Source organism: Castellaniella hirudinis, assembly GCF_047468865.1.
Lineage (GTDB): Bacteria > Pseudomonadota > Gammaproteobacteria > Burkholderiales > Burkholderiaceae_B > Castellaniella > Castellaniella hirudinis_A.
The window spans coordinates 228,449-680,038 of sequence record NZ_JBLGTV010000001.1 but is presented as its reverse complement, the minus strand read 5'-3'; the positions used below and the strand labels follow the sequence as shown (position 1 = coordinate 680,038).

Here is a 451,590-nt window from a genome sequence, read left to right as displayed (position 1 = left end):
TCGTCGTCATCGACAATATAGATGATGCTGGAGACTTGGGGGTCTGTCATGCTTGCTTTTCCTCTGGTGATTCTGAGACCGGCACGCCGGGCGGCGCTTTGGGCAGGGTGAAGCGGAAGATGGTCCCGCCTTCGGGGTTGGGGCTGGCCCACAGCCGCCCGTGATGGGACTCGATAATGGTACGGCAGATATTCAGGCCCATGCCCAGGCCTTCCGATTTGGTGCTGTAGAAAGGCTCGAACAGGCGATCCGGGTTGCGCAGGCCGTGGCCGCGGTCGATGACGGCGATTTCGATCTGCGGGGCCTGGTCGGCGATGTTGACGTGCAGGCTGCGGTATTCGCTGTGTTCCATGGCTTCGACCCCGTTTTTCAGCAGATTCAGCAGCACTTGCTCGATCAGGATGGGATCGGCCAGCACCGCCGGCATGGGATCGGGCAGGCTCTGGACGATCTCGATCTGGCGCTTGCGCGCATCGATGTCGGCAAAGCCCACCGCGTTTTCCACGATGCGGGCCAGATCCACCGCCTGTCGGCGGGGTTCGCTGCGTTTGACGAATTCGCGGATGCGGCTGATGATCTTGCCGGCGCGCTCGGCTTGTTGCGAGGCTTTTTCGAGGGCCTGAATCAGGGATTCGGCCGACGCCTTGCCCGATTTCACCATGGCGACCGCCGCCATATTGTAATTGCTGATGGCCGTCAAGGGCTGGTTGAGTTCGTGCGCCAGCGACGACGCCATTTCGCCCATGGTGGTCAGGCGGCTGGTCAGTTGGGCTTTTTCCTGCTGCATCCGCGAGGCTTCTTCGTGTTTGCGGCGTTCGGTGATGTCGCGCGCCACCTGCAGGCGCACCCGCCGGGAATCCGTCCAGGCCAGCATGCGGTGGTGCACCTCGAACCAGCGCTCGGCCGTGGGCGAGAAGATTTCCATGGTCTCGTCGGTAAAGCGCCCCAGGCGGCCGCCCAGCAGCTGGGCGTGGCCGCTGGCCTGGGCGCCGAACAGGCGGCGGTAGGTGCGGTTGGCGAACAGCAGTTCCAGGCCCTCCGGGGTGTCGGCCACCACGGAAATCGCATCGTCCAGGCCCTCCAGCACGGTCATGAAGCGTTCGTGGGCGGCGGTCAGGGCTTCGCGGATGCGCTTGGGCTCGGTGATGTCGGTCATGGAGGTCATCCAGCCGATCTGCTCGCCCTTGGGGTCGCGCAGCGGCGAGACATACATGCGCGCCGTGAAGCGCGAGCCGTCGCGCCGCTGGGCTTCGATTTCCAGGCCGCTGCTGGGGGTGCGGCCGGACAGCAGCTGGGCCAGGGTTTCGCGGTGGTGGTCGTGCCGTCCCGGCAGCCAATAGGGGAAGGGGGCCGTGCGGCCGATCAGGTCGGCTTCGTTCCAGCCGATCATGCGGCAGAAGGCGGGGTTGACATACGCGATGCGCCCCTGCATGTCGAAGACGCGCATGCCGGTGGACATGGAGTTCTCCATGGCGCGCCGGAACCCGGTTTCGGCGATCAGGGCGGATTCGGCCTGGGTGCGGAAGCGGGTATAGCGCCACAGCGCCAGCAGGCTGAAGATGATCACCAGCGACAGGGCGAAAACCACCATCATCAGCCGCTGCTGACGGGTTTCCTGGTCGATCGTGACGAACATCACGCTGTCGCTTTGCAGGCGCTGCAGCCACACGAACGCCCCCATGACGCACAGGTACAGCACCAGGACGACGGCGGGGGTCAGCCTGTACAGCCGACGGCTACGGCGGGCGTGCTCGTAGAACGTCGTGGGGATCATCGACTTGCGGTTCGGGTTAGCCATGGCCTTGTTGATCTTGCGATTGCGCCATTTTAGACGCGAATTCGGTATTCAATATTTCACATAATAAAAATTCATATCACGAGATGAAATTTTGCTTGTGCTTATCCCCGGTCTTTCCTAGAATGACGGCAGGTGCCGGGCACCTCGTCGCCATCGTGCTTCAAATCCCCTCTCGTCCGGCGCGTACTTCAGGCAGGCGCGATGTGTGGTCGCGTCCTCGAACCACACCCCAGGAGACACACCCCTATGTCCTCTCTTGAACAAGCCAACGCCGCGATTGCGGATACCGACAAACAAGAAACTCAGGAATGGCTCGACGCCCTCGAAGCCGTGCTCGACCGCGAAGGGGCCGACCGCGCCCACTTTCTGATCGAAAACCTGATCGATCTCGCCCGCCGCTCCGGCGCCCATATTCCCTATTCGCTGAATACAGCCTACGTCAATACGATCCCCCCCGGGCTCGAACCGCCGCACCCGGGCAATATGGTGCTCGAAGAACGCATCCGCTCCTATATCCGCTGGAACGCCATGGCGATGGTCGTCAAGGCCAACAAGCACGAGCCCGCCGATGGCGGCAGCCTGGGCGGGCACATCGCCTCGTTCGCCTCGCTGGCCACCATGATCGAATGCGGCCAGAACCATTTCTGGCACGCGGAATCCGCCGACCACGGCGGTGATCTGGTCTATTTCCAGGGGCACTCGTCGCCGGGGATGTACTCGCGCGCCTTCCTCGAAGGCCGCCTGACCGAAGAAAACCTCGATTGGTTCCGCCAGGAAGTCGGCGGCCAGGGCAAGGGCCTGTCCTCCTATCCCCACCCGAAGCTGATGCCCAGCTTCTGGCAGTTTTCCACAGTGTCGATGGGCCTGGGGCCCATGATGGCCATTTACCAGGCCCGTTTTCTCAAGTACCTGCATGCCCGCGGCCTGGCCAATACGGCCGATCGCAAGGTCTGGGTCTTCCTGGGGGACGGCGAAATCGACGAACCCGAATCCCTGGCCGCCATCGGCCTGGCCTCGCGTGAAAAGCTCGACAACCTCATCTTCGTCGTCAACTGCAATCTGCAGCGCCTGGACGGCCCGGTGCGCGGCAACGGCAAGATCATCCAGGAACTGGAAGGCGCTTTCCGCGGCAACGGCTGGAACGTCCTGAAACTCATCTGGGGCGGCTACTGGGATCCTTTGTTCGCCCGCGACAAAGAAGGCATCCTGCGCCGCGTCATGGAAGAAACCGTCGATGGCGAATACCAGGCCTACAAAGCCAACGACGGCAAGTTCGTGCGCGAAAAATTCTTCGGCAAACACCCCAAGCTGTTGGAAATGGTCAGCCGCATGAGCGACGAAGACGTCTGGCGCCTGAATCGCGGCGGCCACGATCCGCACAAGGTCTACGCGGCTTTTGCCGCCGCCGTCGGCCACAAGGGCCAGCCCTCCGTGATCCTGGCCAAGACCATCAAGGGCTACGGCATGGGCCACGTCGGCCAGGCCAAGAACCCCACGCACCAGCAAAAGAAACTGGACATCGACTCGGTGCGCGAATTCCGCGACCGCTTCAATATTCCCGTGCCCGACGACCAGGTCGATGACATCCCATATTTCAAGCCGGCGGACGACTCGCCCGAAATGAAATACCTGCACGAGCACCGCAAGGCGCTGGGCGGCTACCTGCCGCACCGCCGCCAAAAGGCCGATGAAGCCCTGCCGGTGCCCGATCTGGACGCCTTCAAGGCCGTGCTCGAACCCACCGCCGAAGGCCGCGAAATCTCCACCACCCAGGCCTTTGTGCGGGTACTCAACCAGATCCTGCGCGACAAGGCCCTGGCTCCGCGCGTCGTGCCCATCCTGGTCGATGAATCCCGCACCTTCGGGATGGAAGGCCTGTTCCGCCAGATCGGCATCTATGCCCCCGAAGGGCAGAAGTACGTGCCGGTCGACAAGGGCCAGGTGATGTACTACCGCGAAGCCGAAAACGGCCAGCTGCTGCAGGAAGGCATCAACGAGGCCGGTGGCTTCAGCTCCTGGATCGCGGCGGCGACGTCGTATTCCGTCAGCAACACCATCATGATCCCGTTCTTCATCTACTACTCGATGTTCGGGTTCCAGCGCTTCGGCGACCACGCCTGGGCGGCGGGCGACATGCTGGCCCGGGGCTTCGTGCTGGGCGGCACGGCGGGGCGCACCACGCTCAACGGCGAGGGCCTGCAGCACGAAGACGGCCACAGCCACATCCAGGCCTCGCTCATTCCCAACTGCGTGGCCTACGATCCCGCCTTCGCCCACGAAGTCGCGGTCATCATCCGCAGCGGCCTGCAGCGCATGATGCACGATCAGGAAGACGTGTTCTTCTACATCACCGTCATGAACGAAAACTACGCCCAGCCCGGCCTCAAGGCCGGCGACGAAGCAGGCATCCTGCGCGGCATGTACAAGTTGCAGTCCAGCGAGAAATCGGGCGACCTGCACGTCCAGCTGATGGGGTCGGGCACGATTCTGCGCGAAATCATGGCGGCCCAGGAACTCCTCGAACAAGACTGGGGCATCACCTCGGACGTCTGGAGCGCCACCAGCTTTACCGAACTGCGCCGCGACGGGATGGACGTCGAGCGCCACAACCTGCTGCACCCGACCGAAACCCCCCAGGTGCCCTACGTCACGCAGCAGCTGAAAAACACCAAGGGCCCCATCATTGTCTCCACCGACTACATCAAGGCCTATGGCGACATGATCCGTCCGTTCATCCCCGACGGCCGCCATTTCAAGGTGCTGGGCACCGACGGCTACGGCCGCTCCGACTTCCGCTCCGAATTGCGCAAGCACTTCGAGATCGACCGCCACTTCATCGTGCTGGCCGCCTTGCGCAGCCTGGCCGACGAAGGCAAGCTCGACATCGCCAAGTGCGCGGAAGCCATCAAAAAATACGGGATTGACGCCAACAAGGCCAACCCGCATCACGCCTGAGGAGGACGGACAACATGAGCTCAACCGTGGAAATCAAAGTCCCCGATATCGGTGATTTCGACGAAGTCGACGTCATTGAAATCCTGGTGGCGGTGGGCGATACCATCGCCGCCGAACAAAGCCTGATCACCGTCGAATCCGATAAGGCCTCGATGGAGATCCCCGCCTCGCAGGGCGGGGTGGTCAAGACCCTGAAGGTCAAGGTCGGCGACAAGGTCGCCGAAGGCGCCGTCATCCTCGAAGTCGAGGCCGACGAAGCCGCCGCCGCGCCGGCCGAACCGGCCCCGGCGGCCAAGGCCGAAGCCGCGCCCGCCGCGCCGGCGGCGGCCCCCGAAGAAACCACCGCGCCCGCCGCCGCTGCGGCGCCGGCCCCGGCCCCGGCGCCGGCTGCCGGCGCATCGGGACGCACGTCGCCGACGGCGGCATACGCCGAGGCCGAAGTCCCCCTGCGCAATCTGCCGCATGCGTCGCCCTCGGTGCGCAAGTTCGCCCGCGAACTGGGCGTCAACCTGGCCCAGGTCACGGGCAGCGGCGCGAAAAACCGCATCACGGCCGATGACGTCCGCGCCTACGTCAAGCAGGCGCTGGCCACGGGGGGCGCCAGTCCGGTGGGCTCCACCCTGCCGGGCGGCGAAGGCTTCAGCGTGCTGGGCTGGCCCAAGGTCGATTTCGCCAAGTTCGGCGAAATCGAAGCTCGGCCCCTGTCGCGCATCAAGAAAATTTCCGGTGCCAACCTGCACCGCAACTGGGTCATGATCCCCCACGTCACCAACAACGACGTGGCCGACATCACCGACCTCGAAGCCCTGCGCCAGCAGCTCAATGCTGAAAACAAAAAGGCCGGCATCAAGGTCACCATGCTGGCCTTCCTGGTCAAGGCCGTGGTCGCCGCCCTGAAGAAATTCCCGGACTTCAACGCGTCGCTGGACGGCGACAATCTGGTGCTCAAGCACTACTACCACATCGGCTTTGCGGCGGACACGCCCAATGGCCTGGTGGTGCCCGTCATCCGCGATGCCGACAAAAAGGGCGTGCTGGAAATCGCCACCGAAACCTCCGAGCTCGCCGCGCTGGCGCGCGACGGCAAGCTCTCGCCCGCGCAGATGCAAGGCGGGTGCTTCTCGATCTCGTCCCTGGGCGGCATCGGCGGCACCGACTTCACGCCCATCATCAATGCGCCCGAAGTCGCCATCCTGGGCGTGTCGCGCTCCAGCATGCAGCCGGTCTGGGACGGCAAGGCCTTCCAACCCCGCCTGATGCTGCCGCTGTCGCTGTCCTACGACCACCGCGTCATCGACGGGGCGGCGGCGGCGCGCTTCAATGCCTATCTGGGCGGTTTGCTGGCGGACTTCCGCCGCATCATTCTGTAAGGGGGCACGCATGAGCATCAACGACGTCAATGTGCCGGACATCGGTGATTTCGACCAGGTCGATGTCATCGAGATTCTGGTGGCGGTGGGCGATACCATCGCCCCCGAACAAAGCCTGATCACCGTCGAATCCGACAAAGCTTCGATGGAAATCCCGTCCGACCAGGCGGGCGTGGTCAAGGAAATCCTCGTCAAGGTGGGCGACAAGGTCGCCCAGGGCACGGCCATTCTCAAGGTGGAATCCGACGGCGCGGCCGCCCCGGCGGCGCCCGCTGCGGCCGATGCCGCGCCGGCAACCGCCCCTGGCACCACCGCCCCGGCCGCCGCGCCCGCGGCAGCGCCGGTGGCCGCCCCCGCCGCGGCCCAATACGCGGGCGCGGCGGACGCCGATTGCGATGTGCTGGTGCTGGGCGCCGGCCCGGGCGGCTATTCCGCCGCCTTCCGGGCCGCCGACCTGGGCCTGAAGGTCGTCCTGGTCGAACGCTACGCCACCCTGGGCGGGGTGTGCCTCAATGTGGGCTGCATTCCCTCCAAGGCGCTGCTGCACACCGTGGGGGTGCTGGAAGAAGCCCAGGCCATCGCCGCCCACGGCATCCGCTTCGGTCAGCCCGAAATCGACCTCGACGCCCTGCGCGGCTACAAGGACAGCGTGGTGGGCAAGCTCACCGGCGGCCTGGCCGGCATGGCCAAGGCGCGCAAGGTCACGGTCATCCGGGGCCGGGGCGCCTTCGCCGACCCGCATCACCTCACGGTCACGGCGGACGACGGCAAGCAGACCACCGTCAAGTTCGCCTCGGCCATCATCGCGGCGGGCAGCCAGTCGGTGAAACTGCCGTTCCTGCCCGACGATCCCCGCATCGTCGATTCCACCGGCGCGCTGGCGCTCAAATCCGTGCCGCAGCGCATGCTGATCGTCGGCGGGGGCATCATCGGCCTGGAAATGGGCACCGTGTATTCCGCCCTGGGCGCGCGCCTGGATGTGGTCGAAATGCTGCCCACCCTCATGACGGGCGCGGACCGCGATCTGGTCAAGGTCTGGGACAAAATGAACGCCAAGCGCTTCGACCACGTCATGCTCAAGACCAAGACCGTGGCGGCCGAAGCCAAGGACGACGGCATCTGGGTCACCTTCGAAGGCGAAGCCGCCCCCAAGGAACCCCAGCGCTACGACCTGGTGCTGCAGGCCGTGGGCCGCGCGCCCAATGGCAAGGCCATCGGGGCGGAAAACGCCGGGGTGGCGGTCGGCGACCGGGGCTTCATCGCGGTCGATAAGCAAATGCGCACCAATGTGCCGCATATCTACGCCATCGGCGATATCGTGGGCCAACCCATGCTGGCCCACAAGGCCGTGCACGAAGCCCACGTCGCCGCCGAAGTCATCGCGGGCGAAAAAGCCTATTTCGATGCCCGCGTGATTCCCTCCGTGGCCTACACCGATCCCGAAGTCGCCTGGGTGGGCCTCACCGAGGAAGCCGCCAAGCAAGACGGCGTCGCGGTCAAAAAGGGCCTGTTCCCCTGGCAAGCTTCGGGGCGCGCCATCGCCAATGGCCGCGACGAAGGCTTTACCAAGCTGCTGTTCGACGCCGAGACCGGGCGCATCCTGGGGGGCGGCATCGTCGGCACCCATGCGGGCGATCTCATCGGCGAAGTGGCCCTGGCCATCGAAATGGGCGCGGATTCCGTGGATATCGGCAAGACCATCCACCCGCACCCGACACTGGGCGAATCCATCGGCATGGCCGCCGAAGTCGCCGACGGGCATTGCACCGACGTGCCGCCTGCACGCCGGAAATAAGGGCCCCCACGCTGCGCCTTCGGCTTGCTGCCCCCCAGGGGGGCGCCTTCGCCTTGGGGCGGCCCGGTGGCGAAGGGGGCCCCCACGCTGCGCCTTTCGGCTTGCTGTCCACCGCGCAGCTTGCAAGCTGCTTGGATGCGGCCCGGCGGCGAAGGGCCATCTGCAGCAGGGGTACTGTGTGGTTTGATTCATGGCAGGTGCTACTATCGGCACCTGCCGTTTTTCTTTGTGGTTCGCCTACTCATGTCTACTTCCGCTCCCGCATCCGGTGCGCCGCTGGCCGATTGGCTGGCTTATCTTGAAACCCTGCATCCCAAGGCCATTGATCTCGGGCTGGATCGTATCCGCCGGGTGGCCCGGCAATTGGATCTGTCCCTGGATTGCGTCAAGATCACCGTGGCGGGCACCAATGGCAAGGGCTCCACTTGCGCCATGCTGGAGGCCATCTTGCTGGATGCCGGCTATCGCGTGGGCCAGTACACCTCGCCGCACCTGCTGCGCTTCAACGAGCGCATCCGCATCAATGGCCAGGAGGCCGGCGATGCCGACATCGTGGCCCAGCTCGAACGCATCGAGGCCGCGCGCGGCGAAACCACGCTGACCTACTTTGAAATGACCACCCTGGCCGCGCTGCTGCTGTTTCAGCAGACCCCGCTGGACGTGGTGGTGCTGGAAGTCGGCCTGGGCGGCCGCCTGGACGCTGTCAACCTGATCGACACGGACTGTGCGGTTCTGACCAGCGTGGATCTGGATCACACCGCCTACCTGGGGGACACCCGCGAGGCCATCGGCTGGGAAAAAGCGCATATTTTCCGCCCCGGGAAGCCCGCCATCTGCGCCGACCCCGTTCCGCCCCAGACCGTGATCGACTATGCCCAGGAAATCGGTGCCGATCTCTGGCGCTTCGGGATCGATTTCAACTATTCGGGCGATCGCCAGCAGTGGGCCTACGGCGGGCGAGGGCAGCGGCGCAACGCCCTGGGCTATCCGGCCCTGCGCGGGGCCAACCAGCTGATCAATGCCGCCGCCGCCCTGGCCGCGCTGGAAAACCTGCGCGACCGCCTGGTGGTGACCCAGCAGAACGTGCGCCAGGGCCTGCTGCACGTCAGCCTGCCCGGGCGCATGCAGATCCTGCCGGGCCTGCCGGCCACCATTCTGGACGTGGGGCACAATCCGCACGCGGCGGCGGCCCTGGGCCAGAACCTGGACAGCATGGGGCATTATCCCCACACCTACGCGGTGGTGGGCATGCTGCACGACAAGGAAATCGAAGCCACCCTGTCGCGCCTGACCCGGCGCGTGGATCGCTGGCTGTGCGCCACCCTCGATGGGCCGCGCGGCACCACGGCCCAGGAACTCGCCGACATCGTGCGCCGCATCACGGGCGACGTCGCGCCAGTCGATGCCTTCGTGGCGCAGACCGCCGAGCTCAAGCGCGGCGACCACAAGCCCGGCGTGCGCGCCGCCCCGCGCCCCGCGATCCAGGCCCGGGACGTACAAGTATCCACTTTTGACAGTGCGGAACAAGCCTTTGCCGAGGCCCGTCGGCTGGCCACCGACAATGATAGAATTCTCGTATTCGGGTCGTTCGCCACCGTTGGCCCGGTACTGCAGGTTCTGCGCTTCGAAGGCCGGGACGTGCTTTCTTGATCGGGCGGGCGTGCTGGCCTGCCCTTGCTAATGGGTAAGCTGCACGATGTTTTTTCGCCAGGGGTCCGGTTCGGATAAACGCGCATCCTCACGCGCCGGTAGCGCGGCCCAGCTCAAAGAACTCCGCACCAAGGCCCGGCGCCGCCTGATCGGCGCGCTGGCCCTGGTGCTGGCGGCCTTCATTGCCGTGCCGTGGCTGTTCGACGAACCTTCTCTCCCCGAACACCCGCAGGCCCCCATCGTGGTGCCCGCCGCGCCCGACGGCCTGCCGCCGCAGTGGGCGGACAACGGCCCGCCAGACGATGCGCCGGCGGCCAGCGGCGCGGTCGCTGCCGACACCGCCGCCGGCCAGCCCGCCGGCGGCGAAGGGCTGGTCGCCGCCGACACGCCCGAGCCCGCCGATCCGGCGGCTTCGACGGTTCCGCAGGCCCCGGCGGCCGGCAATCCGCCGGCCGCCACTGCGCCAAGCGCGGCGCCAGCCGCCCCGCAGGCGCCGCCCAAGCCGGACACCGAACCTGCCAAGCCCAAACCCGCCCCCAAGCCGGCCGAGCGCACGGATGACGGCTCCGTGGCCCTGGCCCTGTTGGCGGGCAAGGCCCCCTCGGCCGCTCAACCCGCCGCTCGCCCGGCCGCCTCGGGCAGATACTATCTGCAGGTGGCCGCCTACACGACAGAACAAGACGCGCAGGCGCGGCGCGACAACCTGCGCCAGGCCGGCGTCACGGACGCCTACGTCGAGCGCGGCCAATCCGGCGGGCGCACCGTCTATCGCCTGCGCGTCGGGCCGTTCGGTTCGCACGAAGCCGCCCAGGCGGCCCAGACCCGGCTGCGGGCGCTGGGCTATCAAAACGGCCTCATCTCCGACAAGTGACCAGCTTCGACTACATCGTCCTGGTCATCGTGCTGGTCTCCAGCCTGATCGGCCTGCTGCGCGGATTTCTTCGGGAGGTCCTGTCCCTGATTGCCTATGTGGCGGCATTCGTCGCCGCCATCTGGTGGGGGCCCGGCGCATCGGTGTGGCTGGATACGTTGATCGAAAACGGCTTGCTGCGCACCCTGGTCGCCTACGGCGCGGTGTTCGTCCTGACCCTGTTCGCCGTCGGCCTGCTCAACATGGCCCTGGGGGCGCTGGTGGATCGCACCGGGCTGACGCCGGCCGACCACGGCCTGGGCGCCGTGTTCGGGCTGGTGCGCGGGCTGGTGCTGGTGCTGGCCCTGGTGGGGTTGGCGGGCTACACCGAACTTCCCCGGGAACCCTGGTGGCAGCAGGCGCGCACCGTGGATGGCCTGGTCCGGGGTTTCCAGCAAATCAAATTGATGCTGCCGTCCGATGTCGCGCAGCTGCTTCCTTATTAGTCTTCATCGTCTTTACGGATACCAATCAGCATGTGTGGAATTGTGGGGGTGATGGGCCAGGCGCCCGTCAATCAACTGATTTACGATAGCCTGTTGCTCTTGCAGCATCGCGGTCAGGATGCCGCCGGCATCGCTACGGCGCATGACGCGTACTTCAGCATGCACAAGGCCCATGGCCTGGTGCGCGACGTGTTTCGCACCCGCAACATGCGGGCCTTGCCGGGGAACAGCGGCCTGGGGCAGGTGCGCTACCCGACGGCGGGATCCAGCGCCAGCGTGGACGAGGCCCAGCCGTTTTATGTCAATGCGCCTTTTGGCATCACCTTTGTGCACAACGGCAACCTGACCAACTGGCGCGAACTGCGCGAGGCCCTGTTCAAACACGACCGCCGCCACATCAACACCAATTCCGATTCCGAAGTGCTGCTCAATGTATTCGCCCACGAACTGCAGCAGGCCTCCGATGGCGTCACGCTGGATGCCCATGCGGTATTCCAGGCCGTGCGCGCCGTGCATCGCCGCGCCAAGGGGGCCTATGCCGTGATCGCCCGCATCAGCAGCTTCGGCATGGTGGCGTTTCGTGATCCGCACGGCATCCGGCCCCTGTGCCTGGGGCGGCACGACACCGAGGCGGGTGTCGAGTGGATGCTGGCTTCGGAATCCGTCGCCCTGACCGGCAGCGGCTTCAACCTGGTGCGCGACGTGGCCCCGGGCGAGGCCCTGGTCATCACCGAAGACGGCGAACTCAGCCACGAACTGTGCGTCGAACCCGGCCAGGTGCAGACGCCCTGTGTGTTCGAGTACGTCTACTTCGCCCGGCCGGACTCCGTCATGGACGGCATCTCGGTCTATGACGCCCGGCTGCAGATGGGTGAGTACCTGGCCGACAACGTGGCGAAATCCCTGCGCCTAGGCGATATCGACGTGGTCATGCCGATCCCCGATTCCTCCCGGCCCTCGGCCATGCAGCTGGCGTCGCATTTGGGGCTGAACTACCGCGAAGGCTTCATCAAGAACCGTTACGTCGGGCGCACATTCATCATGCCAGGCCAGGCCGTGCGCAAGAAATCCGTGCGCCAGAAGCTCAGTGCCATCGACCTGGAATTCCGCGGCAAGAACGTGCTGCTGGTGGACGATTCGATCGTGCGCGGCACCACCAGCCGTGAAATCGTCGATATGGCGCGGGCGGCGGGGGCCAACAAAGTGTATTTCGCCTCGGCGGCGCCCGCCGTGCGCTATCCCAATGTGTACGGCATCGACATGCCCACCCAGGCCGAGTTGATCGCCACGGGCCGCGACACGCGGCAAGTGGCCCGCGAGATCGGCGCGGACGGCCTGGTCTACCAGGATCTGGACGATCTGGAACAGTCGCTGCGCGACCTGAACCCCGCCCTGACGGCGTTTGAGTCGTCGTGCTTCAGCGGCCAGTACGTGACGGGCGACATCGACGAAGCCTACCTGCAGCGCCTGAGCCAAAGCCGTGGCCAGCCCCTGCGCTCGGGGGCCATGGTGGCCCCCGTGGACGACGCCTGACGCCATTCGGGGGGCTGTCCGCCCCCGGCGGCATCAAGGCATCAAGACATCAAGGACGGGCGGCGGGGCGCAGCAGCACCCACAGGGCCAGGAGGCCGCTGACGACGAACAGCAGCAGGCCCCACAGGGCATATTCCACCCCCAGCAGACTGACCCGGGCGTCCGCGCAGGTGGCGTAGATGCCAAACAGCCAGGGCAGGGCGGCATCCAGGCCCGACTGCGTCATGAAGACATCGGCAAAGGTCTGGGCGCAGGAAAACGCGTGCGCGGCCACCGTGTATTGATACCAGGCCGCCACGACCCCCGACAGGGACAGGGCCAGGCCCAGCGCCGCCCCCGCGCGTCGCGCCCAGGCGGCCCCCCAGCCCGTTCCGGCCAGGCCGCACACGGCGGCGATGGCCAGCAGAATCAGCCGCTGCAGCACGCACCAGGCGCAAGGGCGCATGCCGAAAACATGCTGGGAGACCAGGGCGACGCCCACGGCGGCCAGGCACAGCAAGGCGATGGATTGCAGGATTTTATCTGAGGCGGTGATCTTCATGGGGAGCGGCGGCATGCGAAAAAGGATGGGGTGAAGTGTACCCGGTGGCGGGCGTGTGCGGCGCCGGCGCATCCCCGGCCAGGGCGTCGAACAGGTGGCGCTCAAAGAGCCGCTGGGTGCGCGGGTTTTCCAGCGACTCGCCCTGGATGATGAAAATATCCTCGATGCGGTCGCCCAGGGTCATGATCTTGGCCATTTTGAGGTTGATGGCATGCCGGGCGAAGACGCGGGCCAGGTCGTGCAGCAGGCCGACCCGGTCGGCGGCCGTGACCGACAGGCGCCAGGCCCCCCCCGGCTCGTCGGCGTGCAGGCCGATGACGGGCACGATCGGGAATACGCGCGCGCGCCGCGAACCCCGGCGCCAGGCGCCGGCCTCCGCCGCGCCGGCGGCGGGATCTCGCAGGGCCTGCAGCAGCTCGTGCTCGATCAGGGTGGCGTGCGCACGATAGTCCGGGTCCGTGTCGGGCAGCAGAACGATGAAGCTGTCCAGCGCCCAGCCCTGGCGCGTGGTGTGGATGCGGGCGTCCTGGATGCTGACCCCGTGGCGGTCGAAGTAGGTGCAGATGTCCATGAACAGGTCGGCCCGATCCGGGGCGTAGGCCAGCACCTGCAGGGCCTGGCTTTGGCCCAGCAGCCGGACGCGCACCACCGGGTCGGGGCCCTGGAAGCAATGGTACAGGTGGCGGGTGTGCCAGGCGATTTCATGGGCTTCGTGGCGCAGGAAATAAGCCACGTCCAGCTGCGACCAGAAGGCCTCGCGGCTTTCGTCGCGCAGGCCCAGACGGCGGATTTCAGCCGCGGCGGCTTCCTTGCGCAAGGCCAGGATCGTGCCGGTGTCGGGCCGCGCCCCGCCCAGGGCGGATAGCGTCTGGTGGTACAGGTCTTCCAGCAGCTTGGCCTTCCAGCTGTTCCAGACCTTCGGGCTGGTGCCGCGGATATCCGCCACGGTCAGCAGATACAGGGCCGCCAGGCGGCGCTGCGTGCCGACCAGTGCGGCGAAGGCATGGATGGTTTGGGGGTCGCTGAGATCCCGTTTCTGAGCGACTTGCGACAGGCTCAGGTGCTCGCGCACCAGGAACACCAGGAAGTCGGTCTGTTCTGGATCGAGCTGATGCTGGTGCGCGAACCGGCGCATGTCCTCGGCGCCCAACTGCGAGTGGTCGCCGCCGCGCCCCTTGGCGATGTCGTGGAACAGGGCGGCGAGATACAGCAGCCAGTGTTCGTCCAGGTCGGCGATCAGTTGGCTGGCCAGGGGGTGCTCCTGGGCGTGCTCGGGCATGGTGAAGCGCCGCAGGTTGCGGATCACCATCAGGATGTGCTGATCCACCGTATAGGCATGGAACAGGTCGTGCTGCATTTGCCCCACGATGCGCCGGAAGACGGGCAGATAGCGCGGCAGGATGTTCCACATCGTCATGTCGCGCAAGGCGTGGACAATGCCCTGGGGCTGCTGCAGGATTTGCAGGAATTGGCGCCGGTTGACCGGATTGCTGCGGAACTGATGGTCGATCAGGCGGCGCGCATGCCAGATGGCGCGCAGGGTGCCCGCCGTCATGCCCTGCAGTTCGGGGTGTTGCTGGCGCACCAGGAACACGCGCAGCAGCAGGGCCGGATTGCGCTCGAACGCGTCGGCGCGGCGCGGGGCCAGCCGCCCGCGCAGGGCAAGAAAGTCGTCGTCCAGCGCGATGGCGGGCGCATGCGGCTGGGGAAACAGATGTTCTTCCAGGCTTTGCATCAGCAGGCGGTTGACTTGACACACCACCCGGGCGGCCCAGTAATAGCGCTGCATCAGCAGCTCGCTGGCGCGCCGGTGCGATTGATCCTTGAAGCCGTAGATTTGCGCCAGGCGGGGCTGCAGATCGAACAGGACGCGGTCTTCGCGCCGCCCGGCCAATAGGTGCAGCTCGATGCGCAGGCGCTTGAACGCCTGTTCGGCCCGTCGCAGCGAGCGGAATTCGGCGGCGGTCAGCAAGTCGGTGGCGGCGACCGCGTGCCAGGTGTCGCCCAGGCCCGCCGCCCGGGCCAGCCACAGCAGCACTTGCAGGTCGCGCAGGCCGCCCGGCGACTCTTTGCAGTTGGGCTCCAGCGCGTAGGGCGTGTCCTGATGCCGCGCATGGCGCTGCTGCATTTCCGTGCGCTTGGCCAGGAAAAATTCGCAGGGATCCAGGCTGGCCTGCATCTGCCGGCGAAACTGCTGGAACAAGGCCCGGTTGCCCGTCAGCCAGCGGGCTTCCAGCAAGGCGGTCTGCACCGTGATGTCGGCCGCCGCCTCGGCCTGGCACTGCGCCACGGTGCGCACGCTGTGGCCGGGCTCCAGCCCGATGTCCCACAGGGCGGCCACCAGGGCTTCCACCCGTTCGCGGTCGCGTGCATCCGGCCGGCGTTCAAGCACGATCAGGATGTCCAGGTCGGATCCGGGGTAGAGTTCGCCGCGCCCATAGCCCCCCACCGCAGCCACGCAGGCGCCCGCCGGCGCGGGGTGCGTTTGCAGCAAGGCCCGCACCCCGTCGTCGGCGATCCGGCGCAGGGCGGTCAGCAGGGCGTCCGGGCGCAAGTGCCGACGGTAGGCCGCGATGGCCTGAGCGCGCTGCGTCAGCAATTGGCTGCGCAGGGCGGCGAGGCCGTCCCGCAGCGGGCTGGTCATGCGGGGGTGGCGGCCTGGATGAAGGCGGGGGGCGCCGGCATGCCGGGCGACACGGTCAGGACTTCGTAGCCGTCGTCGGTGACCAGGATGCTGTGCTCCCATTGGGCCGACAGGCTGTGGTCGCGCGTGACGACGGTCCATTGGTCGGCCAGGGTGCGGATTTCGCGCCGCCCGGCGTTGATCATGGGTTCGATGGTGAAGATCATGCCGGCCTGCAGGCGCAGCCCGGTGCCCGGCTTGCCGTAATGCAGCACCTGGGGGTCTTGGTGGAAGCGCTGGCCCACCCCGTGCCCGCAGTATTCGTGCACCACGGAAAAACCGGCCGCCTCGGCGTGCTTCTGGATGGCGTGCCCGACGTCGCCCAGCGTGGCCCCCGGCCGCACCTGGGCGATGCCCAGCCACATGCATTCGTAGGTGGTCTCGGCCAGGCGGCGGCCCAGGATGGAGGGTTCGCCCACATAGTACATGCGGCTGGTGTCGCCGAACCAGCCGTCCTTGATGATGGTGATGTCCATGTTGAGGATATCGCCGTTTTTCAGCACTTTGTTGCCGGGGATGCCGTGGCAGATGACGTGGTTGACCGAAATGCAGATGGAGGCCGGGTAGGGGGGGTAGCCCGGCGGCGCATAGCCCACGGTGGCCGATTTGACTTTCAGGACGTTGGTCAGGTAGTCCATGCACAGGCGGTCGAGCTCTCCGGTGGTGATGCCGGGGCGCACGTGGGGCTCCAGATAGTCGAGGATGCTGGCGGCGGCCTGACAGGCAGCGCGCATCCGGTCGAGATCCTGGGGGTCTGTAATCAGTGGAATCATGGGGAACTTGCCGAAAATGTATTAAGAATAGTAGAATTATAAGCTTCGCTATAAATAGCGTGCAGGGCCGTCCATGGGTGTTTGCGACTGGCGTGCCGGATGACCGGAAACGGACAATCCGTTAATCCATGTTAGTCCCGGATACTGGCCCTGTACAAGACCCAACCCTTTGGAGAAATCTATGAGTCTCATGCGCGACATGCTGGAAGCCGGTGTCCATTTTGGCCACCAAACCCGCTACTGGAACCCCAAGATGGCCGAATACATTTTCGGCCAGCGCAATAAAATCCACATCGTCAACCTGGAACGCACGGTCGAGAAATACCTCGAAGCCAGCCAGTTCCTGCGCCAGGTGGCGGCGCGCGGCGGCAATGTCCTGTTCGTCGGCACCAAGCGCTCGGCGCGTGAAATCCTCGCGGCCGAAGCCCAGCGCTGCGGCATGCCCTACGTCGACAGCCGCTGGCTGGGCGGCATGATGACCAACTTCAAGACCGTCAAGACGTCCATCAAGCGCCTGAAAGAAATGGAAACCCAGCAGGCCGAAGGCCTGACCGAAAACATGAGCAAGAAAGAAGCGCTCATGTTCGAACGCGAACTGGCCAAGCTGAACAAATCCATCGGCGGCATCAAGGACATGAACACGCTGCCCGAAGCCCTGTTCGTGATCGACGTCGGCTACCACAAGATCGCCGTGGCCGAAGCCCGCACGCTGGGGATTCCCGTCGTGGGCGTGGTGGACACCAACCATTCTCCCGAAGGTATCGATCACGTCATTCCGGGCAACGACGATTCCAGCAAGGCGATTGCCTTGTATGCCCGCGGCATGGCGGACGCCGTGCTGGCCGGCCGCGAACAAAGCCTCAATGGCCTGGTCGAAGAACTCGCCGAGGGCGAGGAATTCATCGAGGTCGAACAGGACCACCAAGAGGACTGATCCCTCTTTCATGCCGCCCAGGCCCGCCCTGGCCATTGCCGGGCGGGTACTCCGATACCGGCGTGCGCCGGTATCTGCATTGCTCGAACAGGAGAATCTAATGGCTCAAATTACCGCTGCCATGGTCAAAGAATTGCGCGAAAAGACCGACGCGCCGATGATGGAATGCAAAAAAGCCCTGACCGAATCGGACGGCGACCTGGCTCGCGCCGAAGAACTGCTGCGCGTCAAGCTGGGCAGCAAGGCGTCCAAGGCGGCCAGCCGCATCACGGCCGAGGGTCTGGTGGGCTTGCACATTGCCGACGACGGCAAGACCGGCGCCCTGATCGAAGTCAACTGCGAAACCGACTTCGTTGCCAAGAACGACGACTTCATCGCTTTCGTCAACGACCTGGCCCGCCTGGTCGCCGAACAGAATCCGGCCGATATCGCCGCCCTGGGCAGCTGCGCCCTGGGTGAAGGCACGGTCGAAACCACCCGCACCGCGCTGGTGGGCAAGATCGGTGAAAACATGTCCGTGCGCCGTTTTCAGCGCTTCGAGACCGTCGACGCCCTGAACAGCTACGTGCACGGCGGCCGCATCGGCGTCCTGGTCGACTTTGACGGCGACGCCGAGGTCGGCAAGGATCTCGCCATGCACATCGCCGCGACCAAGCCCCGCGCCCTGGACGCCGGCGGCGTCGATCCCGCCCTGATCGCCGCCGAACGCTCGGTGGCCGAGCAAAAGGCCGCCGAATCCGGCAAGCCCGCCGAGATCGTCACCAAGATGGTGGATGGCGCCGTGCAGAAATTTCTGAAGGAAGTCACCCTGCTGTCCCAGCCCTTCGTCAAGAACGACAAGCAGTCCGTCGAACAAATGCTGAAGGAAAAAGGCGCGCGCATCAATCGCTACACCCTGTTCGTGGTCGGCGAGGGCATCGAGAAGAAATCGGAAGACTTCGCCGCCGAAGTCGCCGCCGCCGCCAGCGGTTCCTGATTTTCCCGCTTTCGGGTACGATGGCATCGCGCCGCGTGCGCGGTGCCATTGCGCATCCACGCCATCCGTTTTGCTACTCATTTACTACTCATTCTGCCTTTCCAGGAATCTGGTGCATGTCAAATCCAGCCTATAAGCGCGTCCTCCTGAAGCTGTCGGGCGAGGCCCTCATGGGGGGGGATGCCTATGGCATCAACCGCGCGACCATCCTCCGTATGACCGAAGAAATCCACGGCGTCGTGTCTCTGGGGGTGCAGCTGGCCGTGGTCATCGGCGGGGGCAACATCTTTCGCGGGGTGGCGCCCGGCGCCCAGGGGATGGATCGCGCCACGGCCGACTACATGGGCATGCTGGCCACCGTCATGAACGGTCTGGCCCTGCAGGATGCGCTGAAAAACCATGGGATGGACGCGCGCGTGCAGTCCGCGCTCAATATCGACCAGGTGGTCGAGCGCTACATCCGCCCCAAGGCCCTGCGCTACCTCGAAGAAGGCAAGGTGGTGGTATTCGCGGCGGGCACCGGCAATCCGTTTTTCACCACCGATACGGCGGCCGCCCTGCGCGGGGCCGAAATCGGCGCCGAAATCGTCCTGAAAGCCACCAAGGTCGACGGCATCTACAGCGCCGATCCCAACAAGGATCCCAACGCCACGCGCTACTCGCGCATCAGTTTCGACGAAGCCATCGTGCGCCGCCTCGAAGTCATGGACGCCACGGCCTTCGCGCTGTGCCGCGACCAGAAACTCCCCATTAAGGTCTTTTCGATCAACAAACCCGGGGCCTTGCGTCGCGTCGTCTGCGGCGACGACGAAGGCACCCTGGTTCAGGTATAGGAAACCGTTATGTCCCTCTCCGACATCCGCAGCTCGGCCGACGAGCGCATGGGAAAATCCATCGAATCCTTGAAAACCAACCTGGGCAAGATTCGTACCGGGCGCGCGCATGCCGGCATTCTGGATCATATCCAGGTCGAATACTACGGCTCGCCCGTGCCGGTCAGCCAGGTGGCCAATGTCTCGGTCATCGACGCCCGCACACTCAGCGTTCAGGTCTGGGAAAAAACCATGGCCGCCGCGGTCGACAAGGCCATCCGCGAATCCGACCTGGGCCTCAACCCCATCGCCATGGGCGACAATATCCGGGTGCCCATGCCGGCGCTCACCGAAGAACGCCGCCGCGACCTGACCAAGGTCGTGCGCAGCGAGGGCGAAGACGCCAAGGTGGCGGTGCGCAATCTGCGCCGCGATGCCAACGACGCCCTGAAAAAGCTGCTCAAGGACAAAGAAATCTCCGAAGACGACGACCGGCGCGCCCAGGACGACATCCAGAAGCTCACCGACCGCTACGTAGCGGACATCGACAAGCTGATCACCCAGAAAGAAGCCGAGATCATGACGGTCTGACCGTCGGCTCATTTCCCCCGGGACCGCATGACCCAGACCAGCTCGACGCTTGGCATTCCCCAGACCGGGCAGGTTCCCTGCCACGTGGCCATCATCATGGATGGCAACGGGCGCTGGGCGACCCAGCGCTACTTGCCGCGTTCCGCGGGCCACGTTCGCGGCGTGCAGGCCGTGCGCCGCGTGGTCGAAGCCTGCGGCCGCCGCGGCGTCCAGTACCTGACGCTGTTCGCCTTCAGCTCCGAGAACTGGCGCCGTCCCGCCCAGGAAGTCTCCCTGCTGATGCAGCTTTTTGTCCGCACCCTCGAAAAAGAGGTCGACAAGCTGGTCGCCCAGGGCGTGCGGCTGCGCATCGTCGGCGATCTGAGCGCTTTCGACGCCAAACTGCAGGGGCTGATCCGGGATGCCGAGCGCCGAACCGAAGGCCAGACCGCGCTGACCCTGACCATCGCCGCAAACTATGGGGGGCGCTGGGACATTCTGCAGGCCGCCCAGGCCGCGCTCCGGGATCGGCCCGAGCTCGCCCGGCACCCGGAACAGTTCGACGAATCCGCCCTGGCCGCCCGCCTGTCCATGGCGTATGCCCCGGAACCCGACCTGTTCATCCGCACGGGCGGCGAGCAGCGGATTTCCAATTTTCTGATCTGGCAGCTGGCCTATACCGAGCTGTATTTCACCGATTGCTACTGGCCGGATTTCGGCGCCGCCGAGATGGATCAGGCCTTTGCCTGGTATCAGGATCGCGAACGCCGCTTCGGGCGCACCAGCCAGCAGCTGCGTCCATCCGCCTGACGGGGGTTTCCATGCTACGCCAACGTATCCTGACCGCGATTGTCCTTCTGCTGATCATCGCGGCCGCCGTCACGGCCGCCACGCCCTGGCCCATGCTGGCCCTGCTGGGCATCATGACGGGCTGCGCCCTGTGGGAATGGTGGCGGCTGGTCTGGTCGCACCCCTGGGCGCGCAGCGCCGGCGCCGTGGTGCTGGTCATCGCGCTGGGGGTGGCCTCGCGCCTGCTGGTGGACGGCCAGCCCGGGCTGGCCGCCTTGTTCCATGCCGGCCTCCTGCCCCTGGCGGTGCTGTTCTGGCTGCTGGCCGCGCCGGCCATGGTGCTGCGGGCGCAAGTCCCCGCGCAGTGTCCGACGGCCGGCCTGGCGCTGGCCGGCCTGCTGGTTCTTGTGGCCACCTGGTATGCGCTGGCCTGGTTGTTCGTCCGGCACGGCGCCGCCGCCCTGGTGTCGCTCTGGGCCCTGGTGTGGTGCGCGGACATCGCCGCCTACTTCGTGGGCCGCGGCCTGGGCCGGCACAAGCTCGCTCCACGGGTCAGCCCCGGCAAAAGCTGGGAAGGCGCGCTGGGCGGGGTGGTGTTTGCGACGCTGTGGCTGCTGGCCTGCGCGGCCTGGTGGCCGGGCAGCTACGGGGCTTTGCTGCTGCCGCGCCTGGGCTGGCCGGCGCTGGCCGCCGTCGGGGCCGTGCTGGCCGCCTGGTCCATCATCGGGGATCTTTTCGAATCCCTGCTCAAGCGACGTGCCGGGGTCAAGGATTCCAGCCACCTGCTGCCCGGGCATGGCGGGGTGTATGATCGCATCGACGCTGTCTTGCCGGTCGCCCCGGCGGCCGCGCTCTTGTTGATTATCGGATAAGTCCATGCCTGTTGTGCAACACCTGTGCATCCTGGGTTCCACCGGCTCCATCGGGGTGAGCACCCTGGATGTCGTCGCCCGGCATCCAGAACGCTTCAAAATCCACGCCCTGACGGCCCACAGCCGCATCGAAACGCTGGCGGATCAGGCGGCCCGGCATGCCGCGCGCGTGGTCGTGGTGCCCGACGACGCGGCCCGCCGGCGCTTCCTGGCCGCCTGGCCGGCCGGGCGGGCGCGTCCCGAAATCCGGGTGGGGGCGCAGGCCTTGGCGGATACCGCCGCCGATCCCGCCGTCACCGCCGTCATGGCGGCCATCGTCGGGGCAGCCGGCCTGCCCGGCGCGCTGGCGGCGGCGCGGGCGGGCAAGCGCGTGCTGCTGGCCAACAAAGAAGCCCTGGTGGCGGCCGGCGGCCTGTTCATGCAGGCGGTGCGCGACAACGGCGCCGAGCTCCTGCCCATCGACAGCGAGCACAACGCTATTTTCCAGTGCCTGCCGCAGTCGGCCGACCGCAGCAAGGCGCCCGCACGGCCCGCGGCCGGGGTGCGCCGCCTGCTGCTGACGGCCTCCGGCGGCCCTTTCCGGCGCACCGCCCTGGATCAACTGGAACACGTCACGCCCGACCAGGCCTGCGCCCACCCCAACTGGCGCATGGGGCGCAAGATCTCGGTGGATTCCGCCACCATGCTGAACAAAGGGCTCGAAGTCATCGAGGCCCACTGGCTGTTCGCCATGCCGCTGGATCGCATCCAGGTGGTGATCCACCCGCAAAGCGTGGTGCATTCCATGGTTGAATACCTGGATGGCTCGATCCTGGCCCAACTGGGCCAGCCCGACATGCGCACGCCCATCGCCTATGGCCTGGGCTACCCGGACCGACTCGACAGCGGGGTGGGCCTGCTCGAACTGACCCGCCTGGGGCACCTGGACTTCGAAACGCCCGACCTGCAGCGGTTTCCCTGTCTGGGCCTGTCGCTGGACGCCCTGCGGCAAGGGCAGGGGGCCTGCATCGCCCTGAACGCCGCCAACGAAGTCGCGGTGGCCGGTTTTCTGCAAGGCAAGATCCGCTACACCCAGATCCCGGACATCATCGCGCATTGCCTGGATGAATCCGCCCGCCGGGATGCCATCCCCCCGGCGTCGCTGGACGAAGTCCTGGCGCTGGACGCCCGCGCGCGGCGCACGGCGTCGGGCTATTGCCGGCTCGCCTGAGCCGGGCTTTCCGTGTCTTTCTGTTCTCCGGTATGTTGCTGACTCTCCTCGCGTTCATCGTCGCCCTGGGCCTCCTGGTGACCTTCCACGAACTGGGCCACTACTGGGTGGCCCGGCGCTGCGGTGTCCGCATCCTGCGGTTTTCCGTCGGTTTCGGGCCGATCCTCCTGCGCCGCCGGGATCGTCGCGGCACCGAATGGGCCTTGTCGGCCATTCCGCTGGGCGGGTATGTGAAGATGCTGGACGACGCCCCCGCCGGGGCCGACGCGGCGACCCGCCAATCCGCATTCAACGCCCAGCCCCTGCGGCGCCGGGTCGCGGTGGTGGCCGCCGGCCCGGCCGCCAATCTGCTGCTGGCCGCCCTGATCTACGCGCTGCTGAATCTGTGGGGCACCTGGCAGCCCGCCGCCGTGCTGGGCAGCCCTGCCGCCGGCACCCCGGCGGCTCAGGCCGGCGTCCAGGCTGGCGACGCGCTCCTGGCCGTCAACGGCCAGCCCGTGGCCTCCTGGCCGCAGGCGCGCTGGCAACTGCTGGCGCCGATTACCGACGGCGGCGCGGTGCGGCTGTCCCTGCGGGCGGACGGCCAGCCGGGCGTCCGCGAACTCGCCCTGCGGCTGGCCGGCACCGCGCCCGATGCCGCCGATGACGATCCTCTGGCGCGCGCCGGCCTGATTCTGCAGGCGGGCCGACCGCAACTGGGCGACCTGACGCCTGGGGGGGCCGCCCAGCGGGCCGGCCTGCTGCCCGGCGACCTCATTCTGGCGGTGGACGGCCGGCCGGCCCTCACCACCGATGATTTTGTGCAGTTCATCCAGCGGCACCCCGGGCAGCCCGTCGCGTTGACGGTGCAGCGCCAGTCCGCCCGGCTGGATCTGTCGGTCACCCCGGATCCCCTGCCGGACGCCGGCCGGACGATCGGCCGCATCGGCGCGCAGGTTCAGGCGCAACTGCCCATGGTGCTGGTGCGCCTGGGGCCTCTGGACAGCCTGTGGGCGGGTGTGCGCAGCACGGTCGACATGAGCCTGTTTTCCTTGCGCATGATGGGGCGGATGCTGACGGGCGCTGCGTCGTGGCGCCAGATCAGCGGGCCCGTCACCATTGCCGAATACGCCGGCCAGACGGCCCGCATCGGCCTGGAAGCCTACCTGCGCTTCCTGGCGCTGATCAGCATCAGCATCGGCGTGCTGAATCTGCTGCCCATCCCCATGTTGGACGGCGGCCACTTGTTGTTTTATCTTATCGAAGCCTTGCGCGGCGGCCGGCCCGTTTCCGAGGCGCTGCGCGAACAGGCGACGCGAATCGGCATGAGTCTTGTGCTCGCGCTCATGTTCCTTGCCTTGTTCAATGATTTTTCACGGCTTTTCAGGTGATCGCGTTGTGACTTACAATCGCGCATTACTTGTCCCATGACCCCGCTACGGCTGAAAAGGATTGCCAGGATGTCGTCTATTCGGAACTCTCGTTTCATCAAGCGCACCATGCCCATGGTGCTGGCCGCGCTCTTGGCCCCGGCCATGGCGGCGGCATTCACGCCTTTCGTCGTCCAGGACATCCAGGTGCGGGGGGTCGAACGGGTCGATCCCGGCACGATCTTCACCTATCTGCCCGTCCAGGTCGGCCAGACCTTCACCGAGGCCGAAGCCGCCGCCGCCATCCAGAAACTCTACGCAACGGGCTTTTTCAGCGATGTCAAAATCGACGCCCGGGGGAACGTCCTGGTGGTGTCCGTCGCCGAGCGCCCCACGATCGCCTCCATCACCTTCAACGGCATGCGGGAATTCGACGCCAAGGCTCTGACCAAATCCCTGTCCCAGGTCGGTTTCGGGCAAGGGCGCATCTTCGATCAGGCCATGCTCGACCGGGCGACGTTCGAGCTCAAGCAGCAGTACCTGGCCAAGGGCAAGTACGGCGTTCAGGTCAATCCGGTCATCACCCCCCTGCCGCGCAACCGGGTCGGGGTCAGCTTCGATATCTTCGAAGGCGGGGTGGCCACCATCGAGCGCATCGACTTCATCGGCAACCAGGCCTTTTCCGCCGGCACCCTCGAAGACCAGATGGAGCTGACCACCGGGGGCTTCATGACCTGGTACACCGGCACCGACAAATATTCCCGCGAAAAACTCGAAGGCGACGTCGAGCGCATCCGTTCGTATTACCTGGATCACGGCTACCTGGAATTCACCATGGAGCCCCCGCAGGTCACGATTTCACCGGATCGCAAGCACATCTACCTGACCTTCACCCTGCATGAGGGCGACCCCTATACCCTGGGCCAAGTGGATCTGGCCGGCGACCTGCTGGGCCTGGACAGCAAGCTGCAGCAGTTGGTCACCGTCCACGAAGGCGAAACCTTCTCCGCCGAGAAAACCAACGCCGTCGCCAAGTCGATCACCGATTACCTGGGGTCGCTGGGCTATGCCTTCGCCAACGTCAACCCCAGCCCGGCCCTGAACCCAGCGGATCACGTCGCGCAACTGACGTTCTACGTCGATCCGGGCCGTCGGGTCTATGTGCGCCGCATCAACGTCGGCGGCAATACCCGCACCCGCGACGAGGTCGTGCGCCGCGAGATGCGCCAGCAGGAAGCCGCCTGGTACGATTCCTCCAGCATCCAGTCCTCGAAAGAACGCATCGACCGCCTGGGCTATTTCAGCGAGGTCGACGTCAAGACCGACCCGGTTCCCGGATCGCCCGACGAAGTCGACGTCAATGTCGATGTCAAGGAAAAACCCACCGGCATGATCAATCTGGGGGTGGGCTACGGCTCCACCGACAAGCTGATGCTGTCCGCGGGCATCAGCCAGGACAATGTGTTCGGCAGCGGCAACTCCCTGGCGCTCAACATCAATACCAGCAAGACCAACCGGGCCGCCGTGCTGACGCACACCAACCCGTACTGGACGCAGGACGGCATCAGCAAGACCACCTCGCTGTACTACCGGCGCCTGACCCCCTACGATGTCTCGGACAGCGGGTCGCTGGGCTGGTATTCCATCGAATCCATGGGCCTGGGGCTTAATTTCGGGGTGCCGATCTCCGAGTACGACCGGATCTTCGCCGGCGTGACCTTCGAGCGCAACTCGCTGCGCGACATGGTCATGGGCACCAATCTGGACAATAACCCGGCGCCCCTGGCCTACCAGACTTTCGTCAACAGCTATGGCGAGACCACCAACGCCGGCATCTTCAGCGTGGGCTGGGCCAAGGACACGCGCGACAGCGCCATCGCCCCCCACAAGGGCAGCTACACCCGCCTGTCGGCGGACATCTCCACGCTGGATCTGCGCTACTACAAGCTCTCCGGCCAGCAGCAGTATTTCCTGCCGCTGGGGCGCGCGTTCACCCTGGCGCTCAACGGCCAGGTCGACTGGGCCAAGACCTACGGCAGCAGCAACAAGCCGTTCCCCGTCATCAAGAACATGTATGCCGGGGGCATCGGCTCGGTTCGTGGCTACGAGGGCGCCTCGCTGGGGCCGCGCGACACGCTGACCGACACCTTCCTGGGCGGCTCGCGGCGCATCGTGGGCAACATCCAGCTGTACATGCCGTTCCCCGGGGCCTCGCGCGACCGCACGTTGCGCTGGTTCCTGTTCTCCGACATCGGCCAGATCACCACGACGGACAATTCCGGCTGCCCGCAGGGCCAGGACAATCGCGTCGCCGACCCGTGCGGCTGGAAATACTCGGCGGGCCTGGGGCTGTCCTGGGAATCCCCCCTGGGGCCCTTGCAGCTGTCCGTGGCCCGGCCGCTCAACGCCAAGGAAGGCGATCAGAAACAAGTGTTTCAGTTCCAGATCGGCACGGGTTTCTGATTCCTCCCATTTAGTGGCACAATAATCGTTTTTTATCGCAGCGATCAATCGCAGGTGGTTTTGTCATCATGACTCTTTCAGGCTTGAACGTTTCAACTCTGGCGCAGCGCGCCGTGTCGGGTCACCGGGCATTGGCCGTGGCCGCCGCCATCGGGCTGGGCGCGCTTTTCGTCGCCCCCGTCTACGCCCAGGCGACCAAAATAGGTTTCGTCAGCACCGAACGCATCCTGCGCGACTCCAAACCCGCCAAGGCCGCCCAGGCCAAGATCGAGTCCGAATTCAAAAAGCGCGATCAAGACCTGCAAAAACTGGCGGACAGCCTGCGGGCCCAGGCGCAGAAGCTGGACAAAGACGCCCCGGTGCTGTCCGAGTCCGACCGCATCAAGCGTCAGCGCCAGCTGCAGGATATGGATTCCGATCTGCAGCGCAAGCGCCGCGAATTCCAGGAAGACTTCAATCGCCGCCGCAACGAAGAATTCTCCGCCATCGTCGAAAAAGCCGATGCGGCGATCAAGAAAATCGCCGAACAGCAAAACTACGATCTGATCATCCAGGACGCCGTCACGGTCAGCCCGCGCGTGGATATCACCGACCAGGTCATCAAGTCCCTGGGCGGTTAACCCGCCATGCCGGTGTTGCTTGCGCCCCAGCGGGCTCCCGCGCTGCGGCGGCTGCTGCAAGAGGCCGACATCGTCGGCCTGGGGTGCACGATCAGCGATCCGTCCTGCGCCGACGACCTGAAAATCGCCGGCATCGGCTCCCTGCAATCGGCCGGGCCCACCGAAATCAGCTTTCTGTCCAATCCCAAGCTGCACCAGCAGTTGGACGGCTGCCAGGCGGCGGCCGTCATCCTGCGGCCCCAGGACTGGCAGGCCTATCAGGCCGCGCACCGGCCCGACCCGGCCTGGGCGGCCGTGCTGTGCGAGCAGCCCTACCTGATGTACGCCCTGCTGGCGCAGTGGTTCGACCGCCATCGCCTGGCGGGCCTGCCCGGCGGCATCCATCCCAGCGCCATCGTCGCCCGGGACGCCATCCTGGAGGACGACGTGCACGTGGGGCCGCTGGCCGTGATCGACGCCCGCACGCGCATCGGCGCGGGCACGCGCATCGGCGCGGGGTGCGTGCTCGGCCCGGATTGTGAAGTCGGCCGCGACAGCCTGCTGCATGCCCGCGTCACCCTGTACCACGGGGTCAAAATCGGCGCCCGCGCCGTCCTGCATGCGGGGGTTGTGCTGGGGGCCGACGGCTTCGGCTTCGCGCCGGATCCCCGCACGCCGGGCGCCTGGGCCAAGATCGCCCAGTTGGGCGGGGTGCGGGTCGGCGACGACGTCGAAATCGGCGCCAACACCACGGTCGACCGCGGCGCGGTCGAGGACACCGTGCTGGGCAATGGGGTCAAGCTCGATAACCAGATCATGATCGGTCATAATTGCCGCATCGGCGACCACACCGCCATGGCCGCCTGCGTGGGGGTGGCGGGGTCCACCACCATGGGCCGGCGCTGCGTCATCGGGGGCGCGGCCATGTTCGGCGGCCACCTGACGCTGGCGGACGACGTCCACGTTTCCGGCGGCACGGCAGTCACTTCGGATATCCTGAAGCCCGGCCGCTACACCGGGGTGTTTCCCCTGGCCGAGCACAGCACTTGGCAGCATAATGCCGCCGTCATCGGGCAATTGGCGCCCCTGCGCAAGCGGCTCCGCGCAATCGAACGGCAAGCGATGGCCGAATCAGCCGGGCAGTCGGCAAACAACAAGCAGGACACAGAATAATGGAACTCGATATCAAAGACATCATGGAAAGGCTGCCGCACCGGCAGCCGATGCTGCTGGTGGACCGCGTCCTCGAAATGGATCCGGGGAAAAGCATCGTCGCCATTAAAAATGTCACCTACAACGAACCGTTCTTTCAGGGGCACTTCGCCCATCATCCTGTCATGCCGGGCGTGCTCATCATCGAAGCCCTGGCGCAGGCCGCCGCGCTGTTTTCATTCGCCGACGCGGGCGCGCCCAACCTCGTCAGCACCAAGGTCGCCTATTACCTGGTCGGGGTCGATGGGGCGCGTTTCCGCCGTCCGGTCGTCCCGGGCGACCAACTGCGCATGGAAGTCTCCGCCGACAAACTCAGCCGCTCCATCTGTAAGTACACGGCCGTCGCCAAGGTCGACGACCAGATCGCCGCCGAAGCCAAGATCATGTGCGCCGTGCGCATCCTGGAAGAATAATGACGCAGCCCCAGGTTCATCCCACCGCGATTGTTGCTCCGGGGGCGGTGCTGGGTTCGGGGGTCGACGTCGGCCCCTACAGCGTGATCGGCGCCCACGTGCGCATCGGGGCCGGCACCCGGGTGGGGCCGCATTGCGTCATCGACGGGCATACCACCATCGGCCCCGACAACCATTTCTATGGCTTTTGCGCCATCGGCGGCATCCCCCAGGACAAAAAATACGCGGGCGAGCCCACCGGCCTGGAAATCGGCGCCGGCAATACCTTTCGTGAATTCGTCACCGTCAACACGGGGACGATCCAAGACGTCGGCACCACCCGGCTGGGCGATGACAACTGGATCATGGCCTACGTCCACATTGCCCACGATTGCCAGCTGGGCAGCCACATCGTGATCTCCAACAGCGTGCAGTTGGGGGGGCATATCCATATCGGCGACTGGGCCATCATCGGCGGCCTGTCCGCCGTGCATCAGTTCGTGCGCATCGGCGCCCACACCATGATCGGCGGCACCAGCTCGGTGCGCCAGGACGTCCCGCCCTACATGATCGGCGCGGGCGATTCTTTCCGGCCGGTCGGCATCAACGCCGAAGGCCTGGGGCGGCGGGGCTTTTCGCCCGCGGACATCCAGGCCCTCAAAGACGCTTTCAAAATCCTTTATCGCCGCCAGCTGAACATTTCCCAGGCCATCGACGCCCTGATCGAACTGCAATCCCGGCAGCCCGACCAGGCCCCGACGGTTCAGGCCCTGGTCGATTTCCTGCAGGCATCCAGCCGCGGCATCGCCCGCCCATGACCCGGCTGCCGCCCGCCCTTGGCCTGCCGGGCCGTCGCCCGGCGGCTTGCCCCGGCGGGGCGGGCGGATGACGGCGCGCGCCATGCGGGCCGTCGTGGTGGCGGGCGAACCCTCCGGCGATCTGCTGGCCGCCCGGATGATTACCGGGCTGCAGGCGCGCAGCCCGGGCATCGAGGTGGGCGGCATCGGCGGCCCGGCCATGGCCCGCACGGGGTTTGCGGCCTGGCACCCCCTGGATGCCCTGTCGGTCTTCGGCTATGTGGATGCCCTGCGCCAGGCGCCGCGCCTGGTGCGCACCTGGCGCGACACGCGCCGGCGGGTGATCGGCCAGCGGCCCGACGTGCTCGTCGGGGTGGACGCGCCCGATTTCAATCTGCGGCTGGAAGAAAAAGCCCGAGCCGCCAGGATCCCCACCGTGCATTTCGTCGGGCCGTCCATCTGGGCCTGGCGCTTCGAACGCATCCACCAGATCCGCCGGGCCGTTTCGCACATGCTGGTGCTGTTTCCCTTTGAAGTCGACCTGTATCGGGCGCAAGGGATACCGGTCACGTATGTGGGCCACCCGCTGGCCGAACTGATTCCCAAGCAACCCGACCGCGCGGCGGCCCGGGCGGTGCTGGGCCTGTCGCCCGAGCACCGGGTGCTGGCCCTGATGCCGGGCAGCCGGGAATCCGAGCTGCGCCTGCTGGCCCCCCGGTTCCTGCAGGCCGCCCGGCAACTGCGCCAGCAGGATCCCGGGCTGCAGATCGTCGTGCCCGTGGTCAATGCCCAGCGGCGCGCCCAATTCGAAGCCTTGCTGGCCCAGCATCCGGTGGCCGGCTGCCGGGTTCTGGCGGCGGCGCCGGCCGCCGCCGGGGCCGCGCCCGGACGCGGCGACGGGCTGGATACCCGCGATTGGCCCATTGCCTGGCATGCCATGGAAGCCGCCGACGCGGTGCTGGTGGCCAGCGGCACGGCCACCCTGGAAGCCGCCTTGTTCAAGCGGCCCCTGGTGATTTCTTATGTGCTCAGTCCATGGATGCGGCGCATCATGGCCTGGAAGTCCGGCCAGCAGGCCCCCAGCCTGCCGTGGGTCGGGCTGCCCAATATCCTGGAACGCGATTTCGTGGTGCCAGAGCTTCTGCAAGAAGCCGCCACCCCGGACGCCCTGGCCGCCGCCACCTGGACGGCGCTCAGTGATGCGCGGCACGCGGCGCAGGTTGCCCAGCGCTTCCTGGCGTTGCACAATACCCTGGATCGAGACACCCCGGGCCTGGCCGCCCAGGCTATTTTGGACGTCTGCCATGCCCATGCCAACTGAACGCTTTGCCGCCCCGGCAACGCCCGTCCTGACCGCCGGCGTCGACGAGGCGGGCAGGGGGCCGCTGGCCGGGCCCGTGTTTGCCGCGGCGGTGGTGCTCGATCCGGCCCGGCCCATCCCCGGCCTGGCCGATTCCAAAAAACTCAGCGCCGCCCGCCGCGAGGCGCTGGCCGCGCAAATCCGCGAACACGCGCTGGCCTGGGCGGTGGCCCAGGCCGACGTGCCGACCATCGACCGCCTCAATATCCTGCAGGCCACCCTGCTGGCGATGCGCCAGGCCTGCGCAAGCCTGTCCCTGGCGCCGCAGCTCATTCTCGTCGATGGCAACCGCCTGCCAGTGGGGTTGCCGTGCCCGGCCCGCGCCCTGGTGGGGGGCGATGCGCTGGAACCCGCGATTTCCGCCGCCTCGATACTGGCCAAAACCGCACGCGACGCCTGCTGTCTGGCCCTGCACGAACAGTACCCGCAGTACGCCTTCGACCGCCACAAGGGCTACGGCACGGCGCTGCACCTGGCGCGCCTGACGCAATACGGCCCTTGCCCCGCCCATCGCCGCAGCTTTGCGCCGGTGCGGCGCCTCCTGCCGGCGGCCACGCCCCTTCTGTCGGCGGCCACGCCATGAGCCACCCGATTTCCGTGCGCCATATCGCGTCGCGCGACAACCCGGACTACCGCCTGTGGCTGCGCCTGGCCCAGGGCAGGCCGGGGCATCGGGAAACCCGCATCCTGATCGAAGGCGAGCACCTGTGCCAGGCTTGGCTCGAACACCACGGCCCGCCCGAGGCGCTGATCGTCAGCGAAGCCATCCAGGCCCAGTCGCCCGGCTGGATCAAGCCCCTGTGGCGCGACTGCGAAACCACGCGCCGGATCGTGCTGGAAGATCACCTCGCCAGGATGCTGTCGCAGGTCGAATCCGGCCCCGCCGTGTTTTTCCTGGTCGAGCCGCCCTGCGTGTCCCTGCCCGAGCGGATCGACACGGGCTGCCTTTGGCTGGATCGGGTGCAAGACCCCGGCAACCTGGGCACCTTGCTGCGCACCGCCGCCGCCGCAGGGCTGACGTCCGCCTATTTGTCCACGGGCTGCGCGGCGGTGTGGTCGCCCAAGGTGCTGCGCAGCGGCCAGGGGGCGCATTTTGCGCTGGCAGTCCACACCCAGGTGGATCTGCTGAAGCTGCACTCCCGTCTGCGCGTGCCCCTGGCGGCCACCACGCTGCAGGCGGCGCGCGCGATCTACCAGTATGACCTGAGAACCCCGTGCGCCTGGCTGTTCGGCAACGAAGGGCGCGGGGTATCGCCCGACCTGATGGCCCTGGCCGACTGGCGGGTACATATCCCGCAGTCGTCGGGGGTCGAATCCCTGAACGTCGCGGCGGCGGCGGCCATCTGCCTGTTCGAGCAACGCCGCCAGCAGCACACCGATTGACCGGCGCGCGGGCGTTTGGCCCGGCGCATCCCCGGCGTGTTTTTCAGTAGGTCATGCGATCCAGCCCGACCTCGTCCAGGATCTTGGTGGAGATTTCCTCGATGGAGCGGGTCGTCGTGGACAGCCAGGGGATGTTTTCCATGCGCATCAGACGCTCCGCGTCGGCGATTTCCCGGCGGCACTGCTTGAGCGAGGCATACGTGCTATTGGGGCGGCGTTCGTTGCGAACCTCGGCCAGGCGCTCGGGCTGGATGGACAGGCCGAACAGCTTGCGCCGAAAAGGCAGCAGGGTGGCGGGCAGGGCGCCGCGGTCGAAGTCCTCGGGGATCAGGGGATAGTTGGCCGCCCTGACGGCGTACTGCATGGCCAGGTACAGGCTGGTGGGAGTTTTGCCGCAGCGCGACACCCCCACCAGGATCACGTCGGCCTGTTCCAGGCCGTGGATATACTGCCCGTCGTCGTGCGCCAGGCTGAAATTGATGGCCTCGATGCGGTGGTTGTATTGCTTCGACAGGCCATTGGTATGCGAGCGCCCCACCGACTGGCTGGATTTCACCCCCAGCACGTCCTCCAGCTGCTGCACGAAGGCGCCGAACAAATCCAGGAAGATGCAGGGCGCCTGACGAATCCGGGCGGCGATGTCGGGGTCGACGAGGGTGCTGAACACCAGGGGCGGCGGCCCGCCCTGGTCGGCGCGCTGCTGGATGCGCCGGGCGGCGGCGGCGGCTTTCTCGATGGAGTCGATGAACGGCAGGCGCACCGCCTGGAAGGCGATTTCCTCGAATTGAGACAACACCGCATGACTGAAGGTCTCGGCGGTGATCCCGGTGCTGTCGGAAACAATGAAGACGGGGCGATTCGATACGGGGTCGGTCATGGGCTTTGAACCATCAAGCGTCAGAAACGGTACAATCCGCGAAGGTTACCAGTCACGGGATGCTCAGGCAAGGCTGGTTTGCCAGGCGCATGCGGGTTTCGCCTTCTCGAAACCGGCACGGGTCACCCGCCGCCCTGTCCTTCGACAGGGCGGCGGGTGCCTTGCGTACGCCTGGCAAACACGCTTTTTCTATCTCAAAGGTGACACCATGTCGTATGTTGTATCGTTCGAGCGCCTCCGCATGACGGATGTGGACTCGGTAGGGGGCAAAAACGCTTCTCTGGGTGAAATGATCAGTCAGCTGGCCGGGGCCGGCGTGCGGGTGCCGGGGGGCTTCGCCACCACGGCCGACGCTTTCCGCGATTTTCTCAAATCCACCGGCCTGGATGCGCGCATCAAGGCGCGCCTGGATGCCCTCAACGCCGACGACGTGCGCGAACTGGCCAGCGCGGGGGCGGAAATCCGCCAATGGGTGATCGACACGCCGTTTCCAGCCGCCTTCGAGCAGGCCATCCGCGACGCCTTTGCCCAGTTGGACGCCGACGGCAAGGGGTCGTTCGCCGTGCGTTCGTCGGCCACCGCCGAAGACCTGCCCGACGCCTCTTTTGCCGGCCAGCAGGAAACCTATCTCAACGTGGTCGGCATCGACGACGTGCTGGAAAAAATCCGCCACGTCTTCGCGTCCCTGTACAACGACCGCGCCATCTCCTACCGGGTGCACAAGGGCTATGCCCATGCCGACGTCGCCCTGTCGGCGGGCATCCAGCGCATGGTGCGTTCCGACAAGGGCAGCGCGGGCGTGATGTTCACCCTGGACACCGAGTCCGGTTTCAAGGACGTGGTGTTCATCACGTCGTCCTACGGCCTGGGCGAAACCGTGGTTCAGGGCGCCGTCAACCCCGATGAATTCTACGTCTTCAAGCCCACCCTGGCGGCGGGCCACTATCCCATCATCAGCCGCCGCATCGGCTCCAAACTGATCAAGATGGAATTCGACGCCGAACGCGCATCCGGCCATGCCGTGCGCACCGTCGAGGTTCCGGCCTCCGAGCGCAACCGCTATTCCCTGGCCGATGACGAAATCATCGAACTCGCCCAGTACGCCACCATCATCGAGCAGCACTACCAGCGGCCCATGGACATCGAATGGGGGCGCGACGGCATCGACGGCAAGCTGTACATCCTGCAGGCCCGCCCGGAAACCGTCAAATCCCAGCAGGGGCACCACGATGTGCAAGAACGCTACCGCCTGAAAGCCACGGGCGAAGTCCTGGTGCGCGGCCGCGCCATCGGCCAGAAGATCGGCTCGGGCACCGTGCGCGTGGTGGCCGACGCCTCCGAGATGGACAAGGTGCGCGCCGGCGACATCCTGGTCACCGACATGACCGACCCCAACTGGGAACCCGTCATGAAACTGGCCGCCGCCATTGTCACCAACCGGGGCGGGCGCACCTGCCACGCCGCCATCATCGCGCGCGAGCTCGGCATTCCCGCCGTGGTCGGCTGCGCCGATGCCACCGACGTGCTGGCCAATGGCCGTGAAGTCACCGTGTCTTGCGCCGAAGGCGACGAGGGCCATATCTACGACGGCCTGATCGAAACCGAAATCGAGGAAGTCCGCTGGGGCGAGATGCCCGACATCGGCCTGAAAGTCATGATGAACGTCGGCAACCCGCAGCTGGCCTTCGATTTTTCCCAGATCCCCAACGGCGGGGTCGGGCTGGCGCGGCTGGAATTCATCATCAACAACAACATCAACGTGCATCCCAAGGCCATCCTCGACTACCCCAATGTCGATGGCGACCTGAAAAAAGCCGTTGAATCCGCCGCCCGGGGCTATGCCAGCCCGCGCGCCTTTTTCGTCGAAAAACTGGCCGAGGGCATCGCCACCATCGGCGCGGCCTTCTATCCCAAGCCGGTCATCGTGCGTCTGTCCGACTTCAAGTCCAACGAATACCGCAAGCTGGTGGGCGGTTCGCGCTACGAGCCCGAAGAAGAAAACCCCATGCTGGGCTTTCGCGGGGCGTCGCGCTACATCTCGGACGACTTCGCCGAATGCTTCCGCATGGAATGCGAGGCCCTGAAAAAGGTGCGCGACGACATGGGCCTGACCAACGTCGAAATCATGGTGCCTTTCGTGCGCACGCTCAATCAGGCGCAACGCGTGGTCGATCTGCTGGCCGCGCACGGGCTGAAGCGCGGCGACAACGGCCTGCGCCTGATCATGATGTGCGAAGTCCCCACCAACGCCATCCTGGCCGACGAATTCCTGCAGTTCTTCGACGGCTTTTCCATTGGCTCCAACGACATGACCCAGCTCACCCTGGGCCTGGACCGCGATTCGGGCATGGCGCTGCTGGCGGCCGACTTCGACGAACGCGATCCCGCCGTGCAATTCATGCTGCGCCGCGCCATCCAGGCTTGCCTGAAAGCCGGCAAGTACGTCGGCATCTGCGGCCAGGGGCCCAGCGATCACCCCGATCTGGCCCAGTGGCTGCGCGACGAGGGTATCGTGTCCATGTCGCTCAACCCGGACACGGTGGTGGACACCTGGCAGCGGCTGGCCGATACGCGCGCCGTCGCCTGATCGTCCAGCCGTCCGGGCAGCCCGCCGATGCCGGCGGGTTGCCCGGGTCAAGTCCAGGATGCAGAACACCGGCCGGCCGCTTGGGCTGCCGGTGTTTTTTTGATCGAATTTTCGACCCGACGCGCCGCAAGCGGGATGCCGTTCGCCGCCGCGCCGCCGCGCAATCCCATCCACGGAAACTTTCATGGCCGAGCATGGTTCCTTCGATAATTTGCTGAATCAGATTGATGGTCAAATCGGCAGATTCAACGAAAAAAGACGATCCAATAAAACCAAATACTTCTGGCTTGCGATCGTGCAGATATTTTCCGGCGTTTCCGCAACCTTGGTGCTTGGCTGGTCGGTGTCGCCGGAAAACATGCAATGCGCGAAAAACGTCGCTTTGGTGTTGACGTCAATCACGACGTTTTGCACGCTCCTGCTGGCCCATTTTCAATTCAAGGATCATTACGTTTCGTTTACGTGGGTGGTGAGTCAATTGCGGCAGCTTCGTTCGGCGCTGGTGTTTCAACAGCAGTTGGCGTTGGAAAACCAGCCGGCCGGGCTGAATCAAGAGGTGCTGATCGCGCTGCATGCCAAATTTTCGGCGATTCTGTCTGAATCCAATACAGACTGGAAAACCAGGATGAAGCAGGCGCTCGCCGATACTGAAAAAGGCAACTCGTAAATGGCAGACGCCTTGCTGCCGAGCGGGAAAATATACTGCTCTCACGCACTGGCCGATCTGGATGCGCGTTTGTCTGTCTGCGAAGCCCAAGCCGGATCATTCCCGATCGGCGATCAACGGATCCGAGGCATTCATTTTTTCATCGGAGACCCGCCACTGAACCCGCCGACGGTACGGGGTTCGGTGTTATTGCGATTGCACCCGCAGTTTTTGCTGGATAATTATCCGTATTTCATCGTTGGCCGGGCGGTCGATCTCGATGGGGTGAAATTCGGGCATCTGCCAAAATTGCCTTGCGATTTGCGGGCCGAGGATCTTGAGCTGGGCAGAACGAAGTTCATCGCCGTATGCCGGCGGCTTGCCATGCTGGCAGCGGATGAGTTATGTCGATTTTCAAGCCAACGCCGCTCCGTCCCGGCGTTGGATGTGCTCAAGGATGTGCTTCCTGTTTCCCTGGTCGAATACATGAAAAGCACCGAAAACTTTCATGCACGCGCGTTTGAATACGAACTGCATGAAGCCTATATTTTGCGGCCCCGGCATGTGTTGTCGCTGCACGTGCCGAAGACTTATATGCACACCCCGGTGGCGCGCAGCCTATCGCGCAGGCTGGGCGAAAAACTCAAGCCTTACAATCCGAAATATGGGATCGAGGCAATGCGCGCAAGTGAACGCGCTCCGGGATATGGGGTCGAGGCAGTGCGCAAGTGAACGCGCTCCACGACATGAGGTGGAAGCAGTATGCAAGTGAAAGAGTGCTGGGTAATTGGCTGCTATGAGAGCCCGAATCATGACTGTTTTCCAACGCACGTCAGCCCGATTCTGGTCGCTGCGACGGGAACTGGCTATCGCCGCCTGGTATACAATATTTCGCGGCCGTACAGGATTGAGCCTTGCGCTTTGACCGGGCCGGAAATTCCCGATCCGCGCGGCGCATATTTCCCGCACCCAACGTATATGTCATGCAAGCCCCGGCGCTGCAAATTGACGGATCAGTTTGTCTTGCTTGGCGCATCTGAAATCTATCCGAGTTCATCGAAAATGGCGGTTTCGATGAAAGTCCTGCGGCTTGCGGCCGTGCAGGCTGTCCATGGAAATCGGGTTGATTGGCGCAGCATATGGGCAGTATTGATCGCCACGTGGCGCTGATCGAACGCCCAGCCCTCAGCCCGGCGCCGGCATCCAGTATTGATCCAGGTGCTCGAAGCCCCAGCGGGCCGAGCTTTCCTGTCCCAGGATCGCCTCGCCGCAGTCCGGTGCGCTGAGTTTCAGAACCGTCGGGGGAATTTCCCGTTTCGTCTTCGCGTCATAGAACACAATCACCTTGGGCGTCAGGAGCAGGTCGCCTTCCTGATCCACGACCACCGCCAGGCGCTGCGAGCGCAGCCGCACCAGGGATCCGATCGGATAAATGCCGACCGTCTTGACGAATGCCTCGAAGATTGGACGGTCGAAATGTCCCGCCCAGGAGGCCATCTGATGCAGGGCTTCGGCGGGATTCCAGGCCGCCTTGTAGATACGCGTCGAGGTGACGGCATCATAGACGTCGCAGACGGCCCCCATGCGGGCCAGCAGCGGGATCGACGCGCCCGCCAGCTTGCCGGGGTAGCCCGTCCCGTTGATTTTTTCGTGATGATGCAACGCGATGCCCATGACTTCGGCGCTGGCCCCGCTTTTTTGCAGCAGATCCATCCCGATCTGGGGGTGCTGGCGCATCACATCGAACTCCTGGTCTGTCAGGCGGCCCGGCTTGTTGAGGATTTCCGGCGGAATCCCCGCCTTGCCCAGGTCGTGCATCAGGCCGCCCAGGCCCGCTTGCCGGGTCAGATCGGGCGCCAGGCGCAGTTGGCGCGCCAACGCCAGCATCAGCGCGCACACCGCCACCGAATGCAGGTAGGTATAGGTGTCCTTGGTCTTCAGGCGCGCCACGCTGAACAGCGCCTGCGGGTGACGGTTCACCGATTCCGCGATCTGCTGCACCAGCGGTATCGTGGATTCCGGGTCGATGGCCCGCCCCATGCGGGCTTCCTCGAACATGTCCATGATCTGTTCGCGGGCGTCCAGGCAGATTCTCCTGGCTTTTTCTATTTCTTCGTGCAGCGCAACCGCGGCGGATTGGCCGGGGGTCTCATGGCTTGCCGGCAGGGCGGGCGCCTGCGCCGCGGCGGGGGCCGTGTCGCCGGATCGGGCCATGCCGGGGCTTGCGGGCTGGGCCGGATCCGAGCTCTTGGACAGGTCGATCCAGAGGGTATGGATCGGGCTGTCCTGGATTTTCTTCAGGTCTTGTTCTCGTTCCAGCAAGAAACTGTCGCGCCAGAACGGGTGCAGAAACCAGTTGCCCTCCAGCTTGTGGATATACATGCCCAACCGCAGGTCGGACACGGTAATGCGCTGGAGCACGGGCTTGTTTTGTGCGGGAAAATGCATTGGGTGAACACGATAATCGCTGAAACGATATCCACGACGGCAGGCGGCGCGGTGACTTGATCCGAAGTTGCTTGATAGCGACCAGTGTACGTTTTATTTTCTCCCAAGGGGATATGCGCCGCGTGATGCGGTTGTTCACTACCGGGCAATGCGCCGGCCCCGTGTTTTCCAGGCGGCGGCCGGCCCGCCCGGGCGGTGCCCGATCCGTCATTCGGGTAAACTGGCAGCGTGTCCTCCCAACCCGTCGGCCATCCAGCCGGCCATCGCCCTCATGTCCTTCGGTGCGCTGATTTCCTCCCCCCTGGGCCAGATTCTGCTGGAAACCCACGAAACCGGCCTGACGGGCCTGTATTTCACCGACCAACGGGATTGCCCCCGATGGCCGGGCCTGGCCGCAACGGATCAGCCCATCGCCAATCCGTCCGATGGCCAGCAGGACGGGCGGCCCGCCCGCCTGCTGAAGGCCTGGCGCAGCGCCCCGAGCGATACCGGCCCTTTGTTTGCCGCCGATGCGGATCAAGCAGCATCCGCCGGCCTGCCGGCGGCGGGCCAGCCATCCGCAGCGATCCAATACCTGCAAGACGATACGCCGCCCCGCGCCCAGGCCATCCTGACCCAGGCCCGGCAAGAGCTGCAAGAATATTGGCAGGGCCGGCGGCAGGCGTTCGATGTGTCCCTGGCGCCCCAGGGCAGCGCGTTCCAGAAGACGGTCTGGCAGGCCCTGCTGACGGTGGGCTACGGGTTCACTTTGTCATACGGCGGGCTGGCCCGCGAGGCCGGCTTTGGCCCCAGGCACGGGCGGGCCGTCGGCACGGCGGTGGGCAGCAACCCCATCAGCATCATTATTCCCTGCCACCGCATCCTGGCCGGCAACCAGACGCTGAATGGCTATGGCGGCGGGCTGGGCCGTAAAATCCAGCTGCTGCGGCTTGAGGGCTTCGAGATTCACGCCTGAATCCCGCGCGCTTCAGTCTTTGCGGTCGCGCCGGGTGTCGTGCTTCATCAGGCGCTCTTTTTCGCGTGCCCAGTCCTTGTCGCGCTGGGTGTCGCGCTTGTCGTGCAGCTTCTTGCCGCGCCCCAGACCGAAATCCAGCTTGATGCGCCCGCCCTTGTAGTGCAGGTTGAGCGGCACCAGGGCGTAGCCGCGCTGCTCGACCTTGCCGATGAGCTTGTTGATTTCGTGCGCGTGCAACAGCAGCTTGCGCGTGCGCGTGGCGTTGGGATGGATGTGGGTGGATGCCGTGGGCAGGGGGCTGATGTGCATGCCCAGAATCCACAAAGCGCCATCGCGCACGATGACGTAGCTTTCCTTCAACTGCACGTGACCCGCCCGGATGGCCTTGACCTCCCAGCCTTCCAGCACCAGCCCGGCTTCGAAGCGCTCTTCGATGAAGTAATCGTGGGTGGCTTTGCGGTTATCGACAATACTCATACGTGTGTTCTGTTTGGCGGCATTTTGGGGGGGCCTGACGTGCCTGATAAAATCCTTGCATTCTATCGTTTTCTCAAGACCACGTCCTGCCGATGCCTGCGATCCAACGCTCTGTCCTGGTGCCTTTCAGTTGTGCCCAGATGTTCGACCTGGTGGCCGATGTCGCCCATTATCCCGATTTCATGCCCTGGTGCGGCGGATCCAGCGTGCAATGGCAAAACGAAACCGGCATGCAGGCCACGGTGCAGATCCGCTTCGCCGGCATCCACCAGAGTTTCACCACGCGCAACGAACACGATTACCCCCACAAGATCGTCTTTCACCTGGTGGACGGGCCGTTTTCCAACCTGACCGGGCATTGGGCCTTCCAGCCCCTGGGCGAAGACGGCTGCAAAGTGCTGTACACCATGGAATACGCCTTTTCCAGCCGCGCCTTGTCGGCCGTCATCGGGCCGGTGTTCAACCGCATCGCCAGCAGCTTCATTGATTCTTTCACGCAGCGCGCCCACGCGGTGTACGGGGGCTGACACATGCGGGTATCCGTCGCTTTTGCCGCCGCCACGCATGTGTGGCGCAAAGCGCTGGATGTCCCCGAAGGCGCCACGGCGGGGCAGGCTGTGGCATTGAGCGGCTTTGCGCGGGAATTCCCGGAATATACCGATCGACCCTTGGCGATGGCCGTGTATGGCGAACGCTGCGATGCCCAGCGGGTCCTGCACGAAAGCGACCGCGTCGAACTGTGCCGGCCGCTGGTGTTCGATCCCTTGGAAACGCGCCGGCGGCGGGCGGCGCATCGGGGGAAGGGTTAGCCGCTGCTTGGGGGCGGGCTACCGGGGTTTGGCAGCCGTGCGCAAATTGTCACCCGCCTGACAGCCCCCCGAGCGCCACTTGGTCTAAGGTATCCGCACCACGCGTTCCGCGGGCTGCGGCAGACACGCCACCGCGCGCCAAGTGCTAAAGTAAGCCTGCGACGCAATGTTCAACCTTGATCAGGCTGAACATGTCGGACGACGCCACCCGCGTCCGTGACGACCACAAATCCGGAGACATGCACCATGGATTTTCGCCTCAGCGAAGAACAACAGGCCTTTGCACAGGCCGCCCGCGAATTTGCCCAGGGCGAACTCGCCCCCCATGCCGCCCAATGGGACGAAGAACACATCTTCCCCCGGCCGGCCTTCGCCAAGGCGGGCGAACTCGGCTTCTGCGCCATGTACGCGCCCGAAACCATCGGCGGGCTGGGCCTGCCCCGGCTGGACGCCACGCTGGTATTCGAGGAAATGGCGGCGGTGGATCCCTCCACCACGGCTTTCATCACCATTCACAACATGGCCACCTGGATGATCGGCACCTGGGCGCAGCCCGCCGTGCGCGACCGCTGGGGGCCTTTGCTGGCCACGGGCGAGAAGCTGGCATCCTACTGCCTGACCGAACCCGGCGCCGGCTCGGATGCCGCTTCGCTGACCACCAGCGCCCGGCGCGACGGCGACCATTATGTGCTGAACGGCGCCAAGGCCTTTATTTCCGGGGCGGGGGACACCGACGTGCTGGTGGTCATGGCGCGCACCGGCGGCGACGGCCCGCGCGGGATTTCCGCTCTGGTGGTGCCCGCGGACGCCGAGGGCATCACTTACGGCCGCAAAGAAAACAAAATGGGCTGGAACAGCCAGTCCACCCGGCCCATCACGTTTGAAAACGTGCGCGTGCCGGTGGCCAACCGCCTGGGCGAAGAAGGCGAGGGCTTTCGCTTCGCCATGAAAGGCCTGGATGGCGGGCGCATCAACATTGCCACGTGTTCGGTGGGCGCGGCCCAGGGGGCCTATGAAGCCGCCCGCCGCTACATGGGCGAACGCCATCAGTTCGGCCGCCCCCTGGCGGACTTCCAGGCGCTGCAGTTCAAGCTGGCCGACCTGCTGGCCAATATCGTGGCATCGCGCCAAATGGTGCGTCTGGCCGCCAGCAAGCTGGACGAGCACGACCCGCAGGCCAGCGCCTATTGCGCCATGGCCAAGCGCTTTGCCACCGACCTGTGCTTCCAGTCCTGCCTGGATGCCCAGCAAATCCACGGCGGTTACGGCTACCTCAAGGACTACCCCCTGGAACGCCTGGTGCGCGACACCCGCGTGCACCAGATCCTGGAAGGCACCAACGAAATCATGCGCGTGATCGTGGCGCGCCATATCCTGACCCAAGAGGCCGATCTGCGATGAACACTTCCGCTCGCGTCGATTCATTGCCGCCCACCGCGCCCGATCCGGTTCTGTTCCAGGAAATCGCCGGTCAGGAAGGCAGGCGGATCGGGGTCGCCATCCTGAACAGCCCCGACACCCTGAACGGCTTGTCGCTGCCCATGTGCCGCCTGTTGGACGAACGCCTGCAGGCCTGGGAATCCGACGCCCGCGTGGTCGCGGTGGTGTTGCGCGGGGCCGGTGAAAAAGCCTTCTGCGCCGGCGGCGACCTGCACGCGCTGTACCAGAGCATGCTGGACAGCCCCCGGGATGCCTGGGCCAACCTGCACGCCCGCAGTTTTTTTGAAACCGAATACCGCCTGGATTACCGCATCCACCGCTACGCCAAGCCCATCGTCTGCTGGGGCGGCGGCATCGTCATGGGCGGCGGAGTCGGGCTGATGCTGGGGGCCAGCCACCGGGTGGTCACCCCCGGCACCCGCTTCGCCATGCCCGAGGTCACCATCGGCCTGTTTCCCGATGTGGCGGGCACCTGGATGTTGAGCCGTCTGCCCCGGGGCATCGGCGAGTTCCTGGCCTTGACGGGCGCCCAATTGGGCGCCGCCGATTGCCTGCAATACGGCCTGGCCGACCACTATTGCGCCGCCGAAGGCTTCGATGCCCTGGTCGCGGCCCTGGCGGCGCAAAAATGGCCCGCCGATGCGGATCAGCAAGCCGCCCTGCTGGATGCCGTGCTGGACGGCCTGCAGCTGGACGCCCCCGAGCCCGGCCCCCTGCGGGCGCATTCGGCCGCTATCCGCCGGGCGTGCAACCGGGCGGATTTTGCGCAGGCGTGCGCCGCCATCGGGGCCTGGAAACACCACCCGGATCCCTGGCTGGCGCGCGCCGCCGCCACCTTTCTGTCCGGGTCGCCCGGGGCGGCCCGCCTGGGGTTCACGCTGGTTCGGCGGGCGCGCCATCTGTCGCTGGCCGATGTCTTTCGCATGGAATACATCGCCGCCCTGCATTGCTGCGCCGAGCCCGATTTCCGCGAAGGCATCCGCGCCTTGCTGGTCGACAAGGACAAGAAACCGCGCTGGCATCCCGCCAGCCTGGAACAGGCGTCCGCCACCTGGGTCAAGCGCTTCCTGGCACACCCCTGGCCGGCGGGGCAGGATCACCCATTGGCGGACTTGTAAAAAACGGCCTTGCCCCGAGCGGGGCGGCGCCTGAAAAAGCCGCCGCAAGCCGTGGCGCGGGGGGGCATGCCGCGCCGCGCCACTGGCGACGGCGCAAGACACAGAATCAACCGGCTTATCACAAAATCAACCGGCTTATTTCCAAGGAGACAACACATGAGCAGCACGATTGCATTCATCGGCCTGGGCCACATGGGCGGCCCCATGGCCCAGAACCTGATCAAGGCCGGCCACACCCTGACGGTGTTCGACCTGGTGCCCGCCGCGCTGCAGGCGGCCACGGACGCCGGTGCCCGCGCGGCGGCTTCGGCCGCCGAAGCCGTGGCGGGGGCGGACGTGGTCGTCAGCATGCTGCCCGCCAGCCGTCACGTCGAGGGCCTGTACCTGGGCGATGAAGGCCTGCTGGCCACGATCGCCCAGGGCACCCTGGTGCTGGAATGCAGCACCATTGCGCCGGCATCGGCGCGCAAAGTGTCCCAAGCGGCGGCGCAGCGCGGCATCCGCATGATCGACGCACCGGTCTCGGGGGGCACGGGCGGCGCCATCGCGGGCACGCTGACCTTTATCGTCGGCGGCGCCGACGCCGACCTGGCGGCGGCCATGCCCTACCTGCAGGCCATGGGCAAGAATATTTTCCATGCGGGCGCGGCCGGGGCGGGGCAGGTGGCCAAGATCTGCAACAACATGCTGCTGGGCATCCAGATGGCCGGCACGGCCGAAGCCCTGGCGCTGGGGGTGGCCAATGGCCTGGATCCCAAGACCCTGTCCGACATCATCGCCAAAAGCTCCGGGCGCAACTGGGCGACGGAACTCTACAACCCCTGGCCCGGGGTGATGGAAGGCGTGCCGGCCGCCAAGGACTACGACGGGGGGTTCGGGGTCGACCTGATGCTGAAAGATCTGGGCCTGGCGGCAGAAGCGTCCATGCAGGCCCGGGCCACGACGCCGTTGGGCGAACTGGCCCGCAACCTGTACGCCCTGCACAGCACCCAAGGCCATGGCCAACTGGATTTTTCCAGCATCCTGAAGCTCTACCACCAGCCGCCGCGGCACTGAGCAGGCGGCCCGCGCCGCTGCCCGCGCCTGGCGTTCACGCGGCGCAGGGCAGGGCGCAAGGGCGGGGCGGCGGCCCCGTTGCGTCGATGGGGCGGCATTGCTAAACTACCCGCCATACATGGGCAATCGCCTTGCCCTGGAGATGGCATTCTCCATTGACCGCCGGGTGTCCCCGGCTGATGATGCCTGCATGTTCCTGGACGGGAACCGCAGGCTATGCCCGGATTCCGTTTCAGGCCTTCAACCCTGATTTCCGGGCCTTATGACAACGATCCACCTTTTCCTCCGCCGTTTCCCCGCCGTCCGCACCCCGCGCGGCGGCTATCCAGCCCCCGCACCGGGAGACCGGCCATGATGGCCGCCGTGATCGGCATTTCGGTCGGCGCGGCCCTGGGCGCGCTGCTGCGCTGGGCCTTGGCCATCGGGATGAACCACCTCTGGCCGCCGATTCCATTGGGCACGCTGGCCGCGAATCTCGTCGGCGGCCTGCTGATCGGCCTGGCCAGCGAATTCTTCGCCAGCCACGACACCCTGCCTGCCGTGTGGCGCCTGTTCATCATGACGGGCTTCCTGGGCGGGCTGACCACGTTTTCCACGTTTTCCCTTGAGGTCATCTCCCTGCTGCAACAGCGGGAACTGGCGTTCGCCCTGCTGCAGATCAGCCTGCACGTGGCGGGTTCCTGCCTGCTGGTTCTGGTCGGCATCGCGCTCGTCCAGTCTTTGTTGCGGGGGTAGCTTGCGCCGCCGGGCGTCAGGAAACACCCCCGGCCGATGCGCACGCGCACGACAGCAAGGGGCCGTCGGCGGCCCCGACGGCATACACGGCCGCCGGGCCGTCCGCCACGGCGGTTTCGGCGGCCGCATATAGCCGCCCTTCGAATTCGGCGCTGGCGATGATGCGCCCCACGGGCCGGGCGGGCGGCTGGCCCAGGGCGGTGGAAACCGGGCCATCGGCGGCGGCTCGGGCCGCACGCCCCGCCGCCGAATAAAGATCCGTACCCGCCTCGGGCAAGGGCCGGCCCGGGGGCCACGGGGCCGTCCCCCAGGCCATGCGCCGCTTGACGACGCCCCGGTAATGGCTGCGAGCGACGATTTCCTGGCCGGGGTAGCAGCCTTTTTTGAAGTCGATGCTGCCGTTCAAGTCCATATTCAGGGTGGCGGGCAGGAACATGTCCTGACTGGCCAGCCGAATCCACGGCCAGCCGCTGGCGATCTGCGCGGCATGCCAGGGCGTGGCCGCCACGCTACCGGCCGGGGCGCCGGGGCCGATGCGCCACGCGGCGGGCGGCTGGCCGCCCGCCCGGGGCGCGGTGATCCAGGTGTCGTCCCCCCGCGTCAGGCAAGACCAGCCGGGCCGGCCCCATAGCGGCTCGGGAACGGTGTCCCGGCCCTGCGCGCCCGTCACGCTGCAGCCTTCGTCCCGGGCCAGGCTGACCTTGGCGCGCAGGACGAACAGACGCAAGCGCTTGATCAGGGGGTCGGCCAGATCGCGCGACACCAGCATGCCGATCCCTTGGTCGCCGTCCTTCCAGACCACCATATTGGCCAGCAGCCGCCCCTGGGCGGTGCAATAGCCCGCCGGCCGGGCCTGGTCGCCGGTCAGATCCAGCACGGCATTGCTGAGTTGGCTATGCAGGAACGGGGCGGCATCCGCCCCTTGCAGCCGGATCACCGCCACATCGTCCAGGGGCCATTGGCCCTCGATATCAAACACGTTCATTGTTTTGCGCGAAAGGCTTCGCACCAAAAATCCAAGTGTCGAGGCCGTCCGGGTGACGCCCCCTTGAACCCGACATCATAGCGGCCGATCCCGTCTTGACCAAATCATCCCCCCACGCGGATCAGGGATCTGGCGCGCTGCCCCGGGACGTGCCCCTCGGGTAAACTGGCGTTCATGAAAAAAATTCTACGGCTATTTCTCTGGCTGCTGATCGTCGGCCTGGCCCTGGCGGGGACGGGCGTGGGCGTCGCCGCGTGGTGGGGCTGGCAGCGCCCCGTCCCGATGCGCGCCGACGTGGTCGACTACCTGATCGAACAGGGCAGCACCCCCAGGCAGATCGCCCAGACCATGCAAACGGCCGGCATCGACATCGACCCCCTGGCCTTTGTCTGGCTGGCCCGCCTGAGCGGCCGGGACAAACTGCTCAAGGCGGGGGCCTACGAGGCCCGCGCCAGCGACACGCCCTGGCTGCTGATCGAGCGCATGGCCAATGGCGACATGACCCAGGTGCGGCTGACCTTCCCCGAAGGCTGGACGTTCGCCCAGATCCGCGCGGCGCTGGACGCGGACGATCAGGTGCGCCACGACACCCGGGGCCTGGCCGACGCCGAGATTCTGCGGCGCCTGGGGCTGGATCAGGATTACCCCGAGGGCCTGTTCTATCCCGACACCTATGTCTTTGCGCCGGGGTCTTCCGACCTGGACATCCTGCGGCGGGCCGCCCAGGCGGGCGACCAGGTACTGCAGGCGGCCTGGCAGGCGCGGGATCGGAACCTGCCCCTGGACACGCCCTATCAGGCTTTGATCCTGGCGTCCATCGTCGAAAAAGAAACCGGGCACAGCGCGGATCGCGCCCGCGTCGCCGGGGTGTTCATCAACCGCCTGCGCGCAGGTATGCCCCTGCAGACCGACCCGACCGTGATCTACGGCATGGGGAATCAGTACCAGGGCCGCCTGCGCAAAAAAGACCTGGAACGGGACACCCCCTGGAATACCTACACCCGCCCGGGCCTGCCGCCCACCCCGATAGCGAGTCCCGGCAAGGCGGCCCTGACGGCCACCTTGCACCCCGAACAGCACGACTACCTGTATTTCGTGTCCCGCGGGGACGGCACCAGCGAATTCTCCAAAAACCTGGCCGCCCACAACCGGGCGGTCGGCAAATACATACTCAAGCGCAATTGATCCCATGGCACAACGCGGCTGTTTCATTACTCTGGAAGGCCTGGACGGGGCCGGCAAAAGCACGCATGCCGCCTGGATGGCCGACTGGCTGCGGCGGGCGGGCATCGACTTCCTGCACACCCGCGAACCCGGCGGCACGCCGCTGGGCGAACGGCTGCGCGACATCCTGTTGCACCAGGCCATGGACTTGCGCACCGAAGCCCTGCTGATGTTCGCGGCGCGCAACGAGCACTGGCGCACGCGCATCCAGCCCGCGCTGGCCCAGGGGCAGTGGGTGCTGTGCGACCGCTACACCGACGCCTCGTATGCCTACCAGGGCGGGGGGCGCCGGCTGGGGGCCGACGCCATTGCCCGGCTGGAAGCCTGGGCCCTGTCCGAATCCGGGCCGGACTGCACCTTTTTGTTCGATGTTCCGCTGGCGGTTGCCCGCACCCGGCGGCTGCAGGGGCGGGACGCGCCGGATCGCTTCGAACAGGAAGAAGCGGATTTTTTTCAACGCACCCGCCAGGCCTACTTGGAACGCGCCGCCGCCGCGCCCGGGCGGTTTCGGACGATCGACGCCAGCCAGGACATCCCCGCCGTCCAGCGCCGCCTGGATGACGATTTGCAGGCCCTGGTTCAGGCCTGGAGGAAATCCGCCCGCTCATGACCGCCCTCGAATTCCTGCCCTGGCAACAAGACACGGCCCGCGCCTGGCTGGCCGCGCGCGACCGCTTCGCCCACGCCTGGCTGATCCACGGCCTGCCCGGCATCGGCCAGGCCGAATTTGCGGCGGCGGGCGCGGCCAGCCTGCTGTGCGAATCGCCCGTCCAGGGCCTAGCGTGCGGACAGTGCCAGGCATGCCGCTGGGTGCAAGCGGGCAATCACCCCGATTTGCGCCGCATCCGGCCCGATGCCGTGGCGGCCCAGGAAGGCGGGCCGGCGGACGACAGCGAATCCGGCGGCGGCAAAAAACAGCCGTCCAAGGACATCCGGGTCGAGCAGATCCGCGGCTTGCTGCCTTGGTTCAACATGGCCACGCACCGGGGCGGCTGGCGGGTCGCCTTGCTGTATCCGGCCGAGGCCCTGAACGTCATCGCGGCCAATGCGCTGCTGAAAATCTTGGAAGAACCCCCTGCGCATACGGTGTTTCTGCTGGTGGCCGATCAGCCCGACCGCCTGCTGCCCACCCTGGTGTCGCGCTGCCGCCGGCTGCCGCTGGCCGCCCCCGACGCCGCCCAGGCCCTGGCCTGGCTGCAGGCCCAGGGGGTGGATCAGGCGGCGGCCCGCCTGGCGGCGGCGGGCGGGGCGCCCCTGCTGGCGGCCAGGCAGGCCGGCGCGCAACAACCCGCATTCCCCGCGTGCCTGCGGCAGTTTTTGCAACTGGCGGGCACCGGGGCGGCGCCCGCCGCCCTGGCCGACGCGCTGCAGGCCGCCGAACCGGCGCTGTGGCTGGACGGCTTCCAGCGCCTCTGGCTGGATCTCAGCCTGGCGGCGCGGGGCCTGCCGGCGCGCTACTATCCAGAACAAACGGGTAGAATTTCAGAGATTGCCCAGGTGGCGGATCCCGCCGTGCTGGCCCGCACCGGCCGTTGGCTGGCCCGGCAGCGCCGCCTGGCCCACCACCCCCTGAACCCGAAGCTGCTGGCCGACTACGCCGCCACGCGCTTGTTGCAATCCATTCCGCCCCAAAAATAGGCCATTGTCTTTCATGTACGTCGATTCTCACTGCCATTTGAATTTTCCGGCCCTGCAGGCCCAGCTGCCGGACATCCTGGCGCGCATGCGGGCGGCCGACGTGGGCCACGCCCTGGTGGTCAGCGTCAATCTGCGCGACTGGCCGGGCCTGATCGCCCTGGTCGAATCCCAACCCCATCTGCATGCCTCGGTCGGGGTGCATCCCGACAACGACGCCGAAGACGACGACAGCGCCGAGCCCACCCTGGACGACTTGCTGCAGCGCGCCCGGCACCCCAAGGTCGTCGCCATCGGCGAAACCGGGCTGGACTACTACCGGCTGGCCGAACCCCTCGATTGGCAGCGGGATCGCTTCCGCCTGCATATCCAGGCCGCGCGCCAGACCGGTCTGCCGCTGATCATCCACACCCGCGCCGCCGCCGCGGATACGCTGCGCCTGATGCGCGAGGAACAGGCCGACAACGGCGTCATGCATTGCTTCACCGAAACCTGGGACATGGCCAGCGCCGCCCTGGACTTGGGGTTCTACATCTCGTTTTCCGGCATCGTCACCTTCAAGAACGCGAAAGATCTGCAGCAGGTGGCGCAGAAAGTGCCGCTGGATCGGCTGCTGATCGAAACCGATTCGCCCTACCTGGCCCCCGTGCCCTATCGGGGCAAGCTGAACGACCCCTCCAAGGTCATCCATGTGGCCGAGAAAATCGCCGAACTGCGCGGGGTACCGGCCACGGTCATTCAGCAGGCCAGCACGGATAATTATTTCCGTCTGTTCCATAAAATCAAGCTGGACAACCCGCCAGGATCACCCGCATGACCACGCTTCCGCTGTCCGCCACGCCGCCTTTGGCCCATCGGCCCGCTGTTCGCGGCCAGATTGCGCCCGAGGCGCCCGCCGCTGCCGCCCTTGGGCGGCTCTCCAAGAGGCCAGCCGCTGCGCGCCGTCTGGCACCCTTCAGCCGGTTTGTGCGGCCGCTGCGGCGGATCGCCCAACGCGCCCCGGGGGCTTTGGGGGCCAGCACCGGGCGCCCGCCCGTGCCGCCGCTGGGCCGTCTGCCGGCCCTGGCATCGACGCTGATGTTGCTATTGCTGTTGGCGCTGATCTTGCCCGCCGTCCCCGTCCAGGCGCAATCGGCCCCGGATGCGGACTGGTGGTCGGCCATCCGCCGGGACGACGTCAGCGCCGTGCAGACCCGGTTGCTGCGCGGCGCCGACCCCGGCGCCTGGAACCCGCGCGGCAACCCCGCTCTGACGCAGGCCGTGCGCGAACAATCCTGGAAAGTCTACGATGTTCTGCGGCGGGCCCCGGGCATCCAGGTCGACCAGCCGAATTTCCAGGATGAAACCGCCCTGATGTATCTGTGCATCCTGGGCGAAACCCAGCGGGCGGCCGACTTGATCCAGGCCGGCGCCCGGGTCAACCGCCTGGGCTGGACGCCGCTGCATTACGCGGCATCCAAGGGGCAGGTGGACACGGCCCGCATGCTGATCCAGCGCGGCGCTATCGTCAACGCCCCCGGGCCCGATGGCACCACGCCGCTGATGATGGCGGCCCTGTCCGGCAAGCCGGCGATTGCCCGGCTGCTGCTGGATCACGGGGCCGACCCCACCATGGTCAACCAGGCCCGCGAGACCGCCGCGGACTGGGCGCTCAAGCGCAACAGCACGGCCATGGCGGCGGCCATGCAAGCCGCCGCCGAAGCCGTGCACGCGCAGCGCGCCCGGCAGGCGGCCGGCCAGGCGCCGGACACCCCGCAGGCCGCCGCGCCGGAAACCGAAACGGACGGCGCAGACGGCGCAACCTCTTTCTCGCGCTACTTCGATCTCGACCGTTTCCAGGACACGCCGCCGGGCAAATAGCCTAATTCAGGAACACCCGCGCCTGGCGGGGCCGGGCGATGAAGCGCCGATGGCCCTGTGCCCGAATCTGGTCGAATTCCAGGCTGGACATGACCACTTCGATGATTTCCTGCGTGTCCTCGCGGCGCAGTTCCAGCTGCGCCAGCGGGCCGAAAGCGTGCGCCCGCTGCAGATTCACCAGCAGGCCCCGGCCGGCCGCCGGCTGATCCGCCGCCGGCAAAGGCTCGATCTGGATGTCGTGCGGCCGGACGTAGGCCGTGCCCGGCGCGTCGGCCGCGGCTTCCAGGCCCGGCACGTCCAGCGCCGCGCCGCCCGTGTGCAGTCTCCCGTCGCGCACCCGGCCGTGAAACAGATTGACGTGCCCCAGGAAACCGTACACGAAGGCTGTCTCCGGCTGGTCGTACACCGCCTGCGGCGCGCCCTGCTGCTCGACCCGGCCCTTGTTCATGATGACGACTTCATCGGCGACTTCCAGGGCTTCTTCCTGGTCGTGCGTGACGAACAGGCTGGTCATGTGCAGCTCGTCGTGCAGACGGCGCAGCCAGCGCCGCAGTTCCTTGCGAACCTTAGCGTCCAGCGCGCCGAAGGGCTCATCCAGCAGCAGCACGCGCGGTTCCACCGCCAGGGCGCGGGCCAGGGCGATGCGCTGGCGCTGGCCGCCCGACAGCGCCGCCGGCCGGCGGTCGGCCAGCCAATCCAGCTGCACCAGTTCCAGCAGCCCCATGACCTTCTCTCGAATCCGGCGCTCGTCCGGCCGCTGCGCGCGCGGCTTGACGCGCAGGCCGAAGGCGACGTTCTCGAACACCGTCATGTGCTTGAACAGGGCGTAGTGCTGGAACACGAAGCCGACCTGGCGTTGACGCACGTGTGTATGGGACGCGTCCTGGCCCGCCAGCAGAACCTGGCCGCCGTCTGGATGCTCCAGGCCGGCGATGATGCGCAGCAGTGTGGTCTTGCCGCAGCCCGACGGCCCCAGCAACGCGGTCAGCCGGCCGTCTGGAAAGACCAGGGACACGTCGTCCAGCGCCGTGAACGCGCCGAATTGCTTGTGGATGTGGCGGACTTCGATGCTCATGAGGATTGCTCCGATGCGGTTCGGGCGGCCTGGGCGCGCAGGCGCCATTCCGCCAGGGACTTCAAGGCCAGCGTCAGCAGGGCCAGCAGCGCCAGCAGCGACGCCACTGAAAAGGCGGCCGCGAAGTTGTATTCGTTGTAAAGAATTTCCACGTGCAGGGGCAAGGTGTTGGTCAGGCCGCGGATGTGGCCCGACACCACCGACACCGCGCCGAATTCCCCCATGGCGCGCGCGTTGCACAGGATCACGCCGTAGAACAGCCCCCAGCGGATGTTGGGCAGCGTGACGTGCCAGAAGACGCGCCAGCCCGAAGCGCCCAGCACGATGGCGGCTTCCTCCTCCTCGCAGCCCTGCGACTGCATCAGCGGGATCAGCTCGCGCGCGACGAAAGGCACGGTGACGAAAACCGTGGCCAGCACGATGCCCGGCACGGCGAACAGGATCTGGATGCCGTGCGCCTGCAGCCAGGGGCCGAACCAGCCCTGGGCGCCGAACATCAGCACGTAGATCAGACCGGCGATCACCGGGGAAACGGAAAAGGGCAGGTCGATCAGGGTGATGAGCAGGCTCTTGCCCCTGAACTGGAAACGGGTGACGGCCCAGGCGGCGCAGACGCCGAACACCAGGTTCAGCGGCACGGCGATCCCGGCCGCGATCAGCGTCAGGCGGATCGCCGCCCGCGCATCGGGCTCGGTGACGGCGGCCACGCAGGCTTCCCACCCTTTGCCCAGGGCGCCGTGGAAGACCGCCGCCAGCGGGATGAACAGGAACAGGAACAGGAAAGCGAACGCCGTCCCCATCAGCGCCAGGCGGACAAGCCGGCCTTCGGCGGCTGGCCGCGCAAGGCCGGCGGCCCGGGGGAGGGAATCGAGAACGATGGAAGTCATGGATTCAGCACACTCATGTCAGGCCTGGCCGGTCGACCGCCGCCGCACCCAGGCCTGCAGCAGGTTGATGGCCAGCAGCAGCAGAAAAGAAATCCCCAGCATCACCACGGCGATGGCCGTGGCGCCCGCGTAGTCGTATTGCTCCAGCTTGGTGACGATCAGCAGGGGCGCGATCTCCGAGACCATGGGCATATTGCCGGCGATGAAGATCACCGACCCGTATTCGCCCGCGGCGCGGGCGAACGCCAGGGCGAAGCCCGTCAGCAGGGCGGGCAGGATCGTGGGAAACACCACGCGGACAAAGACCTGCGCCCGTGTGGCGCCCAGGCTGCTGGCGGCTTCCTCGTATTCGGACGCCATGTCTTCCAGCACGGGCTGAACCGTCCGCACCACGAAGGGCAGGCCGATGAAGACCAGCGCCACCACCACGCCCAGCGGCTTGAAAGCCACCTGGACGCCCAACGGGGCCAGCAGCCCGCCCAGCCAGCCGTTGGGCGCGTACAGCGCGGTCAGGGCGATCCCGGCCACGGCCGTCGGCAGGGCGAAGGGCAGATCCACCAGGGCGTCGATCAGCCGCCGGCCAGGGAAATGGTAGCGCACCAACACCCAGGCCACGATGCCGCCGAACACGGTGTTCACGGCGGCCGCCAGCAGCGCGGCGCCGAAGCTCAGGCGGTATGACGCCAGCACCCGGGGGGCGGTGACGACTTGCCAGAAAGCCTCCCAGCTCAGGGTCGACGCGGTGAGGAAGGCGGCCGACAGGGGCAGCAAGACCACCAGGCAGAGATAGCTGAGGGTCAACCCCAGAGTCAGGTTGCGCCCGGGCAGCACCCGGGGCGCGGACGCGTGTTGCGCAAGTATCGTGGGCATCGTCTTATTGCGCGTTCGGCTGATAGATCTGGTCGAATACGCCGCCATCCGCAAAGTGCGTTTTCTGGGCGTCGGCCCAGCTTGGCGCCACGTCCGTCACGGAAAACAGCGACAGGCTGGGGAACTGCTTGGCGTACCGTTCGGCGACCGGCTTGCTGGTCGGCCGATAGTAGTGCTGCGCCGCGATTTCCTGGCCCGCCTCGGAATACAGGTATTCCAGGTAGCCCTGGGCCACCGCGCGCGTGCCACGCGCATCGACGACCTTGTCCACCACGGCCACGGGCGGCTCGGCCAGGATGCTGACCGACGGCACGACGATGTCCACTTTGTCGGATCCCAGTTCCTTGATCGCCAGGAAGGCTTCGTTTTCCCAGGCAAGCAGCACGTCGCCGATGCCGCGCTCGACGAAGGTCGTCGTCGAGCCCCGGGCGCCGGAGTCCAGCACCGGCACCTGACGATAGAGCTTGCCGACGAAGGCGCGCGCCTTGGCCTCGTCGCCGCCCGGCTGGCGCAGCGCATAGCCCCAGGCCGCCAGGTAGTTCCAGCGCGCGCCGCCGGAGGTCTTGGGATTGGGCGTGATGACCTGCACGCCCGGCTGGATCAGGTCGCCCCAGTCATGGATGCCCTTGGGGTTGCCCTTGCGCACCAGAAAGACGATGGTGGACGTGTAGGGCGCGCTGTTCAGCGGCAGTTGCCGCTGCCAGTCATCGCGGATCGCGCCGCGCGCGGCGATGGCGTCGATGTCCGGCGCCAGCGCCAGCGTCACCACGTCGGCCTGCAAGCCGTCGATCACCGAGCGCGCCTGCTTGCCCGACCCGCCATGCGATTGGCGGATCGTGACCGAGTCGCCGGTCTTGTCCTGCCAATATTTGGCGAAGGCCGCGTTATAGGCTTGGTACAGTTCCCGCGTGGGGTCGTAGGATACGTTCAACAGCGTGACGTCGGCGGCGTGCGCGGCGCCCGCCAGGCTGAGGGCAGCCGCCAGGGACAACAGAAAACGGAAGCGGGATCGCATGCGGAGGAACCTTGTGATGAGTCGCGGGATGGAGTCATCAGATTAAAGGGTTCCTTGGCGGAACAAAACGAATCGTTTTGTCCAACGATATGAATGCGGCACATAATGCGGCGTTGCTATATGTGTATGCGGCGCCCGCCATACCTCCCGCCCCGCCGTGTCTGGCGGGGATCGGCGACCCGCAGGGCCGCCTGCTCAGGGTTGCGGGGGCAGGAACTGCGGCCGCAAAACGCCGCTCAGGCGGTCATAGGGGATCAGCAATTCGGGCTGGCCCCAGGCATAGGGCGCGATTTCGTAGGACTGGTACTTGACCAGCAGCCCCTGATCGGTGATGGCGACGTTGTCGCTGCTGACGAAAGGCCACATGCGGGTGAAGTTGTCCGGGTCCTGCACGGCATCGCGGTGCGCCTGCACCCATTGGGCATGCACCGTGCGCAGGGCGGCGTCAAAAGCGGGCCGCGCCCCGGGCCGCAGCAGCTGGTCGATGGTCAGGGCCTGCCCGGCCTGGTTGTCCCAGTTGATGAACTGGTTGCCCGAGACACCGTGGGCCATGCCGGTCTGGTATTGGCCCACATTCAGTTCGATTACCGTCAGGGCCTGGTTGCGGTAACGGGTGCGGGCGATCAGGTTGGTTTCGTCCCGGGGCGCGGCTGTTTTCCAGAAATACGCCTGGTAGTCCCGCAGGGTGTCGTAAGGCGCGGGACGATCCTGATCCAGCCAGGTCATGGTCGCCAGGGCGTGATCCACGAGTTCGCTCAGGCGCGGATGGCCCGGAAACACCAGGGAATCGATCACCAGCTTCGGACATTCGCCGGTGCAGCCCGGGCGTTCGCCCGACCACTGAACCGGCTGGGAAAACAGGCCGGACTGGCGGGTTTCCTGATCCAGCTGGGCGGGCACCAACGAGAGATCGCCCTTGGGGCCGCTGGCGCAGGCCGTCAAGGCCAGGGCCAGGGCCATCGCCAGCAGCGGGCGGGGCAGTGGGAAAGCGGTGGAAGCAAGACGGCGTGTCATCGGATATCCTGTGGGCAATGGCTGACGGGCCGTGGCGGCTTAGGGTTCGCGGTGGATTTTCAAGCCCGCGAAAGACTGCGACACCGGCATGAGTTCGATGCGGTTGATATTGACCCGGGCGGGTCGGGTGACCGCCCACGCCACGGCGTCCGCGACGTCATCGGCGGTCAGCGGATCGGCGTTTTCATAGACCGCGGCGGCCTGCTGGTCGTCGCCCAGGCGCACATTGGAGAACTCGGTGCCTCCACACAGGCCGGGCTCGATGTTGGTGACGCGCACCCGGGTGCCGAACAGATCGGCCCGCAGGTTGTAGCTGAGTTGCTGCACAAAGGCTTTCGTGGCGCCGTAGACATTGCCGCCGGGGTAGGGGTGCTGCCCCGCCGTGGAGCCGATATTGATGATATGCCCCCGGTTGCGCGCCACCATGCCCGGCAAGACCGTGTGCACCAGGCGCGACAGGCCCAGGATGTTGGTGGCCACCATGCGCTCCCAGTCGGCCATGTCGGCCTGCTGGGCCGGCGCCACCCCCAGGGCCAGGCCGGCGTTGTTCACCAGCAGGTCGATGCTTTCGAAGGTCTGCGCGACCCAGGCGCAGCCTTGTTCGACTGATTCCGCATCCGTCACGTCCATGGCCAGGGGGTGGAAGTTTTCTCCCAGCCTGGCCTGGAGCGATTCGAGGCGCGCCCGGCGCCGGGCCGCCCCCACCACGATGAAGCCGTTGTCCACGAGGCGCTGAGAAATCGCCGCCCCGAACCCCGCCGAAGCGCCGGTGACCAAAGCAATCTTAGGCATGGATGTCCTTGCTGAAAAGAAATAGGATGACAAAGTGTCATCCTAGCAGATCGAATCGGCGCGGGCCATCTCGCCGGCCCGGCCCCCGTGCGGAAATGGCGCGGAGGGAGGGCCGGAAACGAGGGGGCTCAGGGCTGCACGGAAGGCACGCCGGCGGAGAATTCGCGCGATTTGTGCGTGACCGGCAGCCCGCGGCCCTTGATCAGGATATGCCAGTAGAACCAGGGCAGGAAAGAACGCTTCAGCCACCAGTAGAAACGGCGGGGCACGCGCGGATCCACCGGGAAACTGGGCGTGATGGTGCCGCCGTAGGTGAATTCGGCCAGCAGCACCTTGCCCCGAGAGGTCGTCAGCGGGCAAGCGGCATAGCCGTCATAGGATTCGACGTTGCCGGCCCCGCGCAAGGCGCCGAGCAGGTTGCCCGCCAGCACGGGGGCCTGGCTCTTGATGGCCGCGGCCGTCTTGCTGTTGGGCGTGGACGTGCAGTCGCCCAGGCCGAAGACATTGGGGTAGCGCGGATGGCGCAGGGTGTGCTTGTCGATTTCCAGCCAGCCGTTGGCGTCGGCCAGGGGGCTTTGGCGGATGAAGTCCGGGGCGCTTTGCGGCGGCACCACGTGCAGCAGGTCGAAGGCGACTTCCTCACGAACCTTTTGGCCGTCGACAGTGGATTCGAACACGGCGATTTTTTCTTCGCCGCGCACCTGCACCAGGTTGCTGCCGTAATGGGTGTCCGCCGCATAGGAATCCATGACCTTGTCCAGCGCCTGGGCGTAAAACGGTATCCCGAACACGGTGGGGCAGGCCGAGCGGAACTGCAGGCTATCGAGCTTGACCCCCTGGCGGCGGAAATGATCCGCCGACAGGTACAGGGCCTTTTGCGGCGCGCCCGGGCATTTGACGGCCCCGGCGGGCTGGGTGAAAAGGGCGGTTCCGCCCCGCAGTTGCTGAACCAGTTCCCAGGTGTAAGGGGCCAGGTCGTAGCGGTAGTTGCTGGTCACGCCGTTTTTGCCCAGCGTATCCGTCAGGCCCTCGATGGCGTCCCAATTGATCTGGATGCCGGCCGCCACCACCAGATAGTCGTAGGCCACCAGGGCGCCATCGTCCAGTTCGACCTGACGCTCGTCGGGCAACAGGCGCTGCACGCGCTGGGCAATGTGCCGCACCCCGGCGGGCAGGCAATCGTGCAAGGCGCGACGGGTGTCCTCGGCCCGATAGGCCCCGCCCCCCACCAGCGTCCAGGCGGGCTGGTAGTCGTGGGTAGCGGACGGCTCGACCACGGCGATATCCAGGTGCGGCTGGTTGCGGCGCAGGCGGGCGGCCACGGCGGCCCCGCCGGTGCCGCCGCCGATAATCACGACGGTGTGTTTACGAGTGGGTGCGGGAGTGCTCATGAGGGCCCCTCAATGATCGGTTGCGCCACAGACAGGGAGATCTGGCTGGCAATGCGGTCATTTTATGAACCCCGGCCGGCAAACAGAACGACGGATGGGCTATGTCGATATGACCGTTTTCGACAAAAACCCGCCCGTCAATCGGGTTAATGGCCCGGCGCGGGCAGGGCGGGGCGGCGGCCGCTGCCGCCCGGATGAACCGCCTGCGCAGGTTCGTGCGCGTCCAGCTTGAACCCCGCGACAGCCTGCGCCAGGCGCTGCGCCTGATCGCGCAGGCTGTCGGCGGCGGCGGCGGACTGCTGCACCAGCGCGGCATTCTGCTGGGTCGAGCCGTCCAGTTGCTGGACGGCGATCTCGATCTGGCTGATGCCCTGGCTTTGTTCGCTGGTGGCCACCTTGATTTCATTGATGATGTCGGTCACGCGCTGGACTTCGGCCACGATTTTTTCCATGGCTTCGCCCGCCTGGCGAACCTGCTCGCCCCCATGGGCGACCTGGGTCACATTGGTGTCGATCAGGGACTTGATTTCGCGGGCGGACTGCGCGCTGCGCTGCGCCAGCGCCCGAACCTCGGCGGCCACCACCGCGAAGCCCTTGCCGTGTTCGCCCGCGCGGGCGGCTTCGACGGCCGCGTTCAGCGCCAGGATGTTGGTCTGGAAGGCGATGCTGTCGATGACCCCGATGATGTCGCCGATTTTGCTGGCGTTGTCGTTCATACCCTGCATGGTGTGCACCACCTGGCCCATCAGCACTCCCCCGTGGTTTGCGGCATCGCGGGCGCTGTTGGCCAGGGCCACCGCCGCATTGCCGGCGTCGGCGGTCTGCTTGACGGTGCTGGAGAGTTCTTCCATGGAGCTGGAGGTTTCCTGCAGGCTGGCGGCATTGCCCTCGGTGCGCCGGGCCAGATCGGTATTGCCCGCCGCGATTTCGTCGGAAGCCACGTGAACGGAGTCCGTGGTCTGGCGGATGCTGCGCAAGGTGCCCGCGATCTTGTCCACGAACTGGTTGAACGACGCGCCCACCTGCGAGAGTTCATCCTGGCCGGACTGATCCAGCCGCCGGGTGAGATCGCCTTCGCCGGAGGCAATGTCCTGCAGGGCGTCCTTCAGGCTGCCCAGGCGGCGCAGCAGGGCGCGGGTCAACAGGGTCAGCACCGTGGCCGCCAGCAGGATCATGACGAGGCCGGTGATCACGGCCTGCCAGCGCATCTGGCGCACCCCGGCCAGCACGTCGCCCTGGTTCAGCGCCACTACCAGCATCCAGTCGGTGCCGGCGATGGGGTGCGCGGTCAGCCAGTAGACGGGGCCGGCGATGATGGTGTCGCCCAGTTCGCCCGGGTTGTCCGCCAGTTGCCGCAGGCGCTGCAGGCCGTAGCGGGGAAACACATCCGTGGCAGGCTTCATGGTCAGGGCCGGATCCGGGTGGGCGATGATGCTGCCGTCGCCCGCCACCAGGTAGGCGAAGCTGTGCTCGGTGGGGCGCAGGGCGCGGGTGCTGTCGATGACATCGTCCAGGGTGATGTCCCCGGCGATCACCGCCTGCAGCTTGCCGCTGGCGTCGACCGGCGTGGCCACGGTCAGCACCAGCTTGCCGGACGAGGCATCCTGATAAGGCGCTGTCAAGATGGGCTGGCCCGCCTTGACCGCGTCGATGTACCAGGGCCGGGTGGCGGGGTCGTAGTCGGCGGGCAGGCTGATGGGCGCGTTGTTCTTGAGTATCTTGCTGCCGGCCAGCGCAATGTAGGTCTGCATGAAGCGGCCCGATTTCTGCGCCTGCTGCAGATAGGTTTCCGGCTCGGGAATCAGGGCCACCGGCGCCACCGAGGACAGGATGTCTTTTTTGTCGCGCGCCCAGCTTTCGATCTCTCGGGCGTTGCTTTTGATCAGACTGGCGGTCTGCTCGCCCACCAGCGCCTTGACGGTCCGCTGGGCGGACAGGACATTCGCCGTGGCCAGCAGCACCATGGCCACGGCAACGGTGAGTACAGAGGCCAACACGAGTTTGGCGCGTATGGATAATGAACGAAGTCGCATGGCGAGAGCCTTAGGGTCTGATAGTCTGGTGAGCACCTGTCCGTGCCGGGATTGCTGCGCCATTGTATGTACGTATTCTTTTTTTTTATATTGGGATCAGCCCGAGATGCGGCGGCCAGATCGGGGCATTGCTTCACCATCGGCTATGATGCCCCCGGTACGCGGCGGCTGCCCGGCATGCGGGACGCACACGCGACAGCCATCCACGCGGCATGTGGCCTTTCCCAGGAATTTCCCTTATGCATACGACAATTCGCACCGTCTTGTTCGCCGCCGCCCTGGGCGTCGGCTTCAATGCCCTGGCTGGGCAGGACATGACCGTCTACCAGGATCCCGATTGCGGCTGCTGCCATGGCTGGGCGCAATACATGCGGGCCGAAGGCTTCGAGATCCAGGAAATCCCGTCCCGTGACATGGCGGCGGTCAAGGCCCGCTTGGGGGTGCCGCCGAACCTGGTTTCCTGCCACACGGCGGTGGTCGCATCCAGCGGGCAAGTCATCGAAGGCCATGTGCCGGCGGCGGCTGTGCGCAAACTGCTGGCCGATCCCCGAATCCGCGGGGTCGCGGCGCCGGGCATGCCGCTCAATTCACCGGGCATGGGCAAGATGGACGGCCGCCTGACGACGCTGGATTTCAACGGCCGGCATTTTTCCCAGGATTGATCGCGCCGCGCCGGCCCGAAGGCCCGCGCCGCCCGTCATTCCGTTGGCGAATTGGTGTCGCCGTCCAAGCCGGCCGGCCTGTCGTGCGCCTGTTGCAGGATCAGGTCGGTCTCGGACGGCGGGACGGCGGCGGTGTCTTGCCCGGCCGCTGCAGGCGCGGCGGCGGGCGGCGCGACGAGCGCCCCGGGCCGGGCCGGTGAGGCGGTGGCCGGGCCTTTCTCGATCACCAGTTCCACCCGCCGGTTGCGCGCCCGGCCCCGGGCGTCCTGGTTGCTGGCGATCGGCCGCGTGTCCGCGAAGCCGACGGCGCGCAGGTGGGCTTTGTCGATGCCGTTGGCCAGCAGAAAGCGCACCACGCTGCCCGCCCGGTCGGTGGAAAGCTCCCAGTTGGAGGGATAGCGCCCATTGCCGCGCACCGGAATCGAATCCGTATGGCCTTCGACCACGATGTCATAGCCTTTGCTGACCAGCAGCCTGGCCATGCGTGTCAGGACATCTTGCCCATGGGGGCTGAGATCCGCCTGGCCCGTACCGAACAGGATTTCACTGTTGATTCGCAGGCTGATCGAGCGCTGGTTGACGACGACCTCGACCTCGCTGCCCAGCTTGTCCAGCGCCAGATCCGCAGCCAGGGCCTGGCCCTCGGACTGCGGGCTGGGGGCAGGGGGCTCCGGCGCGGGGCTGGGGGCCGCCGGCAGTGCGGCCGGGGCGGCGGGAACCGCTGGCGCGCCGCCGGGGTCGCCGGAGCCGCTCGGCGGGCTGGTCTGCGCCGCCGGGGTCGCCGGAGCCGCCTCGGCACGCGGGGCCGGCGGCGACCCGGCCGGGCTGCCAGCGCCCGGCGCGCCCTGGTCGGCAGCCGGGGATGGCGAGGCCGGCGCAGCGGCTGGCGACGGCAGGGCGGGCGCAGCGGGCGGGGTCAGGTCGCCCGGGGTGGGGTAGGCGCTCGACAGGCGCGCCAGACGGTTCGCCGAATCCGCGAGCGGGTAGAAATCGCCGGTGGGCGCCGCCGGGTAGGGCGCAAAAGAATCGGGCGCGGGGATGATGGCCATTGGGCGCGGCGCATCCCCCTGCGCCATGAAGGGCCCCTCGGGCGGCGCCAAGGCCACGAGCGCTGCCTGGCTGGGCACTGTCTGGCTGGGCACTGTTTGACCGGGTGCCGCTGGGCTGGACGCGCCGGGCAGGGCGGCCGCCTGAACCGGCGCGGCGGGCGGCGGCGCACCGGCGTCATCGGCCACATGGATGAGCGGCCCCGAAAACGACAGCATGACGATCATGACCACCAGCAGCAGGGTCATCATGTCCAGGTAGGTCAAAAACCAGCCTTCTTCCTGTTGCGGCGCCGGGCCGGATTCCAGGCCCCAGCGCGCAGCGGCGCCCGGGTCGGCCCGCAGACGCCGCTGTTGCTGGCGGGCCTGCTGCAGTTCGGCCTCCAGCGCATGCATGCGCTGGATGAATTCGCGCGCGGGCTGCAGCTCGACGGGGCCGGATCTCATGCCGTGGATTCCCGCCCGGCCAACATGTCGCTGTCTTTGATTTCGTCGCGCACGTCGGCGACGAAGGCCTTCAGGGTTTCACGCATCAGGGCCGGGCTGCGCTTCTGGCTCATCATCGAGATCCCTTGGAGGATGGTGTTCATCAGCACCAGACGCTGTTCGGTGCGGCGTTCCAGCTTGACCGCGATGGGCTTGAACAGCAGGTTGGCCAGCAGCACCCCGTAGAACGTGGTCATCAGGGCCAGCGCCATCTGGCGGCCGATGGCCGTGATGTCGCCGCCGCCCAGCAGGAACAGCAGGTTGACCAGCCCGACCAGCGTGCCGACCATGCCGAAGGCCGGGGCAAAACCCGCCATGACCCGGAACAGCTGGGCCTCGGCGTGCTCTTTGGCTTTCATGCGGGCGATGCGCCACTGCAAAAGATCGAGGATGTCCTGTTCGGGCACGTTGTCGATCACCAGCTGCACGCCGCTGCGCAAGAAGGGGTTGGAGACTCTTTCCAGGGCGTTTTCCACGGCCCGGATATCGCTTTGCATCCAGATCTTGGAGATGCTGACCAGGTCTTCCAGATCCCGGTCGACGTACAGCTTTTCGTGATGCACCACGCTGCGGATCAGGCCGAAGATGCGCATGACCTCGCGCAAGGGATACGCGATGAACGTGGCGGCGGCCGTGCCCAGCAGCACGATCCCCAGCCCGGGCAAGTCAATGAACAAGCGGGGGTCTTCGGTGGAGAACGCCAGGACGACCGCCAATAGCAGGATGCTGGCCACAATGCCAATGAAGGTGGAGGGATTCATGCGCATAAGGGTGGATGTTGGTCGGTATCGCTGGAAAAGTACAGTATCTTACTCGCCGATACGTGGGTTGGTCAGCAGCATGGCCGGGGCCTTGGCCAGCGCCTGTACTGCTCGCGCGGCGGCGGGTTCGTTCACCGAAGCCAGGAATTCATACAGGCGCGCCAAATCGGAAAGCGCCTTGCTGGTCCACTTCAGCGTCATCAACGCGGCACGGGTAGCGGCTGGCCAGTGCCAAGGCTCTCCGCCCACGCTTGCACGGCCTGGTGATTGATGACGCAGCCGGCGTCTACGTCAGCCAGCGCTTCTTGGGTCAGTCTGTCGCGCTCATCTTCCTGGGCGATCCAGGCGGAAAGCGCCTGCTTCATGATCCAGCTGCGCGAACGCTCAAGTCGTGAAGCCATCTGATCTACCTTGTCGGCCAGCGGAAGCGGCACGTGTGCGGTCAGCACTTTGGTTGCTGCAGTCATGTTGCGCCTTCTATCGAAACTTGATCTTGCCGGAACCGGCCACGCTGCGGTCACGCACGGTGCGGCGGATTGCTCCGCACCAGGAGGTCACCGAACCCGGCCGAGCCGATGTCGTTTGATGCTTTTCAAATCATAGTGATTGCTTGTGACTCGATCAAGCGCAGTGTCCTGGTGCAGGGCCTCACCCAACGCGGCGGGCGCACCGGAAGCAAGCCGAATCGCGTCGCGCATCGCACCGCAGCGCGATGAATCAGATTCGTTCAAATTATTCGTATAATATGTATTATGTAAAGTTAAAGAAAACCCACCAAACCATTCCAAGCGGCGCGGCGGCCAGCGGGCTCAGGGTGCGCATGTCTTCCACCTGATCCCCTGGTCGGACGCTTGGCAAACGGCAAGCGCGGTCAGGATTTCGCGGCCACCCGGATGCAATCCAGGGCTTGCGCCACGGAATCTGGCAGCAGTTCGTTCTTGCGCCAGTACATGGACACCGACCCCGAGCCGTGCAGCGCCAATGGCAAGATGCGCAGCATGTCCATGCGCGACAGGATTTTGGCGGATCGATGCGACGCCGTGCCGATGACATTGCTGTTGTTCAGCAGCGTGACATTGGCGATGACGGAGTTGGATTCGATGTAGTTGCAAGGCAGGCTGCGGCCCGCCGCCTGCAGCGCGTCTTCCAGGGCCTTGCGTGTGGGTGCCCCGGCGGGCCAGACGATCCATTGGTACGTGCAGATATCGTCCCAGCGGATTTCCGCTTGCTGCAACAGCGGATGGCCACGGCGCGTGACCAGGTCGACGGTTTCGCTGTACAGGATTTCGGTGCAGAAGGCAGGCAGGTGATCCGAGGCGTCGACCGTCCTGCCCAGGGCAATGTCCAGGTCGCCCTGGGCCAGCTTTTCCATCAGGAGATCCATGGTGCCTTCGATCAGGTCGATGCGCAGTTCGGGCATGCGGGCGGCCATTTCCAGCACGGCCAGGGGGCCGACTTCGGTGGCCGCCCCGCCCGATGCCCCGATGACGACGTGCCCCGCCCCGCCCTCGCTCAGGATTTGCATGTCGGCGGCGGCGCGTTCCAGCTGGGCTTCGATGCGGCGGGCGTGGCCGATGAGCACACGCCCGTGCACCGTGGGCGTCAAGCCGCGGGCGTGCCGCGCAAACAGCGTCAGCCCGATGTCCTGTTCCAGTTCTTTGAGCCATTTCGACAGCGCCGGCTGCGTCGTGTGCAGCTGCGCCGCCGAATGGCTGAGGTTGTGCGTCTGGGCCAGGTTGAGCAGGAACCGGAGATTGCGCAACCGGATACGGTTGGTCCAGTTGCTGTTCATGTCCGGCGTGGGTTCCGGTTCATGGGCTGGCCGGCCTCATTTGCCCGGATCCTTGACCGCGGCGAAGGTATCGAATTCCATATTTTGCAGTTTCCCGTCCACGCGCTCCAGCTTGCGAATGTACTCATTTTGCACGATATCGCGCGTTTCGGGGTCGATACTGACCGGGCCTCGGGGACTTTCCCATTGCAAGCCCCGGGCGGCCGCAATAAAGGCTTCCGCAGAGGCGTCCCCCCGGGTGGCTTCCAGCGCCTTGTAGATCAACTGCATGCCGTCGTACCCGCCCACCGACATGAAGTTCGGACGCTCGCCCGGAAAGCCCTGCTCGTAGGCGGCCACGAACGCCTGGTTCTCGGGCGAGTCGTGGGCATCGGAATAATGGAACGCGGTGACCAGGCCCAGCGCCGCATCGCCCAGCGCCGCCAGGGAGTTTTCGTCTGTCATGTCGCCCGGCCCGATCCCCTGGATGCCTTGCTTATCCAAGCCCAGTTCACGAAAGTTCTTGGCCAGCGCCACCATGGAGCTGCCCGGGGGCACGAAAAAGAACAAGGCATCCGGCGCGCTGTCTTTGACGCGCTGCAAGAACGGGGAATAATCCGCCGTGCTGACTGGCGTCCGCACTTCGCCGACGACCTGGCCGCCCTGCTCGGTGAACGTTTTCTTGAACTGCGCTTGCGCATCGTGCCCCGGGCCGTAGTCCGCCACCAGGATATAGGCGGATTGGATGTTCTCCTTTCGGGCCCATTGCGCCATGGCCCACGCGCTTTGCGGCAAGGTCATCGACATGCGGACAATATAGGGCGATTTTTCCGTGATGGATGATGTGGCGGCATTCATCACCACCATGGGCGTTTTCGATTCCGTCGCCAGGGGGGCCACCGAGAAAGCGTTCGGGGTCAGGTCGAAGCCCGCCAGAATGTCGACCTTGTCTTTGATCAGCAATTCCTGGGCCTGCCGCTTGGCGATGGCCGGCGCAATCCCAGTGTCGTCCTTGACGATCAATTGGATTTTGCGCCCCGCCACCGTATCGCCATGCTGCGCCATGTAGGTGTGGATGCCGTTTTGAATCTGTTTGCCATAGTCGGCATACGGGCCGGACATCGACAGGATCAGGCCGATCTTCAGGTCTTGCGCCTGGGCCGGCGCCGCGGACAGCAGCATCCCGGCCGTCAGGGCCAGTGCGCCCCAAGTGTGGTGTGTTTTCATGGTCTCGCTCCTAGTCGTTTTCAACGTTGCGGCAAGGCGAATGCGCGCAGGAATTCAGCCAGTCGCGGCGTGGCGGTCAGCGGCAGCACCTGGGCGACATATTGGTCGGGCCGCACGATCACCAGCGCCCCCTGCCGGTCGATCTGGCGCAGGTCGAAAATATCTTCGCCGGGCAGCGCGGCGTAGATGTTCTCGTAGTCCGAGAGGCGGTAAGGGCCGGCCAGGGGCTTGAAGGCCCGGGGCACTTGGCCGATGTCGACTTCGGTGTGGCGCTGCTGATAGATCACCTTGATGTCGAACCAGGCGTTTTCATCCAGGTTGGCCGGGGTAAAGCCGCGCACGGGGGAATCCGGCGATTCTTCCAGCCAGCGGCCCAGGGCCGCGACGGCCGACGCCTCGCCCGCCGGGGCCGCATCGGCAAACACATAGAGGCGCCAGCGGCCGTCGGCGGTGGCCTCGTGCCCCAACTGGCGGCGGTTGGCGTCGGCCACCCGCATCACCGGGGCCGACCAGAAGCGCTTCCCGATGGGAAAACCCTGCGCCAGCGCCTGGTCGGCGTCGGTCTGCGCCGTGATCATGGACGGCGCGTATTGCGTCATGAAGCCCTGGGCGAATGCCGTGATCTGCAGATAGGCCTGCTCGAATTCCGCCGGGCTGGAAAATTCTTCCGGCGATTTGGCCATCTGACTGGCCCAGCGCTGATCCTGGGCGATCAGGTCACGGCCGATCTGCTGGCGCTCCGTGCTGTAGGTCCGCAGCAAGGATGCCGGGCTGCGCCCTTCCAGCACGTGGCCCAGCTTCCACCCCAGATTGAACCCGTCCTGCATGGAGGCATTGGTGCCCTGCCCGGCTTTGGCGCTGTGCGTGTGGGCGGCGTCGCCGGTCACAAAGACCCGCGGCAGACGCGTGGCGGCCTGATCCTCCGGCACGTCGTCGAATCGTTCGGCCACCCGGTGCCCGACCTCATAGACGCTGTGCCAGGCCACGTGCCGCACATCCAGGCGATAGGGATGAAAAATCTTCTGCGCCCGCGCGATGGTGTCTTCGACTGGGGTTTTGCGGATCGCGCCGTTGTCGTTCGCCGCCACATCGCCCAGGTCGACGTAGAGGCGAAAGAGAAAACCGCCTTCGCGGGGAATCAGGAGGATATTCCCATCGGATTTGGACTGAATGGCGCATTTCACGCGAATATCCGGGAAATCCGTTTCGGCCAGAACGTCCAGCACCCCCCAGGCGTGATTCGAGGATTCGCCCTGCAAGCGCCAGCCCAGTGCCTTGCGCACCCCGCTGTGGGCGCCATCCGCGCCCACCACGTATTTGGCGCGAATGATGCGTTCCCGGCCCTCATCGGCCCCATGGAGCGGTTTGACGCGCACCGCGACGGGATAATCGCCGTCGGGATCGTCGATTTCCAGGCCGAGGAACTCGACCCCATAATCCGGCTGCATGCGCGTCGGCGAATGCGCCATGAATTCCGCAAAATAATCCAGCACCCGGGCGTGGTTGACGGTCAGGTGCGGGTATTCGCTGATCTGGTTCGGGTCTTCATCCAGCCGGGAAACCCGGCGGATGCACGCCGGCGCGTCGGGGTCTGGCCGCCAGAATGCGGTTTCCGTGACGTGGCAGGCTTCCGCCATCAGGGATTCGGCGAAACCAAAGGCATTGAAGGTTTCCAGGCTGCGTTTTTGCATGCCGTCGGCCAGGCCGATTTCCAGGCGATGCGGCCGGCGGTCGATGATCCGGCTGACCACATTGGGAAACTGCGAGAGCTGGGCGGCGGCGATCATGCCCGCCGGCCCGGCGCCCACGATGAGCACGTCCACGTAGTCCGGCAATTCCGCCGGCCGATCCACGCCGGCCCCCGCCGCCGTCTGGATGCGCGGGTTCTCGGATACATAATGATGGTGATGATATTTCATGTCGCCTCCTGATAATCAATGAAAATAATTGCAAATTTCATGGGTGATCTGTTTTTATTGAATTTCCGCAGCTGATATTTCCTTTTTTGTGCCAAAACGCAAAAGCAAGAAAATCGGACACCGGGGTGTCGATTTGGAATTCAATATCCTGATTTCTTTCAATCCGCCGCGAGCTTGATCGGCCCGGCGACTGGATAGCGAACAGTTTATGAATAAAACACGATCATGGCCGCAATTCGAAGATGACTTTTTATTATCATGAATATAAAAATCCATATACCTGAATTCCGAGCCCCTGCGCTCCCTTTTTGCCCGAAAGCCATGCCGCCGTCCGCCATATCAATATGGCATAACTGAAATATCGTATTTCTCTGGTATGAATTCCAATAAGCGGATTAAGATAGGCGTGCATTCAGCTCACCAGTGATGATTTATAAATGATGAATAATTTGAATATCAGCACGCGGCTGACCCTGGGTTTTGGCTTTGTCATGCTGCTTTTGCTGGTGCTCTCCGGCATCGGCGCCTGGCGAACCCTCGATTCCCGGCAGGACAAGCAGGCCCTGGGCCTGAGCCTGCAGGCCAACGATCTCATCGGGCAAATGACGCGCCAGGTCAGCATCAGCGCCAATCAGACGCTGGCCACCCTGGCGGCCGACCCGGACACGCTGAACCAGCTGAAACACTCGATTTCCGCCGCCGATGCGCAAATCCAGAAAATCGGCCAACAACTGCAGGCACTGCTGGACGAACCCGCCGCCCGACAGCTGCTGGATCAAGCCAGCGCGCAGCGCGTCCAGTACCTGCGGGCGCGCCAGCAGGCGTTCCAGGATCTGGACAAGGGCAACTACGCCGAGGCGGACGCGTTTTTCAACCAGAAAATGCCGACGCTCACTGCGGACTACCTGGCGCACATCGACCGGCTGTCTCAACAGCAGAACGACGCCGTCCAGCAACTGTTCGGCCAAAGCACGGCATCCGACCAATTGGGCCTGGGCATTCTGGCCTCGGCCACCTTGTTGGCGCTGCTTCTGGTGCCCCTGTTCGCCTGGCGCCTGATCCGCTCCGTCACCCTGCCCTTGCGCCACGCGCTGGGCCTGGCCACCCAGGTGGCCAACAGACAATTGAACGCGCATATCCAGGCCCGCGGCCACGACGAAATTGGCCAGCTGCTGGGCGCGCTGGACACGATGGCGGACAATCTGCGCCGCGCAGTGGGCGAGGTTCGTGAAAGTTCCAACGCCATCGCCTCGGCTTCCGCGCAGATTTCCGACGGCAACCTGGATCTGTCAACGCGAACCAGCCGGCAGACGCGGGCCTTGGCGGAAACCGCCGCCGCCCTGGAAACCATCACCGCCATCGTGCATCAAAGCGCGGATCACGCCCACCAGGCCAACGCGCTGGCCGAGGCCGCCGCCCAGACGGCGGGCAGCGGGGGCGACATCATGGGTGAGCTGGTCAAGACCATGGCCGACATCGACACCCGATCCCAACAGGTGGCCGAGATCGTCAACGTGATCGATTCGATTGCGTTCCAAACCAACATCCTGGCCCTGAATGCCGCCGTCGAGGCCGCCCGGGCGGGTGAACAAGGCAAGGGCTTCGCCGTCGTCGCCACCGAAGTCCGCGCCCTGGCCCAGCGATCCGCCGGCGCGGCAAAAGAAATCAAGGCCCTGATCGACGCTTCGGTGACGGCCACCACCCAGGGGAACCTGCAGGCGTCGCGCGCCGGCGACATTACCCAGGAAATCGTCACCCGCATCGGGCGCGTCACCCATATCGTGCAGGAAATCAGCGCCGCCAGCCGTGAACAAACCACGGGCATCGAGGAAATCAACACGGCCATGGCGCAAATGGACGATGTCACCCGGGAAAACGCCGCCTTGGTGGATGTCTCCGCCTCGTCGGCGGCCAGTTTGCTGGATCAGGCCAATCGCCTGGCCGACCTGGTGGCGACCTTTACACTGGAACCCCGCGAAGGCGCGGCCCCGGCGGATGCCGCCTCGCGCCTGAACCGCCCGGCCGCGCTGCCCCTGCTGACCTCCACCTGAACCGGCCGCTTCGGCCCGAGGCGCGGCGGCGGGTATCGGCCGCCGGCCCGGGCTTGCCGCCGCCCCCGGGGCCGGCTACAGCCAGCCCAGCGCACTGGCCAGCGAGCCCGCGCCGATCAGGGCAAACAAGGCGGCGGCCCCCGCATGCACCCACTTGACCGGCAGGCGGTCGGCGGCCCTGGCCCCCAGGTATACGGCGGGCACGTTGGCCAGCAGCATGCCGATCGTGCTGCCGGCCACCACCGCCAGAAGATCGTCGAAACGAGCGGCCAGGGCCACGGTGGCGACCTGGGTTTTGTCCCCTATTTCAGCCAGGAAGAACATCACGATGGTGGCGGTCAGCACCCCCATGTTGCGCAGGGGGCGCGGGTTTTCGTCGAGCTTGTCGGGCACCAGCAGCCAGACGGCCATCAGCAGGAAGGACACGCCCAGCACCCATTTCAGCGTCACCGGATCCAGAAACCCGGCCACCAGCACCCCGACGGCGCCCGCCAGGGCATGATTGGCCAGCGTCGCCAGCAGAATCCCCAGGCAGATCAGGCCGGGACGATGATAACGGGCAGCCAGCACCATGGCCAGCAGCTGGGTCTTGTCGCCGATTTCGCCCAGCGCCACGACGCCGACGGAGACCAGGAATGCATTCATAGGATGAGAGATGCGGGGCGAGCATGACCACGTCTTCCGCCGGCCCCTTGCGGCGGGAAACGCAGTCAGCGGTCTGGCCAGGCCGATGAACGGCTGCCCATGCCATGGTCGAACGACCAAGTCTGTTGACAAGGGCCCGGCGGGAAATCATCCCCCGGCGGCTACTCCCCGATGACGGGTGCCGCATTATAGACGGAGTCGGCGAAAACTTCCCCACCCGCCGCGTGGCCGGGACGGCAGGCCGGCCGGCTTTGTCGTATCATCAATGGATTCAATCCGTTCATTGAAATTCACACCATGATCCCTTCAGGTACCCGAATCATCGAATTCGACCAACCCGACATGACCCGTGGCACCCTCGGCGTGGCCGAGGCCTGGGCCCGGGTCAACCCGACTGTCTCGCCCGAAGAACGCACGTTCCAGAAAGCCCGCATCCGTCGCCTGCTGAAATCCCGCAACGCGGCGCTGGTGGCCCATTATTACGTCGATGCCGACATCCAGGACCTGGCCGAGGAAACCGGCGGCTGCGTGTCGGATTCTCTGGAAATGGCCCGCTTCGGGCGCGACCACGCCGCCAGCACCCTGGTGGTGTCGGGCGTGCGCTTCATGGGCGAGACCGCCAAGATTCTCAGCCCGGAGAAACGCATCCTGATGCCGGATCTGGACGCCACCTGTTCGCTCGACCTGGGCTGCGACCCCTTGGCCTTCAAGCAGTTCCGCGCCCAGTACCCCGACCGCGTGGTGGTGGTGTATGCCAACACCAGCGCCGCCGTCAAGGCGCAGGCCGACTGGATGGTCACCTCGTCCATCGGGCTGGACATCGTGGCCGACCTCCACCGCCAAGGCCAGAAAATCCTCTGGGCGCCCGACCGCCACCTGGGTTCCTACATCCAGCGCACGACCGGCGCCGACATGGTGCTGTGGCAGGGGTCGTGCACCGTGCACGACGAATTCAAAGGGGTTGAACTCGACCTCCTGCGCCAAGAGCACCCGGATGCCCTGATCCTGGTGCACCCGGAATCCCCCGCCAGCGTCGTGGCGCTGGCCGACGTCGTGGGCTCCACTTCGCGCCTGTTGGCGGCGGTCAAGGAATCCCCCGCCAAGACATTCATCGTCGCCACCGACCAGGGCCTGCTGCATAAAATGCGCCTGGCCGCGCCGGGCAAGACCTTCATCGCCGCCCCCACGGCGGGAGAATCCGCCACCTGCAAAAGTTGCGCGCACTGCCCGTGGATGGCCATGAATTCCCTGAAAGGCGTGGCCGACGCCCTGGAATTCGGCCACAACGAAATCCACCTGGATCCCGACCTGGGCCGCCGGGCCAAGGTCTGTATCGACCGCATGCTGGATTTCGCCGCGACACACCACCAAAAAGTGCGCCCCAGCGCCGATCTGGCCCAGGAACAAGCCCTGTTCGCCAAGGTAGGCCCCGCATGAGCGCTATCCGATCGACACTGCGCAACCCGCACGCCCCCTTCTCCCCCGCCCTGCAGGCGGCCTTCGACGCCCGCATCGACCAGGCGCTGGCCGAGGACGTCGGCACGGGCGACGTCACCGGTCTGCTCATTCCGGCCGATCAGGTCGAAGCCGCCCAGGTCATCGTGCGCGAACCCGCCGTCCTGTGCGGGGCGCCCTGCTTCGAGGCGGTCATGCACCGGGTGGATCAGCGCATCCTGCTGGACTGGGCCTACGCCGAAGGCGATTGGATGACAGCCGACAGCGTCGTCTGCCGCCTGCACGGCCCCGCCCGGTCGCTGCTGACGGCCGAGCGCACGGCCTTGAATTTCCTGCAGCTGTTTTCCGGGGTGGCCACCGCCACGCGCCGCTACGCGGATCTGGTCGCGGGCACCAAGGCGCAAATTCTGGATACCCGCAAGACGCTGCCCGGCTTGCGCCAGGGCCAGAAATACGCGGTGCGGGTCGGGGGCGGGAAAAACCAGCGCCTGGCGCTGTACGACGGCGTGCTGATCAAGGAAAACCACATTGCCGCCGCGGGCGGCATCGCCGCCGCCCTGCAGGCCGCCAAAGCCCTGCCCTACCCTGTGCCGGTGCAAATCGAAGTCGAAAGCCTGGACGAGCTGCGCCAGGCCCTGGACGCCGGGGCGGCTTCCGTGCTGCTGGATAATTTCTCGCTGGACGATCTGCGGGCCGCCGTAGCCCTGACCCAGGGGCGCGCGCTGCTGGAAGCCTCCGGCGGGATCACGCCGGAGACCGTGCGGGCCATCGCGCAAACCGGGGTCGACCGGATTTCCGTCGGCGGCCTGACCAAAAACGTCCGCGCCACAGATTACTCTTTACGCATCCTCTGAGCCAGCCCGCTGCCGGGCGGATTGCCCTCTCCCCACCTGACTACCTGAAACCGTCTTCCGGCGTCATCACCGTGGGCAGGGCGCGCGGCAGGGTCCAAGGAAAGTCCTGGCAATAATGCAGGCCCCGGCTTTCCTTGCGCGACAGGGCCGCCGCAACCACCAGCGCGGCCACCTGCACCAGGTTGCGGCATTCCAGCAGGTCGCTGGTCACGCGGTATTCCTGGTAATAGGCCTGGATTTCCTGCTCCAGCATCCTGAGGCGCTGGGCGGCGCGATCCAGGCGTTTCCGGGTGCGCACGATGCCGACATAGTTGGACATCAGGCGCCGGACTTCGTCCCAGGCATGGGTGACCAGGACGGCTTCGGAGACATCGCGGGCGCGGCTGTCGTCCCAGGCGGGTACTTGGCAGCCCGAATGGTTCGGGCTGGGCTGGGCGTCGATGTCGTGCGCGGCATTGCGGCCGATGACCAGGCATTCCAACAGGGAATTGCTGGCCAGGCGGTTGGCGCCGTGCAGGCCGGTATAGGCGGTTTCGCCCACGGCATACAGGCCGGGGATATCGGTGCGGCCGTTCAGATCGACCACCACCCCGCCGCATGTGAAGTGCATGGCGGGCACCACCGGAATGGGGTCGCGCGTCATGTCGATGCCGAATTCCAGGCAGCGGGCATGGATGGTGGGAAAGTGTTCGCGGATGAAAGCGGCCGGCCGGTGGCTGATGTCCAGATCCACGTGATTGAGCCCGCGCTTCTTGATTTCAAAGTCGATCGCGCGCGCCACCACGTCGCGCGGCGCCAATTCCAGGCGCTCGTCGTGCCACTGCATGAACCGCTCGCCCGCCTGGGCGCCCGCCGCCTTCGGCAGGCGCAGCACCCCGCCCTCGCCGCGCACCGCTTCGGATATCAGGAAGGATTTGGCCTGGGGATGGTACATGCAGGTGGGATGGAACTGCATGAATTCCATATTGGCCACCCGGCACCCCGCCCGCCACGCCATGGCGATGCCGTCGCCGGAGGAGGTGTCCGGGTTGCTGGTATGCAGATAGACCTTGCCCGCCCCGCCGGTGGCCAGCACCACCTGCCCGGCCAGGATCGTGTTCACCTGGTCGGATGGCTCGTCGTACACATAGGCCCCCAGGCAGCGCGCTGGCGCGTCGCCCGGGCAACGTCCCAGGATGCGGCTGGTGATGAGCTCGACCCCGGAATGGTATTCCAGCAGGGTGATGTTGCGGTGGGCGCGCACCTGCTGTTCGAGCGTCAACTGCACCAGATGGCCGGTTTCGTCGGCCGCATGGATGATGCGCCGCTGGCTGTGGCCGCCTTCGCGGGTCAGGTGAAAGCCCAGTTCGGCCCCCTGATCCTGGGTAAAGGGCACTCCCAGGCCGATCAGCCACTCGATGGCGGAAGGGCCCTGCTCGACGATGTGCCGCGTGGCTTCGGGGTCGCACAGGCCCGCGCCGGCCACCAGGGTGTCGGCCACGTGCTTATCGTGGCTGTCCCCCGAGTCCAGGACGGCGGCGATCCCCCCCTGGGCCCAGTTGCTGGCCCCGTCCAGCAGGGCTTTCTTGGACAGGACGGCGACTTTCTTGTCCGCCGCCAGATGCAGGGCGACGGTCAGACCCGCCAGGCCACTGCCGATAATCAGCACATCGTAATGTTGGTTCATTGCTTTCAAGTTGAAGGCGGAGGAGACCCCCCACGCTGCGCGGGCTACGCCCGCTTGCTGCCCCCCGTGGGGGGCGTTTTTGCCTTGGGACGGCCCGGCGGCAAAAAACCCTGCGCGGGCGGGAAGCCGCGCGCAGGGTTGTCTGGGCAGGCGGGATCAGTGGGGGGCGCCGGCCACCAGCCACTCGACGACGATCTGGGTGTCGGCGGGGGAAATCCCCACGTTGGGCGGCATGGGGATGGGGCCGTAGACCCCGCTGCTGCCTTCCTTGATGTGCTTGGTCAGGATTTCGGCGGCGTCCGCCTGGTCTTTATGCTTGGCGGCGACGTCCTGGTAGGCCGGGCCGACGACTTTCTTGTCCACGGCATGGCAGGCCAGACAGGCGTTTTTCTGCAGGATGGGCTGAACCTGGGTGGTGTAATCGGGGGCGGCATGCGCTGCCTGCCCCAAGACGAACAGCGGGACGCACAAAGCCAGTGCAGACAATTTCATGATTGGATCTCCGGTGTTGAAAACATATGTAGGCTATCGCGGCCGGGGCGTGCGCCCCGGGCCGTGTAGCCGCCGGCATCACAACCGACGGCAAGCAGCATCATTACACCATAGCCGGGGCGTGGATATAAATATACTGCCACACATTGTAGGCCTACCCGCTGTTTCACAGAAAGCCTATGATAGGAGGTTATAAGAATCGTTTGACGCGGAGTTCCCATGATCAAGGGCGACCAGATCCCCGACTGGGACATCCAGGCCTGGATCAACACAGAAACCCCGCTGTCCCTGGCCGAACTGCGCGGGACGGTGGTGGTGGTGCATGCGTTTCAGATGCTGTGCCCGGGCTGCGTGTCGCACGGCATCCCCCAGGCCAAGGCCATCCACCAGGCTTTCCCGCCCGGCAGGCTGCAGGTGGTGGGCCTGCACGCGGTATTCGAGCACCACGCCGCCATGGGCGAGACCGCTCTGCGGGCCTTCATGCACGAATACCGCATCCGCTTTCCGGTGGGTATCGACCGCCCGGATCCCCGGGGCAATCCGATCCCCATGACCATGCAGTCCTGGCGCCTGCAGGGGACGCCCACGCTGATCATCCTGGATGCCGAAGGCCGCATCCGGCTGCATCATTTCGGCCAGATCGACGACTTGCGCGTGGGGGCGATCATTGGTCAGCTGCTGACCGAGGCGGCGTCGGCTTCCCCATGAATCCGGCCAGCAGGTCGATGGGGATGGGAAACACCAGCGTGGACGACTTATCGCCCGCCACCTGGGTCAGGGTTTCCAGGTAGCGCAGCTGCATGGCCGACGGTTCGCGCGCCAGTGTGTTGGCCGCCTCCGCCAGGGCCTGGGCGGCTTGGCGTTCGCCTTCGGCATGGATGACCTTGGCGCGGCGGTCGCGCTCGGCCTCGGCCTGGCGCGCCATGGCGCGCACCATGGTTTCATTCAGGTCGATGTGCTTGATCTCGACGTTGGTGACCTTGATGCCCCAGCCGTCGGTCTGGGCGTCCAGGATGCTCTGCACGTCCAGATTCAGTTTTTCGCGTTCGGTCAGCATTTCGTCCAGTTCGTGCTTGCCCAGCACGGCCCGCAGCGTGGTCTGCGCCAGCTGGCTGGAGGCCTCCAGGAAATGCTCGACCTGGATGATGGCCTTGGCCGGATCGACCACCCGGAAATACACCACCGCGTTCACTTGCACCGAGACATTGTCCCTGGAAATCACGTCCTGGGGCGGGATGTCCAGGGTGACCACCCGCATGTCCACGCGCACCACCTGCTGCAGAAACGGGATGACGATGATCAGCCCGGGGCCCTTGGTGCCGGTATAGCGCCCCAGCGTAAAGACCACGGCGCGTTCGTATTCGCGCAGGATGCGAAACAGGCGGGACAGGACGAAAAGCAGGAACAGCAGAACCAGCAGGCTGATGCCCGAGCCGAGATTCAGAAACATCATGAGGATTCTCCAGATAGCACATCCGCGTCGCGGGCGGGTTCGACCAGCAACAGCAAATCGTGGGCCTGCAGCACCCGCACGGTCTGTCCGGGGTGCAGGGGGGGTTGGCTGCGGGCCTGCCAGATTTCGCCCCGCACGGAAACCCGGGCGCGTCCCCGGGCATCGGGCGCTTCGACGACCTCGCCCAGCATGCCGGGCAGTTCTTCGTTGCCGCCCAGCGTCCGGTGGCGATGCGCCTGGATGGCGATCACGGCGGCCAGGATGAGGATCAGGCCCAGCAGGCCCAGCGCCCAAAGCGATTGGGTTCCAAAATAAACCAGCAGCATAGGGTCTCCTGTGAGCCGGATGGCGCCGTGGCGCCGCCGCCCGCCGGATTGGCGGCGCGGCACGGTGGATCAGGGCCGGCCGCCGCGCCGTTGCGACAGCACCCGGGCCAGCACGACGGCCTGGTTGTGTTCTGTGTCGTGCGCCCCATACAGCAGTGTAATCGTCCGGCCCCGGGCCGCGTCCAGAATGTCGTCCATCAGGGCCTGGGCCTCTGGGGATTGCAGCGCCTGCGTGTAATCGCGCTGGAAGGCTTCCCAGCGTTCGGCCTGGTGGCCGAACCACTTGCGCAGTTCGGTGCTGGGCGCCAGGCTTTTTTCCCAACGGTCATAGGGCAAGGCGGCCTTGGACAGGCCCCTGGGCCACAAACGATCCACCAGCACCCGGTAGCCGTCGGTGTCGGCGGCGGGTTCGTAGGCGCGTTTGATGGCGACAGGGGCGGTCATGGTTCAGCCTTTGCTGGGATGCGTCATATCCAGGGGGACGATCCATTCATCGTACTGCGCATCGTTCAGAAAGCCCAGGGCCAGCGCCGCCTGGCGCAGGGTGCTGTGTTCCTTGTGGGCTTTCTTGGCGATGGCGGCGGCCTTGTCGTAGCCGATGTGGCGGTTCAGCGCGGTGACCAGCATCAGGTTCTTGTCCAGGTTTTCCTCGATGCGCGGGGTGTTGGGCTCGATGCCCACGGCGCAGTGCTCGTCGAAGGCCAGGCAGGCGTCGGCCAGCAGGCCGATGCTTTCCAGCACGTTGTGCACCATCACCGGCTTGTAGACATTGAGCTGGAAATTGCCCTGGGATCCGGCAAAGGCCACGGCGGCATCGTTGCCGTAGACCTGGGCGCAGACCATGGTCAGGGCTTCGCACTGGGTGGGGTTGACCTTGCCCGGCATGATGGAGGAGCCCGGCTCGTTTTCCGGGATGACGAGTTCGCCGATGCCGCAGCGCGGGCCGCTGGCCAGCCAGCGCACGTCGTTGGCGATTTTCATGAGCGCTCCGGCCAGGGTGCGCAGGGCGGCCGACATGCTGACCAGGGCGTCATGGGCCGACAGGGCGAAGAATTTGTTTTCGGCGCTGCGAAACGGCAGGCCGGTGATATCCGCGATGCGGGCGGCGGCCAGTTCGCCGAAGCGGGGATGCGCATTCAGCCCGGTGCCCACGGCGGTGCCGCCGATCGCCAGGTCGTAGATGCCCGGCAGGGCCGCCTGCACGGCATCCAGGGCAAAGTCGATCTGGGCCACCCAGGCGCTGATTTCCTGGCCCAGGGTAATGGGGGTGGCGTCCTGAAGGTGGGTGCGCCCGGTCTTGACGATGCCGGCGTAAGCCTTGGCCTTGGCGTCCAGGGTGGCGCGCAGCTGGCCCACCGCCGGGAAGAAATGGCGGGAGAGTTCCGACGCCACCGCGATGTGCATGGCGGTGGGGAAGGTGTCGTTCGAGGATTGCCCGCGGTTGACGTGGTCGTTGGGGTGCACGGGGGCCTTGCTGCCCATGGTGCCGCCGGCCAGTTCGATGGCCCGGTTGGAGATGACTTCGTTGGCGTTCATGTTGGACTGCGTGCCCGAGCCGGTCTGGAACACCACCAGGGGAAATTCGCCGTTCAGCTTGCCGTCGATGACTTCTTCGGCGGCGCGCACCACCAGATTGCCGATGTCGGCCGGCAGTTCGCCGAGTTCGGCATTGGCCTGGGCCGCCGCTTTTTTCAGCACCCCCAGCGCCCGGATGACCGGCGGCTGCCACCGAAACCGATCGACCCCGATGGGGAAGTTCTGGATGGAACGCTGGGTCTGGGCGCCCCAGTAGTGCGCGGCGGGCACCTCGATGGCGCCCATGGAATCGGTTTCGGTACGGCTATCGGCCATGATGGAAAACTCCTGTATCGTTTCGATTGAAGTGAAAAAAACTGTTTTGACTATAACGCGATCCGCTCGCCGCGCAGCGGGGGCGGCATGCGCCCCGGCCGCCCGGCCCGGCGTCAGCGGGGGGCCGGCGCGAACAGCGCGGCCCAGGCGCGGGTAATGTCCAGCATGCGGTTGGCGAATCCCCATTCGTTATCGAACCACAGCAGCAGATTGGCGAAGCGGCCATTGTTGACCCGCGTCTGGCCCAGATCGAGGATGACGGAATGCGGATTGTGGTTGAAGTCGATGGAGGCATGGGGCTGGCGCGTACAGGCCAGCAGCCCTGGATGCGCCCGGGCGGCCTCGTCCAGCAGGGCGTTCAGGGACTCTACCGTGGTGTCCTGCGCCAGATTGACGCTCAGGTCGATGGCCGAGACATTGAGGATCGGCACCCGGATGGCCTTGGCCTGGATTTTCCCGGCCAAGCGGGGCAGCAAGCGCTCGACCCCCTGCGCCAGGCCCGTGGAAACAGGCACGATGGACTGCATGGCCGAGCGGGTGCGGCGCAGGTCGGAATGATGATAGCCGTCGATCATGGGCTGGTCGTTCATCACCGAATGCAAAGTGGTCAGGTAGGCGCTTTCAACCCCCAGGCGCTGATCCAGCAGGTGCAGCACCGGCACCACGGCGTTGGTGGTGCAAGAGGCAGCCGACACAATGGTCTGATCCGCCGCCAGGGCGGCGTCATTGACGCCATGCACGATCGTGCAATCGACGTCGGCGGCGCTGTGCCCGGGGTTGGACACCAGCACGCGCGGGCAGCCCGCATCCAGAAACCCCTGCAAGGCGGCACGGCTACCATAGGCGCCCGAGCATTCCAGCAGCACATCCAGGCGCAGCGCGTGCCAGGGCACCCCCGCCGGTTCGCTGGCATGGAATATCTGGATATCCTGGCCCTGGACGCGCAAGCCATCGGCGAGGGTTTCCACCGGCACGGGAAACACCCCGTGCGTCGAATCGAAACGGGTCAGGTAGGCCATGGAATCCAGGTCGGCGGGCTCGTTGATGGCCACGACCTGGATGGCGGGATGGTGGGCGGACTCCATCAAGGCGCGCAGGAAGCAACGCCCAATTCGGCCGTAGCCATTGATTGCAAGACGCAGAGGACGAGACATGGACAGGATCAGGTGCGGGGTTGTGGCGACTGGTGCCGGGCGGCGCGGGATGGCGGGATGGCGACGGGGTCAGCCATGGAACCCGGCCACCACGTTGCGCGGCGTGTCGCGGCAAAACGCCTCGATGTTGTCGCAGACCTGGCGCGCCATGGCGTGGATGGCTTCCTGGCTGGCCCAGGCCACATGCGGCGTCAGGATGAAATTCGGGTAGGCCAGCAGCCGCATCAAGGGGTGATCGGGCGCCGGGGGTTCTTGGGTGGCCACATCGAAACCCGCGCCGCTGATCTGGCCGGTTTCCAGGGCGTTTTCCAGGGCGGATTCGTCCACCAGCCCGCCGCGCGCCGTGTTGATCAGCAGCGGTTTGCGATCCATCAGGGAAAACTCGTCAAAGCCGATCATGCCCCGGGTCTGGTCGTTCAGCGGGCAATGCAGGCTGATGACGTCGCTGCTGCGCAGCACGTGCGTAAAGGAGGTGTAGTCCTGGGCGGGCGAGCCATCGTCGCGGCGGGCGGCGAACTGCACCCGCATGTCGAAGGCCCGGGCGATTTCCGCCACGGCTTCGCCCAGCGCGCCCCGCCCGATGATGCCCAGGGTGGCGCCCGACAGGTCGCGGAGGGGAAAATCGAAATAGCAGAACTGGCCGCTGTCCTGCCAACGGCCCGCCGCGACCGACTGCCGGTAGGCCAGCAGGTTGCGGCGCAAGGCCAGGATCAGGGCAAACGTGTGCTCGGGCACCGTGTGCACGGCATAATCCCTGACGTTGGACACGATGATCCCCCGGCGGTTGCAGGCTTGCAAGTCGATGTTGTCCGTGCCCGTGGCGGCCAGGGCGATCATCCGCAGGCGCGGGGCCTGCTGCAGCATGGCGGCGGTCAGCCGAACCTTGTTGGTGACGACGATATCGGCATCCTGGATGCGGGCGACGGCTTCGTCGGCGGTGGTGCGGGCGTAGGACACCCATTCATGGGGCACGCCCGGAGAAGGGATTTCTATCGAGGCGGGCAAGGTGTCTCGATCCAGGAAAACAATGCGCAGCGTGTCCATGGCAACCTACTGTTTCGGTGAATAAACATTATTCAGGGAATCCCCTAGTCTACTCTACTCTCTTACATTCATCCGGCCCGGCGGCAGTGGTATAACAGCGATTGAATCCCCGATCTCATACAGGAGTCTCATGAAACTCTATTATTTCCCGGGCGCGTGCCCGCTGGTGACCCACATCGTGCTCGAATGGATTGGCCAGCCCTATGAAGCCGAACGCCTGACCCGCGAGCAGACCAAAGAACCCGCCTATCTGAAACTCAACCCCAGCGGGGCCGTGCCCACCTTGGTGGACGGCGATTTCGTGCTGACCCAAAGCGCCGCCATCCTGGATTACCTGGCCGAGCTGCACCCCGAAGCCCAGTTGATGGGCGACACCCCGAAAGCCCGCGCCGAGACACGGCGCTGGTTGAGCTTCTGCAACTCGGACATCCACCGCACGTTCGGCCTGGTGTTCGGCGCGCCGTATTTCAGCGGCGGCGACGACGCCATCGCCAAGGTTCTGGCCGCCAAGGCTGGTGAAAAACTGAAGAGCATGTTCGCCATCGCCAACGACCGCCTCAAGGGGCGCGATTGGCTCACCGGGCAGCGTTCGGTGGCCGATGCCTACCTGTTCGTCATGCTGATGTGGGCCGACGCCAAGCAAATCGCCCTGCCCGGCCTCGAAGACCTGCGCCGTTTCCAGCAGCGTTTGCAGGCCGACCCGGGCGTGCTGGCGGCGCTCAAGGCGCAATCGCTGATCTGAGCTGCGCGGGCGATGCCCGCTTGCTGCCCCCCCTGGGGGGGCGTTTTTGCCTTGGAGGCGGCCCGGCGGAAAAAAGGCCCCCCACGCTGCGCGGGCGATGCCCGCTTGCTGCCCCCCCTGGGGGGCGTTTTTGCCTTGGGGCGGCCCGGCGGCAAAAAACCCGGCGCCAAGGCCGGGTTTTTTGCCGTGAAGCGGGCCGTCAAGCCCCCAGATAGGCCTTGCGGACTTCGTCGTTGACCAGCAGGTTGGCCCCGGTGTCGGCCAGCACGACCTTGCCGGTTTCCAGCACGTAGCCGCGATCGGCGACCTGCAGGGCCTTGTTGGCGTTTTGCTCGACCAGGAACACCGTCACCCCTTCTTCGCGAATGGTGCGGATGATGTCGAAGATCTGCGCAATGATCAGCGGCGCAAGCCCCAGCGTGGGTTCGTCCAGCAACAACAGCTTGGGCCGGGTCATCAGTGCGCGGCCGATGGCCAGCATCTGCTGTTCGCCGCCGGACATCGTCCCGGCGCGCTGGTTGGCGCGTTCTTTCAGGCGGGGAAAAAGCTCGTAGACGTGATCCATGCTTTCTTCGGTCTGGATTTTATCCAGGAAGAAAGCGCCCATGTTCAGGTTTTCGGCCACCGTCAGGTCGGGAAAGACCCGGCGGCCTTCGGGCGAAATGGCGATGCCGCGCTGCATTACCGTGTGCGTAGGCTGTTCGGTGATGTCTTCGTCCATGAACGTGATGCGCCCCGAACGCGCCCGGGGATTGCCGCAGACGGTCATGAGCAGAGTCGTCTTGCCGGCGCCGTTGGCCCCGATCAAGGTCACGATCTCGCCCTGGTTGACCTCGACCGAAACATCGTTGAGCGCCTGGATGGCACCATAGAAGGTGCTGACGTTTTCCAGTTTGAGCACGGTTATTCCCCCAGATAAGCTTTGATGACGCGAGGGTCCGTGCGGACCTCATCGGGCAGGCCCGTCATGATGGGCTTGCCGTGTTCCATGACCAGGATGCGATCCGACACCCCCATGACCAGGCTCATGTCGTGTTCGATCAGCAGCACGGCCACGCCGTATTCCCGGCGCAGCTGGTCGATCAGGGCGGAAAGATCGCGTTTTTCCTGGGGATTGAGGCCGGCGGCGGGTTCGTCCAGCATCAACAGACGCGGCTGGGTGATCATGCAGCGCGCGATTTCCAGGCGCCGCTGGTGGCCATAGGCCAGATTGCCGGCTTCGCGGTTGGCGTACTGGCGGATATCCATGAAATCCAGCCATTCGACGGCGCGCTTTTTCGCATCGGCCTCGGAGTGCCGGAACGACGGCAGTTTCAGGATGCCTTTCAGCAGCCCGGTTTCCATCAGGGTGTGCTGGGCCACCAACAGGTTTTCCAGGACGGTCAGGTTCTTGAACAGGCGCACGTTCTGGAATGTGCGCACCAGGCCATGGCGCGCCACCTTGTGGCTGGGCAGGCCCCCGATGGGCTTGTCGTCCATCGAGATGTCGCCCGTCGTGGGCTTGTAGAACCCGCCGATGCAGTTAAAGACCGTCGTCTTGCCCGCCCCGTTGGGGCCGATGATGGCAAAGACCTCGTTTTTGCGGACATCGAATTCGACCTGGTCCACGGCCAGCAGGCCACCGAAACGCATGGTCAGCCCGCTGACTTTCAACAAAGATTCACTCATGATTCCAATTCCACTTGTGGGCGTTTCACCGGCAGCAGGCCCTGCGGGCGCCACACCATCATCACCACCATCACCAGGCCGAAGATCAGCATGCGGTATTCGGCGAATTCGCGGGCGATTTCAGGCACGACGGTCAGCAGAACCGCAGCCAGAATGACCCCCAGCTGAGAGCCCATGCCACCCAGCACCACGATCGCCAGAATCAGGGCGGATTCGATGAAGGTAAAGGATTCCGGGTTTACCAGGCCTTGGCGGGCGGCAAAAAACGCCCCGCCGAAACCGGCGAACATGGCCCCCATGGTAAAGGCCGAGAGCTTGATGTTGCGGGGATTCAGCCCCAGCGAACGGCAGGCGATCTCGTCTTCGCGCAGGGCTTCCCAGGCGCGCCCGATGGGCATGCGGATCAGCCGGCTGGTAAAGTACAGCGTAATCAGCACCAGCACCAGGGCCATCAGATACAGGTAGGTGACGACGTCCTGGCTGTTGAAGGCCCAGCCCATCATTTCGTGGAAGGTCTGGCCGCCGTCGGAGCTGCGGCGCGCCATCTCGTAGCCGAAGAAGGTGGGCTTGGGGATACCGGAAATCCCGTCGGGGCCGCCGGTGAGGCCATACAGATTGATGAGCATCAGGCGGATGATTTCGCCAAAGCCCAGCGTCACGATGGCGAGATAGTCGCCCCGCAGGCGCAGCACCGGGAACCCCAGAACGAAACCGAACAGGGCCGACACCAGCCCGGCGAACGGCAGGGCTTCCCAGAAACCCCAGCCGGCCCAATGGTACAGCAGCGCATAGGTGTAGGCGCCGGTGGCATAGAAGCCGACAAAGCCCAGATCCAGCAGCCCGGCGAAGCCGACCACGATGTTCAGCCCCAGCCCCAGCATGACGTAGATCAGCACCAGGGTGGCGATGTCGATCTGCGCCCGCCCGCTGAAGAACGGCCAGACGATGGCGAACAGCACCAGCACGATGATGGCGTTGTGGCGGGCCTTGTCCGTGAACGTGGGCCACTGGAAGCGCGGCGTGGTGCTTTTTTTGCGGTTGGCCCAGAAAGGACGCAGCATCTGCACGGCAAACACCAGCAGCATGCCGCCGATGATCATGGACCACTCGGGTTGCAGGTAGGTTTCCTGGCCCCTGCGCAAAATCTGCAGGCCATAGACCGGCGCAATGATGACGCCGGCCATGACGGCGGCAATCAGGGAGTTTTTCAGGTTTCGCATCATCAAACCTTTTCGACCTCGGGTTTACCCAACAGCCCCGTCGGACGGAACATCAGGATGAAGACCAGCAGCAAGAACGCGACAATGTCCTTGTACTGCGAAGAAATAAAGGCGGCGGCAAAGGTCTCGGCCAGGCCCAGCAATACCCCGCCCAGCATGGCGCCCGGGATGCTGCCGATGCCGCCCAGCACGGCGGCGGTAAAGGCCTTGATGCCGGCAATGAAGCCGATGAAGGGATTGAGTTTGCCGATGGCCAGCGCGATCAGCACCCCGCCCACGGCGGCCAGCATGGCGCCGATGACGAAGGTGAACGAGATGATGCGGCTGGTGTCGATGCCCAGCAGGTTGGCCATGTGCAGGTCTTGCGAGCAGGCCCGGGAAGCCTGGCCTGTGCGCGAGTATTTGATGAACAGCGTCAGCCCGATCATCATCAGCACCGTGACCAGGATGATCAGGATGCGCGAATAGGGCGCGGTGACGGAAAAGTCGCTGGAGCCGATCGTGAACTCGACGGAGCCGCTGATCAGGGCAGGCACGGCCATGTCGCGCGCGCCTTGGCCCGTGGCCACCCAGTTCTGCAGGAAAATCGACATCCCGATGGCGGAAATCAAGGGAACCAGGCGCGGGCTGTTGCGCAAGGGCGCATAGGCCACTTTTTCGACGGCATAGCCGTAGACGGCGGTCACCAGAACAGCGACGATCAGCATGGCCAGCACCATGACGGGCAGCGGTAAACCGCTGCCGACACCGATGGCGGACAGCGTGACCAGGCCGACATAGGCACCGATCATGTAAATTTCGCCGTGGGCGAAATTGATCATGCCGATGATGCCGTAGACCATGGTGTAGCCAATCGCAATCAGGGCATAGATGGCGCCCAGCGACAAGCCGTTGAACAGCTGTTGCGTCAATAGAGGAAGCAAGTCGGACATAATGGCAGGGGTCTTCTAGAGAACGGCCAGGCTTGCGGGCCTGGCCAGGAGTACGGGCCCCGGCGACTGCCGGGGCCGGCCGAACCCAATCAGGGTTGGATCTGGGTCATGTTGCCGTCGGCGTCCCACTGGAACACGGCAAATTCAAAGTGCTTCAGATCGCCCTTGGCATCGTAATCGACTTTGCCGATGGCGGTGTCGAAGCTGTTGCTGTGCATGTAGTCGGCGACTTTTTCAGGGTCGGCCCCCACGGCGTTGATGCTGTCGGCCAGCACCTGCATCGCGGCATAGGCCGTCATGGTGAAGGCGCCATCCGGGCTGCGGTTGTATTTCTTGAAGTCTTCAAGAATTTGCTCGTTGCCCTTGCGCTTGGTGAAGTCGGCCGGCAGCGTGACCAGCAGATGATCCACCGCGGGGCCCGCAATGGCGGCGAGATCCTTGTTGGCGACGCCCTCGGGGCCCATGAACTGGGTTTCCAGACCTTGTTCGCGGGCCTGGCGCAACAGCAGGCCGAGTTCGGGGTGGTAGCCGCCGAAGTAGATCAGATCGGGGCCCAGGGCCTTGAGCTTCGAGATGACGGCGGAATAGTCACTGTCGCCCACGTTGATGCCTTCGAACATGGCAATGTTGACGCCGTTGTCCTGCAGGGATTTTTGCACCTGGGAAGCCACGCCCGAGCCGTAGGTCTGCTTATCGTGCAGGATGGCGACTTTCTGGGGCTTGAGCTGCTTGGCGATGTATTCGGCGGCAAAGGGCCCCTGCTGGTCGTCCCGGCCGATGGTGCGGAAGAAGAAGTGCGGCTTGATGGTGTCGGTGACCAGCGGCGAGGTGGCGCCCGGGGTGATCGCCACGATGCCTTCTTGTTCATAGACGTTGACCGCCGGCACCGTGGTGCCGGAGCAGGCGTGCGCCACGGCGAACTTGGCGCCGGCGTTGATGACGCGGTTGGCGGCCGGCACGGCTTGTTTGGGTTCGCAGCCGTCGTCGATCAGCAGGGGCTCGATTTGCATGCCCTTGATGCCGCCGGCGGCGTTCAGGGCATCGATGGCGGTCAGCGCGCCCGCCTGAATCTGATCGCCATATTGGGTGTTGGGGCCGGTCATCGGCTGGGGAATGCCGATCTTCAGCGTGTCGGCATGTGCGCCGGCGGCCAGCGACAAGGCGCCAAACGCCAGAAGGACGGGGGTAATGCGCAGATTGAACTTCATTCGTAGTGTCTCCGGTAGAGGCGCCGCTGACCATGGGAAAGACCCGGTCGGGTCGGTGGCCAGGGGCGCCAAGCCTTGATTGTTGCTTCCGCCCTGAGCGGCAGGCGTATTCTGAAGGCTTCGCTTTGCGGTGTCACTACGGTTAATCCCTGATTTTTTGAAATTTCAGGGTTATTCTGGGGTGTTGGGGGTGGAAAACTCGCGGGCCAGCTGGGCCGCCCGCTGCGCCGCGGCCGCCACGGCCTGCGCAATGATGTTTTTTTGGTCGTGTTGCCGGAAAACATCCAGCGCGGCGGCGGTGGTTCCCCCCTTGGAGGTGACGCGCTCGCGCAAGATCGCCGGGCTGTCGGGCGACAGCATGGCCAATTGGGTGGCCCCGTGGAAAGTGGCCAGCGCCAATTGCCGCGCCTGATCGGCCGGCAGGCCGTGCTGCTTGCCGGCCTCGATCAGGGATTCGAGAAACAGGAAAACGTAGGCCGGCCCGCTGCCGGACACGGCGGTCACCGCGTCGATGGCGGCATCATCGGGCACCCAGAGGATGTCGCCCACCGCCCGCAGCAGGGTTTCGGCCAACTGGCGGTCGTCCGCGCCCACGGCGGGCAGCGCCATCATGCCGGTCATGCCGCTGGCGATCAGGGCCGGGGTATTGGGCATGCAGCGCACCACGTTTTCGTAGGGCGCGCCGGCTTCGCCCAGCCATTGGGCGATGGCCCGGCCGGGGATGCCCGCGGCGATGCTGACGATCAGCGTATCGGGCCGCAGCCAGGGCCGGCACTGCCGCACGACCTGCGGCATGAGCTGGGGCTTGACGGCAAAAAACCAGACGTGGCACCGGGACAGCCGTTCGTCCGGCGCGGCGGCCGTCGCCGTCCCCAGGGCTTCCCAGTGCGCGCGGGCCGTGTCGCCGGGATCGATGACGTGGACGTCGGCGGCCGCGCAACGCCGCCCGATCAGGCCGCTGGCCAGGGCGCTGGCCATGTTGCCGCCGCCGATCAGCGCTAAGGTGAGTTTTTTATCCATAGCATTGGATTGTAAAGGCATCCGCATGCAAAGACACCCCCGGATTTTTCACGGCTTCGAGCGGCGCGGGCGGCGGGTGAATTCAAACGGGCATCTATGATAAAAGTACGCCAGCAGCCGGAAAAAACCGCACAGGTTGAACAAAAACCAAGCCTGGCCGACAGGGATTGTCAAACCCGACATGAACTCGTCACAATGGCTATCTACAATCCCCGGCTGCCAGCCTCGGCGATTGACCGGGGAGACCACCAAGGAGAACCACATGGCATTTCCGTTTACTCGCACGACTGTCCTGGCCGCCCTGCTGGCCGCCATGGGTACGGCCCAGGCCGCCACTGACATTACATTCTGGCATTCGATGGAAGGCCCGCTGGGCGAACGCGTGGACGCCATCGCCAAGGACTTCAACGCCAGCCAATCGGACTACGTCGTCCACCCCGTCTACAAGGGCGCCTACGGCGAATCCATGAACGCCGGGATCGCGGCTTTCCGCGCGGGCAACGCGCCGGACATCCTGCAGGTCTTCGAAGTCGGGACCGCCACCATGATGTACGCCAAGGGCGCGGTGCAGCCGGTGCAGGCGCTGTCCGAACAAGTCGGCGACCCCATCGACCCCGGCACGTTTCTAGGGGCCGTGGGCGGCTACTACTCCTCCCCCGAGGGCAAGCTGGTTTCCATGCCCTTCAACAGTTCCACCCCGGTGCTGTACTACAACAAGGACGCCTTCAAAAAGGCCGGCCTGAACCCGGACGCGCCGCCCAAGATCTGGCCCGAGGTGGCCGAAGCCGCCCAGAAGCTGCGGGACGCCGGCCTGGAATGCGGTTATTCCACGGCCTGGCCGTCCTGGGTGCTGCTGGAAAACTTCGCCGCCTGGAACAACATCCCCTATGCTTCGCAGGACAACGGCTTCGGCGGCCTGGACGCCCGCCTGCTGCTGGACAGCGAACCCTTCAAAATGCACATGAATTTCCTGGCCGACATGGCCAAGGCGGGCCAATTCACCTACGGCGGCCGCGGCGACGCGGGCAATGCGCTGTTCACCTCCGGGAAATGCGGCCTGTACACCGGCTCCAGCGGGATGCGCGCCTCGATCATCAAAACCGGCCAGTTCGAATTCGGCACCAGCACCCTGCCCTATTACCCCGACCTGCCGGGCGCTCCCCAGAACTCCATCATCGGCGGGGCTTCCCTGTGGGTGTTCTCGGGCAAGTCCGACGCGGCCTATAAGGGGGTCATCCAGTTCTTCAAGTTCCTGGCCAGCCCCGAACAGGCCGCCGCCTGGCACCAAGGGACCGGCTATGTGCCCGTCACCAAGGCCGGCTACGAAGCCACCAAGGCCTCCGGCTTCTACGACAAAAACCCGGGCACCGAAGTCGCGGTTCAGCAGCTGAACGCGGACACCACGGCCAATTCGCGCGGGATTCGCCTGGGCTACCTGCCTCAGATCCGCGACATCGAGGACAACGTCATGGAACAAATCTTCGCGGGCAAGCTCTCGACCGAGGACGGCCTGAAGAAAATGACCACCGAAGGCAACGCCCTGCTGGAGCGCTTCGAGAAAAGCGTGAAATAAGCTCATGGAAAAGCGCGTCGTCTTCCGCCACCGCACCCTGCCCTGGCTGCTGCTGGCTCCCCAGCTGGCCATCACGCTGGTCTTTTTCTTCTGGCCGGCGGGCCAGGCCCTGTGGCAGTCGTTTCGCCTGGAAGACCCCTTCGGCCTGTCCTCCCAGTTCGTGGGGCTGGAAAACTTCGCCGATCTTTTCGCCAGCGCCGACTACCTGGCCTCGTTTCGCACGACGGCCTGGTTTTCCACCTGGGTGGCGTTCGGCGGCCTGGCGATTTCCCTGATCCTGGCCGTCATGGCGGATCGGGTGGTGCGGGGCGCCGCGCTTTACAAAACCCTGCTGATCTGGCCCTACGCCGTGGCCGCGGCCGTGGCCGGGGTGCTGTGGCTGTTTCTGTTTTCGCCGTCCGTCGGCATCCTCGCGGTCGCCATGATGGAGATCGGCCTGCACTGGAATCCCCGCCTCGACGGCGAGGACGCCATGGCCCTGATCGTCTTCGCGTCCATCTGGAAGCAGGTGTCGTATAACTTCCTGTTTTTCCTGGCCGGGCTGCAGTCGATTCCCAAATCCCTGATCGAAGCCGCCGCCATCGACGGCGCGGGGCCCGTGCGCCGCTTCTGGTCCATCGTCTTTCCTTTGCTCTCGCCCACCAGCTTCTTCTTGCTGGTCATCAATTTCATCTACGCCTTTTTCGACACCTTCGCGGTCATCGACGTCGTCACGCAGGGCGGCCCCGGGCGCGCCACCGACATCCTGGTCTACAAGGTCTACAATGCGGGCTTCAAGGGCCTGGATCTCGGTTCTTCCGCCGCGCAATCCGTCATCCTGATGCTGATCGTCATCGCCCTGACGGCCATTCAGTTCCGCTACGTCGACCGCAAGGTCAACTACTGACAGGGGGCGCAACCATGGTAGAACGTCGTCCCCTTCTTGATCTGGTTTGCCACGCCGTGCTGATCATCGGCGTGGCCGTGATCGCTTTCCCGCTTTACGTGGCTTTCGTGGCCTCCACCCAGACCGCCCAGGAAGTCGCCCAGGCGCCGATGTCGCTGATCCCCGGGCCGCATTTCTTCAGCAATTACTGGACCGTCCTGACCGGCAGCGCGCAAAACACCCCGCCGGTGGGGCGGATGCTGTGGATCAGCTCGTTCATGGCGCTGGCCATCGCCATCGGCAAGATTTTCATTTCGATGCTGTCGGCCTTCGCCGTGGTGTATTTCCGCTTTCCCTTGCGCATGCTGTGCTTCTGGATGATTTTCGTCACCCTGATGCTGCCCGTCGAAGTCCGCATCGCCCCCACCTATGCCGTGGTGGCCGACCTGGGCATGCTGAACAGCTACGCCGGCCTGACCCTGCCCCTGATCGCCTCGGCCACCGCCACCTTCCTGTTTCGCCAGTTTTTCCTGACCGTGCCCGACGAGCTCGTCGAGGCCGCCCGCATCGACGGGGCGGGCCCCATGCGGTTCTTCAAGGACGTGCTTTTCCCCCTGTCGCGCACCAGCATCGCCGCCCTGTTCGTCATCCAGTTCATCTACGGCTGGAACCAATACCTGTGGCCGCTGATCATCACCACCCAGGAAAACATGTATCCCGTGGTGGTGGGCATCCGGCGCATGATCGCCGGGGGCGACAGCGTCACCGAATGGAATCTCGTCATGGCCACGGCCCTGCTGGCCATGGTTCCGCCGGCCGCCGTCGTGATCTTGATGCAAAAATGGTTCGTCAAGGGCCTGGTCGACACAGAAAAATAGGATATTTGGCCCATATGACCACCCTGAGCTTTCGCAACGTCCGTAAAACCTACCCCGGCGGCGTGGCCGTCATCCACGGTATTTCCATGGAAGTCCACGATGGCGAATTCGTCGTCATCGTGGGGCCATCCGGCTGCGGGAAATCCACCCTGATGCGCATGGTGGCCGGCCTGGAATCCGTCACCGGCGGCGAGATCGCCATTGGCGACCGGGTGGTCAACGACCTCGAACCCGCCGAGCGCGACATCGCCATGGTGTTCCAGAACTACGCGCTCTATCCCCACATGAGCGTCTTCGACAATATGGCCTACGGCCTGAAGATCCGGCGCATGGACAAGGCCGAGATCCGCCGCCGCGTGGATGACGCCGCGCGCATCCTGGAGCTCGACCACCTGCTGGATCGCCGCCCCCGCCAGCTGTCGGGCGGACAGCGCCAGCGCGTGGCCATGGGGCGGGCCATTGTGCGCGACCCCTCGATTTTCCTGTTCGACGAGCCCTTGTCCAACCTGGATGCGAAGCTGCGGGTGCAGATGCGCCTGGAAATCCAGAAGCTGCACCAGCGCCTGAAAACCACCAGTCTGTACGTCACCCACGACCAGGTCGAGGCCATGACCCTGGCCCACCGCATGATCGTCATGAACCAGGGCGTCCCCGAGCAAATCGGCACGCCCGCTGAAGTCTTCGAGCGCCCCGCCACGGTGTTCGTGGCCAGTTTCATCGGCTCGCCGCCCATGAACCTGCTGCAAATCAGCCTGGACGCGCAAGGCCGGCCCCAGGGGCCGGACGGCCAGGCCCTGCCCGTGGCCGCGCCCGCCGCGGCCACGGGCGCCCGGCTGATTCTGGGGCTGCGTCCCGAACACCTGCGGCTGGGCGCCCCCGGCCTGCGGGTTCAGGTGGAGATGGTCGAAATCCTGGGTTCGGAGCAACTCATCCACGCCCGCTGGGGCGATCAGGGGCTGGTTCTGCGCTGCGGCGTGACGGACACCCGCGACCATCCGCCGCGCGCGGGCGACGTCCTGCAGCTTGGGCCCGACGGCCAGCATCCCGTCCATTGGTTCGACGCCGAAACCGGCCGCCGCATCGACGCCTGACCCATCAAGGTCGAAAATCGACGCCTGGCGCCCTCAAGGCCCGAAGGGCGTGGGGCGCGGGGTTTCGTCGGAGGACGGCGGCAGGATCGGCAGCACGATTTCCGGCTGCTTGCCAGTCAGGGATTTCAAAAACGCCACGATCTGGGCGTTTTCCTCTGCGCTGTAATGCCTGCCCAATTGCAGCCGGCCCATGATGTCAACGGCTTCGGTCAGGGTATTGACCGCACCGTCGTGAAAATACGGATAGGTCAGCTCGACATTGCGCAGGGTCGGCACCTTGAAGCTGAAACGATCCGCGTCCTGGCCGGTGACGGCTGAACGCCCTTGCGCCGGATTATCGGTCTGGTAGGGCTCGATCAGGCCCATTTTCTGGAAGGATCGCCCCCCGAGATTGGGGCCGTTGTGACAGGCGACGCAGCCGCTGGTCTTGAACAATTGGTAGCCGGCCAGGGCCTGATCCGACAGGGCCGTTTGGTCACCTTTCAGCCACAAGTCGAACGGAGCGTCCGGCGTCACCAGCACTTCTTCAAACGCCGCGATGGCGTCGGTGACTTCGCCGATGGTGATCTCCGGGGTGCCGTACACCTGTTTGAATTCATCCACGTAGTCGGGGATGGAGGCCAGCAGCGCAATGGCCAGTTCGTGGGTAAAGGCCATTTCCATGGGGTTGGCAATGGGGCCGCCGGCCTGTTCGCGCAAATCGCCCGCGCGGCCATCCCAGAACTGCGCCATGTTCAGGGACGAGTTCAGCACCGTCGGTGAATTGATCGGCCCCTGCTGCCATTTGTCGCCGATGGACGTGGCCAGGTTGTCCGAGCCGCCCGTGCTCAGGTTGTGGCAAGAATTGCATGAGATGAAGCCGGACTTGGACAGCCGGGGATCGAAGAACAGTTTTTTACCCAGCTCGATTTTTGCCGGGTCGCCCGCTGCCGGATAAGGGATGGGCGACACAGGCTCGTTCGTTTGGGCATGCAGGGCGCCTGCGCACCCCAGCGTCAGGGCCAGGACAAGTGCGCGGACATTGAAGCGTATCGTCATGTTTTTCTCCATCGACAAACGTGGGGGCCATCGGACAGGACACCCCAATAACCATATCGTTTATATGGTTATTAAGCAGATGGTAGGCGAAATGGACAAGACGGCGCTTGATCCAGCGCAAGGCTTGCAAGGACGCGGCGTCACCCGGGCGGCACCACGCAAAACACCCCAAAAATTGGATCGTGTCCAACTTTTGGGGTGCGGTTCGGATCGGCGTTTTTTCGGGCCTGCCGTCAGGCTGACGCGAACAGTCCCGAGGCCAAAGACCCCGGGCGGACACCGGATTTATTGATACACAGACTTATTGCCGTCGGCGTGCCAGGTGAAGACATCGAACTTGAACGCGTTGAGGTCGCCCTGTTTGTTCCAGGAGATATCGCCGATCGGGGTTTTGACGTCGTGGGCATGCAGCCAGGCGGCTACCTTGGACGGGTCGTCGGCGCCCGCGCCTTTGATCCCTGCGGCGATGGCATCCACGGCCGCGTAGGCCGTCATCTGGAAGGCGCCGCCCGCGTTGCGGCCCTTGGCCTTGAAGGCGTCGACGACGGCGGCATTGGCCGGGTCGGTGGTGAAGTCGGCGGGCAAGGTCACCAGCATGCCTTCGACGGCCGGGCCGGCGATGGCATTGATGTCGGGGTTACCCACGCCTTCGGGGCCCATGAATTTGGCCTGCAGGCCTTGTTCGGCGCCCTGACGCAGCAGCAGGCCCATTTCGGGGTGGTAGCCGCCGTAATAGACAAAGTCGGCGCCGGCGGATTTCAGTTTGGTGATGACGGCGGAATAATCGCTGTCGCCCGCGTTGATGCCCTCGAACAGCACGACCTTGACGCCGGCTTTTTCGAGGTCGTCCTTGACGGCGGACGCGATGCCCTGACCATAGGACTGCTTATCGTGCAGGACGGCCACGGCCTTGGGTTTGATCTTGTCGACGATGAACTCGGCGGCGGCGGGGCCTTGCTGGTCGTCGCGGCCGATGGTGCGGAAGATCATGTCGTAGTTCTTGCCGTCGGTGACGGCGGGCGACGTGGCCGACGGAGAAACCATGACCACGCCTTCGTTGTTGTAGACGGGGGCGGCGGCAATGGTGGCGCCCGAGCACACGTGCCCGACGACGTAGTGGATTTTTTCATTGACGACGCGGTTGGCGACGACTGGACCCTGTTTGGGTTCGCAGGCATCGTCGATCACGACGGCTTCGAGTTGATTGCCCAGCACGCCGCCATTGGCGTTGATGGTTTCGATAGCCGTGTCCACGCCCTCTTTGACCATATCGCCATACTGCGTCAGCGCCCCGGTATAAGGCCCCGCAATGGCGATCTTGATTGTGTCAGCGGTCGCCGCGGAAGACATCATCATGCCGGCGGCCAGCCCCAGAGCAGCAACCATCGGCGTCAAGCGAATGTTCATACAACCTCCTGTGAAAGACCCAGAAAGAATACACGAAACCCCCGCACCGTGGACCAACACCGATACGGGGGTTTTCCCCAAAAGCCGGCGAATCGCGGCCTCAAAGATGACTTATGCCAACAGGCTGCGCAGCATCCAGGCGTTTTTTTCGTGGATGTCCAGCCGCTGGGTGAGCAGATCGGCGGTGGGCTGGTCGTCGACCTTGTCGGCGCACTTGAAAGCGGTGCGCGCCGTCTTGGCCACGGCTTCGTTGCCGGCCATCAGAAGGCGGATCATCTCCTGGGCGTCGGGCACCGAGGTGGGTTCTTGGATGGAACTGAGCTGGGCGTATTCGGCATAGGTGCCGGGCGCATAATGACCCAGGGCGCGGATGCGTTCGGCGATGGCGTCCAGGGCCTGCCAGGTTTCAGTGTATTGATCCATGAACAGGTTGTGCAGCGTGCTGAACATGGGGCCGGTGACGTTCCAGTGGAAGTTATGCGTCATCAGATACAGCGTATAGGTATCGGCCAGGGTCTTGGAGAGCTCGGCTACGACGGCGGCGCGTTCTTTTTCGGACAGGCCGATGTCGATAGGCAGGCCGCTGGAAGGGGCCAGGGTTTTTTTCGAGCTGGATTTTTTCTCGGCTTTTGCCATGGAGGGCTCCCTGAGTGAGGTGACGACCTCAGAATAACACAGCGGGATAACCCTTAGAACACCCCATCGGGCAGAAAATCCGGCCGGGCACGCCGGCCGCCGGCGGCGCAGGCCGTGCTCAGGCCTCGGCGAGACTGGTTTCGATGGCGTCATCCAGCCAGGTCACCCCGGGCATGCCGCAATGACGCACCGCCTGAGCCAGGGCTTCGATGGCGGCCAGGCGCGGGAAGCTTTTGCGCCAGATCAGAACCACGCGGCGATCCGGCACGGGCGCGGCAAACGGAATGAAGCGCAACAGCTTGCCTTCGTCGCCCTGCACGCCGAGGGCGCTGGCCGGCATCACCGTGATGCCGATGCCCGCCGCCACCATATGGCGGATGGTTTCCAGGGACGACCCCTCGAAGGTGCGCTGAATGCCTTCGCTCGATGCCGAATAGCGCGACAGCTCGGGGCAGACTTCCAGCACCTGATCGCGGAAACAATGCCCCGCGCCCAGCAGTAGCATGGTTTCTTCTTTCAGGCGTTTGGAGGCGATGTGTTTTTCACGCGCCCAGGGATGGTCGTGCGGCAGCGCGACGTAAAACGGCTCGTCGTACAGGGCGCATTGGGCCAGGCCGGTGTCCGGCAAGGGCAAGGCCACGATGGCGCAGTCGATCTCGCCCTGGCGCAGGAGTTCCAGCAGGCGCGACGTATAGTTTTCCTGCAGCAGCAGGGGCATCTGCGGGGTGCGCCGGATTTGCTCGGGCACCAGGTGGGGCAGCAGATAGGGCCCGACGGTGTAGATCACCCCGACACGCAGCGGCCCTTCCAGCGGATCATGCCCCTGGCGCGCGATTTCCCGCAGGTTGGCGGCTTCCTCCAGGACGCGCTGGGCCTGGGCAACCACCCGCAGGCCGATCGGCGTGATGCCGATTTCCGCGCCGCCGCGCTCGAACAGCACGATATCCAATTCTTCTTCCAGCTTGCGGATGGCGACCGACAGGGTCGGCTGGCTGACGAAACAGGCCTCGGCCGCGCGGCCAAAATGGCGTTCCCGGGCAACCGCCACGATGTATTTCAGTTCGGTCAGGGTCATGAGGGTTCCTTGTGACTTGGGCCGGCGCGGCTTCAGCTGCGTAAATATTGCGTGGCGCCGGCCAGCCAGCGCTGCTGGTGGGCGCGGGCCTGATCGGGAAAATCCGCGCCGAGCCAGGCGGCGGCTTCGCGCGCCTGTTCGAGCAGCGACTCGTCTTGGCCGAGGTCGGCGAAACGCAAAACCGCCTGGCCGGATTGGCGCAGGCCCAGCAGTTCGCCGGGGCCGCGCTGGGCCAGATCGCGTCGGGCGATTTCAAATCCATCCGTGGTTTCGTACATGGCGCGCAGGCGTTCGCGCGCCACCATCGACAGCGGCGGCTGATACAGCAGCACACAAGTGGATTCTTTCGGGCCGCGCCCTACCCGCCCGCGCAACTGGTGCAGCTGGGCCAGGCCGAAGCGTTCGGCATGCTCGATCACCATCAGGCTGGCATTGGGCACGTCCACGCCCACCTCGATGACAGTTGTGCTGACCAGCAGATTCAGGGCACCGTCGCGAAACGCGTCCATGGTGGCGGATTTTTCCTGTGCCGACAGCCGCCCGTGCATCAGGCCGATCGACAAGTCCGGCAGGGCCTGGCACAGGTGCGACCATGTATCGACGGCGGTTTGCAGTTGCAGGGCTTCGCTTTCCTCGACCAGCGGGCAGACCCAGTATGCCTGCTGCCCCTGGCGGATGGCGGCGGCCACGTGGGCGATGAGTTCTTCGCGGCGCAGATCGGAAAACAGGCGGGTGCGCACGGGCGTCCGGCCGGGCGGAAGTTCATCCAGCACCGAAACGTCCATGTCGGCGAAAAAGGCCATGGCCAGCGTGCGGGGAATCGGTGTGGCGCTCATGCTGAGTTGGTGCGCGACGCAGGCTTCCTGATCCCCTTTGCGGCTGAGTGCCAGGCGCTGGCCCACGCCGAAGCGGTGCTGCTCGTCGCTGATCACCAGCCCCAGGGAATGAAACCGCACTTTGTCCTGGATCAGCGCCTGGGTGCCGACGGCCAGGCGGGCGGCGCCGGTTTCAATGGCTTGCAGGGCCTGCCGCCGCTGGGCGGCGGGCATGGCGCCGGCCAGCCAGGCGATGTCCGCGCCCAGGGGCGAAAACCAATCGGAAAATTTGCGCCACAACTGTTCGGCCAGCAGCTCGGTGGGGGCCATGACGGCCACTTGCACCCCGGCGTCCATCGCCCGGGCCGCCGCCATGGCGGCCACCAGGGTCTTGCCGCTGCCCACATCGCCTTGCAGCAGGCGGTGCATCGGATGGGGCTGGGCCAGATCGGCCAGGATTTCGGCGATGGCTTTCTCTTGGGCCGCCGTCGGGGCGAAGGGCAGCCGCGCCCGCAGGCCCGCCAGCAGATTGTTTTCGCCGATCAGGGCCTGGCCGCGCTGCGCCCGGCGCGCGGCGCGCGCGTCCGCCAGGGCCAATTGCTGGGCCAGCAGTTCGTCGAACTTGATGCGCCGCCAGGCGGGATGGCCGTGTCCGGTCAGCAAATCCAGGGAAATATCCGGCCCGGGATGATGCAAGGTGCGCAGCGAGGCCTCGAAATCGGCCAGTTGATAGGCTTGGCGCACCGCCGCCGGCAGGGTATCGCGCAAATCGGCCTGATCCAGCGCCTGGGCAATGGCCTTGCGCAGGCTGGGCTGGGACAGCCCCTGCGTGGTGGGATAGACCGGCGTCAGGGTGTCGGGCAGCGGCGCGCCGGGTTCGGTCACCTGCGGATGGATGATTTCCGGCCCTTGGTAGCCCATGCGGATTTCGCCGCGCACCCGCACCCGCCGCCCGGCCCGCAGGCGGGCCTGCTGGCCCGGGTAGCAATGCAGCCAGCGCAAGTGCAGTTGTCCCGTGTCGTCGGCCAGCAGGGCCTGCAGTTCGCGGCGCGGCTGCTGCAGCATCTGGCTGTGCAGGATTTCGCCTTCGAACAAGGCATGCGTGCCGACGCGGGCCTGCGCCAGCGGGGTGATCCGGGTTTCGTCCAGGTAGCGCAACGGCAGGTGCACAATGAAGTCGGCCGTCGTGCGCAAACCCAGCCGCTCGAAAAGACGAGCCTGCTGGGGCTTGCTGGTGGAAGATCGGGGCCGCCCTGCCGACTGCGTGCCGGTCGCCGCAGCAGACATGAAGGATAGGGGTCGGGTTGGATCAGAGCGCCAGAATGGCCTCGACCTCGAATTGGGCGCCCTTGGGCAGGCTGGCCACCCCGATGGTGGAGCGCGCCGGGTACGGCTGAGGGATGATTTCGGCCATGATGGCGTTGGCGCTGGCGAACTTGCTGAGATCGGTCAGGAACAGGGTCAGCTTGACGACGTTGTCCAATGTGCCGCCGGCGGCTTCGATGACGGCCTGCATATTGGCGAAAGACTGGCGCACCTGGCCTTCGAAGTTCTCGGAAACGAGTTCACCCGTGCCGGGTTCGAGGCCGATCTGGCCGGACAGGAAAACCAACCGGCCCGCGGCCGCGCTGACCGCCTGGGAATACGGGCCGACCGCCGCCGGCGCCTTGTCGGTGTGGATGATTGCTTTGCTCATGAGGGGAATTCCTGAAAGGGAAGGGATAACTATCGGATTCTACCGGTCAATAGCAAATAATAAAAGATCCCCGGTTTTTGAAGACCCCTTATTTTTCGGCGAAGGCGCGTTCGTAGACGTAGTCGCCGGGCTCGCCCACCCCGGGAGACACCACGAAGCCGCGCGCGTCCAGCATCGCCCGGATATCCGTCAGCATGGCGGGGCTGCCGCAGATCATGGCGCGGTCGGTGGCGGGGTCCAGCGGCGGCAGGCCGATGTCCTCGAACACCCGGCCGCTTTCGACCAGCGTGGTCAGGCGGCCCTGGCGCACGTAGGGTTCGCGGGTGACAGTGGGGTAATAAACCAGTTTTTCGCGCACCATCTCGCCCAGGTATTCGTCCTGCGGGAGTTCTTCGGTGATGTAGTCGGCGTAGGCCAGTTCGCTGGTAAAGCGCACCCCGTGCATCAGGATGACTTTTTCGAAGCGGTCGTAGACGCCGGGGTCTTTGATGATGCTGAGAAACGGCGCCAGCCCCGTGCCCGTGGCGAACAGGTACAGGTGCTTGCCGGGTTTCAGGTCGTCCACGACCAGAGTGCCCACGGGTTTCTTGCTGACCAGGACGGCATCGCCGGGCTGCAGGTGTTGCAGCCGCGAGGTCAGCGGCCCGTTGGGAACCTTGATGCTGAAGAATTCGAGGTTTTCTTCGTGGTTGGCGCTGGCGATGCTGTAGGCGCGCATCAGGGGCTTGCCTTCGACCTCCAGGCCCAGCATGACAAAATGCCCGTTGTGGAAACGCAGGCCGGGGTCGCGGGTGGTTTTAAACGAAAACAGCGTGTCGTTCCAGTGATGCACGCTAAGGACTTGCTCGGAAATAAAGGCGGCCATGTCGGGAAAATAAAAAACAGACGATACCCGTATGGTAAGGCGAAGAATGCCTGATACAAGACCAAAGCGGGCGCACTGCGGGGATTTGCTTGATTTGGCTCAAGGGGGACCGATTTACCGCACTGATCAGCAGCCACACGAACCACTAAAAATTTTAAGCAAATCAGTCTATTGTACCCAGATCGTCCGGGTTTGGTCGACCCCTCGGGGCGGTTTCGTCCAAGCCCAGGGTCTGGCATTTGCGGGTCAAGGTATTGCGCCCGATCCCCAGCAGCGCGGCGGCCTGCCCCCGATGGCCGCGGGTGTGGCGCAGGGCCTGGCGCAAGACCACCCGGTCGAAATCGTTGCGGAAGCAGTCGTAGAGGGCCGGATCGGCCTGCCGCAGATGCGCCGCCAGCCGGGCGCCCAGGGCCTGTCGCCAGTCGGCGGCCTGTGCCGCCCCGCCCTCGCCCCCGACGGCCGGCGGGATCGGCGGCCCCGCGGTGGGCCGGGCCGCGGGCGCATCGGGCATGCTACTCGGCGCCGCATCAGACATGCCATCCAGCGTCGCATCGAACATGCCATTCGGCGCCGCATCGGGCGAGCCGTCCGCCGGCGCATCGGACAGACCGTCTGACGTCGCCAAGCCTTCGAGCAATTCGGGCGGCAGATCCTCGACCCGCACCCAGGCATCCCGGCACATGACGGTCAGCCACTGGCAGATGCTTTCCAGCTGGCGGATGTTGCCCGGGTAGTCGAACCGCCGCAGGGCCCGCAGCGCCTCGGGACTGAGCACCCGCGCGGGCACCTGCAGCTGTTGCGCGGCCTGCCGCAGAAACAGCAGGGTCAGCGGCTCGATGTCTTCGCGCCGCTGGCGCAGCGGCGGCAGGCGCAGACGGATGACATTCAGGCGATAGAACAAATCCGCCCTGAAGCGGCCCTCCCTGACCCGGTCTTCCAGCGGCTGATGGGTGGCCGCCACGATCCGCACGGCCACCTTGATGGGGCGGCTGCCTCCGACCCGGTAGAAGCTGCTCTCGGACAAGACCCGCAACAGGCGCGTCTGCAGTTCGGCGGGCATGTCGCCGATTTCGTCCAGGAACAGCGTCCCGCCGTCGGCTTCCTCGAAGCGGCCCCGGCGCATCTGGACGGCCCCCGTGAACGCGCCCCGTTCATGGCCAAAGAGTTCCGCTTCAAGCAAATCGCGCGGGATGGCCGCCGCATTGACCGCGATGAACGGGCCGGCCGCCTGGCGGCTGTGCTGGTGCAGGGCGCGCGCGATCAATTCTTTGCCGGTGCCGGATTCGCCGGTGATCAGCACGGTCGCGGCGGATCGCGCCAAGCGGCCGATTGCGCGAAAGACTTCCTGCATGACCGGCGCGTCGGAACGAAGCGGCAGGCCGGCGGGCATGGGGCCCGGACGCGGCGCGGGCGGCGGGCGCCGGGGCGGCGCCCCGGCGGCGCGGGCGGCCAGGGGCAGGCCGCGATCGGCCGAAGCGCCGGGGCCGGCGGCCTGCGCGGAACCGTTGTCCGCCGCGCGCGCAATCAGGGCCAAGGCGGCTGCGACATCGAAGGGCTTGGCCAGATAGTCGAACGCGCCCTGCGCGAACGCCGCCACCGTGGTGTCCAGATCGGTATACGCCGTCATCAGGATCACCGGCAGGTCGGGCAGATGCGCCCGGATGCGGGACAACACCTGGAAGCCATCCAGGCCCGGCATGCGCACGTCGGACACGACCAGCGCCGGCGCGCGCGCATCCTCGATGGAGGCTAAGGCTTCGACGGTCTGAACCAGGGCATTGCCGTCGGTGAAGCAGCGCACCGGCCAGCCCGCCTTGTCCAGAGCTTTTTCCAGCACCCAGCGCATGCCCGGGTCGTCGTCCAGTATCCAGATCGATTTCATGCGACATCCAACGGCAGCAGGAAACGAAATTCGGTGCGCCCGGGCCGCGAATCGAATTCAAGCAGACCGCCATGCCGCTGCAGGCAGGCTTTTGCGAGACTGAGCCCCAGGCCGGCGCCCCGCGCCCGCCCGGTGACCAGCGGATGAAACAGCTTGTCCCGCAGCCCCGGGGGAATCCCCGGGCCGTTGTCGGCCACGGCCAGCATCAGCCCCAGCCGGTGCTGGCCGTGCAACAGCACCGGCTGATGCAGGATGCGGGTGCGCAGCCGCACAGTGGGCGCCTGCACATGATCCGCCTCGGTCAGGGCCTGGGCGGCATTGCGCGCCACATTCAGCAGGGCCTGCAGCAGACGGTCGCGGTCGGCGTGGATTTCCGGCACGGAGGTGTCGTAGTCCCGGGCCAGCGCCAGCCGGGGGCCGAATTCCAGCTCGATCAGGGCCAGGACTCTTTCGCAGATTTCATGCACATTGAACAGGCCGGGCTCGAAGTCCAGGCGTTGCGGCGACACCAGACGATCCACCAGATCCGCCAGGCGGTCGGCCTCTTGGATGATGACTTGCGTGTAGTCGTGCAAATCCGCGCGCGGCAGCTCCATTTCCAGCAATTGGGCGGCCGCCCGCAGGCCGGCCAGGGGATTGCGGACTTCATGAGCCAGATTGCGCAGTGTCTCGTGCTGCGCGGCCTGTTCGGCCACGTCCTGCAAGCGATCGTCATAGCGCGCCCCGTGGTGCACGGGGATTTCCAGGAGCCAGGCCCAGGGGGGCTGGGACAGCGGCGTCTTCAGGACGCTGCGGCAGCCGCGCAGATAGGGCGCGGCCGCCTGCCCGTCCAGCTGCCTGCGGGACACGCCCAGCAAGGTTTCCGCCGCGCCGTTGGCGTAGCGGATGCCGCCGGACTCGTCCAGCAGCAAGACTGCGGTCTGCAGTGTTTCGAAGCTGAACGGATCCATCGGTGCGGCTACAGGGTGTAGTACAGATCGAATTCCACCGGATGCGGGGCCACCCGCAGGCGGTCGAGCTCGTTGGCCTTGAGGTCGAGATAGGCATCCAGCAGATCATTGCTGAACACCCCGCCCCGGGTCAGGAACTCGCGATCCCGATCCAGCGCTTCCAAGGCCTGTTCCAGGGACACGCACACGGTCGGGATCTTCGCGTCTTCCTCGGGCGGCAGATCGTACAGGTTCTTGTCCGCGGGATCGCCGGGGTGAATCTTGTTCTGCACCCCGTCCAGGCCGGCCATCATCAGGGCCGAGAAGGCCAGGTAGGGGTTGGCCAGCGGATCGGGAAAACGGGCTTCGACCCGCCGCGCCTTGGGATTGCTGACGTAGGGGATGCGGATGGAAGCCGAGCGGTTGCGCGCCGAATAGGCCAGCTTGACCGGGGCTTCATAGTGCGGCACCAGCCGCTTGTAGGAATTGGTGCCGGGGTTGGTGATGGCGTTGAGCGCGCGCGCGTGGTGGATGATGCCGCCGATGTAATACAGGGCGAACTCGGACAAGCCGCCGTAGCCATTGCCCGCGAACAGGTTCTGGCCGTCTTTCCAGATGGACTGGTGCACATGCATGCCCGAGCCATTGTCGCCCACCACCGGCTTGGGCATGAAGGTGGCGGTCTTGCCGTACACGTGCGCCACGTTGCGGATCACGTATTTCATGATCTGCGTCCAGTCGGCGCGTTGCACCAGGGTAGAAAAGCGCGTGCCGATTTCCAGCTGGCCGCAGTTGCCGACCTCGTGGTGGTGGATTTCCACCGGCACGCCCATTTGCTCCATCAGCAGAGACATTTCCGAGCGCATGTCGGCAAAGGAATCAATCGGCGGGACCGGCACATAGCCGCCCTTGACCGCGGGCCGGTAGCCCAGGTTGGTGCCGTTGGCGTCGTCCGCGTTCGACCAGGCGCCTTCATTGGAATGGATTTTGACGAAGCTGCCCGACATGTCGGCTTTCCAGCTGATGCCGTCGAAGACGAAGAATTCGGGCTCCGGGCCGAAATAGGCGGTATCCCCCAGGCCGCTGGATTTCAGGTAGGCCTCGGCGCGGCGCGCCAGCGAGCGCGGATCCCGGTCGTAGCCCTTGAGATCGGACGGTTCGACCACGTCGCACGTGAGGATCAAGGTGGCTTCTTCGCGGAAAGGATCCATGCGCGCGGTCGCGGCATCGGGGATCAGCACCATGTCCGAGGCTTCGATGCCTTTCCAGCCAGGCAGGGACGAGCCGTCGAACGCCACGCCGGATTCCATGCGATCCTCGTCGACCAGGCTGGCGGGCACGGTCAGGTGGTGTTCCCGGCCCAGGGTATCGGTAAAGCGGAAATCCACGAAGGCGACTTCGCGCTCGGCAATCAACTGAACAACATTTTCGGGGGTGGACATGTGGGCTCCTGCGCCAAAATTGAATCCATAATCGTTGAAAGCATGCGGATCGGGGCGACCCGGGTGAAGTGGAAGCCGATTGGCCCCGAGACCGGAGAACACCGATCCGTCCACGGCGGGGCACGCCCGATCCGCATGCGCTTGCAGAACATCAAGCAAAGAGCGTGCCAACTTTTTGCGGCGGCTTTGGCAGGAAATAAACCCCTGCCTTGCACTGTATTGGTGCAAAAACAGCATTGATGCACCATTTTAGATGGAAACGCCTGCTATTGGCTCAACGCCTTGGATCGAGCCGTCAAACCAGCCCATCGAATCCACCCATCGGATCAGCTCGATAGAACCGGATCGGGCCAGGGGCATCCGCCCCGCTGGCACCGGATCAGGGCAGGAATTCCATTTGCAGGTCATTCAAGAAGCGCCACCCCTGCTCGGTGGCCTGCACGCGATCCAGGCCGGGTTGCAGCAGGCCCTTGTCCACGGCGCGGCGCATGGCGGGCAATAAGGTCATCAAGGACAGGCCGGTACGCTCGATGAACAGGCCGCCTTCCACGCCGTGGCGCAAGCGCAGAGCGTTCAGCATGAATTCAAAACCCAGATCCTGGTGGCCCAGTTCGCGCTGCTCGACAATGTGGCGGCCCGCGTGCTCATGAACCAGGCGCATCCAGGCCTCGGGCATCTTGGCCCGGGCTTGGCGGATAATCCGGTTTTGAAACGAAAGCTTGGAATGCGCCCCCGGCCCGATGCCCAAATAGTCGCCAAACTGCCAATAGTTCAGGTTGTGCAGGCAGGCCTGGCCCGCCCGGGCGTAGGCCGACACCTCGTAGCGCTCGAAACCCGCTGCGGCGGCCAGTTCGGCCACCTGATCCTGCATGGCGGCGCTGAGTTCGTCGCCCGGCACCGGCGGGGGGTACTTGGCAAAGACCGTGTTGGGCTCCAGGGTCAGGTGGTACAGCGACAGATGGCCGGTCTCAAAGGCCAGGGCCTCGCGCAGGTCTTGCGCGCATTGCGCCAGCGTCTGCTGCGGCAAGGCGAACATCACATCCAGGTTGACGCGCTCCACGGCCCGCTGGGCCATGCCGATCGCGGCACGCGCCTGGGCGGCATCGTGGATGCGCCCCAGCCGGCGCAGCTTGTCGTCGTCGAAGCTTTGGATGCCCAGGGAAATCCGGTTGACCCCGGCCTGGGCATAGCCCTGAAAGCGGGCCGCTTCGGCGGTGCCGGGGTTGGCTTCCAGGGTGATTTCCGCATCGGGCGACAGACTGAGCGTGGCGCGCAGCAAGCTGATGATCTGGTCGATGGCCTCGGGCGACAGCAGGCTGGGCGTGCCGCCGCCGAAGAAAACGGTGGACACGGGCCGCCCCCAGACGTCCGGCACGGCCTGCTCCAGGTCGGCCTGCAGGGCCTGCAAATAGGCTTGCTCGGGCAGTTCGCCCTGGTATTCGTGCGAATTGAAGTCGCAATAAGGGCATTTGTGCACACACCACGGCACGTGCACATACACCGACAACGGCGGCAAGGCGGCCAGGCCCGGCCGGCCCTTGACCCCGGGCTTGCCGCTCGATGCGGCGTCCGGCAGGGGAACGCGTACCAGTTTTTTCATGAGACCGCCTTCAGTGCTGCGCCGGATATTCGCTGCGCAAGGCCTGCAGCAACGCCCGCAGGGCGCGGGCGCGGTGACTGAGCAGGTTTTTCTGCGCCAGGGGCAGTTCCGCCGCCGTCATGCCCAGATCGGGCAGGTAGAAATAAGGGTCGTAGCCGAAGCCATTGCCGCCCTGGGGATGATCCAGAACCTCGCCGTCCCAGACCCCTTCGACCACGATGGGGCGCGGATCGTCGGCGCTGCGCAAGTAGACCAGCACGGCCACGTAGCAGCCCCGGCGGTCGGCATGGCGGGTCATATCGGCCACCAGGCGGGCATTGTTGGCGGTATCGGATCGGGCGTCGCCGGGCCCCTGGGCATAGCGCGCCGAATGCACGCCCGGCGCGCCGCCCAAGGCATGGACGCACAGGCCCGAATCATCCGCCAGCGCGGGCAGGCCCGTGAGGCGGCTGGCATGCCGGGCCTTGGCTAAGGCGTTTTCGACAAAAGTCCCAAAGGGTTCTTCGGCCTCGGGCACCCCCAGCGCGCCCTGGGGCACCATGTCGATGCCCGCCGCCGCCAGGCTGGCGGAAAACTCTTTGAGCTTGCCCGGGTTGTTGGATGCCAGCACCACGCGGGTCATTGTGCGGCCTCCAGGGCGCGGCGCTGCGCCGCCAGCAATTGGCGGATGCCGGCATCCGCCAGATCCAGCAGGGTATCCAACTGCCGGCGCTGAAAACAGCCCCCTTCGCCCGTGCCCTGCACTTCGACAAAGCCGCCGCCGTCGGTCATCACGACGTTCATGTCCGTGTCGCAACGGGCGTCTTCGGCATAGTCCAGATCCAGCACCGCCGCCCCGTTGTACAAGCCGACAGATACGGCGGCCACCTGGCCGCGCAGCGGGTCGCCCCGCAGCGCGCCTTGCGCCTGCAGCCCGCGCACGGCCAGGGCGGCCGCCACCCAGGCCCCGGTGATGCTGGCGCAGCGTGTGCCGCCGTCGGCCTGCAGCACGTCGCAATCCAGCTGCACGGTGCGTTCGCCCAGCGCGGACAGGTCGAATACCGCCCGCAAGCTGCGCCCGATCAGGCGCTGGATTTCCTGGGTGCGGCCGCTTTGCTTGCCGCGCGCGGCTTCGCGGTCTCCGCGCGTATGGGTGGCGCGCGGCAGCATGCCGTATTCGGCGGTCACCCAGCCCTGCCCCCGGCCTTTCAGGAAGGGCGGAACCTTGTCCAGCACGCTGGCCGTGCACAGCACCTGGGTGTCGCCCATACAGGCCAGAACAGCGCCTTCGGCATGGCGGGTAAAGCCGGTTTCCAGGCGCACCGGACGCAAGGCGTCGGCCGCCCGGCCGGAGGGACGGGCAAAAGAAGGGGCTTCGGGGGAGAGGGACATGGGCAGATTTCCGGGAACGGGAGCAGACTACAATAACGGCTCTATTGTAGAGAATCATGAGAACCATCCGATGATCCGCAGCATGACCGCTTTTGGCGCTTGCCGCCAGGAAACCGAATACGGCGCACTGTCCATCGAAGTCCGCAGCGTCAACAACCGCTTCCTGGATCTGACCCTGCGCATCCCGGAAGATCTGCGCTTCACCGAAAATCTGGTGCGCGACCTGGTCGGGCGGCATGCCTTGCGCGGCAAGATCGAAGTCCGCCTGAACTACAGCGCCGTCAACCCGGACACCCTGCGCCCCTTCGACGAGGACGCCGTCCAGGCCCTGGCGCAACAGTTGGCCTGGGCCCGGCGCCAAATCCCCGATCTGCCCGCCCCCAGCCTGGCCGAGCTGCCCCGCCAGGGCCTGGCCCAGCACGGCCTGGACGCGGATATCTGGCTGCCGTTGTGCCAGCAGGTCTGCACCCAGGCCCTGGCCGAATTCAAGGCCGCCCGTGAACGCGAAGGCGCCCGCCTGGCCGCCGCCATGCTCGCCATGGCGGACGAAATCAGCACGATCATCGGGCAAGTCGAGGCCGCGCTCCCCGATCTGGTTCAGCAGCACCAGGAAAAAATCGCCCAGCGCCTGCGCGAGGCCCTGATGGCCGCCAGCCCGGAGGGCTTCGCCGCCATCAGCGGGGCCGAACTCACCGCCCGCATCGCCCAGGAAGCCAGCCTGTTCGGCCTGCGGGTGGACGTGGCCGAAGAACTGACCCGGCTGGCATCGCACCTGCAGGAACTACGCGCCATCCTGGCCGGCCAGCACCCGGCCGCGGCGCGCGGCAGCGGCAAGCGCCTGGATTTTCTTTTCCAGGAAATGAACCGCGAAGCCAACACCCTGGGCGCCAAGGCGGCGGCCCTCAGCGTCACCCAGGCCGCCATCGACCTGAAGCTGCTGATCGAACAGATGCGGGAGCAGGCGCAGAATATCGAGTGATGTTTCAGACTAGCCATCCCTTGATGGATATCCATCATGACAACGGCACGAAACCCAAAGGCCCCTCATGGATCGCTGCTTAATCGTTTTTGATCTGGACACCAAGTGTCTTGAGCAGAATTACCATAATAAAAGCTGGCAAAACGCCTACGCTGAGATACGGCGTGTGCTCAATAAGCATGGATTCACAAATATCCAAGGGACGGTGTACTTAAGTGAGATTGGTATTCGCCAAGCACATGGAACGCTTGCCATACAGGAAGTCGCCATCAGATTCCCATGGTTTGGAGCATGTGTGTCGAATGTGCAGTTCTACGACTTGGCGGATGATTTCAATGCACAATTCATCGTAGACGGAATCGCTCAGGCAAGAGCAGCGTTCGAGCGCAGAATTTCCGGTTTGCGGCAACAATTGCTCACTGCCGGCCTGTCCACCGAGCAGGTCAATGAAATTGTCGAAAAACAGCGGTTTTCTCTGGAAGACGCACCCCAAGGAAACCTGCCTCCTGCCATCAAACCCTAAACTGGCAGGAATTGATTTCGATATCCTGAGCGCCGAAGAGCGCCAGGATTTGATCGATTATTTGGCCGAGCATCCCAAGGCCGGGGACGTCATGGAAGGCACGGGCGGCGTGCGCAAGCTGCGCTGGCGCCGTGGCGGGCAAGGAAAAAGCGGTGGCGTGCGAATCGTCTACTACTACCACGACGATCTCATGCCGCTGTACCTGCTGACAATCTTCGCCAAGGGCGACAAGGCCAACCTGACCGAGGCCGAGCGCAACGAACTGGCCGGCCTGGTGGACGTGCTGGTGAACATCTGGAAAGGACGGGCAAAGCCATGAATACCGCATTCGAAAACATCAAGCGGGGTCTGCAAGAAGCCATCGCCCACGCCCAGGGCAACGAGCGCGGCGCACGCGTCCATCGCCCGCGCGCCATCGACGTGAAAGCGGTGCGCGCCAAGGTGGGCATGACCCAGGAGCAATTCGCCGCCCGCTTCGGCTTTTCCACGGCGACCCTGCGGCACTGGGAACGCGGCGACCGCACCCCACACGGCCCGGCGTTGGTGCTGCTCAACGTGCAAGGCGATCCGAGCAGGCGGCCGCAGCGCATCGTCCGTGTTTGAAAAGGGAAAACCCCTGTTTCACAACAGACTTGATGCAGATCAAGGCAATCTTTTCATCTATCTGCCCCTTGCTTGCCGTGCCCGACTGGCACGCGGCAGGACAGGCGCAGGCCATCGCACAATACCCAACCCTGGTTATTGCATCGCACAATACAAATGATATGTTTGTTTCAGTGCCGGCGATTTCCCATACATTTCAGTCTCCTCCTTCATTGTAAGGGCTTGTCGGCTCGTCCCGCCTTTCCTTTCTAGACTAAGCAAGCCAATCCAGTCTGAAAGGGAGGGGAAAAATGGCACAACGTGTGATCGACCTGGTGATATCGGCTCTCGCCGCCGCACTCAGTGTCCTGCTGTCCTGGCCATACTGGCACAGCGTGGGATACTGGGCCGAAACCCCCGCGATGTGGACTGTGTACATTGTGGTGGGCTATGTTCTGGCAGTTTATGTGTTCTATGCCTTCCTGGGCAGCCTGCGCACGCTGTTCCTGCACGATGCCCAAGGGCACCGGCCCGACGCGGCCTCACAGGAGAAGCAATCATGAGCTGCCTGAACGATGCCGATTGCCGCGAACCCGCCAAACGCCGCACCGCGCTGGCCGTCCTGGCCCTCATGCTGGCGATTTTCCTGATCCTGTCCATCTGGTCTTTCCTGCCCGCCCACAAGCAGGCCATTCCATCGGCCGTCAGTTACGGCGACGCCGATGCCGTGCTGGGCAAGCGCGTCTTCCAAGCCTATAACTGCATGGGCTGTCACACCATCGTCGGCAACGGGGCGTATTTCGGCCCGGATCTGACCGACATCTACGAGCACGCGGGCCCCGCGTGGCTGGCGGCATTCCTGCCTTCGGCCGGCGGCTGGCCCACCTCGGCCGCCGTCCAAATCCAGCTGCAAAACGCCGCCGTCCAGAAAGAAGTCGGCAGCACCGACATGCAGGCGTACCTGGATCGCTACCCCGGCGCGGCGGAACGCATCGACCAGCGCGGCGGGCAGCACACCCTGATGCCCAACCTGCCGCTCAAGGCCGGCGAGATCACCGCGCTGATCGCCTTCTTCAAATACACCGCGGCCATGAACACCGAGGGCTGGCCTCCGGCACCGAAAGAAGGCCGCCGCCTGCCGGCGCTGGCGGGCAGCCCGGCGGTGGCGGCAAGCGCCGCACCGGCGGCCGACAGCCAGCCGGCGGCCGCCGGCGATGCCGACCCGGTGGCGTTGGGCAAAAAGCTGGTCAACGACCTGGGCTGCGTGGCGTGCCACGCGACCGACCAGAAACGCCTGGTGGGCCCGGGCTGGGGCGGCCTGTACGGCTCGACCGTGCAGCTGGCCGATGGCGGCAGCGTGAAAGCGGACGACGACTACCTGGTCGAATCCATCCGCCAGCCCGACGCGAAGATCGTCGCAGGCTATCCGCCGCACGTCATGCCGTCCTACGACCCGCTGGTCAATGAATCCGACATGCAGGCCATCGTGGCCTACCTGCGCAGTCTTTGATAGGGAAGCCACCATGATCAAGATTGAATACCAAACCCAGCGCTTGAGTCTGCGCTTCTTCCTGCTGATGCTGGTGCTGTTCCTGTTCCAGATGTCATTCGGCCTGCTGATCGCCACCCAGCACGTCGATCCGACGCTGCTGGCCGGCATCGCCAATTTCAACATCCTGCGGGCCGAACACACCAACCTGGGCATACTCTGGATTCTATCCGGGTTCATCGGCACCATCCTGTTCATCGGGCCCTTGCTGTCCAACCGCGAACTCGCGGCCCCGTGGCTGATCAAGATCCTGTTCTACGCCCTGATGGCCGTCACGCTCTGGAACGTCGCCACCCAGGCCCTGGCCGCCGACGGCATTGCCGGCTGGTGGCTGGGCCAGCCCTGGTTCCAGGAAGGTCTGGAATACCTGGAAGCCGGGCGCGCCGCCGATCTGGTGATCTTCATCGGCTTTGCCATCCTGGCCTACGTGGTGCTGCGCACCTTTCCCGCCCGGCGCGACTGGAACGAAATCCACTGGGGGCTGGCCATGGGGGTCACCGCCCTCACCTTCGTCTGGCTGTTCGGCGTGTTCTTCATCGAACGCTTGGATCTGCAGGAATACTTTCGCTGGTATGTGGTGCACTACTGGGTGGAAGGCGTCTGGGAAGTCATCCACATCAGCCTGGTGGGCTTTCTGCTGGTGCTGATGTTCAAGGCGGACGTCAAGTCCGTGGGCTATGCCGTGTTCTGGGGGGTCGCCATGGTGTGGCTGTCCGGCCTGATCGGCAATGCCCACCATTACTTCTGGATCGGCACGCCCGAATTCTGGCAATTCTGGGGATCCTTGTTCAGCGCCCTCGAACCCTTGCCGCTGGTGTTTTGCTTCTGGCATATCTACCTGGACGCCCACCAGGATAAAAAACCCCTGGAAAACGCCCCGGCTTTCTACTTCATCCTGGGTTCGGTCGTGCTTGAACAGGTCGGCGCGGGCATCCTGGGCTTCACCATGACCTTCGCCCTGACCAACGTCTGGTCGCACGGCACGTGGGTCACCCCCAGCCATGCGCACCTGGCGATGTTCGGCACCTTCGGCATGCTGGGCATCGCCTCGGCCTACTACGCCGTGCCCTTGCTGCGCGGGGTCAAAAGCTTCGACCAGCGCCTGGGCCGGGTCGCCTTCTGGCTGGTGCTGACCGGCATGCTGGGCATTGCCTTCGCCTTTGCCATCGGCGGCACGATCCAGGTGTTCCTGGCGCGTTCCATGGGACTGAGCTGGTACGGCGGCCAAATCTTCCCGGCGATGCAGTTCTTCAAGGTGCTGATCCCCTTGTTCGGCCTGGTGTTTGCGGTGGGGGCCGGGCTGCTGGTCTACGATCTGCTGACCATCGGCCTGCGCGAACCCTCCACCGAGGCCGCGAAGCCGCATCCCCGCACCGAAGCCGCGCCGTCCAAGGGCTGGCGTTCCACCCTGCGGGGCACCGAGGCCAGCCTGTGGCTGATGGGCATGTGGATTTTCGGCGCCATCATCACCCTGGGGCTGTTGAGTTTCAATCTGGACTCGGTCGCCCATGGCGATCCCACCATTCCCTACATCTTCGCCGGCATCGGCTACCCCGGCCTGTTGTTGATCACCTTGCTGTTCGTCTGGCGCTTCCTGGCTTCTCTGCAGGCCCGGCCCGTGGCCGCAACCGCACCGTCCGACACCCCGGCGCTGCTGGCCGCCAAGGGGGCCTGAGCGCAACGGCTGCCGGGCCGGCGAAACACGCCATTGCCCGGCCGCCGCCCAGGCGGGGCCGCACACCGGCGCAGCCCCGCCTCCCGGGCCCGCGCAGGCGGGGCGCACAATGCGCCAGGTGATGCAAACGGGCCAACAGCGTACAATGGCTCAGATGCGCACCCAACCGCCATCTACCCCATGAAAAACACGTTCGCTCCCGCTACGCCCGCCCCGGCGGCCAGCCTCGATGCGTCCGGCGCCCAGCCGAACATCGCCTACCCCGTCCTGGGGGCCATCAGCCTGACCCACCTGCTCAACGACATGATGCAGTCGGTGCTGCTGGCCATCTACCCGGTTCTGCAGGGGCGCTTCGACCTCAGTTTCGTGCAGGTCGGCCTGATTACGCTGGCATTCCAGTTTTCATCTTCCCTGCTGCAGCCCCTGGTGGGCCGCTTCACCGACCGGCGGCCGCTGCCCTACTCTCTGCCCATCGGCATGGGCTTCACCTGCTGCGGCCTGCTTTTGCTGTCGCAAGCCTGGAACTTCCCCCTGGTGGTTCTGGCCGCCACCCTGGTGGGGGCCGGCTCGTCGGTCTTCCACCCGGAATCCTCCCGCGTTGCGCGCATGGCCTCGGCCGGGCACCACGGCCTGGCGCAGTCCATCTTCCAGGTGGGGGGCAACATCGGCTCGTCCATCGGGCCTTTGCTGGCGGCCCTGCTGATCGTGCCACGCGGCCAAGGCAGCGTGGCCTGGGTCTCCCTGGCAGCCCTCCTGGGCATCGTCATTCTGCTCGGGGTCAGTCGCTGGTATGCCGCCAACCTCACCAGCGCGCGCGGCCGCAAGTCCCTGGGCAAGGTCGACAACGGCCTGGACCGCCGCCAGGTCAAGGGCGCGCTGGCCATTTTGCTGCTGCTGATCTTCAGCAAATATTTCTACTTGGCGGGTCTGAACAGCTACTTCACTTTTTTCCTGATCGACCGCTTCGGCCTGGACATCCAACAGGCGCAGTATTCGCTTTTCGTCTTCCTGGCCGGGGTGGCCACCGGCACGCTGGTGGGCGGGCCCGTGGGCGACCGCATCGGCCGCAAGCGCGTCATCTGGGGATCCATCCTGGGCACGGCGCCATTTTCCATGGCGCTGCCCTACGCCAACCTGGAATGGACGCTGATTCTGGTGTTCTGCGCCGGGGTCATGATTGCCTCGGCTTTCCCCGCCATCATCGTCTACGCGCAAGAACTCATGCCCGGCAAGACCGGCACGGTCTCCGGCCTGTTCTACGGCCTGGCCTTCGGCATGGCCGGCATCGGGGCGGCCGTGCTGGGCAAGCTGGCGGACGTCACCAGCATCACGTTCGTCTACCACCTGTGCGCCTATCTGCCCCTGTTGGGCTTGGCCGCCTATTTTCTGCCTGACATGCGGCGACGCGCATGAGCCGCGCATTGCGGGCTTTGCCCCGGCGCTGGCTGGTGGCCGCCGGCCTGTTGCTGCTGGCGGCCAACCTGCGCCCCCTGTTTTCCAGCACCTCCGTGCTGCTGCCCGATATCATCGCCGGGCTGGGCATCCAGGCCGCGACCGCCGGCTACCTCACCACCCTGCCCGTGCTGTGCATGGGGATTTTTGCCCCCTTCGCCCCGCGCCTGGCCCGGCGCATCGGCGTGGAGCGCACGCTGTGGCTGGTGCTGCTGCTGATTACCCTGGGCACGGCGCTGCGCGGCTATTGGTCCGTGAACGGCCTGTTTTTGGGCACCGCTCTGGGCGGGGCCGGCATCGCCATGGGCAATGTGCTGCTGCCCAGCCTGGTGAAGCGCGACTACGCGGATCGCGCCGCCCTGATGACGGGGCTGTACACCATGAGTCTCGTGGGCGGCGCCGCCCTGGCGGCCGCCACCAGCCTGCCGCTGGCCCAGCTGCTGGGCCGGCAGTGGGCCAACGGCCTGATCATCTGGGCCGCCCTGGGGCTGCTGGCCCTGGCGGCCTGGTCGCCCGTGGCTTATTTTTCGGGCGCGCAGCAGACGGGCCCGGCCCGGCTGCTGCCGGTCAAGAGCCTGCCCAAAGACCCGCTGGCCTGGGCCGTCACGCTGTTCATGGGCCTGCAATCGGCCCTGGCATACTGCGTGCTGGGCTGGATGGCCCCCATGCTGCACGCGCGCGGGCTCAACGGCACCGAGGCCGGCCTGATCACGTCGGTCTCCATCGTCCTGCAGATCATTGCCTGCATCTTCACCCCCATGCTGGCCAGCCGCTGGCGCGACCAGCGGGGGCTGGCGGTTCTGCTCAGTGCCATGGCCACCCTGGCGCTGGTGGGCATGCTGGCCGGGCCTGCGTGGGCCATCTGGCCCTTGTCCATCGTCCAGGGCCTGGGTCAGGGCGGTTTATTCGCCCTGGCCCTGATGCTGATCGTGCTGCGATCCGGCGATGCGCACGTGGCGGCGGCCCTGTCCAGCATGGCCCAGACCACCGGCTATCTACTGGCCGCCAGCGGGCCGCTGCTGATCGGTATGCTGTATGCCTGGACGGGCGGGTTCGATGCGGCGACGGGCCTGATCGGCCTGCTGGGCGTCTGCACCGGGTTGGCGGGCTGGTTCGCCGGACGCAAGCTGCTGGTGCGGGCGCAGACGGCAGCCTGAGACCACCGCAGCCGCCCAGCAGGCCGGCTGCCGCGCCCAGCAGACCGCCCAAGCCCCGCACAAGCGGGGCTACGTCGTCATACGGGGCTGCGGCGTCACCAGTCGATGGCTGGTTTTTTTACAGTCCGGCGCGAGAGAACACCAACGTGGCGTTGGTGCCGCCAAAACCGAAGCTGTTGGACAGCGCCGTCTGGATGGTGGCGGCCGGCAGGGTTTCGCGCAGGATATTCATGCCTTCGGCGGCCGGATCCAGGGTGTCGATATTGGCCGAGGCCGCGACGAAGCCGTGCTTCATCATCAGCAGGGTGTAGACGGCTTCGTTGACCCCGGCGGCCCCCAGGGCGTGGCCCGAGAGGGATTTCGTGGAGGCGATCCAGGGCTGATCCGCGCCGAAGACCGCGCGGATGGCTTCAAGTTCTTTGATGTCGCCCACGGGCGTGCTGGTGCCATGGGTGTTGATGTAATCCACCCGCGACGCGACGCCTTCCAGCGCCAGGCGCATGCAGCGTTCGGCGCCTTCGCCCGAGGGGGCGACCATGTCGTAGCCGTCGGAAGTGGCGCCATAGCCGACGATTTCGGCCAGGATATTGGCGCCCCGGGCCTTGGCGTGTTCGTAGTCTTCGACCACCACGATGCCGCCGCCGCCGGAAATCACGAAGCCGTCGCGGTCGGCGTCGTAGGTGCGCGAGGCGCGATCCGGCGTGTCGTTGTAGCGGGTGGACAGCGCCCCCATGGCATCGAACATGAACGACAGCGACCAGTTTTCTTCTTCGGCGCCCCCGGCAAAGACGATGTCCTGCTTGCCCAGCTGGATTTGCTCGACCGCGTTGCCGATGCAGTGCGCGCTGGTGGAACAGGCGGAGCTGATGGAATAATTGATGCCCTTGATTTGGGCGCCCGTGGCCAGGCAGGCCGATACCCCGCTGGCCATGGCCTTGGTGACCATGTAGGGCCCGACCCGGCGCACGCCTTTTTCGCGCAGGGTCTGGATGCCGTCGTGGATGGACAAATGGGATGCCCCGCCGGCCCCGACCACCAGGCCCGTGCGCGGATTGGAGACTTGTTCCGGGGTCAGGCCGGCGTCCTGGATGGCTTCCTGCATGGCCAGCCAGGCATACGCGTGGCCATTGGCCATGAAGCGGCCCAGCTTGCGGTCGATCTTTTCGAGCGCATCCAGGTGGATCGAGCCCGCCACATGAGAGCGCAGCCCCTGGGCCGCGTATTCGGACTGGTAGGTGATGCCGGAACGGCCTGTGCGCAGGCTGTCGAGGACTTCGGCTTGATTGTTGCCCAGGCTGGATACGATGCCCATGCCGGTGACGACCACACGACGCATGATAGGGCCTCCTAGAAATTATCCGTGCGGGTGAACAGGCCCACCCGCAAATCATGGGCCACGTAGATTTCGTGGCCGTCGACTTCCATGCGGGCATCGGCAATGCCCATGACCAATTTACGCATCATCACGCGTTTCATGTCAATGTGGTAGCGCACAAGACGCCCGGTGGGCAGCACCTGGCCGGTGAACTTGACTTCGCCCACCCCCAATGCCCGGCCGCGCCCCTGGCCGCCGCAGCAGCCCAGGAAAAAACCGACCAGCTGCCACATGGCGTCCAGCCCCAGGCAGCCCGGCATGACGGGATCGCCCTGGAAATGGCAGTCGAAGAACCAGAGGTCGGGACGGATGTCGAGTTCGGCAATGATTTCGCCCTTGTTGTGCGGCCCGCCCTGATCGTCGATGTGGACGATGCGGTCGAACATCAGCATCGGGGGCAAAGGCAGCTGGGCGTTGCCCGGCCCGAAGATTTCCCCGCGCCCGCACGCCAGCAGTTCGTCATAGCTGTAACTGTTTTTTTGCATGATGTCCTGTGAGATAACCCGACTGCCGACTGCAAAAGCGGATGAGATTTTGCAACCTGCAAAGTAACCAAGCCTGAGAGTATAACCCGAGGTCATCGGCTGGCCTAACGGGCCTGCGCCGCCGGGGAATCCGCATACCACACCGTGACGGTGCCGCGCACGAACAAGGGGGGGTGATCCGTGACCCAGTGTTCGACCCGATGCACCAGCAACAAAGGGCCGCCGGCGGGCTTGCCGTTGAAGGCCCGGGTATTGAGGTGCCCGCCCTGAAGCGGGACGCAGGGGCCTTGGGCCGACCCCCAGCACAGGTCGGTGCGCACCAGGGCCCGGCCGGCGTAGTCGCGCGCGGCATAGACCTGCGTGATGCGCGCCGTCGGCGGCACAAGCGTCCCCGGAGCCGGCGCGTATGCCACCGCCACCGGCCGGCCCAGGGCCTGCAGGCCCGTGCTGACGCGATCCAGCGTCCAGGCCGCGTCCGCCGCTTGGGCCAGGCCCGCCAGACAGCAGCCCAGGAGACACAGCCCGCCAAGCCAGCCGAGGCGGCGCGGGTCAGGGTACGGGGAAAGAATCATGCGCATGCGGGCAGTATATATAGGCTGGGCGCGGCGCGCTAAAATACATTTTTACTTTATCGACAGGACACCCCATGAGCACCGGCCTTGCCAGCCAGATTTCCGACGCCGTCAAATCCGCCATGCGCGCACGCGACACCACCCGCCTGGGCACGCTGCGCCTGCTGCAGGCGGCCATCAAGCAAAAAGCCGTGGACGAGCGCATCGAGCCGGACGACGCCGCGATCATCGCCATCATCGAGAAACAAGCCAAACAGCGCCGGGAATCCATCGCGGCCTTCGAGTCGGCGGGGCGCGCCGAATCCGCCGCCCAGGAAAGCGCGGAACTGAAAATCCTGCAGGAATTCCTGCCCCAGGCGGCCGACCCCGAAGAAATCGCCGCCGCCATCGAGGCCGCGCTCGCCCAGGTGCAGAGCCAGGGTCTGCAGGGCGGCGCCGCCATGGGCGCGATCATGGGGCAGCTGAAAGCCGCCCTGGCCGGCCGGGCGGACATGGCCGCTGTCTCGGCCCAGGTGCGCGCCCGGCTGAACGGCTGAAAGCGAAAACGCGGGCGGCTCAGGCCGTGGGCAAGAGCTCGTCGCAAGCGCGCAGGGCGTGGCCCTCGCGCAAGCGCTGAACCAGATCCGGGTTATGCACGAAGGCGCGGCCAAACGCCACCGCGTCGCCCTGCCCCGCCGCCAAGGCCCGGTGCGCCAGGGTCGCGTCATAGCCTTCGTTGAGAATCAGCGCGCCGCTGAACGCCTGGCGCAGCACGGGCGTCAGGGCGTCGTCGCCAGGCCGTTCACGCACACAGATGAAGGCCAGCCGGCGCTTGTCGAGTTCGGCGGCGATATGGCCGTACAGCGCCGCCGGGTTCGTGTCCCGCATGTCGTGGCGATCGCCCCGGGGCGACAAGTGCACGCCGATGCGCCCGGCGCTCCAGACGCCGATGCAGGCGTCCAGGATTTCCATCAGGAACCGGCAGCGGTTCTTGATGGAGCCGCCGTAGCCGTCTTGCCGGCAATTGGAGCCATCGTGCAGAAATTGGTCGATCAGGTAGCCATCCCCGGCATGGACTTCCACCCCATCGAATTCCGCCATCCGGGCATAGCGCGCGGCCTGGTCGAAATCCGCCACGATGCGGCTGATTTCATCTGGATGCAGGCTGCGCGGCACGACGAAAGCAGCGGATTCGCCGCCCGCCGCGCATATCCCGGCCTGGCAGGCGATGGCGCTTGGGGCCACGGGGATTTCGCCGGACAGCAGTTCGGGGTCGGACACCCGCCCGGCATGCCAAAGCCGCAGGAAAATCCGCCCGCCGCGCTTGTGAACCGCCTGGGTCACGCGCAGCCAGCCCTGAACCTGGGCGCTGTTCCAGATGCCGGGCATGCCGGGGTAGCCCACCCCCAGGGGCGATACCGAAGCCGCCTCGGTGACGATCAGCCCCGCGGATGCGCGCCGCGCGTAATAATTGCGCAAGGCGTCGTCGGGCACACGTCCCTGGGCGGGGCGGTTTTCGGCGGTTGGGGCCATGACGATGCGATTTTGCAAAAGCACATCGCCCAACTGCAGCGGATCAAGCAAACTTGTCATATGATGCGACCAAGACAGGGAATGCCGGGGCTGCGGGGTAAATTGCTGCAACGCACAATCCAGACATCAAAATCCAATAAAAATCCATCAGGGTTTTTACCAGATTTTAAACAATCTGACCATCATTTGAAACAATTTCCAGGAAACCCATGGGACAATTCGCCGTCATCGGACTGGGCCGCTTTGGCGCCGCGACCTCGTTGGAACTCATGCGCCTGGGGCACTCCGTGCTGGGGCTGGACGGCGACAGCCGCGCCGTGGATCTGGTGGCCGAACAACTGACCCGCGCCGCCATCGCCGACGTCACGGACCGCAACGCCTTGGCCGAACTGGGCCTGGACGAATACGATGTGGTGCTGGTCGCCATCGGCGAAGAACTCCAGGCCAGCCTGGTCTGCACCGTGCACCTGAAATCGCTGGGGGTGAAAAACCTGTGGGTGAAGGCCTCGTCGCGCGCCCACCACCTGATCCTGAACAAGCTGGGGGTCAGCCGCATCATCCACCCCGAGGAAGAAATGGGCATCCGCATCGCCCAGGTGCTCAGTTATCCCATGGTCACCGACTACATCGCCCTGGGCAACGGCGACTTCGTGGTCGAGATCGAGGCCAGCGACCACCTGGCGGGCCATACCCTGGGAGATGCCCTGACCACCGACCCCCCGGGCCAGATCCAGGCCCTGCTGGTCAAGCGCCAGGGCAAGCACACGATCCACCCGCCGGAACAATTCGTGCTGCAGCCCAAGGACACCCTGATCCTGTTCGGCCCCCTGCAGCAGCTGAAAATGGCCGCGCCGAAACTGCGCTGACGACCGCCGCATGTCCAGGCTTTTCACCATCCATCCGCTGCAAGCCTACCGGCGCGTGCGCCGCACCGGGCAATTGCGCGCCAGCCCGCCCGTCGTGCTGGCGGGCAGCTTTCTGGCGCTGACTCTGCTGGGCACCCTGTTGCTGCTGCTGCCCGCCGCACAGGCCCAGCCCATCGGCGTGTTCCAGGCGCTGTTCACCGCCGCCTCCGCGGTGACCGTCACCGGCCTGATGGTCATCGACCCAGCGCAGGCGCTGACCCCATTCGGCAAAGCCGTGGTTCTGGGGCTCGTGCAGGTCGGCGGCATCGGCTTCGTCACCTTCGCCATCATCGCCTCGGTGACGCTGGGCAAGCGCGTCAGCCTCAAATACCAGGCCCTGGCCCTGGAAGCCTTCAACCAGACCAGCGTCGCCCGGATTCGCCAGACCGCGCTCACCGTCCTGAAGTTCTCCGTCATCATCGAAGGCGCGGCCGTCTTGATCCTGACCCTCTGGTGGTGGCGTCACAACAGCCTGCACGACGCCTTCTTCATGGCCGGCTTCCATGCGATCTCGGCGTTCAACAACGCGGGGATCGCCTTGTTCAAGGACAGCCTGGGCGGGTTCGTCGGCGACCCGGTGACCATCTTCGTGATGACCGGCTGCATCATCCTGGGCGGCCTGGGCTTCAGCGTCCTGGCCGACATCTACCACAAGCGCGCCTGGCAGACGCTGGCGTACTACACCCGGCTGATGCTCATCGGCACGCTGATCCTCAACCTCTGCGCCCTGCTGCTGTTCTGGCTCATCGAGTCCCAGAACCCCGCCACGCTGGCCGCCCTGCCCCTGCCCAGCCAGGGCCTGGCATCCTGGGCCCAGGTGATCAGCGCCCGCACCGCGGGGTTTTCCGCCATGGACGCCGACCAGATGCGCGACAGTTCGCGTTTCCTGCTGATCGCGCTGATGTTCATCGGCGGCGGGTCGCTGTCCACCGCCAGCGGGATCAAGCTCGGCACCTTCATCGTCCTGCTGGCCGTGATGCGCACGTACATCCTGCAGCGCAAAGAGGTCGTGCTGATGGGCCGCACCATCCCGCCCGAGGCGATCCACAAGGCCCTGGCCCTGATGATGATGTCCGGGCTGCTGGTGTGCGTCGGCATTTTCATCGTCAGCCTGCTGGAAAACCTGCCTTTCATCGCCGTGGTCACCGAGGTCATGTCGGCCTTCAGCACCACGGGACTCAGCCCGGATCTCACCCCGAAGCTCGGCTTGCCCAGCCAGATCGTGCTGATGCTGCTGATGTTCATCGGCCGCCTGGGCCCCCTGACCCTGGTGTACAACCTGGGCACGCGCGCCCACAGCCGCATCCGCTACCCGGACGCCCAGGTGCAGATTGGCTGAATGAGCGCTTCTTGTACTACTATTGGCATTTTCCAGTCCCCACCTCGAAAGGATATCCCCATGGTGACACGCATTGCACGAAAGGCGGCGCTTTGCGCCGCACTGGGCCTCGCCGGCCTGGCGACCGCCGCCTCGGCAGCCACCCTGAAAATCGGCACCGAGGGCGGCTACCCGCCTTGGAGCATGGTCGACGCGCAGGGCAAAGTCCAAGGGTTCGATGCGGACGTCGGCCAAGCCCTGTGCCAGAAACTCGACATGAAATGCCGGTTCGTGGTGCAGGCCTTCGACAGCCTGATCCCCGCCCTGGAAGCCGAGCGCTTCGACCTGGTGATTTCCGGCATGTCGGTCACGGCCGAGCGCGCCAAGGTCATTTCCTTCAGCATCCCCTACGCCACCGAGGACTCCTCGTTCGTCCTGCCCGAAGGCAGCGCCCTGCTCAAGGCGGATACGCAGGACGCCCTGTTCAAGGGCCTGGCCGGCAAGACCGTCGGGGTGCAAAGCGGCACGACACAAGGCGCGTTCCTGCAGAAATACGCCCCGGACATGACGCTGAAAACCTATGAAACCCAAGACCAGATGCAGATGGACTTGTCCGCCGGCCGTCTGGACGCCACTTTTTCCGAAGTCACCCCGCAAAGCGAGTTCCTGGACAACAGCGGCAAGGGCAAGTTCGCCATGGCCGATTACGTCGTCAAGAGCAGCGCCGATCCCGATATCCTGGGCCTGGGCATCGGCGCGGGCATCAACCAGAAAAACACCGACCTCAAGGCCAAGGTCGACAAAGCCCTGTGCGAACTGATCCAGGACGGCACCATCAAGGCGTCCAGCGTCAAGTGGTTTGGCGTCGATCTGTCCAACTACCAAGCCTGCAAATAAAGCCTTGTCCCCAGGACTCCCCGGGATCATGCCGGCACGCCCCACGCCGGGTTCCCCGGGGTTTTCGATGATATGACCGCAACCCTGCTCGACATCCTGAACGCCGGCTGGGGCACCATGCTGTTGCGTGGGGCCGGCATGACGATATTCATCAGCCTGTGCGGCATCGTGCTGGGTATGCTGATCGGCATCGGCGGCGCCGTGCTCAAGTCGGGCCGCAGCCGCCTGCTGCGCCTGGTCGTCAGCCTGTATACGCTGCTGGTGCGCAGCGTGCCCGAACTCCTGATCATCTACCTGCTGTTCTTCGGCACCGTCCAGACCGCGGCCGACCTGGCCGACTGGCTGGACTGGGACGACCTCATGAGCGGGGTGTTTCCCATGCTGGTCGGCATCCTGGCCATCGGCCTGATTTCGGGCTCCTACAGCGTCGAAGTCTTTCGCGGGGCCTTCAAGGCCATCGCCCCCGGCCAGCTGGAAGCGGCCCGGGCCATCGGCATGAGCCGCCGCCAATGCCTGATCCGCATCACCCTGCCCCAGCTGTTCTGGTATGCCTTGCCGGGCGCCAACAACGTCTGGCAAAACGCCCTGAAGGACACCGCGCTGATCTCCCTGGTGGGGCTGGTGGAGCTGATGCGCGCCGCCGTGCTGGGCGCCGCCGCCACCCGGGCGCCGCTCACGCTGTACCTGCTGGCCGGCATTCTGTATTTCCTGATCGGGGCCTGCAGCCAAGGCCTGTTCGTCTGGGCGGAACGCCACTTCGGCCGAGGCATGCGGGGGGCCGGCTCATGATGGAACTTTTCGCCAAGGCCCTGCCCGTCCTGATCGAGGGCTTCTGGGTGACGCTGCGCATCGGCCTGTTCTCGATCTTCTTCGCCTCTCTCGTGGGCCTGGCGGCGGCGCTGATGCGCACCTCGTCCAGCCGCCTGGTGTCGGGGGCCTCGTTTCTATACAGCACCACGTTTCGCGGCACGCCGCTGCTGATTCAGCTGTTCTTGCTGTACTACGGCATCGGCACGCTGGACGCCGTGCGCGAGCAGCCCGCGCTGTGGTGGTTGTTCAGCGACGGCGCGCGCTGCGCCATCCTGGCCATCACGCTGAACAGCGGGGCCTACATGAGCGAAGCCATCCGCGGCGGGCTGCAGTCCGTCCCCGCGGGCCAGATCGACGCCGCCCTGGCCTGCGGGATGAGCCGCGTCCAGGTGTTCCGCCGGATTCGCTTCCCGCTGGCCATCCGCCAGGCATTCCCGGCCTACAGCAACGAACTGGTGCTGGCCATCAAGGGCACCAGCCTGGCCTCGACCATCGCGGTGATGGATCTCACCGGCTTCGCCCGCCGCCTGATGAGCCAAAGCTATCTGATCATGGAAACCTTCATCATCGCGGGCCTGTTGTATCTGGCGATCAACATCACGCTGCTGGGGCTGGCCTGGCTGGTCGAACGCGCCCTGGGGTTGCGCGGCGCATGATCAGCGGCAACCGATTACCGCGCCCGCAGTAGGCATACCGCCGCCGCGAAGAAGATTTGCTGGCATGATCATGCCTAGTGTCCTGTTTGGCTAATTCAAATACTCATCTTCGGCGCCTGGGCTCGCCATACTGCGTTGCAAATCCTCGCAATAGCACTGGCTATCGCTGCGGTTTGCGCCTTGTCTGACAAGCCCAGGCATCCGAATCTGAATACACGAACTAACCAAACAGGACACTAGTTTCAAAATCCGGCGGCCCGGCAGGCGATGGCCCGCCCGGCGGCCCGGCCTTTTATCGAGGATTGAATGACAGGTTTTCCCATGAAAAAACGCGCCGGCGCCGGTATCGGCCTGGCGCTGGCGCTGCTGTGCGGCCCGGCCAACGGCGCCGGCATCTCGGACGACGTCATCCGCATCGGTTTCATCACCGATATGTCGGGGGTCTATGCCGACGGCGACGGACCGGGCGGGGCCGAGGCCATCCGCATGGCCATCGCCGATCTCGGCGGCAGCATCCAGGGCAAACCGATCGAACTGCTGGTGGCCGACAGCCGCAACAAAGCCGATGTCTCGTCCGCCCTGGCCCGCGACTGGTTCGACAACCAGCAGTTGGATCTGCTGATCGGCGGCACCAATTCCGCCGCCAGCCTGGCGATGTCGGCGGTGGCCGCCGAAAAGAAGAAACCCTTCATCACCTCGGGGGCCGGAGCGTCGGCCTTTACCAACGCCCAGTGCAACCCCTATACCATCCAGTACACCTATTCCACCAGCGGCCTGGCGCGCGGCACCGGGGCGGCCGTGGTCGGCCAAGGGGGAAAGTCCTGGTATTTCCTGACTACGGACTACACTTTCGGCCATGAACTGGAACGCGATACCGCCGCCGTGGTGACGCAATCCGGCGGCACCGTTCTGGGCGCCGTGCGCACCCCCTTGGGGGTGGCCGATTTTTCTTCGTTCATCCTGCAGGCCCAAAGCTCGGGGGCCGGCGTCCTGGCCCTGGCCAACGCGGGGGCCGATCTGGTCAATTCCCTGAAGACCGCGGTTGAATTCGGCCTGACCAAGACCATGACCCCGGTGGGCCTGACCGCCACGCTGCTGGACATCCACGCCCTGGGCCTGGAAGTCACCCAGGGCATGTACTTCACCGTGCCCTGGTTCTGGAACATCAACCCGGCGGCCGAAGCCTGGTCGCGGCGCTACCTGGAAAAAATCGGCCGCATGCCCACCTACGGCCAGGCGGGCGATTATTCCGCCGCCACCGCCTATCTGGGCGCCGTGCGCGATACCGGCACGGACGATGCGGACACCATCATGCAGTGGCTGAAATCCCATCCCGTCAATGACTTCTTCGTGCGCAACGGAGTGATTCGCGCCGATGGCCGCATGATGAACGACCTGACACTGCTGCAGGTCAAGACCCCGGCGGAAAGCACCGGCCCCTGGGATCTGCACAAAGTGGTGGCGACGATTCCCGCCGCCACCGCGTATGGGCCGCTCGATGCCTCGGCCTGCCCTTATGTGCGGGCGCGGCTGGCCGGCGCGCCCGGGCGCGGTTGAGCCCACGCCGGTTTCACGCCTCGGCGCGGCCGGTGCCGTCCGGGACGGCGTCCGTCGCCAGCCCGCTGTCCGGCGGCAGGGCCACCACCTGGTTGCGGCCCTGCCGCTTGGCCTGATACAGGGCGCGATCCGCCCTGGAAAACAGGGCATCGAAGCCCGCGTCGTCGGCCTGCCGGCTGACCACCCCAAAACTGGCGCCGACGGCCAGCCCGGGGTGATCCGGGCTGAACCGGCTGCCCGCAATCAGGCGGCGCAAGCGTTCGGCGATTTCCAGGGCGGTGCCCAGGCCGGTGGCGGGCAGCAGCACGGCGAATTCTTCCCCGCCGGTGCGGGCGAACAGATCGCCTTCCCGCACCGCCTCGGCGCACACCCGGGCCAGGCCCTGCAGCACGACATCGCCCACCAGATGGCCGTATTGATCGTTGATCTGCTTGAAGTGGTCGACGTCCAGCGCGATCAGGCTCAGGTCATGGCCCAAGCGGCAGCTGTAGGCGAAATCGCGCACGGCATGCTCGTAGAAACAGCGCCGGTTGGCCACCGCCGTCAGACTGTCGGTCGCCGCCTGCGCCAGCAGCTGTTCTTTGAGTTCGTGCAGTTCGGTGATGTCGGTGGTCAGGCCGATGACGGCTTGCTGCCCGTCGGGCAAGGTTCGGGGCACCTTGACCGTCCAGTAGTGACGCAGCTGGCCGTGGGCGTCGACCAGGGATTCCTCGCCCTCCAGGCGCTGGCCCGACTGAAACAGGCGCTGATCCATCCTGGAATGGCTGCGGGCGCGCTCGGGCGGCAGAAAATCCAGATCCCGCCGGCCGATGATGTCGCGCACCGGGCGCTGGAAGGACTCGGCCACCCGCTGATTGGCGTACAAGTAGCGGCCGTCCTGGTCTTTCATGTAGATGCAGGCGCCCAGGTTGTCGAGCACCACGTCCAACAGCGCCTTTTGCTGGCCGGCCTGGGATTCGGCCTGTTTTTGCCGGGTGATGTCGAAAGACACGCCGCTGACCCCGACCAGCCGGTGACGGGCGTCATGCAAAGGGCTCTTGACCGATTTGAACCAGCGCAGCGTGCCGGTGACGGGGTCGGGCATGGATTCCTCGATCATCAGCCGCCGCCCGGATTGCATGACCCGCAGGTCGTTGTCGCGGAAAGTCCGGGCGGTTCGGGCATCCATGTAGGCGTCATCCTGCTTGCCCAGGATATCGGACAAGGCGCAGCCAAAATTTTGCAGCAGCAGGTCGTTGGCATACATTAGGCGGCCTTCGGTGTCCTTGATGTAGATGATGGCCCCCAAGCCATCCAAGACCTGCCGCAACATGGCATCATCTGGCAAGGGCGCAAATTGTACCGGCTTCATGTGTCGTGATATCCCGAGAAAGCGATGGGTAGGCGCATGCCGCCTCCAATCATAGGACTTATTATTACATTTGTGATAATAAAAAGATACAAATCACAAAAAGTGGTAAGCGGCCCTCGATAAACCAACGATCACGTCAGCGATCAAGCCAGCGGTCAAGTCAGTGGGTCGACCGGACGCCGGCCATCACGGTTTCCTGATAACCATCATCCAGGAAGAAAAATATAGCTCGGGCCTTCGCCATGCAAGAATGCATAAAAAGGCGGGCGGCCTGGGGCAGCCCAGGTCTTCGCCCGCCCTGCACGATCGGCACATCAAGCCGGCGACCCGGCAGCCCGCTGCCCTCGGAGACAACATGAAAAGCTTCTTACCCGGATGCTCGCTGCGCACGCGGCTGGGTCTCATCATCGCGCCCCTACTGGCCTGGACGTTCGCCGCCCTGGCCTGTGCCCTCTGGCTGCCGCCCGCCTCGGAAACCCGCTGGCTGGACATCGCAGCGGCCGGGTCGCCGATCCGCCTGTCGATACTGGGCGCGATTCTGCTGGCCGCCCTGCTTAACGCCTGGCTGACCTACCGCTGGCTGCGCAGCATGATCGTGCGCCCGCTGCAGGATTCCGGCGGCCTGCTGAACCGCATCGCGGCGGGCGATCTGACCACCCCCATCGAAGTCTGGACTCATGACGAGATCGGCACGCTGTTCCAAGGGATCAAGGACATGCAAAACGGCTTGAAGACCATGATTGTCTCGACGCTGGGCAATACCCGCCAAATGCAGATGGCCGCCCAGGACATCGCCGATGGCAACCAGGCGCTCACGCACCATACCGAGCAATCCTCCACGGCGCTGCGGCAGACCGCCGGCGGGATCGAACAGTTGCTGGGCTCCATCCGCCGCAATGCGGATCACGCCCGGCAGGCCAATCATCTGGCCCAGCAAGCCACCCGCGTCGCCGATCAGGGAGGACGCACCGCCCTCGAAACGACGCAAACCATGGAAGCCATCACGGACAGCGCGGAAAAAATGACCGACATCATCGGGATCATCGACAGCATCGCCTTCCAGACCAATATCCTGGCCCTGAATGCGTCCGTCGAAGCGGCCCGCGCCGGCGAACAGGGGCGCGGCTTTGCGGTGGTCGCCGCCGAAGTCCAGGGACTGGCCCAGCGCAGCGCGACGGCGGCCGGGGAAATCCGCGAACTGATCTCCGCGTCCGCCACGCGCGTCGACACCGGCCTGCACCAGGCCCGCAAAGCGGGCGACACCATGCGGGACATCGTCCAGGCCGTCACCCAGGTGTCCGTTCTGATGGAGGAAATCACGACGGCAACGGAAGAACAGGCCACCGAAATCGGCCAGATCAACCAGGCCATGACCGAGCTTGAAACCATTACCCAGCACAATGCCCGGCTGGCGCAGGCGGCCACCCACAGCGCCCACACCCAGCAGCAGCTGGCGGGCGACGTCAACCGTTCGCTGTCCATTTTCCGCCTGCCCGAAACGGCGCCGGCGCTGCCCACCTGAAGCGCTTTCCCACCTGAAGCGCTTTCCCCACCTGAAGCGCTTTCCCCACCTGAAGCGCTTTCCCCACCTGAAGCGCTTTCCCCACCTGAAACGCTTTCTCTCCTGGCGGCATCCAATGCCGTGAGAGGCCGCTTGCCGCGCCTCGTTCGACCTTTACCAGGAGATACACCATGATTCGTTCGATTCTGACCGCCACCGCCGCTGCCGCCGCCATGACCTTGTCCATGGGCGCCGCGCCCGCCCTGGCGGCCGATGCCGCCGTGCTGACCGCCCCGCCCGCCGCCCCCTACAAAGCCGTCAGCTCGCTGGTCAAGCTGCCCGACTTCATCCCCGGCCTGGGCCAGCTGTTCGTCGATCCCGCCACCCTGCCCGCCGGCCCCTTCCTGGGCTACGACCATGACGGAAAGCTGGTCAGCACCACCTACATGATCCCGCTGTCCATGATGAAATCCGACATGGATCTATCGGATCTGAAAGCGCCCGCCGGCACGGTGGATCACGTGGACATGATGTACAACGCCGGCCATCCGGGCGTGGCCGAGCCGCACGTCCATATCGTGCTGTGGAATGTCCCCGCCGACCAAGAAAGCCGCGTTGCCAAATAATGACCAAAGTCTTTGACCCCCGCCGACGCACCTTGCTGTCGGCCGGGGGCGGCCTCTTGTTGGCGACCGCGCTGTGGCACCCAGCGCACGCCGGCGACGAGGTCGAGATCGCCATGGCCGGAACGGCCAATGGGTCGCATGTGTGGTTTCGCCCGCGCGGGCTGCTGATCCAGCCCGGGCAGACGGTGCGCTGGGTCAACCGGGACACCGGCAATGTCCACACCACGACTTCCTATGATCCGGGCAACAAGAAGCCCCGGCGCATCCCCGCCGGTGCCCAGGGCTGGCATTCGGACTACCTCATGCCGGGCGAGTCTTTTGCCGTGACCTTCACCGTGCCCGGGGTATACGATTATTTTTGCCTGCCGCACGAACATGCGGGCATGGTGGGCCGCATCATCGTGGGCGCGGCCGAGGCCACGCCGCCGCCGTATGCGGATACCGATGCGCAGTTGCCGCCAGCCGCGCTGCAGGGCCTGCCCGGCGTGGCGGACATCCTGAAATCCAAGGCCATGGATTAGCACGCAGCGCGCCCGCGCCGCCGGCACAGGCTCAGGCTCAGTAGGGGGTCATTTGGCCCTGTTCCAGGCCCAGGCGCACCACGGCGGCCGGCAACTGCCGGCGCAGGTGCGCCAAACCGCTGGCGGCGGCGGGAAAATCCGCATAGCGCACCACCGTGATCCCCGTGGCAGCGAAATGCTGCACGGACGCGGGCGGCGGGCCCTGTTGCGCGCCAAGCTGAACCGCGTTCTCGGAGGCGCCGGTGATCAGGATTTCGTTGTGGCTGCTGAACACCGCCCCCTGGGCATTGACCAGCAGGCTGGCGCCATCGCTGGTTTTTTGGGGCAGCAGACGATACTGCCGCTGATCCACGGCATAAACGGGCAAATTGCCCAAGGCGGACATCTGGCGGGCATTCAGCTGCTGGCCCGACTGGTATCGGGAATCGGCGGCCTGCGCCGGCAAAGCCAGCGCGGCGGCGACCAGGCCGCACAATAACAGGGGGATGGGTCTCATGGGGATTCCTTATGCGGCAAACGCCTTACTGCGCCACGATGCGCGCCTGTACCTGGAAATGATAGTCCGTCTTGGAAGGGTGCTCCAGGCAAGGCTTCGAGTATCTCGTCACCTCTTGACCGTCCTCATCCTCTTCGACGACGCTGATATCAAAGGGAATATCCGGGTTGGCCGCCAGCAGGTAGACCTGCCAGTCGCCCTGGGCCGGTTCGCCATAAAAAGACACGCTGCTCAAACCGTAGTGGGAAAAATGACTCCAACCGTCGAAACGCAGCGAATCGTTGGGCAGTTTCAGCAAAGACACGGTGCCCGAGGGCGATTTCACAGCCAAACCCAGAGACCCCAGGCAGACATTCTCGCCCGCCAGGCGCAGCTGCACGGTATCGACCTGCTGGTCGCCCGCAACCCAGGTGCCCAGCACACTGACCTGACGGTAGGGGAAAGGCATTTCGATCGGGGTCACCCCCAGGGACTCGGCGTCCGGGCCGACGGCAGCGCCCTGGTGCCAGGCCGCGATATTTTGAAAAGCGGGAATCTTGACGTCTTCCTGGCGGCTCAGTTGCGGGTTGCGCCGATAATCCTGCGCCAGCGCCACGGCCCGGGCGGCATCGGGCACTCCGAACCCATACCAGTTGGAGTGTTCGTTGCCCGCCCCGTTGATTTGCCAGCCCAGGTCGATGGGCACGGCGGTCGAACCCGGATGAATATCGGATTTGGTTCCTGCTTCGGGCAGTAATTGATTGGTTTCCAGACTCATCAATGCCCCATAAGGAATCAAGCCGGCCGGATCGGGCGACGCCTGGAGATAGCCGGGATCCACCTTGCGCGCCGATAGCCGCAGAATGTCGCGCACATCGCGCCAGCTTAAATCCGGGTTGGCGCTCAACACCAGGGCAGCCACCCCCGCCAGCGTCGGTGTGGCGGCGGATGTGCCATTCATGTAGGAATAATCGCAATCGGGGTTGTCGGGCACCCCGTTGCGCCGGGATTGTCCGGCCAGAAAAGGGGTGCGCGCGCCAACCCGGCTGTAGCCCGCCGAACAACCCCGCAAATCGGTGCTGAAAATGGTGGGGCCGCTGTAGGGCCTGTTGGCGATTTCGCCATAAGTGCCGCCCGAGCCGTATTCTCCCCCCATGCCGCTGGCCCACATCACCGAGCCCGCGCTGCTGTAGCTGCTGGCCTGGCCGAACGCATTCAGGGCGGCCGCCGTGATGACATTGGGTTCCCGGGAACCGCTGGCGTCATTGGACGGATTGCTGCAGTCGTAATAGGCATACGCCAGGCCGCAGCGTCCGTGGTCAAAGTCGTTGCTGGCCGCCTTCAGGAAAACGGCGCCCTTGCCGCCGCGCAGGTTTTTTAAAGCCCGCAGAATCGGGGTGATGTAATCCGAGTCGGATTCATACATGCTGGGGAACAAGGTCTGGCCATAGGACGCATTGAAAACATCCGTGCGGCTGGACCAGTCCGCCCCGCCCAGCGCCGCCGCCATGGCGGCGGGGCCTTGGCTTTCAAGAAAATTGACACCGCCCAGCGTGGCCAGCGGCGCAATGCCCATCACCCCCTGGCCATTTTGGGCGGCGGCAATCATGCCGGCTACGTTGGTACCGTGGGCGCTGCCTTTTTGCGGATAGGGATCGCTGGTCTCGGTGACGAGGTTGTGGGACATCCCGAAATCGGCATTGGGGGCCAAGTCGGGATGATGCAGATCCACCCCCGAATCCACCACCATCACCCGCACCCCCTGGCCCTTGATGCCTTGGCGATGCACGGGCTCGACGTTGAGATCCAGCCCGCCGCCAAAGACGTCCGGGTAGTCTTTGAAATAGCTGTCGGCGTAATTCAAGGCCCATTGAAACGTGTACAAGGGCTCGGTCGCACCGGTCTTGCAGGCGTATTCGCCGATTTCCAGGCACAACACCACGGGCGTATCGCGCGTGTCATCACTGGAACCGTCGCACCCGGCCAGGAAAAAAAACATCGGCGCCAGGCATAGGATTGATTTTTTATTCATGGGAAACCAAATCATGAAAACGGCCGACAACCCGATCCGACAAGCGGGCGCAAAAGCGGGCTGCTGAACTACTGAACCGGTGAATTAATGAACAAATGAAGCACTGAACAGCTGAACAGATGAACAGATGAACTGTTGAAGCATTGAACCGCCGCCATGCCTGAGCATTCAGAGCCCGGGCATGGGGCATGGCGCGGCCGTCAATTCAGGATTTGGCTCAGGAACAGCTTGGTGCGTTCGTTTTGCGGGTGATCGAAGAAATCGTCGGGGTTGTTTTCTTCGATGATTTCGCCGTGATCCATGAAGATCACGCGATCCGCGACCTTGCGGGCGAAGCCCATTTCGTGGGTCACGCACAGCATGGTCATGCCGGTTTCCTGGGCCAGTTCCACCATCACGTCCAGCACTTCCTTGACCATTTCCGGGTCCAGCGCCGAGGTGGGTTCGTCGAACAGCATGATTTTCGGGTTCATGCACAGGGATCGGGCAATCGCCACGCGCTGCTGCTGGCCGCCCGAGAGCTGGCCGGGGTATTTATTGGCCTGGTCGGGGATCTGAACCCTTTCGAGGTACTTCATGGCGGTGGCCTCGGCCTCGGCCTTGGGACGCTTCAGCACCCAGACCGGCCCCAGCGTGAGGTTTTCCAGCACGGTCATGTGCGGGAACAGGTTGAAATGCTGGAACACCATCCCGACGTCGCGGCGGATGGTCTCGATCTGCTTCAGATCGTTGGTCAGCTCGGTGCCATCCACGATGATCTGGCCCTCCTGGTGTTCTTCCAGGCGGTTGATGCAGCGGATCATGGTGGATTTTCCCGACCCGGACGGCCCGCAGATGACGATGCGCTCGCTGGGGGAGACTTCGAGGTTGAGGTCTTTCAGGACATGGAACTGCCCGTACCATTTGTTGACGTTTTTCAGGCTGATGATAGCTTCCGACATGGATTGCGGCTCCTGAGCCCGTCGGGCGGCGCGGCCCGGCGGGGATGCAGATGAAATCAAAAATTCCGGCTTCCGGCCCTAGCGCTGATTGGCTTGATCCAGCTGGCGCTCAAGCGACAGGCTGTAGCGCGAGATCGAAAAGCAGAACACAAAGTAAATGACGGCGATGAACAGATAGGCTTCGGTGCTGAACCCGCGCCAAAGCGCATCGGAGACAGCGACCTTGGCCGCCTGGGTCAGGTCGAACAGGCCGATGATGACCACCAGCGAGGTGTCCTTAAAGAGCGAGATGAAAATCCCCACCAGCGGCGGAATCACGATCTTCAGGGCCTGCGGCAGGATGATCTTGCGCATCTTCTGCCAATAGCTGAGTCCCAGGGATTCGGCGCCTTCGTATTGCCCCTTGGGCATGGCCTGCAGCCCGCCCCGCACGGTTTCAGCAATGTAGGCCGCCGCGAACAGGATGATGGCGATCTGCGCCCGCAGGAGCTTGTCGATGGAGAAGCCCTCGGGCAGGAACAGCGGCAGCATGACCGACGACATGAACAGCAGGCTGATCAGCGGCACGCCGCGGATAAGCTCGATGTAGACGATGCACACGGCCTTGACCCCGGGCATGTCCGAGCGCCGTCCCAGGGCCAGCAGCAGCCCGAAGGGAAAGGCAAAGGCGATCCCGAAGGTGGACAAAATAAGCGTGACCGGCAGGCCGCCCCACTTGGCGTTTTCGACGTAGCTCAGGCCGAACACCCCGCCCCACATCAGCACGCCCACGGCCACCAGGGCCGCCAGCCAGAGCACCCCCAGAAAGGGCTTCCAGAACCAGCGGATGCAGCTGCACACGATGGCCGCCACCAGGATGACCGAGGCCAGCAAGGGCCGCCATTGCTCATCGTAGGGATAGATGCCGAACAGGATCAGGCGGTGTTTTTCACGCACGAAGGCCCAGCAGTAACCCCCCGTCGCCTGGCATTGCTGCGGCGTGGTGGCGGAAAAATCGGGCCGGATAAAGAGATACTCGATCAGGGCGGGAATCGCCAGCGCCAACAGCCAGAGCGTCAGCAGGGTCAGCACGGTACTGAGCGGCGAATAAAAAAGCCGCGCGTGCACCCAGCCGATCAGGCCCTGGTGTTTCTGGGGCGGCAAGCGACCCGCGGTCGCGGTATGGGTATGGGCCATTTAGCGCTCCACCAGCGCGATGCGCTTGTTGTACCAGTTCATGAAGACGGAAATGGACAGGCTGACCACCAGATACGCCGCCATGATGATCATGATGCCTTCGATGGCCTGGCCGGTCTGGTTGAGGATGGTGTTGGTCACGGCCACGATGTCGGGATAGCCGATGGCCACCGCCAGCGAACTGTTTTTCGTCAGATTCAGGTACTGGCTGGTCATGGGCGGGATGATGACGCGCATGGCCTGGGGCAGGATCACCAGGCGCAGGGTGCGCGCCCGCGACAGGCCGATGGACGAGGCGGCCTCCCATTGGCCCTGGCTGACCGCCTGGATGCCCGAACGCACGACTTCACCCACGAAGGCCGAGGTGTAGATCACCAGCCCCAGCAGCAAAGCGGTGAATTCCGGGGACATGTTCAGCCCGCCCTGGAAATTGAAGCCTTTCAGCTCGGGACGGTCGAGTTCGAGCGTCCCCCCGCTGACCAGCCAGCCCAGAACGGGCATGACGATGAGCAGGCCCAGCGCGGCGCGCCCCAGCGGGAAAATCCGCCCGGTGGCGTCCTGGCGGCGGCGCGCCCAATGGGCCAACAGCACCGTCAGGATGATGGCCAGCGCCAGCCCGCCGAAAATCCAGTCCATGGCGTCGCCCGCCAGCCAGGGCAGCTTCAGCCCGCGATTGGAAATGAAGACGTTGGGCAGCGGGGTGAGCGCCTGGCGCGGCCCCGGCATCAGTTCGGTGATCAGGGCATACCAGAAAAACAGCTGCAACAGCAAAGGAATATTGCGCATGACCTCGATGTAGAGGCCCGCGAGGCGGGAAATCAGCCAGTTCTTGGACAGCCGCCCGATCCCCAGCAGCGTGCCGAACAGGGTGGCCGCGATGACCCCGATGACGGAGACCTTGAGGGTATTGAGCAGGCCGACGACCACCGCCCGGCCGTAGGTGTCGGCGGGGGAATAGGCGATGACGGATTCGCCGATGGCAAAACCGGCTTCTTCGTGAAGAAAGCCAAAGCCGGTGGAAATATTGCGCACGGAGAGATTATGCAGCGTATTGGAGACCAGGAACCACACCCCCAGGGCCACCAGGCCCAGGATGACGATCTGATAGATCAGGGCCCGGGTGGCGGGGTCGTTCCAGGACCACCGACGCGATGGCGCTTTCGGCGCGCGAGTAGACGTATGAGTCATAGGCGGATAGGGACAGACAAACGGTATTGCAAAAGAGACTCAGGCCACCGAAACCCCCAGTGGCCTGAGCAGCAACCCTGCGGATTAGCGGATTGGCCAGCCGTACATGATGCCGCCCTTGTTCCATTGGGCGTTCAGGCCACGGTCGAGCTTGAGGGGGGAACCCTGGCCGACGTTGCGTTCGAAGGATTCGCCGTAGTTGCCGACCTGTTTGGCGATGTTGTAGGCCCAGCGCTTATCCAGCCCGAGACCCTTGCCCATGTCGCCCGACACCCCCAGGATGCGCTGGATGTTGGGATTGTCGCTCTTGAGCATTTCGTCGGCATTTTGCGAGGTGATGCCGTATTCTTCGAGTTCGAGCAAGGCATTGAGCGCCCAGCGCACCACCATGAACCACTCGTCGTCGCCCTGGCGCACCATGGGGCCCAGGGGTTCTTTGGAGAAGTTTTCCGGCAGGATCACGTAGTCGTCCGGGGTGGCCGACGAAGCGCGCAGACTGGCCAGCTGGGATTTATCGCTGGTGACGGCGTCGCAGCGGCCCGACTCGAAGGTGCGGAAGCCTTCTTCGGAGGTATTGATGACGACGGTCTTGAATTCCAGGTTGTTCGCCCGGAACCAGTCGGCCAGGTTGAGTTCGGTGGTGGTGCCCGCCAGCACGCACACCGCCGCGCCGCCCAGTTCGGTGGCGCTTTTCACGCCCAGATCCTTGCGCACCAGAATGCCCTGGCCGTCGTAGAAGTTGATGCCGGTGCTCATCAGGCCCAGGGTGGTGTCGCGGGTGATGGTCGCGGTCGAGTTGCGCGTGAGGACGTCGATTTCGCCGGACTGCAGGGCGGTAAAGCGCTGCTGCGTGGTCAGCGGCACATATTTGGTCTTGTTGGCATCGCCAAACACCATGGCCGCCACGGCGCGGCACATGTCGATATCCAGGCCTTTCCAGACGCCCTTGCTATCAGCCAGCGCGAAGCCAGGCAAGCCCGCGTTGACACCACACTGCACATAGCCGTGCTGCTTGACCGTGTTGTAGGTGTCGCCCGCCTGGGCGCCCGTGCTGGCCAGCATCAAGGCAGCACTGACTGCGGCTAGTTTCATGAATTTCATAGTGATCCCTTCCAGTAAGCAGGTGATTATCAGAAAGACACGGATGGCAATCTTGTGGAATTGATCCGTCTGGCCTGACATCGTACTGTGTTAAGACAGAGAACAAACATGCGGGATATCCCTGCAAACCGGGCGTCAGCCGGCGTTTTCAGGTGATAACCCTACGCTGAACAAGGCATTCAGGGGGCCGGCCCGGCGAATCGCGTCCATCTGCGCCGGATCGCGCACGTAGATGGTTCCCCCGAACGACAGGGCATTCAGGGATATCCCCAGGAAGTGCTCTTGGCTGCGAGGCACCATCAGCATCCAGCCGTCGCCGGCCAGCAGGTTGAAGGGCGGCAGCAGGCCTTGGGCGTCCGGGCGCAGGCCCAGGTCGGCACAGCCTTGCCCGAAAGCCGTCAGCAGGGATGCCGCGCTGTCTTCCGGGTGGGCGCCCGGCCCGGCATCCACCCGGATCAGACAATGCGCCAGCGAGGCCAGCAGCGGATGGCGCAAAATGGCCCCTTGCCCGGAAACCGCGGGCAGGCCGCGCGTCAGGGCCTGCAGCGAGGCATTTTCCGGCGCGGCCGGAATCCACTGAACGTGCTTGTGGCGCTGGCTGGCGCCGGCCGCCGCCCCGCCGTTGTAGAAGCCCAGGCCGCCCTGCCCGGACAGCAGCAGGGCCAGGGCGTGAAAATCGGTCAGCTCCAGCGGCGACAATTGTTCGGCGAAATGGCGGCGCGCCAGCACCAGGTGATGCAGGCAGACCGGGAATTTGTTCAGGATCGCCACGTGGTCGGCACCGACCGGCCCGACCGTCAAGGCCGGATCGGGGTGCAAAAAAGGGTTGAAGTCCGGGTCTCGCGGCCCCCCGGGCAGCACGGTCGCCGCCGGGCCGGGCGCGTCCGGCGATTGTTGCGCGGATGGCTGCGCCGCATCCTTGGCCGCCAGCGCGGCCACCCAACGCACCACAAAGGGCAGATCCCGGTCGTGCAAGATCGTCTGTTCGGCCACAATGGGCTGCAGGTCGCCCGAGGCGATGGCCTGATCGCTGCGGGCGCGTACCGTGTCCATGAAGTTGGCAAACATGCTGTCTCCGTTCAAAGTCGTACAATTTGGCTCAAGGGTGATCATATACGGGAGCAGCAATGGATACGATGGCGCAAACCGCGCTGGACGACGATCTGGCCCTGTGCCGGCAAGCGGCCACCGGGGACATCGACGCGTTCGACCGCTTGATGCGTCGCTATAATCAGCGTCTGTACCGCACGGCGCGAGGCATCTTGCGCAACGACAGGGATGCCGAGGAGGCCGTGCAAGACGCCTGGTGGAAAGCATTCCAGCACCTCAAGGATTTCCGGGCCGACTCCCGGCCGGTCACCTGGCTGACGCGGATCGTGGCCAACGAAGCCCTGATGCGCCTTCGGCGAAACAAAACCCGCGACGCCGTCATCCAATTAGCGGACGACCTGTCCGACACGCCCGATCATCCCATGTCCAACCCAGACCCCGTCACGCCCCTGCCCGACAGCCAGCAGCCAGACCAGCAGGCCTGGCGCGCAGAGGTTCGGCAGTTGATTGAAGCGCGCATCAATGCCCTGCCCGACCTTTATCGGGCGGTGTTCATGCTGCGCGGGGTGGAAGGCCTGTCGTCGGCCGAGGTCGCCGGGATCCTGGCCATCCCCGAGGCCACCGTGCGCGTGCGCTACATGCGGGCCCGGCGGCTGCTGCAAGACAGCCTGAAAGACCAGCTGGATCTCCACGCGCGCGAAGCGTTTTCCTTCGCCGGCGAACGCTGCGACCGCATCGTCGCCGGGGTTCATGCCCGGATGCGGGCCGCCGGGCTGCCGGTGCCCTGACCGCCGGATCACTCAACTCATTTCCCGACGTCCATGCCAAAGAAACTGCTCCTGCCCCTGCTCCTGACCGCTGTCCTGGCGGGCTGCGCCAGCCCGGCCACCCCGCCCGCCGCCGCGGACGCCCAGCACAATGCCCGCCTGTCCCTGGATTGGGCGGGCACCTACCGCGGCCTGCTGCCCTGCGCCGATTGCGCCGGCCTGGAAACCACCGTGGTGCTGAGGCAGGATCAAACCTATCATCTGCAGACCCGCTATATCGGCAAGGGCGGCCAGGTGGACAACCAGGCCGGCGTCTTCGACTGGGGCCCGGAAGGCCGCACCGTCACCCTGCCGGGGCCGGCGCCCGAGCACTACTTTGTCGGTGAAGGCTGGCTTTTGCGCCTGGCCTCGGACGGCAGCCGGATCAGCGGGCCACTGGCGGATCATTACCGCCTGAACAAGCTGGATTGAACCCGGCCAAGCCGGGGCTTCAGGCATCCGCCTTGTCTTTGTGCTGATTCCGCATGCGATCCAGCAAGTCGATATAGTGCTGAATGGCGGCGCATTGCTGGGCCGTGTTCTCGATGAACTTGCCAGCCGCGGTCAGCAGAACGGATGGCGGCGCGTCCAGCGACTCGCTGACACGCAGAATCCGCAGCATGACCTCGACCGAACCGCCATTCGGAAAATCCAACCGGCCCTGAAACACGGCATCGGCATGCGGATCGAGCCGGCCTTCCGCATCCACCAGGCGGCATCCGCCAACGCTGATATCGGCCAGCGGAAACACCGCATTGGACAAGTCCGTATCCGCATCCTGCACGACAAACGTCGCCGGGTTCACCAGGGGCGTGCGTATCCGAAAGTGCTCTCTGCGCGGCGGCGGCTGGCCGGTATCGGTATCGGTATCGACATCGGCGCTTTTGCTGTGCAAGAGGCGCTTGCGATCCACGCGCTGGATGCCGCGCCATGCAATGCCACCGGCCAAAGCCAGCGCCAGCAGGCTGTTGGCAATCAATCCATAGAGGCTGATCCGCCGAGCGGCCATCGCCCGGGCGTCCAGTAAATCCGCCTGCTGCTGGTACTGCCGGCCCGGCCGCCCGGGGCTGGCCCTATCGTTTTTGCGCACGGGCTTGACGTCTTCACCCAGCATCAGGCGCCACGCCACAGGTGTGCCGCTAGTGTCCCTGGCGACCAAAGAAGCCAATTGACCGTATTGCCGGGCGCGTGCTTCGAGCACATTGCCTTCGACCATTTTCCAGAGGCTGAAGGCCGTCAATGTCACGATGAGCAGCAACAAGCCGATGCTTGGCGCGAGAAGTCTGACAGGGCTGGATTTCCGCATGGCTCACCGGCCGCCACGGTTGATGAACGACAAAGCCGCGCCATATTGCGGCAAGCGGTTCGGGACGACGCAAGGTTCGTGGAAGTTCCACTCGGGCCGGCCTTCGGGCCGGCCCACGAAATGCCCCTGGGCGGCCTGGGCGCCGGCATTGCGCACCAAGATCAGATCGTCGGAATTTTCCGCGCCTTCGATGACGACGCAGGGGCTGCTGCGGGCGCAGGCCCGCGTGAACCATGCCAGAATTTCCCGCCCGGCAGGGCTTTGCCGCGCCTGGCGCAGCAAGGACTGGTCGATTTTCACGGCATCGTAATCGGTGTCGTAGAGGGCCGCCAGGTCGGCGTGGCCGCTGCCCATATCGTCGAGCACGATGCGCACGCCCAGGGATTGCAATTCGCGCGTCAACTCCAGGGCCAGCGCCCGGTGAACGAAGGGGCTGGTCTCGGTGATTTCGATGAACAGACGCGAGGCCACGGCGCACCGCCCCTGCAGATAGCGGATAAATTCACGCCACCAGGCATTGGGCCGCAGGGTCTGGGCCGACACATTGCAGGCCAGCACGCAGCCGGGCCGGGTTTCCAGCAGGCTGACGACGGCCCATAAATTGCTCCAGTCGAGCCGTCCGATCAGGCCCTGCCGCTCCAGCGCCCGAATGGCGGCGGCGGGCGATTCAGTCAGCGCCGACGTCCGGCGCACCAGGGCTTCATGGTACAGGCAGCGGCCGCCATCCAGCTGGTCGAGGCGGTATACCGGCTGAAACGCCAGCTGCAATTGTCCAGCACGCAAATCATTCAGCCAAAGCGTGCACAGCGCGACGTCTTCGTCCAGGACAGACGCCGCCCAGCCGGATTCCGCCGCAGAGGCGGGCGCGCTCAGGTCGATGCTGTCCAGCGCACATTCGTGCGGGCCGAAACCCGTCAGGGCGATCCGCAAATCAGGGTAGAAACGGTGGCGACCGCAGAGGATGGGCGCATCGCCCAGGCCGGCGCACAGCGAACGCCAGAACTGATCGACCAAGGCCGCTGAATACACGCTGAACGGCCAGCAACCATCCAGATCGACCGCCAGGGCATCGTGCATCAGTTGGACAGCCTTGCGCGGCACATCCGCCGCGAACAGGCGGTCGCGCAGCTGCCGCATCACCCGCACAGACAGATCAGCGTCATCCGCGCAAACCGGCAATGGCAGGTTGCCGACACGAATCCGCGCCTGCGTGCCCGCCATGCCTGCGGGTTCCGCCTGCAGGCGGCTTGTCCCGCATGTCTCGGCGAATTCAAAAGGGTTCCCTTTTGCGGGGCCTATAAAATGTGTTTACAATCACCTCTGCACACATGATTGACAACTGCAAACAATAAATCAAAAAAACAAAAGTCAGATTTTAATCAAAGAATTAGGTATATATTTTTGAGACAATAAGAAAAAGCATGGCATAAACAAAGCAACCCATAGGGGAATCATGTGAAAGGGAACCTTTTTGATTGATGTTAGATAATGTAAATGTTTCCTATATGCAACATTTCTTCCATATGCGGTCTGTTTTGATGTAATTAATTCAATGAATTTGTGAAAATAAATTTCCATTGAATCCCGTCACACTTGGGCGCCACACGGCTTTGTTCTCTTGAGCATCGTCCAAAGACATACGGCAGCACAGCGCCCGGCTGTCACCGCCCCGCCCCGGATTTCCGCGGGCTGCGCGAAACAATTCATCATCATCTTCCCCCGCCCGCTTGCGCCAATCACCTTATAGTTCAATGCCCTATTCACGGGGAGCAGACGAATAAAGGGAACAAGCGATGGCAATCGAAGCAGCGCACGATGCCGGCACGGCCGCGCGGATTTTTGGCTATGCCCGGGTCTCGACGGATGAACAGCATCTGGACTTGCAAATGCGGGCGCTGAAGCGGGCAGACTGTGACCCTGTTTTCGTGGATCAGGGTGTCTCGGGGGCAACCATGCGCCGCGATGGGCTGGATCAGACCTTGCGCCTGCTGCGCCCGGGAGACCAACTGGTGGTCTGGCGCCTCGACCGCCTGGGACGATCACTGTCGGGCTTGATTCAATTGCTCGACAGCCTGGGAGAGCGGCAAGTGGGTTTCCGTTCGCTGTGCGAACACATCGACATCGGCACGCCCAGCGGCAAGCTGGTGTTTCACCTGATGGCGGCCCTGGCCGAATTCGAACGCGCCTTGATCAGCGAACGCACCCGGGCGGGCATGGCGGCGGCACGGGTGCGCGGCCAGCACCTGGGGCGCCCGCCCGCCCTGACGCCCGCACAGCGCAGCGCGGCGTGCACGTTGCTGAACCAGGGCCAGCGCCTGGCGCAGGTGGCTGATCAGTTCGGGGTGTCGGTGTCCACGCTGCGGCGCTTTCAGCGTGACAGCGCATGGCCATTGCGCCAAACGACACAAGCCGCCACACCCGAGCGATGACGCGCCGGACACGCAAGCGGCCCCGGCTTGGCGCCAAGGCTTGCCGCCGGACGCCGATGACGCGGGCCCGTAGCGGCGGGGTTCAAGACGGATGGCCCGGGCAGGGCTGAGGCTCGCCCGCGAACACGACCGCCTGGCACTTCAGGTGAACCATTTCCAGGCCGTCCATGAGGAAAAAACCGGCCTCCCAAGGGTTTTTCAGGACGAATGCCGTGCGAACCTGTTCGTACAGCGGCATGCTGGGGGGCACGGCATGGGCTTGCATCTCCAGAATGGTGTAGTTCCAGTGGATGGCTTGTTCGAAAGTAAATTTGGCGCGCTCGTCGATGGTGAAAAAACAGCGGGGGTTGCGCTTCAGCTGACGCAGCTTGAAGGTGCCCGGCACCGAAATCATGAACACGTCATCCGCTTCGGTATTCAGGAAGGCCAGCACCGTGGTATGCGGATGATCGACGGCCAGCGTGGTCAAGATGCCCACTTTATTGTGGTGCTCGCGCTGCTGCACAGGCCCCAGGACTTGCAGGGGGGTCGTCGGCAGGTCGGACTCGATCCGCGCATCAGACGGAAACGCATAGCCTGGCGCTTGGTATTGCTCGACCACGCCCAGGCCGTGGATCAGCATGTATTCCACAGGCTGCAGGGTCAGCCAGCCCTCGTCGGTGGCCGTGACGCGCCCTTTGTAGGAGGTCCGGTAGACCCGCAGTTCGGCGTCCAGTTCGTCCACCCCCGTGCGATTGTCCAGGTGCAAGGTCACCAGCGACCCCTGCGCCAGCGCGTGGCCCTTGGGAATGAAGACGCGCAGCGCGTTGTCGGCACGCGGATACACGACCCCGATGTGGTGCACGATACCTTGCGGCTGATACGACGCCAGCACACCCAGCAATTGTTCACCCAGATAATCTTTCAGCGCCATGCCTGCCTCCACTTGTGTGTTGCGCATACCTTGTGTGTTGCGCATACGAGAATTCTACAGGCTGCGGCGGCGGGCCCGGAAAACATCTGAAAAATCCTGGTCAAGAACTGTTTCATGCTAGTATTTTCTGGCTTCCTGAAACGGCGCGGAAACCGTTCGCCCCCAGGGTCCCGAGATCATGACATCCCCGAACACGCTCCCTTCCTCCACGACTGGCGATACGCCGGAAATCCGCTTGGACGTCCAGGAAAATCCCGCCGTCGGCGGCACGCCCGACGCCGGCATCTCCGACCCCAACGGCGCCTGGTTCCGGGCCATTTTCAACCAGGCGGCGGTGGGCGTGGCGCTGACCGACATCGGCACGGGCCGCTGGCTGCAGGTCAACCAGCGATATTGCGACATCATCGGCTACACGCGGGACGAGTTGCGCACCATGAGTTTCCAGGAACTGACGCATCCCGACGATCTCGCGGCCGACCGTGAATACGTCGCGCGGATGCGCGCCGGGGAGATCACGAGTTTCCGCATGGAAAAGCGCATGCGCCACAAGAGCGGCCGAACCGTGTGGATATCCCTCTCGGCTTCCGCCACATGGGACACCGGCGACCCCGTCGGCTTCTACGTCGCCATCGTCCAGGACATCACTCCCCATAAGCTCGCCCAAGAAAAAATCACCGAAAACGAACAGACGCTGCGCAACATCCTGGAGCACCTGCCGGTCGCTATCGCCCTGGTTGCGGACAACCAGGACATCATTTTCCGCAACCAGCGTTTCGAAACCCTGTTCGGTTACGCCATCGAAGATGTCCCCAACATGGAAAGCTGGTGGCGCGCCGCATACGCCGAGCCCGCCGCCCGCGAACAGGCCCGCCGGGCCTGGGCCGCGCGGCGCGAACGCAGCCGAAGCGACGGCACGATCGAGCCATACGAAAAATCGCTGCGCTGCCGCGACGGCGACATCCGTCACGTCCGGGTCAGCGGCGCGCTGACCCACGCCGGGTTTCTCGTCACCCTCGAAGACCTCAGCGCCCACAAGGCGGTTCAACAGCACATCGAACGGCTGTCCTACTACGACCCGCTCACCCAACTGCCCAACCGCCACCTGCTCCTGGAACAAGCGCCCCGGACACTGGCGGCCAGCGCGGCGGGCGGTGGCTGGGGCGCCGTGCTGCTGCTGGACGTGGATCGCTTCAAGCTGCTGAACGACACGCTGGGCCGCAAATACGGGGACGCGCTGCTGCAGCAGATTGCGCGCCGCCTGCTGGATTTCACGGCGCACCGCTACCTGACGGCCCGCCACGGCGACGATGAATTCGTCATCGTCCTCGACGACCTGGCCAAGCGGCCCGAAGACGCCGGCGCGCGCGCCGCCGAAAAAACGCAGCAATTGCTGCTGGCCCTGCACGCCCCCTACGATCTGCTGGGCACCCCCTACCAGGCCTCCGCCTGCACCGGGGTCGTGCTGTTCCGGGGCGAACAATGCGGGATCGACGAACTGCTCAAGCGCGCCGATCTCGCGGTCAGCCAGGCCAAGGCGCTGGAACTGGGGTCGTTTCGCTTCTACAACCCCCAGATCCAGCTAGCCGCCAACGAGCGCGCGCAACTGGAAGCCGACATCCGCACAGGCCTCCAGCAGCGCCAGTTCGAGGTCTTCTACCAACCCCAGGTGCACCGGCGCCGCCTGGTGGGCGCCGAGGCGCTGGTGCGCTGGCAACACCCCCAGAAAGGCTACATCTCCCCGGCCCATTTCATTTCCGTGGCCGAAGAATCCGGGTCGATCCTGCCGCTGGGCGCCGAAGTGCTGCGCAGCGCCTGCCAGCAGCTGGCCGCCTGGAGCCGCCGGCCGGGACTGGACGAATTGACCCTGTCGGTCAACGTCAGCCCGCGACAGTTCTACCAAAGCGATTTCGTGTCCCAGGTGCTGCGCATCCTGGCGCAAACGGGCGCGCAGGCCCGGCGGCTGAAACTGGAACTCACCGAGCGCCTGCTGTTGCGCGACGTCGAAGGCACCACCCAGAAAATGGCGCAGTTGCAGGCGCACGGCGTGCAGTTCTCGCTGGATGATTTCGGCACGGGATATTCGTCACTCAGCTACCTGAAGCGGCTGCCCCTCGACGAACTGAAAATCGACCAGAGCTTCATCCAAGGGGTGCTGACCAACGGCAACGATGCCGCCATTGTGCACAGCATCATCTCGCTGGCTGGCAACCTGGGGCTGTCGGTCATCGCCGAAGGGGTGGAGACCGAGGCGCACCGATGTTTTCTGGAAAAAAACGGCTGCGAGAGATACCAAGGCTACTTGTTCAGCCGCCCGGTATCCGCCCAGGCATTCGAGCAATTCGTGGGCGGCTGGGCACCGGCCGCCGGCTGAAGCGGCGTGAAGCCGCTTCAAGCATGACTGCTGAAGCATGACTTGACACTTAATTATTTAATGAGAACAATTATAATTTACGTTCCACACACAAGCACAAGCAGGACACCTCGATGACCCAATCCCCCGACCATCCCGCCGCTACCCGCACGCCGGCCCAGCTGAACACCGAGTGGCGTGCGCTGCGCGCCCAAGCGCCCGCATTGCGGGCCCGTGAGCTGGCCGCCCGCCTGGGGGTGAGCGAAGGCGAGCTGCTGGCCTGCCGCACGGGCGACGGCGTCATCCGCCTGGATGCCGCCGCCATCAGCGATCTTTTCCGCGCCCTGCCCGAAGTCGGACGCGTCATGGTGCTGACCCGCAACGAAAGCTGCGTGCACGAGAAAAAAGGCTGGTTCGAAGGGGTGCACCTGGGGCCGGCCATGGGCGCCATCGTGGGCGGGGCGATCGACCTGCGCGTCTTCCTGACGCACTTCAAGCATGGTTTCGCCGTGACCGAGGAAAGCCATGGCCGGCACCTCGAAAGCCTGCAATTCTTCGATGATGACGGGGTTGCGGTGCACAAAGTGTACCGGCTCGACCAGACCGACCCGGCCGCCTGGCAGGCCCTGGTCGCCCGCTTCACCCACCCGGATCAGACGCCTGGCATCACGGTTCAGGCCGTGGCCGACCCCCTGCCCCACCAACTGGACGATGCGCAGGTGGACGCCGAGGCCCTGCGCGCGGGCTGGCGCGCCATGGGGTACGGCCCGCACGAACTCTATGGCTTGCTGAAACGGCATCAGGTCACGCGCCTGCAGGCGCTGCGCCTGGTGGGGCCGGAGTTCGCCCGCAAAACCAGCAATTCGGCCGTCGGTCACGTGCTGCGGGAAACCGCCCGCAGCGGCCTGCCCATCATGGTGTTCACGGGTTCGCCCGGCCTGGTGCAAATCCACTCCGGCCCGGTGCGCCAGATCAAGGACATGGCCCCGTGGCTCAACGTCCTGGACGATGACTTCAATCTGCACCTGCGGGCCGATCATATCGCCGAGACCTGGATCGTCAAGAAGCCCACGGCGGATGGCTTCGTCACCTCGCTCGAAATGTACGACGCGCAAGGCGGGCAGATCGTGCAGTTCTTCGGTCAGCGCTTGCCCGGCCGCCCGGAAATCACGGCCTGGACGCGCCTGATGGACAGCCTGCCGGCCCCCGAAGCAGTGGCTGCCGCATAATAATGGCCGGCGACAACACACCATTGCGCCGGCGCCATCATCAATACTGGTAGGTCAGCGAAACCCGGACGCTGCGTCCCGGCTGCGTGTAGTAGTCCACCGGACGCGGCAGTTGGGCAGTCCCCTGGGTCGGCACATCCAGCGCATTCCAGTATTTGCGGTCGAACAGGTTATAGACGCCCGCCTGCACCCGCAGGCCGCGAACTGCGGCCGGCTTCCACCAGCCGGTCATATCCAGCACGCCGTACCCCGGGGCCTTGAAATCCGCATAGGGCGCATCGGGCGTCGCCTCTGGATAGGCGACATGCTTGCGGGCCGCCGCCGCGCTCAACAAGCCTTCCACGCCCCATTGCGCCGTGCGATAACCCAGCGCCACCGAGGCTTTGAGCGGCGCTACGGTGTTCAGATACTGCCCGGTGTCCTGGTCGCGGCCATGGGACCAGACCAGCGCTCCCCGGGTATACCAGTTCGGCGTCATCGACCAGTGGCCACTGAGCTCAATCCCGTAAATGCGCACATGCGCGCGGTTTTCGGAGCTGGTGACACCATAAGGGTACTGCGTCGCCCACTCGGGCTGCCACTGCGTGGAGCCCGGCGCCACCGGGATGCTGTCGTCGATGAAATCGCGGTAGCGGTTGTCGAAATAGGCCAGGCGTCCGCCCAGATCCCGATCGCCGGCATCCACGCCCAGTTCCCAGCCATGACTGATCTCCGGCTTGAGATCGGGATTGCCTTTTCTCAGGTAAGTGCCCGGCCCGCCGAAATTCAGGTAGAGCTGAGTCGCACTGGGGGCCTTGAAGCCATAACCGTACTTGGCATAGAAAGACAGCTGGTCATGGGCCTTGTAGCTGGCCAATAACGAGGGCGATACGCGGCTGCCGCTGTTCGCATCCTGCCGGCCATTGCCGTAATTGGGATTCTGCGTGTAGCTGCCGTCGGACTGCGGCGACCAGCGGTACGAATCGAAGCGCAGCGCCGGGGTCAGCGCATACCGGCCATCGGCCCAGGAAATCTCATCCTGCGCCCACAACGACCAGACCAGCCCCTTGACGCGCGGCATGTCGGCCTGGTTGGTATGCAGGAAGTCGCAGGTGCGGGGCCCGAAAGTCGCCGGCAGGCCCGGCGGGACAACAGGGCAATTATCGTGGCCCGCCGCGTCCTGCCGCACGCGGCTGGCGGCCAGATCCCCGCCGACGGCCCAATGTTGCGCCAGCGCCCCGGCGACATGGCCGCTCCAGCGCGTCACCGCCCCCACGGCGGATTGCTCGATGGCATTGCTGCGACCATATGCGCCGCTGGGATAGCCGTACTTGAACGGATCGCCCGGGATGATGCGCGCACGCGCATCGTCATTGCGGATGCCGCTGGCCCCCTGCTCCAGACGCATGCGCTGCCAGTACAGCTTGAATTCCCCGGCATCGAGCGCCTGGCGCTCGGCCAGGGCGCGGTAGGCGTACCCCAACACGATGCGCTGGCGATTCAGATCCTCGTCGGCGTGCCCTTCGCCCGGCTGGTAGTCCTCGCCGGCGCCCTGGCTGGACAGGGCGTCTGTATTCGACCAGCGGTGGAACGACTCTCCGGTCAAGGTCAGCCTGTGGGCGTCGCGCCATTCGTGCTGCACTTTCAGCAAAAAATCGTCCTGGGTGTAGCGCATCGGATCGGGCTTGTCGCGTGTTTCCCCGAGGCCCCCCACGCTGCCCATATTGTCCAATTCATGGCCTTTGCGCAGCCCGGCCTGCAGCAGCCAGCGCGTGCCCGCGCCCACCCGCCCCGCCAGCGCGGCCTGGGCCTTCCAGCTGTCGTCGGCGCTGTCGTAGCCGGATCGCACCAACGCGCCAAACGGTTGCCCGGGTTCCAGCAGATCTTCCGGCGACAACGTCTGCAGCGACAACGCCCCGGTGAGCGCACCCGACTGCACCGCCCCGGCCCCGCGCACGACGTCGATTGACGAAAGCGTATCGAAATCCACGGTGCGCAATCCGCCCTTGACGCCGCGCGCGCCATCCGACAGCCACGGCACCTGGATGCCATCCACCACGGTGACGACCCGATCCGCATCGACCCCCCGGATGTTCACGCTGTTGTTCTGGCGGCTGAAGTTCACCGCCGGATCGCCTCGGCTGGAAAAATCCTCCCAGCCGCCGACGGCCCGCTCGTCGAGCTGCGCCCGCGTCGTCACGGTGGTGCCGGCGGGCCGCTCCGCCGGCGCGGACTGCCCTTCGACCACGATGGCGGACAGTGAAGATACCCCGCCGGTGGACACCGCTGTGTCGCCCGGCGGCTCGGCGGCCCATGTGATGGTCGAGACACACAAGGTGGTGGCGACGGCGCCAAAGTACGGCGCGCGCAGTCGCTTGCTCATTCCCTTACCCCTATTATCCATATGCTTTTGAAAACGCAAATGATAATAGTTGTTGTTTCTAATATCAACCTAAATAATATTGATACTTAAAATTTCTGCTTGATGAAAGCCGCTCGGGCTGCGGACGCCACGCACGCTGTCGCTCCTCCCCTGTCGCAGAATCGGCGCCAGCAGCTGCTGGAACAAGGTGAACTGCGCCAGATACAGACGGCCGGCCACGCGCAGGCCCAGGCAGGCCAGCAGGGTGGCGCCCGCGACGGCCAGCCCCAGAAACAGCAGGGCCGTCGCCCCGCCCAGCGCGGGATCAAGCGGGGTCGGCCCCAACCCGGCCCAGCCCACCGCCGCGCCACCGACCACGGGGGCGGCCCAGGCAATGGCCACCAGCACCTCCAAGCCCCGGCGCAGATCCAGCGTCTGCGCGGCGATTTCGCGCGCAATCAGGCGCTGCGCCAGGACATCGCCCGCGGGGCCGCCGGACGGGCGGCCCGCGCCCGGGGGCGGCTTGAGCCCGGCCATGACGCGCTGGGCCAGCCGCGGCCAGACACCATCCCCGGCCAGCCGTCCCACCAGCGCTTCCAACTGCCGCCATGACCCCGCTTCGGCCAAGCCGATGAGGAAGCGCCGAGCCTGGACGAACCGAAAAATCAGGCTGACCGCCTTCAGCAGGGTCAGGTACGCGCTGACAAACAGCATGATCGCCAAGAGCACGAAAAGCGACTTGAGCACAAGATCGCCCTGGGCCACAAAATGCATGAGAGATCCTCCCGCCTGCCAAGCCGTCCCCCGGCCCGGATATGCGTCCGGGCCGGGGGCGGTGCATTGGCCGGGCTTATTGCTTGCCGATCAAATCGGCGTTCAGGTCTTTTTCCGGGGCGATCACCAGCATCAGCTGCGCCCCGGCAGGCCCGGTGCTGGCATAGTGCGCGGCATTATCATGCGTCAGCACGAAGACGCTGCCCACGGGCAAGTCCCGCAGCCTGGATTCGTCGTACTGATCGCCCATCGCCAGCTTCATGTCGCCCGCCAGCACAGTGACGACGGCGGCCATGCCTTCGGCCATCTTGCCGTGCGGATCCAGCTTGGCGGCCGGGGGATACCAGGCCCGGACGACGCGAACGTTCTTATTGTCGTAGGACAATATCCCCAGGCTGCGCGACCCCGAGGCGCTGGGCGCCGACGCAAATCCCGCGACCGCCTGGGGCCCATGCAGCAGGAGTTCCTGCGCGGCCGAGGGCACGGCGAACAAGGCGCAAGCCGCGGCCGCCAGCCCCGCCGCGCACCATTTGGGGATTTGCCGCAAAACGGGCCGGCCGGCCGCGCCCGCGCGGGTTTGCCGCGTCGCGATTGTCGTTTTCCGCATCATTGAAGAACTCCATCATTGATAATGAGAATGATTATCATCACATAATACACAAGCAATGCAAAATCGGCCAGTCCGTTTTGTTTCTGGGTACAATCCTGCCCATGCACGCCATGAGAAACCCGACCGGAAAGCGCAAAAACGCCTGGCAGATCCTGCTCTGCCTGACGTTGCTTGCCTTGCTGTTTCGCGCTGCGTTTCCCACAGGCTACATGCCCGGCCTCTCGGGCCCGGGCGGCGGCGCCCTGACCGTGGCGCTCTGCACGGGATACGAGCAGGCGCCGGTGCGCGGGCATGACGATGCGCCGCACCACGACGGCACCCATCAGGTCTGTCTTTTCAGCGCCGTAGCCGCCCAGGCCATCGTGCCGGGCGCGGGCACGCCGGCCATCGCCGCGCTCGCACAGGCCGTCATCCCCCCGCACCCCGACGGCATCGCGCCGCTTCCCGTCCCGATTTTCGGCCCGCCGCTCGGGCCGCGCGCGCCCCCCGTCCGCCTCGGATAGCCTTTTCCCCTTTCCCGAATTTGCCGACCAGGCAGCCACCATGCCACGCCGACGCGAAACCCGCCCGTCGGACGTTTTCTTTGCGCACGGCCTGCCTCACCCTTATCAGCAGGAGATATCCACATGAAAATCAAATTCACCCGCATCGCCAGCACCCTCGGATTGGCCCTGGCCCTCATGCAGCCCGCCGCCACGGCCTGGGCCCACGGCGACCACGGCCATGGCGACAGCCACGCCGCCATGGCGCACGGCGGCCACGACGCGGCTGCGGCTGCGGCTGCGGCCAATCTGCCCGTGTCCAGCCACGTCACCGCCGACGCATGCTGGATTCGGCAGCTGCCGAAGCCGACGCCCTCCGGCGGCTTTCTGGTGCTGCACAACCAAGGCGGCGAACCCGCCGTGATCGCCGCCGTCGCCTCGCCCGACTATGCGGACGTCATGCTGCACCAGACGACCGAGGAAAACGGCGTCAGCAAAATGTCCATGATCCACCAGTTGACGATTCCCGCTGGACAGCGCGTCGAGCTCAAGCCCGGCAGCTATCACCTGATGCTGGAAGGCCCTCGGGACGGGCTGACCGTCGGCGACGAGGCGCACGTCCGCTTCGCCCTGGGCGACGGCACCGCCGTGGACGCCGCCTGCAAGGTGATGTCCGCCAAGGCCACCCGCAAAGAGTGATGCATCGGGGGCCGGACAGGCCCCCGCATCCCTGGCTGCTTCGGCCCGGTATGCCGATGCGGCTGGCGGTAGAAAAAACGGACACTAAAAAGGCCGGGCCCTTTGTTTCAGAGGGCCCGGCCTTTCATGGCCGATCGTGGTGCCCGCCTGTTCTGGCGGGCGCAAGATCAGAGTATTTGGATGTTTGTCGCCTGGGGGCCTTTTTGCCCTTGCGTCGCCACAAACGAAACCCGTTGGTTTTCTTCGAGGCTTTTATGGCCCGAGCCCTGGATTTCGCTGTAATGCGCGAAGAGATCCTTGCCGCCGGATTCGGGCATGATAAACCCGAAGCCCTTGTCGTTGTTGAACCACTTCACGATACCGATTTCTGTTTTCAATGTAAGTCCTAAATAGTAAAAGGGAAATATATCCCCTCGCACACTATGCGTGCTGGATGCCGATAAAGCCAGCGTTGTTACCAAATAACGCAATATTGCGCCATCGCACGCGCCGTGCGCAATAAAAATGCATCTCAATTACAATCTGAACTTTCACGTCCAGGCGTCTGAACCATGCAATTTTCTTTTGCCCGACACTGGGCGGCGGCCTGCTTGGCCGGCGTGACGGCAATCGCCTGCCCCGTGGCATCCGCCGAACAAACGGCAACGGGCGCAACGGCAAGGCACGACCAGGCCGAACCCGCGGTCACCCTGCCCGACAGCAGGACATTTACACTGCAGTCCGCCGCCGGCAAGACGTACCGTATTTTTGTCGCCCTGCCGCCCGGGCCGCCACCCGCGCAAGGCTATGCCACCCTGACCGTACTGGACGGCAATGCCTATTTTGCGTCGATGGCCGAGGCGATGCGTTCGCTGCAGGCGTTTCCGCAAGTCTATTCAAAAGAAGACAAGCGCACTGCATACCCCACCCTGGTGGTCGGCGTCGCCTACCCCGGCGATGCGGTGCTGGATGGACAGCGCCGCAGCTGGGACTTCCTGCCGCCATCATCTCACGCGGAAGACATCGAACGCCTGCGCGGCGGACAGCCCGGCGGCGCCGACGCTTTCCTGGATTTCCTGACCGGAGAGCTACGCCCCGCCCTGGCCCGGCGCTACCCATTGCACAACACCCAGCACACGCTGGCCGGCCACTCGCTGGGCGGATACTTCGTGCTGCACGCCTTGACGCACCGCCCCGATGCGTTCCAGCGCTACGCCGCCATCAGCCCCCCAACCTGGTGGGACGATGATCGCATCCTGTCCGATCTGGCGCAGCGCCCGCTTGGCGACGCACGCATCCTATTGGCCACCGCCCAAGATGAATGGCCGGCCTATCCAGACTATTCCTCCGCCATGCTGGCGCAAGCGCGCACCGCGCGCGACACGCTGATCCAGCGCGGGCTGGACGCCAAAACGCTGCACTATCGTGAAGTGGCCGATGAGGATCACATGACCATCCCCTTTGCCATGGCAGCGGCCATCACGCGGTTTGCCGCGCTGCCTTGATTCCGAGGTCACCCCGCAGTCAGCCATGCCGCGCGCGCATTCTTCCGTGCACGATCAAGGCGCAGAACACCAGCCCGGCCGCCAGACTGGTGTGGCCGCTGTAAGCGACCAGCCCCAGGCCCCAGCCCCAGCGCCACACCAGCAGCCCCAGCGCCAGCAGCAACAAGGCGGCGCCCGCCCGGCGCAAGCGCCTGCTCGTCGCGGCGGGTAAAGGATCGCGCCACACCTGTTCCTGGGGGCGCGGCATGGCAAGCGCCAGCGCCATGAATCCCAGCAGACAACAAAACAATGGCAACAGGTGCATCATGCGGTTTCTTTTGATGAAGCGCTTGCGCACCGAGGCCGGGCCGGCATGGGCCGACGCTGCGCCGCCCGCCGCGACAGGCCCAGCGCCAGCGCAATGTGCAGCGCGCCCAGCGCCCAGAACAGCAGATCGGCCCCCACGAACACCCAGTCGCGCTGCGCCAGGCTGGACCAGAACGGCCTTGTCGTCGTCCAGGCATTCACCAGCGGCAACGCGGCCAGCCCCAGCGCGGCCGCCCATAGCTGCTCTCGCCACGCCGGCCTGGTCGGGCGCAGGACGGCGTGAACCAGCGCCACCCCCCAGACCACGAAGAACACCTGGATTTCCGCGCCGGCCCGAGCGGGCCAATCGACCGGCAGCAGCCGGTTGGCCCACAGGTACGCCGTCATGGCCAGCGACAGCCCGCCGATGCAGGCAAGGTTCAGCCGCTCGACCAGCACGATGCCTACAGGCGTCCGCATCCCGTCGGCCATCCGCTGGCGGCGCTTGACCGTCCACAATACCAGTCCCGTGCCGACCATGGCCGTGCCCGCCAGACTGAGCAGAAAATACAGCCAGCGCATCACGTTGTCGCTGAACCGGCCCAAATGCAGACCGTAGAGCACACCGCGCACTTCGGCGGCCGCGCCCACACCATCGCGCACCGCCAATAGCTTGCCGGTCGCGCCATCGAACAACAGCAGTTGCGGACTCATGGACACGCGACCGGATTCATCCCGGGCAATCGCAACACGCGCAGCCGCATCGCCGGGGTGATTGACGGTGATATACCCAATATTATTGCGGCCCCAGCGATCCTGCGCCTGCCGCACCATGGCTTCCACAGACGCCAGGGGCGCCGGCAGGCCACTGGCCTTGCCCGGTGCGATGAAAGCGCTTTGCTGGGCGCTGAACGCCTGCCGCTGCTCGATCGTCTTGATGCCCGCCTGCTGCCCCCAAGGCATGTACAGGGCCATCAGCGTCACCAGGCCGGTATAGGTAATCATCACATGAAACGGCAGGGCCAGCACCGACAGCCCATTATGCGCATCCAGCCAGGAACGCTGCCCCTTGCCCCAGCGGAAGGTAAAGAAATCGGCAAAGATCTTCTTGTGCGTGATGATGCCGCTGATGATGCCAACCAGCATGAACATGGCCGCCAAGCCCGCCAGGTAGCGTCCCCAGGCGATCGGCATGTAGTGAAACTGGAAATGGAAGCGATAGAAGAAATCCCCGCCCATCGTGTCGCGCGCCATGACCGGACGGCCCGTGCGCGGGTCGAGATACCCTTCGGCGAACTGACGCGGCCCGTCCGCCGCACGCCAGAAGGCATAGCCGGTCTGGCTGCGGCTACTGGGCGGACGCAAGGCCCATTGCGTTGCGCTGGTGCCAAAAGCGTCGGCCGCACGCTGCGCGGCCAGCGCCGGATCCGGGGCTTGAGCCTGCCAGCTCAGTTCCGGCCGCATCCATTGCGACAATTCATCCTTGAAGTAGGCGGCGGAACCCGTCAAGAACATGGCGTACAGCACCCACCCCAGCAACAGGCCGGCCCAGGCATGCAAACCCGCCATGCGCTGGCGCAAACCCGGCCCGCTAAGGCGCGCTGTGCCGCGCTTCATGCCGCCCCCGCCAGCCAGACCTTGCCGGCGGCCAGCAGCAGCGGCACAGCCGCGGCCAGCAGCCCGCCCCAGGCGCGTGCCGCGCTACGCGCCGCAAACACCCAGATGACCGCCGCCGCATACACGGCAAAACTGGCCAGCATGCCCGCCAGCACCGCCTGTGAGACATCCACCGGCAGCGCCAGCGGCGCTACGCTGGCCAGCGCCGCCAGCGCATAACCGCCGAATGCGGCGGCGATGATCCGGGCAATCAAAAGTCCACCGAGGCCGACACCATGACCGTGCGGCCCGCGGCATTGGTCAGGTATGTGCCGCTGGCAAGCCAATAGCGCTTATCCGTCAGATTGTCGACATTGACGCGCAGCGCGACGTCCTTGCCGGCGATCCGAGTGAAGTAACGCGCGCCGACATCGAAACGCGTCACCGCCGGCAGGCGATACTGGTTGGCGTTATCCAGATAGGTCGAAGACGTATACAGCACGCGGCCACTCAGGCTCAGGCCATCCACCCACGGGGCATCCCAGTCCAGGCCCAGGTTGAAGGCGCTGCGCGGCACGCCGGGGGCGCGGTTGCCGTCGTTGACGCCGCCCGGCGTTTCGACCAGTTTGCCGTCGATGAAGGAAGCGCCCGCCATCAGGCGCAAGCCGGGCCGCAGTTCGCCATAGGCGTTCAGTTCCAGGCCGCGATTGCGCTGTTCGCCGAAATAGCCGTAGACGTTGTCGGCATCCGCCTGTCCCGACGGGCGCGCAATCTGCCAGATGGCCGCCGTCGTCGTCACACGCCCCCAATCGACCTTGACACCGGCTTCATACTGTTTGGATTTGTACGGATCGAGGATTTCTCCTTTATTGGCATAAGACGCGCCCACGATCGTGCCACGCGTCAAGCCCTGGGTGAAGTTGGCATACAGCGAAACGTTTTCCAGCGGTTTGACCACCACGCCGGCGAGCGGCGAGACCGCGCTGGCCTTGTAGGCGCTGCTCAGGGCGCCCGTCGTGGTGTCGAAACTGTCCACGGCCACGGTCTGGTGACGCGCGCCGAGCATCAGCAGCACACGATCATCCAGGAAGGACAAGGTATCGGCCAGGGCGTAGCTGGTCAGCTTCGTCCTGGATGACTTGACCGGATCATTGCGCACGGCCGGTTCGGCGGGCAAATGGGCAGGGTCATAAATATTGGAACTGCCAATGGCGGAGCCCGCGCTGAAGGCGGTGCCTTGTTCCTGATCCGTATAGGTCACCCCCAACGCCAGCCGGTGGTTGACAGGCCCGGTATCGAATTTGAAAGCAAGGCCCGCATCACTGCTGAATGTCTTCGAATCGGTGTCATAGAACGAATTGACGACGCGGTAGTTGCCCTCGGCATCCATGGCCTGCCCGCCATAGAATGCCTGCGTCAGCGGGAATACCTGGCGGTTCTTGCCTTCGCGGTAGCCCGCGGCGATATGCCCGGTGATCCGGTCGTTGAAGTCATATTCCAGACGCGACATGACGGTGCTGTCCCGCTGTGTCAGGCGTGTGCCCGGATAGAAATTGATGCGGCCGTCCGGCGGCGCCGGCAGTTCGTCCAGGCCGGTCTGGAAGCCGATCTGCGAACGGACGTTTTCCAGTTCGTCCTCTTGGTGGATCAGATCCATGGACCAGCGCAGCTTCTGTCCGCGATAATCCACGCCCAGCGCCGCCATGCCCAGGCCCTGGTCGCCATCGTATGTGGTGGCTTCGCCACCGCGCTTGAGGCCGTTGAAGCGCACCCCCCAGGCATTGTCTTCGCCGAAACGCCGGCCGAAATCGATCTGGCCGGTGAAATTGGACTGCGTCATATAGCCCAGCGTCACGCGGTTCAGGGGCTCATCGTCGGCGCGCTTGGTGACGATGTTGACCGAGCCGCCCACGCTGCCATTCATGTTGATGCCGCGCATCAGCGTGCCCGGCCCCTTCAGCACCTCGACGCGCTCCATGATCTGCACTGGCAGGCGGCTGGGCGCCACCAGGCCATACAGGCCATTGACGCTGACATCGCTCAAGCCATAATTGCTGCTGACGGTAAAGCCGCGGATGACGAAGTCCTCGCCGAAACCGCCGGTCGAGGTAATCGCCCGCACCGACGCGTCGTTGACGATCACATCGGCCAAGGTGCGCGCCTGCTGGTCAAACAGCAATTCGGCGGTGTAGTTGGTGACGCTGAACGGCGTGTCCATGACGTCTTCCGCGCCCAGCAACCCGAGACTGCCGCCGGTTGCGACCTGGCCGCCGGCATAGGCTGGAGACAAGTTGCCCAGAATGCCGCCATTGACCGTGACCGTATCCAGCTGCGTGACGGCACCCGACGACAGCATGATGTTATTGCCATCGCGCGCATACTGGATATCCGTGCCCTGCAGCAGCTGCCGCAGGGCCATCTCGGGCGCATAGGCGCCCGAGATGGCCGGCGCCGTCCTGTCCGCGACGATATCTTGCGAGAAAAAAATCTGCAGCGAGGTCTGCTCACCCAATGCCAACAGCGCCGCGCCCAGCGGCTGCGCCGGGATGCTGATCTGAACAGGGTTGTCCTGCGCCATGGCGACCTGTGGCGCCAGGGCGCACGCCAGCGCCAGAGACAAGGCCAGGGACGTCATGCCGTGGCGCATGGCCTGCGCGCGCCGCCGCGCCGGACGATTTGGTTCGACTGTGTTCACGATCCGATGTTTTCCGTAGGAATGGCTGTGCGCCGGGCGACGCCAGCCGGTTATTCAACGTTAAAGCGCGTTCCCTGCGTCATGCGCAAGAACTCACCCCGCCTATCTCTTATGACGCGCCACCCGCCCTTTCACCGGAATGAGAATCACAATTATTAAGTAACTTAATGTTATATTGACGCCCTGTTTTGGGATTCCACGTCTGTTTCAGAATAAGAATGAGAATCGGTTATCATTCTAAAACTCTCCTCTCAGCACCTCGTCGTCTTGCCATGTCCCGCTTTGCCAAACTGAAAAAAGGTTGGCTCACCCCCTACGCAGAACTGTTCGGCACCTGGAATCGCACCAGCGCCGCGCGTGAAGACGCGGAAGACGCCATGCACGACACGGTGCTGGGCATCCTGGAAAACGGCGCCGGCCTCATCGAGAACCCACGCGCCTACCTGGCGCGCGGCATGGCAAACCGCCTGGTCAGCCGCCATCGTCATGAGCGTGTGCTGGACATGGCTTCCCTGCATGATCTGCCCGAATCCGAGCACCCCGCCTCACAAGGCCCCGACGCAGGCGCGCAATTCCAGGAATTGGCCGATGCCCTGGCCACCGCCCTGGAAACCCTGCCGCCGAAATGCCGCACGATCTACATCCTGCACCGTCTGGAAGGGCGCACACACACAGAAATCGCCCATGAAATGGGGCTGTCGCGCAGCATGATCGAGAAATACATGACTCGCGCGCTACGCCATCTCCATGCACAATTAAGCCACTATGCACCGTATTGACCGCTTGATTGGCATCGGCCAACATGAGCCGATGCAAACCGCCCGCCCCACGGCACCGCCCGTCGCCGCGGCCATGCCGCAGCCGCGGATTCCCTGTTCATGACGCCGTGATGCCTGTCCCGCCTCCCTCCACTGCTGCGGATCACCCGCGCGATGCCGCACAATGGTTCGCGCGCATGCAATCCGGCGAAGCAACCGGGCAAGACCGGCAGGCGTTCGACGCCTGGCTGTCCGCCAATCCCGCGCATGGGCGTGAATATCAGCGCCTGCGTTTCCTGTGGGACGCCACACTGCTGGTGCCGCAAGAACGCTTGCGCGGCATGCTGGCGCAAAACGCCCCCGTCGAGATGCCGCCGCGCACCGGGCTGTCCCGCCGACGCTTTGGTGCTGGCCTGGCGGCAGCGGGCGCGCTGGCGACCGTGGCCTTCGGGGCGAACAGCCTCTTGCGCTCGCCGGCCGCAACGCTCACTGTCTCCACGCGCAGGGGCGAACGTCGCCAATGGACACTGCCGGACGGTTCGGAAATCCACCTGAACACCGACACGCTGGCCCAGGTGCGCTTCTTCGAAGACCTGCGCCAGGTGACGCTGCAGCACGGCGAAATCCTCTTTCAAGTCACGGCGGACGCCACGCGTCCATTCGTCGTGGACACCGGGCTGGGCCAGGTCATTGTGACGGGCACCCGATTCAATGTGCGGCGCGAGGCCGACGCGCTGCAAGTCAGCGTGGCATCGGGTGCTGTCCAGCTGCGCAGCGGGCACTGGTGGAACCGCAGCGAACGCCGCCTCGTCGCCGGCCAGCAGCTCATCGCGGACACGGCCCACGGATTTGGCGACATTCACAATGCCAACGTCGGCGACATCATCGCCTGGCAGCGCGGCAAAATCATTTTCCACGACATGCCGCTGGCGCAGCTTGTCGCGGAAATGAACCGCTACCTGCCCCACCCCGCCAAGCTGGCGGCGCGGCAACTGGGCGCCCAGCGCATTTCCGGCGTCTTCAGCATCGACGACCCGACCGCCATGATCAACGCTTTGCCCGTGATTGCCCCCGTGCGCCTGGTGCACTTGGCGGATGGCTCGGTGCGCATCACCGCGCAGTAGCGGGCGGCCATCGAAAAAACCCAGGTAAGATGGAAGCACCATGGATTCTTTGACTCAAATCGTGCTGGGCGCCGCCGTCGGCGTGGCGGTCATGCGGCGGCGCACCGCGGTGTGGAAGGCCGCGCTGTGGGGCGGCGTGGCGGGCACACTGCCCGATCTGGACGTGTTTTTCTCGCACGGCGACCCCATCCTGGACATGGTGCTGCACCGCGCGGAAAGCCATGCCATTTTCTGGCAGACCCTGTTCTCCCTGCCTTTCGCCTGGCTGGTGGCGCGGCTGCATGGCGAACAAACGCAATGGCGCCGGTGGTGGCTGGCCTTGTGGCTGGCGCTGGTGACGCACGCATTGCTGGACGCGCTCACGGTCTATGGCACGCAGCTCGGCTTGCCGTTCACCGACCATCCCTATGCATTGGGCAGTGTGTTCATCATTGATCCAGCGGTGACCTTGCCTTGGCTGATCGGCCTGTTGCTGGTGCTGGCCCGCCGGGGCGACGCCCGTGGGCAAAGGGCCAATCTCTATGGGCTGATGGTCGGCGGCGCCGTGCTTGCGCTTGGCGCAGGATTGCAGGCGCAGGTGGAACACCATGCCCGCGCCAGCCTTGCGCTGCAGGGGGTGACGCCCGAACGCGTGCTTGTGACCCCGGCGCCGCTGTCGATGCTGCTGTGGCGCGTGGTGGCGATCCATGACGAACACTACTACGAAGGCTTTCATGGCCTGCTCGACCCGGCAGGCCCGATGTCGTTCGAGCGCTTCGACCGTGGCGCGCCTTATGAACCCGCCATTGCCGACATCGCCGGTGCCCAGCGCATCCGGCGCTTCAGCCATGGTTTCTACAAATTGCACGAAACCGCAAAAGGCCAGTTGGTCATCACCGATTTGCGCATGGGGATGGAGCCAAACTACAGCTTCGCCTTCGTGGTGGCCGAGCGCGGCTCGGGATTCCAGGCGCTGCCAGTGGCGCAGTCGGTGGGAGAAAACGGCGACCCCGGCATGCTGCTCGCCTGGCTGGGACAGCGCATTCAAGGCAAGGTTCTGCCCCCGCCCCGCCCTGTGCGGCCCGCCGGTTGATCGCTATCGTTTGGCGTGCTTGAATGCCGCCACGGTCAACTGCGCGGCGACCTCGTCGATGTCGTCGATGTCGTCGCCATCCGCATCGGCCTGCTTCAGGCTGGCCCGGATCGCAAGGAATTGACTCACGACATCCGCCGCCCGGGCGCGATGCTTCCTGCTGATCTTGCTTTCCCGAATCTGGCTTCGTGCTTCTGACATACAGGCCTCCGATGAGTGGATGTCAGGGATTCTACCCCAGGCAGCCACGCGCCCAGGCCCGGCGGAGCCATTATCCTGCGCCGACGGTTCCGCAGTGGCCGAGGCCCCGGTGTTCGGCAAGCCGATCGTGGCCACATCGTGCGGGTACGCGGGCACCCTCGCTCGGTGGCGGGCGGGAACGGCCTGCCCGGGCCGGGTATGATGACGGCTGATGGAAGCACAGCGGGGCTCGGGCACAGCCGTGGTGACGGCTTGCCCGGGCGACCGCCATAAAGAGGAAACCCACCCCATGGATACGTTCTCGGCGCTGCTGGTCGGCCTGCTGGCCGGATGGGCGTTGCGCATGCACGACCAGCGCACGCGCATTACCCTGCTGGGCCGCCACCTGGCCAATCTGCAGATCGAGCGCCACATGGAAACGCTGACGCAAGGCTATACCCGCGCCATCCACGAAGCCACCGAAGCGCGCCAGCTTCAGGTGCTGGCGCGCTTCGCCCAGGCCGAACAGGCCGTGGCGGCGCAGGCGCAGCGCCTGGCCGACGCATTGCAAAAAGAAGATGCGCAGGCCACCCGCATAAGCCTGCTACCCGTCCATATCCCTTACGCCACACGCTTTCTGCCGATTCCGACACGGGATTTCCGCCAGGTGCTGCAGATCCATGCGGCCGGCCTGCGCCGCGCAGCAGACAACGTGGCAGGCTGGGATGCGAAGACGCGCGCCTACCACCTCTCGGCCGAACTGTACTTGCTGCAACACAGTTGCCACTGGTTCTGCAAATCACGCGCCGTGGCCAATGCCCGGCTGATGCTGCGCCACCAGGTCGATTACCAGAAAGTGCTGGACTCGGTATCCGACGCGACCCGCGCGGCTTATCGGCAATGGCTGCAAGGCGCCGGACAAGCGGCCCATTAGTGTCCTGTTTGGCTAATTCAAATACTCATCTTCGGCGCCTGGGCTTGCCATACTGCGTTGCAAATCCTCGCGATAGCACTGGCTATCGCTGCGGTTTGCGCCTTGTCTGACAAGCCCATGCATCCGAATCCGAATACACGAACTAACCAAACAGGACACTAGCACGGCGGCGATACAACCCCGGAACCCGGCACGGGACGCGGCTTCCCGAGCGGCAGGATGCTATATTTAATTTTGATGTAAATCATTCTCATTTATAATACCTGCATCGATGTAGACAGAATCATTGGGAGAACGCCATGACCGAGCCGGCAACCAGGCCTGCCTGCATGCAGCAGTTCACGACGCAGGAACCCAGCCTGGGCGACTGGCAGCGGGCGACGCTGGACGGCAACCAGGCGCTGGCCCATAACGATATCCAGACGGCCCTGGCCCAGTATCACACGGCACTGGGCCTGGCCGACGCGCTTTGGAGACAGCTCTCCGATCCAGATACCGCCATCGCCATGCGCGTGGTGTCGCACCACAACTTGGCCGAGTTGCACACGCGCACGAGGCGGCCCGATTTGGCGGCCACGCATTTCTATCAGGCCCATGAGTTGCTCTACGAGATCACTCAGGATGCCTCGCTCGACTTGCGCTGGCGCGCGGCAGCCCGCCGCCACAGCAGCGTGGCCCGTATCGAACTGCTGCAGTTTCTGCACCGGCACCCAGGCCACGAACGGGCCGGCCATGCCGCCGCACTGCCGTGGCAAGACCCCGCCGAGACACAACACTGAATCCAACCGCCCGGCGAGATGCGCGCCATGTCCCGGGCCAACCGCCGACAAGGAGTCCAGAATGGCCTATACCCTGCCCGAAATCCCCTATGCCTACGACGCGCTTGAGCCTCATATTGATGCGGCGACGATGGAAATCCATCACACCAAGCACCACCAGACCTACGTCAACAGCTTGAATGCCGCGCTCGCGGAGGCCAAGCTGGATGCCGACGAACCAGTCGACGCGCTGGTCAAGCGCATCGACACCCTGCCCGAATCGGTGCGCGGCGCCGTGCGCAACCACGGCGGCGGCCACGCCAACCACAGTCTGTTCTGGACCGTCATGTCGCCGGACGGCGGCGGCCAGCCCCAAGGCCCGCTGGCCACAGCCATCGAGACAACGCTGGGCGGCATGGCGGCATTTCGCGACGCCTTCACCAAGGCCGCGCTGACCCGCTTCGGCAGCGGCTGGGCCTGGTTGAGCGTGACCCCCGCGGGCCAGCTGGTCGTGGAAAGCTCCGCCAACCAGGACAGCCCGCTGATGCATGGCAATACGCCCGTGCTGGGGCTGGACGTATGGGAACACGCCTACTATCTGAAATACCAGAACCGCCGCCCGGAATATATCGCCGCGTTCTTCAACGTGATCGACTGGGATGAAGTGGCGCGCCGCTACCAGGCCGCCATATGAGCAGCCGCGCCGCACCGCCTTACCCCTCTCCGCATGCCTGATCACGACGTCCCGCTCCTGGCCCCACCCGCCCCACTCCGGTTCAAGCGGGGCGGACGGCACGCACGCCCGTGGATCGGAGCGGCCCTTTTCTGCCTGTGCCTCATGCCGGGCGCGGCGCCCGCCCAAGAGGGCTCAAACAGCGTCCAGCCCCGCAGCGAAGACCTGGTCGGCGAAACCGTCGCGGATCGCCCCTCGGCATATTATCGGTTCGAGACACACGCGCTGGAGTCCATCGACGGCAAGCGGCATTACCGGATACAGATCGGAATCCCCCGCACGCACGCCCCTGCGGGCGGCTATCCCGCACTCTATATGCTGGACGGCAATGCCGCGCTCGATACGCTGGGCGACCCGGATCTCGAATGGCTTTCCCGCCGGAACCCGCCCGTGTTGGTGGCAATCGGCTACGACGTCCCCACGCGCAATGATGTCGTCGCCCGCGCTTACGACTACACACCGCCGGTCGTCGAGAATGGCCGACCCGTCGCGCAGCCCGTGGTGCGCGGGCGGCCCGGGGGCGGCGCCGACCGCTTCCTGGCCTTCATCGAAACCCGCATCAAGCCGCTGGTGCGCGCACGCGCACGCGTCAGCGGCGAGGAGTCCCTCTGGGGCCATTCCTACGGCGGCCTGTTCACGCTCCACACCTTGTTCACGCGCCCGGAAAGTTTCTCCCGCTATGTCGTCGGCGACCCTTCCGTCTGGTGGTATGACGGCGCCCTGATGCGCGAATGGGAGGCGTTCGACAAACCCAGGGCAACAGGTAAACGCGTGGCCATCCTGGTCGGAACCAAGCCGCACGAAGGCGGCAGACCGGCTCCTGCCGCCCTCCCCATCCAGACGGTGGACGGCAGGACGCTGGACTCGCGCAGCGCCGCCCGGGAAATGGCGGCGGGCCTGCTGGAAAACGCCGCACAGGCCACCTACGAAACCTTCCCCGAGCAGGGACACGGCGGCATGCTCCGCGTGTCCCTGGAACGCGCATTGCAAATCGCCGCCGAGCCCAAAGCACAAGGGCTCATAATCACACACCACCCAAACCATTCAAGCCAATAGCACACCTCGCCGTCATGATTCGAGGCAAGCAAGCTCGCTATAAAGTCATGTATATTTCGATGATTGCCCATCTGCGCAATACGCTGCGGCGGAGCAGCCCGATCGACCTTTCAGCGGAACACGAGCCATGAACGGGGCCCCCGTTTTTTTTGACACCGCCACGCTGGACGCCTGGCTGGCGGAAGACCTAGGCATCTTCGACCTGACCAGCACGCTGCTGGGCATCGGGACGCGGCCAGCCAGGATCGCCTGGGTGGCGCGCCACGCCATGACGCTTGCCTGTACCGAAGAAGCCGCGCGCATGGTCGGCATGCAGGGGGGCACGGTCACCCACTGCCTGCCCAGCGGGCAATGCGTGGCGCCAGACACTGAAATCATAACGGCGCAAGGCGCGGCCCAGATGCTGCTGAACTGCTGGAAGGTGGGCCAGAACCTGCTGGAATACGCCTGCGCGGTCGCCACCCGCACACGCGCCATGGTCAACGCCGCAACCCAGGCCAACCCGGAAATCGGCATCCTGACCACCCGCAAGCACCCGCCTGGATTGCGCCGCGTGGCACAAAAGGCCGCGCTGGCCGGGGGCGCCTTCCCGCACCGGCTGGGCCTGTCCGAAACTGTGCTGATTTTCCCCCAGCATCGCGCCCTGATGCCGGGCGGCTGGCAAGATGTCCGCCAGGCGCTGGCCACGCATCGCAGGCACCTGGCCGAAAAAAAATTGTCATCGAGGCGCATACCTACGAGGATGCCCGCGAAGCGGCCCGCAGCGGCGCCGACGTCATCCAGTTCGACAAGGCCGAGCCCCGGCAACTGATGCAATGGTGCCCGCGCCTGCGCGCCGAGTGGCCGCACCTCGGCCTGCTCGCCGCCGGCGGCATCCGCCTCGACAATGCGGCCGCCTACGCCGCCACGGGCGTGGACGCCCTGGTCACCAGCAGCCTTTACTTCGGCCCGCCGGCCGACATCGGCGTGCGGATCGAGGCCGCCGCGCCTCTCGCATAACCCACGACAGGACAACAACCATGACGCATACACTGCTCGACGATCTCCTCGGGGAAACCCGCCAACGCCTGGGCCCCGCCCTGGACACGATCACCCTGAAGCGCGCCGTCACGGGCATTTTCTTCATCGGGGTCGAACTCGACAACGGTTGCTGTGGCCTGGCCGCCACCCCGATCAAGGAAATCCCCGCCGCCGTCTGCTGTTCCAGCTCACTGAGCGCCCTGCCCTCCCCGGGCAAACTGCGGGGCCGGCCCGTCACCGATGTATTGGAAGACCTGGCGCCCGGGGCGAGCCCCATGCGACGCGCCATGGCCATCGCCACCCTGAATGCCCTCATCGAAACCCTCTGGCGACAAGACGGCACCCCTGCGGCCGCCCGGGTGAGCGAAGGCGACGCCGGCCAGGCCCTGGCGCTGCGGCCCGGCGAGCGCGTCGTGCTGGTGGGCGCATTCGCCCCCTACATGCGCGCTTTCCGCAAAGAAGGGCGTGACTACCGCGTGCTGGAAATGGATCCAGCCACCCTGCGGCCCGACGAAATGCCGCACTACGCACCGGCGTCCGATGCGCCGCAGATCATCCCCTGGGGCGACGTGCTGATCAGCACCGCCACCACGCTGATCAACGGCTCGCTGGACGGTTTGCTGGCCTGCGCCCGGCCCGGCATGCGTATCGCCCTCGTCGGCCCCACGGCGCCAATGTTGCCCGACCCCTACCGGGCACGCGGCATCCAGGTGGTGGGCGGTACGCGGGCGCGAGAAGCCGGGCCGCTGCTCGATCTGCTGGCCGAAGGCGCGTCCGGCTACCACCTGTTCGAGAAATCGGTGGAACGGGTCAACCTGATCCTGGACTGAAGCGGACGGGATGGCGCAGCGGCGCGCCCGCTTATATATTCATCTGATCCGGCGGCACGCCCTCAGCCAGTTTCGCGGCACAGTCGGGCACCCGGCGCAATGCCATATCCGCGCCAAGCCCGAAACAGCTCATCGAGATCGAGCCCATGGCATGGCCCCGCACCAGGGGTTCGAGCGGGCGGTTTTCCGCTGCGGCCAGCCCCGCCAAATAAAGCAGCGGAATGAAGTGATCCGGCGTGGGCACGGCCAGATCGTAATCGGGATGCGATACCATCCGCAGAAGATCACCGGGGGCCTGTGTCACTTGATCCGCCACGGCATCGTCGAAGCGCTCTGCCCAATCGTAGGCCTGAGCCGGGCCGCGCCGCCGCAGTGCGCTCAGATTGTGCACGACGTTGCCGCTGGCGACGATCATGACGCCCTGATCCCGCAGCGGCGCCAGGCTGGCGGCCAGCGCCAGATGGTATTCCAGGGGTCTGAGCGCATTGATGGACAACTGCAGCACGGGGATGTCGGCTTCTGGGTACAGGTGCGCCAGCACCGACCAGGCGCCATGGTCGATGCCCCATTGATCGCGATCCAGGCCGACCCACTGGGGCTTGAGCTGTTCGGTGATTTCCCGGGCCAGGTCGGTGTCGCCCGGCGCCGGATACTGGAAATCGAACAAGGCCTGCGGAAAGCCGTAGAAATCATGGATGGTGCGCGGCTGGGGCATGGCCGTAATCGCCGTGGCGCCAAAGTACCAGTGCGCGGAAACCACCAACAAGGCCCGGGGCCGTGGCAAGTGCCGACCAAACGCCCGCCACGCCTCGGTGTAGCTATTTTGTTCCAAGGTGTTCATCGGGCTGCCATGGCCGATGAAAAGGGCAGGCATCTTGCTCATGCAGGGCTCCTTGATCAAGTGGTTTGCTTACCCGCTACGATACGCCAGTTCGGTGTCACAGTGCGCCAATCCGCATGTTGATGGGCCATGTGATGGTGCGGCGAACGTTTTCATCGCCCCACGCCGATGAAATATCGCCGGCAAAGCCAAGCAGCACCGCTTCACGTCCAGCCTCCTTGGCGCGGCGAACCGCCGACCAAGTCAGAAGGTAGCCCAAGAACTCTGTCAGGTGCCAATGCGCTTTGATTTCCAAAGGCGGCGCGACCAGTTCTTCGAAAGGAAAATCGATGGTCGCATAGCCGGTATCGACCAGCTTTCGTTCTGGCGGCCAGTAGGGGCCGATCTCATCCCGGTAGAAGCGCTGGAATCGTTCATCGAGGGCGGGTTCGAGATTCAGCACGCCGTAGCTGATCAGCGCCAGCACACAGCCTGGTGCCGCAATGCGCCTGGCCTCTTGATAGAAACCAGGCAGATTGAACCAATGCGCCGCCTGCGCCGCAGTGATGAGGCTTGCGGAGCCGTCGGGCAACGGCAATTGTTCGGCCGGCGCACACTGATAGGTGATGCGCGCGTCGGGCACGATATTCGCAATCTGGTCGGCGCTGGGATCCAGACCGACAACGGCATTGAAATGCGGCGCAAGGCATCGCGTCAGTTGCCCGTTGCCACACCCCACATCGACCGCCATCCGCTTGTCTGGCGCCAACGAAGCCAGATAGGCGGTCAGTTGCGGCGGGTACTCGGGGCGGAAGCGCGCATACGCCCGGCCTCCTTGTTCAAACCAGTTCCTGATTGGGTTGGCGCGACTTGGCATGGGCTTGACCTTCTATGCGGTTAGCTTGTTTTTAGCGACTGTGATTCGATCCGAGAACCCTTGGTTCTCCAAGGCCCGGGCAGCCCTTTCCAGAGACAGCAACAGGGGATGGCCGATTTCTTCTTCAAGGCTGGCAATGGCGGCAAAGGTCGCAACCCAATGCGACTCAAGTTCAGCCACTAGCGTTTGCCCGAGTTCGGTGAGTTGGATTCTGCTCTTGCGTCCATCTTTAAGCGCATGGCGCGCGATGAGGCCATCGCCTTCCAGGAGGGCGACACTTTGACTGATGGCGCCCTGGGTCAGGTGGGTGTGCGCTGTGATGTCTGTGACTGTCTGGGCGCCTGCGTGCAGTGCGCGAAGAACCGGGGTGTAGCGAGCGCGGTAATTCAGGTTCATCGTTCGGTAATGCGCTTCTGCGCCTTGTTCGACCAGTTCGCCGACGTAGCGGAGCAGTTCTCCCAGGCCGGGTTTTCCTTTTGAGTGCATGGGCCGAATAATACATTAGTGCTAATGTAAATTGCAATAGCTGCAATAGCGAGGGGCGCCACCGCTCGCCGCAATGGCAGCATCCGCTGCACGCAAGACTGCATCACGAACGAAAGACGACACCGGCAAGCCGCGCAAGGCAGCGGCCTTGGTGATACGCGTCACACCAGAAGACACAGCGTCGATACGGCTGGCCCCTACCTGAGCCGACTGCGCTTGATCTCTGGGGGCGTTGCCGCATTGCGCCTACGTTCGCCGGTAGGTGCCAAGGACACGCCCTCCAATGGCTCGAACAGCGCTGTGAGCGTGATGCCCAACGCATGACAGATGTTGGCCAATGTCTCTATGGAAGGATTTGCAATCCCGCGTTCAATCGCAGAGATGTACGTCCGGTCGATGTGCGCCTCAAAAGCCAGTGTTTCCTGGGACTTGTCAGCCGCATGGCGACACTGCTTGACCCGCTTGCCCAGGGCGATGCAGATGGGGGACGACGAAACGGTTGAGGGCGGAGAGTGTTTGGTAGCCATGCCTGGGAAGCATGCCTACTTGAAGGCCAACTAACGACGCTATAAATACTACAATTTTTGTCGTATATAATCTACAATACAGACAAGCCCAGTGATCATCCGATGGAATCCAAAGCACCGCAAGATCTCTAAAAAACTGATTCAAGATGAAATTTAAATCCATGGACAAGAACTGATCGTCCCTGAAAAATCGCTTCCTGCTTGATCAGGCAAGAAGCGATTTTTCAGGGACGATCAATTCATTACGGAGATTGAAATCATGTCGTTTTTTCCGGTGTTCCTATCCCTGGTCTGTGTTGTGCGCAACCAAGGACACCAGCTAAAAGAAATCATCCATAATGTTTCCGAAAAACTATCGCCCCTTGTTGCTGATTATGAATTAATTATCGTTGATAACGCATCCAACGATGAAAGCATCAGCATACTTAAAGATCTAACCAGGCAATCGGGTTACCCAAATGTGCAAGTCTATGCCCTGACCAAGGCGGTCAATGACGATACAGCCTCATGGGTGGGGTTGGAAAACGCATTGGGCGACTTTGTCGCAGTAATTGATCCCCTGCTGGACGATATTGATTTCTTGCCTGAAATGCTTGACAAGGCCGTAGCGGGGTCTGATGTTGTTTTTGCAAATAACCAGCAAAAACCACACCAGAACCTCGCTTACCAGGCGGCCTTTTTCGTCTTTAGTTTTTTATACAAATTATTCAGTGGGATCAACCTGGTCAAAGATGCGCCACGGTATCGGGTATTAAGCAAGCGCGTTGTAAATTATATTTTGCAGCACCCCCAGCCAGCGGTTACCTACCGCTGCTTACCCGCAACAGGCGGTTTTGCGCGCACCAATATGCAATACAGTGCCAAACCACTGACAAAAGGCACGAAGAAACTGGGGGAAAGCATCGACCGGGGAATGCATCTTCTTGTTTCGACAACGCAGGCGCCCATGCGGCTTGTCACATCGCTATCCCTGTTTGGGGCGACAGCCAACCTGTTTTATTCGGCTTATGTCGTCATTGTCGGGGTCTTCAAGATAGATGTTGCGCCAGGCTGGGTCAGTCTGTCGCTGCAACAATCGGGTATGTTTTTTTTGATTTCCTTGGTACTGCTGGTGCTTGGAGAATACATATTGCAAATGGCAAGCCTCAGCAACGAAGGGCCGCTTTATCACGTTGGCCAAGAATTCACCAGCGCCCACATGACCCGCCAAGAAAAGCTGAACATCGAAGAAGCCTCATCTTCTTTAACAAGCAGCCCGCATCGTTCAGATCGGGTTACTGCATGACCGTACAACCGTGTTCTGTTGATGCCGCCATCATTGGCGGTGGGTTTTACGGGTCTGCAATTGCAAGTTACCTTGCCAAGGCCCGTGGAATGCGCCGGGTAATTCTGCTGGAACGCGAGGCACAGCTGATGACCCGTGCCTCATACCACAATCAGGCTCGTGTGCATAATGGCTATCATTACCCCAGAAGCTTTACCACGGCCTTTCGCAGCCGGGTTAATTTGCCACGTTTTGTGCAAGATTGGCCGCAAGCCATCCAGCGGGATTTCATCAAAATTTACGCGATTGCAAGGCGTAACTCCAAGGTAACGGCCAGGCAATTTGAACGCTTTTGCCATGAAATCGGGGCGACAATCAAACCGGCCCAGGCCGGTTTAAAACAACTTTTTGAACCCCGCCTGATTGAAGATGTGTTTCTTGTCGAAGAGTATGCTTTCGATTCAACACAGCTTGCAAAATGGGCCGTCAAAGCGCTTGCGGATGCCGGGGTCAAGATATGCTATTCAACCCGCGCGCTGGCGGTGTCTTGCTTGCCGGGCGGCAAAGGTCTGCTTGTTGCCACCCGGTCACAGTCGGGGGCTACCGCGTCCATAAGCTGTCGATACGTATTTAACTGCACTTACAGCGGCCTGAACCAGCTTTCAGGCGATTTCTCAGGCACCCTGACGGGCCTTAAGCAAGAAATCACTGAAATGGCGCTGGTGCAAGTGCCTGGCGTGCTGGAAGAAATGGGTATTACCGTCATGGATGGCCCTTTTTTTTCGATGATGCCGTTTCCCGCACGCGGCCTGCATACCTTGTCGCACGTTCGTTATACGCCACACTTCAGCTGGCAGGATAAACAGGGCATTGATCCATACCACAGGCTTGACCAATACGAACGTGCCACGCGGGTTGACCGCATGGTTCGTGACGCAGGCCGCTACCTACCCGCCATACTTGAAGCAAAATATGTGGATTCCCTTTTTGAAGTAAAAACCGTTTTAATCAAAAATGAAGGGGATGATGGCCGTCCAATCTTGTTTGAAAAGCACGCCACACTGCCCGGTTGTTATTCTGTGCTAGGCGGGAAAATAGACAACATTTATGATGTTCTTGAAAAACTGGAAACAGAAGAACTGGATATTTCACCGGATTGAAAATGGAAAATTCACTGATCGGTTATTCCGGCTTTGTAGGCGGCACATTGCTCAAGCAGGCACATTTTTCCGCACTTTATAGATCGACCAATATCCAGGAAATCGAGAACCGGGAATTTGACGTTGTCGTATGTGCGGGCGCACCCGCACAAAAATGGATTGCCAATCGTGACCCGGCCGAGGATCTAAAAAAAATCAATGCGCTGATCCACCCGCTTAAAACCATCCAATGTAAAAAATTTATTTTGATCAGCACCGTCGATGTATTCAAGCATCCGGTTGGTGTTGATGAATCCACGCCAATCGACGAAACCAGCTTGCATGCCTATGGGCTGCATCGCCGTCTGCTGGAAAACTTTGTCACACAGCGATTTCCCAACCATTTGATTGTTCGCTTGCCAGGCTTGGTGGGGCCTGGCTTACGCAAAAATGTGATTTTTGATTTTCTAAACAACAACAACCTTGATGCGATTGAAAGCCGGGGCATCTTCCAATTTTATCCCATGACCAACCTTTGGCATGACATCCAAAAGGCATTGCACCTGGACTTATCACTGGTACACCTGACTGCCGCACCGATCTCTGTTGCCGATGTCGCGTTGCAGGGCTTTGGGAAACCCTTTGTCCAGACCTTAAAGAGTCCACCTGCTTTTTATGATATGCAAACGCGGTACGCGCAAAGCTTTGGCTCGCGAGGGCATTATCAGTACAGTGTTCGCGAAACCATCCAAGCAATCAGATGTTACGCGCAATCCGAACCCATCACCCTTAAAAACGAAAGCAAGGGGATGTCATGAGATTATCGATTTCAAACATTGCCTGGGACACAGCAGAAGATACTGCCGTTGCGCAACTTCTGGGCAAATTTTGTATTGATGCCATTGATGTGGCGCCCGGAAAATATTTTCCCGACCCGGTCAGCACAAAAGATAAAGAAATCACACAGATCAGGCAATGGTGGGCAGACAACGGCATCGAAATAACCGGGATGCAAGCCTTGTTGTTTGGCACAACGGGGCTTAATGTATTTGGTGACGATGCAAGCCAAACCGCCATGCTGAAACATCTGCGGGCGGTGTGTCGCATTGGTGCGGGGCTGGGCGCCAGCCGATTGGTATTTGGCTCGCCCAAAAACCGTGACCGCACCGGCCTGGATGACGCGCAAGCGCTCAGACAAGCGATTGGATTTTTTCGTCAGCTGGGGCATATCGCCCAAGAACACGGGGTCATCGTCTGCCTGGAACCCAACCCAACCCGATATGGCGCGAACTTCATGACCACCAGCGCCGAAACAAGCCACGTCGTCGCAGCGGTTGACCACGCTGCCATTCAAATGCAGTTTGATACAGGGGCCTTGACCATTAACAAAGAATCTCCCCAGGCCGTGTTGGCAAATAGTGCGGGGTTGATCGGGCACATCCACGCCAGCGAACCCGACCTGGTGCCCCTGGGCGATGGCACAACAGACCATCGCTTGATGTACAAGGCCCTATCGCAATACCTTCCAAATCATATCGTCACCCTTGAAATGGTCGCGACAGAATCCCCTATCCACGCGATTGAACGGGCGTTGACTTACGCGATCGGGCACTATCGGGCCGCACAAGGGAAAACCCAATGAAATGGCTGATCCTGGCGCTGGGGATCGCTGCAAACGCTTCGGCCAGCGTATTGGTCAAGATGGCCATGATGCCGCCCAGAAAATTTCCCTCGTTGACAGACCCTCTGGCTGCTTTAAGTAACTGACCCTTCTGGCTGGGCTTGGGCTTATACGGGGGGGCGTTCTTGCTGTACGCCGCGGCACTGGCCAGGCTACCGCTAAATGTGGCCCACCCAATACTGACATCCGGGGCGATTGCCATGGTTGCGCTTTTTTCGGTGTTGATCTTTCGCGAACATTTTTACTGGACCACGGCCGCCGGCATTTTACTTGTGATTGCAGGCGTGGCACTGATCACCGCTCGGATTGCGTAAATAGATAAATAAATAAATGAATACAATCAGCGATATTTCCCCAGAAAATCGGGCCACATGGCAAGTGCCCGCCCTGGAAACGCTGCTCTGGTTGAGTAGGCAACATCCTTACTGTGTTGTGATCCCCGTCATTAACGAAGGCGAGCGCATTAAAAGCTTGCTAAAACGGATGAAGACGGGCCGTATCCCATCAATCGCAGACATCATTATTGTCGATGGCAGCAGCACAGACGATTCTTTAGGCTTGAACGAGCTAAAACAATCAGGGATCAGAGGGCTTGTCATCAAAAAAGGGCCGGGCAAACTCAGCGCCCAGCTAAGATGCGCCTATGCCTTCGCTCTGGATCAAGGCTACGAGGGCATTGTGACGATTGACGGGAACGACAAGGATGACCCCGAAGCAATCCCGCGATTTATCGAGGCGCTAAAAAGCGGGGTCGATTTTGTGCAGGCATCGCGTTTTTTGGCTGGCGGGAAGGCAGTAAACACGCCAAAATCAAGAGACTTTGCAATTCGATATATCCATGCCCCCTGCCTAAGCCTTGCATCCGGGTTTAAATGGACAGATACGACGCAAGGGTTCAGGGCCTATAGCCGGCGGATGCTGTTGGATCCAGAAATCGCCCCTTTTCGCGATATTTTTATGGCCTATGAACTACTTGCCTATTTGTCGTACCGGGCACCTCGACTTGGATACAAGTGCGAAGAACTGCCAACGACCAGGCGCTATCCTGTTGGCGAAGTACCAACTAAAATCAGCGGGATAAAAGGTAATTTTATCGTTTTAAACACCCTTTTAAAAGCATGTTTAGGAAAATACAATCCTTCTTAAAATAAAAATATCGCCAAGAATAAATAAAACATCAAATGATCGATGCTATTCAATACCAGGCGAAAAAATTGGCAAAACCCGCAACACACCGGAGAAATATTATGGGTATCCATTTTTTCTTTAATAAAAAGAACCCTCCGTTTTATTTTGCCATATGCACAGCCATTGTGATATTTTTCTTTATATTCAATCCGCAAGGGCTTAGTTTTGACTATGGGTCTGGTAATGGACGATATGCCGACAGAGCCGATTCATTTTCTGAATATATTGTTAGAAACACCATTAAAAGAAACATTCTCAATAAGAACGACTCAAGTTTATTGCCTATCCTTACAAAGGGGTATGATGATGGAGATTACGCATACTATCCCGATGGGTATACAAAATACAGATCAAATTTAATCATACAAACCATTCCGGCTACTATTCTGGCCAAGATATTCAGGCTGAACACCGAGGCAGAGCTGGATCGTTTTTTTGTAATTCTTCGTTCAGGCAACGCGCTTCTTTTTTCAGTATTTCTTATTGGAATATTCTTACATTATTGCAGCATACAAAAAATAAATCTTTCATTTCTTGTGCCATTTATAATCGGAACCAACGCTGGGTTTATATATTTTTCTCAAAATCTATATTTTTCTTCATTTCTGATTATCTTGCCAGCCTATTACATAAGCAGGCAAATATATAATAATAAGCACTTAAACAAATTCCTGATATTATTGTTTGGGTGTTTATATTTTCTTCGAGGCTTTGAATTTTCTACGATTTTCGCATTATTGACAGCGGCTTCAGCCGCACTATTCACATCAGGCAGCCTCATAAAGAAAGCAAAAGCCGCCTCGTTGGTGTTTTCCTTAATATGCGCATCATTTGTTATTGCAATACTGCTGCACATCTTTTTTGTATCACTGGATACAGGGTTGTCTGTACATGATTCGGTGCGAGATTTATTTGCCAGAATTCAGCATCGAACCCAAAGCATTACCGGCGTTCCCTTTCCATTTGGGGTTCAATTCATAAAAGTAATGCATGACAGATGGGGGTATCCTGCATTCTCCATTAGCGCAAATGGAATTGCATTAAGCCAGCAGGCCATTATCATCGCAATGATGCTTGGATTGATTTTTCGCTTTAATAAAATCACAGATAACGAAAAAATATTATATTTATATGGGTTTTTTGGATATGCATCATGGTATATTTTTGCATATCAGCATATTATGTGGCATAACATGTACGACTGGTACATTTTTGCGCTCACAATGGGGATATCGTTTGGCTTGTTGTTGATTTTTTATCTTTCTTTATTGATTGAGCGCTTTCAGCACAGAACCTGACCATGCCCGATTGGATCTCTTTGGCGAGAAGCTTCAGCGCAAGATGCCGGCCAGCAAGGCCGGCCGCCCGCGTGCACCGCTGCGCGTGATGAATCGCCCTGCTGTATTTGAAGCACGCCTTTAACGCGTCCGACGAAGGCGTGATGGTGGTCAAATTTATTGCTCTGCTTGATCATGGCTCCATTCTCTCAAAGGTTGGAGCCTCCTCAAACCCCGGGGGGATTCACCCTCCCTCGTCGCATCCTTGCCCTGTTTGACCAGAGAGCCAAGTCAGCGGGTGAAACTCGATTCGGCTTTATCGCTCAGATGACGCTCACGCACTGACGTCCCAAAAAAAACAGCACGCATCCCCACCCCCTACCGTATCCAATTGATATGGACGATGATAGCGCAGACGATTCCCCGTGTGCGGGGCCGCCCTTGGGGGCAATCAATTTGCATCTACAATCTGCTTGTAATCCGATTAAATTGAATCTACAATTAGAATCATGGAAATCGAATACGACCCCGCAAAGAGCGAGCGCAACATACAAGAGCGCGGCTTGTCGTTCGATCTTGTTGCAGACTTCGATTTCGATACCGCAGTCATCAAGCTCGATACCCGTCGTGACTACGGCGAAGATCGATACCAAGCGTTCGGGCTGATAGGGCGTCGCCTGTATTTCCTGGCATTTTCCTTGCGTGGCAATGCGGTTCGTGTCATCAGTCTAAGAAAGGCCAACTCCAGAGAGGTGCGTTTTTATGAGCAAGAAACCCAATCCAGCACTGATTGATGAGGATGCTCCCGAATGGAGCGAGTCCGACTTCAAGAAAGCCAAGCGACTATCGGATATGCCCGCCGAATTTCAACAGGCGATCCGGCGCGTTCGCGGACTTCAAAAATCCCCGACAAAGATTCAGACCACTATTCGCTTTGATCAAGACGTCTTGGAGGGACTGAAGGCTACCGGGCAAGGGTGGCAGACTCGCGTCAACGATGCCATGCGAGAGTGGCTGCGGGTGCATCGTAAGCACCCGGTAAACCCGTCTTGACGACCGCGTTCAAGTGACGCGAGTCCACCGATGCGGCAGCAGCTCGGCGATCAGATGGCTTTTCTGCGTCGGCAGACGCGTGAGCACGTCCTTCAGATATCCGATTCGTATTCCTCGGCTCGCAGCTTATGCTCCACACTTCCTTCCCACGCTCGGCCCCCCTGGCGCAGTTGCGCTTCACTTCATTCGCTGTGATCAACTTATGGCGGGACTTGCACCCGCAGGCGTGCGCCCATGCTGGGCGCACAAAGAATAAAGGCTTACACACCAAAGCGTGTAAGCCCTTATTTTTACTGCTTTTTCGTGGTCGGGACGGCGGGATTCGAACTCGCGACCCCTTGCACCCCATGCAAGTGCGCTACCAGGCTGCGCTACGCCCCGAAAGAAAAAGATTCTAGCACATAATTTAAATCTTTTCAGGCAACCTGCTGGGCCGGCGGGGTAAAAATATTGCGGCGCTCGATGAACAGGGTGGAGCCGGGCTGTTTCTTGGCCTGGGACTTGGCCTCGCTGGCGGCCTGGGCGATCTGGTGGCGCGATTGGTAGACGCCGGGATCCACCGGCACCACGCCCAAGGACAAGGTGGGCAAGCCAAAGCGGCGCAGGCGGCCCTGGCGGTCTTCGGTCTGGTATTCGCGGACATCGCCCTTGCCGGCCTCGACCATCAGCTGCGCCATGCCCTGCGAGAAGGCATCCAGCATCCGCCGGCAGCGGGCCTGCCAGTCGGCGCTGCGGAACAGCACGATGAAGTCATCGCCGCCGATATGACCCAGGAAATCCCGCTCGCCGTCGACGTGCGCGGACAACACCCGACTGAGCAAGCGGATCACGTCGTCGCCCAGGCGGTAGCCGAAGCAGTCGTTGAACGGCTTGAAATGATCCAGGTCGGCATGGCAGACGGCAAAAGGCAGATTGCTGGCCAGGTAGCGCTGGATCTGGCGGTCGATGGGGACATTGCCCGGCAGCTGGGTCAAGGGGTTGGCGTGGCGCGCGGCCCGCAGCTGCAGGCGATTCAAGGCTTGCAGCAAATCCTGGCTGGAACCCACCCCCAAATAGCGCCCGCGGCCCGTGATGATGAAATCGGTGGCCAGGGCATGGCCTTCGGCTTCGGCCAGCCAGCGACTGAGCGTCAGCAGCGGGGTGTGCATGTCCACGATCAGGGGCTTGCTGTCCATGAACAGGCGGCACGGGCTGGCCCCATACAGTTCGCGCTGAAACGGCAACGAGAACCGCTCGATCAGGCTGCTGCGCTTCAGCACCCCGATGGGCATGTCGTTTTCGACGACCGGAATCGTGTAGAGATCGGGTTTGGCCAGAAAAAGGCTGAAGACGGCTTCGCTGGACATCTGCGATGTCACGCTGTCGACCCGGCGCAGCAACTGCAGGGCCCAGCCCTGCGCATCCCCCTGCGGCAGGCTGGGATCGGAGCAGCAGCGCAGGGTCTCCAGGCGCTGGGCCGACAGATGCGCGGAAAGTTCGGGCCAGCGAGTGCGCACAGGCTGTCGCTGGGGCCGTTCGATGTAATAGCCCTGGGCGCAGGCGATGCCCTGGTCGCAGACGCATGCCAGTTCGTCCAGGCTTTCGATGCCCTCGGCCACCACGATGGCGCCGGCGACGGCGGCGATGTCGGAGACAGAGCGCAGGATCTGCTGGCGCAGGATATCGTCCTGGATGCCGGTAACGAAGGATTTGTCGGTCTTGATGTATTTAGGCCGCAGATTGAGCCAGCGCGTCAGGTTGGAGCCCCCCACCCCCAGGTCGTCAATCGCAAAATGCACGCCGGCGGCCTGCAATTGGTCGATCAGAGGCGACAAAGTGCCGGCTTCGTGCGCCAGTGCCTGTTCGGTGATTTCTATCACCAGCCGGTGGACGTCCAGGCCGTTTTGCGCCAGCAGCGCCGGAAAATCCAGCCCGGCGGCGGGCGCGGCCAGCAAGGCGGCCGGGCTGATATTGATGAACAGACGGCCGGGCAGGTTCAGGGCGGCGAATTGTTGGACGACCGTGCGGCAGCAGCGGTGTTCGAGCGCGATCCCCATGCCCTGCCGGCGGGCCTGGGCGAACAAGGCGTCCGGGGCATGCCAGGGCGTGCCCGGCACCCCGCGGATCAGGCCCTCGTGGCCCAGGATGGAGCCCTCGCGCAGCCAGACGATGGGCTGGAAGACGGCGTCCAGGGGATAGGACTGAATCCAGGCCGCGTCGCGGGCCGGATCGGGACATGTCGCCGTGTTGGGCGCCAGGCACGCGCCCAACATGGTATCCGTTGAAAAAGACATCAAGGGAACAAACCGTAAAGAGGAAAAACCGCACCCCAGTGGGCGGGTACGGTATTAAAACAGATCCCCACCGCGCCGGGTACTGCGAGATGGCTAAAGCAGCCCCAGCTGCAAGCGCGCCGGCTCGCTGATCATCTCCCGGCTCCAGGGGGGATCCCAGACCAGGTCGACGGTGGCTTCGTCCACGCCTTCGATATTCAGCAGCTTGTTGCGGGCTTCGTCGGCGATCATCGTGCCCATGCCGCAGCCGGCGGCGGTCAGCGTCATCTTGATTTCGATGCGGAAACGGCCCTCGGTGCTGGCGGGCAGCACGGCGCATTCGTAGACCAGTCCCAGGTTGACGATATCCACCGGGATTTCCGGGTCGTAGCAGGTGGACAGCATGGTCCAGGCGGCTTCCTCGACGGATTCCTGGGTGGCTGGGCCATCGTGGACGTGCTTGATTTCCTCGGTGGGCTCGAAGCCCAGGGCGTCGCCGTCCACGCCTTCGATGCGGTACAGGTTGCCCTCGACCATGACGGTGTAGGTGCCGCCCAGTTGCTGGGTGATGACGGCCTCGCAACCCGCTTCGATGGTGACAGGCGAGCCATAAGGCACGGTGACCGCCGGGCAGTCCCGGTTGACGATCACTTCCTGACGATTGAAACTCATGATGTTACCTCTGGTTCATCGCGTTATTCAGTAATGGCCGTGGCCTGCGCCTGCGTGATGGCGTTGTGCAGGGTATGCCAGGCCAGGGTGGCGCATTTGACGCGGGACGGGAATTCCCGCACCCCGGACAGGACTTCCAGCTTGCCCAGATCGCAGTCCGGGTGGGCTTCGGTCAGCATGGCATGGATGTTCTTGAACAGGGCCTCGACGTCTTCGATTGTCATGCCGCGCACGGCTTCGGTCATCAGCGAGGCCGAAGCCGTGGAAATCGCGCAGCCGTGGCCGATGAAGCTGGTTTCCTGCACGACGCCGTCCCGCACCCGCGCATAGACGGTCAGTTGGTCGCCGCACAGGGGGTTGTGGCCGTCCGCCCGGTGCGAGGCGTCGTCCAGCGCGTGAAAATTGCGCGGGCTGCGGTTGTGGTCGAAGATGACTTCCTGATAAAGGTCGCGCAGGCCGTCGTCGTTATCCATCATGCCTTACACCCCGAACAGTTTCTGGGCCTTGCGCACGCCCGCCACCAGGGCCTCGACGTCGCGCAGGTTGTTGTACAGGGCAAAGGACGCCCGGGCCGTGCCGGGGATGCCAAAATGCGACATCAGCGGCATGGCGCAGTGGTGCCCCGCCCGGATGGCCACGCCTTCGGTATCCAGGATCGTGCCCAGGTCGTGCGGATGGATACTGTCCACCAGAAACGACAGGATGCCCGCCTTGTCCGCGGCAGTGCCCACCAGGCGCACCCCCGGGATGGCCTGCATGGCCTCGGTGGCCTGCGCCAGCAGCGCGGCTTCGTGCGCGGCAATGGCGTCCAGGCCGATTTGCTGGACGTAGGCGATGGCCGCCCCCAGGGCGACTGAGCCGGCGATATTGGGGGTGCCCGCCTCGAAGCGCTGCGGGCCCTCGGCCCAGGTGCTGCCCTCGAAGCTGACGGTGCGGATCATGTCGCCGCCGCCCTGCCAGGGCGGCAGGTTCTTGAGGATGCCGGCGCGAACGTACAGGGCGCCGATGCCCGTGGGGCCATAGATTTTATGGCCGGAAAACGCGTAGAAATCGCAGTCCAGGGCCTGGACGTCCACCCCGGCATGGGCCACGGCCTGGGCGCCGTCGATCAGCACCAGCGCGCCGGCCTCATGGGCCAGGCGGGTGAGTTCGGCCACCGGATTGACCGTGCCCAGGGCGTTGGAGACATGCGCCAGCCCGACCAGGCGGGTGCGGGCGCCCAGCTGCGCCTTGAAGTCCGCAAGATCGAGCTCGCCGGTGTCGGTAATCCGCGCGTGGCGCAGCACCGCCCCGGTGCGGGCGCACAGCAGCTGCCAGGGGACGATATTGGAGTGATGTTCCATCCCCGTGACCAGGATTTCATCGCCGGCCCGCAAGGCCAGCCCCCAGGTTTGGGCCACCAGGTTGATGGCCTCGGTGGTGCCCCGGGTGAAGATGATTTCCTGGCTGTCGGCGGCATTGAGCAGGCCGCGAACCTGCTCGCGGGCCTGCTCGTAGAGGTCTGTCGCATGCTGGGACAACCAATGCACACCCCGGTGGATGTTGGCGTTGGACTGCGCGTAGAACTGATCCAGCGCCTGGATCATGGCGCGTGGCTTTTGCGTGGTGGCGCCGTTGTCCAGGTAGGCCAGACGGCGCTTGCGCACGGGCCGCGCCAGCAGGGGAAAATCATCGGCCAGCGCATGGCCGTCGGCGGCCCGCAGGACGCCGTCGGCGTCGGCGGTGGCCGTCAGGCCCAGGCTTTCGATTGAACTGACGGGGGCGTTCATGCGGCCTCCAGTGTCATGCCGCCGGGCAGCAGGCCGCGAATGGCGGACTCGACGCGCTGGCGCAAGGGGGCGGATTCGATGCGCGCCACGCTGGCCGCCGCAAAGGCGTAGGTCAGGATGTCGCGGGCATGGGCTTCGTCCAGGCCCCGGGTGCGCAGGTAAAACAGGCTGTCGGCGTCGATCTGGCCCACCGTGGCGCCGTGGGCGCACTTGACGTCGTCGGCGTAGATTTCGAGTTCGGGGCGGGAATCGGATTTGGCCAGGCGCGACAGCAGCAGGCTGTCGTTGCGCTGGACGGCATCGGTGCCGTCGGCCCCCGGGGCCACCAGGATACGGCCGCTGAACACCCCGTGCGCGGTATCGGCCAGGATGCCGCGATAGTTTTCATGGCTGACGCAGCGCGGCTTGTTGTGATCGATCAGGGTGTGGTGATCCACATGGCGGCGTTGGTCGACATAGTACAGGCCATTGAACAGGGTTTCGCAGCGTTCATCGGCGAAGTGCGTGGTGATGTCGTGCCGCGCCAGGCGCGCGCCCAGCGATACGGAATGCGAAGCGAAGTACGAGCCGCGCGACTGCACGGCGTCGATTTCGCCCAGGTGCCAGGCCTGGTCGGATTCTTGTTGCAGCTTCAGGTGCGTGACGCGGGCGTCCTGGGCCAGCGCCAGGCGCGTGATCGCATGATGGAAGTTGCTGGCGTGCTGCACGCCCAGGTAGTGCTCTACCACCGTGCCCTGGGCGCCGGCATCGGCCTGGATCAGGTGGCGCAGGAAATGCGCGGCCTGGGGCGAGGCCGCCACGCAGACGATATGGATGGCGTGTTCGAGCGCGGCCCCGCGGCCCAGCCGCACCCAGGCCCCGTCGCTGGCCAGGGCCAGGTTCAGGGCGCTGGTGCTGTGGCCGTCTTCGGCGGCGCCATAGGCGGCCTGGATGGCATCGGCCTGCGCATCCCAGGCTTGCGACAGCGGCTGCACCGACACCCCGGCGGGCAAGGCGCCCACATCGGACAGGGCGGCATCGTAGGCCCCGTCCACGAACACCAGCCAGTGGCCGGGTTCGCTGGCCTTCAGGGCGGCGACCTGATCCGCCACGGGCTGGGCGTCGCCATCGGCAAAGCTGGCCGCCGCCAGGGGCGACAGCGATGTGTGCCGCCAGGCATCGTTCTTGGGCGTGGGCCAGCCCAGCGACAGGAAGCGATCCAAGGCGCTGCGCCGCAGGCCGGCCAGCCAGGGCACCTGAGCCCCGGGCAGCGCGGCCGCGCGCCGGCCGAACACATCGGCCCAAATCTGCAGGTTCGCGCTCATGCCCGCGCCCCCGGCTTGACACCGATCTTCTTGGTCTTGTCGGCGGGTTTGGCGGGACGCTTGCTGGCCGTCAAGTTGACGCCCTCGATCCAGCCATAGCCCTTGGCTTCGAGTTCCAGGGCAAGTTCGCGCCCGCCGGAACGCACGATCTTGCCGTGCGCCAGCACATGCACGAAATCCGGGACGATGTAGTCCAGCAGGCGCTGGTAATGGGTGATGACGATCATGGCGCGTTCGGGCGAACGCAGGCGGTTGACCCCGTCGGCCACGGTTTTCAGGGCGTCGATATCCAGCCCGGAATCGGTTTCGTCCAGGATGGCCAGCTTGGGTTCCAGCAAGGCCATCTGCAGGACTTCGTTGCGTTTTTTCTCGCCGCCGGAAAAGCCTTCGTTGACCGAGCGGTAGAGGAATTCATCGCGCATGCCGACGAGCTTCATTTCGGCCTTGGCTTTCTTGACGAAATCCATGGCGTCGAGTTCGGGCAGGCCACGGTGGCGGCGCGCGGCATTGACGGCGGCGCGCATGAAGTAGGCGTTGGAGACCCCGGGGATCTCGATGGGATACTGGAACGCCAGGAAGATGCCGGCCCGGGCGCGTTCTTCGACGGGCATATCGAGCAGATTCTGCCCTTCGAATTCGACTGTGCCTTCGGTGACCTGATAGGCTTCGCGGCCCGTCAAAACCTGGGACAACGTGCTTTTGCCCGCCCCGTTGGGGCCCATGATCGCGTGCACTTCGCCCGGCTTGATGGCCAGATCCAGGCCGCGCAGGATTTCGTTGTCCTCGATCGAGGCGTGCAGATTGTTGATTTTCAGCATGAGATGGGTTCCTTAACCGACACTGCCTTCCAGGCTGACGCCAAGCAGATTCTGTGCTTCGACGGCGAATTCCATGGGCAATTCTTTGAAAACTTCTTTGCAAAAGCCGTTGACGATCATCGACACGGCGTCTTCCGCCGAGAGGCCGCGCTGCATGGCATAGAACAGCTGGTCTTCGGCGATGCGCGAGGCGGTGGCTTCGTGCTCGACGCCGGCGCTGGGGTTTTGGACTTCCATGGTGGGGAACGTATGCGCCGCGCATTCCTTGCCGATCAGCAGCGAATCGCACTGCGTGTAGTTGCGGGCGTTCTCGGCCTTGGGCGTCATGCGCACCAGGCTGCGGAAGGTGTTGCTGCCATGGCCCGCGGAAATCCCCTTGGAGATGATGGTGCTGCGCGTATTGCGGCCCATGTGGATCATCTTGGTGCCGGTGTCGGCCTGCTGGTAGTGGTTGGACAGCGCCACGGAATAGAACTCGCCCGTGGAATCGTCGCCGCGCAGGATGACGCTGGGGTATTTCCAGGTGATGGCCGAGCCGGTTTCGACCTGAGTCCAGGAAATATGCGAACGCGCGCCCCGGGCATCGCCGCGCTTGGTGACGAAGTTATAGATGCCGCCCAAGCCGTTTTCATCGCCCGGATACCAGTTTTGCACGGTGGAATACTTGATGCTGGCGTCTTCCAGGGCGACCAGTTCGACCACCGCCGCATGCAGCTGGTTTTCGTCCCGCATGGGCGCCGTACAGCCTTCCAGATAGCTGACGATGGCGCCTTCGTCGGCGATGATCAAGGTGCGTTCGAACTGCCCCGTATCGGCGTTGTTGATGCGGAAATACGTGGAGAGTTCCATCGGGCACTTGACGCCCTTGGGGATGTACACGAAAGAGCCGTCCGAAAACACGGCGGAATTCAGGGCCGAATAGAAGTTGTCGTTGACCGGCACCACCGAGCCCATGTATTTCTGGATCAGTTCGGGGTGCGAACGCACCGCCTCGGAGAACGAACAGAAGATGATGCCGACGTCGGCCAGCTGCTTGCGAAACGTGGTGGCCACCGACACGGAGTCGAACACGGCATCCACCGCCACCCCGGCCAGCTTGGCGCGCTCGTGCAGCGGGACGCCCAGTTTTTCGTAGGTCTTCAGCAGCTCGGGATCGACCTCGTCCAGGCTCTTGGGGCCGTCTTTCTTGGATTTCGGCGCCGAAAAATAACTGATGTCCTGGAAATCGGGCGCGGGAAAATGCACCTTGGCCCATTGGGGCTGCGGCATTTTCAGCCATTCTCGGTATGCTTTCAAGCGCCATTCCAGCATGAATTCGGGCTCGCGCTTGATGGCGGACAGGCGGCGGATCACCTCCTCGTCCAGCCCTTTTTCAAAGGTCACGGCCTCGATTTCGGTGACAAAACCGGCGTCGTAGTCGCGGTCGAGGAAGGAATCGAGCTTGTCGTTGACTGTGCTCATTTGGACAGACTCCAGTTCGGGAGGTTTGGTATGGTCTGGCGGGCGCTGGCCACAGGCGCCGCGGAAACCGGAACAGGAATGGCCTCGTCGACCATATCGGCCAGCGAAACGGACTCAAGGGTGTGGCGCACGATCAGGTTGATGCGCTGCCAGTGGGTGCGGATATGACAGGCGCCCTCGACGCTGCAAGCCCCCGGCATGGCCGTGCATTCGGTCAGGCCGAAGGGCTGGTCTTCGAGGGCGTCGATGATTTCGGCCACATTGATCTGGCCGGCATCGCGTCCCAGGCGGTAGCCCCCGCGCGCGCCGCGAATGCTGACGACCAACTGATGCTGGGCCAGCAGCTTCAGAACCTTGCTGACCACGGGCTGGCCCAACCCCAGGGCGGCGGCGAGTTCTGCCGCGCTGCAAATATGCGCCGGACGGCCCGCCATGTGCGTGAGCACGAGGATACCGTAATCGACGATTTTGCTGATCCGCAGCATCGGCTGTTCCAGTGAAGAATTTCGGGAAACCAAATAGTACCGCTTTGGTACAGTATAGGTCAAACCCTAAGTTGATTTATCCCTGTTTATTCCACGGCGGATTGCTGCAACTGCCACATCCGGGCGTAGCGGCCATCCTGTGCCAGCAGCGCCGCATGGGTGCCCTGCTCCACGACCCGGCCCGCATCCAGCACCAGGATGTGGTCGGCCTGCACGATGGTGGACAGGCGGTGGGCGATGATCAAGGTGGTGCGGCCCTGGGCAATCCGGTTCAGCTGATCCTGGATGGCGCGCTCGGTGCGGGTATCCAGAGCGCTGGTGGCCTCGTCGAACACCAGAATGGGGGGAGACTTCAGCAAGGCCCGGGCGATGGCGACCCGCTGTTTTTCACCGCCCGAGAGCTTCAGCCCGCGCTCGCCGACCGGGGTGTCGTAGCCCTGGGGCAGCGCGGCGACGAAATCATGGATATGGGCGGCCTGGGCGGCGGCGTGCACTTCTTCCCGGGTAGCGTCCGGCCGGCCATAGGCGATGTTGTAGCCGATGGTGTCGTTGAACAGCACGGTATCCTGGGGAACAATACCGATGTGGGCCCGCAGGCTGGCCTGGGTATAGTCGCGGATATCCCGGCCATTGATCCGCACGGCCCCCGCCGTGGTGTCGTAAAAACGAAACAGCAGGCGCGACAAGGTGGATTTCCCCGCCCCGGAGGCGCCCACCACGGCCAACGTCCCCCCTGCCGGCACGGTGAAGCTGACCTGATGCAATATCTGCCGGTCGGGCTGGTAGGCGAAATCGACGGCGTCGAAGCACAGGCTGGCGGCATCCGTGCGCAGCACCGCCGCGCCGGGACGGTCGGCCACCTCCTGGTGGTTGCCCAGCAAGTCGAACATGCGTTCCATGTCGGCCAGGGCGTGCTTGATTTCGCGGTACACGAAGCCCAGGAAATTCAACGGCGCGTACAGCTGGGTCAGGTAGGCCGACACCAGCACCACATCGCCCACGGTCATGCCGCCCGCCGCCACCCCTCGGGCCGCTTGCCACAGCAAGGCCGTCATGCCCAGGGTGATGATCAGGCTCTGGCCCATGTTCAGCAGGTTCAGCGATACTTGGTTGTGCACGGCGGAATCCACCCAGCGGCGCATATCTTCGTCGTAGCGCCGGCTTTCATAGGCTTCGTTGCCGAAATACTTGACGGTTTCGTAGTTCAGCAAGGCATCGACGGCTTTGCCATTGGCCTGGCTGTCCAGGGTGTTCATGGTGCGCCGATACACCATGCGGCGCTCGGTCACCAAGAGGGTAAACAGGATATACGCCGCGATCGTGCCCAAAGTCAGGCCGGCAAACACCCAGTCGTAGCGCCACAGCAGAATGCCGGTGACCAGGGCGATCTCCAACAGGGTGGGCAGGATGTTGAAAACGGTGAAATTCAATAAAAACCCAATACCCTTGGTGCCGCGCTCGATGTCGCGGCTCAATCCCCCAGTGCGCCGCCCCATATGGAAACGCAGGGACAGCGACAGCAGGTGCCGGAACAACTGGCCGGCCACCTGCTGGATGGCCCCTTGGGTGACCCGGGCGAACAAGGCGTCGCGCAGTTCGCCGAATATCCCGGTGGCCAGGCGCGCCAGGCCATAGCCCAGCAGCGCGGCCACCGGCACCGCCAGCAGCGTTTCCGGCACGCCCAGGCCGTCGATCAAGTCCTTCAGGTAGACCGGCGTCAACACATTGGCCAGCTTGGCGATGACCAGACAGGAAAATGCCAGAACCACCCGGCCACGGTAGGCCCAGACATAGGGCCACAGGCTCTTGAGGGTTTGCCAATCGTCGCGGCGCGCGGGCGCGGGGCCCGTATGGGATAAACGCATGGAAAAACTTCGATGAATTAAGTGACAAGCCGCCAGGCGGCACGCTGGGTTATGCCTGTGGCTGCGCATACAATAGAGGCCATTGAAGTGAACCCGGCCTGGCCGGAAAGATTGTATGACTGTTTCGGTTTTTGACTACGAGGCGGAACTGCTGGCTTGCGCCGCCGGCGACCAGGCTGCCTTTCACGCCTTGTACCACCACGAATCTCCCGCCATGCGGGCCTTGGCGCTGGCGATGCTGGGCGCGCCCGAGCAGGCGGACGAGGTCTTGCACGAAACCTTTATCCTGATCTGGCGCAATGCCTCGGGCTACAGCCCGGCCATCGGAACCGCGCGCGCCTGGATATACAGTATTTTGCGCTACCGGGCGCTGGAGCGCCTGCGCCGTTGCCGTCTGGCGGGCGACACCGACGCCGAAAACCTGCCGCTGCCCGCCCTGAATCTGCAGTCCGGCCTGGTGCAGACCGCCTTGTCCCAGCTTCCCGGCCCCCAGCGGGACGCTTTGCTGCAAGCCTATCTGCACGGCGGCGACCCGGCCCGCATCGCGGCCCGGCTCGACCGCACCGAACCGGATATCCAGGCCTCCATCGAAGCTGGCCTCAGCCACATCGACGCGGCGGTGCACGCATGAAATCCCACCGCGCGTACTCCGATCACGAAATCGCCTGCTATGTGCTGGGGCTGGACATGCGCGAACAAGCGCAAGACATCCAGGCCCGGCTGGCGCGCGACGACGCCGCCGCCGCCCGCGCCCTGAAATGGGAAGCCTATTTTCTGGATATCGTGGACGGCCTGCCGGCCAGCCCGCCGCCGCCGGAACTGCTGACGCGGGTGCAAAACAGCCTGGGGATGGAATACATTGCGTTCCCGGGCGAAACCCGCCCCGGACACCAGCCAGAGGCCGGAACGGCCGCCAGCCCGCCCGCCGAAGACCACAAGCCTCGAGGCCGGAGCCCGCGACCACGCAAACGTCTGATGATCACGGCGGGCTTGTGCGTGGCGACGGGCCTGCTGGTGCTGCTGACCTGGGCCAGCCTGCGTCCCACCCCCAGCACGGTGCTTCAGCAAGACATCCAGCTGCCCGGCCAGACGCAATCTTAGGCTTGGCGACCGACGGCGGTTATGGGCAGTTATAGCTTGAGCAGCCCCTCGGCCTGATTGGCGGGCCGGGTGGCCTGCCCCAGCGCCTGGCGCAGTTGCTCGCGCACGGCCTGCAGGTCTTTGCGCAGCGCCTGGAGTTCGGTGCCGCTGAAGCGGACGGCGGCATCCTGGTCGTGCGGCATGTCGCCCCCATCGCCCAGACGGTTGCGCGCCCCGGCGATGGTGAAACCCTGTTCGTACAGCAGATCGCGGATGCGGCGCACCAGCAAGACTTCGTGGTGCTGGTAATAACGGCGGTTGCCCCGGCGCTTGACCGGTTTGAGCTGGGCGAATTCTTGTTCCCAGTAGCGCAGGATGTGCGGCTTGACCCCGCACAGATCGCTGACTTCGCCGATGGTGAAATAGCGTTTGGCGGGAATGGGAGGCAATGCCGTGGCGGACGCGGTGGTCATTATTCGGCCCCCCCAGGTGCGTCGATGCTGCCCTTCAGTTTTTGACTGGCGTGGAAAGTGACCACCCGACGAGCCGAAATCGGGATGACTTCGCCGGTTTTGGGGTTGCGCCCGGGGCGCGGGGGCTTGTTGCGCACCTGAAAACTGCCAAAACCGGACAGCTTGACTTCGTTGCCATGCACCAGGGCATCGCGCAATTCGGCAAAAAAAGTGTCGACCACGTCTTTGGCCTCGCGCTTGTTCAAGCCGACCCGCTCGAAGAGCATGTCGGCCAGATGGGCTTTGGTGAGGGTACGATCCGTCATCACTTGCTAATCTCCTATGTCCGCAACCGGGCCTGATGGCCCTGCACCAAGGCCTGGGTCAGGCGCTGCACGCAGTATTCGATCTGGCTTTCATCCAGCGTGGATTCCCGCCCCTGGAACCAGAATCGCAGCGCCAGGCTGCGCTGGCTTGCCGAGGCTGAATCCCGCCAGATATCGAATAGTTTAATGTCTTTGACGACCGACAGGGCGGCGTCGTCCTGGATTTGCTTGTGCAGTGTATCAAGCAATGCCTGCCAGGAAACATCCGCCTCGACCCAGACGGCCAAGTCGCGGATCACCACGGGCTGGCGGGACAGTTCCGCGGGCTGAGGAAAGACCTTGGCGGCGATGGCCTCGGCGTTGATTTCAAACACCACGGGCGCGTGGGCAAGATCCAGCGCCTGCGCCCAACGAGGATGGACTTCGCCCAGCCAGCCGATGGCCTGGCCGTCCAGCAGGACGCGGGCGCTGCGCCCGGGGTGCAGCGCCGGGTGGACGGCGGCCTCGAAGCGCAGGCCTTGGGCGCGCGCGCCCAACAGCGTTTCCAGGTCGCGTTTCAGATCGAAGAAATCCACCTGGCGCACGGCTTCGCCCCATTGCTCGGGCAGCGCCGGCCCCCACGCGGCCCCGGCCAGATGATTGGGCTGCGCCACGCCGGCCACGGTCAGGTCGCCCTCCGCGACGGCGGCATCGCGGCGGAACACGCGGCCGAACTCGAACACCCGCACCCGGTTCTGGCGGTGTTTGGCATTGTGAGCGATATTGGCCAACAGGCCGCCGATCAGGCTGGAGCGCATGACCGCCAACTGGCTGGCAATGGGGTTCAGCAGGCGAACAGGCTGGGTGTTGTCGCAATAGTTGTTTTCCCAGGCTTCTTCGACGAAGGAAAAATTGATGACTTCCTGGAAATCCAGGGCGGCCATGGCGGCCCGCATGGCGTGCGGGCCATACAGGGTCTCGGGCAAGACGCGCATCCGGGCCGGGGCCACGGGCGGCTGATCGGGGATCCGGTCGAAGCCATGAATGCGGGCGACCTCCTCGATCAGGTCTTCTTCGATGAGCAGATCAAAGCGCGCGGGCGGCGGGGTGACGATGAAATCATCGTCCTGCTGCCGGAACGCAAACCCCAGACGGGTGAACACCTCGGCGACCTGCCCGGCTTCCAGGGCAATCCCCAGCACTTTGGCGCAGCGGGACAGGCGCATGCGCACCGGCTCGCGGGCGGGCAGGCGGATGACCTGGTCGTCCAGCGGGCCGGCTTGGCCGCCGCAGATGTCCAGGATCAGCTGCGTCATGATGTCCAGATGCTGAGGAATCGTGGAGAAATCCACCCCGCGCTCGAAGCGGTGGGCCGCCTCGGAGGTGAGCTTGAAGCGGCGCGTCAGGCCCATGATGGCCTCGGGCCACCAGAACGCGGCTTCCAGAAAGACATCGGTGGTGTCCAGCGTGACGGCGGAATCCAGGCCGCCCATCACACCCGCCAGGCTTTCCAGCGCCTGGCCGGTGCCGATGACGCCGACATCGGGGGTCAGTTCGACGGTTTGCTCGTTCAGCAGCGTCAGGGATTCGCCCGCCTGCGCCCAGCGCACGGTCAGCCCCCCCTGGATGCGCTGCAAATCAAAGACGTGGGTAGGCCGCCCCAGTTCCAGCATGATGTAGTTGGAGATGTCCACCAGGGCGGACACGGAACGCTGCCCCGCCCTTTCGAGGCGGGATTTCATCCAGCCCGGGGTGGCGGCGCGCGCGTTGACGCCGCGCACGATGCGCCCGGCAAAGCGACCGCACAGATCGGGCGCCTGGACGCTGACCGGCAGCCGATCCGGGATGGTGACGGGCACCTGGGGCACGACGGCCTCGCGCATCGCGCAGCCGGTCAAAGCGGCGACTTCGCGGGCCACCCCCTGGATGGACAGGCAATCGGCCCGGTTGGGCGTCAATTTCAGGGTATAGACGGTGTCGTCCAGATCCAGCGCCTGGCGCAGGTCGGCGCCAGGCGCCAGGCCGGCATCCAGGGCCAGCAGGCCTGCGTGATCCTGGGACAGGCCCAGTTCGCGCGCCGAACACAGCATGCCCGCGGATTCGATCCCGCGCATCTTGACCGGGCCGATCGTCATGCCGCCGGGCAGCTTCGCCCCGACCCGGGCCAAGGGCACGACCAGGCCAACGGCCGCGTTGGGGGCGCCGCACACGATCTGCAGCGGTTGGCCCGCGCCGTCATCGACCTGGCAAACGCGCAGTTTATCGGCATCGGGGTGCGGCGCAATGGCGTCGATACGCGCCACCACCACCCCGGAAAAAGGCGGCGCATAGGGGTCTGCGTCTTCGACCTCCAGGCCGGCCATGGTCAGCCGGTCGGCCAGGGCCTGGCCGTCGATGTCAGGATTGGCCCAGTCGCGCAGCCATGATTCTGGAAATTGCATGATTCGGATTCCGTATTGCCAAGACAGGGGTCTCCAGTCGGGCGCGTGGCGCGCCGCGCTGGACACTAGACGCTAGACGTTGAATTGACGCAAAAAGCGCAGGTCGCCTTCAAAGAACTGGCGCAGATCATTGACGCCATAACGCAGCATGGTCAGGCGTTCGAGGCCGGAGCCGAAGGCGAAGCCGATGTAGCGTTCGGGGTCGAGGCCGAAATTGCGCACCACCTGGGGGTGAACCTGGCCAGAACCCGAGATTTCCAGCCAACGCCCCTGGTTGGGCCCCGAGGTGAACATCATGTCGATCTCGGCCGAGGGTTCGGTGAACGGAAAAAACGAAGGCCGGAAGCGCAAGGTCAGGTCGTCGGTCTCGAAGAAGGCCCGCAGGAAATTGGTATACACGCCCTTGAGATCCGCGAAGGAGATGTCTTCGGCGATCCACAGGCCTTCCACCTGGTGGAACATGGGCGAATGGGTGGCGTCGCTGTCCACCCGGTAGGTGCGCCCCGGGGCGATGACCTTGATGGGCGGCGTATGCATGCGGGCGTAGCGCACCTGCATGGGGCTGGTGTGCGTGCGCAGCACCAGCGGCAGGCCGCCGGCATCCTGCATGTCCACGTAGAACGTGTCTTGCATCGAACGCGCCGGATGGTTTTCCGGGTTGTTCAAGGCCGTGAAATTGGTCCAATCGTTTTCGATCTCGGGGCCGTCGGCCACGTCGAAGCCGATCGAGCGGAAAATCTGCTCGACTCGCTGCCAGGTTCGGATCACGGGGTGAATCCCGCCCGCGCCGCGCCCCCGGCCCGGCAGGGTCACGTCAATGGTCTCGGCGGCCAGACGCTGATCCAGCGCGGCCTGGGCCAGTTCGGCCCGGCGCTGATTGAGCAAGGCCTCGACCTGCTGCTTGGCCTGATTGATCTGGGCCCCACGCGCTTTTTTTTCATCGGCCGGCAAACCCGCCAGGCCCTTGAGCAAGGCGGTCAGCGAGCCTTGTTTGCCCAGAAAGACCGCTTTTTCGTTTTCCAGTGTCGCAACATCCCCGGCTTGGGCAAAGCGGCCCTGGGCCTGCTGGATGAGTTCGTCGAGCGTCGTGTCCATAGTTTCTTCCAAAACGCAAACGGAGCCCAGGCGAGCTCCGTTTGCGATGAGACAGAATCAAAAACGAAACTGTATCAATTAGGCCAGTGCGGATTTCGCCTGAGCCACGATGGCGGCAAAGCCGGCCTTGTCGTTGACGGCCATATCGGCCAGCACCTTGCGGTCGAGTTCGATCGAGGCTTTTTTCAGGCCGGCGATGAACACGCTGTAGGTAACGCCGAGTTCACGGCAGCCGGCGTTGATCCGGGTGATCCACAGGGCGCGGAAGGTGCGCTTTTTATTGCGGCGGTCGCGGTAGGCATACTGGCCCGCCTTCATCACCGCCTGTTTGGCGATGCGGAATACATTACCGCGGCGACCACGGTAACCCTTGGCGGCTTTGAGGACTTTTTTGTGGCGTGCACGTGCGGTGACGCCGCGTTTGACGCGAGGCATTAGACTTCTCCGATCAAGCGAAAGGCAACATCGCCTTCACGGCGGCGACATCGGAATCATGGACAGCGGTAGAACCGCGCAATTGGCGCTTGTTCTTGGTGGTTTTCTTGGTCAGGATGTGACGTTTGAAAGCCTGGCCGCGCTTGATGGAACCACTGCCGCGCACCTTAAAGCGCTTGGAAGCGCCTTTTTTGCTCTTCATCTTGGGCATAACGATTACTCTGTTGACTTGGCGAACTTGGGTGGCCCGACAGACCGGGCGCTTTTTTGACCTGTTGTCCGCAATCACGTAATGGCCCGCATGCGCAACGTGCACGCCATGGGCCACTGCTTTCCGGCCACCAATTAAGGAAACCAGGAAAAGCCCTTGATTATAGGGTGATTTATTATGTTTTGTCGAACTGCTGTTCTAAAGCCTGCACCCGGGCCTCCAGGGCATCGACCCGCTGGAGGGCGCGGGCCAGCAGATCGGCCTGGACGTCGAACTCTTCGCGGGTGACCAGATCCATCCGGGCGAAGGTCTGGGCCATCAGCGCCTTCAGGTTGCGCTCGATGTCGGCGGCCGGGGTCTTGGCCAGCAGATCGGACACGTTTTTCTGGAAATCATCCAGCCATTGGTTGGGGGCGATCACAGCGGCCTCCTGGGTAATCGAAAGGCCTATTTTACGACAGCGTCCCCTTCGGGGCGAAATTGAATCGCCTGCGCCAGGGTCGCCTGATCCAGCACGTCGGCCTGCCGCAGGTCGGCCAGCGTGCGCGCCACGCGCAGCATGCGCTGGGTCACCCGCGCGGACCAGCCCCATTTCTCGACCGTGCGCGTCAGCAGTGCTTCGCCCCCGGCGTCCAGCGCGGCGTGCCGGGCCAGGCCGGCGGCATCCAGGGCCGCATTCAGCCGCCCCTGCCGATCCAGTTGGCGCTGCCGGGCCGCCAGCACCCGCGCCCGCACCACGGCGGAACTTTCCCCCGGCGGCGCGTCATGCCAGGCGCCTTCCACGGCCAGCGCCACCTGCAGGTCGATGCGATCCAGCAACGGGCCGGATACCCGGGCGCGATAGCGGGCCACCTGCTCCTGGGTGCAGGCGCACCGCCGTCGCGGATGGCCCAGCCAGCCGCAAGGGCACGGGTTCATGGCGGCGACCAGCTGGAAGCGGGCCGGAAAGTGGCAACTGCCGGCCGCCCGGGCAATCGTGACGACGCCGGTTTCCAGCGGTTCGCGCAGGGACTCCAATGTCCGCCGATCGAACTCGGGCAATTCATCCAGGAACAGCACGCCATGGTGGGCCAGGCTGATTTCCCCGGGACGCGGGTACGCCCCGCCGCCCACCAGCGCCGACCGCGTTGCGCCATGATGAGGCGACCGGAAAGGCGGGGCCAGCGGCAGCGACAACAAGGGCTGAACCAGGCCATGCACGGCGGCAACTTCCAGCGCCTGCAGGCGGGTCAGCGGCGGCAGCAGCCCCGGCAGCCGCTGGGCCAGCATGCTTTTGCCCACCCCCGGCGGCCCGCGCATCAACAGGCTGTGCCCGCCGGCGGCGGCGATTTCCAGGGCATGACGGGCCAGGGCCTGGCCCCGGACGTCGCTGAGACACGGCGGGGCCGGCCCCGCCGCCTGCCAGGGCGCCGGACAGGCGACGGGCAGCGCCTGTTCGCCCCGGAAGTGGCGCACCACGCCATCCAGGCTGTCGGCCGCCAGGGCTTGAAGGCCGGGCACCAGCGCAGCCAGCCGGGCCGACGGCGGCGCCATGACCAGGATGGCCCGCGGATCGTCCCGGGCAACCGACAACGCAATCGCCAGGGCGGACGCCGCCGGCATCAAAGCCCCCGTCAGGGACAGCTCCGCGGCCAGCACATAATGCCGCAAGCCCGGCCCATTGCCCTGCCCGTCCACGATCTGCCCCGAAGCAAGCAATATCCCCAGCGCAATCGGCAGATCGAAGCGGCCCGAATCCTTGGGAAGATCGGCCGGGGCCAGGTTGACCGTGATGCGCCCCTCGGGAAACTCGAAGCCGCTGTTCAGAATCGCGGCGCGCACGCGGTCGCGGCTTTCGCGCACCCCCGCCCCCGGCAGGCCGACCAGCGAAAAAGCGGGCAGGCCATTGCCCACATGCACTTCGACCTGGACGGGCCAGGCCTGCAGTCCAGACAAGGCCCGGCTGGCCAGCACGGCAAGCGACATGGCAGTCCTTCAAATGGGTTGCAATGGCCCTACTATAGGCAGGCCGCGCATTGAAAAGGGCGCTGACGCGCCCTTTTGGTCATCCTGGCCTGCGTCGGAAACCGCCCGCGGCCCGCCTGCGCAGCGATGTCGCCGGCCCGGGTCATCCCGGGGCGGGCTTGGCCCCTCGTCCCCGCAGCGCGGGCGCGAGGATTCGCTTACTGCTTGTTGCCCACGGCATCCTGAATGGCCGCATCCGCCTTGGCGGCGCCCTCGGCGACGGATTCGCGCGCGCTTTCGGCCGCTTGCCCGGCCTTGTCGGACAGATCGGCGGCCCCTTCCTGAACCGCCTGGCCGGTTTCGGCCATTTTTTCCTTCGCCTGCCGGGCGGACTCTTGCAGCTTTTCTTCAAGCGTCGGCTGCTGAACCGGGTCTTGCGCCCCTTGCACCTGGCCTGCCGGCGGAACCGGATCAGGCGTCGGCGCGATGGACGGAGCCGGCGCCGTGGACGGCGCGGGCGCGGGCTCGGGCGCGACCGGCTCGTCGCTCTTGGAGCAAGCGGCCAGCAGCCCCAGGGAAGCCGCCAGGATGGAAATCGTCAGTGTTTTGCGCAGCATATTCATATTCTCCCGATTCAAGTGATCGACGTGCTGTGCGGATGGCGCCCGGGGGAACCAGGCAGTCAGCATCCGTTCAACTCGCATTCTAGTGGGATTGAATAAAGGGTAAACCCTGACATGTAAAGACTGATTGCACGGCAAGGCCTTTGGGCCGATTCAAGGACAACTGGATACAGGCTGTGCATTTTGCACGCATCTCGCCAAGTCGTCCGCCGGCATGGGGCGGCCATACCAGTAGCCCTGGCCATAATCGCAGCCCGCCTGCAGCAGCAGCTTGTGGTGCGCCTCGGTCTCAATGCCTTCGGCGACCACCTGCATCCCCAGCTGGTGGGCCATCAGGATGATGGCCTGACACAGAACCAGATCTTCGGAGCCGGGGGTCAGGTGGTGCACAAAGCTTTGGTCTATCTTCAAGAGATCCACCTTGAAGCGTTTCAGGTACGACAGAGAGGAATAGCCCGTGCCGAAATCATCCAGGGCGATTTGCACGCCGGCGGCGCGAAACGTCTTCAAGCGGGCGGCGGATTCTTCTTCCGCCGCCATCAGCAGGCGCTCGGTGATTTCAATGGCCACGGCGGATCCAGGCAAGCCATGGCGCTGCAAGGCCGCCACCCAGGCATCGGCGTCCAGGCCTTCGTATTCGAACTGCACGGGCGAAACATTGACGCTGATGGAAAAGTCCGGATCCAATTGCTGGCGCCAGGCCTGAGTCTGCGCCAGCACACAGTCATAAATCCAATCGCCGATCGGCACGATCAGCCCACTGTCCTCGGCCAAGGGGATGAAGTCGGCCGGGCTGACCATTCCGCGCTCGGGATGCGGCCAGCGGATCAGGGCTTCCGCCTTCACGATGCGGCCGCTGCGCAAATCGACGATGGGCTGGTAGTGCAGGACGAAGCGCTTTTCATCCAGGGCCAATTGCATGTCGCGCAGCAAATCGCGCCGCGTCTGGGCGGACTCGCGCATATCGGCGGAAAACAGGGCGTATTGATTGCGCCCCAGATCCTTGGCGGCATACATGGCCAGATCCGCATGCTTGAGCAGCGCGACGGCGTCTTCGCCATCGCGCGGATAGAAGGTGACTCCGACGCTGGCCGAGATGTGCACGGTGGTGGTATTGAGCACATAAGGCTGGGCCACCGCTTTCAATACCTTGTCGCAAATGGGCATGACATCCTCGACTTTGCCCAGGTTCTGGATGATCAAGGTGAACTCGTCGCCGCCCAGGCGGGCCACCAGGTCGGAGCCGCGCACACAGCCCATCAAGCGCCGCGACACCAGACGCAGCAGCTCGTCGCCCTCATCGTGCCCGAAGGTGTCGTTGACTTCCTTGAAGAAGTCCAGATCCAGAAACACCAGCGCAAACGGCCGGCCGGATTCCTTGGACGCCTGGATGCTGCGCTGCAAATTGGCATGAAACATCTGCCGATTGGGCAGCTGCGTCAGGTGGTCGTAGTGCGCCTGATGCCAGATGGAGGCTTCGCGGCGGCGCTTCTCCGTAACGTCGGAAAACAGACCAATCCGGCAGTTCACGCTGCCATCGTCGTTATACGACGTGTTGATGGTCAGCTTCTCGATGTATTCCTCGCCCGATTTGCGCCGGTTCCAGAGGTCTCCGCTCCAGCGCCCGGTCGCGTACAGCGACTGCCACATGGCCTCGTAGAACTCCTTGCTCTGGCGGCCCGAACTGAGCAGGTTCAGGCGCTTGCCGACGACTTCGTCGGCATGGTAGCCCGTGATGGTGGTGAAAGCCGGGTTGATGTCCTGCACATGGCCGTCTTCGTCGGTGACCACCATGGCCTCGCTGGTGTGGGCATATACCAGCGCCGCGCGTTTCAGCGAGGCGCGCTCACGCACGACTTCATCCAGCAGGCGTTCGATGTGCGCGGCGGATTCGTTCAGGGCCTGGCCCAGGCGGCCCAGTTCGTCGGCCCGGCGCAAATGGGTGCGCGCCGCATAATTGCCCGCGGTCAACTGCTGGCAATGCCGCACCAGGCGGTCGATGGGCTTCAGTACCTGGCGCGACACCATGATGTAGGCCAGCCCCAGCAGCAGCAGGTCGAGCAAAAACAAGGAAAACGAACTATACAAGGCCCGCTGCTGCACGTTGCGCGCGTGCTGAATCAGATCCGCCAACAGGGCCTCGACGCTATCGAGCAGCTGTCCGCTGCTGGCCAGCAGCGGGCCGGGGTCGACGATGGCCGCGCCGCGGCCATCCAGGTTCAGCGCGATCCTCCGATAAAAATCCGCGACGTATTCCTGGAACAGCAACCAGTCGCGCCCCACCCTGTCCAGGTAAAGGGCCTGCTCGTATTCGACGGCGGGGATCGCCAGGCCGAAGGCCGTCCCGCCCGACATCAAGGCGTGGAAAACATGCTCGAAGGTTTCGGCCTGGGCCGCGAGATGGCTATGGTATTGGCCGGGGGCGATGGATTCGGCCAGGGCTTCCAGGGCGATGCGCTGACTGAGCATGCGCATTTTCCCCGCGACATTGACGGTGGACGCCACATTGTCCGATTCGTTGAGCAACGCCCGGACGATGAGGATATTGCTGACCGCCAATACAATGATCAAGGCAAAGGACAGCAGGACTTTATGCCTGAGGCTGCGCAGGCCGGGCAGGCCAAATCGCCAACGTGCGCCCCGGGAGGATGAAATCATGTGGTTCTCTGTATAGTCGGGCCGGCGACACGGCCTCATCGCCTGATCACAGTGTAATTGGCCCGACAATAAACCTGGGTTTGGAAAAAAATAAACTCGGGGATTAATTGATCCGCATCAAACCGACAGCGCGGCCAGGTCGATGCGCTCGGCCCGGTTGAGGGCCGAAGCCACCTTGACCCGCAAGGCATTGGAATGGGCCGCGCGGATTTGCTTCTTCACGTCCAGCAGCTGCTGCGGGTGCATGGAGAACCCGGTCAGCCCCAGACCCAGCAGCATGCGGGTGACCCGGACATCGCCCGCCATCTCGCCGCACACGGACACCGGCTTGCCCACCCGTTCGCCGGCATTGATCGTATGCGCGATCAGGCGCAGCACCGCCGGGTGCATGGGATCGTACAAGGCGGCCACGTCCGTGTCTCCCCGGTCGATGGCCAGCACATACTGGATGAGGTCGTTGGTGCCGATCGACAGGAAATCCAGCGTTTCGGCAAAAGGCTCGATGGCAATCGCCATGGCGGGGATTTCAACCATGGCCCCCAGCTGAACCCGAGGATCATGGGGCGTCCCGGCCGCCGCGAGCTCGTCGGCTGCGCGCGCCAGCGCCCGGCGCGCCGCGACGATTTCATGCATGTGCGACACCATGGGGATCAGAACCCGAACCGGCCCATGCACGGCGGCCCGCAGCAAGGCCCGCAATTGGGTATTGAAAAGGTCGGGATTGGCCAGGCAATAGCGGATGGCGCGCAGCCCCAGCGCGGGGTTGGTGGCCACCGTGGCCTCGCCGTCCAGGGTCTTGTCCGCCCCGATATCCAGCGTGCGGATGGTGACCGGCCGCCCGGCCATGGTGCGCACCACCGACGCATACGCCTGGTATTGTTCTTCTTCGGTGGGCAGCACGGCGCGGCCCATGAACAGGAATTCGCTGCGAAACAGCCCGATGCCTTCGGCCCCCGCCGCCAAGGCATCCGCCGCTTCTTCGGGCAGCTCGATGTTGGCCTGCATGCAGACCTGGACGCCGTCCAGAGTCATCGCCGGGGCGAAACGCAGCGCCTTGAGCTCGTCGCGCTCGCGCAGGAAGGCGGCCTGGCGGCGCTGGTATTCCTGCAGAACGGCGGGCGGCGGATTGACCACCACCAGGCCATGGATGCCATCGACGATCAGGCAGTCGCCATCGCGCACCAGGGTGCGCACCAGCCCCATCCCCACCACGGCCGGGACATTCATGCTGCGCGCCACGATGGCCGTGTGCGAAGTCGCGCCGCCCAGATCGGTCAGGAACGCGCCGAATTTCCCGCCGCGCAGGCGCATCATGTCGGCCGGCGAAATATCGCGGGCCACCACGATCAGGCTGCCTTCGGTATCGAGTTCGTCGAGATTGGGCAGCCACTGCGCCGACCCCGACAGCACCCGCAACACGCGCTCGATCACCTGGCGCACATCGGCGCTGCGTTCGCGCAGATAGGCATCCTCCATCAGGGCGAACTGTTCGGCCAGAATCTGCCCCTGGGTGGTCAGCGCCCATTCGGCGTTGTATTGACGCTCGTCGATCAGTTGGCAGACCGACTGCACCAGCATCGGATCCTGCAGCAGCATGGCATGCACCGAGAGCAGCACGCCCAGCTCGCGCGGGGCGTCGTCGGGCAGCGTGTCCACCATCTGGTGCAGGTCGTCCACGGCCGCGTCCACGGCCTGGCACAAGCGTTGTTTTTCGGCGGCGATATCTTCGTGCGCGATCCGGTAGTGGGCGACTTCGAGGGCGGCGGCGCTCATGACCACCGCGCGGCCGATGGCATAGCCGCGCACCACCCCCTGGCCGTACAGACACAGGGATGATGCCAGGCAGTGGCGCGGGGGCTCCGGCGACGGGTCGCCGGGCTGCGCCGGGGGTTTATTCGGATTCGCCAAATTTTCCATCGAACAAGGCCTGAATATCGGCGAGGGCCTGGTCTTCGTCGGCGCCCAGGGCCTCGACCCTGACACTGACCCCCAGGCCGGCGGCCAGCATCATGACGCCCATGATGCTTTTGGCATTGACGCGCTGCGCCCCGCGGGAAATGAAGATTTCGCTGGCATAACGCCCCGCCAGCTGGGTGAGTTTCGCCGCCGCGCGGGCATGCAGGCCAAGCTTGTTGGATATCACCAGATCAATGGATGGCATGGGCGGGCTCCGGGTCAACAATCGAGAGGGGGGTCTGCATTGACGATCCCGCGCAGCGCCCCCTGTCGCACGCGTTCGCTGAGGGATTCGGGGTTTTCCTGCTGCTCGGTCAAGGCCTTGAGCACCATGCACGCATTGGTTCCCGTCAACAGGTGAATCATATAACCTTCGCCCAGGGATTGCCGCAGCACCTGGGCGGCGATATTGAAGGGCGTCGCCCCATACAGGTCGCACAGCATCAGGATCGGCTGATCGGCGGAACCTTCGCGCACCCAGGCCAGAATCCGCTCGGTTTGCTGCGGCGGCGGCGCATCCGGCTCGATGTCGAAGACCTGAAGATCGGGCACCCGCCCCAGCACATGCTGGGCACAGTCCCGGAAAGCGGACCCCAAGGGCTGGTGCATCACCAGGGCCAGACGCGTTTTCATGCCCGCCCCACCGCTTGCCGCAAGGCGTCGACGAAGCGCCCGGCCACGTCAAAGCCGGTTTGTTCGGTGATTTCGACGAAACAGGTGGGGCTGGTGACGTTGATTTCAGTCATGTACTGGCCGATGACGTCCAGGCCGATCAGCAGCAGGCCGCGCGACGCCAGGCGGCCGCCCACGGCCTGAGCCAGTTCGAGATCGCGCGGCGTCAAGGGCTGGGCCACCCCCCGGCCGCCGGCCGCCAGATTGCCGCGGGTCTCGCCCTGCAGGGGAACCCGCGCCAGGGCGTAGGGAATGGGCTCGCCCCCGATGATGAGAATGCGCTTGTCGCCCTGGACGATCTCGGGGATGTAGCGCTGCGCCATGATGCTTTGGGTGCCCAGGGCGGTCAGGGATTCGAGGATGGCGCCCAGGTTGGGTTCCTTGGGCTGCAGGCGAAAGACGCCGCTGCCCCCCATGCCGTCCAGGGGTTTGACGATCACATCCTGGTGCTGCTGGTGGAAAGCGCGCAGGCGCGCCATGTCGCGGGTGACCAGCGTGGGCGCGGTGTACTGGGCAAATTCGGTGATGGCCAGCTTTTCGGGGTGGTTGCGGATCGCCGCCCCCGAGTTGAACACCCGCGCCCCCTGGGCCTGGGCATAATCGAACAGATGCGTGGCGTAGACATATTCCATGTCGAACGGCGGGTCTTTACGCATCAATACCGCATCGAAATCGGCCAGATCGGTTTCCACGGGCGCATCGGCCTGCGACCACCAGTCGTGGCCATGCCAATCGGGACGGTCGCGCAGCCGCACCGCGGTGGCGGCGGCCCGCACCCGGCCCTGGTCGATATACAGATCGGCCATCGTGGCGCAGCTGAAGCGGTCACCCTGCGCCGCCAGGCTGCGCATCATGGCCACGGAAGAGTCCTTCCAGGCTTTCAGGCCGGTCAAGGGGTCGATGACGAACAGAACGTGCATGATGGACCTACAAAACAACAAGTAACCCGGGCAACCGGCCCGCTGAACCGCCACGATGCCGCCATGAGGAACCCGCCCGCGGCCTGACTCAGCCGGCCTTGCGGCGGGGCGCCAGCACCATCACCATTTGCCGGCCTTCCAGCTTGGGCATGGCTTCGACCTGGATGAGTTCGCCGAGGTCGTCGCGCACGCGTTCGAGCACGCGCATGCCGAGTTCCTGGTGCGCCATTTCGCGCCCGCGAAACCGCAGCGTGACCTTGGCCTTGTCGCCGTCTTCGATGAAACGGCGCAGATTGCGCAATTTGACCTGGTAATCGCCTTCGTCGGTGCCCGGGCGGAATTTGACTTCCTTGACCTGGATGATCTTCTGGCGCGCGCGGGCTTCGGCCTGGCGTTTTTGTTCCTGGTATTTGAATTTGCCGTAATCCATCAACCGGCAAACCGGGGGACTGGCGGTGGGAGCGATTTCGACCAGATCCACGTCCTTGTCTTCGGCCATGGACAAGGCCTCGGAAGTGCGGACGATGCCAAGCTGCTCGCCGTCGACGCCGATCAGGCGGACTTCATGAATGCGGATTTCACCGTTGACGCGGTGTTTCTTTTCGGTTGCGATGTCAAGGACTCCTGTGAGTGAATAAAACCAGAGGGGAAATCAGGCCTGCCCTGATTCGGCCCCTGTCTGACGGGTATGAATATCCTGCTGCAGACGGGCGACGAAATCGGCCACGGGCATGGTGCCCAGGTCGAGTTTGCCGCGGCCGCGCACGGCGACGGCGCCGGATTCGCGCTCTTTATCGCCAACAACCAGAATATACGGAATTTTCTGCAAGCTGTGTTCGCGGATTTTGCGCGTAATCTTCTCGCCGCGCAAATCGGCAAACACCCGGAAGCCCTGCTTGACCAGGGACTTGGCCACCTGATCGGCGTAATCGGCGGAACCGTCGGAAATACAGCACACCACCGCATGGTGCGGCGCCAACCAGGCCGGCAGGGCCCCGGCATGGTTTTCGATGAGCATGCCGATGAAGCGTTCGAGCGAACCCAGGATGGCGCGGTGCAGCATGACGGGCGTGCGGCGCTGATCCTGGGCATCGACGTATTCGGCCCCCAGGCGCGCCGGCATGGAAAAATCAACCTGGATGGTGCCGCACTGCCAATGGCGGCCAATGGCGTCCTTCAGGGTGTATTCGATTTTCGGGCCATAGAACGCGCCCTCCCCTTCGGAGACCTCGTAGGCGCAGTGGGTCAGATCCAGGCTGTCCATCAGGGCTTTTTCGGCCTTGTCCCAGACGTCGTCGGCGCCAATGCGCTTTTCGGGGCGCGTGGCGACCTTGTACAGGATTTCGGTAAAGCCGAAATCCGCATAGACTTTCTGCAGCAGCCGGGTGAAGGCGGCGCATTCTTCCTGCAACTGGTCTTCGGTGCAGAAGATATGGCCATCGTCCTGGGTAAAGCCGCGCACCCGCATCATGCCGTGCAAAGAGCCCGAGGGCTCGTTGCGGTGGCACTGGCCGAATTCGCCATAGCGCAGGGGCAGTTCACGATAGGAATGCAGCCCGGCATTGAAAATCTGCACATGGCCGGGGCAGTTCATGGGCTTCAAGCCGTACACGCGGTTTTCGGATTCCGTCGTGAACATGTTTTCCTGGTAGTTGTCCCAGTGGCCGGTTTTTTTCCATAGCGACAAGTCCAGGATCTGCGGGGCCTTGACTTCTTGGTAGCCGTTGTCCTGGTACACCTGACGCATGTACTGCTCGACCTGCTGCCAGACCGTCCAGCCCTTGGGGTGCCAGAAGATCAGGCCGGGGGCTTCGTCCTGAAAATGGAACAGATCCAGTTCTCGGCCGATGCGGCGGTGATCGCGCAATTCGGCTTGTTCCAGCATGTGCAGGTAGGCATCCTGATCGGCCTGGCGAGCCCAGGCCGTGCCGTAAATGCGCTGCAGCATTTCGTTTTTGCTATCGCCGCGCCAATAGGCGCCGGCGACCTTCATCAGCTTGAAGACCTTCAGACGCCCCGTGGACGGCACGTGCGGGCCCCGGCACAGGTCGATGAAATCACCCTCGCGGTACAGGCTGATTTTCTCGTTGGTGGGGATGGAAGCGATGATCTCGGCCTTGTAGGCCTCGCCGATCCCGTGGAAGAACTTGACGGCTTCGTCGCGATCCCATTCTTCGCGTGTAACGATTTCATCCCGGCGGGCGAGTTCGGCCATTTTCTTTTCGATGGCTTCGAGGTCTTCGGGCGTGAAGGGGCGCTTATACGAGAAATCGTAGTAGAAGCCGTTGTCGATGACCGGGCCGATGGTGACCTGGGCATCGGGAAACAGGGATTTCACGGCATACGCCAGCAGGTGGGCCGTGGAGTGCCGGATGAGATCCAGGCCCTCGGGGTCTTTGTCGGTGACGATGCTGAGGCGGGCATCCCGGTCGATGACATGGCTGGCATCGACCAACCGGGCATCCTGGCCATCCACGGCCACTTTGCCCGCCAAAGCCGCCTTGCCCAGGCCGGTCCCGATCGACTTCGCCACATCGAGCACAGAAACCGGATGATCGAACTCGCGCTGCGAGCCGTCGGGCAAGGTGATGCAAACCATGAATAAGTGTCCTGAAAATACAAAAAGCGGCCTGCGCCGCGTCGGAAAGTATAGATATTGCCAAACAGGGGGTCGTCCCCTGAAGTTTAGCAACCAGACTGCCAACAATCAATTTTACCTGGTTTCGCGGAAAGCCCTGTCGTTCACGTCGGGGATGGATAGCGCGGACAGCATCGCTGTCCTATACTGCCAGCTGTAAATATATCCAGCTAACTATGCGACGTCTACAAGCCTTCAAATACGAACTGATGCCCGACGGCCAGCAGCAGCGCCAGATGCGCCGCTACGCTGGCTGCTGCCGGTTCATATTCAACAAGACGCTGGCGTTGCAGAAGGCGCGTTACGGGCAGGGCGAGAAAAAGCTCGGCTATGCCGAATTGTGCAAAGAACTGACGGGTTGGAAAAGCGCAGCAGGCCATGAGCCGCAAGACCCGGTTCAGCAACAACTGGAAAAAGGCCCGCGCCCGCGTCCAGCGCATTCACGCCCGCATTGGTCATACCCGCCGCGACTACCTGCATAAAGCCACGACCACGATCAGCCAAAACCACGCGATGGTGTGTATCGAAGACTTGCAGATACGCAATATGTCCAAGTCGGCGGCAGGCAGCACCGACAAGCCGGGTAGAAACGTCCGGGCAAAATCCGGCCTGAACAAGGCCATTCTGGATCAGGGCTGGTTCGAGTTCCGCCGCCAACTGGACTACAAGCTGGCGTGGAACGGCGGTTATCTCATGGCTGTGCCGCCGCAGAACACCAGCCGAAATGGTGGTCGGACTATCTGGAGCAATGTGCAAGCCATACCCCATCCGATCAATCCCATACCCCATCCATACCCCATCCCGCCTTGGCTGCGCTTGGAACCCCTTGGCAACCCTTGCAAGTAAAAAGCCGCGAAACCTAATGTTTACGCGGCTTTCTTGGCAGGGTTGGGCAACCCTTGGCAGAATTCTGGTAGGCAGTACTGGATTCGAACCAGCGACCTCTACGATGTCAACGTAGCGCTCTAACCAACTGAGCTAACCGCCTGAAGAAAGAACGAGATTATAGGGAGGCTTTTTTTCCTTGTCAAGCCATTGCCGCCAGCACGGTGCGCGCCAGGCGCTGGGCGGGCAGCCCGGTGCGCAATTCGACCCAGGCCGCCCGGTGCAGGAGGTCGGCGGCCGACTGTGACAGGAGATGCCCCTTGAAGGCCAGCACGACGGTATTGCCTTCGTCGATCTCGGGCAGACACAGCACTTGCCCGCCGAATGCGGCGCGAATGGCCTGCAGATTGGGCTGGAAGCTGTCGTGGTCGCCAAACAGGTTGACGGTCATGATGCCAGGCTCATCCAGCACTCGGAAGCAATCGCGGTAAAAAGCGGGGTCGCCGCACACCGGCCCCTGAGCCTGGCAGTCATAGAGATCGACCATCAGGGCGCGGTACGTCCCGGCCCGCTGGGGATCGGCCACCCAATCGGCGGCATCGGCCACATCCACCACGGAGCGGGCTGTCTCGGACAGACGGAAATACGCCAGGCAAACCGCCAACACCGCCGGATTGCGATCGACGGAGACCACCTGCGACCGGGTATGGCGCAAGGTAAACCGCAGCAAAGACCCCGCCCCCAGGCCCAGTATGCCGATATGGTCGCGGGCCGAGGGCGACAGGAACAGCAGCCAGGCCATCATTTGCTGCGTATAGGCCAGGACGAGCTCAGAGGGCCGCGCCACCCGCATGGCGCCTTGGATCCATTCGGAATTGAAATGCAGGTAGCGGATGCCATCCTGCTCGGACAGTGTGGGTTCATCGGCTTCGATGGCGGCCTGGCGAGCGGCCAGACGGTGAGTGCGGGGCATGGCGCATCCAAGGAGACAAAAGGGCAAACCAGCGGCTTGGGCTGCCTTAATGTACACCAGTGTGTCATCAGAATCTTTTCGGTGGTGAACACAAGCGTGCTGCCGTCCGCCATTGCGCATGCGTCATCAAGATATGCTGACCGGACAGTGAAAAGGCATGGCATCCACGTGCTGTTTGTATATAATCGCCTATGAAATTGATAATTGTTATCATTACATAATCATCCCCCTTTACCCCTCAGAGAGACTTTTCATGCGCGACACCCCACGCTTGCAGCCGTCGCGGCGCTCTGCCGCACTCCTGGCCGCCGCCCTGGCGCTGTGCCTGTCCGGCACCGCTTTCAGCGCCTCGCCGCCGTCGTCCACCAAGGACCGGCTCTGGATGAGCACCAACTACCTGCAGCAGCTGAAGGGGTGTGAGATAAACCCAGGGCAAATAGTGAGATAAATGGCCGGGATTTATGGGGACATACGGGAATGTAAAGGGAAATCTGCAACGATATTGCAGATATTTTGGTCAGAAAAGGCGATTCTGGTTCTGATCAATCAGTCTCTTGGTGACACGATCAATCACTTTCCGAATTCCACTTTGGGTCAATCCCCATCGCTTTGATGTTTCAGAGAAATCACCACGGTGAGATTCGTATATTTCCATGTCGCGGATCGAAATGAGGTACTTTTGGTCCATAGGGAAAACAATGTACTGCCCTGGCCACTTGTCCATCAAACAGTTGACGACAGCAGTCCCGATCATTTCCCCCAACGCCCTGTCGTAACCAAGTTCTTCGACTTCCTTTGCGACGGTCTCGATGATATCTGTGTAGAGTTCGTGACGCACATGCTCCATGCGCGTGGATTTTTTCGACATCAGGCTGTTCCTTGGTACTGACGGGCCAGGCGTTGTATTTCTACCCATGCTCCTTGCATTGGGTCGTATGTCCCGCGCCTGAATGCATCAATCAGCAAAGCTTGCAGGTGGGTGTACTCATGGGCTTGTAAAGGCAGCAATTTGACTGACTCTGACGCAGCCATAACCTTGTTCGGCAAGTAGCGCATGATCCATTTTTTCAGTGATTCGATCAGCGTCAGCGCTTGATCCCCATTTGTCCATTGCAGAGCGTCTACGCCTGCCAGCCGTTTGACGTATGCAGCCAGTGCCCGTTCTGATGGGTCACGAACAATGCCCAGTTCATGAGCAAACAACCACATAGCCCTGACTTTCTTATCCACAGGGGATGATGCCAGGGCTCGACTGCCCTTTTTGCCGCTTGGACGCACCTTGAACCCGCATTTTTTCATGTGATCCAAAACGGCCTGCAATTTGGACGTGTCCATATCCGCCGCCGATGGGACGTTTCCAATCCGGCGCAGGATGGCTCGGTAGGTGTCATCGTCCATAGCCAGATCTCGGCGGGCTACATGGATGACGCGAATCAGACGTTTTCGATCAGCAGACAAATCTACATCTCCAACTGCAACGGTGCATTGCGCACACCAACCCCCCCGCGCAAGACTGCGCTATCGCCGTCCTGGTATCCACGCATCTGGTCGCGGGATGTATCGATTTTCTTGCTTCTCCTGTCGGTGCTGCGCAGATCGCCAAGGTTTGGGTGCTTTTTAAGCATGTATGCAGCAACGGCCTGCTCCTGTTCCTCGGTTTGCTCGTAATTTGTCAGCAAGCGTGAGACCTTTTGCACCCAGGCATTGCAATACGCATCGGCGCGGATCGTTTTGTTTTTCTTTTTGAATCGCCGCAACTCTGTATCCATATATTCGCGCCGCGATTTGCGCAGTTGTCGCATCAAAACGTCCATGGAATAGCTGGCTACCTCGACACTGGGCGAACAGCCTATATACAGCCACTGCCCTGGGTTCCAGCCCCCTGTGGAGAACACAACCTGGCACCCGCTTGCTCTGCCGATCAAAACAGCGAGCTGTGATTCGTACAGAGCAGGACGTTCGTTGGCGCTTGCCTTCACCGGTATTTCGGAAACGCTGGCCGCTAGGATGTCCGGGTGGTCGATCCCATACTTGAGCATCAACGCTTGGGCTTGGCGCATAGCATTCGCAGCTTCGTTCGCCTCGCCGCTGCGGGCCATATCCAAACATGCTTTGATTTTGCGGATGACGTCGTCTTTATCCATATATCCTCCGGTTGCTCATCAGTGCCTGGCCACCACGCCAGGCAGACGCCCCGGCCGCCGCCGGAGCGTTTCGCAGGATCAGGCCGCCGCATCCTTCAATGATTTGGCGGGCGTGAATTTGACGACGCGCTTGGCTTCGATTTCGACGGTTTCGCCGGTGCGTGGGTTGCGACCGGTGCGGGCGGCGCGTTCGGCGACATGGAATTTGCCGATGTCGGGTAATGCCAGTTCGTCACCTTCGCCCAGTTTGCCAACGAGTACGGCGCGAATGCCCATAAGGACAGCCTGAACGGCCGCTTTTGGTTGGCCAGTCAGATCGGAGATGGTTGTGATCAGTTCTTTTTTGGTCAGTGCCATAATTGTTCCCTTATATATAGAGGGTAGTTTTCCGGGAAAACCCGGGGAAATTTAATCGGTTGTAGGTGGTATGCCGCCTAACGCAGCAACCAGGTCGCCCAGCAGGTGGGCTAATTCGCCCGTCATCAGGGTGAAATCGCTGTCGAATTGCTCGGCTTCATTAGCAGCCTGGGCATCCTGGTGCTCTTTCAGGACGTCCAGTGGGGCAACCCGCTTGATGTCTAAGTTGTCCGTCAGGACGAATGACACGCGGTCGTTCCAGGTCAGGGCCAAGCGAGTGCACTGCTTGCCTTCGCGGATGCGATACACCGCCTCTTTTTGATTAATCGTCTGATTCAGATAGCGAACAGTGGCCTTGGATTCACCCGTAGAACACAGTTCTGCATTCTGGTCGATGGTGAACCCAGCAGGGGCTTCGTTTTCACAAAGCCACTGTGTCATCGCGCGGGCGGGCGCAACTTCAACGTGCAGCGGCACAATGGGAAACGGTGCCAGGGTCCTGGCCAGCATGCCCAGGACTTCGTCGCTGCTGGCCGTGGCTGCTGCGTCAATGGCCACCCAGCGATTGATGGTGTCGATCCAGACCCGGGTGTCGTGGACAATGACAAAGGCGCGGGGCAGTAGCTCCATCGTCATTTGCTCCTTGATTTCCTTCATTTGCTTGCGCCCGGGTTTGTAGCCCTGCTGCTCTTCGATCTGGATGGCGCGGGCTTTGCTGGCCTGGTTGACGACCGATGCGGGCAACAACTTTTTTTCAACGTGCAAACGCAGCAAAATTTGTCCATTTTGTGCGTAGACCAGGCCGCTGTCATCACGCGGCGGCATCCAACCAGAAACCTGATTGTCCTGGCTGCTGCCGGGACGAAAGGCCAAGAGATTTAAGGCCGCTTCCAGGTCGGTGACCGTTAGCTTGGCTTTAGGGGCCAAACGGTAGAGTTTCAGGTTTTTGAACCACATATCACGCCCCCGCGACATCAAGCGGAATCGGTACATACCGATCTGAATCACCCACGCGTTCGTAGACCCGGATGTAGGACTTGCTGCCCACCACCTGGACCGATTCGCTGATGGCCTGCATTGCCTCTTGCCAGCGCGGATCGTCGATGTTGACGCGGCGCAGGGCAAGGATGCGGGCGGTGTTCAGCTGACCTGCCTTGCCGACCTCGAAAGCGCGGTCGATCAGCGCCCGGATTTCGGGCCCAGTGCTCTTGGTCCAGTCGCGCAAGCACTCGTCGATGAGCGCCTTGGCGGCCTGCAGCCGCTCGTCGAACACGATCGACTCATCGCATGCCCGCAGGACCTTGTAGCGGCCGTCGAACGACATCAACGTGACGTTGCCCTTGGTGCCGCCGACCTTCGCGCCGTATTGCTCGGCGCTCAGTTCGATAAAAGCGGCGATGTCGCCGAAGGCATGGACCTTGTAGTCGCGCAGCTGCCCGGCGCATTGTTTGGCCCCATCGACCAGCTTGGCGACGAGCACGTCGCGCTCCAGGTCAATCGGCTTGATGGTTTCAATGGGGATCAGCCGTCCCTGGCCATCCTGTTTGTACCCATCCGGGATCGGAGTTTGTGCCGTCATGATCCGGCTCCTTTGTTCACGGTTTTGAAAAGCGCCTCCCGAATATGGGCGGGCATCGGGGTGCGCGGCTCGCTGGTGGTTACGGGCTGCGCCGCGCGGGTTTGCGTTGTGCCCAGGCCAGAATGGCCCTGCCGTTGCCGCTCTGTCCGGGTTTCAGCCTGGGCGTCTGCCTTGGTGGTCATCTGTACGACCACCTCCAGTAAATAGCCGTGGGATTTGAGTGGCAATTTCAGGCCACCAGAATGCCCGCGCTGCACCACTTCTTCCAGCGCAGCCTTCCAGTAGTCCAGTGGCGCCGACATGGATCGACCGCCGCGTTCGACTTGGCAGGACCTGATCATGGGCACCAGGTCTTCCAGCAGGCTCGCCATCCGTTCGTACCGGATGTCCTGTTTTGCTGGTGCAAAAAGGCCGATGTATGCCATGAGCGGACGCAGCAAACTGGATGCACTGGGGTGCGCGTCCATCAGTAGAATGAGGCATGCTCGCGCGGACTCATTTGCCAGCACAGTTTCGAGGGTGAGCGAGTTTCTGCAGCAAGGGCAGCGGAATGTGGGCAGCGCCATCAGGATGCCTCCACGGTCTGCCAGACAACCCGCACCCCGTCGATTGTTGTGCTCTCGACACCGGTGAGCGTGTTCCGCACGCTGCAGCCGCCCAGGTGCTGCAGCGACCGCGTGCCGACGGTGCTCACGTCGATCTGGATGATCGACGGGCCGCCGTCATCGGGAAACGGGTCTTCAGCCACCACGCGATAGCCCAAGCCACGCAACTTGCGTGCCACGTCGTTTGCCTGTGCCAAGCATTCGATCCGCGCTGGAGTAAAAATGCTCGGGACAGCAGTCATAAAACCCTGCAGCCCAGGAAAATCAATCAGCGAGCCCATGTGACCTCCTTCACGATGTCGGCGGACACGCACGGGGCCCCGTTTTCTGCTGCTAAATTCATAGCGGCGATCATCAGGTTGTGCACTGCCAGCGGATACAGATATGAGCGTTGCTCATGGCCACGGGGCGCAGGGGGCTGCAGCCGATCGCGCACGGCTTGCAAGCCGTCGACGGTGATGATTTTGTCTACAGGGACGCCAAGCGGCTCGACGCGATGGGCGACGTATTCCTCAAGGTAGTGACCCAAGGGCGGTAGCTTGATGATTTCAAGACGCTGCACAACCTCGCGCATCGTCGGATCACGCGGGTCTACCTTGGTCAGCAGTTCAGGCTGGCCCACCAAAATCACGGACAATAGCCGCTTAAAACCGTCTTCCAGTTCAATAAATCGCTTAAAGTGCCGCAGCGTCGGCTTAGGCAGCGCGTGGGCTTCTTCGATGACGACGACGCATCGCTGGCCCGCACTATAGGATTCACGCAGCGCCGTTTCCAATTGTCGAAAACGTGCGTTTTGGGACATTCGCAGCGGGTCGTGTGGCGCAATTTCCGCCATGATGGCTTCCAGAATGTGCGCTGCTTTCAGCGTCTTTCCGGTGACATCATTGGCCTCCATGCCCACAACGTATGGCCGAATGACCTGGATGGGTAGCTGTTCGCGGTCAATGCGTTCCTGCAAATCCCGGCGCAATGTGGTTTTGCCAGATCCAGATTCACCGACCACGGCAAGGAACCCCCCGCGCCGCGCAGCATCCACCATGGCCGCTCGCGTAAATCGGATGTGCTCATTCTGATAGAACTCCTCGGCGCTGCTGACCTCGCCAAAGGGGTCGCGCACCAGGCCGAAGTGTTGACGCGTGTTGGGGTGTAGAATCTGTTTAGGTATCGACATAGGTTCCTCATCGGAAAGGTTGGTATCCGGCCCCTCTTGAACAGGGGCCGTTTCTTTTTCAAAAGCAACGGCAATCAGGGATTCAGCTACGCCGCGCATGCGCAGGTAGCCGCGGATGTTGTCGCGCAGGCGGCGGGATTTGGCGCTACGCGGCCAGAATCCGTGATTGAGCAATTGCGACATGGTCGGTGCGCTGTAGCCGCTGGCGTCGGCCAATGCAGCCTGCTCAATACCGTGGTCAGCAAGAATTTTTTTCAGTTTCAGCATGGCGCCCCCTACGCCACCCGGGTCATGGGCAAAACACGCGGGGCCGTCGCCTGCCGCAAGGCCGCTTCAACGGTATCCAGCTGATCCGCAGGCACTCCATCCGGGTACCGTTCAAGCAGCCACTGGTAGTGCCGGGCCCCCCAGGCTTCAAACTTGCCGCGCAGCGCCTTGGCCACTTGAATATGAGTCATGGGCGGCAGCACAACTTGGCTGGCGGCGTGGCTCATGGCGTGTTCCGTCCCCGATTTGGGTATGGGCTGTGGCACGGGTCGGTCAATCAGTACGAACGGGTCGTACCGGCCGCCCAAGAATGCGCTCTTAGCCTTGCGTTTAGCGGCCGCTTCGTCCAGCGTTTCGGCATCCATGGCTGTCAACTCAACGGTTTTTGCCGCTTTTTGGGCCGGGGTGTCGGCATGGCTGGCGTATGCTTCGCCGATCACAGGCCCGACCTGGCCAAATTCGTCTCGAATGACTTCGGGCAGCACGTGGTATTCGTCGTGGCCATCGGCCCCCGGCACCAAGGCCAATGCCCCGTCTTTGACCATGACGTTGCGGCAGATCAGCAGCTTTTCCCCATTGCAGACCCCGGGCACCTGCGCCACGTCGTACTCCCGGCCCATAAAGCTGATGCGCAGAAAATCATCCACCACACGGCTCACGGGTGCTGTGTTGGCGGCCTGGGCCATCAATTCCGCATCCGGCGCTTCTATCAGCTGATCGCTGGTAATGTGCAGCCAGGCGGCGTCGCGGGTCATCCCGTGGCGGCGCATGACTGCAGTGCCGTTAAAGCTCCTGCGCCACCGCGCGGCCAAGGCCCGGATTTGTTCCAGTGTCTTGACTTGCTCAGGCTGCAGCGTGCGCAGCGCCGCTTCAAAGTTGCGCTCCACAATATCCTGGCTTTTTTCCACCTGCCCCTTGGCCCGTGGCTGGCCGACTGCATTCACCTGCAAGCGGATTTGCAGCTGCTGGCACAGGTTTTTGAATGCGGCGCTGGTGTTGGCGCTGCCCGGGTCCAGCATGATGATGTTGGGCACCCCGTGCATGGCCTCACCGGCCCGCTGAACCATGGCTTCAATAAAACAATGGATCAGGTTGGTTGACGTTTCGCCCTGGGTCACATAATCGACAAACACCCAGCCACTGCGATGATCCGTCACCACATAACGCCACAACGCCTGCCGGATGGCCTTGATCTGGTTTTCGGGCTTGTTCTTATAGAACTGGGCTTCGTCATCGGCAAAGCGCAGGCCGTTGTCTCTGCCGGTACGTTGCTCGGGTGGCAGAAAAAACATGATGCAGCGCGATGCGTCGATCTGCCAGCAGTGGTTCGGGTGCTTGCTGGACATGCTGATCGCTGGTTTGGCCCGCAAAACCTGGTCCGGGTGCATGTGGTACAGGCGCAGGCCCGCAATCACCGCGCTGGTCGATAGACTGGTGACCTCGCCGGTCGTCGGGTGGATGCGTTCCGCCTGGATCAATTTCAAGGCGCGGCATTCGTCCACGGCCTGCGCAAACGCCTTGATGCGTTTGCCGTTTTTACGCATGTGTTCCAGCACCACCGCGCAGATGGTGGCCGCTTCGGCCTGAGTCAGGGCGCTGGTGCCCGCATCACTGCGGCGCTTGCGTCGTTTGGTGAAAACCATGTTTTTGAACTCCCGATGTAAGGTGGCCCGTGACAGGCCCAGGTTCAGTGCGGCTTCGTCGATGACCCGGCCCTTGTGGCCATGCCCCGCCTGTTGCCAGCGCACCGCATATTCATAAAGTTGCTGGTTGATCGCCCCTTGCATAGCCTCATTCCTGTGCCCAGTCCGGTGTATTGGCTACAACCTGACCCAGCAGGAATTCGGTGCTGACTTCGTCCAACGCTTGTTGGATTTGGGCGATGTGACCGGTCACGACCGCCCCGGCCCCCGGCTGCAGTTCCAGCAGGCGGCTGATCGACTCGCGCATGGGCGTCATGATGTCGGCCATCAGGCGCAGGCAGATACCGGCCACGTCGTTGGTGGCTTCGATGGTTTGTTCCTCCACCGTTCCGGCGGCAATCCGGTTTTTGGTCTTTTCCAGATTGGTCTGCAGCGCGTCGATTTTTTCGTTTTTATCGGCCAGCAACTTTTCGCTGGCCTTTTTTTCTTCTAAGGCATCGCGCAGGGCCGCCCGTAATTCCCGCACGCCCTTGCGTTTGATATCGTCGATTTCCAGGCCCGCGACAGTGCCGCCATCAGTCAGCTCCTGGATTTCATCATCGTCCAGAACCAGCAGTTCAAAGAGCTTGGACTTATTGCCTGCCGCCTGCACCAATTTGACCGTTTTGTCATCACAAAACTTGTACGCGGCCTGCATCATGCGCCGTGCCAAACTTTCTTCCAGGCCGATGCGCTCAATGAAAGGCATCCAATCACCGTGTGCCAGCGATTCCCGGGCCACAATCAATGCCCGGCCCGCCGCCAGCATGGCTTCGGCGGACCGGGACAGATGGTCACGGATGATCATCTCGTAGCGATAGGGTTCAAACGGCACGCCGTCCCCGAATTGCCGCAGGATGACGGCCATGCGTTCAACCTCGGCGTGCTGCACCGCGTCGATTTGGTGCGCATCCTCTGAGCCAGGGGCCTGGGGGGCTGAAATGGTTTTAAGAGACATCGAAAATCCTCATTCAGTTGGCGCCTGCGGCGATGCGCTGGTCGAGTTCAGCCGCTCGGGCGCGAAATTGATGCATGTGATTGGCATGAGCCTGGGCAATCTGCAGCGTCTTGACGCTATGGGCATAGCGGCCCGACTCGTAACGGGTGACGTAGCCGCCCTCGGCCAGGGTGGCCAACGCCCGACTGACATTGGGGGCCGACTGGCCCGTGGCAGCGGCGATTTCAGTGTTCGACAGGCCGGTCAGCGTGTGGCCCTTCAGGGCTTCCCACACGGCCAAGACCTTCAATGCGCTGGCTATGGTGGTCGGGGTGCTCATGCCTCCACCACCTGGGATTCTGGCCACCAGCGGGGGTCGGAAACGTCTACCAGCTCGGCACTATCAGCCAGCTGGATCAGTAGTGCGGCAATGCGTCGGGCGCGGGCTGGGCTGAATTCGGCTTCGTAAAACGGCTCGCCGTTCAGGCAGATCACGGGCTGTGGCCGGAGGCCGGGTGTGCGCGTCAATTGCACGGTGATTTGGCTCATGATTCGTGCTCCCAAAGGTCTAGCGTGGGCGCATCGGCCTGCTGGACGTTGTTGTGGTGATAGGCCAGCTGTTCTAGCCCCGCCATGACGGCGGCGGCAGTCCGTCCGGTGTCGGCTCCCAGGTTGTAGTAGTCCAGCAATGCCCCGACGGCTCCATGCAAAGCCATCTGCAAGTCTTGTAGGGATGCTGCGTCTGGCGTCTTGCCCCTGGGCATATCGATAACCAGTCGGCCACTGCTGGTAGCCAGGTAGCGCGATGCCAAGGCAATGCCGCAGGCGTGCTCGTATCCAGGGATGACACTGGCGGGCATTCGTCCGGTCGATAACCATTTGTAAAGGACATCCGCGCTGACGCCGAGCAGTTCGGCGATGCGCTCGACCGACAGCCGCTTGCGTTCAAAGGCGTGGTCTTTACACAAACGCAGGGCCTCGGTAATGGAGTTCGGGTAGACCCGTTTCCAATTGCGTGCCATGTTCAGACCCCCATCCCGGTGCTGGTGCCGGGACGCGTCCGAAAAAACGCTTTTTTGGAATCCAGGAATCCGTGATTTTTTGCGATACAGTGTTTCTCACCAACCACAACGGAGGAACCCATGGAACTGGTAAAAGATGGCGCAGGAAATTTTCGTGAACTGCATGAATCCCCCCGGCTATTGCCGCTGGTGGATACCTTGGAGGCGCTGAATTTAAGCAAAACCCTGCTGTATTTCATAAAGCACCGAGGGTTGGCTACGAACGATGAAATCATGGAAGTTCTCCAAACGTTCACGCAACATGCGCCGCCATATCTGTATGACGAATTGCGCCAACGCCAGGAGGGAACGCGCAGCTGGCTATCGAGTATCCCCGTCGATGAAAAGCATCCAGTGCGCCGAGGTCTGAAATAAGCTGCCGGGTTTCTGGATCAGATGCGGCCTGCTGCGCTGCTTCGTAGGCCGTTTGCGAGGCGGCCCACTGCTGGACGACTTTTTGCACCACGAAGACAGCAGACCGCATCGACATCGTGCGCGTGCCATCTGGCCGAGTCGCTTGGCGAACTAGGTCGGCTGCAGCCAGTAAGGTGTCGTCGGAGATTTTGTTGAGATCAATTCGTGACATGACTGTTACACTCCAGCAGAGGCAATGGTTGAAGTACGGCGGCGGGGCACATCCGAAACCCGGCTTGGTTGGCGGCTGATGACACCTTCTTTCAGGCCCAGTTTCACGGCAATGTTGTGCGATTCGCCGCGCACGCCTTGGCGGCGACCATGCAGGATGTGGTACACAGAGATGGGGGAAAATCCGTTGGCGACGGCCCATTGAGAAATGGAGGTGCCGCTGGCCTGAAACTCGGCTCGCACCTCCTCGATCGTGCGCAATTTCATGGAGGAACTCCTTTGTTTGGGTGGCCTGGTCTACGCTGGAACGTAAGAACTAGGCCGTGGTGGTAATAACTGGTATGTAGTAATTATGGTGCAAAAATTTGCACCAGTCAATCGAATGGTGTGAAAATTTGCATGATTGGTATGCGCTTAAGAGAGGAGCGTGAGAGGCTTGGCTACGCGCAGCCTGCTTTCGCGGAAATTGCCGGATCTAAGAAGAGGACTCTGATCGATTGGGAGAAGGGAGTGTCTTCGCCAACAGCCGTGCAATTGGCGGAACTCGCAAAGGTCGGGGTAGATGTTCTCTATGTATTAACTGGCAAACGGTCAAATCGTGCGACGTCGCACGATTTGGATAGCGACAAGCAGCCGACACCAAACCCGTCGTTAACGACGGGTTTGCCGACACAAGCCGCCCCCAGACCCCTCAGCCGTGATGAAGAAATGTTGTTGGACAACTACCGTCACACATCGCCTGATCGGCGGCGGTTCATCCGCGACGCCGCCTTTGTGGCATCGCAACGCGACGTGGCCCAAGGTGGCCGCAAACGATGAGTTTTGGTGATATGAGATCAATCATGAAATCCCTATTTTTCCCAGCCATATTGCTATTGAGCTTGGCTGGCTGCGCAACGGCCACGAGCGGTCAGGATTTCAATATGGAAGCTGTTCAGGTGCTGGTGCCGGGCGTATCCACTGTTGATGATGCCGTGCGTCTTATGGGGGCCAGCCCTGTTTCCGTTACGAATCTAGGCGATGGAAGCAAGATATTAGGTTGGACATATATCAAGGCGCAGTCTCAATTTATGAGCACCACCAGTCAGGGGAAAACCGCGCACCTTTTGTTTGATGCGAACGGTATCTTCGTTCGAGCCAACAGCACCCAGGTCATGCCTGGGGTGACAAATTAACAGCAAACAAAAAAACAAGGGATTTGTATGCATCTTTGCAGAGTAAATGGCAACCGAAAACTTCTCGCCTTGGGCGCGTTGATGACGACGTTATTTTTGACCGGCTGCGCCACGAAGAATTATGGCCGCCAAGGCGAGCTGACCGATTACGAGCGCCAAACGATGACGTGCCGGGAAATGGAACTGGAGACAGCCAAAGTCCATGGGTATCTGGCCCATGTGGAGAAGGAAAGCCAGTTTGATGGCCGGTCTGTCCTGTCGTTCCTGGGGGATTTTGGCATGGGCAATGTGATGGAAAAATCAGCGGCCATGGAGGCAGCGAATCGGCGGCTGGCGCAGTTGCAGGATACGCAGGTGCGGCGGGGCTGCAATAAAGGCAATGAAACGGTGGACCCGGCTACGGGGTTGCAGGGGCTTGGAAGTTATCCCTGATGTAATGCGGGTACATGCGGCCCTACCAAACAAATTTAAAAAGGGAAAATTTCATGGATGAACCCGAAATTTCTTTGGAAAAAGTGTTTGAGCAGAGGTTGATTCGGAGATATTGGCGGCACTGATCACCTCGCATCGCGACCCTGAAACACTCAACTTAATTTGGACCGATTTAGCCGCCGCCGCGACAGGGCGTGCCATCCGGTTTTCATCCAAATTACCACCCAATTCTGCGGGCCTCGCGGAAGTGAAGCGAGCATATGTGGCTCGCGCTGACTATTGGTCTCAAATCGTGGCGCAGCGATTGGAGCTAGGCGGTGAAGATTCTTCTGAATAAATTCAAGAACGACTTGTTCGCTGTATGTGGTACGCACTGCTTCCGTTAAACTGGAATCATCTACCCGGATGATTCCCATTGGTCTCTTACCCATTACGCTTCCCTTTTGGCTTTGCTTTCAATATTTATAATAACGGTGTAAGCCGATAAGTCCGCGCATTTCGGGCTAATTTTCCCCTCGGGGAAAATACATCCAGGCTGAAGACGGTCATCATGACAACCTACGTTGTTATTGATGCCTATCTTCAGCCTGGAGTTTTTTATGCCCCCCGACAATCTCCCTGTTCACCGCCGTTTCCCCCGGATGACGACGTTTATCCTGCTTGCTGTTGTTCTGTTGCTGGCCATTGCAGCCATTTCCCCTGTTCAGTTGCCCGTTGTGGCATACAAACTGTCTTTGATCAGCCTGGCTGCTGTGGTGGCTTATTGGCTAGATCGGGCCTTGTTTCCCTATGCCCGGCCCGATGGCTATCTGGTCAAGGATTGGCGTTGTGGTCCCTGTGGTCCGAATGTCAGCCACGTTGATTTTCCGATTGTCACGGAATACATGAATGTATTTATCTGGGCTTGCTTGCGTCGGGCAATCATTGTCGCGGGGGTCGTGACGGGCGTGGCGTTGGGGTTGTGATGCTGCCATCCAAACGTGTGTGGATTGCAGCATTCCTGCCCGCCTTGATTGCATCGTGCAGCCCAGTCTATGCCCAGGTTCCTGCCGCCGCCCAGCCATATCGGGCCGAACTGACCCGCAATGCGCGGGCGGTGCTGGGGTTGAATGCGCCGGTGGCTCTGTTGGCCGCCCAGGTGCATCAAGAATCTGCCTGGCGCCCTGAAGTCGTATCGCGGGCGGGTGCTGCAGGGTTGACCCAATTTATGCCCGCGACTGCGCGGTGGATCTCTGATCTTTTTCCAGAATTGTCGGCCAATGATCCGTTCAATCCGTCCTGGGCATTGCGCGCCCTGGTGCGCTATGACGCCTGGCTATATGCACGAGTTCGTGCAGCTGATGCCTGTCAGGCCTGGGCAATGACCTTATCTGCATATAACGGTGGGCTGGGCTGGATCAGCCGCGACCAGGCACTGGCATCCAGTAAGGGGCTGGATCGGTTGGTGTGGTTCGGTTCGGTCGAGCAGGTTAATGCAGGCCGCTCGGCTGCGAACTGGCGCGAGAACCGAGCCTACCCACAGCGCATTATTTACACGCATCAGCGACGGTATGCGACCTGGGGGGGCTCGGTATGTCTGTGACCACCTATGCCTGGGGGGTCGTGGCCCTATGTTTTGCCGCTGCTGGTGCAGCCTGGTTTGGCTATTCGAAGGGTTATGACCGGGGTGCGCTGGATGTGCGGGCGGTTCAGTCCCAGCAACAAGTGGCTCAACTGACCGGGCAGCTGGGCCGTCTGCATGCAGACCTGCAGGCCAGCGCCACGGCCAGCCGCCAGTTGCGCGAAGGCCTGGCCAAGCTGGCGCAACGCCAAACCTCCTCGACTCAGGAACTGAAGAATGCTTTGCAGAAAAATGCGGCTGATCCTGTGCTGTGCCGCTTCGATGTTGACAGCATGCGCATCATCGACACCGCCCGTGCCGCTGCCGCCCAGGCCGCTGCCGGTGGAATACGCGGTGCGTTGCCCGCCTCCGATTGAGCTGATGGGGGACGGGATGGATGCGGTGGGGGTGGCGTTGAAAGAAATGTACGACTTGTATGGGGTTTGCGCCGGGCGGCTGGTGGATGTGGTTGATTGGATTTCAGAGGGGAAATGATGGCTGTTCAGCTTGAATTGTGGCAACTGATCACACTGCTGCTGACATTTTTTGGGGCCTGCGCCACCGTTGTGCGTGTATTCCTTGCGCAGACTCAGCGGCACTTGGACATGCGCTTCAACACACTGGAAGATGCAAACCGGCAAGAGGCTGGACAGTGGCAGCGCATCGAACGTGAGCTGATGGAGCTGCGTGCCAATTTGCCTGTGGAATATGTCCGCCGGGAAGACTACACGCGGGGGCAATCGGTCATCGAGGCCAAGCTGGATGGCCTGGCATCTAAATTGGAAAACGCCCAATTGCGGGGGCTTATCGGGGGAAATCATGGTTGATATGGCACGCGCGCGCCGCGAAGGGCTGCGATGGATTATCTTGCTGACGCTGAACAATGCGCGGCCGATCGGTGCTTACGAGGGGCTGGTGTTGACGGTGGTCCAGGCCGAATACCCGGATGCAACACCCCTGGAACTGCGTCGTGAACTGGACTATTTGCACGATCGCCGCCTGGTTGAAATCAAGAAAGAACCAAGCGGGAAATGGCATGCGGCTCTGACACGCCTGGGCACCGACATCACGGAATACACGGTCGATTGCGAACCCGGTATCGCCCGTCCTCAAAAATATTGGTGATCGGCATGGGCAGAAAGTCCAGCATCCGACGCTTACCAGACGATGTTCGCACGTATATCGAGAAGCACCTGGCCAATGGCCGGTTGACGCTTGACGAACTGATTGAAGATTTGCGCCGCCGCTTTCCAGCGGCGGATGCGGCGGGCGATTTGCCCAGCCGATCTGCTGTGCACCGATATGGCCAACAGCTGGAACGTCGTTTGGCCGCCATCCGGGCCAGCACAGAAGCCGCACGTATCCTGACAGATGCGGCGGCTGATGATCAGGACTCACGGTCCGAGGCAGTGATCGCCCTGGTGCAGACAGAAATGTTCGATAGCATCATGGAACTGCAGTCAGCGTCTGAAGATGACATTCCCGCTGCACAACGAATCGACATGCTATCTAAAGCCGCGAAAAACATTGCCACCCTGGCGCGTGCCAGTGTCAATCAGAAGCGGTTTCGCCTGGAAATCCAGGCCAAGACCGAGGCTGCAGCCGCCAATGTCGAAAAGATCGCAAAGCGTGGTGGCCTGTCTGCTGATGCCGTTCAACAGCTGAAACAAGAAATACTGGGCATCGCCAAATGACGATAGCCCCTCTGGACCTCAAGGCCACCCAACTGTCTCCATCACTTCCTTCGGTGCTGATGGGCTACCAGCAACGCTGGTCTGTTGATGACTCCCCGCTGAAGGTGATGGAGAAATCCCGTCGAACCGGCATCACTTGGGGTGAGGCATCAGACAACGTGCTGACAGCGGCATCCAATGTGAGTGCCGGGGGCATGAACGTCTACTACATCGCCTACAACCAGGATATGACCATCGAGTACATTCAGGCGTGTGCCATGTGGGCGCGGGCTTTCAATTACGCGGCAGGAGAGATCGAGGACGGTTTTTGGGACGGCGAGGCTGAAGCTGACAAGAATATCCGCACCTTTACGATCAAGTTTCCAGGGTCTGGGTTCCGGATCGTGGCGCTATCCAGCCGCCCGTCAAACCTGCGGGGCCGTCAAGGTCTGATCGTCATCGACGAAGCCGCTTTCCATGAACAGCTGGATGAGCTGCTCAAGGCGGCGCTGGCCATGCTGATCTGGGGTGGGCGGGTGCATGTCATATCAACGCACAACGGTGTTGATAATCCGTTCAATGTGCTGGTGGACGACATCCGATCAAATCGGCGTCGAGGCTCTGTTCATCGCGTCACATTCCAAGAGGCTGTGGCTGATGGCCTTTACCGGCGCGTGTGCCTGCGCAGAGGAATCGACTGGACGTCAGAAGGCGAAAAAGCCTGGATGGATGATGTCTACGCCTTCTATGGCGCTGGCGCGGCCGAAGAACTGGACTGCATCCCGGCGAACTCGGGGGGGGCCTGGCTGTCTCGCGCACTGATTGAATCTCGTATGTCTGCCGATACACCCGTGTTGCGTTGGGAATGTGCTGCGGGATTTGAGCTGCTGGCTGACCATATCAGGGGCGCCGAATGCCGGGATTGGCTTGAAGCACAGATGGCACCACTGCTGGTTGGCCTGCCGCGCGACGCCATCTCTTTTGACGGCGAAGACTTTGGGCGCAGTGGCGACTTGAGCGTGCATGTGCCACTGATCCAACACCATAACCTTGTCCGACGTGTGCCGTTCACGGTCGAGCTGCGCAACGTGCCGTTTCGTCAGCAAGAGCAAGTGGCGTTCTATCTGCTTGATCGCTTGCCCCGGTTTACCGGTGGCGCATTCGATGCACGCGGTAATGGCCAATATCTTGCAGAGGTAGCCATGCAGCGTTATGGAGCGTCCCGCATCCAGCAAGTGATGCTGACCGAATCCTGGTACCGAGAACACATGCCGCCGGTCAAGGCGGCCCTGGAAGACGGCACGCTGGACGGGCTACCCAAGGATGCCGATGTGCTGGCCGACCTGCGGGCGGTGCAAGTCATCAAGGGCGTGCCACGCATCCCGGATACCCGGACCACCGGCGAAGATAAGGGCAAGCGCCACGGCGATGCTGCCGTAGCCGTCGCGCTGGCGTATTTCGCCAGCCGAGAACTGAACAAGGGCCCCGTGCGCGTGGCATCGTCGCGGCCGCGCCGCTATCAACAAAACAGAGGTCAACGATGGCTGTGACAGGGATCTACCTGCCTAATGGGCAGCACTTGGCATTTGCGGAAGCACGTGCCCCACGCAAACCTGTAAAAGGCCAGATCGCCAGTCGATCACGAATTGGCGGGTTCGGCGGAATTGAAGGCCTGCTGCCCAATCCTGACCCGGTGCTGCGTGCTGCAGGCAAGTCAATCGAGGTCTATCGGACGCTGCGTGCAGATCCTCACGTCGGTGGTTGCGTGCGGCGGCGAAAATCAGCCGTCCGCGCCCTAGAGCGTGGCGTGCGCAAGGGGGATGCAGCTGACCGTGTCGTCGCCGATGTCGAGGCGATGCTGGCCGATCTGGATTTGGAGCGCATTATTGGCGAAATTCTGGATGCGCCACTGTATGGCTACCAGCCCCTGGAAGTGGACTGGCAGATGGTGGGCAGGCACTGGGTCGTGGCCGATGTGGTGGGCAAACCGTCCGAATGGTTCGCCTTCGATTCTGTAAATGGGTTGCGGTTTCTGGCGAAGGATGCGGGGCGCGAAGGTCTGTTGGTTCCCTGGCGCAAGTTCCTGCTGCCCCGTCAGGACGCAAGCTACGACAACCCGTATGGTCAACCTGACCTTGCACGATGTTTTTGGCCCATCAAGTTCAAGCAAGGTGGGTTGGATTTTTGGAACCGTTTCGTTGAAAAATATGGGTCGCCGTGGCTGATTGGCAAAACGCCACGATCTGCCTCCACACAAGAGTCCGAAGAGCTGCTAGAAAAGTTGGACGCAATGGTGTCCGATGCCGTAGGGGTGGTGCCAGACGACTCGTCTGTCGAAATTATTGAAGCGGCTGGAAAAACGGGATCTGCAGACGTATACGATAAGTTCTTACGCCGCCTATCCGGTGAGGTATCAATCGCACTGCTCGGCCAGGATCAAACCACCGAAGCCGACGCAAACCGGGCATCCGCCCAGGCTGGCATCGAAGTCGCCGAGGACATTCGGGACGCCGATGCGGGGTTGGTGTCGGCTACGCTGACCCAGCTCATCCGCTGGTACGTGGAGGTCAATTTCGGCGGCCCAGCGCCGGTGTACGAACTGTGGGATCAGGCCGCGATCGACCAGCGCCAGGCCGAACGTGACAAGGGCCTCGGTGGTCTGGCCAACGGTCCTAGATTCACGCGGCTGTATTGGGAGCGCGCCTACGGGTATCAGGAAGGTGATCTCAGTGATGCGCCTGTCGGCGGGGCCATGCCCGGGCTGCCTGCCCTGGGCTTTGCTGAATCTCCGGTGGTTGCTGATACACCTATTCACCAGGCTAACCAGGTCAGCGATGTTCTGGGCGGCGCGGTTGATGGATGGATTGATGCAGTTCGGGCCTTGGCCGATCGCGTGGATTCCTTGGAGGCGCTGCGCGATGGGTTGATGGATCTGTTCCCTGGTATGAGCCTGGACGATTATGCCCAGCGCATGGCCCAGGCCCTGGCCGCTGCGGCGCTGGCCGGCAGGTATGAGATCGTCGAGGAGGCCGCGCGTGGCAGCTAGTTATGGATCGCTGCCGTTTCGTGAGCAGAGCGAGTTCTTCCGACGCAAACTGAATATTGGGACGACGAGCTGGGCCGATATCTATGCTGCTGAGCACGATTGGGCGTTCATGGTGGCGGGTGCCAATCGGGACGCCATCGTATCAGACTTTCGTACAGCCGTGGAAAAGGCTATCAACGACGGCACCACGCTCGAACAATTCCGCGCTGATTTCGACGCCATCGTGGCGCGGCACGGCTGGGACTACAACGGTTCACGCGGATGGCGCAGCAAGGTTATTTACGAAACCAATCTGCGCACCTCATACGCAGCGGGCCGATACGAGCAGATGCAGGCGGTCAAGGCTGCGCGGCCATACTGGCGCTACAACCACTCCGAGGCCGTCGAACACCCCCGCCACGAACACTTAGTATGGAATGGGTTGGTGTTGTCGGCAGATGACCCCTGGTGGCGCGAGCATTATCCGCCGAACGGCTGGGGGTGTCAGTGTTACGTCACCACACACACAGACCGTGATCTGGATCGAATGGGCAAGACAGGGCCCGACACAGCCCCACACGTAGAGACCGAAACCCGAGTTGTCGGCAAGAATTCGGAAACGGGGCCGCACACGGTGCAGGTGCCCAAGGGTGTCGATCCGGGTTTTGAATATACACCTGGGCGTAGCCGACTGGATGCATCCGTCCCCACGGAGCGCCCTGAGGGGTTGGCGGGCAGCGCCGCAAGTCCTGGTGTGCCCAACCGTCGCCCACTCGATACATTACCCCCGCCGCGACCCTTCGAGGCGTCGCGCATCTTACCCGCTGGCGCAGCACCGGAAACCTATGTGCAACGTTACCTGCAAGAGTTCGGTGCAACGATCGAGCGGCCGGCAATTGTGCGTGACGTTCTGGGCGAACGTTTAGTGGTGGGCGCGGATCTGTTCCGAGATGCGCACGGTCGCTGGAAAGTGACCAAACGTGGACGTGAACAGTATTTGCTGATGCTGGCCGATGCTTTGCGTGACCCCGATGAGGTGTGGGTGCGTATTGAGTGGCTGTATAGCGCCAACAAGGCAGTGGTGCGCCGCCGCTATGTCGCCCGGTATGACATTGAGGGCCAAGCTGCACCAGCTCTGTCTGTGTTTGAGATCGGGCCGGACGGTTGGTCGGGGATTACGGCATTCCAAGGCCAGACCCAATCTGAAGACGACTGGCGAGTTGGCGTTCGGCTGTATCGACGGCAACCATGAAAAAGCCCAGACGCTGACCCCGTCTGGACTGATCCCGGATGTAGGGTTGGTGGCTGTGGCAGCAGCTGCTCATCCGATGGACACAACTATTTTATAGGGTTTTGATCATGGCTGGAACACATATTGAGGTCTCTGCAGATACCGCAGCCATCGAAGCAACGCTTGCGCGTGCTGTCCAGGCGCTGGGCAGCCCCAATGTGCTGCTGCTATCCGTGGGCGAGGAGATGCTGAACGCCACGCGTGATCGTTTCAAGAACCAACAGAGCCCTGATGGGGCCAAGTGGGCGGCACTCTTGCCTGCCTACCAGAAGTCAAAGGAAAAAAACCAGAATAAAATCCTGACACTCGACGGCTACCTGGGCGGCACGCTGCGCTACCAGGTCGACGGCGCTGCCGTGGAGGTGGGCAGCAACCTGGAATATGCCGCCATCCACCAGTTTGGCGGAACGATCAAACCTAAAAAGGCCAGGGCGTTGAAAATAGGTGACCGGCACGTCGGCGCAGCCAAAATTCCGGCGCGCCCTTTCTTGGGGATGAACGCCGACGACGAGGTGCGCATCCTAGAATTAGCGCAAGACTTCATGCAAAATGCGTTGATTGGAAAATAGCGGCGCTGTGCGATTTTCTGAGGCCATCTAGACCAACCCCTGGAATTGCCGCCGGACCCGCTTTATAAAGCGCCTCAGCGCGAACTGGCGGGATTGTAGATGTAGAGTCAGAGGCCGCCCGCCGAAATCATCCGGCCCACCCCGACAATCAAATTTTTCCGTAGGGGAAAATACATTCGGGGCCATCGTCGTCATGATGACGACATGAGTACTGAAACCCTATCCTCCCCGATTCACATTTTCCGGCCCGGCACGTTTACGTCCGTGTCCGGCAAGACCGTCACGCTGACCGCCGATGACCTAGCCACCAGCGCGCGGGTATACGACCCGGCGCTGCACGAAGCACCTATCGTTGTGGGTCATCCGCGCATGGACGCCCCCGCGTACGGCTGGGTGGCTGGCGTGTCTTTCAGCGAGGACGGCCTCTACGCCAAACCCGATCAGGTCGATCCGGCTTTCGCTGAACTCGTTCAGGCCGGCCGCTTCAAGAAGCGCAGCGCTTGCTTCTATGAGCCCAACAGCCCCGGCAACCCTGTCCCTGGCAGCTACTACCTGCGTCATGTCGGTTTCCTCGGCGCCCAGCCGCCGGCCGTCAAGGGCCTGCGCGCCGTCGAGTTCGCCGAGCGCGAGCCGGGGCTCATCGAATTCGCCGATCCCATCGTCACATCGCAGATCAGCCTATGGCGCCGTCTGCGCGACTGGTTCCTGACCAACCACGGCCAGGACGCTGCGGATCGTGTCGTGCCCGACTGGGAGATCGAATCCATGCGCGACGAACTCTCCGGCATCGATGCCGCCGCCGCATTTTCTGAAGCCATCACTAAAGAACCATCCACCACTACGGAGACCCCCCCTGTGCCGCCGACCACCACCAGCCCGGCCTCTGATGCCGCGCGTATGCAACAAATCGAGGCGGAAAACGCCACCCTCAAACGCCAGCTTGAAGCCCAGGCCGCCGCGCAAACGAAAACGGCGACCGAAGCTCGTCACGCGCAGAGCGTGGCATTTGCCGAAGGCTTGATCGAGGCCGGTCAGTTGCCGCCCGCACGCATGGATCTGGTCGTGGGCCTGTTGGACTTGGCCGCCACGCCGGATGCGTCTGGCGCGTCGCTTGCTTTCAGCGAGGGCGATGCGCAGCGCCCGCTGCTCGCCGGCTTGCAGGAGCTGCTGCAGGGCCTGCCGACTCAGCTCGCGTTCGGCGAGTTCGCCGCCAAGCCGCGTGCTGCCGGTGCACAACCCGTCGAAAACCCGCTGGTAGCCGACGCCCGTCGTCGCGCCGGTCAATAAGGAGGCGTCATGCCCGCACAAATTCAACGTAAGACCCTGGGCGATCTGCTGCTTGCCGAAGTGCTGCCCGCGTGGACCCGCCGCCGCCGCATCTTGCCTGCAGGCGATGCGCTGCCCATGGGACAGGTGCTTTTCGAGACCGCCGAAATCGAACCTGCCGGGCCCGATCCCGAGACCGATCCCGCCGTCACGGTCGAGATCGTGACGGGCGTACTGGCCGAAGACGTTGCTGCGTCCGCCAGCGACCGTCCGGGCGTCGTAATTGAACGCGGCGCGGTGGTCGCCACGGCGGCGCTTATCTGGCCCGATGGTGCCTCACCCGAAGACATCGTCACCTGGATCGACCAGCTGATCACCATGGGCGTCGTCCCGCGCGCCACGTTGTAGCCCTATTACTAATTGAGGATCATCATGTCACGCAATCAACACGGCGAACTGTTCACCGCCACGACCTTGACGGACGCGATCAACGCGCTGCCCACCGTGCCCGGCAAAGCCGGGGCGCTGGGGATTTTCGAGGAAAAGGGGGTGCGCACCACGACTGTCCTGATCGAGCACCACGAGGGCCGCTTGGCGCTGGTGCCGACGGCCAGCCGTACCGACAACCCCACGCCGGTGTCCCGCAGCAAGCGGGCCCGCCGCCCGTTCGAGATCCCGCATCTGCCGCAATCCGGTGTGCTGTTGCCTGCCGACGTGCAGGATCTGGTCGAGTTCGGTTCTCAGACCAACCCGGTATCGTCCGTTGCAACGGTCGTGAACGACGAGCTCGAACGCCTGAAGGCCAACATCGACGCCACGAAGGAATGGCACCGCGTCGGTGCCCTGCGCGGCCGCATCCTGGATGCCGATGCCAGCGTGATTTACGACCTGCACGAAGAGTTCGGCATCACGCCGCCCGAACAAGAGGTCGCCTTGGGGGCCTCTGGCGATCCGCGCAAAAGCCTGCTCGATGGCAAGCGCCAGATCGAGCGGGCGGCCACCGGCATCGTCATCACCGGATGGCGGGCGTTCGTGGGGCCGGATTTCTTCGACCGGCTGACTGGCCACAAAGAGGTGAAAGCCGCCTACGCCAACTGGCAGGCCGCGCAGGATCGTCTGGGCGGCGACCTGCGTACCGGCTTCACGTATGCAGGCATCGTGTTTGAGGAATACATCGCGCGCGTTTCCGGCCAGGACTACATTCCGACCGCCGGCGGCGTGCTGTTCCCGATCGCTCGTGGCATGTTCAAAGTCTATAACGCCCCCGCAAATTACAACGAGGCCGTGAATACACTGGGCAAACCGTATTACGCAAAATCCAAAGAGCGCGATATGGGCAAGGGCTACGATCTGGAAGCCCAGGCCAATCCGCTCACGATCAACCTGGTGCCTGGCGCCACGGTGGATCTGTCCATCGGGACGTAATGGTTATGCCTGGTCAATCCGTTGATGAGCCGATTGCTCCGCAGCAGATCGCCCCGAGCGACGTCATCCAAGGGCGCTATTGCTCCTTGGATGACCTGCGGGCATCTATTGCTGCCCGAACCTTGGTTGAACTGTCGCAAGACGATGCCACCAAGGTGCGGGCCGGTGAACAGGATGCAGCAGTCATTCAGCGGGCCATCGACCAGGCTGAAGACCTGATCGACGGTTACCTGCGCAACCGCTACACGCTGCCCTTGTCGTCGGTGCCCACGGTCATCCGCGATCTGGCAGTCAGCCTGGCGCGGCATGCTCTGTATGCGCGCCGCCCGGAACGTGATCTGCCCGCCACGGTGAAATCCACCTACGACGGTTCGATTCACACGCTGGGCCTGATCCGTGACAACCGGGTCTCGCTCGGCCTGCCCGATGGCCGCGCTCAAGGCGAGCCCGGCAAGGTGCTGGTCAAGACGCGCCCCAAGCGTTTTGCCAACGAAACGCCGTGGAGGCTGTGACATGGCCATTCCTCCACCGCTCCAGAATGCGACGACCGTATCCACACAGGACATCTTGCAGGCGGTCGTTGATCGTCTGACCGACCAGCTGGGCAACCTGTTGGCCGTCGATTTCTTTCCCGACCGGCCGGAAGACTACGAACTGAACCACGTTGATGGTGCGCTGCTGGTGTCATACGGCGGCGGCCAGTTCTCGGCGCCGCCGGCCTCGGGCCTGTCCGCGCCGGCGCTGCCCGCCCGCTCGGCGCCGCAGAAGCGCACGCTGAAGTTCGTGGTCACTTTGTTGGTGCGGGCCTTGAATGGCGACCACGGCGCTGCCGAGATGTTGGACGCCGCGCGTGGCGCTTTGCGTGGATTTCGTCCCCCTGGTTGCGCCCGGCCGCTGTGGTTTACGCAGGAAACCCCATTGGGCGCTGCCGGCGGCGTCTGGCAATACGCCATCGAGCTGGCCACGGAAACCTGGGACGGCGCGGCAGGCCCCTCTCGCGTATCAACGACCCCAACACAGGAAACCCCATGAAAACCATCATCCTCGACCGGCCGCACACGCATGCAGGCAAATCGTATCAGCCCGGCGCCCGCCTGCAGCAAGTCAATGATCAGTCTGCGGCCTGGCTAGTTGAGCGCGGCATCGGCCACGCAGCGTCTGTTCCCGCCACGCCGGCAAGCAAAAACCCATCCAAAGACAACCAGGAGAATAACCGTGACGGTTGAAACCTATTACTACGGCCAGGGCCGCGTCAGCGTAGCCTCGCGCACCCGCAATGAAAGTGGTCAATACGATATCGGGGCCTGGCGCTGGGTGGGGGATGTGTCGGAACTGACCTTCAGTATGGAGATCGAGGAATTCACCCACAAGGAATCCTACAGCGGCATGCGTCGGTCTGTGCGCAAGATTCGCACTGGTGTTGATGGGGCTTTGAGCTCCGTTTGGCACCAGGTCGATGGCGACAACCTGGAGCTGACCCTGTGGGGGAAGAAGATCACCACGCCCGCGGGGTCGGTCACGGCGCATGAATTGCCCACCCTTGAGGTGGGTCAGCGTTATTACCTGCCGCAGCGCAAGGTGTCCGCCCTGGCTGTCGACGGGTTGACCCTGGGCACGCACTATTCGGTTGATGCCGGTGCCGGGGCCATTGACGTGATCGCGCTGCCGGAAACTGGATTCAGCCAGCCCACGACGGCGGACTACGAATATGGGGCTGTGCGCCGCGTCGGCATCATGACCGCCCCAGCCCCTGAGGTTGCGCTGCGCTATGACGGGATCAACCTGGCCGAGGGGGGTGACCCGGTTACGGTGATTCTGTACCGGGTTTCCACCGCGCCGCTCACTGAACTTGCTCTCATCAACACGGGTGACGAATTCGTGGGCATGACCGTGGCGGGTTCTGTCCTGCCCGACACTTCGATCCCCGCAAGTGATCTGCTGGGGCCGTTTGGCTATATCGAGAGCTGACCATGGGCGATATCAAGCAAACGCTGCAGCCCATCGCCGATGACCTGGACATCCTGCACCCCGAGCGCACCGAGACCATCGGCGGTCGCCAGGTGACAGTGCGCGAATTCACTTTCGTGGAAGGGCTGCGGGCCAATGCGCTGGCCAAACCCTTTATCGATGACCTGGTCAAGGTGTTCAGCAAGGGCGAACCGGATTACGAGACCGTCCTGGCCGTGATCGGCGCGCACGACGCTGTCGTCATCGAAATGGTAGCGATGGCCACCGATGTCGATGCCGATTGGGTGCGCGCGCTGCCCCCCGAGGACGGCGAGTTGCTGCTTGCCATGTGGTGGGGGGCAAATGCAGGTTTTTTCGGGCGCGCCATCGTGCGGCGGGCGGCAGTGGCGCGCGAGGTTCAGCAGCTCGCGGCGGCGCTACCGTCGGTTGGGGGCACGTTTATGCCGCCCTCATCGAGCACGGTCACGCCCTCGCCGACGTCCGGCGATACACAGAGCGCCAGCTGATGCTCTTTTGGCGCGAGACGCAAGCGGCTGCATTGCGCCAGCGCCAGGAGCGCATCGTGGATCTCAGCGCGACGGCGGCCGGTGGCAAACACGTAAAAACATTGCATCGAGAATTGACTGCGGCCCTTCGCGCCGCAGAAAAACGAGACTGACATGGCAGGCAACGGGGAACTTAAACTGGCATTGCGCATCACCGCGACGGTCCGCGAAGCACTCGCGGGCCTGCTGGGCGTGTCAGTATCTCTGGATGGCGTTGACGATAGCGCCAAGCGGGCTGGCACAGGTGCTCGATCAGCCGCCGATGCCATCGCCCAGGCTGGCACGGCAGCAGACCGTGCCACTCGTGCGATCTCGCAAAATGTTGCTGCTGCAAATCATCAGGGCGCGGCGCTGGGCAAGCTGACCTCAACGGTCAAAGGGTTGGCCAGTGCCTACCTGGGTCTGTCTGGCATCAAGATGGGCTTGGAGATTGTTGACACGATTGGCCAGGTCAACAGCCGCCTGAAAAACGCTACTTCCAGCACGAAGGAATATGAAGAGGCGCAGCAGCGCCTGATGGACATCAGCAACCGGGTCTATAAACCGTTTGAGCAATCGGCCGAGTTGTTTATCCGCACAAACGAATCCCTGACCCAGCTTAAATACACCACATCGGAATCGATTGATTTTATTGAGGCGCTGTCATACGGCATGGCAGCATCGGCCACGGATAGTGTCAAAGCGGCGTCGGCAATTGACGCGGTCTCAAAGTCGATCATGAACGGCAAGATGGGGATCGAGCAATACCGCACCCTCATCAATTCAGTTCCACGTTTGCAAAAAGCCCTGGGCGATGCCCTGGGCATGAGCAATGCCGAACTGGACCGTCTGGCCAGGACCACGGGCATCAGCATCCCGCAGTTGATGCAGCTGCGCACGCAGATCAAGCAGCTGGGTGTCGAGGTCGACGCAATGCCCGTGACTGTGCTGGGCGATGCAATGGTCAGGCTACGCAACGCGGCGCTGGAATGGGCGGGGGCTAATGGCCAAGCATCCCAAACCGCCGAAGGCCTCGTGAGCGTCCTGGGGTTGCTGGCCGATAATTTCGATCTCGTCGCGCGTGGTATCGGTGCGGTGGCTGCAATCCTGGTGACTCGCTATGTCGCAGGTGTTGTGCTGGCCGCGGCCCGCACCACCCAGTTGGCTGCGGCAAACCGTGCCCTGGCGGCATCTGCGGTGACAGCGGGTGCGGCACAAACTGGTCTGATCGCTGGTTTGGCCGCCAAAGCGGCCGCTGCCACCACTGCGGCGGCCGCTGTGGCCAAGGCCACCTTGACTTTGGGCGGGTTGTTGCGCATCGGGCTGACATTGGGCCGTGGCCTGATGGCGCTGGCGGGCGGGCCCTTCGGTTTGCTTATCGCAGCGATTTGGGGGGCCTATGAAGCGTATCGGGCACTGACTGGGGCCACTGAGGACGCCACCAAAGCCCAGGAGCAACTGGCTCAGAGTGCTGTTGATGCGGGCAGCGAAACGCAGGCCCTGACAGCAGAGCAGCAGCAAGCAGCAGCAAGTGTCCGCGAGGCCGAGGCCTGGGTCGCTGAGATGTCCAAGACCCTGCAGGACAAGCTGACAGCCGCCGCCCGCGATGGCGTCAAAGGGCTTCAGGCGTTCAAACTGGAGACCCTGGCCAGCGCGGCCGCTGCGGGCATGACGGCGGCAGAAATTGATAATCTGGCCGCCAGTTTCGATGCAATCATTGCGCTGCAAAAGCAATCTGACGCGCTGGATAAAAATAAGCCCAAGCGTGGTGGTGGGCGCAACGAAGCCCTGGATTTCGTCAAGCAGCTGGAACGCCAGGCGGCCCAAGCGGGCAAAACAGCCCATGAAGTGGCCTTGCTGGAAGTCGCCGAAAAGAAATTGACGGGTGCGTTGCGCACCCGGGCGCTGGCTGCAATCGAAGCGCAGCGGGCCATCGCCGCCCAGGAACTGATCACGGCTATCCATCGCCAGGCCGAAGCCTACGGCAAAACTGAGCTGCAGGTGCAGCTACTGGAGCTGGCAGAAAAGCGGCGGCGCGGCGTGCTCTCTGCCGCGGAAGCCGTCGAGGCCGAAGCGGCCGCGCGGATTTTGGCCCACAAACGCGCTGACGACACGATGCGCGAGATCGACATCGAATACTTGCGTGCCAGCGGCCAACTGGCTGATGCTGCGTTTGCTGAAATCCGAAACAAGTACGAACAGCTGCGCGAAGAACTGGTCAAGCTGGGCCGCACAGACGATGTGGCCAAGCTGGATCTGGTCATCGATACCAGCCGCGCCCGGGCGCAGGTGGATGCTATTCAGACACGCCTGGACGCGGTCTATGCGGAGCAAAGCCGCCAGGAGCAATCTGTGCAGGCCCAGCAGCAGGCGGGGCTGCTGACGGAGGTCGGGGCGCGTGAACGGCTGCTGTCGATTCACAGTCAGACGGCTACCAAACTGATGGAAATACGGCCATTGCTTGCCGAGATCGCCGCAATGCCGGGCGCGATCGGCGAAGCGGCCCGGGCTGCATTACAGGAACTGGACAACCAGGTTCTGGTGCTGAAGTCCACCACGACATTGCTAGCCGAAACTCTAAAGACTGGTATTACCGAAGGGTTGTCGGGGGCGCTTCAGGGCCTGGCCAACGGGACCATGACGCTTTCCGAGGCAATCAATCATTTGGCTTTAACCGTTGTCAATGCCCTTGCCCAGATGGCGGCTGAAGCACTTGCACAAAGCGCAATGCAAGGTGTCATGGGCCTCTTTGGTGGTGGTGATGCTGGTGATGGCGGTGCATCGAAAATTGCAACGGCAGCAGCGGCTGGCCAGGCTCAAGCAACTCCGATCATTGCAGCAGCAGGGACATTAAGCGCCGCAGGGGCAACTGTTTCGGCGGGGGCTATGGCAACTAGTACATCGGCTGGGCTGATGACAAGTGCCGGGGCAACAATGACATCGGCTGCGGCAGCTATTGCGGTAGCTGCCGTGCAGTTGCAAGCTGCTGCAACCACATTGATGGCGGCCAACGCTATGCAAGGCGCTGCGGGCATGGGCTTTGCCGCGGGCGGCTGGACGGGTCGGGGCAGCAAATACAAGCCGGCCGGCATCGTGCATGCCGAAGAATTCGTTGCACGCCGGGAAGTGGTTCGACAGCCTGGTGCCAGATCATTCCTGGAACGATTCAATAGGGTCGGCATGCAGAGCCTGCGCGGCTACGCCGCCGGCGGCCTGGTGCATCCGCCAGAGCGGCTGTATGCCTCCGACTCGCCGCCCGCCGATGCATCAGCTGCTCGGGCAGCGGCGCCCGGCAACCAGGTGGCGATCCGGGTGGTGCCAGTGCTGGACGAATCCGTCATGACCGCCGCAATGGCCAGCGCCCAGGGCGAAAAAGTCATCACAGCGGTGATCAGCCGCAATGCAAGCACGGTTCGGCAGATCCTGGGGGTATAGATATGGCGACAAACCACCCTTGGCTCGGCACACCTGTCTGGCCCATCAGCCCGGATTGGGCCGATGGCGTGCTGGAACGCCTGGAATTCCTGACCGATGTGCATCAAAGCCCAGTCGGGGCCGAACAACGGCGGGCCTTGCGCATCGCGCCACGGCGCAGCTTCGAGTTCTCGGTAGTGGCCGAAGGCGCGGAGCGCACAATCCTGGATATTGCGCTGACCGGCGTCGGGTCGTATCCGGTGCTGTTGCCGCTGTATCACGATGCGGCAGACCTCGCCGTTGAGCTGCCGCCTGGTGCGACGTTCCTTCCTGCTGATACCGTGCAACGGGAATTTCGCTCTGGCCTTGCGTTGCTGCAGACCCCGGTGGGTAGTGGTGCATCGCGGATGCGCTACGAGGTAGTCATGGCCACTGCGGGCGCGGGTGGGTTGGCGCTGGCCAACCCCACGCGCTTGCACTGGTGGCCAGGCACCCGAGTCTATCCGATCGTCCGCGCGCGGGTGGTGGGCGACGTGCAGATCTCACGCGTCACCAGTCGCGTGTCGCAGGCGCAGCTGCGGTTCGACGTGATCGATCCCCTCGATTGGAGCGACTCGTTCCCGGGCGAGGTGCGTGACGGGCGGCTGGTCTGGACTGTGGCGCCCAATGAGCGCGATGCATTGCGTGTGGATTTTCACCGGCTGCAAAGCGTTTTCGATCATGAGCTGGGCCCGGCGCAGATCACCGACACGGGCACCTCGGCCTGGCTGCGCCAGCAGTACCGGTTCACGCTGGAGGGCCGCGCCGAGCGCAACCGCTTCCGCCAATTACTGTACAGCCTGCGCGGCAAACAGCGGGCGCTGTGGCTACCGACATTCTCGGACGATTTAATCATCGCGCAGGACGTCGCTCTGGCCGATGAAGGGATCTACGTCGAGCGCTGCGGCTACACCCAGTACATCACAGCGCCCGGGCAGCATGCGCGCCGCGACATCCGCATCGTGTTGCACGACGGCCGGGTGTTCCACCGCCGGATCGTCGCCGCGCGCATCGAGGAGGCGGCGGATCGCGAGTGGCTGGGGTTGGACATCACGCTCCCCACGCTGGCGGCAGCGAACGTGCAGCGCATTGAGTTCCTGGCACCGATGCGCATGGATCAGGACTCGACCGAATTGCACCACATCACGGATGCCGATGGCGTCGCCGAAAGCGTCGTCACGTTCGTATCCGCGCCATCTTTGCGGGCGTTAGGAGATTAAGTCATGTCGTACCCAAAGACCGAAATATCCAATCAATCGGCACAGCCCGCCCACCTGTATGAATTCGTCATCGGCGCCCGCGAATGGCGCTACACCAGTGCCGATCGGGCGGTGACGGTGGCGGGCAAGACTTACCAAGCACTGGCTATCACGAATAACAACATCCGCATCACAGGCGAGGCGCGCCAGGATGCGTTGCGGGTGACCATGGCCAGCGCGACCCAGCCTGGGTCGCTGTTTATCGGCACGCCGCCGGGGGTGGAAATTACGATGAGAATCCGCCGCTGGCACTGGGGGGACGACGGCGCGGCCGTTGTCTATGTCGGCACGATTTCCGAGGTGGACTTTCCCACGCCCGGCGAGGTAGAGCTGACATGCGCGACGGTGTCGCTGATGCAAGCTGCCGGCCTGCGGCGTACATGGGCCAGGCAGTGCCAGAACATGCTGTACGACCAGCGCTGTCGCGTCAACGCCGCCGATTATCGGACCCGGGCGGTACTGACCAGCGTGGGGGGCGGGTTGATCTCATCCGCCGCTTTTGCCAGCCTGCCTGATGGGTGGTTCGCCGGTGGCTACATCGAATGGACAGCGGCGGCCGGACACGTGGATCGCCGGGGTATCGACTGGCACTTGGGCGATACGTTGGGCCTGTTGGGGTTCTCGGATGGGCTTGCCGCTGGGCTATCCGTCAATGCTTATGCGGGGTGCGACCGCACAATGGCCACCTGCGCCGCAAAATTCAGGAATGCAGAGAACTTCGGTGGATTTCCGCACCTGGCGGGCAAGTCGCCGTTTGACGGCAATCCGGTCTTCTAAGGGGCTGCGAGGTGGAATTCATCTACTACCTGGCGATTATGGTCGCCAGTTATTTGATCAGTACGGCATTGGCCCCCAAGCCAAAGGCGCCACCGCCCGCCGCATTCGAGGATTTCGATTTTCCTCAGTACGATGAGACCACCCCGCAATTGGTTGTTTTCGGCGATGTCTGGCTGAAGGATTGGCAAGTGCTGTGGTACGGGAATTACCGAACGTCTGCGATCAAGAATGATGGGGATAAGAAAAAATGACCCAATCACCGAACGATCGCTTGAGAGACCCGATGGTCACCATGCGCCACGTGCGTCAGGCGCGGATGTGCCGCCGGGGCGTGAAGACCTGGATGGAGCTGCGGGGCCTGGACTGGATGGATTTTGTACGCCGTGGTATTCCGGCGTCTGCGCTGGAAGCCACGGGCGATGCCATTGCGATTCGCGTCGCCGCCCTGGCCCGAGCCGAGGTCGAAAATGGGTAAGAAAGGTTCATCGATCACTGTCGGCTATCGCTACTTTTTTACCCTGCACATGGGTCTCTCGCGCGGCCCGCTGGATGAAATCCTCCACATCAAGATCGGTGACCGCACCGCCTGGGAAGGATCGCTATCGAGCAGCGGACGCATCCGTATCGATGCGTATGAGCTGTTCGGTGGGGAAACCGGCGAAGGGGGCGTGCGCGGGGATCTGGATGTCATGATGGGCGACCCGGATCAACCAACCCATGGGCTGCTGAAATCCCTGCTGAATGGTCAATTTTCTGGTGTGCTGCCCGCGTTCCGAGGCGTCTGCACAGCAGTGTTTGACGGCATGATTGCCGCCATGAATCCGTACCCCAAGCCTTGGGCATTTCGGGTGCGGCGCACCACTGGTGGTTGGGACAATGGGGCTTGGTACGCCGGTGCCGCCACCATCTGGCTGGCCGGGGGCGCAATCAAAGCAATGAATCCGGCGCATATGCTGTATGAGGCGGCCACAAATCGGGACTGGGGTCGTGGCTTGCCGGCGGGCGTGCTGAATGTCGGGTCGTTTACCGCCGCCGCGGACGCCCTGATCCATGAAGATTTTGGTCTGTGCCTGGCCTGGCGTCGGCAAGACAATTTGGATCAGTTTGTTCAGCAGGTCATCAATCACATTGGCGCTGCTCTCTTTCCCGATCGCGCCACGGGTTTGCTCACGCTAAAGCTGATCCGCGATGACTATGACCCGGCCGCGCTACCCGTATTCGATTATCACACGGGTCTGATCGATGTTGAAGAGCTCGTCACAACTGCCTTACCCACGTCGCCCAACGAAATCGTCGTCAATTGGGTGTCTCCAATTGATGGCGAAACCCAGGCCGTGCGCGCGCAAAGCCTGGCGGGGTGGCGCGCATCGGGAGCCGTCATCAGCGAGACCCGCGAATACCCCGGTCTGCCCACCGCCGAACTGGCAAATCGTGTCGCGCAACGAGACCTGCGAGCCGTCGCATCATCGCTTAAGCGCCTGCGCATCAAACTGGATCGGCGTGCCTGGAACATCAATCCAGCGGACGTGATCCGCGTTACCGCCCCGGATCGTGGCATTGTCGACATGGTGGTACGGGTGATGACGATTGACGACGGCACGCCGACGTCGGGCGCTATCACCCTGGTGTGCATTCAGGACGTTTTTGGCCTGCCGCAGTCTGTCTATACCGGCATCCAACCTGGGCAGTGGCAAGAGCCGGATGCCACTGCGATCATTCCGCATCGCATCGTTTACGAATGGCCCTACGTCGATCTGGCCGAAAAATTTCCGCGATCAGAATTTGCCATGATCGAGGCCGACGAAGGGTACTTTGGGGAAGCTGCGAAAAAGCCGTCGCCCTTGGCGTTGCGTTATGCGCTGGCCATGCGCTCGGAAGGCGAGGCGGATTTTAAAGTACGCGGTGGCGGCAGCTGGGCTCCTGTTGCGTCACTGGCCGCAGGTCTCAGTCGCTTTGAGACACAAACGAGGGTCTATCTGGATGACTCGGAGTTGCCCCGCGTGCGCGTGGGCCGGGCGGCGATGATCGATGCCGAAATTGTGCGCATCGATGCGTTTGACCTGGAGACTGGGGCGATGGTGATCGCCCGCGGCTGCATGGATACGATTCCAGCCGAGCATGCGCCCGGTTCGGTCTGGTTTTACCAGGACGATATCGGCACTGATTTGCGCGAATATTCCGCCGGCGAAACAGTGTTCTCGAAAACGTTGACGGTGACCACGCGCAAAACCCTGCCAATGCACTTGGCACCGATTGACCGGCTGTGGTTCAACTGGCGGTTTTTCCGACCCTACCCGCCGGGTCATGTGTTGGCCAATGGTGAGCGGTGGCCCAAAGGGGGGCGCCTGGCGTATCCAATCAGCGAGTTCACTGTCACCTGGACCCACCGGGATCGCGTGGGCCAAGTCGACCGGGTGGTTGAACACGACGAGTCGCATATGGGCCCAGAAGGCGGCGTGCTGTATGTGCTTCGGGTCTATGACATGACGCCCGAGGCTCTGGCGAATGAAGAAGGCGACCTCGCCCCGCCGCCAGAGTACGATCCTGTTGCCGAGCACAACTTGCCGCTGATGCTGGAGCGTCGGGTGTCAGGATCGAGCTGGACGCTGACGCGCGGCGAACTGGCGCCGATTCTGCACACCTGGATTGAAAACTTGCCCATATCCCAGGTTGCGCGTGATCTTGCGCTGGGCAGCCCACGTCATTTGACCGTGGCCCTGACCGCCAACCGCGAGGGGTTGGAATCGTGGCAGTCCTATCGGATACCGCTGACGTATGTGCCAGCCGGAATTTTGGTGTCCAGCCTGGCGCGTCAGCAAATGCGCCACGCCGCTGGGTTTGTGAGTAATGATGGAATCCGGGTTTCCAGCTTGGCTCGGATGACGCCCCAGGCTCTGGTGTTGCCTCATCCGTTGAAGCGGCTGGTGTACGAGGTGCCTTACCGAGATTTGCGGATCACAGGGCGTTTGCCCGCGTCGGATGACTCGGTGTTGGGCGTCGCGGTCGAGCGTGCGCCTTTGCCATGGATCACGCATTATGCCGTGGCCACTGTCCCAGATCGCGGGACAGATTTTGAAGTTTCTGGATCGGGACAATGGGTGGCGCGTGCTGTGCTGGATGCCAGCCTGGGGACGCTGGCCGTCCAGGCTATTTTGCTGGCCAGCAGCGACGATCTGTGGTCGGTACGGGCGTGGAATATTGATCGGCAACATATCATCCCTGGCACCTTATGCCTGATTGACCAGGAAATTCTGCGGGTTGAGTCGTTCGATCAGCCGACGGGCAACGTTGTATTCGCCCGGGGTTGCGTCGATACGATTCCCGCCCCGCACCGTCCCAACAGCACCGTCTGGTTTTATTCGCTGTCAGTTGGCGGTGACGAAAAAACATGGGGTGATACCGAGCGCATCAACATCCGTGTTTGCTCTGTCGCTCCCCCTGACCCCATCTTGGTCGGCCGATACCCAACAGACCGATTGGAATTTAAAACACGCCACCCGCGTCCCTATCCGCCCGGGCGTGTCTTGGTAGATGGCGCGCCATGGTTCACGCTGACTGAAGCAGCCGAGCCTGGTGTGGCGCTGACATGGACGCATCGGGATCGAATCGATCAAGATGTTGATGTGGTCGATCATCAGCACGATGACATTGGCCCTGAGCCTGGCGTGATTTATGAGATACGGGTGGTCAGCACTGCGCCGGGAAGCCAAGGCGGATGGGCACCGATCACGCTAAAGACCTACACGGTCTTGGGCGATAGCTGGTTCTACAGCTATGCCGATATTTTGGCAGATGCGCTATTGGTTCGAGATCGTGAAAATGCCAACCGCAGCTTGATGGGGCACTCCACTCCCCTGTCGCCTTGTCGGGCGATCACTATCCCCCTGGCGTTGCTATCTGTACGCGATGGATTGGAGTGTTGGCAGTGGTATCGGATCAGTATCGTCCGGCCCACCTTGCCGGGTTGCAGCGACACCAGTCCCCCCTACACGCCGCCTGGCTGGCCGAGCGGTGATGCTGGGGAAGGTGATCCAGGCGATGGAGATACAGGTCAAGGCCCCCCTGGGTCGCCGAACTCTCCGGGCAGTCCTGGGGGGCCCGGGGCCCCTCCATACCACCCAGATCCCGAAGACCCTGTAGATCCCGAAGAACCAGAGATACCAGAAGAGCCAGAAACGCCTGCCGATCCTGAACTGGGTATTCGAACTTCTTTGGTGACCCGCATCGTTGCCCATGCCTGGAACCCGCCTCATGGCCCGGGTTGGGGCCGAAGCTGGACACAGTGGTGGAACGGCGGGGTGCCTTTTGATCAATTAGGGAATGATCCAGATGCCTGAAATTATTGCACCAAACCTGGGCCTGTCATACGGCTGGATTGACGGCGAAGACGGCTGGGGCGGCCCGATGTCGGAAAACATGCGCGCGATCGATGCGCTGCTGCATTTGTCCGTGTTGTCCGCCCAGCAAGCCGAACCTCCAGTAATGGCCCAAGAGGGTGATCGCTACATCGTGGGGCCCAACCCCATTGGGGTCTGGCAGGATCATGCCACGCATATTGCTGTCTACATCGAAGGATCATGGCGCTTCTATGTGCCGCGCTATGGATACCGCGCCAAAACGGCCGGCGCTGGCTTTATGTGGTTCGACGGGACGCAGTGGGTGGCCGAAGCCGCCGGCGGCGGAACCGAGGGTGGCGACGGTGAGCCGCCCGCGCCCGTGCCGCGCTTTTATGACATCGGCATCAGCACATTGCATCCACAGGCTATTGGCGAAAAGCTGGTGGCCATGCCTCTGGCTCAAATGTGCATGTTGCCGCCTGGCGCGCCAGGCTCGTTTGCGATGGCCACCGCCGCGCCGGCTGGCGAATCCGCTGCATACGATCTGCATCGCGGGAGCGTAATCATTGGGTCTATCACATGGGCCCCGGGCAATGCGGCGGGCAGCTTTACTGTGCCCACTGCCGTGATGTTTATGCCCGGCGACTTGTTGAGTATCACACGCAGCGGGCCGGGCGGCCTGAGTGCCGTTGGCATCACGCTTCGATTAACGGTTATGGGAGCCTAAAGATGACAATCTTTTTTATGGACGGATTTGGGCAGTTTGTTGGATTGGGAACTGACACGCCCGCGCATTTACAAGATGCTGGCTATTTGGCCTCTGGATCGTTGACGGTAGTTGCAGGGCCGGAGTCAGGGACTCACGCAATACAGATTCCGGTGCTGGGGACATTTGGCCGTGCGTTTACCGTAGCTGGCCCCCGCTTGGTGCTCGGCTTTGCGTACCGTGCGTCGGAGCGCGGCACCATCGCGAGCATTTCGGGCGTGGGCAATCTGCTATGGCCGGCTGAAATCACGCTTTTGGGTGGTTCCAGCACGGCAGTCCCCATCCCCAATTTGTGGGCGTACTACGAGATCGTTATCGATAAAGGCGCCGCGACCGTTGAAATCTGGCACAACAACCGGCAAGAAATCGTCGCCCCATTGCCTGCGCCCGCCGTCGATATGACAACGTTTTCATTGGGGTTTGGCGGTCCCGCTGCGCCTGCTACTGCGCTCATCAGTGGCCTGTATGCATCAACGGTGCGGCATGGGCCGATGGCCATCGAAACGGATATGCCAGCCGCCGATGTTGATGTGCATTGGGTGCCCACAGCCGGTTCGGTTCACTACCCAATGGTCAATACTCGGCCGGTCAGCGACGGGACTTTTGTGCAATCGGCGCAATCTGGAGCGCAGGATCTATTTAAATTTCCACCCCGCGCAGTGCTTGATCCGATTGTGGCGGTGGGCCTGGTTGCGCGGGCGTGCAAGACAGATTTGGATTTGCGGCAGTTGGGCCTGGTGGTGGGCAGTCAGGGACATCAACAGGAGGTCGTCGGTGGCGACCTGAACCTTAGTTACCGTTATCAGTATTCGGTTTTCGAGCAAGCCCCGTCCGGCAGCGCCTGGACGCAAGAAGATTTGGACTTTGAACCTGGTGGCATCGTCGTGCGTCCGTAACACGATTGCGAAGCTACTTTATTTAAACTGGGAGGCCATCATGGCACTTTTGTATTCGGATGGATTTGAGCACTATGTGCCGAAAGGTCACTCTGCGGCCGGCATCAAAAAATACCTGGAACAAGCCGGGTATGTCGTGCAAAACGATGGCCTCGGTCTGGCCATCGTCGATGGCACCGACGAAAACACTCTGGCCCTGCGCTTGACGCTGCCGGCTGGCGGCGCGACGCCTCCCTCTGTTGGGTTCGATTCCGCATCCGAGGCCGGGCTGATGGCGTGGGGATTTGGCTGGCGCGCGGTGGGCAAGCAGGTACGCATCGCCCGGATCAATGACACAATCGACGTCGATTGGGACAAGACTACGGGCCGGATCGTGGTTGATGACATCCAAGGTGCAAATGTCATCATTCGGGACGCCTGGTTGTATCTGGAGGTGGTCGTGGATCGAGTCAACGAGGAGCTGCGCGTCTACGCAAATAACGTGATCCAGGTGACGGCACCACTGCCCCAGGGACTGGCGGCTGGCTACAGTATCGAGTGGGGGGGACAGAGCGACCCCGACACGACGACAACGATTGATATCGATGATTTCGTCGTGGTCGACAGCTCGGCTGGCCAATACACGGATCGGATCGGCCCTATTGCGACCGTCATCCGGCCAGCCACCGCCGACACTGGCCCGAACGAATGGACTTTGGTCGGTAGCGCCAGCGCTACGCATTATGGGATTGTCTCCCAACTCGACCCGGGCCGTGCGGCCGCGCCGTACCTGCAGGCCAACGTCGACGGCCGCAAGGAGATGTTCAGCAGCAACACCGTGCTCCCCGCGGAGAACGATGTCCTGGCAGTGGTCAATGTCCTCTATGCCCGCAAGGGCGACCTCGACGACCGGGCCGTCGGTCTGGTGGTCGACTCCTCGGGCACGGAAGTCGAGGTGACCGCGCCGCTGACCGAAGAGCCCCGGTTCCACTGCGCCGTGTACGAGCAGGCGCCAGGCAGCGTGCCCTGGACTAAGGCGTTGGTGGAAGGCTCGAAGTTCGGTTTCGTGGCCCGGTAGGAGCGGTCATGGCACTGCTCTGGACAGAGTCTTTCGTGGGGTTCGGCGTCGATGCCCAGGACACGCTGGCCGACCTGCGCGCGGCCGGCTACGAGGTCGTCGGCCAAGGGCTGGACTGGCGCGTGCGGCCTGATCCGATCATCCCGGACCGCTACGCCCTGGCGGCCGTGGCCACAGACACGCAAGAGAGCGGTTCGTGGGTATCGTTCGGCCGACGGCTGCCGGACTACACGGCCCCCATTGTGATCGGATTCGGCCTGCATGTGCCCCTGAACTACGCCCTCGCGGTCGACGATGTGCAGCCGCTGCTGCAGGTTTTTACGCATGAATTCGATGATCTGTCGGATGTCGACGGTGAGGTCGCCCGGGTGCGCCGCGACGGGATGGTCGGGCTGCACACGGATGCCGTGCAGAACACGACCCGGATGCGCCCCGGGCGTACTCACTATGTCGAGGTGCGCATTGCGCTCGCAGACGTACGTGTCTGGATCGACGACGTGTTCGTGCTGCAGCACACGGTTGTAAACCGATCTCCTCGCGCCTGGCGGATCGCGCTGCACGCCGGGTTCGATCAGCGGACATTTTCCCTAGGCAACCTCTACGCACTAAACGAGGCGGGCGAGGCCCCAATCGTACGGCTGGGGCGCACGACTCGCATCATCGGTGGGCGCCCGGCGGATGATATTCAGGCTACATTCGAACGCCCCGTAGCTGCGCCGAGCAACGCATCAGTGGCGGCGCAAGATCTGCTGGTTGATCCCATTGACGTTTTGCAGGGCAACGCCTTGGGCGATACCGACATCTACGGATTCGACATTCAGGCGGCGCTGACGGCAACACCTGCAATTCACGGCATGATGCTCAAAGCCCGGGGGGCGAACATCGGAGATTCAGCCCGCGCAATCCGAGTATTTGCGGATGTGGATGGTATCGAGGACAACACAGCTCGGCCTGTAGCATTCCAGTGCGTCGTCCCGTTCACCACAGCGGATATTTTATGTGCGGTGCGAGTGCCCGGCGATGCCCTATATGTAGGGACGCGCTCTGGGCAGATTTGGCGATCTGTAGATAGTTTGATCTGGGATGGGGTTGCATCCACGCTTGGAGGCCAGCCTATCTTGGCTATTGCGGTTCGCAGCACCGTTCTGGTGGCGGTCTGTGGTGATGACACAGTTTTGCGCTGCGATACAGCAGTATCCGATCGCTGGTCAGTGGTTTCGACACCTGCCACCGCTGCGCTGCGCGCAATCGCATCCAGCACAGGTCAATTCATGGCGGTGGGCGACGACGGATGTGTCATCACATCCTATGAGGGCGAAGCCTGGGTGGTACGCGATGCAGGCATCACGGCAAATTTGACGACTGTGATCTTCACAGCCGGGTATTGGCTGATCAGTGGTGCGTTCACTGAAGACAGTATGCGTGCGTCACTCAACAATGGGATTAACTGGTTGGTTCCAACGGCTACGCGCCCGTTAATTTCGAGCGCAATCCGCATCAAAGACCTGGGCGGTCGGTTGCTGGCTTTGGGTGACGGGGTTGATGCCGTGGCGACACGCCTGGCGCTGACTGGACACGATGCGCTCTGGTACGGCACGACGAAGCTCGGCAATCAAGCTGGATCGGTTGAATGGCGGGCATGCGCGTTCACTGGCAATCTGTACTTTTTGATCAATAGTGCGGGAGATTTTGTCATCTCGAATGATGGGATTTTCTTCCAGCACGGAGGGGGTCTCCAGATTTCCGCCAGGGATGCGGTCACGGATGATGCGGGGCGGATTGTTGTCGTGGGCGACAACGGGGCCGTGTTCATTCGGCAGCCCATGCCCGCTGCAACAGTTTTACCGATCGGCGCCGGATGGGAAAGCACTTATGCGGGGATCTCTATCAACCCGGGTACGCAGGCTGACTGGGCCGCCGCCGATATCGACACAGCCGCTGTCGGCGTGCAGCTGGCCGCTGTCCCTGTCACAGGGAAAACCGAACGTTACCTGCTTATGCAAAACGGACTTCGCTTGCTTAATCAGTCAGGCGGAAAAATTTTATTGTGAGGATCATATGAGCGTGAATTCTACGGCGGGCGACACTCGAATCTCTGATCTCGATCCAGTGTCATCTGTTTTGCCGGGCGATCTGGTGCCGTTGGCGCGGGGCGTCAACACGCTGGTCATCCAGCTGCAAACCTTGATCACCCTGGCACAAGGCGCGCCAGGCGCGCCAGGCCGGGACTGGCGGCCGGACGGCTACGGGCCACTGACTGATCCATTTGTGCTGGCCACCGAACAGGCTGGCGAGCCGATCATCTACATCGTTGATCCGGGCGGCGATCAGCGAGCCGACCTGGACGTGCCGCTCTCCATCGCTGGCGATCAGGGTGGGTGCGCGGTGGGCTGGCGCCCTGATGGGGGATGGGTAAGCTATGGGCCGCTCGGCGCGCTTCCTGGTCCCGTCGGCCCCGGCGTGCCGGCGGGAGGCAGCGCGGGCCAAATCCTGGAAAAAATCAACGGTAGCGATTACAACACGCGTTGGATCGCGCCGTCGGCGCCGGCGTGGGGTGCTATCGTCGGCAATCTTGCGGCGCAGCAGGATCTGGCGCAGGCGCTCAACGCCAGGGCCTCCAAAACGTCGCCCAATGTTTTTGGGGGCAGGCAGACATTCGATGCTGGTGTCTCCGAAAAACACGTGGCGCTCACAGATGGCACGATCGATCTCGCGCTGGGCAACTATTTCAGCATGACGGTCAACAGCCCCGTCACGTTTTCGGTCCAGAATGAGCCTACAGGTGTTGCGTCATTTGTGCTGGAGCTGACCAATGGGGGGGTCTATCCGCCGACTTGGTTTTCTGGGGTGACTTTTCCTGGTGGCCGACAGCCGATCTTAACGGCGGCAGGGGACGATGTGCTGGTGTTTTTCAAGTTGCCGGGCTCGAAATGGCGCGGCTTTCTGGCGGCGGAAATGAAATGAGTGTGCTTCGCGTGCTTCCTGCTTTGTTGAGTGCTGCAGGCGGGGAATGGGACAATGGAGTTTGCAGCCCGACATCTGACGTTTGTTTTTATGGGGAAACACCAGCGGCCGGTTTGATATCGGGTAATGATTTGCTCACGCTGATCGGTGCGTCGGCGGCGGGAACCAAGCATAACTCCAATGTCACTTGGTTGAGGGTCGCCGCCGGTGGCCAGAAGCTCTATATAGCGCAGAAAACAATTCTGTATGGTGTCAGCATCGGCACACTACGTGCTCTTGGCCTACTGTCCCTCACCGGCCAGGTTGTGTCGATAGGGGGGAAGACGTTCAGGGTGAGGACATTATGTGGGTCGATTTCCAACCCATGGTCCGGCGGCGCTTGGGCGGCTGATCCGTCACATCAGTACGGCTGCGAATGGAACAAGATAATGTATCGACTGTACGGAGGCGGTGGGGTAAGTGGCGAAGGAATTCCGTATGGAGAACTCGCAAAGTACTCAGCTGCTGAGTTGGGCCTGTTAGGGGACGAAACACCTGGCTCCAGAACTTTGCTTGTTGCCAACAATACCAATAATTATGGTCTTTTCCGAGGCACATGGGGGCCGATGGGGCATAGCTACGGAACCATAATTGGTGCGCCAAGCGCGAGGGGTTATCGACCAGTTTTGCAACTGATCGAATAGCGGCGGTCGGATGAAGATCAACTCAACCGGCAATCGTAAGACGATGCTCGCAACCGTTTCACGCGACATCATCATACGTGGGCCTACAACACATGTCGCGGCGGCGACCGTCGACGTCGTCGTGTCTCTACCTGACGAGCCCACAAACGTTGAGCGGGTAATCGCGGGGGCGGTGGCTGGCGCAGTTACATACAGGGCTGCGCCGGCGCTTGAAACAATCTGGTCTCCCATCCAGATCGTACAGATGCGGACGATCCAGGTCGTGCGTGCACAACTAGCCTTGACCTGGCCCGTCAGCGTCACCACAGCCCGGTTGCTTTTATCCGCTGCGGTGGTGCGTAGGCAGACAGTGCCTGGCGATCGACTGTCCAGCACCACGCACGTCGCAGGTGGCGCTGTTTACGCGATCCAGCGGATGGCGCCCATGAGCAACCCGCGATCGTCAATACGAGCCATCTCGGAGGCATCCTGGGCGCTCATCCGTCGATACACGGCGCCGGTCGCGAGCAGTGGCCTCGACGTCGCTGGAGCGTGGTCGATGAGCGTCGTGCACCGAGACATCCCGGTCTCATTTTCGAGACTGCGGGCGCACGGCCTAGCGACCTGGTCGATTTCGTCGCGGACGGTTGAGGATCCGAAATCTCATCTTCAAACGTCGGCGAGCAGCCAGCACACCGTGATTTCCCGAAACGTGTCGGTGCCGATGTCCCGTACACAGATGCATTCCCTGGCATCACTGGTCCTGGTGCAGCGTGAGTCGGCCGCGGTCGCTTCGGTCGTATCCATCGCAGGGGCGGCGCATTATTCCATCGTGCGGCGTGAGGTAGAGCCGCTTGGGTTGGCCAGGATTTACCAGGCCGGGATGGTCGCGTTGCAGCCCCGGTCGACCGATGACCCGCCTCGATCCTGGAGATTGGCTTCGGGGATTCGGCAAACTGTCGTGCAGTCTCGCCCGACAGTGGTGCCGCCCGGGTTGCGGTCAGCGCTCAAGGTCGGTGAGGTGCTGACTTCGACGCTGGTCGCACGCTGGACGATCCATCCCGACCTGGTCAGCAATCCGTCAACTGGACGTCACGTATCGAGCGCCAGCGTTCAGTTCCTTCTGTCCAGGCGCACGCCGTCGCCCAGCGAGGTGATGCATCCAGATGCTGGCCAGCACGTCACCACGCAGGTGCAGCAGGTCATCGTGCATGCTGCGTACCCGGACATCCGCCGTCCTAAATCAAAGGCGGGCGTAACACAACTATCCAGGCAGGTAGCACGGCGAATGCAGATGCCGACATCGCCAGCTATGCGTGGCCCAGTCATCACGATTTCGTGGGGGTGGTAGGGACAGATCGAAGTAAGACGCGGCGACTGTGTTGGTGCACGAACACCAACACAGCCCCGCAACCGCAGACAGACCTGCAGATACGGCCAAGGCCGCGCCACCTGAGCTCAGGCGCGACAAGGTTATCAAATCTGTAAGGACATTGCAGAAATGATCGAAGTTCGATGTGGAAAATGCAGTAAAAAATTGGCTGAAGGAAAATTTCAAAGTCTCAGCATCAAGTGTCCCCGCTGTGGCACACTGAATTTTTTGAGCGCCTCGGGTGCCAAATCAGAGCGTCATGGAACGCCCACCAGGAGCCACCATGCCTCTGATCAAAAAAGCCCGGCCGCAGGCCGATATTGAACGACCCACTCGGGCGTTACTTCGTTACTTCGGTGGGAAATGGGCAATTGCACCATGGGTGCTGCAGCATTTGCCGCCGCACCGCATCTATGTAGAGCCCTTTGGTGGAGCAGCGAGTATCTTGCTGCGCAAGCCTCGCAGCAAGATTGAGGTCTACAACGATCTCGACGAAGAGATCGTCGGCATATTCCGGGCGGTTCAAGACCCGAGGCTGTGCCAGGCGCTGATGCGTCGCCTGCGCCGCACGCCATACAGCCGGCGCGAGTTCGAGCTGGCATTCCAGGGCAGCAAAGACCCAGTGATTCGCGCCCAGCGGGCGATAACGCGGGCGTACCAGTCCTTTCACCATGAGGCGCTGTTCAACTTCAAGAAGACCACGTTCGCGGACGCTAGGCACCGCACCGGGTCACATTGCAAAGCGCATGAATGGGCCAGCTATCCGCGAAGCCTGCTGACGGTATCCAGGCGACTTCAGGGCGTGGTCATCGAATGCCGGCCGGCGCAGGAGGTCATCCGGGCGCAGGACACGCCCGACACGCTCTTTTTCGTTGACCCGCCGTATGTGCCATCGACGCGCACGAAATCGGGATACCGGCATGAGATGAGCGAAGCCGATCATGTGGCGCTGCTGGAGCAGCTGCGGGCGGCGCAGGGCCTGGTGGTGCTGGCTGGCTACCCGTCAAAGCTGTACGACCAGGTGCTCTATGACTGGCGCCGGGTCGAGCGGCCGCACCGTGCCGCTGGCAGCCAGCGGCCACGCACGGAAGTGCTGTGGCTTTCTCCCCGCACGGTGGCCGCGATGACTTGATGTTCTAGGCACACAGAGCGTTACTGGTGTCATCGCAACCAAGGAGCAGCCACATGGCCAAACCAGCCCTTTCCCCCGCCGCCCAGGAGCAAATCGAGCAGCGCCTGGCCGATTACCTTAGCGGCTACATCCGTAACAGCCCGGCCAACCTGGCACACGTCATCGACTACCAGGACTGGCAGCGGATGGCCGGGCTGGAGCTTGACCGCCGAGCCAGCAAACTGCTGGCAGTGTTGCCGGAGGAGGAGCTCCGGGCCATTGCCGAGGGTCGGGTGAGCTTGCCTGACCTGGCCAGGAGCCTGACTACCTGACCAGCCCGCCCCTAATAAAGAAGGCCGCCCATGAGGCGGCCTTCTTTATTTCGTGTTTGCGGCGACATCACTGTATTTGTGCAATTCCTTTGCGCTGGATGCAATTGCAACCGAGGGGAAATATCTCACTTTTCGAGCTTCAAATATCGCGCGCGGCTTCAAGCAGCCCGAAGAAGGCCTGTACGAACTGCAGTACAACGCCCCCACGGGCATGGTGTTCGCATCGGTCATGGATCGCGTGCGCCGCGACGACAACCTGGGCTACCTGTACGCCTTCGATGGCAAGACGCTGGACATCAAGGGCCGCTACGACATGCCTTACCGTGCGTTCTCGCTGGCCCAGGATGCCGAAGGCAAATGGCTGTACGTGGGTCATACGCAGGCCGCCTCGCTGCGCATCAGCAAGGTCGACCCGAAGACCGGCAAGGTGGCGGTCACCAGCGAACGGCTGCACGTCGACCCCAGCGAGCCGCAGAACGAACACCTGCGCCACGTCGTGCACAGCGCCAAGACCGGCGAGCTGTTCACCGCCTACATCGGCAGCCGCAAGGAAAACGACAAATACCGCTCGTTCTACAAACTGCTGATCCTGGACGGCGAAACGCTGCAAATGAAAGGCGACGTCGAAAATGCCTTCCCCTCGGTCGGCTATGCGCTGCACCTGGATCGCGCCACCGGCCACATCTTCACCGCCGGAGCCGACTACATCAACGAAATCGACCCGGTCGAGCGCAAAGTCGTACACACCATTCACCTGGACGACAAGGTCAAGCCGCGCGTGAACAACCTGGTGGGCCTGGCCGTCGATGCCAAGGGCGGCCGTATCTTCGCTTCGCAATTCATCCATCAGGCCCGGCCCGAGGTTCAGGACGAGCAGGACGGCCTATACGTATTCGACCGTGAAAGCGGCAAGCAGCTGGCTTTCGTGCCCACCGGCAAAGGCGGGGTCACCCTGACCTACAGCCCGAAGCACGACGAGATCTACATCAGCAATTTCCGCAGCGGCACTGTCAGCGTGGTAAACGGCAAGACCTACGAGATCACCCAGCAGATCCCTGCCCACGTCTTCCCCAACATGCTGGCGCTGTCCGATGATGAAAGCGCGCTGTACGTCGGGCTGAAGCAAGGTTTCAGCAAGATGTGGAACCCGGAAGAGTTCGTCGAGGGCGCCAAGGAACAGATCCTGCGCGTCACGCTGGATCGGGATGACACCTCGAAGTAACAAGCCCTGAAGGCCCTGTCTTTTAACGATGATCGAGCCTTCGCCGCAGCAGCGCATACAGACGCTCTACACCCACCACAGCGGGTGGTTGTACGCCTGGCTGCGGCGCAGGCTGGGCTGCCCGCATCACGCGGCCGACCTGCTGCACGACGTGTACCTGCGGGTACTGGCCTCCGGCCGCACGCCGGCGGAAGAACGCGCACGGCCTCATCTGATGCAGATCGCCAAAGGGCTGGTCATTGACCGTTACCGGCGTCAACGGATCGAACAGGCCTATCTCGACGCGCTGGCGGCCCAGCCCGAAGCCTGCGCGCCCTCCCCCGAGGAACGGGCGCTGGCGCTAGAGGCGCTGATGCGCATCTGCGCCATGCTGGACGGGCTGTCGCCCCGGGTGCGCGAGACCTTTCTGCTGTCCCGCTTCGAGGGCTGGAAATACGCCGACATCGCCGCACATCTGGGGATTTCAGCCGCCACCGTCAGAAAATACATGCTTGAGGCCACGATGGCGTGCTTCCAGGCCCTGGAGGGTGGTGCGCTGGATCGCGGCGCCCGGGCGGGCGGACACGCATGACACGCACGGCGCCTGTTTCCACCATCGGCCCGATCGAACGGACTGCGCTCGAATGGCAAGTAACGCTCTGGTCCGGCGCGGCGACGCCGGCCGAACACCAGGCATTCGAACACTGGCTGGCAGCCGATCTCGCCCACCGGGAAGCCTGGCGCCGTGTCCGCGGCATTGACCAGGAAATCGCCGCCGTGCCAGGTGCCTTCGCCGCGCCAGCCGTGCGTGCCGGCCTGGCCAGGCGGGGACTGGCCTCGCGCCGTACCGTGTTGCGCGGCCTGGGCCTGCTGGCTGGCGGCGCGGTCTCGGCCTACCTGCTCCAGGGGACGCAGCCCTGGGAAAGACTCCTGGCCGATTACAGCACCGCGCGCGGCGCCTACCGGGATCTGACGCTGCCCGACGGCACGCAACTGGCGCTGAACACGGCCAGCGCCATCGATCTGGCCTTCACCGCCCAGGAACGGCGCCTGATCCTGCGCACCGGCGAAGTGCTGGTCACCACCGCCCCCGATCCGGCCCCCGCGCCCCGCCCTTTCATGGCCCAGACCCAAGAGGGCAGCGTGCGCGCGCTGGGCACGCGGTTTCTGCTGCGCCGACTGGAGGACACCTCGCCCGCGCATACCTGCGTCCAGGTGTTCGACGGCGCCATCGAGATCATGCCATCAGCCGCGCCGGCACCGCTGCGGCTGATGGCGGGCCAACAAACGCGTTTCAGCCGATACCGCATGCACGCGCCCACCGCGGCCGATCCGCGCGCCGCCGCCTGGCAGCAAGGCCTGCTGGTGGCCGAACGTCTGCGGCTGGCTGACTTTCTGGCTGAAATCAGCCGCTACCGAACCGGCATCCTGCGCTGCGATCCCGCCGTGGCCGACGTGCTGGTCTCAGGGGTTTATCCCGTGCATGACACCGATCTCGTGCTGGAATCCCTGGCGCGCGTGCTGCCCATCCGAGTGCACAAGGCTACCCCCTACTGGGTCAAGGTCTCCGCCCTCTGATGAGGGCAGGCAACCGCGCCGCTCTGAAGAAATATTTTGTCACCAAAGAGGAATGGATTGCCGTAGCACTTTTTCCTGCCCGCTCGGGATAGAGAGTAGGCACCCGCAGAGAAGCCGGGCCGCCTGCCATATTTCAGCACACAGGAAAGAGAGATCATGGGAACACGCCGTTCGCACACATACACCGGGCCTCGCGTCACTTACGCACGCCGTCTTGTTACCGGCACACTACTGGCCGGCAGCCTGATCCTGGGCACCACCGCCGCGACGGCGCAGATCGCCCCTGCCGCCCCTGCCGTCCAGGCGGACATCCCGGCGGGCACGCTCGACCAGGTGCTCAATCAGTTTGCGGCGAACACAGGCTTTCTGCTGGTCATCGATGCCTCGCTGACGGCGGGCAAGACCAGCCCCGGCCTGAGCGGCACACACACGCCCGCAGAAGGCCTGGCCCTGATCCTGGCGGGCAGCGGCCTGGAAGCGGTGCCACAGACCGGCGGCGGCTATGCGCTGCGGCGCCTGCCGGCTTCGGACGGCGTGACCCGGCTGGACACGGTCAAGGTACAGGGCGTGCGCGAAACTGCCACCGGACCCGCGAACGGCTACCTGGCCACGCGCAGCGCCACGGCCCTGAAAAGCGACACCTCGATCATGGACACCCCCGCGTCGGTGGCGGTCGTGACCCAGCAGCAAATCGAAGCGCAGGCCACCCGCACCATCGGCGAGGCGCTGCGCTACGTGCCCGGCGTCGCCGTCGAATTCGACGGCGTGGACTCGCGCTTCGATACCATTGCTTTTCGCGGCTTCAACGCCGGTTCGGTCGCCTGGCTGGACGGCGTGAAGCTGGAAGGCGGCATGGGGGCTGGCAATAACTGGACGCTGCCCCAGGTGGATCCCTACACCTTGGAACGCATCGAGGTGCTGAAAGGCCCGGCTTCGGTGGTCTATGGCCAGGTCGTCCCCGGTGGCATGGTCAACATGGTCAGCAAACGGCCCACGCCCGAACACATCCGCAACGTCGAACTGACGCTGGGGCTGCCTGAACAGAAACGCGCCGGTTTGGATCTGGGCGGGCCGCTGGGCGAATCGGACGTGGCGGCCTGGCGCCTGGTGGCCTTGGCCTCCGACACGGACAGCCATATGGACTACGTCAAGCGCAAGCGCACCCTGGTGGCGCCCTCGCTCACGCTGCCCCTGGGCGACAAGGGCGAGATCACGCTCATGGCCTCGCTGCAGCGCGACCGCGGCGGCAGCGATTATGCCTGGCTGCCGGCCTACGGCACACTGTACGACAACCCGAACGGAGAAATCCCGCTCTCGCGCTTTGCGGGCGAACCGAACTTCGACCGCTTCGACCGCGACCAGGACATCCTCGGCTGGTCCGCCGAATACGAGCTGACATCCCACTGGACGCTGCGCCAGAACCTGCGCGCACAGCGCATCAAGACGACCATGGAGTCCGTAACCAGCGATATGTATTGGGAGGACGACCCGGCCGAAGGCGGCTGGGATTGGCGCACCATCCAGCGCTACGCCAACCGGGGCGTGGGCAAGGCGCACGCCCTGGGCGTGGACACCCAGTCGGAATGGCGGCTGACGCTGGGCGAAACCCGGCACACCCTGCTGGCAGGCATCGACTACTACCGCAGTTCGTTCGATGCCACGCGCGAGACCGCCGAGGTGGGGCCGGCCGGCAGCGGTGGCGCCTTTGACCTGTACAACCCCGTCTATGGCGCGGCAATCGGCGACTTCTCGCCCTTGAGCACCCTCAGCAGCCAGAGCCGCCAGACCGGCTTCTACCTGCAAGATCAGCTGCAATGGCGCAACTGGAGGCTGGTGGCCGGCATCCGGCATGACCGCGCCGTGATCGACGGCAGTAGCGAGTATGGCGGTTCGGGCCTCATCGAGGACATCGGTCAGCGCGACAGCGCCACGACCGGACGCCTGGGCGCGCTCTACCGCTTCGATTCCGGCTGGGCGCCCTACATCAGCTACTCGACCTCGTTCGAGCCGGTAGGCGGTGCCACCGCCGAGGGCACACCCTTCGAGCCCATGCGCGGCAAGCAAACGGAAATCGGCATTAAATACCAGCCCGAAGGCGCCCGCTGGATGGCCAGCCTGGCCGCCTTCGAGCTGCGCCAGACCAACCGCCTGACCGACGATCCCGTCCACGGGTTTCCCGACCAAGTACAAAGCGGCGAGCTGCGTTCGCGCGGCTTCGAATTTTCTATCGCGGGGCGCCTGACGCCGAACTGGTCGGTGATCGGCGGTTACTCATTCCTGGACACCAAGGTGACCCAAAGTGAAATCCCCGATGAGCTGAACAAGCCCGCACTCTACGTCCCCCGGCACCAGGCCTCGCTGTGGGTCGACTACACCGTCACCGGGCAGGCCAATCCCCTGGCCGGCACCGTCTTCGGGCTGGGGGTGCGCTATGTCGGATCTTCCTACGGAGGCGACATCGAGGTGCCCGGCGGCGGTTACGCCAGCATCCACATCCCCTCGCATACGGTCGCCGACCTGCGCATCGCCACCCAGTTGCGCACGCTGGGCTCGGCCTGGCGCGACAGCGAGGTGGCGCTGAACGTCACCAACATCGCCGACACACGCTATGTGAATGGCTGCGGCTCTTTGTGGACGTGCGGCTGGGGCCTGGGCCGCCAGGTCAGCCTGACCTTCACGGGGCGTTTCTGATGAAGCGGCTGCTGGCCATGACGCTCTGGGCCGTGTGCGCCGCCGCCCAGGCCCAAGTGCCCCACCCCGCCCCGGACGACGCCTTGCCGGGCTGCGCCTGGGCCCGCTTGCAGCCCGGCGGGGCATCCGCGACCGGAGCCTGGGGCCTGGCGGATCGGCAGACCGGACGGGCCAATGACGCGGATACGCTGTTCAACATCGCCTCAGTGTCCAAGCAGTTCACGGCGCTGGCGGTGCTGCTGCTGGCGCAGGATGGCCAGCTCGACCTGGACGCGCCCTTGTCGCGCTACCTGCCGCAGATGACCGGCGCGCTGGGCCAGCCCACGCTGCGACAGATGCTGCACCATACCTCGGGCCTGCCGGACTACATCTCACCGTTGTTCGATGCGGGCCGCGAAGCGGATACCGTCACTGTCGAAGATACCCTGGCGCTCATCCGCAGCCAGGCCGGGCTGGATTTTGCCCCCGGCACGCGTTTTGCCTACAGCAACACCGGCTATTTCCTGCTGGCCCAGGTGGTCGAGCACATCAGCGGCTCGTCCCTGGCCGCGTTTTCGCGGCAGTATATTTTCGAGCCGCTGAACCTGCGCGCCACCACCATCGTCGACCGTTATCCCAGCGGCCTGGCGCGTCTGGCGCGCGGCTACGAAATGAAGGACGGTCAGCTGCGGATCAGCGAATCCCGCTGGGAGCAGACCGGCGACGGCCAGGTACACACCAGTGCGCGCGACCTGCTGATCTGGCTGCGGCACCTGGATGACGACACCCCCCTGACCACGCCGGCCGGCCGGGCCACCCCGGGCGTGCTGACGCTGCTGACCGAGGGCCGGGCCCCCGAACCGGGAATCGGCGACCGCTACCGCTACGGCCTGAGCGCCGTCGCCTTCGGAGATGAAGCGGCGTGGGCGCACGGTGGCGGCTGGGCCGGCTATCGCAGCCTCATGGCCTATGTGCCGGGCAGCCACCGGGGCGCGGCGGTGTTATGCAATACCACGGAAGTCGATGTACATGAGCGGTTGGAGGCGATGCTGCAGTAGGCGGCAGCAATGAGCCCTCACACGACCGGGTCGCTGTGACTCATTCTGACCACTGCGGATTCCAGACAATTTCCCAAAGATGCCCATCCAGATCCTGGAAGTAGCCTGAATAGCCTCCCCAGAAGGTGTCATGCGCGGGTTTCACAATGGTTGCGCCAGCCAAGGCCGCCTGGGTCATGACCGCATCGACCTCTTTTTTTGAAGATACGTTGTGCCCCAGCGTCATATCGGTAGGGCTGGCGGGACCCACTGCAAAGCCTGTGTCATAGGAGATGCTTGCACGAGGCCAGAGAGCCAGGCGCAGGCCGGGTTGCAGATCAATGAACACAACGGCCCCGTGCGCAAACTCCGTGCCGACTATTCCATTGGTCGGAAAACCCAGACCATCCCGATAGAAGCGCAACGATGCCTCAAGGTCATCGACTCCGATGGTGATGACTGTTACTTTTGGTTTCATGATCTTCCACCCGATGATCAATTGTTATTTGAATCGTCATAAAACAACGGGTTACTCTCATATCCATACGTGATACTACCGTCATGCCGGACTTACGCTTTTCAACGGTCGGTGCGTGTCGTGCAACCCTGCACGATTACTGCTTCTACTCTTGATTTTCCCAGGGATTAATGACTTTCACGCCGGCAGCCAGGAACGGGCTTACATCTCTTGTAGCCACGCTGAAACCGTTATCCAGCGCAATCGCCGCGATGACGGCATCAGCCGCCTCGATGCCGCTGCCGATCTTGCGGGCGGCTGCCAGCACATCGGCATAGGCGCGTGTGCAAGCCATATCAAACGACAGCACCCGGCCCACAAATAACGGCAACACCTGGTGTTCGATGCTGTCACTGAGCACTGTCCGGCGCTTACCTGCGGGCATCAGGGCAACACCAGCCCGCAGTTCAGCCACGGTCATGGATGCCAGATAAAGCGTTTCCAGCGGCTGACGATTCAACCAGTCAATCACCGTTTCGTCGGGTACGGCTCGGAACTGCTCCGATATCACGTTTGTATCCAGCAGAATCATTCAAAACTCGCTGCGCGGGCGGGTGAATGGTCACGCTCAAAAACCGCCATTTCTTCGTCGGTCAATTTCACCTTGCGCCCGATTTCTGCCAACAGGTCGCCCAGCTTTACCCGGCCTTCTGGTTTCACAGCGGTAGCCAGAATTTCGCACATCTCGGCTTGCAATGTACGGCCGTTCTGGGCCGCCCTAACGCGGATGGCACGATGCACCTCTTCCGGCACATTCCTGATCGTTACTGCTCTCATGCCTGCAACCTCCTGCTGATTGCGGTGAAATCAATTATAAAGATTGCATTCAAGCACATCAAGGGCTACCGACCCCGCTCCTTGCGTTGGTTTGCCCTTTCTTTCTTGGCGCTCAAATCGGTTTGTAGCTTGGCTTTGCGACGGGCCAGCTCACTTGGTGCGGACGTCGATACAGATGCCGGCCTTTGCGGCGTCACCGCCGCTGCCTGCTCGATCTGCGACACTTTGATCTGAGCCAATGAACGCAGACGGCCCAAACATATCCAAGTCCGAAGCCTTTTTGCCGGTGCGCACCTGACGTGCGAACCGGTGCGCCACCGACGCCTCCAATGTCTGTCAAGGCATATGCATGGCAAGCACTGCCAGGATTTTACGCAAATCAATCATTTGATCCATGTCGGCTACGGAAAAAATCGTCGATTTGGGTTATGGATCGTTTGAGGTTTCTCCCGGAAAACTGCCTCGCCAAGAGGGGCTTCTGGGAAATAGGGAGGCAAAGCGCTGCTGATGAATTGCCCAGCGCCCAGGATCGGGAGGATTTGATACGATCCCACGACAGTGACTTGCGTGATGCCCTATCCGAGAAATTCCGCCGCCATCCACAGACTCGACCAGTCATTGGGCGCGAAGCACTCATTCTGCGTTGTGTTCGTACCGCCATTGCCGACAGCGTGATCCAGGCCATCAAAGGCATTCAGAAATAGCGCCGCGCCCCGGCGCGCCAAACACAAAAAGGAAAAACAATGAAGCGAGTTATTCAGGAAGAAGGCTCTCGCCCGATCAAGATTTGGACTGATGAGGTCGAGGCGGGCGCGCTCCAGCAACTCAAGAATCTCGCCGCCCTGCCCTTTATCGCCCCCAACGGCGTCGCCTGCATGCCGGATGTGCATGCAGGCATCGGGGCCACGGTGGGCACCGTCATTGCCACCGACCGAGCCATCATCCCTGCCGCCGTCGGCGTGGACATCGGTTGCGGCATGAACGCCATCCGCCTGTCGCTGAAGGCGACCGATCTGCCCGACAGCTTGACGGCCATCCGGCATCAGATCGAACGCGACGTTCCCCTGGGCGCCGGCGGCCGCCACCAGCACGCGCAGGAACTGGACGCCCTGGCCTCGCGCCTGCGGGTGGTGCCGCCCGCCGTAGCCACCATCTTCGGCGGCGACTTCGACGGCGCAGCCAAGAAGGCTGTGCCGCAACTCGGAACCCTGGGTAGCGGCAACCACTTCATCGAGTTGTGCATCGACGAGAATCAGGACGTTTGGATCATGCTGCATTCAGGCTCTCGCGGGATCGGCAACATGATCGGCCGGCACTATATCGAAGTCGCCAAGCGCAACATGGAGCGGTTCTTCATCAGCCTGCCGGACAACGACCTGGCCTACCTGCCGGAGGACACCGACGACTTCAACGACTATGTGGATGCCGTGCGCTGGGCGCAGGATTATGCCCTGGAAAACCGCCGGGTCATGATGGACGTGGTGATTGCCGCCCTGCGCCGGCACCTGCCCATGGATTTCACGATCACGCAGGAGGCTATCAACTGCCACCACACCTACGTCGAATTGGAGAACCACCGCGGCCGCAACCTATGGGTGACGCGCAAGGGGGCGATCCGCGCGCGCGATGGCGACCTGGGTATCATTCCAGGCAGCATGGGCCAGCGCAGCTACATCGTGCGCGGCAAGGGGAACCTGGAATCGTACTGCTCGTGCTCCCACGGCGCCGGACGCCTCATGTCGCGTGCCCAGGCGCGCCGCCGGTTCACTGTGGCAGACCTGGAGGCCCAGACGGCGGGCGTCGAATGCCGTAAGGACGATGCCGTGCTGGATGAGATTCCGGGCGCCTATAAGGATCTGGATGTCGTGATGGAAAATCAAAAGGATCTCGTCGAGGTCGTTCACACGCTGAAGGCAGTGCTGTGCGTGAAGGGTAATTGATTCTCGCGCTGCCCTATATCGCCGGTTTCTTCGATGGCGAAGGCAGTGTAATTGCTCGATGCTGGTAGATCATATCGAGGAAAAACAAAAACCTTGATGAATCAGTACGCTGCACCCATCTGAGCAGTGTATAGCCCAGCCCCGTCAACCGTCGATGCAGCCCATAGCCACAAGAACCGGCTTCATAGCAAAACGACAGCGTCGCATTGCCCTTCCTCAACTGGCGAATCAGCTTGTCCATGGACTCCACCGTATTGGCAATCTCTCCCAAATAATGAACCTCACCGCCGTTAGCCTGCGCACCCGACACCGTAATCGTCCTTGTGTACATCCAGCCCGACATACTTGATACAGCTTGAGGTGCGGTAGGTCAATACATTATGTCTAACGCACCCCCGCCACCGAACGGGCGGCGATCTCGGCGTTATGCACCGAGCCCACCGGAAAGGCCAACTGTTGCTCGCGGATGGGCGCGGCGTAGGCCGGCGCGGCCAGCATCATCTGCCCGACCACCAAGGCCAGCCGCAGGCCGGGATTGGCCGCTGTCGCCGCCTGCAACTTCGCCAGCCCCTGATCCGTCAGGATCAGCACCAGCAAGCCATTGCCGGCCTGGTCGGCCGCCGATTGAATCCCCATGAGATCGCCGCGATCAATGATCGCGTCGGCCCGGACATACAGCTGCCCGGAAGGCTTCAAGGGCACTGGCGTCCAGCCGGGATGCGCCTTGCCGTCGGCCAGGAAAATCCGTAAATCGGCTGCTTCCTTGACATTCTGCAGTGGCCGCACCGGGCTGGCCTGTGCGGTGCCGGCGGGCGCAACCGCCGCCGATTCGACGGAAGAAGACGGGCGCGCGCCCGATGGCGCCTGGCAGGCGGCCAGGCCCGCCGACAACACAGCCGCCGCGCCCAGGCGCGCGCATGAATACACCGCGTTCATTGAGTCGTCCTATTTGTATTGCAGGAGCCTGGATGATGGCATATTTCCGCGCCGCGGTCTCCCGCCGGGGCGGAGGACGCCGTTTATCCCTTACGCCGTTTATCCCTTTGCAGCCGCCCGACTCACTGAGCCAGGCGGGGGACGCGCACGATCACGCCGGCGCGATCCAGCACCCGGCCCTGCTCATCCTGCAACTCAAAGACATGCGATCCCGGCGTCGGCGGCCAATCCAAAGCCGCCCCGGCCCCGTAAAACTGCCCGTCCAGCAACCAACGCACCGGGCCGACGGGGCGCGATACGGCATCCAAGGCGCGCAAAGCCAGGCGCTGGCGATCCCGGGGAATATCCGGATCCAGCGCCAGAATCGTGCCATCCACCGGCTGGGCGATGCGGGCGCGCCCGGGCGGCGAGGCCGGCGGCGCGAAAACCGCTTGCGCGGTATCGGCCAGGAAATATTCCGTGCGCGCGGGCTCCAGCCCCGCGCCAAACCGTACCTGGACGGCGTCGACCCCCGGCGGCGGCGCGGGCGGCATCCCGGCCGCCGGTTCGCGCTGCGCCAGCCACTGCATGACGTCGTGCCAGATCGGCCCCGCCCCGCTGACCCCCGAGATCTGGCGCATGCTGGCGCCCGCGCTATTGCCCACCCAGACCCCCACGGTATAGGCCGCCGACCAGCCCAGGCACCAGTTGTCGCGCATATCCCGGCTGGTGCCGGTTTTCACCGCCGACCAGCCAGGCGTCGACAGCGGGCTGTCCAGGCCGAACGTGCGGGCGCGCGCTTGCCGATCCGACAGGATGTCCCCCACGATCCAGGCGGCGCCGGCGGAAAATACGGACGGGCCGGCCCGCCCGGCGGCGGGGTCGTCCGCCGACAGCGACACCGGGGCGTATGCCCCGCCCCGCGCCAGGGTTCGGTAGGCATTGGTCAGGGACAGCAGGCTGACATCGGCCGACCCCAGGGCCAGACTGTAGCCGTAGTAATCGCCCTCATGGGTCAGCGGCAGCCCGAGATCCCGCAGGCGCCGGGCCAGGACATCCGGCCCCACCAGCATCAGGGCGCGCACCGCCGGAATATTCAGCGAAGCCGCCAATGCGGTGCGCGCACTGACCCAGCCGCTGAACTGGTGATCGTAGTTGTCCGGGATGTACAGCCCGGCGCCGCCCTGCAGATCCAACGGACGGTCATCCAGTAAAGAAGCCGCCGTCAACCGCTGTTGATCCAGCGCCAGCGCATACAAAAACGGCTTCAGGGTCGAGCCGGCCTGGCGCAGGGCCTGGGCATGATCCACCTGGGCCGCAGCCGATAAATCCCCCGAGGACCCCACATACGCCAGCACCGTCCCCCGACGATTGTCCAGCACCACGACCGCCGCATCCGTGACCCCCGTGCCCCGCAATTCCAGCAGGTGCCGATGCACGGATTGCCGCGCCGCCGCCTGCAGGCCCGCATCAATCGTGGTGCGCAGGCGATCCCCGGCAGGCGCTTGCCCCGCCGCCAGCACGGCCCGCGCCCAATGCGGCGCCAGCCCGGGGGTATCGAAGCGCCGCGCCCGGGATCGCGCCAGGGCGGCGCGGATGAAATCCCGCAGATCCGCGCAATCCTGGGGACGACCCATATCCTGCAGCAAGGCGCAGCTGCGGCGCGCCAGCACTGGCACGGGCGCATTGGGGCCGCGCAGCAATACCGCCGCCAGCGCCGCTTCGCGCAAATCCAGCCCCGAAGCCTGTTTCTGGAACATGACGCGGGCCAAGGCATCCACCCCCACCAGTTCGCCCCGGTATGCGGCCAGATTCAGGTAGGCCTCCAGGATCTGCGGCTTGGTCCAGCGGGTCTCCAACTGGCGGGCCGCTTGCATCTGATCCCATTTCTGGCCGATGCCGCGCCCGCCCGCGCCACGCCGCAAGGCGGGATCCAGCATGGCGGCCAATTGCATACTGAGGGTCGACGCCCCGCGCTGCCCATCCCCCCACAGGGCCGACCAGGCCGCCGCCGCGCCGGCCAGCCAATCCACGCCCGCATGGTCGTAGAAGCGGTGGTCTTCGGAACGCACCACGGCGCGCTGCAGGGCCGCCGATATCCGGGATAAATCCACCCAATCCCCGCGTCGGGCGGAAAAATCCGTGCGCAGCCGCTGGATGACCGTGCCATCGGCCGCCAAGACACGGATATCGGCGGCGCGCCAGGCCGAGCGCACGGCGGCAAAATCGGGCAGCGCCGCCGCGTCCTGCCCGAACGGGGCCGCCGATGCGGGCGGCCCGGCCAGACGCGGATCGAGGCCCTGGCCCTGAACCGCCCCTGCAACGCCCAGCGCCAGCAGGCAGCCCAGGCGACGAAGCAAGGTCAAGACCCCCGCCATCGGCCAGCGCCACCGCTTCACCCCGGTTCCCGATCCGCCCGCACCGCAAACACGTCATTCGGCAGGCTGCCGAAAATATCCGGCTGGTACAGGGCTTCCACCCGGGTGGGCGGCAAGGTGTATTCCCCCGGCACATTGATGCGCACGGTATATTCCAGCACGCGCGTCCCGGCATCCAAACGCTCGAAGTACGCCCGATACATGCCCGCATCGCGTTCGACATAAGTGGGCCGATCCCGCCAGTCGGACTGGCCCCGGGACTCGTCTTGCGTGGCCAGCGCGGAATCCCCGCCCAGGCCGCCGCCCAGAATGGCGGCCCCTGCGGGCACCGGGTCGCTGACCACGGCCCAGACAGTGGTTTCCCGGCTATCGATACGCAACTGCACCCGGTAGATGTCCCCCACCGACCAATGCCCCGGCCGCGCCTGGGATACCGGGATCACCCGGCGCTGCAGGCGCATCCCGGCATCCACGGGCCGGGTTTGCGGCACGGCCGCCCGCGCCGAAACGGTGGCCCAGCCGCTGCCGGCCCCCTGTTGCCGGATGTCGACGGCGCCCTGGCCGGTTCCAGGCCAAGGCAGCGTCAGCGCCTGCTGGCGCACCCCGGCGGTTTCCGGCATGTCCGCCCAGGGCAGGACATGCGGGGCGTCCGGCGCCAGCTGCAGGCGCACCGCCCCCTGGCCGGCCTGGGGTTCGAAGCACCGGGCGTAGTCGTTGACGGCCAGCACCCCCAGCACATTGGCGCTGGTGGTGGACCAGGCCCCGTTCTGCTGCAGGGACAGCAGCCCCGTCAGCAAGCGCGGCGCATCCGCCCGCCAGGACGGACGCTGGGACACGGCCAGCAGTAGCCGGGCCTGAACCGTGGCGGCATTGCTCATCAGCCACCAGCCGCTGTCGGCGCTGTCGTCGGCGACAACCAGGGACGTGCCATGACGGCTCAGGCGCGCCCGCAGCACGGCATCCGCACGCGCCAGCAAAGCCGGGCGGTCGGCCAGATGCGGCGCCCGCTGCAGAATCGACAGCCACGTCACCACGGCGGGCGTGGGCCAATCACTGACATCCAGCGCAAAGCTGTCCAGCATGCCGGGCTGCCAGGCATCGGCCAGCAGCAGGGCCTGGATGGCGATCAGCTTGCGCCAGAACAGGTCTTCGACCGGCGCCCAGGCGGGGTCGTCCAGCCGTCCCTGGACGAACGCCTGCAGCGCCGACAACATGGCTTCGCGCACTGAATCGGGCAAGGCCATGGGCCAGCCCAGGGCCAGCGCCTGCGCCGAGGTTTCCAGCAATTGGGCCGTCAGCACCACGCTGCCCTCGCCGCCCGGAAAATACGCCAACAGGCCGGACGCCGCCTGGTAGGCGTGCAGCCGCCGCATCAGGGCGTTCCAAGCCGCGACATCCTGCCGACCGATGGCCTTGGCGCTGAGTTGTTCGACGCACGTATAGGGATAGGCCGCCAGCCAATCGCCGACCCCCGGCAAAGTTCCCGCCAAGCTGGACTGCAAAGTCAGCTGGATGCCCCCCCGCACTTGGCCCCGCGCGTCTTTCAAGGCCGCCGCCGTGGCATCCACGGGCAGCCGCCGAGGCGTATCCGGGGCCAGGGAAAGCAGCGTCGCCTGGCGCACCGCCACGGGCACCGCCGCCTGCAGCTGCTGGGACACCTGGATGCGATCCATCACCGCCTCGCCCGCGCGCGACCGGGCGGCAAAGATCCAATCCAGGGCCTCGCGGTCGTCCGATCCGGCCAGCGCCGGCGCCGTCACCGGCCAGTGCAGCGTCGCCGCATTCCCGGCCGCCAGGGTCAGGGCCTGATCGGCCAAGGCCGGCCCGACCGCCGCCGCGTCCGCAGCGCGGCGCGCCTGGGCCGACACCTGCAGTTCCATGGGCTGGTCGGTGCGGTTGTACACCGTCACCCGGGCCTGGTAGCGGTCGTGTTCGCGGACGATTTGCGGCAGGCCCGAGATCACCTGCAAATCCTGCGTGCTGACGATGTCGATACTGCCGGTGCCGAACCGCCCCTCGCCGTGATCGGCCACCGCCACCAGCCGAAAGCGGGTAATGGCATCGTTCAGGGGCACCTGGATATCGGCTTGCCCCTGGTCGTCCAGGATCAGATCGCCGCGCCACAGCAGCAGGGTGTCGAACAATTCGCGGGTGGCGCCAAAGCCCCCGCCGCCGCCGGCCGGCACGGCCTTGCGGCCATAATGGCGCCGCCCCACCACCTGCCCCATGGCGGTGGCCGTGGACACGCCCTCGTCGCGCTCGACCCGCATGGCTTGCAGCACGTCCCAACTGCGGTTATCCATCAGGGACAACAGGGCCTCGTCCACGGCGGCAAACGCCACCCCCGCGCCCGCCGCCGGGCGGCCATCGGGCAGGTTCACCTGGATGCGCACCCGGGCCTGATCGCGCACCTGATACTGCGCCCGGTCGGCCTGCAGCCGCACCTGCAGGCGATCGGCTTCGCTATCGACGCGAATCGACGCCAGGCCAAACCGAAAGGAGGGCTTGGCCAAATCCACTAAACCCGTCGGGGCCGGGGCCTGATCGACCTGGCCGGCCCGCGCCTGCGCCCAGGCCAGCGGGCTACGCCAGCCCCATTCCAGAAACGACGACCAGGGGACCGAGCGGATGCGCCCGCGCACCGCCAGCACGGAGACATACACATTGGGCCCCCAATCGGCCTGAACGGGCACACGCACGACAGGCTCGTCGCCGTCCAGCGCGACCACCTGGGTTTCCAGCACGCCCTCGCGCTCGACCGCAACCAGGGCCTGGGCCTGGCGGAACGGCATGCGCACGGTGAATTCGGCCACCTCGCCCGGGCGATATGCGGCCTGGGACGGAATCACATCGATGCGGTCGTCATCCCCGCCGGCAAACCAGTTTTCACCCCCCCAGACCCAGATGGACGCGGCCGCCTGCGACAAGCGCCCCTGGGCATCCCGGGCCTGGGCCAGCAGGCGGACTTCGCCGTCCCGATCCAGGGTCACGGGGCACAGCAGCAGGCCCTCGGCGTTGGTCTCGCCCTGGCACAGGGTGCCCAACGAAGCGACCTGCTGGTGGTTATCGTAGGTATAGAAGCCGCCCACCAGGCGTTTGCGCGTGGAATAAGTGGTGCGCACCTGGCCATCCAGCTGCACCGGCACCCCCGCCTGGGGACGGCCTTGGGGATCGACCGCCAGCAAGCGCACCGTGGCCGACTCGCCGCGCGACATCCAGCGGCCGGTTTCCAGACCCACCGCCACGGCGGCCGGCCAGACCTGGGCCGATTGGGCGATGGTCTGGATTTCGCCATTGGGGTCGGCAAAAGAAGCCTCGAACAGCCAGCGCTGTGGACGGGTGACCGCGGGCAGCGTGCGGACGTCCACCCGCGCATGGCCTTGGTCGTCCAACTGCACGGGCTGTTTGTCCAGGATCAAGCGGCGCAGGGATTCCGGGGCATCGGCCGGATCGGCCCCGTCGGATGATTCCGGCAGCCCGAAACTGAACTGGCTGTATTCGGCGAACCCCGGCGTCATGGGCTGCGCCACGGCGGACAGGCTGGCCACCAGCCCCTTGGCCGGCCCCCCCGACAACCAGCCCAACTGCAAGTCGGCCTGGATCTGCCCGGGCGCGATCAAGGCGTCCGCCGGGGACGCCCCCCCGGCGGCGGCGCCGGATTGCCTGTCGGCGCCAGGGCCGGATGCCATGCCGGACGCGGCCGCCGCCCCGGGCAGCAGCTTCAATGAACCCGTCAGCAACGGCAGCTTGAAGGCTTCGACCCGGAACGTCCCCGCCTGCAGGGGAGGCGCCCAGCTGTATTCATCATCGGCCGCCGACGCGGCCGGGGTGGACAACTGGATGGCATACTGCCCCAGCCGCGCCGTGCGCGGAATGGCGTAATCCAGCAACGCATACAGGCCCCCCGTGGGACTGCGCCGCCAGGCAAGCGGCAAGGGGACGCGATCCCCCGAGCCCTCATGCACGATGTCCGCCGTGGCGGGCAGGCAATCCGCCGCCCCGCTGTCCAGGCAGTCCAGAGGCGGATTGCGCAAGCCGTCGCGGGTCAGGTCGCGCAGGAACAATTTCATGGATACGGTTTCGCCCGCCCGCAGCAAAGTGCGATCCAGCACGGCGTGGGCCACCTGGTCGGGTGCCGCCGACCGGCTGACGGGCACGTCGAAGCGCCACGGCTCGATCCCTTCGTCCCAGCTCGACCAGGCAAAGGAAAAATCCGCCTCGCCATAGGCGGCGGGCTGATCCGCCGCCAGGCGGGCCGTCACGAAAAGCCCGGCCTGCTCCGTGCCCTCGCAGTAATCATCCCAGGGCAAAGCGCCCGACGAGCGCCACAGGCCCTGGGCATCCGTCGTACCCTGGCGCAGCCGGGTGCCGTCGCAACGCAGGATGGCCACCTGCGCATTGGGCACGGGCTGGCCGCTGTCCAGGGCAGTGACCCAGACCAGGGCATCATCGCGGCCGGTCTTGACGTGCACGGCCAGATTGGTGACCAGCACCGCCGTGCGCACATACATGGTGGGGCTGGGATGATCCGGGGTGGCCAGCAGCGCCGCCCCCAGGCGGGGGGACGCGACTTCCAGCACGTGCAGGCCGGGGGCCGGCACCGGCACCCCGATCAGCTCGATCTCCTTGCCCTGGTCGTCCCGCACCCCGGGCAGGGTCAGGGTTCGGGTGCGATCCTGCGGCCCGAAAAGAGAACGCGACCGCACGTCGATCTGCGCCTGGGGCTGTTCGGGATACTGCACGGGGCGCGACGCCTGCACATCGGCAAACTGCTGCGGCGTCAACAGGCCGTCCTGCAGCCGCCGCACCTTGGACAGCCACTGCAGGGCCTGCACATCGTCGGTGGTGACGTGATCATCGACCCGTCCGGCCGACACCAGCAGTTCCTGGGTGCGCAGGTCGGGCCCCACCCGGCGCAGGGCCAGCGGCACCAGCGCAGGCAGCCCCTGGGCCGGCGGGCCATCGGCAAAGCGCTCGATGATGCCGAACGGCCCCGACGCGAACTTGAGCAAGGGCGGCATGTCCGCGATGGGGACATCCAAGGGATAGCGGTCGGCATTGTCCAACGGGCGGCCGGTCTCATCCTGCAGCCCGGCGGGCAGCACCAGCCGCAGCACGGATTTTTCCGCGAACGGAGCGGGGAAAGTCAGGCTGTAGACCGCATTGGCGCCCGGGCCGCCGTCGCCGGGCGTCTGGGCGGGCCGGGGCCCCTGCGGCGTTTCCAGAACCACCTGGTCGGCCAGCGCCCGGGGCACCGGAGTGGAAAAGACCAGGTCGATCGGGTGCAGGGGTGAACAAGGCGCCTGGGCATTGCTGCGCGTGCAACTGAGCCGGGCCTGGAACGGGGCCTGCACCTTGAAATCCTGGGCCAGAACGGCGCGCCCCGCCACCCGGGGCCGCCCTGGGGCGCCGGAAGACTCGACCCCCGGCCCCACCACCAGGCGCACCTGCCCCGACGAGGGCAGCAGGCGCTTGCATTGCACCAGCGCCAACTGAGGATCATCGGCCTGCGCCACCCCGATGGACTGCAGAATCTGCCGGCGCGCATCCCCCTGGATCAGCCGCATGGGGATGGCTTCGCCCAGGCCCTGGACTTCGCAATGCGCATGATCCAGCAGGCTGCGCGTTTCCACAGCAGTATTGAAACTCAGCACGAACACCTGGTCTTCGGTGATTTCGTCCCCCCAGGGGCGCAAGAGCCGTGCCCTGGGCCCACCCGTGGAGAACTGATAATCCTGCGCCCCGGCCAGCGGCCGGCCGCGCAAATCACGAAAATCCGGGTTGGGCCGGGCCTGGCACGACACGGCCCCGGACAAGGGCGTCTGGAAGGCATATACCCAATGCCGGGGATCCACCCAGCGGCCTTCCCCCTGGGCGGCGTCTTCAGGATCGCAGTCGATCAGATACGGATCGGGCGCCAGATCATCCCCCAGGGCAATCGCCGGGGCGTCGAAATCCACCTGGGCCTGCGCGATGCGCGCCATGGCCCCCTGGGGCGTGAAGCCGGCCACCTGGGCGGCGGACGCGCCGGCCGCCCAACATGCGGCAAAACCCAGCAATACAGCGCGAAGCATAGTCAGACGCATGGCGATTATCCCGTTATGCAGACCGCCTGAACCCCGGAACCAAGGGATCGCAGCGCCTGGCGATGTGAGAAGATTACCACCGCCCCGATCCAGCCACCAGGGGAATGCGGACGACCCATCACCGATGCGCCGGGCACCACCGCCTCCGGCGCGTCGGGGGCGCACCGCTTTATGCGATAATTGCGATCTTTCCGGTGCCGGGCAGACAGCCGACGCCGCAGGGGCCTCTAGCTCATGCCTGGTTAGAGCAGCGGACTCATAATCCGTTGGTGCCGAGTTCGACTCTCGGGGGGCCCACCAAGAACTCCTGTAGGCTTGAAATCGGCCACATTGCGAGTGACTACCGTCATGCCATGCACAAGGGCCGGGCTCTACCCCATAAACGCAGTTCGGACACCACGTCGGTGTCGAGCACGAACATCATGAGAAGTCAGCCGGCTAGATGCCGATGGTCACACGCTACGCTTTGGCAAGGCCGATGCGAATGCGACAGCATGAGCCCACGGCATGACACGGTTGATTTGCAGTATGCTGGCACGCAACCAAGACGGATTACCCATGACACCCATCATCTACCATAACCCGCAATGCGGCACGTCCCGCAAGACCCTGGCCCTGCTTCAGGCCGCAGGCCATGCGCCGGAAATCATCGAATACCTGCACACCCCGCCCAGCCGCGCCCGCCTGGTCGAACTGCTGGGCCTGATGGATCTGCCCGCCCGCGCACTGCTGCGCGATAAAGGCGAGCTGTACGAATCCCTGAACCTGGCCGATCCCAGCCTGACGGAAGACCAGTTGATCGACGCGATGACGGCCCACCCCGCCCTGATGAACCGCCCCATCGTGGTCACGGATCGGGGCGCGCGCCTGTGCCGCCCCGCGGAAACCGTGCTCGAACTGCTCGGCTGACCGGCCCCGCCCGGTTCGTCGCGCTGCGTGGCGCCCGGGCGGCGCGCTTCGGCGAAATCCGGGCTTTATGACACCAGGGCATAAAGCGATACAATCCGCTCCTGTCCATTCATCGGGCCCGTTTCCGTGTCCACACCGATTGCCGCGCCAGCGCCCGCCGCCAAAGGCTATTTGCTGATTCATTTCTGTGTGCTGCTGTTCGGCTTCACGCCGATCATGGGGCGTCTGATCACCCTGGACACCCTGCCTCTGGTCTGGTGGCGGATGCTGATCGCCTCCCTGGCCCTGCTGCTCTTGCCCATGACGTGGCGCGGCATCCGCAAGCTGTCCCGCCGGCTGTTTCTGGCCTGCTGCGGCGCCGGTGTCGTGCTGGCGATCACCTGGATTCTGTTCTACCTGTCGGTCAAGCTGACCAACGCCTCGGTGGCCGCCGTCTGTCTGGGCACCGCTCCCCTGTTCGTCGCCATCTCCGGGCCGGTGGTGCTGCGCCGCCCCTGGAAAAAATCCGATCTGACCCTGGCGGCGGCGGTCATCCCGGGCATCATGCTGGTGGTGGGCGGCATCCCGCAGGGCATGTATTGGGGCTTTGTCATCGGCCTGCTGTCCGCCGCCACGCTGGTGGCATTCAGCGGGATCAACAAGGTGCTGGCCAGCCGCGCCCACCCCCTGAGCACCACCAGCATCGAGATGGGCGCCGGAGCCCTGTTCACGGCCCTGGTGATCGGTCTGCTGCCCGACGCCGCGCACGCCTTCGCCCTGCCCGCCGGATACAACGCGATCCTGCTGCTGGTTTTCGGGGTGGTGCTGACTGCGGTGCCCGTGGCCCTGACCCTGGTATCGCTGCGCTACATCAGCGTGTTCGCCCAGCAAATGGCGGTCAACCTGGAACCCGTATACGCCGTGCTGCTGGCCATCCCCCTGCTGGGCGAACAGCAGCAACTGGGCCCCCTGTTCTACCTGGGCGTGGCGCTGATCGTGGGCACCGTCATGGCCGAGCCGGTCATGCGCTGGCTGACCGGAAAAAAGACCTGACCGCCCCGCGTGCCAGGGCACCCCAAAAAGGCCGTTGCGGCACCCAGGGCCGCCACGGCCTTCTGCCCCGCGCGGACACCCCGCCCAAACCTTGGCAAATCGTATTCAGCAAAACGCATTCAGCTTGCTTTAAGCTGGACGCCATGCTATTTTCGTGTCGATTTTGAGAATCATTCTTATCGCACCCTTTCGGAGCCTCTGCAATCATGTCCCATTCTTGCACCCGCCCCCCGCTTCGCCGCCTGGCCCAGACGACCGCGGCATTGTCCCTGCTGCTGGGCAGCGTGGCCGTCGCCGCGGAGGTCAACCTCTACACCACCCGGGAACCCAAGCTCATCGAACCCCTGCTGGCCGCCTTCACCCAGGACACCGGGGTGAAAGTCAATACCGTCTTTGTGAAGGACGGGCTGCTGGAAAGAGTCAAGGCCGAAGGCCAGCAATCGGCCGCCGACGTTCTGATGACCGTCGACATCGGCAATCTGCTGGACTTGGTCGATGGCGGCGTGACGCAGGCGGTGGATTCGGCCCCGCTGGAAACCGCCATTCCGGCGCATCTGCGCGGGGCGGACAAGCAATGGTTCACCCTGTCCCTGCGCGATCGTGTGGCGTATGTGGCCAAGGACATCGACACTCAGGCCATCCACTATGAAGACTTCGCCGATCCGCGCTGGAAAGGCAAGGTCTGCATCCGCTCCGGGCAACATCCGTACAACACCGCCTTGATCGCGGCCATGATCGCCCACAATGGGGCCGAAGCCACCGAACAATGGCTGCGGGGCATCAAGGCCAACCTGGGCCGTCCCGCCACCGGCGGCGACCGCGACGTGGCGCGCGACATCCTGGGCGGGATCTGCGATATCGGCATCGCCAACGCCTACTATGTGGGCCGCATGAAAAACGCCGCCCCGGATTCCGACGCCTACCGCTGGGGCGAGGCCATCCGGGTGGTGCGCCCCACCTTCAACCAGTCCGGCGGTACGCACGTCAATATTTCCGGCGCCTCGGTGGCGCGCCACGCGCCCAACCGCGACCAGGCCGTCCAGCTGCTGGAATACCTGGTCTCCGATAAAGCGCAGGCCCTGTATGCCCAGGCCAACTACGAATACCCCGTCAAGGCGGGGGTGGCGCTGGATCCCACCGTCGCCAGCTTCGGCGCGCTGGAAGTCGACGCCCTGCCCCTGGCGGAAATCGCCCGCCACCGCAAGCAGGCCAGCGAACTGGTGGATCGCGTCGGTCTGAACCAGTAACGCGGCATGACGGCAAGCACCGGGCCCGCGCGGACATGGCCGTGGCACGCCGGGATGGCCGCCACGGCCCTGGTGGTTCTGGCCCCCATCCTGGCGCTGGTCGGGTTGTCCGGCCAGGGCCCGGGCGCCCATTGGGCCCATCTGCTGCAATTCGTCCTGCCGGACGCGCTGGGGCAGACCATCCTGCTGCTGGCGGGCGTGGGCGTCCTGGCCGCCATCCTGGGAGTGGGCTGCGCCTGGCTGGTGACGGCCTATACCTTCCCGGGCCAGCGGATTCTGTCCTGGGCGCTGCTGCTGCCCCTGGCCGTGCCCACATACATCATCGCCTACGCCTACCTGGACATCCTGCACCCGATCGGCCCGGTTCAGACCGCCATCCGCGGCCTGCTGGGCTATGGCGGCCCGCGTGAATTCCGCCTGCCCGACCTGCGCAATCTGCCCGGCGCCATCCTGCTGATGGCCTTTGTGCTGTATCCCTATGTATACCTCACGACACGCAGCATGTTCGCCACCCAGGCCGGCCAGTTGATCGAAGCCGCCCGCGTGCTCGGCCGGAGCCCCTGGGGCGCTTTTTTTCATGCGGCTCTGCCTCTGGCGCGGCCGGCCATCGCGGTCGGGCTCGCGCTGGTCTTGCTGGAAACCCTCAACGACATCGGCGCCTCGGAATTCCTGGGCGTCCAGACCCTGACGGTGGCCATCTACACCACCTGGGTCACGCGCTCGGATCTGGCCGGGGCCGCGCAGATCGCCCTGGCCGCGCTGCTCATCGTCAGCAGCCTGATCCTGCTTGAACGCTATGGCCGCCGCCACCTGCGCTTCACCGGCAGCCGCCGGGCCGCGGTGCTGCGGCCCCAACGCCTGCGCGGTGCCCGGGGCTGGCTGGCCGCGGGCCTGGGCTTCACCCCCGTCGTCATCGGCTTTGCCGCGCCCGCCGCCTACCTGCTGGCCCTGGCGCTCGAACGCCTGCAGGCGGGGCAATGGCCCTCCGCCGGGCTGTGGCGCGCTGCGGGCCAGACCCTGTCCGTGGCGGCCCTGGCGACAATCGTCACCCTGCTGCTGGGCCTGGTCGTCACCTGGAGCCGCCGCATCATGGCGCGCGCGCCCGTCTGGCAGCAGCAGATGCCCCGGCTGGCCACCCTGGGCTACGCCCTGCCCGGGACGATTCTGGCCATCGGGCTGCTGTTTTCCCTGATGGGCCTGGAACAGGGCCTGTCCTGGCTCAGGGCGGCGACCGGCCTGACGCCCACCGGATTGATCCTGCTGGGCACCCCCACGGCCCTGGTGCTGGCCTACGTCATCCGCTTTCTGGCCATCCCCGTGGGCACGCTGGAATCCGGCCTGGATCGCATCCCCGGCACTTTCGAACAGGCCGCCCGATCCATGGGCGAAACCGTCAACGGCACGCTGTGGCGCGTGCACCTGCCCATGCTGCGCCCCGCCCTGGCGGCCTCCGCCCTGCTGATTTTCGTGGACGCCATGAAAGAACTGCCCGCCACCCTGCTGCTGCGCCCCATGAATTTTGAAACCCTGGCCACCTGGCTGTACGGCGAAGCGGCGCGCGGCAGCTACGAGGAGGGGGCGATTGCCGCGCTGGGCATCGTCGCGGTCGGCCTGCTGCCGGTCGTGCTGCTCTCCCGCGTCCTGGATCGCCCCAACCGCTGAGGCAAACCCCATGCTGGAACTGAAACACATCACCCTGAGCTATACCGCGAACAAACAGCACAATGCTGTGCTGCGCGGTCTGGATCTCTGCCTGGATCACGGCCAGATCGCCTGCCTGCTGGGCGCGTCCGGCTGCGGCAAGACCAGTGTGCTGCGGGCAATCGCCGGCTTCGAGTCTCTGGACGGCGGGGCGATCCTTCTGGACGGCCAGCTGCTGTCCGACTGCCATCATTGCCTGGCGCCGGAACATCGCAACGTCGGCATGATGTTCCAGGACTACGCCTTGTTTCCGCACCTGGATGTCACCGCGAACGTCGGCTTCGGCCTGCGCCGCTGGGAGGCCGCCGCCCGGCGCCGACGCATCGGCGACATGCTGTCCCTGGTCGGCCTGGACGGGCAAGCCAAGCGCTATCCGCACGAACTGTCCGGCGGGCAGCAGCAGCGCGTCGCCCTGGCCCGCGCCCTGGCTCCGCAACCCCGCATCCTGCTGCTGGACGAACCGTTTTCCAACCTGGATGTCGATGCCCGCGAACGCCTGGCCTTCGAACTGCGCGACTTGCTGAAAGCCGCCCACTGCACGGCGCTGCTGGTCACCCACAACCAGGCCGAGGCCTTTGCCGTCGCCGACCGCATCGGCATCCTGAAAAACGGCTGCCTGGCCCAATGGGACACGCCATACGGCATGCACCACCACCCCGCCACGCCTGAAATCGCCGCATTCATCCACCGGGAAGCCATGCTGTCCCGGCGCATCCAGGCCGGCCTGCGGGGCGCGCCCCACGGCGCGCCGACCGCGGCCTGACAGCGGCAGCCCGGCCCGCAGCCGCTTACAGCCGCTCGAAGATCGCCGCGATCCCCTGTCCGCCGCCGATGCACATGGTGACCAGGGCATGGCGGCCCTGGACGCGTTCGAGTTCGTGCAGGGCTTTCACGGTAATCAGGGCCCCTGTGGCCCCGATGGGATGGCCCAGGCTGATGCCGCTGCCGTTGGGGTTGACCTTGGCCGGGTCGAAGCCCAGTTCTCGCGACACGGCGCAGGCCTGGGCCGCAAAGGCCTCGTTGGCCTCGATGACGTCGATCTGATCCAGGCTGAGTCCGGCTTTCTCCAGGGCGCTGCGGGTGGCGGGCACCGGGCCGATGCCCATGTACTGGGGATCCACCCCGGCATGGCCGTAAGAGACCAGGCGCGCCATGGGCTTCAGGCCCCGCGCCCGGGCCGCCGCCGCCGTCATCAGCAGCACGGCGGCCGCGCCGTCGTTCAGGCCCGAGGCATTGCCCGCCGTCACGGTGCCGTCTTCCTTGGCAAAGACGGGGCGCAGCTTGCTGAAACTTTCGAGGCTGGCGTCGAAACGCACGTGTTCATCCTGATCGAACACCACCTCGCCCTTGCGCGTCTTTTGCACGACCGGAACGATTTGCGACTTGAAATGGCCCTGCGCGATCGCCCGGGCCGCCCGCTGGTGGGATTCCAGCGCCAGCGCGTCCTGATCCTCGCGGCTGATGCCGTATTTCCTGGCGACGTTCTCGGCCGTCACCCCCATATGGTATCTTTCAAAAGGGCAGGACAACGCGCCCGTCATCATGTCCACCAGGCGCGAATCCCCCATGCGCGAGCCCCAGCGCTGGCCCACCGCCACATAGGGCGCGCGGCTCATGCTCTCGGCCCCGGCGCCGATGGCGACTTCGGCATCGCCCAGCATCAGCACTTGGGCGGCCGACACAATCGCCTGCAGGCCGGATCCGCACAGGCGATTGACATTGAAGGCGGGGGTGCTCTGGCCGATCCCGGCATTGATGGCGGCCACGCGCGACAAATACATATCGCGGGGCTCGGTGTTGATGACGTGGCCGAATACCACATGGCCCACGTCGGCGGGGGCCACCCCGGCGCGTTCCAAAACTTCGCGCACCACCAGGGCGCCCAGCTCGCAAGGCGCCGCGTCTTTCAGCCCCCCGCCAAAATCCCCCACTGCCGTGCGGCAGGCCTGTACAACGACGATTTCTTGCATGATGGTGTCTCCGTGGTGGGTGCTGCGATGCAGCATATTGATTGATTCTCATAGTACCGCATCCCGTCCGAGGCAGCGCATTCCACCTGAGCCATCGCATGCAGTCTGAAACACCGCATTCCACCTGAGCCACCGCATGCCGTCCGAGACACCGCATGCCGCCTAAACATCGCATGCTATCCACAACACCGCATCCCGTCCGGGCTAAACAAAACAAATCCAATGACGTCAACAAGTTATTATCGACGACGGTGGGGCATTCCAATGAAAATCGACAGCTACACGGTGGCCATGAACAGCCAGCACGCGGCATTCAGCAGCAAGACCACCCAAGAAACCCTGCGCATGTGGGTGGGCGATCAGCGCCCGGATTTCGAAGGCCGGGCCAGCGCGGGGCACGCGCCAACCGACAAGCAGGTGGCAATTTCCGAAGCCGGCCGCGCCGCCGCCTCCCAGCTTGCCAGCGCCAGCCCGGCAGAGACCCAGGACGCGGCTGGCGCCCAGCAGGCCGACGGCATCCAGGCGGCCAGCGAAAACGCCCTGAAAGACCCGAAAATGCGCCTGCTGATCAGCGTCGTCGAAGCCCTGACGGGCAAGAAAATCCAGCTGCTGGACGCCGGCGAACTGCAGGCCGCTTCCCAGGACATGACCGAAGCGGCCGAACAGGCCCGCCAGGCGGCGGAAGCCGCGCCGCGCGCCGGCTGGGGCCTGGAATACGACTATCACGAAGTCGTGCAGGAATCCGAGCAAACCAGTTTCAACGCCCAGGGGGTGGTGCACACGGCCGATGGCAAGACCTTGCAATTCGACGTTTCGCTGCAGATGCAGCGCAGCTATTACCACGAAACCTCGGTATCGATCCGCGCAGGCGACGGCGTGCGCAAAGACCCCCTGGTCATCAATTTCGATGGCACGGCGGCCGAACTCAGCGGCAAGAAATTCGACTTCGACATCGACGCCGACGGCACGGCGGAAAAAATTTCCTTCGTCGGTTCGGCCAGCGGCTTTTTGGCGCTGGACCGCAACGGCAACGGCAAGGTCGACGACGGCGCTGAACTATTCGGCACCCGCAGCGGCAACGGCTTTGCCGACCTGGCCGCCTACGACGACGACGGCAACGGCTGGATCGACGAAAACGACGCCATCTTCGCCCAACTGCGCATCTGGACCAAGGACGCCGGGGGCGGCGACAGCCTGAGCACGCTGGCCGAACGCGGCGTCGGGGCCCTGTACCTGGGCAGCGCCAGCACCCCTTTCGACCTGAAAGACGGCCAAAATACGCAGCACGGGCAGATTCTCAGCACCGGCGTCTACCTGAAAGAAAACGGCGGCACGGGCACGCTGCAGCAGATCGACCTGTTCGTGTAAACCGGCCTTTCGGGCGGCGGGATATTTCCGCCCGCCCGAAAGGCCGCGCCTCCCAGCTCGATGCGCTACGCTTGGCTGGCCAGAAGCTTGCGCACGATCGAGGAAAGTTCTTCGGCCGAAAACTTGGCCACGTAGCCATCGGCCCCCACACTGCGGACATGGTCTTCGTTGGCCGACCCCGACAGGGACGAGTGGATGACCACGGGCAAGGCGCGCATGCGCGGGTCTTGCTTGATGTTGCGCGTCAGGGTGAAGCCGTCCATCTCGGGCATTTCCAGATCGGTCAGCATCATGCTGACCTTGTCCAGGATGGTTTTGCCCTCGGCCTCGGCGGCGGCTTTCAGGGCGGTCAGGCGATCCCAGGCTTCGCGCCCCGACTTGACCATTTCGTAGGGAACCTTCATGGCCTTCAAGGCCTGTTCGAGCAGCGCCCGGGCGACGAAGGAGTCATCCGCCACCAGGATGAACGTGCCCGGCCTGACGTTGATCCTGTCGCCGACATCCTTGGGATCGACCTGCGGGCGTTGTTTTTCCGGCGTGACCAGCCGCAAAATGGCTTCGACGTCCAACACCTGGGCCAGGCGCGCGGTTTCGGTGCCTTCATCCAGGCGCGCCATGCTGGTGACCAGGCTGTGCGACGTGCCGCTGGATTCGGATGAAATCACCTGATTCCAGTCCAGGCGCACGATATCGTCGACGGATTCGACCGTGAACGCCTGGGTGGTGCGGCCGAATTCGGTCACCAGCATCAAGGTGGGTTCGCCGGGCAGCTTGCTGCCCACGATGCTGGGCAGATCGAAGACGGGGATCACCTGATCGCGCAGCTGCACCACCCCCAGGGAAAACTTGGGGGCGCCGGCTACCGCGGTCACCGGGGGCATCGTGACGATTTCGCGGACTTTGAGGACATTGATGCCGAAGAGTTCGTTTTGACCGGATTCCTTGTCGGCCCCCAGACGAAACAACAGAAGCTCGAACCGGTTGGTGCCGGTGAGGGAGGCGCTTTCATCGACAACGTTATGCGAGGGGCTCATGCGGAACCTATAGACTCAAAAAGAGAAAGTTTAAACGCAACTGGCCAAAACCAGTCTGAACAAGGGCGATAGCATGCCAGCAAACCGGGGCGGCCGCCAGCAGACTAACCCTAAGCACGCAACGGTTTTGCGGACTCAGGCATCCAGCAAGGCCTGGTAGTGCTTGCGCGCCTGCAGGTAAAGATCCAGCGGAAACCGCACCGGGACGTCTTCCAGGGCGGCGGCCAGCATGTCCAGATGGCCCTCGAAACCGGCGCAGGCTTTGGCGGCGTCTTCATCGGCGGGCAGGCGCACCGTCAGCGACAGGCGGGTGCCGTCGGCGTCGGGTTCCAGCACCCAGCGCAAGGGACGCGCGGGCTGATCGCCGCTGCTCCAGGAGTATTCCAGCACGCGTTCGGGCGACAGGTCGGTGACCGTGCTGTCGATGACGACGCCGCTGTCGGCGAAGTCGATGCGCACCGCGCCGCCCGGACGCAGGTCGATGGCGCCGGGCGCCAGCCACTTGGCCATCTGGGCGGGTTCGGTCAGCATGGCCCAAAGGGCCGCCGGCGCGTGCGGGTAATGACGCTGCAACCGGCCTTCAAAGCCCTGGGCGGTGCGCTGCAGGGTGCCGGGTTGCGAGGGGAAGTCGCTCATGGAAAACCTCGTCGAATTGAAAAACCGCTGACGCAAGGCCTTGCATCAGCCACCACCGGCCAGTTTAACCGGCGCACGGCGGCCCAAGCCTGTCAAACCCCTTCCAGGCATGGTCTTGAGCGGGGCCTTCCGTCGGTCACGCGGTCGGCGGCGACCATCAGTTTGATGTAAATCAAGAATAAACGCAGACAGGCCGTCTGATGGCGGATTTTCATTGAAAAATGCAAAGACTGCATATATGATCATTAACATCTTTACGATAAAAAATTAATTCTCTTAATAAACAATGCATTTACATATTATTCCCGACAAATAAATTCAAAAATTCGTTTGTTTTATTCATTAATAACATAAAACAAACATCGCCATTCGGTTAATCCATGCGCAAGAATCTGCCCGTCACCCAAAACGAAAACGACTATCCCGACACGGAAATTCTGATGTCGGCCACCGACCTCAAAGGCAAGATCGTTTACGTCAACGCGTCGTTCGCCCGGGTATGCAAATACCTGCCCACCGAAATGATCGGCCAACCGCACAACCTGATCCGCCACCCCGACGTCCCCGAAGCCGCCTACGGCGATCTCTGGAAAGAGCTCGAACAAGACCGCTTCTGGACCGGCATGCTGAAAAACCGCTGCAAGGACGGCGACTACTACTGGGTGCGGGCCAACGTCGCGCCCCTCTTTCAAGGCGGCGTGAAGGTCGGCTACATCTCGGTGCGCACCAAGCCCACACGCCAGCAGATCGCCCAAGCGCAAAGCCTGTACGACAGCTACCTGCGCGGCCGGCCCAAGGCGCGCTTCCGGGGCAGCTACCTGGTGCGCCGGGGCATGCGGGGGCTGTTCGACCGCCTGCGGGGCCTGGGCCTGCGCGCCCGGCTCTGGGCCGGCCTGGCAACCGCCGGTCTGGCCTGGGGCGGCCTGGCCTGGGGCCTGGGGCTGCAGGACGCCGCCTGGCCCAAAGCCGTTCTGCCGGTCTGGCTGGGGGCCAGCTTGCTGGGGCTGTACCTGGACAAATGGTTCATCCAGCGCGGCAAGGTCGTCCTGGCCATGGCGGCGCAGGCGGCGATCGGGCAAAAGCTGTCCACGGAAAACCTGCTGGGCGGCGCCGACGAACTCGCCCGCATTCAGCAGGCGTTGCTTCAGGCCAATTTCAACGCCCGGTCGTTCGTGGACGATGCCAGCCACCTGATCACCGAATTGGGCTACGCGGTCAACGAAATCACCGGGGGCAGCCAGGCGCTCAGCGAACACGCCGTCACCGCCGCGCAGCGGCTGGAAGAAATCTACCAGCACATCAACGAAAACACCGAGGTCATCAACAAAAACGCCGACAGCCTGCACCAGGTCACCCAGTTGGCCAAGCAGGCCGACGTGTCCGCCGCCAACCTGGGCGAACTCGCCCAGGACACCGCCCGGCAAATCCAGCAGATGGACGAAGCCGGCCAACGCATCGGCGGGATTGTCAGCATGATCGATTCCATTGCTTTCCAGACCAACATCCTGGCCCTCAACGCGGCGGTCGAAGCCGCGCGGGCGGGCGAATCCGGCCGGGGCTTCGCGGTGGTGGCCGCCGAGGTTCGCGCACTGGCCCAGCGCAGCGCCGCCTCGGCCAAGGAAATCTCCACCATCATCAAAGAAATCATCGACTTGGCCGGCGCCAGCACGGTGCAGGCCAGCCGCACGGTCGAAGCCTCTGCGGAAATGCGCGCACAAAACGCCCAGATCGAAAACCTGCTGGCCAGAATTTCCGCCGCCGAGGCCCAGCAGATGGCGGAAACCAACAACATCCTGAAATCCCTGGAAGACCTGAACCAGGTCACGACCTCGAACGCCAGCATGTCCGAGGAGTTCGCCACCACGGTGCGCAGCGTGGACGACCAGATCCAGGTGCTCAACCAGGCCACCCGGATCAGAACCAAAGCCCTGCGACCCGCGCAGCCCGAGGCCGGCGGCAGCCCGGTGATTCCGCCACAAAAAAGCGCTGAAAACCTCCGTCTGGTGGCCTGATCTACGCAAGACATCATTCGCCGCACCCACGCAGGGCACCTCGATACTGCGGAACAGCGCGTACAGCCCGCACGGCCTGATTCGCGCCCGCACAGGGCACCTTGCGACGGGTGGGCCCGGCGGTGGCGATGCCGGCGCCGATCCGCGCCCGCGCAGGGCACCTTGCCCTGACGCCGATGAAGACCAGGCCCCTCGCCGCCGTCCGGGGGCGCGGACGGCGGCAGACACGCGTGGTCATTCCGGGCTATTCTGGCGGTTCAGGCAGCCGACGCGGTATTCGCCCGCCCTGCCCCGCCTGGCAAACCATTACCGCAGGAAGCCCTCGTTCCGTGTCTGAAACATCCGCCGCCCGGCCGCAGAACCCTGTGGCCGGCATCGCATTCATCCTGATCGGGGTGCTGTCCCTGACATTCAGCGATGCCTTCGCCAAATGGCTGACCGCGCACTACCCGCCCATCCAGATCCTGTTCCTGCGCGCCCTGATCGCCCTGCCGTTCGTCACGGCCATGGTCACGGCCATTGCGGGGCAGCAGGCGCTGCGCACCCGCTACTGGCACATCCACCTGCTGCGCGGGGCCATCAACATTGCCGCCGCCGTCTGTTTCTATCTGGGCCTGATGAGCCTGCAACTGGCGGAAAACACGGCGGTGGCGTTCGCCGCCCCCCTGTTCGTCACGCTGCTGTCCGTGCTGGTGCTGAAAGAAACCGTCGACCGCCACCGCTGGGCGGCCGTGCTGGTCGGCTTCCTGGGCGTGCTGCTGATTGTGCGCCCGGGCCTAGACAGCTTCCAGCCCGCCGCCTTGTTTCCCCTGACGACGGCCCTGCTGTATGGCGCCATGATGATGAGCGCCCGGGCCATCGGCCCCGACGAAGGCATGCTGACCACGACGCTGTACATCGTGGTGGGCCAGTTGGTGTTCAGCGTGCTGGCCATCCCCTGGTACTGGGAACCCATCCAGTGGCCGCATCTGCCGTTTTTTCTGGGCGTGGCCCTTTGCAGCACCCTGGGCCTGGGCGCGATCACCCAGGCTTTCCGCCTGGCGCCGGCCTCGGTGGTGGCGCCCTTCGATTACAGCGGCCTGCTGTGGGCCGCCGTGCTGGGCTGGCTGTTCTGGGACGAAATCCCGGATGCCCTGGCGTATGTCGGCGTGCTGTGCATCGCGGGCAGCGGCCTGTACATCGCTTGGCGCGAAGCGCGGGCTTCCCGCCGCCGGCGGCGCGGCAAAAGCATCGCTTGACCCTCGGCGGCTTGCCCTCAGTAGCCGGCGCCGGTGGCCTGGCCCGCGCCTTCGTGAAACGCCTGCACCAGCCCAAGCGCCGACTGGCGCAGCAGCAGGGTATCCGTCCCCACCGCCACAAAACGCGCACCGGCCTGGGCAAAGGCCCGGGCGGCATCCAGTTTGGTGGCGAACACCCCGACCGCCTTGCCGGCGCGCGCAACCCGGGCAATCGCATCCAGCACGGCGGCGCGCACCTCGGGATGATCGGGCTGGCCGATATGCCCCATGGATGCCGCTAGGTCGGACGGCCCGATAAAAACCGCATCGACGCCGTCCACCGCCGCAATGTCGTCCAGCGCCGCCAGGGCCGCGCTGGATTCCGCTTGCACGATCAGGCAGATTTCGTCGTTGGCCTGCTGCAGATAGCCGGGGATGCCATTCCAGCGGGCGGCGCGCGCCAGGGCCGACCCGACCCCGCGGATGCCCTGCGGCGGATAGCGCGTGGCCCGCACAATGGCTTGCGCCTGTTGGGCCGTGTCCACCATCGGCACCAGCAGCGTCTGGGCGCCGATATCCAGCATCTGCTTGATCAAGGCGGGATCATGGTTGACGACCCGGGTGACCGCATCGACCGGATAGCCCTGCAGCGCCTGCAGCTGGCCCAGCACTGTGCGGATGTCGTTGGGGCCGTGCTCGGCGTCGATCAGCAGCCAGTCGAAGCCCGTGCCCGCCAGCAGTTCGGCGCAGTAGGGATCGCACAGCCCCATGAACAGGCCGATCCGGGGTGCGCCGGACTGCGCCAGCGCGGCCTTGAAGCGATTGTGAATGGCGGACATGGCGGCTCCTTGAATCTTGGGTATCAGAGATAGCGGTTGGAAATACTGCCCAACGGGCCGTAATCGACATGGAAGGTATCGCCGGGGCGGATCGCCACGGGCCGGGTGAACGAACCCGCCAGAACCAGTTGCCCCGCCAGCAGCCCCGCGCCGTGCGGCGCCAGCTTGCGGCAGAGCCAGACGATGCCGTTGGCCGGGTGGTTCAGCACCCCGGCGGCCACGCCGGTTTCTTCGATCACGCCATTGCGCGCCAGCAAGGCCGAAGCCCAGCGCAGATCGGTGTCCAGGGGCCGGAAAGGCCGCCCTCCCAGCACGATGCCCGCATCGGCGGCATTGTCGGAAATCGTGTCCATCACCAGGCGCGGGCGGCCGCTGTCCGGGTCCACCCGGTGACAGCGGGCGTCGATGATTTCGACGGCGGGCATGATGTAGTCCGTGGCATCCAGCACATCGAACACCGTCACGCCCGGGCCGGACAGGTCATGCTTCAGGTGGAAGACGAGTTCGACTTCCAGCATGGGCTGGATGAAGCGGTCGAAGGGGATGTCCTGGCCGTTTTCATACACCATGTCGTCCAGCAAAATGCCGTAGTCGGGCTCGTCGATCTGGGAAGACCGCTGCATGGCCCGCGACGTCAGTCCGATCTTGCGGCCCACGATGCTGCGGCCTTCGGCCAGCTTCATCTGAACGCCCGCGCTTTGGATGGCATAGGCATCGGCGATGCTGATCCCCGGATGCGTCAAAGACGGCGCGCGGATCTGCCGGCGGGCTTTTTCGGCGGCATGCAGGTCGGCCGCCTGCTGCTGGATGTCGGCTTGCGACAAGGTGCGGCCCAAGGATCGCGCATCGTCCGCCAAGAGGGTTTCAGTTTTTTGCATAGCGCTTATGGATATTGTTGTGCTTCAGGGTTCCCGCCTCGGGGAATTCGGAAAGTTCCAGCGACAGCGCCAGGTAGCGCTGCTGGAACAACGCGGCAAAATGCTGCTGCATCATCTCGAACAGGGCCTGGGCCGTGTCCTTGACGGCCTGCGGGCTGCGGCCGGCGCCGATCTTGACGGTGGCGTGCACGAAGGCATCGTCGTGGTCGCCGTCGGCGACACAGAATTCGTCCAGGCGCAAGGCGCGCGATCGGATGCCCCCCACGGGAAACAGGCCCGTGCCGATCAGGACGTGGTTGGCCTTGCGCAGCAGGCCGGCGATATCGCCGTCTTGGGCCAGGTTGGCCGAATATTCAAAGATCAAATGTGCCATGGTTCGCTACCAGCAGTGAAAAAAGAGGGCACTGCCCTTGCAGGCAGTGCTTTAGGCTTAATATACTATCGGGGCAAGCACCACAGGACAGATCACGTCAGACAGGCAGAATGGCGTTGATCTGGCCTGTCCCCGAACTGCCGAAATACGGGGTCACGACCTCGGCCTTGCCCGTGTACTTGTCCCAGCCCAGGGCCCCCAGCAGCATGGCGGTATCATGCATATTGCCCTCGCCGTGGCATTTCTCGGCGTATTCGGGCAGCATCTCGCAGAACTTGGCCCATTCGCCGTTTTTCCACATCTCGATCACGGCATGATCCATGGTTTCCAGAAACGGGCTCCACAGCTTGAACAGGTAATCCTCGGCCACCCCGTTCTGGGCGAAGCGGTGCGACAACGATCCGCTGGCGAAAAACGCCACCGTGCCATCGTATTGTTCTTCGACTGCGCGGCGCATCGCCGCCCCCAGCTTGGCGGAATCCTCCAGGCTGTGCACGGTGCACATCGCCGAGACAGAAACCACCTTGAAGTGTTTGTCCTCGTTCATGTAGCGCATGGGCACCAGGGTGCCGTATTCGATCTCCAGGGTGGTGTCCGCATGCGCCCGGGTACGCACCCCGGCGGCGGTGGCGGCCTCGGCCAGCAGCTTGCCCAGGGTGGGATTGCCTTCGTATTCGTAAGGCATGTTGGCGATGAAATGCGGCAGCTCGTTGCTGGTGTAGACCCCCTTGAAATGTGCCGCGCTATTGATGTGATAGCCGGAATTGACCAGCCAGTGGGTATCGAACACCACAATGGTGTCCACGCCCAGTTCGCGGCAGCGCCGCCCGATTTCCTTGTGGCCGTCGATGGCGGGCTGGCGGCAGCCCTTGTGCGGGCCGTCCAGTTCGGAAATGTACATGGACGGCACATGAGTGATTTTTGCGGCGAGAGCAAGCTTACCCATTTGTTCCTCCGTAGATGGGATGATGAGGCGGGATGAGCCGGAGCCCGGCGTCCTGGGGGTGCGGATGACCCGGACAGGACACTAGACGCCCCAGCGCGGAATCGGATGATCCCCATACGAGATGCAGATGTTCTTTGCCTCGCAGAACACTTCGTAACTGTAATGACCGCCTTCGCGTCCCGTCCCCGACGCCTTGACGCCGCCGAAAGGCTGGCGCAGGTCGCGCACGTTCTGGCTGTTGACGAACACCATGCCCGCTTCCAGATCGCGCGAGACCCGCAGCGCCCGGCCCGTGCTTTCCGTCCAGAGATAGGAGGACAGCCCATACGGCGTGTCGTTGGCGATGCGCAGCGCATGGGCTTCATCGTCGAAGGGGATCAGGCACGCCACCGGGCCGAAGATTTCGTCCTGGGCGATGCTCATGCTGTTGTCCACGTCGGCGAACACGGTGGGCTGCACCCAGTTGCCGCCCCGGAAGGCCGCGCCCACGTCCGGCGTGCCGCCGCCGCACAGCAGGCGCGCGCCTTCGCGCTGGCCGGCCTCGATGTAGCCGACGACCTTGCGCAGATGGCCGGGCGACACCATGGGGCCAATGATGGTCTTGGGATCCAGCGGATCGCCCACCTGCAGGCGCTGCGCCCGGGCCGCGAAATCCGCCTGGAAACGATCGTAGATCGTGCGCTGCACCAGAATCCGGCTGCCTGCCGTGCAGCGTTCGCCGTTGTTGGAAAAGATCATGAACACGGCGGCATCCAGGGCGCGCTCGTAGTCGGCGTCGTCGAAAATGATGAAGGGCGACTTGCCGCCGAGTTCCATGGAGAATTTCTTCAGGCCGGCGGATTTCACGATGCGCGTGCCGGTGACGGTGGATCCCGTGAACGACACCGCCCGGACGTCGGGGTGCGCCACCAGGGGTTCGCCCGCCTGGGCCCCATAACCGTGCACGATATTGAACACGCCCGGGGGCACGCCGGCTTCCAGGGCCAGTCGGCCCAGGCGGTCGACCGTCAAGGGCGAAAGCTCGCTCATTTTCATGACGGCGGTATTGCCGAAGGCCAGACACGGAGCCAGCTTCCAGGTGGCCGTCATGAAAGGCACGTTCCAGGGGGAAATCAGGGCGCACACCCCCACCGGCTGCCACATCGTGACGTTCAGGTGGCCGGTGTCCGACGGATAGCTTTCCCCGTCCAGGCGCTTGATCTGTTCGGCGAAGAAATGGAAATTATTGGCCGCCCGGGGCACCAGCGCCTTGCCGGTCTGGCCGATCACCTGGCCCGTGTCCTGGGTTTCCAGGCGGGCCAGTTCGGGCACATCGCGGGTGATGAGTTCGCCCAGGCGGTTCAGGATCGCCGCCCGCTCTCCGGCGGGGCGCGCGGCCCAGGCGGGAAAGGCGTCCTTGGCCGCCTGCACGGCGGCGGCTACTTCGGCGGTGCCGCCGCTGGCGACTTCGGCCAGGACGTCGCCCGTGGCGGGGTTGACGGTTTCAAAGACCTCGGCGCTTTCGACTTCGCGCCCGTTGATCAGATGCTTGATCATGGCTGTTGCCCCTCAGAAAACATTAATCGGAAAAATACCCGGCATCGTCGACGACGGTATTGACCAGGCAGCCCACCGAATCAATTTCGGTTTCGACCACGTCGCCGGGCCGGGTCTCGGCCAAGCCTTCCGGCGTGCCGGTCAGGATGACGTCGCCGGGCGACAGGGTCATGAACTCGGACAAATACGCCACCAAGTACGGGATATCGAAAATCATGTCGGCGGTGCTGCCCTGCTGCACGATCTGGCCGTTGATGCGGGTGCGCAGGCCCAGCGCCATGGGATCGGGCACATCGTCCCGATCGACCATCCAGGGGCCGATGGGGGTGCAGTTATCGCGGTTTTTCACGCGCAGGTTGGGCCGATACCAGTTTTCCAGATAATCGCGGATGGCATAGTCGTTGGCCACCGTGTAGCCGGCGATATGGTCGTAGGCGTCTTCGCGGCGGATATGTTTGCCGCCGCGGCCGATCACCACCGCCAGCTCGCATTCATAGTGCATGCTGGCCACGCCCTGGGGCCGCCGGGTGCGGGCGCAGTGGCCGACGAAGGTATTGGGCCCTTTCAGGAACACCAGCGGGGCCTCGGGAGCCTTGAAGGCCAGCTCGGCCGCGTGATCGGCGTAATTCAGGCCCAGGGCGAAAGCGACGCCGATTTCGACGGGGGGCAACCAGATGACTTCGGATTCGGGCGCCACGCGGCCGTCGGCCAGACGCAGGGTATGGTCATCCTGGACAATGGCGCGGTGGATGGCACCCTGCCAGGCGATGCGGGCGTGTTTCATGCGCGGGCCTCTTGGGTGATGGTGAATGCCAGGGTGTCCAGGCCGCGGGCCTGCACCTGGACGGATGCGCCGATGTCGGCCAGCGGCGCTTGATAGACCACGCCCAGCAGCAGGACGTCGCCCTGGCGCAGGGTCATGAATTCGGTGACGTCGGCCAGCAGTTGGGCGGGCGGGCGAACCAGGTCGGCCAAGGCGCGCTGCGCCCGGGGCTGGCCGTCGATGACGGTGTCCAGCACCAGGCGATCCAGCTGCGCCAGCGCCTGCGCGGGCAATGGCATCATGGGCAGCGACCCGTCGAAACATTTCTGGCGCACGGCCGGGCGATAGTAGCTGTCATGCGGCAGACTGAGATCGGCCGCGAGAATGCAGGCGTCCACCGCATCCAGGGCATTTTGCGCCGACAGGCGCGCGGCATCGCGCCCCATGCGCAGCCCCAGCACGGCGCCCACTTCCACCTGGGCCGCATCCGCGGGCACGGCCACCACGGCCCCCGGCCCCGCCCAGGTGTTGCGCGGCTTGAGGTACAGCACGGGCGCCAGCGGCAACTGCCGGTAGGGCGGCTGCCCGGCGGCCTCCGTCAGGCGGGCCAGGCTGGCCTGGTCGTTCATGATGACGCCGTAGACGGCGGCGCCGGGGGTGAGCAGGGTATGAGTAGTCATCGCATAAGCAAGTTGGTGGGCCGGGCGGCGGCCTAGCCCAGGACGTGGATCAGCCACAGCGAGATGCTGGGGAACAAGGCCAGCACAATAATGCGCAGGAAGTCGGACGCCAGGAAAGGCAGAACGCCCAGCGTGGTTTCTTTCATGGAGACATCTTTGGCCAGTTTGTTGATGATAAACAGGTTCATGCCCACCGGCGGCGTCACCAGGCCGATCTCGACCACCATCAGGGTCATGATGCCGAACCAGACCGATTTATCCGCAGGCGACAGGCCGAAGAAGTCCAGCCCCATGATCATGGGATAGAAGATGGGAATGGTCAGCAGAATCATGGCCAGGGAATCCATGACGCAGCCCAGCACAATATAGATCAGCAGGATGGCGAACAGCACCATCAGGGGCGACAGGCCGCTGCCCACCACCCAATCGGCCAGTTCAGTGGGCATCTGCGACAGGGCCAGCGAGGAATTCAGCAGGTCGGCCCCGATCAGCACCATGAAGATCATGCCCGTGACCCGGGCCGTGCCCAGCAGGCTGGCCCGCGTGCCTTTCCAGCCCATGCCGCCGAACAAGGCGATCAGGCCGCAGGCCCCCGCGCCGATGGATGCGGCTTCGGTGGGGTTGGCCCAGCCGCCGTAGATCCCGACCACGACCACCAGAAAGACCAGCAGAATCGGGATGACCCGCACCAGGGCTTTCAGGGCGTCGGGCAGCGGGGACTTGGGGCCCACCGGACCGGATTCCGGGTTGCGTGTGACCAGGATACGAATCACGATCACATAGCCCAGCGCGGCCAGTATCCCGGGGATGACGGCCGCCATGAACAGGCGTCCGATGGAATCCTGGGTGAGCACCGCATAGATGATCAGCGGCACGGAGGGCGGAATCATGATGCCCAGCGTCCCGCTGGCGGCCAGCGTGCCGGTGGCCAGGCGCCCCGAATAGCCATGCGCCCGCAGTTCGGGCAAGGCCACCTGGCCCATGGTGGCCGCCGTGGCCAGGGACGAACCGCAAATGGCGCCGAACGACGCGCAGGCTGCCACGGCGGCCATGGCCATGCCGCCGCGCCAGTGGCCGATCATTTTGCCCGCCGCATCGAACAGGGCCTTGGACAAGCCGCCGTGCGTGGCGAACTGCCCCATCAAGATGAACAGGGGCACGACGGCCAGGTCGTAGTTGGACAGGCGCGCATAGACCAGGTCGTTGAGCGTGAACATCAGGCCGGTCAGCATCCCGCCGCTGGCCGCAATATAAATGCCCGCCCCGGCCAGCAACATGGCCACGGCAATCTGCACCCGCAGAACCAGCAGCACCAGCAGGCCGGCAAAGCCGGTCAATCCAATCAATGTGCCGCTCATTTGCTTACCCCATGATCCACAGCCATTTGTTCTCTACGCCCCAGATAACGCGACCAGCCCAGCGCCGCCCGCACCCGCCAGGCGCAGCAGGCCACCATCAGCAGCAGGCTGGGCACCAGCAGGGCCACCGGAATCCAGATCGGCAGGGCCAGCAAGGTGGTGTAGTCGCCGGTTTCTTCCAGGTGCAAGGCCGACAAAGCCGTGCGCCAGGCCAGCAACAGCACCACGGCCCCCAGCAAGAATTCGCAAATCGCATCCATGACGCCTTTGACCGCGACCGGCAGTTTTTCGGTGAAGATATCCACCCGCAGGTGATCGCCGACCAGGGTGCAATAAGGGAAAAAGGCGGCGGCGGCCACCGCCGTGCCCACCTGCATGAGTTCAACGTCGCCCAAAATAGACCCGAACCCCAGCTTGCGGCCAACGATGGAGACCAGCGACATCAATACCAGCAGGATGAACAACAGGCCTCCCGCCAGGGCCAGCAGCGTGGCGGTCCGGCTGAGTACCGCCCACCCCCTGCTGCCTTGGGCGAGTTCTGTTCCGGTGTAATCCATGGTGTGCCCCTATGGGTTTATTGCCGCGCCAGTGCTCGCGCCGCATCGGACAGTTCGGCCCCGTTGAAGCCTTTCTTGTCCATGTCGGCGCGCCACTCCTGGTCTACCGCGCGCGCGGCATTCTTCATGGCGCCGAGGTCGGTTTCGCTGATGTCGACCACCTGGGCCCCCGCGGCGGCCACGTGGGTGCGGGTTTCAGCGGCTCTTTCATCGAAAACTCGGCCAAAAGACTCGACCAGGGGCAGGCCGCTGCGTTCATCGACGATCTGCTTCAGGTCAGCGGGCAGGCCGTCGAATTTTTGCTTGTTCATCAGGACGATCAGCACCGTGGCCGACGGATAGGTCTGCCCCGCGACCGGCTGCGTGTGGTACTTGGTGACTTCGTCCAGCTTGGTGGGCAGGACGACTTCCCAGGCCCCCATGGCGCCATCGACCACCCCCTTGGAAATCGCCTCGGTGACTTGGCCAGGCGGCATGGAAACGGGTTCGCCCCCCAGCGCCGCCAGCGTCTTGGAGGCCATGCGCGTGGGGGTGCGCAGCTTCAGGCCCTTGATGTCGTTCAGGCTTTTGATTTCACGATTGGCCGTATGCAAGGCCACCCCGCCATCCACATGGATGGCCAGCACTTTGTATTTGGAGAACTCGTCCTGGGCGTATTGGTTCAGGTATTCCCAGGCGGCCTTGCTGCCCGAAGTGGCGTCGCGCACCACAAAGGGCAGTTCCATAGCTTCGATCTTGGGGAAGCGCCCCGCCGAATACCCCGGCGCCGTCCAGACGATGTCGGCCACGCCGCGCAGGGCCTGGTCGGCCAACTGGCCCGGGGTGCCGCCCAGTTGCATGGCGGGATAGAACTGGCATTCAATACGGCCTGCGGAAGCTTTGTTAAGATCGGCACACCAAGGTTCCAGCACCATGCTTTGGGCCGGCGCGGCGGAGGGCAGGAAATGCGCGATTTTCAGGGTGACCTCGGCGGCGGAAGCCGGGGCAGCGAATGCGGCGGCCAGGGCCACGGACAGGAACAGTTTTTTCACGCGTCTTCTCCGGGAAAATGAATCATGTTTACAGTCGAATAATTCACTAATATATTATCTATATCGGCATGTTATAGCTAACATATTAGTCAGTCAAGTACAGGAAAACCCTTTATGGCCACGAAAATCATCCACCGCAATCTGCCCCAACTGCTGCTGAAGGCGCGCGAAGCCCTGCTCAGTCATTTTCGCGGCATCCTGACGCATTACGGCTTGACCGAACAGCAGTGGCGGATTCTGCGCACGCTGCACGAACAAGGCGAAATGGAGCCCAACCAGCTGTGCCAGGCCTGCCAGATCCTGAGCCCCAGCATGGTCGGCGTCCTGACGCGCCTGCAAAGCATGGGCCTGATCCGCCGCGAACGGGCCACCTACGACCACCGCCGCATCATCATCAGCATGACACCCGCCAGCCAGGCCCTGGTGGCGCAGATCGCCCCGCTGATCGAAGCCCAATACCGGCTGATCGAGAAAACCATCGGCCGGGACATCATCAACCAGACTTACGCCCAGATCGACCAGCTGCTGAACACCCCCTTGGATCAGGTGCCCAGCGTGCCGCTGCCCGACCAGCCCTGAGCCGGCGTCAGATCCCGCCTATGCACAGGTACTTGACGACCAGGTAGTCATCCAGCCCGTAATGCGAGCCTTCCCGGCCCACGCCGGACTGCTTGACCCCGCCGAACGGCGCGGCGGCATTGGAGATCAAGCCGGTATTGATGCCGACCATGCCGTATTCCAGCGCCTCGCCCACCCGCCAGATGCGGCCGATGTCGCGGCTGAAAAAATAGGCGGCCAGGCCGAACTCGGTGTCGTTGGCCAATTGGATGACTTCTTCGTCGGACGAAAAGCGGAACAAGGGCGCCAGGGGGCCGAAGGTTTCTTCGCGCGCCACCTTCATCCGGGCGGTGGCCTCCGCCACCACCGTGGGCTGGAAAAACGACTGCCCCAAGGCGTGCGGCTGGCCGCCGGTCAGCACCCGGCCGCCCTTTTCCACCGCGTCGGCAATGTGTTCCTGGATTTTCGCCACCGCCGCCTGATCGATCAGGGGCCCCTGAGTGACGCCGTCCTCCAGGCCATTGCCGACCTTCAGCTGCTGGACGGCCGCCACCAGTTTGCGGCTGAAGGCGTCATACACCTTGTCGTGCACGTAGAAGCGGTTGGCGCAGACGCAGGTCTGGCCGGAATTCCGGTACTTGCTGGCCATGGCCCCTTCGACCGCCGCGTCCAGGTCGGCATCGTCGAACACGATGAAGGGCGCATTGCCGCCGAGTTCCATGGAAACTTTCTTGACCGTGGCCGCGCTTTGCTGCATCAGCAGGCGGCCGATTTCGGTGGACCCCGTGAAGGTCAGCTTGCGCACCAGCGGGTTGCCCGTCATCTCGCCGCCGATGGCCTGGGCCGACCCCGTGAGTACGGAAAACACGCCGGCGGGCACCCCGGCCTCCTCGGCCAGCACAGCCAGGGCCAGGGCGGAATACGGCGTCTGCAGGGCGGGCTTGACCACGATCGGGCAGCCCGCGGCCAAGGCGGCCCCCGCTTTGCGGGTAATCATGGACGACGGGAAATTCCACGGCGTAATGGCCGCGCAGACCCCGATGGGTTCCTTGGCGACGATGATGCGTCTGTCCGCCCAGGCCGAAGGAATCACCTCGCCGTAAGCCCGCTTGCCTTCCTCGGCGTACCATTCGAGATAGGACGCGGCATAGGCGATCTCGCCACGCGATTCGGCCAGGGGCTTGCCTTGCTCTGCCGTCATGATGACGGCCAGGTCTTCGGTGTGGGCCTGCATCAGGTCGAACCAGCGGCGCAGAATCCCGGCCCGCTGCTGGGCCGTCAAGGCGCGCCACGCCGCCCAGGCCCGGTGCGCCGCCTCGATGGCGCGGCGGGTTTCATCCGCCCCCATCCTGGGGACGTGGCCGATGGTCGCCCCGGTGGCCGGGTTGGTGACGGCGACGGTCTGGCCGCCGTCGGCGTCGCACCACTGGCCATCCACATAGCCCTGCTGGCGCAGCAGGCCGGGTGTTTTCAGATTGAGCATGGGTTTCCTCTCTTTGGCATTCGATCGACAGACATGGACATGGATGGCGGCGCCCGGCGCCGGGAAAAAGCGGAGCCGGACTGCCGACATCGGATTTATTACTAAGATATTAGTTATCTACCCGCCAAACGTCAATCCCGCCGTTTGCACGGCCGGCGCCCGCGCCGCCCGACGCGCGGCCTTGATACACTACGGGATTGCCCCCTGGCCGGTTCTCCGGCGGCCCCGCCGGCCGCGCCCGTCGATATTTTCCCAGACATGAAAACACCTTCCAGCACGGCCACCACGCGTTTGGCCAGTCCCTTGGCAGGCACCTTGCTGGTGCTGGGCGCCGGCATTCTGTGGGGCACCACCGGCACGGCCCAAAGCTTTTCACCGGATTCCCTGTCGCCCTACTGGGTCGGCGCCCTGCGCCTGCTGGTGGCGGCCGTGTTCTTCGTGGCCTACGCCCTTTGGCTGCTGGGCCCGCCGCGCCTGGGGCAGGAGCTCGCCACCCTGCGGTGGCGGCACGCCATCATCGCCGGGGCCTGCATGGCCGCCTATAACTTGACGTTCTTCGCCGGGGTGAAAATCACCGGGGTGGCCGTGGGCACGGCCCTGGCGCTGGGCAGCGGCCCCATCTGGGCGGGGCTGCTGCAAGTGGCCGCGGGCACCCGGCCGGCCGCGCACTGGTGGCTGGGCACCCTGATCGCCGTGGCCGGCGGGGTCTTGCTGGTGCTGGGGCGCAGCACGGCCATGCAGGCCGACCCCATCGGCATCCTGCTATGTCTGGCCTCGGGCCTGACCTACGCCCTCTATGCCCTGCTCAACAAGCAGCTGGTGCACCGCTCGTCCCCCGCCGTCACGACGCTGGGCGTGTTTGCCGTGGGGGCCGTGCTGGCCCTGCCCGCCGCGGGCCTGCAGGCGGGCGCCCTGCAGATCACCCTGTCGGGCTGGCTGGTGATCGGGTTTCTGGGGGTGGCCGCCACGGGGGTGGCCTACCTGCTGTTCACCACGGGGCTGCGCAGCATCAGCGCCGCCAGCGGGGTGTCGCTGGCCCTGATGGAACCCGTGACGGCGTTTCTGCTGGCCATCGTAGTGGTGGGCGAACGCCCGGGCGCCCTGGCCTACATCGGCCTAGCCGCCCTGCTGCTGGGCCTGGCCATCGTGATCCGGGCGGAAATCCGCTAAACACCCGCAGATAGGATCGGGTTCAGCGCAGCCGCAGCGTCAGGCTCTGGGCCGCTGTGCCCACCGGCCCCTGGGCGTCGCTCAACACCGAAAAAGTCTCGCCCAGGCCGGTGGGGCCGAAGGTCACCCGGGTATCGAAGCCCACCCACCCCGCCACGGGCTGGCGGATGAAATGCACGGTCAGGTCGACATTGGCGAAAAACACCTGCTCGGGATGCTGGCGCACCGCCAGGCCATTGGCCGTGTCGATCAGCTTGGCGAAGCCCGCCACCGGGGGGTCGGCCTCGCCATCGACCAGGGGGATGTCCGTGCGCAGCCACGACCGGCCGCGCCCGGCCCGATTGTCCGCCCCCCGGCGGGCCTGCAGGGTGGAGATGAACCCGCCCTCCCAGATCGTCGACATGGTGACGGGGTCGAGCGCCTCCGGCGCGGGCAGGGCCGTCCATTCGAGCCCTTGCACCGAGGTGGTGTCGCTGGCCGCCAGACGCCAGATCCGGGCCTGCACGCTGATCTGATCGCCATGGCGCATGCTGGCCTCGATGAGTTCGATGGAGCGGCCCGGCCGCAGCATGCGCACATCGACCGTGAACGGCCCCGAATGAATGACCCCCAGCACGTCGAAAGAGACCCGGGAGATCAGCTTGTCGCTGGGCAGGCGGCGCTCGGCCTCGGCCAGCACCAGCCCGGCGGCCGGCGCCAGGTGCTGCTCGCCCGGTTGCCAGGCCCCTTGCGAATGCAGGGTGGAAACGAACCGATGCGCCGCCTCGCGCACGTAATAAGCCGCTGGATAGGCCATGTGGTCGTGGCCCAGGTGTCGATTCGGTGTGATCGGCATAATGACGGAAAACCTTTTGTTGAACTGCCCGCAGTGTAGCGGCTTGACGCAGGGGCAAGGCAAGCCGGGGCGCTACGGCGACCCGGACAGGAAACCGGCGGCCACGCGCGGGGCGGTCACGATTTTTCGGACAGGGGATAGGTCACGCCCGGCACGATTTTCGTGCCGCTGGGCAACAGCGGCTGGGTGCCGCCCGCCGGGTTCAGCCCGGGCGCGCCGGGGCCATTGCCCGGGATCGTGATGGTGCCGTCCGAGGCGGGCAGGTTGGGATCGGCCGAGGAAGCAACCGGGACAGCGGCCGGCGCGGGCGTGGCGGACGCCGCCGCTGCGGCTGGGGGCGGCGCAACGCCCGACGACGCCGCTGCGGCCTGGCGGGCCCGGGCATCCGCATCCGCCTGCGCCGCGCTGCGGGGACGGTGCATGGGCGGAATGTTGATGCTGTTTTCCATGCGCTGGAATGTGCCGTCCGGGCCGAAGCGCAGCCAGACTTCCTGCTGCACATACACCGCGTTATAGGCCAGACTGCCCAGGTAGGCCCAGCGCGCCAGCGTGGTGTCGCCCTGACGCCAGATATCGGTGGGTTGGGCGCCCAGGTCGATCGACGCCTGTTCGATGGTGGTGCGGCCTTCGACGATCTGATTCAGGCCGCTGCTGGACAAGCCCCGGCCCGTGACGGAGCAGGCAGCCAAAGCAGCCAGGGCAAGCCCCAGGCCGGCCTTCAAGACAGGCCGGGCCAAGCTGGAAAACCTGGATTGCCCTGTGTTTGACATGATTAGAATTCCTCCCAGTCGTCGGTGTCGGATGCGGTTCGGGCGGCGGCCGGGCCGGCCGGACGCCGGTCGGCGGGCAGGCGTTCGGACAGGCTGCGCGTGGCGGCGGGCCGCTGGCCCGGGCGACCCGCCGGGGCAGGCGGCATTTCAGCGGCAGAAGCCGGCGCGGCGCGGCGCGCGGCGTCCGCGGCTGGCTGGGCCGAGGCCGGCGCCGCCGAAAGATGGCGAGCCTGCGGGACGGGCGCCTGCGGCGGCGCACTGGATGCGGACAGGCCGGCGGCCGGCGCGGTGTCCGCCGCCAGCGCGGCATCGTCGTCCGCCTCGGTGGCGATGGAGGCCAGCGCCTGGTCGCTCAGTTGGAAGACCCCCAGCGACTGGCCGATTTCATCGGTCAGGGTTTCGAGCGACAAGGCGGCGGAGGCCGCCTGCTGCACCAGCAAGGCGTTTTGCTGGGTCACGGTGTCCATCTGGGCAATGGCCAGGTTGACCTGGTCGATGCCCGAGGACTGCTCGACCGTGGCGGCCGTGATTTCGCTCATGATGTCGGACACGCGGGTCACGGCCTGGACGATTTCCTGCATGGTTTCACCGGCGCGGTTCACCTGGTCGGAACCCGCCTGCACGCGGCCCACAGAATCGTCGATCAGGTCTTTGATTTCTTTTGCCGCCCCGGCCGAGCGCTGGGCCAGGGCGCGCACCTCGGCGGCCACCACGGCAAAGCCGCGGCCTTGTTCGCCGGCGCGGGCGGCCTCGACGGCCGCGTTGAGCGCCAGGATATTGGTCTGGAAAGCGATGCTGTCGATCACCCCCACGATATCGGCGATTTTCTGCGAACTGCCGGAAATCCCCTGCATGGTCTGGACGACCTCGCCCACCACCTCGCCGCCCTTGGAAGCCACTTGCGACGCGGTGCTGGCCAGTTGGTTGGCCTGCTGGGCGTGATCGGCATTCTGCTTCACGGTGCTGGCGAGTTCTTCCATGCTGGCGGCGGTTTGCTGCAAGGCGGCGGCCTGCTGCTCGGTGCGGCTGCTGAGGTCCTGGTTGCCCGCCGCAATGCGCCGCGTGCCGCTGGTCATCTGGCTCATGCGGCCCCGCACGCCCAGGATCAAGGATTCCAGGCCCTCGCGCATGTCTTTCAGGCCAAACAGCAATTGGCCGATTTCGTCATGCGACCGCGGATAGATTTCCAAATCCAGGTTGCCGCCCGCCATTTTCTGCAAATGCCGCCCCACCCCCTGCAGCGGGCGCAGCACGGTGCGAATCAGGGTGCGGTAAGCGAACAGGGCCAGGATCACCGCCACCACCAAAAGGCCGATGGAGCCGTAGTTGGCCCAGTTGAACTGCCGGATCAGATCCTGGCGGGAAGCCTCGCTGTCCTGGGTGATGTATTTGTCGAACTGCCCGAACACCCGATCCATCCCCCGCGCCGCGCCGCGCAGGCGGCCGCGCTTGACGGCCTCGAAGCCCTTGGCGTCCTGCTTGGCGGCCAGGTCGCGCAGTTGGCCCACCTGCGTCCAGTAGTCTTTGAATGCGGCATCCAGCATGTGCTGCAGGGATTCTCCCTGGGAGCCGGTCAGCAGGTTGGCCGCCAGCATGGCCTGCATGTGATCCTGCGAGCGTTTCAGCAGCTTTTCCGCCTGGTCGAGTTCCCAGAGGCGTTGTTTTTCATTGGCGATGCCCAGGGCGCCTTCAACCTGGGTGGTTGCCTGCTGGGCGTAGATCAGGGCGTTCTTGACATCGGAATTGGCCTGCACCCCCACGGCGGTCAACTGCGCGATCGTGCGCTGGCTTTGCTGCTGCACGAACCAGGCGCTGCCAACCGCCAGAAAAGTCAGCAGGGACAGGACGCCCACCATGAGGGTCAGGCGGGTACGCAAGGACAAAGACACCCGAGGGAGTCTGGGAATACGGAATTTCATGTCACCTCTCTGGTTTTTATTCAGCATGCCATGCGCCTGCTGATTTTTATTGACGAAAATAGGGCCTTGTAGGCCCTATTTATCGAGAATGCGCCTGCCCGCGATAGCGGGCCGGGGTATTACAACAAGCAAGCCATCATCGGCCCAGGTTGAACAGACTGAGGCTTTGGATGGTCTGGAACGCAAGGCCTGCGCCTTCGAGGGCAATCTTGCGTAGGCTCAGTTGCGTGGTGGCCTCATAATAATCCAGATCTTCCAGACCCGAAAGCGCCTGGCGGAAACCCAGGTTGCGCTGGGCGCCGCTGTTGTCCAGGGCTTCCAGCTCGTTCATGCGGGCGCCGACGGACGAGCGCACTGTCAGCACATTGTCGTAGGCGGAGGCGAACTGCTGCATGCTGGTGTTCAGCACGTTGCGCAGCTGGGCGGTGGCCGATTCATCGCCCTGGGACGGCGCGTTCAGGGCTGCGACCAGATCATCGAAAACGGCGAACATATTGGCGTTCTGGGTTTTCAGGGGGGCGACCTCGAAGGTATCGCCCGGCGCCGCCGTGCCGGATACCCGAACCTTGGTGCCATAGCCCAGATCGAGCTCCGTCGCCCCGGGCGCCAGGGTGAAAGGCGACCCCGGCGGCGGAGGTACAGGGCTTGCCGGAGTCGTGGACATATCCTGAACCGCGACAGTGTAGTCGGTGGCGGAAGTGAACGTCACTTCAAACGAATAGCGCGCATCGGGGTTATCCGCCCGATCCGCGATATAGGGCGCGCCCAGCACGGCGGTGCCCTGGTTATCCCCCGCCCCGTTGCCCGTGGCCGCGCTGGTGTAGGCCAGCGTCCCGGGCTGCATGCGCTGAAAAATATCCGACCCCACATCGCCGCCGGCAATCTGGCGCGTGGCATCGGCCTGGATCAGGCGCTGCATGCCGTCGCCGTGATAGACGCCATCGTCGCCGAACGCCGGCTGCGAGCCCTGCGACCCGGAAAACAGGTACTGGCCGTTGCCGTCCGTGGTGTTGGCAATCCCCAGGGCGGTGTTGCGGGCGTTTTTCAGCACATCGGCCAGAGACTGGCGATCCGAATCCGACAGCGTGCCATTGCCCGCCTGCACCAGGCGCGTGCGCACGTCCTGCAGCAGCAGGGTCAAGGTGTTCAGGGCGTCTTCCTCGGTGGCCAGGTTGCGCGTGGCCACCGAGCGGTTGTCGGCATAGCGCAGGTTTTGCGATTGCGCCTGCGACAGATTGATGGCCTGGGCGGCGGCCAGCGGGTCGTCCGCCGCCGTGACCATGCGCTGCCCGGAGCCGATCTGCTGGTACAAGTGCATGAGATCGGACTGTTGGGCGTTGATGGTATTCAGGCCCGTCTGAAATATGAGGCTGGAACTGATGCGCATAATGGTGACCTTTAAGACGGGGTGAATCAGCTGCGCAGGGCCAGCAGCGTATCGAACAGGGTGGACGCGGTGTCGATCAGGCGGGCGGCGGCGCGGTATTGTTCCTGGAAGCGCTGGACATTGATGTATTCCTCGTCCAGATTGACGCCGGACACCGCCTGCTGCGCCGAATAGTTTTGCTGGATCAGGGTTTCCTGGGCCTTCTGCGCCGTGGTGTTGGCCTGGGTCTTGACCGCCACGCCATTGACCAGTTGCGAATAGGCTTCGTTCAAATCCATGGTGCCGGTGGTGCTGCCGGGCAGGCCGCCCAGCGTCTTGGCCGACCGCAACTGGGCCAGAGCCAGGGCATTGTTGCCATTGGCTGACCCCGCCGGGGCATTGTTGTCCTTATCCCAGCCCGCCGCCGCGAACTTGGACGGATCGGACAGGGCCACGTGAAGCTCGCCCGCCGCCGCCCGCGTGGGCTGGATCAGCCAGGTATTGCCATCGCCGGGGGCCATGCCAGCGGTGTCGATTTCCACCCCGTCGAAGGTGGCCTTGTCGCCTGCGGCGATGGTGCCCAGCGCCGTGCCCTCCGGGATTCGGGTCACGCTGTAGGTGCTGCTGGCCGTGTCGAACTTCAGTTGGTAATCCTGGTTGGTCAGTTTGGAGACATCCTGGATGGACGCCACGGGATTGCCCGCGCCCGCCACATTTTTTTCATCGCCGATGACCTTGGCCAAAGGGGGGCTGACCAGTTGGACGTCCCAGGAATCGCCAGAGACAGCCCCGGCACCGGTGAAATCGAAATCGACCCCGTCAAAAGAAATGACAGGCCCCGGAGCAGGCGTGGAGGTCCCGCCGGTCGCGCCGGCTTCAGGCTGCTTGGATACCGTATAGTTCGTCCCGTCATACGTGACTTTATAGGCTTGATTAGGCACTCGCGCCGGGTCTGTCACGGTGACAACCGGCGTATTCTTGCTCAATTGGACCTGCCACGAATCGCCATCATTGGGCACGGGGCTTAACCCACTGAAATCAAAGTTCACCCCATCGAAAGAGCCGGTATCGCTACCCGAACCAAAAGAATGGCTAACGGGCGGACTGGCCTCGGGGAGTTTAACTAGCGTGTATTCATTTGTGCCCGCATCATAGGTCACCTTATAGGCTTGACCTGGCACCTGTGAAGGAGTAGTGACAGTGACAATGGGCACCCCGGGGCTGCTGGCGTTACCTGTCGCCGCCTGCGCCTTGGCTGCGTTTGCATAGCCCGTCACTGCCTGCGCCTGCGCGCCGGTGACGCCATTGTTGTTGGTGAAGAAATACCCGCCCTTTGCGCCTGAAGGATCGTAGCCCTGCATATGCTGGGCATTGATGGTCATGGAAATGCCCAGGGCGATGCGGCCCAGTTCGTTCTGGCTGACATCCAGCACGTCCGAACGGAAGGTCAGCAGCCCGCCCAGCTTGCCGCCGGTCAAGTATTTGTCCGGCATTTCCACCAGCAGCGGCGTGCCGCCGCCCCCCGGCACCGTGTAGTTGATGACGGTGCGGCTGGGGTCGGCGGCCGACGGGCGGGCGTCCAGATGGTAGACGGAATCCCCGCCCAGCACAGTCTGGCCATTGCCGATGGTGATATTGAAGCGGCCGTCCTGCTCGTATACCTGCACATCCACCAGTTGGCCCAATTCGGCCGCCAGCTGGTCGCGCTGATCCAGCAGATCGTTGGGCGGCTGGCCGGGGTTGGTGGCCTGCGCGGTGGTGATCTGGCGGTTCATGTCCAGGATGCGATCCAGGTAGCTGTTGACCTGAGTGACCGTGGTGGTGATCTGCGTATTGACGTTTTTGCGCTGGTCGTCCAGAAACGCATTGGCGTCGCGCACCTGGGTGGCCAGGCTGTTGGCGCGGCCCAGGAGTTCCTGTCGCCCGGCGACGTCGGCCGGGGCCGTGGCCACGGCTTCCAGCGCATTGAAGAACTGCTGGATATTGGGCGAAATCCCCACCGTGCGGTCGGCGAACAGGTTGTTGACCTGGGCGACCTGGTCGCCATAGGTTTTAAGCGCCGCGCCCTTGGTGATGGAGCCGGTGAGCTGCATATACAGGAAATTATCATATGAACGCTGCACACTGACGGCCATGACGCCGCGCCCGATCCAGCCGGCCGACGTGGGCGTGGCCCCGGCGGTCTGCGACAGCACGGTCTGGCGGTTGAAACCCGCCGTGGCGGCGTTATTGATATTGTGCCCGGCCGTGGCCAGCCGGTTTTGGGCGACCAGCAGGCCGGCCTTGCCCAGATTTGCCAAATTCATATGCTGCAATCCTGTGGGTTGATGGAATGCCGGATCGACACCCCAGGAACATTCTACTGTTCATGTAACGGCAGATGGGGGGGGAAATTTAGCGACGCAAATCGGGAGGATGCAAACCCCGCAGCGCCTATCTTTGCGTCAATCGTTGCCTGTCGGGGGCGGGGGGCACTGTTGGAGTCCGCATCAACATCCTCGGCGCAGCCGCCAAATCACGACCTGTGCCCCCCGCCCCCGGCAGGCAACGATGAAATCCCACAAAAGAGCCTGCAGTCTTTCAAAAGAACCTGCCTCCCGTCAAAGACCCAACAAAGCGGCGCAAAAACCCGCCGCCTGCACACATCCACGGACAAACGCCTATCTGGCGTTGAAGTAGCCCATGATGCTGATCAGTTTATCGGCGTAGGACGGGTCAGTGGCATAGCCGGCGGCCTGAACCTTGCGGGCGGCGTCTTCGGCCGTGCGGGCGTTCACGACATCACTGTAGCGCTCACTCTTGCCCAGCAAATCGGCGTAGTCGGCAAAAGAATCCGCATACGAATCATAGGCGCGGAAAGTCTGCTGCATTTTTTTCGGCTGGCCGTCCACGTATTCAGTGGTCATCACCCGCACCACCTCGCCCTGCCAGCGGCTGCCCGCCTTGATGCCGAACAGATTATGGCTGGCGCGGCCGTCCGGGTGCAGGATTTCGCGCTGCCCCCAGCCGGATTCCAGCGCCGCCTGGCTGAGGATCAATTTGGCCGGCACGCCGCTGCGCCGGGCGGCCGCATCGGCGGCCACGGCCATCTGATCCACAAAATCGCGGATGTGGGCGGGCGCCCCCCGGATGGCCCCGCGCACCGTCTGGCCCGCGCCCTTGCGGCCCAGGAAATCAATCAGGGCGGTGATGGATTCCGCCGCCTGGCCCTGGCCGATGCGCGACTGCAGCCCCGGCAGGCGCGACCGGGCGGCCTCGGGCGGGTTCGCCAGCGGATCGACGGGCTTGTTCAGCACCCCGCCCTGCATCTGCGCCATCAGGGCGTCGGCCAGGCCGATCCCGGGATCGGCCAACGCCAAGGACATTTGTTCGTCCGACAGGCTTTGCACCAGACGCGACGTTTGCGAATCGAACAGGGACGGCATCTGCTGGCTGGTCTGGCGGGCCTGCTTCATCAGCAGCTGGATGAACATGGCCTCGAACTGCCGCGCCACCTGGCGCTGCTGTTCGGCGGACTGCGGGTTGGCCTGCACCCCGCGCTTCAGGGTGTTCAGGCTACTGAAATCCAGGGCGGAGGGGTCGCCGCCAAAAGACGGCAAAGGACTGTGCGATTGAAAAGCCATGATCAAATCCCCCCTGGACGGCAGTGCCAGGCCCGCCGCACGGCAAATCGGCCAAGAAGATGATGCCCGGCCATGACTTAAATGACCTCCAGGTCGGCGCGCAGGGCCCCGGCGCTTTTCAGGTTCTGCAGGATCGACAGCAAATCCTGCGGGGTGGCCCCCAGGCTGTTCAGGGCGCGCACCACGTCGGCCAGGTTGGCGCTGGTGGCCACGTGCTTGACGCTGCCATTGTCGCTGCGCAGCTGGATATCCGTATTGTTGGTGACCACGGTTTCGCCGCCGCCAAACGGGGTGTCGGGCTGGCTGACTTGCTGCTGCGGGCTGATGGTGACCGACAGATTGCCGTAGGCAATGGCGGCCTCCTGGATCATGACGGTGCGGTTCATCACCACCGAGCCCGTGCGGGCGTTGATGACCACCCGGGCGCGTGCCGGCGGCAGGCTGACCTGCAGGTTCTCCACTTGCGACAGGAACATCAGCTGGGATTTAGGGTCCAGCGGGGCCTGCAACTGGATGGAACGGCCATTCAGCGCCGTGGCCGTGTTGGCCCCGAACCGGCGATTCAGGGCCGCCACCACGTTTTGCGCCACGGCAAAGTCATTGGTGTTGAGTTCCAGCTGCACGGTGCCGTTTTGCACATAGGTGGTGGGCACCCCGCGCTCGACGATGGCCCCGTCGGGGACGATGCCGCCGTTCAGCTGATTGACCTGCACGCTGGCCCCGCCCTGCGAGGCCCCCGCCCCGCCCACCAGCAGATTGCCCTGCGCCAAGGCATACACCTGGCCGTTGGCCCCCTTCAGGGGCGTCATCAGCAAGGTGCCGCCACGCAGGCTTTTGGCATTGCCCATGGACGAGACCACCACGTCCAGGCTCTGGCCCGGCTGGGCAAAGGCCGGCAGGCGGGCGGTGACCATGACCGCCGCCACGTTCTTGACCTGCATATTGGTGCCCTGGGGCACCGTCACCCCCAGTTGGGACAGCATGTTGGTGAGGCTTTGCTGGGTGAACGGCGTCTGGCGCACTTGGTCGCCGCTGCCGTCCAGGCCCACGACCAGGCCATAGCCCACCAGCGGATTTTCCCGCACCCCGCTGAAGGAGGCCAGATCCTTGATGCGCTCGGCCTGGGCGGGCAGCGCCACGGACAGCAGCCCCAGGGCCACCAGGAGCGGCGCCAGCACGGTGCGAACAAGCCCCGGCAAAAAAGTAGAAATCATTGATTCAGCCCTGTCATTTCAAGAACGAAGCCCCAGTTTTCAAACGCGCCGCCGCCGGTACACGACATCAGAACGGCGCGATATTCAGGAAGAAGCGCTGCAGCCAGCCCATGGTCTGGACTTCATCCATGACGCCCTTGCTGCGGTATTCGATGCGGGCATCCGCCACCTGGGTGGACGCCACCGTGCCATTGCCGGTGATGGAGCGCGGGTCCACCACCCCCGAAAAGCGCACGTACTCGCTGCCGCGATTGATGGCGATCTGTTTTTCGCCCGCGATCTGCAGGTTGCCATTGGCCAGCACCCCCACCACCGTGGTGGTCAGCGTGCCGGAAAACACATTGGTGGCGCTGCTGGAGCCCTTGCCCTGGGAAGCGTTGCCGCTGCTGGTTTCAAAGTTCTGCTTGGGACCCAGGTCGGTGGGCAGAATGGCGGGGGCCAGGGTGATGCCCATGCTGGCGCTGCCGCTGCGGTCCGTGCTGGTGTCCACGCTCTTGGCCGCATTGGTTTTTTCCTGGATCACGATCGTGACGATATCGCCGATATTGCGCGGCCGGCGATCCTCGAACAGGGGATAGTTGCCATAGGCCGTCGGCTGGTAGATGGACCCATTGGCCACCGCCGCGGGCGGCAGCTGCGCCGGCGGCGGCGCGGTCAGCGGGCCGGTGACGATGGGTTCGGGCGGCACCAGGGCGCACCCGGACAACAACAGGGTGGCCAGCGCCACCCCGATTCCGGCGATTCGTCGCAAGCCCTTCATGCGCATCCCGATTACAGCTGGGTCAAGCGGGCCAGCATCTGGTCGGAGGTCTGCACCGCCTTGCTGTTCATTTCAAACGCCCGCTGCGTGGTGATCATGTTGACCAGTTCTTCCGCCACGTTGACGTTGGAGGTTTCCACATAGTTCTGCAGCAGGACCCCCGCGCCGTCCAGCCCCGGCTGCAGCACGTTGGCCGGGCCGGAGGCATCGGTTTCCACGTACAGATTTTCACCCTGGCTTTGCAGGCCGGTGGGGTTGATGAAGGTGGACAGCTGCAACTGGCCGACTTCGACATTGGTGCCCACGGCCCCCGGTTGGGTGATGGACACCGTGCCATCGCGGGCGATGGAAATCGACAGGGCGTTGTCCGGGATATTGATGCCCGGCTGGATGGGGTAGCCGCCCGCCGTCACCAGCATGCCGTTCTGGTCGCGCTGCATGCTGCCGTCGCGCGTGTAGGCGAACGTCCCATCGGGGAGTTCGACCTGCAAGAAGCCGCTGCCATTGATGGCGACGTCCAGGGTATTGCCGGTTTCCTTGACGTTGCCCTGGCTGTGGATGCGTTCGGTGGCCACCACCCGCGCCCCCGTGCCCAACTGCAGGCCGGACGGCAATTGATTGGCCGCGCCCACAGTGGCGCCGGGCTGGCGCAGGGTCTGGAACATCAGGTCTTCGAACACGGCCCGGCTGCGCTTGAAGCCGGTGGTGTTGACGTTGGCCAGGTTGTTGGAGATCACATCCATGCCGGTCTGCTGGGTTTCCAGGCCGGTCTTGGCAATCCACAGAGAACGTATCATCAGAAAAACCTTGCTTGAAAGACAGCGGGCATCAGCCCGCCGCCGAAAGAATGGAATTGCCGCGTTCGGCATTGGTGCTGGCGTTCTTGATCACCTGCATCTGCAATTCGAACTGACGGGCGTTGGCAATCATGGCCACCATGGCCTCGGCCGGATTGACGTTGCTTTTCTCGACGAAGCCGGGGGCGATGCGCACGGCCTCGTCGGCCTGGGCCGGCTGGCCGCCCGCCAGGCGAAACAGGCCGTCGTCGCCGCGCTGCAGTTGATCCTTGGGCGGATTGACCAATTTAAGCTGGCCCAGCAGTTGGATGTCGCGCGGATTGTCGCCCGCGCCCAGGGCGCTGATCTGGCCGTCGGTGGCAAACGTGATGCTGCCGCGCTCGGGGACTTCGATGGGGCCGCCGTCGTTGGACAACACCGGCAGGCCGGTTTGCGTAACCAGCTGGTTCTCTTGGTTGACGCCGAATTCGCCCGCCCGGGTATAGGCTTCGCCTTCGGGGGTTTGCACGGCAAACCAGCCCTCGCCCGCAATGGCCGCATCCAGGGCATGGCCGGTATCCACCATGGCCCCCTGCGCGAAGCGGCTGCCCGGGGTGGCGGCCACCGTGCTGACCCGCGTGGGCAGTTCGCCCGCGTGCGGCACCACCGGCACCGAACGATACTGCGCCAGCTGCGCCCGGAACCCGGTGGTGGACACATTGGCCATGTTGTTGGAAATGGCCGATTGCTGTTCCAGAATGCGGGCGGCACCGTTGGACGCCGTGTACAGGATGCGATCCATGCTGACTTGACCTGTGTGAGCGGTTTGACCGGTTTACAAGCCGATCAGCGCATGGAGATCAGCGTCTGCATGATCTGATCCTGCGTCTTGATGGTTTGCGCATTGGCCTGGTAGGTGCGCTGGGCGATGATCATGTTGACCAGTTCTTGCGACATGTCGACGTTGGATTCTTCGACCGCCTGGCCTTTGAGGGTGGCCATGCCGTTGCTGCCCGGGGTGCCGGCCACCGGCTGGCCCGACGCCGCGGTTTCGGCCCAGGCGTTGCCCCCCACCGGCTGCAGGCCCTGCAGATTGTTGAAGTTGGCCAAGGCCACGAACCCCATGGTCTGCTTGGCGCCATTGGTGTAGTTGGCCACCACGGAGCCATCCGCGTCGATCGACATGCTGGCGTATTGGCCGGTCGCGTAGCCGTCCTGGGTGAACTTGGTGTCGTAGTTGCCGGCAAACTGCGTGGATTTGTCGAAACTGATGGTGTACGTCAGGGCATTGGCCCCGCCGACACCCGTCGCCCCGGTCGGGATGGTGAACGACGTCGGCGCGGTGGGCGCGGTCAGGCGTCCATCGCCATCGAACGTCATATTGACGCTGGCGGGGGTGGGCGACTGGGTCGTGCCATCCGCCGCCTGGTAGCGGTAATCGACCCGCCAGGCGTTGTCCGCCGTCTTGGTGTAATACTGGGTCAGCGTGTGCGACTGCCCCAGGGAATCGAAAATATTGACCGGCGTGGCGCGGTGGTAAGTGGTGGCGTCGGCGGGGTCGAAAGCGGCGGTGATCGGGGTGGCGTCCACATCCAGGTTCAGCTGGTTCTTGATTTCAGACGTCGCATTGGGGGCGATGTTGCCGATGGGCACGGTCAGGCCGATCAAGCCGCCCCCCATGGCGGGCATCGGCGTGGGCGGGATGGTGGTGTTGTCCATGGTCACCCCGTACCCCATCAGCTGCTGCCCCTGGGCATTGACGATCAGGTTGTTCTTGTCGGCAAAAAACTGCCCATTACGGGTGTACAGGGTTTCGGCCCCCGGCATCTTGACCACGAACAGGCCGTTGGCCCCGTCGATGGCCATGTCGAACTGGTTGCCGGTGGTGGACACCACCCCGGTGGTGAAGCGCTGGTTGACCGACGCCACCTGCACCCCCAGGCCAACGCGGGAATTGGCGTAGACGTCCGCAAACGTGGCCGAGCCGGCCTTGAAGCCGACGGTGCCGGAGTTGGCGATGTTGTTGCCGATGACATCCAGGTTTTGCGAGGCGGCGTTCAGACCGCTGAGACCTTGACCGAAACCCATGATTGACCTCTAGTTGGTGCGTACTGCGTTGATTCGAGAATAGGAAAACCGGGGCGGCCAGCCGGCCCGCCCCGCGAAAACTACATGACCTGACGGATATCCAGCAGGGAAATATTGCCGCCCGCCAGCAGGTTGAGCCGCAGGCCTTCGGCCGTGTAGGCGATGCTGTTGATGCTGCCCGCCGTGAGGGCTTCGGTGGAGACCGGCTGGCCCTTGGTGTCGGACGCTTCGACCGATACGGTGTAGGCGCCTTCGGGCACCACGGCCCCGGCGGTGTCCTTGCCGTCCCAGTTCAGCGGATAGATGCCGGCGTCCTGGGGGCCGAATTCGCGGGTGTAGACGGCATTGCCGCTGCCGTCGCGGATCGTGACCACGGTTTTTTCGGCGCCGGACATCAGGTCGTAGCCAAACGGCGTGCTGACGCCGTCGGCGCCGACCTTGATAGTTTCGCCGGGGTAGAGAATGTCCTTGCCGATCAGGCCGGCGGCCTGCAGCGACTGGGACATGTCCATCTGGCCGGTGAGGGCCAGCAGGGTGTTGTTGAGCTGCTGGATGCCCTGCACCGTGGACAGCTGGGCGATCTGCGAAGTGACCTCGGCGTTGTCCATGGGGTTGAGCGGATCCTGGTTTTGCAGCTGGGTGACCAGCAGGGTCAGGAAGCGGTCTTGCGTGTCGCCCAGCAGGGACTTGGTCTGGGCGTTGGCCACGCTGCCGGCCGCGCTGGAACCATAGATGTCGTTGACGGTGGTCATGGGGGCTGTCCTTATTGGCCGATGGTCAGGGTCTTGGCCATCAATGATTTGGCGGTATTGATGACCTCGATGTTGGCCTGGTACGAGCGCGAGGCGGAAATCATGTTGACGGTTTCATCCACCACATTGACGTTGGGCAGGGTGACGTAGCCCCGGGCATCGGCCAGGGGGTTGTCGGGATTGTATTGCAGCCGGGGCGGCGCGTTGCTTTCGAGCACGGCGGCCACGCGCACGCCGCCCACGGCGTCCGACCGGGCCGAGGGGGTCATCTGGAAGACCACTTGGCGCGCCTTGTAGGGCTGGCCGTCCGGCCCCACGGCGCTGTCGGCGTTGGCGATGTTGCTGGCCGAGACATTCATGCGCTCGGATTGGGCTGCCAGGGCGGAGCCGGCGATCTGGAATATGCTGTAGACAGACATGATGAGCCCCGGGTTTATTGCTGGATGGCGGCCAGCAGGGATTTGATGCGGCCGTTGAGCACTTGGATGCCCGCCTGGTATTTGGCGGTGTTGTCGGCGAACTGGATGCGCTCGACGTCCATTTCGACGGTGTTGCCGTCCAGGCTGGGCTGCAGCGGCATGCGATAGCGTTCTTGCGCGGGGCCGCCGCTGTGGGCCTGCGCCGGGATGTGCCGGGCGGAGGTGAGGGTCAGGGACGTGTCCGGCAGGCGCGGCACCCCGCGATCCGCCCCCGTGGCCTGGCGCAAGGCGGTGGAAAAGTCGATGTCGCGCGCCTTGTAATTGGGCGTGTCCGCGTTGGCGATGTTGGTCGCCAGGATTTCCTGCCGCTGCTGGCGCAGGGCCAGGGCTTTTTGGTAAAAGCTGAAGTCCTTGCCGATAGGGTCGATCATGGCATGCAATGCAAACGGTTGATGGAAGTACGCACCCACCGTTGCACCAAATGATCCCAGACCGTTTGCGGTGTTGTCGTACAGTGACATAGTAAGGCGCGGCGGCAAGCCACAAACGCCGGAACAAAGCAAAAATAAAAGGGTTGTTCTGGCGATGTGCCTCGGCGCGCGGGCAAACCCCTGCCACGGCCCCGCTAGTTTACAGGTAGTTCGCTGATTTTGCAGATTTATCCTGAAAACGATCCGCAAAGCGCGGGATTCATCTTTTACAATATCCAAATGCCGATTCACCCGTTATTCCCCGCCCCTCGCCGCCCCCGGCCCGATCCAGCCAGGCCCGATCGGCCCGCCGCGCGCGGCCAGGGGCCTGCGCGGGCAAGTGTTCCACGGATCCCTGCCCAGGCAAAATCGACACCGATCCGGCGGATGCCGGCGGGCAAAACCCTGGCCGGGCGGGCCTGCGGGGCGGCGCTGGCCCTGGCTGGACTGCCGGGGCTGGCGGGCGCCCAGGCGGCCGGCCCCGGGCTGCAGGATCCCGCCGTCATCGTGGCCGAGGTTCAGGCTCTGCTTGAAGACCGGGCCGCCGACTACCCCGGCACGGCCCACATCGTGGTGACCCCCCCGCGCATCGTCAACCAAGCGGCCTGCGGTCAGTTGGACGTCCATCTGGCCGGTTCCGGCGGCCTGAAATCCCGCACCTCGGTGGGGGTGCGCTGTCTGGCTCCCCAGCCCTGGTCGCTGTACGTGCAGGCCAGCGTGCGCATCACGGGGGCCTATTACGTGGCCCGCCACGCCCTGAAACGCGGGACGGTCATCGGCCCCGAAGACCTGGATCAGCGCGAAGGCGATCTCCTGCGGCAGCGCCGGGCCATCACCGATCCCGCCCAGGTGCTGGGATGGATCACCACCCGCTATATCAATACCCAGGGGGTGATCGAAACCAACGCCCTGCGCGACCCGAACGCCATCCAGCGCGGCCAGTCGGTGCGCACGGTGGCGCGCGGGGTGGGCTTCGTGGTGTCGGGCGAGGGCCAGGCCATGGAATCCGGCAACCCCGGGACGCAGATCCAGGTGCGCACGCCCAATGGGCAGATCATCTCCGGCACGGTGGTCGACGCCCATACGGTTCAGGTTATGATGTGACACCCGCCCCCTAAAGACTGGCGCGGCGCTGCCGTAACCTGGGTTGCACCGATTGAACCCAGCCCCCATCACCCGGAGACGAGCCTTGAAAATTAACACCTCATCGTCCAGCCCCCTCATCAATGGGGTGCCCGGGAACACGCGCCACGACAGCAGTCCCGCCCAGGCCGGCGGCGGCGCCAAGAACCGCGCCGATGTCGATCTCAGCCCGGCGGCCCGCCAACTGGCCGCCCTGAACGACGACAGCGCCGATGTCCGCGCCGAGCGCGTGCAGCAAATCCGCGATGCCCTGGCCTCCGGCGAACTGAAAATCGACGCCGGGCGCATCGCCGACAGCCTGCTGGCCAGCGTGCGCGACCTGCTTAAATGACCAGCCACATCGACGCGCTGCTGCGCTGCGTGGACGAGCAATCCGCCCTGCTGGACGAATTCATCGACGTTCTGCAGGCCGAAGGCGACCTGCTGCTGGGCACCCCCAGCAACGAAGCCCTGAGCGCCCTGAACATCCGTAAAAAAGATTACGCCCGCCGTCTGGCTGAGCTGGATCAAAGCCGGGCCGCCGCGCTGGATGGCCTGGGCCAGCCCGACAACCACGCGGGCGTCGCCGCCATTTGCGCCCAATACCCCGATCTGCAGGCCGCCTTCGATGCCATGTTCGAGCGCGCCGGGCAGGCCAGCACCCTGAACCAGGCCAACGGCCAGACCATCCAGCTGCTGGCCGAGCGCAACCAGCAGGCGCTGGACACCCTGCGCGGGCTGATGGGTCAGGATCTATACGACGCCCACGGCCGTCTGCCAAAAAAATAAATCAGGCGGCCAGCAGTTCTTTCAGGGCATACAGTTTCAGCAACGCGGCGGGCGACTGCCGCATCCCCAGGCCATCCTGGCCGCCCAGCATCCGGGCGGCCACGCGGGCCGCGTCCGCCAGGGCGGGGTCTTGCGCCAGGCGCCAGGCCGCCAAACCCAACTGGGCCGCCAGGACGGCGCGATCCAGCAGCGGTTCACGCGATTTCGCATCCGCCAGCCAGGGAGTGGCCAGGCGCCAGGCCGCGTGGCATTCGTGGCGCAACACCACGGCCAGGGCCGCCATGGCATGATCCTGCGGCGCCGCCTCGCCCAGCAGGGCATGCCAGGTGCGCAAGACGCGCCCATCCGCCGGATTGACCGCGCGCAGGCACAGCAAGCGGACAGGCAGCGGCGCTTCGCCGCGTGCCCGCAGACTGACATCCCCCAGGCCGGCCCACCAGGCGACCGCGTCGCCGGACAGGCCCGCGGGGGCCCGCAGGTGGCCGAAGCACGCGCCGGGCACCGGCTGCAGCAGCAACTGCTGCGCGGCGGCCGAGGCCACATAGGCGTCATCGCCCCGGTAAACCCGCATGCGCGCCCCGCACACCGAGACCCAGCACCGCCCCTGGGCGCTGAGGGCGCGCAGCAGGGCCTGGCTGCCGCCCTCGAAGACGTGCCACGGCGGCAGCGCCGCATCGTCGGATTCCTGGGCGATCTGATCCAGCAGGACTTCGGCCGCCGCAGGGGCCAGCGCGCTGGCCCCCTGCGGCGCGTACCAGCCATCGGCCATGCCGGCCTGCTGCTGCGCGGCCGCCAGAGGGCAGCCCGAGGCATCGAACCACGCCGCCCCCGCCCAGGCCCCGCGCCGCCCCTGCCAGGACAGCGGCTGGCGATCATGAACCACCAGGGGCGCGCGCGCATCCCCCGCGGCCGCTTGCGCCACCCGCCGCAGATGGTCGATGGCGTCGACGGCGGCGGGCAAATCGCCCTGCGCCCGGCTGTGCCAGAGGTCGTAGCCCTCGGACAGCACCGGGTCTTCGTCCAGCAGGGTCACGGCGGCCCGCAGCGCGTCCATGCCCAGGGCATCCCCGCCCGCCGACTGGGTCAGCAGCTGCGGCAGCAACACCTGCTGGCGGCGGCGCTCCGCCGCCAGCTGCGGACTTTCTTCGGGCTGGGTGATGGACAGCAGGGCCGCCAGATCGGCCTCGGTGGGCGCAAACTGCGGGCGGGCCGACTGCATCGGGGCCAAGGCCCGGTCGACAAGCTCGGCGGCCGACAGGAACAGCAGGTTTTCGGGGACTTTCTGCCCGTTGGACACATAATGGATCGGCAGGCGATAGCGGATGGCGCAATCGAGCACCGCCCCCAGGCTGGAGGCTTCGTCGATCTTGGTGACGACGCAGCCCCGCAGGGGGGTGCCGCCGTCGCGCACATAAGACCGCGCCACTTCATCCAGCGTGTCGCCGTGACTGGAGGCATTGAGCGCCAGCAGGCGTTCGACGCGCCGCCCCGCCCCCGCCAGCAAGGCGGCCTGGTCGGCCACATAGCGATCCCGCTGGCTGATGCCGACGTTGTCGATCAGGACGGTCTGATCCGGCCGCACGGTATCCAGCACCCGGCGCAGTTCGTGAACGTCCTGCACCACATGCACGGGCACCCGCAGCATCTGGCCGTAGATTTTCAGCTGTTCGTGGGCCCCGATCCGGTAGGTGTCGGTGGTCAACAGCACCAGGCTGCCCGGGCCGCCCCGGCGCACGCAACGGGCGGCCAGCTTGGCGATGGTGGTGGTCTTGCCCACCCCGGTGGGCCCCACCAGGGCCAGGGCCAGCCCCGGCTGCCACAGGCCGTCTTCGGACGGCAGCACCGGCAGGTGCTTGACGAGCTCGTTGCGCGCCCACTGGATGGCCGCCCGGGTGCCGGAGAGTTCGGGCAGGGTCTTGATCATGGCCCGCAGCAAGGTGGTGCTGAAGCCAAAGCGCAGCAGGTTCTGGAACAGCGTGACCGCCTGGGGCGAGCGCCGCAGCTGATTGCCCCAGAGCAGTTCGTCGATGCGGCCTTCCAGGGAGCCTTTCAGGTCGCCGATCAGGCCGGCCAGGGCGTCGTCGGCCAGCGGCCCGGCGGCGGCCTGCGGCGACAGGGCGGCGGCTTGGTTGTACGCGCCCATGGCGCTGTGGGCCCGGGGCGCCGGCGCGGCCGCCGCCGAAGCAGCGGGCGCCGGCGCATGGGATGCCGGCCCGGCCGCGGCTTGCGGCGCGGGCGGCTGACTGGGCGGCACGGCCGCGGCCTGCGGCGCGGGCGGCGCGACGGCCTGATCCAGATCGGGCAAGGCGGTTTCATCGGTGGCCAGGATTTCGACCCCGCCATTGATGCGCTTATTGGAAATAATCAGGGCTTCGGAACCCAAGGCCAGGCGCACCTGGCGCATGGCCTCGCGGTTGGTGGCCCCGACAAAACGGCTGATTTTCATTGTGCTGGGCTCCCGCCGATCACCGCAGTGACTCGGATCATGCGTTCTTCAGGGATTTCGGCGCTGGAAAGCACCGCCATGTGCGGCAGATGGTGGCGCAGGAAGCGCGACAGCGACGCCCGCAGCACGGGCGGCACCACCAGCACGGGGGCGTCCCCGCGATCTTCTTGTTCCTGCACCAGGCGCTGGGTTTCGGTCAGCAGGTTTTCGGCCAGGCCGGGCTCCAGCGCCCCGCTGCTGCCCAATGCCTGCATCAGGACGCGTTCGAGGCGGGCATCCAGGCCGATGACGCGCAGTTCTTCGTCCCCCGAGAACCAGTGCTGCACGATGGCGCGCCCCAGGCCGACCCGCACCTGGGCCAGGAGTTCGTCCAGATTGGGCCCCGTCCCCGCCGGGTTGAGCCCCGCCAGACGCGGCGCGTGCTCGGTGATGACTTCGAGAATGGTGCGCATGTCGCGGATGGGCACGTCTTCGTCCAGCAAGCTGCGCAGGAGGTTTTGCAGCTGCGGCAAGGTGATGGTCTTGGGGATGAGATCTTCGACCAGCTTGGGCACTTCGCGGCCGATGTGATCCAGCAACTGCTGGGTTTCCTGGCGGCCCAGCAGCTTGGCCCCGTAGCGGTGCATCAGATGGTTCAGGTGGGTGGCCACCACGGTGGCGGCATCCACCACGGTGTAGCCGGAAATCTGTGCCTGTTCGCGCATCGACGCGTCGATCCAGACCGCCGGCAGGCCGAAGGCGGGGTCTTTGGTGGGCGTGCCCTGCACCGGGCTGGTGACGCCGCCGGGATCAATGGCCAGCCATTGGCCGGTCTGCGACACGCCTTTGCCGATCTCGACCCCGAACAACAGGATGCGGTAATCCGTGGGCTTGATTTCGAGGTTATCGCGGATATGCACCACCGGCGGCAAAAAGCCCATTTCCTGGGCGAATTTCTTGCGCAGGCTGCGGATGCGGTGCAGCAGTTCGCCGCTTTGCTGGTGATCCACCAGGGAGATCAGGCGGTAGCCGACTTCCAGACCGAGAGGATCGACCGGCGAGACATCGTCCCAGCTGGCCTCGGAGGCCGCCGCCACGGCGGCGACCTGTTCCTGGTCGGGCTGGCTGGCCGCCGTGGCCAGATCCTCCTGCTGGCGCTGGTACAGCATCCAGCCGCCGCCGCCGATGATGGCGGCCAGGGACAAGAAGGCAATATGCGGCATATTGGGGATCAGCCCCATCAAGGCCAGGATGCCGGCCGTGATGAACAGCACGTTGGGGTTGGAGAACAGCTGCCCCATCATCTGCTGGCCGATATCCTGGTCGGTCGCCACGCGCGACACCACCACGCCCGCCGCCGTTGAAATCACCAGCGCCGGGATCTGGGCCACCAGCCCGTCGCCGATGGTCAGCAGGGTGTAGACGTTGCCCGCGTCGGCAAAGGTCATATCGTGCTGAACCACCCCGATCACCAGCCCCCCCAGGATATTGATGACCATGATCAAGAGGCCGGCCACCGCATCGCCGCGCACGAACTTGCTGGCCCCGTCCATGGCCCCGTAGAACTCGGCTTCCTGGGAGACTTCGGCCCGGCGCTTGCGGGCTTCGTCCTCGCCAATCAGGCCCGCGTTGAGATCGGCGTCGATGGCCATCTGCTTGCCCGGCATGGCGTCCAGGGTGAAGCGCGCGCCGACTTCGGCGATGCGGCCCGCGCCCTTGGTGATGACGATGAAATTGATGATCACCAGGATGACGAAGACGACGATCCCCACGGCGAAGTTGCCGCCCACCAGAAAGTGGCCGAAGGACTCGATCACCTGACCCGCGGCGGCCGGGCCTTTGTGGCCGTGCATCAGCACCACCCGGGTGGAGGCCACGTTGAGCGACAGGCGCAACAGGGTGGCGAACAGCAGCACCGAAGGGAATGCGGCGAAATCCAGCGGCTTGCGGGTGAACATGGCCACCAGCAGGATCATGATGGACAGGGAGATATTGAACGTGAACAGCAAATCCAGGATGAACGGCGGCAACGGCAGCACCATCATGGCCAGCACCATGATGATCAGGACGGGCCCCGCCATCAGGCGGGCATGGCCGAAGCCTTGTGTTTTAAGGAAATCCAGGAAGCTGTTCATGAAGCGAGTACGTGAGCCGCATCAGCGCGGTGTTGCGGATCGAGTTCGGAGGGGACGGGTAAAACGCCGGGTGCCTGCGGCAGTGTACCCGAGCCGGGCTGCCACGTGCGCACCTGATAGACCCAGGCCAGCACTTCGGCCACGGCGGCATACAGGGCGGCGGGGATTTCATGATCCAGATCCACGTGATGATACAGGGCGCGCGCCAGGGGCGGGGCTTCCAGCAAGGCGACCTGGTTGTCCTGCGCCAGCTGGCGGATCTGGGCGGCGATCAGGCCGGCCCCCTTGGCCACCACCACGGGGGCCCCGCCCTGCCCTTCCTGGTAGCGCAAGGCCACCGCATAATGCGTCGGGTTGGTCACCACCACATCGGCGGCGGGCACGGCCGTCATCATGCGGCGGCGCGCCATGTCGCGCTGCTGCTGACGGATGCGGCCCTTGATGTGCGGATCGCCCTCGCTGTCCTTGTTTTCCTGCTTGACGTCTTCCTTGGACATACGCAATTGCTTGGCATGGTTGTAAATTTGCCAGGGGACGTCGATCAGCACCAGGATCAGCAAGGCGGACGCCACCAGCAGGCAGCACAGGGCAACCAGTTCCAGGCCCCGCGCCAGGGCGGCGGACAGGGCCATGTGCGACAAGGACAGCATTTCGTCGATGTGCGCCGACAGCACCTTGACCGCCACGAAGCCGATCAGGCCCGCCTTGGCCAGGGTTTTGATCAGTTCGATCAGGGTGGACAGCTGCACGAAGCGCTTCATGCCCTTGAGCGGGTTCATGCGCTCGAACTTGGGTTCCAGCGCCTTGGGCGACAACAGCAAGCCCCCCAGCGCGACGGAAGAAAACACCGCCACCGCCATCAGCAGGGCGAAGACCGGCAGCACGAGAAACAGCCCCTGCCAGGCGGAATTGGCGGCATTGTCCAGCATGGCCTGCGTATCCCGCACCAGGCGGGGATCGAAGGACAAGCCATTGTAGATCACGCCTTCGAGGGTGCGGAACATGGCCCCCCCTTTCAGCCACAGCAAGGCGATGCCGCAGATCAGGGCCAGGAACGTGCCCAGTTCGCGCGAACGCACGACCTGGCCTTCCTCGCGCGCCTTTTCCAGGCGCCGGGGCGAGGCGGGTTCTGTTTTTTCGAGATCGCTATCCTCGGCCATGCACGCAAATTACCGGCAACAATGGGTGGGGCTACATTGTAGCGGGATCGGGCCTGCGCAAAATAGCGGATCAACCCGGTTTAGGCGTGATAATTCAGGGGCTTGCCAGGCGGGCCACGCCCAGGCCCGCGGCGGCCGGCCGCGCGGCCTGCTCGTAGCGCTGGTAATCCAGCCCCAGGCGCACGGCCCCCCAGCGCTGGCCATCGAGCTCTACCGGGATGGAGAGATCGGTGATGATTTCACCCGTATCGCGCATGTAGGTCTGGCACAGCACCCCGCCCCGGTTGCGGATGGCCCCCTGGCTGATCTGGTCGTCGAACAGCCGTTTGTCGCGGCAATGGGCGGTGTCGTGGGCCAGGTCGCCGGTGGGCGGCTGGGAATAATGCCGGTTGTGCGTGGGCGCGTAGCCATTGATGTCGATGAGGATCGCATACGAGCCGTGCGGCACCCGCCCCAGCAGGCCATCCAGCAGCTGCTGCAGCGCCTGGTCGATTTTCTGGTCGTAGGCGACGTGATAGCGCGGCGGCTGGCTGCTCGGAATCTGCTGATAGCGTTTATCGAAGATATCCAGGCCCGCGGCCCGGCTGCGCCGCAGCAAGGCGACGCATTGGTCGCGCAGATGCGTCAGGCCGCTGTCCAGTTCGTCGAAGGGGGTGCCGCCCGTGCGCCAGGCCGCCAGCATTTCCTGCAGGCTTTCGGTCTGGTCCCGCACCCCGTGCACCTGGTCTTGCATGGATTGCATGCGCTGGCGCAGGACGGCGCTGTGGTCGGCGATCAGGGCGATGGAGGCGCTCATGTCCTGGTTGGTCTGATTGACCTGGCCGACCTGGTCGGCCACGGCGTCCATCTGCCCGCCGATGGTGGCGAGCTCTTGAACCAGGCGGCCGAACTGGGCGGCAAAATCGCCCACCAGGGCATCGGACGCCTGCATGTCGCTGTGGATCGTGCGGCTTTGTTTTTCGGAATCCGTGACCAGGCCCAGGATTTCGCCGGTTTGGCCGACGATATCGCCGGTGGCCGCATTGACGCGTTCGGCCAGCTTGCCGACCTCGCTGGCCACCACGGCGAACCCTTGGCCGGCCTTGCCCGCCCGGGCGGCCTCGACCCCGGCGTTCAGGGCCAGCAAGTGGGTTTGCAGGGCGATGTCCTTGATCAGGCGGCTGGTGTCTTCGACCGAGCGGGCCCGTTGGCTGAGTTGCGTCACCACCTGGGAAAAGGCATGCATGCGCTCGGTGACCCGCGCCACCCGCTGCTGCAGGTCTTGCAACTGGCCCTGCGTGGCGTGCAGGCCGGCCAGCTGGCCGCGAAAGACCTGGGTGGCGCCATTGACGGTATCGCTGGTCTGCTGGGACAGGCCCGCGATCTGCACGCCCTGGGCGGACAGGCTTTCGGCTTCGGCCGCCTGCTGCTGGGCCATGGATTCGCACTCTTTGGTGTGGGCCTGCAGCCGGGCGGCATTGATGGCGATGCGGATGCTGGACTGGCGCATGACGACCATGCGGTCGCGCAGCGCCCCCAGGAACGACCCCACGGGCCAGGCCGATGGGTTCAGTGTCCAGGCGCGGTCATGCAGCGTGGCGCGGCCCAGGCGCAATTGCCCCAGGAGGCGCCCCAAGCCAAGATACCGTGTGCGCTTGTCCATGTGCCCCCCGTGGCCTGCGGGCCATCTGTCAGTGTGATGTGAAATCGTACTGACTTTACCTTTTAACCGCAGCGAAGCATTTTGTCACTAGGGGGAAAACCGGAGTCAAAAGCCCAGGCTGGCCAGGAGGTCGTCGACTTGATCCTGATTGGCCACCACATCGTTCTTGCCTTCGGAGTTGACCACGGGGCCGTTCAGCAGCGTCTTGGTTTCTTCGCGCTTTTCGGCCGGGACGTTGTCGATCAGCACCTGGACGAGCTCGGACTCGATGGCCCCGATGACCCCCAGCATCCGCATGATCACCTGGCCGGTCAGATCCTGGAAATCCTGGGCCATGATGATGTCGAGCAGGTTGTTCTGCGATGCCTGGGTTTTTTCGGGTACGCTTTTGATGAAGGCCCGGGTGTCGTCCACCAGGGCGCGCGCCTGATCGAGTTCGACGGGGTGATCGAACCAGTCCTGCCAGCGGGCATCGAGCGCCTTGGCGTCGTTTTGCATGGATTCCTGCCAGGGCTGGACTTCTTCGGCGGCGTTCAGCACGCGGTTGGCCGCCTGTTCGGTCATCTGGGCCACGTAGTGCAGCCGGTCGCGCGCATCGGGGATGGCATGAGCGGCATCCTTGATGGCCTGGTCCAGCCCCAGTTCGCGCATGTTTTCGCGCAGCGACCGCGTCAGCTGGGCAATCCGGTGGATGAGATCCACCGGCGCGATCTGAGGATCGGGATTATTTACCGGAGATTGTTCTTCCGCCATGGTTCACCTCTTAGAGTTTTTCGAAGATTTTGTTGAGTTTTTCTTCGAGGGTGGCTGCCGTGAATGGTTTGACCACATAGCCGCTGGCCCCGGCCTGGGCCGCCGCGATGATGTTTTCCTTTTTGGCCTCGGCGGTGACCATCAGCACGGGCAACGCGGACAAGCCGGGATCCGCGCGGATGTTTTGCAGCATGGTCAGGCCATCCATATTGGGCATGTTCCAGTCGGACACGACGAATTCAAAGCCCCCGTTGCGCAGTTTCTCCAGGCCCTGGGCGCCGTCTTCAGCTTCGTCGACGTTTTCGTACCCCAGGTCCTTGAGCAGGTTCTTGATGATCCGACGCATGGTCGGGAAGTCGTCGACAACCAGGATTTTCAAGGTTTTTTGAACCACGGATTGTTCTCCAGTCTTTAAATCGGGCGGGGGCCGCGGCGCAGCCCCCGCAAAGGTTCAGACACGATGCCCGTAGGCACCCGCACTTTTTAAAATACGTTCGCTGATTTCGTCCAGCGGGACGGCTTCCTCGGCGGCGCCGATGAGCAGGGCTTCGCGCGGCATGCCGAACACCACGCACGTGGCCTCGTCCTGGGCAAACGTGCGCGCACCGGCCTGACGCATGGCCAGCAGCCCCTGGGCGCCGTCCTTGCCCATCCCGGTCAGGATGACCCCCACGGCGTTCTTGCCCGCGACCTGGGCCGCGGAATGAAACAGGACGTCCACCGAAGGCCGGTGGCGGTTGACGGGGTCGGAGTATTCGAGCTTGACCACGTAATTGGCCCCCGAGCGGGCGAGCTTCATGTGGGCCACGCCGCCCGGCGCCAGATAGACGTGGCCCGGCAGAACTCGCTGGCCGTCCTCGGCTTCGTGCACGTGCACCGCGCACAGGCCGTCCAGACGCTGGACGAAGGATTTGGTAAAGCCCGCCGGCATGTGCTGCGTAATCATGATGGCGGGGCTGTTGGCCGGCAAGGGTTCCAGCACATGGCGTATGGCTTCCGTCCCCCCCGTGGACGAGCCGATCATGATGAGCTTCTCGGTGGTGGAGAAATTGCCGGCCAGGCGTGGACGGGCCACGGCATCCCCCGCATGCGCGGACCGGGGGCGCAGGCGGGCGTGGGCGGCGGCGCGGATTTTATCGGCGATCATGTCGCTGTATTCCATCAGCCCGTCGCGCAGGCCCAGCTTGGGCTTGGTGACGAAATCGACGGCGCCGAGCTCCAGGGCGCGCAAAGTGACCTCGGAATTGCGCTCGGTCAGCGACGACACCATGACGACCGGCATGGGCCGCAGGCGCATCAGGCGTTCGAGGAAGTCCAGGCCATCCATGCGCGGCATTTCAACGTCCAGCGTCAGGACGTCGGGATTGTGTTGCTTGATGAGTTCGCGCGCGATCAGGGGATCCGGGGCCGTCGCCACCACCTGGAGATCGGGTTGCCCGTTGATGATTTCCGTCATCAGGCTGCGCACCAGCGCCGAATCGTCCACGCACAACACAGTGATTTTTTTGTTTTCAGCCATATCCATCCACCCTGCCGGTCACGCCAGGGTATATACCGTTTGACCCTGCAGCCGCAGGGATTTTGTCAGATAAGTAAAGTTTTCAGAGTGGCCCGCAAACATCAGCCCACCGGGTTTGAGCAAGGGCACGAAGCGCTCCAGAATCCGGGTTTGGGTGGGTTTATCGAAGTAGATCATGGTGTTGCGGCAGAAAATCGCATCGAATTTCTGGTTGATCGGCCAACTGGGCGCCACCAGGTTGAGTTCTTCGAAAGTGACCAGATTGCGGATCACGGGTTTTACCATGGCCATCCCAGCCTGGCGCCCTGTCCCTCGCAAAAAATAACGCCGCAGAAATTCCGGCGGAATCGGTTTGATCCGGTCCAGCGTATAGACCCCCTTGCGCGCCTGCACCAGCACCTGGGTGTCGATGTCCGTGGCCAGCACCGAGATGCCCGCGTCGGACTGCCCACAGGCGTCGTGCAGCGTCATGGCCAGTGTATAGGGTTCTTCGCCCGAGGACGATGCACAGCACCACACTGAAATGGGCTTGCGGCGCGCGCGGACGAAATCCGCCAGAATCTTGAAATGATGCGCCTCGCGGAAAAACGCCGTATGGTTGATGGTAAACGCGCTGATGAAGCGATCCCATTCTTCGGCCTGCGGGTTTTGCTCTAGAAAATTGAGATAGTCGCGCACCGACTGGCGCCCCGAATGCTGGGCCCGCAGGCCCAGCGTGCGGGCCGCCATGTCTTTCTTGTGATCGCCCAGCACGATGCCGGCCCGGCGATGCAGGATATCGATCACCCGCGATAAATCCCCCGCATCCGCCTTGGGCAAGGCCTGCTGGGAAAAATAGGAAACAGACGCCGCGTCATTAATCATGGAATCGGCTTATTGCAACGCCAGGGGCGCCTGCGCCGCCGGCGGGGCATACCCCAGCCGCCCGCCCGGCACGTCGATCACGGGGCCGCTGTCCTGGATGCGGAACACGGCCACCGCCGCGCTGAGATGCTCGGCCTGCGCCTGCAGAGCGCCCGCCGCGCTGGTCGCCTGCTGCACCAGGGCGGCGTTTTGCTGCACGACCTGATCCATGTCGGCCACGGCGGCATTGATCTGGCCAATGCCATCGGCCTGCTCGCGCGAGGCGGATGAGATTTCATTCATGATGGCGGTCACCCCCTGCACGGACTGGACGATGTCCGCCATGATGCGCCCGGCATCCTGGACGCGCTCGGAGCCTTCGTGGATTCGGGTCACCGAATCGTCAATCAGGGTCTTGATTTCCTTGGCCGCCTGGGCGCTGCGCTGCGCCAGCGACCGGACCTCCCCCGCCACCACGGCAAAACCCTTGCCTTGTTCGCCCGCGCGGGCGGCCTCGACGGCGGCATTGAGCGCCAGAATGTTGGTCTGGAAGGCGATGCCGTCGATCACCGACACGATCTCGGCGATCTTGCTGGAACTGCTGGTGATGCCCGACATGGTCTCGGCCACGCTGCTGACCGCCGCCCCGCCCTGCTGGGCGACTGCCGCCGCAGTCTTGGCCAGCTTGTCGGCCTGCTCGGCATTGTCGGAATTCTGCCGCACGGTGCTGGAGAGCTGTTCCATGCTGGCGGCGGTCTGCTGCAAGGAGGCGGCCTGCTGTTCGGTGCGGCTGCTGAGGTCGGTGTTGCCCGCGAAGATCTCGCGCGACCCGGTGCGGATCTCGCCCACCCCGCCGCGCACCTGGGCCACCATCTGCACCAGGCCGTCCTGCATGCGCTGCATGGCCAGGTACAGAACGCCGATTTCATTGCGCGACGGCACCTGGATGTCGGCCGTCAGATCGCCCGCCGCGATGCGGTCGAAGTGTTCGCCCGCCCGGCGCAGCGGACGCAGCACCACCCGCTGCAGGAACAGGTAGGCCGCGATGGCGAACAGCAGGGCCACCACCATGGAGACCCCGACGATCACGGTCACCCACGACAAGTGGGTGTCCTCGGCCTGGATGGCCTGCCGAACCTGGTCGGCCTGACGCGCTTCGAGCGCCTGATAGGCCTGGGTGAATTTCTGCTCGGCCGGATCGACCTGGCTTTTCTGCAGGGATTGATATTCGTCGATGCTGCCGGATTTCAGGGCGGCCATGACGGCGGGAATGGCCTGATCGACCAGTTGCCCATAGAGGGCCTGGACGTCGGCCGCGCGAAGATCGCCGGACAGGTGGCTTTCGGCTTCTCGGGCGAACAGGGCCAGGCTCTGGCGGGCCTTTTGCAGGCTGGACTCGGCCTGCGCGATGAGGCTTTGGGATTCGTCGCTGAGCACGGCCAGGCCGCCGGCGTCGGCATCCGCGTTCCAGTTGGACAGGATGGCGTTATTGGCCAAGTCGTTGTTGACCACGATGCTGGCCAGGGCGCGCCCCATCAGCACCTGGACGTCCTGGTACTGGTTGACCGCCGTATCCAGCACCGCCACTGTTTTTTGCTCGTTGGCGATGGTCTTCAGCGCGTCATTGTTGAGCTTGAGGGACACCACCCCCAGCAACGCCCCGGCAATCAGCATCACGAAGAAAAACGCAAGCACCAACACCAAGCTGGTGCGGACCTTCAGCGCGCCAAGCCAGCTTTTTTTATTTTCCTGCATGTAATCCAGGCCCCTCGGGATAACAATAATAGGTGACGGTGAAACCGGTCAGGCCACGGCCGTTTCGACCAGCGCCATTTCTTCGCTGGTCATGAGTTTTTCGATGTCGACCAGAATCAGCATGCGTTCGCCCACCGTGCCGATGCCGGTGAGATGCTCGGTGGAGAATGCCGAGCCGAACTGCGGCGCCGAACTGATCTGGGCGGGCTGGAGAATCAGCACGTCGGACACGCCGTCGACCACCACGCCGACCACCCGCGCATTGACCGTGAGGATGACCACGACGGTCTGGGCGGTGTATTCGACATTTTCCATGGCGAATTTCATGCGCAGATCGACGATCGGGACGATGACCCCGCGCAGATTGGTGACCCCCTTGATGAAGGACGGTACATTGGCGATGCGGGTGACGGTCTGGCTGTCGTAGCCGCGGATTTCCTGAACCTTGAGAATATCGATGCCGTATTCCTGGTTGGCCAGGGTAAACACCAGGAATTCCTGGCCCTGGGTATCCGCCTGGCCTGAAACGTCGCTTAGATTCATGATGGCTCCATAACTGAGAAAGGATCAAGCCGCAGTGACCTGCCGCTGCGTCGAGGTGCGCCGCAGGGCGAAAACATCCACGATCAAGGCCACGCTGCCGTCGCCCAGGATCGTGGCCGCCGAGATCCCCGGGACCTTGCGATAGTTGGTTTCGAGATTCTTCACCACCACCTGGTGCTGGCCGATCAGGTGATCGACCAGCAGGGCGAAGCGCTGATCCTCGGCCTGCAGGATGACGGCGATGGCCTTGGTGATGTCGGTTTCGGCCCCCCGGACGTTGAAGACCTCGTAAAGCGGCACCACCGGCAGGTATTCGCCCCGCACATGCAGCATCTGCTCGGTTTCGGAGATGCTGTGGATTTGCTCCGGGCTGGCCTGCATGGACTCGGTGACGTGGGACAGGGGCAGGATGAAGGTTTCTTCGCCGACCTTGACCGACATGCCGTCCAGAATGGCCAGGGTCAGGGGCAGCACGATGCGCGTGGTGGTGCCCTGGCCCTTGCGCGAGGACAGCTGCACGTGCCCGCCCATGCTTTGGATATTGCGCCGCACCACGTCCATGCCCACCCCACGGCCGGAAATATCGGTGATTTTCTCGGCCGTGGAAAACCCCGGAGCGAAGATCAGCTGCCAGAGTTCATCATCGGGCGTGGACTCGGAGACCTGAAAGCCCTGGGCGATGGCTTTTTTGAGAATGCGTTCGCGGCTCAGGCCGGCGCCATCGTCGATGACGTCGATGATGATCTGGCCGCCATTGTGCTGGGCGGACAGGATCAGCGTGCCTTCGGGATCCTTGCCCTGGGCAATCCGGGCCTCCGGGACTTCCAGGCCGTGATCCAGGCTGTTGCGCACCAGGTGCGTCAGGGGGTCGATGATGCGTTCGATCAGGCTCTTGTCGAGTTCGGTGGCCTGGCCCTTGGTGACCAGCTTGATCTGCTTGCCCAGCTTGTGCGCGTTTTCGCGCACCACCCGGGGGAAGCGGCTGAAGACGTAATCCATGGGCATCATGCGGATGGACATCACGGCTTCCTGGAGATCGCGGGCGTTGCGTTCGAGCTGTTCGATGCCGTTCAGCAGCCGGTCGTGCAGGACGGGATCCAGCGACTGGGAGGTCTGCACCAGCATGGCCTGGGTGATGACGAGCTCGCCCACCAGATTGATGATCTGGTCGACTTTTTCGACCCCGACCCGGATGGTGCCGCTTTCTTTCTTGGCCTTGTGAACCGTCTTGTCGGCCGGCTTGTCGTTTGCATCGGCGCGGTTGGCCGACGCGTCGGGCTGGCTGTCCGCCGGGGCGGCGCTGTCGGCCACGGCCGGTTCAGCCGGCGCGGGGGCCGCAGGCGGCACAGGGGCCTGCGCCTGCGGCGCGGGGGCTACGGGCGCCACTGGCGCTTGTGGCGCGGGAGCCGCGGACTGGGCCGGCGCCGCCGCGCCGGGCAGGGCCTGATGGGTGATCTGCACCTGATCCTGGTTGACGATGAAGCAGCAGACGGCTTCGAGGTCGCTGATCGGGGTAGTGGTCTTGAGCCACAGGGACAAGTCGCCGTCCGAATGGTCGCGGTGGAGGATTTCGCCCATGAGCGCCATTTCGCTGGCCAGGGCGTCGACGTCCTTGGGCTGGATGTTGCTGACGCGCACATGCACCGGCAGGTCGGCATCGGCCGCCGACGCGGGGGCCGGTGGCGGTGCCGCCACGGCGGGCGCGGCCGGGGCTGCGGCGGGCGCGGGTGCAGCCGCAGCGGGCGCGGGGGCCGCACCCGCCCCACCCTGCTGATGTTCGAGCGCCAACTGGCGCAATTGGGCGCAGATGCGTTCGTAGACTTGTTGATCGGGTTTTTCAGAGCCGCGATACGCGGCGACTTGTTCAGTCAGCACGTCCTTGGTTTCCAGAAAGAGGTCAATCATGTCCTGGCGCAAGGCGAGTTCGCCATGGCGGATGAGATCCAGGAGGTTTTCCAGCAAGTGCGTGGTCTTGGCGAGTTCTTCGAAGCAACCGAAAGTGCCCGCCCCCCCCTTGATCGAGTGCGCAGCCCTGAAAATACCGTTGAGGTCGTCATTGTCCGGGTGGTCGAGATCCAGCCCCAGCAAGAGCTGTTCCATATTGGCCAATAATTCATCGGCCTCGTCAAAAAATGTATCGTAGAACTCGCTGAGGTCCACACCTGCACTCATGATTGCCTCATTTTAGTTGGTAGGCGCCGATGGGATAGCCGACACCCCTGGGGGTTGAGTGTTATTGCCCGCAGCGGCCCCGGCGTCCGAAGGCGCGTCGCCGGATGCGGCGGGCGATATTGATTCTGAAGTCGTTATACCAGATGTTGCAGCATCTTGGGTGGGTTCGTTTCGCGCGGCGTCTTCCAGCAGCTTTTGCAGCTGCACCCCCTGCACGCCCGCGGCATTTTGCCGGTCGATGCGGCGCTCCGCCGCGCGATTGAGCACCAGGATGCTGATGCGCCGGTTGACCGCCGCGAACGGGTCATCCTGAATGAGATTGACGGTGTCGCCCAGCCCCACGATGCGCTTGACCTTTTTTTCGACCAGCCCGCCCGCCACGAGCTCGCGGCGCGCCGAATTGGCGCGGTCGGCGGAGAGCTCCCAGTTGCTGTAGCTGCGGTCGCCCGAAGCATATTGCATGGCGTCGGTGTGGCCGGACAGGGTGATGGCGTTAGGCAATTTGCTGATGGGCGGCGCCAGTTCGCGCAGGATATCGCGCATATAGGACTGCACATGGGCGCTGCCGGTGGCGAACATGGGCCGGTTCTGCTGATCCAGTATCTGGATGCGCAGGCCGTCGGGCGTCATGTCCAGCAACAGTTGGGGGCGAAACTGCATCAGGACGGGATTGTGCTCGATCAGGTTTTCCAGTTGTTCTTTCAGGTTTTCCAGGTTGGACTGATCCTGCGCGTCTTCGTCGTCCTGCAGGGACATCGGCGTGGGCGGCGGGCTGACGTTGGGAATGGGGCTGGGCTGGCCCCCGGGGATCGGGGAGCGGCTGCTGTCCAGATTATGCCCGCCGGTGACCGCAGTGATCAGCGGAGTGCGAAAGTATTCCGCAATGCCTTCGAGTTCGCTTTTCGGCACCAGCGACAGCAGCCACATGACCAGAAAAAACGCCATCATGGCGGTCATGAAATCGGCGTAGGCGATTTTCCAGCTGCCTCCATGGTGGGCCTCGCCATAGGCGCGCTTGCGCCGGACGACCACCCGGCCCGTATCCTGTTTGGCCATAGTCGATTGTCCTTGTCTAGCGTCCCGAGCCCTGGTTCTTGACCTGCTTCACATGGGCTTCGAGTTCGGTGAACGAAGGCCGAACCGTGGAAAACAGGACTTTGCGGCCGAATTCGACCGACAGGGGCGGCGGATAGCCATTCATGCTGGCCAGCAAGGTGACCTTGATGCATTCCAGCACCTTGATGGCCGCCACCGACTGGCGCTCGACCGCAGAGGCGAACGGCGACACGAAACCATAGGACAGCAGAATGCCCAAAAAGGTGCCCACCATGGCCTTGGCGATCAGGTCGGCCAGCACCGCCGGCGGCTGGTCGACCGCCGCCAGCGCGTGCACGACGCCGAGCACGGCCGCCACGATCCCGAAGGCCGGCAGCGCGTCGGCCACGGAACGCACCGCGTTGATCGGCGTATTGTGTTCGCTGTGGGTGGCTTCGATTTCCTGATCCATCAAGGTCTCGATCTCGAAGGGATTCATGTTGCCGCTGATCATGATGCGCAGGTAATCGGTGAGGAATTCCATCAGGCGGGCGTCTTTCTGAACCTGCGGAAACTGCGTGAAGATCGGGCTGGATTTCGGGTCTTCGATGTCGGATTCGATCGACATCAGGCCGTCGCGGCGCGATTTGTTCAACAGGGTGTACAGCAGAGCCAGGAGTTCCATGTAGAGCGGCTTGCCATAGGGATTGCGCTTGACCGCCTTGGGGATGGCTTCCAGGAGCAGCTTGATCGAAGCCCCGTTGCTGCCGCCGATATAGGCGCCGAAGGCGCAACCGCCGATCAAGAGGAATTCGAATGGCTGGTACAAGGCGCCCAGGTGGCCGCCCACCCCGAGGAAACTGGCGAAAACCCCGACCGAGACAATCAGATAACCCAGGATGATAAACACGTGCGTACGCCTTGATAGTCAGAATAGGGTCAATGTTCGCCTGAATTCAGGCTTTTAAAAGCATGGTTCAGCCGGGATTTTTGTCCGCAAATCCAAAGGCTGCCCCGGGAAAGAGCGAAAAACATCGAAAACACCCCCAAAAACCGGGACTCAGACCGATCGGGCCGGACTGGCCTTGCGGCGGGACCGGGTCTTGCCTGCCCTGGGAGGTGGCTTGCAGATGGCGCAAACAAAGCTGGCGGCCGGATCGTGGGCATGCGCCACGTACTGCCCGCCGCATTGATGGCAACAGGACAATTGCACCAACCCGCTTTCGAAGAAACGCAACAGCATCCAGGCCCGGGTGAAGCTGAGAATCGGTTCGTCGGACGCGTCGCCGGGGCGCAGGCCCGCGGCGGATTGTTCGAGATACAGGCGATAGGCTTCGACCATGGCCAGGGATTTCTTGGCCGGGGTGAAATTATCCAAGTAACGGTAAATATTGTAAAACAGACTGGAATGGATATTCGGCAGCCAGGTCATGTACCAATCCACGGAAAAAGGCAGCATCCCCTTGGGGGGGGAAACCCCGCGGATTTCACGATAGAGGCGCGCCAGGCGATCGTAGCTCAGTGAGGTCTCGGCCTGCAGAACCTGCAGTCTGGCCCCCAGGCGGATCATGCTGGAAGCCAGCAGGATGTCTTCACCTTCGAGAGAGACACTTTTACTGGCCATGGGTTCAGGCTGTGGCGGATTCTTGGCGACTGAGCAAGATGGTGGAATGCGCCTGCTGCAGCACCCCCCCCAGGACTTCGTGGGTCAGGGAACTGAGCAACTGCGCGTCGTTCAGGCGAAACGCGCACAGCACCGAGCTGGAACCAGCCAGCTTGACGATCTGAGCGGGCGAGAGATTGAGGATGATTTCGGCCACATCGGCATCGAACCCCAGGCGGAACATGCCTGCGGACAGGTTTTCGCGCAGCAGGCGCTGGGCCAGCATCAGGTAGGAGAGATTGACCTCGCGGATATCGTTGAGCAGTGCGGCGTCAGGTGTAGTCATGGGCCCCCCGGTAAAAATGGATGAATGAAGGCAAGCGCTGCGGACGCGTGGAATATCCCGAATTTCGTCAGGCGAGTCGTATTCAGTGACATCCCCGGGCAGCGATCTAATTATATTAAGACATCAAATATACATTTTCATGCATAATCAACATGCATGCGCCTAGTATAAACGTAAGTAGGCTGGTTTTTGGGCTTATTTACAGCGTTACCCGGATTCCGCGCTTCGCAATTGGCAATACTTCCATACATCCGCGAAACCCCGGCGGGATCGGGCCGGCGCACGGCGCCAAGCCCCGGGCCACGCGGTTGCGGCCATCCCGCGCAGCACCCGAACGCCGTGCCCTGCCCCGGAGGCAAACGCCACCCGGGCCGGCGGCGGCCGATGCCGGCCTAGACCGGCACCTGGGCGTACTGTCGGGCCAGGGCCAGAAAAGACGCCAGTTGGCCGTCCGTGCCGATTTCTTCCTGCAGGATGGCGGAAACGGCAGGCGCCGTCCGGGCCGCCAGGCCGGCATTCAAAAAAAGCATTCTGTGGCGTCTAGCCAACACATCTTCGACGCAACGGGCGTATTCGTGGCGCGCGGCGTAGCGCACCATGGCCTGCGTCAGGCCCAGGCCCAGGGCGACGTCCGCCCCGGGCAGCGCCTGAACCGCGGGCGCCTCGGTGCCGTAGGCCTGCAGGCCCGGCAGGGCCGCCAGGCTGGTGGCCCCCCCGCCCGCCGCCGGGGCGCCCACCAGGGGAAAACGGGTGGTGCGGCAAGCCGGCAGGGCATCCAGTTGGCCAGCCTGGACGCAGTGGCTCAGGACATCCTGGGCCATCGAGCGGTAGGTCGTCCATTTGCCCCCTGTGACGGTCACCAGGCCCGAAGGGCTGATGCGCACCGTGTGCTCGCGGCTGATGGTCTTGGTGGCGCCATCCGCCTGCTCGTCGGGGCGCACCAGCGGCCGCAACCCCACCCAGACGCTCAGGACATCATCGGCTTTGGGGGGATGGGCCAGGACATTGGCGGATTCATTCAGGATGAAGGCGGCTTCCTCGGCCAAGGCATGAGGTTCGCGTTCCACCGCGTGGCGCGGCGTATCCGTCGTCCCCAGAATCACGTGCCCGAGCCAGGGCACGGCAAACAAGACCCGGCCGTCACGCGTATGCGGCACCAGCAAAGCCTGGTCGGACGGAAAGAAACGGCGATCGACCACCAGGTGCACCCCCTGGCTGGGGGCCACCATGGGCCGAACCTGCTGGCCCCGGGCCGCGTCGTCCAGACGGCGGACATCGTCCACCCACACCCCGGTGGCGTTGACCACGCAGCGCGCCCGCACCTGGCCGCCGCGCGGGGCGTCGGCGGGCGCCAGGGCGTCTTGCCAGCGCACGCCGCAAACCCGGCCCGCGTCGTGCAGGATGTCGACCACGGGGCAATAGTTGAGAACCAGCGCGCCCTGGGCGGCGGCCGTCCGGGCCAGGGCCAGGGCCAGCCGAGCATCGTCGAACTGCCCGTCCCAGTATTTGACCCCGCCGTATAGATGCTGCGCATTGACGCCGGGCAGTTGCCCGACGGTGCCCTGGCGCCCCAGCCACTGGGTCTTGCCCAGGCTGGCCGCCCCCGACAGGGCGTCGTAGACTTTCAGGCCCATGCCGTAAAAGGGGATTTCCCAGGGCCGGTAAGCGGGCATGACGAATGCCAGGGGCTGCGCCAGGTGAGGCGCGTTGTTCAGCAGCGCCCGGCGCTCGTGCAGGGCTTCGCGCACCAGGCTGATATTGCCCTGCGCGAGATAACGCACCCCGCCGTGCACCAGTTTGGTGGCCCGTGAAGACGTGCCACCCGCGAAATCGTTGGATTCCAGCAGCAGGACCGACAGGCCCCGCAGCCGGGCGTCCAGGGCGACGCCCAAGCCGCTGGCCCCCCCGCCGATCACAATCAGATCCACTTCGCGCAGGGCATCGAGCGACTGCAGCAACTGAGCCCGATCGGTCTGGGCGGGGAGCGGGGTGGCGGCTTGAGACATCGTGAATAACCCTTTTACCGGACGCGGCCTTCCTTCCAGGCCTGCAGGAGTGAATCGTAGGAAACCGTTTCAGGCTTCGGATTTTCGTTGGCGAGTTTCTTCCAGGGGGCGTGCTCGTCGCTCAACCATTTGGCGGGATCGCTCTTGGGATTGAGCTTGGGCGCGCAGCGCTTCATGCCGGCGCGTTCCAGGCGGGCCATGACTTTTTCCATGTCGGCCGCCAGGTTGTCCATGGCCTGCTGCGGTGTTTTTTCGCCCGCAATGGCCTGGGACACGCTGCGCCACCACAGCTGGGCCAGCTTGGGATAATCCGGCACGTTGGTCCCCGTGGGCGTCCAGGCCACCCGGGCGGGGCTGCGGTAGAACTCGATCAGGCCGCCGAATTTGTCGGCGTTGTCCGTGAAGTAATCGCTATGGATGTCGCTGTCGCGGATGAAGGTCAGGCCCACGATGGATTTTTTCAGGGACGTGGTCTTGGCCGTGACGAACTGGGCATACAGCCAGGCGGCGGCGACCTTGTCGGGATCATGATCCTTGAAGAATGTCCACGAGCCCACGTCCTGGTAGCCGTTTTGCATGCCGTCTTTCCAGTACGGGCCGTGCGGGGCCGGGGCCATGCGCCATTTCGGGGTGCCGTCTTCGTTGACCACCGGCAGACCTTTTTTGATCATGTCGGCGGTAAAGGCGGTGTACCAGAAAATCTGCTGGGCGATTTCGCCCTGGGCAGGCACCGGGCCGGATTCGGTGAAGGTCATGCCCAGCGCGTTGGACGGCGCGTAATTCTTCATCCAGTCGATGTATTTGGTCAGGGCATAGACCGCGGCCGGCGAATTGGTGGCCCCGCCGCGCTCGACCGAAGCCCCGACCGGCGTGCAGTTGTCGTCCGCCACGCGGATGCCCCATTCGTCCACCGGCAGGCCGTTGGGCGTGCCCTTGTCGGCCGAACCCGCCATCGACAGCCAAGCGTCCGTGAAGCGCCAGCCCAGGGACGGGTCTTTCTTGCCGTAATCCATATGGCCGTAGATGGGCTTGCCATCGAGGGTCTTGATGTCTTCCGTGAAGAACTTGGCGATGTCCTCGTAGGCTGTCCAGGTGACGGGCACGCCCAGGTCGTAGCCGTACTTGGCCTTGAATTTTTCCTGCAGATCGGGCCGGTTGAACAGGTCGTAGCGGAACCAGTACAGATTGGCGAACTGCTGATCCGGCAACTGGTACATCTGGCCGTCCGGCGCCGTCGTGAACGACGTGCCGATGAAGTCTTTGAGATCCAGGCCCGGATTGGTGAATTCCTTGCCCGCGCCCTGCATGTAGTCGGTCAGGGACAGCACTTCGCCGTAGCGGTAGTGCATCCCGATCAGGTCGGAGTCGGAAATCCAGCCATCGTAGATGGACTTGCCCGACAACATGGAGGTCTGCAGTTTTTCAACCACATCGCCTTCCTGGATGATTTCGTGGTTGACCTTGATCCCGGTGATTTCCTCGAAGGCCTTGGCCAGCACCTTGGATTCGTATTCGTGGGTCGTCAGGGTTTCCGACACCACGGAGATTTCCTTGACCCCTTTGTCCTTGAGTTTGGCCGCGGCATCGACGAACCACTGCATTTCAGCCTTTTGCTGATCCTTGGTGAGGGTGGATGGCTGAAACTCGGTATCGATCCATTTCTCGGCCTCGGCCATGCCGGCCCAGGCCGCCTGGCTGCCCAGGGCGCAGGCAATGGCCAGCGCCACTGCGGTGTGACGAAACTTCATGGTGTGCTCCTCTTGTTTAATCGTTGAATAAGCATTCCTGCTCAGGAACCGGCATCCCCGCCAAAGCGGGAATCCGATGCATGCCCCTGGTACTGCGCGGTGTCTTGCCGCGGGGAACGGCAAAACACCCTGAATTGATCCCCGGCGACCGGCCCGCGGCGCCCTACCCTTTGCGCATGATGAAGGCCAGCACCCCCATGGACAGCACGAAGCTGATCCAGACCGAGGGTTCCGCCTGCAGGGAAAACCAATCCATCATTTTTTCGCCCAGGCCCAGAAAGCCCAGGTTGATATAGGCGGCCACCAGCAGGCCGATGAACAGCCGGTCGCCGCGCGTCGTGGCCATCGGCAGAAAGCCTTTGCGCAAGACCGTGGGGGATTTCAGGCCCCAGACCGTCATGCCGGCCAGCATCAGGCCGATGCAGATGAAAAACACGGCGGTGGGGACTGTCCAGACCATCCAATCGAGCATGGGATTCTCCTTAGACCCGGCCCATTGCGAAGCCCTTCGCAATGTAGTGGCGCACAAACCAGATGACGATGGCCCCCGGCACGATGGTGAGCGTGCCCGCCGCCGCCAGCGTGGCCCAATCCATGCCCGAGGCCGATACCGTGCGGGTCATGATGGCGACGATGGGCTTGGCGTCCACGCTGGTAAGCGTGCGCGCCAGCAACAGTTCGACCCAGCTGAACATGAAGCAGAAGAACGCCGCCACCCCCACCCCGGACTTGATCAGGGGCAGGAAGATCGTCAGGAAGAACCGGGGAAAACTGTAGCCGTCGATATAGGCGGTCTCGTCGATCTCGCGGGGAATGCCGCTCATGAAGCCTTCGAGAATCCAGACGGCCAGCGGGACGTTGAACAGCAGATGGGCCATGGCCACCGCCCAGTGCGTATCCATCAGGCCCAGCGTGGAATACAGCTGGAAGAACGGCAGCAGGAATACGGCGGGCGGCGTCATGCGGTTGGTCAGCAGCCAGAAGAACACGTGCTTGTCGCCCAGGAAGGAATAGCGCGAAAACGCATAAGCGGCGGGCAGGGCCACGGCAATGGCCATCACCATGTTCAGGCAGACGTAGATCAGGCTGTTGACATAGCCCATGTACCAGGACGGATCCGTCAGGATCAGGCGGTAGTTGTCCAGCGTGAATTCGTGGGGATACAAGGTGAACTCGGACAAAATCCCCTGGTTGGTCTTGAAGCTCATGGTCACCATCCAGTAGATGGGCACCAGGGCGAACAGCAGGTACAGGATCAGGAACAGCGTGCGCTTGCGCGGCCAGCGGGAAGGATTATTCATGGGGTGCCTCCGAGGTGCTGTTGCCGACGCGCAGCATCCAGTTGTACAGAATGAAGCAGAACAGCAGAATGATCAGGAAATACACCAGAGAAAACGCGGCGGCGGGCCCCATGTCGAACTGGCCGATGGCCTTTTGCGTCAGGTACTGGCTGAGGAACGTGGTCGAGCTGCCCGGCCCGCCGCCCGTCAGCACGAAGGGTTCGGTGTAGATCATGAAACTGTCCATGAAGCGCAGCAGCACGGCGATCATCAGCACCCCGCGCAGCTTGGGCAGCTGGATATAGCGGAACACCGCCCATTTGCTGGCCCCGTCGATGCTGGCGGCCTGGTAATAGGCTTCGGGAATGGACTGCAGCCCCGCGTAAGCCAGCAGCGCCACCAGCGGCGTCCAGTGCCAGACATCCATCAGCAGCACGGTCAGCCAGGCCTGCAGGGGGTTGCCCACGTAGCTGTAGTCGATGCCCAGTTGGGCCAGCCCCCAGCCGAACAGGCCGATGTCGGTGCGCCCGAAAATCTGCCAGATGGTGCCGACGACGTTCCAGGGGATCAGCAGGGACAGCGAAATGATGACCAGCACGGCGGAGGCGCGCCAGCCCTTGGCCGGCATGGACAGCGCCAGCATCACCCCCAGGGGGATTTCGATGGCCAGAACCGACCCGGAGAACAACAGCTGGCGCAGCAAGGCGGCGTGCAGGTCTTCGTCGCGCATGACGCTGGAAAACCATTCGGTGCCGACGAACACCGCCTGGTTGGGCCCCAGGATGTCCTGCACCGAGTAATTCACCACCGTCATCAACGGGATGATGGCCGAAAACGAGACACACAGAATGACCGGCAGGATGAGCCACCAGGCCTTCTGATTGACGGGCTTGACGATCGTGCTCATGCGATGAGTTCCTCGTTCTGGTAGAAGCAGGTATGGGATCCCAGCAGCACGGGATGCACCTGGGCATCCGGCGCGGGGGCCGGCGCATCCGGGGCGATGTGGGCCTTGAGTTCTTTGGGGCCGGCCCGCAGGGTCAGCAATTGGCTGGTGCCCAGATGCTGAACCCGGCGCACCACCGCGGGCACGGACCCCGCCACGGCCTGGGGCGACACGCGCAGGTATTCGGGGCGTATCCCCAGCGTCAGCGCCCCGCTGGGCAGGTCGGGCAGCCCTTGGTCGGCAATCAGGTGATCCTCGAACCACAGCGCCGTTTCGCCCTGGCGGCGCACCGGCAGGAGATTCATCCCCGGCGAGCCGATGAAATGCCCCACGAAAGTATGGCGCGGCCGCTCGAAAAGCTCGGCCGGGGTGCCCTGCTGCACCACGCGGCCCCGCGCCATGACCAGAACCTGGTCGGCGAAGGTCATGGCCTCGACCTGGTCGTGCGTGACGTAGATCAGCGTCAGACCGAGTTCGTGGTGGATCTGCTTGAGCTTGCGGCGCAATTCCCACTTGAGGTGGGGGTCGATGACGGTCAAGGGTTCGTCGAACAGCACGGCCGAAACGTCTGGGCGCACCAGCCCGCGCCCCAGGGATATTTTCTGTTTGGCGTCGGCGGCCAGGTTGGCGGCGCGCTGATCCAGCACGGCGGAGAGTTCCAGCATTTCGGCGATGCGCCCCACTCTTTCACGGATCTGGTCGGCCGGCACCCGCCGGTTGCGCAGGGGAAACGCCAGGTTCTCGCCCACGGTCATCGTGTCGTAGATGACGGGAAACTGGAAAACCTGGGCGATATTGCGCTGCTGCGGGGTGGCCTGGGTGCAGTCCACCCCATCGAAGCGGACGCTGCCGTGCGAAGCGGCGACCAGGCCGGAGATGATGTTGAGCATGGTCGTCTTGCCGCAGCCCGATGGCCCCAGCAAGGCATAGGCCCCGCCGTCCTCGAAGGTGATTTTCAGCGGCAGCAAGGCGTAGTCCGCATCCGAGCGGACGACTTTGTGGTAGCTGTGGGCCAGATCCAAATCAATGCGCGCCATGGTTGGACTCCTGAAATGCGGGGGCATGCAGCAAGGCTTCGTCGGCCCCGAAGACATAGGCCTGGCGGCTGGAAAAATGAAACGTGATGGTGTCGCCCAACTGGTGGTGGCTGACGCCGGGCACCTGGGCGATCAGGGTGCCCACGGGGGTGTCGGCGTGCACATAAGTGGCGGAGCCGGAGATTTCGGCCAGTTGCACCTGGCCGCTGACGCGGCAGTCTTCACCCTGATTGCGCAGGGACAGGTCGGCGGCGCGCAGCCCCACCGTGACCGGCCCCGCCGGCAAGGCGGTGTTTTCCGGCAGGCGCATGTCGTCCAGCCCCGTGAAGCGCAGCACCCCGGCGGCGGCCTGGGCCGCAAGGAAGTTCATCGGCGGGTCGCTGAAAGCCCGCGCCACCCGCATGGACGCGGGCCGATGGAACACATCAATCGTGGGGCCGTATTGCAGCAGCTCGCCCTGGTCGAGCACGGCGGTATAGCCCCCCAGCAGCAGGGCTTCGCCGGGTTCGGTGGTGGCATAGACCACGGTGGAGCGGCCCTGGGCGAACATCAGGCTGAGTTCTTCGCGCAGGTCTTCGCGCAGCTTGTAGTCCAGGTTGACCAGGGGTTCGTCCAGCAGCATCAGGGGGGCGTCCTTGGCCAAGGCGCGGGCCAGGGCGACCCGCTGCTGCTGGCCGCCGGAGAGTTCCGCCGGCAGGCGGCCCAGGAATTCCTCGATGTGCAAGGTGCGGGCGATGGCCCGCACCCGGGTGTCGATATCGGACTGGCCCCGCAGCCGCAAAGGCGAAGCGATGTTGTCGAACACGGACAGGGAAGGATAGTTGATGAACTGCTGGTACACCATGGCGATGTTGCGCCGGCGCACGGGCACCCCGGTGACGTCCTGCCGATCGGCCAGCACACGCCCCGAGGTGGGCGTATCCAGCCCCGCCATGATGCGCATCAGGCTGGTCTTGCCTGCCCGGGTGACGCCCAGCAGCACAGTGACCGCGGATTCCCGCAGGGTCAGATCCAGGGGATACAGCCAGGTTTCCGCCCCGACTTTCTTACCCACACCGGCGAGTTCAAGCAGCATGAAGTGCCCCTCTGTTCGTTTCGATTTTGATCATTATCGTTCGTTTCGCATAACTTTTCCTCCATATAAACCCTAGGATTCCTTCTTTTATTTTCGTTGTACAGTCACTTCTGTTCGAACATGGGCCTTATTCATGAATCCAAACCCCCGCCAAATCCGCCTGCTGAAGCATTTGCACCGCGCGGGCGCCTGCAGTCTGGACGAACTGGCCGACCACTTGGACGTCACCGTCCAGACCGTGCGCCGGGACGTCCAGCGCCTGGAAGAAGCCAACCAGCTGATCCGCTTCCACGGCGGCGCGCGCCTGCCGGCCTCCACCATCGAAAACATCGCCTACCGGCAGCGGGCGCAGCTGCATGCCCAGGCCAAGCAGCGCATCGCCCGGGCCATCGCCCGCGAAATCCCCAATGACTGCTCCCTGATCATCAATATCGGCACCACCGCCGAAGCCATCGCCCAGGCCCTGACGGGCCATACGGGGCTGCGCATCATCACCAACAACATCAATGTGGCCTATATGCTGGGACACCAACCGGGCTGCGAAATCATCCTGGCGGGCGGCAATGTGCGGCCACGTGACCTCGCCATCGTGGGCGAGGCCACGGTCGAGTTCATCCGGCAGTTCCGGGTGGATATCGCGCTGATGGGGATTTCCGGGATTGAAGCGGACGGCACTTTACGCGACTATGACTACCGCGAAGTGAAAGTGTCGCAGGCCATCATGCAGTCGGCCCGCGAAGTCTGGATGGCCACCGACGCCAGCAAGTTCCATCGCCCGGCCATGGTTCGGGTGGGAGAACTCGCCGAGATCAACCGCTTGTTTACCGATGTCCGTCCGCCCGAGCCTTTCCCGGGCCTGCTGAAAGCCGCCGGCGTCGACTGTGTGATTGCCCCCGAGGATTGCCAATGACCTATCTGCTTGCCCTGGATCAGGGCACTTCCAGCACGCGCAGCATCGTTTTCGACCGCATGGGCCGGATCGTGGGCCTGGCCCAGCGCGAATTCACCCAGCACTACCCGCAGCCCGGCTGGGTAGAGCACGACCCGATGGAAATCTGGCACACCCAGCGCGACACCCTGCGCGAGGCCATGAACCGGGCGGGCGTCCAGCCGCGCGACATCAGCGCCATCGGCATCACCAATCAGCGCGAGACCACCGTGGTCTGGGATCGCCGCACCGGCGAACCGATCCACCCGGCCATCGTCTGGCAGGATCGCCGGGCCGAACCCACCTGCGCCGACCTGCGCGCCCAGGGGCTGGAAGACAAGATCCTGCAGCGCACCGGCCTGCGCGTGGATGCGTATTTCTCGGCGACCAAGCTGAAGTGGATACTGGATCATGTGCCGGACGCCCGCCGCCGGGCAGAGGCCGGCGAACTGCTGTTCGGCACCATCGACAGCTGGCTGATCTGGCAATTGACGGGCGGCCAGCGGCACCTGACGGACGTCAGCAACGCGGCGCGCACCATGCTGATGGACGTGCACCGCAACCGCTGGGATCCCGAACTGCTGGGCCACCTGGGCATCCCCGCCGCCATGATGCCGGAAATCCTGCCCTCCTCGGCGGATTTCGGCCGGGTGTCCGGCGACATCCTGGACTACCCGATCCCGATCTGCGGTGTGGCGGGCGACCAGCAAAGCGCCCTGTTCGGCCAAGCCTGCTTTCGCCCCGGCATGGCGAAAAACACTTACGGCACCGGCTGCTTCATGCTGATGCACACGGGCGAGCGCTTCCTGGTCTCCGAAAACGGCTTGGTCACCACCAGCGCCGCCCAAGTGGACGGCCGGCCCGCCTATGCCCTGGAAGGCAGCGTGTTCGTGGGCGGGGCCGTGGTGCAGTGGCTGCGCGACGGCCTGCGCGCCTTTACGCGCAGCAGCGACATCGAGGAAATGGCGCGCAGCGTGCCGGATTCCGACGGGGTGATGTTCGTGCCGGCCTTCACCGGGCTGGGCGCCCCCTGGTGGGATCCCAACGCGCGCGGCACCATCACCGGCCTGACCCGGGGCACCACCATGGCGCACATCGCCCGGGCCGCCCTGGAAAGCATCGCCTACCAAAGCGCCGCCCTGCTGCAGGCCATGGGCCGCGACGCCCAGGCCGCGGGGGCGCAGGCCCTGCAGGCCCTGCGGGTGGACGGCGGGGCCTGCGTCAACGATCTGCTGATGCAGTTCCAGGCGGATTTGCTGGGCATCCCCGTGCTGCGTCCCACCATGGTGGAAACCACCGCGCTGGGGGCGGCATTCCTGGCGGGACTGCAGGCCGGGGTCTACGCCGACATCCAGGAACTCGACTCCCTCTGGCGCATCGAGCGCCAGTTCGATCCCGGCATGCCGGCCGACCAGGCGGCCGAACATCTGGCACAATGGGATCGCGCGATCCGCCAGGCGACCGTCGGCTGAAGCCGGCCCCGACCGCACGCCGGGGCCGCGCCCGCCAGCCCGCCCCGCGACGGCCGCCCAACCCTTGGTCTCTTTCATGCTCAAAAAAATCATCCTGGTTCTGGCCATCTTCATCGTCATCCTGACGGCCCTCAGCTTCGGAGAACAAGCCTTCGGGCAGGTCTTTGTCTGGATTTCCAAGCTGACCGGGGTGCTGGTGCGCAATGCGGACGAACTCTACGCCCTGTTGGCCGCCTATCTGCAGTTTCATTCCGGCAAGGTGCTGCTGGCCATCGCGCTGACCATTCCGGCCAGCCTGTGGATACTCGGCGCGCACCGGGCATCCCTGGGGCAGGCGCGCAGCCAGCGGCGCATTGCGATCGTGCTGGCCATTTTCCTGGGCTGGCTGGGCGCGCACCGTTTTTTCCTGGGGCAGATCGGTTGGGGCATCGGCTTCCTGCTGATCTGCTGGGTCTTCATCCCGCTGGCCGTGGTGCTGGGGCTGATCGACGCCATCCGCTATCTGTTCATGGATGACGAAACCTTTGCCGCCACCCAATTGGGCCGTTAAGCCAGCCCGATGCCGAACCGCTCCAATTACCGCCTGCTGGATCTGGGCCCCTGCCCGGCCGCCGGGCCCCTGGCCGATACCGTCCTGCTGGACGCGGCCGCCCAGGGGCCCGTGGCCTGCCTCTGGCAGGCCGGCCAAGGCCTGGTGGTGCCGCGCACCTATGCCGCTCGGCCCGGCTTCACCGACGCCCAGGCCGCCTTTGCCGCGCAAGGGTGGCCGATCCACGTGCGCCAGTCGGGCGGCGGCGTGGTGCCCCAAGGGCCGGGCATCCTCAATCTCAGCCTGGCCCAGCGCTTCGGCGGGCGGCCGCTGGATCACGCCGAATCCTTCTACCAGTTGCTGTGCGGCCTGATCGCCACCAGCCTGCTGTTTTTCGGGATCGAAGCCAGGGCGCAAGCGGTGGCGGGATCATTTTGCGATGGCCGCTACAACCTGGCCGTGGGCCATCCCGCCCGGAAAATCGCCGGCACGGCCCAATGGTGGCGGCGGATGACGCCCGGACGACCCGCGGGCCAGGCCGCACGCGGCGCCGAGCCGGCCCGGATGCATGCCGATGCCCAGATCCGTGCCCAGACCCTGGCCGATGCCGATGCCGATGCCGATGCCGATGCCGATGCCGGTGCCGGTGCCCAGGATCATGCGCCGGCGCAGCACATTGGCCTGGTTCATGCCTTGATCCTGGTGCAATGCGACATCCGGCAGGTCACCCGGCAGGCCAATGCCCTGGAAGCCGCCCTGGACAACCCGCGCCGCTATGCCGAACACAGCGCGGTTTCTTTGGATCATTGCCTGGATCGCCCCACGGCAGGCAATTTCATCGACCTGCTGCGAACCCGCCTGGAAGACGGCATCCGGCGCTGCCCGGCGATTTGAGCCCGCGCCACGGCGCAAATCCCGCCCGCCCCGAGGGGGTGGCGTCATCCAATCGCCGCGCGACGCCGTCCCCGCGCCACGGCACAAACCCCGCCTGTCCCTGGGGCGGATCGGCCGCCGCGCGCGCCACGGCGCTAGAATACGGCCTGCATCCATTCTGATTGGTCATTCATCATGCGAAAAATCGTCCGCGCCAAACTCCACGGCATCCGCGTCACCGGAGCCGACCTGGATTACCACGGCTCCATCACCCTGGATCCAGATCACTGCGAAGCCGCCGGCATCCTGCCGATGGAATTCGTGGACATCTGGAACAAGAACTCCGGCGCCCGCATCAGCACATATGTCATCTACGGCGAACGCGGATCGCGTTGCTGCATCCTGAACGGCGCGGCCGCCCGCACCTGCCAGCGCGGCGACGAGGTCATCATCGCCAACGCCGAATACGTCGACGCCGATGCGCTGGAGCAGATCAAGCCCGTGGTGCTGACCTTCCACCCGGACAACAGCATCCGCGAGCACCTGGGGTATTCGGTCGGGCGCGATGCACAGGGCCGGCTCAGTTTCGAGATCGTGCATTTCGACTGACCTAGTGTCCTGTTTGGCTAATTCAAATACTCATCTTCGGCGCCTGGGCCCGCCATACTGCATTGCAAATCCTCGCGATAGCACTGGCTATCGCTGCGGTTTGCGCACAGGTACCCCGATATCGTGGCGGCGCAAGGCTCCGCCCCCCGGAAACAGGAGAATCCCACGATGCAAATCGGCATGATCGGACTGGGGCGCATGGGCGCCAACATGACCACCCGGCTGCTGCGCGGCGGCCACGACTGCGTGGTGCACGACCAGAACCCCGACGCCATCGGCCGCCTGGCGGCGCTGGGCGCCACGGCGGCGGCCTCCCTGCCGGCCCTGGTGGACGCCCTGGCCGCGCCACGCGCCATTTGGCTGATGGTGCCGGCGGGCGCGGTCGATGCCGTGCTGGCCGCGCTGACCCCGCTGCTGCAGGCGGGCGACACGATCATTGACGGCGGCAATTCCCACTACCACGACGACCTGCGGCGCGCCGCCGCCCTGCGCCCCCAGGGCATCCATTATGTGGACGTCGGCACCAGCGGCGGCATCGCCGGCCTGGAGCGCGGCTACTGCCTGATGATCGGCGGCGACCAGGCGGTCGACCGCCTGACACCGATCTTCGCCACCCTGGCCCCCGGCGCGGGCGCGCCACCCATCCCCGGGCAGCGTTCCCGCGCCAGCACGGCCAGCCAAGGCTGGCTGCACTGCGGCCCGCACGGCGCGGGCCATTTCGTCAAGATGGTGCACAACGGCATCGAATACGGCCTCATGGCCGCCTATGCCGAAGGCCTGAACGTGCTGCGTCACGCCGACATCGGGCGCCAGGCCCATGCCGCGACGGCGGAAACCACGCCGCTGCGCCACCCGGATCTCTATCAGTACGACATGAACCTGCCCGATATCGCTGAACTCTGGCGGCATGGCAGCGTGATCGGCTCTTGGCTGCTGGATCTGACAGCGGCGGCGCTGGCTACCAACCCGGCCCTGTCGGGCTTCCAGGGCCGGGTATCCGATTCAGGCGAGGGCCGCTGGACCATCCAGGCCGCCATCGACGAAGCCGTGCCCACCCCCGTGCTCAGTGCCGCGCTGTATTCGCGCTTCGCCTCGCGCGGGGAGGACGATTTCGCCAACCGCGTGCTGTCGGCCATGCGGCATGCATTTGGCGGGCACGTCGAGCTGCCGGGCGCGGAATCCAGCGAGAACCCGGCCCGATAACACCCCGTGGCCGCTAGGCGGCGGCCCGCTTGCCGCGCGGCGCCGCGGCCCGCCCCGCAAGAGGTTTGTCGATCCGATTTGCGGCGAAAAAGCCCGCCTCTTTTCGAGGCGGGCCGGGCCGGGGGCCCGTTTCGGGCACCCCTTTGCAAGATGAAACGGTTTACGTGCGTTGCGCGGCCAGGTCGGCGCTGGCCGCCGGCGCGGCCTTGCCGGTGAACAGGGCGGTCACGACCTGCCACATGACGCCCAGGCCGCCGACGATGAAGACCACGTCGCCGAAAGTGCGCGTCCAGCGCAGGGTCTGCATGATGTCCTGCTGCATGAAAGCCTCGCCGCGCGCCCACCAGGTGCCTTCGGAGACACTGGCGTAGAACTGCATCAGGCCGATCGGCAGCAGGCTGAGGACGATCATCATGACCAGGCCGATGTTCAGGCACCAGAACGAGGTGTTCATCAGGCTGTCATTGAAGCGCATGTTGGGCCGCACGTAGCGCAGCACGAACAGGGAGAAGCCCAGCGCCAGGAAGCCATAGACACCGAACAGGGCGGCGTGCGCGTGCACGGCCGTGGTGTTCAGGCCCTGGATGTAGTAGAGCGCGACGGGCGGGTTGACCATGAAGCCGAACACCCCGGCGCCGAACATATTCCAGAAAGCCACGCAGACGAAGAATTTCAGCGGCCAGCGCAGGTTTTCCATCCAGGGGGCGCGCGACTTCAAGCGCCAGTTTTCCCAGGCTTCGTAGCCCAGCACCACCAGGGGAACGACTTCAAGCGCGCTAAAGGTCGCCCCGATCGCCATGATGGGCGTGGTCGTGCCGGAGAAGTACAGGTGGTGCATGGTGCCCGGCGTGCCGCCCAGCATGAACAGCACCGCGGCGGCCAAACTGGCCGTGGTGGCGCCTTTCTTGGACACCAGGCCCATGGTGGTGAAGATGAAGGCCAGCGCGGCGGTGGCGAACACTTCGAAGAAGCCTTCGACCCACAGGTGAACCACCCACCAGCGCCAGTATTCCATGATGGTGATGTTGGTGCGGGGGCCGTAGAACAGGCCGGTGCCATAGAACAGGCCGATGCAGATGACCGATGCGCTGAACAGGGCCAGCAGGTTTTTGTCGCCTTTTTGGCGCAGTGCGGGCACAATGCCGCGCAGCATCAGAACCAGCCAGAAGACAATGCCCAGGAATTTGCCGATCTGCCAGATGCGGCCCAGCTCGACGTATTCGTAGCCCTGGTGGCCCAGCCAGAAATTCCAGCTCTCGGGCATCATGTGGGCGATCCCGAAGAAGTTGCCGGCAAAGGAGCCCAGCACCACCACGATCAAGGCCCAGAACAGGACATCGACACCCAGTTTCTGGTATTTGGGATCCTGCCCCCCATTGAGAATGGGCACCAGGAACAAGCCCGCGGCCAGGAAGCCCGTGGCGATCCAGAACAACGCGGCCTGGACGTGCCAGGTGCGCACCAGGGAATACGGCAGCCATTCGGACACATTGACGCCATAGAAGGTCTGCCCTTCGACGGTGTAGTGCGCGGTAAAGCCCCCGATGAAGATCTGCGCGCAGAACAGGGCCACCACCAGGAACAGGTACTTGCCCAGGGCCAGTTGCGAAGGCGTCAATTTCATCAGAGAAATCGGATCCTTGGCGGGGGCTTCGGGTTCTTCTTCTTCCTTGCGCATGAACGCCCAGGCCCACACCAGCAGGCCGACCCCGGCAATCAGCAGGATCACGCTGACGATGGACCAGATCACGTTTTCCGCAGTCGGCACGTTGTCGATCAGGGGTTCGTGCGGCCAGTTATTGGTATACGTGGCCATGCTGTCTGGGCGGTTGGTCGCCGCCGCCCAGGACGTCCAGAAGAAGAAATCCGCCAGGCGCGCGCGCTGCTCCGCCCCCGGCAAAGTGCCTTCTTTCATGGCGAACGCAACCCGGCTGCCCCGCATGGACGGATCGTCGCCAAAGAGCTTGTCGTAATACGCGGCGGTCTCGGCGATGGCCTGGGCCCGGCGGTCGGATACCAGGGCGACGCCGCTGGCGGCATCATAGGTATTTTTGCGGTACTCAGCCTTCAGCTGGCGCTCCAGCACCACCTGGTTGTCCTCATCCAACTGGGCATAATTGAGGCCGAAGCGCGCTTGAGCGGCCAGATCCAGCCAGGCCGTCAGTTCACGATGCAGCCAATCGGCCGTCCAGTCGGGCGCCTGGTAGGCGCCATGACCGAAAATCGAGCCCACGGTCATGCCGCCGGCGCTTTGCCAGGCCACCTGGCCATCCAGGATCTGTTCCCCGGTCATCAGCACCCGGCCGTCGGCCGTGGCAATCTGATCGGGGATGGGCGGCGCCTGGTTATAGACCTCTTTCCCCATCCATCCCAGGATGCCAAAGGCCACCACGAGGACACCGATCAGTGTCCACCATAACTTCTTGTACTCACGCATTCTGCGCTCCTTCTGCAGCAGTGAGGATTGCTGACACAGCGCCCCAGGGCGCTCCCATTTTCACTTCAATCACTATCAAGCAAAAGTCGTGCCAACTTTTATACCTAGGGAAACTACTGACATATATCAAATCGGGTTATTTTGACCCCACCAAAAAGGGTAAAAAAAACCATTTGATGGTATAAACCACCCTATGGAAACCCAACTGCTGGCCGACCTGGCCACCGACCTGCCCGATGGCGTGCGCCTGCAACGCGCCGCCACCACCATCCGCAAGGCCTTTGCCTGCGACGCCGTCGGGCTGCTGATGCTGGACAGCAACGACACGCTGCACCTGGTAGCCGCATCGGGTCTGGCCCACGAGGCCCTGGGCAGGCGCTTCGTGGTGGGCCAGCATCCGCGTTTCGCCACGATCCTGTCGCGCCGCGACCCGACCTGGTTTGATCCGGGCAGTGTCTTGCCCGACCCCTACGATGGCCTGCTGGACGACCGCAAGGGCTCTCCCCTGCCGGTGCACGACTGCCTGGGCCTGCCCTTGTTCCATCAGGATCGTCCCTGGGGCATCATGACCCTGGACGCCCTGACCACCGGCACCTTCGACGAAACCGCCCGCCACCGGCTACGCCAGTTGGGCCTGATCCTGCAGGCGGCGGTCCGGGTCTCGAACCTGGAACGCGAAACCCGGCAACTGCGCCAATTGGGAACGTCGCAACAGGGCATCGAGCGCATCGGCGAGGCCAGCGAAATCCTGGGCCACAGCGAAGCCATCCAATCCCTGCTGCACGAGTTGGATCTGGTGGCGGATTCCGAGCTGCCCATTTTGTTGCTGGGCGAAACCGGCGTGGGCAAAGAACTGTTCGCCCGGCGGCTGCACCGGCATTCGCGGCGCAGTCAGCGGCCGATGATCCAGGTCAACTGCGCGGCGCTGCCGGAGTCCCTGGCCGAAAGCGAACTGTTCGGGCACGTCAAGGGGGCATTTTCCGGCGCGACCAGCGACCGCCCTGGGCGCTTTGAAGCCGCCCAGGGCGGGACGCTGTTTCTCGACGAAGTGGGCGAACTGCCCCTGAGCCTGCAGGCCAAGCTGCTGCGCGTCTTGCAAAACGGCGAAATCCAGCGTCTGGGCACCGACCAAAGCATCAAGACGGACGTGCGCATCATTGCGGCCACCAATCGCGACCTCAAGGCCAACACCCAGGCGGGGCTGTTCCGGGCCGATCTGTACCACCGCCTGTCGGTGTACCCCATTCCCATCCCGCCGCTGCGCGAACGGGATCGCGACATCCAGATCCTGGCGGGGCATTTCCTGGAATTCAACCGCGCCCGCCTGGGACTGCGCGGCGTGCGCCTGTCCTACGCGGCGGAACAGGCCCTGCAGCAATACCCCTGGCCGGGCAACGTGCGCGAACTGGAACACGTGATCAGCCGCGCCGCCCTGAAAATGCTGAGTCGGGGCGCGTCGCGCGACCAGGTGCTGACCATAGAAGCGGACTTGCTGGATCTGGACATTCTCCCGCCCGCCGCGCCCGCGGATCGGCCAGTCACGGCCGCCCCGCCGGAAACGGCCGCGGACGACGCCGCCACCCCGGCACTGGCCGATATCCCCCCGTTGCGCACAGCGGTGGACGCCTGCCAGCGGCAGGCCATCGCGCAGGCGCTGGCGGCGGCGCAGGGCAATTGGGCCCAGGCCGCCAAGGCGCTGGGCCTGGACGCCAGCAACCTGCACAAACTGGCCAAACGCCTGGGCATGAAAAAAAACCACGGAAACCTTTTCGCCTGATGCCCATCCAACCTAAAATCCATCCGCGACCGGCTCACTGAAAGGACACGAAACCCATGGCATGGCAGGACACGTTATTGGAAAGCGGCTTCTGGCTGGCCAAAGCTTATGTGCTGACGCTGCTGGCCGGCGCGGCCACCATCTGGTGCCTGCGGCGCTTTACCCGCTGGGGCGACCAGTTCTGGCGGCTGACCGCAGGTTTTTTCTCGCCCCGGCGCAACTGGCGGCCCTTGGCCGGGGTGGCCCTGATCCTGCTGCTGACCCTGGGCGCCGTGCGCCTGGATGTGCTGTTCTCCAACTGGTACAACACCATGTACAGCGCCCTGCAGGCACTGGACGCCCCCGGATTCTGGGCCGCCATGCTGCTGTTCGCCGGGCTGGCGGCCGCCCATGTGGTGCGCTCTCTGTTCGACTATTACGTACAGCAGGCCTTTGTGGTGCACTGGCGCGAGTGGCTGAATGAGCGGCTGTTGAGCCGCTGGATGGAACAGCAGGCCTACTACCGCTCCGCCTCGTTCAGCCACTTGGCCGACAACCCGGATCAGCGTATCCAGCAGGACATCACCAGCTTCGCCGAAACGTCCATGACGCTGGCCGTGGGGCTGATCAACGCGGTGGTGTCCACCATCGCCTTCACCCTGATCCTCTGGAACCTGTCCGGCCCCATGACCGTGCTGGGCCACGACATCCCGCGCGCCATGGTGTTCCTGGTGTTCATCTACGTGTTCCTGGCCACCTTGCTGGCCATCTGGATCGGCAAGCCGCTGATCCGCCTGAATTTCCTGAACGAAAAGCTGAACGCCGACTACCGCTACGCCCTGGTGCGGATACGCGAATACGCCGAAAGCATCGCGTTCTACCGGGGCGAGCCAGTCGAAGGCCGCACGCTGCGCCACTGGTTTGCCCAGGTCATCGGCAACACCTGGGCCATCATCCACCGCTCGCTGAAATTCCTGGGTTTCAATTTCGTGGTTTCCCAGACCGCCGTGGTGTTTCCCTTCATCATCCAGGCCAGCCGCTTTTTTTCCAAGCAGATCAGCCTGGGCGACCTGATCCAGACGGCCCAGGCTTTCGGCCAGCTGCAGGCCAATCTGTCGTTCTTTCGCAATGTCTACGACAGCTTCGCCACGTACCGCGCCACGCTGGACCGTCTGACCGGTTTTGACGCCGCCGTGGACGCCGCCCGCCAGATGCAGCTACCCCGCACAACCCAGGACGGCAGCCGGCTGGCCCTGAAAAACCTCACAGTCCGCCGGCCGGACGGCCATGCACTGCTGAAAGACCTGAACCTGGAAGTCGCGCCGGCCCAGGCAATCCTGGTGCGCGGGCCCTCGGGGGCGGGCAAGACCACCCTGCTGCGCACCATCGCCGGTATTTGGCCGCATGGCTCGGGCGAGATCATCCGCCCCGAGCAGGCCAGCCTGTTTCTGGCGCAAAAACCATATCTGCCCCTGGGCACACTGCGCGAAGCCTTGCACTACCCCCGGCCGGTCGCCGCCGGCCCGGACGGCCGGGACGAGGCCGTCCTGGATCAGATACAGCTGGGCCATCTGCGCGACCGCCTGGACGTCGCGGACGACTGGAGCCGCATCCTGTCGCTGGGCGAACAGCAGCGCCTGGCCTTTGGCCGTTTGCTGCTGGCCCGGCCGGACGCGGCCTTCCTGGACGAGGCCACGTCGGCCATGGACGAAGGGCTGGAAGACGCCATGTATCGCCTGCTGCGCGCCCAGTTGCCCGAGGCCCGGATCGTCAGCGTGGGCCACCGCAGCACCCTGCGCCGCCACCACGAAACCGAGCTGGTTCTGGAAGGCGACAACGGCGGCTGGCAGCTCAATCCAATCTCATTACAATAGCGCCCATGACCGCATACTATTTCCCCATCAAGCACCTGCACGTGACCGCCGTCGCCCTGAGCATCACGCTGTTTCTCATCCGGGCGTACTGGTCGATCACCGGAAACGCCCTGCTGCAGCACCGGCTGGTGCGCATCCTGCCGCACGTCATCGACACGGTGCTGCTGACCTGCGGGGTAATCCTGGCGGCCATGATCGGCCCCAACCAGCCCTGGATACTGACCAAGATCGTGCTGCTGGTCGCCTATATCGGCGTGGGCACCATCGCCATCAAGCGCGGCCGCACCACGCGGGGCCGCCTGGTCGCGGCCCTGATCGCGGCGGCGATCTTCGCGTATATCGTGGGCGTGGCGATGACCAAGGATTCCACTTCTTGGTTTTCGTTGCTGTGACCCTTTCGTTGCCGTGACCCTATAGGCTGCCCAGCAGCCACTGCACCAACAGGCTGCTGGCGGCCACCGACACCCAGACGCCCAGCCCCAGCAGCAGGGGACGCGCGCCCGCCAGCGCCATGCGGCGCAGGTCAGAGGACAGGCCGATGGCGGTCAGGGCCATGATGATCAAGAACTGCGCCGCCGCCTGCAAAGGCCCCAGCAGGACATCGGGCACCAGGCCCAGGGTGCGCGCGCCCGAAGCCGCCAGGAACCAGACGATGAACCAGGGGAATATCCGCGCCAGCGACACCCGGGTCTCGGCATGGCGGGCGCGCCAGGCCGTCCACAAGGCCAGCGCGATGCACACCGGAATGATCAGGGTGGCGCGGGTGAGTTTGACGATTGTGGCGATGTCGCCGGCGGCGCTGCTGTAGCTGTAGCCCGCAGCCACCACGGACGAGGTATCGTTGATGGCGGTGCCCGCCCACAGGCCGAAGCCCGCGTCGCTCAGGCCCAGCCCATGCCCCAGAAACGGAAACGCCAGGACGGCCACGATATTGAACAGAAAGATCGTGGAGATGGCCAGGGCGGTATCGTGATCGTCGGGCCGGATGATCGGGGCCGCCGCCGCGATGGCCGAGCCCCCGCAGATGGCGGTGCCCACCCCGATCAGCGTGCGCAGGGGGCCGGCGACCCCCAGACAGCGCCCCAGCCCCCAGGCGACGAGAAACGCCACGGCCAGGGTGACCAACGTGACCGACAGCGAAGACGCCCCCGTCAGCAGGATCTGGCCCAGGCTCAGGCCGAAGCCCAGGCCGATGATGGACCACTGCAGCACCTGGCGGCTGCTGTAGCCGATGCCCGGCACGAACAGCGGGGACACCCCCAGCAGGTTGCGCCACAACATGCCCAGCAGAATCCCCATGACGGGGCCACCCACCAGGGGAAACCAGGCGCCCAGCTGCCAGGCCACCAGCCCCAGGCCGGCGGCCAGGCCCACCCCGTACCAACGCGACGGCGCGCGCGGCCGGCCATCGGCCGCGGGACAGACGCCCACGCCCGCGGCGGGCAAAGGGCTGGGAACAGCGGAAATCGGCAACATGGACGGCTCGGCGGCAATGAGAAACAGGGACGATTCTAGTGAAATCTCATCAATCAATAAATTCAATAATCATGACGCATGGTATAAATAATTTTGATGTTTAAAACCACATGAAATGAACCGGAACCGCCATGATCGGACTCAGCCTGCGCCAACTGGAAGTCTTTGACGCCGTGGCCACGGCAGGCAGCGTGCGCCGCGCCGCGGAACACTTGCACTTGACGCAGCCCGCCGTCAGCATGGCGCTGGCCGAGCTGGAACGCCAGCTGGGCAGCACCCTGTTCGACCGCGAGCGCGGCCGCCTGCACCTGAACGCCCAAGGGGCCGAGCAACTGCCGCTGGCCAGGGAAATCCTGGAACGCCTGCAGGACATGCAGCGACGGCACCCCGATGCCCGCGGAGCGCTGAACGGCGCCCTGCGCATCGGGGCCAGCAACACCGTGGGCAATTATCTGGTGGGGGAACTCCTGGGCCCCATGGTGGCCCAACACCCCATGGTCGCCCTGCACCTGACGGTGGACAATACCCGGGACATCACGGGGATGCTGCTGAACCACGCCATCGACATTGCCTGCGTCGAAGGCCCGGTGCACCACGCCCAGCTGGACACCCTGCCCTGGCGCAGCGACGCGCTGGTGGTCTGCGCCGCGCCATCGCACCCCCTGGCCAGCGCCGCGCGGCTGCAGCCGCGCGACTTCGCCGATGCGCGCTGGATTCTGCGCGAACGGGGATCGGCCACGCGCAGCCTGACCGAACAAGCCCTGAGCGCCCTGCCCCCGGGCCGCATCCTGCTGGAACTGGGACAGATCGAAGCCATCAAGCAGGCGGTGATCGCGGGCCTGGGCATCGCCTGCCTGCCCTACGCCGCCACCCTGGACGCCGTGGCCACGGGCCGGCTGCGGGTGCTGCGCACCCCGTTTCTGCGGCTCGACCGGCGGTTGTCGATCCTGCTGCACCGCAGCCGATATCGCGGTACGCTGATCGAAGCCTTTTTGAATACCCTGGAGAACCAAGCCCATGCCCAAGACTAAATCCCCCCCGGCCGCCGCCCACGAAGCCTACGACGTCCGCGCCCTGGTTCTGCAAGGCGGCGGCGCGCTGGGGGCCTACCAGGCCGGTGTCTACCAAGGCCTCCACGAAGCCGGCATCGCCTTGACCGATCTGGCCGGGATTTCCATCGGCGCCCTGAACGCCGCCATCATCGCGGGCAACCCCATCGAAAAGCGCGTCGAGCGCCTGCAGCAGTTCTGGGACACGATCTGCCAGCCCTATACCGGCCCCGGCAGCAACGCCCTGGCCGAATCCAGCTGGTTCCAGATCAACGACCTGGCGCGGCAGTTTCTGGGCGCCCTGCACGCCGGCAGCGCCCTGCTGGTCGGGCAAAAGGGGTTTTTCCATCCCCGGTTCCCGCCCGCCGTCCTCGCGGCCTCGCTGGACCCCGCCCGCGTGGGCCACTACGACACCCGTCCCCTGAAAGAAACGCTCGAATCGCTGTGCGACTTCGACCGCATCAACGACGGCGGGCTGCATGTCTCGGTGGGCGCCGTGAATGTGCGCACCGGCAATTTCACCTATTTCGACAATCGCAAAACCCGCCTGGCCGCCGAGCACTTCATGGCGTCCGGGGCCCTGCCCCCCGCCTTCCCGGCCATTGAAATCGACGGCGAATACTACTGGGACGGCGGCCTGGTCTCCAATACGCCGCTGGCGAAAGTCCTGCAGCAGCGCCCCGAGCGCGACACCCTGGTGTTCCAGGTGGATTTATGGTCGGCGCGCGGGCCGGTGCCGCGCAACATCAGCGAAATCAGCGACCGCGTCCAGGACATCCGCTATTCCAGCCGCACCCGGCTGATCACCGAAGAAATGCGCGCCCACCGCAAAATGCAGCGGCTGCTGCGCCAGGTGCTGGATCGCGTGCCCGCCGAACAGCGCGACAGCGACCCCGCCTGCAGGCAGGCCGCCGAGCTGGCCTGCGCGGCACGCAGCAACATCATCCACCTGATCTACCGGGACAAGGCCTACGAGCAGCATTTCCGCGATTTCCAATTCGGGCCGGCCACCATGCGCGAGCACTGGGCCGCCGGGCTGCAGGACATCCGCGACACCCTGGCGCATCCGCGCTACCTGGCGATGCCGAACAACGCGACGGGTTTCGTGACGCACGACGTGCACCGCGACGAAATCGAGGAAAAAATGGGCTCGGGGAACTGAGCCCGCCCATACGGGGCTTCAGGCTTTCGGGCGGCGTCCCAGCACGATGGCCGCCGCCGCCACCAGAATCGTGCCCGCCACCTGCAGCACCGTGATGGGCTCGCCCAGAAACGCCCAGGCCAGAAACAGGATGGACACCGGGCCCAGCAGGCCCAGTTGGGCCGTCAGAGGCGCCCCGATGCGGGCGACCGACCACATGATCATGAAAGTGGGCAGCACGGTATTCACCGTGGCATGGATAAAAGACAAGCCGTAGACCGGCCAGGCCCGATCCAGGCCGGCCAGCCCCTTGACCAGGAAAAAATGCGCCATCGTGACCCCCGCCGACACCGTCATGGCGTAGGCGGTCAGGCGCGTCGCGGTGACACGCTCGATGATTTCGCCCGAGCCGATCAGGTACAGGGCATAGGAAAATGCGGCCCCCAGCACAAAAGCCGACCCCAGAATGACGTGCTCGCCCGCGATGGACAGGTCGCCCCAGAACACCAGCGCCACCCCGCCATAGGCCAGGGCCATCGCCAGCCACTGGCGCGCGGCGATCGGTTTTTTCAGGAATAGCGCTGAAACCAGCAGGACGAAGGTGGGGGCGAGAAACAGGATCAGGCGCTCCAGCCCGGCGGTGATGTACTGCAAACCCAGGAAATCCAGGAAACTGGACAAGTAGTAGCCGATAAAGCCCAGCACGGCGATGCGCAGGGCGTCCGCCGCCCGCAGCCGGGGGATCAGGCCGCGCCGGGCGCGGCGGGCCTGGAACCCGGCGATCACCAGGAAAAACGGCAGGGCCAGCAGCATGCGAAAACCGATGACGTCCAGGGCGTCGACCCCCTGCGCGTACAGCAGCTTGGCCACGATGGCCTTGGCGGAAAACAGGACGGCGCCCAAGCCGGCCAGTACGAAACCCACCCAGAACAGGCGGCGTGAAATTTCCGCCATTATTTAATTGCCTAGTCAGATATTGTTGGGGTAGAATTTTAACATGCAAGAAACCAGTTCCTCGTCCTCCCGCCCGGCTGGCGGCTGCTGCTTCTATGGGCAAACCCCCAGCGATCTGGCCCCGGACGGCAACGTCGGCCTGCTGATCCGGCACCTGAACGGGCTCCTCCACCGGATCATCGACCTGGATACCCTGCCCCTGGGCCTGACGGCCAACCAGTGGCGCCCCCTGCTGCTGATCAAGCACAAAAACATCGACACGCCCGCCGAACTGGCACGCGCCATCGGGGTCGACACCGGCGCCATGACGCGCATGCTGGATCGCCTGGAAGCCAAGGGTTTCCTGCACCGCGAGCGCTGCCGCGCAGATCGCCGCGTGGTCAAGGTCGCGCTCACAGACACGGGCCACACCCTGGCGGATCAAATCCTGCCCATCATCGCCGGGGCGCTGAACCTGCATCTGCAAGGGTTCTCGGATGACGAAATCCATGCCCTGCTGGTCTTGCTGCGGCGCATGATCCGCAACGGCGAACACCACCTGCAATCCGCCAGCGAAGCCAGCCGGGAATAAGCCGGACGACCAGCGCGACCGCCCAGGCGCCGCCTCGGGCGTTTTTTGTTCTTTATAATTGCCTAGTCAGATAATGACCACATCAATAACTTTCAGCTTGCTGTCAGCATGAAACCTTATCTCCCCCTGCTACTGGCCCTGGCGCTGTCGGCCTGCGCCCCCATGGATCCCGGCGCGCCCCAAGTGGCGGCGCTGTCCGGCGAAACCCTGGCCCTGAACCCGGACGGCGCTGTCTCCTGGCCGAACGACGATTGGTGGACCCGCTACCAGGATGTCCAGCTGAACCAGTTGATCGACCAGGCGCTGGCGGGCAACCCCGGCCTGCAGGCCGCCGCCGCGCGCGTGCGCGCCGCCCAGGCCGCCGCCCGCGGCGCCCGCGCCGTGCAATGGCCCCAGGTCAACGCCAACTACCACCTGACCCGCGAGCGCCTGAGCGAGAACTACATCTACCCGCCCCCGCTGGGCGGGTCGTACCAAAGCGACACGGGCCTGACCCTGCAATTGGATTTCAACCCCGACCTGTGGGGCCGCCAGGCCGCCCTGTCCCAGGCGGCCAGAACGCGGGCCGCCGCCGCCGAAGCCGCCCGCCAGCAGGCCCATACCCTGATTGTCTCGGCCGTGGCGCAGGCGTATTTCCAGCTGCAGAACGCCCAGGCGCAGTCGGCGGCCATCGAGGCCATCGTGGGGAAACTGCAAGAGGCCCTGGACATCACGCGGGATCGCTACCGCAACGGCCTGGGCATCCAGGTCGATGTGGATCAGGCGGATTCGGCGGTATCGTCGGCCCGGGTGCAGCTCAGTCAGGCGCGCAACAACGCCCAGCTGATGCATCACCAGCTGGCGGCGCTGCTGGGCAAGTCGCCGGGCCAGTTACCCGTGCCCGCCCCGACCCCCTACCAGACGATTCCCGCCCAAGCGCCGGCCCCCCTGCCGGTCGCCCTGCTGGGGCGCCGGGCCGACATTGCCGCCGCCCGCCTGCAGGCCGTGGCCGCCGGAGCGGAAATCTCCGCCGCCAAGGCGGACTTCCTGCCCAATATCAGCCTGTCGGCCGCCGCCGGCTATCTGTCCCTGGGGATGGATCAGTTGTTTCGCAGCCGCAGCGAACAATACAGCGCCGGCCCGGTCATCACCCTGCCGATTTTCAATGCGGGGGCCTTGAACGCCCAACTGGCCGGCCGCCGCGCGGCGCGCGACGAGGCCATCGCGCAGTACAACGAAACCGTGCTGGGCGCGATCCGCGAGGTGGCCGACGCCCAGGCGTCGATCCAGTCGCTGCATACCCAGATCCAGCACCAGGAAGCCAGCCTGAAGGCGATTACCTCGGCCTACGACGTGGCCCTGCAGCGCTACAAGGCGGGGCTGGGCAATTTCGTGCAAGTGCTCATGGCCCAAAGCGAGGCCCTGAAGCAAACCGTACAAACCACCGACCTGCACGCGCAGGCCTACATCCTGGACGTGCAGCTGGCCAGCGCGCTGGGCGGGGGCTACCAGGCGCCCGCGGCGGACACCGCTGCCCATTCTTTCCAGCCCATTCACCAATAAATCGACACGCACCATGACCGCAAGCAGCAAACATCCCGGTAAACAGCGCACGCGCCTGCTCATCATCGCCACAGGCTTCTTTGTCCTGATCGGCCTGGCCTACGGGGCCTGGTGGGTGGGGTTCGCCGCGCGCTACGAGTCCACCGACGACGCCTACGTGCACGGCGACCTGGTGTCGGTCAGCGCCCAGATACCCGGCACGGTGATCGCCATCGGGGCGGACGATACCGATGCGATCAAACAGGGCGACCTGCTGATCAGCCTGGACGGCAGCGACACTGAAATCGCCCTGGCCCAGGCCCGGGCCGCCCTGGCGCAAACCGTGCGCCGCACCCAGACGCTGTTCGTGCAAAACGACGCGCTGGCCGCCGATGTGGCGGTGGGACAAGCCAATGTCGAACAGGCGGAGACCCAGCTGCACAAGGCGCAAAACGACCTGCAGCGGCGCAACAGCCTGCGCGGCTCCGGCGGCGTCAGCGGCGAAGAACTGCTGCACGCCCAGGTGGCGGTGAAATCCGCCCAGGCCAGCCTGGCCCAGGCCCGCGCCGGTCTGGCCGCCGCGCGCGCCACCCTGGCCACCAACCAGGCCCTGACCCACGGCAGCACCGTCGCCAGCCACCCCGATGTCCAGCAGGCCGCCGACCAGCTGCGCCAAGCCTGGCTGGCGCACAGGCGCACGCAAGTCGCGGCGCCGGTCGGCGGCATGGTGGCGCAGCGCACCGCCCAACTGGGCCAGCGCATCCAGCCGGGCACCCCGCTGATGACCCTCGTCCCCCTGGAAAACCTGTGGGTGGAGGCCAACTTCAAGGAAAACCAGCTGCACGGCGTGCGGCCCGGGCAAACGGCCACCCTGGTGTCCGATCTGTACGGCGACGATGTCGTCTATCACGGCATCGTGCAAGGCATCTCGGCGGGCAGCGGCGGAGCCTTCGCCCTGCTGCCCGCGCAAAACGCCAGCGGCAACTGGATCAAGATCATCCAGCGCGTGCCGGTGCGCATCCGCCTGGATCCCAAGGAACTGCAGGCCCACCCCCTGCGCGTGGGCCTGTCCATGACCGCCAAGGTGAAGCTGGACAGCGCCACGGCGGCCGACACCGCCCTCCCCCCGGCCGACACCCGCCAAAGCACCCCGATCTACGGGCATGATCCCGCGGAAGTCGACACCCTGATCCAACGCATCATTCAGGAAAATCTGGCCCCATGAGCACGGCAGCCTCATCGCAAGCAGACGCGGCCGGCCCGGCGCCGGCGCCCAACCCCCACGCGAAGCAGCCGCCCGAAAGCGGCTACCCCCCGCTGGAGGGCAGCGCCCGCGCCTTCGGCACGATTGCCGTTTCGGCGGCGGTCTTCATGAATGTGCTGGATTCTTCGATCGCCAACGTGTCGATCCCCACGATTGCCGGGGATCTGGGCGTCAGCAGCACCCAGGGCACCTGGGTGATCACCTCGTTTGCCGTGGCCAACGCCATCACGGTGCCACTGACCGGGTGGCTGACCCAATACTTCGGGCAGGTGCGGCTGTTTGTCATCTCGACCCTGCTGTTCGTCCTCAGCTCCTGGCTGTGCGGCTTTGCCTGGTCATTTGAATCCCTGGTGTTCTTCCGCGTGCTGCAAGGGGCCGTGGCGGGGCCCATGATCCCCCTGTCGCAATCCCTGATGCTGGCCAGCTATCCCAGGGCCAAGGCCGGGATGGCCCTGGCCCTGTGGTCCATGACCATTCTGGTGGGTCCGATTGCCGGGCCGCTGCTGGGCGGCTGGATCTCGGACAATTACGACTGGTCCTGGATTTTCTACATCAATGTCCCGGTGGGCCTGCTGGCCGCCTGGGGCTCCTGGCAGGTCTACAAGACCCGCGAATCCCGGCGCATCCGCCTGCCCATCGACCGCATCGGCCTGGTGCTGCTGGTCGTCTGGGTGGGGGCCCTGCAAATCATGCTGGACAAGGGCAAGGATCTGGACTGGTTCGCCAGCCCGCTGATCTGCGCCCTGGCGGTGATTTCCGTCATCACCTTCGTGTATTTCGTGATCTGGGAGCTGACGGCCAGCCACCCGGTGGTGGACTTGACCCTGTTCATGCAGCGCAATTTCACCACGGGCACCATCGCCCTGTCCGTGGCCTACGGCCTGTTCTTCGGCACGGTGGTGCTGCTGCCCTTGTGGCTGCAGAGCACCATGGGCTACACCGCCACCTGGGCCGGTGTGGCCGCCGCCCCGGTGGGCATCCTGGCGATCATCCTGTCGCCGGTGGTGGGCAAGCTGCTGGCGCGCCACGACCCGCGCATCATCGCCACCACGGCCTTCCTGATTTTTTCCCTGATCAGCTACATGCGGGCGCAATACAACACCCAGGTGGATCTGTTCGGCGTGATGCTGCCCACCTTCATCCAGGGGGCGGCCATGGCGGCCTTCTTCATCCCGCTGACCACGATTTCCCTGTCCGGCCTGAACCCGGAGCGCATCCCCGCCGCCGCCGGCCTGACCAACTTCTTCCGCCTGGTCTGCGGGGCCTTCGGCACGTCGATCACCACCACGCTGTGGGAAGACCGCGCCATCCTGCACCATGCTCGCCTGACCGAAGTGGCCCGTCCCGGGGAACCCGCATTCGACCACATCATCAACGGCATGGGCAACCTGGGCATCAGCCGGCAAAAAGGGGCCGCGCTGCTGGATCAAGTAATCAACCAGCAGGCCTATACCATATCGGCCACCGACTTTTTCTTTGCCTCCGCGATCATCTTTCTACTGCTGATCGGCCTGATCTGGCTGGCCCGGCCCAAGACCGCCAGCCACGGCGGCGGGGCCGCGGCGGGGGCGCATTGAAGGTGCATTGAGGGTGCTTTGAGCCCATGACAGCGCCGCATGCGCCGGCGTGCCGCCCCGACGGGTTGAAAAACCCGCTGATCGGCACGGGCGGCATGGGCGGGGCCCGCGCCGCATTGACATCTTTGTCCTCGGTGGGCTAGTGTCCTGTTTGGTTAGTTCGTGTATTCAGATTCGGATGCCTGGGCTTGTCAGACAAGGCGCAAACCGCAGCGATAGCCAGTGCTATCTCGAGGATTTGCAACGCAGTATGGCGAGCCCAGGCGCCGAAGATGAGTATTTGAATTAGCCAAACAGGACACTAGATTCAAACCCCCACCTGTCGTGCCGGCCAGCGGGTTTGGCGCCGCCTGGGCCGTCGTCAAACCACCGCAATCAAGCGCTTTCATTCCATGGAAAAAATCCGTCTGGACAAATGGCTATGGGCCGCCCGCTTCTATAAAACACGCAGCCTGGCCGCCCACGAGATCGGCGCGGGCCGCGTTCAGGTCAATGGCCAGATCATCACCAAGCCCGCGCGCGACGTCGGCGCGGGCGACCTCATCCGGGTACGCAAGACCGGCCTGGACATCGAAGTCGAGATCCAGGCCATCAGCGCCGTTCGCGGCCCGGCCACCCGGGCGGCCCTGCTGTACCAGGAAACCCCCGAAAGCGTCGCGGCCCGCGCCCTGGCCGCCGAACAGCGCCGCCTGGCCCCCGAACCCGCCCTGGGCCAGTCCACCGGCCGCCCCACCAAGCGCGACCGTCGCCTGATCGACCAAATACGCGGACGGTAAATCCCGCATGCGCGGGATTGCCTCGTCCGGCCGGAGCCCATAGTCTTTTGCCATTTACGACCCCCTAAATGAGGCAAAGCATGGCAATCGACATTATTGATGAAAACTATTACCGCATCATGAACCCGGACGTGGCGCAAGCGGTCGACGCGGGCATCGGCACCCTGCGCCAGCACTTCGAGCTGTACGGCATGCAGGAAAATCGCCAGGCGGTCGAATGGTTCAACCCCGTCCAGTACCTGACCGCCTACGCAGACGTGGCGGCCGCCATACAGAACGGGCTGACCAACGCATACCAGCATTTTCTGAATTTCGGCATCAACGAAGAACGCGCGCCCATCGCCGGTTTCGACGCGGACTACTATCTGAGCCAAAACCAGGATATTGCGCAGCAGATCGAATCGGGGCAATTTTCTTCGGCGGTGTACCATTTCATCCACTACGGAATCAACGAAATCCGCAACTACAACCCAGAATTCAACCTGGTGGACTACGTGAACAGCCATGTGGACGTCGCCGATGCCATCAACAGCGGGGCATGGTCGCCGCTGCACGTCTATCTGCAGCAAACCAACAGCCTGGTGCCCATTCCCACGAACCCAAGCCTGCCAGACACCGGCCCTGTTCCCGAGATAGACGCCGCCTTGATCGACGCCATCATGCTGGATCTCGCCGATCTGCTGGCCTCCATGCCCATCCCCTTCGATCCGACCGATCTGCAGCAACAGATCCTGAATTCCGGTCTGGTCACCCCGGACAAGGTGGGGCCGGATGGCCTGTACGATCCCGAACCCCTGGTCATCTTCGTGCTTGAATACTTTGGGATGCCCCAGGATTTCATCGACATCGCCCTGGGCACGCTCCATCAACCCGCTATCGCCTGATCCATTATTTTGGCAAGTTTTGGCAAAACCAATCCGCCATTTGCACTAGCAAAAAAATCTGTGTTATAGTTTCGCTTCTTCGCAGTTCCCCGATAGCTCAGTCGGTAGAGCGACGGACTGTTAATCCGCAGGTCCCAGGTTCGAGCCCTGGTCGGGGAGCCAAAAATACCGAAAAGAATCAAGCGCTTAGGTCGAAAGACTTAAGCGCTTTTTTTCTTATGTATCCCCCTCGGAATGGTCGGTGTCCCGCGCCTGTCCCAAAACCCGAAGTTTGGGGCATGTGGTTCCCTTGTATACCATCAGCTTGGCCTTGATGGCGCGGTCTTGCCTGCGCTCCCTCTCCTGAACAACACACCTGAATGGGCTGATGTTTGTCCAGCAAGGCGATGAACACCCAGGCGCTGGTCTGTCGTTAAACTCATCAAGCGGGGTATATCAGAGTTTGCCTGTAATACGCAAAAAGCGTAGGATTAAATCCTACAAATTCCAACAGGGAGCCGGCCATGCGTTCGACTCAACAATTCAGCATTACGCTGCCAAATGAAATGGCCGATGTGGTCAAGGCCAAGGTTGCCGCCGGCGAGTACGCCACGGAAAGCGAGGTCATCCGGGACGGCCTGCGCACGCTTTTAGCGCGCGACCGCGCCATGGAGGCCTGGCTGCGCGAGCAAGTCGTCCCGGCCGCCCAGGCGCTCAAGGCCGCGCCGGAAAGCGCGCTGTCCGCCGATCAGGTGCGTGAGCACCTGGTGAAGAAGCGCCGCAGCCGCACGGGTACGGATAAGGCGTGAGCTACACCGTTCAATTTGCGCCGCAAGCCCTGGCGCAGCTTGATGCGATTGAAGACTATATCGCGCACGCCGGCTCGCCACGCGCGGCGGCGCGCTACGTCGATGCCATCGTCACCTATTGCGAGAGCCAGGTGACATTTCCGCACCGTGGCATCCAGCGCGATGATCTGCTGCCGGGGCTGCGCATCACGCACTATCGGCACAGCGCCATCATTGCCTTTCTCGTAGACGATAAAGCCAACACCGTGTCGATCATCGGCGTGTTTTACGGCGGGCAGGACTACGAAACCGTGTTGCCCGACCTGTCCGACGAATAGCTATTTTTACGAGGCGGAAACGCCGCGCCCCAAGCATGGCCGATGACGTGATCGGACGCACTTGGGATCGGCCCATGCCGGACACGGCCCGCGCCGCGTGCGACTGTTGAGCTGTCGGCCCCAAGGCGGAATACGACTTGGGGCCGATTTGGATTGAGGCCCGCCGCGCCCCGGTCACATCGGGGGGGGCAGCGGGCCGGCTTGTACAGCCTTCGATGGGCCGGCAAGCCGTCCGGCACTCGTAAAAAAGCACCTATCGGAATAGCTTGCGGTGAGCATCTTTCGCCTTGCGGGCTTCGGAGCGGTCAATCGACATGCCAAGACTTGCGATGTCATCTGCCATTGCAGTACCCAATAAAAGTGGCCCCACCAGAGCAAGGCCAGAAGCAGAAAATTATCTTGTATTTGATACTATATTTCAGTATCATAAACCCATGAAAGCCAAACAACGCAAAACGCTGGAGTTGATCTTTTCCAGACCAACCCCGGCAGGGGTGAAATGGAGTGATGCAGCATCGCTACTCACCGAGCTTGGCGCTGAAATTACCGAACGAGAAGGCTCCCGTGTTGCTGTTTTCCTGTTTGGGCGGGTGAAAGTTATGCATCGCCCTCACCCATCCCCCGACATGGACAAAGGCGCTGTGGCATCCATCCGAAAATGGCTTGAAGAAAACGGAGTGAAACCATGAAGAACACCATGACGATCGGCGGTCAGCAGGCCGTCATTACCTACGACCCGGACATTGAAATGTTCCGGGGTGAATTTGTGGGCCTGAATGGCGGCGCGGACTTCTATGCTGCGGATGTTGCGGGACTGCATCGTGAGGGTGAAGCGTCCCTTAGCGTATTTCTTGACGAGTGCGCGAAGCACGGGGTTGAGCCTCGCAAGAATTTTTCAGGAAAATTCGTTTTGCGAATCGCCCCTGAAGTTCACGAGGCGGCCACTACTGCCGCAGCAGCCAGCGGCGAGAGCCTAAACCAATGGGTCGCTGACGCCATTCGGAAGGCTGCATATACGTGAAAATAGCCGCCCGTAGGCGGCAGTAAAAGCACTGATGCTCATTCGCTAAAACAGCTGCCCTGCATGATAACAAGCAGTACGACGGCGACAATGGCGGCCGTCATCGGTCATACGGGCCAGCGGCACCGCGATGACATAACGGGCCAGGCCAGACCAGCCGGCTCCTTTTGCAGGGACAACGCTGCTGGTGGGAAGCGCCAGGCTCAAAGGCTTGGGTTCCGGGCAAGCAGATCGAAAGACGTCATACCAACCCCAACTCGTCCAGCATGACGGCAAGTTGCTGGCGTTCCGCTCCATCCACAGCCATGAGTGGCAGTGGCAGGCTGGGTGACGGCACCAGGCCACGTAGTTCGGCTGCCGCAGCGATGACGCGCAGGCTCCCGCCGTACTTGCCAAACAGCGCCCACAACGGCTTGAGGCGATCCGAAAGCCTCATGGCTTCTTCTGCATTGCCTGCCTGGGCCGCCCGCGTGATAGTCACCGCCACTTTGGGAAACAACCCGCCAATCACCGAGTACCAGGCTTCGCAGCCGGCATTCAGGCCTATTCCGGCGCAGGCGTCCCCGCTGATTCCGATCGTGACATGCGAAGGGATCATGCCCCGCAGATGATCGACGCGCGCCTTGGCTGCCACGGGATCGGCCGGCACGCCGGGGATCTTGATCGAGCGCACGTTCGGCAACTGCGCGATACGACCATGAAGCTCGTCGGTGAACTGGAAGTGGGTGGTGCCAGGGTTGTCGTACACACACAGCGGCACCGACAGTTGGCGTGTGACGGCTTCATAGAGTCCGAAAACCTCATCGCCAGTCAACTTCTGATAGGACACCGGTGCCAGCAATACGCCGCTGGCGCCCGCTCTCTGCGCGTCATCGGCCAAGGCAAGTACATCACGCGCACGCACGGCGCCAATGCCGACGATCACTGGGGTACCACCGGCATGTTCAACCGCGAGCCGTGCCACCCGTGCCCGTTCGGCTATCGTGAGATAGGCATAGCTGCCAGTTGAGCCGAGGGCGCAGATGGAATCCACCCCGGCAGTAGTCAATCGTTGAACCAAAGAAGCAAATGCCGCCTCGTCGATACAATCCCCACTGATTGGGGTGAGGGGAAATGCACTGAGGCCAGCAAACATGCGTGAACTCCTTTATTGATGCCGATGGGCGGAGGAAAACAGGCGGTTCATGTACCTGTACCGCCATGTTCAGGTTAATATCGTCATGAGTGTAATTATACATTGGCATAGGACAATGATAAAGATTGCAGGGAAGACCGCCATTGAAATATCGGAGAGCATCCGCACACTGATGCGGAACGGCGAGCTGCGGCCTGGGGACTCGTTGCCGCCTGTGCGCGAGCTGGCGGAAATGCTTACGGTCAACCGCAATACGGTCGCGGCCGCCTACCAGCGGCTGGTGAAGACAGGCATTGCGCTGACCCAGGGCCGCTTAGGAACCACCCTATGCGAACCGCCCCGCGCGGGAGAGCAGGAAGGTTTGAGCGTGGGAACGGCGTTGATCGACCTGGCCGATGGCAATCCTGATCCACGATGGTTGGCTGATGTGACGACTGTGCTGGCCGACTGCCTGCCCAAGCCGTTCCTTTACGGCGAGGACACGATCCTTCCGGCTCTTCGCCAGTTGAGTGAAAAATGGCTCGGGCCAGACTGTCCTGCCCGGTGGACGCTTGAATTGACTCACGGGGCGGTTGACGCCATTGAGCGCTTGGTTGCCGCTCATCTGGTGCCAGGCGACAGAATGGCCGTGGAAGATCCCTGTTTTCTTGGCACGATCAACGCAGTGCGCCTAGCGGGAATGCAGGCGGTGGGTGTGGAAATGGATGAGGCCGGGATGCAGCCGGATGCGCTGGCGGCAGCCTTGGACAAAGGCGCGCGCGCGGTACTGCTCACTCCCCGCGTCCACAACCCAACGGGTTGGAGCCTGTCCAAGCGCCGCGCAGAAGCACTGAAACACGTCCTCGCGAGGCACCCGGATGTGCTGGTCATCGCCGATGACCATTTCGCCCTGCTCGCCGAAACACCGTATCACTCCGCCATCCCTGCCTCGACAGCGCATTGGGCACTGGTGCGCTCTGTTTCCAAGGGCTTGGGGCCGGATTTGCGCCTTGCTTTCGTGGCCTGCGATTCCGAGACAGCGGAAAGACTGCAAACGCGGCTGGCGCCCGGAATGACGTGGGTGAGTCATATCTTACAAGCCATTGTAGTCGCCTGTTTGACCTCCGAGGAAGTGCGGCAGCAGTTCAATCGTGCCCGTGAGGCATATGCGAGCCGCCGCAACGAACTGCGTACCGCCTTGTTGGCACAGGAGATCGACGTGTCACCAAGTTCAGGAGGATTCAACGTATGGGTGCCGTTACCCAAAGCTGAGAAGGATGTTGCCTATGCACTGGCCAAGAGGGGCTGGCTGGTTCGGTTGGGTAGCGTATTTGATGTGCAAGGCGAGTGTCGGGCCATCCGCGTCACTGCATCCAAGTTGCAGGATGGGCAGGCACAGCGTTTTGCTCTTGATCTGAAGGCTTGTCTTAGCTCGTAAACCATACAGGACAGCGGCTTACACGGCACCAGCGCCGAGCGAGAACCCTATGCCGTCATTCAGCATCGCGTCGCGCCCACCAGCGAGCATGACATTACGCCGGTAGACACCGGCTGCGCGCTGGTCGTCGGCCTCCGGGCGATAGATCACGCAATGCGGGCGCAGGCTGAACATGCAGCGGCGCGGCCTTGATTTTTTGTTCAGCCTGCCAAATGTCATGAGCAGTTTGTTCCGCTACCCGCAACGAATCCTTGTTCAAAAAAGGCTTTCAATCCTTTATACCGGGATGTCTTTATCATGATTGATTGCATCGTGTAGCGCATCAGATATCAAATCACATTTACCGCCTTGGGCTTGGCGGTAGTTTTTCAACGCAGACAAACTTTGGCTACCAGACCCCCAGCACTTCCGCAGCTTCGCGCTGTTTCGGCCCACGGGCCTCGATCAGTTCGTTGACGGCAAGCGCCGGGCGTGCTGTCGACGTAAACTGCCCAAAAAGGTCTACACTCCAAAAGATGAACAATCCGACATCAATGAGCAACCCGGCATGACGGTTACCATCTACGGCATCAAGCACTGCGACACAATGAAGAAGGCCTTTGCGTGGCTTGGTATGCAGGGTGTTGATTTCACATTCCACGATTATCGCGTCGCGGGCATCACCCGCGCCGAGGTCGCCGCGTGGGTTGCCGAAGCAGGGCTCGACAAGGTGCTGAACAAGGCGAGCAAGACATTTCGCGCCCTGCCCGAAGTGGCACGCGACGGTCTGGATGAAGCCAGAGCGATCGACTTGATGGCCGCGGAGCCGACGATGATCAAGCGCCCGGTGCTGGCGACGCCGCACGGCATCGAGGTCGGTTTCAAGCCCGAGCGCTACGCAACGATTTTCGGGCGTTGAGCGCGGCGGGCCGCGCAAGCCCTCGCCGATGCCGTCGAAAAAACGGGGCGCAAATCCCGCTGGCCTATTTCAGCATGAATGCCTCAAAAAACCGGCTCAACGCGGCATGGTCATCCAGCGGCAAAAGATTGGCGATGTGCTGATCGGGGCGCACCACCACCATGCAGCCCTGCGCGCGATCGACGCCATACTGTTCAAAAACGTCGTAGGTCTCGTTTGTCTGGAAAACCTTTTCGTAATCGCGCAGGCCGTATTTTCCTTTTGCGGGCCAGAGGAAATCCGGCATCTGCTCGATGGCCAGATCTTGCTGCTGAAAGACGGCATAGACATCAATCACCGAGTCGATGTCCGCCCCGGCCGGGGTATATTGCCTCACCGGCGAGGTCTCCGCATCCGCCAGGAACGCGATCAACCGCGCCGACTTCGAGGCGGCGTCCAACGGGCTGCGCGCATCGCCGAAAATGAATATCCGCCAGCGGCCATCCGCCTTGTTCAGGTGCCCCAGTGGCACCGGACACCCATCCGCCACGCGCACGGCCTGCGCGGAACGAAAGCGCTGCCCGACCGGGAGCCCATCCGCCAAGGCCTGATGCCGGTGCCCCGCGCACAGCCAGGACTCGTCATAGCCAATCGAGGTGCCGGCGATGAATCCGTTCTGGCGGGCGATGAAGTGTTCAATCTCGGCGGTGCCGGTTTTCGCCGATGCGGCGTCTTTGCCGGCGCTGGGGCGCGTGGCGACCAGCGCCGACATTTCTCGATCCGCGTCGATCAGCATGAAAGCCACCTTGCGGCGCTCGGCCGCGTATGTCCGCAGCAATTTCGGGTGCGATTTTCCCCGCAGCACCGCCGCCAATTTCCAACCCAGATTAAAGGTGTCGGGCAGCGAGGTATTCAGGCCCCATCCCCCTTTCGGACTGTGCGTGTGGCAGGCGTCGCCCGCGACAAAGGCGCGGGGGATCAGATCGCCCGGACTGCCCGCCGGGACGTCGTCAAAACGCTCGGCCACGCGCTGTCCAACTTCATAAATGGACCACCAAGCGACCTCCTTGACCGCCAACTGATACGGATTCATGATCCGCTGGGCCCTGGCGATCAGGTCATCGACACCCAGTTCCAGCTGAGAAGCGCGCTGATCCTTGCCCAACAGGTCGAGTTCGACGTACAGACGAACCAGATAGCCGCCCTCGCGCGGCACCACCATCACCGCGCCGTGATCCTTCGACTGGATGAAGCTCTTTACCCGAATATCCGGGAAATCCGTCACCAGCAGCACATCCATCACGCCCCAGGCTTTGTTGGCCGAGTCGCCTTGCAATTCGATTCCGAGGCACTTGCGCACCGCGCTGCGGGCGCCATCGCACCCCACCACATAGCGGGCCTGGATGGTTTCAACCTTGCTGGATTGGCCGGCATCGTTGCGCTCGAAGATCGCGGTGATGGGATATGCCTGCAAATCCTGGGTCAAGTCCCGATCCACCGTCAATTCCAGCAGGCGGCGGTTGTAATGCGGCACCAGATGCGTGACGGAATGCGCCATGCCATCGAGCAGGATGTCGTGCAAGCGCGCCTGGTTGACCACCCCGTGGGTGAACTCGGACAGCCCCAGCCGCGCATCCGCCACTTTGTGCGCGCGCTTGATCCGCTGCGGATTCTGCGCATCCGGTTCCCAGAAGGCATTCTGGTGCAACGGATAGGCTTCCTTCACCAGCCGTTCGCTGCTGTTGAAGGCTTCCATGATTTCCATGGTGCGGCAGGAAATCCCATCCGCCTGACCGAACAGCATCGGCCCGGGCTTCTGCTCGACGATGCAGGTCTTGATATCGGCGAAGTCCGCCAATTGCCGCGCCAGCGCCAGGCCCGCCGGGCCGCAGCCGACGATCAGCACATCGACCGCTTTCGGCAGATCAAGCAGCGGCGGCGGCAGTGCGGGCTCACGCGCCTCGTCGGACACCTGATAATTGCCGGGTTTGAAACCGTTCAAATGGTATTGCATGGATCAGCTTCCTTGTCTCCCGTTGTTGGAAGCAACATGGTAGGGCACGGCGGCGAACCGCTAAATGCAGTTTTCGTCGTTAAGCTTGTACTTTTCGCAAGGTTCTGCTGTGGCCCGCCGCCGCGCCCGGTAGTCGGTCGGCGGCATGCCGACATGGCGGCTGAAAAATCGGGAGAAGTAGGCTGGATCACGAAAGCCCAGGGCGAAGCATATCTGGTTGACCGACTGGCCGCTGTGCAGCAGCAGGCGTTTGGCTTCCTGCAACTGGCGCTCGAAAATCAGCTGCTTGGACGATATGCCCGCCAGGCGCCGGCAAATCAGGTTGAGCCGCGCGGTGGTCAGGCCCAGCGCGTCGGCATAGCGGCGCAATGGCCAGTGTTCGATGTAGCAGGCTTCCACCAGCTGGTTGAAACGGTGAAACTGCAGCAGGTCATGGGCCGGTGCCAGGCTGTCGCGCTGCGGCCATTCGGCCAGATACAGCAGTTTGGACAGGATCAATCGCAGCAAGGCCAGGAGGTTGGCCTCACGGCCATCGCGCCGGCTGGCGAATTCGTCGGCCACCTGCTGGAACAGGGGCGCCAGGTGCGCCGCAACGCGGGCGGCCTCGTCCCGCTGCTCGCCCAGGCTGACGCACAGCGGCTGGTTCAGCCGGGGGGACAGAACGGGTTCGCCTTCGAACAGTTGCCAGACCAGTTGCTGGCGCACAGTGACAACCTGGCCTTCGCTGGCGGCATCGGTGACGAAGGCGTGGGGGACGCCAGGCGGCGTGAGGAAACACAACGGCCCTTCCAGGCGATATGGGCGATCGTCCAGGTAAAGATGGACATGCCCGTTGTGGATGTAATGGAGCTGGAAGTAGCGGTCATGACGATGCACCGCCACGCTGCGGCCAAAGAATTCAGAGAGGCGGCCATGGCCATCATAGTGAAAGTCGGCATCGGCGTAGCGCTGGTCGTAGGCTTGCCCAAGGTCGAGAACCGGGATACCGGCAAGCGGTTGCCCGGACACCACGCGGCCCAAACCCTATTTCTTCAACGGGCAGCTGCTGAACCCCAGCAGCCGGTACAGGGGGCAAAAGCCCGCCAGCCCGGTCACCAACGGGATCACCCCCACCCAGCCCCACCAGCCCACGGTTCCGGTGGCGGCCAGGGCGATCAACACCACGCCCAGCGCCACGCGCAACCCACGATCTAAACCACCTAAGTTGGATTTCATCCGTTTTCTCCTGTGATGAAAGCCCCCCGATGCGCCCCCGGAATACCCGCCGCTTGCCAGCCGACGTACTGCCAGGCGCCCATTCAAGGGCAAAAAATATCTTTCAGCGTGCCGATCAGCTTGGCCACGTTGGGGTTGTCAATGCGGTAATACAGCGTCTGCGCCTCGCGCCGGTAGGTGACCAGGCCCTCGTCGCGCATTTTGGCCAGATGCTGCGATAACGCCGATGGGCTGAGATCGACCATCTTGTTCAACGCGCCGACAGTCATTTCGTCCTCGGCCAGCAGCAGGCACAGCACCAGCAGCCGGTGCGGATTGCCGACCGCGTGCAGCAAGGCCGCCGCCTGGGCGGCACTGTCTTGCAGGCGTTCTAGATCGGATAAAGCGTGTGTCATGAATCCCGGTGTTCTGTCTTGTAATTTAGTTAAATCTAATTTAGCATATTCTTAATTAATGGACAATACACAGCACAGCATCACCCACGCAGGCAATCCATACCACCAGCCCAAGCCGCCCTGCGGCGGCGGGCAACCACCATCACAAAGGAACCCGGCAATGACCAAACCGTACCAAGCCATAACGCAAGAAATCTCCAGCCACCTTGCGCAGTTGCGCAAGACTCAGGCCCCGGTCATGAAAAGCTTCAGCGACCTGGGCAGGGCCGCCCTGGCCGGCGGCGCGCTGGACCCGAAAACCAAGGAACTCATCGCGCTGGCCCTGGGGGTGGCGGCGCGCTGCGACGGCTGCATCGGGTTTCACACCAAGGCCCTGGTTCGCCTGGGGGCCACCCCCGAAGAAGTGCACGAAGCCCTGGGCGTGGCCATCTACATGGGCGGTGGGCCCGTGGCCATGTACGCGGCCAATGCGGTGGCCGCATTCGACGAATTCGCCACGCCGGCAACGGCATAGGCGGCAACGGCTGCCAGCGGCAACGGAGATACAAGCAGCGACAGCGGCACCAGCAGCGACGGCGGCAACGGCCTGGGCGACATCAGGCCGGGCCGTTGCCGCCCGCTCCAAGCGTCATCGACAGCCGGAACGTCCGCCGTTCGGCTGACGAAAAGGTCGACTCGGACGAATCAGGGGGGCGGCGGCAGTGAGGAACCCAGGATCCCGTCCAGGTCGTCCAAATCCGTTACACCGGCCAGCTGAATCAGCGTGTCGGCCGTCGTCAGGCCGCCGACGCCGTCGCTTTGAAACACATAGGTATGGCCACCGTGCTCAAACGCCACGGTGGCCTGGCTGGTGGCGGTCAATTGGTCGGCCAGGGCCTGCAGGACCGTGTCCAGTTCCCCGATACTGCTGGTGTCGGCCACAATGCCCGCACTACTGATCGCATGCGAGTCGGCGCCAACCGTAATGCTGCCCGTCTTGACCACGGTATAGCCGTCCTCCAGCTGGAGGTAGTCCTGGCCTACCGTAAACCCGGTAATCACATCCCAGCCATGGTCGATGGCCGGAGATTCCGACACGTCCCGGGCGTCCTTCGGGCATTGGGTGATCTCGATTGCCTCAAGCTGACTGGCCGATGACGTCACACTGAAGGCCCCAGCCAATCCGTCCTCCGCGGCGACCAGGGTGAGCTGGCCGCCGGAAAAATCGGCGGCGTCATCCACGGGTTCTATCACGCCCGCCAGCGCGGTGGACGCGTTGATCGCTGCCGCCAAATTAGCAAGGCTGCCTTCCATACTGAGTGGAGCAATCGAGCTGCTGATCGTGACGGGGCCCAGACCACCAGCCTCAATGGTGACAGTTAGCGGTTCGAGGACATCATATCCAAGCGCGCTGGTATTGAAACTCAAGGTGGTTTCCTGCGCGACGGCCGGCCTGGCCCCGCCGACGATCACGATGTCCTCGCCATCGCCCAGGGTGATCTGGTCGGCCCCGAGGCCGCCGGCGATGAAGTTGGTGCCTTTGCTTAGGCCCTCACCAGTCGTCTTAACGGTCAGTATCTGGTCGCCAGCGGCCCCCAGGATTGTGACTTCGCCTTTGCCGGCAATCGGCCGGCCGTCCGCCTGATCAGCCGTCAACGTCAAGGTTGCGGCTGACTGGACAGAAAACAGGTCAACCACAGCCAATGTCGGATTCAGGGTGACATCCGAGCTACCCGAACTGACTGTCGCTGTGACGATCAGAGAATCCGCCAGGCCGGAAAAATCTGAATCAGCCGACAAGCGGCTGACACTCACCTTGCCTTGCCCCTGGATCTGGGCGCCCTCAAGCTGGTAGCCGAAAGCAATCAATTCGACATTATCGGCAAGGTGCAGCGATGACGCTCCAAAGTCTAACGAGTCCGCTTTTCTATAGGCTCTCAGGTCGCCCTCCCCCGTCGAGTTCTCGACCCAGACCGAAGCCGTGCCCAGCCTGATATCCTGGCTGAGGGTCGAGCCACCGGCAATATCGTAGTATGCATCAACCTGAACGGTGCTGAGGCCACTCAAGTCCGCGTTCATATTGCCCGCGTCATCGTGCTGATCCTGCAGCCGATTGACCACAACGCCGCCCGTGCCGGTGATCTGCATGCCGCTGATCACCGGCCCCAGGCCGGACAGGGTGATGTCGTTGACGATCAGGCCGTCCACGTCATCCACCGGCACGCGAACCGCCGCCCCCGTGGCCGGCGTAAAGACATAGTCGTCGCCGTCCACGGTGATCACGACGTCGCCGTTCAAGACACCCAGGGTATGGAGGCCGCCGCCGTCGTCCGTCACGGTAAAGGCGGGGCCACCCCCGCCACCGCCGCTCCCACCCCCGCCGGCATGATCCGACTCGAACGTGTCGGGCAGCGGCAGCAAATCATCCGGCACCACCACCCCGGGCGGCACCACCAGCTTGGAGCCCTCGGGCGGCACGAAATCCACGGGAATCGGCGTGTCGGGCGCGGGCGTCCAGCCGTCGGGCGGCTGAAAATCGGGCAGAAAAGGGGCGATCTGCGCCATGCGCGCCAACGCCAGGTCGTAATTGCCCGCGCTCAACGCATCCATGAACGACGCATCATTCTGGAAAATGGCCAGGTCGATGCCGTTGCCCAGGTCGCGGCTTTCCAGCACACCGTAGTTCATCAGGTGCTGCAGCGCGGTCATCTGCCCGGCGGCCACCGCGCCCGCTACATCGGGGTTGGCCGCCAGATATGCGGCCAGGTCGATGAAGGGCGAGATGGCGCGGGTTTCAGTGCTGCCGTACTGCAAAAAATGCTGCACCGCATTCAAATCCGCGCCCAGCGCGGCGGCCACGTCGGGATTCAAGGCCAGATAATAGTCGGGGTCGAAAACAATCAGCGGCGAACGGTCTTCCGGGATGCCGTACAGCAGAAAATGATCATACGCGGTGATCAGGCCGGCCAGCACGGCGTCGGCCACGTCCGGGTTGGCCGACAGATAATATTGCGGGTCGAACAAGGGGCCGGGGGCGCGGCCTTCGGCATTGCCGAATAGATTGAAATGCTGCTCGGCGGTCAGGCCATTGCCCTGCAGAATGGCGGCGGCCACATCCGGGTTATAGGTCAGGTAATAGTCTTCGTTGAACAGGTTGTATGCCATGAATACGGTCTCCGGGTCGGGCAAGGCCGCAGCGGGCAAACCAGGCCACCAAGGGCCGCTCGGGCAGCCTGCTCGCCATGTGAATCAAACTTGAATCAAGCTGGGTTGAAGCTTGATTCAAGTCGGGCTTTGCCGGTTGTCTTTGTATGATGCGCAAATTGTTTATGCATAAATTGTACCTGCTTGTTTTTTCCACGAACACAGCAATCCGGGCCGGCCATTGAAAACCCCGTCCAGGAAAACCCCTGCCCAGGATCGCGCGACAGCACCGGGGCATGAAAATAAACTTCACACCTCAAGAAAAATCTGGTACGTTTTAGCGAAACGAGCAACGGCCCGCACCCTGCGCCCGAAGGCCGCACATACCGGAGAAACCCTTGAAGAAAAATATTCCCGCCCTATGCGCGGCGAGTCTGGCCATGCTGGCGCTGGCCGGCTGCGACAACAGCGGCGGCGGCGATGGCGGCACCCCCGACCAGCCCGTGGCGCAAGCGCCCAATATCCTGTTCGTCATCATGGACGACGTCGGCATCGACCAGATGAAGGTCTTCGGCTACGGCGGCGATATGTGGCCGATCCTGCCCAACATCAATGCCGTCGCCCAGGCCGGGGTGCGGTTTCGCAACACCTGGTCCATGCCCGAGTGCTCGCCGGGCCGGGCCGCCATGTTCCTGGGCCGATATCCGCTGCGCACCGGCATCAACCAGGCCATCGGCCCCCGCGATCTGGCCACGTCCCAAGTGTCGCCCTACGACATCACCACGCCCAAGCTGCTGAAGCGAGCGGGCTATGAAAGCGCGATGTTCGGTAAATTCCACTTGGGCGGACCGGAAAACAACCAGGCCGAAAACGCCACGCCCAGCGTGCTGGGCTGGGATTATTTCTACGGCTGGATCGGCGGACTGCCCGGGTCGAACGACCGGACGGTGGGCGGCTACGACAAGGCGGGCACCCGCATGTGCGGCTTCATCCCCGGCGAACGGGTCGCGGGCGGGGCCAAAAGCGGGGCCTGCTACCAGGCCGACGGCAGTTGCGCCGTCATGACGCAGACCTCGGCGGATCAAGACGCGGCCGGCCTGCAGTGCATCGCCGCCGGGGGCCTGCTCGTCCCCAACGCCAGCTGCGGCGCCATGCCGTCGTACCTGGATTTCAATATCGAAAACGCCTACTATGTCTCGCCGCTGGTCATCATCGACCAGGGCGTCACCGAGGCCGTCCCGCTGTCCGACCCGCGCGCCCGGGGCTATCGCACCACCATCGAAACCGACGCCGCCATCCGCTGGATCAACGCCCGCCCCGCCGGCAAGCCCTGGATGGCCACGGTCAGCTACAGCGCCGCCCATACGCCCTGGCAGCAGCCCCCGAAAAAACTGGTGCCTCTGGCGCCCGGCGGCGCCAGCCCCCTGGATGCGCTCAGTTGCACAGCCGACGGCAGCGACCGCGGGGCGCTGGATCAGCGCATCATCCAGGATCGCATGACAGAGGCCCTGGACACCGAATTCGGCCGCCTGCTGGTGGAAACCGGCCTGGCCACCCGCAAAAAAGACGGCAGCCTGGACTACAAGCCCGAAGCCAGCAACACCGTGATCGTGATCGTCGGCGACAATGGTTCCCTGGCATCCGCCGTGAAGCTGCCTTTCGATCTCACGCGGGCCAAGGGCACGGCCTACCAGACTGGCGTCTGGGATCCGCTGATCATCGCCGGGCCGCAGGTGGCGCAGCCCGACCGCGAAGTCGACCATATGGTCAACACGGTCGATCTGTACCAGTTCTTCGGCGAACTGGCCGGCCTGGATGCCCAGCGGGAAGTGCCGCACACCATTGATTCAGTCGGCATCCTGCCCTACCTGACCGACCCGGCCCAGAGCAGCCTGCGCACCATCAACTTCACCATGGGGGGGCTGAATGAACAGGCCAACGGCGGGCGCAACGGCCCTTGCGTCATGAGCACGGCCTGCACCGTGATCCCAACCTCGAAAAGCGTGTGCGAAGACAATATGGGCATCTACTGGGGCGAGGGCTACGACGACCCCTCGGTGATCCCCACCAATCCGCCGGGCGCGGGCTACGCCACCTGCGCCGACGTCAACGAGGCGCGCTACAAGGCCGATCCGCCCCAAAGCGCGCTCGTCCTGGTGCCCGAATCCTCCGTGGCGATCCGCAACGAACGCTACAAGCTGGTGGTCAACACCAGCGTGGACTACGACCCGGCGACCGACAGCCAAAAGGAATTCAGCAGCGAAGAACTGTACGAAGTCAACCAGGCCGCCCCGGTGCCGCTGCTGGATACTGCGGAGCGCAATCTGCTGCCCACCTCGGATCCCGGCCTGGAAGCCATCCGCCAGGACTTGCGCGACAAGCTGGACGCCATGCTGGCATCCAACCCGCCCTGCCCGGGCGACGGCAACCTGGACGGCGTGGTCGATGCGCAAGATCTGGACAACTGGCGGCAGATCGCGCGCGACTGGGGGCAGTCCAGCGTCTACGACTTCCCGACCCCGCAGTACCGCGACGGCATCACCGACAGCCAGGATGAAGCGGTCATCCTGGCCCACTTGAACAAGGCCTGCCAGCGAACCTACACGCTGCGCTGACGCTTCGCGCGCAATCGGTATACTGACGCTTTCCCGTATACCGATTGCGCCCGCGCCGCCAGACGCCATGCCCAGAATCCTGCACACCGCCGACTGGCAGATTGGCCGCCAATACGGGCGGTTTGCCCCCGAAGACGCCGCCGTGCTGGCCGATGCGCGCTTTTCCACGATCCAGCGCATCGCGGCGCTGGCCGCCGAGGCCCGGGTGGACGCTGTTCTGGTGGCGGGCGACGTGTTCGATGCGCAAACGGTATCGGATCGCACCATCCGGCGCCTGTTCAATGCCCTGCAGGGCTACCCCGGCCCCTGGGTGCTGATCCCCGGCAACCACGATGCCGCGCTGGCCGAAAGCGTCTGGAGCCGCGCCCGGCGGCTGGCGGCGATCCCGCCCCATGTCCATGTGCTGCTGCGGCCCGATACCCTGGAGCTCCCCAACGTCGGCCTGGCGATCCTCGCCGCGCCCCTCACCCAGCGCCAGACCCGCCACGACCTGACCGAATGGTTCGACACCGCCCGGACTACGCCCGGCCTGCGGCGCATCGGGCTGGCCCACGGCAGCGTGCAGGGGCTGCTGGCCGAGGCGGCGGATACATCCAACCCGATCGCGGCGGACCGGGCGGAGCGCGCCCGGCTCGATTACCTGGCGCTGGGCGACTGGCACGGCCTGAAGCAGGCCGGCCCCCGCACCTGGTACAGTGGCACGCCCGAACAAGAACGCTTCAAGGACAATGGCGCGGGTCACGTCCTGCTGGTCGACCTGCCCGGCGACTCAGGTCTCCCGCAGGTCACCCCGCGCCCGACCAGCCAATATCGCTGGGAACACTGGGACGTCGAACTCGCGCTGGCCACCGACCTGGATCAGCTGATCGCGCGCCTGCGGCAACTGCCCGGCCACACCGTCCTCGACCTGGCAATCTCCGGCCACATCGATCTGGCGGAGGAAACCCGCCTGCAGCAGGCCCTGTCCGTCACCCAAGGGCGCTGCCGCAGCCTGCAGGCCGACCTCGACAGGCTGCGCCTGACCCCGTCGGCGCAAGACATCGCCGCCCTGCAGGCCGACGGCTATCTGGGCGAAGTCATCGACGAACTGCAAGGCCAGCAGGACGGCCCCGAGGGCCAGACCGCCCGGGACGCCCTGGTCATTCTGTCCCGGCTGCTGCGCGCTCAGACGGACGCCCAGCCATGAGGCTTCTGCGCATTCGCATCGAACAGCTGCGCCAATTTCGCGGGCCGCTGGAAGTCGGCCCCCTGGCCCCCGGCATCAATTTGTTCGCCGGTCCCAACGAATCCGGCAAAAGCACGCTGGTTCAGGCGATTCGCGCCGCCTTTTTCGAGCGGCACAAATCCAGCATGGTGGACGACCTGCGGCCCTGGGGGGATTCTTCCGCCGCGCCCAGCATCCAGCTGGATTTCGACTGGCAAGGCCGGCACTGGTCTTTGCACAAGCGCTTTTTAAAGCAAAAGCGCTGCGACCTCAGCATCGACGGCGAGCGCTTCGACGGCGACGAGGCGGAAGACAAGCTGGCCGAACTGCTGGGCTACCGCTTCGCCGCGCGCGGGGCCAGCCGGGCCGAACACTGGGGCATACCCGGCCTGCTGTGGATCGAGCAAGGCACGGGCCAGGATCTTCACGAAGCCGTCGGCCATGCGGCGGACTACCTGAAATCCGCCCTGGGACGCAGTCTGGGTGAAGTGGCCAGTTCCGCGGGCGAAGCCCTGATCGGCGCGGTGACGCAAGAGCGCGCCCGCATCCTGACCGGCACGGGGCGGCCCACCGGGGCCTATGCCGAAGCCAGGCAGCAATGCGCCGACGACGAAGCCCAGTTGGCAAGCCTGGATCAATCCATCGCCGCCTACCAGGCGCAAGTCGACCGCCTGGGCGAACTGCTGAATCAGCAGGCGGGCGACGCGGCCCGCCCCTGGCGGGGCTACCGCGAGGCGGCGGCCCGGGCCGAGGCCGAACTGGCCGCCGTACAAGGTCTTGAACAAGCGCAGCAGCGCGAGCACCAGGCGCTGCGGGACAACCGGGACAAACAAGCCCTGTACCACGACCAACTGGCGGCCTGCGCCCAGCGGCAGGCCGATCTGGATCACCGGGCGCGTGAACGGCAGCGGGCCAGCGCTGCCCTGGACGACCTGGAAGCCCGTCGGCCGCAGGTTGCGCGCCGGCTGAACCAGGCCCAGGCCGACTACCGGGCGGCCAGCGACACGCTGCACCGGATGCGCCGACGCGAACAGCACCACGTGGTGCGCCGCGAACTGGCCCAACTGGATCAGGATCTGGCGGCGCTGGCCGGGCGGCTGGATCAGGCGCGCACGCTGCAGGCGCAGTTGCTGGCGCTGCGCGGCCAGGTGCAGGCCAACCCCGTCGGCCCGGACGCCTTGAAGCAACTGCGCGACATCCACCAAGATCTCAACACTATCGACATCGCCCGGCAGGCGATGGCCACGCAACTGCGCTTCGACCTGCTGCCCGCGCAGCATCTCCAGTTGGGCGACGAGACCCTGGCGGGCCAGGGCGAGCGCCGACTGATCGCCCCCGCCGAAATCCGCATCCCCGGCGTCGGCACCTTGCACCTGCGGCCCGGCGGCGCGGACATCGCCGATCTGGCGCGCCGCAGCCAGGCCGCGCAAGACCGCTATCAAGCCGCCCTGGACGCCTTGCAAGCAAACAGTCTGGCGCACGCCGAAACCCAGGCCGAACAACGCCGCGCCCAACAGGAAACCATCGGCCGCCACGAATTGCTGCTGAAAAACCTGGCGCCGCAAGGCGTGGACGAACTGGCCACCCAGCAGGCCCTGGGGGTTCAACGGCAGCAAGCCCTGCGCGGGCAACTGGCCGACCTGCCCTCGCCCGGCCCGGACGATATCGGCCTGGCCGAGGCGGAAAGCCGGCAAATACATGCCCAGACGGCACTGCGGGCCGCCGAGCAGCAGCAGGGAGAATTCGAGAAAGCGCACAGCCTGGCCCGGCAGGCCGCCGCCAGCGCGCAAGGGGAATGGCAGCGGCTGCACGACGCGCTGCAAGCGCCGGATCACCGGCGCCAGACCGCCGAATGGCAGCAGCAACTGCTGGCGCTGCGCGCGCAAGACCCCCTGCTGCAGCAGGCGCTGGACGAGCGGCAGCGGACAATCGACGCGGCGCGGCCCGACATCCTGCGCCAGGACATCCAGCGCCTGGGCGCCACAGCGGACATCCTGGAAAAAGAAGCCCAAGCGCGCACCCTGGACATCGCCCGGCTGCAAAGCACGCTGGATGCCCTGGGCGCCCACGGGCTGGAGGAACAGCGCGCCGAGGTGGCCTTGCGGCTGCGGCACGGCCGGCAGCGCTGCGACGCCTACCAGCGCCATGCCGCCGCCCTGGATCGCTTGCTGGGCCTGCTGAACGACAAGCGCCGCGCCCTGACGCAGCGCATCCAGGCCCCCTTGCAGCGGCACCTGGATCACTACCTGGCGCTGTTGTTTCCCCGCGCCCGCCTGGATCTGGACGACGCGCTGCTGCCCCGGCAACTGAGCCGTCCCGCCCGGGACGGAGAAGCCCACGACGACTATCTGGCCCTCAGCTACGGGGCACGCGAGCAACTGGGCCTGATCAGCAGGCTGGCCTATGCCGACCTGCTGCAGGCGGCGGGCCGGCCCACTCTGATCATCCTGGACGACGCGCTGGTGCACAGCGATCCGCAGCGCCTGTCCCACATGAAGCGCATCCTGTTCGACGCGGCCCGGCGCCACCAGATCCTGCTGTTCACCTGCCAGCCGGAGCACTGGGAAGACCTGGGCGTGGCGGCCATCAGGATGGAGGCGCTGCGCGGCTTGACGCCCCTAGGGTAAAGCCGAATTTTTCTTGCGAAGCGCAATTGCTAGAATCTTTAACTAAATGCTAATATATTAGCTACTTAAAGGAACGGCCCACGGCAATCGGGCCGCCGGCCCGCAAGCCGCCCAGCACCAGAGGAAAACCATGCAATTTCACCACCACGGCTATATTTCCGGCGAGCCCCGCATCCGGCCCGCCGCGGGCGCCGGGATCGACCGCCCCGACACCCTGCCCGATACCATGGATGTTCTGATCGTCGGGGCGGGGCCGGCCGGACACATCGCCGCCGCCCAGCTGGCGCAGTTTCCCGGCATTCAGGCGCGCCTGATCGAACGCCGGGGCGAACGCCTGAACCTGGGCCACGCCGACGGCATCCAGTCGCGCTCGGTCGAGACCTTCCAGGCCTTCGGCTTTGCCGAACGGGTCATCCAGGAAGGTTATCACATCACGGCCATGGCCTTCTGGACCCCCGACCCGCACAACCCAAAACACGTCGTGCGCAGCGGCCTGCCCGCCGACGGCTCGTACCAGATCAGCGAATTTCCGCACCTGATCGTCAACCAGGCGCGCATCCAGGATTATTTCGCGGAAGCCATGATGAATGCGCCGGCGAAGATCAAGATAGACTTCGGCTGGCAGTTCCTGGGCCTGCGTATCCACCCCGACGAGGAATACCCCGTCGAAGTCCAGCTGCGGGGCTCGGCCCTGGCCCAGGAAGGCCAGGCGCGCATCGTGCGCGCCAAGTACGTCATCGGCTGCGACGGCGCCCACAGCAAGGTGCGCGACGCCATCGGGCGGGTCATGTCGGGCAGTGAATCCATGCACGCCTGGGGGGTGATGGACGTGCTGGCCAATACCGATTTCCCGGACATCCGCACCAAATGCGCCATCCAGTCGCATGATGGCGGCAATATCCTGCTGATCCCGCGTGAAGGCGGCTACCTGTTTCGCATGTACGTGGATCTGGGCGTGATCGACGAAAAAAACGCCAAGACCATCCGGGCCACCCCCATCGAGGACATCATTGCGCGGGCCAACCAGATCATCCATCCCTATGCGCTGGATGTCAAACATGTGGCCTGGTTCAGCGTCTACGAAGTCGCCCACCGCCTGACGGACCGCTTCGACGACGTGGACGAGGCCGACATCGGCCGCCGCAGCCCGCACGTCTTCATCACCGGCGACGCCTGCCACACCCACAGCGCCAAGGCCGGCCAGGGCATGAATGTCTCCATGCAGGACGGCCTCAACATCGCCTGGAAGATTGCCCACGTCCTGGAAGGCCGCAGCCCCGCCGGCCTGCTGGACACCTACTCAGCCGAGCGCCAGGTGGTGGCCAGCGAGCTCATCCGCTTCGACCGCGAATGGTCCACCCTGATGGCCACCCCGCCCGACCAGCTGAAAGACCCCGCCGAAGTCGAAAAATACTACGTCAGAACCTTCGAGTTTCCCAGCGGTTTCATGACGCAGTACGCGCCATCCATGATTACCGGCGGGCAGCAGCACCAGGATCTGGCCACTGGCTACCCGGTGGGCAAGCGCTTCAAATCATCGCCGGTGGTGCGGGTGTGCGACATGAACGTCCTGCAGCTGGGCCACCAGGCACCGGCCGACGGCCGTTGGCGGCTGTACGCCTTTGCCGACCAGGCCGCCCCCGGGGAAGACTCGGCCTTGACGGCCTTCGCCCACTGGCTGGCCACCGACCCTCATTCCCCCATCGTCCGCACCCCGTCCACGCTCGACTCGGACGCCTGGGTCGACGCGAAAGTCATCTACCAGCAGCGTTTCGATACCATCAACATCAACCAGGTGCCGGCGGTCTTCAAGCCCGTCGTCGGCCCCTATGGGCTGCGGGACTACGAAAAAGTCTTTGCCGCCAGCAGCGGGCCCGGCGGGGATGGCAGCGATATCTACGCGGAACGCGGCCTGAGCCGCGCGGGCGTCATCCTCATCGTGCGGCCCGACCAGTATGTGGCCCATGTGCTGCCCCTGACCGCGCACCAGGCCGTCGGCGCGTTCTTCGATACCGTGATGGGGCCGGCATCCCGGTAGCCCGCCGCCAGCCCAGGCCCCCGGGCCGGCGGCATCCCCGCCCGGCGATCAGGCGAGATCGACGGGCGGCGGCATGGACGGCATCAGATGCGCCATGGGCGCAACGCTGAACCGGGGGTTGGCCGCCTGGGACGGGAGATCGAAGCAGGTATAGCCCATGCCGCTGCCGCCGCGCAGGTACAGGCGCCGGCGGTCGAGATCCGTCAGGCTGGTCCAGCTGGTGAATTCGGTGGGGATGGTGTTCAAGTCGTGGCCGGCCACCTGCAAATGACCGCTGCCCTCGCCGGGCGGATCAATGGTGATCCCGCGTGGCCGATCGAAATTGTTCATGATGTGGGCCACCATCTGCACGGCCAGATCGGGATCGCTTTGTTTTTCGGCGAACTGGGCATAGAATGCGGCCCGCACGAAACGATCGACCGAGGTATCCGTGCCGGGCAAGCCGGCCTTGGCGATGCCCGACCCGGGCTGCTCGACGGCGTAATCCGCAAAACGCCCGCGTGAACGGTCGACATTGGACAAAAACGCGTAGTTGTTCAGGTTGGTCAAGTGCCAGGAAAACTGCGGCGCGTTGGTCATCACCCCCACGGGGTTGTCGTAGACGGCCAACTGCCCCCGGTGGAATTCGATGACCAGGCTGGCCCCGCCGGCATCGTGCACGCCATAATGAAACGGCATCTGCAGCCCCCCCAGAATCGGGATGCGGGACAGTTCGATCTGGGTGTCCGCCAAGGCGGCCTTGACCTGGGCCACGGTGCTGAATCGGCCCAGCACGAAAGCGCCGATATCGGCGGCGGAAATCGCCTGCCGGGCGGGGTCCAGCGGGGCCTGCGGCCCGCCCGCCTGCGGATAGGACTGCACGCTGCAGGCCAGGCCCGCGTCGTTGACGCCTTCGATGATTTTCAGATCGGACGGGGCAAACGCCGCCCCGGGGGCGGGCATCGCCGCCGGCATGGTCACGGCGATGACCGCGTGATCCATGCGCCATTGCAGGCCCGGATGCCCTTCGACCACAGAGCGGATTTCGGCGCCCCGGGGAAAGCGGGCGATCTGGTAAGGCAGTTCCAGGCTGAGTTCCAGCGTGCGGCCCAGATAGGCGCGCCGCTGGGCGTCAGCATATAGCAATGAAGTACACATGGCGCGGGTTTCCCTGTGGATACGGTGCCGATACGATACCAGCCCGCCCGAATTTTTGCAGACGGGCCGACGGCCGCCAGGCGCATCATCCCCCGATCAGCCGACGGGCTGGAACTCAAGAGGCAAAGGCGTCCGGCGGCCCCCCTGCGCCGGCGGCGGGGCCAGATCGGCCGCCACACGAAACACCGACACCAGCTGGGCCAGGGTATCGGCCTGATCCTTCAGGCTGGCGGCGGCGGCCACGGATTCTTCGACCAGGCTGGCGTTTTGCCGGGTGACGTCGTCCATTTGGGTGACGGCCTGGTTGATCTCCTCGATGCCGGTGGCCTGTTCGCGGCTGGCCGCATCGATTTCACTCATGATGTCGGTCACCCGGCGGATGTCGTCCACGATGCCTTGCATGGTGTCGCCCGCGTGCGCGGCCTGGTCGTTGCCGCGCGCCGTGGCCTGCACCGAGGTGTCGATCAGACCCTTGATTTCCTTGGCGGCGGACGCGCTGCGCTGGGCCAGGGCGCGGACTTCGGCCGCCACCACGGCAAAGCCCTTGCCCTGCTCGCCGGCCCGGGCGGCCTCGACCGCGGCGTTCAGGGCCAGAATATTGGTCTGGAAGGCAATGCTGTCAATCACGTTGATGATGTCGGCCACCTGCTCGGAACGCTGGTTGATCTCCTGCATGGTATCGACCAGCTGCGCCACGATGACCCCGCCTTCGGACGCCGTGCGCGACGCGGCGGCCGCCAGGGTATTGGCCTGCCGGGCGTGGTCGGCGTTCTGCCGCACAGTGGCCGTGATCTGTTCGGTGGTGGCGGCGGTTTGCGTCAAGGCGCTGGCCTGCTGCTCGGTGCGGGCGGACAAATCCTGGTTGCCCGCCGAAATCTGGGCCGAGGCGGTGGCGATGGCATTGGCGCCGCTGCGCACATCGGCCACGATATCGCCCAGATGATCGCGCATGTCCTGCATGGCGTACAGCAGGCTGGTCTGGTCGCCCGCGCGCAGCTGGATAGGCACGGCCAGGTTGCCGTCGGCGATCCGGTTCAGGATCGACGCGGCATAATCGGGCTCGCCGCCCAGTTGGCGCAGCAAGGCCCGGGTGATCCGCAGGTTGATATAAGCCCCCAGCAGACTCAGCAGCACGATGATCCCGCCCAGCACGTATCGCGTCTGGGCAAGGCGATCCGCGCGCGCCTGCAGCAAGGATTCCAGCTGATCCACGGCGGCCAGATTCAAGCCGAACTGGGCATCCACCGCCTGGGTATACGCGGCGAAATAGTCCGTCGCGGAATAATCCAGGGCCTGGGCGTCAATGATCCGCGCCCGGGCCAGCTGGATCGCCTGGTTGGCGCTGTCCAGCGCCGCCTTGCCCGGGGCGTCCAGCGCGCCCGCCAGACGGGCGTCCAGCCGGGTGGCATTGGCGATGGCCACGTTCAGGCCCTGATAGTGCTCTTGGGCGCGATCCAGCAAGACGCGGATTTCGATGCGTTCTTCGGGGGTGGCCGCCCGCCGGGTCAAGATCCCGGCCCCCAGGGCGCGCGCCTGGCCAAAGAGTTCGGACAGGCGCGCGGCCTGGTTCAGCGCGGCGTCGATCAGGTAATACCCCGTGGCCTGGGGCTCGAAACTGAGGCCATAGGCCTGCTGCAGCAGGTCGCTGAGCTGCAGAATCTGGCCGGTGAGGCGCGTATGGGCCGCAAAACTGGCCTCGGGGGGGAACCCCCCCTGGCGCAGTTGGCCGGTCAAGGCCAGCCAATCGTTCTGGATGGCCTGCCACAGGCCGGCGACCGCCGAGTCCCGGGCCGATTGGCGCAGGCTGTTATCCAATGCGGCCAGGGCTTGCTCGACCTCGTCCTGTTTGCTCAGACGCCGGGCGCCCGCGCTGGCATCGCCGTTCAGCACCAAAGACGACAGGCCCCGGTGCTGCTGCATGAACTGCAGCGCCTGCAGCGCCTCGCGCACCGGCCCCAGCCCCTGGATTTCGAGGTCTGTGGCCCGGACTTGCTTGCCCGATTCGTTGAGATACAAAAACGTGGGGGTGGCGACCAGAATCACCCCCAGCACCGCCAGGATGAAAAATTTCTGCCACAAACGCAGCCGATTCAGAAAAGCGTCAATGCGCCCAATGGTTTGGGTCGAAGACGGCATGGAGGATGTCTGCATCCGAGCCTCAAAAATAGTCAGTTGGCATTAACCAGCGCAAACGGCCGAAACCCGTGCTCCGCATGCGCCGATCCGCGCAAACCCGCCGGCTGCCGCAGCGGCTTGAGTGCCCCTGCGATTCCCCGTCGCGGCTGATGAAATTGCACGGTCAGATCATCATATAAAACCAGGCCGGCCACAGACTTGCTTTAGATCAAGACAGTTGACGACAACAGCATTCCGGCGCGGGGAAAAACGGATCGGAGTCGGCTGAACGCTTGTCCAGCTTATTCTTCGTTTTCGGCCTGGGACGCATCCAGACAGGCTTCATCCTGACGACTGAGCCGCCCCGCCGCGCGCGCCTGTTCGATCAAGTCGGGGCGCCGGTCGCGCGTCAGCCGCACAGACTGTCGACGGCGCCAGGCCTGGATGCGTGCGTGATGCCCGGACAGCAAAGTTTCCGGCACGGCCTGGCCGCGCCAGATCTCGGGGCGCGTGTAGTGCGGGCTGTCCAGCAGGCCCGTCAAGGCGGGATTGAAAGAATCCTGCTCGGCGGATTCGGCATCGTGCAAGACCCCGGGCAGCAGGCGCACGACGCTGTCCACCAGCACCAGGGCGGCCAGTTCGCCGCCCGACAGAACGAAATCCCCGAGCGACACCTGCTGATCGACATAGGTGTCGATAAAGCGCTGATCGATGCCTTCGTAGCGGCCGCAGACCAGAATAGCCCCCCGCCCTGCCGCCCAGCGGCGCGCCAGGGCCTGGCGGTGCACCTGTCCGGCGGGCGACAGCAGCACCACGGGCGCGGGCAGGCCGGCGGCATCCGCCCCGGCGGCCAGCCGATCCGCCCGGATCGCCTCGATGGCCAGGGCCAGGGGTTCGGCCATCATGACCATGCCCGGCCCGCCCCCAAAGGGGCGATCATCCACCGTGCGGTGGACATCCCGGGTGTAATCGCGCGGATTCCAGGTTTGCAGGGACCACACGCCGCGCTGGTGGGCGCGCCCGCACACCCCCTGCGCGGCCAGGGCGGCGCACATGTCGGGAAATAAGGTAATCAGATCGAAACGCATGAAAAAAACCGCGCCGGGCGCGGTCAGAAATCACTGGGCCAGTTGCTGTCGATGCGCCGGCGCGCCAGATCGACCTGAAGAATATGCGCCGCCACGAACGGCACCAGCACGTGCACGGGGCGCTGCTTGGCGTCCAGGTGCGCCTGGAACGCTCCGGGCGCGGCATAGTGGCCGCACTGCACCTGCAACAGGGCGTGGGCGCCGTTGTCCAGCACCTGGGCCACCCGGCCCAGCAAGACGGCGGCGCCATCGGCGGCCCGGGCGTGGAAATCGCAGCCGATGAGATCAACCCAGTAGTATTCGTCGTCCGCAGCTGCGGGAAACGCCGCGCGCGGCACCCACACGCCATAGCCGCGCAGGTGTTCGGCGGCATCGCGGTCGGCGATGTCCTGCAGTTGGGCCAGCAGATGCTGCCCCCCCGGGCGACAGGCCAATACCCGGATGCCGCCGGCACGCAGAAAAGCGCCGGAAACCGATAAGGGTTCCGGCGCTTTGAGCCACCAGAGCGGCGCGCTGCGCAAGGCTTCGGCCTGGGGCGAGTAGGGCTGGATTTTCAGCCAGCCGCGCACTCCGTGGGCGGCTGCCACCCGGCCGACCTCGATCAGATCATCGGGGGCGGAAGCGGACAGCGCCTGCGTTTGCATCCCGGGCAGAACAGCGGCCTCAGGCCGCTGCGGCGACCTTGGCGGTGTATTCCTTGACCAGGCGCTCGACCGTGCCGGACAGCTGGGCGCCATTGGACACCCAGTGCTGCACGCGATCCAGGGACAGGCGCAGGTTTTCCTGGTTTTCGCCAGCCACCGGGTTATAGAAACCGACGCGCTCGATGAAACGGCCATCGCGGCGATTGCGCGAATCGGCAGCAACGACATTGTAGAAGGGACGCTTCTTCGAGCCGCCGCGGGCCAGACGAATCACAACCATTGATAATCCTTTGATAAACCGATGTAAAACACAAAATTCTAGCACTAGATCGCCAGCTTCCGCAATCTGTACGGGGGGAAAGCGGCCCCGCCACCCGCCAAAAAACAACAATCCGTCCCGCGCCCGGTAAACCAAGCGCCGGCGGATCAGACAAAACCCGGCCCAGTCACAGCGGGTCAACGCCGCCGCACATAATGCACCAGGGTATTTTCACCGCCCGCCCGCTGGCCCAGCAGGGCATTGCCGGTTTGCTGGCAAAACGCCTGGAAATCCCGCCCCGCATGGGGGTCGGTGGTCAGCACCGCCAGCACCTGGCCGCTGTCCATCCGGGCCAGCGCTTTCTTGGTGCGCAGAATGGGCAAGGGGCAATTCAGCCCCCGGGCGTCGACTTCCTGGTCGACGGCAGGCAAATCATCGGACATCAGGCCGCCTTCAGGCAATCGGCCAGCCAGGCCGGCACCGAGGCCAGCGCCCCATCCAGGGCCGCCACATCGGTGCCGCCCCCCATGGCCATGTCGGGACGGCCGCCGCCCTTACCGCCCACCTGCGCGGCCACGGCCCCCAGGAGGTCGCCGGCCTTCACCCGCGTGGTAAGTTCGGGGCTGACCCCGGCCACCAGGCTGATGCGGTCGTCGGCGACCGTCGCCAGCAGGATCACGGCATTGGACAGCCGGGACTTGAGCTGGTCGACCAGGCCGCGCAGGGCCTTGGGATCGACCCCGCCGACCCGCGTGGCCAGCAGGTTGACCCCCGCCACCGGCACCGCCTGGGCGGCGAGATCGGAACCGGCCGCCGCCGCCAGCTTGTCCTGCAGGCGCTGCAGGTCGCGTTCTTGGTGGCGCGCCTGCTGCTGCAGCGCATGAATGCGGTCGGGGATGCCGTCGGGCTGAGTTTTCAGCAGGCCGGCCGCCTGCGCCAGGAGGTCTTGCCGATGCCGCACCCAGGCCAGGGCCACCCGTCCGGTGACGGCCTCGACCCGGCGGATGCCGGCGGCCACCCCGCTTTCGGCGGTGATCTTGAACAGGCCGATATCCCCGGTGCGGGCCACGTGCGTGCCGCCGCAGAGTTCGCGTGAAAAGCCGATGTCCAGCACGCGCACGACGTCGCCGTATTTTTCGCCGAACAGGGCCATGGCCCCCCCGGCAACGGCCTCGTCGTAGCTGAGATGCTGCGTGCGCACCGCCTGGTTGGCCAGGATTTCCTGGTTGACGATAGCCTCGACCTGGGCAATCTGCGCGTCGGTCACCGGCGCGTCGTGGGCGAAGTCGAAGCGGGTCTTGTCCGGGTCGACCAGCGAGCCGCGCTGCTGTACGTGATCGCCCAGCACCTGGCGCAGGGCCTTGTGCATGAGGTGGGTGGCCGAGTGGTTGCGCATGGTGTCCGCGCGCCGGGCGGCGTCCACCTGGGTCGTGACCGCGTCGCCCACGGCCAGTGTGCCTTCGAGCAGCGTGCCGTGGTGGCCGAACACCATGCTCTGGATTTTTTGCGTGTCGCCCACCTGGAAGCGCGCGCCGGCCCGCAGGATCAGGCCCGTGTCGCCCACCTGGCCGCCGGATTCGGCGTAAAAAGGCGTGACATCCAGCACGACCACGGCATCCTGCCCCTGGGCGATCGACGCCACAGCGGCACCCTCGACATACAGGGCGGTCACCCGGGCCGCGCCATCGAGGTGCTCGTAGCCCTCGAAGCGGGTATCCACCCCATCGTAGCTGAGGTCGGCGGCGGCCTTGAATTTGCCGGCGGCACGCGCCTGTTCGCGCTGGTGCGCCATGGCCGACTCGAAGCCGTCCAGATCCACCTGGATCTTGCGTTCGCGGCAGATATCGGCGGTGAGATCCACCGGAAAGCCGTAGGTATCGTACAAGGTAAACAAAGTCTGGCCATCCAGCGGCTGGCCCGCGGGCAGGCCGGACAGGGCGGATTCCAGAATGCGCATGCCGTTTTCCAGGGTCTCGCCGAAGCGTTCTTCTTCTTGGCGCAGCACCTGCTCGACCCGCGCCTGCTGCTGGGCGAGTTCGGGATAGGCCGCGCCCATCTGCCGGACGAGATCGGCCACCAGGCGATGGAAGAACACGCCTTTCTGGCCCAGCTTATGGCCGTGGCGCAGAGCGCGGCGGATGATGCGGCGCAGCACGTAGCCCCGCCCCTCGTTGCCCGGGATCACGCCATCGACCACCAGGAAACTACAAGCGCGGATGTGGTCGGCGATGACCTTCAGGGAATTATCGGCGAGATCGGTGGCGCCGGTCTCGCGCGCCGCCGCCTGGATCAGGCTTTGGAACAGGTCGATCTCGTAGTTGGAATGCACGTGCTGCAGCACCGCCGCGATGCGTTCCAGACCCATGCCGGTGTCGACGCAGGGCTTGGGCAGCGGATGCATGACGCCCTGGGCATCGCGCTCGAACTGCATGAAGACCAGGTTCCAGATCTCGATGTAGCGGTCGCCGTCTTCTTCGGGCGAACCCGGAGGGCCGCCCCAGATGTCGGGGCCATGATCGTAGAAAATTTCGGAGCATGGCCCGCAAGGGCCGGTATCGGCCATTTGCCAGAAATTGTCCGAGGCATAGCGGGCGCCTTTGTTGTCGCCGATGCGGATGATGCGGTCGGTCGGCACCCCGATCTGCCGGGCCCAGATATCGTAGGCCTCGTCGTCTTCGTGGTAGACGGTGACCCAGAGTTTTTCCTTGGGCAGGCCGTAGACTTCGGTGAGCAGCGTCCAGGCATACAGAATGGCATCCTGCTTGAAGTAGTCGCCAAAGCTGAAATTGCCCAGCATCTCGAAGAAGGTGTGGTGGCGCGCGGTATAGCCCACGTTTTCGAGATCATTGTGCTTGCCCCCGGCCCGCACGCAGCGCTGCGCCGTGGTGGCCCGATGGTACGGGCGGGTATCCTTGCCGGTAAAGACGTCCTTGAACTGGACCATGCCGGCGTTGGTAAAGAGCAGCGTCGGATCGTTGCCCGGCACCAGCGGCGACGAAGGCACGATCTGATGCCCCTTGGACTCGAAGAAGGACAGGAATTTCTGGCGGATTTCGGAGGTTTTCATGCGTTTGGCCACAACGGGAAGCTAGTCGACCATTATATAGAATGCACACGTCCCATGTGTGCGCCGCCACGCCGGAAACCCGCCGCCCCCGCGCTGGCCGGCGGCATGGGCGCATGCCGCCGAGGCGATCCGGCCCGGCCTGCGCCCATGCCGCCTTCACGAACCGGGCTGGCCAGCCCAGCACGCCGCCCGGGACTACAGGGACTCGATGGTGGGATAGAACTCGTGGTTTTCGCGCACCATGCGTTGATGCACGTTTTTCAGAACCGTATTGGCCTCGGAGCGGAAACCGTCGGGGTTTTTCTGCAGCAGGGAGACATTGCTCCAGCGGCGCGCAAAGTGAATGAAGGCCGACGCGATGCCCTGCATGTCGTTCTGGTAGGCGCGGCTCATGCGGGCCATGCGGGCGTCGCCGCTGCGCTCCAGCGAGGGATAGAGAATGCGGTCTTCAATCGCCAGATGCTGGGTGACCACCTGCGACAGCGCCCTGAGTTCCTGGGCGATGTCCACCGCGTAATCGGATACCCCCCGATGCGCCAGCTTGCGCAGCGCGGCAATGCCGCTGAGGATTTCGATGTGATGATTCTTGAAGCGATCAATGTTCATGATGAGAGTCTCTCTTCCATGTGGGACGGCCGTTTGAACCGCATAAGATGCATATTACATGAATCTTTAAGGCAGAACAAATCCGATTCCGCCATCGAGAAAAACCCGTACTAAAACAGATTTTCGTAGTCGGTTTCGCCGGCGTCGGGCGCCCAGGCGTGGCTGGCCAGCCAGGCCCGAATCCGGGCGACCGCCTGCGAGCGCAACTGGGACACCCGGCCTTCGGTCACCCCGAGCACGGCGGCGATTTCTTTTTGGTTGAGGTCTTCCTGAAACTGCAGGGACAGCAGCAGCTGCTCGCGCGCCGGCAGGTTTTCGATGGCCTGGATGAGCACGGCGCGCAAGCCGTCGCGCATCAGCCAGTCCAGTGGATTGGCGCCGGCATCCCCCGCAATCGAATCCAGCAGCGCGCCGCCGCTGCCCGGGTCGTCGCGGTGCAAGGCCAAGTCCTCGACCATCAGCACCTGCATGCCCCGGGCATCGTCCAGCAGGGCCTGATACTCGGCCAGTTCCAGGCCCATTTCGGCGGCGATTTCGGTTTCGGTGGGCGCCCGCATCAGCTGATGGTGCAGGCTTTGGACGGCGGCCTCGACTGCGCGGGATTTGCTGCGGACGCTGCGCGGCAGCCAATCCTGGCTGCGCAGTTCGTCCAGCATGGCCCCCCGGATGCGGGTGATGGCATAGGTTTCAAACTGCGCATCGGCCTGCTGCCGATAGCGGCGCACGGCATCCAGCAGCCCCATCATGCCCGCCTGCATCAGGTCGTCGAGTTCGACATTGGCGGGCAGGCGGCCGATCAGGCCCAAGGCCTGGCGGCGCACCAAAGGCGCGTACTGGCTGATCAGCTGATCCTCGGACAGGGGCATCGCACAATCCGTGATAGACAACGTAAAATGCAAGTATGCCCCAAGCGGGCCATCCACTGCAGCAACCCGGCCGCAGGCTAAATTTTTCCCGGCATCTGCCGTTATGGATGCAGAAGGGATTCATCCCATTTTTTTCCGGGCCCCGTCCAGTCGGTTTCATTGGCTCACGTGGAAATCCTACTCAAAGGAACGCACATGATTCACTCCATCGGCAACCAACTCTCCCCCGCCAGCCTGGGCATGCCTGTTGCAGTCAACGATCGTCCCGCCGGCATTCCCGAACCCGCCGTCCAGGTCACCCCGGCCGAAGACGCCCGCGCCAGCACCTCGCGCCAGGCCGGCCAGCAAGACGCGGCCCTGCTGGCCGACCCCAACGCGCCGCAGTCCTCGCTCGAAAAAGCCCTGGAAGCGGTCAACGACAGTCTCAAGGCCTGGTCCACCGGGGTGCGCTTCGAAATGGACAAAGACGCCCAGCAGCTGGTGGTGTCCATCGTCGACAGCGCCAGCGGCGACGTCATCAAGACCATCCCCTCCGAAGCCATGCTGCGCATCGCCAAGATGATCGTGCAATTGCAGGGCTCGGGGGTGGACACCCAGGCCTGACGATCCAAACACCGCATCCACACCATTTCAACCGCCGACGTCGGCATTTCTTTCAAGACATCCCGCACACGGCGGTAAACAGGAGCCCTCACCATGGCAAGCATATCCTCCCTCGGCCTGTCCGGCCTGCCGCTCACCGATCTGCTGAACAATCTGCAGAAAAACGAAAACCAGGCGCTGGCCGTCATCCAATCGCGCCAAACGGCCGCCGAAGCCAAGGTCTCGGGATACGGCAAGCTGAAAGACGCCATCGCTTCTTTCCAGAAGGCCGCCGACGCCGTCGGCAAAGCCGACGCCTTCGGCGCAATCGCCGCCAAGACCGGATCGGACGCCTTTTCCGTCACCACCACCAACAAGGCCATTGCCGGGCAGTATTCCATCCAGGTGGATTCCCTCGCCGCCGCCCAGACCCTGGTCTATGACGGCCGCGGCAGCCGCACCGACGACATCGGCACCGGGGGCACCGTCACCTTCACCGTCAACGGCGAAGACCAGACCCTCGATCTCACCGGCAAGGGCACCTCGCTCAACGACCTGGTCAAGGCCATCAACGCCGACCCCGATCTGGGCGTCAACGCCACCCTCGTCAACAACGGCACCGACGGGTCGCAGTACCAGCTGCTGCTGACCAACCGCGAGACCGGCACCGAGGCCGCCGTCAGCAAAATCCAGGTGGACGGCAATGCCGATCTGCAAGCCTTCCTGGGCTACGACAGCGGCAACGGCTCCAACCCGGGCATCACGGTGTCCGCCGCCACCGACGCCTCATTGAGCATCAACGGCATTGCCATCACCAGCCAGACCAACACCATCGAAAACGTGATCGACGGGGTCTCCCTGACCCTGAACAAAACCACCGAAGAAGCCACCAGCCTCTCCCTCACGCAAGACCCTTCCGTGGCCAAGAAAGCCATCGAGGACTTCGTCAAGGCCTATAACAGCCTGAACGACACCATCAAGTCCCTGACCTCCTACGACATGGAAAACCAGAAGTCGTCGGCGCTCACGGGCGACAGCCTGACCCGCACGGTGCAGACCCGCATGCGCGACGCCATCTCCAGCGCATTCTCCGCCAGCGGCACCAACCTGGGCGAAATCGGCATCACCACCGACCCCAAGACCGGCAAACTCGAAATCGACAACACCAAGCTGGACAAGGCCCTGGCCGACGACACCGAAGGCGTCAAGTCCTTGTTTACCAGCGACACGGGCATCGGCAAGCGCGTCAGCGACACGGCGGACACCTTCATCAAGTCCGACGGCATGCTGACCACCACCAAGACCGGCATGGAAAAAACCGTGGCCGACATCAAGAAACAGTACGAAGCCACGGCCGAGCGCATCAACCAGCGCATGGACACCTACCGCAACCAGTTCACCCAGCTGGATGCCATGGTCAGCCAGATGAATTCCCTCAGCAGCTATCTGTCGCAACAACTCAGCGCCCTGAGCGCCAACAACAAATCGTAAACCCTCATGTCTTACGCGCCACGTTCCCGGTCGGCCCGGGCCACCGGGTCCTATGCCACCATCGGTCTCGAAACCGAAATTCTCGGCGCCTCGCCCGAACGCCTGATCTCGCTGCTGTTCCGGGGGGCGCTGACCTCGGTGGCGCAGGCCCGCCTGCACCTGCAGGCGGGCAACACCGCCGAACGCGGCAAGGCCCTGTCCAAGGCCATCGACATCATCGACTCCGGCCTGAAAACGGGTGTCGACACCGAGCGCGGCGGCGAAGTCGCCCGCCTTCTGGTCACCTCCTACGATCTCATCATCCGCGACCTGATGCTGTCCAACCTGCACAGCGACGCCGACCGCCTCGCCGCCGCCGAAAAGCAGCTGGCCGACCTCGCCGACGCCTGGTACACCGCCGCCGACCCGGCCTTCAAGCAAACCCCCGGCAGCTAAACCTAGGATGACCGCAATTGCCCTCGCCACACAAAACCGTGCTGCAGCACTACCAGGCCATCGCCAAGCTGTCGGCCAGCATGCTGAAACTGGCCCAGGCTCAACAATGGGACGAGCTGGTCGCGGAGGGGCTTAAATACCAGCAGGCGGTCGACCGCCTGCGCCAGCTTGAACCCCTGAGCGACGAGCAGCGCGAAGCCCGCCGCAAGCTGCTGACCCAAATCCTGGACGACGACGCCCACATCCGCCAATTGGTGGCCCCCGAGCTCGACCGCCTGGGCCATCTGCTGGGCACCATCAAAAGGCAACGAACCGTCCTGCAAGCGTATTACAGCACGGTACGTCCCTGATCCACCATGAGCATCGGGGCACCTTCCAATCTAGGCACCCTGCTCGTCCAGAAGCTGGACGCGGCACTGGGCGTCACGCTGGGCCAACAGGCCAATATCAGTTCGGGCGCCGGGCCCCAGGCCATCCCCCAGCCCGCCAACCCGGAAAACCCCAACGCCCCGCAAAACCCGGCCCATCGCACGCCACGCGAATCCGTGGATCAGGCCAATGCCGAAGGCCAGCGCCGCGCGCTCATCGGCAAAGCCACGCGCGAAATGCAGCTGGACAACCTGCTGGGGCGCTCGACCACGTTTCGCGGCACCACCCAATCCGCCCCCACCACGCTGGGCTACGCGGCACGCATCATCCTGGCCCTGCTCAACCAATATCCGCAGGGCGGCCAGCCCATCCGGGGACGCGCGCCCCTGCTGCCAGCCCCCGGCGGCCAGCAGCAGCCCGGCGGCGCCGCGCCGGACAGGCAGGCGGCCGCCAATGCCCTGGCCGGCGGCCGGGCGTCCCCGGGCAGCCCGGCGCTTCAAGGCGGCGCGGCAATGCCCCGGGGCCTCCCGCCCGCCGGCCCCAACCAAGTCTGGGCCCAACTGGCCAGCAGCCTCAACCAGCCCGGGGCGCTGGCCGCCCGATTTGCCCAGGCGCTCTCGCAGTCCATCCAGGGCAGCGGCCTGTTCTACGAATCCCACCTGGCGCAGCTGGCGGCGGGCAAGACCAGCGCGCACGCCCTGCGCCAAGAGCCCCAAGGACAGATTTCCCGGCAAGGCGCCCAACCGGCCCAGGCTCAGAACCCGGCCCAGGCGCCGGCGCGCCCCCCCGCGTCCTTGTCCGCGCTCATCCAGCAATCCCAGCTGCCGCAGGCCGATCCGGCCAGCCCCGCCACCCAGGCCGCACACAGCCAGCAGACCACCGCCACGGGCCACCAGGCCCAGCAGCACGCCCCGATTCCGGCCATCGACCCCCAGGCGCACCTGATGGTGCGCCAACAGCTGGAAGTGCTGGCCAACCAGGGTTTCATCTGGCAGGGCGAAGCCTGGCCCGGGGCCGACATGGAATGCGAGGTTCGCCGCCGCCAGCCCGACGACGGCCAGGATCCTGCCGTGGATCAGGAACACTGGTCCACCCGCCTCGTCCTGCGGCTGCCGGTGCTGGGAGAAATCCAGGCGCGCCTGAGCCTGTCCGGCGACCAGTTGGTCATGCGGCTGCTGGCCCCGGACGCCGCCGAGCGCCTGTCCCAGGCCGTCGAGCCGTTGCGTTCGCGCCTCCAGGCCCAGGGCCTGCAAGCCAGCCAGCTGGCCATCCTGGCCGAAGACCCCGATCGCCGCGCCCAAGACGCCGGCGCGCAAAACCCAGACACCGAACCCGATGAAATCACCGCCTCCTGATCCCCATCGCTCGACGGCGGTCGCGGTGGCCTACGACCCCGACGACCAGGCGCCCCGGGTCGTCGCCAAAGGCTACGGCACGCTGGCCGAAACCATCATCCAGACCGCCCAGGATCACGGCCTGTACGTGCACGAATCCCCCGAGCTGGTCAATCTATTGATGCAGGTGGATCTGGACGCTCATATTCCGCCCAAGCTGTACGTGGCCATCGCGGAACTGCTGGCCTGGCTATACGCCCTGGACAGCGAAGGCCAGGGGGTGACGAAAAAGGAATTCCTGCCCAGGCCGCTGGGCCCGCGCGCGGCGGACAAGGGCTGAAGACCAGATAAGACCGGGCGGCGGGGGTCAGATCGCCATGTTGGCGATTTCTTTATAGGCTTCGACCAGGCGGTTGCGCACCGTGACGGTGGTCTGGAACGACAAGCCGGCCTTTTGCAGGTCGATCATGACGTCGCTCAGGGACAGGCCCGGCGCGCCCAGCTGGAACTGCTGGGCCTGCGTGTTGGCGGCATTCTGGGCCTGCGAGACCCGGTCGAGGGTGCGGGAGAGTTCGGCCGCGAAGCCCCCTGGCCGAACGGCCGAAGCATCCTGGGGCTGAACCGTCAGACCCTGGGAGGCGCGCGCCACCGAGCGCATCTGGGCAAGCAGGTTTTCGACACTGGCAAGGGCCTGGGAATTGATCATCTGGATGCGTTTACAAAATCATGCAGAAAAAGGGGCGAGCGTCACAAGACTGCTACAGCGTTGTACTATACGTCATATTCAGTGATCGGAGCGAATTCAATAAAGGGGAGAAGCGCCGCCAATTCGGCTGTTGTCCCGATACCCCGCCGCCCGCCGGGGCCCGCCCCGGCACGGGATTACCTTAACTAAGCCCCAAAAACCGGGCTTTTCCGTGCTTGCCTAAAAAGCAATAGCCGCCATAATAGCCGCCATCCATCTTCCATACTGCCGCATCAGCATGCTCATTCACCAGACCGATGATTTCCGGCCAGGGCGCAGCCTGACGCCTCTTTCCGCTTCCCCGCTTCGATGAATCCGATTGCCAACTGGATGAACCACAATCCCGCCTTGGCGCGCTTTGCATCGCTGCCCCGCCCGCTCCTGCTCGGACTGGGCGCCGCGCTGATCGCCGTCCTGGTGGTCGCTTCGCTGTGGATGCGTGAACCAGACTACAAGACCCTCTTTTCCAACGTCGAATCGCGCGACGGCGGAACCATCGTCAACATCCTCAACCAGCGCAACATCCCCTATCAGTTCGCGGACAACGGCGCCACCATCCTGGTGCCCGCGGATCAGGTCTATTCCCTGCGCCTGCAATTGGCCGAACAAGGCCTGCCGCGCGGCGGCAGCGTGGGCTTCGAGCTCCTGGACAAGGCCCAGTTCGGCGCCAGCCAGTTCTCTGAACAGGTCACCTACCAGCGCGCCCTGGAGGGCGAGCTGGCACGCTCCGTCGAGGCGCTGCAGCCCGTCAAGTCCGCCCGGGTGCACCTGGCGATTCCGCGCCAATCCCTGTTCGTGCGCGACCGCGAACCCCCCACCGCGTCGGTGCTGGTCACGCTCTACCCCTCGCGCAGCCTCAGCGAGGCCCAGGTGTCCGCCATCACCTGGCTGGTTTCTTCCAGCGTGCCCCAGCTGCATGCATCCAACGTTTCCATCGTCGACCAGGACGGGCACCTGCTCTCCAACCCCAGCGGCGAAGCCGCCATCGACAGCACCCGGCGCAACTTCATCACGGACATCGAGCAGCGCACATCCCAGCGCATCCTGACGCTGCTCAACCCCATCGTCGGCTATGGCAACGTCCGCGCTCAGGTCAGCGCCAATGTGGATTTTTCACAACGCGAACAGACCTCCGAGGTCTATCGCCCCAACGAAACCCCCGGCACGGCGGCCATCCGCAGCAAACAGACCAGCGAAGCCGTCGACAACGACATGCCCGCGGCCGGCGGCGTCCCGGGCGCCCTGAGCAATCAGCCGCCCGCCAACGCCACCGCCCCCATCCAGAATCCGCCCACGGCGGCCCCGGGCGCCGCCGCCAACGCCCAGAACCCGGCCGCCCAGGACAATCCGCCGCTCACCCTGAACGGCATCCCTGTCCCCAGCCCGCGCGGCTCCGTGCGCGACGACGCCACGGTCAACTACGAAGTCGACCGCACCATCAGCCACGTCAAGCACGAACTGGGCACGCTCACGCGCCTGTCGGTCGCCGTGGTGGTCAACTACCGCAACAAAGACGGCGAATCCTCGCCGCTGGACGAAGCCGAGATGGACAACATCAACGCCTTGGTCAAGCAGGCCATGGGCTATTCGGCCGAACGCGGGGATACCCTCAGCGTGGTGAACAGCGAATTCACCAACCAAGAACCCGTCTACAAGCCCTGGGAAAACCCCGCCTACCAAGAACTCGCCCTGCAAGCCGGCAAGGTTCTGCTGATCCTGCTGGCGCTGCTCGTCCTCTGGCGCGCCATCGTGCGGCCCATTGTCCAGGGCTTCGCCAACGCCCAGGTCGAGCGCGTCAAAAACGAAGCCCACCTGGAAACCATGCGCGAACAGCGGCGCCAGGACGAGCTGCGCGCCACCGAGATGAACCGCTACGAAGAAAACCTGGACACCGCCCGCGAACTCGCCCAGCGCGATCCGCGCGCGGTCGCCATGGTTCTGCGATCCTGGATGGACCCGAAAAATGCCAAATCCTGAAGAAGACCTCAGCCGCTGCGCCATCCTGATGATGTCGCTCGGCGAAGACGCGGCCGCCGAGGTCTTCAAATACCTGTCTTCCCGCGAGGTTCAGCAGATCGGCTCGGCCATGGCCAACCTCAAGCAGGTCACCCGCGCCGACGTCGACCAGGTTCTTGAAGACTTCCGCCGGGAAGCCGACCAGTTCATGGCCGTGACGCTGGGTTCCGACGACTACATCCGCTCGGTACTCACCAAGGCCCTGGGCAACGACCGCGCCGCCAGCCTGATCGAAGACATCCTCGAAGCGGGCGCCGAAGGCACAGGCAGCGGCATCGACGCCCTGAACTGGCTCGAACCCGCCAACGTGGCCGAACTCATCGCGGGCGAACACCCGCAGATCATCGCCACGATCCTGGTTCACCTCGAACGCGACCGCGCCTCGGCCATTCTGGCCCTGCTCAACGAACGCACCCGCAACGACGTCATGATGCGCATCGCCACGTTCGGCGGGGTGCAGCCCGCGGCCCTGCACGAGCTCACCGAAGTCCTCAACGAGGTGCTGTCCGGCCAGGGGGCCAAGCGCTCGAAGATGGGCGGGGTGCGCACGGCGGCCGAGATCCTCAACTACATGAACACCACCGAGGAAGAAGAAGTCGTCAGCAGCCTGCGCGAAATCGATGCCGATCTGGCCCAGCGCATCGTCGACGAAATGTTCGTCTTCGACAACCTGGCCGACGTCGAGGACGCCGCCATCCAGCTCATCCTCAAGGAAATCGACACCGCTTCGCTGACCATCGCCCTGAAAGGCGCCAGCGAAGAACTCAGCGCGAAATTCTTCAAGAACATGTCCAACCGCGCCGCCGAGATCCTGCGCGACGACCTGGACGCCCAGGGGCCCGTGCGCATGTCGCGCGTGGAGACCGAGCAGAAAGCCATCCTGGCCGTGGCCCGCAAGCTGGCCGACGCCGGCCAGATCAACCTCAGCATGGGCAACGACGAGTATGTCTGACAAGCGCGCCATGGACCTGCATACGCGCGCCCATTGGCAGCGTTGGGAAATGGATTCGCTGGAAACCCTGCGTGCCCGGCAGCGCACCGCCGCCCAGGACAGTCCTCAGGATCCGGCCCAACAGGCCGAGGCGCTGCGCCGCCGGGCGGAAGCCCTGGCGCAGGCGCGCAAGGACGCCGCCGCCCAGGGATACCAGGCCGGCTTCGAAGAAGGCCGGGCCCAAGGCCTGGCGGAAGGCCAGACGGCCGGCCACGCCGAGGGGCTGGCCGCCGGACGGGAAGCAGGCCAGTCGCAAGGCCACGCCGAAGGTTTGGCCCAGGGGCTGCAAGAAGGCCGGGCCCAGGTTCAGGCGCAAACCGCGCGCCTGGACGCGCTGGCTACGGCCTGCGCCCAGGCCCTGAACCATCTGGAAGAAGAAGTCGGCCAGTCGCTGATACAGCTGGCCACCCGCATCGCCGAGCAAGTCCTGCGCAGCCAGCTGCGCGAACACCCCAACCACATCCTCGATCTGGTTCAGGACATCCTGCAGGCGCGCCCCGAACCCGGCACCCCGCTGAGTCTGCGGCTGCACCCCGACGACCTGGATCTGGTGCGAACCTTTTTGCAAAAAGAAACCGACCACGCCCAATACCGCCTGGTCGCCGATGAACGCCTCACGCGGGGCGGCTGCATCGCCGAGACAGCCCTGGGGTCGGTGGACGCCACCCTGGAAACGCGCTGGCAGCGCATCGTTTCGGCGCTGGGCCAGCCCCCGAGGCCGCTATGACCGCGGCCGACGGCCTGCTGGACAGCGCCGGCGCCCGCTGGCGCGCGCAGCTGCAAGCCTGCGAACACCGCATTGATGCGCGCCAGGCGGTGCGCCGCCAGGGGCGGGTCACCCGCGCCACTGGCCTGGTGCTGGAAGCCACCGGCCTGCAGCTGCCCGTGGGCGCCGCCTGCCGCGTGCAGGTCTCCCCCGGGCGCGACCTCTGGGCGGATGCCGAAGTGGTCGGTTTCCACGCCGACACCCTGTATCTGATGCCGCAAAGCGACATCACCGGCCTGCGGCCCGGCGCCCGCGTCGTCCCGGCGGAATCCCTGCTGCTGGATCCGGTTCCCCTGCCCTCCCGCGCGCTGCCCGACCAGGCGGCCACGGTCGGCATCGACCAGGCCCGCCATCTGCCTGTCGGCCAGGCCCTGCTGGGGCGGGTGCTGGACGGCGCCGGCCGGCCGCTGGACGGCAAGCCCCTGCCCGCCAACCTGGAACAAGCGCCCCTGACGGCACACCAGATCAACCCGCTGACCCGCGCTCCCGTCGACACCGTGCTGGACGTCGGCGTGCGCGCCATCAACGGCCTGCTCACTGTGGGGCGCGGCCAGCGCATGGGCCTGTTCGCAGGCTCCGGGGTGGGGAAAAGCGTGCTGCTGGGCATGATGGCCCGATACACCCGGGCCGACATCATCGTGGTGGGGCTGATCGGCGAACGGGGCCGCGAAGTCAAGGAATTCATCGAACTCAACCTCGGCACCGACGGCCTGGCCCGATCCGTCGTAGTGGCCGCGCCCGCGGATGTCTCCCCCCTGCTGCGCCTGCAGGGCGCCGTCTACGCCACGCGCCTGGCCGAACACTTCCGCGACCAGGGCAAACACGTTCTGCTGATCATGGATTCCCTGACCCGCTACGCCATGGCGCAGCGCGAAATCGCCCTGGCCATCGGCGAGCCCCCCGCCACCAAGGGCTATCCGCCATCGGTCTTCGCCAAGCTGCCCGCCCTGGTCGAACGCGCCGGCAACGGCGCCCCTCAGGGCGACCGCGCCGCGGGCTCCATCACCGCTTTCTATACCGTGCTCACCGAGGGCGACGACCAGCAGGATCCCATCGCCGATTCGGCCCGCGCCATCCTGGACGGCCACATCGTCCTGTCGCGCATCCTGGCCGAATCCGGGCACTACCCCGCGATCGACATCGAGGCGTCGATCTCGCGGGTGATGTCGGCCATCGTCCCCGACAGCCAGTTCCGCCACGTGCATCAATTCAAGCGCATGGTGTCGCGCTACCAGCGAAACCGCGACCTGATCGCCGTAGGGGCCTATACTGCGGGGAACGACCCCGAAATCGACCAGGCGATCGAACGCTATCCCTGGCTTGAGGGTTATCTGCAACAAGGCATCAACGTGCAGGTCGATTATCCGGCCGCCGTGGCTGCCTTGGCGGGCGTGCTAGGCCAGGAGACCACCCATGGCGCATGAAACTTCGTTGGACATCCTGATCAACCTGTCCCAGGACAAGGTCGACGATGCCGGACGGCGGCTGGCCGAACTGGCCACCCAGCGCCGAGAGGCCCAGGGGCAGCTGGATACCCTGGACACCTATCGCGGCGATTACACCCGGCGCCTGCAAAACACGACGGAAAACGGGGTAACCGCCTCGAACTACCACAATTTTAGGCACTTTATCGCCACATTGGACGAAGCCATTTCACAGCAAAATAGAATCATCGCCCAGATCGACACCCGCATCGAGGCCGGCCAACGCCAATGGCGCGACGAAAAGCGCCGTTTGAATTCCTACGAAACCCTGAGATCGCGCCAACTCCGCCAGCTGCAGGCCCGCGAACAGCGCCGCGAACAACGCATCAGCGACGAAGCCGCCGCCAATCTGTACCGCCGCTTGCGGCAGTCATACTAAATACGCTACTGTCATGACCATGCCCGTGCTTCCCACCGCATCCCCCAACCCGACATCGGCCGACCATTCCACGCGCGCGCCCGATGCGCCCGCCGAGACCGCTTCTTTTTCCAGCGTATTGTCCGGCCAGCGCGGGGCCGCCGCCGCAGCCGATGCGAAACCCGGCGCGGACACGCGTGCCGCCCAGTCGTCCGACCCCGAAAAACCCGATCCCCTGGGCCCCGACGAGGCCCTGGCCCTGATCCTGGACGCCGTCGGCCTGCCCCTGATGCAAGCCCCCGCCGACCCCGCCCAGCCCCGCCAGGCGGACGCCCACCCGGGCCGGCCGGACAACGTACCCGCCCCGGCCCAAAACCGGGCCGCGCAGTGGCAAGACCTGCCCGCCCGCGCGCAGGCCGACGCGACGCCGCAGGGCAAGGCAGAGGCCCCGACAACCGCCCATGGCCATGCCGCGCAGGCCCGGCCGCAAGACCCGGCGGCGCCCCTGATCGCCGCGGCGGCCCGCGCCGCCACGCAGGCGCAGGCGCAGACCCCGGCCGATGCGCGCTCGGCCAAGCGCACAGAAACCACGCCTGGCGAAGCCCCGCTGCGCTTCAGCATCGCAACGCCGGCCGCCGCCGGCCGGGCGCCCGCCGGCGCCGCCGTCCCGCTCAAGACCACGCCAACCCCGCAGGGGGCCGGCGGCGCGCCGCTGGCCGCCGCCCAGGCCCACCCCGGGTCCGCCGACGGCACGGCCGCCCGCGCCGCCGCGACGAACACCGCCGCCACGGCCGGCGACCTCGCATCCATTGCCGCCCCCGGCGCCGTCCTGCTGACACCCGCCGCCACGGCGGGCCAGGCGGCCTCGGCCGCCGCCGGCACCATTCAGCTCAACGTCCCCACCCCGTTGCACAGCCCGCAATGGCCTCAGGACGTCGGGCGGCAACTCCTCAGCCTCACCCAGGCCGGCGCGACCGGCACCCAGACCGTCATGATGCACGTCAACCCGCCCGAGCTCGGGCCCGTGCGGATCACCCTGCACCTGGGCGACAGCATCCAGGCCAGCTTTGTCTCGCCCCACGCCAACGTGCGCCAGGCACTCGAAAACGCGCTGCCCAACCTGCAGCAGCAACTGGCCCAATCCGGCCTGTCCCTCGGCCAGGCCAACGTCAGCGACCAATCGGCCCAACAGCAATTCGCCCAGCAAGGGTCGGGCTCGGCCAATCCCGACGGGGCGGTCTTCAGCCTGGACGGCCACACCGAGACCGCCGCCCACCCGCTCGATGTTGCGGCACCGGCACAACGCGCCATCCGCCCGGACTCCCTGGTTGATACCTTTGCATGACCGTCCTGTTACACCGTTGCATACAGGCATTACAATGCAGCCTTTCGACCTCTGCGACCCCATAAATCGGAACCATGCTCAGGCTACTTAAATTCATACTCCTGCTCATTGTCATCATTGGCGCCACAGTGGCCGGGACGATGCTGTTCCTCAATCGCACCAGCGCCGGCACGCCCGACGCGCCGGCCGCCCCGGTAGCCGAGGCCCAACCGGCGCCGCCGCCGGTCAGGGCGCCGATTTTCGCCGAACTCGAACCCTTCACCGTGACGCTGTACGGCGAGATGCGCAACCGCATCCTGTATACGGCGATCACGCTGCGCCTGGACAACGAAGAATCCCGCAAGCAAATCCAGGACTACATGCCCGAGGTTCGTGACCGCATCCTCAAGGTGCTGTCCGCCCAGCAGCTGGCCCAGATCCAGACCCCGGAAGGCCGTGAAGCCCTCAGCCAGGGCATCCGGGCCAGCCTGTCGCGCCCGTTTGCCGCGCAGCTGCCGGGCCCGCAGATCGAAGACGTCCTCTTTACGGCCTTTGTGGTGCAGTAATGTCTTACCAAAGCATGCTCTCCCAAGACGAAGTCGATGCGCTGCTGGCAGGGGTCACCGGCGAGGAAACCGCCGCCCAGGCCGCCGAACAGCAGCCGCAAGGCAGCGTGCGCCCCTACGATCTGGGTTCGCCCGATCGGGTCGTGCGCCATCGCATGCAGACGCTCGAACTCATCAACGAGCGTTTCGCGCGTCGTCTGCGGTCCATGTTCTTCGGTTTCATGCGGCGCAATGCGGACATCACCGTCAACGCCATCAAAATCCAGAAATATTCTGATTTCGAACGCAATCTGCCCGTTCCCAGCAACCTGAACATGGTGGCCATGAAGCCCCTGCGCGGGGTGGGCCTGTTCACCTTCGACCCCAGCCTGGTGTTCCTGGTGATCGACAGCCTGTTCGGCGGCCATGGCCGCTACAATACGCGGGTCGAAGGGCGCGACTTCACCAATACCGAACAACGCATCATCCGGCGCCTGCTCAGTCTGACCCTAGAATGCTACGGCCAGGCCTGGGACAACATCTACCCGATCGAATTCGAGTACATGCGCTCGGAAATGCACACCAAATTCGCCAATATCGGCTCGGGCAACGATGTCGTGGTGCTGACCACCTTCAACATCGAGCTCGGCTCGTCGGGGGGCAAGCTCAACGTCTGCCTGCCCTACTCCATGCTGGAGCCCATCCGCGACATCCTGACCCGGCCGCTGCAGCAGTCCGCCTCCGACTCCATCGACCAGCGCTGGACGCAACAGCTGTCGCGCGAAGTCCGCAGCGCCCAGGTCGAACTCAGCGTCGAATTCGCCCAGATTGAAACTTCCATCGCCGAACTCCTGCACCTGTCGGTCGGCGATGTCCTGCCCGTCGACATCCGGCCCGATCTGACCGCCCGCGTCGGCGGCGTGCCCGTGCTCCAATGCGGCTATGGCACGTCCAATGGCCGCTACGCCTTGCGCGTGCACAAGATCCTTGCCTCGACCGGGGATTCCGAACAACTGTTAGCCCGCACCAAAACATGAGCGACATCAAAGACGACGACCCCCAGGAACCGACCCCCGCGGATTCCCCCTCGACCGGCAACCTTGAGGACGACTGGGCGGCCGCGCTGGCCGAACAACAGGACTCCGCCCACGACCAGGCCACCCAGGCGTCCGGCCTGAGCGCCGAGGACGACTGGGCCGCCGCCCTGGCCGAGCAGACCGCCGCCACCCCGCCCGACGAAAGCCCCGCACCCAGCGCGCCGCCCGCCGCCCCCAAGCCGCCCCCCCCGGCGGCGCAGCCGGCGGCCGCCCAGGTGTTCCAGCCCCTGGACAGCCAGGGGGACGACGGCGACAGCGACATCGGCATGATCAGGGACATTCCCGTCCAGCTCTCCGTCGAACTCGGCCGCACCCGGCTCACCATCAAGAACATCCTCCAGCTGGGCCAGGGTTCGGTGGTCGAACTCGACGGCCTGGCCGGCGAACCCATGGACATCTACGTCAACGGCTACCTGATCGCCCAGGGCGAAGTCGTCGTCGTCGACGAAAAATACGGTATCCGGGTGACGGATATCATCACCCCTTCAGACCGGATCGCCCGGCTGAACAACCGCCGCTGAACCCGCCATGGATCAGGCCCAGACCCTGCGCGTCATCGGCGCGCTGCTGTTCGTCCTGGTCTTGATGCTGGCGCTGGCCTGGATTGCGCGCCGTGGCGGCTGGCTGCGCCAGCCGGGCCAAAGCCGCCTGCTGCAAGTCCTGGCGACGCGCAGCCTGGGGGCGCGCTGCCACGTCGCCATCGTCCAGGTAGACGATGCGCGCCTGGTGCTGGGGGTCACGCCGCAATCCATTTCGCTGCTGCACACCCTGCCGGACACCGTCCCGCCCCCCTCCGACGCCGGCGGCGATTTCGCCGCCGTGCTGGACAAATCCAGATCGAGACCCTGATGCAAGGCCCGCGACATCATCGGCGACCCGCCTGCGCCAGCCTGCTGCTGCGCATGGCGGTGCCCCTGGGCGTCCTTCTGTGGCTGGCCTGGCCCGGCCAGACCCTGGCGCAGGCCACCCTGCCCGCGCTGACCAGCACGCCGGGCCCCAACGGCGGCGAAACCTGGTCCCTGAGCATCCAGACCCTGGTCATGCTGACCATGCTGTCTTTCCTGCCGGCGGCCCTGCTGATGATGACCAGCTTCACCCGCATCATCATCGTCCTGGGCCTGCTGCGCAACGCCCTGGGCACGGGGGTGTCGCCGCCCAACACCATTCTGGTGGGCCTGTCGCTGTTCCTGACGCTGTTCGTGATGTCGCCGGTGTTCGACCAGATATACACCCAGGCCTACCAGCCGCTGGCGGCCGAGCAGATCACTTTCGAGCAGGCCCTCGACCGCGGCGCCCAGCCGCTGAAAGCGTTCATGCTGCGCCAGACCCGCGAGGCCGACCTCGGCCTGTTCGCCGAGATGGCCGGCATCGGCCCGCTCGAAACCCCCGAAGCCGTGCCCCTGCGCATCCTGGTGCCCGCCTACGTCACCAGCGAACTCAAAACCGCATTCCAGATCGGCTTTACGATCTTCATCCCTTTTCTTATCATCGACCTGGTGGTGGCCAGCCTGATGATGGCGCTGGGGATGATGATGGTGCCGCCCGTCAGCATCTCGCTGCCCTTCAAGCTGATGCTGTTCGTGCTGGCGGACGGCTGGCACCTGCTGCTGGGGGCGCTGGCGCGCAGTTTCTACCAATAAGGATCATGCCATGACCCCCGAACAAGTGATGTCCATGACCTACCAGGCCTTGATGGTCGCCCTGAAAATGGCCGGCCCCCTGTTGCTGGTGGCGCTGACGCTGGGCCTGATCATCAGTATTTTCCAGGCCGCCACGCAAATCAACGAAATGACGCTGTCCTTCATCCCCAAGGTGCTGGGCGTGGGGGCCGCGCTGGTGGCGCTGGGGCCCTGGCTGATCGCCACCATGGTGGACTACATCCGCCGACTCATCGAGACCATCCCGACGCTGGCCGGCTGATTTGCCGTGATCGAAGTCCCGCTCGAACAACTGTACGCCTGGATCACAAGCCTGCTGTGGCCCATGCTGCGCATCGGCGGCCTGATCTCGCTGGCGCCGATCCTGGGCGAGGCCAACGTGCCGGTGCGCATCAAGATCGGCGCGACGGTCGCCATCACCCTGGTGCTGGCGCCGGTCATCGGGCCGCAGCCCGCCATTGCGCCGGCCTCCTACGCGGGCCTGCTGATCGCCGTGCAGCAAGTGCTGATCGGCATGGCCCTGGGGTTCTGCATGCGTCTGATCTTCACCGCCACCATGATGGCGGGCGAATTCGTCGGCCTGCCCATGGGGCTGGCTTTCGCTTCGTTCTTCGATCCGGCCACCGGGGCCAACACCGCCGTGCTGTCGCGCCTGCTGAACCTGGTGGCGATGCTGATGTTCCTGGCGGTCAACGGGCACCTGCTGATGCTGGACGGCCTGGCGCGCTCGTTCACGCTGATGCCGATCGGCGCCGACCTGCATGCCGACGGCTGGGCCGCCCTGATGGACTGGAGCGCGCAAATCTGGATCATCGGCCTGCTGCTGGCCCTGCCGCTGCTGGTGGTGCTGCAGACCATCAATCTGTCGCTGGGCATTCTCAACCGCACCGCGCAGCAGCTGTCGGTGTTCGCGGTGGGCTTCCCCATCACCCTGAGCACCGGCTTGATCATGCTGGCCATCGTGGTGCCCCGCAGCAGCGAATTCCTGATGCAGCTGTTTGAATCCGGCTACCAGACCATGGCGCGGATCGCCCGGGGCTTGATGGGCATCTGACGCGCCAGGGCCGACCCGGGGCCGCAAGGCCGGCCCCCGCGCACCGCCCGCCATCGTCCGCGCCGGAGCCGGAGCCGAAGCCGAAGCCGGAGCCGGAGCCGGAGCCGGAGCCGGGCATTATTGAATCAGCTGGTTGATTTCGATGATGGGCATCATCACGGCCAGGACGATCAGCATCACCATGCCGCCCATCAGCAGGATCATGACGGGTTCCAGCAGCGCCGTCAGCGTCATGGCGCGGCGCTCCAGATCGGTCGCCAGAACGCCGGCGGCCCGATCCAGCATGGCGGGCAGTTCGCCCGTGCGCTCGCCGCTGCCCACCAGGTGCACCAGCAGCGCCGGGAAGACCTTCTGCGACTGCAGGGCCTGCGCCAACGCGCCACCCTCCCGCACCTGGCGCGCCGCCTGCTCGACCGCGGCGCGCAGGCGCGCATTGTGCAAGGTGCGCCCCGCCGCGTCCAGCGCCACCAGCAGCGGCACCCGGCTGCCCGTCAGGATGGCCAGGGTCGCGGCAAAGCGCGCCACATTGACCCCCAGCACATAGCGGCCCACCACGGGCAGGCGCAAGACCCGGGCATGCCAGGCCAGCCGAGCGGCGGGCCGCCGCAGGGACAGGCGCCACAGGCCCAGGGCCAGCGCCAGGCCCAGCAGGGCCGGCGCGCCCCATTGCTGCACGGCGTGGCTCAAGGCCAGCATCGCCCGGGTCAGCCACGGCAGGGTCTGGTGCGCCTGGCTGAACGCCCCCACCACCTGGGGCACGACGTAGCTGAGAAGGAAAATCACGATGGCCACCGAAACCACGGTGACGATGCAAGGGTAGATGAACGCCGTCAACACCTTGCTGCGCAAGGCCCCGCGGGTGTCGATGTAGTCCGCCAGCCGTTCCAGCACCTCGGCCAGATTGCCGGACTGCTCGCCGGCGTCGACCAGCGCCCGGTAGATATCGGGAAAATCCTGGGGATGGGCGGCCAGCGCCTGGCCCAGCCGCAGCCCGGCCCGCACATCGTCGCGCACCGCCGCCAGCACGCGGGCCACGGGGGCGCGCTCGGCTTGTTCCAGCGCCACCCGCAAGGCGGCTTCCAGGGGCAGGCTGGCCGCCAGCAGGTTGGCCAGCTGGCGGGTCAGCCCGCCCAGTTCGCGTTCGCGGATATGGCCGCCCCACTCGAAGCGCGCACCGGACCGGCGGCGCGACTCAACGACCTGGATGGGCAGCAGGCCCTGGTTGCGCAGGTGCTGGCGGGCGCTGCCGGCGCTGTCGGCATCCAGGCGTCCGCGCTCGGTGCCCCCGTCCTGATTGATGGCTTCGTAGTGATAGGATGGCATGTGCGGCCTCCGGCGGCGTCAATGATCGCGGGTGACGCGCTCGATTTCGGCGCGTGACGTCACCCCCGCGCGCACCCAGCGCTCGCCGTCCTGGTGCAGGTTCAGCATGCCTTGCGCCGCGGCCGCCCGGCGCAAGGCCATTTCGCCCTGATTGCCGTGGATCATGCCGCGCAGGCCGTCATCCAGGACGAACAGCTCGTGCACCCCCGTGCGCCCGCTGTAGCCGGTATGGCCGCACGCCGCGCAGCCCCCGGGGTTCCAGTCGGCGCGGCCGTCGGCCTGGCGCACGCAGCACGCGGCGCACAGTTTGCGCACCAGGCGCTGGGCCAGCACCCCTTGCAGGGTGGAGGCCAGCAAAAAGGATTCCACCCCCATGTCCAGCAGGCGGGTCACCGCCGCCACGGCGTCGTTCGTGTGCAGGGTGGCCAGCACCAAGTGCCCGGTCAGGGACGCCTGCACGGCGATTTCAGCGGTTTCCAGGTCGCGGATCTCGCCGATCATGACCACGTCGGGATCCTGGCGCAGAATGGCGCGCAGGGCCGAGGCGAAAGTCAGGTCGATCGCCGGGTTGACCTGGGTCTGCCCGATGCCGGGCAGATCGTACTCGATGGGGTCTTCGACGGTCAGGATATTGGTGGTGGCGGCGTCCAGGCGGCCCAGGGCGGCGTACAGGGTGGTGCTTTTCCCGCTGCCGGTGGGGCCGGTGACCAGGACAATGCCGTGCGGCCGGCGGATCAGTTCGTCCAGCCCGCGCAGCACGTCCGGGGCCATGCCCAGGCGCTCCAGCTGCAGGCGGCCGGCTTCTTTGTCCAGCAGACGCAGCACGACGCGCTCGCCGTGGCCCGTCGGCAGCGTGGAGACCCGCACGTCAATGGGCCGCCCCCCCACCCGCAAGGCGATCCGGCCATCCTGCGGCAGGCGTTTTTCGGCGATGTCCAGGCTGGCCATGACCTTGATGCGCGACACCAGGGCATTGTGCAGGGCGCGGCGCGGGCTGACGATGTCGCGCAACGTGCCATCGACCCGGTAACGCACCACCGAATGGGTCTCGAAAGCCTCGATGTGGATGTCGCTGGCCCCGTCGCGCGCCGCCTGGGTCAGCAAGGCATTGATCATGCGAATGATCGGGGCGCCATCGTGGGTATCCAGCAGGTCTTCCACTTCGGGCAAGTCCTGCAGCAACTGGTCGAGGTCGATGTCCTGGGCGGCGGCATCGACCACGGACGCGGCATCCCCCGTCTGCGCGTAAGCCGCCACCAGCAAGGTGTCCAGATCCGCATCGGGCACTTGGCGGGCGGCCAGTTCGCCATGCACCCGGCGAATCTCGGCCAGCGCCCAGTCCGGCGTGCGTTCGGAAACCGTCAGGGTCTGGCCCTGGACGCCGTCCTGCAGCAAGGCCCGCCAGGTCCGCGCCCAGGCATAGGGCAGGCGATTGCTCATTGCGGCACCGCAGCCGGCTGCGCCGGCGAATAGGCCGGGTCGGCGGCACCGGCCGGCACGTCCGCCGGGCGGTTTTCATCGGCCCGCCGGAATCCCCGCAAATCCAGCAGCCCCGTCGCGGGATCGCGCTGCAAGCCCGGCAAGTCGGTGACGGCCCCGCCAGGCATCAGCCAGGACGCTTCGATGGGCAAGGCGGTCTGGGCCGAGCGCATGAAGTTGTACCGATCCAGTGTCAGGCGCGCGCCATCCTGGGCGGTGCGCACGATGTGCGGCCGCAGAAACAGCATCAGATTGGTCTTGGTGTGATTCCGGGACTGATACTTGAACAAATTGCCCAGCACGGGAATCTCGCTTAATAAAGGGACGGCGGTCGTCGTGTCGTTCATGACGTCTTCGAGCAGCCCCCCCAGCACGATGATCTGGCCGTCATCCACCAGCACTTTGGTCTCCAGGGCGCGCTTGCGCGTGATGATCGAGCCGCGCTGGACATCCGAAGTCGGATCGACCGTGCTGACCTCCTGGTAGAGGGACAGCTTGACCGTGCCGCCCTCGGAAATCTGCGGCTGGATGCGCAGCGTCAGGCCCACGTCTTCGCGCTGCACTGTCTGGAAGGGATTGCTGGCGCCATCGCCCGACGTCGTATAGGAACCCGTGACGAACGGCAAGGTCTGGCCCACGATGATGCTGGCGGATTCGTTGTCCAGCGTCATCAAGTTGGGGGTGGACAGCACATTGACCCCCGATTGCCGCTGCATGGCGTTGGCCAGCACGCTGAGATTCAGCACCTGCTTGCCCAGGATATCCACGGTGCCATTGACCACGCCCAGACTCAAGCCCTTGCCCAGGGCATCAATGGTGGTGAAGGTGTTGGTCAGGTCGCCGCCCAGCCCGGTGCCGCCCAGGTTGGCCCCCCCGAACACGGCGGCGCCGTCGCCGTTGATGCTGTTGCCCCCCGCCATCCACTGCACGCCGAATTCGGCGGCCTTTTCCGCATTGACCTCTACGATCAGGCTTTCGATCAGCACCTGGGCCCGGCGCTGATCCAGCTGATCGACGACTTCGCGCAGGCTGCGGTACAGGGGCTCCGGCGCCGAAATGATCAGCGTATTGGTGGCCGCATCCGCCTGGATGGTCGCGCCGCCGGCGGAAAACGCCACCGATTGCTTGCCGCCCGACGTCGCCGACGAGGCCAGGGCACCGCCACCTGACGCGCCGGCGCCGTCCGCCAGGGTCGACAGCGCGGCGGCGGGCAGGCCGGCGCCGCCGCCCGGGGCCGCCGCCCCGGCGGCGGACAGCATCGAGGCGACGCCCGAGTCCGCCGACCCGCCGCCCCCCTGCCCCGACAAGGCCCCGCGCAAGACCTCGGCCAGATGGGTGGCCTGGGCGTTGCGCAAATACACCACGTGCAGGTTGCCCGTGCGCGATTCGGGCGTGTCCAGACGCAGAATCAGGTCGCGGGCCTGCTTCAGGCGCTCGGGCGTGATCGCCCGCAGCAGCACCGAATTGCTGCGCGGGTCGGCCAGCACCGCGACCTGCTGGTTGTTGCGGTTGGCGCCGTCCTGCAGCAGTTGCTGGGCCAGGGCGGCCACGTCCAGCGCCACCCCGTATTCGATCGGCACGACATCGGTATTCATGGTCAGCGGCGTATCAATGCGGGCAATCACCTGGGCGATCCGATCCAGGTTGTCGGCATAGTCCGTGATGACCAGGGCATTGCTGCCGACCTGGGCCGTAATCGTATTGTTGGGGGCCACCAGGGGCCGCAGCACCGGCACCAGATCGGCCGCGTTTTCGTAGCGCAAGGGGTACACGCGGGTCTGCAGCTCGCCGCCGGCGGCCCCGGCGGCGCCGGCGACCACCGTGCCGCCCAGCAGCTTGGCATCCGCCTCGGGAACCACCCGGTTGACCCCGTCGACGGCCACCACGGCAAACCCCTGCATGCGCAGCGCGCCCAGCAGCATGGCATAGGCTGTCTCGGCATCCACGGGCGTATCCGACACCAGGGTCAACTGGCCCTTGACGCGCGGATCGACCACGAAATTGCGGCCGGTGAACTGGGCCAGAGCGCGCACGACGCCCGCCAATTCGGCCTCCTGGAAGTTCAGTCGCGTCAAGGCGTCGGCCGAGGCCGGCGCATCGGGCGCCGCCGCCGGCGCGACGGGGCCGGGGCGTGTGGGAATCGGCTGCAGGCGGCGCGGGCGGCTGGCCTGCCGGGCCGACGCATCGGCCGCATAAGGTGGCGCGGGAACGGCCTGTCCAGCGCCCACGGCGGTATACACCACCAGGGGGGATTCCGGGGGTTGCCCGGGAGGAGGCTCGGTCGTCGCGCACCCGCCCAGCGCCAGCAGCAGCCCCAGCGCGGGCAGCAGGCCGCGCTGGCCCGGACTGGCGGGGTGAATCCTGCTGTGCGCAACGTCTTTCATCGTGTCCATCGGGGGGTTCCAGGCAGTGTCTTGGTTCATTAGTGCATCCGCAATGATCGGCGGCCCTCGGGGCCGGCCACAGGCCCCAGGGCGGTCAGCAGGCCGTTCAGGGCCTGCTGTGTGTAATCGGAAACGCCGGGATCGGCCCAGGCCCATCCCTGAAATTGAAAGCGGCCCGCCGGCGGCAAGACCCCTTCGCCCTGCAGGTACAGCGGGCCGCGATCCGTGTCCAGCCGCAGGGCATAGGCCCCGGACGGGGCGGCCGACAGCGAGGCGCGGTAGTCGCCCAGCGGGCGGATCGCGCTCAGGGCGGAACGGGCCGACAGCCACTGCGCCTGCAGCACAGGGGCCTCGGCCTGCCGGGCCGTCACGCCGCCGCGCCAGCCCAGACGCAGTTCGGGCCACTGCAGCAAGAGTTCTCCGCCGGGCTCCAGCGCATTGAACAAGGCATGGAACGTCGTCAACATGAAGGCCGGGGCGCGCAGGGACTGGGCCGACAGGAAGACCCCGTCCAGGCCGAGGGAAAGGGTCAGGGGCCCGCGCAACCACGGATGCCTCAGCACCAGGTGCGGGCCGCCGGCCAGGCCGACATCCCAGTGAACGGGATCCGGCAGGCTGCGCCGCTGGCTGGGAATCCCCACGGCCAGGCGGGCCTGCCCGGCCCAGAGGCTGCCTTGCGCATCGGCGATGCGCACCAGGGCGCGATCCGGCGTCCAGACCATGAGCCAGCGCGCGGGCAGCACCAGCGCGGCGGCCAGCAACGCCACGCCCGCCAACAGGCACCACCAGCCCAGGCGCTTCATGGGCGGCCCTCGGACGGCAAGGCCAGCACGATCCAACCATCGAGCAGGCCCGGGCGGTCGCGGCCATCGACATGGCTGCGCCGCAAATCCAGCTGCTCCACCCGCACCCGCGCCACCTGCGGCACACTGGCCAGCCAGGTCAGCAAGCCCCCGGCGGAGGCCCGGGCGACCTGCAGCCGCCAGCGCGGGGCGGCCTCGGCCGACGCGGCCCCCTGATCCGCCGCGTCCGCGGGCAGGCGCGCCAGGGCGGCCGATACACCGGCCTGAACCAGGCTGTCCCGCAGGGCTTGCTCTGTAGCGTCCGCATCCATCGCCCCGTGGCGGTTGCGCGCCAAGGCGCGCGCTTCGAGCACAATGGCATCCAGGCTGGCCGCCTGCCCCTGCAGCACGGGCAGTTCGGCCCGCGCCCGATCCAGGGTGTGCAGCGCCGGACGCACCCCCAGCACCCAAAGCAAGGCCCCCACCGACACACAGCCGGCCAGGCCCAGCCAGCGCTGTTCGCGCGGGCTGAAGCTGCGCCAGCGCGCCGCCGCCCGCGCCATGAATGGGGCCAGGCGCTGGCGGCCGTCGGCCAGCAGACGCGCCGCCGCTTGGGTCATCCGTATGTTCATGGTTCCCGCCCCTTCTCGTCCTGGGCGCGCACGCGCCAGACCCCGGGCCGCGTGTCATCCGGGTCGAGCACGATCCGCCGGGCGGCGGCCGCCTGCCGCAGGCTCGCCGGGGGCGGCGGCTGGAAACCGCCGACAAAATCCAGCGTGAGCACGCCTTCCTGGTACTGCACGGCGCGCACCTGCCCCTGGGCGAAATCCAGAACCTGGGCCGCCGCCATGGCCAGCGGCAGGAAATCGGCCTCGGCGGCTTCCCCGCCGGCCAGGCGCAAGGCATCGCGCTGCTGCTGCGCCTGGCGCACGGGATCAATCACGACGGGTATCTGAGGAAAGGCCTGCTGCACGGTATGCCGCATGGACTGCTGCAAGGCATCCAGGCGCGCCTGCTGCTGGCCGGCATACCCATTGAGGCCCAGCACCCAGACCGCCAGCGCCGCGGCGGCCCAGGCCAGGGGCCGCCGCCAGCGCGCCTGCCCGCCGGCGGGCGAAAGACCGTCCGCCAGCGACCAGGCCGGCCAATCGGCCAGCCAGCGCGGCCCCGCCGGCAAGGCCAGGGCCTCCTGGGGCCGCGGATCATCGGCCGGCAGGGCCAGGGCCAGCGGCACCAGCGACACGGGCCGCAGGCCCAGCGACTGCAACAAGGCCCAGGCCTGGGCCAGGCGCGGGCGGTCGCCCCAGGCCACGGTCACGCGGCCATCGGCCTGGCGCGGCCCATGGGCCAGCAGCAACTGCGCCGGATCGGACAGCACCATGGGCTCGATCACGCTGCGCACGACAGGCCCCAGGCGGCGCGGGGGCACCGGCGGCACGCCGACCTGGGCGGCCACGGCGTCCTCGGCCCGCAGCGCCATCTGCACGGGCCAGCCCGCCAGGCCGACGGCCAGTTCGCGCAGCGGCAAGACGCCCGAGCGCAGCACCTGCCCATCGCGCCCGACCAGCACAAAAGCCAGCGGCGTTTCGGGGGTCAGATCGCGCAGGGCCGGCAAGGCCAGCCGAAGGTGTTGTCTCGGTTTGTTTTTATTCATAGCGAACCCAGCGGATCACCGCCCGCCCCTGCTTGTCACGATGCAGCAAGGCTTGCAAAGCGACCATCGTATCATCCAAGGCCACTTCGCCGGTGACGCGAAACCAATCGCTGCGGACATCCAGACGCCGCAGCGCGGCGGGCGGCACCTGGGACAAGCGATTGAGCATATCGCCCCGGTGGATAAACCACTGGCCGCGCTCGCGCTGCGCAACCAGATCCCGCCCGCCCGCCAGGCCCAGGCCCTGGATCGCGGCGGCCAGCACCTCGGCCGGCGCCGTATTGATGTTGATCGACACCGTGGCGGGCACCAGCGCCACATAAGGGTCCAGCACGCCGGGCAGGCCGGCGGGCAAGCCGGCCACCGCGGCCAAATCGGCCACGTCGCGCAAACCCAGCGCCCGGGGCGCCCGGCCCGCCATGGGCTGGCCTTCGGCCACGCGCTGCGCAATCAGCGCCGCGGCCGCCGGATCCTGGCCCAACGACCGCAGCAGCCCCTGCAGCGCCTCGACCGCCACGGGCCGGATCTGCCCATCCTGGGCCAGATCCCGCAAATTGAAGCGGCCCTGCATGTCTTCGATCTGGCCGGAAAACAAGGCGCGCCGCGGGTCTTCCGGCGGCCCCACCGGAAAATCCGCCAGGGTCTGCGTCCACAGGCCATCCAGGCGGGTCGTGGCATTGTCGCGGGCATCCATCCGCAGGATCAGCCCGGACCAATCCAGCCCGCCCTGCAGCAGCCACTGGCCCTGCAGCAGGTTGCGCTCGGTCTGCAGGCGCGCCAGCCACTGCCCCTGGCGGTCGACCAGGGCCGTCGCCAGGGCCGCCGCCACGACGACCACCAGCAGCGCGGCGATGATCGCCACCCCGCGCTGGGCATGCGGACGCGCCGTCATGGCAGCAACACCACCGAGCGGTAATCCCGGACGGCGCGGCCGCTGCCTTGGCGGATCACAAATTCCAGGCCGATCTGGCCTTCGTCGTCCGGGGCGGCGACGGGCGGCGCGTCCGCCGCGTCCGCCGGACGCCGGGCAATGGCCCGCGCATCCGTCCAGCCCTGCCGGGGCCGCCAGACCCGCAGAGACCAGTCCGCCACCTGATCCAGCACCCGAACCGGCGTCCCCGGGGCGGGCAAAGGCAGGTGGTAGGCCGGTTGCCCCACCGCCCGGTACAGCGCGTTTTCAGCGGTGAACCAATGCACCCGCTGCCACAGCCCGCCCCCCGCGGAACGCACCAGTTGCAAGCCATCGGCCGGATCCCAGGACATCCCGGGGGTGCGCGGCAGCAGTTGAATCCGTATGGGCGGGCGATCCAGCGCCAGCGGCCAGGCGGCCAGCACGTCCGGCCCGGCCTGCAGGCGCAGGTCGCGCGCCAGCTGGCCGAAGCCCTGCATCAGCGCCTGGGTCTCGCCAGCCTGGGCATCCAGGCGTTCGCCGGCATGCGACAGGGCGTCCAGGCCGCGCCAGGAGATCAGGCTCAACAGGGACAGCAGCACCAGGGCCACCAGCACCTCGATCAAGGTAAAGCCCCGCTGGGCCGAGCGCGGCGCGGTCATGGCAGACGGGAAGCCAGGCCATCGAGCTCGGCCAGCACGGGCCCGTCCGCCAGCCGCACCCGGATGGTGACCCGCCGAAACCGGGCATTGGGCGTGGCCCGCACGATTTGTTCGCACTGCAGGGCCAACCCGCCCTGGGGACACGCCAAGCGCGACCGGCCCTGGGGCGGGAAGCCCTGCTGCAAACGCATGTCGGCCAGCAGGTTGCCGGCCGACAGCAAAGCCAGGCTGCGCTGCTGCAAAGCCTGCGCGCCGCCGACCCCCAGGCCCAGCGCCCGGATGCTGGCCGCCAGCGCGACCCCGACGATGGCCAGGGCCACCAGCACCTCGATCAGGGTAAAGCCGCGCTGGCCGGCACTCACGGCTGCACCTGGTAGCGGCCATCCGCCGACCGCACTATGCGCACCTGCTGCTGGCCGGACTGCAGCGTGATCTGCTGGGGGGCATGCACCCAATCGGCATCGAACCGCAGCGGCACGGGCGGCTGCAGGCTGACGGCAACCGCCTGGCCGTCCGGCCAGGGCCGGGGGCGCAAGGCGGAATCCGCCGCAAAACCGGCGTCCGGCGTCCGGCCCGCCCGGGCAGCCACCCGCGACGGCAGCGACAGCGGGCGCGGCAGCTGCTGAAAACGATAGCCGGCCTGCCCGGGCAGCCAGACGATCACCCGCCCCGTGGCGCGCGCCTGGGTCTGGGCCGCCATGAACAGCAAGGCCAGGCGCTGGGCCTCCTGCCGCAGGGGCTGGCGCGATGCGCCGCCGAAGGCCGATATCGTGGCCACCGAGGCGGCGATGCCGATGATCAGCAGCGCCACCATCATTTCGATCAGCGAAAAGCCCCGCTGCGGCGCGACCGCAAGCGCAGCCCGGCGTCGGCTAGCGTCCCCAGGAACCGACTTCTGCATCGTTGCCCTCGCCGCCGGGCGCGCTGTCGGCCCCCAGGGAAAACACATCGACCTCGCCATGCACGCCCGGATTGAGGTATTGATAGGGCGCGCCCCACGGGTCCACCGGCAGGCGATCCATATAGGCGGTGCGGTCATCCTGGCGGGCGGCCAGCACGGCCAGACCCTGCTCGGCGGTGGGGTAGCGCCCGTGATCCAGGCGATACAGCTTGAGCGCCTGCATGATGGACGCCACATCCTGGCGGGCGGCGATCACCCGGGCCTGATCCGGGCGATCCATGACATTGGGCACGATCAGCGCGGCCAGCACCCCCATGATGACCACCACCACCATGATCTCGATGAGGGAGAAACCGCGTTGTGAGCGGGCGGCCGCGCCCGTATACTTGAACGCCCACCCTGCTTTGCCGACGCCCCGATGAAATTGACCGCCCCTTTGCTGCCGGCCTCGATCCGGCCCCAGGCCCCCCGCCTTCTGCGCGCGCTGGCACTGCTGGCCATCGCCGGCGGCATCGGGGTGTGGGGCGCCCTGCTGCTGGCCCCCCGCCCGGATCCCGCGCCCGCTCGACTGGCGCAAGACCCGCCCGCCGAACAGGCGCCGCAAGCGGTGATCGCCTGGTTCGGCAGCGGCCAAGGCCAACTGAATGTCAAAATCCTGGGCCTGATGGCCGGCGGCCCCCAAGGCATCGCCCTGTTGTCCATCGACCAAGGCCCCGCCCGGGCTTACCGGCTGGGCGACACGCTGGCGCCCGGCGCCACCTTGGACGCCATCGGAGCCGACGGCATCCGCATCGGCCTTGACGGGGGCCTGCAACAAGTGCCCGCCCCGGTGGCCCCGCCCGCCCCGGCGGGTTTCGTGCCCGCCACCGTGGCCCCTGACTAAATCATCGTTCATCTTCATCCACCCAATAAAACCCATATCCCGGCAGCCGCCAGATAAGGCCCGAAGGCCAGCGCCTGGCCCGCCGCCAGATGGCCGGTCAGGCGCCGCAGCACGGCAAGCGCCAAAGCGGCCGACGCGGCAAGTAATAATACCCGGGGCAGCGCCATCCAGCCCAGCCAGGCCCCCAGGGCGGACAGTAGTTTAATGTCTCCGCCGCCCAAGGCGTGAACCCCGCGAAACCGCAAAAAAAACCAGACCAGGCACCACAGCGTCAAATAGGCGGCGGCCGCGCCGATCAGCGCATCCATGAACGCGACAAACACGCCCTGGGCCCCCAGCAGCAGCCCCGCCCCCAAAAGCGGCAAGGTCAGCCGGTCGGGCAGATAGCCGGTCTCGGCGTCCATCCAGGCCAGCGCCAGCAGGACGCAAACCAGCACGATGGCGGCGGCGGCGGCCCCCGTCACCCCGAAACGCCAGACGCACCCCATGGACAGCAACGGCGCCAACAAGCAAAAAGCCAGGCGCAGGCGCCGGTGCAGGCGCGTGGGATGCGCGGGCAGCGCGGCATCCAGCCGCCGGGGCAGCGACCAGGCCAGGCGAATCAGGGCCAGCCCCAACACGGCGGACAGGGCCACCGCGGCCGCCAGACCGGCCACCAGGCCGATCGGCCAGGGCGTCCAGTAGGCCATCATGCGGCGACCCGGCGCAAGGCCGTCGAGCGCTGATCCGGCAAGGCCGCCGCCGGGCGGCGGGCGCGGGCGCGCGGGCGCACTAATGCGGCGCAGCGGCCAGTTGAACCCGCTGCGCATCGGTCGGCGCCGGCTGGTCGGACACCAGACGGAAGCCGACGTGCGACATGGGGCTGTAGGGATCGGCCGCTTGGCGCGCACTGGGCCGGTACGACAGGCAATAATTTTCGTTGCACAGGAACGATCCGCCCCGGATCACGCGTTTCGGGGCCGTGGCGGGCACGCTGGGATCGGAAGGATCATAGGATTGATCCGGCCCCCGGGGGTTCTCGATGGGCTGGCCGCCCGCCGCCTGGGCCTGCTGGGCGAAATACCGGGCATCGTACCAATCGGCCACCCATTGCCAGGCATTGCCGGTCATGTCGTACAAGCCATAGCCATTGGCGGGAAACGAGGTGACCGGCAAGGTGCCCGCCGCCCCGCCGGCCTCGGGCTTGACCACCGGGAAGGACGGCTGGTTCGTGTCCCAGTAATTGGCCATGACCTGGCCGTCGGGATTGAGTTCGTCGCCCCAGACATACGTGGCTTGTTCCAGGCCGCCGCGCGCGGCATATTCCCATTCGGCCTCGGTGGGCAGGCGCTTGCCGACCCACCGGGCGTAGGCCTGCGCATCGGCGTAGCTGACCTGCACCACCGGATGATCGCCCTTGCCCTCGATGGTGCTGCCCGGCCCCTGCGGGTGGCGCCAATCGGCCCCGGGCACATAACGCCACCATTGGCTGTAGTCGGACAGATCCACCGGCGCGGCCGTGCCGACGAAGACCATGGCCCCCGGCACCAGCACCGAATCCGGCGGACGCGGCACCCCGGGCGGCAATTGCACCCGGACGGTCTCCCAGTCGGGCTTGGATTCCGCCGTGGTCACGTAGCCGGTGGCTTGCACAAAAGCGGCGAACTGGTCGTTGGTGACGTGGGTCAGATCCATCCAGAAGCCATGCACCCGCACCGGATGCGCGGGTTTTTCGTTGCGCTGCGCCAGCTTGCTGTCGCTGCCCATCTGGAACACCCCGGGCGGCACCCAGGCCATGGCCTTCGGGGTCCCCTGGCCATCGCCCACCAGGACGACCGGGGCGGCGGCGGGCTGGGGAGCGGCGGCATGGCCCGACCAGGCGTATACCCCGGCCCCCAGGGCAAGAAGCGCCAGGGGGATCAGGGTGAATCGAGAGACAAGCCGTTTCATAGATGCCATAGGTGGGGGCGGGGTATCCGCTGAAATCATCAACGCTGGGTCGCCCCAATGCTGCGAGAGTTGGCGCCGCTTGTCAATATCGGTGTGATCGACAGATCGGCGTGATCGGTATAGCGCCGTGATCGAGATCGACAGATCGCCGTGATCGAGATCGGCATGGCGCCGTGATCGACCCGGCGCTTATCGCCACAGCGAGTCATGTATCCATCCCTGGATTTGGATGTGTTTTTATTTTCGTTACAGACTTGATCCATGTCAAGCATTCAGCCTGGGCACGTCGCGGCGCAAGCTGCTAAAATTTTTCCCCTTTTTTTATTTGCCGGTGCGTCGCCCCATCGACCGGCCTCGCCTAGCGGCCCGACGGCTGCCCGGACGAGGCACACCCGCACACCAACGGACGAACATCATGAATCCATCCACGCACGGCCTGATCGACACCGCCTGGGAAAACCGGGCCGCCCTGGCGCCGGGCAACGCGCCCCCGGCACTGGCCGAAGCCATCGAGCAGACCTTGGCCGGATTGGATCAGGGCACGCTGCGCGTGGCGGAAAAAATCGACGGTCAATGGCAAGTCCACCAATGGATCAAGAAGGCCGTGCTGCTGTCCTTCCGGCTGGCCGAGAACCAGCAGACCGGGCAGGGCCCGCTGCGCTACTACGACAAGGTCGGCCTGAAATTCCAGGACTATGACGCGGCCGATTTCGAACGGGGCGGGTTTCGCGTCGTCCCGCCCGCCGCCGTGCGGCGCGGGGCCTACATCGGCCCCGACGTGGTGCTGATGCCGTCCTACGTCAACATCGGCGCCTACGTGGGCGCGGGCACCATGGTGGACACCTGGGCCACCGTCGGGTCCTGCGCCCAGATCGGCCGCCACGTGCACCTGTCCGGCGGGGTGGGCATCGGCGGGGTGCTGGAACCCCTGCAGGCCGGCCCCACCATCATCGAGGACAACTGTTTCATCGGGGCGCGCTCCGAAGTCGTCGAAGGCGTGGTCGTCGAGGAGAATTCCGTGCTGGCCATGGGGGTGTTTCTTTCGCAAAGCACCAAGATCTACGACCGCGCCACAGGCGAAATCCATTATGGCCGCGTGCCCGCCGGGTCCGTGGTGGTGCCGGGCACCTTGCCGGCGGCCGATGGCAGCCACAGCCTGGCCTGCGCCGTCATCGTCAAACGCATCGACGCCAAGACCCGCGCCAAGACCAGCATCAACGACCTGCTGCGGGCCTGATCATGGCGGATCAAGACGTACTCGCCCTGGCCCGCGCCCTGATCGCCCGCCCGTCGGTCACCCCGGACGACGCCGGCTGCCAGGCGCTGATCGCCGCGCGCCTGCAGCCCCTGGGGTTCGCCTGCGAATCCCTGCCCAGCGGCGGGGTCAGCAATCTGTGGGCGCGGCGCGGCGTCCAAGGCCCCTTGCTGGTGTTCGCCGGCCACACCGACGTGGTGCCCCCCGGCCCGCCGGCCGACTGGCCCAGCCCGCCGTTCGAGCCCACCGAACGGGACGGCCAACTGGTGGGCCGGGGGGCCGCCGACATGAAAACCTCGGTGGCCGCCTTTGTCGTGGCCGCCGAAGAATTCGTCGCCGCCCACCCCGCCCACCCGGGATCCATCGCCCTGCTGCTGACCTCGGACGAGGAAGGCCCCGCCACCGAAGGCACCGCGCATGTCTGCCGGGTTCTGCAGGCGCGGGCCGAAACCCCGGACTACTGCATCGTGGGCGAGCCCACCAGCACGGCCCGGCTGGGCGACACCATCAAGAACGGCCGCCGCGGGTCGCTGTCGGCGCGCATCACTGTGCGCGGCATCCAGGGGCATGTGGCCTATCCCCACCTGGCCCGCAACCCCATCCACCAGCTGGCGCCCGCCCTGGCCGAACTCGGCGCGACGGCCTGGGATCAGGGCAACGCGTATTTTCCGCCCACGACGTTCCAGGTTTCCAATCTGCATGCGGGCACCGGGGCGGGCAACGTCATCCCCGGGCAGGCCGTGATGGACTGCAACTTCCGCTTTTCCACCGCCAGCACCCCGGCCGACCTGCAGGCCCGCGTCGAGCACATCCTGCAGCGCCACGGCCTGGAATACGACAGTCGCTGGACGCTGGGCGGCGAACCGTTCCTGACCCCGCCTGGCCCCCTGTGCACTGCGCTACAATCGGCCATCGCCGAAGAAACCGGCGTCCAGGCGTCCCTGTCCACGACGGGCGGCACATCCGATGGCCGCTTCCTGGCCCGCCTGTGCCCGCAGGTGGTCGAATTCGGCCCCTTGAACCGCACCATCCACCAAGTCGGAGAATCCCTGCCGCTGGACAACCTGGTGCCCCTGAAAAACATCTACCGCAGGCTGCTGGAAATCCTGCTGGCCGACGCCCCGGCCACCGGCCGCCCTGCCTGACCCGGCAGCGCGTCGGCGCCACGGGCCTCTGGCCCGCACCGCCACGCCTGCCACTTGAACCCGGATCATGGCCTCTCCTCATACCGAATTATTCACCCTGCGCGATCTGCTGCGCTGGGCCGTCACCCGTTTCCAGGGCGCCAACCTGGTGTTCGGCCACGGCAGCGACAATGCCTGGGACGAAGCCGTGTACCTGCTGCTGCACACACTGCACCTGCCGCTGGACACGCTGGAACCCTTCCTGGACGCCCGCCTGCTGGAACGCGAACGCCAGCGCTGCGTGGATCTGATCCACGAGCGCGTCAGCAGCCGCAAGCCCGCCGCCTACCTGACCGGCGAAGCCTGGCTGCAAGGGGTGCGCTTCCTGGTGGATGAACACGTCATCGTGCCGCGCTCGCCGATTGCCGAACTGCTGGGCGAGCAGCTGGCCCCCTGGGTCGAAGACCCGGATGCGGTCGCCCACGTGCTGGATTTGTGCACGGGCTCGGGCTGTCTGGCCATCCTGGCGGCGATGGCTTTCCCCGACGCCCAGGTGGATGCCGTGGATCTGTCCCCGGGCGCCCTGCGCGTCGCCCGGTCGAACATCGCCTTGCACGGTTTGCAGGATCAGGTGCGCGACCTGCGCAGCGACCTGTTCAATCACCTGCCGGCCGACCGGCGTTACGACCTGATCCTGTGCAACCCGCCCTACGTCAACGAGCAGGCCATGGACGCGCTGCCCGAGGAATATCGCCACGAACCCCGCCTGGCCCTGGCGGGCGGCGACGACGGCATGGATCTGGTGCGCCGCATCCTGGCGGACGCGCCGCGCTACCTGGCCCCGGAGGGCCTGCTGGTGCTGGAAATCGGCCACGAACAAGACCATTTCCTGGCCGCCTTTCCGCACCTGGATCCCATCTGGCTCAGTACGGCAAGCGCCAGCGACCAAATCCTGCTGCTGCGCCGGGCGCAGCTGGCGGCATGATCCGCGCCAACGGCCTGACCCTGCGGCGCGGCGTCAAGGTCTTGCTGGAAGACGCCGAATTCGTCGTTCACCCAGGGGAACGCGTGGGTTTCGTGGGCAAGAACGGGGCCGGAAAATCATCTTTATTCGCCCTGCTGCAAGGGCAGATCGACCCCGACGCCGGCACGCTGGACATCCCGGCCGCCTGGCGGCTGGCCAGCGTCGAGCAAATTCTGCACGACACGGATCGCGCCGCCCGTGAATTCGTCATCGACGGCGACCGGCATTTGCGCGACATCCAGGCGCAGCGGGCGGCACTGCGCCCGGATCAGGGCCAGCGGATCGCCGAGCTGGAAGCCGCCCTGGTCGAGGCCGAGGCCTGGAGCGCCCCGTCGCGGGCCGAACAGCTGCTGGCCGGCCTGGGTTTCGCGCCCGACGAATGGACGCGCCCCGTGGCCAGTTTTTCCGGCGGCTGGCAGATGCGCATCGCCCTGGCCCGCGCCCTGATGGCCCCATCCGACCTGCTGCTGCTGGACGAGCCCACCAACCACCTGGATTTGGACGCCATGCTGTGGCTGGAACGCTGGCTGGGCGGCTATCCCGGCACGGTGCTCTTGATTTCCCACGACACGGAATTCCTGGACGCGGTCGCCCGCACCATTCTGCACTTTGAGCACGACAAGCTCATCCGCTACAAAGGCGGCTACCAGGATTTCCTGGAACAACGCGCCGAGCGCCTGCGGCAAAACCAACTGGCGCGCCAGAAGCAATCCCGCGAAGCCGCCCATCTGCAGGCCTTCATCGACCGCTTCAAGGCCAAGGCCTCGAAAGCCAAGCAGGCCCAAAGCCGGGTCAAGGCCCTGGCGCGCATGCAGACCCTGGCCCCTCTGGCGGTGGAATCGGGCATCGACATCCGCCTGCCCGATCCCCAACAGACCCCCGATGTGCTGCTGCGCCTGAAAGACGCCGCCCTGGGCTACCCCGCCGGCCCCGGCGGGCCGGCCCGCACCATCCTGGACGACGTCGGCCTGATGGTGCGCGGCGGCAGCCGCATCGGCATCCTGGGGGTCAACGGCGCGGGTAAAAGCACTCTGGTCAAGACCCTGGCCCAGGAACTCGCCCCCCTGGCCGGGCAGGTTCAGCCCGCGCGCGGGCTGGAAGTCGGCTATTTCGCCCAGCAGCAGCTGGACGTGCTCGACCCGGAATCCAGCCCCCTGCAGCACTTCGCCCGCATCGCCCCGGATACCCGTGAACAAGAATTGCGCAATATGCTGGGCCGCTTCGGCTTTGGCGGCGACATGGTGAGCCAGCCGGTGGCGCCGTTTTCCGGGGGTGAAAAAGCCCGCCTGGCCCTGGCCCTGATCGTCTGGCGCAAACCCAACCTGCTGCTGCTGGACGAACCCAGCAACCACCTGGACGTGGATACGCGCGAGGCCCTGGCCCGCGCCCTGGCCGAATTCCCCGGCAGCGTCCTGCTGGTGTCGCACGACCGGCACTTGCTGCGCACCACGGTGGATACCTTCTGGATCGTGGCCGACGGCCATGTCCAGCCCTTCGATGGCGACCTGGAGGACTACCGCGACTGGCTGCAGCAGCGCCAGGCCCGGCAAAACCAGGCCGCCCGCGGCACCGGAACCGCCCCGGACAAGGACCGCAAAGCGCTGCGCCGCGAACAGGCCCAGGCCCGGCAGGCCCTGGCCACGCAACGCAAGCCCCTGGAAGCCCGGCTGAAGAAAATCGAAGACCGCATGGCCCGGGCCCAGGCCCGGCTGGCCGAGCTGGACGCCCTGATCGCCGACCCGGCCTTTTACACGGACGCCCACAAGGACACGCGCCCAGGCCTGCTGGCCGAACACGGCGAACTCAGCAAGGCCCTGCAAGCCGACGAGGAAGCCTGGCTGGACATCCAGACCGAACTGGAAGCCCTGGAAGCCTGATCGCCCGCGCGCGCCTTCTCCAGGCGGGCGCGCCGCCGGGCACCTTCCGGCGCGCTTCCAGGTTCTATATTCCAAATCTGAATAATTTAATTCTCTTATAGTCGTTCGCTATGAGGGTTCGGCTCTTTAGAATGATCAGGTCTAAACCTTGTCCTTCTGAACCGTCATGAGCCGTCTTCCCATTCAATCCATCGAATCCGCCCCCGCCGAAGCGCAAGAACGCCTGCGCGCCGCGGAAAAAGCCAGCGGCTTTCTGCCCAACCTGCTGGGCGTGCTGGCCAATTCTCCCACCGCGCTGGAAACCTACCAGGTGGTGGGGGCCATCAACGGGCGCAACGGCCTGACCCCCACCGAACGCGAAATCATCCAGATCACGGCGGCCACCTACAACGGCTGCGGCTTCTGCGTGGCCGGCCACACCAAGATCGCCACCAAGAAACTGCAGCTGCCGCAGGCATTCGTGGACGCCCTGCGCGGCACCCAGGCCCTGGACGACCCCAAACACAACGCCCTGGCGAAGTTCACCCTGCAAGTGCTGGAACAGCGCGGCCAGGTGGACGACGCCGCCCTGGCCGACCTGCGCGCCGCCGGCTATACCGATGCCCACGCGCTGGACGTGGTGCTGGGCGTCAGCCTGGCCACCCTGTGCAATTACGCCAACAACCTGGCCCGCACCCCGATCAACCCAGAACTGCAGGCCTACGCCTGAACCCCGCGGGAACCATCATGTCAAGCCATGCACTGCCAGCCGAAGTGGACGGCGGCATCGAACAGCTGATCCACAACGCCTTGGCCCCCCAGGTGGAAGCCATCGACCAAGGGGCTTTCCCAGGCGATTTTCTGCGCGCCTTCGGCGCCCTGGGCGGCTTTGCCGCCGCCTTGCCCGCCGAATCCGGCGGCCTGGGCCTGGGCTTGCCGGCCCAGATCGACCTCATCGCCCGCGTCGCCCGAACCTGCGGCACCACGGGCTTCCTGGCCTGGTGCCAGGCGGCCTGCGCCTGGTATCTGCAGCTCAGTCCCAACCCCGAAGTGCGGGCACGCTATCTGGCCCAAGTCGCCCAGGGGCAGTTGCTGGCGGGCACGGGCATGTCCAATGTCGTCAAGCATCTGGCGGGCATCGAGCAAATCAATTTGCGCGGGCATCGGGACGGCCAGGGCTATCGCATCAGCGGCGCCCTGCCCTGGGTCTCCAATCTCGGGGCCGGCCATCTCCTGATCGCGGCCGCCGCCCTGGACGACGGCACCTATGTGATGTTCGCCATCCCCCCCGGGGCAGAGGGTTATTCCCTGCGCGCCTGCCCGGCGTTTTCCGGCCTGGAAGGCAGCGCGACCTACGGCGTGCGCCTGAAAAACGTTTTTGTCCCCGCCGCCGACGTGCTGTCCACCCCCGAGCAGTTCGACGCCTATGTGCGGCGCTTCAAGGCCGGGTTTCTGCTGCTGCAGATCGGCATTGGCGCCGGGCTGGTGCAAGCCAGCCTCGACACCATCCAGAAAGCCAACCAGCGCCTGGATCATGTCAACCGCTACCTGGACGACCAGGCCGACACCCTGCGGGGCGACCTGGATACCCTGCTGGCGCAGACCGCCGCCCTGGCCGAACAGGAAGAATCCGCGCCCTTGCTGGGCATCCTGCGCGCCCGCGCCCAAGGATCCGAACTCAGCCTGCGCGCCACCCAATCGGCCGCGCTGCACGCTGGCGCGGCCGGCTACCTGATGAGCAGCCCCACCCAGCGCCGCCTGCGCGAGGCCCTGTTCGTGGCCATCGTCACCCCGGCCCTGAAACACCTGCGCAAGGAAATCCACGCGCTGGAACAGCGCCAGGCGGCCTGACGCATGGCGGCCCACCCCATACCGGCCCCGGCCGGCACCCGCGACGGCAGCGTGTTGAGCGTGCGGCAGGTTTCCCTCGGCTACGATTCGGCGGGGCAGGCGGGCCGCGTGTCGGTGCTGGCCGATTTTTCGCTGGATCTCCAGGCCGGGGAAATCATCGCCCTGCTGGGCCCCAGCGGCGTGGGCAAATCATCCCTGCTGCGCGTGCTGGCCGGCCTGCAATCCGCCCAGGCGGGCGACATCCGCCTGCACGGGCAGGTGCTGGACGGGCCATCCCCCGCGCTGGGCATGGTGTTCCAGGATCCCAGCCTGCTGCCCTGGCTGACCCTGGAAGAAAACGTGGCCTTCGGGCTGGATTTCAAGCACCAGCCCCGGCTGGACGCCCAGACCCGTCAGCAGCGCGTGCAGCAAGCCATCGGCGAAGTCGGCCTGCAAGCCGCCCGACGGCGCTACCCGGATGAACTGTCCGGCGGCATGGCGCAGCGCGCCTCGCTGGCCCGCACCCTGGCCCGGGCACCGGAAATCCTGCTGCTGGACGAACCCTTCAGCGCCCTGGACGAAGTGACCCGTCACGAAATGCAGACGCTGCTGCTGCAAATCCGGGCCCGCCACCAGGCCGCCGCCCTGCTGGTCACCCACGACATCGACGAAGCCCTGCTGCTGGCCGACCGCATCGTGCTGATCGGCGGCCAGCCCGGCCGCCTGATCGGCCAATGGGCCATCGACCAGGCCCACCCCCGGGACGAAACCGCCCCTGAACTGACCGCGCTGCGCGTGCAGATCCTGCAGGCGCTGCGCAGCGCCAGACTACCGAGACCTCAATGACACGATACAAACCCCTGGATCCGTGCTGCGGCACCCCCGACAGCACCCGGGCCCGCCGCCGCGAATTCCTCAAACTGTCGGCCCTGTTCTCCGCCGCGGGGGCGCTGCCCCTGCTGCAGGCGGGCCGCCAGGCCCACGCCGCCCAGCCCGACGCCCCCGTGCGCATCGGCTACCTGCCCATCACCGACGCCACCCCCTTGCTGGTGGCGCACCACAACGGCCTGTTCGAGCAACAGGGCCTGCAGGTGGAAGCCCCCCGGCGGTTTCGCAGCTGGGCGCAGATCGTCGAAGCCTTCTTGAGCGGCCAGGTCAACGTGGTGCACCTGCTGATGCCCATGACGATCTGGTCGCGCTACGGCAGCCAATCGCCCGCCAAGGTCGTGGCCTGGAACCACACCGAGGGCTCCTGCCTGACGGTGCTGCCGGAAATCAACCGCGCCGCCGACCTGGGCGGCACCACGGTGGCTATCCCCTTCTGGTATTCGGTGCACAACATCGTCCTGCAGGCCCTGCTGCGCGAATCCGGGCTGGAATTCATCAGCGACGGCGAGCCCACCCAGCAGCAGGTCAAGCTGGTGGTCATGTCCCCCGGCGACATGCTGCCCGCCCTGGGCAGCAAGCGCATCGCGGGCTACATCGTGGCCGAACCCTTCAACGCCAAGGCCGAAGAACTGGGCGTGGGCAAGGTCTGGCGCTTCACGGGCGACGTCTGGCGCAACCACGCCTGCTGCGTGGTCACCATGCACGAACGCGATCTGCAGGAACGCCCCGAATGGTCGCAAAAAGTGGTCAACGGCATCGTCCAGGCCCAGGCCTGGGTGCGCGACCACCGCGCCGACACCGTGGACATCCTGGCGCGCAACCACAAGGCCGCCTATACCCCGCACGACACCGCCACCCTGGCGCGGGTGCTGCTGCCTTCGGCCGAACGCGATGCCGAATACGCCCAAAGCGGGGCGATCCTGCACCCGGACTGGGCCGAACAGCGCATTGACTTCCGCCCCTATCCCTATCCCAGCTATACCGAAAAACTGGTCGAACTGCTGAAATCCACCTATGTAATGGGCGAAAACGCTTTTCTGCAGGATCTGGATCCGGCATTCGTCGCCCACGACCTGGTCGATGACCGCTACGTGCGCCAGGCCATCGAGGCCCAGGGCGGCCTGGCGGCCTTCGGCATCGAGGGCGGCTACACCCGGTCGGAAACCTTCGAGGTCAACTAGCCATGCGCACCCGCTCCGCCCCCTTGTCTTCGCGCCGCCGCCTGATTCTCAGCACGGGCGGGCTGGCCGTCCTGCTGCTGCTGTGGGCCGCCGGCATCGGCCTGCTGGGGCAGGATCTGGCCATGGCCCGGCTGTTCGCCCCGGGCCAGGCCCTGCCCAGCCTGGCGCACCTGATCGCCGACAACCAATTGACCAGCCACACCCTGGTCAGCCTGCAGCGGGTGGCGGTGGGCCTGTTCTGGGCGCTGGTGTTCGGCGTCCCGCTGGGCCTGGCCATCGGCCTGTCGCGGCCGCTGGAATCCGCCACCAGCGGGGCGTTTCAGTTTCTGCGCATGGTCTCGCCGCTGTCCTGGATGCCGATTGCCGTGATGCTGTTCGGAGTGGGCGATGCGCCGATTTATTTTCTTTTAAGCTTTGCCGCCGTCTGGCCGATCATCCTGAACACCAGCGCCGGGGTGCGCCAGCTGGACCCGCGCTGGCTGCTGCTGGCCCGCAGCCTGAGCGCCACCCGCGCGGAAATCCTCTGGAAAATCGTCATCCCCGGGGCCCTGGGCCATATGCTGACGGGCCTGCGCCTGGCCATCGGGATCGTCTGGATCATCCTGGTGCCCTGCGAAATGCTGGGGGTCAGTTCGGGCCTGGGCTATTTCATCCTGGACACGCGCGACCGGCTGGCGTATTCCGAACTGATGGCGGTCATCGTCTTGATCGGCGCCCTGGGCTTTGCCCTGGACACCACCGCCCAGCGCCTGCATCGGCGCTGGGGGCGGCAATAGGGAACGCAGCAGATCAGACCGCTGCATAACAGCATCGAACCATGCAATTTGCACACGCATGGTTTATGCTGAATGCTGTGTATGTGATGTGCCTCAGCCAGCCAGAGAAACGACATGACAACCATCGCCCCGCTGCACATTGATATTCCACAGGCCGCCCAAGCAGGCGTTTCCCAAGCCATCCAACAAGCGCGCAGCCAGCGTTGGCTGGACGAAAACCAGGCAGCCCTCAAAAGCGCCAACGCGTTCATCCAGGCACACGGCCTGCCCCTGGCAAAGTACCAGGCATTTTAATGGGCCGATACGACGTCTACCCGAACCCGTCCGACTCAGGCTATCTGCTCGATGTCCAAGCAGACATCTTACAACCCCTGAATACACGGGTCGTCATCCCGCTGCTTCCTTTAAACAAAGCCCCCACCCCCGCAAAAATACTGAACCCCATTTTTGATTTTCTGCTTCACGGCTTCTGAGGCCAAAACCATCAAGCGTGGGCCATTGTGCGGAACGGCAGAATATCCGGCCGTGGCTTGTCCTCGGCCTGCCAGAGGTCATACTTGGCTTGCATGGTGAGCCACATCTCTGCGCTAGTGCCCAACGCGGCAGATAAGCGCAGCGCCATATCAGCGGAAATCCCATTGGTTCCGTTGATGATCCGCGACAAGGATGCGCGTGTTACACCAAGCCGCGCAGCTGCTTCGGTGATGGTCATTTCGCCAATAAACGCTCGTACTGCTTTCCCCGGGTGCGGGGGATTGTGCATACGCATTGTGTGCTCCTAGTGATAATCCTGATTGATCGGTACTCACACATCAACGCGGTCTAAAGGATTTCCAGCTTGGCCACCCCCAGGGCCAGGGTCTTGGTGCCCGCGTCCCTGAATTCGATCCGGGCCTGGGCTTCGGCGCCGCTGCCGCTGAGGGCCACGATGGTGCCTTCGCCGAAGCGGCCATGGCGCACGCTGGCCCCCATGCGAAAGCACTGATCCCCCACCGTGACATCGGCCGCGCGAGTGCGCACCGCACGCGGGGCGAACCGGCTGCCGCCCGCGTCCTGCCCCGCGCCGCGCCGGAAGGCCCCGCGCCAGGCCGTCTGGGCCTCGGGCACGGCCGCCGCCCGCTGGCGCGGCGTGATCCATTTCAGATGTTCTTCGGGGATTTCATCCAAAAAACGCGAACGCAGGGCGTAGCGGGTCTGGCCGTGCAGCATGCGGCTTTGCGCCAGGGTCAGCGTCAGGCGTTCACGCGCCCGCGTGATCGCCACGTACATCAGGCGGCGTTCTTCTTCCAGGCCGCCGGCGTCCAGCAGGCTGTTTTCGTGCGGAAACAGGCCTTCTTCGAGCCCGGTGATGAACACCGCATCGAATTCCAGGCCCTTGGCGGCATGCACCGTCATCAGCTGCACGGCGTCTTCGCCCGCCTGGGCCTGATTGTCCCCGGCTTCCAGTGACGCATGGGTGAGAAACGCCCCCAGGGGCGACATCACGGCGGGCGGGATCATCCCCGTCCCTTCGTCCGCATCCGAAAACACATCCGAAAACGCATCCACCTCCTGCGCTGCCGCGCCCGAATTTTCCGCCGTCGCCGCGCGAACACGCGTCATCGGCGCCGCCGCCCGCGCCGCATCTGTCGCCCCCGCCACATCCGCCGCTGGATCGGCCATGTCGGGCCGGGTGCCGCCCGCGGAGAATTCGGGGATGCGCCCCGCCACCAGGCCCTGCAGGCCTTCCTCGGCCACGAAGGCCGTGGCCGCATTGACCAGTTCCTGCAGGTTTTCCAGGCGTTCCTGGCCTTCGCGGTCGGCCTGGTAATGGGCTTCCAGGCCGCTTTGATGAACCACCTGGCCGATGAGTTCCGGCAAATCCAGGGATTGCGCCGACGCGGCCATGTCGCGGATCAGCGCCGCAAAGCGGGCCAGGCTGCTACCCGCCTTGCCGGGCACATAGGCCACGGCCCCGGCCAGGCTGGTGCCGTATTGGCGCGCCGCATCGGCGAGGTGTTCCAGCGTGCGCGCACCGATCCCCCGGGTGGGAAAATTCACCACCCGCATCCAGGACGTATCGTCGTGCGGGTTGTCGATCAGGCGCAGGTACGCCAGCACATGCTTGATTTCCTGGCGCTCGAAAAAGCGCTGCCCGCCATACACCCGGTACGGCACGCGGGCGGAAAACAAGGCATGCTCGATGGGCCGGGACTGGGCATTGCTGCGATACAGAATGGCCACCTGATGCGCGGCCCGGCCTTCGCGCAGCAAGGCGCGGATTTCATCCACCAGCCACTGGGCTTCGAGCTGATCCGACACCTGTTCGACCACGCGCAGGGGTTCGCCCGCGCCCGCATCGGTCCACAGGTTCTTGCCCAGGCGGCGGCTGTTGTGCGCGATCAAGGCATTGGCCGCATCCAGGATATGGCCGTGCGAACGATAGTTTTGTTCCAGGCGGATGACCGTGCCGTGGGCATGGCGCTGCTCGAAATCCGCCATATTGCCCACGTTGGCCCCGCGAAACGCGTAAATGGACTGGTCGTCGTCGCCCACCGCAAAAACGGGCGTGTGGCTGCCCGCCAGCAGCATCAGCCAGCGGTACTGCAGCACGTTGGTGTCCTGAAACTCATCCACCAGAATGTGCTGGAAGCGCCGCTGGTAGTGTTCGCGGATGGGCGCCTCGCGCAGCAGCAGTTCATAGGCGCGCAACAGCAGTTCGCCGAAATCCACCACGCCTTCGCGTTCGCACTGGTCTTGATAATGCTGATACAGATCCGCCATCTGGCGGGCGCGGCTGTCGTGCAAATCCATATCCTTGGGCCGCAGGCCGTCTTCCTTGGCGGCATTGATCAGACGCTGCACGTCGCGCGCCGGGTAGCGTTCGGTATCCACGCCCCGGGCTTTCAGCATGCGTTTGATGGCGGACAACTGGTCGGCGCTGTCCAGAATCTGGAAGGTTTGCGGCAGGCCCGCATCGCGGTAATGCGCCCGCAGCAGGCGGTTGCACAGGCCGTGAAAGGTGCCCACCCACATGCCCCGCGTGTTGATGGGCAGCAGAGCCGACAGCCGCGCCAGCATTTCGCGCGCGGCCTTGTTGGTAAAGGTGACCGCCAGCAGGCTGAACGGACTGAGCCGGCCCGACTGGATCAGCCAGGCCATGCGGGTGGTCAGCACCCGGGTCTTGCCGCTGCCGGCCCCCGCCAGCACCAGAGCGTGTTGCGCGGGCAGCGTGACCGCTGCGCGTTGGGGTTCGTTCAGGCCATCTAACATGCGAAACCGCAATCCATTGTCTACAGGGAAGCTACTTAGTGTAGCCCCTGAACGAACCGCAGGCCGGAGACCGAGTACCGGAGACCAAGCACCGGGGATCGAGAACCGGAGACCGCAGGCCGGGGATCGAGAACCAGACACCGGAGGAGGCCGGCGCGGTGCGGGGCGGCCCAGACACGGCGCCGTGCCGTGCCGTGCCGCCCTCACCTTCAAACAATGGCCCAATCTTCCGATTGCAGCACCAGGGTATGGTCCGCAGCGGTCGCCCCCAAGGCCGTCAGGTCGTCCACGCCGGTCAGTTGAATGACCAAGTCAATGCCTTTGTTATAGGCGCTGCTATCGATGCGTTCCACCGCCAGATAGGTATGGCCATCATGCACAAAAGCCAGGGCCTCCCCTTCGTTCAACGCCTTGAAAGCGGCTGTGGTTTTTGCGGCCAGATCCAGACTGCCCGCGCCTGCACCGTCAAAGGTGGCAATCCCATCAAGAACCTGGACGGTCAGCGTGCCGTCCACGACGGTGGGGCCATTCGCCACGACGCTGCTATAGCCGCCGATTTTCAGGACATCGCCGTGCGCCGCCATCGTGCCAAAATCACTCACCGTGGTGAACAAGCCCGCTGTCGCATCCTGACCGGTCGCACCGAGAATGATCAGGGTATCCGACTGGGCTTGCGACTGCGCCAGATCGACGTGATCCACGCCGCCGTCCAGGGTGATCTGGTTGCGGCCGCTGCCGCCCTGGATCGTCTGAGTCTGATCCTCATGATCTGTGGCCACCGTGAAATCCCCGCTCAACGCGCTGGCGTCCAGGGTGATATCCGCGCCGGTCACCCGCCCCAGATCCAGATCGGCCGCCCCGGAAATATTCACCGTAACCCCTGTGCCGAGTGCCAGCCCCACGCCGGCCAGAGCATCGGCACCATCCGACCCCGGTACGCCTGTGGCGCCGTCAGCACCATCGAAGCCAGCAGTGCCGCCGCCCCCACCTTTGCCGCCGCCCGCGCCTCCGTCACCGCCCGCGCCGCCCTTACCCGCTGCACCGCCCGCGCCCCCTTCGGAAAGCAGACGATTGACCGTCACCGTGCTGTCCGCACTGGCGTTGGAAATGATGTTGAGGGTATGAATGCTATTCGAAACCATATCCACCACGGTACCGGCGGTGCCGCCATCCCCCCCCTGGCCGCCAACACCCCCGGCACCGCCAAACCCCCCGGCACCCCCTGCACTCCCTATGCCGCCGGCGTCACCGCCCCGCCCCCCGGCGCCCCCTTGACCGCCGGCCCCGCCGGCCCCGCCGGCACCGCCGGCACCGCCAATGGCACTGAGAGTGACCCCATTCAACACCAGCGTGAAGCTGTCGATCGCCGCACCACCGTCGGAGACCGACAGCGCCGTCTTCGCCGCGCCGCCCGCTTGGCCCGCGCCGCCCGATCCTCCAGCGCCCCCCATCCCGCCATTGCCGCCATCGCCCCCCGCTGCAGGGGCGTTACCATCCCCGCCGCTTCCACCCTTACCGCCAGCACTGCCCTGCCCGCCGGCGCCGCCGGTGACCGTGATGCCCTGGTCGATGACCAGACGGCTATTGTCCTGATCCAGGGTCAAGGCCACGCCAGCGCTCGCGGCACCGCCGGGGCTTCCCGGTGCGCCCGTACTCCCAGCCCCGGCATCGCCGCCGTCGTTGCCTGGGTCCGTTGCGTCGATGCCATTATCCCCAGCGTCACCTGGCGTGCCAGGACTGCTACCCGGGACCCCGATCGCCTCGATCTTGTCCGGCAAGGTCAAGGTCGTCACGCCGGTACCGGACAAATCCAGCGTGAACGCCCCACCGGTACGCAACTCAAGGACTTCCACATTCGACAGCTGCGGCAGCGGAATCGACGCAGGGCTCAGCAAAGGAGTCGGCGAGCCGGTAAACACAAACGTATCGGTGCCGCCCCCGCCATCGATTTGGTCGGCTGGTTGCACGGTCGTGGCATCCCCGGTAAACACGTCGTCCCAAGGGGTGGCATGCTCGTTGGCCACGTTGAAATCGTCTGTCCCGGCCGTCAGGGCGAAAACGCCCCCCGTACCACCGCCACCGCCGCCGCCGCCGGAATGATCCTGCTCGAACGTGTCGGGCAGCGGCAGCAAGTCATCCGGCACCACCACCCCGGGCGGCACCACCAGCTTGGTGCCCTCGGGCGGCACGAAATCCACGGGAATCGGCGTGTCGGGCGCGGGCGTCCAGCCCGCGGGCGGCTGAAAGCTGGGCAGAAAAGGGGCGACCTGCGTCATGCGCGCCAATGCCAGGTCGTAATCGCCCGCGCTCAACGCATCCATGAACGACGCATCGTTCTGGAAAATGGCCAGGTCGATGCCGTTGCCCAGGTCGCGGCCTTCCAGCACGCCGTAGTTCATCAGGTGCTGCAGCGCGGTCATCTGCCCGGCGGCCACCGCGCCCGCCACATCGGGGTTGGCCGCCAGATACGCGGCCAGGTCGATGAAGGGCGAGATGGCGCGGGTTTCGTTGCTGCCGTACTGCAAAAAATGCTGCACCGCATTCAAACCCGCGCCCAGCGCGGCGGCCACGTCGGGATTCAGCGCCAGATAATAGTCGGGGTCGAAGATGATCAGCGGCGAACGGTCTTCCGGGGCGCCGTACAGCAGAAAATGATCATACGCGGTGATCAGGCCGGCCAGCACGGCGTCGGCCACGTCCGGGTTGGCCGACAGATAGTATTGCGGGTCGAACAAGGGGCCGGGGGCGCGGCCTTCGGCATTGCCGAATAGATTGAAATGCTGCTCGGCGGTCAGGCCATTGCCCTGCAAAATGGCGGCGGCCACATCCGGGTTATAGGTCAGGTAATAGTCTTCGTTGAACAGGTTATATACCATGGATGCAGTCTCCGGGTCGGGCAAGGCCAAGTTTTGTGATGCCTGAATTTTTTTAATGCCTGAAGTTTTGTGATGCCAAAAAAATTCTACAGGATGTCGGCCCCCGGATGATTTAAAGTTACATTAATATCCCAGGCGCGAACACCCTTCCATTTCCGGCCAGCCAAGCCGGCCCCGCCAAGCGCGGGGCGCTTCAAAAACCCCGCCCGGTCACCGCGGGTGCCGGGGTTCGGATCGGCGTCCCTGGCGATAGCTGCCCGGCGTCATCCCCGCCCACTGCCGAAAGGCGCGGTTGAACGCCGCCGGGTCCTCGAAGCCCAGGTCGGCCCCGATTTGCGCCACCGGCTGGCGCGTGCCCAGCAAGCGGGCGATGGCGATGTCGCGCCGGACGGCGCTTTTCAGGGCCTGGAAGCGCGTGCCTTCGGCGGCCAGCCGCCGCGCCAGGGTGCGCGGGGACAAGTGCAGGCGATCGGCCACCTGGGCCGCGGACAGCGTCGGCGCCGCCTGCGCCTGCAACAGATCGCGCACCCGATGCGAGACCGAGCGCTCGCCAATGGCGGGGCGAATCCAATCCACCGGGGCGTGGCGCAGAAAAGCCGATACCGCCCCTTGGGCCTGGCGCACCGGCAGGGCCCGGGCCTCGGGCCGGAACACCAGCCGGGTGCGGGCCTGGCCGAAAAAAACCGGCCCCGAATACATATTGGCGTACTCCCCGGCATGCGCCGGGGCGGGATACGCCACGTCCACCCGATCCAGCGCCAGGCGCTGATCGGCCAGCCAGCAGGACACCCCCTGCACCAGCAGCAGCATGAGTTCGAGGATCAGCACCCGCTGGGCCCCCAGGGGATGGCATTCTTCCAGCCTGATCGCCAGCGTCCGGCCGTCGGCATGCAGCACAAAGCGCACGTCGTCCAGCACCAGCCGGAAAAACCAGCAAAAACGGTGCAAAGCCCCTTGCAGCGTGGGGGCGCCCAACAGGCTCAGGCACAAGAATTTCAAGGTGCCGCTGCGCAGGGGGCGCGTGAAAAACCCCGGCGTTTCATCGTCGTACCGCAGCACCAGCGCCCGATAAAACACCGCGAATTGTTCGACGGTCACCCGCGCGGCGGGCCGCCCCAGCAACGCGGGGGCAATCCCCGCCCGGGCCACGGCCCCGGAGGGCTCGTCCGCCGGAATCCCCAGGCGATCCAGCATATCCGTCACCATGCTGACCGGCACGGTCATCGTCGCGGGCATTGTGGTCATGAGGGGAAAGGACTCCGCTTCGGGCAGCGCGGCCCCACCGAATTAGGGAGGCGGCAAATTGGCAAAAAACATCAATAATCAGACTGATTATGCCATCTACAAAACCAAGGTTCTTGATTAGCATGGATATCGGAAACCCAACCCGGTCGCGGATGAAGGCTTGCCCGCATCCAGACATTCATTGAAAAACAGAAAGGCGGACATGCATTTTCAACTCAGCGAAGAACAGCAGGCCATCCAGGCGCTGGCCCGGCAATTCGCCCGCCAGGAAATCCAGCCACACGCTGCCCGGGCTGACCAAAACGGCCTATTCCCTGCGCCGATTCACGACCAGGCCCAGGCGCTGGGCCTGTTGTCGGCCCACCTGCCGGAATCCGTCGGCGGGGGTGGCCTGGGCTGCCTGGAACTGGTGCTGATCACCGAAGCCTTTTGCCATGCCTGCCTGGGCATCGGCACGGCCTTGTGCATCAACGCCCTGGCCAGCGCGCCGATCCTGCTGGGCGGCACACCCGAACAGCAGCGGCAATACCTGGGCATCCTGGCCCAAGGGGGCTATGCCAGCTTTGCCCTGACCGAGCCCGCCGCCGGGTCGGATGTGGCGGGCATCCGCACCCGCGCACAGGCCGCCCCGGGGGGCTATCGGCTATCCGGCGGCAAAACCTGGATATCCAACGCCAACTGGGCTGATTTTTTAGTGGTGTTCGCCAAAACCGACCCCGATGCCGGTCATCGGGGGCTGTCCGCTTTCATTGTCCCGGCCGACAGCCCGGGGCTGCGCGTCGGCGCCCCGTTAAGCAAGCTGGGGCAGCGCTGCGCCCCCACCTGCGAAGTCTTTCTGGATGACGTGTTCGTGCCCGAAGCCCAGCGGCTGGGGCCGGCGGGCGACGGCTTCGCCCTGGCCATGCGGGTCTTCGATCATTCCCGGCCCATGGTGGCGGCGTTTGGCGTGGGCCTGATCCAGCGCTGTCTGGACGAATCCCTGGCCTACGCCACCCAGCGCAGCAGCATGGGCCAACGCCTGATCGACCACCAGGCCGTCGCCCACAAGCTGGCCGAGATGCGCATGAAGCTGGACGCGGCGCGGCTGCTGACCTACCAGGCCGCCTGGCGGCTGGATCAGGGCCTGCCCAACACCACGGAAGCCGCCTGCGCCAAAGCCTTTGCGGCGGATGCCGCCATGTGGGCCGCCACCGAAGCCATCCAGGTTTTCGGCGGCATGGGGTACTCCACCGAATACCCGGTCGAAAAATTGTTCCGCGATGCCAAAGTCCTGCAAATCTACGAAGGCACCAGCGAAATCCAGCGCAATATCATCGCCCGAGAATTGCAGCGCATGCGTTAAGCCCATCCCACCCCACCGGGCGCCCGGCACGATTGATCCGCGCGCCCGGCCCCACGCCAAGGATTCCCATGAAACCCGATGAAGCCGTTATTCTGTCCGCCGTGCGCACCCCGTTTGGGCGGCGCAACGGGGCGCTGCGCCACACCCGTCCCGACACCCTGCTGGCCGCCGTCATCCAAGCAGCCCTGCAACGCGCCCAAGTACCCGGCGAACGCGTGGGCGACGTCCTGGCCGGCTGCGTCAGCCAGGCGGGCGAACAAGGGGGCAACATCGCCCGCCAGGCCGCTTTGCTGGCCGGCCTGCCCGCCGCAGTCCCGGGGGCCAGCATCAACCGCATGTGCGGATCCAGCCAGTACGCGGTGCACGCCGCCGCGCAGGCCGTGGCCAGCGGCGATCTGGCCTTTGCCCTGGGCTGCGGGGTCGAAAGCATGAGCCGGGTGCCCATGTTTCTGGATCTGACCCTGGATCCGCAAAAACCCTTTACCGGTTTCGATGCCCTGCACCCCGGCCTGCTGGCCCGCTACCCCATCCCGCACCAGGTGGAAAGCGCTGAAAAAATTGCCGAAACCTGGCGGATATCGCGCCAGGAAATGGACGACTACGCGATGGAAAGCCACCGGCGGGCGGACGAGGCCCGCCAATCGGGTTGGCACCACGAAATCCTGCCCATCGACGGGGTCGGCAAAGACGGCGATCCGTTCACGCTGGCTGGCGACGAAGGCATCCGGGTGCCCGTGGACGAAGCCCGCATCCGCGGCATGGCCCCGGTTTTCCGGTCGCCGGACAGCGGCCGGGTCACCGCCGCCAACGCCAGCCAGATGTCCGACGGCGCCGCCGCCGTCTTGATCGGCGGCGCGGCCGCCGCGCACGCCCTGGGCCTCAAGCCCCTGGCCCGTTTTCGCAGCCGGGTGGTGGTGGGATCCGACCCCGTTTTGCAGTTGACGGGGGTCGTCCCAGCGGCGCGGCAGGCCCTGCGGCAGGCCGGCCTGTCCATCCAGGACATGGACTGGATCGAAGTCAACGAGGCTTTTGCCAGCGTGGCGCTGTGCTTTGCCCGCGAACTGCAACCCGACCGGCAGCGCCTGAACCCCTGGGGCGGCGCCATCGCGCACGGCCATCCGCTGGGGGCCACAGGGGCCGGCCTGATAGCCAAGATGCTGGCGGGCCTGGCGCGGCGCGACGGCCAATTCGGCCTGCAAGTCATGTGCATCGGGCACGGCATGGCCACCGCCACCGTCATCGAGCGCCTGTAAGCCCCCAACGGGCCGCCGGCCCGGAAAGCCCCCAAAAAGCAAGCCAAAAAGGAGACCTCATGCAGATTTCACCAGACATCCAGCGCAGCCACCGCAACCGGATCGGCGACGCCTTCGACCGATCCGTGCGGCGCAACCCCCAGCGCCTGGCGTTGCAATACGAAGCCCGGCGCTGGACATACGCCCAGCTGCAAAGCGGGGTCAACCGCGTCGCGCACCAATTGCTGGCCCTGGGCCTGCAAACGGGGGATCGCGTCGCCGCATACGCACGCAACTCGGATGCGTACATCCTGTTGTGGCTGGCCTGCGCCAAAACGGGCCTGATCCACGTGCCCATCAACTATGCCCTGCTGAACGACGAATTGCGCTATATCGTCGAGCAATCGGGCGCCAAGGCCCTGTTTCACGATGCCGCGCTGGCCGACGCCATCCAGGCGCTGGGCGACATCCCCGGCTGCGCCTGGCGCGGCACGCTGGCCGAAGGCCAGGGGACGGACATCCTGGCCTGGGCCGAAGCCGACGGCCCGGAAAGCCTGCCCGATGCCGATTTTTCCGAAGCGCACATCGCCCAGCTGCTGTACACATCCGGCACGACCGCCGCGCCAAAAGGGGCGATGATGAGCCACCGCGCCCTGCTGGCGGAATACACCAGCACCCTGCTGGCTTTGGACATTCGCGCGGCGGACCGATCCCTGGCCGCCCTGCCGCTTTATCATTCGGCCCAGATGCACGTGTTCGTCATGCCGCAGCTGCTGGTGGGGGCCGCCACCTTGTTGATCCAGGCCCCCCAGGCCGAACGCTGCTTCGAGCTGATCGCCGGCGAGGGGATAACGTCGTTCTTTGCGCCGCCCACCGTCTGGATCGCCTTTTTGCGTCACGCGGCGTTTGATCCGGCCCGGCTGGCCTCGCTGCAAAAAGGCTATTACGGGGCCTCGATCATGCCGGTGCCCATCGTGCAAGAACTCGCCCAGCGGCTGCCCGCCCTGCAGTTGTACAACTGCTATGGGCAAAGCGAAATCGCCCCGCTGGCCACGGTGCTGCGTCCCGAAGACCACGCCGAACGGCCCGCCTCCGCCGGGCGGCCCATCTTCAATGTGGAAACCCGCATCGTGGATGCCGACCTGAACGACCAGCCCGCGGGCGTCATGGGCGAGATCGTGCATCGTTCTCCCCAACTGATGAGCGGCTACTGGAACAAGCCCGAAGAAACCGCCGCCGCCTTTGCCGGGGGCTGGTTCCATTCCGGCGATGTGGGCCACCTGGACGAGGCCGGCTACCTGTATGTCACCGACCGCATCAAGGACATCATCAATACCGGCGGGGTGGTGGTCGCCAGCCGCGAAGTGGAAGAATGCCTGTACACCCACCCTGCCGTGGCCGAAGTGGCCGTGATCGGCCTGCCCGACGAACGCTGGATCGAGGCCGTGACGGCTGTCGTGGCCCTGAAAAACGGGGCCAGCGCCAGCGCCGGCGACCTGATCGCCCACGTCCACGAACGCCTGGCGGCGTTCAAGGTGCCCAAGCAGGTCTTCTTTGTCGAAGACATGCCGCGCAACGCCTCCGGCAAGCTGCTGAAGCGCACACTGCGCGACCGCTATTCGGCGGCGGACTGATCCAGCGCGCCGGGCGCGGCAGCCGCGCCATCGGCCGACAAGGCGCGATCCGTGTCGGCCGCTGCATCCACCGCCGCATCGGCATCGCCCCCCGTGTCCGCCTTTGTGTCCACAGCCGCATCGGCATCGGCGCCGCCGGCCGCCGGCTTGGCGCGCTGCATGACGGCGGCAAAAAACCCATCGGTGCCATGCACGTCCGGGCGCAGCCGCAGCATGGGGCCGGACAAGGGCAACGCAATGCCCCGGTCGGCCAGCACCGCCCCGGCATCCAGCAGGATGAAATCCGGGTTGTCCGCCAAAAACGCCTGCACCTGCTGCTCGTTTTCCTCGGGCAGCAGGCTGCAGCTGGCATAGACCAGCCGCCCGCCCGGGCGCACGCAGGCGGCCGCATCGCGCAAAATGGCCGCCTGGGCCAGCAGCAACTGGGCCAGGGTATCCGGGTGCTGCCGCCATTTCAGGTCGGGATTGCGGCGCAGCGTGCCCAGGCCGCTGCACGGGGCATCCACCAGCACCCGGTGGGCCTTGCCGCGCAGACGTTTAACCCGCTGATCGTGACGTTCGGCAATCACCACGGGCACGATATTGGACAGGCCGCTGCGGGCAAAGCGCGGCTTGGCGCGCGCCAGCCGGGCGGCCGACACGTCGAAGGCATACAAGCGCCCGGTCGAGCGCATCAAGGCCCCCAGCAGCAGGGTCTTGCCCCCCGCGCCGGCGCAGTAATCAATGACCATTTCGCCCCGCTTGGGAGCCACCAGCGCAGCCAGCAGCTGACTGCCCTCATCCTGAACCTCGATTTCGCCGCGCTCGAAGCTGCGCCAGCGATTGACCGGCGGACGCCCCTGGATGCGCAGGCCCCAGGGCGAGTACGGCGTGGGCTGGGCGGCCCACTTGGCCTCCGGCCCCTGGGACCAGGCCCGCAAGACCGCATCCCGATCCGTCTTGAAGGGATTGACCCGCAAATCCAGCGGGGCCGGCTGGTTCAGCGCCCGCAGCAAAGCATCCGCATCCGGCAGGGCCGCCAGCCGGGTTTCGAGCCATTCGGGCACGCTGTGGCGCACGCCCGGCGGCAAGGCGTCCAGCGCAAACCCCTGAACGTGATCCAGCCAGGGTTTTTCGTGCTCGTCCAGGCCGGGGTCCAAGGTGGATCGGGGCCAGACCGACGCCAGGCCCAGAATCGCCAGCCGCCGGGTGGCCGCCCCCTGGCCGCTTTCGGCAAACTGCCGGTAGCGGCGCAGGTGGCGCAGCACGTCGAACACGGCTTCGGCGATTTCGCCGCGATCGCGCAGCCCGGCATTGCTGTGGGCGCGAAACCAATGCGACAGCACGGCATCGGCCGGGTACTGCCATTGCAGCACTTCGCCCAGCACCTGGCGCACCTGTTCGATACGGGCGGCGGCCATCACATAAGGCCGCGCCGGCGACTGCGCGGCGGCATCCCGCCCCGCCCGCCGGGCGGCGGAACGGGGATGGGCGGGCTTTTGGCCGCCCTGGGGTTTTTCACGGCCCGCTTGGGGCCGTACCCCGCGCCCACTGGGCGGGCGGCGCTCGGCGCCCTTGGTGTCATGCTTGCTCATGCGGTTCCTATGACTCAAAAAAAGTGGCGCCCAGCCAGGCGCGCTGCGGCGCGTCGGCCACCCGCACCCGGCCATCGGCCAGCAGCCGCACCCGGCCTTGCGCCAGCCAGCGCAGCGTCTGGACAAAGACTTGGTGTTCCATCGGCAGCAGGCGGGCGGCCAGGGCGTCGGGGGTGTCGTCGTGACGCACGGGCACGACCCCCTGGGCGATGATGGGGCCGTGATCCAGCACCGGCGTAATGAAATGCACCGTGCAGCCGTGCCACTGCACCCCCTGGGCAAGGGCTTGCTGGTGGGTGTGCAGGCCGGGAAAGGCCGGCAGCAGCGAGGGATGGATATTGATGATGCGGCCGGCAAAATGTTGCACAAAATCGGCCCCCAGCACCCGCATGAAGCCGGCCAGCAGGATGTAGTCGGGGGCCAGGGCGTCCAGATGCGCCTGCAAGGCCGCATCGAAGGCCTCGCGGCTGGGGTAATCCCGGTGCGCCAGGGCCACGGCGGGCAAGCCCTGGCCGCGGGCCCAGGCAAGGCCGGCCGCATCCGCGCGGTTGGACACCACCGTGCAGATGTCCACCGGCAGGGCCTCGGCCGCCACGGCCTGCGCCAGGGCCTGCATGTTCGAGCCCCGGCCCGAAATCAGGATGGCCACCCGCAGCGGCCGTTCGGGGGTATGCTCCATGCGTTGGTTCTCCGACATAAAATCATGGCCCGGGGGTGCCGCTTCGAACACCCCAAACCTTTAATTGTAAACTCTCCGACGTGAAACCCGCCCTTCGCCTGTACCGCACGCTGCCCCGGCGCGACACCAACGCCGCCAGCGCCCTGACCATCGGCAATTTCGATGGGGTTCATCTGGGCCATCAAGCCATTCTGGATCAGGTGCGCACCCACGCCCTGGCCCAGGATCTGATCCCCAGCGTCATGACCTTCGCCCCCCATCCCAGGGCCTTTTTCGCCCGGCGCGGCGGGCGCACCGAACTCATCCCCACTCAGATCAGCAGCCTGCGCGACAAAATCGACCGGCTGGCCGACCAGGGCATGCGGCAAATCGTCATCCAGCGTTTCAACCAGGCGCTGGCCGACATGAGCGCCCAGGATTTCATCCAGCACCTGCTGGTGCGCGGCCTGAACACCCGCTGGCTGCTGGTGGGCCAGGATTTCCGCTATGGCCACAAACGCAGCGGCGACATCGACCTGCTGCGCCGCATGGGCCGGCAATACGGCTTCAGCGTGCAAACCCTGGCCGACGTGCTGGACGGCCAGGGCCAGCGCATTTCCAGTTCGGCCCTGCGCACCGCGCTGGCCGTGGGCCGGCTGGATCAAAGCCAGCGCCTGCTGGGGGCGCCGTTCCGGGTGTCCGGCCACGTGATCCACGGCCAGAAGCTGGGACGCGACCTGGGCTTTCCCACCCTGAACCTGCGGGTGCCCGCCCCCTGTGCGGCGCGTTCGGGCATCTACATTGTGCGGGTGCATGGCCTGGCCGCCGCCCCCCTGCCCGGCGTGGCCAGCCTGGGCGTGCGCCCCACAGTCACGCGCGACGGCCCGCTGTTGCTGGAAACCCACCTGCTCGATCAGCAGGTGGACGCCTACGGTAAACTGGTGTGCGTCGAATTCCTGCGTTTTCTGCGCGACGAGGAATCCTTTCCCGATTTAACCACCCTGATCGCCGCCATCCGCCAGGATGTGCGCAGCGCTCGCGACTACTTCGCCTCCCATGGACTATAGAGACACCCTGAATCTGCCCGACACCCCCTTCCCCATGCGGGGCAACCTGGCCAAACGCGAACCCGGCTGGATTGCCGCCTGGGAAGAAAAAAAGATTTACCAGGCGATTCGGGCAGCGGCGGCGGGGCGGCCCAAGTTCATCCTGCACGACGGCCCGCCCTATGCCAATGGCGACATCCACATCGGCCACGCCGTCAATAAGATCCTTAAAGACATCATCGTCAAGAGCCGCGACATGGCGGGCTTCGACGCCCAGTATGTGCCGGGCTGGGATTGCCACGGCATGCCCATCGAAATCCAGATCGAGAAAAAATACGGCAAGCACCTGCCGGTGGCCGAAGTCCAGTCCAAGGCCCGCGCCTACGCCGCCGAGCAAATCGAACGCCAGCGCACCGACTTCAAACGCCTGGGCGTGCTGGCCGAATGGGACAACCCCTATCTCACCATGAACCCGCACAACGAGGCCGACGAACTGCGGGCCTTGGCGCGCATCATGGAAAAAGGCTTCGTGTTTCGCGGCCTGAAGCCGGTCAACTGGTGCTTTGACTGCGGTTCAGCCCTGGCCGAGGCCGAAGTCGAATACGCCGACCGCAAAGACCCCGCCATCGACGTGGCCTTCGCCTTCGACGACCGCGCCGCCATCGCCCGGGCCTTCGGCCTGGCGGGCGACGTGGACGACGGCGCCATCGTCATCTGGACCACCACCCCCTGGACCATCCCGGCCAACCAGGCGCTGAACATCCACCCCGACCACGAATACGCCCTGGTGCGCCTGGCCCAGCCGCGCGCCACGGGGCCGCTGCTGCTCGTGGCCGCCGAGCTGGCCGAGGCCTGCCTGCAGCGCTGGGGCCTGACGGGCGAAATCATCGCCCGCGCCCCCGGCCAGGCCCTGGACGGCCTGGCGTTTCGCCACCCCTTGTCTGCCGCCCACCCGGGCTACCAGCGGCTGGCCCCCATCTACCTGGGCGACTACGTCACGCTGGATTCCGGCACCGGCGTGGTGCATTCGGCCCCCGCCTACGGGGTCGAGGATTTCATCTCCTGCAAGGCCCACGGCATGGGCGACGCCGACATCCTCAACCCCGTTCTGGGCAACGGCCACTATGCCGACAGCCTGCCGCTGTTCGGCGGCCAGCTGATCTGGAAAGCCAATCCGCACATCGTGGATGCCCTGCGCGAGGCCGGGTCCCTGCTGGACACGGAATCCCACACGCACAGCTACATGCACTGCTGGCGGCACAAGACCCCCATCATCTACCGCGCCACCAGCCAGTGGTTCGCCGGCATGGACATCGCCCCCGTCAGCGGCCCCACGCTGCGCGACATGGCCCTGAAGGGCGTGGACGACACCGCCTTCTACCCGGCCTGGGGCCGGGCGCGGCTGCACGCCATGATCGCCAACCGCCCGGACTGGACCCTCTCCCGCCAGCGCCAATGGGGCGTGCCGATGGCGTTTTTCATCCACAAGGAAACCGGCGCGCTGCACCCGCGCACCCCCCAGCTGCTGGACGAAGTCGCCCAGCGCGTCGAGCGCGACGGCATCGAGGCCTGGCAAACCCTGGATCCGCGCGAACTGCTGGGCGACGAGGCCGACCTTTACGAGAAAAACCGCGACACGCTGGATGTCTGGTTTGATTCGGGCACCACCCACGCCACCGTGCTGGGCGGGCAGGATCACTGCCTCAAAGGGTCGCACGCCCAGCAGCTGGCCTGGCCGGCCGACCTCTACCTGGAAGGCTCGGATCAACACCGGGGCTGGTTTCATTCGTCCCTGCTGACCGGCTGCATGCTGTATGGCCGCCCGCCCTACAAAGCCTTGCTGACGCACGGCTTCGTGGTCGATGGCCAGGGCAAGAAAATGAGCAAGTCCGTGGGCAATGTGGTGTTTCCCCAAGAAGTCTCCAACACCCTGGGGGCGGAAATCCTGCGCCTGTGGACGGCCGCCACCGATTATTCGGGCGAATTGTCCATTTCCAAGCAAATCCTGGATCGCGTGGTCGAATCTTACCGGCGCATCCGCAACACGCTGAAATTCCTGCTGGGCAATCTGGCGGATTTCAACCCGGCCACCGATCTCATCGCCCCGGATCAACTGCTGGAAATCGACCGCTACGCCCTGCAAATGTGCGCCGACATGCAGGCCGAAATCCTGGCGGCCTACGAGCGCTACGAATTCCACACCGCCGTGGCCCGGCTGCAGATTTTCTGCTCGGAAGACCTGGGGGCCTTTTACCTGGACATCCTGAAAGACCGCCTGTACACCACCGGCAAAGACAGCCCGGCGCGGCGTTCGGCCCAGACGGCGCTGCACCACATCACGCATGCCCTGCTTAAATTACTAGCCCCCATTCTGTCCTTTACGGTCGAAGAAGCCTGGGCCGACCTGGGCGGCAACCCGGCATCGCCCACCATTTTCACCGAAACCTTCCACGCGATTCCCGCCCCGGCGGACGGCGCGGCGCTGTCGGCCGGCTGGACGCGCCTGCGCGACATCCGCGCCGACACCATGCGCGAGATCGAAGCCGTGCGCACCCGGGGCGAGATCGGCTCATCGCTGGCCGCCGAAATCGACTACCACGCCAGCGGCGACGATCTGGCCCTGCTGCGGCGCCTGGGCGACGACCTGCGCTTTGTGATGCTGGTCTCGCGCGCGGACGTCCACGCCGCCGACGGGGCCACCCGCATCGCGGTGCAGGCCAGCGCCCACGACAAATGCGGGCGCTGCTGGCATCACCGGGCCGATGTCGGCCACGACGCGGCCCACCCCGAACTCTGCGGGCGTTGCGTGGACAACCTGTACGGCGCGGGCGAAACCCGGCGCCATGCCTAGGCCCGTGCAGCCGCCCCGCTCGCCCCGCCGGGATCTCGGCCCCGCGGCGCCCTCGGCGCTGGCGCTGCAAGCGGCCCCCGCCCCCACCCGCCGCCAGCGCCTGCGCGCACTGGCGGGCTGGCTGCTGCTGGCGGCGGCGCTGGTGCTGCTGGATCAGGCCACCAAAACCTGGGTGCTGCAGCAGCTGGCCTACGCCCAGCGCATCCCCGTGCTGCCGGTCTTCGACCTGACCCTGCTGTTCAACACCGGGGCGGCCTTCAGTTTTCTGGCCGACGGCGGCGGCGGCCAGCGCTGGCTGTTCACCGGCATCGCCCTGGCGGTGGCCGTCTTTATCTTGCGCTGGCTGTACACGCACACCGGGCAGCGCCTGCTGGGGGCCGCCCTGGCCTGCATCCTGGGCGGCGCCCTGGGCAATGCGCTCGACCGCCTGCTGCACGGCCACGTGGTGGATTTTCTGCTGTTCTACTGGCGCGACTGGTATTTTCCCGCCTTCAACGTGGCCGATATCGCCATCACCTGCGGCGCCCTCCTGCTGATCCTGGACGAAATCCTGCGCAGCCGCCGCACTCGCCATTCATAGGGGATCTCTCATGCCAGACCTGCACGGCAAACGCATCATCCTGGGGCTGACCGGCGGCATCGCCTGCTATAAATCCGCCGAACTGCTGCGCCGGATGCAAGACGAAGGGGCCACGGTGGACGTGGTGATGACGGCCGCCGCCACGGGTTTCATCACCGCCGCGACCCTGCAGGCGCTGTCGGGCCGCCCGGTCTGGGAAGACGCCTGGGACAGCCGCATGGACAACCGCATGGCGCACATCAACCTCAGCCGGGGGGCCGACGCCATCCTGATCGCGCCCGCCAGCACGGACTTCATGGCCAAGCTGGCCCACGGCCTGGCCGACGACCTGCTGGCCACCCTGTGCGTGGCCCGGGGGGCCGTGCCCCTGCTGGCGGCCCCCGCCATGAACCACGAGATGTGGATCCATCCCGCCACCCAGCGCAATGCCGCCCAGCTGCGGGCCGACGGCGTCACCCTGATCGGGCCGGCCGAAGGCCAGCAAGCCTGCGGCGAAACCGGCTCCGGCCGCATGATGGAACCCGACCAGATCCTGCGCGCCCTGATCGCGTTTTTCCAGCCCAAGGTGCTGGCGGGCCGGCGCGTCCTGCTGACCGCCGGCCCCACCAGCGAAACCATCGACCCGGTGCGGGTGCTGACCAACCGTTCGTCGGGGCGCATGGGCTATGCCCTGGCCCGGGCCGCCGCCGAGGCCGGCGCCCAGGTCACGCTGGTCTCCGGCCCGACGGCCCTGGACTGCCCCGACCAGGTGACGCGCATCGACGCGCGCAGCGCCCGCGACATGCACGCCGCCGTCCTGCCCCTGGCCGCCCAGGCGGATATCTTCATCGCCGTGGCCGCCGTGGCCGACTGGGGCATCCGCAACCCCTCGGCCCGGAAGCTGAAAAAACAGCCCGGCGCGCAGCCCCCCCAACTGGATTTCGTGCAAAACCCGGATATCCTGGCCGAGGTCGCGGCCCTGCCGCAGGCCCCTTGGTGCGTGGGCTTCGCCGCCGAAACCGAAGACCTGCACGCCCACGCCCAGGCCAAACGCCAGCGCAAGGGCATCCCGGTCATCGTCGGCAATCTGGCCCAGCACAGCATGGACGCGACCGACACCGAACTGATCATCTTCGATGCGCGCGGCACCCATCCCCTGCCGCGCCAGGGCAAGCTGCAGGCCGCCCGTCAGCTGATCGGCTGGATTGCCGGCCATCTCCCTGAAACACACGCCGCGCCCATCGGCTGACCCGCGCCCCGACCCGCTTCCCCCGATGCCGGGGGTCGGCGATTCGCTGAACGCCGGCAGGCGGCGCGCCGCTTACCCCCGGGGCCCGGACGCCACCGCTGCGATCCGCCCCCCTCAATCCACCTTTTTCACAGCCATAATATGCAACGACGACTCATTCAAGCCCGCATCGTCAACCCCTTGCTGGGCACCGACGCCCTCCCCCTGCCCGACTACGCGACCAGCGGCTCCGCCGCCATGGACTTGCGCGCCTGCCTGGCGGAACCCCATACGCTGCTGCCCGGAGAACGCGTGCCCGTGCCCACCGGACTGGCCCTGAACATGATGGATCCCGGCCTGGTGGCCATCGTGGCTTCACGCTCGGGTCTGTCGCTCAAGCACGGCATCCGCGTGGCCCAGGGCATCGGGGTCATCGACGCGGACTACCATGGCGAAATCAAGGTTCTGCTGGCCAACGACGGCGTCCAGGCGTATACGATCCAGCCGGGCGAACGCATCGCCCAGCTGATGTTCCAGCCCGTGGTTCAGGTGGCGCTGCACCCGGTGGACACCTTCGACACCGGCAGCGAGCGCGGCACCGGCGGCTTCGGCAGCACCGGGCGGCATTAGTAAAACCCCTGGGTTGTACCTGCATCGTCCAATGGTTAAACTCTAAACCGTTCTTGTGCGGTGTGATTGGTTGTACCCGGTTTCCCGGCGTGTCCCACCGGCCAAGTCCACAGGCTGCTCACCCGAGCAGCGCCGCGCCGCAGGATTGCCGAAGCGCCGCCCCCCGGCTGATTCGCCAGACGGGATACGCGGGCGACACTTCGGGAAGACCCTGATGGTGTCGCACGCACGGTCTTAATATATTACTGATATATGGTTCCATCCGGGTCCATGCAAAGGAGAATCCAGACATGAGCAGGCTGACAAAAATTTCCACGCTTTCTGCCGCCGTATCCATGGCCCTGTTGGGCATGGGCACGGCGCTTGCGGCGGACGGCCCCATCAAAATCGGCGTCCAGGCCCCCATCACGGGCGAATACGCCGCCGAAGGCCAGGGCATTGAAAACGGTGTGCGCCTGATTGCCAAGCAACACAACGACGCCGGCGGCATTCTGGGCCGCCAGATCGAAGTCATCGTCTGCGACGACGAAGGCAAAGCCGCCCAGGCCGCCATTTGCGGCCGCAAACTGGTGAACGACGGCGTCATCGCCGTGATCGGCACCTACACCAGCGGCGCCGCCCTGGCCGCCGCGCCCATCTATTCCGCCGCCAACGTCATCCAGACGTCCGACGGCACCAGCGACGAACTGACGCAAAAAGGCTGGCAGACCTTCTTCCGCAACGCGCCCCCCAACAGCGACGAAGCCGAGTTCGTCGCCAACTACTTCGTCAAGGTCAAGAAATACCCGCGCATCGCGGTACTGAGCGACCACTCCAGCTATGCCACCGGCCTGGCCAAGGCCACGGTCGACGCCATCAAGAAAGAAGGCGGCAGCATCGTCGGCGAAGACTTCATCAACGCGGGCACGCAAGACTACAGCGCCGTGCTGACGAAGCTGAAATCCAAGAACCCGGACGTGCTGTTCTTCTCGGGCTATTACACCGACGGCGGGCTGATCCGCGCCCAGATGAAGCAGCTGGGCATGAACGCCGTGTTCGTGGGCGGCGATGCCAACCAGAACGAAAACTTCGCCAAGATCGCGGGCGACGCCGCAGCGGGCGCCGTGATCGTCAACGTGCCGGCCCCGGAAAACCTGCCCTACCCGGCCGCCAAGAAATTCCTGGCCGACTACACCAAAGAATTCGGCGCGCCGCCCCCCAGCATCTACACGCTGACCAACGCCGATGGTTTCCGCGCCGTCATCGCCGCCATCCAGGACACCCAGTCCACGGACACCGGCAAGCTCATTCCCTGGCTGCATAACCTGAAAGAGCCCTTCGGCGGCCTGACCGGCCCGTTCACCTGGGACGACAAGGGCGAACGGATCGGCAGCCTGATGTCGGCCTTCGAAGTCCAGGCCGACGGCAGCTACAAGACCATCTACCCGCGCCAGCTCGACCCGCGCCAATAAAGCCATACCGATATTCGGGCGACCGGCGCCACAAGCCCGGCCGCCCGGAACACCGGGGACGAACCGTTTTTCCGCACCCAAGGTGAAACTGAACACTCCGGCATTACCGCCGTGGCCCGCTTGACGGCGGGCCACGGACCCATCGCCGCTCTCAGCCAGGCCACCCCTGTTGGTCACGGCGCCCAAGAACCACCACGGAAACCGATCGATGGACTTTATCCTCCAGCAATTCATCAATGGGATCACGGTCGGCGGCATCTACGCCCTGATCGCGCTGGGCTACACCATGGTGTACGGCGTGTTGAAAATGATCAACTTCGCCC

General features: G+C 64.6%; 440 protein-coding genes, 4 tRNA genes, 1 other RNA gene, 5 pseudogenes and 2 riboswitches (2 of these 452 only partly in view). Of the genes and pseudogenes, 229 read left to right on the top strand and 221 right to left on the bottom strand.

Going from position 1 to position 451,590, the window contains the following annotated elements:
* Both ACMHYJ_RS03270 and ACMHYJ_RS03265 read right to left on the bottom strand, forming a co-directional pair.
* Positions 1-50, bottom strand: the beginning of a protein-coding gene (locus tag ACMHYJ_RS03270) for a response regulator transcription factor (RefSeq protein ID WP_414244759.1). It extends 580 nt beyond the left edge of the window; only the first 50 of its 630 coding nucleotides appear in the window; the start codon lies at positions 48-50; the stop codon falls past the left edge of the window.
* On the bottom strand, positions 47-1,798 hold the full coding sequence (locus ACMHYJ_RS03265) for a PAS domain S-box protein (RefSeq protein ID WP_414244758.1): 1,752 nt from the start codon (positions 1,796-1,798) through the stop codon (positions 47-49). The genes ACMHYJ_RS03270 and ACMHYJ_RS03265 overlap by 4 nt, the downstream gene beginning before the upstream one ends.
* Before the next feature lie 246 nt (positions 1,799-2,044).
* On the opposite strand from ACMHYJ_RS03265, the gene aceE reads away from it, so the two are divergent.
* From aceE to purF, 7 genes are all read left to right on the top strand, one after another.
* Positions 2,045-4,753, top strand: a complete 2,709-nt coding sequence (gene aceE, locus ACMHYJ_RS03260; RefSeq protein WP_414244757.1) for a pyruvate dehydrogenase (acetyl-transferring), homodimeric type — start codon at positions 2,045-2,047, stop codon at positions 4,751-4,753.
* Positions 4,754-4,767: 14 nt separating this feature from the next.
* A complete protein-coding gene (gene aceF, locus ACMHYJ_RS03255; protein WP_414244756.1) occupies positions 4,768-6,123 on the top strand; it encodes a dihydrolipoyllysine-residue acetyltransferase in 1,356 nt (451 codons plus the stop codon).
* Between the two features lie 10 nt (positions 6,124-6,133).
* On the top strand, positions 6,134-7,918 hold the full coding sequence (gene lpdA / locus ACMHYJ_RS03250) for a dihydrolipoyl dehydrogenase (protein ID WP_414244755.1): 1,785 nt from the start codon (positions 6,134-6,136) through the stop codon (positions 7,916-7,918).
* Positions 7,919-8,161: 243 nt separating this feature from the next.
* Positions 8,162-9,568 (top strand): bifunctional tetrahydrofolate synthase/dihydrofolate synthase, encoded by a 1,407-nt coding sequence (gene folC, locus ACMHYJ_RS03245; protein WP_414244754.1) that lies wholly within the window; start codon positions 8,162-8,164, stop codon positions 9,566-9,568.
* Between the two features lie 46 nt (positions 9,569-9,614).
* Positions 9,615-10,439: an SPOR domain-containing protein gene (locus ACMHYJ_RS03240; RefSeq protein WP_414244753.1), complete on the top strand. Its 825-nt coding sequence runs from the start codon at positions 9,615-9,617 to the stop codon at positions 10,437-10,439.
* A complete protein-coding gene (locus ACMHYJ_RS03235; protein ID WP_414244752.1) occupies positions 10,436-10,924 on the top strand; it encodes a CvpA family protein in 489 nt (162 codons plus the stop codon). Before ACMHYJ_RS03240 ends, ACMHYJ_RS03235 begins: the two co-directional genes overlap by 4 nt.
* Positions 10,925-10,954: 30 nt before the next feature.
* Positions 10,955-12,457 carry an amidophosphoribosyltransferase gene (gene purF / locus ACMHYJ_RS03230; RefSeq protein WP_414244751.1) on the top strand — a complete coding sequence of 501 codons (1,503 nt, stop codon included), beginning with the start codon at positions 10,955-10,957 and terminating at the stop codon, positions 12,455-12,457.
* A 49-nt stretch (positions 12,458-12,506) separates the two neighbouring features.
* Here the strand turns inward: purF and ACMHYJ_RS03225 are convergent, their stop codons facing one another.
* The 3 genes and pseudogenes from ACMHYJ_RS03225 to map form a co-directional block, all read right to left on the bottom strand.
* On the bottom strand, positions 12,507-12,998 hold the full coding sequence (locus ACMHYJ_RS03225; RefSeq protein WP_414244750.1) for a disulfide bond formation protein B: 492 nt from the start codon (positions 12,996-12,998) through the stop codon (positions 12,507-12,509).
* 64 nt (positions 12,999-13,062) lie between these two features.
* Positions 13,063-15,642 (bottom strand): annotated as a pseudogene (locus tag ACMHYJ_RS03220) ([protein-PII] uridylyltransferase); the annotation flags it as partial.
* Positions 15,639-16,451: a type I methionyl aminopeptidase gene (gene map / locus ACMHYJ_RS03215; RefSeq protein ID WP_414244842.1), complete on the bottom strand. Its 813-nt coding sequence runs from the start codon at positions 16,449-16,451 to the stop codon at positions 15,639-15,641. The gene map and the pseudogene ACMHYJ_RS03220, both read right to left, overlap by 4 nt.
* A 184-nt stretch (positions 16,452-16,635) precedes the next feature.
* Here map and rpsB point away from each other — a divergent pair, with 184 nt between their 5' ends.
* The 16 genes from rpsB (at position 16,636) to ACMHYJ_RS03135 (ending at position 32,172) form a co-directional block, all read left to right on the top strand.
* Positions 16,636-17,388 carry a 30S ribosomal protein S2 gene (gene rpsB / locus ACMHYJ_RS03210; RefSeq protein WP_414244749.1) on the top strand — a complete coding sequence of 251 codons (753 nt, stop codon included), beginning with the start codon at positions 16,636-16,638 and terminating at the stop codon, positions 17,386-17,388.
* 100 nt (positions 17,389-17,488) lie between these two features.
* Entirely contained in the window at positions 17,489-18,364 is an 876-nt protein-coding gene (gene tsf, locus ACMHYJ_RS03205; protein ID WP_414244748.1) for a translation elongation factor Ts, read from the top strand.
* 116 nt (positions 18,365-18,480) lie between these two features.
* Complete coding sequence (gene pyrH / locus ACMHYJ_RS03200; RefSeq protein WP_414244747.1) at positions 18,481-19,197, top strand: UMP kinase; 717 nt, start codon at positions 18,481-18,483, stop codon at positions 19,195-19,197.
* A gap of 9 nt (positions 19,198-19,206) precedes the next feature.
* Positions 19,207-19,767: a ribosome recycling factor gene (gene frr, locus ACMHYJ_RS03195; protein ID WP_414244746.1), complete on the top strand. Its 561-nt coding sequence runs from the start codon at positions 19,207-19,209 to the stop codon at positions 19,765-19,767.
* A 27-nt stretch (positions 19,768-19,794) separates the two neighbouring features.
* Positions 19,795-20,556 (top strand): polyprenyl diphosphate synthase, encoded by a 762-nt coding sequence (gene uppS, locus ACMHYJ_RS03190; RefSeq protein WP_414244745.1) that lies wholly within the window; start codon positions 19,795-19,797, stop codon positions 20,554-20,556.
* An 11-nt stretch (positions 20,557-20,567) separates the two neighbouring features.
* Positions 20,568-21,407: a phosphatidate cytidylyltransferase gene (locus tag ACMHYJ_RS03185; RefSeq protein ID WP_414244744.1), complete on the top strand. Its 840-nt coding sequence runs from the start codon at positions 20,568-20,570 to the stop codon at positions 21,405-21,407.
* A gap of 4 nt (positions 21,408-21,411) precedes the next feature.
* Positions 21,412-22,617, top strand: coding sequence for a 1-deoxy-D-xylulose-5-phosphate reductoisomerase (gene ispC, locus ACMHYJ_RS03180; RefSeq protein ID WP_414244743.1), 1,206 nt, complete (start codon positions 21,412-21,414; stop codon positions 22,615-22,617).
* A gap of 32 nt (positions 22,618-22,649) precedes the next feature.
* Positions 22,650-23,987, top strand: a complete 1,338-nt coding sequence (rseP, locus tag ACMHYJ_RS03175) for an RIP metalloprotease RseP (RefSeq protein ID WP_414244742.1) — start codon at positions 22,650-22,652, stop codon at positions 23,985-23,987.
* A gap of 69 nt (positions 23,988-24,056) precedes the next feature.
* Positions 24,057-26,429, top strand: coding sequence for an outer membrane protein assembly factor BamA (bamA, locus tag ACMHYJ_RS03170; protein ID WP_414244741.1), 2,373 nt, complete (start codon positions 24,057-24,059; stop codon positions 26,427-26,429).
* A 68-nt stretch (positions 26,430-26,497) separates the two neighbouring features.
* A complete protein-coding gene (locus ACMHYJ_RS03165) occupies positions 26,498-27,049 on the top strand; it encodes an OmpH family outer membrane protein (protein WP_414244740.1) in 552 nt (183 codons plus the stop codon).
* A gap of 6 nt (positions 27,050-27,055) precedes the next feature.
* The gene (gene lpxD, locus ACMHYJ_RS03160; protein ID WP_414244739.1) at positions 27,056-28,201 is read left to right on the top strand and encodes a UDP-3-O-(3-hydroxymyristoyl)glucosamine N-acyltransferase; all 1,146 of its coding nucleotides are present in this window, start codon (positions 27,056-27,058) and stop codon (positions 28,199-28,201) included.
* Positions 28,201-28,653 carry a 3-hydroxyacyl-ACP dehydratase FabZ gene (gene fabZ / locus ACMHYJ_RS03155; protein WP_414244738.1) on the top strand — a complete coding sequence of 151 codons (453 nt, stop codon included), beginning with the start codon at positions 28,201-28,203 and terminating at the stop codon, positions 28,651-28,653. The genes lpxD and fabZ overlap by 1 nt, the downstream gene beginning before the upstream one ends.
* Complete coding sequence (gene lpxA / locus ACMHYJ_RS03150) at positions 28,653-29,450, top strand: acyl-ACP--UDP-N-acetylglucosamine O-acyltransferase (protein ID WP_414244737.1); 798 nt, start codon at positions 28,653-28,655, stop codon at positions 29,448-29,450. The genes fabZ and lpxA overlap by 1 nt, the downstream gene beginning before the upstream one ends.
* A 67-nt stretch (positions 29,451-29,517) precedes the next feature.
* Entirely contained in the window at positions 29,518-30,750 is a 1,233-nt protein-coding gene (gene lpxB, locus ACMHYJ_RS03145; RefSeq protein WP_414244736.1) for a lipid-A-disaccharide synthase, read from the top strand.
* Positions 30,740-31,372 (top strand): ribonuclease HII, encoded by a 633-nt coding sequence (gene rnhB, locus ACMHYJ_RS03140; protein WP_414244841.1) that lies wholly within the window; start codon positions 30,740-30,742, stop codon positions 31,370-31,372. Before lpxB ends, rnhB begins: the two co-directional genes overlap by 11 nt.
* A complete protein-coding gene (locus tag ACMHYJ_RS03135; RefSeq protein WP_414244735.1) occupies positions 31,369-32,172 on the top strand; it encodes a TrmH family RNA methyltransferase in 804 nt (267 codons plus the stop codon). Before rnhB ends, ACMHYJ_RS03135 begins: the two co-directional genes overlap by 4 nt.
* A 43-nt stretch (positions 32,173-32,215) precedes the next feature.
* Here ACMHYJ_RS03135 and ACMHYJ_RS03130 read toward each other — a convergent pair whose 3' ends face one another.
* Positions 32,216-33,049 (bottom strand): pyruvate, water dikinase regulatory protein, encoded by an 834-nt coding sequence (locus ACMHYJ_RS03130; RefSeq protein ID WP_414244734.1) that lies wholly within the window; start codon positions 33,047-33,049, stop codon positions 32,216-32,218.
* Positions 33,050-33,257: 208 nt separating this feature from the next.
* Here ACMHYJ_RS03130 and ppsA point away from each other — a divergent pair, with 208 nt between their 5' ends.
* The 4 genes from ppsA (at position 33,258) to ACMHYJ_RS03110 (ending at position 37,452) form a co-directional block, all read left to right on the top strand.
* Positions 33,258-35,636, top strand: coding sequence for a phosphoenolpyruvate synthase (gene ppsA, locus ACMHYJ_RS03125; protein WP_414244733.1), 2,379 nt, complete (start codon positions 33,258-33,260; stop codon positions 35,634-35,636).
* A 184-nt stretch (positions 35,637-35,820) separates the two neighbouring features.
* Positions 35,821-36,303: an SLATT domain-containing protein gene (locus tag ACMHYJ_RS03120; protein WP_414244732.1), complete on the top strand. Its 483-nt coding sequence runs from the start codon at positions 35,821-35,823 to the stop codon at positions 36,301-36,303.
* A complete protein-coding gene (locus ACMHYJ_RS03115) occupies positions 36,304-37,014 on the top strand; it encodes a hypothetical protein (RefSeq protein WP_414244731.1) in 711 nt (236 codons plus the stop codon).
* Positions 37,015-37,044: 30 nt separating this feature from the next.
* Positions 37,045-37,452 carry a hypothetical protein gene (locus ACMHYJ_RS03110; protein ID WP_414244730.1) on the top strand — a complete coding sequence of 136 codons (408 nt, stop codon included), beginning with the start codon at positions 37,045-37,047 and terminating at the stop codon, positions 37,450-37,452.
* Between the two features lie 15 nt (positions 37,453-37,467).
* Here ACMHYJ_RS03110 and ACMHYJ_RS03105 read toward each other — a convergent pair whose 3' ends face one another.
* Positions 37,468-38,730, bottom strand: coding sequence for an HD-GYP domain-containing protein (locus ACMHYJ_RS03105; protein ID WP_414244729.1), 1,263 nt, complete (start codon positions 38,728-38,730; stop codon positions 37,468-37,470).
* A gap of 271 nt (positions 38,731-39,001) precedes the next feature.
* Here ACMHYJ_RS03105 and ACMHYJ_RS03100 point away from each other — a divergent pair, with 271 nt between their 5' ends.
* Complete coding sequence (locus ACMHYJ_RS03100; protein ID WP_414244728.1) at positions 39,002-39,685, top strand: methylated-DNA--[protein]-cysteine S-methyltransferase; 684 nt, start codon at positions 39,002-39,004, stop codon at positions 39,683-39,685.
* A gap of 12 nt (positions 39,686-39,697) precedes the next feature.
* Here the strand turns inward: ACMHYJ_RS03100 and smpB are convergent, their stop codons facing one another.
* The gene (smpB, locus tag ACMHYJ_RS03095; protein WP_414244840.1) at positions 39,698-40,210 is read right to left on the bottom strand and encodes an SsrA-binding protein SmpB; all 513 of its coding nucleotides are present in this window, start codon (positions 40,208-40,210) and stop codon (positions 39,698-39,700) included.
* Between the two features lie 44 nt (positions 40,211-40,254).
* Here smpB and ACMHYJ_RS03090 point away from each other — a divergent pair, with 44 nt between their 5' ends.
* From ACMHYJ_RS03090 to crcB, 6 genes are all read left to right on the top strand, one after another.
* The gene (locus ACMHYJ_RS03090; protein WP_414244727.1) at positions 40,255-40,689 is read left to right on the top strand and encodes a type II toxin-antitoxin system RatA family toxin; all 435 of its coding nucleotides are present in this window, start codon (positions 40,255-40,257) and stop codon (positions 40,687-40,689) included.
* Positions 40,690-40,692: 3 nt separating this feature from the next.
* On the top strand, positions 40,693-40,971 hold the full coding sequence (locus ACMHYJ_RS03085; protein ID WP_414244726.1) for an RnfH family protein: 279 nt from the start codon (positions 40,693-40,695) through the stop codon (positions 40,969-40,971).
* Positions 40,972-41,217: 246 nt separating this feature from the next.
* Entirely contained in the window at positions 41,218-42,372 is a 1,155-nt protein-coding gene (locus ACMHYJ_RS03080; protein WP_414244725.1) for an acyl-CoA dehydrogenase family protein, read from the top strand.
* Positions 42,369-43,529, top strand: coding sequence for an enoyl-CoA hydratase/isomerase family protein (locus ACMHYJ_RS03075; protein ID WP_414244724.1), 1,161 nt, complete (start codon positions 42,369-42,371; stop codon positions 43,527-43,529). Before ACMHYJ_RS03080 ends, ACMHYJ_RS03075 begins: the two co-directional genes overlap by 4 nt.
* Positions 43,530-43,685: 156 nt before the next feature.
* The gene (mmsB, locus tag ACMHYJ_RS03070; protein WP_414244723.1) at positions 43,686-44,585 is read left to right on the top strand and encodes a 3-hydroxyisobutyrate dehydrogenase; all 900 of its coding nucleotides are present in this window, start codon (positions 43,686-43,688) and stop codon (positions 44,583-44,585) included.
* Between the two features lie 129 nt (positions 44,586-44,714).
* Positions 44,715-44,781: riboswitch (Fluoride riboswitch) on the top strand.
* 155 nt (positions 44,782-44,936) lie between these two features.
* Entirely contained in the window at positions 44,937-45,320 is a 384-nt protein-coding gene (gene crcB, locus ACMHYJ_RS03065) for a fluoride efflux transporter CrcB (protein WP_414244722.1), read from the top strand.
* A gap of 16 nt (positions 45,321-45,336) precedes the next feature.
* Here crcB and ACMHYJ_RS03060 read toward each other — a convergent pair whose 3' ends face one another.
* Positions 45,337-46,305 carry a YgfZ/GcvT domain-containing protein gene (locus ACMHYJ_RS03060; RefSeq protein WP_414244721.1) on the bottom strand — a complete coding sequence of 323 codons (969 nt, stop codon included), beginning with the start codon at positions 46,303-46,305 and terminating at the stop codon, positions 45,337-45,339.
* Positions 46,306-46,479: 174 nt separating this feature from the next.
* Between ACMHYJ_RS03060 and mltG the strand changes: the two genes are divergently transcribed.
* The 5 genes from mltG to ACMHYJ_RS03035 are packed head-to-tail and all read left to right on the top strand — an operon-like array spanning position 46,480 to position 51,024.
* On the top strand, positions 46,480-47,490 hold the full coding sequence (gene mltG / locus ACMHYJ_RS03055) for an endolytic transglycosylase MltG (protein WP_414244720.1): 1,011 nt from the start codon (positions 46,480-46,482) through the stop codon (positions 47,488-47,490).
* A gap of 4 nt (positions 47,491-47,494) precedes the next feature.
* Entirely contained in the window at positions 47,495-48,139 is a 645-nt protein-coding gene (tmk, locus tag ACMHYJ_RS03050) for a dTMP kinase (RefSeq protein ID WP_414244719.1), read from the top strand.
* Positions 48,136-49,167 carry a DNA polymerase III subunit delta' gene (gene holB / locus ACMHYJ_RS03045; protein ID WP_414244718.1) on the top strand — a complete coding sequence of 344 codons (1,032 nt, stop codon included), beginning with the start codon at positions 48,136-48,138 and terminating at the stop codon, positions 49,165-49,167. The genes tmk and holB overlap by 4 nt, the downstream gene beginning before the upstream one ends.
* A 13-nt stretch (positions 49,168-49,180) precedes the next feature.
* Entirely contained in the window at positions 49,181-49,981 is an 801-nt protein-coding gene (locus ACMHYJ_RS03040) for a TatD family hydrolase (protein WP_414244717.1), read from the top strand.
* Positions 49,978-51,024 carry an ankyrin repeat domain-containing protein gene (locus tag ACMHYJ_RS03035; RefSeq protein ID WP_414244716.1) on the top strand — a complete coding sequence of 349 codons (1,047 nt, stop codon included), beginning with the start codon at positions 49,978-49,980 and terminating at the stop codon, positions 51,022-51,024. The genes ACMHYJ_RS03040 and ACMHYJ_RS03035 overlap by 4 nt, the downstream gene beginning before the upstream one ends.
* Before the next feature lies 1 nt (position 51,025).
* On the opposite strand, the gene ACMHYJ_RS03030 is transcribed toward ACMHYJ_RS03035, so the two are convergent.
* From ACMHYJ_RS03030 to ACMHYJ_RS02995, 8 genes are all read right to left on the bottom strand, one after another.
* Complete coding sequence (locus ACMHYJ_RS03030) at positions 51,026-52,099, bottom strand: sulfate/molybdate ABC transporter ATP-binding protein (RefSeq protein WP_414244715.1); 1,074 nt, start codon at positions 52,097-52,099, stop codon at positions 51,026-51,028.
* Positions 52,096-52,986: a sulfate ABC transporter permease subunit CysW gene (cysW, locus tag ACMHYJ_RS03025; RefSeq protein WP_414244714.1), complete on the bottom strand. Its 891-nt coding sequence runs from the start codon at positions 52,984-52,986 to the stop codon at positions 52,096-52,098. The genes ACMHYJ_RS03030 and cysW overlap by 4 nt, the downstream gene beginning before the upstream one ends.
* A gap of 18 nt (positions 52,987-53,004) precedes the next feature.
* Positions 53,005-53,856, bottom strand: a complete 852-nt coding sequence (gene cysT, locus ACMHYJ_RS03020; protein ID WP_414244713.1) for a sulfate ABC transporter permease subunit CysT — start codon at positions 53,854-53,856, stop codon at positions 53,005-53,007.
* A gap of 4 nt (positions 53,857-53,860) precedes the next feature.
* The gene (locus ACMHYJ_RS03015) at positions 53,861-54,871 is read right to left on the bottom strand and encodes a sulfate ABC transporter substrate-binding protein (RefSeq protein ID WP_414244712.1); all 1,011 of its coding nucleotides are present in this window, start codon (positions 54,869-54,871) and stop codon (positions 53,861-53,863) included.
* A 195-nt stretch (positions 54,872-55,066) separates the two neighbouring features.
* The gene (locus tag ACMHYJ_RS03010; protein ID WP_414244711.1) at positions 55,067-55,885 is read right to left on the bottom strand and encodes an RsiV family protein; all 819 of its coding nucleotides are present in this window, start codon (positions 55,883-55,885) and stop codon (positions 55,067-55,069) included.
* A 39-nt stretch (positions 55,886-55,924) separates the two neighbouring features.
* Positions 55,925-56,677 carry an SDR family NAD(P)-dependent oxidoreductase gene (locus ACMHYJ_RS03005; RefSeq protein ID WP_414244710.1) on the bottom strand — a complete coding sequence of 251 codons (753 nt, stop codon included), beginning with the start codon at positions 56,675-56,677 and terminating at the stop codon, positions 55,925-55,927.
* Positions 56,678-56,805: 128 nt separating this feature from the next.
* Positions 56,806-58,068: an FAD/NAD(P)-binding oxidoreductase gene (locus ACMHYJ_RS03000; RefSeq protein WP_414244709.1), complete on the bottom strand. Its 1,263-nt coding sequence runs from the start codon at positions 58,066-58,068 to the stop codon at positions 56,806-56,808.
* Between the two features lie 146 nt (positions 58,069-58,214).
* Positions 58,215-60,101 (bottom strand): methyl-accepting chemotaxis protein, encoded by a 1,887-nt coding sequence (locus tag ACMHYJ_RS02995; RefSeq protein ID WP_414244708.1) that lies wholly within the window; start codon positions 60,099-60,101, stop codon positions 58,215-58,217.
* A 239-nt stretch (positions 60,102-60,340) separates the two neighbouring features.
* On the opposite strand from ACMHYJ_RS02995, the gene ACMHYJ_RS02990 reads away from it, so the two are divergent.
* Positions 60,341-60,763: a DUF411 domain-containing protein gene (locus ACMHYJ_RS02990; RefSeq protein ID WP_414244707.1), complete on the top strand. Its 423-nt coding sequence runs from the start codon at positions 60,341-60,343 to the stop codon at positions 60,761-60,763.
* A 35-nt stretch (positions 60,764-60,798) separates the two neighbouring features.
* On the opposite strand, the gene ACMHYJ_RS02985 is transcribed toward ACMHYJ_RS02990, so the two are convergent.
* From ACMHYJ_RS02985 to ACMHYJ_RS02955, 7 genes and pseudogenes are all read right to left on the bottom strand, one after another.
* Entirely contained in the window at positions 60,799-62,256 is a 1,458-nt protein-coding gene (locus ACMHYJ_RS02985) for an OmpA family protein (protein WP_414244706.1), read from the bottom strand.
* Positions 62,253-63,056 (bottom strand): motility protein A, encoded by an 804-nt coding sequence (locus tag ACMHYJ_RS02980; RefSeq protein ID WP_414244705.1) that lies wholly within the window; start codon positions 63,054-63,056, stop codon positions 62,253-62,255. The genes ACMHYJ_RS02985 and ACMHYJ_RS02980 overlap by 4 nt, the downstream gene beginning before the upstream one ends.
* Positions 63,057-63,107: 51 nt before the next feature.
* Positions 63,108-63,257, bottom strand: a pseudogene (locus ACMHYJ_RS02975) (type II toxin-antitoxin system RelE/ParE family toxin); the annotation flags it as partial.
* On the bottom strand, positions 63,257-63,523 hold the full coding sequence (locus ACMHYJ_RS02970; protein WP_414244704.1) for a CopG family ribbon-helix-helix protein: 267 nt from the start codon (positions 63,521-63,523) through the stop codon (positions 63,257-63,259). The pseudogene ACMHYJ_RS02975 and the gene ACMHYJ_RS02970, both read right to left, overlap by 1 nt.
* Positions 63,524-63,927: 404 nt before the next feature.
* Positions 63,928-64,848, bottom strand: a complete 921-nt coding sequence (locus tag ACMHYJ_RS02965; protein ID WP_414244703.1) for a LysR substrate-binding domain-containing protein — start codon at positions 64,846-64,848, stop codon at positions 63,928-63,930.
* Between the two features lie 36 nt (positions 64,849-64,884).
* Complete coding sequence (locus ACMHYJ_RS02960) at positions 64,885-66,054, bottom strand: ABC transporter substrate-binding protein (RefSeq protein WP_414244702.1); 1,170 nt, start codon at positions 66,052-66,054, stop codon at positions 64,885-64,887.
* A 20-nt stretch (positions 66,055-66,074) separates the two neighbouring features.
* Positions 66,075-67,973, bottom strand: coding sequence for an FAD-dependent monooxygenase (locus tag ACMHYJ_RS02955; RefSeq protein ID WP_414244701.1), 1,899 nt, complete (start codon positions 67,971-67,973; stop codon positions 66,075-66,077).
* A gap of 437 nt (positions 67,974-68,410) precedes the next feature.
* On the opposite strand from ACMHYJ_RS02955, the gene ACMHYJ_RS02950 reads away from it, so the two are divergent.
* On the top strand, positions 68,411-70,024 hold the full coding sequence (locus ACMHYJ_RS02950) for a methyl-accepting chemotaxis protein (protein WP_414244700.1): 1,614 nt from the start codon (positions 68,411-68,413) through the stop codon (positions 70,022-70,024).
* Positions 70,025-70,099: 75 nt separating this feature from the next.
* Here the strand turns inward: ACMHYJ_RS02950 and ACMHYJ_RS02945 are convergent, their stop codons facing one another.
* On the bottom strand, positions 70,100-70,669 hold the full coding sequence (locus ACMHYJ_RS02945; RefSeq protein WP_414244699.1) for a TMEM165/GDT1 family protein: 570 nt from the start codon (positions 70,667-70,669) through the stop codon (positions 70,100-70,102).
* An 11-nt stretch (positions 70,670-70,680) separates the two neighbouring features.
* Positions 70,681-70,851: riboswitch (yybP-ykoY riboswitch) on the bottom strand.
* Positions 70,852-70,966: 115 nt separating this feature from the next.
* On the opposite strand from ACMHYJ_RS02945, the gene nadA reads away from it, so the two are divergent.
* Both nadA and nadC read left to right on the top strand, forming a co-directional pair.
* On the top strand, positions 70,967-72,106 hold the full coding sequence (gene nadA / locus ACMHYJ_RS02940) for a quinolinate synthase NadA (protein WP_414244698.1): 1,140 nt from the start codon (positions 70,967-70,969) through the stop codon (positions 72,104-72,106).
* On the top strand, positions 72,103-72,978 hold the full coding sequence (nadC, locus tag ACMHYJ_RS02935) for a carboxylating nicotinate-nucleotide diphosphorylase (RefSeq protein ID WP_414244697.1): 876 nt from the start codon (positions 72,103-72,105) through the stop codon (positions 72,976-72,978). Before nadA ends, nadC begins: the two co-directional genes overlap by 4 nt.
* A 40-nt stretch (positions 72,979-73,018) precedes the next feature.
* On the opposite strand, the gene nadB is transcribed toward nadC, so the two are convergent.
* Both nadB and ACMHYJ_RS02925 read right to left on the bottom strand, forming a co-directional pair.
* Positions 73,019-74,644, bottom strand: coding sequence for an L-aspartate oxidase (gene nadB, locus ACMHYJ_RS02930; protein WP_414244696.1), 1,626 nt, complete (start codon positions 74,642-74,644; stop codon positions 73,019-73,021).
* Positions 74,645-74,800: 156 nt separating this feature from the next.
* Positions 74,801-75,136: a c-type cytochrome gene (locus ACMHYJ_RS02925; protein WP_414244695.1), complete on the bottom strand. Its 336-nt coding sequence runs from the start codon at positions 75,134-75,136 to the stop codon at positions 74,801-74,803.
* A gap of 219 nt (positions 75,137-75,355) precedes the next feature.
* Between ACMHYJ_RS02925 and ACMHYJ_RS02920 the strand changes: the two genes are divergently transcribed.
* A complete protein-coding gene (locus ACMHYJ_RS02920; RefSeq protein WP_414244694.1) occupies positions 75,356-75,844 on the top strand; it encodes a redoxin domain-containing protein in 489 nt (162 codons plus the stop codon).
* Here ACMHYJ_RS02920 and ACMHYJ_RS02915 read toward each other — a convergent pair.
* From ACMHYJ_RS02915 to ACMHYJ_RS02890, 6 genes are all read right to left on the bottom strand, one after another.
* Entirely contained in the window at positions 75,801-76,589 is a 789-nt protein-coding gene (locus tag ACMHYJ_RS02915) for a slipin family protein (protein WP_414244693.1), read from the bottom strand. The genes ACMHYJ_RS02920 and ACMHYJ_RS02915 overlap by 44 nt on opposite strands.
* Complete coding sequence (locus ACMHYJ_RS02910) at positions 76,586-76,915, bottom strand: NfeD family protein (protein ID WP_414244692.1); 330 nt, start codon at positions 76,913-76,915, stop codon at positions 76,586-76,588. The genes ACMHYJ_RS02915 and ACMHYJ_RS02910 overlap by 4 nt, the downstream gene beginning before the upstream one ends.
* Positions 76,916-76,984: 69 nt before the next feature.
* Positions 76,985-77,359: a DUF488 domain-containing protein gene (locus ACMHYJ_RS02905; RefSeq protein ID WP_414244691.1), complete on the bottom strand. Its 375-nt coding sequence runs from the start codon at positions 77,357-77,359 to the stop codon at positions 76,985-76,987.
* A gap of 3 nt (positions 77,360-77,362) precedes the next feature.
* Complete coding sequence (gene fumC, locus ACMHYJ_RS02900; RefSeq protein WP_414244690.1) at positions 77,363-78,766, bottom strand: class II fumarate hydratase; 1,404 nt, start codon at positions 78,764-78,766, stop codon at positions 77,363-77,365.
* 113 nt (positions 78,767-78,879) lie between these two features.
* The gene (locus tag ACMHYJ_RS02895; protein WP_414244689.1) at positions 78,880-79,920 is read right to left on the bottom strand and encodes a type I glyceraldehyde-3-phosphate dehydrogenase; all 1,041 of its coding nucleotides are present in this window, start codon (positions 79,918-79,920) and stop codon (positions 78,880-78,882) included.
* A 69-nt stretch (positions 79,921-79,989) separates the two neighbouring features.
* Positions 79,990-80,955 carry a D-2-hydroxyacid dehydrogenase gene (locus ACMHYJ_RS02890; RefSeq protein WP_414244839.1) on the bottom strand — a complete coding sequence of 322 codons (966 nt, stop codon included), beginning with the start codon at positions 80,953-80,955 and terminating at the stop codon, positions 79,990-79,992.
* A gap of 139 nt (positions 80,956-81,094) precedes the next feature.
* Here ACMHYJ_RS02890 and ACMHYJ_RS02885 point away from each other — a divergent pair, with 139 nt between their 5' ends.
* Positions 81,095-81,706, top strand: coding sequence for a glutathione S-transferase family protein (locus ACMHYJ_RS02885; RefSeq protein WP_414244688.1), 612 nt, complete (start codon positions 81,095-81,097; stop codon positions 81,704-81,706).
* A gap of 199 nt (positions 81,707-81,905) precedes the next feature.
* On the opposite strand, the gene ACMHYJ_RS02880 is transcribed toward ACMHYJ_RS02885, so the two are convergent.
* The 7 genes from ACMHYJ_RS02880 to ACMHYJ_RS02850 all read right to left on the bottom strand — a co-directional run bounded on the left by ACMHYJ_RS02880 (position 81,906) and on the right by ACMHYJ_RS02850 (position 88,018).
* Positions 81,906-82,607: an ABC transporter ATP-binding protein gene (locus ACMHYJ_RS02880; protein ID WP_414244687.1), complete on the bottom strand. Its 702-nt coding sequence runs from the start codon at positions 82,605-82,607 to the stop codon at positions 81,906-81,908.
* Between the two features lie 2 nt (positions 82,608-82,609).
* On the bottom strand, positions 82,610-83,374 hold the full coding sequence (livG, locus tag ACMHYJ_RS02875; protein ID WP_414244686.1) for a high-affinity branched-chain amino acid ABC transporter ATP-binding protein LivG: 765 nt from the start codon (positions 83,372-83,374) through the stop codon (positions 82,610-82,612).
* A complete protein-coding gene (locus tag ACMHYJ_RS02870) occupies positions 83,371-84,597 on the bottom strand; it encodes a high-affinity branched-chain amino acid ABC transporter permease LivM (protein ID WP_414244685.1) in 1,227 nt (408 codons plus the stop codon). Before ACMHYJ_RS02870 ends, livG begins: the two co-directional genes overlap by 4 nt.
* Positions 84,597-85,526 carry a high-affinity branched-chain amino acid ABC transporter permease LivH gene (gene livH, locus ACMHYJ_RS02865; RefSeq protein WP_414244684.1) on the bottom strand — a complete coding sequence of 310 codons (930 nt, stop codon included), beginning with the start codon at positions 85,524-85,526 and terminating at the stop codon, positions 84,597-84,599. Before livH ends, ACMHYJ_RS02870 begins: the two co-directional genes overlap by 1 nt.
* 89 nt (positions 85,527-85,615) lie before the next feature.
* Positions 85,616-86,734 (bottom strand): high-affinity branched-chain amino acid ABC transporter substrate-binding protein, encoded by a 1,119-nt coding sequence (locus ACMHYJ_RS02860; protein WP_414244683.1) that lies wholly within the window; start codon positions 86,732-86,734, stop codon positions 85,616-85,618.
* A gap of 171 nt (positions 86,735-86,905) precedes the next feature.
* Entirely contained in the window at positions 86,906-87,754 is an 849-nt protein-coding gene (gene proC / locus ACMHYJ_RS02855) for a pyrroline-5-carboxylate reductase (protein WP_414244682.1), read from the bottom strand.
* A 48-nt stretch (positions 87,755-87,802) separates the two neighbouring features.
* On the bottom strand, positions 87,803-88,018 hold the full coding sequence (locus ACMHYJ_RS02850) for a hypothetical protein (protein ID WP_414244681.1): 216 nt from the start codon (positions 88,016-88,018) through the stop codon (positions 87,803-87,805).
* On the opposite strand from ACMHYJ_RS02850, the gene ugpB reads away from it, so the two are divergent.
* From ugpB to ACMHYJ_RS02830, 4 genes are read left to right on the top strand one after another with little or no spacing between them, the layout of a single operon-like run.
* On the top strand, positions 88,017-89,327 hold the full coding sequence (ugpB, locus tag ACMHYJ_RS02845) for a sn-glycerol-3-phosphate ABC transporter substrate-binding protein UgpB (RefSeq protein WP_414244680.1): 1,311 nt from the start codon (positions 88,017-88,019) through the stop codon (positions 89,325-89,327). The genes ACMHYJ_RS02850 and ugpB overlap by 2 nt on opposite strands.
* 4 nt (positions 89,328-89,331) lie before the next feature.
* A complete protein-coding gene (ugpA, locus tag ACMHYJ_RS02840) occupies positions 89,332-90,213 on the top strand; it encodes a sn-glycerol-3-phosphate ABC transporter permease UgpA (RefSeq protein WP_414244679.1) in 882 nt (293 codons plus the stop codon).
* A 14-nt stretch (positions 90,214-90,227) separates the two neighbouring features.
* Positions 90,228-91,070, top strand: a complete 843-nt coding sequence (ugpE, locus tag ACMHYJ_RS02835) for a sn-glycerol-3-phosphate ABC transporter permease UgpE (protein ID WP_414244678.1) — start codon at positions 90,228-90,230, stop codon at positions 91,068-91,070.
* Positions 91,071-91,084: 14 nt separating this feature from the next.
* Positions 91,085-92,161, top strand: a complete 1,077-nt coding sequence (locus ACMHYJ_RS02830; RefSeq protein WP_414244677.1) for a sn-glycerol-3-phosphate import ATP-binding protein UgpC — start codon at positions 91,085-91,087, stop codon at positions 92,159-92,161.
* 33 nt (positions 92,162-92,194) lie between these two features.
* On the opposite strand, the gene ACMHYJ_RS02825 is transcribed toward ACMHYJ_RS02830, so the two are convergent.
* The 13 genes from ACMHYJ_RS02825 to rph form a co-directional block, all read right to left on the bottom strand.
* The gene (locus tag ACMHYJ_RS02825) at positions 92,195-93,199 is read right to left on the bottom strand and encodes a cytochrome-c peroxidase (protein WP_414244676.1); all 1,005 of its coding nucleotides are present in this window, start codon (positions 93,197-93,199) and stop codon (positions 92,195-92,197) included.
* 285 nt (positions 93,200-93,484) lie between these two features.
* Entirely contained in the window at positions 93,485-94,606 is a 1,122-nt protein-coding gene (locus ACMHYJ_RS02820) for a high-affinity branched-chain amino acid ABC transporter substrate-binding protein (RefSeq protein ID WP_414244675.1), read from the bottom strand.
* Between the two features lie 111 nt (positions 94,607-94,717).
* On the bottom strand, positions 94,718-95,242 hold the full coding sequence (locus ACMHYJ_RS02815; protein ID WP_414244674.1) for a Dps family protein: 525 nt from the start codon (positions 95,240-95,242) through the stop codon (positions 94,718-94,720).
* A 118-nt stretch (positions 95,243-95,360) separates the two neighbouring features.
* Positions 95,361-96,317: a LysR substrate-binding domain-containing protein gene (locus ACMHYJ_RS02810; protein ID WP_414244673.1), complete on the bottom strand. Its 957-nt coding sequence runs from the start codon at positions 96,315-96,317 to the stop codon at positions 95,361-95,363.
* A gap of 32 nt (positions 96,318-96,349) precedes the next feature.
* Positions 96,350-98,419 carry an ATP-dependent DNA helicase RecG gene (gene recG / locus ACMHYJ_RS02805; RefSeq protein WP_414244672.1) on the bottom strand — a complete coding sequence of 690 codons (2,070 nt, stop codon included), beginning with the start codon at positions 98,417-98,419 and terminating at the stop codon, positions 96,350-96,352.
* A 22-nt stretch (positions 98,420-98,441) separates the two neighbouring features.
* Positions 98,442-98,828 (bottom strand): Rid family detoxifying hydrolase, encoded by a 387-nt coding sequence (locus tag ACMHYJ_RS02800; protein WP_414244671.1) that lies wholly within the window; start codon positions 98,826-98,828, stop codon positions 98,442-98,444.
* Positions 98,829-98,916: 88 nt separating this feature from the next.
* Positions 98,917-99,693 (bottom strand): ferredoxin--NADP reductase, encoded by a 777-nt coding sequence (locus ACMHYJ_RS02795; RefSeq protein WP_414244670.1) that lies wholly within the window; start codon positions 99,691-99,693, stop codon positions 98,917-98,919.
* A gap of 163 nt (positions 99,694-99,856) precedes the next feature.
* Entirely contained in the window at positions 99,857-101,575 is a 1,719-nt protein-coding gene (locus ACMHYJ_RS02790; protein ID WP_414244669.1) for a sigma 54-interacting transcriptional regulator, read from the bottom strand.
* Positions 101,572-102,525 (bottom strand): nitrogen regulation protein NR(II), encoded by a 954-nt coding sequence (glnL, locus tag ACMHYJ_RS02785; protein ID WP_414244668.1) that lies wholly within the window; start codon positions 102,523-102,525, stop codon positions 101,572-101,574. Before glnL ends, ACMHYJ_RS02790 begins: the two co-directional genes overlap by 4 nt.
* 8 nt (positions 102,526-102,533) lie before the next feature.
* Positions 102,534-103,946, bottom strand: a complete 1,413-nt coding sequence (gene glnA / locus ACMHYJ_RS02780) for a type I glutamate--ammonia ligase (protein ID WP_414244667.1) — start codon at positions 103,944-103,946, stop codon at positions 102,534-102,536.
* 379 nt (positions 103,947-104,325) lie between these two features.
* Positions 104,326-105,522: a radical SAM family heme chaperone HemW gene (gene hemW, locus ACMHYJ_RS02775; RefSeq protein WP_414244838.1), complete on the bottom strand. Its 1,197-nt coding sequence runs from the start codon at positions 105,520-105,522 to the stop codon at positions 104,326-104,328.
* 34 nt (positions 105,523-105,556) lie between these two features.
* On the bottom strand, positions 105,557-106,168 hold the full coding sequence (gene rdgB, locus ACMHYJ_RS02770; RefSeq protein WP_414244666.1) for an RdgB/HAM1 family non-canonical purine NTP pyrophosphatase: 612 nt from the start codon (positions 106,166-106,168) through the stop codon (positions 105,557-105,559).
* Positions 106,165-106,917, bottom strand: a complete 753-nt coding sequence (rph, locus tag ACMHYJ_RS02765; RefSeq protein WP_414244665.1) for a ribonuclease PH — start codon at positions 106,915-106,917, stop codon at positions 106,165-106,167. Before rph ends, rdgB begins: the two co-directional genes overlap by 4 nt.
* Before the next feature lie 70 nt (positions 106,918-106,987).
* Between rph and ACMHYJ_RS02760 the strand changes: the two genes are divergently transcribed.
* From ACMHYJ_RS02760 to ACMHYJ_RS02715, 10 genes are all read left to right on the top strand, one after another.
* Positions 106,988-107,896: a YicC/YloC family endoribonuclease gene (locus tag ACMHYJ_RS02760; RefSeq protein ID WP_414244664.1), complete on the top strand. Its 909-nt coding sequence runs from the start codon at positions 106,988-106,990 to the stop codon at positions 107,894-107,896.
* Positions 107,897-107,963: 67 nt separating this feature from the next.
* The gene (locus ACMHYJ_RS02755; protein ID WP_414244663.1) at positions 107,964-108,419 is read left to right on the top strand and encodes a hypothetical protein; all 456 of its coding nucleotides are present in this window, start codon (positions 107,964-107,966) and stop codon (positions 108,417-108,419) included.
* Positions 108,349-108,738 carry a type II toxin-antitoxin system RelE/ParE family toxin gene (locus ACMHYJ_RS02750; protein WP_414244662.1) on the top strand — a complete coding sequence of 130 codons (390 nt, stop codon included), beginning with the start codon at positions 108,349-108,351 and terminating at the stop codon, positions 108,736-108,738. Before ACMHYJ_RS02755 ends, ACMHYJ_RS02750 begins: the two co-directional genes overlap by 71 nt.
* Positions 108,735-109,022 carry a helix-turn-helix domain-containing protein gene (locus ACMHYJ_RS02745; protein WP_414244661.1) on the top strand — a complete coding sequence of 96 codons (288 nt, stop codon included), beginning with the start codon at positions 108,735-108,737 and terminating at the stop codon, positions 109,020-109,022. Before ACMHYJ_RS02750 ends, ACMHYJ_RS02745 begins: the two co-directional genes overlap by 4 nt.
* Before the next feature lie 29 nt (positions 109,023-109,051).
* On the top strand, positions 109,052-109,240 hold the full coding sequence (locus tag ACMHYJ_RS02740; protein WP_414244660.1) for a hypothetical protein: 189 nt from the start codon (positions 109,052-109,054) through the stop codon (positions 109,238-109,240).
* Positions 109,241-109,312: 72 nt separating this feature from the next.
* Positions 109,313-109,564: a hypothetical protein gene (locus ACMHYJ_RS02735; RefSeq protein ID WP_414244659.1), complete on the top strand. Its 252-nt coding sequence runs from the start codon at positions 109,313-109,315 to the stop codon at positions 109,562-109,564.
* The gene (locus ACMHYJ_RS02730; protein ID WP_414244658.1) at positions 109,561-110,511 is read left to right on the top strand and encodes a c-type cytochrome; all 951 of its coding nucleotides are present in this window, start codon (positions 109,561-109,563) and stop codon (positions 110,509-110,511) included. The genes ACMHYJ_RS02735 and ACMHYJ_RS02730 overlap by 4 nt, the downstream gene beginning before the upstream one ends.
* A gap of 13 nt (positions 110,512-110,524) precedes the next feature.
* A complete protein-coding gene (locus ACMHYJ_RS02725; RefSeq protein WP_414244657.1) occupies positions 110,525-112,225 on the top strand; it encodes a cbb3-type cytochrome c oxidase subunit I in 1,701 nt (566 codons plus the stop codon).
* Between the two features lie 180 nt (positions 112,226-112,405).
* Positions 112,406-113,638, top strand: coding sequence for an MFS transporter (locus tag ACMHYJ_RS02720; RefSeq protein WP_414244656.1), 1,233 nt, complete (start codon positions 112,406-112,408; stop codon positions 113,636-113,638).
* Positions 113,635-114,834 carry an MFS transporter gene (locus tag ACMHYJ_RS02715; RefSeq protein WP_414244655.1) on the top strand — a complete coding sequence of 400 codons (1,200 nt, stop codon included), beginning with the start codon at positions 113,635-113,637 and terminating at the stop codon, positions 114,832-114,834. The genes ACMHYJ_RS02720 and ACMHYJ_RS02715 overlap by 4 nt, the downstream gene beginning before the upstream one ends.
* Before the next feature lie 118 nt (positions 114,835-114,952).
* On the opposite strand, the gene fabB is transcribed toward ACMHYJ_RS02715, so the two are convergent.
* From fabB to ACMHYJ_RS02700, 3 genes are all read right to left on the bottom strand, one after another.
* Positions 114,953-116,170: a beta-ketoacyl-ACP synthase I gene (gene fabB, locus ACMHYJ_RS02710; RefSeq protein ID WP_414244654.1), complete on the bottom strand. Its 1,218-nt coding sequence runs from the start codon at positions 116,168-116,170 to the stop codon at positions 114,953-114,955.
* Between the two features lie 11 nt (positions 116,171-116,181).
* Positions 116,182-116,694: a 3-hydroxyacyl-[acyl-carrier-protein] dehydratase FabA gene (fabA, locus tag ACMHYJ_RS02705; protein ID WP_414244653.1), complete on the bottom strand. Its 513-nt coding sequence runs from the start codon at positions 116,692-116,694 to the stop codon at positions 116,182-116,184.
* 104 nt (positions 116,695-116,798) lie between these two features.
* Positions 116,799-117,266 carry a hypothetical protein gene (locus ACMHYJ_RS02700; protein ID WP_414244652.1) on the bottom strand — a complete coding sequence of 156 codons (468 nt, stop codon included), beginning with the start codon at positions 117,264-117,266 and terminating at the stop codon, positions 116,799-116,801.
* A gap of 74 nt (positions 117,267-117,340) precedes the next feature.
* Between ACMHYJ_RS02700 and ACMHYJ_RS02695 the strand changes: the two genes are divergently transcribed.
* Positions 117,341-117,802 (top strand): GatB/YqeY domain-containing protein, encoded by a 462-nt coding sequence (locus tag ACMHYJ_RS02695; protein ID WP_414244651.1) that lies wholly within the window; start codon positions 117,341-117,343, stop codon positions 117,800-117,802.
* A gap of 19 nt (positions 117,803-117,821) precedes the next feature.
* On the opposite strand, the gene ACMHYJ_RS02690 is transcribed toward ACMHYJ_RS02695, so the two are convergent.
* The gene (locus ACMHYJ_RS02690) at positions 117,822-118,838 is read right to left on the bottom strand and encodes an alkene reductase (RefSeq protein ID WP_414244650.1); all 1,017 of its coding nucleotides are present in this window, start codon (positions 118,836-118,838) and stop codon (positions 117,822-117,824) included.
* A 149-nt stretch (positions 118,839-118,987) separates the two neighbouring features.
* Between ACMHYJ_RS02690 and ACMHYJ_RS02685 the strand changes: the two genes are divergently transcribed.
* From ACMHYJ_RS02685 to ACMHYJ_RS02660, 6 genes are all read left to right on the top strand, one after another.
* The gene (locus ACMHYJ_RS02685; protein WP_414244649.1) at positions 118,988-119,644 is read left to right on the top strand and encodes a potassium channel family protein; all 657 of its coding nucleotides are present in this window, start codon (positions 118,988-118,990) and stop codon (positions 119,642-119,644) included.
* 10 nt (positions 119,645-119,654) lie between these two features.
* Positions 119,655-121,022 (top strand): TrkH family potassium uptake protein, encoded by a 1,368-nt coding sequence (locus tag ACMHYJ_RS02680; RefSeq protein WP_414244648.1) that lies wholly within the window; start codon positions 119,655-119,657, stop codon positions 121,020-121,022.
* Between the two features lie 60 nt (positions 121,023-121,082).
* The gene (locus ACMHYJ_RS02675; RefSeq protein WP_414244647.1) at positions 121,083-121,898 is read left to right on the top strand and encodes a transporter substrate-binding domain-containing protein; all 816 of its coding nucleotides are present in this window, start codon (positions 121,083-121,085) and stop codon (positions 121,896-121,898) included.
* Between the two features lie 72 nt (positions 121,899-121,970).
* Positions 121,971-122,687 carry an ABC transporter permease gene (locus tag ACMHYJ_RS02670; RefSeq protein WP_414244646.1) on the top strand — a complete coding sequence of 239 codons (717 nt, stop codon included), beginning with the start codon at positions 121,971-121,973 and terminating at the stop codon, positions 122,685-122,687.
* On the top strand, positions 122,684-123,364 hold the full coding sequence (locus ACMHYJ_RS02665) for an ABC transporter permease (protein ID WP_414244645.1): 681 nt from the start codon (positions 122,684-122,686) through the stop codon (positions 123,362-123,364). Before ACMHYJ_RS02670 ends, ACMHYJ_RS02665 begins: the two co-directional genes overlap by 4 nt.
* Positions 123,365-123,685: 321 nt before the next feature.
* Positions 123,686-124,921: an ABC transporter substrate-binding protein gene (locus ACMHYJ_RS02660; protein WP_414244644.1), complete on the top strand. Its 1,236-nt coding sequence runs from the start codon at positions 123,686-123,688 to the stop codon at positions 124,919-124,921.
* A gap of 13 nt (positions 124,922-124,934) precedes the next feature.
* On the opposite strand, the gene ACMHYJ_RS02655 is transcribed toward ACMHYJ_RS02660, so the two are convergent.
* On the bottom strand, positions 124,935-126,272 hold the full coding sequence (locus ACMHYJ_RS02655) for a diguanylate cyclase (RefSeq protein ID WP_414244643.1): 1,338 nt from the start codon (positions 126,270-126,272) through the stop codon (positions 124,935-124,937).
* Between the two features lie 250 nt (positions 126,273-126,522).
* Between ACMHYJ_RS02655 and ACMHYJ_RS02650 the strand changes: the two are divergent.
* The 4 genes and pseudogenes from ACMHYJ_RS02650 to ACMHYJ_RS02635 all read left to right on the top strand — a co-directional run.
* Positions 126,523-126,993: pseudogene (locus ACMHYJ_RS02650) on the top strand (HAMP domain-containing protein); the annotation flags it as partial.
* A complete protein-coding gene (locus ACMHYJ_RS02645) occupies positions 126,988-127,794 on the top strand; it encodes a methyl-accepting chemotaxis protein (protein ID WP_414244837.1) in 807 nt (268 codons plus the stop codon). The pseudogene ACMHYJ_RS02650 and the gene ACMHYJ_RS02645, both read left to right, overlap by 6 nt.
* Positions 127,795-127,964: 170 nt before the next feature.
* On the top strand, positions 127,965-128,399 hold the full coding sequence (locus ACMHYJ_RS02640) for a DUF5602 domain-containing protein (protein ID WP_414244642.1): 435 nt from the start codon (positions 127,965-127,967) through the stop codon (positions 128,397-128,399).
* Positions 128,399-128,920 carry a plastocyanin/azurin family copper-binding protein gene (locus ACMHYJ_RS02635; RefSeq protein ID WP_414244641.1) on the top strand — a complete coding sequence of 174 codons (522 nt, stop codon included), beginning with the start codon at positions 128,399-128,401 and terminating at the stop codon, positions 128,918-128,920. The genes ACMHYJ_RS02640 and ACMHYJ_RS02635 overlap by 1 nt, the downstream gene beginning before the upstream one ends.
* Before the next feature lie 37 nt (positions 128,921-128,957).
* Here ACMHYJ_RS02635 and ACMHYJ_RS02630 read toward each other — a convergent pair whose 3' ends face one another.
* From ACMHYJ_RS02630 to ACMHYJ_RS02600, 7 genes are all read right to left on the bottom strand, one after another.
* Positions 128,958-129,416, bottom strand: coding sequence for a hypothetical protein (locus ACMHYJ_RS02630; RefSeq protein WP_414244640.1), 459 nt, complete (start codon positions 129,414-129,416; stop codon positions 128,958-128,960).
* Positions 129,417-129,441: 25 nt separating this feature from the next.
* Entirely contained in the window at positions 129,442-131,427 is a 1,986-nt protein-coding gene (locus ACMHYJ_RS02625; RefSeq protein WP_414244639.1) for a S8 family serine peptidase, read from the bottom strand.
* Positions 131,428-131,627: 200 nt separating this feature from the next.
* Positions 131,628-132,368 (bottom strand): amino acid ABC transporter ATP-binding protein, encoded by a 741-nt coding sequence (locus ACMHYJ_RS02620; protein ID WP_414244638.1) that lies wholly within the window; start codon positions 132,366-132,368, stop codon positions 131,628-131,630.
* Positions 132,369-132,446: 78 nt separating this feature from the next.
* Positions 132,447-133,544 (bottom strand): amino acid ABC transporter permease, encoded by a 1,098-nt coding sequence (locus ACMHYJ_RS02615; protein WP_414244637.1) that lies wholly within the window; start codon positions 133,542-133,544, stop codon positions 132,447-132,449.
* Positions 133,545-134,732, bottom strand: a complete 1,188-nt coding sequence (locus tag ACMHYJ_RS02610) for an amino acid ABC transporter permease (protein WP_414244636.1) — start codon at positions 134,730-134,732, stop codon at positions 133,545-133,547.
* Between the two features lie 84 nt (positions 134,733-134,816).
* Entirely contained in the window at positions 134,817-135,833 is a 1,017-nt protein-coding gene (locus tag ACMHYJ_RS02605) for an amino acid ABC transporter substrate-binding protein (protein WP_414244635.1), read from the bottom strand.
* A gap of 135 nt (positions 135,834-135,968) precedes the next feature.
* Positions 135,969-136,901 (bottom strand): phosphorylase, encoded by a 933-nt coding sequence (locus ACMHYJ_RS02600; RefSeq protein ID WP_414244634.1) that lies wholly within the window; start codon positions 136,899-136,901, stop codon positions 135,969-135,971.
* A 59-nt stretch (positions 136,902-136,960) separates the two neighbouring features.
* On the opposite strand from ACMHYJ_RS02600, the gene ACMHYJ_RS02595 reads away from it, so the two are divergent.
* Both ACMHYJ_RS02595 and ACMHYJ_RS02590 read left to right on the top strand, forming a co-directional pair.
* A complete protein-coding gene (locus ACMHYJ_RS02595; protein ID WP_414244633.1) occupies positions 136,961-137,671 on the top strand; it encodes an RNA polymerase sigma factor in 711 nt (236 codons plus the stop codon).
* A gap of 33 nt (positions 137,672-137,704) precedes the next feature.
* Positions 137,705-138,121 (top strand): copper resistance protein NlpE, encoded by a 417-nt coding sequence (locus ACMHYJ_RS02590; protein WP_414244632.1) that lies wholly within the window; start codon positions 137,705-137,707, stop codon positions 138,119-138,121.
* A 19-nt stretch (positions 138,122-138,140) separates the two neighbouring features.
* On the opposite strand, the gene ACMHYJ_RS02585 is transcribed toward ACMHYJ_RS02590, so the two are convergent.
* Together ACMHYJ_RS02585 and ACMHYJ_RS02580 are read right to left on the bottom strand one after the other, a co-directional pair.
* Entirely contained in the window at positions 138,141-138,950 is an 810-nt protein-coding gene (locus tag ACMHYJ_RS02585) for a PilZ domain-containing protein (protein WP_414244631.1), read from the bottom strand.
* Between the two features lie 48 nt (positions 138,951-138,998).
* Positions 138,999-140,216 (bottom strand): EAL domain-containing protein, encoded by a 1,218-nt coding sequence (locus ACMHYJ_RS02580; RefSeq protein ID WP_414244630.1) that lies wholly within the window; start codon positions 140,214-140,216, stop codon positions 138,999-139,001.
* Between the two features lie 572 nt (positions 140,217-140,788).
* Here ACMHYJ_RS02580 and ACMHYJ_RS02575 point away from each other — a divergent pair.
* Positions 140,789-141,424, top strand: coding sequence for a recombinase family protein (locus ACMHYJ_RS02575; RefSeq protein WP_414244629.1), 636 nt, complete (start codon positions 140,789-140,791; stop codon positions 141,422-141,424).
* Positions 141,425-141,506: 82 nt separating this feature from the next.
* Here ACMHYJ_RS02575 and ACMHYJ_RS02570 read toward each other — a convergent pair whose 3' ends face one another.
* On the bottom strand, positions 141,507-142,337 hold the full coding sequence (locus tag ACMHYJ_RS02570) for a hypothetical protein (RefSeq protein ID WP_414244628.1): 831 nt from the start codon (positions 142,335-142,337) through the stop codon (positions 141,507-141,509).
* 178 nt (positions 142,338-142,515) lie between these two features.
* Here ACMHYJ_RS02570 and ACMHYJ_RS02565 point away from each other — a divergent pair, with 178 nt between their 5' ends.
* Together ACMHYJ_RS02565 and ACMHYJ_RS02560 are read left to right on the top strand one after the other, a co-directional pair.
* A complete protein-coding gene (locus ACMHYJ_RS02565; RefSeq protein WP_414244627.1) occupies positions 142,516-144,708 on the top strand; it encodes a putative bifunctional diguanylate cyclase/phosphodiesterase in 2,193 nt (730 codons plus the stop codon).
* 113 nt (positions 144,709-144,821) lie between these two features.
* On the top strand, positions 144,822-145,916 hold the full coding sequence (locus tag ACMHYJ_RS02560; protein ID WP_414244626.1) for a hemin-degrading factor: 1,095 nt from the start codon (positions 144,822-144,824) through the stop codon (positions 145,914-145,916).
* 40 nt (positions 145,917-145,956) lie between these two features.
* Here ACMHYJ_RS02560 and ACMHYJ_RS02555 read toward each other — a convergent pair whose 3' ends face one another.
* From ACMHYJ_RS02555 to ACMHYJ_RS02545, 3 genes are all read right to left on the bottom strand, one after another.
* Positions 145,957-148,278, bottom strand: a complete 2,322-nt coding sequence (locus tag ACMHYJ_RS02555; RefSeq protein ID WP_414244625.1) for a TonB-dependent hemoglobin/transferrin/lactoferrin family receptor — start codon at positions 148,276-148,278, stop codon at positions 145,957-145,959.
* A gap of 69 nt (positions 148,279-148,347) precedes the next feature.
* Positions 148,348-149,031 carry a hypothetical protein gene (locus tag ACMHYJ_RS02550; protein ID WP_414244624.1) on the bottom strand — a complete coding sequence of 228 codons (684 nt, stop codon included), beginning with the start codon at positions 149,029-149,031 and terminating at the stop codon, positions 148,348-148,350.
* Positions 149,032-149,107: 76 nt separating this feature from the next.
* Complete coding sequence (locus ACMHYJ_RS02545; RefSeq protein ID WP_414244623.1) at positions 149,108-149,641, bottom strand: hypothetical protein; 534 nt, start codon at positions 149,639-149,641, stop codon at positions 149,108-149,110.
* A gap of 77 nt (positions 149,642-149,718) precedes the next feature.
* Here ACMHYJ_RS02545 and ACMHYJ_RS02540 point away from each other — a divergent pair, with 77 nt between their 5' ends.
* Positions 149,719-150,144: a hypothetical protein gene (locus ACMHYJ_RS02540; protein WP_414244622.1), complete on the top strand. Its 426-nt coding sequence runs from the start codon at positions 149,719-149,721 to the stop codon at positions 150,142-150,144.
* A gap of 123 nt (positions 150,145-150,267) precedes the next feature.
* Entirely contained in the window at positions 150,268-150,822 is a 555-nt protein-coding gene (locus ACMHYJ_RS02535; RefSeq protein ID WP_414244621.1) for a copper chaperone PCu(A)C, read from the top strand.
* Between the two features lie 167 nt (positions 150,823-150,989).
* Here ACMHYJ_RS02535 and ACMHYJ_RS02530 read toward each other — a convergent pair whose 3' ends face one another.
* Positions 150,990-151,199, bottom strand: a complete 210-nt coding sequence (locus ACMHYJ_RS02530) for a cold-shock protein (RefSeq protein WP_414244620.1) — start codon at positions 151,197-151,199, stop codon at positions 150,990-150,992.
* 174 nt (positions 151,200-151,373) lie between these two features.
* On the opposite strand from ACMHYJ_RS02530, the gene ACMHYJ_RS02525 reads away from it, so the two are divergent.
* Positions 151,374-152,306, top strand: a complete 933-nt coding sequence (locus tag ACMHYJ_RS02525; RefSeq protein ID WP_414244619.1) for an alpha/beta hydrolase — start codon at positions 151,374-151,376, stop codon at positions 152,304-152,306.
* A gap of 19 nt (positions 152,307-152,325) precedes the next feature.
* Here ACMHYJ_RS02525 and ACMHYJ_RS02520 read toward each other — a convergent pair whose 3' ends face one another.
* From ACMHYJ_RS02520 to ACMHYJ_RS02505, 4 genes are read right to left on the bottom strand one after another with little or no spacing between them, the layout of a single operon-like run.
* Positions 152,326-152,613 (bottom strand): DUF3325 domain-containing protein, encoded by a 288-nt coding sequence (locus ACMHYJ_RS02520; RefSeq protein ID WP_414244618.1) that lies wholly within the window; start codon positions 152,611-152,613, stop codon positions 152,326-152,328.
* A complete protein-coding gene (locus tag ACMHYJ_RS02515; protein ID WP_414244617.1) occupies positions 152,610-154,208 on the bottom strand; it encodes a PepSY-associated TM helix domain-containing protein in 1,599 nt (532 codons plus the stop codon). Before ACMHYJ_RS02515 ends, ACMHYJ_RS02520 begins: the two co-directional genes overlap by 4 nt.
* Positions 154,205-154,462 carry a DUF3649 domain-containing protein gene (locus ACMHYJ_RS02510; RefSeq protein ID WP_414244616.1) on the bottom strand — a complete coding sequence of 86 codons (258 nt, stop codon included), beginning with the start codon at positions 154,460-154,462 and terminating at the stop codon, positions 154,205-154,207. Before ACMHYJ_RS02510 ends, ACMHYJ_RS02515 begins: the two co-directional genes overlap by 4 nt.
* Positions 154,459-156,882, bottom strand: a complete 2,424-nt coding sequence (locus tag ACMHYJ_RS02505; protein WP_414244615.1) for a TonB-dependent siderophore receptor — start codon at positions 156,880-156,882, stop codon at positions 154,459-154,461. Before ACMHYJ_RS02505 ends, ACMHYJ_RS02510 begins: the two co-directional genes overlap by 4 nt.
* Before the next feature lie 272 nt (positions 156,883-157,154).
* On the opposite strand from ACMHYJ_RS02505, the gene ACMHYJ_RS02500 reads away from it, so the two are divergent.
* The 3 genes from ACMHYJ_RS02500 to ACMHYJ_RS02490 all read left to right on the top strand — a co-directional run bounded on the left by ACMHYJ_RS02500 (position 157,155) and on the right by ACMHYJ_RS02490 (position 159,836).
* Positions 157,155-157,661, top strand: a complete 507-nt coding sequence (locus ACMHYJ_RS02500; RefSeq protein WP_414244614.1) for an RNA polymerase sigma factor — start codon at positions 157,155-157,157, stop codon at positions 157,659-157,661.
* Positions 157,662-157,771: 110 nt separating this feature from the next.
* Positions 157,772-158,764: a FecR family protein gene (locus tag ACMHYJ_RS02495; protein ID WP_414244613.1), complete on the top strand. Its 993-nt coding sequence runs from the start codon at positions 157,772-157,774 to the stop codon at positions 158,762-158,764.
* 40 nt (positions 158,765-158,804) lie between these two features.
* Entirely contained in the window at positions 158,805-159,836 is a 1,032-nt protein-coding gene (locus ACMHYJ_RS02490; protein WP_414244612.1) for a metal-dependent hydrolase, read from the top strand.
* A 3-nt stretch (positions 159,837-159,839) separates the two neighbouring features.
* Here the strand turns inward: ACMHYJ_RS02490 and ACMHYJ_RS02485 are convergent, their stop codons facing one another.
* Positions 159,840-160,037, bottom strand: a complete 198-nt coding sequence (locus ACMHYJ_RS02485; RefSeq protein ID WP_414244611.1) for a hypothetical protein — start codon at positions 160,035-160,037, stop codon at positions 159,840-159,842.
* Between the two features lie 211 nt (positions 160,038-160,248).
* Here ACMHYJ_RS02485 and ACMHYJ_RS02480 point away from each other — a divergent pair, with 211 nt between their 5' ends.
* The 6 genes and pseudogenes from ACMHYJ_RS02480 to ACMHYJ_RS02455 all read left to right on the top strand — a co-directional run bounded on the left by ACMHYJ_RS02480 (position 160,249) and on the right by ACMHYJ_RS02455 (position 165,347).
* Positions 160,249-160,950 (top strand): hypothetical protein, encoded by a 702-nt coding sequence (locus tag ACMHYJ_RS02480; protein WP_414244610.1) that lies wholly within the window; start codon positions 160,249-160,251, stop codon positions 160,948-160,950.
* A 299-nt stretch (positions 160,951-161,249) separates the two neighbouring features.
* Complete coding sequence (locus tag ACMHYJ_RS02475; protein WP_414244609.1) at positions 161,250-161,729, top strand: DUF2753 family protein; 480 nt, start codon at positions 161,250-161,252, stop codon at positions 161,727-161,729.
* Positions 161,730-161,790: 61 nt separating this feature from the next.
* The gene (locus ACMHYJ_RS02470) at positions 161,791-162,402 is read left to right on the top strand and encodes a superoxide dismutase (protein ID WP_414244608.1); all 612 of its coding nucleotides are present in this window, start codon (positions 161,791-161,793) and stop codon (positions 162,400-162,402) included.
* A 144-nt stretch (positions 162,403-162,546) separates the two neighbouring features.
* Positions 162,547-163,497 (top strand): alpha/beta hydrolase, encoded by a 951-nt coding sequence (locus ACMHYJ_RS02465; RefSeq protein ID WP_414244607.1) that lies wholly within the window; start codon positions 162,547-162,549, stop codon positions 163,495-163,497.
* Positions 163,498-163,624: 127 nt separating this feature from the next.
* Positions 163,625-164,496, top strand: a pseudogene (modD, locus tag ACMHYJ_RS02460) (ModD protein).
* A gap of 20 nt (positions 164,497-164,516) precedes the next feature.
* Positions 164,517-165,347: a Rossmann-like domain-containing protein gene (locus ACMHYJ_RS02455; RefSeq protein WP_414244606.1), complete on the top strand. Its 831-nt coding sequence runs from the start codon at positions 164,517-164,519 to the stop codon at positions 165,345-165,347.
* A gap of 31 nt (positions 165,348-165,378) precedes the next feature.
* Here ACMHYJ_RS02455 and ygiD read toward each other — a convergent pair whose 3' ends face one another.
* The 4 genes from ygiD to ACMHYJ_RS02435 form a co-directional block, all read right to left on the bottom strand.
* Positions 165,379-166,230, bottom strand: a complete 852-nt coding sequence (gene ygiD, locus ACMHYJ_RS02450) for a 4,5-DOPA dioxygenase extradiol (RefSeq protein WP_414244605.1) — start codon at positions 166,228-166,230, stop codon at positions 165,379-165,381.
* 55 nt (positions 166,231-166,285) lie between these two features.
* Entirely contained in the window at positions 166,286-167,044 is a 759-nt protein-coding gene (locus ACMHYJ_RS02445) for a class I SAM-dependent methyltransferase (protein ID WP_414244604.1), read from the bottom strand.
* Positions 167,045-167,056: 12 nt separating this feature from the next.
* A complete protein-coding gene (locus ACMHYJ_RS02440; protein ID WP_414244603.1) occupies positions 167,057-167,530 on the bottom strand; it encodes a MarR family winged helix-turn-helix transcriptional regulator in 474 nt (157 codons plus the stop codon).
* A 197-nt stretch (positions 167,531-167,727) separates the two neighbouring features.
* Entirely contained in the window at positions 167,728-168,057 is a 330-nt protein-coding gene (locus ACMHYJ_RS02435) for a helix-turn-helix domain-containing protein (RefSeq protein ID WP_414244602.1), read from the bottom strand.
* 259 nt (positions 168,058-168,316) lie between these two features.
* Between ACMHYJ_RS02435 and ACMHYJ_RS02430 the strand changes: the two genes are divergently transcribed.
* The 10 genes from ACMHYJ_RS02430 (at position 168,317) to ACMHYJ_RS02385 (ending at position 175,659) form a co-directional block, all read left to right on the top strand.
* The gene (locus ACMHYJ_RS02430) at positions 168,317-169,342 is read left to right on the top strand and encodes a glycosyltransferase (protein ID WP_414244601.1); all 1,026 of its coding nucleotides are present in this window, start codon (positions 168,317-168,319) and stop codon (positions 169,340-169,342) included.
* A complete protein-coding gene (locus ACMHYJ_RS02425) occupies positions 169,339-170,481 on the top strand; it encodes an FAD-dependent oxidoreductase (protein WP_414244600.1) in 1,143 nt (380 codons plus the stop codon). Before ACMHYJ_RS02430 ends, ACMHYJ_RS02425 begins: the two co-directional genes overlap by 4 nt.
* Before the next feature lie 2 nt (positions 170,482-170,483).
* Positions 170,484-171,278 carry a pyridine nucleotide transhydrogenase gene (locus ACMHYJ_RS02420; RefSeq protein ID WP_414244599.1) on the top strand — a complete coding sequence of 265 codons (795 nt, stop codon included), beginning with the start codon at positions 170,484-170,486 and terminating at the stop codon, positions 171,276-171,278.
* Entirely contained in the window at positions 171,275-172,102 is an 828-nt protein-coding gene (locus ACMHYJ_RS02415) for a sugar phosphate isomerase/epimerase family protein (RefSeq protein ID WP_414244598.1), read from the top strand. The genes ACMHYJ_RS02420 and ACMHYJ_RS02415 overlap by 4 nt, the downstream gene beginning before the upstream one ends.
* Positions 172,099-172,227: a hypothetical protein gene (locus tag ACMHYJ_RS02410; RefSeq protein ID WP_414244597.1), complete on the top strand. Its 129-nt coding sequence runs from the start codon at positions 172,099-172,101 to the stop codon at positions 172,225-172,227. Before ACMHYJ_RS02415 ends, ACMHYJ_RS02410 begins: the two co-directional genes overlap by 4 nt.
* Positions 172,228-172,242: 15 nt before the next feature.
* Entirely contained in the window at positions 172,243-172,455 is a 213-nt protein-coding gene (locus ACMHYJ_RS02405) for an EamA family transporter (protein ID WP_414244596.1), read from the top strand.
* 16 nt (positions 172,456-172,471) lie between these two features.
* A complete protein-coding gene (locus ACMHYJ_RS02400) occupies positions 172,472-173,287 on the top strand; it encodes a glycosyltransferase family 2 protein (RefSeq protein WP_414244595.1) in 816 nt (271 codons plus the stop codon).
* Between the two features lie 35 nt (positions 173,288-173,322).
* Positions 173,323-174,627, top strand: coding sequence for a hypothetical protein (locus ACMHYJ_RS02395; RefSeq protein ID WP_414244594.1), 1,305 nt, complete (start codon positions 173,323-173,325; stop codon positions 174,625-174,627).
* Positions 174,628-175,115: 488 nt separating this feature from the next.
* On the top strand, positions 175,116-175,400 hold the full coding sequence (locus tag ACMHYJ_RS02390; protein WP_414244593.1) for a BrnT family toxin: 285 nt from the start codon (positions 175,116-175,118) through the stop codon (positions 175,398-175,400).
* Positions 175,369-175,659, top strand: a complete 291-nt coding sequence (locus tag ACMHYJ_RS02385) for a BrnA antitoxin family protein (RefSeq protein ID WP_414244592.1) — start codon at positions 175,369-175,371, stop codon at positions 175,657-175,659. The genes ACMHYJ_RS02390 and ACMHYJ_RS02385 overlap by 32 nt, the downstream gene beginning before the upstream one ends.
* Positions 175,660-175,963: 304 nt before the next feature.
* Here ACMHYJ_RS02385 and ACMHYJ_RS02380 read toward each other — a convergent pair.
* The 10 genes from ACMHYJ_RS02380 to ACMHYJ_RS02335 form a co-directional block, all read right to left on the bottom strand.
* Positions 175,964-176,040, bottom strand: a tRNA-Pro gene (locus tag ACMHYJ_RS02380).
* A gap of 35 nt (positions 176,041-176,075) precedes the next feature.
* Complete coding sequence (locus tag ACMHYJ_RS02375) at positions 176,076-177,911, bottom strand: GGDEF domain-containing protein (protein ID WP_414244591.1); 1,836 nt, start codon at positions 177,909-177,911, stop codon at positions 176,076-176,078.
* A gap of 114 nt (positions 177,912-178,025) precedes the next feature.
* Positions 178,026-178,586 (bottom strand): putative Fe-S cluster assembly protein SufT, encoded by a 561-nt coding sequence (sufT, locus tag ACMHYJ_RS02370; RefSeq protein WP_414244836.1) that lies wholly within the window; start codon positions 178,584-178,586, stop codon positions 178,026-178,028.
* Positions 178,587-178,606: 20 nt separating this feature from the next.
* A complete protein-coding gene (sufU, locus tag ACMHYJ_RS02365) occupies positions 178,607-179,059 on the bottom strand; it encodes a Fe-S cluster assembly sulfur transfer protein SufU (RefSeq protein WP_414244590.1) in 453 nt (150 codons plus the stop codon).
* A gap of 3 nt (positions 179,060-179,062) precedes the next feature.
* Positions 179,063-180,352, bottom strand: coding sequence for an aminotransferase class V-fold PLP-dependent enzyme (locus ACMHYJ_RS02360; RefSeq protein ID WP_414244589.1), 1,290 nt, complete (start codon positions 180,350-180,352; stop codon positions 179,063-179,065).
* Positions 180,349-181,656, bottom strand: coding sequence for a Fe-S cluster assembly protein SufD (gene sufD, locus ACMHYJ_RS02355; protein ID WP_414244588.1), 1,308 nt, complete (start codon positions 181,654-181,656; stop codon positions 180,349-180,351). Before sufD ends, ACMHYJ_RS02360 begins: the two co-directional genes overlap by 4 nt.
* Positions 181,653-182,474 (bottom strand): Fe-S cluster assembly ATPase SufC, encoded by an 822-nt coding sequence (sufC, locus tag ACMHYJ_RS02350; protein WP_414244587.1) that lies wholly within the window; start codon positions 182,472-182,474, stop codon positions 181,653-181,655. The genes sufD and sufC overlap by 4 nt, the downstream gene beginning before the upstream one ends.
* A gap of 12 nt (positions 182,475-182,486) precedes the next feature.
* Positions 182,487-183,935, bottom strand: coding sequence for a Fe-S cluster assembly protein SufB (sufB, locus tag ACMHYJ_RS02345; RefSeq protein WP_414244586.1), 1,449 nt, complete (start codon positions 183,933-183,935; stop codon positions 182,487-182,489).
* The gene (locus tag ACMHYJ_RS02340; protein WP_414244585.1) at positions 183,932-184,420 is read right to left on the bottom strand and encodes an SUF system Fe-S cluster assembly regulator; all 489 of its coding nucleotides are present in this window, start codon (positions 184,418-184,420) and stop codon (positions 183,932-183,934) included. Before ACMHYJ_RS02340 ends, sufB begins: the two co-directional genes overlap by 4 nt.
* Before the next feature lie 86 nt (positions 184,421-184,506).
* Complete coding sequence (locus ACMHYJ_RS02335; protein ID WP_414244584.1) at positions 184,507-186,285, bottom strand: ABCB family ABC transporter ATP-binding protein/permease; 1,779 nt, start codon at positions 186,283-186,285, stop codon at positions 184,507-184,509.
* A gap of 115 nt (positions 186,286-186,400) precedes the next feature.
* On the opposite strand from ACMHYJ_RS02335, the gene ACMHYJ_RS02330 reads away from it, so the two are divergent.
* A complete protein-coding gene (locus ACMHYJ_RS02330; RefSeq protein ID WP_414244583.1) occupies positions 186,401-186,916 on the top strand; it encodes a sigma factor in 516 nt (171 codons plus the stop codon).
* Positions 186,913-187,386, top strand: coding sequence for a hypothetical protein (locus ACMHYJ_RS02325; protein WP_414244582.1), 474 nt, complete (start codon positions 186,913-186,915; stop codon positions 187,384-187,386). Before ACMHYJ_RS02330 ends, ACMHYJ_RS02325 begins: the two co-directional genes overlap by 4 nt.
* A 29-nt stretch (positions 187,387-187,415) precedes the next feature.
* Here the strand turns inward: ACMHYJ_RS02325 and ACMHYJ_RS02320 are convergent, their stop codons facing one another.
* The 16 genes from ACMHYJ_RS02320 to thrS all read right to left on the bottom strand — a co-directional run bounded on the left by ACMHYJ_RS02320 (position 187,416) and on the right by thrS (position 203,676).
* Positions 187,416-187,838 (bottom strand): MerR family transcriptional regulator, encoded by a 423-nt coding sequence (locus tag ACMHYJ_RS02320; protein WP_414244581.1) that lies wholly within the window; start codon positions 187,836-187,838, stop codon positions 187,416-187,418.
* Positions 187,838-188,143: an integration host factor subunit alpha gene (locus ACMHYJ_RS02315; RefSeq protein WP_414244580.1), complete on the bottom strand. Its 306-nt coding sequence runs from the start codon at positions 188,141-188,143 to the stop codon at positions 187,838-187,840. Before ACMHYJ_RS02315 ends, ACMHYJ_RS02320 begins: the two co-directional genes overlap by 1 nt.
* 14 nt (positions 188,144-188,157) lie before the next feature.
* Complete coding sequence (gene pheT, locus ACMHYJ_RS02310) at positions 188,158-190,563, bottom strand: phenylalanine--tRNA ligase subunit beta (protein WP_414244579.1); 2,406 nt, start codon at positions 190,561-190,563, stop codon at positions 188,158-188,160.
* A gap of 72 nt (positions 190,564-190,635) precedes the next feature.
* Complete coding sequence (gene pheS, locus ACMHYJ_RS02305) at positions 190,636-191,658, bottom strand: phenylalanine--tRNA ligase subunit alpha (RefSeq protein ID WP_414244578.1); 1,023 nt, start codon at positions 191,656-191,658, stop codon at positions 190,636-190,638.
* Positions 191,659-191,736: 78 nt separating this feature from the next.
* Positions 191,737-192,093 (bottom strand): 50S ribosomal protein L20, encoded by a 357-nt coding sequence (gene rplT, locus ACMHYJ_RS02300; protein WP_414244577.1) that lies wholly within the window; start codon positions 192,091-192,093, stop codon positions 191,737-191,739.
* Between the two features lie 13 nt (positions 192,094-192,106).
* The gene (gene rpmI, locus ACMHYJ_RS02295) at positions 192,107-192,304 is read right to left on the bottom strand and encodes a 50S ribosomal protein L35 (RefSeq protein WP_414244576.1); all 198 of its coding nucleotides are present in this window, start codon (positions 192,302-192,304) and stop codon (positions 192,107-192,109) included.
* A 175-nt stretch (positions 192,305-192,479) separates the two neighbouring features.
* Positions 192,480-192,722 (bottom strand): accessory factor UbiK family protein, encoded by a 243-nt coding sequence (locus ACMHYJ_RS02290; protein ID WP_414244835.1) that lies wholly within the window; start codon positions 192,720-192,722, stop codon positions 192,480-192,482.
* Positions 192,723-192,751: 29 nt separating this feature from the next.
* Complete coding sequence (locus ACMHYJ_RS02285; protein WP_414244575.1) at positions 192,752-194,269, bottom strand: YifB family Mg chelatase-like AAA ATPase; 1,518 nt, start codon at positions 194,267-194,269, stop codon at positions 192,752-192,754.
* A gap of 197 nt (positions 194,270-194,466) precedes the next feature.
* Complete coding sequence (locus ACMHYJ_RS02280; RefSeq protein ID WP_414244574.1) at positions 194,467-194,865, bottom strand: hypothetical protein; 399 nt, start codon at positions 194,863-194,865, stop codon at positions 194,467-194,469.
* A 159-nt stretch (positions 194,866-195,024) separates the two neighbouring features.
* A complete protein-coding gene (locus ACMHYJ_RS02275; protein ID WP_414244573.1) occupies positions 195,025-197,529 on the bottom strand; it encodes an EAL domain-containing protein in 2,505 nt (834 codons plus the stop codon).
* A 117-nt stretch (positions 197,530-197,646) separates the two neighbouring features.
* On the bottom strand, positions 197,647-199,353 hold the full coding sequence (gene ptsP / locus ACMHYJ_RS02270; RefSeq protein ID WP_414244834.1) for a phosphoenolpyruvate--protein phosphotransferase: 1,707 nt from the start codon (positions 199,351-199,353) through the stop codon (positions 197,647-197,649).
* A 67-nt stretch (positions 199,354-199,420) separates the two neighbouring features.
* A complete protein-coding gene (locus tag ACMHYJ_RS02265; protein WP_414244572.1) occupies positions 199,421-199,690 on the bottom strand; it encodes an HPr family phosphocarrier protein in 270 nt (89 codons plus the stop codon).
* Between the two features lie 14 nt (positions 199,691-199,704).
* Positions 199,705-200,118: a PTS sugar transporter subunit IIA gene (locus ACMHYJ_RS02260; protein WP_414244571.1), complete on the bottom strand. Its 414-nt coding sequence runs from the start codon at positions 200,116-200,118 to the stop codon at positions 199,705-199,707.
* Positions 200,115-201,077 carry a glutathione synthase gene (gene gshB / locus ACMHYJ_RS02255; protein ID WP_414244570.1) on the bottom strand — a complete coding sequence of 321 codons (963 nt, stop codon included), beginning with the start codon at positions 201,075-201,077 and terminating at the stop codon, positions 200,115-200,117. The genes ACMHYJ_RS02260 and gshB overlap by 4 nt, the downstream gene beginning before the upstream one ends.
* A gap of 88 nt (positions 201,078-201,165) precedes the next feature.
* Positions 201,166-201,690 carry a translation initiation factor IF-3 gene (infC, locus tag ACMHYJ_RS02250; RefSeq protein ID WP_414244833.1) on the bottom strand — a complete coding sequence of 175 codons (525 nt, stop codon included), beginning with the start codon at positions 201,688-201,690 and terminating at the stop codon, positions 201,166-201,168.
* Positions 201,691-201,729: 39 nt separating this feature from the next.
* The gene (thrS, locus tag ACMHYJ_RS02245; RefSeq protein WP_414244569.1) at positions 201,730-203,676 is read right to left on the bottom strand and encodes a threonine--tRNA ligase; all 1,947 of its coding nucleotides are present in this window, start codon (positions 203,674-203,676) and stop codon (positions 201,730-201,732) included.
* A 215-nt stretch (positions 203,677-203,891) separates the two neighbouring features.
* Between thrS and ACMHYJ_RS02240 the strand changes: the two are divergent.
* Positions 203,892-204,438: pseudogene (locus ACMHYJ_RS02240) on the top strand (RNA-guided endonuclease InsQ/TnpB family protein); the annotation flags it as partial.
* Positions 204,439-204,626: 188 nt separating this feature from the next.
* On the opposite strand, the gene ACMHYJ_RS02235 reads toward ACMHYJ_RS02240, so the two are convergent.
* Positions 204,627-204,703: transfer RNA gene (locus tag ACMHYJ_RS02235), tRNA-Val, on the bottom strand.
* Positions 204,704-204,742: 39 nt separating this feature from the next.
* A complete protein-coding gene (locus ACMHYJ_RS02230; RefSeq protein ID WP_414244568.1) occupies positions 204,743-205,513 on the bottom strand; it encodes a spermidine synthase in 771 nt (256 codons plus the stop codon).
* A 253-nt stretch (positions 205,514-205,766) separates the two neighbouring features.
* Here ACMHYJ_RS02230 and ACMHYJ_RS02225 point away from each other — a divergent pair, with 253 nt between their 5' ends.
* Entirely contained in the window at positions 205,767-205,961 is a 195-nt protein-coding gene (locus ACMHYJ_RS02225; RefSeq protein ID WP_414244567.1) for a hypothetical protein, read from the top strand.
* A 69-nt stretch (positions 205,962-206,030) separates the two neighbouring features.
* Here the strand turns inward: ACMHYJ_RS02225 and ACMHYJ_RS02220 are convergent, their stop codons facing one another.
* From ACMHYJ_RS02220 to ACMHYJ_RS02150, 15 genes are all read right to left on the bottom strand, one after another.
* On the bottom strand, positions 206,031-206,381 hold the full coding sequence (locus tag ACMHYJ_RS02220; RefSeq protein WP_414244566.1) for a Mor transcription activator family protein: 351 nt from the start codon (positions 206,379-206,381) through the stop codon (positions 206,031-206,033).
* On the bottom strand, positions 206,381-206,911 hold the full coding sequence (locus ACMHYJ_RS02215) for a regulatory protein GemA (protein ID WP_414244565.1): 531 nt from the start codon (positions 206,909-206,911) through the stop codon (positions 206,381-206,383). The genes ACMHYJ_RS02220 and ACMHYJ_RS02215 overlap by 1 nt, the downstream gene beginning before the upstream one ends.
* A gap of 62 nt (positions 206,912-206,973) precedes the next feature.
* On the bottom strand, positions 206,974-207,657 hold the full coding sequence (locus ACMHYJ_RS02210; protein WP_414244564.1) for a DUF2786 domain-containing protein: 684 nt from the start codon (positions 207,655-207,657) through the stop codon (positions 206,974-206,976).
* A gap of 5 nt (positions 207,658-207,662) precedes the next feature.
* Positions 207,663-207,733, bottom strand: an RNA gene (locus tag ACMHYJ_RS02205) — hammerhead ribozyme type II.
* Positions 207,734-207,735: 2 nt separating this feature from the next.
* The gene (locus tag ACMHYJ_RS02200) at positions 207,736-208,014 is read right to left on the bottom strand and encodes an HU family DNA-binding protein (protein ID WP_414244563.1); all 279 of its coding nucleotides are present in this window, start codon (positions 208,012-208,014) and stop codon (positions 207,736-207,738) included.
* Between the two features lie 51 nt (positions 208,015-208,065).
* Positions 208,066-208,971: a recombination-associated protein RdgC gene (locus ACMHYJ_RS02195; RefSeq protein WP_414244562.1), complete on the bottom strand. Its 906-nt coding sequence runs from the start codon at positions 208,969-208,971 to the stop codon at positions 208,066-208,068.
* A gap of 1 nt (position 208,972) precedes the next feature.
* Positions 208,973-209,593, bottom strand: a complete 621-nt coding sequence (locus ACMHYJ_RS02190) for a DUF3164 family protein (protein ID WP_414244561.1) — start codon at positions 209,591-209,593, stop codon at positions 208,973-208,975.
* Positions 209,590-210,018: a hypothetical protein gene (locus tag ACMHYJ_RS02185; RefSeq protein ID WP_414244560.1), complete on the bottom strand. Its 429-nt coding sequence runs from the start codon at positions 210,016-210,018 to the stop codon at positions 209,590-209,592. Before ACMHYJ_RS02185 ends, ACMHYJ_RS02190 begins: the two co-directional genes overlap by 4 nt.
* Before the next feature lie 140 nt (positions 210,019-210,158).
* Positions 210,159-210,479 (bottom strand): hypothetical protein, encoded by a 321-nt coding sequence (locus ACMHYJ_RS02180; protein WP_414244559.1) that lies wholly within the window; start codon positions 210,477-210,479, stop codon positions 210,159-210,161.
* Complete coding sequence (locus ACMHYJ_RS02175) at positions 210,467-211,636, bottom strand: AAA family ATPase (protein WP_414244558.1); 1,170 nt, start codon at positions 211,634-211,636, stop codon at positions 210,467-210,469. The genes ACMHYJ_RS02180 and ACMHYJ_RS02175 overlap by 13 nt, the downstream gene beginning before the upstream one ends.
* Positions 211,637-211,644: 8 nt before the next feature.
* Positions 211,645-213,423, bottom strand: coding sequence for an integrase (locus ACMHYJ_RS02170; RefSeq protein ID WP_414244557.1), 1,779 nt, complete (start codon positions 213,421-213,423; stop codon positions 211,645-211,647).
* A 4-nt stretch (positions 213,424-213,427) separates the two neighbouring features.
* On the bottom strand, positions 213,428-214,276 hold the full coding sequence (locus ACMHYJ_RS02165; RefSeq protein WP_414244556.1) for a hypothetical protein: 849 nt from the start codon (positions 214,274-214,276) through the stop codon (positions 213,428-213,430).
* A gap of 13 nt (positions 214,277-214,289) precedes the next feature.
* Positions 214,290-214,595 carry a helix-turn-helix domain-containing protein gene (locus ACMHYJ_RS02160; protein WP_414244555.1) on the bottom strand — a complete coding sequence of 102 codons (306 nt, stop codon included), beginning with the start codon at positions 214,593-214,595 and terminating at the stop codon, positions 214,290-214,292.
* Entirely contained in the window at positions 214,592-214,804 is a 213-nt protein-coding gene (locus ACMHYJ_RS02155; protein ID WP_414244554.1) for a hypothetical protein, read from the bottom strand. Before ACMHYJ_RS02155 ends, ACMHYJ_RS02160 begins: the two co-directional genes overlap by 4 nt.
* Complete coding sequence (locus tag ACMHYJ_RS02150; protein ID WP_414244553.1) at positions 214,801-215,277, bottom strand: hypothetical protein; 477 nt, start codon at positions 215,275-215,277, stop codon at positions 214,801-214,803. The genes ACMHYJ_RS02155 and ACMHYJ_RS02150 overlap by 4 nt, the downstream gene beginning before the upstream one ends.
* A 120-nt stretch (positions 215,278-215,397) precedes the next feature.
* On the opposite strand from ACMHYJ_RS02150, the gene ACMHYJ_RS02145 reads away from it, so the two are divergent.
* Positions 215,398-215,691 carry a hypothetical protein gene (locus tag ACMHYJ_RS02145; RefSeq protein WP_414244552.1) on the top strand — a complete coding sequence of 98 codons (294 nt, stop codon included), beginning with the start codon at positions 215,398-215,400 and terminating at the stop codon, positions 215,689-215,691.
* Between the two features lie 216 nt (positions 215,692-215,907).
* Here ACMHYJ_RS02145 and ACMHYJ_RS02140 read toward each other — a convergent pair whose 3' ends face one another.
* Positions 215,908-216,168 (bottom strand): DNA-binding protein, encoded by a 261-nt coding sequence (locus ACMHYJ_RS02140; protein WP_414244551.1) that lies wholly within the window; start codon positions 216,166-216,168, stop codon positions 215,908-215,910.
* A 132-nt stretch (positions 216,169-216,300) separates the two neighbouring features.
* On the opposite strand from ACMHYJ_RS02140, the gene ACMHYJ_RS02135 reads away from it, so the two are divergent.
* The 42 genes from ACMHYJ_RS02135 to ACMHYJ_RS01930 all read left to right on the top strand — a co-directional run bounded on the left by ACMHYJ_RS02135 (position 216,301) and on the right by ACMHYJ_RS01930 (position 256,342).
* Complete coding sequence (locus ACMHYJ_RS02135; protein WP_414244550.1) at positions 216,301-216,720, top strand: helix-turn-helix domain-containing protein; 420 nt, start codon at positions 216,301-216,303, stop codon at positions 216,718-216,720.
* A 23-nt stretch (positions 216,721-216,743) separates the two neighbouring features.
* Entirely contained in the window at positions 216,744-217,076 is a 333-nt protein-coding gene (locus ACMHYJ_RS02130; protein WP_414244549.1) for a hypothetical protein, read from the top strand.
* Positions 217,077-217,103: 27 nt separating this feature from the next.
* Positions 217,104-217,508 carry a hypothetical protein gene (locus ACMHYJ_RS02125; RefSeq protein ID WP_414244548.1) on the top strand — a complete coding sequence of 135 codons (405 nt, stop codon included), beginning with the start codon at positions 217,104-217,106 and terminating at the stop codon, positions 217,506-217,508.
* A 599-nt stretch (positions 217,509-218,107) separates the two neighbouring features.
* A complete protein-coding gene (locus ACMHYJ_RS02120; RefSeq protein ID WP_414244547.1) occupies positions 218,108-218,473 on the top strand; it encodes a putative holin in 366 nt (121 codons plus the stop codon).
* Entirely contained in the window at positions 218,473-219,090 is a 618-nt protein-coding gene (locus ACMHYJ_RS02115; protein ID WP_414244546.1) for a transglycosylase SLT domain-containing protein, read from the top strand. The genes ACMHYJ_RS02120 and ACMHYJ_RS02115 overlap by 1 nt, the downstream gene beginning before the upstream one ends.
* A complete protein-coding gene (locus ACMHYJ_RS02110) occupies positions 219,081-219,485 on the top strand; it encodes a hypothetical protein (protein WP_414244545.1) in 405 nt (134 codons plus the stop codon). Before ACMHYJ_RS02115 ends, ACMHYJ_RS02110 begins: the two co-directional genes overlap by 10 nt.
* A gap of 114 nt (positions 219,486-219,599) precedes the next feature.
* The gene (locus tag ACMHYJ_RS02105; protein ID WP_414244543.1) at positions 219,600-219,935 is read left to right on the top strand and encodes a hypothetical protein; all 336 of its coding nucleotides are present in this window, start codon (positions 219,600-219,602) and stop codon (positions 219,933-219,935) included.
* Positions 219,928-220,233, top strand: coding sequence for a hypothetical protein (locus tag ACMHYJ_RS02100; RefSeq protein WP_414244542.1), 306 nt, complete (start codon positions 219,928-219,930; stop codon positions 220,231-220,233). The genes ACMHYJ_RS02105 and ACMHYJ_RS02100 overlap by 8 nt, the downstream gene beginning before the upstream one ends.
* Before the next feature lie 5 nt (positions 220,234-220,238).
* Complete coding sequence (locus tag ACMHYJ_RS02095; RefSeq protein WP_414244541.1) at positions 220,239-220,802, top strand: DUF3486 family protein; 564 nt, start codon at positions 220,239-220,241, stop codon at positions 220,800-220,802.
* Positions 220,799-222,331, top strand: coding sequence for a hypothetical protein (locus ACMHYJ_RS02090; protein WP_414244540.1), 1,533 nt, complete (start codon positions 220,799-220,801; stop codon positions 222,329-222,331). The genes ACMHYJ_RS02095 and ACMHYJ_RS02090 overlap by 4 nt, the downstream gene beginning before the upstream one ends.
* A gap of 29 nt (positions 222,332-222,360) precedes the next feature.
* Positions 222,361-223,827: a DUF935 domain-containing protein gene (locus tag ACMHYJ_RS02085; RefSeq protein ID WP_414244539.1), complete on the top strand. Its 1,467-nt coding sequence runs from the start codon at positions 222,361-222,363 to the stop codon at positions 223,825-223,827.
* A complete protein-coding gene (locus ACMHYJ_RS02080) occupies positions 223,817-225,058 on the top strand; it encodes a PBECR2 nuclease fold domain-containing protein (protein ID WP_414244538.1) in 1,242 nt (413 codons plus the stop codon). Before ACMHYJ_RS02085 ends, ACMHYJ_RS02080 begins: the two co-directional genes overlap by 11 nt.
* Positions 225,059-225,165: 107 nt before the next feature.
* On the top strand, positions 225,166-225,666 hold the full coding sequence (locus ACMHYJ_RS02075; protein WP_414244537.1) for a phage virion morphogenesis protein: 501 nt from the start codon (positions 225,166-225,168) through the stop codon (positions 225,664-225,666).
* Positions 225,667-225,870: 204 nt separating this feature from the next.
* Positions 225,871-226,953, top strand: a complete 1,083-nt coding sequence (locus ACMHYJ_RS02070; RefSeq protein WP_414244536.1) for a peptidase — start codon at positions 225,871-225,873, stop codon at positions 226,951-226,953.
* 9 nt (positions 226,954-226,962) lie between these two features.
* A complete protein-coding gene (locus tag ACMHYJ_RS02065; protein WP_414244535.1) occupies positions 226,963-227,340 on the top strand; it encodes a head decoration protein in 378 nt (125 codons plus the stop codon).
* Positions 227,341-227,364: 24 nt separating this feature from the next.
* Entirely contained in the window at positions 227,365-228,357 is a 993-nt protein-coding gene (locus ACMHYJ_RS02060; protein ID WP_414244534.1) for a major capsid protein, read from the top strand.
* Positions 228,358-228,362: 5 nt separating this feature from the next.
* Positions 228,363-228,869, top strand: coding sequence for a gp436 family protein (locus tag ACMHYJ_RS02055; protein WP_414244533.1), 507 nt, complete (start codon positions 228,363-228,365; stop codon positions 228,867-228,869).
* A gap of 1 nt (position 228,870) precedes the next feature.
* Positions 228,871-229,389, top strand: coding sequence for a Gp37 family protein (locus ACMHYJ_RS02050; RefSeq protein ID WP_414244532.1), 519 nt, complete (start codon positions 228,871-228,873; stop codon positions 229,387-229,389).
* A complete protein-coding gene (locus ACMHYJ_RS02045) occupies positions 229,386-229,583 on the top strand; it encodes a hypothetical protein (protein ID WP_414244531.1) in 198 nt (65 codons plus the stop codon). Before ACMHYJ_RS02050 ends, ACMHYJ_RS02045 begins: the two co-directional genes overlap by 4 nt.
* On the top strand, positions 229,573-230,325 hold the full coding sequence (locus ACMHYJ_RS02040; RefSeq protein WP_414244530.1) for a hypothetical protein: 753 nt from the start codon (positions 229,573-229,575) through the stop codon (positions 230,323-230,325). Before ACMHYJ_RS02045 ends, ACMHYJ_RS02040 begins: the two co-directional genes overlap by 11 nt.
* A 2-nt stretch (positions 230,326-230,327) precedes the next feature.
* Positions 230,328-230,831 carry a DUF6631 family protein gene (locus ACMHYJ_RS02035; protein WP_414244529.1) on the top strand — a complete coding sequence of 168 codons (504 nt, stop codon included), beginning with the start codon at positions 230,328-230,330 and terminating at the stop codon, positions 230,829-230,831.
* 153 nt (positions 230,832-230,984) lie between these two features.
* Positions 230,985-234,284, top strand: coding sequence for a tape measure protein (locus ACMHYJ_RS02030; protein WP_414244528.1), 3,300 nt, complete (start codon positions 230,985-230,987; stop codon positions 234,282-234,284).
* A gap of 2 nt (positions 234,285-234,286) precedes the next feature.
* Positions 234,287-235,522 (top strand): hypothetical protein, encoded by a 1,236-nt coding sequence (locus tag ACMHYJ_RS02025; protein WP_414244527.1) that lies wholly within the window; start codon positions 234,287-234,289, stop codon positions 235,520-235,522.
* 3 nt (positions 235,523-235,525) lie between these two features.
* The gene (locus tag ACMHYJ_RS02020; RefSeq protein ID WP_414244526.1) at positions 235,526-236,338 is read left to right on the top strand and encodes a phage BR0599 family protein; all 813 of its coding nucleotides are present in this window, start codon (positions 235,526-235,528) and stop codon (positions 236,336-236,338) included.
* 11 nt (positions 236,339-236,349) lie between these two features.
* Positions 236,350-236,589 carry a hypothetical protein gene (locus ACMHYJ_RS02015; protein WP_414244525.1) on the top strand — a complete coding sequence of 80 codons (240 nt, stop codon included), beginning with the start codon at positions 236,350-236,352 and terminating at the stop codon, positions 236,587-236,589.
* Positions 236,586-236,813 (top strand): hypothetical protein, encoded by a 228-nt coding sequence (locus tag ACMHYJ_RS02010; protein ID WP_414244524.1) that lies wholly within the window; start codon positions 236,586-236,588, stop codon positions 236,811-236,813. Before ACMHYJ_RS02015 ends, ACMHYJ_RS02010 begins: the two co-directional genes overlap by 4 nt.
* On the top strand, positions 236,806-240,675 hold the full coding sequence (locus ACMHYJ_RS02005) for a phage tail protein (RefSeq protein WP_414244523.1): 3,870 nt from the start codon (positions 236,806-236,808) through the stop codon (positions 240,673-240,675). Before ACMHYJ_RS02010 ends, ACMHYJ_RS02005 begins: the two co-directional genes overlap by 8 nt.
* Positions 240,659-241,402, top strand: coding sequence for a DUF2793 domain-containing protein (locus ACMHYJ_RS02000; RefSeq protein ID WP_414244522.1), 744 nt, complete (start codon positions 240,659-240,661; stop codon positions 241,400-241,402). Before ACMHYJ_RS02005 ends, ACMHYJ_RS02000 begins: the two co-directional genes overlap by 17 nt.
* 2 nt (positions 241,403-241,404) lie before the next feature.
* Positions 241,405-242,337, top strand: coding sequence for a hypothetical protein (locus ACMHYJ_RS01995; RefSeq protein ID WP_414244521.1), 933 nt, complete (start codon positions 241,405-241,407; stop codon positions 242,335-242,337).
* Complete coding sequence (locus tag ACMHYJ_RS01990; RefSeq protein ID WP_414244520.1) at positions 242,306-243,394, top strand: hypothetical protein; 1,089 nt, start codon at positions 242,306-242,308, stop codon at positions 243,392-243,394. Before ACMHYJ_RS01995 ends, ACMHYJ_RS01990 begins: the two co-directional genes overlap by 32 nt.
* Positions 243,395-243,402: 8 nt before the next feature.
* The gene (locus tag ACMHYJ_RS01985) at positions 243,403-245,445 is read left to right on the top strand and encodes a hypothetical protein (RefSeq protein ID WP_414244519.1); all 2,043 of its coding nucleotides are present in this window, start codon (positions 243,403-243,405) and stop codon (positions 245,443-245,445) included.
* 7 nt (positions 245,446-245,452) lie between these two features.
* Positions 245,453-246,358 carry a hypothetical protein gene (locus ACMHYJ_RS01980; protein WP_414244518.1) on the top strand — a complete coding sequence of 302 codons (906 nt, stop codon included), beginning with the start codon at positions 245,453-245,455 and terminating at the stop codon, positions 246,356-246,358.
* Positions 246,355-247,041: a hypothetical protein gene (locus ACMHYJ_RS01975; RefSeq protein ID WP_414244517.1), complete on the top strand. Its 687-nt coding sequence runs from the start codon at positions 246,355-246,357 to the stop codon at positions 247,039-247,041. Before ACMHYJ_RS01980 ends, ACMHYJ_RS01975 begins: the two co-directional genes overlap by 4 nt.
* A 10-nt stretch (positions 247,042-247,051) precedes the next feature.
* Positions 247,052-248,371 (top strand): hypothetical protein, encoded by a 1,320-nt coding sequence (locus tag ACMHYJ_RS01970; RefSeq protein ID WP_414244516.1) that lies wholly within the window; start codon positions 247,052-247,054, stop codon positions 248,369-248,371.
* 150 nt (positions 248,372-248,521) lie between these two features.
* Positions 248,522-248,716 (top strand): Com family DNA-binding transcriptional regulator, encoded by a 195-nt coding sequence (locus tag ACMHYJ_RS01965; protein WP_414244515.1) that lies wholly within the window; start codon positions 248,522-248,524, stop codon positions 248,714-248,716.
* Entirely contained in the window at positions 248,676-249,524 is an 849-nt protein-coding gene (locus ACMHYJ_RS01960) for a DNA adenine methylase (protein WP_414244514.1), read from the top strand. The genes ACMHYJ_RS01965 and ACMHYJ_RS01960 overlap by 41 nt, the downstream gene beginning before the upstream one ends.
* A 53-nt stretch (positions 249,525-249,577) precedes the next feature.
* Positions 249,578-249,835, top strand: coding sequence for a hypothetical protein (locus tag ACMHYJ_RS01955; RefSeq protein WP_414244513.1), 258 nt, complete (start codon positions 249,578-249,580; stop codon positions 249,833-249,835).
* A 76-nt stretch (positions 249,836-249,911) separates the two neighbouring features.
* Positions 249,912-251,057, top strand: a complete 1,146-nt coding sequence (locus tag ACMHYJ_RS01950) for a YncE family protein (protein WP_414244512.1) — start codon at positions 249,912-249,914, stop codon at positions 251,055-251,057.
* A 28-nt stretch (positions 251,058-251,085) separates the two neighbouring features.
* A complete protein-coding gene (locus ACMHYJ_RS01945) occupies positions 251,086-251,628 on the top strand; it encodes a sigma-70 family RNA polymerase sigma factor (RefSeq protein WP_414244511.1) in 543 nt (180 codons plus the stop codon).
* Entirely contained in the window at positions 251,625-252,614 is a 990-nt protein-coding gene (locus ACMHYJ_RS01940; protein WP_414244510.1) for a FecR domain-containing protein, read from the top strand. The genes ACMHYJ_RS01945 and ACMHYJ_RS01940 overlap by 4 nt, the downstream gene beginning before the upstream one ends.
* Positions 252,615-252,770: 156 nt before the next feature.
* Positions 252,771-255,305 (top strand): TonB-dependent siderophore receptor, encoded by a 2,535-nt coding sequence (locus ACMHYJ_RS01935; protein WP_414244509.1) that lies wholly within the window; start codon positions 252,771-252,773, stop codon positions 255,303-255,305.
* Entirely contained in the window at positions 255,305-256,342 is a 1,038-nt protein-coding gene (locus ACMHYJ_RS01930; RefSeq protein WP_414244508.1) for a serine hydrolase domain-containing protein, read from the top strand. Before ACMHYJ_RS01935 ends, ACMHYJ_RS01930 begins: the two co-directional genes overlap by 1 nt.
* A 40-nt stretch (positions 256,343-256,382) precedes the next feature.
* Here the strand turns inward: ACMHYJ_RS01930 and ACMHYJ_RS01925 are convergent, their stop codons facing one another.
* The 3 genes from ACMHYJ_RS01925 to ACMHYJ_RS01915 form a co-directional block, all read right to left on the bottom strand.
* Positions 256,383-256,799: a VOC family protein gene (locus ACMHYJ_RS01925; protein WP_414244507.1), complete on the bottom strand. Its 417-nt coding sequence runs from the start codon at positions 256,797-256,799 to the stop codon at positions 256,383-256,385.
* Positions 256,800-256,944: 145 nt separating this feature from the next.
* A complete protein-coding gene (locus tag ACMHYJ_RS01920) occupies positions 256,945-257,370 on the bottom strand; it encodes a type II toxin-antitoxin system VapC family toxin (protein WP_414244506.1) in 426 nt (141 codons plus the stop codon).
* A complete protein-coding gene (locus ACMHYJ_RS01915) occupies positions 257,367-257,615 on the bottom strand; it encodes a FitA-like ribbon-helix-helix domain-containing protein (RefSeq protein ID WP_414244505.1) in 249 nt (82 codons plus the stop codon). Before ACMHYJ_RS01915 ends, ACMHYJ_RS01920 begins: the two co-directional genes overlap by 4 nt.
* Before the next feature lie 743 nt (positions 257,616-258,358).
* On the opposite strand from ACMHYJ_RS01915, the gene ACMHYJ_RS01910 reads away from it, so the two are divergent.
* Complete coding sequence (locus ACMHYJ_RS01910) at positions 258,359-259,555, top strand: RtcB family protein (RefSeq protein ID WP_414244504.1); 1,197 nt, start codon at positions 258,359-258,361, stop codon at positions 259,553-259,555.
* A 13-nt stretch (positions 259,556-259,568) separates the two neighbouring features.
* Here ACMHYJ_RS01910 and ACMHYJ_RS01905 read toward each other — a convergent pair whose 3' ends face one another.
* The 4 genes from ACMHYJ_RS01905 to ACMHYJ_RS01890 all read right to left on the bottom strand — a co-directional run bounded on the left by ACMHYJ_RS01905 (position 259,569) and on the right by ACMHYJ_RS01890 (position 268,922).
* A complete protein-coding gene (locus tag ACMHYJ_RS01905) occupies positions 259,569-259,796 on the bottom strand; it encodes a hypothetical protein (RefSeq protein ID WP_414244503.1) in 228 nt (75 codons plus the stop codon).
* A 143-nt stretch (positions 259,797-259,939) separates the two neighbouring features.
* Positions 259,940-260,491 carry a hypothetical protein gene (locus ACMHYJ_RS01900; protein ID WP_414244502.1) on the bottom strand — a complete coding sequence of 184 codons (552 nt, stop codon included), beginning with the start codon at positions 260,489-260,491 and terminating at the stop codon, positions 259,940-259,942.
* Between the two features lie 122 nt (positions 260,492-260,613).
* The gene (pbpC, locus tag ACMHYJ_RS01895; protein ID WP_414244501.1) at positions 260,614-262,836 is read right to left on the bottom strand and encodes a penicillin-binding protein 1C; all 2,223 of its coding nucleotides are present in this window, start codon (positions 262,834-262,836) and stop codon (positions 260,614-260,616) included.
* Between the two features lie 29 nt (positions 262,837-262,865).
* Positions 262,866-268,922, bottom strand: a complete 6,057-nt coding sequence (locus ACMHYJ_RS01890) for an alpha-2-macroglobulin family protein (RefSeq protein ID WP_414244500.1) — start codon at positions 268,920-268,922, stop codon at positions 262,866-262,868.
* Positions 268,923-269,155: 233 nt separating this feature from the next.
* Here ACMHYJ_RS01890 and ACMHYJ_RS01885 point away from each other — a divergent pair.
* From ACMHYJ_RS01885 to ACMHYJ_RS01860, 6 genes are all read left to right on the top strand, one after another.
* Positions 269,156-269,234 (top strand) — tRNA-Ile (locus ACMHYJ_RS01885).
* A gap of 258 nt (positions 269,235-269,492) precedes the next feature.
* Positions 269,493-269,843, top strand: coding sequence for an arsenate reductase (glutaredoxin) (gene arsC / locus ACMHYJ_RS01880; protein WP_414244499.1), 351 nt, complete (start codon positions 269,493-269,495; stop codon positions 269,841-269,843).
* Between the two features lie 126 nt (positions 269,844-269,969).
* The gene (locus ACMHYJ_RS01875; RefSeq protein WP_414244498.1) at positions 269,970-270,875 is read left to right on the top strand and encodes a DMT family transporter; all 906 of its coding nucleotides are present in this window, start codon (positions 269,970-269,972) and stop codon (positions 270,873-270,875) included.
* 206 nt (positions 270,876-271,081) lie between these two features.
* Positions 271,082-272,122: an extracellular solute-binding protein gene (locus ACMHYJ_RS01870; RefSeq protein ID WP_414244497.1), complete on the top strand. Its 1,041-nt coding sequence runs from the start codon at positions 271,082-271,084 to the stop codon at positions 272,120-272,122.
* Positions 272,123-272,128: 6 nt separating this feature from the next.
* On the top strand, positions 272,129-273,784 hold the full coding sequence (locus tag ACMHYJ_RS01865) for an ABC transporter permease (RefSeq protein WP_414244496.1): 1,656 nt from the start codon (positions 272,129-272,131) through the stop codon (positions 273,782-273,784).
* A 10-nt stretch (positions 273,785-273,794) separates the two neighbouring features.
* Positions 273,795-274,586 carry an ABC transporter ATP-binding protein gene (locus tag ACMHYJ_RS01860; protein ID WP_414244495.1) on the top strand — a complete coding sequence of 264 codons (792 nt, stop codon included), beginning with the start codon at positions 273,795-273,797 and terminating at the stop codon, positions 274,584-274,586.
* A gap of 25 nt (positions 274,587-274,611) precedes the next feature.
* Here the strand turns inward: ACMHYJ_RS01860 and bktB are convergent, their stop codons facing one another.
* Positions 274,612-275,793 carry a beta-ketothiolase BktB gene (gene bktB, locus ACMHYJ_RS01855; RefSeq protein ID WP_414244832.1) on the bottom strand — a complete coding sequence of 394 codons (1,182 nt, stop codon included), beginning with the start codon at positions 275,791-275,793 and terminating at the stop codon, positions 274,612-274,614.
* Between the two features lie 264 nt (positions 275,794-276,057).
* Here bktB and ACMHYJ_RS01850 point away from each other — a divergent pair, with 264 nt between their 5' ends.
* On the top strand, positions 276,058-277,161 hold the full coding sequence (locus ACMHYJ_RS01850) for a hypothetical protein (RefSeq protein WP_414244494.1): 1,104 nt from the start codon (positions 276,058-276,060) through the stop codon (positions 277,159-277,161).
* A 65-nt stretch (positions 277,162-277,226) separates the two neighbouring features.
* Here ACMHYJ_RS01850 and ACMHYJ_RS01845 read toward each other — a convergent pair whose 3' ends face one another.
* Together ACMHYJ_RS01845 and ACMHYJ_RS01840 are read right to left on the bottom strand one after the other, a co-directional pair.
* Entirely contained in the window at positions 277,227-278,195 is a 969-nt protein-coding gene (locus ACMHYJ_RS01845) for a chemotaxis protein (RefSeq protein WP_414244493.1), read from the bottom strand.
* A 135-nt stretch (positions 278,196-278,330) separates the two neighbouring features.
* Entirely contained in the window at positions 278,331-278,831 is a 501-nt protein-coding gene (locus ACMHYJ_RS01840) for an SRPBCC family protein (RefSeq protein ID WP_414244492.1), read from the bottom strand.
* A 380-nt stretch (positions 278,832-279,211) separates the two neighbouring features.
* Between ACMHYJ_RS01840 and ACMHYJ_RS01835 the strand changes: the two genes are divergently transcribed.
* Both ACMHYJ_RS01835 and ACMHYJ_RS01830 read left to right on the top strand, forming a co-directional pair.
* The gene (locus tag ACMHYJ_RS01835) at positions 279,212-280,843 is read left to right on the top strand and encodes a methyl-accepting chemotaxis protein (protein WP_414244491.1); all 1,632 of its coding nucleotides are present in this window, start codon (positions 279,212-279,214) and stop codon (positions 280,841-280,843) included.
* A 329-nt stretch (positions 280,844-281,172) separates the two neighbouring features.
* Positions 281,173-282,081: a DMT family transporter gene (locus ACMHYJ_RS01830; protein WP_414244490.1), complete on the top strand. Its 909-nt coding sequence runs from the start codon at positions 281,173-281,175 to the stop codon at positions 282,079-282,081.
* A 17-nt stretch (positions 282,082-282,098) separates the two neighbouring features.
* On the opposite strand, the gene ACMHYJ_RS01825 is transcribed toward ACMHYJ_RS01830, so the two are convergent.
* The 10 genes from ACMHYJ_RS01825 to ACMHYJ_RS01780 form a co-directional block, all read right to left on the bottom strand.
* On the bottom strand, positions 282,099-282,899 hold the full coding sequence (locus ACMHYJ_RS01825; RefSeq protein ID WP_414244489.1) for an aldolase/citrate lyase family protein: 801 nt from the start codon (positions 282,897-282,899) through the stop codon (positions 282,099-282,101).
* 23 nt (positions 282,900-282,922) lie between these two features.
* Positions 282,923-283,777, bottom strand: coding sequence for a 2-oxo-hept-4-ene-1,7-dioate hydratase (gene hpaH / locus ACMHYJ_RS01820; protein WP_414244488.1), 855 nt, complete (start codon positions 283,775-283,777; stop codon positions 282,923-282,925).
* On the bottom strand, positions 283,764-284,150 hold the full coding sequence (locus ACMHYJ_RS01815) for a 5-carboxymethyl-2-hydroxymuconate Delta-isomerase (protein WP_414244487.1): 387 nt from the start codon (positions 284,148-284,150) through the stop codon (positions 283,764-283,766). The genes hpaH and ACMHYJ_RS01815 overlap by 14 nt, the downstream gene beginning before the upstream one ends.
* Before the next feature lie 97 nt (positions 284,151-284,247).
* Complete coding sequence (gene hpaD, locus ACMHYJ_RS01810; RefSeq protein WP_414244486.1) at positions 284,248-285,096, bottom strand: 3,4-dihydroxyphenylacetate 2,3-dioxygenase; 849 nt, start codon at positions 285,094-285,096, stop codon at positions 284,248-284,250.
* Between the two features lie 81 nt (positions 285,097-285,177).
* On the bottom strand, positions 285,178-286,632 hold the full coding sequence (gene hpaE, locus ACMHYJ_RS01805) for a 5-carboxymethyl-2-hydroxymuconate semialdehyde dehydrogenase (RefSeq protein WP_414244485.1): 1,455 nt from the start codon (positions 286,630-286,632) through the stop codon (positions 285,178-285,180).
* A 22-nt stretch (positions 286,633-286,654) separates the two neighbouring features.
* The gene (locus tag ACMHYJ_RS01800) at positions 286,655-287,416 is read right to left on the bottom strand and encodes a fumarylacetoacetate hydrolase family protein (RefSeq protein ID WP_414244484.1); all 762 of its coding nucleotides are present in this window, start codon (positions 287,414-287,416) and stop codon (positions 286,655-286,657) included.
* Positions 287,413-288,075, bottom strand: a complete 663-nt coding sequence (locus ACMHYJ_RS01795) for a fumarylacetoacetate hydrolase family protein (RefSeq protein WP_414244483.1) — start codon at positions 288,073-288,075, stop codon at positions 287,413-287,415. The genes ACMHYJ_RS01800 and ACMHYJ_RS01795 overlap by 4 nt, the downstream gene beginning before the upstream one ends.
* Before the next feature lie 32 nt (positions 288,076-288,107).
* Positions 288,108-289,433: a TRAP transporter large permease gene (locus ACMHYJ_RS01790; protein ID WP_414244482.1), complete on the bottom strand. Its 1,326-nt coding sequence runs from the start codon at positions 289,431-289,433 to the stop codon at positions 288,108-288,110.
* Positions 289,430-289,990, bottom strand: coding sequence for a TRAP transporter small permease (locus ACMHYJ_RS01785; protein ID WP_414244481.1), 561 nt, complete (start codon positions 289,988-289,990; stop codon positions 289,430-289,432). The genes ACMHYJ_RS01790 and ACMHYJ_RS01785 overlap by 4 nt, the downstream gene beginning before the upstream one ends.
* A 17-nt stretch (positions 289,991-290,007) precedes the next feature.
* Positions 290,008-291,021, bottom strand: a complete 1,014-nt coding sequence (locus tag ACMHYJ_RS01780) for a TRAP transporter substrate-binding protein (RefSeq protein ID WP_414244480.1) — start codon at positions 291,019-291,021, stop codon at positions 290,008-290,010.
* A 114-nt stretch (positions 291,022-291,135) separates the two neighbouring features.
* On the opposite strand from ACMHYJ_RS01780, the gene hpaR reads away from it, so the two are divergent.
* Complete coding sequence (hpaR, locus tag ACMHYJ_RS01775) at positions 291,136-291,600, top strand: homoprotocatechuate degradation operon regulator HpaR (RefSeq protein WP_414244479.1); 465 nt, start codon at positions 291,136-291,138, stop codon at positions 291,598-291,600.
* Positions 291,601-291,607: 7 nt separating this feature from the next.
* Here the strand turns inward: hpaR and gabD are convergent, their stop codons facing one another.
* A complete protein-coding gene (gabD, locus tag ACMHYJ_RS01770; RefSeq protein ID WP_414244478.1) occupies positions 291,608-293,062 on the bottom strand; it encodes an NADP-dependent succinate-semialdehyde dehydrogenase in 1,455 nt (484 codons plus the stop codon).
* Between the two features lie 258 nt (positions 293,063-293,320).
* Here gabD and ACMHYJ_RS01765 point away from each other — a divergent pair, with 258 nt between their 5' ends.
* Positions 293,321-294,232, top strand: a complete 912-nt coding sequence (locus ACMHYJ_RS01765; RefSeq protein ID WP_414244477.1) for a DMT family transporter — start codon at positions 293,321-293,323, stop codon at positions 294,230-294,232.
* Positions 294,233-294,254: 22 nt separating this feature from the next.
* On the opposite strand, the gene ACMHYJ_RS01760 is transcribed toward ACMHYJ_RS01765, so the two are convergent.
* From ACMHYJ_RS01760 to flgB, 14 genes are all read right to left on the bottom strand, one after another.
* A complete protein-coding gene (locus ACMHYJ_RS01760; protein ID WP_414244476.1) occupies positions 294,255-295,067 on the bottom strand; it encodes a thioesterase family protein in 813 nt (270 codons plus the stop codon).
* 116 nt (positions 295,068-295,183) lie between these two features.
* The gene (locus ACMHYJ_RS01755) at positions 295,184-295,837 is read right to left on the bottom strand and encodes a hypothetical protein (protein ID WP_414244475.1); all 654 of its coding nucleotides are present in this window, start codon (positions 295,835-295,837) and stop codon (positions 295,184-295,186) included.
* Between the two features lie 2 nt (positions 295,838-295,839).
* Positions 295,840-297,756 (bottom strand): methyl-accepting chemotaxis protein, encoded by a 1,917-nt coding sequence (locus ACMHYJ_RS01750; protein ID WP_414244474.1) that lies wholly within the window; start codon positions 297,754-297,756, stop codon positions 295,840-295,842.
* Positions 297,757-297,892: 136 nt separating this feature from the next.
* The gene (flgL, locus tag ACMHYJ_RS01745) at positions 297,893-299,143 is read right to left on the bottom strand and encodes a flagellar hook-associated protein FlgL (RefSeq protein WP_414244473.1); all 1,251 of its coding nucleotides are present in this window, start codon (positions 299,141-299,143) and stop codon (positions 297,893-297,895) included.
* A 26-nt stretch (positions 299,144-299,169) separates the two neighbouring features.
* Positions 299,170-301,428: a flagellar hook-associated protein FlgK gene (gene flgK, locus ACMHYJ_RS01740; protein ID WP_414244472.1), complete on the bottom strand. Its 2,259-nt coding sequence runs from the start codon at positions 301,426-301,428 to the stop codon at positions 299,170-299,172.
* Positions 301,429-301,782: 354 nt separating this feature from the next.
* A complete protein-coding gene (gene flgJ / locus ACMHYJ_RS01735; RefSeq protein WP_414244471.1) occupies positions 301,783-302,745 on the bottom strand; it encodes a flagellar assembly peptidoglycan hydrolase FlgJ in 963 nt (320 codons plus the stop codon).
* A 77-nt stretch (positions 302,746-302,822) separates the two neighbouring features.
* Positions 302,823-303,959, bottom strand: coding sequence for a flagellar basal body P-ring protein FlgI (locus ACMHYJ_RS01730; protein ID WP_414244470.1), 1,137 nt, complete (start codon positions 303,957-303,959; stop codon positions 302,823-302,825).
* Positions 303,960-304,026: 67 nt separating this feature from the next.
* Entirely contained in the window at positions 304,027-304,725 is a 699-nt protein-coding gene (locus ACMHYJ_RS01725) for a flagellar basal body L-ring protein FlgH (RefSeq protein WP_414244469.1), read from the bottom strand.
* Positions 304,726-304,730: 5 nt separating this feature from the next.
* Entirely contained in the window at positions 304,731-305,516 is a 786-nt protein-coding gene (gene flgG / locus ACMHYJ_RS01720; protein ID WP_322994687.1) for a flagellar basal-body rod protein FlgG, read from the bottom strand.
* Positions 305,517-305,547: 31 nt separating this feature from the next.
* A complete protein-coding gene (flgF, locus tag ACMHYJ_RS01715; RefSeq protein WP_414244468.1) occupies positions 305,548-306,297 on the bottom strand; it encodes a flagellar basal-body rod protein FlgF in 750 nt (249 codons plus the stop codon).
* 44 nt (positions 306,298-306,341) lie between these two features.
* On the bottom strand, positions 306,342-307,583 hold the full coding sequence (gene flgE, locus ACMHYJ_RS01710) for a flagellar hook protein FlgE (protein WP_414244466.1): 1,242 nt from the start codon (positions 307,581-307,583) through the stop codon (positions 306,342-306,344).
* Positions 307,584-307,663: 80 nt separating this feature from the next.
* The gene (locus tag ACMHYJ_RS01705) at positions 307,664-308,335 is read right to left on the bottom strand and encodes a flagellar hook capping FlgD N-terminal domain-containing protein (RefSeq protein WP_414244465.1); all 672 of its coding nucleotides are present in this window, start codon (positions 308,333-308,335) and stop codon (positions 307,664-307,666) included.
* An 11-nt stretch (positions 308,336-308,346) separates the two neighbouring features.
* Complete coding sequence (flgC, locus tag ACMHYJ_RS01700) at positions 308,347-308,754, bottom strand: flagellar basal body rod protein FlgC (protein WP_414244464.1); 408 nt, start codon at positions 308,752-308,754, stop codon at positions 308,347-308,349.
* A 14-nt stretch (positions 308,755-308,768) separates the two neighbouring features.
* Positions 308,769-309,185, bottom strand: coding sequence for a flagellar basal body rod protein FlgB (flgB, locus tag ACMHYJ_RS01695; protein WP_414244463.1), 417 nt, complete (start codon positions 309,183-309,185; stop codon positions 308,769-308,771).
* A gap of 426 nt (positions 309,186-309,611) precedes the next feature.
* On the opposite strand from flgB, the gene flgA reads away from it, so the two are divergent.
* From flgA to ACMHYJ_RS01680, 3 genes are all read left to right on the top strand, one after another.
* Positions 309,612-310,328 (top strand): flagellar basal body P-ring formation chaperone FlgA, encoded by a 717-nt coding sequence (gene flgA / locus ACMHYJ_RS01690; protein ID WP_414244462.1) that lies wholly within the window; start codon positions 309,612-309,614, stop codon positions 310,326-310,328.
* Between the two features lie 85 nt (positions 310,329-310,413).
* Positions 310,414-310,698 carry a flagellar biosynthesis anti-sigma factor FlgM gene (gene flgM, locus ACMHYJ_RS01685; RefSeq protein WP_414244461.1) on the top strand — a complete coding sequence of 95 codons (285 nt, stop codon included), beginning with the start codon at positions 310,414-310,416 and terminating at the stop codon, positions 310,696-310,698.
* On the top strand, positions 310,695-311,135 hold the full coding sequence (locus tag ACMHYJ_RS01680) for a flagella synthesis protein FlgN (protein ID WP_414244460.1): 441 nt from the start codon (positions 310,695-310,697) through the stop codon (positions 311,133-311,135). The genes flgM and ACMHYJ_RS01680 overlap by 4 nt, the downstream gene beginning before the upstream one ends.
* A gap of 1 nt (position 311,136) precedes the next feature.
* Here the strand turns inward: ACMHYJ_RS01680 and flhF are convergent, their stop codons facing one another.
* The 22 genes from flhF to ACMHYJ_RS01570 all read right to left on the bottom strand — a co-directional run bounded on the left by flhF (position 311,137) and on the right by ACMHYJ_RS01570 (position 337,158).
* A complete protein-coding gene (gene flhF, locus ACMHYJ_RS01675) occupies positions 311,137-313,581 on the bottom strand; it encodes a flagellar biosynthesis protein FlhF (protein WP_414244459.1) in 2,445 nt (814 codons plus the stop codon).
* The gene (gene flhA / locus ACMHYJ_RS01670) at positions 313,578-315,695 is read right to left on the bottom strand and encodes a flagellar biosynthesis protein FlhA (RefSeq protein WP_414244458.1); all 2,118 of its coding nucleotides are present in this window, start codon (positions 315,693-315,695) and stop codon (positions 313,578-313,580) included. Before flhA ends, flhF begins: the two co-directional genes overlap by 4 nt.
* Positions 315,692-316,855, bottom strand: coding sequence for a flagellar biosynthesis protein FlhB (gene flhB, locus ACMHYJ_RS01665; RefSeq protein ID WP_414244457.1), 1,164 nt, complete (start codon positions 316,853-316,855; stop codon positions 315,692-315,694). Before flhB ends, flhA begins: the two co-directional genes overlap by 4 nt.
* A gap of 94 nt (positions 316,856-316,949) precedes the next feature.
* A complete protein-coding gene (locus tag ACMHYJ_RS01660) occupies positions 316,950-318,497 on the bottom strand; it encodes a methyl-accepting chemotaxis protein (protein ID WP_414244456.1) in 1,548 nt (515 codons plus the stop codon).
* A gap of 105 nt (positions 318,498-318,602) precedes the next feature.
* The gene (gene cheZ / locus ACMHYJ_RS01655) at positions 318,603-319,250 is read right to left on the bottom strand and encodes a protein phosphatase CheZ (RefSeq protein ID WP_414244455.1); all 648 of its coding nucleotides are present in this window, start codon (positions 319,248-319,250) and stop codon (positions 318,603-318,605) included.
* A 10-nt stretch (positions 319,251-319,260) separates the two neighbouring features.
* Complete coding sequence (cheY, locus tag ACMHYJ_RS01650; RefSeq protein ID WP_414244454.1) at positions 319,261-319,644, bottom strand: chemotaxis response regulator CheY; 384 nt, start codon at positions 319,642-319,644, stop codon at positions 319,261-319,263.
* Between the two features lie 57 nt (positions 319,645-319,701).
* Complete coding sequence (locus ACMHYJ_RS01645; RefSeq protein WP_414244453.1) at positions 319,702-320,769, bottom strand: protein-glutamate methylesterase/protein-glutamine glutaminase; 1,068 nt, start codon at positions 320,767-320,769, stop codon at positions 319,702-319,704.
* 18 nt (positions 320,770-320,787) lie between these two features.
* A complete protein-coding gene (locus ACMHYJ_RS01640; protein WP_414244452.1) occupies positions 320,788-321,633 on the bottom strand; it encodes a CheR family methyltransferase in 846 nt (281 codons plus the stop codon).
* Positions 321,634-321,642: 9 nt separating this feature from the next.
* Complete coding sequence (locus tag ACMHYJ_RS01635) at positions 321,643-323,367, bottom strand: methyl-accepting chemotaxis protein (RefSeq protein WP_414244451.1); 1,725 nt, start codon at positions 323,365-323,367, stop codon at positions 321,643-321,645.
* A gap of 48 nt (positions 323,368-323,415) precedes the next feature.
* Positions 323,416-323,910 (bottom strand): chemotaxis protein CheW, encoded by a 495-nt coding sequence (locus tag ACMHYJ_RS01630; protein WP_414244450.1) that lies wholly within the window; start codon positions 323,908-323,910, stop codon positions 323,416-323,418.
* A 24-nt stretch (positions 323,911-323,934) separates the two neighbouring features.
* Positions 323,935-326,082, bottom strand: a complete 2,148-nt coding sequence (gene cheA / locus ACMHYJ_RS01625) for a chemotaxis protein CheA (RefSeq protein WP_414244449.1) — start codon at positions 326,080-326,082, stop codon at positions 323,935-323,937.
* A gap of 12 nt (positions 326,083-326,094) precedes the next feature.
* Entirely contained in the window at positions 326,095-327,138 is a 1,044-nt protein-coding gene (motB, locus tag ACMHYJ_RS01620) for a flagellar motor protein MotB (RefSeq protein WP_414244448.1), read from the bottom strand.
* A gap of 16 nt (positions 327,139-327,154) precedes the next feature.
* Entirely contained in the window at positions 327,155-328,027 is an 873-nt protein-coding gene (gene motA / locus ACMHYJ_RS01615) for a flagellar motor stator protein MotA (RefSeq protein WP_414244447.1), read from the bottom strand.
* A gap of 150 nt (positions 328,028-328,177) precedes the next feature.
* Positions 328,178-328,741, bottom strand: coding sequence for a flagellar transcriptional regulator FlhC (gene flhC / locus ACMHYJ_RS01610; RefSeq protein WP_414244446.1), 564 nt, complete (start codon positions 328,739-328,741; stop codon positions 328,178-328,180).
* Between the two features lie 4 nt (positions 328,742-328,745).
* Positions 328,746-329,066: a flagellar transcriptional regulator FlhD gene (gene flhD, locus ACMHYJ_RS01605; protein ID WP_414244445.1), complete on the bottom strand. Its 321-nt coding sequence runs from the start codon at positions 329,064-329,066 to the stop codon at positions 328,746-328,748.
* A gap of 392 nt (positions 329,067-329,458) precedes the next feature.
* Positions 329,459-331,072 carry a glycerol-3-phosphate dehydrogenase/oxidase gene (locus tag ACMHYJ_RS01600; protein WP_414244444.1) on the bottom strand — a complete coding sequence of 538 codons (1,614 nt, stop codon included), beginning with the start codon at positions 331,070-331,072 and terminating at the stop codon, positions 329,459-329,461.
* A gap of 14 nt (positions 331,073-331,086) precedes the next feature.
* Positions 331,087-332,820, bottom strand: coding sequence for an ABC transporter substrate-binding protein (locus ACMHYJ_RS01595; RefSeq protein ID WP_414244443.1), 1,734 nt, complete (start codon positions 332,818-332,820; stop codon positions 331,087-331,089).
* A gap of 163 nt (positions 332,821-332,983) precedes the next feature.
* Positions 332,984-333,292: a DUF2160 domain-containing protein gene (locus ACMHYJ_RS01590; protein WP_414244442.1), complete on the bottom strand. Its 309-nt coding sequence runs from the start codon at positions 333,290-333,292 to the stop codon at positions 332,984-332,986.
* A gap of 10 nt (positions 333,293-333,302) precedes the next feature.
* On the bottom strand, positions 333,303-334,121 hold the full coding sequence (locus ACMHYJ_RS01585; RefSeq protein ID WP_414244441.1) for a carbohydrate ABC transporter permease: 819 nt from the start codon (positions 334,119-334,121) through the stop codon (positions 333,303-333,305).
* Positions 334,114-335,007, bottom strand: coding sequence for a carbohydrate ABC transporter permease (locus tag ACMHYJ_RS01580; RefSeq protein WP_414244440.1), 894 nt, complete (start codon positions 335,005-335,007; stop codon positions 334,114-334,116). Before ACMHYJ_RS01580 ends, ACMHYJ_RS01585 begins: the two co-directional genes overlap by 8 nt.
* Complete coding sequence (locus ACMHYJ_RS01575) at positions 335,004-336,083, bottom strand: ABC transporter ATP-binding protein (RefSeq protein WP_414244439.1); 1,080 nt, start codon at positions 336,081-336,083, stop codon at positions 335,004-335,006. The genes ACMHYJ_RS01580 and ACMHYJ_RS01575 overlap by 4 nt, the downstream gene beginning before the upstream one ends.
* Entirely contained in the window at positions 336,070-337,158 is a 1,089-nt protein-coding gene (locus tag ACMHYJ_RS01570) for an ABC transporter ATP-binding protein (protein ID WP_414244438.1), read from the bottom strand. Before ACMHYJ_RS01570 ends, ACMHYJ_RS01575 begins: the two co-directional genes overlap by 14 nt.
* A gap of 133 nt (positions 337,159-337,291) precedes the next feature.
* Between ACMHYJ_RS01570 and ACMHYJ_RS01565 the strand changes: the two genes are divergently transcribed.
* The 6 genes from ACMHYJ_RS01565 (at position 337,292) to gnd (ending at position 342,772) form a co-directional block, all read left to right on the top strand.
* Positions 337,292-338,068 carry a DeoR/GlpR family DNA-binding transcription regulator gene (locus tag ACMHYJ_RS01565; RefSeq protein WP_414244437.1) on the top strand — a complete coding sequence of 259 codons (777 nt, stop codon included), beginning with the start codon at positions 337,292-337,294 and terminating at the stop codon, positions 338,066-338,068.
* On the top strand, positions 338,065-339,558 hold the full coding sequence (glpK, locus tag ACMHYJ_RS01560; RefSeq protein WP_414244436.1) for a glycerol kinase GlpK: 1,494 nt from the start codon (positions 338,065-338,067) through the stop codon (positions 339,556-339,558). Before ACMHYJ_RS01565 ends, glpK begins: the two co-directional genes overlap by 4 nt.
* Positions 339,559-339,634: 76 nt before the next feature.
* A complete protein-coding gene (locus ACMHYJ_RS01555; protein ID WP_414244435.1) occupies positions 339,635-340,108 on the top strand; it encodes a TM2 domain-containing protein in 474 nt (157 codons plus the stop codon).
* A gap of 9 nt (positions 340,109-340,117) precedes the next feature.
* Positions 340,118-340,981, top strand: coding sequence for a lipoyl protein ligase domain-containing protein (locus tag ACMHYJ_RS01550; protein ID WP_414244434.1), 864 nt, complete (start codon positions 340,118-340,120; stop codon positions 340,979-340,981).
* A 174-nt stretch (positions 340,982-341,155) separates the two neighbouring features.
* Positions 341,156-341,569 carry an aspartate 1-decarboxylase gene (gene panD / locus ACMHYJ_RS01545; protein WP_414244433.1) on the top strand — a complete coding sequence of 138 codons (414 nt, stop codon included), beginning with the start codon at positions 341,156-341,158 and terminating at the stop codon, positions 341,567-341,569.
* Between the two features lie 168 nt (positions 341,570-341,737).
* Positions 341,738-342,772, top strand: a complete 1,035-nt coding sequence (gene gnd / locus ACMHYJ_RS01540) for a phosphogluconate dehydrogenase (NAD(+)-dependent, decarboxylating) (RefSeq protein WP_414244432.1) — start codon at positions 341,738-341,740, stop codon at positions 342,770-342,772.
* A 160-nt stretch (positions 342,773-342,932) separates the two neighbouring features.
* On the opposite strand, the gene ACMHYJ_RS01535 is transcribed toward gnd, so the two are convergent.
* Positions 342,933-345,209 carry a nitric-oxide reductase large subunit gene (locus ACMHYJ_RS01535; RefSeq protein WP_414244431.1) on the bottom strand — a complete coding sequence of 759 codons (2,277 nt, stop codon included), beginning with the start codon at positions 345,207-345,209 and terminating at the stop codon, positions 342,933-342,935.
* Between the two features lie 193 nt (positions 345,210-345,402).
* On the opposite strand from ACMHYJ_RS01535, the gene norR reads away from it, so the two are divergent.
* The 3 genes from norR to ACMHYJ_RS01520 are packed head-to-tail and all read left to right on the top strand — an operon-like array spanning position 345,403 to position 349,231.
* Entirely contained in the window at positions 345,403-346,986 is a 1,584-nt protein-coding gene (gene norR, locus ACMHYJ_RS01530) for a nitric oxide reductase transcriptional regulator NorR (protein ID WP_414244430.1), read from the top strand.
* Between the two features lie 56 nt (positions 346,987-347,042).
* Positions 347,043-348,839 (top strand): ABC transporter ATP-binding protein/permease, encoded by a 1,797-nt coding sequence (locus tag ACMHYJ_RS01525; RefSeq protein WP_414244429.1) that lies wholly within the window; start codon positions 347,043-347,045, stop codon positions 348,837-348,839.
* Between the two features lie 5 nt (positions 348,840-348,844).
* Positions 348,845-349,231: a SirB2 family protein gene (locus ACMHYJ_RS01520; RefSeq protein ID WP_414244428.1), complete on the top strand. Its 387-nt coding sequence runs from the start codon at positions 348,845-348,847 to the stop codon at positions 349,229-349,231.
* A 19-nt stretch (positions 349,232-349,250) separates the two neighbouring features.
* On the opposite strand, the gene ACMHYJ_RS01515 is transcribed toward ACMHYJ_RS01520, so the two are convergent.
* Positions 349,251-350,315 (bottom strand): YeiH family protein, encoded by a 1,065-nt coding sequence (locus ACMHYJ_RS01515; protein ID WP_414244427.1) that lies wholly within the window; start codon positions 350,313-350,315, stop codon positions 349,251-349,253.
* 131 nt (positions 350,316-350,446) lie between these two features.
* Between ACMHYJ_RS01515 and ACMHYJ_RS01510 the strand changes: the two genes are divergently transcribed.
* A complete protein-coding gene (locus tag ACMHYJ_RS01510; protein ID WP_414244426.1) occupies positions 350,447-351,346 on the top strand; it encodes a LysR substrate-binding domain-containing protein in 900 nt (299 codons plus the stop codon).
* The gene (locus ACMHYJ_RS01505) at positions 351,333-352,526 is read left to right on the top strand and encodes a DUF3734 domain-containing protein (RefSeq protein WP_414244425.1); all 1,194 of its coding nucleotides are present in this window, start codon (positions 351,333-351,335) and stop codon (positions 352,524-352,526) included. The genes ACMHYJ_RS01510 and ACMHYJ_RS01505 overlap by 14 nt, the downstream gene beginning before the upstream one ends.
* 18 nt (positions 352,527-352,544) lie before the next feature.
* Here the strand turns inward: ACMHYJ_RS01505 and ACMHYJ_RS01500 are convergent, their stop codons facing one another.
* Positions 352,545-353,459, bottom strand: a complete 915-nt coding sequence (locus ACMHYJ_RS01500; protein WP_414244424.1) for a DMT family transporter — start codon at positions 353,457-353,459, stop codon at positions 352,545-352,547.
* Positions 353,460-353,502: 43 nt separating this feature from the next.
* Here ACMHYJ_RS01500 and ACMHYJ_RS01495 point away from each other — a divergent pair, with 43 nt between their 5' ends.
* The 11 genes from ACMHYJ_RS01495 to ACMHYJ_RS01445 all read left to right on the top strand — a co-directional run bounded on the left by ACMHYJ_RS01495 (position 353,503) and on the right by ACMHYJ_RS01445 (position 362,178).
* Complete coding sequence (locus ACMHYJ_RS01495) at positions 353,503-354,030, top strand: MarR family winged helix-turn-helix transcriptional regulator (RefSeq protein WP_414244423.1); 528 nt, start codon at positions 353,503-353,505, stop codon at positions 354,028-354,030.
* Between the two features lie 108 nt (positions 354,031-354,138).
* Positions 354,139-355,572, top strand: a complete 1,434-nt coding sequence (locus ACMHYJ_RS01490; protein WP_414244422.1) for an efflux transporter outer membrane subunit — start codon at positions 354,139-354,141, stop codon at positions 355,570-355,572.
* 13 nt (positions 355,573-355,585) lie between these two features.
* Positions 355,586-356,776, top strand: coding sequence for an HlyD family efflux transporter periplasmic adaptor subunit (locus tag ACMHYJ_RS01485; protein ID WP_414244421.1), 1,191 nt, complete (start codon positions 355,586-355,588; stop codon positions 356,774-356,776).
* Positions 356,773-358,392, top strand: a complete 1,620-nt coding sequence (locus tag ACMHYJ_RS01480; RefSeq protein WP_414244420.1) for a DHA2 family efflux MFS transporter permease subunit — start codon at positions 356,773-356,775, stop codon at positions 358,390-358,392. Before ACMHYJ_RS01485 ends, ACMHYJ_RS01480 begins: the two co-directional genes overlap by 4 nt.
* A gap of 392 nt (positions 358,393-358,784) precedes the next feature.
* Positions 358,785-359,168 carry an RNA-binding S4 domain-containing protein gene (locus tag ACMHYJ_RS01475; protein ID WP_414244418.1) on the top strand — a complete coding sequence of 128 codons (384 nt, stop codon included), beginning with the start codon at positions 358,785-358,787 and terminating at the stop codon, positions 359,166-359,168.
* A gap of 80 nt (positions 359,169-359,248) precedes the next feature.
* The gene (locus ACMHYJ_RS01470) at positions 359,249-360,052 is read left to right on the top strand and encodes a hypothetical protein (protein WP_414244417.1); all 804 of its coding nucleotides are present in this window, start codon (positions 359,249-359,251) and stop codon (positions 360,050-360,052) included.
* A gap of 86 nt (positions 360,053-360,138) precedes the next feature.
* Positions 360,139-360,214 (top strand) — tRNA-Asn (locus ACMHYJ_RS01465).
* 341 nt (positions 360,215-360,555) lie between these two features.
* Entirely contained in the window at positions 360,556-360,840 is a 285-nt protein-coding gene (locus ACMHYJ_RS01460) for a ribbon-helix-helix domain-containing protein (RefSeq protein WP_414244416.1), read from the top strand.
* A complete protein-coding gene (locus ACMHYJ_RS01455; RefSeq protein ID WP_414244415.1) occupies positions 360,837-361,157 on the top strand; it encodes a type II toxin-antitoxin system RelE/ParE family toxin in 321 nt (106 codons plus the stop codon). The genes ACMHYJ_RS01460 and ACMHYJ_RS01455 overlap by 4 nt, the downstream gene beginning before the upstream one ends.
* A gap of 314 nt (positions 361,158-361,471) precedes the next feature.
* A complete protein-coding gene (locus ACMHYJ_RS01450; protein WP_414244414.1) occupies positions 361,472-361,846 on the top strand; it encodes a type II toxin-antitoxin system HicA family toxin in 375 nt (124 codons plus the stop codon).
* Positions 361,843-362,178 (top strand): type II toxin-antitoxin system HicB family antitoxin, encoded by a 336-nt coding sequence (locus tag ACMHYJ_RS01445; RefSeq protein WP_414244413.1) that lies wholly within the window; start codon positions 361,843-361,845, stop codon positions 362,176-362,178. The genes ACMHYJ_RS01450 and ACMHYJ_RS01445 overlap by 4 nt, the downstream gene beginning before the upstream one ends.
* Positions 362,179-362,419: 241 nt before the next feature.
* Here the strand turns inward: ACMHYJ_RS01445 and ACMHYJ_RS01440 are convergent, their stop codons facing one another.
* Positions 362,420-363,313: a dihydrodipicolinate synthase family protein gene (locus ACMHYJ_RS01440; protein ID WP_414244412.1), complete on the bottom strand. Its 894-nt coding sequence runs from the start codon at positions 363,311-363,313 to the stop codon at positions 362,420-362,422.
* A gap of 118 nt (positions 363,314-363,431) precedes the next feature.
* Between ACMHYJ_RS01440 and ptsJ the strand changes: the two genes are divergently transcribed.
* The gene (gene ptsJ / locus ACMHYJ_RS01435; RefSeq protein WP_414244831.1) at positions 363,432-364,730 is read left to right on the top strand and encodes a transcriptional regulator PtsJ; all 1,299 of its coding nucleotides are present in this window, start codon (positions 363,432-363,434) and stop codon (positions 364,728-364,730) included.
* A gap of 18 nt (positions 364,731-364,748) precedes the next feature.
* Here the strand turns inward: ptsJ and ACMHYJ_RS01430 are convergent, their stop codons facing one another.
* Positions 364,749-364,949 (bottom strand): hypothetical protein, encoded by a 201-nt coding sequence (locus tag ACMHYJ_RS01430; RefSeq protein ID WP_414244845.1) that lies wholly within the window; start codon positions 364,947-364,949, stop codon positions 364,749-364,751.
* A 328-nt stretch (positions 364,950-365,277) separates the two neighbouring features.
* Here ACMHYJ_RS01430 and ACMHYJ_RS01425 point away from each other — a divergent pair, with 328 nt between their 5' ends.
* Positions 365,278-365,628 (top strand): Spx/MgsR family RNA polymerase-binding regulatory protein, encoded by a 351-nt coding sequence (locus ACMHYJ_RS01425; RefSeq protein ID WP_414244411.1) that lies wholly within the window; start codon positions 365,278-365,280, stop codon positions 365,626-365,628.
* Positions 365,629-365,692: 64 nt separating this feature from the next.
* Here the strand turns inward: ACMHYJ_RS01425 and ACMHYJ_RS01420 are convergent, their stop codons facing one another.
* From ACMHYJ_RS01420 to ACMHYJ_RS01405, 4 genes are all read right to left on the bottom strand, one after another.
* Complete coding sequence (locus tag ACMHYJ_RS01420; RefSeq protein WP_414244410.1) at positions 365,693-367,621, bottom strand: FAD-dependent monooxygenase; 1,929 nt, start codon at positions 367,619-367,621, stop codon at positions 365,693-365,695.
* Positions 367,622-367,681: 60 nt separating this feature from the next.
* Positions 367,682-368,632 carry a 4-hydroxyphenylacetate catabolism regulatory protein HpaA gene (hpaA, locus tag ACMHYJ_RS01415; protein WP_414244409.1) on the bottom strand — a complete coding sequence of 317 codons (951 nt, stop codon included), beginning with the start codon at positions 368,630-368,632 and terminating at the stop codon, positions 367,682-367,684.
* 12 nt (positions 368,633-368,644) lie between these two features.
* A complete protein-coding gene (locus ACMHYJ_RS01410) occupies positions 368,645-368,836 on the bottom strand; it encodes a DUF2892 domain-containing protein (protein WP_414244408.1) in 192 nt (63 codons plus the stop codon).
* Between the two features lie 83 nt (positions 368,837-368,919).
* Entirely contained in the window at positions 368,920-369,231 is a 312-nt protein-coding gene (locus tag ACMHYJ_RS01405) for an ArsR/SmtB family transcription factor (protein WP_414244407.1), read from the bottom strand.
* Between the two features lie 160 nt (positions 369,232-369,391).
* Between ACMHYJ_RS01405 and ACMHYJ_RS01400 the strand changes: the two genes are divergently transcribed.
* A complete protein-coding gene (locus ACMHYJ_RS01400) occupies positions 369,392-369,745 on the top strand; it encodes a carboxymuconolactone decarboxylase family protein (protein WP_414244406.1) in 354 nt (117 codons plus the stop codon).
* 170 nt (positions 369,746-369,915) lie between these two features.
* On the opposite strand, the gene ACMHYJ_RS01395 is transcribed toward ACMHYJ_RS01400, so the two are convergent.
* Positions 369,916-372,375, bottom strand: a complete 2,460-nt coding sequence (locus tag ACMHYJ_RS01395) for a hypothetical protein (protein WP_414244405.1) — start codon at positions 372,373-372,375, stop codon at positions 369,916-369,918.
* A 377-nt stretch (positions 372,376-372,752) separates the two neighbouring features.
* On the opposite strand from ACMHYJ_RS01395, the gene ACMHYJ_RS01390 reads away from it, so the two are divergent.
* The 4 genes from ACMHYJ_RS01390 to ACMHYJ_RS01375 all read left to right on the top strand — a co-directional run bounded on the left by ACMHYJ_RS01390 (position 372,753) and on the right by ACMHYJ_RS01375 (position 380,838).
* Positions 372,753-374,969: a sulfatase-like hydrolase/transferase gene (locus ACMHYJ_RS01390; RefSeq protein ID WP_414244404.1), complete on the top strand. Its 2,217-nt coding sequence runs from the start codon at positions 372,753-372,755 to the stop codon at positions 374,967-374,969.
* A 67-nt stretch (positions 374,970-375,036) separates the two neighbouring features.
* Entirely contained in the window at positions 375,037-376,155 is a 1,119-nt protein-coding gene (locus ACMHYJ_RS01385) for a metallophosphoesterase family protein (protein ID WP_414244403.1), read from the top strand.
* Positions 376,152-378,800, top strand: coding sequence for an AAA family ATPase (locus ACMHYJ_RS01380; RefSeq protein ID WP_414244402.1), 2,649 nt, complete (start codon positions 376,152-376,154; stop codon positions 378,798-378,800). The genes ACMHYJ_RS01385 and ACMHYJ_RS01380 overlap by 4 nt, the downstream gene beginning before the upstream one ends.
* Before the next feature lie 130 nt (positions 378,801-378,930).
* Positions 378,931-380,838, top strand: coding sequence for an FAD-dependent monooxygenase (locus ACMHYJ_RS01375; protein ID WP_414244401.1), 1,908 nt, complete (start codon positions 378,931-378,933; stop codon positions 380,836-380,838).
* Positions 380,839-380,886: 48 nt separating this feature from the next.
* Here the strand turns inward: ACMHYJ_RS01375 and ACMHYJ_RS01370 are convergent, their stop codons facing one another.
* From ACMHYJ_RS01370 to ACMHYJ_RS01330, 9 genes are all read right to left on the bottom strand, one after another.
* Positions 380,887-381,975, bottom strand: a complete 1,089-nt coding sequence (locus ACMHYJ_RS01370) for a linear amide C-N hydrolase (RefSeq protein ID WP_414244400.1) — start codon at positions 381,973-381,975, stop codon at positions 380,887-380,889.
* 96 nt (positions 381,976-382,071) lie between these two features.
* Complete coding sequence (locus ACMHYJ_RS01365) at positions 382,072-384,111, bottom strand: methyl-accepting chemotaxis protein (RefSeq protein WP_414244399.1); 2,040 nt, start codon at positions 384,109-384,111, stop codon at positions 382,072-382,074.
* A 281-nt stretch (positions 384,112-384,392) separates the two neighbouring features.
* A complete protein-coding gene (trmD, locus tag ACMHYJ_RS01360; protein WP_414244398.1) occupies positions 384,393-385,178 on the bottom strand; it encodes a tRNA (guanosine(37)-N1)-methyltransferase TrmD in 786 nt (261 codons plus the stop codon).
* Between the two features lie 23 nt (positions 385,179-385,201).
* Entirely contained in the window at positions 385,202-385,822 is a 621-nt protein-coding gene (gene rimM, locus ACMHYJ_RS01355; protein WP_414244397.1) for a ribosome maturation factor RimM, read from the bottom strand.
* A gap of 19 nt (positions 385,823-385,841) precedes the next feature.
* Positions 385,842-386,102: a 30S ribosomal protein S16 gene (rpsP, locus tag ACMHYJ_RS01350; protein WP_414244396.1), complete on the bottom strand. Its 261-nt coding sequence runs from the start codon at positions 386,100-386,102 to the stop codon at positions 385,842-385,844.
* A 176-nt stretch (positions 386,103-386,278) separates the two neighbouring features.
* Positions 386,279-386,524, bottom strand: coding sequence for a sulfurtransferase TusA family protein (locus ACMHYJ_RS01345; RefSeq protein WP_414244395.1), 246 nt, complete (start codon positions 386,522-386,524; stop codon positions 386,279-386,281).
* Entirely contained in the window at positions 386,524-389,148 is a 2,625-nt protein-coding gene (alaS, locus tag ACMHYJ_RS01340) for an alanine--tRNA ligase (protein ID WP_414244394.1), read from the bottom strand. The genes ACMHYJ_RS01345 and alaS overlap by 1 nt, the downstream gene beginning before the upstream one ends.
* Before the next feature lie 195 nt (positions 389,149-389,343).
* Positions 389,344-389,754: a hemerythrin domain-containing protein gene (locus ACMHYJ_RS01335; RefSeq protein ID WP_414244393.1), complete on the bottom strand. Its 411-nt coding sequence runs from the start codon at positions 389,752-389,754 to the stop codon at positions 389,344-389,346.
* Between the two features lie 110 nt (positions 389,755-389,864).
* On the bottom strand, positions 389,865-390,620 hold the full coding sequence (locus ACMHYJ_RS01330; protein WP_414244392.1) for an RNA polymerase sigma factor FliA: 756 nt from the start codon (positions 390,618-390,620) through the stop codon (positions 389,865-389,867).
* A 195-nt stretch (positions 390,621-390,815) separates the two neighbouring features.
* Between ACMHYJ_RS01330 and ACMHYJ_RS01325 the strand changes: the two genes are divergently transcribed.
* The 6 genes from ACMHYJ_RS01325 to ACMHYJ_RS01300 all read left to right on the top strand — a co-directional run bounded on the left by ACMHYJ_RS01325 (position 390,816) and on the right by ACMHYJ_RS01300 (position 395,171).
* A complete protein-coding gene (locus ACMHYJ_RS01325; protein WP_414244391.1) occupies positions 390,816-391,223 on the top strand; it encodes a flagellar protein FlaG in 408 nt (135 codons plus the stop codon).
* 93 nt (positions 391,224-391,316) lie between these two features.
* On the top strand, positions 391,317-392,693 hold the full coding sequence (gene fliD, locus ACMHYJ_RS01320) for a flagellar filament capping protein FliD (RefSeq protein ID WP_414244390.1): 1,377 nt from the start codon (positions 391,317-391,319) through the stop codon (positions 392,691-392,693).
* Positions 392,694-392,699: 6 nt separating this feature from the next.
* Positions 392,700-393,128, top strand: coding sequence for a flagellar export chaperone FliS (gene fliS / locus ACMHYJ_RS01315; protein WP_414244389.1), 429 nt, complete (start codon positions 392,700-392,702; stop codon positions 393,126-393,128).
* A gap of 17 nt (positions 393,129-393,145) precedes the next feature.
* Positions 393,146-393,478: a flagellar protein FliT gene (locus ACMHYJ_RS01310; protein ID WP_414244388.1), complete on the top strand. Its 333-nt coding sequence runs from the start codon at positions 393,146-393,148 to the stop codon at positions 393,476-393,478.
* Between the two features lie 6 nt (positions 393,479-393,484).
* A complete protein-coding gene (locus tag ACMHYJ_RS01305) occupies positions 393,485-394,852 on the top strand; it encodes a flagellar hook-length control protein FliK (RefSeq protein ID WP_414244387.1) in 1,368 nt (455 codons plus the stop codon).
* Positions 394,833-395,171, top strand: coding sequence for an EscU/YscU/HrcU family type III secretion system export apparatus switch protein (locus ACMHYJ_RS01300; RefSeq protein WP_414244386.1), 339 nt, complete (start codon positions 394,833-394,835; stop codon positions 395,169-395,171). The genes ACMHYJ_RS01305 and ACMHYJ_RS01300 overlap by 20 nt, the downstream gene beginning before the upstream one ends.
* A 27-nt stretch (positions 395,172-395,198) precedes the next feature.
* On the opposite strand, the gene fliE is transcribed toward ACMHYJ_RS01300, so the two are convergent.
* Positions 395,199-395,534 (bottom strand): flagellar hook-basal body complex protein FliE, encoded by a 336-nt coding sequence (gene fliE / locus ACMHYJ_RS01295; protein WP_414244830.1) that lies wholly within the window; start codon positions 395,532-395,534, stop codon positions 395,199-395,201.
* A gap of 372 nt (positions 395,535-395,906) precedes the next feature.
* Between fliE and fliF the strand changes: the two genes are divergently transcribed.
* The 13 genes from fliF to fliR all read left to right on the top strand — a co-directional run bounded on the left by fliF (position 395,907) and on the right by fliR (position 406,869).
* Positions 395,907-397,553, top strand: a complete 1,647-nt coding sequence (gene fliF / locus ACMHYJ_RS01290) for a flagellar basal-body MS-ring/collar protein FliF (RefSeq protein ID WP_414244385.1) — start codon at positions 395,907-395,909, stop codon at positions 397,551-397,553.
* Positions 397,540-398,544 carry a flagellar motor switch protein FliG gene (gene fliG, locus ACMHYJ_RS01285; protein ID WP_414244384.1) on the top strand — a complete coding sequence of 335 codons (1,005 nt, stop codon included), beginning with the start codon at positions 397,540-397,542 and terminating at the stop codon, positions 398,542-398,544. The genes fliF and fliG overlap by 14 nt, the downstream gene beginning before the upstream one ends.
* Positions 398,537-399,310 (top strand): flagellar assembly protein FliH, encoded by a 774-nt coding sequence (gene fliH, locus ACMHYJ_RS01280; RefSeq protein WP_414244383.1) that lies wholly within the window; start codon positions 398,537-398,539, stop codon positions 399,308-399,310. The genes fliG and fliH overlap by 8 nt, the downstream gene beginning before the upstream one ends.
* Positions 399,307-400,773, top strand: a complete 1,467-nt coding sequence (gene fliI, locus ACMHYJ_RS01275) for a flagellar protein export ATPase FliI (protein WP_414244382.1) — start codon at positions 399,307-399,309, stop codon at positions 400,771-400,773. Before fliH ends, fliI begins: the two co-directional genes overlap by 4 nt.
* Positions 400,763-401,212, top strand: a complete 450-nt coding sequence (gene fliJ, locus ACMHYJ_RS01270) for a flagellar export protein FliJ (RefSeq protein ID WP_414244381.1) — start codon at positions 400,763-400,765, stop codon at positions 401,210-401,212. The genes fliI and fliJ overlap by 11 nt, the downstream gene beginning before the upstream one ends.
* Positions 401,213-401,225: 13 nt before the next feature.
* Complete coding sequence (locus tag ACMHYJ_RS01265; RefSeq protein WP_414244380.1) at positions 401,226-402,536, top strand: flagellar hook-length control protein FliK; 1,311 nt, start codon at positions 401,226-401,228, stop codon at positions 402,534-402,536.
* A 74-nt stretch (positions 402,537-402,610) separates the two neighbouring features.
* The gene (locus ACMHYJ_RS01260; protein ID WP_414244379.1) at positions 402,611-403,081 is read left to right on the top strand and encodes a flagellar basal body-associated FliL family protein; all 471 of its coding nucleotides are present in this window, start codon (positions 402,611-402,613) and stop codon (positions 403,079-403,081) included.
* Positions 403,081-404,097 (top strand): flagellar motor switch protein FliM, encoded by a 1,017-nt coding sequence (gene fliM, locus ACMHYJ_RS01255; protein WP_414244378.1) that lies wholly within the window; start codon positions 403,081-403,083, stop codon positions 404,095-404,097. The genes ACMHYJ_RS01260 and fliM overlap by 1 nt, the downstream gene beginning before the upstream one ends.
* A complete protein-coding gene (gene fliN / locus ACMHYJ_RS01250; protein ID WP_414244377.1) occupies positions 404,094-404,678 on the top strand; it encodes a flagellar motor switch protein FliN in 585 nt (194 codons plus the stop codon). Before fliM ends, fliN begins: the two co-directional genes overlap by 4 nt.
* Positions 404,679-404,685: 7 nt before the next feature.
* Positions 404,686-405,006, top strand: a complete 321-nt coding sequence (fliO, locus tag ACMHYJ_RS01245) for a flagellar biosynthetic protein FliO (protein ID WP_414244376.1) — start codon at positions 404,686-404,688, stop codon at positions 405,004-405,006.
* Between the two features lie 53 nt (positions 405,007-405,059).
* Positions 405,060-405,797: a flagellar type III secretion system pore protein FliP gene (gene fliP / locus ACMHYJ_RS01240; protein WP_414244829.1), complete on the top strand. Its 738-nt coding sequence runs from the start codon at positions 405,060-405,062 to the stop codon at positions 405,795-405,797.
* Between the two features lie 10 nt (positions 405,798-405,807).
* On the top strand, positions 405,808-406,077 hold the full coding sequence (gene fliQ / locus ACMHYJ_RS01235; protein ID WP_414244375.1) for a flagellar biosynthesis protein FliQ: 270 nt from the start codon (positions 405,808-405,810) through the stop codon (positions 406,075-406,077).
* Between the two features lie 6 nt (positions 406,078-406,083).
* Positions 406,084-406,869 carry a flagellar biosynthetic protein FliR gene (fliR, locus tag ACMHYJ_RS01230; RefSeq protein ID WP_414244374.1) on the top strand — a complete coding sequence of 262 codons (786 nt, stop codon included), beginning with the start codon at positions 406,084-406,086 and terminating at the stop codon, positions 406,867-406,869.
* Positions 406,870-406,986: 117 nt separating this feature from the next.
* Here fliR and gspF read toward each other — a convergent pair whose 3' ends face one another.
* From gspF to gspG, 11 genes are read right to left on the bottom strand one after another with little or no spacing between them, the layout of a single operon-like run.
* Entirely contained in the window at positions 406,987-408,192 is a 1,206-nt protein-coding gene (gspF, locus tag ACMHYJ_RS01225) for a type II secretion system inner membrane protein GspF (RefSeq protein ID WP_414244373.1), read from the bottom strand.
* Positions 408,193-408,210: 18 nt separating this feature from the next.
* Positions 408,211-409,632, bottom strand: a complete 1,422-nt coding sequence (gene gspE, locus ACMHYJ_RS01220; protein WP_414244372.1) for a type II secretion system ATPase GspE — start codon at positions 409,630-409,632, stop codon at positions 408,211-408,213.
* Complete coding sequence (gspD, locus tag ACMHYJ_RS01215) at positions 409,629-412,094, bottom strand: type II secretion system secretin GspD (RefSeq protein WP_414244371.1); 2,466 nt, start codon at positions 412,092-412,094, stop codon at positions 409,629-409,631. The genes gspE and gspD overlap by 4 nt, the downstream gene beginning before the upstream one ends.
* Complete coding sequence (gspN, locus tag ACMHYJ_RS01210) at positions 412,094-412,858, bottom strand: type II secretion system protein N (RefSeq protein WP_414244370.1); 765 nt, start codon at positions 412,856-412,858, stop codon at positions 412,094-412,096. The genes gspD and gspN overlap by 1 nt, the downstream gene beginning before the upstream one ends.
* On the bottom strand, positions 412,855-413,469 hold the full coding sequence (gene gspM / locus ACMHYJ_RS01205; protein ID WP_414244369.1) for a type II secretion system protein GspM: 615 nt from the start codon (positions 413,467-413,469) through the stop codon (positions 412,855-412,857). The genes gspN and gspM overlap by 4 nt, the downstream gene beginning before the upstream one ends.
* Positions 413,466-414,491: a type II secretion system protein GspL gene (gene gspL / locus ACMHYJ_RS01200; protein WP_414244368.1), complete on the bottom strand. Its 1,026-nt coding sequence runs from the start codon at positions 414,489-414,491 to the stop codon at positions 413,466-413,468. The genes gspM and gspL overlap by 4 nt, the downstream gene beginning before the upstream one ends.
* A complete protein-coding gene (gene gspK, locus ACMHYJ_RS01195; RefSeq protein WP_414244367.1) occupies positions 414,484-415,383 on the bottom strand; it encodes a type II secretion system minor pseudopilin GspK in 900 nt (299 codons plus the stop codon). The genes gspL and gspK overlap by 8 nt, the downstream gene beginning before the upstream one ends.
* Positions 415,380-416,042: a prepilin-type N-terminal cleavage/methylation domain-containing protein gene (locus tag ACMHYJ_RS01190; RefSeq protein ID WP_414244366.1), complete on the bottom strand. Its 663-nt coding sequence runs from the start codon at positions 416,040-416,042 to the stop codon at positions 415,380-415,382. Before ACMHYJ_RS01190 ends, gspK begins: the two co-directional genes overlap by 4 nt.
* Positions 416,039-416,404, bottom strand: coding sequence for a type II secretion system minor pseudopilin GspI (gene gspI, locus ACMHYJ_RS01185; RefSeq protein ID WP_414244365.1), 366 nt, complete (start codon positions 416,402-416,404; stop codon positions 416,039-416,041). The genes ACMHYJ_RS01190 and gspI overlap by 4 nt, the downstream gene beginning before the upstream one ends.
* Positions 416,401-416,943, bottom strand: a complete 543-nt coding sequence (locus ACMHYJ_RS01180) for a GspH/FimT family pseudopilin (protein ID WP_414244364.1) — start codon at positions 416,941-416,943, stop codon at positions 416,401-416,403. Before ACMHYJ_RS01180 ends, gspI begins: the two co-directional genes overlap by 4 nt.
* Positions 416,915-417,406: a type II secretion system major pseudopilin GspG gene (gspG, locus tag ACMHYJ_RS01175; RefSeq protein WP_414244828.1), complete on the bottom strand. Its 492-nt coding sequence runs from the start codon at positions 417,404-417,406 to the stop codon at positions 416,915-416,917. The genes ACMHYJ_RS01180 and gspG overlap by 29 nt, the downstream gene beginning before the upstream one ends.
* Between gspG and ACMHYJ_RS01170 the strand changes: the two genes are divergently transcribed.
* Positions 417,362-417,826 carry a type II secretion system protein N gene (locus ACMHYJ_RS01170; protein WP_414244363.1) on the top strand — a complete coding sequence of 155 codons (465 nt, stop codon included), beginning with the start codon at positions 417,362-417,364 and terminating at the stop codon, positions 417,824-417,826. The two genes, gspG and ACMHYJ_RS01170, sit on opposite strands and share 45 nt — an antisense overlap.
* A 14-nt stretch (positions 417,827-417,840) precedes the next feature.
* Here the strand turns inward: ACMHYJ_RS01170 and ACMHYJ_RS01165 are convergent, their stop codons facing one another.
* Positions 417,841-418,518 carry a prepilin peptidase gene (locus ACMHYJ_RS01165; protein ID WP_414244362.1) on the bottom strand — a complete coding sequence of 226 codons (678 nt, stop codon included), beginning with the start codon at positions 418,516-418,518 and terminating at the stop codon, positions 417,841-417,843.
* 79 nt (positions 418,519-418,597) lie between these two features.
* A complete protein-coding gene (locus tag ACMHYJ_RS01160) occupies positions 418,598-419,764 on the bottom strand; it encodes a formylglycine-generating enzyme family protein (RefSeq protein WP_414244361.1) in 1,167 nt (388 codons plus the stop codon).
* Between the two features lie 406 nt (positions 419,765-420,170).
* On the opposite strand from ACMHYJ_RS01160, the gene dapD reads away from it, so the two are divergent.
* From dapD to ACMHYJ_RS01105, 11 genes are all read left to right on the top strand, one after another.
* The gene (gene dapD / locus ACMHYJ_RS01155) at positions 420,171-420,992 is read left to right on the top strand and encodes a 2,3,4,5-tetrahydropyridine-2,6-dicarboxylate N-succinyltransferase (protein WP_414244360.1); all 822 of its coding nucleotides are present in this window, start codon (positions 420,171-420,173) and stop codon (positions 420,990-420,992) included.
* A gap of 2 nt (positions 420,993-420,994) precedes the next feature.
* Entirely contained in the window at positions 420,995-422,155 is a 1,161-nt protein-coding gene (gene dapE / locus ACMHYJ_RS01150) for a succinyl-diaminopimelate desuccinylase (protein ID WP_414244359.1), read from the top strand.
* A 67-nt stretch (positions 422,156-422,222) separates the two neighbouring features.
* Positions 422,223-423,119: a 50S ribosomal protein L3 N(5)-glutamine methyltransferase gene (gene prmB, locus ACMHYJ_RS01145; RefSeq protein ID WP_414244358.1), complete on the top strand. Its 897-nt coding sequence runs from the start codon at positions 422,223-422,225 to the stop codon at positions 423,117-423,119.
* On the top strand, positions 423,116-425,035 hold the full coding sequence (locus ACMHYJ_RS01140; protein WP_414244357.1) for an ABC-F family ATP-binding cassette domain-containing protein: 1,920 nt from the start codon (positions 423,116-423,118) through the stop codon (positions 425,033-425,035). The genes prmB and ACMHYJ_RS01140 overlap by 4 nt, the downstream gene beginning before the upstream one ends.
* Positions 425,036-425,201: 166 nt before the next feature.
* Positions 425,202-425,744, top strand: coding sequence for a carboxymuconolactone decarboxylase family protein (locus ACMHYJ_RS01135; protein ID WP_414244356.1), 543 nt, complete (start codon positions 425,202-425,204; stop codon positions 425,742-425,744).
* Positions 425,745-425,761: 17 nt separating this feature from the next.
* Complete coding sequence (locus tag ACMHYJ_RS01130) at positions 425,762-426,865, top strand: acyl-CoA dehydrogenase family protein (protein WP_414244355.1); 1,104 nt, start codon at positions 425,762-425,764, stop codon at positions 426,863-426,865.
* 3 nt (positions 426,866-426,868) lie between these two features.
* Positions 426,869-427,690: an ABC transporter ATP-binding protein gene (locus ACMHYJ_RS01125; protein ID WP_414244354.1), complete on the top strand. Its 822-nt coding sequence runs from the start codon at positions 426,869-426,871 to the stop codon at positions 427,688-427,690.
* Positions 427,687-428,913, top strand: a complete 1,227-nt coding sequence (locus ACMHYJ_RS01120) for an ABC transporter substrate-binding protein (RefSeq protein ID WP_414244353.1) — start codon at positions 427,687-427,689, stop codon at positions 428,911-428,913. Before ACMHYJ_RS01125 ends, ACMHYJ_RS01120 begins: the two co-directional genes overlap by 4 nt.
* A 2-nt stretch (positions 428,914-428,915) precedes the next feature.
* Positions 428,916-429,689 (top strand): ABC transporter permease, encoded by a 774-nt coding sequence (locus ACMHYJ_RS01115; RefSeq protein ID WP_414244352.1) that lies wholly within the window; start codon positions 428,916-428,918, stop codon positions 429,687-429,689.
* Positions 429,690-429,803: 114 nt separating this feature from the next.
* Positions 429,804-429,983 carry a type II toxin-antitoxin system CcdA family antitoxin gene (locus ACMHYJ_RS01110; protein WP_414244351.1) on the top strand — a complete coding sequence of 60 codons (180 nt, stop codon included), beginning with the start codon at positions 429,804-429,806 and terminating at the stop codon, positions 429,981-429,983.
* On the top strand, positions 429,983-430,162 hold the full coding sequence (locus ACMHYJ_RS01105; protein WP_414244350.1) for a CcdB family protein: 180 nt from the start codon (positions 429,983-429,985) through the stop codon (positions 430,160-430,162). The genes ACMHYJ_RS01110 and ACMHYJ_RS01105 overlap by 1 nt, the downstream gene beginning before the upstream one ends.
* Positions 430,163-430,173: 11 nt before the next feature.
* Here ACMHYJ_RS01105 and ACMHYJ_RS01100 read toward each other — a convergent pair whose 3' ends face one another.
* The 4 genes from ACMHYJ_RS01100 to ACMHYJ_RS01085 form a co-directional block, all read right to left on the bottom strand.
* Complete coding sequence (locus tag ACMHYJ_RS01100) at positions 430,174-430,458, bottom strand: HigA family addiction module antitoxin (protein WP_414244349.1); 285 nt, start codon at positions 430,456-430,458, stop codon at positions 430,174-430,176.
* A gap of 53 nt (positions 430,459-430,511) precedes the next feature.
* Positions 430,512-432,941 (bottom strand): UvrD-helicase domain-containing protein, encoded by a 2,430-nt coding sequence (locus ACMHYJ_RS01095; protein ID WP_414244348.1) that lies wholly within the window; start codon positions 432,939-432,941, stop codon positions 430,512-430,514.
* A gap of 209 nt (positions 432,942-433,150) precedes the next feature.
* Positions 433,151-435,817, bottom strand: a complete 2,667-nt coding sequence (locus ACMHYJ_RS01090) for a hypothetical protein (RefSeq protein ID WP_414244347.1) — start codon at positions 435,815-435,817, stop codon at positions 433,151-433,153.
* A gap of 210 nt (positions 435,818-436,027) precedes the next feature.
* Positions 436,028-437,062 carry an AraC family transcriptional regulator gene (locus ACMHYJ_RS01085; RefSeq protein ID WP_414244346.1) on the bottom strand — a complete coding sequence of 345 codons (1,035 nt, stop codon included), beginning with the start codon at positions 437,060-437,062 and terminating at the stop codon, positions 436,028-436,030.
* Between the two features lie 202 nt (positions 437,063-437,264).
* On the opposite strand from ACMHYJ_RS01085, the gene ACMHYJ_RS01080 reads away from it, so the two are divergent.
* The 3 genes from ACMHYJ_RS01080 to ACMHYJ_RS01070 all read left to right on the top strand — a co-directional run bounded on the left by ACMHYJ_RS01080 (position 437,265) and on the right by ACMHYJ_RS01070 (position 441,270).
* Positions 437,265-438,404 (top strand): acyl-CoA dehydrogenase family protein, encoded by a 1,140-nt coding sequence (locus tag ACMHYJ_RS01080; protein ID WP_414244345.1) that lies wholly within the window; start codon positions 437,265-437,267, stop codon positions 438,402-438,404.
* A 68-nt stretch (positions 438,405-438,472) separates the two neighbouring features.
* Entirely contained in the window at positions 438,473-439,657 is a 1,185-nt protein-coding gene (locus ACMHYJ_RS01075; protein WP_414244344.1) for a thiolase family protein, read from the top strand.
* 59 nt (positions 439,658-439,716) lie between these two features.
* Entirely contained in the window at positions 439,717-441,270 is a 1,554-nt protein-coding gene (locus tag ACMHYJ_RS01070; RefSeq protein ID WP_414244343.1) for an acyl-CoA synthetase, read from the top strand.
* On the opposite strand, the gene ACMHYJ_RS01065 is transcribed toward ACMHYJ_RS01070, so the two are convergent.
* Positions 441,252-442,637 (bottom strand): RsmB/NOP family class I SAM-dependent RNA methyltransferase, encoded by a 1,386-nt coding sequence (locus tag ACMHYJ_RS01065; protein WP_414244827.1) that lies wholly within the window; start codon positions 442,635-442,637, stop codon positions 441,252-441,254. The two genes, ACMHYJ_RS01070 and ACMHYJ_RS01065, sit on opposite strands and share 19 nt — an antisense overlap.
* Before the next feature lie 214 nt (positions 442,638-442,851).
* Positions 442,852-443,523 carry a phosphoribosylglycinamide formyltransferase gene (gene purN, locus ACMHYJ_RS01060; protein ID WP_414244342.1) on the bottom strand — a complete coding sequence of 224 codons (672 nt, stop codon included), beginning with the start codon at positions 443,521-443,523 and terminating at the stop codon, positions 442,852-442,854.
* Between the two features lie 80 nt (positions 443,524-443,603).
* Between purN and ACMHYJ_RS01055 the strand changes: the two genes are divergently transcribed.
* The 7 genes from ACMHYJ_RS01055 to ACMHYJ_RS01025 all read left to right on the top strand — a co-directional run.
* Positions 443,604-444,569 (top strand): bifunctional riboflavin kinase/FAD synthetase, encoded by a 966-nt coding sequence (locus ACMHYJ_RS01055; RefSeq protein WP_414244341.1) that lies wholly within the window; start codon positions 443,604-443,606, stop codon positions 444,567-444,569.
* Positions 444,559-447,399, top strand: a complete 2,841-nt coding sequence (gene ileS / locus ACMHYJ_RS01050) for an isoleucine--tRNA ligase (protein ID WP_414244340.1) — start codon at positions 444,559-444,561, stop codon at positions 447,397-447,399. Before ACMHYJ_RS01055 ends, ileS begins: the two co-directional genes overlap by 11 nt.
* A complete protein-coding gene (gene lspA, locus ACMHYJ_RS01045; RefSeq protein ID WP_414244339.1) occupies positions 447,392-447,979 on the top strand; it encodes a signal peptidase II in 588 nt (195 codons plus the stop codon). The genes ileS and lspA overlap by 8 nt, the downstream gene beginning before the upstream one ends.
* Positions 447,980-447,989: 10 nt before the next feature.
* Positions 447,990-449,207 (top strand): bifunctional phosphopantothenoylcysteine decarboxylase/phosphopantothenate--cysteine ligase CoaBC, encoded by a 1,218-nt coding sequence (gene coaBC, locus ACMHYJ_RS01040; protein WP_414244338.1) that lies wholly within the window; start codon positions 447,990-447,992, stop codon positions 449,205-449,207.
* Positions 449,208-449,348: 141 nt separating this feature from the next.
* The gene (gene dut / locus ACMHYJ_RS01035) at positions 449,349-449,816 is read left to right on the top strand and encodes a dUTP diphosphatase (RefSeq protein ID WP_414244337.1); all 468 of its coding nucleotides are present in this window, start codon (positions 449,349-449,351) and stop codon (positions 449,814-449,816) included.
* A 290-nt stretch (positions 449,817-450,106) separates the two neighbouring features.
* Positions 450,107-451,267 (top strand): branched-chain amino acid ABC transporter substrate-binding protein, encoded by a 1,161-nt coding sequence (locus ACMHYJ_RS01030; protein WP_414244336.1) that lies wholly within the window; start codon positions 450,107-450,109, stop codon positions 451,265-451,267.
* Between the two features lie 208 nt (positions 451,268-451,475).
* Positions 451,476-451,590 carry the 5' end (the start) of a branched-chain amino acid ABC transporter permease gene (locus ACMHYJ_RS01025; RefSeq protein ID WP_414244335.1) on the top strand. Its footprint extends 788 nt past the window's final position, so 115 of the gene's 903 nt are visible here — the first part of the coding sequence; it begins with the start codon at positions 451,476-451,478; the stop codon falls past the right edge of the window.

Bases quoted from the DNA above. Each gene is read 5' to 3' on its own strand.
- ACMHYJ_RS01795 (WP_414244483.1), bottom strand. From the start codon at position 288,075: ATGACTACTCATACCCTGCTCACCCCCGGCGCCGCCGTCTACGGCGTC.
- ACMHYJ_RS03115 (WP_414244731.1), top strand. From the start codon at position 36,304: ATGGCAGACGCCTTGCTGCCGAGCGGGAAAATATACTGCTCTCACGCA.
- ACMHYJ_RS01365 (WP_414244399.1), bottom strand. From the start codon at position 384,111: ATGCCGTCTTCGACCCAAACCATTGGGCGCATTGACGCTTTTCTGAAT.
- ACMHYJ_RS01815 (WP_414244487.1), bottom strand. From the start codon at position 284,150: ATGGCACATTTGATCTTTGAATATTCGGCCAACCTGGCCCAAGACGGC.
- ACMHYJ_RS02120 (WP_414244547.1), top strand. From the start codon at position 218,108: ATGCCCCCCGACAATCTCCCTGTTCACCGCCGTTTCCCCCGGATGACG.
- ACMHYJ_RS02095 (WP_414244541.1), top strand. From the start codon at position 220,239: ATGGGCAGAAAGTCCAGCATCCGACGCTTACCAGACGATGTTCGCACG.
- ACMHYJ_RS02735 (WP_414244659.1), top strand. From the start codon at position 109,313: ATGGCACAACGTGTGATCGACCTGGTGATATCGGCTCTCGCCGCCGCA.
- ACMHYJ_RS01070 (WP_414244343.1), top strand. From the start codon at position 439,717: ATGCAGATTTCACCAGACATCCAGCGCAGCCACCGCAACCGGATCGGC.
- glpK (WP_414244436.1), top strand. From the start codon at position 338,065: ATGACCTATCTGCTTGCCCTGGATCAGGGCACTTCCAGCACGCGCAGC.
- ACMHYJ_RS01480 (WP_414244420.1), top strand. From the start codon at position 356,773: ATGAGCACGGCAGCCTCATCGCAAGCAGACGCGGCCGGCCCGGCGCCG.
- flgK (WP_414244472.1), bottom strand. From the start codon at position 301,428: ATGAATTTGGCAAATCTGGGCAAGGCCGGCCTGCTGGTCGCCCAAAAC.
- ACMHYJ_RS02010 (WP_414244524.1), top strand. From the start codon at position 236,586: ATGACCCAATCACCGAACGATCGCTTGAGAGACCCGATGGTCACCATG.
- ACMHYJ_RS02625 (WP_414244639.1), bottom strand. From the start codon at position 131,427: ATGAATAAAAAATCAATCCTATGCCTGGCGCCGATGTTTTTTTTCCTG.
- ACMHYJ_RS01725 (WP_414244469.1), bottom strand. From the start codon at position 304,725: ATGCGCATGAAGGGCTTGCGACGAATCGCCGGAATCGGGGTGGCGCTG.
- ACMHYJ_RS01100 (WP_414244349.1), bottom strand. From the start codon at position 430,458: ATGCGTATGCACAATCCCCCGCACCCGGGGAAAGCAGTACGAGCGTTT.
- ACMHYJ_RS02925 (WP_414244695.1), bottom strand. From the start codon at position 75,136: ATGAAATTGTCTGCACTGGCTTTGTGCGTCCCGCTGTTCGTCTTGGGG.
- ACMHYJ_RS02065 (WP_414244535.1), top strand. From the start codon at position 226,963: ATGCCCGCACAAATTCAACGTAAGACCCTGGGCGATCTGCTGCTTGCC.
- ACMHYJ_RS02020 (WP_414244526.1), top strand. From the start codon at position 235,526: ATGTCGTACCCAAAGACCGAAATATCCAATCAATCGGCACAGCCCGCC.
- ACMHYJ_RS02150 (WP_414244553.1), bottom strand. From the start codon at position 215,277: ATGGCACGCAATTGGAAACGGGTCTACCCGAACTCCATTACCGAGGCC.
- pheS (WP_414244578.1), bottom strand. From the start codon at position 191,658: ATGGACACGACGCTCGACGAACTCATCCAGCAGGCCCAGGGCCGCTTT.
- ACMHYJ_RS01160 (WP_414244361.1), bottom strand. From the start codon at position 419,764: ATGGCATCTATGAAACGGCTTGTCTCTCGATTCACCCTGATCCCCCTG.
- ACMHYJ_RS03090 (WP_414244727.1), top strand. From the start codon at position 40,255: ATGCCTGCGATCCAACGCTCTGTCCTGGTGCCTTTCAGTTGTGCCCAG.
- ACMHYJ_RS03185 (WP_414244744.1), top strand. From the start codon at position 20,568: ATGCTACGCCAACGTATCCTGACCGCGATTGTCCTTCTGCTGATCATC.
- flgC (WP_414244464.1), bottom strand. From the start codon at position 308,754: ATGTCTGTCTACAGCATATTCCAGATCGCCGGCTCCGCCCTGGCAGCC.
- ACMHYJ_RS02565 (WP_414244627.1), top strand. From the start codon at position 142,516: ATGACATCCCCGAACACGCTCCCTTCCTCCACGACTGGCGATACGCCG.
- ACMHYJ_RS02465 (WP_414244607.1), top strand. From the start codon at position 162,547: ATGCCGGGCGCGGCGCCCGCCCAAGAGGGCTCAAACAGCGTCCAGCCC.
- ACMHYJ_RS02555 (WP_414244625.1), bottom strand. From the start codon at position 148,278: ATGAGCAAGCGACTGCGCGCGCCGTACTTTGGCGCCGTCGCCACCACC.
- fliM (WP_414244378.1), top strand. From the start codon at position 403,081: ATGTCTTACCAAAGCATGCTCTCCCAAGACGAAGTCGATGCGCTGCTG.
- ACMHYJ_RS01090 (WP_414244347.1), bottom strand. From the start codon at position 435,817: ATGGTATATAACCTGTTCAACGAAGACTATTACCTGACCTATAACCCG.
- ACMHYJ_RS03130 (WP_414244734.1), bottom strand. From the start codon at position 33,049: ATGACCGACCCCGTATCGAATCGCCCCGTCTTCATTGTTTCCGACAGC.
- ACMHYJ_RS02075 (WP_414244537.1), top strand. From the start codon at position 225,166: ATGGCTGGAACACATATTGAGGTCTCTGCAGATACCGCAGCCATCGAA.
- ACMHYJ_RS01555 (WP_414244435.1), top strand. From the start codon at position 339,635: ATGCTCAAAAAAATCATCCTGGTTCTGGCCATCTTCATCGTCATCCTG.
- norR (WP_414244430.1), top strand. From the start codon at position 345,403: ATGGAAACCCAACTGCTGGCCGACCTGGCCACCGACCTGCCCGATGGC.
- ACMHYJ_RS01975 (WP_414244517.1), top strand. From the start codon at position 246,355: ATGAGTGTGCTTCGCGTGCTTCCTGCTTTGTTGAGTGCTGCAGGCGGG.
- ACMHYJ_RS02755 (WP_414244663.1), top strand. From the start codon at position 107,964: ATGGATCGCTGCTTAATCGTTTTTGATCTGGACACCAAGTGTCTTGAG.
- fliD (WP_414244390.1), top strand. From the start codon at position 391,317: ATGGCAAGCATATCCTCCCTCGGCCTGTCCGGCCTGCCGCTCACCGAT.
- ACMHYJ_RS02440 (WP_414244603.1), bottom strand. From the start codon at position 167,530: ATGCACTCAAAAGGAAAACCCGGCCTGGGAGAACTGCTCCGCTACGTC.
- ACMHYJ_RS02815 (WP_414244674.1), bottom strand. From the start codon at position 95,242: ATGGCAAAAGCCGAGAAAAAATCCAGCTCGAAAAAAACCCTGGCCCCT.
- ACMHYJ_RS01515 (WP_414244427.1), bottom strand. From the start codon at position 350,315: ATGTTGCCGATTTCCGCTGTTCCCAGCCCTTTGCCCGCCGCGGGCGTG.
- ACMHYJ_RS01410 (WP_414244408.1), bottom strand. From the start codon at position 368,836: ATGAAATCCAACTTAGGTGGTTTAGATCGTGGGTTGCGCGTGGCGCTG.
- ACMHYJ_RS01125 (WP_414244354.1), top strand. From the start codon at position 426,869: ATGGCGGCCCACCCCATACCGGCCCCGGCCGGCACCCGCGACGGCAGC.
- ACMHYJ_RS01075 (WP_414244344.1), top strand. From the start codon at position 438,473: ATGAAACCCGATGAAGCCGTTATTCTGTCCGCCGTGCGCACCCCGTTT.
- ACMHYJ_RS02225 (WP_414244567.1), top strand. From the start codon at position 205,767: ATGCGCGACACCCCACGCTTGCAGCCGTCGCGGCGCTCTGCCGCACTC.
- ACMHYJ_RS01445 (WP_414244413.1), top strand. From the start codon at position 361,843: ATGAAGAACACCATGACGATCGGCGGTCAGCAGGCCGTCATTACCTAC.
- ACMHYJ_RS01420 (WP_414244410.1), bottom strand. From the start codon at position 367,621: ATGCAATACCATTTGAACGGTTTCAAACCCGGCAATTATCAGGTGTCC.
- ACMHYJ_RS01575 (WP_414244439.1), bottom strand. From the start codon at position 336,083: ATGGCGCGCATTGATTTGGATCTGGCCCACAGCTACCACAAAGTCGTC.
- ACMHYJ_RS02025 (WP_414244527.1), top strand. From the start codon at position 234,287: ATGGCGACAAACCACCCTTGGCTCGGCACACCTGTCTGGCCCATCAGC.
- ACMHYJ_RS01765 (WP_414244477.1), top strand. From the start codon at position 293,321: ATGAAAACACCTTCCAGCACGGCCACCACGCGTTTGGCCAGTCCCTTG.
- gspN (WP_414244370.1), bottom strand. From the start codon at position 412,858: ATGAAGCGCCTGGGCTGGTGGTGCCTGTTGGCGGGCGTGGCGTTGCTG.
- ACMHYJ_RS02395 (WP_414244594.1), top strand. From the start codon at position 173,323: ATGATCGATGCTATTCAATACCAGGCGAAAAAATTGGCAAAACCCGCA.
- ACMHYJ_RS02830 (WP_414244677.1), top strand. From the start codon at position 91,085: ATGACCACCCTGAGCTTTCGCAACGTCCGTAAAACCTACCCCGGCGGC.
- ACMHYJ_RS01130 (WP_414244355.1), top strand. From the start codon at position 425,762: ATGTCAAGCCATGCACTGCCAGCCGAAGTGGACGGCGGCATCGAACAG.
- ACMHYJ_RS01845 (WP_414244493.1), bottom strand. From the start codon at position 278,195: ATGAGCCCCTCGCATAACGTTGTCGATGAAAGCGCCTCCCTCACCGGC.
- ACMHYJ_RS02275 (WP_414244573.1), bottom strand. From the start codon at position 197,529: ATGATTTCATCCTCCCGGGGCGCACGTTGGCGATTTGGCCTGCCCGGC.
- rdgB (WP_414244666.1), bottom strand. From the start codon at position 106,168: ATGACCCGCGTGGTGCTGGCATCCAACAACCCGGGCAAGCTCAAAGAG.
- flhA (WP_414244458.1), bottom strand. From the start codon at position 315,695: ATGAACAGCTTCCTGGATTTCCTTAAAACACAAGGCTTCGGCCATGCC.
- ACMHYJ_RS03165 (WP_414244740.1), top strand. From the start codon at position 26,498: ATGACTCTTTCAGGCTTGAACGTTTCAACTCTGGCGCAGCGCGCCGTG.
- ACMHYJ_RS02640 (WP_414244642.1), top strand. From the start codon at position 127,965: ATGATTCGTTCGATTCTGACCGCCACCGCCGCTGCCGCCGCCATGACC.
- ACMHYJ_RS02745 (WP_414244661.1), top strand. From the start codon at position 108,735: ATGAATACCGCATTCGAAAACATCAAGCGGGGTCTGCAAGAAGCCATC.
- ACMHYJ_RS02100 (WP_414244542.1), top strand. From the start codon at position 219,928: ATGGTTGATATGGCACGCGCGCGCCGCGAAGGGCTGCGATGGATTATC.
- ACMHYJ_RS01785 (WP_414244481.1), bottom strand. From the start codon at position 289,990: ATGGATTACACCGGAACAGAACTCGCCCAAGGCAGCAGGGGGTGGGCG.
- ACMHYJ_RS03005 (WP_414244710.1), bottom strand. From the start codon at position 56,677: ATGCCTAAGATTGCTTTGGTCACCGGCGCTTCGGCGGGGTTCGGGGCG.
- gnd (WP_414244432.1), top strand. From the start codon at position 341,738: ATGCAAATCGGCATGATCGGACTGGGGCGCATGGGCGCCAACATGACC.
- ugpB (WP_414244680.1), top strand. From the start codon at position 88,017: ATGGCATTTCCGTTTACTCGCACGACTGTCCTGGCCGCCCTGCTGGCC.
- ACMHYJ_RS02180 (WP_414244559.1), bottom strand. From the start codon at position 210,479: ATGGGCTCGCTGATTGATTTTCCTGGGCTGCAGGGTTTTATGACTGCT.
- ACMHYJ_RS01870 (WP_414244497.1), top strand. From the start codon at position 271,082: ATGTCCCATTCTTGCACCCGCCCCCCGCTTCGCCGCCTGGCCCAGACG.
- ACMHYJ_RS01085 (WP_414244346.1), bottom strand. From the start codon at position 437,062: ATGACCACAATGCCCGCGACGATGACCGTGCCGGTCAGCATGGTGACG.
- ACMHYJ_RS01640 (WP_414244452.1), bottom strand. From the start codon at position 321,633: ATGATTAATGACGCGGCGTCTGTTTCCTATTTTTCCCAGCAGGCCTTG.
- ACMHYJ_RS02985 (WP_414244706.1), bottom strand. From the start codon at position 62,256: ATGAGATCCGGCCCCGTCGAGCTGCAGCCCGCGCGCGAATTCATCCAG.
- ugpE (WP_414244678.1), top strand. From the start codon at position 90,228: ATGGTAGAACGTCGTCCCCTTCTTGATCTGGTTTGCCACGCCGTGCTG.
- ACMHYJ_RS02185 (WP_414244560.1), bottom strand. From the start codon at position 210,018: ATGGCATACATCGGCCTTTTTGCACCAGCAAAACAGGACATCCGGTAC.
- ACMHYJ_RS02550 (WP_414244624.1), bottom strand. From the start codon at position 149,031: ATGCATTTTGTGGCCCAGGGCGATCTTGTGCTCAAGTCGCTTTTCGTG.
- ACMHYJ_RS01825 (WP_414244489.1), bottom strand. From the start codon at position 282,899: ATGTCCGCCATTCACAATCGCTTCAAGGCCGCGCTGGCGCAGTCCGGC.
- ACMHYJ_RS02915 (WP_414244693.1), bottom strand. From the start codon at position 76,589: ATGATGTTTCTGAATCTCGGCTCGGGCATCAGCCTGCTGGTTCTGCTG.
- arsC (WP_414244499.1), top strand. From the start codon at position 269,493: ATGACACCCATCATCTACCATAACCCGCAATGCGGCACGTCCCGCAAG.
- fliP (WP_414244829.1), top strand. From the start codon at position 405,060: ATGGCGGTGCCCCTGGGCGTCCTTCTGTGGCTGGCCTGGCCCGGCCAG.
- prmB (WP_414244358.1), top strand. From the start codon at position 422,223: ATGGCCTCTCCTCATACCGAATTATTCACCCTGCGCGATCTGCTGCGC.
- ACMHYJ_RS01165 (WP_414244362.1), bottom strand. From the start codon at position 418,518: ATGATGGCCTACTGGACGCCCTGGCCGATCGGCCTGGTGGCCGGTCTG.
- ACMHYJ_RS02570 (WP_414244628.1), bottom strand. From the start codon at position 142,337: ATGGCGCTGAAAGATTATCTGGGTGAACAATTGCTGGGTGTGCTGGCG.
- ACMHYJ_RS01750 (WP_414244474.1), bottom strand. From the start codon at position 297,756: ATGAAATTCCGTATTCCCAGACTCCCTCGGGTGTCTTTGTCCTTGCGT.
- ACMHYJ_RS02715 (WP_414244655.1), top strand. From the start codon at position 113,635: ATGAGCCGCGCATTGCGGGCTTTGCCCCGGCGCTGGCTGGTGGCCGCC.
- ACMHYJ_RS02135 (WP_414244550.1), top strand. From the start codon at position 216,301: ATGATTGGTATGCGCTTAAGAGAGGAGCGTGAGAGGCTTGGCTACGCG.
- ACMHYJ_RS02330 (WP_414244583.1), top strand. From the start codon at position 186,401: ATGACTGTTTCGGTTTTTGACTACGAGGCGGAACTGCTGGCTTGCGCC.
- ACMHYJ_RS01910 (WP_414244504.1), top strand. From the start codon at position 258,359: ATGAAGCGAGTTATTCAGGAAGAAGGCTCTCGCCCGATCAAGATTTGG.
- ACMHYJ_RS01565 (WP_414244437.1), top strand. From the start codon at position 337,292: ATGAATCCAAACCCCCGCCAAATCCGCCTGCTGAAGCATTTGCACCGC.
- ACMHYJ_RS01585 (WP_414244441.1), bottom strand. From the start codon at position 334,121: ATGAATAATCCTTCCCGCTGGCCGCGCAAGCGCACGCTGTTCCTGATC.
- ACMHYJ_RS02035 (WP_414244529.1), top strand. From the start codon at position 230,328: ATGGGCGATATCAAGCAAACGCTGCAGCCCATCGCCGATGACCTGGAC.
- rplT (WP_414244577.1), bottom strand. From the start codon at position 192,093: ATGCCTCGCGTCAAACGCGGCGTCACCGCACGTGCACGCCACAAAAAA.
- ACMHYJ_RS02190 (WP_414244561.1), bottom strand. From the start codon at position 209,593: ATGACGGCACAAACTCCGATCCCGGATGGGTACAAACAGGATGGCCAG.
- hpaD (WP_414244486.1), bottom strand. From the start codon at position 285,096: ATGGGTAAGCTTGCTCTCGCCGCAAAAATCACTCATGTGCCGTCCATG.
- ACMHYJ_RS02990 (WP_414244707.1), top strand. From the start codon at position 60,341: ATGCATACGACAATTCGCACCGTCTTGTTCGCCGCCGCCCTGGGCGTC.
- ACMHYJ_RS01705 (WP_414244465.1), bottom strand. From the start codon at position 308,335: ATGACCACCGTCAACGACATCTATGGTTCCAGCGCGGCCGGCAGCGTG.
- ACMHYJ_RS02490 (WP_414244612.1), top strand. From the start codon at position 158,805: ATGGATTCTTTGACTCAAATCGTGCTGGGCGCCGCCGTCGGCGTGGCG.
- ACMHYJ_RS02170 (WP_414244557.1), bottom strand. From the start codon at position 213,423: ATGCAAGGGGCGATCAACCAGCAACTTTATGAATATGCGGTGCGCTGG.
- ygiD (WP_414244605.1), bottom strand. From the start codon at position 166,230: ATGAGCAAGATGCCTGCCCTTTTCATCGGCCATGGCAGCCCGATGAAC.
- ACMHYJ_RS01595 (WP_414244443.1), bottom strand. From the start codon at position 332,820: ATGAAGTTTCGTCACACCGCAGTGGCGCTGGCCATTGCCTGCGCCCTG.
- ACMHYJ_RS01135 (WP_414244356.1), top strand. From the start codon at position 425,202: ATGAGCCGTCTTCCCATTCAATCCATCGAATCCGCCCCCGCCGAAGCG.
- thrS (WP_414244569.1), bottom strand. From the start codon at position 203,676: ATGGTTTGCATCACCTTGCCCGACGGCTCGCAGCGCGAGTTCGATCAT.
- fliJ (WP_414244381.1), top strand. From the start codon at position 400,763: ATGGCGCATGAAACTTCGTTGGACATCCTGATCAACCTGTCCCAGGAC.
- ACMHYJ_RS02360 (WP_414244589.1), bottom strand. From the start codon at position 180,352: ATGAACGCCCCCGTCAGTTCAATCGAAAGCCTGGGCCTGACGGCCACC.
- flhD (WP_414244445.1), bottom strand. From the start codon at position 329,066: ATGACTACACCTGACGCCGCACTGCTCAACGATATCCGCGAGGTCAAT.
- ACMHYJ_RS02265 (WP_414244572.1), bottom strand. From the start codon at position 199,690: ATGCCATCCATTGATCTGGTGATATCCAACAAGCTTGGCCTGCATGCC.
- ACMHYJ_RS01385 (WP_414244403.1), top strand. From the start codon at position 375,037: ATGCCCAGAATCCTGCACACCGCCGACTGGCAGATTGGCCGCCAATAC.
- ACMHYJ_RS02155 (WP_414244554.1), bottom strand. From the start codon at position 214,804: ATGAGCCAAATCACCGTGCAATTGACGCGCACACCCGGCCTCCGGCCA.
- ACMHYJ_RS02175 (WP_414244558.1), bottom strand. From the start codon at position 211,636: ATGCTGAAACTGAAAAAAATTCTTGCTGACCACGGTATTGAGCAGGCT.
- ACMHYJ_RS01525 (WP_414244429.1), top strand. From the start codon at position 347,043: ATGGCATGGCAGGACACGTTATTGGAAAGCGGCTTCTGGCTGGCCAAA.
- ACMHYJ_RS02430 (WP_414244601.1), top strand. From the start codon at position 168,317: ATGTCGTTTTTTCCGGTGTTCCTATCCCTGGTCTGTGTTGTGCGCAAC.
- ACMHYJ_RS02660 (WP_414244644.1), top strand. From the start codon at position 123,686: ATGAAAAAACGCGCCGGCGCCGGTATCGGCCTGGCGCTGGCGCTGCTG.
- ACMHYJ_RS01760 (WP_414244476.1), bottom strand. From the start codon at position 295,067: ATGCCGATCACACCGAATCGACACCTGGGCCACGACCACATGGCCTAT.
- ACMHYJ_RS02970 (WP_414244704.1), bottom strand. From the start codon at position 63,523: ATGACTGCAGCAACCAAAGTGCTGACCGCACACGTGCCGCTTCCGCTG.
- ACMHYJ_RS02070 (WP_414244536.1), top strand. From the start codon at position 225,871: ATGAGTACTGAAACCCTATCCTCCCCGATTCACATTTTCCGGCCCGGC.
- ACMHYJ_RS01470 (WP_414244417.1), top strand. From the start codon at position 359,249: ATGGCAATCGACATTATTGATGAAAACTATTACCGCATCATGAACCCG.
- ACMHYJ_RS02410 (WP_414244597.1), top strand. From the start codon at position 172,099: ATGAAATGGCTGATCCTGGCGCTGGGGATCGCTGCAAACGCTTCGGCC.
- lpxD (WP_414244739.1), top strand. From the start codon at position 27,056: ATGCCGGTGTTGCTTGCGCCCCAGCGGGCTCCCGCGCTGCGGCGGCTG.
- trmD (WP_414244398.1), bottom strand. From the start codon at position 385,178: ATGCGTTTCGATCTGATTACCTTATTTCCCGACATGTGCGCCGCCCTG.
- ACMHYJ_RS01520 (WP_414244428.1), top strand. From the start codon at position 348,845: ATGACCGCATACTATTTCCCCATCAAGCACCTGCACGTGACCGCCGTC.
- ACMHYJ_RS01505 (WP_414244425.1), top strand. From the start codon at position 351,333: ATGCCCAAGACTAAATCCCCCCCGGCCGCCGCCCACGAAGCCTACGAC.
- fliF (WP_414244385.1), top strand. From the start codon at position 395,907: ATGAACCACAATCCCGCCTTGGCGCGCTTTGCATCGCTGCCCCGCCCG.
- ACMHYJ_RS02810 (WP_414244673.1), bottom strand. From the start codon at position 96,317: ATGACCCTGACCGAACTGAAATACATCGTGGCGGTTGCCCGGGAACGC.
- ACMHYJ_RS02620 (WP_414244638.1), bottom strand. From the start codon at position 132,368: ATGTCGGAAGCTATCATCAGCCTGAAAAACGTCAACAAATGGTACGGG.
- ACMHYJ_RS03000 (WP_414244709.1), bottom strand. From the start codon at position 58,068: ATGAGCACTCCCGCACCCACTCGTAAACACACCGTCGTGATTATCGGC.
- dapD (WP_414244360.1), top strand. From the start codon at position 420,171: ATGAATCCATCCACGCACGGCCTGATCGACACCGCCTGGGAAAACCGG.
- ACMHYJ_RS03035 (WP_414244716.1), top strand. From the start codon at position 49,978: ATGACCACGCTTCCGCTGTCCGCCACGCCGCCTTTGGCCCATCGGCCC.
- ACMHYJ_RS02635 (WP_414244641.1), top strand. From the start codon at position 128,399: ATGACCAAAGTCTTTGACCCCCGCCGACGCACCTTGCTGTCGGCCGGG.
- hpaR (WP_414244479.1), top strand. From the start codon at position 291,136: ATGGCCACGAAAATCATCCACCGCAATCTGCCCCAACTGCTGCTGAAG.
- crcB (WP_414244722.1), top strand. From the start codon at position 44,937: ATGATGGCCGCCGTGATCGGCATTTCGGTCGGCGCGGCCCTGGGCGCG.
- ACMHYJ_RS02320 (WP_414244581.1), bottom strand. From the start codon at position 187,838: ATGACCACCGCGTCCGCCACGGCATTGCCTCCCATTCCCGCCAAACGC.
- ACMHYJ_RS01375 (WP_414244401.1), top strand. From the start codon at position 378,931: ATGCAATTTCACCACCACGGCTATATTTCCGGCGAGCCCCGCATCCGG.
- ACMHYJ_RS01300 (WP_414244386.1), top strand. From the start codon at position 394,833: ATGAAATCACCGCCTCCTGATCCCCATCGCTCGACGGCGGTCGCGGTG.
- ACMHYJ_RS02960 (WP_414244702.1), bottom strand. From the start codon at position 66,054: ATGAAAACACACCACACTTGGGGCGCACTGGCCCTGACGGCCGGGATG.
- ACMHYJ_RS02725 (WP_414244657.1), top strand. From the start codon at position 110,525: ATGATCAAGATTGAATACCAAACCCAGCGCTTGAGTCTGCGCTTCTTC.
- cheZ (WP_414244455.1), bottom strand. From the start codon at position 319,250: ATGGCGGAAGAACAATCTCCGGTAAATAATCCCGATCCTCAGATCGCG.
- ACMHYJ_RS02760 (WP_414244664.1), top strand. From the start codon at position 106,988: ATGATCCGCAGCATGACCGCTTTTGGCGCTTGCCGCCAGGAAACCGAA.
- livG (WP_414244686.1), bottom strand. From the start codon at position 83,374: ATGAGTGAATCTTTGTTGAAAGTCAGCGGGCTGACCATGCGTTTCGGT.
- ACMHYJ_RS01755 (WP_414244475.1), bottom strand. From the start codon at position 295,837: ATGTCAAACACAGGGCAATCCAGGTTTTCCAGCTTGGCCCGGCCTGTC.
- purF (WP_414244751.1), top strand. From the start codon at position 10,955: ATGTGTGGAATTGTGGGGGTGATGGGCCAGGCGCCCGTCAATCAACTG.
- recG (WP_414244672.1), bottom strand. From the start codon at position 98,419: ATGTCTGCTGCGGCGACCGGCACGCAGTCGGCAGGGCGGCCCCGATCT.
- ACMHYJ_RS03225 (WP_414244750.1), bottom strand. From the start codon at position 12,998: ATGAAGATCACCGCCTCAGATAAAATCCTGCAATCCATCGCCTTGCTG.
- ACMHYJ_RS02790 (WP_414244669.1), bottom strand. From the start codon at position 101,575: ATGAAATCGATCTGGATACTGGACGACGACCCGGGCATGCGCTGGGTG.
- ACMHYJ_RS02325 (WP_414244582.1), top strand. From the start codon at position 186,913: ATGAAATCCCACCGCGCGTACTCCGATCACGAAATCGCCTGCTATGTG.
- ACMHYJ_RS01535 (WP_414244431.1), bottom strand. From the start codon at position 345,209: ATGCGTGAGTACAAGAAGTTATGGTGGACACTGATCGGTGTCCTCGTG.
- ACMHYJ_RS02825 (WP_414244676.1), bottom strand. From the start codon at position 93,199: ATGACGATACGCTTCAATGTCCGCGCACTTGTCCTGGCCCTGACGCTG.
- tmk (WP_414244719.1), top strand. From the start codon at position 47,495: ATGGCACAACGCGGCTGTTTCATTACTCTGGAAGGCCTGGACGGGGCC.
- ACMHYJ_RS03105 (WP_414244729.1), bottom strand. From the start codon at position 38,730: ATGCATTTTCCCGCACAAAACAAGCCCGTGCTCCAGCGCATTACCGTG.
- ACMHYJ_RS01095 (WP_414244348.1), bottom strand. From the start codon at position 432,941: ATGTTAGATGGCCTGAACGAACCCCAACGCGCAGCGGTCACGCTGCCC.
- fabB (WP_414244654.1), bottom strand. From the start codon at position 116,170: ATGCGTCGTGTGGTCGTCACCGGCATGGGCATCGTATCCAGCCTGGGC.
- ACMHYJ_RS02050 (WP_414244532.1), top strand. From the start codon at position 228,871: ATGGCCATTCCTCCACCGCTCCAGAATGCGACGACCGTATCCACACAG.
- ACMHYJ_RS01940 (WP_414244510.1), top strand. From the start codon at position 251,625: ATGACACGCACGGCGCCTGTTTCCACCATCGGCCCGATCGAACGGACT.
- gspM (WP_414244369.1), bottom strand. From the start codon at position 413,469: ATGAACATACGGATGACCCAAGCGGCGGCGCGTCTGCTGGCCGACGGC.
- fliN (WP_414244377.1), top strand. From the start codon at position 404,094: ATGAGCGACATCAAAGACGACGACCCCCAGGAACCGACCCCCGCGGAT.
- ACMHYJ_RS01190 (WP_414244366.1), bottom strand. From the start codon at position 416,042: ATGACCGCGCCGCGCTCGGCCCAGCGGGGCTTTACCTTGATCGAGGTG.
- ACMHYJ_RS01920 (WP_414244506.1), bottom strand. From the start codon at position 257,370: ATGATTCTGCTGGATACAAACGTGATATCGGAGCAGTTCCGAGCCGTA.
- ACMHYJ_RS02545 (WP_414244623.1), bottom strand. From the start codon at position 149,641: ATGATGCGGAAAACGACAATCGCGACGCGGCAAACCCGCGCGGGCGCG.
- ACMHYJ_RS02885 (WP_414244688.1), top strand. From the start codon at position 81,095: ATGAAACTCTATTATTTCCCGGGCGCGTGCCCGCTGGTGACCCACATC.
- ACMHYJ_RS02670 (WP_414244646.1), top strand. From the start codon at position 121,971: ATGACCGCAACCCTGCTCGACATCCTGAACGCCGGCTGGGGCACCATG.
- ACMHYJ_RS02195 (WP_414244562.1), bottom strand. From the start codon at position 208,971: ATGTGGTTCAAAAACCTGAAACTCTACCGTTTGGCCCCTAAAGCCAAG.
- ACMHYJ_RS02520 (WP_414244618.1), bottom strand. From the start codon at position 152,613: ATGATGCACCTGTTGCCATTGTTTTGTTGTCTGCTGGGATTCATGGCG.
- ACMHYJ_RS01635 (WP_414244451.1), bottom strand. From the start codon at position 323,367: ATGCAGGAAAATAAAAAAAGCTGGCTTGGCGCGCTGAAGGTCCGCACC.
- cysW (WP_414244714.1), bottom strand. From the start codon at position 52,986: ATGACTTCCATCGTTCTCGATTCCCTCCCCCGGGCCGCCGGCCTTGCG.
- ACMHYJ_RS01935 (WP_414244509.1), top strand. From the start codon at position 252,771: ATGGGAACACGCCGTTCGCACACATACACCGGGCCTCGCGTCACTTAC.
- ACMHYJ_RS02680 (WP_414244648.1), top strand. From the start codon at position 119,655: ATGTCCAGGCTTTTCACCATCCATCCGCTGCAAGCCTACCGGCGCGTG.
- dut (WP_414244337.1), top strand. From the start codon at position 449,349: ATGCAACGACGACTCATTCAAGCCCGCATCGTCAACCCCTTGCTGGGC.
- ACMHYJ_RS01840 (WP_414244492.1), bottom strand. From the start codon at position 278,831: ATGAGCGACTTCCCCTCGCAACCCGGCACCCTGCAGCGCACCGCCCAG.
- ACMHYJ_RS02720 (WP_414244656.1), top strand. From the start codon at position 112,406: ATGAAAAACACGTTCGCTCCCGCTACGCCCGCCCCGGCGGCCAGCCTC.
- ACMHYJ_RS01590 (WP_414244442.1), bottom strand. From the start codon at position 333,292: ATGCTCGATTGGATGGTCTGGACAGTCCCCACCGCCGTGTTTTTCATC.
- ACMHYJ_RS01970 (WP_414244516.1), top strand. From the start codon at position 247,052: ATGAAGATCAACTCAACCGGCAATCGTAAGACGATGCTCGCAACCGTT.
- ACMHYJ_RS02000 (WP_414244522.1), top strand. From the start codon at position 240,659: ATGATCCAGATGCCTGAAATTATTGCACCAAACCTGGGCCTGTCATAC.
- ACMHYJ_RS02580 (WP_414244630.1), bottom strand. From the start codon at position 140,216: ATGGCGGGCACGCAGGCGCGGATTCGTGTCGGCAACCTGCCATTGCCG.
- ACMHYJ_RS02030 (WP_414244528.1), top strand. From the start codon at position 230,985: ATGGCAGGCAACGGGGAACTTAAACTGGCATTGCGCATCACCGCGACG.
- ACMHYJ_RS02160 (WP_414244555.1), bottom strand. From the start codon at position 214,595: ATGAGCACCCCGACCACCATAGCCAGCGCATTGAAGGTCTTGGCCGTG.
- ACMHYJ_RS02700 (WP_414244652.1), bottom strand. From the start codon at position 117,266: ATGATTCTTTCCCCGTACCCTGACCCGCGCCGCCTCGGCTGGCTTGGC.
- ACMHYJ_RS01860 (WP_414244495.1), top strand. From the start codon at position 273,795: ATGCTGGAACTGAAACACATCACCCTGAGCTATACCGCGAACAAACAG.
- ACMHYJ_RS02560 (WP_414244626.1), top strand. From the start codon at position 144,822: ATGACCCAATCCCCCGACCATCCCGCCGCTACCCGCACGCCGGCCCAG.
- alaS (WP_414244394.1), bottom strand. From the start codon at position 389,148: ATGAAAACCTCCGAAATCCGCCAGAAATTCCTGTCCTTCTTCGAGTCC.
- lpdA (WP_414244755.1), top strand. From the start codon at position 6,134: ATGAGCATCAACGACGTCAATGTGCCGGACATCGGTGATTTCGACCAG.
- ACMHYJ_RS03015 (WP_414244712.1), bottom strand. From the start codon at position 54,871: ATGCGATCCCGCTTCCGTTTTCTGTTGTCCCTGGCGGCTGCCCTCAGC.
- ugpA (WP_414244679.1), top strand. From the start codon at position 89,332: ATGGAAAAGCGCGTCGTCTTCCGCCACCGCACCCTGCCCTGGCTGCTG.
- ACMHYJ_RS01835 (WP_414244491.1), top strand. From the start codon at position 279,212: ATGCGCAAGAATCTGCCCGTCACCCAAAACGAAAACGACTATCCCGAC.
- flhF (WP_414244459.1), bottom strand. From the start codon at position 313,581: ATGAAAATCAGCCGTTTTGTCGGGGCCACCAACCGCGAGGCCATGCGC.
- sufC (WP_414244587.1), bottom strand. From the start codon at position 182,474: ATGCTGAAAATCAACAATCTGCACGCCTCGATCGAGGACAACGAAATC.
- ACMHYJ_RS01865 (WP_414244496.1), top strand. From the start codon at position 272,129: ATGACGGCAAGCACCGGGCCCGCGCGGACATGGCCGTGGCACGCCGGG.
- ACMHYJ_RS02375 (WP_414244591.1), bottom strand. From the start codon at position 177,911: ATGTTGGGCGCGTGCCTGGCGCCCAACACGGCGACATGTCCCGATCCG.
- ACMHYJ_RS01490 (WP_414244422.1), top strand. From the start codon at position 354,139: ATGAAACCTTATCTCCCCCTGCTACTGGCCCTGGCGCTGTCGGCCTGC.
- ACMHYJ_RS02485 (WP_414244611.1), bottom strand. From the start codon at position 160,037: ATGTCAGAAGCACGAAGCCAGATTCGGGAAAGCAAGATCAGCAGGAAG.
- flgG (WP_322994687.1), bottom strand. From the start codon at position 305,516: ATGATACGTTCTCTGTGGATTGCCAAGACCGGCCTGGAAACCCAGCAG.
- ACMHYJ_RS01105 (WP_414244350.1), top strand. From the start codon at position 429,983: ATGGGCCGATACGACGTCTACCCGAACCCGTCCGACTCAGGCTATCTG.
- ACMHYJ_RS02910 (WP_414244692.1), bottom strand. From the start codon at position 76,915: ATGCTGCTGGTTTATTTTGGAACCCAATCGCTTTGGGCGCTGGGCCTG.
- holB (WP_414244718.1), top strand. From the start codon at position 48,136: ATGACCGCCCTCGAATTCCTGCCCTGGCAACAAGACACGGCCCGCGCC.
- mmsB (WP_414244723.1), top strand. From the start codon at position 43,686: ATGAGCAGCACGATTGCATTCATCGGCCTGGGCCACATGGGCGGCCCC.
- ACMHYJ_RS01180 (WP_414244364.1), bottom strand. From the start codon at position 416,943: ATGCAGAAGTCGGTTCCTGGGGACGCTAGCCGACGCCGGGCTGCGCTT.
- hpaH (WP_414244488.1), bottom strand. From the start codon at position 283,777: ATGCAAAAAACTGAAACCCTCTTGGCGGACGATGCGCGATCCTTGGGC.
- ACMHYJ_RS02600 (WP_414244634.1), bottom strand. From the start codon at position 136,901: ATGTTTGCCAACTTCATGGACACGGTACGCGCCCGCAGCGATCAGGCC.
- ACMHYJ_RS02665 (WP_414244645.1), top strand. From the start codon at position 122,684: ATGATGGAACTTTTCGCCAAGGCCCTGCCCGTCCTGATCGAGGGCTTC.
- ACMHYJ_RS01425 (WP_414244411.1), top strand. From the start codon at position 365,278: ATGACGGTTACCATCTACGGCATCAAGCACTGCGACACAATGAAGAAG.
- ACMHYJ_RS01925 (WP_414244507.1), bottom strand. From the start codon at position 256,799: ATGAAACCAAAAGTAACAGTCATCACCATCGGAGTCGATGACCTTGAG.
- sufD (WP_414244588.1), bottom strand. From the start codon at position 181,656: ATGAGCGCGAACCTGCAGATTTGGGCCGATGTGTTCGGCCGGCGCGCG.
- ACMHYJ_RS02390 (WP_414244593.1), top strand. From the start codon at position 175,116: ATGGAAATCGAATACGACCCCGCAAAGAGCGAGCGCAACATACAAGAG.
- ACMHYJ_RS02285 (WP_414244575.1), bottom strand. From the start codon at position 194,269: ATGTCGCTTGCCGTGCTGGCCAGCCGGGCCTTGTCTGGACTGCAGGCC.
- ACMHYJ_RS01495 (WP_414244423.1), top strand. From the start codon at position 353,503: ATGCAAGAAACCAGTTCCTCGTCCTCCCGCCCGGCTGGCGGCTGCTGC.
- rpmI (WP_414244576.1), bottom strand. From the start codon at position 192,304: ATGCCCAAGATGAAGAGCAAAAAAGGCGCTTCCAAGCGCTTTAAGGTG.
- ACMHYJ_RS01930 (WP_414244508.1), top strand. From the start codon at position 255,305: ATGAAGCGGCTGCTGGCCATGACGCTCTGGGCCGTGTGCGCCGCCGCC.
- ACMHYJ_RS02795 (WP_414244670.1), bottom strand. From the start codon at position 99,693: ATGGCCGCCTTTATTTCCGAGCAAGTCCTTAGCGTGCATCACTGGAAC.
- ACMHYJ_RS01800 (WP_414244484.1), bottom strand. From the start codon at position 287,416: ATGAAACACGCCCGCATCGCCTGGCAGGGTGCCATCCACCGCGCCATT.
- ACMHYJ_RS01905 (WP_414244503.1), bottom strand. From the start codon at position 259,796: ATGGACAAGCTGATTCGCCAGTTGAGGAAGGGCAATGCGACGCTGTCG.
- ACMHYJ_RS02480 (WP_414244610.1), top strand. From the start codon at position 160,249: ATGGAAGCACAGCGGGGCTCGGGCACAGCCGTGGTGACGGCTTGCCCG.
- ACMHYJ_RS01395 (WP_414244405.1), bottom strand. From the start codon at position 372,375: ATGGCATACAACCTGTTCAACGAAGACTATTACCTGACCTATAACCCG.
- ACMHYJ_RS02590 (WP_414244632.1), top strand. From the start codon at position 137,705: ATGCCAAAGAAACTGCTCCTGCCCCTGCTCCTGACCGCTGTCCTGGCG.
- sufU (WP_414244590.1), bottom strand. From the start codon at position 179,059: ATGATGGATAACGACGACGGCCTGCGCGACCTTTATCAGGAAGTCATC.
- flgJ (WP_414244471.1), bottom strand. From the start codon at position 302,745: ATGGCTTTTCAATCGCACAGTCCTTTGCCGTCTTTTGGCGGCGACCCC.
- ACMHYJ_RS02850 (WP_414244681.1), bottom strand. From the start codon at position 88,018: ATGTGGTTCTCCTTGGTGGTCTCCCCGGTCAATCGCCGAGGCTGGCAG.
- gspE (WP_414244372.1), bottom strand. From the start codon at position 409,632: ATGAGCAATCGCCTGCCCTATGCCTGGGCGCGGACCTGGCGGGCCTTG.
- folC (WP_414244754.1), top strand. From the start codon at position 8,162: ATGTCTACTTCCGCTCCCGCATCCGGTGCGCCGCTGGCCGATTGGCTG.
- ACMHYJ_RS01550 (WP_414244434.1), top strand. From the start codon at position 340,118: ATGCCGAACCGCTCCAATTACCGCCTGCTGGATCTGGGCCCCTGCCCG.
- ACMHYJ_RS03060 (WP_414244721.1), bottom strand. From the start codon at position 46,305: ATGAACGTGTTTGATATCGAGGGCCAATGGCCCCTGGACGATGTGGCG.
- lspA (WP_414244339.1), top strand. From the start codon at position 447,392: ATGCCTAGGCCCGTGCAGCCGCCCCGCTCGCCCCGCCGGGATCTCGGC.
- ACMHYJ_RS02455 (WP_414244606.1), top strand. From the start codon at position 164,517: ATGACGCATACACTGCTCGACGATCTCCTCGGGGAAACCCGCCAACGC.
- ACMHYJ_RS02895 (WP_414244689.1), bottom strand. From the start codon at position 79,920: ATGTCTCGTCCTCTGCGTCTTGCAATCAATGGCTACGGCCGAATTGGG.
- ACMHYJ_RS01440 (WP_414244412.1), bottom strand. From the start codon at position 363,313: ATGTTTGCTGGCCTCAGTGCATTTCCCCTCACCCCAATCAGTGGGGAT.
- ACMHYJ_RS02595 (WP_414244633.1), top strand. From the start codon at position 136,961: ATGGATACGATGGCGCAAACCGCGCTGGACGACGATCTGGCCCTGTGC.
- ACMHYJ_RS02090 (WP_414244540.1), top strand. From the start codon at position 220,799: ATGACGATAGCCCCTCTGGACCTCAAGGCCACCCAACTGTCTCCATCA.
- ACMHYJ_RS02055 (WP_414244533.1), top strand. From the start codon at position 228,363: ATGCCTGGTCAATCCGTTGATGAGCCGATTGCTCCGCAGCAGATCGCC.
- ACMHYJ_RS01345 (WP_414244395.1), bottom strand. From the start codon at position 386,524: ATGTCCGATGATTTGCCTGCCGTCGACCAGGAAGTCGACGCCCGGGGG.
- cysT (WP_414244713.1), bottom strand. From the start codon at position 53,856: ATGCCCACGATACTTGCGCAACACGCGTCCGCGCCCCGGGTGCTGCCC.
- ACMHYJ_RS01380 (WP_414244402.1), top strand. From the start codon at position 376,152: ATGAGGCTTCTGCGCATTCGCATCGAACAGCTGCGCCAATTTCGCGGG.
- ACMHYJ_RS03100 (WP_414244728.1), top strand. From the start codon at position 39,002: ATGTCCTTCGGTGCGCTGATTTCCTCCCCCCTGGGCCAGATTCTGCTG.
- ACMHYJ_RS01115 (WP_414244352.1), top strand. From the start codon at position 428,916: ATGCGCACCCGCTCCGCCCCCTTGTCTTCGCGCCGCCGCCTGATTCTC.
- ACMHYJ_RS02980 (WP_414244705.1), bottom strand. From the start codon at position 63,056: ATGAATCCCTCCACCTTCATTGGCATTGTGGCCAGCATCCTGCTATTG.
- ACMHYJ_RS01995 (WP_414244521.1), top strand. From the start codon at position 241,405: ATGACAATCTTTTTTATGGACGGATTTGGGCAGTTTGTTGGATTGGGA.
- ACMHYJ_RS01900 (WP_414244502.1), bottom strand. From the start codon at position 260,491: ATGAACGCGGTGTATTCATGCGCGCGCCTGGGCGCGGCGGCTGTGTTG.
- ACMHYJ_RS03080 (WP_414244725.1), top strand. From the start codon at position 41,218: ATGGATTTTCGCCTCAGCGAAGAACAACAGGCCTTTGCACAGGCCGCC.
- purN (WP_414244342.1), bottom strand. From the start codon at position 443,523: ATGGAGCATACCCCCGAACGGCCGCTGCGGGTGGCCATCCTGATTTCG.
- fumC (WP_414244690.1), bottom strand. From the start codon at position 78,766: ATGGCCGATAGCCGTACCGAAACCGATTCCATGGGCGCCATCGAGGTG.
- ACMHYJ_RS02690 (WP_414244650.1), bottom strand. From the start codon at position 118,838: ATGACAAGTTTGCTTGATCCGCTGCAGTTGGGCGATGTGCTTTTGCAA.
- glnA (WP_414244667.1), bottom strand. From the start codon at position 103,946: ATGTCCACCCCCGAAAATGTTGTTCAGTTGATTGCCGAGCGCGAAGTC.
- nadC (WP_414244697.1), top strand. From the start codon at position 72,103: ATGAGCGCTATCCGATCGACACTGCGCAACCCGCACGCCCCCTTCTCC.
- ACMHYJ_RS01965 (WP_414244515.1), top strand. From the start codon at position 248,522: ATGATCGAAGTTCGATGTGGAAAATGCAGTAAAAAATTGGCTGAAGGA.
- ACMHYJ_RS01140 (WP_414244357.1), top strand. From the start codon at position 423,116: ATGATCCGCGCCAACGGCCTGACCCTGCGGCGCGGCGTCAAGGTCTTG.
- ACMHYJ_RS02385 (WP_414244592.1), top strand. From the start codon at position 175,369: ATGAGCAAGAAACCCAATCCAGCACTGATTGATGAGGATGCTCCCGAA.
- gspD (WP_414244371.1), bottom strand. From the start codon at position 412,094: ATGAACCAAGACACTGCCTGGAACCCCCCGATGGACACGATGAAAGAC.
- ACMHYJ_RS01485 (WP_414244421.1), top strand. From the start codon at position 355,586: ATGACCGCAAGCAGCAAACATCCCGGTAAACAGCGCACGCGCCTGCTC.
- ACMHYJ_RS01080 (WP_414244345.1), top strand. From the start codon at position 437,265: ATGCATTTTCAACTCAGCGAAGAACAGCAGGCCATCCAGGCGCTGGCC.
- ACMHYJ_RS03085 (WP_414244726.1), top strand. From the start codon at position 40,693: ATGCGGGTATCCGTCGCTTTTGCCGCCGCCACGCATGTGTGGCGCAAA.
- ACMHYJ_RS02445 (WP_414244604.1), bottom strand. From the start codon at position 167,044: ATGCCAAGTCGCGCCAACCCAATCAGGAACTGGTTTGAACAAGGAGGC.
- hpaE (WP_414244485.1), bottom strand. From the start codon at position 286,632: ATGATCAAGCATCTGATCAACGGGCGCGAAGTCGAAAGCGCCGAGGTC.
- ACMHYJ_RS02425 (WP_414244600.1), top strand. From the start codon at position 169,339: ATGACCGTACAACCGTGTTCTGTTGATGCCGCCATCATTGGCGGTGGG.
- ACMHYJ_RS02685 (WP_414244649.1), top strand. From the start codon at position 118,988: ATGGGACAATTCGCCGTCATCGGACTGGGCCGCTTTGGCGCCGCGACC.
- ACMHYJ_RS03265 (WP_414244758.1), bottom strand. From the start codon at position 1,798: ATGGCTAACCCGAACCGCAAGTCGATGATCCCCACGACGTTCTACGAG.
- ACMHYJ_RS03030 (WP_414244715.1), bottom strand. From the start codon at position 52,099: ATGAGCATCGAAGTCCGCCACATCCACAAGCAATTCGGCGCGTTCACG.
- fabZ (WP_414244738.1), top strand. From the start codon at position 28,201: ATGGAACTCGATATCAAAGACATCATGGAAAGGCTGCCGCACCGGCAG.
- ACMHYJ_RS02525 (WP_414244619.1), top strand. From the start codon at position 151,374: ATGCAATTTTCTTTTGCCCGACACTGGGCGGCGGCCTGCTTGGCCGGC.
- flgL (WP_414244473.1), bottom strand. From the start codon at position 299,143: ATGCGCATCAGTTCCAGCCTCATATTTCAGACGGGCCTGAATACCATC.
- ACMHYJ_RS01960 (WP_414244514.1), top strand. From the start codon at position 248,676: ATGCCTCTGATCAAAAAAGCCCGGCCGCAGGCCGATATTGAACGACCC.
- fliS (WP_414244389.1), top strand. From the start codon at position 392,700: ATGTCTTACGCGCCACGTTCCCGGTCGGCCCGGGCCACCGGGTCCTAT.
- flgF (WP_414244468.1), bottom strand. From the start codon at position 306,297: ATGGATCGCATCCTGTACACGGCGTCCAACGGTGCCGCCCGCATTCTG.
- ACMHYJ_RS01645 (WP_414244453.1), bottom strand. From the start codon at position 320,769: ATGGCTGAAAACAAAAAAATCACTGTGTTGTGCGTGGACGATTCGGCG.
- ACMHYJ_RS01170 (WP_414244363.1), top strand. From the start codon at position 417,362: ATGAAATTGACCGCCCCTTTGCTGCCGGCCTCGATCCGGCCCCAGGCC.
- ACMHYJ_RS01500 (WP_414244424.1), bottom strand. From the start codon at position 353,459: ATGGCGGAAATTTCACGCCGCCTGTTCTGGGTGGGTTTCGTACTGGCC.
- ACMHYJ_RS01600 (WP_414244444.1), bottom strand. From the start codon at position 331,072: ATGTCTCAAGCCGCCACCCCGCTCCCCGCCCAGACCGATCGGGCTCAG.
- ACMHYJ_RS01630 (WP_414244450.1), bottom strand. From the start codon at position 323,910: ATGAATCTAAGCGACGTTTCAGGCCAGGCGGATACCCAGGGCCAGGAA.
- pheT (WP_414244579.1), bottom strand. From the start codon at position 190,563: ATGCAATTTCCAGAATCATGGCTGCGCGACTGGGCCAATCCTGACATC.
- mltG (WP_414244720.1), top strand. From the start codon at position 46,480: ATGAAAAAAATTCTACGGCTATTTCTCTGGCTGCTGATCGTCGGCCTG.
- ACMHYJ_RS02655 (WP_414244643.1), bottom strand. From the start codon at position 126,272: ATGAAGCCGGTACAATTTGCGCCCTTGCCAGATGATGCCATGTTGCGG.
- ACMHYJ_RS01955 (WP_414244513.1), top strand. From the start codon at position 249,578: ATGGCCAAACCAGCCCTTTCCCCCGCCGCCCAGGAGCAAATCGAGCAG.
- ACMHYJ_RS02965 (WP_414244703.1), bottom strand. From the start codon at position 64,848: ATGAACAGCAACTGGACCAACCGTATCCGGTTGCGCAATCTCCGGTTC.
- ACMHYJ_RS01570 (WP_414244438.1), bottom strand. From the start codon at position 337,158: ATGCTGCTTGAACTCGCCGGTGTGGGTAAGAAAGTCGGGGCGGAAACC.
- ACMHYJ_RS01980 (WP_414244518.1), top strand. From the start codon at position 245,453: ATGAGCGTGAATTCTACGGCGGGCGACACTCGAATCTCTGATCTCGAT.
- rseP (WP_414244742.1), top strand. From the start codon at position 22,650: ATGTTGCTGACTCTCCTCGCGTTCATCGTCGCCCTGGGCCTCCTGGTG.
- ACMHYJ_RS01510 (WP_414244426.1), top strand. From the start codon at position 350,447: ATGATCGGACTCAGCCTGCGCCAACTGGAAGTCTTTGACGCCGTGGCC.
- glnL (WP_414244668.1), bottom strand. From the start codon at position 102,525: ATGGATCCGTTCAGCTTCGAAACACTGCAGACCGCAGTCTTGCTGCTG.
- fliH (WP_414244383.1), top strand. From the start codon at position 398,537: ATGTCTGACAAGCGCGCCATGGACCTGCATACGCGCGCCCATTGGCAG.
- ACMHYJ_RS01475 (WP_414244418.1), top strand. From the start codon at position 358,785: ATGGAAAAAATCCGTCTGGACAAATGGCTATGGGCCGCCCGCTTCTAT.
- ACMHYJ_RS02215 (WP_414244565.1), bottom strand. From the start codon at position 206,911: ATGGACGATGACACCTACCGAGCCATCCTGCGCCGGATTGGAAACGTC.
- dapE (WP_414244359.1), top strand. From the start codon at position 420,995: ATGGCGGATCAAGACGTACTCGCCCTGGCCCGCGCCCTGATCGCCCGC.
- motB (WP_414244448.1), bottom strand. From the start codon at position 327,138: ATGGCCAAACAGGATACGGGCCGGGTGGTCGTCCGGCGCAAGCGCGCC.
- ACMHYJ_RS01850 (WP_414244494.1), top strand. From the start codon at position 276,058: ATGAAAATCGACAGCTACACGGTGGCCATGAACAGCCAGCACGCGGCA.
- rnhB (WP_414244841.1), top strand. From the start codon at position 30,740: ATGCCAACTGAACGCTTTGCCGCCCCGGCAACGCCCGTCCTGACCGCC.
- cheA (WP_414244449.1), bottom strand. From the start codon at position 326,082: ATGAGTGCAGGTGTGGACCTCAGCGAGTTCTACGATACATTTTTTGAC.
- frr (WP_414244746.1), top strand. From the start codon at position 19,207: ATGTCCCTCTCCGACATCCGCAGCTCGGCCGACGAGCGCATGGGAAAA.
- fliO (WP_414244376.1), top strand. From the start codon at position 404,686: ATGGATCAGGCCCAGACCCTGCGCGTCATCGGCGCGCTGCTGTTCGTC.
- ACMHYJ_RS02645 (WP_414244837.1), top strand. From the start codon at position 126,988: ATGCAAAACGGCTTGAAGACCATGATTGTCTCGACGCTGGGCAATACC.
- sufB (WP_414244586.1), bottom strand. From the start codon at position 183,935: ATGAGCACAGTCAACGACAAGCTCGATTCCTTCCTCGACCGCGACTAC.
- proC (WP_414244682.1), bottom strand. From the start codon at position 87,754: ATGGATAAAAAACTCACCTTAGCGCTGATCGGCGGCGGCAACATGGCC.
- coaBC (WP_414244338.1), top strand. From the start codon at position 447,990: ATGCCAGACCTGCACGGCAAACGCATCATCCTGGGGCTGACCGGCGGC.
- aceF (WP_414244756.1), top strand. From the start codon at position 4,768: ATGAGCTCAACCGTGGAAATCAAAGTCCCCGATATCGGTGATTTCGAC.
- ACMHYJ_RS02005 (WP_414244523.1), top strand. From the start codon at position 236,806: ATGGGTAAGAAAGGTTCATCGATCACTGTCGGCTATCGCTACTTTTTT.
- pyrH (WP_414244747.1), top strand. From the start codon at position 18,481: ATGTCAAATCCAGCCTATAAGCGCGTCCTCCTGAAGCTGTCGGGCGAG.
- ACMHYJ_RS02615 (WP_414244637.1), bottom strand. From the start codon at position 133,544: ATGGCCCATACCCATACCGCGACCGCGGGTCGCTTGCCGCCCCAGAAA.
- ACMHYJ_RS03120 (WP_414244732.1), top strand. From the start codon at position 35,821: ATGGCCGAGCATGGTTCCTTCGATAATTTGCTGAATCAGATTGATGGT.
- ACMHYJ_RS01260 (WP_414244379.1), top strand. From the start codon at position 402,611: ATGCTCAGGCTACTTAAATTCATACTCCTGCTCATTGTCATCATTGGC.
- ACMHYJ_RS02125 (WP_414244548.1), top strand. From the start codon at position 217,104: ATGCATCTTTGCAGAGTAAATGGCAACCGAAAACTTCTCGCCTTGGGC.
- ACMHYJ_RS02140 (WP_414244551.1), bottom strand. From the start codon at position 216,168: ATGAAATTGCGCACGATCGAGGAGGTGCGAGCCGAGTTTCAGGCCAGC.
- ACMHYJ_RS02060 (WP_414244534.1), top strand. From the start codon at position 227,365: ATGTCACGCAATCAACACGGCGAACTGTTCACCGCCACGACCTTGACG.
- gspL (WP_414244368.1), bottom strand. From the start codon at position 414,491: ATGAATAAAAACAAACCGAGACAACACCTTCGGCTGGCCTTGCCGGCC.
- rpsB (WP_414244749.1), top strand. From the start codon at position 16,636: ATGAGTCTCATGCGCGACATGCTGGAAGCCGGTGTCCATTTTGGCCAC.
- ACMHYJ_RS02950 (WP_414244700.1), top strand. From the start codon at position 68,411: ATGATGAATAATTTGAATATCAGCACGCGGCTGACCCTGGGTTTTGGC.
- nadA (WP_414244698.1), top strand. From the start codon at position 70,967: ATGATCCCTTCAGGTACCCGAATCATCGAATTCGACCAACCCGACATG.
- fabA (WP_414244653.1), bottom strand. From the start codon at position 116,694: ATGCAAAAAAACAGTTACAGCTATGACGAACTGCTGGCGTGCGGGCGC.
- ACMHYJ_RS01430 (WP_414244845.1), bottom strand. From the start codon at position 364,949: ATGACATTTGGCAGGCTGAACAAAAAATCAAGGCCGCGCCGCTGCATG.
- ACMHYJ_RS02730 (WP_414244658.1), top strand. From the start codon at position 109,561: ATGAGCTGCCTGAACGATGCCGATTGCCGCGAACCCGCCAAACGCCGC.
- ispC (WP_414244743.1), top strand. From the start codon at position 21,412: ATGCCTGTTGTGCAACACCTGTGCATCCTGGGTTCCACCGGCTCCATC.
- ACMHYJ_RS03135 (WP_414244735.1), top strand. From the start codon at position 31,369: ATGAGCCACCCGATTTCCGTGCGCCATATCGCGTCGCGCGACAACCCG.
- ppsA (WP_414244733.1), top strand. From the start codon at position 33,258: ATGTCGTATGTTGTATCGTTCGAGCGCCTCCGCATGACGGATGTGGAC.
- ACMHYJ_RS02470 (WP_414244608.1), top strand. From the start codon at position 161,791: ATGGCCTATACCCTGCCCGAAATCCCCTATGCCTACGACGCGCTTGAG.
- ACMHYJ_RS02870 (WP_414244685.1), bottom strand. From the start codon at position 84,597: ATGATGCGAAACCTGAAAAACTCCCTGATTGCCGCCGTCATGGCCGGC.
- ACMHYJ_RS01790 (WP_414244482.1), bottom strand. From the start codon at position 289,433: ATGAGCGGCACATTGATTGGATTGACCGGCTTTGCCGGCCTGCTGGTG.
- aceE (WP_414244757.1), top strand. From the start codon at position 2,045: ATGTCCTCTCTTGAACAAGCCAACGCCGCGATTGCGGATACCGACAAA.
- ACMHYJ_RS02335 (WP_414244584.1), bottom strand. From the start codon at position 186,285: ATGCGTTTATCCCATACGGGCCCCGCGCCCGCGCGCCGCGACGATTGG.
- ACMHYJ_RS02340 (WP_414244585.1), bottom strand. From the start codon at position 184,420: ATGCTGCGGATCAGCAAAATCGTCGATTACGGTATCCTCGTGCTCACG.
- ACMHYJ_RS02535 (WP_414244621.1), top strand. From the start codon at position 150,268: ATGAAAATCAAATTCACCCGCATCGCCAGCACCCTCGGATTGGCCCTG.
- ACMHYJ_RS01120 (WP_414244353.1), top strand. From the start codon at position 427,687: ATGACACGATACAAACCCCTGGATCCGTGCTGCGGCACCCCCGACAGC.
- rpsP (WP_414244396.1), bottom strand. From the start codon at position 386,102: ATGGTTGTGATTCGTCTGGCCCGCGGCGGCTCGAAGAAGCGTCCCTTC.
- panD (WP_414244433.1), top strand. From the start codon at position 341,156: ATGCGAAAAATCGTCCGCGCCAAACTCCACGGCATCCGCGTCACCGGA.
- ACMHYJ_RS03040 (WP_414244717.1), top strand. From the start codon at position 49,181: ATGTACGTCGATTCTCACTGCCATTTGAATTTTCCGGCCCTGCAGGCC.
- ACMHYJ_RS02905 (WP_414244691.1), bottom strand. From the start codon at position 77,359: ATGACCGCCCCTGTCGCCATCAAACGCGCCTACGAACCCGCCGCCGAC.
- ACMHYJ_RS01110 (WP_414244351.1), top strand. From the start codon at position 429,804: ATGACAACCATCGCCCCGCTGCACATTGATATTCCACAGGCCGCCCAA.
- bktB (WP_414244832.1), bottom strand. From the start codon at position 275,793: ATGCAAGAAATCGTCGTTGTACAGGCCTGCCGCACGGCAGTGGGGGAT.
- gspK (WP_414244367.1), bottom strand. From the start codon at position 415,383: ATGACGGCGCGTCCGCATGCCCAGCGCGGGGTGGCGATCATCGCCGCG.
- tsf (WP_414244748.1), top strand. From the start codon at position 17,489: ATGGCTCAAATTACCGCTGCCATGGTCAAAGAATTGCGCGAAAAGACC.
- ACMHYJ_RS02415 (WP_414244598.1), top strand. From the start codon at position 171,275: ATGAGATTATCGATTTCAAACATTGCCTGGGACACAGCAGAAGATACT.
- ACMHYJ_RS02110 (WP_414244545.1), top strand. From the start codon at position 219,081: ATGTCTGTGACCACCTATGCCTGGGGGGTCGTGGCCCTATGTTTTGCC.
- ACMHYJ_RS02860 (WP_414244683.1), bottom strand. From the start codon at position 86,734: ATGAAGTTCAATCTGCGCATTACCCCCGTCCTTCTGGCGTTTGGCGCC.
- bamA (WP_414244741.1), top strand. From the start codon at position 24,057: ATGTCGTCTATTCGGAACTCTCGTTTCATCAAGCGCACCATGCCCATG.
- nadB (WP_414244696.1), bottom strand. From the start codon at position 74,644: ATGAACCAACATTACGATGTGCTGATTATCGGCAGTGGCCTGGCGGGT.
- fliI (WP_414244382.1), top strand. From the start codon at position 399,307: ATGACCGCGGCCGACGGCCTGCTGGACAGCGCCGGCGCCCGCTGGCGC.
- ACMHYJ_RS02945 (WP_414244699.1), bottom strand. From the start codon at position 70,669: ATGAATGCATTCCTGGTCTCCGTCGGCGTCGTGGCGCTGGGCGAAATC.
- fliG (WP_414244384.1), top strand. From the start codon at position 397,540: ATGCCAAATCCTGAAGAAGACCTCAGCCGCTGCGCCATCCTGATGATG.
- ACMHYJ_RS01335 (WP_414244393.1), bottom strand. From the start codon at position 389,754: ATGAACATTGATCGCTTCAAGAATCATCACATCGAAATCCTCAGCGGC.
- ACMHYJ_RS03075 (WP_414244724.1), top strand. From the start codon at position 42,369: ATGAACACTTCCGCTCGCGTCGATTCATTGCCGCCCACCGCGCCCGAT.
- ACMHYJ_RS02435 (WP_414244602.1), bottom strand. From the start codon at position 168,057: ATGGCTACCAAACACTCTCCGCCCTCAACCGTTTCGTCGTCCCCCATC.
- ACMHYJ_RS03240 (WP_414244753.1), top strand. From the start codon at position 9,615: ATGTTTTTTCGCCAGGGGTCCGGTTCGGATAAACGCGCATCCTCACGC.
- rimM (WP_414244397.1), bottom strand. From the start codon at position 385,822: ATGCAAACGCAGGCGCTGTCCGCTTCCGCCCCCGATGATCTGATCGAG.
- ACMHYJ_RS02630 (WP_414244640.1), bottom strand. From the start codon at position 129,416: ATGAGACCCATCCCCCTGTTATTGTGCGGCCTGGTCGCCGCCGCGCTG.
- ACMHYJ_RS02920 (WP_414244694.1), top strand. From the start codon at position 75,356: ATGATCAAGGGCGACCAGATCCCCGACTGGGACATCCAGGCCTGGATC.
- ACMHYJ_RS02605 (WP_414244635.1), bottom strand. From the start codon at position 135,833: ATGAAATTCATGAAACTAGCCGCAGTCAGTGCTGCCTTGATGCTGGCC.
- ACMHYJ_RS02400 (WP_414244595.1), top strand. From the start codon at position 172,472: ATGAATACAATCAGCGATATTTCCCCAGAAAATCGGGCCACATGGCAA.
- ACMHYJ_RS01915 (WP_414244505.1), bottom strand. From the start codon at position 257,615: ATGAGAGCAGTAACGATCAGGAATGTGCCGGAAGAGGTGCATCGTGCC.
- livH (WP_414244684.1), bottom strand. From the start codon at position 85,526: ATGTCCGACTTGCTTCCTCTATTGACGCAACAGCTGTTCAACGGCTTG.
- ACMHYJ_RS02130 (WP_414244549.1), top strand. From the start codon at position 216,744: ATGAAATCCCTATTTTTCCCAGCCATATTGCTATTGAGCTTGGCTGGC.
- ACMHYJ_RS02515 (WP_414244617.1), bottom strand. From the start codon at position 154,208: ATGAAGCGCGGCACAGCGCGCCTTAGCGGGCCGGGTTTGCGCCAGCGC.
- flgB (WP_414244463.1), bottom strand. From the start codon at position 309,185: ATGATCGACCCTATCGGCAAGGACTTCAGCTTTTACCAAAAAGCCCTG.
- lpxA (WP_414244737.1), top strand. From the start codon at position 28,653: ATGACGCAGCCCCAGGTTCATCCCACCGCGATTGTTGCTCCGGGGGCG.
- ileS (WP_414244340.1), top strand. From the start codon at position 444,559: ATGGACTATAGAGACACCCTGAATCTGCCCGACACCCCCTTCCCCATG.
- flhB (WP_414244457.1), bottom strand. From the start codon at position 316,855: ATGGCCGAGGATAGCGATCTCGAAAAAACAGAACCCGCCTCGCCCCGG.
- ACMHYJ_RS01985 (WP_414244519.1), top strand. From the start codon at position 243,403: ATGGCACTGCTCTGGACAGAGTCTTTCGTGGGGTTCGGCGTCGATGCC.
- ACMHYJ_RS01660 (WP_414244456.1), bottom strand. From the start codon at position 318,497: ATGGACAAGCGCACACGGTATCTTGGCTTGGGGCGCCTCCTGGGGCAA.
- ACMHYJ_RS02675 (WP_414244647.1), top strand. From the start codon at position 121,083: ATGGTGACACGCATTGCACGAAAGGCGGCGCTTTGCGCCGCACTGGGC.
- gshB (WP_414244570.1), bottom strand. From the start codon at position 201,077: ATGCACGTTCTGTTCGTCATCGACCCCTTGACCGGCCTGAAAGCCTGG.
- fliQ (WP_414244375.1), top strand. From the start codon at position 405,808: ATGACCCCCGAACAAGTGATGTCCATGACCTACCAGGCCTTGATGGTC.
- ACMHYJ_RS01030 (WP_414244336.1), top strand. From the start codon at position 450,107: ATGAGCAGGCTGACAAAAATTTCCACGCTTTCTGCCGCCGTATCCATG.
- ACMHYJ_RS02475 (WP_414244609.1), top strand. From the start codon at position 161,250: ATGACCGAGCCGGCAACCAGGCCTGCCTGCATGCAGCAGTTCACGACG.
- ACMHYJ_RS02230 (WP_414244568.1), bottom strand. From the start codon at position 205,513: ATGCCCCGCACTCACCGTCTGGCCGCTCGCCAGGCCGCCATCGAAGCC.
- ACMHYJ_RS02165 (WP_414244556.1), bottom strand. From the start codon at position 214,276: ATGTCTCTTAAAACCATTTCAGCCCCCCAGGCCCCTGGCTCAGAGGAT.
- ACMHYJ_RS02315 (WP_414244580.1), bottom strand. From the start codon at position 188,143: ATGACGGATCGTACCCTCACCAAAGCCCATCTGGCCGACATGCTCTTC.
- flhC (WP_414244446.1), bottom strand. From the start codon at position 328,741: ATGGCCAGTAAAAGTGTCTCTCTCGAAGGTGAAGACATCCTGCTGGCT.
- ACMHYJ_RS01305 (WP_414244387.1), top strand. From the start codon at position 393,485: ATGAGCATCGGGGCACCTTCCAATCTAGGCACCCTGCTCGTCCAGAAG.
- ACMHYJ_RS02495 (WP_414244613.1), top strand. From the start codon at position 157,772: ATGCCTGTCCCGCCTCCCTCCACTGCTGCGGATCACCCGCGCGATGCC.
- gabD (WP_414244478.1), bottom strand. From the start codon at position 293,062: ATGCTCAATCTGAAAACACCCGGCCTGCTGCGCCAGCAGGGCTATGTG.
- ACMHYJ_RS02145 (WP_414244552.1), top strand. From the start codon at position 215,398: ATGGAACTGGTAAAAGATGGCGCAGGAAATTTTCGTGAACTGCATGAA.
- ACMHYJ_RS02115 (WP_414244546.1), top strand. From the start codon at position 218,473: ATGCTGCCATCCAAACGTGTGTGGATTGCAGCATTCCTGCCCGCCTTG.
- ACMHYJ_RS01405 (WP_414244407.1), bottom strand. From the start codon at position 369,231: ATGACACACGCTTTATCCGATCTAGAACGCCTGCAAGACAGTGCCGCC.
- ACMHYJ_RS02220 (WP_414244566.1), bottom strand. From the start codon at position 206,381: ATGTCGAAAAAATCCACGCGCATGGAGCATGTGCGTCACGAACTCTAC.
- ACMHYJ_RS02200 (WP_414244563.1), bottom strand. From the start codon at position 208,014: ATGGCACTGACCAAAAAAGAACTGATCACAACCATCTCCGATCTGACT.
- rph (WP_414244665.1), bottom strand. From the start codon at position 106,917: ATGTCCCTCTCCCCCGAAGCCCCTTCTTTTGCCCGTCCCTCCGGCCGG.
- ACMHYJ_RS02820 (WP_414244675.1), bottom strand. From the start codon at position 94,606: ATGAACATTCGCTTGACGCCGATGGTTGCTGCTCTGGGGCTGGCCGCC.
- flgE (WP_414244466.1), bottom strand. From the start codon at position 307,583: ATGGGTTTCGGTCAAGGTCTCAGCGGTCTGAACGCCGCCTCGCAAAAC.
- ACMHYJ_RS02955 (WP_414244701.1), bottom strand. From the start codon at position 67,973: ATGAAATATCATCACCATCATTATGTATCCGAGAACCCGCGCATCCAG.
- ACMHYJ_RS01730 (WP_414244470.1), bottom strand. From the start codon at position 303,959: ATGATTTCTACTTTTTTGCCGGGGCTTGTTCGCACCGTGCTGGCGCCG.
- ACMHYJ_RS02575 (WP_414244629.1), top strand. From the start codon at position 140,789: ATGGCAATCGAAGCAGCGCACGATGCCGGCACGGCCGCGCGGATTTTT.
- ACMHYJ_RS01450 (WP_414244414.1), top strand. From the start codon at position 361,472: ATGCCAAGACTTGCGATGTCATCTGCCATTGCAGTACCCAATAAAAGT.
- ACMHYJ_RS01330 (WP_414244392.1), bottom strand. From the start codon at position 390,620: ATGCCCCTGTCCGAGGATCAGCTGATCAGCCAGTACGCGCCTTTGGTG.
- ACMHYJ_RS01400 (WP_414244406.1), top strand. From the start codon at position 369,392: ATGACCAAACCGTACCAAGCCATAACGCAAGAAATCTCCAGCCACCTT.
- ACMHYJ_RS01460 (WP_414244416.1), top strand. From the start codon at position 360,556: ATGCGTTCGACTCAACAATTCAGCATTACGCTGCCAAATGAAATGGCC.
- ACMHYJ_RS01680 (WP_414244460.1), top strand. From the start codon at position 310,695: ATGACCAGCCACATCGACGCGCTGCTGCGCTGCGTGGACGAGCAATCC.
- uppS (WP_414244745.1), top strand. From the start codon at position 19,795: ATGACCCAGACCAGCTCGACGCTTGGCATTCCCCAGACCGGGCAGGTT.
- ACMHYJ_RS02260 (WP_414244571.1), bottom strand. From the start codon at position 200,118: ATGAAAACGCGTCTGGCCCTGGTGATGCACCAGCCCTTGGGGTCCGCT.
- ACMHYJ_RS01370 (WP_414244400.1), bottom strand. From the start codon at position 381,975: ATGTGTACTTCATTGCTATATGCTGACGCCCAGCGGCGCGCCTATCTG.
- gspF (WP_414244373.1), bottom strand. From the start codon at position 408,192: ATGCCATCCTATCACTACGAAGCCATCAATCAGGACGGGGGCACCGAG.
- ACMHYJ_RS01580 (WP_414244440.1), bottom strand. From the start codon at position 335,007: ATGAGCACGATCGTCAAGCCCGTCAATCAGAAGGCCTGGTGGCTCATC.
- ACMHYJ_RS02280 (WP_414244574.1), bottom strand. From the start codon at position 194,865: ATGCTGCGCAAAACACTGACGATTTCCATCCTGGCGGCTTCCCTGGGG.
- ACMHYJ_RS01890 (WP_414244500.1), bottom strand. From the start codon at position 268,922: ATGCTTCGCGCTGTATTGCTGGGTTTTGCCGCATGTTGGGCGGCCGGC.
- ACMHYJ_RS02995 (WP_414244708.1), bottom strand. From the start codon at position 60,101: ATGCGACTTCGTTCATTATCCATACGCGCCAAACTCGTGTTGGCCTCT.
- ACMHYJ_RS01325 (WP_414244391.1), top strand. From the start codon at position 390,816: ATGATTCACTCCATCGGCAACCAACTCTCCCCCGCCAGCCTGGGCATG.
- ACMHYJ_RS02420 (WP_414244599.1), top strand. From the start codon at position 170,484: ATGGAAAATTCACTGATCGGTTATTCCGGCTTTGTAGGCGGCACATTG.
- ACMHYJ_RS03010 (WP_414244711.1), bottom strand. From the start codon at position 55,885: ATGACACGCCGTCTTGCTTCCACCGCTTTCCCACTGCCCCGCCCGCTG.
- ACMHYJ_RS02695 (WP_414244651.1), top strand. From the start codon at position 117,341: ATGAGCACCGGCCTTGCCAGCCAGATTTCCGACGCCGTCAAATCCGCC.
- ACMHYJ_RS02105 (WP_414244543.1), top strand. From the start codon at position 219,600: ATGATGGCTGTTCAGCTTGAATTGTGGCAACTGATCACACTGCTGCTG.
- ACMHYJ_RS02045 (WP_414244531.1), top strand. From the start codon at position 229,386: ATGAAAACCATCATCCTCGACCGGCCGCACACGCATGCAGGCAAATCG.
- ACMHYJ_RS02500 (WP_414244614.1), top strand. From the start codon at position 157,155: ATGTCCCGCTTTGCCAAACTGAAAAAAGGTTGGCTCACCCCCTACGCA.
- ACMHYJ_RS02610 (WP_414244636.1), bottom strand. From the start codon at position 134,732: ATGACTCATACGTCTACTCGCGCGCCGAAAGCGCCATCGCGTCGGTGG.
- ACMHYJ_RS02800 (WP_414244671.1), bottom strand. From the start codon at position 98,828: ATGAGCAAAGCAATCATCCACACCGACAAGGCGCCGGCGGCGGTCGGC.
- ACMHYJ_RS02210 (WP_414244564.1), bottom strand. From the start codon at position 207,657: ATGGATAAAGACGACGTCATCCGCAAAATCAAAGCATGTTTGGATATG.
- ACMHYJ_RS03110 (WP_414244730.1), top strand. From the start codon at position 37,045: ATGCAAGTGAAAGAGTGCTGGGTAATTGGCTGCTATGAGAGCCCGAAT.
- flgA (WP_414244462.1), top strand. From the start codon at position 309,612: ATGCCGGCGGGCAAAACCCTGGCCGGGCGGGCCTGCGGGGCGGCGCTG.
- ACMHYJ_RS01265 (WP_414244380.1), top strand. From the start codon at position 401,226: ATGACCATGCCCGTGCTTCCCACCGCATCCCCCAACCCGACATCGGCC.
- lpxB (WP_414244736.1), top strand. From the start codon at position 29,518: ATGACGGCGCGCGCCATGCGGGCCGTCGTGGTGGCGGGCGAACCCTCC.
- ACMHYJ_RS01945 (WP_414244511.1), top strand. From the start codon at position 251,086: ATGATCGAGCCTTCGCCGCAGCAGCGCATACAGACGCTCTACACCCAC.